This window comes from Sideroxydans sp. CL21, assembly GCF_902459525.1.
In the GTDB taxonomy this organism is placed as follows: Bacteria; Pseudomonadota; Gammaproteobacteria; order Burkholderiales; family Gallionellaceae; genus Sideroxyarcus.
Genome location: NZ_LR699166.1, coordinates 1,771,543 through 2,232,915, shown reverse-complemented (window position 1 = coordinate 2,232,915; position 461,373 = coordinate 1,771,543). Strand labels below are relative to the sequence as shown.

At 54.1% G+C, this 461,373-nt stretch carries 423 protein-coding genes, 11 tRNA genes, 6 pseudogenes and 1 riboswitch (1 of these 441 only partly in view); of the genes and pseudogenes, 292 read left to right on the top strand and 148 right to left on the bottom strand.

The features are described 5' to 3' along the window. The 3 genes in view from QOY30_RS10410 to QOY30_RS10400 are tightly spaced (at most 22 nt apart) and all read left to right on the top strand, a layout consistent with a single transcriptional unit that may run on beyond the window. On the top strand, positions 1 to 57 hold the 3' portion of the coding sequence (locus tag QOY30_RS10410; RefSeq protein WP_283744549.1) for a TssQ family T6SS-associated lipoprotein. The gene continues 342 nt to the left of window position 1, outside the view; 57 of the gene's 399 nt are visible here — the last part of the coding sequence; its start codon lies beyond the left edge, outside the window; it ends in the stop codon at positions 55 to 57. Between the two features lie 18 nt (positions 58 to 75). Then, positions 76 to 1,290 (top strand): serine/threonine-protein kinase, encoded by a 1,215-nt coding sequence (locus tag QOY30_RS10405; protein WP_283744548.1) that lies wholly within the window; start codon positions 76 to 78, stop codon positions 1,288 to 1,290. 22 nt (positions 1,291 to 1,312) lie between these two features. Next, entirely contained in the window at positions 1,313 to 1,753 is a 441-nt protein-coding gene (locus QOY30_RS10400; RefSeq protein WP_283744547.1) for a protein YgfX, read from the top strand. On the opposite strand, the gene nadB is transcribed toward QOY30_RS10400, so the two are convergent. Further along, on the bottom strand, positions 1,738 to 3,327 hold the full coding sequence (nadB, locus tag QOY30_RS10395) for an L-aspartate oxidase (RefSeq protein WP_283744546.1): 1,590 nt from the start codon (positions 3,325 to 3,327) through the stop codon (positions 1,738 to 1,740). The two genes, QOY30_RS10400 and nadB, sit on opposite strands and share 16 nt — an antisense overlap. A 191-nt stretch (positions 3,328 to 3,518) precedes the next feature. Between nadB and rpoE the strand changes: the two genes are divergently transcribed. The 15 genes from rpoE (at position 3,519) to QOY30_RS10320 (ending at position 16,090) form a co-directional block, all read left to right on the top strand. Then, entirely contained in the window at positions 3,519 to 4,118 is a 600-nt protein-coding gene (gene rpoE, locus QOY30_RS10390) for an RNA polymerase sigma factor RpoE (RefSeq protein WP_283744545.1), read from the top strand. A gap of 2 nt (positions 4,119 to 4,120) precedes the next feature. Beyond that, the gene (locus QOY30_RS10385; RefSeq protein ID WP_283744544.1) at positions 4,121 to 4,600 is read left to right on the top strand and encodes a sigma-E factor negative regulatory protein; all 480 of its coding nucleotides are present in this window, start codon (positions 4,121 to 4,123) and stop codon (positions 4,598 to 4,600) included. Between the two features lie 8 nt (positions 4,601 to 4,608). Further along, positions 4,609 to 5,595, top strand: coding sequence for a MucB/RseB C-terminal domain-containing protein (locus QOY30_RS10380; RefSeq protein ID WP_283744543.1), 987 nt, complete (start codon positions 4,609 to 4,611; stop codon positions 5,593 to 5,595). 1 nt (position 5,596) lies between these two features. Next, on the top strand, positions 5,597 to 6,040 hold the full coding sequence (locus QOY30_RS10375; protein WP_283744542.1) for a SoxR reducing system RseC family protein: 444 nt from the start codon (positions 5,597 to 5,599) through the stop codon (positions 6,038 to 6,040). A gap of 30 nt (positions 6,041 to 6,070) precedes the next feature. Continuing rightward, positions 6,071 to 7,468, top strand: coding sequence for a DegQ family serine endoprotease (locus tag QOY30_RS10370; protein ID WP_283744541.1), 1,398 nt, complete (start codon positions 6,071 to 6,073; stop codon positions 7,466 to 7,468). Positions 7,469 to 7,638: 170 nt separating this feature from the next. Next, entirely contained in the window at positions 7,639 to 9,432 is a 1,794-nt protein-coding gene (gene lepA, locus QOY30_RS10365; protein WP_283746056.1) for a translation elongation factor 4, read from the top strand. Positions 9,433 to 9,449: 17 nt separating this feature from the next. Further along, a complete protein-coding gene (gene lepB / locus QOY30_RS10360; RefSeq protein ID WP_283744540.1) occupies positions 9,450 to 10,253 on the top strand; it encodes a signal peptidase I in 804 nt (267 codons plus the stop codon). A 26-nt stretch (positions 10,254 to 10,279) separates the two neighbouring features. After that, complete coding sequence (locus QOY30_RS10355) at positions 10,280 to 10,645, top strand: DUF4845 domain-containing protein (RefSeq protein WP_283744539.1); 366 nt, start codon at positions 10,280 to 10,282, stop codon at positions 10,643 to 10,645. 8 nt (positions 10,646 to 10,653) lie between these two features. Next, on the top strand, positions 10,654 to 11,328 hold the full coding sequence (rnc, locus tag QOY30_RS10350; RefSeq protein WP_283744538.1) for a ribonuclease III: 675 nt from the start codon (positions 10,654 to 10,656) through the stop codon (positions 11,326 to 11,328). After that, positions 11,325 to 12,218: a GTPase Era gene (era, locus tag QOY30_RS10345; protein ID WP_283744537.1), complete on the top strand. Its 894-nt coding sequence runs from the start codon at positions 11,325 to 11,327 to the stop codon at positions 12,216 to 12,218. Before rnc ends, era begins: the two co-directional genes overlap by 4 nt. Further along, the gene (gene recO, locus QOY30_RS10340) at positions 12,211 to 12,942 is read left to right on the top strand and encodes a DNA repair protein RecO (protein ID WP_283744536.1); all 732 of its coding nucleotides are present in this window, start codon (positions 12,211 to 12,213) and stop codon (positions 12,940 to 12,942) included. The genes era and recO overlap by 8 nt, the downstream gene beginning before the upstream one ends. Continuing rightward, entirely contained in the window at positions 12,939 to 13,655 is a 717-nt protein-coding gene (pdxJ, locus tag QOY30_RS10335; protein WP_283744535.1) for a pyridoxine 5'-phosphate synthase, read from the top strand. The genes recO and pdxJ overlap by 4 nt, the downstream gene beginning before the upstream one ends. After that, positions 13,652 to 14,035 (top strand): holo-ACP synthase, encoded by a 384-nt coding sequence (acpS, locus tag QOY30_RS10330; protein ID WP_283744534.1) that lies wholly within the window; start codon positions 13,652 to 13,654, stop codon positions 14,033 to 14,035. Before pdxJ ends, acpS begins: the two co-directional genes overlap by 4 nt. Beyond that, positions 14,035 to 15,084, top strand: a complete 1,050-nt coding sequence (nagZ, locus tag QOY30_RS10325) for a beta-N-acetylhexosaminidase (protein WP_283744533.1) — start codon at positions 14,035 to 14,037, stop codon at positions 15,082 to 15,084. Before acpS ends, nagZ begins: the two co-directional genes overlap by 1 nt. 100 nt (positions 15,085 to 15,184) lie before the next feature. Then, a complete protein-coding gene (locus tag QOY30_RS10320; RefSeq protein WP_283744532.1) occupies positions 15,185 to 16,090 on the top strand; it encodes a crotonase/enoyl-CoA hydratase family protein in 906 nt (301 codons plus the stop codon). A 3-nt stretch (positions 16,091 to 16,093) separates the two neighbouring features. Here QOY30_RS10320 and QOY30_RS10315 read toward each other — a convergent pair whose 3' ends face one another. From QOY30_RS10315 to QOY30_RS10305, 3 genes are read right to left on the bottom strand one after another with little or no spacing between them, the layout of a single operon-like run. Then, positions 16,094 to 18,607, bottom strand: coding sequence for an ATP-binding protein (locus tag QOY30_RS10315; protein WP_283744531.1), 2,514 nt, complete (start codon positions 18,605 to 18,607; stop codon positions 16,094 to 16,096). Continuing rightward, positions 18,604 to 19,716 carry an HD domain-containing phosphohydrolase gene (locus tag QOY30_RS10310; protein ID WP_283744530.1) on the bottom strand — a complete coding sequence of 371 codons (1,113 nt, stop codon included), beginning with the start codon at positions 19,714 to 19,716 and terminating at the stop codon, positions 18,604 to 18,606. Before QOY30_RS10310 ends, QOY30_RS10315 begins: the two co-directional genes overlap by 4 nt. 48 nt (positions 19,717 to 19,764) lie before the next feature. Continuing rightward, complete coding sequence (locus QOY30_RS10305; RefSeq protein WP_283744529.1) at positions 19,765 to 19,956, bottom strand: hypothetical protein; 192 nt, start codon at positions 19,954 to 19,956, stop codon at positions 19,765 to 19,767. Between the two features lie 38 nt (positions 19,957 to 19,994). Between QOY30_RS10305 and QOY30_RS10300 the strand changes: the two genes are divergently transcribed. The 16 genes from QOY30_RS10300 to QOY30_RS10225 all read left to right on the top strand — a co-directional run bounded on the left by QOY30_RS10300 (position 19,995) and on the right by QOY30_RS10225 (position 38,018). Then, positions 19,995 to 21,062: a cell division protein ZipA C-terminal FtsZ-binding domain-containing protein gene (locus QOY30_RS10300; RefSeq protein WP_283744528.1), complete on the top strand. Its 1,068-nt coding sequence runs from the start codon at positions 19,995 to 19,997 to the stop codon at positions 21,060 to 21,062. Further along, positions 21,062 to 23,092, top strand: a complete 2,031-nt coding sequence (gene ligA, locus QOY30_RS10295; RefSeq protein WP_283744527.1) for an NAD-dependent DNA ligase LigA — start codon at positions 21,062 to 21,064, stop codon at positions 23,090 to 23,092. The genes QOY30_RS10300 and ligA overlap by 1 nt, the downstream gene beginning before the upstream one ends. Continuing rightward, a complete protein-coding gene (galU, locus tag QOY30_RS10290; protein ID WP_283744526.1) occupies positions 23,089 to 23,958 on the top strand; it encodes a UTP--glucose-1-phosphate uridylyltransferase GalU in 870 nt (289 codons plus the stop codon). The genes ligA and galU overlap by 4 nt, the downstream gene beginning before the upstream one ends. Beyond that, positions 23,958 to 24,506, top strand: coding sequence for a hypoxanthine-guanine phosphoribosyltransferase (locus QOY30_RS10285; protein ID WP_283746055.1), 549 nt, complete (start codon positions 23,958 to 23,960; stop codon positions 24,504 to 24,506). Before galU ends, QOY30_RS10285 begins: the two co-directional genes overlap by 1 nt. Before the next feature lies 1 nt (position 24,507). Further along, a complete protein-coding gene (locus QOY30_RS10280; protein ID WP_283744525.1) occupies positions 24,508 to 25,254 on the top strand; it encodes an S-methyl-5'-thioinosine phosphorylase in 747 nt (248 codons plus the stop codon). Beyond that, positions 25,244 to 25,777, top strand: a complete 534-nt coding sequence (gene def / locus QOY30_RS10275; RefSeq protein ID WP_283744524.1) for a peptide deformylase — start codon at positions 25,244 to 25,246, stop codon at positions 25,775 to 25,777. Before QOY30_RS10280 ends, def begins: the two co-directional genes overlap by 11 nt. 1 nt (position 25,778) lies before the next feature. Continuing rightward, on the top strand, positions 25,779 to 26,804 hold the full coding sequence (locus QOY30_RS10270; protein ID WP_283744523.1) for a potassium channel family protein: 1,026 nt from the start codon (positions 25,779 to 25,781) through the stop codon (positions 26,802 to 26,804). 249 nt (positions 26,805 to 27,053) lie between these two features. Continuing rightward, complete coding sequence (locus QOY30_RS10265; RefSeq protein WP_283744522.1) at positions 27,054 to 28,859, top strand: putative bifunctional diguanylate cyclase/phosphodiesterase; 1,806 nt, start codon at positions 27,054 to 27,056, stop codon at positions 28,857 to 28,859. Continuing rightward, positions 28,859 to 29,680 (top strand): ATP-binding response regulator, encoded by an 822-nt coding sequence (locus tag QOY30_RS10260; protein ID WP_283744521.1) that lies wholly within the window; start codon positions 28,859 to 28,861, stop codon positions 29,678 to 29,680. Before QOY30_RS10265 ends, QOY30_RS10260 begins: the two co-directional genes overlap by 1 nt. A gap of 8 nt (positions 29,681 to 29,688) precedes the next feature. Then, positions 29,689 to 30,528: an HDOD domain-containing protein gene (locus tag QOY30_RS10255; protein ID WP_283744520.1), complete on the top strand. Its 840-nt coding sequence runs from the start codon at positions 29,689 to 29,691 to the stop codon at positions 30,526 to 30,528. A gap of 41 nt (positions 30,529 to 30,569) precedes the next feature. Then, positions 30,570 to 31,892: a response regulator c-di-GMP phosphodiesterase, NosR family gene (gene nosR / locus QOY30_RS10250; protein WP_283744519.1), complete on the top strand. Its 1,323-nt coding sequence runs from the start codon at positions 30,570 to 30,572 to the stop codon at positions 31,890 to 31,892. 70 nt (positions 31,893 to 31,962) lie between these two features. Next, a complete protein-coding gene (locus QOY30_RS10245) occupies positions 31,963 to 33,099 on the top strand; it encodes an FIST signal transduction protein (protein WP_283744518.1) in 1,137 nt (378 codons plus the stop codon). Between the two features lie 3 nt (positions 33,100 to 33,102). Continuing rightward, positions 33,103 to 34,179, top strand: a complete 1,077-nt coding sequence (locus QOY30_RS10240) for an ATP-binding protein (protein ID WP_283744517.1) — start codon at positions 33,103 to 33,105, stop codon at positions 34,177 to 34,179. 58 nt (positions 34,180 to 34,237) lie between these two features. Continuing rightward, the gene (locus tag QOY30_RS10235; protein WP_283744516.1) at positions 34,238 to 35,776 is read left to right on the top strand and encodes a bacteriohemerythrin; all 1,539 of its coding nucleotides are present in this window, start codon (positions 34,238 to 34,240) and stop codon (positions 35,774 to 35,776) included. A 218-nt stretch (positions 35,777 to 35,994) separates the two neighbouring features. Beyond that, positions 35,995 to 36,867, top strand: coding sequence for a LysR family transcriptional regulator (locus QOY30_RS10230; protein ID WP_283744515.1), 873 nt, complete (start codon positions 35,995 to 35,997; stop codon positions 36,865 to 36,867). Continuing rightward, the gene (locus QOY30_RS10225; protein ID WP_283744514.1) at positions 36,864 to 38,018 is read left to right on the top strand and encodes a TDT family transporter; all 1,155 of its coding nucleotides are present in this window, start codon (positions 36,864 to 36,866) and stop codon (positions 38,016 to 38,018) included. The genes QOY30_RS10230 and QOY30_RS10225 overlap by 4 nt, the downstream gene beginning before the upstream one ends. Here the strand turns inward: QOY30_RS10225 and QOY30_RS10220 are convergent. The 5 genes from QOY30_RS10220 to QOY30_RS10200 all read right to left on the bottom strand — a co-directional run bounded on the left by QOY30_RS10220 (position 38,011) and on the right by QOY30_RS10200 (position 42,074). After that, complete coding sequence (locus tag QOY30_RS10220) at positions 38,011 to 38,874, bottom strand: DMT family transporter (protein ID WP_283744513.1); 864 nt, start codon at positions 38,872 to 38,874, stop codon at positions 38,011 to 38,013. The two genes, QOY30_RS10225 and QOY30_RS10220, sit on opposite strands and share 8 nt — an antisense overlap. A 170-nt stretch (positions 38,875 to 39,044) precedes the next feature. Then, a complete protein-coding gene (locus tag QOY30_RS10215; RefSeq protein ID WP_283744512.1) occupies positions 39,045 to 40,052 on the bottom strand; it encodes a diguanylate cyclase domain-containing protein in 1,008 nt (335 codons plus the stop codon). A gap of 236 nt (positions 40,053 to 40,288) precedes the next feature. After that, entirely contained in the window at positions 40,289 to 40,741 is a 453-nt protein-coding gene (locus QOY30_RS10210) for a universal stress protein (protein ID WP_283744511.1), read from the bottom strand. A gap of 6 nt (positions 40,742 to 40,747) precedes the next feature. Beyond that, positions 40,748 to 40,903 (bottom strand): hypothetical protein, encoded by a 156-nt coding sequence (locus tag QOY30_RS10205; protein WP_283744510.1) that lies wholly within the window; start codon positions 40,901 to 40,903, stop codon positions 40,748 to 40,750. 22 nt (positions 40,904 to 40,925) lie between these two features. Next, complete coding sequence (locus QOY30_RS10200; protein WP_283744509.1) at positions 40,926 to 42,074, bottom strand: YeiH family protein; 1,149 nt, start codon at positions 42,072 to 42,074, stop codon at positions 40,926 to 40,928. Positions 42,075 to 42,347: 273 nt separating this feature from the next. Here QOY30_RS10200 and QOY30_RS10195 point away from each other — a divergent pair, with 273 nt between their 5' ends. Then, positions 42,348 to 42,494: a hypothetical protein gene (locus tag QOY30_RS10195; RefSeq protein WP_283744508.1), complete on the top strand. Its 147-nt coding sequence runs from the start codon at positions 42,348 to 42,350 to the stop codon at positions 42,492 to 42,494. Positions 42,495 to 42,549: 55 nt separating this feature from the next. Here the strand turns inward: QOY30_RS10195 and acnA are convergent, their stop codons facing one another. From acnA to mnmH, 5 genes are all read right to left on the bottom strand, one after another. Then, entirely contained in the window at positions 42,550 to 45,240 is a 2,691-nt protein-coding gene (gene acnA / locus QOY30_RS10190) for an aconitate hydratase AcnA (RefSeq protein ID WP_283744507.1), read from the bottom strand. A gap of 300 nt (positions 45,241 to 45,540) precedes the next feature. Beyond that, positions 45,541 to 47,058 (bottom strand): DHA2 family efflux MFS transporter permease subunit, encoded by a 1,518-nt coding sequence (locus QOY30_RS10185; protein ID WP_283744506.1) that lies wholly within the window; start codon positions 47,056 to 47,058, stop codon positions 45,541 to 45,543. A 7-nt stretch (positions 47,059 to 47,065) separates the two neighbouring features. Beyond that, on the bottom strand, positions 47,066 to 48,052 hold the full coding sequence (locus QOY30_RS10180; protein WP_283744505.1) for an HlyD family secretion protein: 987 nt from the start codon (positions 48,050 to 48,052) through the stop codon (positions 47,066 to 47,068). Between the two features lie 16 nt (positions 48,053 to 48,068). Further along, a complete protein-coding gene (locus QOY30_RS10175) occupies positions 48,069 to 48,500 on the bottom strand; it encodes a MarR family winged helix-turn-helix transcriptional regulator (protein ID WP_283744504.1) in 432 nt (143 codons plus the stop codon). Positions 48,501 to 48,586: 86 nt separating this feature from the next. Further along, complete coding sequence (gene mnmH, locus QOY30_RS10170; protein WP_283744503.1) at positions 48,587 to 49,627, bottom strand: tRNA 2-selenouridine(34) synthase MnmH; 1,041 nt, start codon at positions 49,625 to 49,627, stop codon at positions 48,587 to 48,589. Positions 49,628 to 49,639: 12 nt separating this feature from the next. On the opposite strand from mnmH, the gene selD reads away from it, so the two are divergent. Further along, positions 49,640 to 50,683: a selenide, water dikinase SelD gene (gene selD / locus QOY30_RS10165; RefSeq protein ID WP_283744502.1), complete on the top strand. Its 1,044-nt coding sequence runs from the start codon at positions 49,640 to 49,642 to the stop codon at positions 50,681 to 50,683. 10 nt (positions 50,684 to 50,693) lie between these two features. Here the strand turns inward: selD and QOY30_RS10160 are convergent, their stop codons facing one another. Both QOY30_RS10160 and QOY30_RS10155 read right to left on the bottom strand, forming a co-directional pair. Continuing rightward, a complete protein-coding gene (locus QOY30_RS10160) occupies positions 50,694 to 51,629 on the bottom strand; it encodes an ankyrin repeat domain-containing protein (protein WP_283744501.1) in 936 nt (311 codons plus the stop codon). Next, complete coding sequence (locus tag QOY30_RS10155; protein WP_283744500.1) at positions 51,626 to 52,963, bottom strand: HD-GYP domain-containing protein; 1,338 nt, start codon at positions 52,961 to 52,963, stop codon at positions 51,626 to 51,628. The genes QOY30_RS10160 and QOY30_RS10155 overlap by 4 nt, the downstream gene beginning before the upstream one ends. A 167-nt stretch (positions 52,964 to 53,130) precedes the next feature. Between QOY30_RS10155 and QOY30_RS10150 the strand changes: the two genes are divergently transcribed. Next, on the top strand, positions 53,131 to 54,498 hold the full coding sequence (locus tag QOY30_RS10150) for a diguanylate cyclase (protein ID WP_283744499.1): 1,368 nt from the start codon (positions 53,131 to 53,133) through the stop codon (positions 54,496 to 54,498). Here QOY30_RS10150 and yoaA read toward each other — a convergent pair. Next, the gene (gene yoaA / locus QOY30_RS10145) at positions 54,495 to 56,453 is read right to left on the bottom strand and encodes a DNA repair helicase YoaA (RefSeq protein ID WP_283744498.1); all 1,959 of its coding nucleotides are present in this window, start codon (positions 56,451 to 56,453) and stop codon (positions 54,495 to 54,497) included. The genes QOY30_RS10150 and yoaA overlap by 4 nt on opposite strands. Positions 56,454 to 56,568: 115 nt before the next feature. Here yoaA and QOY30_RS10140 point away from each other — a divergent pair, with 115 nt between their 5' ends. The 8 genes from QOY30_RS10140 to hslO all read left to right on the top strand — a co-directional run bounded on the left by QOY30_RS10140 (position 56,569) and on the right by hslO (position 62,140). Further along, entirely contained in the window at positions 56,569 to 57,105 is a 537-nt protein-coding gene (locus QOY30_RS10140; protein ID WP_283744497.1) for a flavin reductase family protein, read from the top strand. Between the two features lie 3 nt (positions 57,106 to 57,108). Then, a complete protein-coding gene (locus tag QOY30_RS10135; protein WP_283744496.1) occupies positions 57,109 to 57,519 on the top strand; it encodes a hypothetical protein in 411 nt (136 codons plus the stop codon). After that, on the top strand, positions 57,500 to 58,702 hold the full coding sequence (locus tag QOY30_RS10130; protein WP_283744495.1) for an MFS transporter: 1,203 nt from the start codon (positions 57,500 to 57,502) through the stop codon (positions 58,700 to 58,702). The genes QOY30_RS10135 and QOY30_RS10130 overlap by 20 nt, the downstream gene beginning before the upstream one ends. 139 nt (positions 58,703 to 58,841) lie before the next feature. Then, on the top strand, positions 58,842 to 59,543 hold the full coding sequence (locus QOY30_RS10125) for a cytochrome b/b6 domain-containing protein (RefSeq protein ID WP_283744494.1): 702 nt from the start codon (positions 58,842 to 58,844) through the stop codon (positions 59,541 to 59,543). A 10-nt stretch (positions 59,544 to 59,553) separates the two neighbouring features. Further along, positions 59,554 to 60,180 carry a hypothetical protein gene (locus tag QOY30_RS10120; protein ID WP_283744493.1) on the top strand — a complete coding sequence of 209 codons (627 nt, stop codon included), beginning with the start codon at positions 59,554 to 59,556 and terminating at the stop codon, positions 60,178 to 60,180. A 13-nt stretch (positions 60,181 to 60,193) separates the two neighbouring features. After that, positions 60,194 to 60,598 carry a DUF1924 domain-containing protein gene (locus QOY30_RS10115; RefSeq protein WP_283744492.1) on the top strand — a complete coding sequence of 135 codons (405 nt, stop codon included), beginning with the start codon at positions 60,194 to 60,196 and terminating at the stop codon, positions 60,596 to 60,598. A 17-nt stretch (positions 60,599 to 60,615) separates the two neighbouring features. Continuing rightward, positions 60,616 to 61,170, top strand: a complete 555-nt coding sequence (locus tag QOY30_RS10110) for a diheme cytochrome c (protein ID WP_283744491.1) — start codon at positions 60,616 to 60,618, stop codon at positions 61,168 to 61,170. An 88-nt stretch (positions 61,171 to 61,258) separates the two neighbouring features. After that, positions 61,259 to 62,140, top strand: coding sequence for an Hsp33 family molecular chaperone HslO (gene hslO / locus QOY30_RS10105; protein WP_283744490.1), 882 nt, complete (start codon positions 61,259 to 61,261; stop codon positions 62,138 to 62,140). Here the strand turns inward: hslO and QOY30_RS10100 are convergent. From QOY30_RS10100 to QOY30_RS10090, 3 genes are all read right to left on the bottom strand, one after another. After that, the gene (locus tag QOY30_RS10100; protein ID WP_283744489.1) at positions 62,106 to 64,781 is read right to left on the bottom strand and encodes a bifunctional diguanylate cyclase/phosphodiesterase; all 2,676 of its coding nucleotides are present in this window, start codon (positions 64,779 to 64,781) and stop codon (positions 62,106 to 62,108) included. The two genes, hslO and QOY30_RS10100, sit on opposite strands and share 35 nt — an antisense overlap. 117 nt (positions 64,782 to 64,898) lie before the next feature. Then, positions 64,899 to 65,747 (bottom strand): phosphate/phosphite/phosphonate ABC transporter substrate-binding protein, encoded by an 849-nt coding sequence (gene phnD / locus QOY30_RS10095; RefSeq protein ID WP_283746054.1) that lies wholly within the window; start codon positions 65,745 to 65,747, stop codon positions 64,899 to 64,901. A gap of 87 nt (positions 65,748 to 65,834) precedes the next feature. Then, positions 65,835 to 67,445 (bottom strand): NAD(P)/FAD-dependent oxidoreductase, encoded by a 1,611-nt coding sequence (locus QOY30_RS10090; RefSeq protein ID WP_283744488.1) that lies wholly within the window; start codon positions 67,443 to 67,445, stop codon positions 65,835 to 65,837. A gap of 60 nt (positions 67,446 to 67,505) precedes the next feature. Between QOY30_RS10090 and radA the strand changes: the two genes are divergently transcribed. From radA to QOY30_RS10010, 16 genes are all read left to right on the top strand, one after another. Further along, on the top strand, positions 67,506 to 68,867 hold the full coding sequence (gene radA, locus QOY30_RS10085; protein WP_283744487.1) for a DNA repair protein RadA: 1,362 nt from the start codon (positions 67,506 to 67,508) through the stop codon (positions 68,865 to 68,867). A gap of 114 nt (positions 68,868 to 68,981) precedes the next feature. Then, on the top strand, positions 68,982 to 69,944 hold the full coding sequence (locus QOY30_RS10080) for a cation diffusion facilitator family transporter (RefSeq protein WP_283744486.1): 963 nt from the start codon (positions 68,982 to 68,984) through the stop codon (positions 69,942 to 69,944). 9 nt (positions 69,945 to 69,953) lie between these two features. Next, positions 69,954 to 70,532: a TMEM175 family protein gene (locus QOY30_RS10075; RefSeq protein ID WP_283744485.1), complete on the top strand. Its 579-nt coding sequence runs from the start codon at positions 69,954 to 69,956 to the stop codon at positions 70,530 to 70,532. Positions 70,533 to 70,599: 67 nt separating this feature from the next. Further along, positions 70,600 to 70,860, top strand: coding sequence for a DUF5062 family protein (locus QOY30_RS10070; RefSeq protein ID WP_283744484.1), 261 nt, complete (start codon positions 70,600 to 70,602; stop codon positions 70,858 to 70,860). Between the two features lie 218 nt (positions 70,861 to 71,078). Next, positions 71,079 to 72,068, top strand: a complete 990-nt coding sequence (locus QOY30_RS10065; protein ID WP_283744483.1) for an XdhC family protein — start codon at positions 71,079 to 71,081, stop codon at positions 72,066 to 72,068. Then, complete coding sequence (locus QOY30_RS10060; protein WP_283744482.1) at positions 72,065 to 72,532, top strand: (2Fe-2S)-binding protein; 468 nt, start codon at positions 72,065 to 72,067, stop codon at positions 72,530 to 72,532. The genes QOY30_RS10065 and QOY30_RS10060 overlap by 4 nt, the downstream gene beginning before the upstream one ends. Then, a complete protein-coding gene (locus QOY30_RS10055) occupies positions 72,529 to 74,700 on the top strand; it encodes a xanthine dehydrogenase family protein molybdopterin-binding subunit (protein WP_283744481.1) in 2,172 nt (723 codons plus the stop codon). Before QOY30_RS10060 ends, QOY30_RS10055 begins: the two co-directional genes overlap by 4 nt. Further along, positions 74,693 to 75,304, top strand: a complete 612-nt coding sequence (locus QOY30_RS10050; protein WP_283744480.1) for a nucleotidyltransferase family protein — start codon at positions 74,693 to 74,695, stop codon at positions 75,302 to 75,304. The genes QOY30_RS10055 and QOY30_RS10050 overlap by 8 nt, the downstream gene beginning before the upstream one ends. A 37-nt stretch (positions 75,305 to 75,341) precedes the next feature. Further along, complete coding sequence (locus tag QOY30_RS10045) at positions 75,342 to 76,142, top strand: cytochrome c family protein (RefSeq protein WP_283744479.1); 801 nt, start codon at positions 75,342 to 75,344, stop codon at positions 76,140 to 76,142. Between the two features lie 54 nt (positions 76,143 to 76,196). After that, the gene (locus QOY30_RS10040; protein ID WP_283744478.1) at positions 76,197 to 76,457 is read left to right on the top strand and encodes a hypothetical protein; all 261 of its coding nucleotides are present in this window, start codon (positions 76,197 to 76,199) and stop codon (positions 76,455 to 76,457) included. A gap of 6 nt (positions 76,458 to 76,463) precedes the next feature. Further along, positions 76,464 to 76,700, top strand: a complete 237-nt coding sequence (locus tag QOY30_RS10035) for a hypothetical protein (RefSeq protein ID WP_283744477.1) — start codon at positions 76,464 to 76,466, stop codon at positions 76,698 to 76,700. Between the two features lie 62 nt (positions 76,701 to 76,762). After that, on the top strand, positions 76,763 to 77,113 hold the full coding sequence (locus QOY30_RS10030) for a CidA/LrgA family protein (protein ID WP_283744476.1): 351 nt from the start codon (positions 76,763 to 76,765) through the stop codon (positions 77,111 to 77,113). Beyond that, positions 77,106 to 77,834 carry an LrgB family protein gene (locus tag QOY30_RS10025; protein ID WP_283744475.1) on the top strand — a complete coding sequence of 243 codons (729 nt, stop codon included), beginning with the start codon at positions 77,106 to 77,108 and terminating at the stop codon, positions 77,832 to 77,834. The genes QOY30_RS10030 and QOY30_RS10025 overlap by 8 nt, the downstream gene beginning before the upstream one ends. Positions 77,835 to 78,008: 174 nt before the next feature. Then, on the top strand, positions 78,009 to 78,980 hold the full coding sequence (locus tag QOY30_RS10020) for a quinone oxidoreductase family protein (protein WP_283744474.1): 972 nt from the start codon (positions 78,009 to 78,011) through the stop codon (positions 78,978 to 78,980). Positions 78,981 to 79,248: 268 nt separating this feature from the next. Then, positions 79,249 to 80,757: a DUF3443 family protein gene (locus tag QOY30_RS10015; RefSeq protein WP_283744473.1), complete on the top strand. Its 1,509-nt coding sequence runs from the start codon at positions 79,249 to 79,251 to the stop codon at positions 80,755 to 80,757. A gap of 98 nt (positions 80,758 to 80,855) precedes the next feature. Next, positions 80,856 to 81,365, top strand: coding sequence for a DUF2844 domain-containing protein (locus QOY30_RS10010; RefSeq protein ID WP_283744472.1), 510 nt, complete (start codon positions 80,856 to 80,858; stop codon positions 81,363 to 81,365). 123 nt (positions 81,366 to 81,488) lie between these two features. Here QOY30_RS10010 and QOY30_RS10005 read toward each other — a convergent pair whose 3' ends face one another. The 7 genes from QOY30_RS10005 to QOY30_RS09975 form a co-directional block, all read right to left on the bottom strand. Further along, positions 81,489 to 82,220, bottom strand: coding sequence for a hypothetical protein (locus QOY30_RS10005; RefSeq protein WP_283744471.1), 732 nt, complete (start codon positions 82,218 to 82,220; stop codon positions 81,489 to 81,491). Positions 82,221 to 82,517: 297 nt separating this feature from the next. After that, a complete protein-coding gene (locus QOY30_RS10000; RefSeq protein WP_283744470.1) occupies positions 82,518 to 82,865 on the bottom strand; it encodes a copper-binding protein in 348 nt (115 codons plus the stop codon). Between the two features lie 61 nt (positions 82,866 to 82,926). After that, on the bottom strand, positions 82,927 to 85,329 hold the full coding sequence (locus QOY30_RS09995; protein ID WP_283744469.1) for a heavy metal translocating P-type ATPase: 2,403 nt from the start codon (positions 85,327 to 85,329) through the stop codon (positions 82,927 to 82,929). A 23-nt stretch (positions 85,330 to 85,352) separates the two neighbouring features. Further along, positions 85,353 to 88,748 (bottom strand): efflux RND transporter permease subunit, encoded by a 3,396-nt coding sequence (locus QOY30_RS09990; protein WP_283744468.1) that lies wholly within the window; start codon positions 88,746 to 88,748, stop codon positions 85,353 to 85,355. Position 88,749: 1 nt separating this feature from the next. Next, complete coding sequence (locus tag QOY30_RS09985; RefSeq protein ID WP_283744467.1) at positions 88,750 to 90,330, bottom strand: efflux RND transporter periplasmic adaptor subunit; 1,581 nt, start codon at positions 90,328 to 90,330, stop codon at positions 88,750 to 88,752. Then, positions 90,327 to 91,574: a TolC family protein gene (locus QOY30_RS09980; protein WP_283744466.1), complete on the bottom strand. Its 1,248-nt coding sequence runs from the start codon at positions 91,572 to 91,574 to the stop codon at positions 90,327 to 90,329. Before QOY30_RS09980 ends, QOY30_RS09985 begins: the two co-directional genes overlap by 4 nt. A 123-nt stretch (positions 91,575 to 91,697) precedes the next feature. After that, positions 91,698 to 92,087: a DUF2946 family protein gene (locus tag QOY30_RS09975; RefSeq protein ID WP_283744465.1), complete on the bottom strand. Its 390-nt coding sequence runs from the start codon at positions 92,085 to 92,087 to the stop codon at positions 91,698 to 91,700. 182 nt (positions 92,088 to 92,269) lie between these two features. Between QOY30_RS09975 and QOY30_RS09970 the strand changes: the two genes are divergently transcribed. The 15 genes from QOY30_RS09970 (at position 92,270) to QOY30_RS09900 (ending at position 109,432) form a co-directional block, all read left to right on the top strand. Further along, positions 92,270 to 94,693, top strand: coding sequence for an acyl-CoA dehydrogenase (locus QOY30_RS09970; RefSeq protein WP_283744464.1), 2,424 nt, complete (start codon positions 92,270 to 92,272; stop codon positions 94,691 to 94,693). Continuing rightward, positions 94,690 to 95,508: an SDR family oxidoreductase gene (locus tag QOY30_RS09965; RefSeq protein WP_283744463.1), complete on the top strand. Its 819-nt coding sequence runs from the start codon at positions 94,690 to 94,692 to the stop codon at positions 95,506 to 95,508. Before QOY30_RS09970 ends, QOY30_RS09965 begins: the two co-directional genes overlap by 4 nt. 31 nt (positions 95,509 to 95,539) lie before the next feature. Beyond that, on the top strand, positions 95,540 to 97,348 hold the full coding sequence (locus tag QOY30_RS09960; protein WP_283744462.1) for an AMP-dependent synthetase/ligase: 1,809 nt from the start codon (positions 95,540 to 95,542) through the stop codon (positions 97,346 to 97,348). A gap of 3 nt (positions 97,349 to 97,351) precedes the next feature. Beyond that, a complete protein-coding gene (locus QOY30_RS09955) occupies positions 97,352 to 97,753 on the top strand; it encodes an acyl-CoA thioesterase (protein ID WP_283744461.1) in 402 nt (133 codons plus the stop codon). Between the two features lie 53 nt (positions 97,754 to 97,806). Continuing rightward, positions 97,807 to 99,093, top strand: coding sequence for an OmpP1/FadL family transporter (locus QOY30_RS09950; RefSeq protein ID WP_283744460.1), 1,287 nt, complete (start codon positions 97,807 to 97,809; stop codon positions 99,091 to 99,093). 66 nt (positions 99,094 to 99,159) lie between these two features. Continuing rightward, positions 99,160 to 101,658: a 3-hydroxyacyl-CoA dehydrogenase/enoyl-CoA hydratase family protein gene (locus tag QOY30_RS09945; RefSeq protein WP_283744459.1), complete on the top strand. Its 2,499-nt coding sequence runs from the start codon at positions 99,160 to 99,162 to the stop codon at positions 101,656 to 101,658. Positions 101,659 to 101,708: 50 nt separating this feature from the next. Continuing rightward, the gene (locus QOY30_RS09940) at positions 101,709 to 102,839 is read left to right on the top strand and encodes a protein kinase family protein (RefSeq protein WP_283744458.1); all 1,131 of its coding nucleotides are present in this window, start codon (positions 101,709 to 101,711) and stop codon (positions 102,837 to 102,839) included. 128 nt (positions 102,840 to 102,967) lie between these two features. Continuing rightward, complete coding sequence (locus tag QOY30_RS09935; protein WP_283744457.1) at positions 102,968 to 103,504, top strand: REP-associated tyrosine transposase; 537 nt, start codon at positions 102,968 to 102,970, stop codon at positions 103,502 to 103,504. A gap of 74 nt (positions 103,505 to 103,578) precedes the next feature. Next, a complete protein-coding gene (locus QOY30_RS09930; protein WP_283744456.1) occupies positions 103,579 to 103,935 on the top strand; it encodes a GFA family protein in 357 nt (118 codons plus the stop codon). Positions 103,936 to 104,016: 81 nt separating this feature from the next. Continuing rightward, positions 104,017 to 104,307: a nucleotidyltransferase family protein gene (locus QOY30_RS09925; RefSeq protein WP_283744455.1), complete on the top strand. Its 291-nt coding sequence runs from the start codon at positions 104,017 to 104,019 to the stop codon at positions 104,305 to 104,307. 126 nt (positions 104,308 to 104,433) lie between these two features. Next, positions 104,434 to 104,655 (top strand): HepT-like ribonuclease domain-containing protein, encoded by a 222-nt coding sequence (locus QOY30_RS09920; RefSeq protein WP_283744454.1) that lies wholly within the window; start codon positions 104,434 to 104,436, stop codon positions 104,653 to 104,655. Between the two features lie 18 nt (positions 104,656 to 104,673). Next, a complete protein-coding gene (locus QOY30_RS09915; protein ID WP_283744453.1) occupies positions 104,674 to 105,870 on the top strand; it encodes an acetyl-CoA C-acyltransferase in 1,197 nt (398 codons plus the stop codon). A gap of 131 nt (positions 105,871 to 106,001) precedes the next feature. After that, positions 106,002 to 106,565: a chalcone isomerase family protein gene (locus QOY30_RS09910; protein WP_283744452.1), complete on the top strand. Its 564-nt coding sequence runs from the start codon at positions 106,002 to 106,004 to the stop codon at positions 106,563 to 106,565. Further along, positions 106,558 to 107,802 (top strand): ATP-grasp domain-containing protein, encoded by a 1,245-nt coding sequence (locus QOY30_RS09905; protein WP_283744451.1) that lies wholly within the window; start codon positions 106,558 to 106,560, stop codon positions 107,800 to 107,802. Before QOY30_RS09910 ends, QOY30_RS09905 begins: the two co-directional genes overlap by 8 nt. Positions 107,803 to 107,953: 151 nt before the next feature. After that, entirely contained in the window at positions 107,954 to 109,432 is a 1,479-nt protein-coding gene (locus QOY30_RS09900; protein WP_283744450.1) for an HD-GYP domain-containing protein, read from the top strand. A gap of 34 nt (positions 109,433 to 109,466) precedes the next feature. On the opposite strand, the gene amrS is transcribed toward QOY30_RS09900, so the two are convergent. Genes amrS through amrB form a run of 3 tightly spaced genes read right to left on the bottom strand, consistent with a single transcriptional unit; the run spans position 109,467 to position 111,922 of the window. After that, positions 109,467 to 110,561 carry an AmmeMemoRadiSam system radical SAM enzyme gene (gene amrS / locus QOY30_RS09895; RefSeq protein ID WP_283744449.1) on the bottom strand — a complete coding sequence of 365 codons (1,095 nt, stop codon included), beginning with the start codon at positions 110,559 to 110,561 and terminating at the stop codon, positions 109,467 to 109,469. A 1-nt stretch (position 110,562) separates the two neighbouring features. Next, complete coding sequence (amrA, locus tag QOY30_RS09890; protein WP_283744448.1) at positions 110,563 to 111,129, bottom strand: AmmeMemoRadiSam system protein A; 567 nt, start codon at positions 111,127 to 111,129, stop codon at positions 110,563 to 110,565. Then, the gene (amrB, locus tag QOY30_RS09885) at positions 111,122 to 111,922 is read right to left on the bottom strand and encodes an AmmeMemoRadiSam system protein B (protein WP_283744447.1); all 801 of its coding nucleotides are present in this window, start codon (positions 111,920 to 111,922) and stop codon (positions 111,122 to 111,124) included. The genes amrA and amrB overlap by 8 nt, the downstream gene beginning before the upstream one ends. Before the next feature lie 233 nt (positions 111,923 to 112,155). Here amrB and QOY30_RS09880 point away from each other — a divergent pair, with 233 nt between their 5' ends. Both QOY30_RS09880 and QOY30_RS09875 read left to right on the top strand, forming a co-directional pair. Next, positions 112,156 to 112,569 (top strand): hypothetical protein, encoded by a 414-nt coding sequence (locus tag QOY30_RS09880; RefSeq protein WP_283744446.1) that lies wholly within the window; start codon positions 112,156 to 112,158, stop codon positions 112,567 to 112,569. Positions 112,570 to 112,989: 420 nt separating this feature from the next. Continuing rightward, complete coding sequence (locus QOY30_RS09875) at positions 112,990 to 115,215, top strand: NADP-dependent isocitrate dehydrogenase (RefSeq protein WP_283744445.1); 2,226 nt, start codon at positions 112,990 to 112,992, stop codon at positions 115,213 to 115,215. Positions 115,216 to 115,352: 137 nt separating this feature from the next. Here QOY30_RS09875 and QOY30_RS09870 read toward each other — a convergent pair whose 3' ends face one another. Next, positions 115,353 to 116,336, bottom strand: a complete 984-nt coding sequence (locus QOY30_RS09870; protein ID WP_283744444.1) for a malate dehydrogenase — start codon at positions 116,334 to 116,336, stop codon at positions 115,353 to 115,355. A 180-nt stretch (positions 116,337 to 116,516) separates the two neighbouring features. Between QOY30_RS09870 and sdhC the strand changes: the two genes are divergently transcribed. The 10 genes from sdhC to QOY30_RS09820 all read left to right on the top strand — a co-directional run bounded on the left by sdhC (position 116,517) and on the right by QOY30_RS09820 (position 126,647). Next, a complete protein-coding gene (sdhC, locus tag QOY30_RS09865; RefSeq protein WP_283744443.1) occupies positions 116,517 to 116,900 on the top strand; it encodes a succinate dehydrogenase, cytochrome b556 subunit in 384 nt (127 codons plus the stop codon). Then, a complete protein-coding gene (gene sdhD / locus QOY30_RS09860; RefSeq protein ID WP_283744442.1) occupies positions 116,894 to 117,241 on the top strand; it encodes a succinate dehydrogenase, hydrophobic membrane anchor protein in 348 nt (115 codons plus the stop codon). The genes sdhC and sdhD overlap by 7 nt, the downstream gene beginning before the upstream one ends. Further along, on the top strand, positions 117,241 to 119,004 hold the full coding sequence (gene sdhA / locus QOY30_RS09855; protein WP_283744441.1) for a succinate dehydrogenase flavoprotein subunit: 1,764 nt from the start codon (positions 117,241 to 117,243) through the stop codon (positions 119,002 to 119,004). Before sdhD ends, sdhA begins: the two co-directional genes overlap by 1 nt. Before the next feature lie 114 nt (positions 119,005 to 119,118). Then, positions 119,119 to 119,814 carry a succinate dehydrogenase iron-sulfur subunit gene (locus QOY30_RS09850; protein ID WP_283744440.1) on the top strand — a complete coding sequence of 232 codons (696 nt, stop codon included), beginning with the start codon at positions 119,119 to 119,121 and terminating at the stop codon, positions 119,812 to 119,814. After that, complete coding sequence (locus QOY30_RS09845) at positions 119,811 to 120,128, top strand: FAD assembly factor SdhE (RefSeq protein WP_283744439.1); 318 nt, start codon at positions 119,811 to 119,813, stop codon at positions 120,126 to 120,128. Before QOY30_RS09850 ends, QOY30_RS09845 begins: the two co-directional genes overlap by 4 nt. A gap of 18 nt (positions 120,129 to 120,146) precedes the next feature. After that, complete coding sequence (gltA, locus tag QOY30_RS09840; RefSeq protein ID WP_283744438.1) at positions 120,147 to 121,433, top strand: citrate synthase; 1,287 nt, start codon at positions 120,147 to 120,149, stop codon at positions 121,431 to 121,433. Between the two features lie 47 nt (positions 121,434 to 121,480). Further along, positions 121,481 to 124,318 carry a 2-oxoglutarate dehydrogenase E1 component gene (locus QOY30_RS09835; RefSeq protein WP_283744437.1) on the top strand — a complete coding sequence of 946 codons (2,838 nt, stop codon included), beginning with the start codon at positions 121,481 to 121,483 and terminating at the stop codon, positions 124,316 to 124,318. After that, on the top strand, positions 124,305 to 125,516 hold the full coding sequence (gene odhB / locus QOY30_RS09830; protein ID WP_283744436.1) for a 2-oxoglutarate dehydrogenase complex dihydrolipoyllysine-residue succinyltransferase: 1,212 nt from the start codon (positions 124,305 to 124,307) through the stop codon (positions 125,514 to 125,516). The genes QOY30_RS09835 and odhB overlap by 14 nt, the downstream gene beginning before the upstream one ends. Further along, entirely contained in the window at positions 125,517 to 126,512 is a 996-nt protein-coding gene (locus QOY30_RS09825; protein ID WP_283744435.1) for an oxidoreductase, read from the top strand. A gap of 50 nt (positions 126,513 to 126,562) precedes the next feature. Next, positions 126,563 to 126,647, top strand: a tRNA-Leu gene (locus QOY30_RS09820). Positions 126,648 to 126,910: 263 nt separating this feature from the next. Here the strand turns inward: QOY30_RS09820 and QOY30_RS09815 are convergent. The 3 genes from QOY30_RS09815 to QOY30_RS09805 all read right to left on the bottom strand — a co-directional run bounded on the left by QOY30_RS09815 (position 126,911) and on the right by QOY30_RS09805 (position 128,931). Further along, complete coding sequence (locus QOY30_RS09815; RefSeq protein WP_283744434.1) at positions 126,911 to 127,654, bottom strand: hypothetical protein; 744 nt, start codon at positions 127,652 to 127,654, stop codon at positions 126,911 to 126,913. Between the two features lie 81 nt (positions 127,655 to 127,735). Further along, positions 127,736 to 128,572, bottom strand: a complete 837-nt coding sequence (locus tag QOY30_RS09810) for an FTR1 family iron permease (RefSeq protein ID WP_283744433.1) — start codon at positions 128,570 to 128,572, stop codon at positions 127,736 to 127,738. Between the two features lie 2 nt (positions 128,573 to 128,574). Further along, the gene (locus tag QOY30_RS09805) at positions 128,575 to 128,931 is read right to left on the bottom strand and encodes a cupredoxin domain-containing protein (protein ID WP_283744432.1); all 357 of its coding nucleotides are present in this window, start codon (positions 128,929 to 128,931) and stop codon (positions 128,575 to 128,577) included. Between the two features lie 119 nt (positions 128,932 to 129,050). Between QOY30_RS09805 and fur the strand changes: the two genes are divergently transcribed. Next, positions 129,051 to 129,476: a ferric iron uptake transcriptional regulator gene (gene fur, locus QOY30_RS09800; protein WP_283744431.1), complete on the top strand. Its 426-nt coding sequence runs from the start codon at positions 129,051 to 129,053 to the stop codon at positions 129,474 to 129,476. Positions 129,477 to 129,531: 55 nt separating this feature from the next. Here the strand turns inward: fur and QOY30_RS09795 are convergent, their stop codons facing one another. After that, positions 129,532 to 131,502, bottom strand: coding sequence for an acetoacetate--CoA ligase (locus QOY30_RS09795; RefSeq protein ID WP_283744430.1), 1,971 nt, complete (start codon positions 131,500 to 131,502; stop codon positions 129,532 to 129,534). 145 nt (positions 131,503 to 131,647) lie between these two features. Then, positions 131,648 to 133,063, bottom strand: coding sequence for a short-chain fatty acid transporter (locus QOY30_RS09790; protein ID WP_283744429.1), 1,416 nt, complete (start codon positions 133,061 to 133,063; stop codon positions 131,648 to 131,650). Positions 133,064 to 133,442: 379 nt separating this feature from the next. Between QOY30_RS09790 and phbB the strand changes: the two genes are divergently transcribed. The 7 genes from phbB (at position 133,443) to QOY30_RS09755 (ending at position 141,176) form a co-directional block, all read left to right on the top strand. Then, positions 133,443 to 134,186, top strand: a complete 744-nt coding sequence (gene phbB, locus QOY30_RS09785; protein ID WP_283744428.1) for an acetoacetyl-CoA reductase — start codon at positions 133,443 to 133,445, stop codon at positions 134,184 to 134,186. A 42-nt stretch (positions 134,187 to 134,228) separates the two neighbouring features. After that, positions 134,229 to 135,410 carry an acetyl-CoA C-acyltransferase family protein gene (locus QOY30_RS09780; RefSeq protein ID WP_283744427.1) on the top strand — a complete coding sequence of 394 codons (1,182 nt, stop codon included), beginning with the start codon at positions 134,229 to 134,231 and terminating at the stop codon, positions 135,408 to 135,410. Between the two features lie 54 nt (positions 135,411 to 135,464). Further along, positions 135,465 to 136,523: a PAS domain-containing sensor histidine kinase gene (locus QOY30_RS09775; protein ID WP_283744426.1), complete on the top strand. Its 1,059-nt coding sequence runs from the start codon at positions 135,465 to 135,467 to the stop codon at positions 136,521 to 136,523. Between the two features lies 1 nt (position 136,524). Further along, the gene (locus tag QOY30_RS09770; RefSeq protein ID WP_283744425.1) at positions 136,525 to 137,154 is read left to right on the top strand and encodes a response regulator; all 630 of its coding nucleotides are present in this window, start codon (positions 136,525 to 136,527) and stop codon (positions 137,152 to 137,154) included. A 278-nt stretch (positions 137,155 to 137,432) separates the two neighbouring features. Next, complete coding sequence (locus QOY30_RS09765) at positions 137,433 to 138,830, top strand: GntP family permease (RefSeq protein ID WP_283744424.1); 1,398 nt, start codon at positions 137,433 to 137,435, stop codon at positions 138,828 to 138,830. A gap of 32 nt (positions 138,831 to 138,862) precedes the next feature. Next, positions 138,863 to 140,500: an acyl CoA:acetate/3-ketoacid CoA transferase gene (locus tag QOY30_RS09760; protein ID WP_283744423.1), complete on the top strand. Its 1,638-nt coding sequence runs from the start codon at positions 138,863 to 138,865 to the stop codon at positions 140,498 to 140,500. A 298-nt stretch (positions 140,501 to 140,798) separates the two neighbouring features. Further along, complete coding sequence (locus tag QOY30_RS09755) at positions 140,799 to 141,176, top strand: hypothetical protein (protein WP_283744422.1); 378 nt, start codon at positions 140,799 to 140,801, stop codon at positions 141,174 to 141,176. Between the two features lie 556 nt (positions 141,177 to 141,732). Here QOY30_RS09755 and QOY30_RS09750 read toward each other — a convergent pair. Both QOY30_RS09750 and QOY30_RS09745 read right to left on the bottom strand, forming a co-directional pair. Then, the gene (locus QOY30_RS09750) at positions 141,733 to 141,951 is read right to left on the bottom strand and encodes a hypothetical protein (protein WP_283744421.1); all 219 of its coding nucleotides are present in this window, start codon (positions 141,949 to 141,951) and stop codon (positions 141,733 to 141,735) included. A 185-nt stretch (positions 141,952 to 142,136) separates the two neighbouring features. Next, positions 142,137 to 142,796 carry a hypothetical protein gene (locus QOY30_RS09745; protein WP_283744420.1) on the bottom strand — a complete coding sequence of 220 codons (660 nt, stop codon included), beginning with the start codon at positions 142,794 to 142,796 and terminating at the stop codon, positions 142,137 to 142,139. 202 nt (positions 142,797 to 142,998) lie between these two features. Between QOY30_RS09745 and QOY30_RS09740 the strand changes: the two genes are divergently transcribed. Both QOY30_RS09740 and QOY30_RS09735 read left to right on the top strand, forming a co-directional pair. Continuing rightward, the gene (locus QOY30_RS09740) at positions 142,999 to 144,303 is read left to right on the top strand and encodes a tetratricopeptide repeat protein (protein WP_283744419.1); all 1,305 of its coding nucleotides are present in this window, start codon (positions 142,999 to 143,001) and stop codon (positions 144,301 to 144,303) included. A gap of 119 nt (positions 144,304 to 144,422) precedes the next feature. Next, a complete protein-coding gene (locus QOY30_RS09735; RefSeq protein WP_283744418.1) occupies positions 144,423 to 148,355 on the top strand; it encodes an AsmA family protein in 3,933 nt (1,310 codons plus the stop codon). An 84-nt stretch (positions 148,356 to 148,439) separates the two neighbouring features. Here the strand turns inward: QOY30_RS09735 and QOY30_RS09730 are convergent, their stop codons facing one another. Next, on the bottom strand, positions 148,440 to 149,786 hold the full coding sequence (locus QOY30_RS09730; protein ID WP_283744417.1) for a TAXI family TRAP transporter solute-binding subunit: 1,347 nt from the start codon (positions 149,784 to 149,786) through the stop codon (positions 148,440 to 148,442). 138 nt (positions 149,787 to 149,924) lie between these two features. Next, the gene (locus QOY30_RS09725; protein ID WP_283744416.1) at positions 149,925 to 151,193 is read right to left on the bottom strand and encodes a patatin-like phospholipase family protein; all 1,269 of its coding nucleotides are present in this window, start codon (positions 151,191 to 151,193) and stop codon (positions 149,925 to 149,927) included. A gap of 225 nt (positions 151,194 to 151,418) precedes the next feature. Between QOY30_RS09725 and QOY30_RS09720 the strand changes: the two genes are divergently transcribed. Continuing rightward, entirely contained in the window at positions 151,419 to 151,931 is a 513-nt protein-coding gene (locus tag QOY30_RS09720; protein ID WP_283744415.1) for a phosphate-starvation-inducible PsiE family protein, read from the top strand. Positions 151,932 to 151,963: 32 nt separating this feature from the next. Here the strand turns inward: QOY30_RS09720 and QOY30_RS09715 are convergent, their stop codons facing one another. From QOY30_RS09715 to QOY30_RS09705, 3 genes are all read right to left on the bottom strand, one after another. Continuing rightward, the gene (locus QOY30_RS09715; RefSeq protein ID WP_283744414.1) at positions 151,964 to 154,495 is read right to left on the bottom strand and encodes a [protein-PII] uridylyltransferase; all 2,532 of its coding nucleotides are present in this window, start codon (positions 154,493 to 154,495) and stop codon (positions 151,964 to 151,966) included. A 10-nt stretch (positions 154,496 to 154,505) separates the two neighbouring features. Beyond that, positions 154,506 to 155,297, bottom strand: a complete 792-nt coding sequence (gene map / locus QOY30_RS09710; protein WP_283744413.1) for a type I methionyl aminopeptidase — start codon at positions 155,295 to 155,297, stop codon at positions 154,506 to 154,508. A 127-nt stretch (positions 155,298 to 155,424) separates the two neighbouring features. After that, positions 155,425 to 157,005 (bottom strand): DEAD/DEAH box helicase, encoded by a 1,581-nt coding sequence (locus tag QOY30_RS09705; protein ID WP_283744412.1) that lies wholly within the window; start codon positions 157,003 to 157,005, stop codon positions 155,425 to 155,427. A 341-nt stretch (positions 157,006 to 157,346) separates the two neighbouring features. Between QOY30_RS09705 and QOY30_RS09700 the strand changes: the two genes are divergently transcribed. From QOY30_RS09700 to QOY30_RS09580, 25 genes are all read left to right on the top strand, one after another. Next, complete coding sequence (locus QOY30_RS09700; protein ID WP_283744411.1) at positions 157,347 to 158,243, top strand: phosphate/phosphite/phosphonate ABC transporter substrate-binding protein; 897 nt, start codon at positions 157,347 to 157,349, stop codon at positions 158,241 to 158,243. Next, complete coding sequence (locus tag QOY30_RS09695) at positions 158,243 to 159,943, top strand: diguanylate cyclase (protein WP_283744410.1); 1,701 nt, start codon at positions 158,243 to 158,245, stop codon at positions 159,941 to 159,943. The genes QOY30_RS09700 and QOY30_RS09695 overlap by 1 nt, the downstream gene beginning before the upstream one ends. A 68-nt stretch (positions 159,944 to 160,011) precedes the next feature. Further along, complete coding sequence (gene typA / locus QOY30_RS09690; protein WP_283744409.1) at positions 160,012 to 161,844, top strand: translational GTPase TypA; 1,833 nt, start codon at positions 160,012 to 160,014, stop codon at positions 161,842 to 161,844. 96 nt (positions 161,845 to 161,940) lie between these two features. Then, complete coding sequence (locus tag QOY30_RS09685; RefSeq protein ID WP_283744408.1) at positions 161,941 to 162,732, top strand: dienelactone hydrolase family protein; 792 nt, start codon at positions 161,941 to 161,943, stop codon at positions 162,730 to 162,732. Between the two features lie 20 nt (positions 162,733 to 162,752). Beyond that, the gene (locus tag QOY30_RS09680) at positions 162,753 to 164,042 is read left to right on the top strand and encodes a DNA recombination protein RmuC (RefSeq protein ID WP_283744407.1); all 1,290 of its coding nucleotides are present in this window, start codon (positions 162,753 to 162,755) and stop codon (positions 164,040 to 164,042) included. Between the two features lie 25 nt (positions 164,043 to 164,067). Further along, entirely contained in the window at positions 164,068 to 166,197 is a 2,130-nt protein-coding gene (locus QOY30_RS09675; RefSeq protein ID WP_283744406.1) for a hypothetical protein, read from the top strand. A 22-nt stretch (positions 166,198 to 166,219) separates the two neighbouring features. Then, on the top strand, positions 166,220 to 167,824 hold the full coding sequence (locus tag QOY30_RS09670; RefSeq protein WP_283744405.1) for an NAD+ synthase: 1,605 nt from the start codon (positions 166,220 to 166,222) through the stop codon (positions 167,822 to 167,824). A gap of 33 nt (positions 167,825 to 167,857) precedes the next feature. Further along, positions 167,858 to 168,196, top strand: a complete 339-nt coding sequence (locus tag QOY30_RS09665) for a P-II family nitrogen regulator (RefSeq protein WP_283744404.1) — start codon at positions 167,858 to 167,860, stop codon at positions 168,194 to 168,196. Positions 168,197 to 168,271: 75 nt separating this feature from the next. Beyond that, the gene (locus QOY30_RS09660) at positions 168,272 to 169,213 is read left to right on the top strand and encodes a flagellar brake protein (protein WP_283744403.1); all 942 of its coding nucleotides are present in this window, start codon (positions 168,272 to 168,274) and stop codon (positions 169,211 to 169,213) included. Between the two features lie 208 nt (positions 169,214 to 169,421). Next, positions 169,422 to 170,144 (top strand): 30S ribosomal protein S2, encoded by a 723-nt coding sequence (gene rpsB, locus QOY30_RS09655; protein WP_283744402.1) that lies wholly within the window; start codon positions 169,422 to 169,424, stop codon positions 170,142 to 170,144. Positions 170,145 to 170,221: 77 nt separating this feature from the next. After that, entirely contained in the window at positions 170,222 to 171,133 is a 912-nt protein-coding gene (gene tsf / locus QOY30_RS09650; RefSeq protein WP_283744401.1) for a translation elongation factor Ts, read from the top strand. A gap of 15 nt (positions 171,134 to 171,148) precedes the next feature. Further along, the gene (gene pyrH, locus QOY30_RS09645; RefSeq protein ID WP_283744400.1) at positions 171,149 to 171,868 is read left to right on the top strand and encodes a UMP kinase; all 720 of its coding nucleotides are present in this window, start codon (positions 171,149 to 171,151) and stop codon (positions 171,866 to 171,868) included. Between the two features lie 159 nt (positions 171,869 to 172,027). Continuing rightward, the gene (gene frr / locus QOY30_RS09640; RefSeq protein ID WP_283744399.1) at positions 172,028 to 172,585 is read left to right on the top strand and encodes a ribosome recycling factor; all 558 of its coding nucleotides are present in this window, start codon (positions 172,028 to 172,030) and stop codon (positions 172,583 to 172,585) included. 15 nt (positions 172,586 to 172,600) lie between these two features. After that, positions 172,601 to 173,368 carry an undecaprenyl pyrophosphate synthase gene (gene uppS, locus QOY30_RS09635; RefSeq protein ID WP_283744398.1) on the top strand — a complete coding sequence of 256 codons (768 nt, stop codon included), beginning with the start codon at positions 172,601 to 172,603 and terminating at the stop codon, positions 173,366 to 173,368. Further along, on the top strand, positions 173,361 to 174,185 hold the full coding sequence (locus QOY30_RS09630) for a phosphatidate cytidylyltransferase (protein WP_283744397.1): 825 nt from the start codon (positions 173,361 to 173,363) through the stop codon (positions 174,183 to 174,185). The genes uppS and QOY30_RS09630 overlap by 8 nt, the downstream gene beginning before the upstream one ends. After that, positions 174,182 to 175,363, top strand: a complete 1,182-nt coding sequence (gene ispC, locus QOY30_RS09625; protein WP_283744396.1) for a 1-deoxy-D-xylulose-5-phosphate reductoisomerase — start codon at positions 174,182 to 174,184, stop codon at positions 175,361 to 175,363. Before QOY30_RS09630 ends, ispC begins: the two co-directional genes overlap by 4 nt. After that, the gene (rseP, locus tag QOY30_RS09620) at positions 175,360 to 176,715 is read left to right on the top strand and encodes an RIP metalloprotease RseP (RefSeq protein ID WP_283744395.1); all 1,356 of its coding nucleotides are present in this window, start codon (positions 175,360 to 175,362) and stop codon (positions 176,713 to 176,715) included. The genes ispC and rseP overlap by 4 nt, the downstream gene beginning before the upstream one ends. A gap of 8 nt (positions 176,716 to 176,723) precedes the next feature. After that, on the top strand, positions 176,724 to 179,006 hold the full coding sequence (gene bamA, locus QOY30_RS09615) for an outer membrane protein assembly factor BamA (protein WP_283744394.1): 2,283 nt from the start codon (positions 176,724 to 176,726) through the stop codon (positions 179,004 to 179,006). Between the two features lie 19 nt (positions 179,007 to 179,025). After that, positions 179,026 to 179,550 carry an OmpH/Skp family outer membrane protein gene (locus QOY30_RS09610; RefSeq protein ID WP_283744393.1) on the top strand — a complete coding sequence of 175 codons (525 nt, stop codon included), beginning with the start codon at positions 179,026 to 179,028 and terminating at the stop codon, positions 179,548 to 179,550. Positions 179,551 to 179,567: 17 nt separating this feature from the next. Further along, positions 179,568 to 180,611 carry a UDP-3-O-(3-hydroxymyristoyl)glucosamine N-acyltransferase gene (lpxD, locus tag QOY30_RS09605; protein WP_283744392.1) on the top strand — a complete coding sequence of 348 codons (1,044 nt, stop codon included), beginning with the start codon at positions 179,568 to 179,570 and terminating at the stop codon, positions 180,609 to 180,611. Beyond that, complete coding sequence (gene fabZ, locus QOY30_RS09600) at positions 180,608 to 181,057, top strand: 3-hydroxyacyl-ACP dehydratase FabZ (RefSeq protein ID WP_283744391.1); 450 nt, start codon at positions 180,608 to 180,610, stop codon at positions 181,055 to 181,057. The genes lpxD and fabZ overlap by 4 nt, the downstream gene beginning before the upstream one ends. Beyond that, positions 181,054 to 181,845 (top strand): acyl-ACP--UDP-N-acetylglucosamine O-acyltransferase, encoded by a 792-nt coding sequence (gene lpxA, locus QOY30_RS09595; protein WP_283744390.1) that lies wholly within the window; start codon positions 181,054 to 181,056, stop codon positions 181,843 to 181,845. The genes fabZ and lpxA overlap by 4 nt, the downstream gene beginning before the upstream one ends. Before the next feature lie 5 nt (positions 181,846 to 181,850). Further along, complete coding sequence (lpxB, locus tag QOY30_RS09590; RefSeq protein WP_283744389.1) at positions 181,851 to 183,002, top strand: lipid-A-disaccharide synthase; 1,152 nt, start codon at positions 181,851 to 181,853, stop codon at positions 183,000 to 183,002. Beyond that, positions 182,999 to 183,595 (top strand): ribonuclease HII, encoded by a 597-nt coding sequence (gene rnhB, locus QOY30_RS09585; RefSeq protein WP_283744388.1) that lies wholly within the window; start codon positions 182,999 to 183,001, stop codon positions 183,593 to 183,595. Before lpxB ends, rnhB begins: the two co-directional genes overlap by 4 nt. Before the next feature lie 5 nt (positions 183,596 to 183,600). After that, positions 183,601 to 184,056: a CopD family protein gene (locus QOY30_RS09580; protein ID WP_283744387.1), complete on the top strand. Its 456-nt coding sequence runs from the start codon at positions 183,601 to 183,603 to the stop codon at positions 184,054 to 184,056. A 256-nt stretch (positions 184,057 to 184,312) separates the two neighbouring features. On the opposite strand, the gene QOY30_RS09575 is transcribed toward QOY30_RS09580, so the two are convergent. The 5 genes from QOY30_RS09575 to smpB form a co-directional block, all read right to left on the bottom strand. Further along, positions 184,313 to 185,608 (bottom strand): DUF4397 domain-containing protein, encoded by a 1,296-nt coding sequence (locus QOY30_RS09575; RefSeq protein ID WP_283744386.1) that lies wholly within the window; start codon positions 185,606 to 185,608, stop codon positions 184,313 to 184,315. A gap of 160 nt (positions 185,609 to 185,768) precedes the next feature. Then, entirely contained in the window at positions 185,769 to 187,091 is a 1,323-nt protein-coding gene (locus tag QOY30_RS09570; protein WP_283744385.1) for a WD40/YVTN/BNR-like repeat-containing protein, read from the bottom strand. A 181-nt stretch (positions 187,092 to 187,272) separates the two neighbouring features. Next, positions 187,273 to 187,782: a peptide-methionine (S)-S-oxide reductase MsrA gene (msrA, locus tag QOY30_RS09565; RefSeq protein ID WP_283744384.1), complete on the bottom strand. Its 510-nt coding sequence runs from the start codon at positions 187,780 to 187,782 to the stop codon at positions 187,273 to 187,275. Positions 187,783 to 187,902: 120 nt separating this feature from the next. Continuing rightward, on the bottom strand, positions 187,903 to 188,238 hold the full coding sequence (locus QOY30_RS09560; protein ID WP_283744383.1) for a hypothetical protein: 336 nt from the start codon (positions 188,236 to 188,238) through the stop codon (positions 187,903 to 187,905). Positions 188,239 to 188,253: 15 nt separating this feature from the next. After that, positions 188,254 to 188,733 carry an SsrA-binding protein SmpB gene (smpB, locus tag QOY30_RS09555; protein ID WP_283746053.1) on the bottom strand — a complete coding sequence of 160 codons (480 nt, stop codon included), beginning with the start codon at positions 188,731 to 188,733 and terminating at the stop codon, positions 188,254 to 188,256. Between the two features lie 35 nt (positions 188,734 to 188,768). Between smpB and QOY30_RS09550 the strand changes: the two genes are divergently transcribed. From QOY30_RS09550 to QOY30_RS09505, 10 genes are all read left to right on the top strand, one after another. Further along, entirely contained in the window at positions 188,769 to 189,209 is a 441-nt protein-coding gene (locus QOY30_RS09550) for a type II toxin-antitoxin system RatA family toxin (protein ID WP_283744382.1), read from the top strand. Beyond that, positions 189,202 to 189,516, top strand: coding sequence for an RnfH family protein (locus QOY30_RS09545; RefSeq protein ID WP_283744381.1), 315 nt, complete (start codon positions 189,202 to 189,204; stop codon positions 189,514 to 189,516). Before QOY30_RS09550 ends, QOY30_RS09545 begins: the two co-directional genes overlap by 8 nt. Then, positions 189,516 to 190,376 (top strand): 3',5'-nucleoside bisphosphate phosphatase, encoded by an 861-nt coding sequence (locus QOY30_RS09540; RefSeq protein WP_283744380.1) that lies wholly within the window; start codon positions 189,516 to 189,518, stop codon positions 190,374 to 190,376. The genes QOY30_RS09545 and QOY30_RS09540 overlap by 1 nt, the downstream gene beginning before the upstream one ends. A gap of 3 nt (positions 190,377 to 190,379) precedes the next feature. Then, positions 190,380 to 191,009 (top strand): L-threonylcarbamoyladenylate synthase, encoded by a 630-nt coding sequence (locus QOY30_RS09535; protein ID WP_283744379.1) that lies wholly within the window; start codon positions 190,380 to 190,382, stop codon positions 191,007 to 191,009. After that, positions 191,010 to 191,666, top strand: coding sequence for a site-2 protease family protein (locus tag QOY30_RS09530; RefSeq protein ID WP_283744378.1), 657 nt, complete (start codon positions 191,010 to 191,012; stop codon positions 191,664 to 191,666). Between the two features lie 14 nt (positions 191,667 to 191,680). After that, positions 191,681 to 192,883 carry a tryptophan--tRNA ligase gene (locus QOY30_RS09525; protein ID WP_283744377.1) on the top strand — a complete coding sequence of 401 codons (1,203 nt, stop codon included), beginning with the start codon at positions 191,681 to 191,683 and terminating at the stop codon, positions 192,881 to 192,883. A gap of 5 nt (positions 192,884 to 192,888) precedes the next feature. After that, on the top strand, positions 192,889 to 193,101 hold the full coding sequence (locus tag QOY30_RS09520) for a GDCCVxC domain-containing (seleno)protein (protein WP_283744376.1): 213 nt from the start codon (positions 192,889 to 192,891) through the stop codon (positions 193,099 to 193,101). Between the two features lie 6 nt (positions 193,102 to 193,107). Beyond that, positions 193,108 to 193,917 (top strand): segregation and condensation protein A, encoded by an 810-nt coding sequence (locus QOY30_RS09515; protein ID WP_283744375.1) that lies wholly within the window; start codon positions 193,108 to 193,110, stop codon positions 193,915 to 193,917. Further along, complete coding sequence (gene scpB / locus QOY30_RS09510; protein ID WP_283744374.1) at positions 193,883 to 194,608, top strand: SMC-Scp complex subunit ScpB; 726 nt, start codon at positions 193,883 to 193,885, stop codon at positions 194,606 to 194,608. Before QOY30_RS09515 ends, scpB begins: the two co-directional genes overlap by 35 nt. A 113-nt stretch (positions 194,609 to 194,721) precedes the next feature. Next, a complete protein-coding gene (locus QOY30_RS09505) occupies positions 194,722 to 195,507 on the top strand; it encodes a TrmH family RNA methyltransferase (protein ID WP_283744373.1) in 786 nt (261 codons plus the stop codon). A 7-nt stretch (positions 195,508 to 195,514) separates the two neighbouring features. Here the strand turns inward: QOY30_RS09505 and QOY30_RS09500 are convergent, their stop codons facing one another. From QOY30_RS09500 to QOY30_RS09480, 5 genes are read right to left on the bottom strand one after another with little or no spacing between them, the layout of a single operon-like run. Continuing rightward, positions 195,515 to 195,988, bottom strand: a complete 474-nt coding sequence (locus QOY30_RS09500; RefSeq protein WP_283744372.1) for a hydrogenase maturation protease — start codon at positions 195,986 to 195,988, stop codon at positions 195,515 to 195,517. Then, positions 195,988 to 197,484, bottom strand: a complete 1,497-nt coding sequence (locus tag QOY30_RS09495; protein WP_283744371.1) for a Ni/Fe hydrogenase subunit alpha — start codon at positions 197,482 to 197,484, stop codon at positions 195,988 to 195,990. Before QOY30_RS09495 ends, QOY30_RS09500 begins: the two co-directional genes overlap by 1 nt. Next, a complete protein-coding gene (locus QOY30_RS09490) occupies positions 197,477 to 198,016 on the bottom strand; it encodes an NADH-quinone oxidoreductase subunit B family protein (RefSeq protein ID WP_283744370.1) in 540 nt (179 codons plus the stop codon). Before QOY30_RS09490 ends, QOY30_RS09495 begins: the two co-directional genes overlap by 8 nt. Beyond that, complete coding sequence (locus tag QOY30_RS09485; RefSeq protein ID WP_283744369.1) at positions 198,013 to 198,765, bottom strand: 2Fe-2S iron-sulfur cluster-binding protein; 753 nt, start codon at positions 198,763 to 198,765, stop codon at positions 198,013 to 198,015. The genes QOY30_RS09490 and QOY30_RS09485 overlap by 4 nt, the downstream gene beginning before the upstream one ends. After that, positions 198,762 to 200,576 carry an NAD(P)H-dependent oxidoreductase subunit E gene (locus tag QOY30_RS09480; protein WP_283744368.1) on the bottom strand — a complete coding sequence of 605 codons (1,815 nt, stop codon included), beginning with the start codon at positions 200,574 to 200,576 and terminating at the stop codon, positions 198,762 to 198,764. The genes QOY30_RS09485 and QOY30_RS09480 overlap by 4 nt, the downstream gene beginning before the upstream one ends. An 86-nt stretch (positions 200,577 to 200,662) precedes the next feature. Here QOY30_RS09480 and QOY30_RS09475 point away from each other — a divergent pair, with 86 nt between their 5' ends. Next, positions 200,663 to 201,031 (top strand): thioredoxin family protein, encoded by a 369-nt coding sequence (locus QOY30_RS09475; protein ID WP_283744367.1) that lies wholly within the window; start codon positions 200,663 to 200,665, stop codon positions 201,029 to 201,031. Between the two features lie 54 nt (positions 201,032 to 201,085). Here QOY30_RS09475 and QOY30_RS09470 read toward each other — a convergent pair whose 3' ends face one another. From QOY30_RS09470 to QOY30_RS09445, 6 genes are all read right to left on the bottom strand, one after another. Further along, positions 201,086 to 202,474, bottom strand: coding sequence for a sigma 54-interacting transcriptional regulator (locus QOY30_RS09470; protein ID WP_283744366.1), 1,389 nt, complete (start codon positions 202,472 to 202,474; stop codon positions 201,086 to 201,088). Beyond that, positions 202,471 to 203,016, bottom strand: a complete 546-nt coding sequence (locus QOY30_RS09465; protein ID WP_283744365.1) for a hypothetical protein — start codon at positions 203,014 to 203,016, stop codon at positions 202,471 to 202,473. The genes QOY30_RS09470 and QOY30_RS09465 overlap by 4 nt, the downstream gene beginning before the upstream one ends. Next, the gene (locus QOY30_RS09460) at positions 203,013 to 204,638 is read right to left on the bottom strand and encodes a HAMP domain-containing sensor histidine kinase (protein ID WP_283744364.1); all 1,626 of its coding nucleotides are present in this window, start codon (positions 204,636 to 204,638) and stop codon (positions 203,013 to 203,015) included. Before QOY30_RS09460 ends, QOY30_RS09465 begins: the two co-directional genes overlap by 4 nt. A gap of 542 nt (positions 204,639 to 205,180) precedes the next feature. Then, a complete protein-coding gene (locus QOY30_RS09455; protein WP_283744363.1) occupies positions 205,181 to 205,417 on the bottom strand; it encodes a hypothetical protein in 237 nt (78 codons plus the stop codon). Positions 205,418 to 205,481: 64 nt separating this feature from the next. Further along, positions 205,482 to 205,994 carry a TlpA family protein disulfide reductase gene (locus QOY30_RS09450; RefSeq protein WP_283744362.1) on the bottom strand — a complete coding sequence of 171 codons (513 nt, stop codon included), beginning with the start codon at positions 205,992 to 205,994 and terminating at the stop codon, positions 205,482 to 205,484. 39 nt (positions 205,995 to 206,033) lie between these two features. Beyond that, positions 206,034 to 206,990: a hypothetical protein gene (locus tag QOY30_RS09445; protein WP_283744361.1), complete on the bottom strand. Its 957-nt coding sequence runs from the start codon at positions 206,988 to 206,990 to the stop codon at positions 206,034 to 206,036. Positions 206,991 to 207,427: 437 nt separating this feature from the next. Between QOY30_RS09445 and QOY30_RS09440 the strand changes: the two genes are divergently transcribed. From QOY30_RS09440 to QOY30_RS09380, 13 genes and pseudogenes are all read left to right on the top strand, one after another. Beyond that, the gene (locus tag QOY30_RS09440) at positions 207,428 to 207,874 is read left to right on the top strand and encodes an Rrf2 family transcriptional regulator (RefSeq protein ID WP_283744360.1); all 447 of its coding nucleotides are present in this window, start codon (positions 207,428 to 207,430) and stop codon (positions 207,872 to 207,874) included. A 367-nt stretch (positions 207,875 to 208,241) separates the two neighbouring features. Continuing rightward, positions 208,242 to 209,288, top strand: coding sequence for a multicopper oxidase domain-containing protein (locus tag QOY30_RS09435; protein ID WP_283744359.1), 1,047 nt, complete (start codon positions 208,242 to 208,244; stop codon positions 209,286 to 209,288). A gap of 1 nt (position 209,289) precedes the next feature. Beyond that, complete coding sequence (locus tag QOY30_RS09430) at positions 209,290 to 209,976, top strand: c-type cytochrome (protein ID WP_283744358.1); 687 nt, start codon at positions 209,290 to 209,292, stop codon at positions 209,974 to 209,976. Continuing rightward, entirely contained in the window at positions 209,966 to 210,322 is a 357-nt protein-coding gene (locus tag QOY30_RS09425; protein ID WP_283744357.1) for a c-type cytochrome, read from the top strand. The genes QOY30_RS09430 and QOY30_RS09425 overlap by 11 nt, the downstream gene beginning before the upstream one ends. A 151-nt stretch (positions 210,323 to 210,473) precedes the next feature. Beyond that, positions 210,474 to 211,436 (top strand): multicopper oxidase domain-containing protein, encoded by a 963-nt coding sequence (locus QOY30_RS09420; protein WP_283744356.1) that lies wholly within the window; start codon positions 210,474 to 210,476, stop codon positions 211,434 to 211,436. Positions 211,437 to 211,494: 58 nt separating this feature from the next. Then, a complete protein-coding gene (locus QOY30_RS09415; RefSeq protein ID WP_283744355.1) occupies positions 211,495 to 212,766 on the top strand; it encodes an efflux RND transporter periplasmic adaptor subunit in 1,272 nt (423 codons plus the stop codon). Between the two features lie 2 nt (positions 212,767 to 212,768). Then, entirely contained in the window at positions 212,769 to 215,888 is a 3,120-nt protein-coding gene (locus QOY30_RS09410) for an efflux RND transporter permease subunit (RefSeq protein ID WP_283744354.1), read from the top strand. Positions 215,889 to 215,923: 35 nt separating this feature from the next. Next, positions 215,924 to 216,256 carry a copper-binding protein gene (locus tag QOY30_RS09405; RefSeq protein ID WP_283744353.1) on the top strand — a complete coding sequence of 111 codons (333 nt, stop codon included), beginning with the start codon at positions 215,924 to 215,926 and terminating at the stop codon, positions 216,254 to 216,256. 45 nt (positions 216,257 to 216,301) lie between these two features. Next, positions 216,302 to 216,616 carry a TusE/DsrC/DsvC family sulfur relay protein gene (locus QOY30_RS09400; protein WP_283744352.1) on the top strand — a complete coding sequence of 105 codons (315 nt, stop codon included), beginning with the start codon at positions 216,302 to 216,304 and terminating at the stop codon, positions 216,614 to 216,616. Positions 216,617 to 216,773: 157 nt separating this feature from the next. Further along, positions 216,774 to 216,956, top strand: a pseudogene (locus QOY30_RS18130) (DUF3079 domain-containing protein). A 632-nt stretch (positions 216,957 to 217,588) separates the two neighbouring features. After that, complete coding sequence (locus QOY30_RS09390; RefSeq protein ID WP_283744351.1) at positions 217,589 to 218,962, top strand: sensor histidine kinase; 1,374 nt, start codon at positions 217,589 to 217,591, stop codon at positions 218,960 to 218,962. A 3-nt stretch (positions 218,963 to 218,965) separates the two neighbouring features. Then, a complete protein-coding gene (locus QOY30_RS09385) occupies positions 218,966 to 219,382 on the top strand; it encodes a response regulator (protein ID WP_283744350.1) in 417 nt (138 codons plus the stop codon). Then, a complete protein-coding gene (locus QOY30_RS09380) occupies positions 219,379 to 220,716 on the top strand; it encodes a PAS domain-containing response regulator (protein WP_283744349.1) in 1,338 nt (445 codons plus the stop codon). The genes QOY30_RS09385 and QOY30_RS09380 overlap by 4 nt, the downstream gene beginning before the upstream one ends. 940 nt (positions 220,717 to 221,656) lie before the next feature. Here QOY30_RS09380 and QOY30_RS09375 read toward each other — a convergent pair. From QOY30_RS09375 to QOY30_RS09360, 4 genes are all read right to left on the bottom strand, one after another. Next, positions 221,657 to 221,869: a YgaP family membrane protein gene (locus QOY30_RS09375; protein WP_283744348.1), complete on the bottom strand. Its 213-nt coding sequence runs from the start codon at positions 221,867 to 221,869 to the stop codon at positions 221,657 to 221,659. A 789-nt stretch (positions 221,870 to 222,658) separates the two neighbouring features. Next, positions 222,659 to 223,897 (bottom strand): NAD(P)/FAD-dependent oxidoreductase, encoded by a 1,239-nt coding sequence (locus tag QOY30_RS09370; protein WP_283744347.1) that lies wholly within the window; start codon positions 223,895 to 223,897, stop codon positions 222,659 to 222,661. Beyond that, a complete protein-coding gene (locus tag QOY30_RS09365; protein WP_283744346.1) occupies positions 223,894 to 224,607 on the bottom strand; it encodes a class I SAM-dependent methyltransferase in 714 nt (237 codons plus the stop codon). Before QOY30_RS09365 ends, QOY30_RS09370 begins: the two co-directional genes overlap by 4 nt. Before the next feature lie 24 nt (positions 224,608 to 224,631). Next, complete coding sequence (locus QOY30_RS09360) at positions 224,632 to 225,843, bottom strand: type III polyketide synthase (protein WP_283744345.1); 1,212 nt, start codon at positions 225,841 to 225,843, stop codon at positions 224,632 to 224,634. 238 nt (positions 225,844 to 226,081) lie between these two features. Between QOY30_RS09360 and QOY30_RS09355 the strand changes: the two genes are divergently transcribed. Together QOY30_RS09355 and QOY30_RS09350 are read left to right on the top strand one after the other, a co-directional pair. Further along, the gene (locus tag QOY30_RS09355; RefSeq protein ID WP_283744344.1) at positions 226,082 to 226,351 is read left to right on the top strand and encodes a transcriptional regulator; all 270 of its coding nucleotides are present in this window, start codon (positions 226,082 to 226,084) and stop codon (positions 226,349 to 226,351) included. Next, complete coding sequence (locus tag QOY30_RS09350; protein ID WP_502958687.1) at positions 226,348 to 226,527, top strand: hypothetical protein; 180 nt, start codon at positions 226,348 to 226,350, stop codon at positions 226,525 to 226,527. The genes QOY30_RS09355 and QOY30_RS09350 overlap by 4 nt, the downstream gene beginning before the upstream one ends. 51 nt (positions 226,528 to 226,578) lie before the next feature. Here QOY30_RS09350 and QOY30_RS09345 read toward each other — a convergent pair whose 3' ends face one another. Then, positions 226,579 to 226,725 (bottom strand): hypothetical protein, encoded by a 147-nt coding sequence (locus tag QOY30_RS09345; protein WP_283744343.1) that lies wholly within the window; start codon positions 226,723 to 226,725, stop codon positions 226,579 to 226,581. Positions 226,726 to 227,030: 305 nt separating this feature from the next. Here QOY30_RS09345 and QOY30_RS09340 point away from each other — a divergent pair, with 305 nt between their 5' ends. The 15 genes from QOY30_RS09340 to QOY30_RS09275 all read left to right on the top strand — a co-directional run bounded on the left by QOY30_RS09340 (position 227,031) and on the right by QOY30_RS09275 (position 239,092). Continuing rightward, positions 227,031 to 227,603 carry a DUF3341 domain-containing protein gene (locus QOY30_RS09340; protein WP_283744342.1) on the top strand — a complete coding sequence of 191 codons (573 nt, stop codon included), beginning with the start codon at positions 227,031 to 227,033 and terminating at the stop codon, positions 227,601 to 227,603. A 138-nt stretch (positions 227,604 to 227,741) separates the two neighbouring features. Then, entirely contained in the window at positions 227,742 to 229,145 is a 1,404-nt protein-coding gene (fumC, locus tag QOY30_RS09335; protein ID WP_283744341.1) for a class II fumarate hydratase, read from the top strand. A 196-nt stretch (positions 229,146 to 229,341) separates the two neighbouring features. Beyond that, on the top strand, positions 229,342 to 229,737 hold the full coding sequence (locus QOY30_RS09330; protein ID WP_283744340.1) for a hypothetical protein: 396 nt from the start codon (positions 229,342 to 229,344) through the stop codon (positions 229,735 to 229,737). Positions 229,738 to 230,033: 296 nt separating this feature from the next. Then, on the top strand, positions 230,034 to 230,213 hold the full coding sequence (locus tag QOY30_RS09325) for a hypothetical protein (RefSeq protein ID WP_283744339.1): 180 nt from the start codon (positions 230,034 to 230,036) through the stop codon (positions 230,211 to 230,213). A 111-nt stretch (positions 230,214 to 230,324) separates the two neighbouring features. Beyond that, a complete protein-coding gene (gene sufB, locus QOY30_RS09320; protein ID WP_283744338.1) occupies positions 230,325 to 231,773 on the top strand; it encodes a Fe-S cluster assembly protein SufB in 1,449 nt (482 codons plus the stop codon). 18 nt (positions 231,774 to 231,791) lie between these two features. Beyond that, positions 231,792 to 232,556 carry a Fe-S cluster assembly ATPase SufC gene (gene sufC, locus QOY30_RS09315; RefSeq protein ID WP_283744337.1) on the top strand — a complete coding sequence of 255 codons (765 nt, stop codon included), beginning with the start codon at positions 231,792 to 231,794 and terminating at the stop codon, positions 232,554 to 232,556. A gap of 10 nt (positions 232,557 to 232,566) precedes the next feature. Beyond that, a complete protein-coding gene (gene sufD, locus QOY30_RS09310) occupies positions 232,567 to 233,895 on the top strand; it encodes a Fe-S cluster assembly protein SufD (protein ID WP_283744336.1) in 1,329 nt (442 codons plus the stop codon). Further along, positions 233,892 to 235,145, top strand: a complete 1,254-nt coding sequence (locus QOY30_RS09305; RefSeq protein WP_283744335.1) for a cysteine desulfurase — start codon at positions 233,892 to 233,894, stop codon at positions 235,143 to 235,145. Before sufD ends, QOY30_RS09305 begins: the two co-directional genes overlap by 4 nt. Continuing rightward, complete coding sequence (sufU, locus tag QOY30_RS09300) at positions 235,142 to 235,582, top strand: Fe-S cluster assembly sulfur transfer protein SufU (RefSeq protein WP_283744334.1); 441 nt, start codon at positions 235,142 to 235,144, stop codon at positions 235,580 to 235,582. The genes QOY30_RS09305 and sufU overlap by 4 nt, the downstream gene beginning before the upstream one ends. 22 nt (positions 235,583 to 235,604) lie before the next feature. Continuing rightward, positions 235,605 to 235,961 carry an SUF system Fe-S cluster assembly protein gene (locus QOY30_RS09295; RefSeq protein WP_283744333.1) on the top strand — a complete coding sequence of 119 codons (357 nt, stop codon included), beginning with the start codon at positions 235,605 to 235,607 and terminating at the stop codon, positions 235,959 to 235,961. A 15-nt stretch (positions 235,962 to 235,976) separates the two neighbouring features. Next, entirely contained in the window at positions 235,977 to 236,294 is a 318-nt protein-coding gene (locus QOY30_RS09290) for a Rieske (2Fe-2S) protein (protein ID WP_283744332.1), read from the top strand. A gap of 394 nt (positions 236,295 to 236,688) precedes the next feature. Then, complete coding sequence (locus QOY30_RS09285; protein WP_283744331.1) at positions 236,689 to 237,057, top strand: SdrD B-like domain-containing protein; 369 nt, start codon at positions 236,689 to 236,691, stop codon at positions 237,055 to 237,057. A 143-nt stretch (positions 237,058 to 237,200) separates the two neighbouring features. Continuing rightward, complete coding sequence (locus QOY30_RS18125; protein WP_502958686.1) at positions 237,201 to 237,377, top strand: DUF2905 family protein; 177 nt, start codon at positions 237,201 to 237,203, stop codon at positions 237,375 to 237,377. Between the two features lie 325 nt (positions 237,378 to 237,702). Beyond that, positions 237,703 to 238,374 carry a peroxiredoxin gene (locus tag QOY30_RS09280; protein ID WP_283744330.1) on the top strand — a complete coding sequence of 224 codons (672 nt, stop codon included), beginning with the start codon at positions 237,703 to 237,705 and terminating at the stop codon, positions 238,372 to 238,374. Between the two features lie 385 nt (positions 238,375 to 238,759). Then, positions 238,760 to 239,092, top strand: a complete 333-nt coding sequence (locus QOY30_RS09275; RefSeq protein ID WP_283744329.1) for a lipocalin-like domain-containing protein — start codon at positions 238,760 to 238,762, stop codon at positions 239,090 to 239,092. Positions 239,093 to 239,234: 142 nt separating this feature from the next. Here the strand turns inward: QOY30_RS09275 and QOY30_RS09270 are convergent, their stop codons facing one another. Together QOY30_RS09270 and QOY30_RS09265 are read right to left on the bottom strand one after the other, a co-directional pair. Beyond that, positions 239,235 to 239,573, bottom strand: coding sequence for a hypothetical protein (locus QOY30_RS09270; protein WP_283744328.1), 339 nt, complete (start codon positions 239,571 to 239,573; stop codon positions 239,235 to 239,237). Positions 239,574 to 240,444: 871 nt separating this feature from the next. After that, complete coding sequence (locus QOY30_RS09265; RefSeq protein WP_283744327.1) at positions 240,445 to 240,894, bottom strand: hypothetical protein; 450 nt, start codon at positions 240,892 to 240,894, stop codon at positions 240,445 to 240,447. 66 nt (positions 240,895 to 240,960) lie between these two features. Then, positions 240,961 to 241,041, bottom strand: a riboswitch (cyclic di-GMP riboswitch). A gap of 301 nt (positions 241,042 to 241,342) precedes the next feature. Between QOY30_RS09265 and QOY30_RS09260 the strand changes: the two genes are divergently transcribed. Beyond that, on the top strand, positions 241,343 to 241,714 hold the full coding sequence (locus QOY30_RS09260; RefSeq protein ID WP_283744326.1) for a hypothetical protein: 372 nt from the start codon (positions 241,343 to 241,345) through the stop codon (positions 241,712 to 241,714). 838 nt (positions 241,715 to 242,552) lie between these two features. Here the strand turns inward: QOY30_RS09260 and QOY30_RS09255 are convergent. The 4 genes from QOY30_RS09255 to QOY30_RS09240 form a co-directional block, all read right to left on the bottom strand. Then, positions 242,553 to 243,611 (bottom strand): DUF262 domain-containing protein, encoded by a 1,059-nt coding sequence (locus QOY30_RS09255; RefSeq protein WP_283744325.1) that lies wholly within the window; start codon positions 243,609 to 243,611, stop codon positions 242,553 to 242,555. Further along, a complete protein-coding gene (locus QOY30_RS09250) occupies positions 243,608 to 244,351 on the bottom strand; it encodes an FRG domain-containing protein (protein WP_283744324.1) in 744 nt (247 codons plus the stop codon). The genes QOY30_RS09255 and QOY30_RS09250 overlap by 4 nt, the downstream gene beginning before the upstream one ends. 177 nt (positions 244,352 to 244,528) lie before the next feature. Further along, the gene (locus tag QOY30_RS09245) at positions 244,529 to 244,801 is read right to left on the bottom strand and encodes a hypothetical protein (protein WP_283744323.1); all 273 of its coding nucleotides are present in this window, start codon (positions 244,799 to 244,801) and stop codon (positions 244,529 to 244,531) included. Positions 244,802 to 244,850: 49 nt separating this feature from the next. Next, positions 244,851 to 246,113, bottom strand: a complete 1,263-nt coding sequence (locus QOY30_RS09240) for an AAA family ATPase (RefSeq protein WP_283744322.1) — start codon at positions 246,111 to 246,113, stop codon at positions 244,851 to 244,853. A gap of 283 nt (positions 246,114 to 246,396) precedes the next feature. On the opposite strand from QOY30_RS09240, the gene istA (QOY30_RS09235) reads away from it, so the two are divergent. Next, on the top strand, positions 246,397 to 247,917 hold the full coding sequence (gene istA, locus QOY30_RS09235; RefSeq protein ID WP_283742935.1) for an IS21 family transposase: 1,521 nt from the start codon (positions 246,397 to 246,399) through the stop codon (positions 247,915 to 247,917). A gap of 11 nt (positions 247,918 to 247,928) precedes the next feature. Then, complete coding sequence (istB, locus tag QOY30_RS09230; protein WP_283742936.1) at positions 247,929 to 248,717, top strand: IS21-like element helper ATPase IstB; 789 nt, start codon at positions 247,929 to 247,931, stop codon at positions 248,715 to 248,717. 125 nt (positions 248,718 to 248,842) lie between these two features. Here the strand turns inward: istB (QOY30_RS09230) and QOY30_RS09225 are convergent, their stop codons facing one another. Beyond that, a complete protein-coding gene (locus tag QOY30_RS09225) occupies positions 248,843 to 249,400 on the bottom strand; it encodes a hypothetical protein (protein WP_283744321.1) in 558 nt (185 codons plus the stop codon). Positions 249,401 to 250,490: 1,090 nt separating this feature from the next. Between QOY30_RS09225 and QOY30_RS09220 the strand changes: the two genes are divergently transcribed. From QOY30_RS09220 to QOY30_RS09210, 3 genes are read left to right on the top strand one after another with little or no spacing between them, the layout of a single operon-like run. Beyond that, on the top strand, positions 250,491 to 251,396 hold the full coding sequence (locus tag QOY30_RS09220; RefSeq protein ID WP_283744320.1) for a hypothetical protein: 906 nt from the start codon (positions 250,491 to 250,493) through the stop codon (positions 251,394 to 251,396). Then, positions 251,393 to 251,734 carry a helix-turn-helix domain-containing protein gene (locus tag QOY30_RS09215; protein WP_349496686.1) on the top strand — a complete coding sequence of 114 codons (342 nt, stop codon included), beginning with the start codon at positions 251,393 to 251,395 and terminating at the stop codon, positions 251,732 to 251,734. Before QOY30_RS09220 ends, QOY30_RS09215 begins: the two co-directional genes overlap by 4 nt. Beyond that, complete coding sequence (locus QOY30_RS09210) at positions 251,638 to 252,642, top strand: tyrosine-type recombinase/integrase (RefSeq protein ID WP_283746051.1); 1,005 nt, start codon at positions 251,638 to 251,640, stop codon at positions 252,640 to 252,642. Before QOY30_RS09215 ends, QOY30_RS09210 begins: the two co-directional genes overlap by 97 nt. 34 nt (positions 252,643 to 252,676) lie before the next feature. Here the strand turns inward: QOY30_RS09210 and QOY30_RS09205 are convergent. Next, a tRNA-Arg gene (locus tag QOY30_RS09205) sits at positions 252,677 to 252,753 on the bottom strand. A 381-nt stretch (positions 252,754 to 253,134) separates the two neighbouring features. Here QOY30_RS09205 and QOY30_RS09200 point away from each other — a divergent pair. The 13 genes from QOY30_RS09200 (at position 253,135) to QOY30_RS09140 (ending at position 273,216) form a co-directional block, all read left to right on the top strand. Then, positions 253,135 to 253,791, top strand: coding sequence for a cupin domain-containing protein (locus QOY30_RS09200; protein ID WP_283744319.1), 657 nt, complete (start codon positions 253,135 to 253,137; stop codon positions 253,789 to 253,791). A gap of 67 nt (positions 253,792 to 253,858) precedes the next feature. After that, positions 253,859 to 255,352, top strand: coding sequence for a protein adenylyltransferase SelO (locus tag QOY30_RS09195; RefSeq protein ID WP_283744318.1), 1,494 nt, complete (start codon positions 253,859 to 253,861; stop codon positions 255,350 to 255,352). Positions 255,353 to 255,758: 406 nt separating this feature from the next. Further along, positions 255,759 to 257,783, top strand: coding sequence for an excinuclease ABC subunit UvrB (gene uvrB / locus QOY30_RS09190; RefSeq protein ID WP_283744317.1), 2,025 nt, complete (start codon positions 255,759 to 255,761; stop codon positions 257,781 to 257,783). 103 nt (positions 257,784 to 257,886) lie between these two features. Beyond that, positions 257,887 to 259,632, top strand: coding sequence for an alpha/beta hydrolase (locus tag QOY30_RS09185; protein ID WP_283744316.1), 1,746 nt, complete (start codon positions 257,887 to 257,889; stop codon positions 259,630 to 259,632). Then, positions 259,625 to 261,145 carry a hypothetical protein gene (locus tag QOY30_RS09180; RefSeq protein ID WP_283744315.1) on the top strand — a complete coding sequence of 507 codons (1,521 nt, stop codon included), beginning with the start codon at positions 259,625 to 259,627 and terminating at the stop codon, positions 261,143 to 261,145. The genes QOY30_RS09185 and QOY30_RS09180 overlap by 8 nt, the downstream gene beginning before the upstream one ends. A 36-nt stretch (positions 261,146 to 261,181) precedes the next feature. Then, a complete protein-coding gene (locus QOY30_RS09175) occupies positions 261,182 to 262,993 on the top strand; it encodes a GMC oxidoreductase (protein ID WP_283744314.1) in 1,812 nt (603 codons plus the stop codon). Between the two features lie 31 nt (positions 262,994 to 263,024). Beyond that, complete coding sequence (locus QOY30_RS09170) at positions 263,025 to 264,851, top strand: ATP-binding response regulator (RefSeq protein ID WP_283744313.1); 1,827 nt, start codon at positions 263,025 to 263,027, stop codon at positions 264,849 to 264,851. Next, complete coding sequence (locus tag QOY30_RS09165; protein ID WP_283744312.1) at positions 264,844 to 265,347, top strand: low molecular weight protein-tyrosine-phosphatase; 504 nt, start codon at positions 264,844 to 264,846, stop codon at positions 265,345 to 265,347. The genes QOY30_RS09170 and QOY30_RS09165 overlap by 8 nt, the downstream gene beginning before the upstream one ends. A 547-nt stretch (positions 265,348 to 265,894) precedes the next feature. Then, positions 265,895 to 266,362, top strand: a complete 468-nt coding sequence (pedF, locus tag QOY30_RS09160; RefSeq protein ID WP_283744311.1) for a cytochrome c-550 PedF — start codon at positions 265,895 to 265,897, stop codon at positions 266,360 to 266,362. A 176-nt stretch (positions 266,363 to 266,538) separates the two neighbouring features. Beyond that, the gene (locus QOY30_RS09155; RefSeq protein WP_283744310.1) at positions 266,539 to 267,282 is read left to right on the top strand and encodes a substrate-binding periplasmic protein; all 744 of its coding nucleotides are present in this window, start codon (positions 266,539 to 266,541) and stop codon (positions 267,280 to 267,282) included. A gap of 221 nt (positions 267,283 to 267,503) precedes the next feature. Continuing rightward, positions 267,504 to 268,397, top strand: a complete 894-nt coding sequence (locus QOY30_RS09150; protein WP_283744309.1) for a cache domain-containing protein — start codon at positions 267,504 to 267,506, stop codon at positions 268,395 to 268,397. A gap of 506 nt (positions 268,398 to 268,903) precedes the next feature. Then, positions 268,904 to 270,880 (top strand): sigma-54-dependent Fis family transcriptional regulator, encoded by a 1,977-nt coding sequence (locus tag QOY30_RS09145; RefSeq protein ID WP_283744308.1) that lies wholly within the window; start codon positions 268,904 to 268,906, stop codon positions 270,878 to 270,880. A gap of 203 nt (positions 270,881 to 271,083) precedes the next feature. Then, positions 271,084 to 273,216 (top strand): TonB-dependent receptor family protein, encoded by a 2,133-nt coding sequence (locus tag QOY30_RS09140; RefSeq protein ID WP_283744307.1) that lies wholly within the window; start codon positions 271,084 to 271,086, stop codon positions 273,214 to 273,216. Positions 273,217 to 273,478: 262 nt separating this feature from the next. On the opposite strand, the gene QOY30_RS09135 is transcribed toward QOY30_RS09140, so the two are convergent. After that, positions 273,479 to 274,648: a porin gene (locus QOY30_RS09135; protein ID WP_283744306.1), complete on the bottom strand. Its 1,170-nt coding sequence runs from the start codon at positions 274,646 to 274,648 to the stop codon at positions 273,479 to 273,481. 160 nt (positions 274,649 to 274,808) lie between these two features. Further along, positions 274,809 to 276,557, bottom strand: a complete 1,749-nt coding sequence (locus QOY30_RS09130; protein ID WP_283744305.1) for a PQQ-dependent methanol/ethanol family dehydrogenase — start codon at positions 276,555 to 276,557, stop codon at positions 274,809 to 274,811. Positions 276,558 to 276,995: 438 nt separating this feature from the next. Between QOY30_RS09130 and QOY30_RS09125 the strand changes: the two genes are divergently transcribed. The 3 genes from QOY30_RS09125 (at position 276,996) to QOY30_RS09115 (ending at position 282,297) form a co-directional block, all read left to right on the top strand. Next, positions 276,996 to 279,158 carry a 4Fe-4S binding protein gene (locus QOY30_RS09125; protein ID WP_283744304.1) on the top strand — a complete coding sequence of 721 codons (2,163 nt, stop codon included), beginning with the start codon at positions 276,996 to 276,998 and terminating at the stop codon, positions 279,156 to 279,158. 283 nt (positions 279,159 to 279,441) lie between these two features. Continuing rightward, positions 279,442 to 279,912, top strand: a complete 471-nt coding sequence (locus QOY30_RS09120) for a DUF779 domain-containing protein (protein WP_283744303.1) — start codon at positions 279,442 to 279,444, stop codon at positions 279,910 to 279,912. A 261-nt stretch (positions 279,913 to 280,173) separates the two neighbouring features. Continuing rightward, positions 280,174 to 282,297 carry a TonB-dependent receptor gene (locus QOY30_RS09115; protein ID WP_283744302.1) on the top strand — a complete coding sequence of 708 codons (2,124 nt, stop codon included), beginning with the start codon at positions 280,174 to 280,176 and terminating at the stop codon, positions 282,295 to 282,297. A gap of 177 nt (positions 282,298 to 282,474) precedes the next feature. Here QOY30_RS09115 and QOY30_RS09110 read toward each other — a convergent pair whose 3' ends face one another. Both QOY30_RS09110 and QOY30_RS09105 read right to left on the bottom strand, forming a co-directional pair. Further along, a complete protein-coding gene (locus QOY30_RS09110; RefSeq protein WP_283744301.1) occupies positions 282,475 to 285,645 on the bottom strand; it encodes a BamA/TamA family outer membrane protein in 3,171 nt (1,056 codons plus the stop codon). Positions 285,646 to 285,714: 69 nt separating this feature from the next. Continuing rightward, positions 285,715 to 288,282 carry an Rne/Rng family ribonuclease gene (locus QOY30_RS09105; protein WP_283744300.1) on the bottom strand — a complete coding sequence of 856 codons (2,568 nt, stop codon included), beginning with the start codon at positions 288,280 to 288,282 and terminating at the stop codon, positions 285,715 to 285,717. A gap of 362 nt (positions 288,283 to 288,644) precedes the next feature. Between QOY30_RS09105 and QOY30_RS09100 the strand changes: the two genes are divergently transcribed. Further along, a complete protein-coding gene (locus tag QOY30_RS09100) occupies positions 288,645 to 289,583 on the top strand; it encodes an RluA family pseudouridine synthase (protein ID WP_283744299.1) in 939 nt (312 codons plus the stop codon). Positions 289,584 to 289,647: 64 nt separating this feature from the next. Then, complete coding sequence (locus QOY30_RS09095; RefSeq protein WP_283744298.1) at positions 289,648 to 289,974, top strand: hypothetical protein; 327 nt, start codon at positions 289,648 to 289,650, stop codon at positions 289,972 to 289,974. A gap of 7 nt (positions 289,975 to 289,981) precedes the next feature. Here QOY30_RS09095 and rlmM read toward each other — a convergent pair whose 3' ends face one another. Beyond that, positions 289,982 to 291,037 (bottom strand): 23S rRNA (cytidine(2498)-2'-O)-methyltransferase RlmM, encoded by a 1,056-nt coding sequence (rlmM, locus tag QOY30_RS09090; RefSeq protein WP_283744297.1) that lies wholly within the window; start codon positions 291,035 to 291,037, stop codon positions 289,982 to 289,984. 80 nt (positions 291,038 to 291,117) lie between these two features. On the opposite strand from rlmM, the gene QOY30_RS09085 reads away from it, so the two are divergent. Next, on the top strand, positions 291,118 to 291,774 hold the full coding sequence (locus QOY30_RS09085; RefSeq protein ID WP_283744296.1) for an HAD-IA family hydrolase: 657 nt from the start codon (positions 291,118 to 291,120) through the stop codon (positions 291,772 to 291,774). 26 nt (positions 291,775 to 291,800) lie between these two features. Further along, entirely contained in the window at positions 291,801 to 292,757 is a 957-nt protein-coding gene (locus QOY30_RS09080; RefSeq protein ID WP_283744295.1) for a S49 family peptidase, read from the top strand. Between the two features lie 53 nt (positions 292,758 to 292,810). Here the strand turns inward: QOY30_RS09080 and QOY30_RS09075 are convergent, their stop codons facing one another. After that, positions 292,811 to 294,979 (bottom strand): thioredoxin domain-containing protein, encoded by a 2,169-nt coding sequence (locus tag QOY30_RS09075; RefSeq protein WP_283744294.1) that lies wholly within the window; start codon positions 294,977 to 294,979, stop codon positions 292,811 to 292,813. Continuing rightward, the gene (locus QOY30_RS09070; RefSeq protein WP_283744293.1) at positions 294,979 to 295,587 is read right to left on the bottom strand and encodes an arylesterase; all 609 of its coding nucleotides are present in this window, start codon (positions 295,585 to 295,587) and stop codon (positions 294,979 to 294,981) included. The genes QOY30_RS09075 and QOY30_RS09070 overlap by 1 nt, the downstream gene beginning before the upstream one ends. Here QOY30_RS09070 and QOY30_RS09065 point away from each other — a divergent pair. Continuing rightward, complete coding sequence (locus QOY30_RS09065; RefSeq protein ID WP_283744292.1) at positions 295,586 to 296,251, top strand: ABC transporter ATP-binding protein; 666 nt, start codon at positions 295,586 to 295,588, stop codon at positions 296,249 to 296,251. The genes QOY30_RS09070 and QOY30_RS09065 overlap by 2 nt on opposite strands. A gap of 141 nt (positions 296,252 to 296,392) precedes the next feature. Here the strand turns inward: QOY30_RS09065 and QOY30_RS09060 are convergent, their stop codons facing one another. Continuing rightward, the gene (locus QOY30_RS09060; RefSeq protein WP_283744291.1) at positions 296,393 to 296,599 is read right to left on the bottom strand and encodes a hypothetical protein; all 207 of its coding nucleotides are present in this window, start codon (positions 296,597 to 296,599) and stop codon (positions 296,393 to 296,395) included. A 289-nt stretch (positions 296,600 to 296,888) separates the two neighbouring features. Here QOY30_RS09060 and QOY30_RS09055 point away from each other — a divergent pair, with 289 nt between their 5' ends. The 15 genes from QOY30_RS09055 to QOY30_RS08985 all read left to right on the top strand — a co-directional run bounded on the left by QOY30_RS09055 (position 296,889) and on the right by QOY30_RS08985 (position 307,461). Then, the gene (locus tag QOY30_RS09055) at positions 296,889 to 299,363 is read left to right on the top strand and encodes an ABC transporter permease (RefSeq protein ID WP_283744290.1); all 2,475 of its coding nucleotides are present in this window, start codon (positions 296,889 to 296,891) and stop codon (positions 299,361 to 299,363) included. A gap of 122 nt (positions 299,364 to 299,485) precedes the next feature. Next, entirely contained in the window at positions 299,486 to 299,875 is a 390-nt protein-coding gene (gene rpsF, locus QOY30_RS09050) for a 30S ribosomal protein S6 (protein WP_283744289.1), read from the top strand. A gap of 24 nt (positions 299,876 to 299,899) precedes the next feature. After that, positions 299,900 to 300,178, top strand: a complete 279-nt coding sequence (gene priB / locus QOY30_RS09045; RefSeq protein WP_283744288.1) for a primosomal replication protein N — start codon at positions 299,900 to 299,902, stop codon at positions 300,176 to 300,178. A gap of 11 nt (positions 300,179 to 300,189) precedes the next feature. Next, positions 300,190 to 300,459, top strand: coding sequence for a 30S ribosomal protein S18 (gene rpsR / locus QOY30_RS09040; protein ID WP_283744287.1), 270 nt, complete (start codon positions 300,190 to 300,192; stop codon positions 300,457 to 300,459). 10 nt (positions 300,460 to 300,469) lie between these two features. Further along, positions 300,470 to 300,919, top strand: a complete 450-nt coding sequence (gene rplI, locus QOY30_RS09035; protein ID WP_283744286.1) for a 50S ribosomal protein L9 — start codon at positions 300,470 to 300,472, stop codon at positions 300,917 to 300,919. Positions 300,920 to 301,017: 98 nt separating this feature from the next. Next, positions 301,018 to 302,403 (top strand): replicative DNA helicase, encoded by a 1,386-nt coding sequence (gene dnaB / locus QOY30_RS09030; RefSeq protein ID WP_283744285.1) that lies wholly within the window; start codon positions 301,018 to 301,020, stop codon positions 302,401 to 302,403. A gap of 140 nt (positions 302,404 to 302,543) precedes the next feature. Further along, a tRNA-Val gene (locus QOY30_RS09025) sits at positions 302,544 to 302,620 on the top strand. A 164-nt stretch (positions 302,621 to 302,784) separates the two neighbouring features. Then, complete coding sequence (locus QOY30_RS09020; protein ID WP_283744284.1) at positions 302,785 to 304,002, top strand: tyrosine-type recombinase/integrase; 1,218 nt, start codon at positions 302,785 to 302,787, stop codon at positions 304,000 to 304,002. Positions 304,003 to 304,101: 99 nt separating this feature from the next. Continuing rightward, complete coding sequence (locus QOY30_RS09015; protein ID WP_283744283.1) at positions 304,102 to 304,953, top strand: hypothetical protein; 852 nt, start codon at positions 304,102 to 304,104, stop codon at positions 304,951 to 304,953. 145 nt (positions 304,954 to 305,098) lie between these two features. Further along, positions 305,099 to 305,320: a helix-turn-helix transcriptional regulator gene (locus QOY30_RS09010; protein ID WP_283744282.1), complete on the top strand. Its 222-nt coding sequence runs from the start codon at positions 305,099 to 305,101 to the stop codon at positions 305,318 to 305,320. Next, entirely contained in the window at positions 305,317 to 305,703 is a 387-nt protein-coding gene (locus QOY30_RS09005) for a hypothetical protein (protein ID WP_283744281.1), read from the top strand. Before QOY30_RS09010 ends, QOY30_RS09005 begins: the two co-directional genes overlap by 4 nt. Further along, the gene (locus tag QOY30_RS09000) at positions 305,700 to 305,942 is read left to right on the top strand and encodes a hypothetical protein (RefSeq protein WP_283744280.1); all 243 of its coding nucleotides are present in this window, start codon (positions 305,700 to 305,702) and stop codon (positions 305,940 to 305,942) included. The genes QOY30_RS09005 and QOY30_RS09000 overlap by 4 nt, the downstream gene beginning before the upstream one ends. Next, positions 305,942 to 306,577 carry a hypothetical protein gene (locus tag QOY30_RS08995; RefSeq protein ID WP_283744279.1) on the top strand — a complete coding sequence of 212 codons (636 nt, stop codon included), beginning with the start codon at positions 305,942 to 305,944 and terminating at the stop codon, positions 306,575 to 306,577. The genes QOY30_RS09000 and QOY30_RS08995 overlap by 1 nt, the downstream gene beginning before the upstream one ends. A gap of 90 nt (positions 306,578 to 306,667) precedes the next feature. Then, positions 306,668 to 306,943: a hypothetical protein gene (locus QOY30_RS08990; protein WP_283744278.1), complete on the top strand. Its 276-nt coding sequence runs from the start codon at positions 306,668 to 306,670 to the stop codon at positions 306,941 to 306,943. After that, positions 306,940 to 307,461, top strand: a complete 522-nt coding sequence (locus QOY30_RS08985) for a hypothetical protein (RefSeq protein ID WP_283744277.1) — start codon at positions 306,940 to 306,942, stop codon at positions 307,459 to 307,461. Before QOY30_RS08990 ends, QOY30_RS08985 begins: the two co-directional genes overlap by 4 nt. A gap of 8 nt (positions 307,462 to 307,469) precedes the next feature. On the opposite strand, the gene QOY30_RS08980 is transcribed toward QOY30_RS08985, so the two are convergent. From QOY30_RS08980 to QOY30_RS08955, 7 genes and pseudogenes are all read right to left on the bottom strand, one after another. Next, positions 307,470 to 308,258 carry a COG3904 family protein gene (locus QOY30_RS08980; RefSeq protein ID WP_283744276.1) on the bottom strand — a complete coding sequence of 263 codons (789 nt, stop codon included), beginning with the start codon at positions 308,256 to 308,258 and terminating at the stop codon, positions 307,470 to 307,472. 499 nt (positions 308,259 to 308,757) lie between these two features. Then, positions 308,758 to 309,828, bottom strand: a complete 1,071-nt coding sequence (locus QOY30_RS08975; protein ID WP_283744275.1) for a hypothetical protein — start codon at positions 309,826 to 309,828, stop codon at positions 308,758 to 308,760. Continuing rightward, on the bottom strand, positions 309,825 to 310,478 hold the full coding sequence (locus tag QOY30_RS08970) for an HD domain-containing protein (protein WP_283744274.1): 654 nt from the start codon (positions 310,476 to 310,478) through the stop codon (positions 309,825 to 309,827). Before QOY30_RS08970 ends, QOY30_RS08975 begins: the two co-directional genes overlap by 4 nt. Before the next feature lie 299 nt (positions 310,479 to 310,777). Then, entirely contained in the window at positions 310,778 to 311,506 is a 729-nt protein-coding gene (locus tag QOY30_RS08965) for a hypothetical protein (protein WP_502958710.1), read from the bottom strand. Continuing rightward, positions 311,503 to 311,679 carry a hypothetical protein gene (locus QOY30_RS08960; RefSeq protein WP_283744272.1) on the bottom strand — a complete coding sequence of 59 codons (177 nt, stop codon included), beginning with the start codon at positions 311,677 to 311,679 and terminating at the stop codon, positions 311,503 to 311,505. The genes QOY30_RS08965 and QOY30_RS08960 overlap by 4 nt, the downstream gene beginning before the upstream one ends. Positions 311,680 to 312,069: 390 nt before the next feature. Next, positions 312,070 to 312,310 (bottom strand): annotated as a pseudogene (locus QOY30_RS18040) (tyrosine-type recombinase/integrase); the annotation flags it as partial. Between the two features lie 94 nt (positions 312,311 to 312,404). Further along, a pseudogene (locus QOY30_RS08955) lies at positions 312,405 to 312,599 on the bottom strand (IS5-like element ISCARN107 family transposase); the annotation flags it as partial. A gap of 455 nt (positions 312,600 to 313,054) precedes the next feature. Here QOY30_RS08955 and istA (QOY30_RS08950) point away from each other — a divergent pair. Together istA (QOY30_RS08950) and istB (QOY30_RS08945) are read left to right on the top strand one after the other, a co-directional pair. Continuing rightward, positions 313,055 to 314,575: an IS21 family transposase gene (gene istA, locus QOY30_RS08950; RefSeq protein WP_283742935.1), complete on the top strand. Its 1,521-nt coding sequence runs from the start codon at positions 313,055 to 313,057 to the stop codon at positions 314,573 to 314,575. 11 nt (positions 314,576 to 314,586) lie between these two features. Beyond that, on the top strand, positions 314,587 to 315,375 hold the full coding sequence (gene istB / locus QOY30_RS08945; protein ID WP_283742936.1) for an IS21-like element helper ATPase IstB: 789 nt from the start codon (positions 314,587 to 314,589) through the stop codon (positions 315,373 to 315,375). 99 nt (positions 315,376 to 315,474) lie between these two features. On the opposite strand, the pseudogene QOY30_RS08940 reads toward istB (QOY30_RS08945), so the two are convergent. Next, positions 315,475 to 318,339 (bottom strand): annotated as a pseudogene (locus tag QOY30_RS08940) (EAL domain-containing protein). Positions 318,340 to 318,937: 598 nt separating this feature from the next. Between QOY30_RS08940 and QOY30_RS08935 the strand changes: the two are divergent. Then, entirely contained in the window at positions 318,938 to 319,483 is a 546-nt protein-coding gene (locus tag QOY30_RS08935) for a hypothetical protein (RefSeq protein WP_283744271.1), read from the top strand. Between the two features lie 249 nt (positions 319,484 to 319,732). Then, positions 319,733 to 320,323 (top strand): YIP1 family protein, encoded by a 591-nt coding sequence (locus QOY30_RS08930; RefSeq protein WP_349496685.1) that lies wholly within the window; start codon positions 319,733 to 319,735, stop codon positions 320,321 to 320,323. 222 nt (positions 320,324 to 320,545) lie between these two features. Here the strand turns inward: QOY30_RS08930 and QOY30_RS08925 are convergent. Further along, positions 320,546 to 320,636, bottom strand: a tRNA-Ser gene (locus QOY30_RS08925). A gap of 41 nt (positions 320,637 to 320,677) precedes the next feature. Further along, complete coding sequence (gloB, locus tag QOY30_RS08920) at positions 320,678 to 321,439, bottom strand: hydroxyacylglutathione hydrolase (RefSeq protein ID WP_283744269.1); 762 nt, start codon at positions 321,437 to 321,439, stop codon at positions 320,678 to 320,680. A gap of 18 nt (positions 321,440 to 321,457) precedes the next feature. Here gloB and QOY30_RS08915 point away from each other — a divergent pair, with 18 nt between their 5' ends. From QOY30_RS08915 to QOY30_RS08865, 11 genes are all read left to right on the top strand, one after another. Continuing rightward, positions 321,458 to 322,210 carry a class I SAM-dependent methyltransferase gene (locus QOY30_RS08915; protein WP_283744268.1) on the top strand — a complete coding sequence of 251 codons (753 nt, stop codon included), beginning with the start codon at positions 321,458 to 321,460 and terminating at the stop codon, positions 322,208 to 322,210. Further along, positions 322,194 to 322,649: a ribonuclease HI gene (rnhA, locus tag QOY30_RS08910; protein ID WP_283744267.1), complete on the top strand. Its 456-nt coding sequence runs from the start codon at positions 322,194 to 322,196 to the stop codon at positions 322,647 to 322,649. Before QOY30_RS08915 ends, rnhA begins: the two co-directional genes overlap by 17 nt. Beyond that, positions 322,646 to 323,347, top strand: a complete 702-nt coding sequence (gene dnaQ / locus QOY30_RS08905) for a DNA polymerase III subunit epsilon (RefSeq protein WP_283744266.1) — start codon at positions 322,646 to 322,648, stop codon at positions 323,345 to 323,347. The genes rnhA and dnaQ overlap by 4 nt, the downstream gene beginning before the upstream one ends. Then, the gene (locus QOY30_RS08900) at positions 323,320 to 324,207 is read left to right on the top strand and encodes an alpha/beta hydrolase (protein ID WP_283744265.1); all 888 of its coding nucleotides are present in this window, start codon (positions 323,320 to 323,322) and stop codon (positions 324,205 to 324,207) included. The genes dnaQ and QOY30_RS08900 overlap by 28 nt, the downstream gene beginning before the upstream one ends. Next, positions 324,207 to 325,382 (top strand): BaiN/RdsA family NAD(P)/FAD-dependent oxidoreductase, encoded by a 1,176-nt coding sequence (locus QOY30_RS08895; protein WP_283744264.1) that lies wholly within the window; start codon positions 324,207 to 324,209, stop codon positions 325,380 to 325,382. Before QOY30_RS08900 ends, QOY30_RS08895 begins: the two co-directional genes overlap by 1 nt. Positions 325,383 to 325,430: 48 nt before the next feature. Continuing rightward, positions 325,431 to 326,033, top strand: coding sequence for a LemA family protein (locus QOY30_RS08890; protein ID WP_283744263.1), 603 nt, complete (start codon positions 325,431 to 325,433; stop codon positions 326,031 to 326,033). Further along, positions 326,034 to 326,897, top strand: a complete 864-nt coding sequence (locus QOY30_RS08885; RefSeq protein ID WP_283744262.1) for a TPM domain-containing protein — start codon at positions 326,034 to 326,036, stop codon at positions 326,895 to 326,897. Beyond that, positions 326,898 to 327,398, top strand: coding sequence for a TPM domain-containing protein (locus QOY30_RS08880; protein ID WP_283744261.1), 501 nt, complete (start codon positions 326,898 to 326,900; stop codon positions 327,396 to 327,398). A 7-nt stretch (positions 327,399 to 327,405) separates the two neighbouring features. Further along, positions 327,406 to 328,896: a CYTH and CHAD domain-containing protein gene (locus QOY30_RS08875; RefSeq protein WP_283744260.1), complete on the top strand. Its 1,491-nt coding sequence runs from the start codon at positions 327,406 to 327,408 to the stop codon at positions 328,894 to 328,896. A gap of 87 nt (positions 328,897 to 328,983) precedes the next feature. Then, the gene (locus QOY30_RS08870; protein ID WP_283744259.1) at positions 328,984 to 329,385 is read left to right on the top strand and encodes a hypothetical protein; all 402 of its coding nucleotides are present in this window, start codon (positions 328,984 to 328,986) and stop codon (positions 329,383 to 329,385) included. 100 nt (positions 329,386 to 329,485) lie between these two features. After that, positions 329,486 to 330,721, top strand: coding sequence for an MFS transporter (locus tag QOY30_RS08865; protein WP_283744258.1), 1,236 nt, complete (start codon positions 329,486 to 329,488; stop codon positions 330,719 to 330,721). A gap of 45 nt (positions 330,722 to 330,766) precedes the next feature. Here the strand turns inward: QOY30_RS08865 and QOY30_RS08860 are convergent, their stop codons facing one another. Further along, a complete protein-coding gene (locus tag QOY30_RS08860) occupies positions 330,767 to 332,755 on the bottom strand; it encodes a UvrD-helicase domain-containing protein (RefSeq protein ID WP_283744257.1) in 1,989 nt (662 codons plus the stop codon). 458 nt (positions 332,756 to 333,213) lie between these two features. Between QOY30_RS08860 and QOY30_RS08855 the strand changes: the two genes are divergently transcribed. The 19 genes and pseudogenes from QOY30_RS08855 to QOY30_RS08760 all read left to right on the top strand — a co-directional run bounded on the left by QOY30_RS08855 (position 333,214) and on the right by QOY30_RS08760 (position 354,118). Then, positions 333,214 to 333,768, top strand: coding sequence for a hypothetical protein (locus QOY30_RS08855; RefSeq protein WP_283744256.1), 555 nt, complete (start codon positions 333,214 to 333,216; stop codon positions 333,766 to 333,768). 13 nt (positions 333,769 to 333,781) lie between these two features. Then, positions 333,782 to 334,729 (top strand): MlaD family protein, encoded by a 948-nt coding sequence (locus QOY30_RS08850; protein WP_283744255.1) that lies wholly within the window; start codon positions 333,782 to 333,784, stop codon positions 334,727 to 334,729. Between the two features lie 11 nt (positions 334,730 to 334,740). Next, entirely contained in the window at positions 334,741 to 335,538 is a 798-nt protein-coding gene (locus QOY30_RS08845) for a tetratricopeptide repeat protein (protein WP_283744254.1), read from the top strand. Between the two features lie 7 nt (positions 335,539 to 335,545). Further along, complete coding sequence (locus QOY30_RS08840; protein WP_283744253.1) at positions 335,546 to 337,333, top strand: adenylate/guanylate cyclase domain-containing protein; 1,788 nt, start codon at positions 335,546 to 335,548, stop codon at positions 337,331 to 337,333. Continuing rightward, positions 337,333 to 338,115 carry an ABC transporter permease gene (locus tag QOY30_RS08835; RefSeq protein ID WP_283744252.1) on the top strand — a complete coding sequence of 261 codons (783 nt, stop codon included), beginning with the start codon at positions 337,333 to 337,335 and terminating at the stop codon, positions 338,113 to 338,115. The genes QOY30_RS08840 and QOY30_RS08835 overlap by 1 nt, the downstream gene beginning before the upstream one ends. Before the next feature lie 238 nt (positions 338,116 to 338,353). Next, the gene (gene thrS / locus QOY30_RS08830; protein WP_283744251.1) at positions 338,354 to 340,267 is read left to right on the top strand and encodes a threonine--tRNA ligase; all 1,914 of its coding nucleotides are present in this window, start codon (positions 338,354 to 338,356) and stop codon (positions 340,265 to 340,267) included. A 21-nt stretch (positions 340,268 to 340,288) separates the two neighbouring features. Continuing rightward, entirely contained in the window at positions 340,289 to 340,807 is a 519-nt protein-coding gene (gene infC, locus QOY30_RS08825) for a translation initiation factor IF-3 (RefSeq protein ID WP_283746050.1), read from the top strand. Positions 340,808 to 340,938: 131 nt separating this feature from the next. Beyond that, positions 340,939 to 341,136: a 50S ribosomal protein L35 gene (gene rpmI, locus QOY30_RS08820; RefSeq protein WP_283744250.1), complete on the top strand. Its 198-nt coding sequence runs from the start codon at positions 340,939 to 340,941 to the stop codon at positions 341,134 to 341,136. 10 nt (positions 341,137 to 341,146) lie between these two features. Then, positions 341,147 to 341,506 (top strand): 50S ribosomal protein L20, encoded by a 360-nt coding sequence (gene rplT / locus QOY30_RS08815; RefSeq protein WP_283744249.1) that lies wholly within the window; start codon positions 341,147 to 341,149, stop codon positions 341,504 to 341,506. Between the two features lie 59 nt (positions 341,507 to 341,565). Further along, positions 341,566 to 342,576 (top strand): phenylalanine--tRNA ligase subunit alpha, encoded by a 1,011-nt coding sequence (pheS, locus tag QOY30_RS08810; RefSeq protein WP_283744248.1) that lies wholly within the window; start codon positions 341,566 to 341,568, stop codon positions 342,574 to 342,576. Between the two features lie 94 nt (positions 342,577 to 342,670). Continuing rightward, the gene (gene pheT, locus QOY30_RS08805; RefSeq protein WP_283744247.1) at positions 342,671 to 345,031 is read left to right on the top strand and encodes a phenylalanine--tRNA ligase subunit beta; all 2,361 of its coding nucleotides are present in this window, start codon (positions 342,671 to 342,673) and stop codon (positions 345,029 to 345,031) included. Positions 345,032 to 345,040: 9 nt separating this feature from the next. Further along, positions 345,041 to 345,349 (top strand): integration host factor subunit alpha, encoded by a 309-nt coding sequence (locus tag QOY30_RS08800; protein ID WP_283744246.1) that lies wholly within the window; start codon positions 345,041 to 345,043, stop codon positions 345,347 to 345,349. Then, on the top strand, positions 345,330 to 345,698 hold the full coding sequence (locus tag QOY30_RS08795) for a MerR family transcriptional regulator (RefSeq protein ID WP_283744245.1): 369 nt from the start codon (positions 345,330 to 345,332) through the stop codon (positions 345,696 to 345,698). Before QOY30_RS08800 ends, QOY30_RS08795 begins: the two co-directional genes overlap by 20 nt. Before the next feature lie 62 nt (positions 345,699 to 345,760). Next, positions 345,761 to 345,837 (top strand) — tRNA-Pro (locus tag QOY30_RS08790). A gap of 489 nt (positions 345,838 to 346,326) precedes the next feature. After that, positions 346,327 to 347,582: pseudogene (locus QOY30_RS08785) on the top strand (MgtC/SapB family protein). 96 nt (positions 347,583 to 347,678) lie between these two features. After that, complete coding sequence (locus tag QOY30_RS08775; protein ID WP_283744243.1) at positions 347,679 to 349,226, top strand: efflux transporter outer membrane subunit; 1,548 nt, start codon at positions 347,679 to 347,681, stop codon at positions 349,224 to 349,226. Between the two features lie 90 nt (positions 349,227 to 349,316). Next, a complete protein-coding gene (locus tag QOY30_RS08770) occupies positions 349,317 to 350,459 on the top strand; it encodes an efflux RND transporter periplasmic adaptor subunit (protein ID WP_283744242.1) in 1,143 nt (380 codons plus the stop codon). Between the two features lie 9 nt (positions 350,460 to 350,468). Beyond that, entirely contained in the window at positions 350,469 to 353,534 is a 3,066-nt protein-coding gene (locus tag QOY30_RS08765; RefSeq protein WP_283744241.1) for an efflux RND transporter permease subunit, read from the top strand. Between the two features lie 113 nt (positions 353,535 to 353,647). After that, positions 353,648 to 354,118 carry a rhodanese-like domain-containing protein gene (locus QOY30_RS08760; protein ID WP_283744240.1) on the top strand — a complete coding sequence of 157 codons (471 nt, stop codon included), beginning with the start codon at positions 353,648 to 353,650 and terminating at the stop codon, positions 354,116 to 354,118. Positions 354,119 to 354,174: 56 nt separating this feature from the next. Here QOY30_RS08760 and QOY30_RS08755 read toward each other — a convergent pair whose 3' ends face one another. The 3 genes from QOY30_RS08755 to QOY30_RS08745 all read right to left on the bottom strand — a co-directional run bounded on the left by QOY30_RS08755 (position 354,175) and on the right by QOY30_RS08745 (position 356,021). Further along, a complete protein-coding gene (locus QOY30_RS08755; RefSeq protein ID WP_283744239.1) occupies positions 354,175 to 355,530 on the bottom strand; it encodes an FAD-dependent oxidoreductase in 1,356 nt (451 codons plus the stop codon). 101 nt (positions 355,531 to 355,631) lie between these two features. Beyond that, a complete protein-coding gene (locus QOY30_RS08750) occupies positions 355,632 to 355,754 on the bottom strand; it encodes a hypothetical protein (protein ID WP_283744238.1) in 123 nt (40 codons plus the stop codon). Positions 355,755 to 355,832: 78 nt separating this feature from the next. Continuing rightward, positions 355,833 to 356,021, bottom strand: a complete 189-nt coding sequence (locus tag QOY30_RS08745; protein ID WP_283744237.1) for a hypothetical protein — start codon at positions 356,019 to 356,021, stop codon at positions 355,833 to 355,835. Positions 356,022 to 356,401: 380 nt separating this feature from the next. Here QOY30_RS08745 and QOY30_RS08740 point away from each other — a divergent pair, with 380 nt between their 5' ends. From QOY30_RS08740 to QOY30_RS08695, 10 genes are all read left to right on the top strand, one after another. Beyond that, positions 356,402 to 356,722, top strand: coding sequence for a HypC/HybG/HupF family hydrogenase formation chaperone (locus QOY30_RS08740; RefSeq protein ID WP_283744236.1), 321 nt, complete (start codon positions 356,402 to 356,404; stop codon positions 356,720 to 356,722). Beyond that, on the top strand, positions 356,719 to 357,213 hold the full coding sequence (locus QOY30_RS08735) for a HyaD/HybD family hydrogenase maturation endopeptidase (RefSeq protein WP_283744235.1): 495 nt from the start codon (positions 356,719 to 356,721) through the stop codon (positions 357,211 to 357,213). The genes QOY30_RS08740 and QOY30_RS08735 overlap by 4 nt, the downstream gene beginning before the upstream one ends. Before the next feature lie 71 nt (positions 357,214 to 357,284). Next, on the top strand, positions 357,285 to 358,400 hold the full coding sequence (locus QOY30_RS08730) for a hydrogenase small subunit (RefSeq protein ID WP_283744234.1): 1,116 nt from the start codon (positions 357,285 to 357,287) through the stop codon (positions 358,398 to 358,400). Then, positions 358,397 to 359,056: a hypothetical protein gene (locus QOY30_RS08725; protein ID WP_283744233.1), complete on the top strand. Its 660-nt coding sequence runs from the start codon at positions 358,397 to 358,399 to the stop codon at positions 359,054 to 359,056. The genes QOY30_RS08730 and QOY30_RS08725 overlap by 4 nt, the downstream gene beginning before the upstream one ends. A 328-nt stretch (positions 359,057 to 359,384) precedes the next feature. After that, on the top strand, positions 359,385 to 360,647 hold the full coding sequence (locus tag QOY30_RS08720; protein ID WP_283744232.1) for a (Fe-S)-binding protein: 1,263 nt from the start codon (positions 359,385 to 359,387) through the stop codon (positions 360,645 to 360,647). Between the two features lie 3 nt (positions 360,648 to 360,650). Beyond that, positions 360,651 to 361,097 carry a hypothetical protein gene (locus QOY30_RS08715; RefSeq protein WP_283744231.1) on the top strand — a complete coding sequence of 149 codons (447 nt, stop codon included), beginning with the start codon at positions 360,651 to 360,653 and terminating at the stop codon, positions 361,095 to 361,097. Between the two features lie 10 nt (positions 361,098 to 361,107). Continuing rightward, positions 361,108 to 362,877, top strand: coding sequence for a nickel-dependent hydrogenase large subunit (locus QOY30_RS08710; RefSeq protein WP_283744230.1), 1,770 nt, complete (start codon positions 361,108 to 361,110; stop codon positions 362,875 to 362,877). Between the two features lie 547 nt (positions 362,878 to 363,424). Further along, positions 363,425 to 364,081 (top strand): DUF1345 domain-containing protein, encoded by a 657-nt coding sequence (locus tag QOY30_RS08705; RefSeq protein ID WP_283744229.1) that lies wholly within the window; start codon positions 363,425 to 363,427, stop codon positions 364,079 to 364,081. A gap of 84 nt (positions 364,082 to 364,165) precedes the next feature. Continuing rightward, positions 364,166 to 365,200, top strand: a complete 1,035-nt coding sequence (locus QOY30_RS08700; protein WP_283744228.1) for a FecR family protein — start codon at positions 364,166 to 364,168, stop codon at positions 365,198 to 365,200. 277 nt (positions 365,201 to 365,477) lie between these two features. After that, complete coding sequence (locus QOY30_RS08695) at positions 365,478 to 366,728, top strand: hypothetical protein (protein WP_283744227.1); 1,251 nt, start codon at positions 365,478 to 365,480, stop codon at positions 366,726 to 366,728. A 36-nt stretch (positions 366,729 to 366,764) separates the two neighbouring features. Here the strand turns inward: QOY30_RS08695 and QOY30_RS08690 are convergent. Further along, positions 366,765 to 366,853: transfer RNA gene (locus QOY30_RS08690), tRNA-Leu, on the bottom strand. Between the two features lie 145 nt (positions 366,854 to 366,998). Between QOY30_RS08690 and QOY30_RS08685 the strand changes: the two genes are divergently transcribed. Both QOY30_RS08685 and QOY30_RS08680 read left to right on the top strand, forming a co-directional pair. Further along, positions 366,999 to 367,074: transfer RNA gene (locus QOY30_RS08685), tRNA-Gly, on the top strand. 61 nt (positions 367,075 to 367,135) lie between these two features. Next, positions 367,136 to 367,209 (top strand) — tRNA-Cys (locus QOY30_RS08680). 70 nt (positions 367,210 to 367,279) lie between these two features. On the opposite strand, the gene dksA is transcribed toward QOY30_RS08680, so the two are convergent. Both dksA and QOY30_RS08670 read right to left on the bottom strand, forming a co-directional pair. Further along, complete coding sequence (gene dksA / locus QOY30_RS08675; protein WP_283744226.1) at positions 367,280 to 367,702, bottom strand: RNA polymerase-binding protein DksA; 423 nt, start codon at positions 367,700 to 367,702, stop codon at positions 367,280 to 367,282. Between the two features lie 92 nt (positions 367,703 to 367,794). Next, on the bottom strand, positions 367,795 to 368,379 hold the full coding sequence (locus tag QOY30_RS08670; RefSeq protein ID WP_283744225.1) for a Maf family protein: 585 nt from the start codon (positions 368,377 to 368,379) through the stop codon (positions 367,795 to 367,797). A 58-nt stretch (positions 368,380 to 368,437) separates the two neighbouring features. On the opposite strand from QOY30_RS08670, the gene QOY30_RS08665 reads away from it, so the two are divergent. From QOY30_RS08665 to QOY30_RS08605, 13 genes are all read left to right on the top strand, one after another. Continuing rightward, entirely contained in the window at positions 368,438 to 368,920 is a 483-nt protein-coding gene (locus tag QOY30_RS08665; protein WP_283744224.1) for a YceD family protein, read from the top strand. Positions 368,921 to 368,942: 22 nt separating this feature from the next. Then, positions 368,943 to 369,122, top strand: coding sequence for a 50S ribosomal protein L32 (rpmF, locus tag QOY30_RS08660; RefSeq protein ID WP_283744223.1), 180 nt, complete (start codon positions 368,943 to 368,945; stop codon positions 369,120 to 369,122). A gap of 75 nt (positions 369,123 to 369,197) precedes the next feature. Further along, positions 369,198 to 370,235: a phosphate acyltransferase PlsX gene (gene plsX, locus QOY30_RS08655; protein WP_283744222.1), complete on the top strand. Its 1,038-nt coding sequence runs from the start codon at positions 369,198 to 369,200 to the stop codon at positions 370,233 to 370,235. Further along, positions 370,232 to 371,161, top strand: a complete 930-nt coding sequence (locus QOY30_RS08650) for a beta-ketoacyl-ACP synthase III (protein ID WP_283744221.1) — start codon at positions 370,232 to 370,234, stop codon at positions 371,159 to 371,161. Before plsX ends, QOY30_RS08650 begins: the two co-directional genes overlap by 4 nt. A 7-nt stretch (positions 371,162 to 371,168) precedes the next feature. After that, positions 371,169 to 372,101, top strand: a complete 933-nt coding sequence (gene fabD / locus QOY30_RS08645; RefSeq protein ID WP_283744220.1) for an ACP S-malonyltransferase — start codon at positions 371,169 to 371,171, stop codon at positions 372,099 to 372,101. Positions 372,102 to 372,116: 15 nt separating this feature from the next. After that, entirely contained in the window at positions 372,117 to 372,860 is a 744-nt protein-coding gene (gene fabG, locus QOY30_RS08640) for a 3-oxoacyl-ACP reductase FabG (RefSeq protein ID WP_283744219.1), read from the top strand. 79 nt (positions 372,861 to 372,939) lie between these two features. After that, a complete protein-coding gene (gene acpP / locus QOY30_RS08635; RefSeq protein WP_283744218.1) occupies positions 372,940 to 373,173 on the top strand; it encodes an acyl carrier protein in 234 nt (77 codons plus the stop codon). Between the two features lie 42 nt (positions 373,174 to 373,215). After that, entirely contained in the window at positions 373,216 to 374,448 is a 1,233-nt protein-coding gene (gene fabF / locus QOY30_RS08630; protein ID WP_283744217.1) for a beta-ketoacyl-ACP synthase II, read from the top strand. 12 nt (positions 374,449 to 374,460) lie between these two features. Next, the gene (gene pabC, locus QOY30_RS08625) at positions 374,461 to 375,270 is read left to right on the top strand and encodes an aminodeoxychorismate lyase (RefSeq protein WP_283746048.1); all 810 of its coding nucleotides are present in this window, start codon (positions 374,461 to 374,463) and stop codon (positions 375,268 to 375,270) included. After that, positions 375,257 to 376,264 carry an endolytic transglycosylase MltG gene (gene mltG / locus QOY30_RS08620; protein WP_283744216.1) on the top strand — a complete coding sequence of 336 codons (1,008 nt, stop codon included), beginning with the start codon at positions 375,257 to 375,259 and terminating at the stop codon, positions 376,262 to 376,264. The genes pabC and mltG overlap by 14 nt, the downstream gene beginning before the upstream one ends. Beyond that, positions 376,261 to 376,869, top strand: coding sequence for a dTMP kinase (gene tmk / locus QOY30_RS08615; protein ID WP_283744215.1), 609 nt, complete (start codon positions 376,261 to 376,263; stop codon positions 376,867 to 376,869). The genes mltG and tmk overlap by 4 nt, the downstream gene beginning before the upstream one ends. A gap of 1 nt (position 376,870) precedes the next feature. Then, a complete protein-coding gene (gene holB, locus QOY30_RS08610; protein ID WP_283744214.1) occupies positions 376,871 to 377,878 on the top strand; it encodes a DNA polymerase III subunit delta' in 1,008 nt (335 codons plus the stop codon). A gap of 10 nt (positions 377,879 to 377,888) precedes the next feature. Next, a complete protein-coding gene (locus tag QOY30_RS08605; RefSeq protein ID WP_283744213.1) occupies positions 377,889 to 378,659 on the top strand; it encodes a TatD family hydrolase in 771 nt (256 codons plus the stop codon). A gap of 847 nt (positions 378,660 to 379,506) precedes the next feature. Here the strand turns inward: QOY30_RS08605 and QOY30_RS08600 are convergent. Then, positions 379,507 to 380,430, bottom strand: a complete 924-nt coding sequence (locus QOY30_RS08600; RefSeq protein ID WP_283746047.1) for a histone deacetylase family protein — start codon at positions 380,428 to 380,430, stop codon at positions 379,507 to 379,509. 66 nt (positions 380,431 to 380,496) lie between these two features. Here QOY30_RS08600 and QOY30_RS08595 point away from each other — a divergent pair. Continuing rightward, positions 380,497 to 383,188, top strand: a pseudogene (locus tag QOY30_RS08595) (bifunctional acetate--CoA ligase family protein/GNAT family N-acetyltransferase). A gap of 22 nt (positions 383,189 to 383,210) precedes the next feature. Here QOY30_RS08595 and pelG read toward each other — a convergent pair. The 17 genes from pelG to QOY30_RS08510 all read right to left on the bottom strand — a co-directional run bounded on the left by pelG (position 383,211) and on the right by QOY30_RS08510 (position 404,157). Beyond that, positions 383,211 to 384,584, bottom strand: a complete 1,374-nt coding sequence (gene pelG / locus QOY30_RS08590; RefSeq protein ID WP_283744212.1) for an exopolysaccharide Pel transporter PelG — start codon at positions 384,582 to 384,584, stop codon at positions 383,211 to 383,213. Then, positions 384,572 to 386,092: a GT4 family glycosyltransferase PelF gene (gene pelF / locus QOY30_RS08585; protein ID WP_283744211.1), complete on the bottom strand. Its 1,521-nt coding sequence runs from the start codon at positions 386,090 to 386,092 to the stop codon at positions 384,572 to 384,574. The genes pelG and pelF overlap by 13 nt, the downstream gene beginning before the upstream one ends. Next, positions 386,089 to 386,493: a hypothetical protein gene (locus QOY30_RS08580; protein WP_283744210.1), complete on the bottom strand. Its 405-nt coding sequence runs from the start codon at positions 386,491 to 386,493 to the stop codon at positions 386,089 to 386,091. Before QOY30_RS08580 ends, pelF begins: the two co-directional genes overlap by 4 nt. A 44-nt stretch (positions 386,494 to 386,537) precedes the next feature. Continuing rightward, positions 386,538 to 387,125, bottom strand: a complete 588-nt coding sequence (locus QOY30_RS08575) for a hypothetical protein (protein ID WP_283744209.1) — start codon at positions 387,123 to 387,125, stop codon at positions 386,538 to 386,540. Further along, complete coding sequence (locus QOY30_RS08570) at positions 387,118 to 388,449, bottom strand: PelD GGDEF domain-containing protein (RefSeq protein ID WP_283744208.1); 1,332 nt, start codon at positions 388,447 to 388,449, stop codon at positions 387,118 to 387,120. The genes QOY30_RS08575 and QOY30_RS08570 overlap by 8 nt, the downstream gene beginning before the upstream one ends. Positions 388,450 to 388,471: 22 nt before the next feature. Continuing rightward, on the bottom strand, positions 388,472 to 388,999 hold the full coding sequence (locus tag QOY30_RS08565; RefSeq protein WP_283744207.1) for a penicillin-binding protein activator LpoB: 528 nt from the start codon (positions 388,997 to 388,999) through the stop codon (positions 388,472 to 388,474). Positions 389,000 to 389,038: 39 nt separating this feature from the next. Further along, complete coding sequence (locus QOY30_RS08560; protein WP_283744206.1) at positions 389,039 to 392,797, bottom strand: tetratricopeptide repeat protein; 3,759 nt, start codon at positions 392,795 to 392,797, stop codon at positions 389,039 to 389,041. Next, complete coding sequence (locus tag QOY30_RS08555; RefSeq protein WP_283744205.1) at positions 392,760 to 395,525, bottom strand: bifunctional glycoside hydrolase/polysaccharide deacetylase family protein; 2,766 nt, start codon at positions 395,523 to 395,525, stop codon at positions 392,760 to 392,762. The genes QOY30_RS08560 and QOY30_RS08555 overlap by 38 nt, the downstream gene beginning before the upstream one ends. Positions 395,526 to 395,578: 53 nt before the next feature. Then, positions 395,579 to 396,502, bottom strand: coding sequence for an NAD-dependent epimerase/dehydratase family protein (locus QOY30_RS08550; RefSeq protein WP_283744204.1), 924 nt, complete (start codon positions 396,500 to 396,502; stop codon positions 395,579 to 395,581). A gap of 307 nt (positions 396,503 to 396,809) precedes the next feature. Then, the gene (locus QOY30_RS08545) at positions 396,810 to 397,994 is read right to left on the bottom strand and encodes a DesA family fatty acid desaturase (protein WP_283744203.1); all 1,185 of its coding nucleotides are present in this window, start codon (positions 397,992 to 397,994) and stop codon (positions 396,810 to 396,812) included. 443 nt (positions 397,995 to 398,437) lie between these two features. Next, positions 398,438 to 400,972, bottom strand: coding sequence for a Tex family protein (locus QOY30_RS08540; protein ID WP_283744202.1), 2,535 nt, complete (start codon positions 400,970 to 400,972; stop codon positions 398,438 to 398,440). 151 nt (positions 400,973 to 401,123) lie between these two features. Further along, complete coding sequence (locus QOY30_RS08535) at positions 401,124 to 401,714, bottom strand: Swt1 family HEPN domain-containing protein (protein ID WP_283744201.1); 591 nt, start codon at positions 401,712 to 401,714, stop codon at positions 401,124 to 401,126. Then, positions 401,704 to 402,330 (bottom strand): DUF5343 domain-containing protein, encoded by a 627-nt coding sequence (locus tag QOY30_RS08530; protein ID WP_283744200.1) that lies wholly within the window; start codon positions 402,328 to 402,330, stop codon positions 401,704 to 401,706. The genes QOY30_RS08535 and QOY30_RS08530 overlap by 11 nt, the downstream gene beginning before the upstream one ends. Before the next feature lie 139 nt (positions 402,331 to 402,469). Next, complete coding sequence (locus QOY30_RS08525; protein WP_283744199.1) at positions 402,470 to 402,793, bottom strand: hypothetical protein; 324 nt, start codon at positions 402,791 to 402,793, stop codon at positions 402,470 to 402,472. A gap of 349 nt (positions 402,794 to 403,142) precedes the next feature. Then, entirely contained in the window at positions 403,143 to 403,319 is a 177-nt protein-coding gene (locus QOY30_RS18035) for an excalibur calcium-binding domain-containing protein (RefSeq protein ID WP_349496707.1), read from the bottom strand. A 141-nt stretch (positions 403,320 to 403,460) separates the two neighbouring features. Continuing rightward, positions 403,461 to 403,787: a type II toxin-antitoxin system RelE/ParE family toxin gene (locus QOY30_RS08515; protein WP_283744197.1), complete on the bottom strand. Its 327-nt coding sequence runs from the start codon at positions 403,785 to 403,787 to the stop codon at positions 403,461 to 403,463. Between the two features lie 67 nt (positions 403,788 to 403,854). Continuing rightward, the gene (locus QOY30_RS08510) at positions 403,855 to 404,157 is read right to left on the bottom strand and encodes a type II toxin-antitoxin system Phd/YefM family antitoxin (protein ID WP_283744196.1); all 303 of its coding nucleotides are present in this window, start codon (positions 404,155 to 404,157) and stop codon (positions 403,855 to 403,857) included. Between the two features lie 172 nt (positions 404,158 to 404,329). Here QOY30_RS08510 and pepN point away from each other — a divergent pair, with 172 nt between their 5' ends. Beyond that, entirely contained in the window at positions 404,330 to 406,975 is a 2,646-nt protein-coding gene (gene pepN, locus QOY30_RS08505; RefSeq protein WP_283744195.1) for an aminopeptidase N, read from the top strand. A 147-nt stretch (positions 406,976 to 407,122) separates the two neighbouring features. Here pepN and QOY30_RS08500 read toward each other — a convergent pair whose 3' ends face one another. From QOY30_RS08500 to QOY30_RS08475, 6 genes are all read right to left on the bottom strand, one after another. Beyond that, entirely contained in the window at positions 407,123 to 407,449 is a 327-nt protein-coding gene (locus QOY30_RS08500; RefSeq protein ID WP_283744194.1) for a hypothetical protein, read from the bottom strand. 432 nt (positions 407,450 to 407,881) lie between these two features. Continuing rightward, complete coding sequence (locus QOY30_RS08495) at positions 407,882 to 408,112, bottom strand: hypothetical protein (protein ID WP_283744193.1); 231 nt, start codon at positions 408,110 to 408,112, stop codon at positions 407,882 to 407,884. Between the two features lie 622 nt (positions 408,113 to 408,734). Then, the gene (locus QOY30_RS08490) at positions 408,735 to 409,685 is read right to left on the bottom strand and encodes a sensor domain-containing diguanylate cyclase (RefSeq protein WP_283744192.1); all 951 of its coding nucleotides are present in this window, start codon (positions 409,683 to 409,685) and stop codon (positions 408,735 to 408,737) included. 277 nt (positions 409,686 to 409,962) lie between these two features. After that, on the bottom strand, positions 409,963 to 410,451 hold the full coding sequence (locus QOY30_RS08485; protein WP_283744191.1) for a DUF7674 family protein: 489 nt from the start codon (positions 410,449 to 410,451) through the stop codon (positions 409,963 to 409,965). Between the two features lie 168 nt (positions 410,452 to 410,619). Beyond that, positions 410,620 to 411,318: an SDR family oxidoreductase gene (locus tag QOY30_RS08480; protein WP_283744190.1), complete on the bottom strand. Its 699-nt coding sequence runs from the start codon at positions 411,316 to 411,318 to the stop codon at positions 410,620 to 410,622. A 79-nt stretch (positions 411,319 to 411,397) separates the two neighbouring features. Beyond that, positions 411,398 to 411,940, bottom strand: a complete 543-nt coding sequence (locus QOY30_RS08475; protein ID WP_283744189.1) for a hypothetical protein — start codon at positions 411,938 to 411,940, stop codon at positions 411,398 to 411,400. A 154-nt stretch (positions 411,941 to 412,094) separates the two neighbouring features. On the opposite strand from QOY30_RS08475, the gene QOY30_RS08470 reads away from it, so the two are divergent. The 7 genes from QOY30_RS08470 to QOY30_RS08440 all read left to right on the top strand — a co-directional run bounded on the left by QOY30_RS08470 (position 412,095) and on the right by QOY30_RS08440 (position 417,995). Continuing rightward, entirely contained in the window at positions 412,095 to 413,093 is a 999-nt protein-coding gene (locus QOY30_RS08470; RefSeq protein WP_283744188.1) for a calcium:cation antiporter family protein, read from the top strand. Between the two features lie 187 nt (positions 413,094 to 413,280). After that, positions 413,281 to 413,589, top strand: coding sequence for a J domain-containing protein (locus QOY30_RS08465; protein WP_283744187.1), 309 nt, complete (start codon positions 413,281 to 413,283; stop codon positions 413,587 to 413,589). A 12-nt stretch (positions 413,590 to 413,601) separates the two neighbouring features. After that, positions 413,602 to 414,123, top strand: coding sequence for a hypothetical protein (locus QOY30_RS08460; RefSeq protein WP_283744186.1), 522 nt, complete (start codon positions 413,602 to 413,604; stop codon positions 414,121 to 414,123). Then, a complete protein-coding gene (locus QOY30_RS08455) occupies positions 414,116 to 414,928 on the top strand; it encodes a hypothetical protein (protein ID WP_283744185.1) in 813 nt (270 codons plus the stop codon). The genes QOY30_RS08460 and QOY30_RS08455 overlap by 8 nt, the downstream gene beginning before the upstream one ends. Continuing rightward, on the top strand, positions 414,929 to 415,801 hold the full coding sequence (locus QOY30_RS08450) for a hypothetical protein (protein WP_283744184.1): 873 nt from the start codon (positions 414,929 to 414,931) through the stop codon (positions 415,799 to 415,801). A gap of 550 nt (positions 415,802 to 416,351) precedes the next feature. Further along, on the top strand, positions 416,352 to 417,197 hold the full coding sequence (locus QOY30_RS08445) for a tetratricopeptide repeat protein (RefSeq protein WP_283744183.1): 846 nt from the start codon (positions 416,352 to 416,354) through the stop codon (positions 417,195 to 417,197). A 150-nt stretch (positions 417,198 to 417,347) separates the two neighbouring features. Further along, positions 417,348 to 417,995 carry an HNH endonuclease gene (locus QOY30_RS08440; RefSeq protein WP_283744182.1) on the top strand — a complete coding sequence of 216 codons (648 nt, stop codon included), beginning with the start codon at positions 417,348 to 417,350 and terminating at the stop codon, positions 417,993 to 417,995. A 581-nt stretch (positions 417,996 to 418,576) separates the two neighbouring features. On the opposite strand, the gene QOY30_RS08435 is transcribed toward QOY30_RS08440, so the two are convergent. Beyond that, positions 418,577 to 418,651: transfer RNA gene (locus QOY30_RS08435), tRNA-Val, on the bottom strand. Between the two features lie 111 nt (positions 418,652 to 418,762). Here QOY30_RS08435 and gltX point away from each other — a divergent pair. The 3 genes from gltX (at position 418,763) to QOY30_RS08420 (ending at position 420,398) form a co-directional block, all read left to right on the top strand. Next, complete coding sequence (gene gltX / locus QOY30_RS08430; protein WP_283744181.1) at positions 418,763 to 420,169, top strand: glutamate--tRNA ligase; 1,407 nt, start codon at positions 418,763 to 418,765, stop codon at positions 420,167 to 420,169. A gap of 57 nt (positions 420,170 to 420,226) precedes the next feature. Beyond that, positions 420,227 to 420,302, top strand: a tRNA-Ala gene (locus QOY30_RS08425). A 20-nt stretch (positions 420,303 to 420,322) separates the two neighbouring features. Continuing rightward, positions 420,323 to 420,398, top strand: a tRNA-Glu gene (locus tag QOY30_RS08420). Between the two features lie 249 nt (positions 420,399 to 420,647). On the opposite strand, the gene QOY30_RS08415 is transcribed toward QOY30_RS08420, so the two are convergent. Then, entirely contained in the window at positions 420,648 to 421,337 is a 690-nt protein-coding gene (locus QOY30_RS08415; RefSeq protein WP_283744180.1) for an outer membrane beta-barrel protein, read from the bottom strand. Between the two features lie 312 nt (positions 421,338 to 421,649). Between QOY30_RS08415 and QOY30_RS08410 the strand changes: the two genes are divergently transcribed. The 5 genes from QOY30_RS08410 to QOY30_RS08390 all read left to right on the top strand — a co-directional run bounded on the left by QOY30_RS08410 (position 421,650) and on the right by QOY30_RS08390 (position 429,271). Beyond that, positions 421,650 to 425,042 (top strand): transglutaminase family protein, encoded by a 3,393-nt coding sequence (locus QOY30_RS08410; RefSeq protein WP_283744179.1) that lies wholly within the window; start codon positions 421,650 to 421,652, stop codon positions 425,040 to 425,042. Between the two features lie 100 nt (positions 425,043 to 425,142). Beyond that, positions 425,143 to 426,597, top strand: a complete 1,455-nt coding sequence (locus QOY30_RS08405; RefSeq protein ID WP_283744178.1) for a circularly permuted type 2 ATP-grasp protein — start codon at positions 425,143 to 425,145, stop codon at positions 426,595 to 426,597. Then, complete coding sequence (locus QOY30_RS08400) at positions 426,591 to 427,565, top strand: alpha-E domain-containing protein (protein ID WP_283744177.1); 975 nt, start codon at positions 426,591 to 426,593, stop codon at positions 427,563 to 427,565. Before QOY30_RS08405 ends, QOY30_RS08400 begins: the two co-directional genes overlap by 7 nt. Before the next feature lie 68 nt (positions 427,566 to 427,633). Further along, positions 427,634 to 428,341, top strand: coding sequence for a proteasome-type protease (locus QOY30_RS08395; protein ID WP_283744176.1), 708 nt, complete (start codon positions 427,634 to 427,636; stop codon positions 428,339 to 428,341). A 147-nt stretch (positions 428,342 to 428,488) separates the two neighbouring features. After that, entirely contained in the window at positions 428,489 to 429,271 is a 783-nt protein-coding gene (locus QOY30_RS08390; RefSeq protein ID WP_283744175.1) for a proteasome-type protease, read from the top strand. A gap of 121 nt (positions 429,272 to 429,392) precedes the next feature. Here QOY30_RS08390 and QOY30_RS08385 read toward each other — a convergent pair whose 3' ends face one another. The 3 genes from QOY30_RS08385 to QOY30_RS08375 are packed head-to-tail and all read right to left on the bottom strand — an operon-like array spanning position 429,393 to position 434,154. Further along, positions 429,393 to 432,059 (bottom strand): ATP-binding cassette domain-containing protein, encoded by a 2,667-nt coding sequence (locus QOY30_RS08385; RefSeq protein WP_283744174.1) that lies wholly within the window; start codon positions 432,057 to 432,059, stop codon positions 429,393 to 429,395. A gap of 1 nt (position 432,060) precedes the next feature. Then, on the bottom strand, positions 432,061 to 432,933 hold the full coding sequence (locus QOY30_RS08380) for a branched-chain amino acid ABC transporter permease (RefSeq protein WP_283744173.1): 873 nt from the start codon (positions 432,931 to 432,933) through the stop codon (positions 432,061 to 432,063). A gap of 3 nt (positions 432,934 to 432,936) precedes the next feature. Further along, on the bottom strand, positions 432,937 to 434,154 hold the full coding sequence (locus QOY30_RS08375) for an ABC transporter substrate-binding protein (protein WP_283744172.1): 1,218 nt from the start codon (positions 434,152 to 434,154) through the stop codon (positions 432,937 to 432,939). Positions 434,155 to 434,465: 311 nt separating this feature from the next. Here QOY30_RS08375 and QOY30_RS08370 point away from each other — a divergent pair, with 311 nt between their 5' ends. Further along, the gene (locus QOY30_RS08370) at positions 434,466 to 436,322 is read left to right on the top strand and encodes a hypothetical protein (protein WP_283744171.1); all 1,857 of its coding nucleotides are present in this window, start codon (positions 434,466 to 434,468) and stop codon (positions 436,320 to 436,322) included. A gap of 152 nt (positions 436,323 to 436,474) precedes the next feature. Further along, complete coding sequence (locus QOY30_RS08365; RefSeq protein ID WP_283744170.1) at positions 436,475 to 438,178, top strand: hemerythrin domain-containing protein; 1,704 nt, start codon at positions 436,475 to 436,477, stop codon at positions 438,176 to 438,178. A 79-nt stretch (positions 438,179 to 438,257) separates the two neighbouring features. Here QOY30_RS08365 and QOY30_RS08360 read toward each other — a convergent pair whose 3' ends face one another. From QOY30_RS08360 to dsrA, 19 genes are all read right to left on the bottom strand, one after another. After that, a complete protein-coding gene (locus tag QOY30_RS08360) occupies positions 438,258 to 438,551 on the bottom strand; it encodes a TusE/DsrC/DsvC family sulfur relay protein (protein WP_283744169.1) in 294 nt (97 codons plus the stop codon). Between the two features lie 75 nt (positions 438,552 to 438,626). Next, positions 438,627 to 438,854 (bottom strand): hypothetical protein, encoded by a 228-nt coding sequence (locus tag QOY30_RS08355; protein ID WP_283744168.1) that lies wholly within the window; start codon positions 438,852 to 438,854, stop codon positions 438,627 to 438,629. Positions 438,855 to 438,892: 38 nt separating this feature from the next. Beyond that, positions 438,893 to 439,465 carry an ankyrin repeat domain-containing protein gene (locus QOY30_RS08350; RefSeq protein WP_283744167.1) on the bottom strand — a complete coding sequence of 191 codons (573 nt, stop codon included), beginning with the start codon at positions 439,463 to 439,465 and terminating at the stop codon, positions 438,893 to 438,895. 17 nt (positions 439,466 to 439,482) lie between these two features. Next, positions 439,483 to 440,376 (bottom strand): hypothetical protein, encoded by an 894-nt coding sequence (locus QOY30_RS08345; RefSeq protein ID WP_283744166.1) that lies wholly within the window; start codon positions 440,374 to 440,376, stop codon positions 439,483 to 439,485. 47 nt (positions 440,377 to 440,423) lie between these two features. Further along, a complete protein-coding gene (gene cysG, locus QOY30_RS08340) occupies positions 440,424 to 441,803 on the bottom strand; it encodes a siroheme synthase CysG (protein ID WP_283744165.1) in 1,380 nt (459 codons plus the stop codon). 1 nt (position 441,804) lies between these two features. Beyond that, on the bottom strand, positions 441,805 to 442,407 hold the full coding sequence (locus QOY30_RS08335; RefSeq protein WP_283744164.1) for a DUF4202 domain-containing protein: 603 nt from the start codon (positions 442,405 to 442,407) through the stop codon (positions 441,805 to 441,807). Beyond that, a complete protein-coding gene (locus QOY30_RS08330; protein ID WP_283744163.1) occupies positions 442,404 to 443,876 on the bottom strand; it encodes a cobyrinic acid a,c-diamide synthase CobB in 1,473 nt (490 codons plus the stop codon). The genes QOY30_RS08335 and QOY30_RS08330 overlap by 4 nt, the downstream gene beginning before the upstream one ends. 18 nt (positions 443,877 to 443,894) lie before the next feature. Further along, positions 443,895 to 445,076, bottom strand: a complete 1,182-nt coding sequence (nrfD, locus tag QOY30_RS08325) for an NrfD/PsrC family molybdoenzyme membrane anchor subunit (RefSeq protein ID WP_283744162.1) — start codon at positions 445,074 to 445,076, stop codon at positions 443,895 to 443,897. Between the two features lie 2 nt (positions 445,077 to 445,078). Then, a complete protein-coding gene (gene dsrO / locus QOY30_RS08320; protein ID WP_283744161.1) occupies positions 445,079 to 445,795 on the bottom strand; it encodes a sulfate reduction electron transfer complex DsrMKJOP subunit DsrO in 717 nt (238 codons plus the stop codon). Then, positions 445,792 to 446,160, bottom strand: a complete 369-nt coding sequence (locus tag QOY30_RS08315) for a hypothetical protein (protein ID WP_283744160.1) — start codon at positions 446,158 to 446,160, stop codon at positions 445,792 to 445,794. Before QOY30_RS08315 ends, dsrO begins: the two co-directional genes overlap by 4 nt. Further along, complete coding sequence (locus QOY30_RS08310; RefSeq protein ID WP_283744159.1) at positions 446,160 to 448,127, bottom strand: NAD(P)-binding protein; 1,968 nt, start codon at positions 448,125 to 448,127, stop codon at positions 446,160 to 446,162. The genes QOY30_RS08315 and QOY30_RS08310 overlap by 1 nt, the downstream gene beginning before the upstream one ends. A 15-nt stretch (positions 448,128 to 448,142) precedes the next feature. Next, complete coding sequence (dsrK, locus tag QOY30_RS08305) at positions 448,143 to 449,672, bottom strand: sulfate reduction electron transfer complex DsrMKJOP subunit DsrK (protein ID WP_283744158.1); 1,530 nt, start codon at positions 449,670 to 449,672, stop codon at positions 448,143 to 448,145. A gap of 1 nt (position 449,673) precedes the next feature. Next, positions 449,674 to 450,402, bottom strand: a complete 729-nt coding sequence (locus QOY30_RS08300) for a respiratory nitrate reductase subunit gamma (RefSeq protein ID WP_283744157.1) — start codon at positions 450,400 to 450,402, stop codon at positions 449,674 to 449,676. A gap of 27 nt (positions 450,403 to 450,429) precedes the next feature. Further along, complete coding sequence (locus tag QOY30_RS08295) at positions 450,430 to 450,765, bottom strand: TusE/DsrC/DsvC family sulfur relay protein (RefSeq protein WP_283744156.1); 336 nt, start codon at positions 450,763 to 450,765, stop codon at positions 450,430 to 450,432. Between the two features lie 33 nt (positions 450,766 to 450,798). Then, positions 450,799 to 451,095: a sulfurtransferase complex subunit TusB gene (gene tusB, locus QOY30_RS08290; protein WP_283744155.1), complete on the bottom strand. Its 297-nt coding sequence runs from the start codon at positions 451,093 to 451,095 to the stop codon at positions 450,799 to 450,801. A gap of 9 nt (positions 451,096 to 451,104) precedes the next feature. After that, the gene (gene tusC / locus QOY30_RS08285) at positions 451,105 to 451,470 is read right to left on the bottom strand and encodes a sulfurtransferase complex subunit TusC (protein WP_283744154.1); all 366 of its coding nucleotides are present in this window, start codon (positions 451,468 to 451,470) and stop codon (positions 451,105 to 451,107) included. A gap of 11 nt (positions 451,471 to 451,481) precedes the next feature. Further along, positions 451,482 to 451,841 (bottom strand): sulfurtransferase complex subunit TusD, encoded by a 360-nt coding sequence (gene tusD, locus QOY30_RS08280; protein ID WP_283744153.1) that lies wholly within the window; start codon positions 451,839 to 451,841, stop codon positions 451,482 to 451,484. 14 nt (positions 451,842 to 451,855) lie between these two features. After that, entirely contained in the window at positions 451,856 to 452,941 is a 1,086-nt protein-coding gene (gene dsrB / locus QOY30_RS08275) for a dissimilatory-type sulfite reductase subunit beta (protein WP_283744152.1), read from the bottom strand. Positions 452,942 to 452,952: 11 nt separating this feature from the next. Beyond that, positions 452,953 to 454,248 carry a dissimilatory-type sulfite reductase subunit alpha gene (gene dsrA / locus QOY30_RS08270; protein WP_283744151.1) on the bottom strand — a complete coding sequence of 432 codons (1,296 nt, stop codon included), beginning with the start codon at positions 454,246 to 454,248 and terminating at the stop codon, positions 452,953 to 452,955. Positions 454,249 to 454,550: 302 nt separating this feature from the next. Between dsrA and QOY30_RS08265 the strand changes: the two genes are divergently transcribed. From QOY30_RS08265 to QOY30_RS08235, 7 genes are all read left to right on the top strand, one after another. Continuing rightward, the gene (locus QOY30_RS08265) at positions 454,551 to 454,769 is read left to right on the top strand and encodes a DUF6967 family protein (RefSeq protein ID WP_283744150.1); all 219 of its coding nucleotides are present in this window, start codon (positions 454,551 to 454,553) and stop codon (positions 454,767 to 454,769) included. After that, positions 454,766 to 455,368, top strand: a complete 603-nt coding sequence (gene cas6 / locus QOY30_RS08260) for a type I-MYXAN CRISPR-associated protein Cas6/Cmx6 (RefSeq protein WP_283744149.1) — start codon at positions 454,766 to 454,768, stop codon at positions 455,366 to 455,368. Before QOY30_RS08265 ends, cas6 begins: the two co-directional genes overlap by 4 nt. A gap of 29 nt (positions 455,369 to 455,397) precedes the next feature. Next, positions 455,398 to 455,727: a TusE/DsrC/DsvC family sulfur relay protein gene (locus QOY30_RS08255; RefSeq protein WP_283744148.1), complete on the top strand. Its 330-nt coding sequence runs from the start codon at positions 455,398 to 455,400 to the stop codon at positions 455,725 to 455,727. A gap of 134 nt (positions 455,728 to 455,861) precedes the next feature. Continuing rightward, positions 455,862 to 456,347, top strand: coding sequence for a sulfurtransferase TusA family protein (locus tag QOY30_RS08250; RefSeq protein ID WP_283744147.1), 486 nt, complete (start codon positions 455,862 to 455,864; stop codon positions 456,345 to 456,347). A gap of 3 nt (positions 456,348 to 456,350) precedes the next feature. After that, the gene (locus tag QOY30_RS08245) at positions 456,351 to 456,947 is read left to right on the top strand and encodes a hypothetical protein (RefSeq protein ID WP_283744146.1); all 597 of its coding nucleotides are present in this window, start codon (positions 456,351 to 456,353) and stop codon (positions 456,945 to 456,947) included. Further along, positions 456,948 to 457,820, top strand: a complete 873-nt coding sequence (locus QOY30_RS08240) for a TauD/TfdA family dioxygenase (RefSeq protein ID WP_283744145.1) — start codon at positions 456,948 to 456,950, stop codon at positions 457,818 to 457,820. A 93-nt stretch (positions 457,821 to 457,913) separates the two neighbouring features. Further along, on the top strand, positions 457,914 to 459,101 hold the full coding sequence (locus QOY30_RS08235) for a methyl-accepting chemotaxis protein (RefSeq protein ID WP_283744144.1): 1,188 nt from the start codon (positions 457,914 to 457,916) through the stop codon (positions 459,099 to 459,101). 110 nt (positions 459,102 to 459,211) lie between these two features. Here the strand turns inward: QOY30_RS08235 and QOY30_RS08230 are convergent, their stop codons facing one another. From QOY30_RS08230 to QOY30_RS08220, 3 genes are all read right to left on the bottom strand, one after another. Further along, positions 459,212 to 460,474 carry an OmpP1/FadL family transporter gene (locus tag QOY30_RS08230; protein ID WP_283744143.1) on the bottom strand — a complete coding sequence of 421 codons (1,263 nt, stop codon included), beginning with the start codon at positions 460,472 to 460,474 and terminating at the stop codon, positions 459,212 to 459,214. Between the two features lie 87 nt (positions 460,475 to 460,561). Beyond that, entirely contained in the window at positions 460,562 to 461,032 is a 471-nt protein-coding gene (dsrE2, locus tag QOY30_RS08225) for a sulfur carrier protein DsrE2 (protein WP_283744142.1), read from the bottom strand. A 37-nt stretch (positions 461,033 to 461,069) separates the two neighbouring features. Then, positions 461,070 to 461,297: a sulfurtransferase TusA family protein gene (locus tag QOY30_RS08220; RefSeq protein WP_283744141.1), complete on the bottom strand. Its 228-nt coding sequence runs from the start codon at positions 461,295 to 461,297 to the stop codon at positions 461,070 to 461,072. Positions 461,298 to 461,373 lie beyond the last annotated feature (76 nt).

Below are 461,373 nucleotides of genomic sequence, written 5' to 3'. Positions count from 1 at the left end.
GGTCATCCGGTTTGGGGGCCAGTGTTTCGCAGTGCCAAGGCAAAATTCAAAAAATAAACTATCCTCGCGGGAAATATGATCAGTCATTTGGGGCGTTATGAGGTTGTCGGTGAGCTCGGCCAGGGGGCAATGGGTGTCGTATACAAGGCAACCGACCCGCTGATCGACCGCATTGTTGCAATCAAGACCATCACCCTGAGTCTTGCGCAGGAAGAGCGCGATGAATATGAAGCGCGGTTCTACCAGGAGGCCAAGGCGGCCGGCCGGCTTAGTCATCCCAATATCGTCACCATATACGACGTGGGCCGTAGCGGAGATATCGCCTATATCGCGATGGAATTCCTGCAAGGCCGGGAGTTGCGCGACATCCTCAATGACGACAAGTTGTTGCCGGTCGACCAAGTGCTCGATATCGTGACACAAGTGGCAATGGGGCTGGCCTATGCGCACGAACACGGCATCATTCACCGCGACATCAAGCCTTCAAATATCATGGTGGGCCGGGACTGCCAGGTCAAAATCACCGACTTCGGCATTGCGCGCATGGCATCTGCCGGGGTGCGTACCCAGACAGGCATGGTTCTCGGTTCGCCGAAATACATGTCTCCAGAGCAGGTCATGGGCAAATTGACCGATCAGCGCTCCGATATTTTCTCGCTGGGTGTGATGTTGTACGAGATGTTGACCGGACAACCTGCATTCACGGGCGAGAACGTGAATGCGATCATGTATCAGACCTTGAATGCAATCCCCCAGCCGCCGAAATCCTTGAATCCTGCAGTGCCTGAGATGCTCAATTTCATCGTGGCCAAGGCACTGGCTAAAGACGTGGAAAACCGCTACCAGAACGCCAGAGATTTGGCGAATGATCTCCGTGCCTGCAGAGGTACCATACCGAGCAGCGTGTTTTCTGCAGATGTACCCAAGCCTGTCAGCGCTGCATCTGCGACAGATGATGTCCCGGGAGTGGACTCTGGCGATGAATCCGATCCTGGCGTGACGATGAGATTGTCGCCTTCATTTGATTCCGCTGCAGCAACGATGCGCTTGGCTGCAATGACGGCCAGTCAGGAAGATGTGGACGAATTGTCCAAGACCTTCAAAATGGCGCGTCCCAGCATCGAGGAAATCAATCGGGCCGCGCCACAGGCCCCGGTGTTCAGCAAGCGCACCCTGAATAACCCGGCACATCCGGCTGCAGAGACGCGCCCCTCCAGGAGTGGAGGAATTTTGTTGATGGCTATTGTCGCCCTGATCCTCATCGGGCTGATCTCCGCACTGCTGTTTTAGCTGACTTCAGGAAATGACCGGAATGCAGCGTCATTTCAAGTTGCGCCCATCCCGTACTTTGGCTTTGTTTTTTCTCATCCTGTGTCTGTCAACGCTTGTTTCTATATGGTTGCTGCCCTTTCCTGGACTTGTGTTGCTCGTCCTGTCAATGATCGTGTTGTGGTGGGGCGGCTATTGCCTGTTGTTTGATGCAGGCTTGCGCATGGGAAATTCCTGCGTTGCGTTACGGTTGGAAGATGGCGAAGAGATTGTTTTGGTATTGCGCAATGGCAGTCATTTGACGTTCAGGTTATCCGGTGATTCCTTGGTGACTCCCTATGTTGTCATCCTGAATGTTGCAAGGAATGAGCTGCACGGGGGGCGCAGCGTAGTGATCATGCTGGACACGATGGGAGCGGAAAGTTTTCGCCGTTTGCGCGTTTTGTTGAGATGGGGCGATGCGGACAATCAAGCGGCGGCATAACTTCGCGGTGTCAGCACGGTTGGCAGCGCTTCAGGCAGCATCTGCGGATAATCCTTGCTGAAGTGCAATCCGCGACTTTCGTGGCGGGACAGCGCACTTTGCACGATGAGGTCGGCTGTTAATACGAGGTTGCGTAATTCCAACAGATCGGCGCTGATATGGAAGTTGCTGTAATACTCGTTGATTTCCTCGTGCAGCAGTTTGATGCGGTGTTGCGCACGCTGTAACCGTTTTGTGGTGCGAACGATGCCGACGTAGTCCCACATGAAGCGGCGCAGCTCGTCCCAGTTATGAGAAATCACCACGGTTTCGTCTGCATCCGTCACCTGGCTTTCATCCCATTGCGGCAGTTTGGGGATTTTTACGGGTGACTTGCCCAGGATGTCTCGCGAAGCAGATTCGGCGAACACCAGACATTCCAGCAGCGAATTGCTGGCCAGGCGATTGGCACCGTGCAATCCGGTGCATGCGGTCTCGCCTATCGCGTAAAGCCCATTAACATCGGTGCGTCCATGCAGGTCGGTCATCAGCCCGCCGCAAGTGAAATGCACCGCCGGAACGACGGGGATCGGTTGTTTGGAAATGTCTATTCCGAGCGCGAGGCAGCGCGTATAGATAGTCGGGAAATGCTCTTGCAAGAACTCCAGAGGCTGATGTGAAATATCCAGATAGACGCAATCCAGTCCGCGTTTCTTCATCTCGAAGTCGATGGCGCGGGCCACGACATCACGCGGCGCCAGTTCGGCACGTTCGTCGTGCCAAGGCATGAATCGTGTGCCGTCGGGCAATTTTAATGTGCCGCCTTCACCGCGCACCGCTTCACTGATGAGGAAGGATTTTGCGTGAGGGTGGTAGAGGCAGGTGGGGTGGAACTGGATGAACTCCATGTTGGAGACACGGCAGCCAGCGCGCCAGCCCATAGCGATCCCGTCTCCGGTAGCTGTGTCCGGATTGGTGGTGTACAGATAGACCTTGCCGGCACCGCCGGTGGCGAGAACCGTGTTCTGAGCCTCAATGGTAATCACTTCACCGCTCAGACTGTTCAGGGCGTAAGCGCCATAGGCGCGATTTTCGTCTTGCCCCAATTTACTGCCGGTGATGAGGTCGATGGCGATATAGCGTTCCAGCAATGTGATATTGGGATGGATGCGCGCCTTGGCTGCAATTGTGTCTTGTACGGCTTGACCGGTGGCATCGGCGGCATGGATGATGCGGCGATGGCTATGTCCGCCCTCCCGTGTGAGGTGGTAGCCATTGTCAGAGCCGGGGTCGCGAGTGAAGGGGACCCCTTGGGCTATAAGCCAGTCTATGGCCGTAGCACCATGCTCGACCACGAAGCGGGTGGTTTGGGGGTCGCATAATCCAGCTCCGGCGATCAGGGTGTCATGGATATGTTCTTCCAGCGAATCTTCGGGGGAAAGTACTGCGGCAATTCCACCCTGAGCCCAGGCACTGGCACCGTCCAGAAGTGATTTTTTGGTGATCACGGCGACTTTTTGCCGGTCAGCCAGTTTGAGCGCGAGGGACAGGCCAGCCAGTCCGCTACCTATGATGAGAGTATCGAAACGCAACACGTTGCTTTGTCCAGTTTGATTGTCTATTTGGCGAACTATATCAAACTTGGGTGGGCTATCATTAAAGAGTGAACTTATTTCTTCAATGACTGTCAATTTCCGTGACTGGCAAAGCTGACGTTTGTGTATCCATCCGGTTATACTGACGAACCGCTTGTAGGCGGTTCAGATCAATAAAACCGGGAAACGGAATGGGTGACAGGGAGGTCGATCAGCAACTGGTGGAACGTGCGCAACGCGGCGACAAGCATGCGTTCGAGTTGCTGGTGGCGAAATATCAGCGTCGTCTGGGGCGCCTGATCTCGCGTTTTGTGCGCAATGCAGCTGAGGCAGAGGATGTGACCCAGGATGCATTCATCAAGGCGTATCGCGCTTTGCCTTCATTTCGCGGGGATAGCGCGTTTTACACTTGGTTATACCGGATCGGTATCAATACCGCCAAGAATCATCTGGTAGCTCAAGGTCGGAGAGCGCCGACAAGCACCCCGTTCGACGCGGATGAAGCTGAAGATTTCGAGGATGCTGCGCTGTTGCATGAAGTGGCGACGCCCGAAAATGAGTTGATGAGCAAGCAAGTAGTGGAAGTGGTGAACTCTTCGTTGCAGGAACTGCCTGATGACTTGCGTACTGCTTTGACATTGCGCGAGATTGAGGGGTTGAGTTATGAGGAGATCGCGGCGGTAATGGATTGTCCGATTGGAACCGTCAGGTCGAGAATTTTCAGGGCACGCGAGGCGATTGCAACCAATCTGCGTCCTTTGTTGGGTACGAGTGAAAATACAAGGTGGTAAATATGAAACAGGAAATTTCGGCATTGATGGACGGTGAGATGTTCGAGGATCAGGCGGATGCCTTTCTGGACAAGCTCAAACGACATCCGGAGATTCGGCATGATTGGGAGAACTATCATCTGATTGGCGATGCACTGCGACAACCGGACCACATCTGCAAAGGTTTCCAAAAATCCTTTCATGAGCGATTGCAAGCCGAACCTACCGTGATTGCTCCCTATAAGCGTACTACCCAGCGTGTCCGAAATTTCGCACTTTCTGCCGTTGCTTCCGTGATGGCACTGGCTTTGGTTGCTTGGTTGTCGCTTCAGGTTGGAAATGAACCGGCACCCAAGGTTGCTTCCATGCAACCGGATACTATTTCCGCCATAAGACCCGCTTCGTCTCAAGCTGACGATTACTTGATGGCACATCAAGAGTTTTCTCCCAGTGCGGATATACATGGCGCTGCTTCTTACATACACGCGGTGGCAGGTCGATAGTGCATAGAATGATGCAGCGATCCATATATCTGTTTTTCTTCGTGCTGTTGCAGCTGGGGATTACACCGTCTTTCGCCGATCCCGTACAAGCGACTGAGGCAGATTGGCTGAAAACCATGGCGCTGGCGGCGCACCAGACTGATTATAGTGGCGTGTTTGTTTATCAATCCGGCGGACGTGTCGAAATGTCGCGCATTACGCATGTTTCGGATGCAAGCGGTGAACATGAACGTCTCGAAGGCATTGGCGATAGCAAGAGAGAGCTCATTCGTGACAACGACCAGGTTTGGCTGTACACCGACGGTCACAAAGTCAGGGTTGAAAACCGACAAATCAAACGCGCGTTTCCGGCGTTGCTGCCAGAACAATTATCCTTGCTGAAGGAAAATTATTCGGTCAGTCAGGCCGAAGAGGATGAGGTCGCCGGTTATCACGCGCATGCTGTCGTATTTTTGCCACGGGACAATTTGCGTTATGCGCGAAAAATGTGGGCGCACAGCGATTCCGGATTGTTGCTAAAAGCCGTCGTGCTGGATGATCGCGGGTATGTGATTGAGCAATATGCATTTGTGCAGCTGGATATGGGAGGGAAAGTTGATCGAAAATGGATCGCTCCGGATAAATCTTCCGCGACAGCGATTGCACAGGAGCTTCATCTTTCTCCTTTGCCAAAAATCGAGCTATTTGAGGGTTCGTGCGGCTGGCAGATTGATGCGCTGCCTCCCGGATTCAAGAAGATACTGGAAATGCGTCGCCCGTTCAGGGGAAACAAGGAACCTGCCATTCATATGGTCTTCTCCGATGGGTTGGCAGGCATCTCGGTATTCATAGAAAAAATACAGGATGCGGCATTTAGCCATTCAGGGCTTTCAGGACAGGGGATGGCGCATGTCTATACCCGTATTATTGGTGACCACCTGATTACGGTGGTTGGAGAGGTCCCGGCAAGGACTGTTATTCAAGTGGGCGATTCCGTCCGTTACGCGGGACAATGACATGATTGAAATGCGCGCGATCGTTATTCAGTTACATGGGGGGGATGCCTCGGTGCAACCTATAGGCACGGGTGGATGCGGCCATTGCGACAGTGAAGGCGGTTGCGGGAGCGGTACTCTGACAAAAGTGTTTTGCGGCAACAAACCCCGTCAGTTCAAAGTTCGCAACGACGTGAGCGCCAAGATCGGCGACGAGATTCAGGTATCCATTCCCGATGGCGTTTTGTTGCGCGGCGCAATTAAGATGTATGTCTTGCCGTTAATTCTGCTTCTGGCTGGCGGCATCGCGGGAGTCAGCATGGCAGGGGAAGGTGCTGGAAGTGATGCCTATGCGGCAGCCGGGGCGGTTGTCGGGCTGTTGCTGGGTTTTATTCTTGCCAGATTGTCACCCACCGTAGGTCTGGCTGTCGCTTCATCTATTGTTGCATCGAGGTCTGTTTCTTAATTATTGATTCATCAGGAGGATGAGCAAATCATGCTGAGGAAATTGTTTTTTTTCGCATTGTTCGGGTTGTTCGCACAATCGGTCGTTGCAAACAATCTGCCTGATTTCACCGACTTGGTGGAAAAGCAAGGGGCGGCGGTCGTGAATGTCAGCACCACGCAACTTATCCACACGCCACAGATGCTCCAAGGGATGCCAAATTTGCCCGAAGACGACCCATTTTATGAATTCTTCCGCCGTTTCGCACCCCAGGAGCCGCATGAGCAGGAGTCGCAATCGCTAGGGTCCGGTTTCATCATCAGTTCGGATGGTTACATCCTGACCAATGCGCATGTCGTGGATCATGCAGACAAGATCACGGTGCGGTTAACCGATAAGCGCGAATTTAAAGCCAAGGTGATTGGTGCCGACAAACGTACCGATGTGGCATTGCTCAAAATTGAGGCAAGCGGGTTACCCAAAGTCACGATGGGGAACGCAGACCAGATCAAAGTAGGCGAATGGGTGCTGGCAATCGGCTCGCCTTTTGGTTTCGACAACAGCGTGACTGCAGGTATCGTCAGCGCCAAAGGTCGTTCTTTGCCCCAAGAAAATTTTGTGCCTTTCATCCAGACCGATGTGGCGATCAACCCCGGCAACTCTGGCGGACCGTTGTTCAATATGAAAGGCGAAGTGATTGGAATCAATTCCCAGATATACAGTCGTTCCGGCGGTTATATGGGGTTGTCCTTCTCCATTCCAATTGACGTGGCGATGGATGTGGTTAGCCAGTTGCGAAGTACAGGCAAGGTCACGCGCGGGCGTATCGGGGTGACTATTCAGGAAGTGACGCGGGAGCTGGCCGATTCGTTTGGGTTGCCTAAAGCGGGAGGAGCGCTAATCTCCAGTGTGGAAAAAGGTGGTCCGGCGGAGAAGGCGGGTGTGCGTGCCAGCGATGTAATTCTCAAGTTTGACGGCAAGGTGGTGGACTCGTCGGCCGACTTGCCGCGTATCGTTGCAGCAACCAAGCCGGGGAGCAAGGTCAGTGTGCAGCTGTGGCGTAAGGGCAGTACGTTGGACGTTTCATTGGTGGTTGGTGAAATCAAGGACGAGAGCGCGGTTGCCCAGCGTGGTGGCGGTCATGGTGGCGCGGAAGGATCGTCTGAAAGTGAAACCAGGCTCGGTGTGGTCGTGAGCGAATTGAATGACCAGCAAAAGGCTGAGCTACAGGTTGAAGGCGGCCTGATCGTTGAAAACATGAAAGGAGCAGCGGCGCGCAGCCAGTTGCAGCGCGGAGATGTGATCCTCGCTGTTGGCAATATCGAGATACACAGCGTCGAACAATTCAACGACGTGCTCAAAAAGGTACCTCGCGGACGTAATATCGCGTTGCTGGTGCGCCGTAGTGAAGGCACGGTGTATGTTCCAATCAAGCTGGATGAAAAGTAAGTAGTGTCCTTGTTGCTCAGCGTATCCCGTCAAAATCGGCTAGAATCCGCGCTTTGCGAAACGCCGCACCCTGTCCTCAATCCTCTCCTGTTATCGGGGAGGAAGCGGTTGCTCCTTCTCCCCCTGGGAGAAGGTCGGGATGAGGTGGCGGGATTTTTTATATGAGCCTCATGCAGCATATCCGTAACTTCTCCATCATTGCTCACATTGACCACGGTAAATCCACACTGGCAGACCGCATCATTCATTTGTGCGGCGGCTTGTCCGACCGCGAAATGGAAGAGCAGGTACTTGATTCAATGGATATCGAGCGCGAGCGCGGCATTACCATCAAGGCACAGACGGCAGCCTTGAGCTACAAGGCTCGCGACGGCCAGGTGTACAACCTCAATCTGATCGATACGCCCGGGCATGTGGACTTTTCCTACGAAGTCTCGCGTTCGCTTTCGGCTTGCGAAGGCGCATTACTGGTGGTGGATGCCTCACAGGGAGTGGAAGCACAGACCGTGGCCAACTGTTACACCGCGCTGGACTTGGGCGTCGAAGTCGTGCCTGTGCTGAACAAGATCGACCTGCCTTCCGCAGATCCGGAGAATGCCATTGCCGAGATTGAAGACGTTATCGGTATCGGTGCGCAGGATGCAGTGCGTTGCTCGGCCAAAACCGGACTGGGCGTAGAAGATGTGCTGGATGCACTCATCGCAAAAGTGCCACCGCCCAAAGGCGACGTCACCGCACCCCTGCAAGCGCTTATCATCGATTCGTGGTTCGACAATTATGTCGGCGTGGTGATGCTGGTACGCATTGTGAATGGCACGCTCAAGCCAAAAGACAGGATACTGCTCATGGCGACCGGTGCGCAGCATCTGACAGAGCATGTCGGAGTGTTTACTCCCAAATCGCAAAATCGGGAGTCGTTGTCAGCCGGCCAGGTGGGGTTTGTGATCGCCGGTATCAAGGAATTGAAAGATGCCAAGGTGGGCGATACGGTCACCTTGGTGGCAAAGCCGGCCAGCAGTCCGCTTCCCGGTTTCAAGGAGGTTCAGCCGCAAGTTTTTGCGGGATTGTTTCCAGTCGAATCCAATCAATACGAAGCGTTGCGTGATTCGCTGGAGAAACTAAAGCTAAACGACGCATCGCTGCAATACGAGCCGGAAGTTTCGCAGGCTCTGGGTTTTGGTTTCCGCTGTGGTTTTCTTGGATTGCTGCATATGGAGATCGTGCAAGAGCGGCTGGAGCGCGAATTCGATATGGATTTGATTACCACCGCGCCGACTGTGGTCTATGAGGTGGTGCAGCGTGACGGTACCATGCTGATGGTGGACAATCCGTCCAAGCTGCCTGATGCATCCAAGATCGAAGAAATCCGTGAGCCTATCGTGCACGTCAATCTTTATATGCCGCAGGAATATGTTGGTTCGGTCATTACTCTGTGCACGCAAAAACGCGGTGTGCAGATCGACATGACATACCACGGTAAACAAGTGCTGTTGCAATACGAGATGCCGATGGCCGAGATCGTGCTGGACTTCTTCGACAAGCTGAAATCGGTTTCGCGCGGCTACGCATCGATGGACTACGAATTCAAGGAATACCGTCCGGCCGATGTGGTGAAGGTGGATATGCTTATCAACAGCGAAAAAGTGGATGCATTGTCCATCATCGTGCACCGTTCCAACAGCATGTATCGCGGACGCGAGGTGGCAGCCAAGATGCGGGAGCTGATTCCGCGCCAGATGTTCGATGTGGCGATCCAAGCCGCCATTGGCGCGAATATCATTTCACGCGAGAACGTGAAGGCTCTGCGCAAGAATGTGCTGGCCAAATGTTACGGCGGGGATATTTCGCGCAAGAAAAAACTGCTGGAAAAGCAGAAGGCGGGCAAGAAACGCATGAAACAGGTAGGTAGTGTGGAGATCCCGCAGGAGGCTTTCCTCGCCATCTTGCGAGTGGACGATAAATAACCGGAATTGGAAGAAGAATGCCCTTTGCCTTGATTTTGTTTTTATTGATGTTGCTGACAGGTGTGATCTGGTTGCTGGATCGCTTCATGTTGCGTGCCAAGCGCCCGGCGGGCGTGAACGAACCCTGGTGGGTGGAATACGCCAAGAGTTTTTTCCCCGTGATTCTGGTCGTATTCCTGCTGCGTTCCTTCTTGTTCGAACCGTTCAAGATCCCATCCGGTTCGATGATTCCAACCCTGCATGTTGGCGACTTCATACTGGTCAACCGCTTTACTTATGGCCTCAGATTGCCTATCGTCAACAAAAAATTCATTGAGATCAACCAGCCGCAACGCGGAGATGTGATGGTGTTCCACTATCCCGAGGACCCGTCAGTGGATTATATTAAGCGCGTGGTTGGTGTGCCGGGGGATAAGGTAGTGTATCGGGATAAAAAGCTGTGGATTAATGGTGTTGCACAGGAACAGCAACGCGATGGCGATTATAATTATGTCGAGAGCGAATTGCGCTTTGTGCATACCGAGCGTTATCAGGAAAACCTGAATGGGCGCATGCATCCCATTCTGTTGAATCCGGATATGCCGCTGCTACACTTGGGCAACGTGGCAAACTTTCCGCAGCACGAACAATGCAGCTACAGTGAAGTAGAGGTGAGCTGCGTTGTTCCGACCGGTCAATATTTCATGATGGGCGATAATCGCGATAACAGTCGCGACAGCCGCTACTGGGGGTTTGTGCCGGATGACATGATTGTCGGCAAGGCGTTCTTCATCTGGATGAATTTCGGCGAATTGAAACGCATCGGTTTATCAATTGAATAGGGCAATACATCTGGAAAGGAATAAAGATGAAAGCAGCGGCATGCAGGCAGCGCGGTATCGGCTTCGTCGGAATGGTCATGATTGCGGCCGGGCTGATCTTTGTTACGATACTGGGCATGAAGCTGGTTCCTGCCTATATGCATAGTGCGCAGATTGCGCAGATATTCAAGACAATTGCGCGCGACCCTGCGATGCAGGGGGCAACGATCAGTGAAATCAAGGATTCTTACAGCAAGCGCGCCAATATCAACTACATTACCGATATTACGGCGGAAGATATCGAGATCAGCAAGGGCGACGGCCAATTGAGGCTGACTGCCAATTATTCGGTCAAGATTCCGGTTGCAGGCAATATCACCCTGTTGCTTGAATTCAATCCGAGCAGTTCATAAGCAACCTGATGAAGCACGCTGCATTGTGCAAGCGACTCGGTTATCAGTTTTTGCAGCCGCAACTGTTGCAGCGTGCGCTGACTCATCGCAGTTACAGTGCCGCGCATAACGAACGGCTTGAGTTTCTCGGCGATAGCGTGTTGAACTGTACCATCGCCAAATACCTGTACGATACCTATCCCGACTTGCCGGAAGGTGACCTTTCCCGCCTGCGTTCCAATCTGGTCAATCAGCAGACGCTGGCAGTATTGGCGCAACAGTTGAATCTGGGCGAGCAGTTGCTGCTGGGGGAAGGTGAACGCAAAAGTGCCGGATTCCGCCGTCCTTCGATTCTGGCAGACGGGCTGGAAGCCATATTTGGTGCGGTGTTGCTGGATGCAGGTTTTTGTGCCGCGGAAAAAGTAGTGTTGGGCTTGTATGTGCCGTTTATCGAGCAAACCGACCTGCAGGCCTTGGGCAAGGATGCCAAAACCTTGTTGCAAGAGCACCTGCAGGGTAGAAAGTTAGCACTGCCTCAATACAGTGTGATTGAGATTCAAGGCGAAGCGCATGCACAGACTTTCGTCGTTTCCTGCGAAATTGCGCAACTTGGCCTGACTACGCAGGGCGAAGGCGCAAGCCGCCGTATCGCCGAACAAATCGCCGCCGAGCGCGCCTATCAACAAATTAAAGAAAACCCATGACCGAATCTCAAGATTTTCACAGCGGCTTCATTGCCATCGTCGGCCGCCCCAATGTGGGAAAGTCGACCCTGCTCAACCACCTGATCGGGCAAAAGATCAGCATCACCTCGCGCAAAGCGCAGACTACACGCCATCGCATCACCGGCATCCTCACCGAAGGCAAAACGCAATTCGTCTTTGTGGATACGCCGGGTTTTCAGACACAGCATACCAACGCCCTGAATCGCGGAATGAACCGTGTAGTGACCAGCAGCCTGCGCGAAGTGAATGTGGTGTTGTTCGTACTTGAAGCGCGTCACTTCGATGAGCGCGACCAGCAGGTTCTCGACCTGTTGCCGCAAGACCGCCCGGTGATCCTGGTCATCAACAAAGCGGACTTGATGGCAGACAAGGCGGAATTGCTACCCTTCATTGAAAAATTGTCAGTGCTGCGCCACTTTGCTGCCATCGTTCCTGTCAGCGCCCGCCAGGGCAAACAACTCGACACCTTGCTGGATGCGATTCGTCCGTTTATTCCGGAAGGTGAGCACCTGTATGCGGAAGACGAGATAACCGACCGCAACGAACGATTTCTTGCTGCTGAATTGCTACGCGAGAAGGTGTTCCGTTTCACGGGAGAAGAGCTGCCGTACTCGGTCAGTGTCGTGATCGAACAATTCAAGCTGGAGGGCAAGTTGCGCCGGATTCATGCCGCTATCCTGGTGGACAAGGAGGCGCACAAGGCCATGTTGATCGGCAGCAAGGGCGAGAAACTCAAGGAGATCGCCACCCAGGCCCGACTCGACATGGAAAAGCTGTTCGACGGCAAAGTGTTTCTCGAAGTGTTCGTCAAAGTACGCAGCGGTTGGGCGGATAGTGCGCAAATGCTGAAATCGTTGGGGTATGAGTAACGTAGCATCCAAACAACGTATCCAGGACGAACCCTCTTTCGTACTGCACAGTTATCCGTTCCGCGAGACGAGTCTGGTGATCGAGGTGTTCAGTCGGCAGCATGGTCGGGTGGCGCTGGTAGCGCGCGGCGCGCGGAGACCGAGGTCGGTGCTGCGCGGCTTGTTGATGGGTTTCCAGCCGCTGTCATTGAGCTGGTTCGGCAAGCACGAGTTGCGCACGCTGCACAGCGCCGAGTGGCAGGGCGGACAGCCCCAATTGCAAGGGACAGCGCTGTTGTGCGGTTTCTATCTGAACGAACTGCTGCTCAACCTGATGGCGCGCGACGATCCGCACGAGAGTCTCTTCGATTACTACCAGCAAACGTTGCAGCGACTGGCACAGGAAAGCGATCATGCTTTCACGTTGCGTTGTTTTGAAAAACACATGCTGCAAGAGTTGGGTTATGCCCTGCTGTTGGAGACCGAGGCGGGTGGCAGCAGGCCCATCGTGCCAACCCGGACTTACCGCTATATACTTGAGCGCGGAGCGGTAGCGGAAACGGCGGATGCCACGCAAGGCATGCCGGTGACAGGGAAGACATTGCTGGACATGGCGGCCGACGATTACCGTGACGTGAACAGCGCGCGTCAGAGCAAGCAATTGATGCGCATGTTGCTCGACCATCACCTTGCCGGAAAGACATTGCACACACGCGAACTGATGAGGGATTTGCAGAAACTATGATCAAGCTCGGACTCAATATCGACCACATTGCCACACTGCGCCAGGTGCGCGGCGCGCGCTACCCCAACGTCGTACGCGCGGCGCTGATCTGCGAAGAGGCGGGGGCGGATGCCATCACTATCCATTTGCGCGAGGACCGTCGTCACATCCAGGACGCGGATGTGGATATCCTGCGCGGTATGCTGCAGACGCGCATGAATCTTGAATGTGCCGTCACCGACGAGATGATAGGCAATGCATTGCGCGTTAAACCGCACGACATCTGTCTGGTTCCGGAGAAGCGCGAAGAACTGACCACTGAAGGCGGATTGGATGTGGTCAGGCATTTCGATGCGATACAGCGCGCCACGCAGCGTTGCACAAATGCAGGAATTCGCGTTTCGCTGTTTATTGATGCGGACGAGAAACAGCTTGATGCTGCAAAGAAAGCGGGAGCCCCGGTCATCGAGATACATACCGGAAAATATGCCGATGCCGATAGCGTTCCGGCACGGGAACAGGAACTGGCACGCATCCGCAATGCCGTGTTGCATGCCCATGCCCTGGGGTTGCAAGTCAATGCCGGACACGGCCTCAACTACCACAACGTTGGTTCAATTGTGTCGATTCCCCATATCGTGGAGCTCAACATCGGCCACGCCATTATTTCCGAGGCGTTGTTCATCGGGTTGGAACCGGCGGTTAAAAAAATGAAAGCGCTCCTGTCAGCATGATCTTCGGCATTGGCACTGACATTGTCACCGTGGCGCGCATCGAAGCGGCCAGTGCACGTCACGGTGCGGCATTTGCCAAACGGATATTGAGTGTGCAGGAGTTTGATGAATATGCCTCTCAGGCCCATCCGGCACGCTTCCTGAGTAAGCGTTTCGCTGCCAAAGAGGCCTTTGCCAAAGCCACGGGATATGGATTGAGGCATCCGGTGAGCTTGCATCGCATGACCGTAAGTCATGATGAACTGGGCAAACCGATTTTTCTGTTTGATGCTGAGTTGTCGGCATATTTGCAGCGTCTTGGCATTAAGCGTCATCACCTGAGTATCAGCGATGAGCGTGATACCGCAGTGGCATTTGTGATTCTGGAGGGAATGGATTGATGGGCAACGGACCGGTGATGCTGGATGTGGTTGGAAAAAGACTCACCCCGAAGGACGAGGCGCGCCTGCGTCATCCGCTGGTCGGCGGAGTGATTCTGTTCACGCGCAATTACGATACCCCCGGCCAGCTTGCCGAGTTGACCTCCAGCATCCATGCGTTACGCACTCCCCCGTTGCTGATTGCGGTGGATCACGAAGGAGGCAGAGTGCAGCGTTTTCGCGAGGGATTTACCAGAATACCGCCGATGCGCGAACTGGGCAGGGAGTGGGACGAGCATCCGAAACACGCCAGGCATCTGGCACAGCAAACCGGCTTCGTGCTGGCTTCGGAACTGCGTGCGTGCGGAGTGGATTTCAGTTTTACACCCGTGCTGGATGTCGATTACGGTGAGAGCACTGTCATCGGCGACCGGGCTTTTCATTCCGATCTGCAAGCCATTGCCGAGCTGGCCCATAGTTTGCTGATGGGCTTGAAGCAGGGGGGGATGCCCACCGTGGGCAAACATTTCCCCGGCCACGGCTTTGTCCGCGCAGATTCGCATCTGGAGATTCCGGTGGACGAACGCAGCTATACCGATATCGAGTTGAGCGACCTCATTCCTTTCCAGCAGATGGTGAACTACGGCCTTACTGCCGTGATGCCCGCGCATGTCATCTATCCCAAGATCGACCCCAGGCCTGCAGGGTTCTCCAAAATATGGCTGAAGGACATCCTGCGCGGCGAACTGGGCTTCGAGGGCTGCATTTTCAGCGATGATTTGAGCATGGAAGGAGCGACAGTGGCGGGCGGAATCGTGCAACGTGCAGAAGCGGCGCTGAATGCCGGATGCGACATGGTGCTGGTATGCAACAAGCCGGAATCGGCCGACGAATTGCTGGCAGGCCTGAAATGGGCTATGTCGGCTCAAAGTCGTGCGCGTCTGGCCCAGATGCACGGACGTCCCCATCCAAAAACACTGATGCAACTGCATGAAGAAGCTGAATTTGTTAAAGCTTTGCACGACGTGGGCAGCATTGGCATGCGCGAAGGAGAGCTGCCTTTGGCCTAGCACGCTTTCCTTTGTTAAGAGAGTGATAGCTTGGACTTCTCGAATTGGATTCGAGGGATTATGATGCGTACCATCCAGATTTGAGTTAAGGAGAAAAAGAATGGAACTCGTTCAGAATCACCACGATTTACTGAAGACAGAATATTCTCAACTCCGCACTCGCTTCGATGCAGATCTTGGCGTGCTTTGGACTCAGGTTAGCCAAGATGCCGTTCCGTGCGTGACGCCGGAGCTCTTGAAAGATCTCGGCGATCATCATAAATCTATTGAAAATGCCCAAGGCAAATTGCTGGTCGGAGATGAGTTGCACGAAATCCGCTATTCGGTGTTGGCTTCCATCACGCCGGGAGTGTTTAACTTGGGCGGTCAGCTTGCCCTTTTCAGACAGTTGATTAGAAATCAGGACCGCGAATCGTTGCTTCATTATGCGATCGCATGTATCGATGTCATCTTCCCCAGAATGCGCCATTTTGATCTGCCATTGGCAACAATAACCTTGTTGCAGGGTGATGCGCTGGGTGGCGGCTTGGAGGCGGCACTAGCTAGCGATGTTGTCATCGCCGAACGCAATTGCCAGTTGGGCTTCCCGGAAATATTGTTCAACTTGTTCCCGGGAATGGGGGCCTATAGTTTGATTGCAAGAAAAGTGAGCCCGAAATTCGCCGAAAAAATGATCCTTGGCGGAAAGATTTACAGTGCAGAAGAATTGCATGAAGTAGGGCTGATCGACATCCTTGCTGAAGACGGAAAAGGAGTTGAGACAGTTAACGACTACATCAAGAAGCAAGAGCGCCGCTCCAATGGTTTTCTGGCTGTCCAGAAAGCTCGTCACAGATTCAATCCGCTAACCTATCAGGAACTGATCGATATCACGACTGTTTGGGTTGATGCTGCACTAAAGCTTAATGAAAAGGATTTGAAGGTAATGGATCGCTTTGTTCGTTCCCAGGAGAAGCTCTTCCTGCAACCTCAATCCATGCCGACACAGCTTCCCAGCGCAGCCTGATGTTTACAAGATAGCCTGATTGGCGCCGTTCAGATAATGCAGTAGCGAAGCGCGGGTGGCAGGGTGGCTATCCAGTGCTTCAAGCAGCAAGTCCTTGGCTGAGTTTTTTAGCTCAGTGTCACTGAGTGCCAGTATTTGGCAACATACCTTGAACAACACTTCTGCTCCGACGTTACCGGAGCTCCCCTTTAATATGTGTGCCAGCTCCTTGAACGTGGCGTATTCCTGTTTGGATAGTGCGATGCGCATGGCCTCAAGCAACTTTTCCGTTTCGGAAAGAAATCCGTAGATCACCGTTCGCAAAAAATCATCCTGTTCGCCGCCCAGCAGCGTCAGGTGATGCAGCGTATCTTCATTGATGAACCCAGTTGCAATTTGTTCAGCGTGGTGAGCCAGTTCCGGGACATCGAGTTTGGACGGAGTCAGCGTCAGGCGCGCGACAGTATCAAGCAATGTCAATGCGTCAACCGGTTTGGTAAGGTAGGCATCAATGTGGGCGCGTTCGCATTCCAGCTTTGCTTCGAGTGTGGCATTTGCAGTCAGGATGATCACTGGCGTACCCATCGGCTGCCTGGACAGGGCGCGATGAACCTTGACCACATCCAGGCCGCCCATCTGCGGCATATTCATGTCCAGTATCAACAAGTCGTAATTGCTTTCTTCAAGCTTGTCCAGCGCCTGTTCACCGTTTTCGACCAAATCCACTTGGTGATTACCGTGCATGAGTATCTTCTCGATGATCTGCCGACTGGTGCCGTTGTCCTCAGCAACAAGGATGCGAACCCCGCGCTTGCTGGCCGTGCTGCGTTCATAATGTTCCTTGAATGAAATCACGCCTTCCGAAGGCCGCGGTGCCATGATTCCGTGCAGCGCATTAAATAACAATGTTTTGTCGAGCGGCATTCGCAACAGGCAGGAATATCCCGCATCGAGATATTCTTCTTCTCTGTGGTTATGCAAATCAGGATTGAGCAGTATTGCAGATAGCCTTTGTTGTCCCCGTAATTCATGGAGATTTGCAGCAAAATCCTTCGCGGTCATGCCAATGTTCTGCGGAAGGCACAAGATCGCCAGATTGACTGGATGGGCGATATTCTTGTCGATCAAATAGGTGAAGAAATGCGTGAGCGATGCAGCATGTTCGCATCGTAATCCCCAACTTTTCGTAAAGTTGGTCACTGTGAGTTGGTCGGTTTGCGGCAAACCTATGGTCAATACATACAGTTGTTGCAATGTCGGCTTTGCTTCGCCGAGAACTGCAACTGGCTGCTTGGAGAAGGGGGCCTCGAACCAGAAAATGCTGCCGATACCAGGCTCGCTCTGTACGCCCATACTGCCGCCCATTAACTCCACCAGTTGTTTGGAGATCGTTGTGCCCAATCCGGTACCGCCGTACGTTCTGGTAATATTTTGATCAGCTTGGGTAAAGCTTTCGAATATCCTCGATTGTGCTTGCGGAGAGATACCGATACCGGTGTCGATCACCTCGAAGCGGAGCCGGGTCAGGTAATCATCCTGCTGCACTGTGGCGATTCTGAGTTCAACACTTCCTTTGTCGGTGAACTTGATCGCGTTCCCTAGCAGGTTGATCAGGATCTGCTGCAGATGCAAGGGATCGCCTTGCAGCATGAAGCATGTCTCCGGCGTGTAGCGAACGGATAGCCCGACTTTTTTCTTTTCGACCTGCGGCAGGAACATTTCAAGCGTGCCGTTGACCAGTTTATGCAGGTCGAAATCAGCATTCTCGGAAACCAGCTTTCCGCTTTCGATTTTGGAGAGGTCGAGGATGTTGTCGATCAGCTTGAGCAGAAGCTGGGCTGATTTTTTCAAGGTCGAGACAAGATCCTTCTGTTCGTCATCCAGATGTGTGCTGATCAACAGGTCGCTGGCGCCGATCACCCCGTTAAGCGGGGTGCGCATTTCATGGCTCATGTTGGAGAGGAAGTCGCTTTTTGCCTTGCTGGTAGCCTGGGATTTTTCCAGGGCATCATTCAATTGTCCTCGTAGCTTCAGGATATATAGCGGAACGCAGAGCAGAGTGAGCCATAGTCCGACTGCAATGCGCAAATGATCATGCCAATAGTCGTTCAGATAGATAACCGCGGAGAAGCCGATAAGACTGGTCACATATGAACTGACAAGTGATTCCTTGCCGTACCGAATACCGTTTCCTGTGATGACCCATAAATAGATTCCGTAAAACAACACCCCGGCTTCCTGTGTCATCAGCATGCCGACACTCACCGCGACAATATCGGCAAACATCGCCACCCATTGTCGCCTTCTGGAAGTGTTGCGCCGATACAGGACGTAAAAGGCCAACAGGATAGAGCAAAGGAACCAGACGGCAGAAAAGACGAAAACCGGAACCCCGACCGAGGTGGGGCTGACGAAATAGAATTCGACAAATAAATAAATAAATATCGGAAGGGCGAAAAAAACTCTTAACAGAGTTTGTTCATGCTCCCCTTCGCGCTGGCGGACCTGCTGGACGAAATAAGCTAGCCTTTCGTTCATTGCCACACCTGCACTTTCTGTGAAGGCGAAGCATCCTGCAACTGTTGCTGGATGAGGCTGACCTTGCTGAATTGCAGCATGAATGCCTCCACGCAGCCCGGGTCAAAGTGCGCGCCCTTGTTGGCGTCAAGGTATGCCAGCGCATCCTGGTTTGACCAGGCTTTTTTGTAAGGGCGTTCTGAGGTCAGGGCATCATAGACATCGGCTACGGCGACAATGCGTGCGTCGAGCGGGATTGATTTTCCCTTCAGGCCATTCGGGTAGCCGCTGCCATCGTATTTTTCATGGTGGGAAAGCGCAATTTGTGCCCCCAGGCTGATGTACTTGGAGTGACTGTTCTGGAGGATATGGTAGCCGATAGAGGAATGCGTCTTCATTGTCGCGAACTCTTCGTGGTTCAGCTTTCCCGGTTTGAGCAGGATACGGTCCGGAATGCCGATCTTGCCGATGTCGTGCATGGGAGCGGCCATCTCGATCAGGCTGCAACGGTTTTCGTCCAATCCCATCCCCTCGGCAATCAGGCGCGAAAACTTTGCCATACGCAATACGTGGTTGCCGGTATCCGAATCCCGATATTCTCCAGCCTTCGCCAAACGGATCAGTGTTTCCTGTTCGCGTTCCCGTATCCGCCGCGTAGCCTCGGCAACGGCTTCTTCAAGCTTTTCGGAACGGAGCAACACTTCTTTATGGTGCCGGTGCAAAGTGAGCAGATTGCGGCAGCGGATCTGGCATTCGTAGTGATTGAATGGCTTGGAGAGAAATTCGGCAACGCCCAGATCCAGTGCCCTGTGGCGTATTTCGTTGTCGTTCGATACGGTGATCATGATGATGGGAACATGTTCAAGATGGGGAATGCGCCGTATCGTTTTGATGACCTCCAGTCCGGACATTTCATCCATCAGATAATCGACCAGGATCAGGTCAGGCTGATTCAGCCTTAGCCAATCGATCGCTCCCAGGGGAGAGGCGAATGCCTGAACGAAAATATCCTTCTGCAAACCGCGCACGATCTTGTCGAGGATAATGCGGCTGGTGAACTCATCGTCGATGATCGCGATGGTCGGATGAGACAGGTTCTTGTCGTTCTGGCTGATAATTTCGAATGGCATGATGGTCGTTCCTTTGTAAACGCATCGTGAGATACTCTGCCCCGTCTTTCATGCGGGGTTATGGATGGAGTGCGGCTGGTCCAAATGGCGGTTCTTTGGAATCGAGCCGACGTAAGTAGAACCTTCCCGGCAGCCATCGTCAACTGCCGGAACGACGGCATGGCCGATCTTACGTTTAGCGACAAGTGGCCGCAATACTTTAAGACCTGCCATTCTAAGCAAGGATTTGAGATAATTCACGGGTATTTCCCACTTGGTGTACTCCCCGGTATTCGAACATGAGTGAATTTCAGTTGAGTCTGTTGATCATTGGTCTTGTGGTGGTTGCCGGCGTTTTTCTCTATGGCCAATGGCAACAATGGCGATATCGCCGCAGCCAGGGCGAGCCAGTCAAGCCTATGCATGCTGAATCCTCTTCGCAGGCAACCCCCGATGTTTCCACTGTTCAAAAGCCGCTCGACGCAGATAGCGAGCCGCAATCCGGGTTTGAAGGCAGTCCTGACAGCAGATCGGAGGATGAGGTCTGCGGCCTGCTTAATGATGCAACCGATTATGTCGTCACCTTCTTGCTTAAAACCACGCATACGCCCGCAGTACTGGAGGCCCTGTGGTCGCGCCGGTTCGATTTCGGCAAGAGTATTCATGCGTGCGGGCTGAACACCAGCAGCGGTCTGTGGGAGCGACTGATCCAGGAAAGCGGACAGACCTATCGCGCATTCCGGATTGGTCTGCAACTGGTGGACAGATCCGGTGCCGTGAACGAAAACCGGCTGACGGCGTTCCGCGACTTGCTCGGCGATATCGCTGCAAAATTGCATATCGAAGTGAAGTTGCCCCCCGTAGAAGAAGCGTTGCAACGCGCGCAGGAACTGGATCGCTTTTGTGCCGATGTGGATCAGATGATTGGCATCAACCTGTTGGCCGGCGGGGACCGGAAGCTGTTCGGTACCGAAGTGGCGAGTGCGGCCGCACAACAGGGAATGAGCTTGCAGACCGATGGCACCTTTCATCTGCTGGATAAATACGGCACTCCCCTGTTCAGCCTGAGCGCATCCGATGGTACGGCATTTCACCCGCATACCCTTAATCAGTCGCGAGCGGATAGTCTGACCCTGTTGCTGGACATTCCGCGTGTAGTCGAACCGGTCCATTGTTTCGACGAGATGGTGGCACTGGCACAGGCACTGGCCAAGGCATTGCGCCTGACGCTGGCCGACGACCAGCGGGTGGCGTTGAGTGACGGGGCGATTGCACAAATACGCGCGCAGATCGCTGCCACCGAAGACCTCATGCTGGTCGGACACATCACTCCTGGCAGCGCACAAGCCTTGAGATTGTTCTCCTGATGACGGCAGCACAACGTATTGCGCAGCTTCGAACAGAGCTCGAACAGCACAATCATGCCTACTATGTGCTGGATGCACCGACCATCCCCGATGCGGAATACGACAAGTTATTCCGGGAGCTGCAAGAACTTGAAGCACGGCACCCCGAACTGCTGACTCCGGATTCCCCCACGCAGAGAGTTGGAGGCAAAGTGCTGGACGGCTTCGCAGCCGTGCGCCATGCCGTGCCGATGCTCTCTATTCGAACGGAGACGGATACAGAGTCCAGCGGTGCGACCAACTTTGACACCCGTGTACGCAACGCATTGGGGACGTCGGGCGAAATCGAATACGCATGCGAACTCAAGTTCGACGGCCTTGCCATCAACCTTCGCTACGAACGCGGTGTACTGGTACAAGCCGCCACGCGCGGCGACGGAGAAACGGGGGAAGATGTGACGCAGAATGTGCGTACTATCCATTGCATCCCCTTGCACCTCAAGAATTGCATAGCCGAGGTGCTGGAGGTACGCGGCGAGGTATATATGTCGCGCAGAGATTTCGAGCGCTACAACGAAAAGCAGCGTTCACAGGGTTTGGCGACCCTGGTTAATCCGCGTAACGGTGCGGCAGGCAGCATCCGTCAGCTCGATCCTGCGCTGGCGGCGAAGCGTCCGTTGTCGTTCTACGCTTACGGATTGGGTGAAGTTCAAGGCTGGAATCTGCCTCCCACGCATAGCGGCATACTCGATGCCCTGGTGCAATTTGGTTTGCCCGTATGTGAAGACCGCCAAGTGGTACATGGCGCGGAGATGCTGGCGGCCTTTCATCGTAGTGTCGCTTTTAGGCGCGATGAGCTGCCGTTCGATATAGATGGCGTGGTATATAAGGTCAACAGTCTTGCTCTGCAAAAGAAACTGGGCTTCGTTTCGCGCGAGCCGCGCTGGGCAGTGGCGCACAAATTTCCGGCGGAAGAGCAGCTCACTATTGTGCGCGACATCGAGGTGCAAGTCGGACGTACCGGCAAGCTCACCCCGGTCGCCAAGCTGGAGCCGGTGTTCGTTGGCGGTACCACAGTGAGCAATGCCACACTGCACAACGAAGGCGAGATCCGCCGCAAGGACGTACACATCGGCGATACCGTGATCGTGCGCCGTGCCGGCGACGTGATCCCGGAAGTGGTGGGCGTGCTGCTTGAGCGCAGGCCTGCGGATGCAAGACCCTTCGTCATGCCGGCCACTTGCCCTGTATGCGGCAGCCACGTGGTGCGCGAAGAAGGTGAGGCGGATGCGCGCTGCACGGGCGGCCTGTTCTGCGCTGCCCAGCGCAAGCAGGCCATCCTGCATTTTGCGGGGCGGCGCGCGATGGACATCGAGGGGCTGGGCGACAAGCTGGTGGACCAACTGGTGGACGAGAATATCATCCACTCGCTGTCGGACTTGTATGACAAGAAAGTGCTGAATTCGCGGTCGCTGGCTGCGCTGGACCGCATGGCGGAAAAAAGCGCGCAGAATATCGTCGATGCGCTGGAAAAAAGCAAATCCACCACCCTCCATCGCTTCCTGTTCGCGCTGGGCATACGGCATGTGGGCGAGACGACAGCCAAGGATTTGGCCCGGCACTTCGGCAAGCTGGATGCCATCATGCAAGCCAGTGCGGAGCAACTTCTCACCGTGCATGACGTGGGGCCGGTGGTGGCGCAAAGCATCGTTGCCTTCTTCGGGGAGGTGCATAACCGCGAAGTGGTGCAGCAATTGCGTACATTGGGTGTGCATTGGGAAGAACATGAAGGTGCAAGTAACGAGACCTTGCCTTTGTCCGGCAAGACCTTCGTGCTCACCGGAACGCTGGTCACCATGAGCCGAGATGAGGCAAAATCACGTCTTGAAGCGCTGGGTGCAAAAGTGGCGGGTTCTGTATCGAAGAAGACCGACTGCGTAGTGGCCGGCGAAGAGGCAGGCAGCAAACTGATTAGAGCGCAGGAATTGAACGTGTCCATTTGGAACGAAGCGGAATTAATTCAACAATTGAAAGAGTGCGAAAAGACATGAAACAAAAAATCACGAAAGCCGTGTTCCCCGTTGCCGGTATGGGCAGCCGGTTCCTGCCGGCCACCAAGGCCACCGCCAAGGAAATGTTGCCGGTGGTGGACAAGCCGCTGATCCAATATGCGGTCGAAGAAGCAGTTGCGGCAGGTATCACCGATATGGTGTTCATCACCGGTCGCAACAAACGCGCCATCGAGGACCATTTTGACAAAGCTTACGAACTGGAGGCGACACTCGAAGCGCAGGGCAAGGCGGAATTGTTGCGTCTGGTGCAATCCGTCGTACCCAAGCATGTGAACTGCATCTATATCCGTCAGGCGGAGCCGTTGGGGCTGGGGCATGCCGTGCTGTGCGCCAGACCGGTCATCCAGGACGAGCCTTTTGCAGTGATCCTCGCCGACGACCTGATAGACGGTACCCCTTCCATCATCAAACAGATGGTGGATGTATTTGCAAAGCATCAATGTTCCATCCTCGGCGTGCAGGACGTGCCGCGTGCGCATACAAAACAATACGGTATCGTCAGCAGTACCAATCTGGAAATGAGCGTCGAGCGCGTGCACGGCATTGTGGAGAAACCCAAGCCGGAGGTTGCGCCATCTACCCTGGCCGTAGTGGGACGTTACATTCTGACGCCGCGCATCTTCCACTATCTGGAGAATATCCAGCCCGGCGCAGGGGGGGAGATACAGCTCACCGATGGCATTGCCGAACTGATCAAGGAAGAGCAATTGCTCGCCTACCGCTTTAGCGGCATCCGCTACGACTGCGGCTCAAAACTGGGATATTTGCAGGCGCAGGTCTCATTCGGATTGAAGCATCCAGAGCTGCGCCATGATTTCGCTGCTTACCTGCAGACAGTGTTTTGATCCTGAACAATCTGCAAGCCCGCAGCATTCTGCAAGAAGCCGAGCTGATACGCTCGGCGGACGAGGTGCAAGCTGCCGTGCAACGAGTGGCGTTTGCGATCAATGCCGCGTTGTCGGATCAGCATCCGCTGGTGCTATCGGTAATGGGCGGGGCGGTGGTATTCACCGGGCAATTGCTGCCCTTGCTGGACTTTCCGCTGGACTTCGATTACCTGCACGTGTCGCGTTACGGAAATGAGAAACGGGGCGGGGAATTGCATTGGAAGGTGGCCCCGCGCGAAAATGTGCGCGACAAGGTCGTGCTGGTGGTGGACGATATCCTTGACGAAGGCGAAACCCTGCATGCGATCAGGCAGCGCGTGATGGAGCTGGGCGCAAGCAAGTTCTACAGCGCCGTGTTTGCCGATAAACAGAACGGCAAGGTCAAACCCATACACGCGGATTTCGTTGGCCTGGAGTTGCCGGACCGTTTCGTGTTCGGTTACGGGATGGATATTCATGGAGCGTGGCGCAATCTGCCCGCGATCTACGCAGTGAAGGAAAAATAACATGTTGGCAATCATCGGCGGCACCGGGCTTACCCAACTGACAAACCTGAAGATCACCCACCGGCAGGTGATGCGCACGCCGTACGGCGAGCCCTCAGGGCCGGTGACATTCGGCACCATCAACCAGCATGAAGTGATGTTCCTCGCACGCCACGGTTACGGTCATACGATCCCGCCGCACGAAGTGAACTATCGGGCCAACCTGTGGGCACTTCGCGATCAGGGTGCTAAGCGCATCATTGCAGCCACTTCCGTCGGCGGTATCCGCGCTGATCTGATACCCGGCACTTTGGTAGTTCCAGACCAGATCATCGACTATACCTATGGCCGTGACTTCACTTATTTTGACGGCAAGGACAGGCCTGTCACTCACATCGATTTTACGCGGCCGTATAACGAACAGATGCGGCAGCAGATATTGGCAGCGGTGAACAGGGCGGGTGAAGCTTGTGTGGATGGCGGCGTACATGCAGTCACACAAGGGCCAAGACTGGAAACGGCAGCAGAGGTCAACAGGCTGGAACGCGACGGTGCGGACATGGTCGGCATGACGGGCATGCCGGAAGCATCACTGGCAAAGGAGCTGGGTCTGGCTTATGCCACCATCGCTGTGGTAGTGAACTCTGCGGCAGGGCGTGGAGACAGCCGCGACCGGGTCCCGCTCGAAACGATAGGTGTCGTCATGAGTCCGGCAATGGAGCGCGTGCGCAATATTCTTGAACATGCGGTAGAACAAGATGGCGACTAGGGACGTCTTGCGTTTGGGCGATGCACGCCTGCTGCGCAGAGCAGAAGAACTGGTTTTGTTCGACACACTCGAATTGCACGCTTTGCTGGCCGATATGCGCGACACCATGCTGGCCAAAGACGGCGTCGGTCTGGCTGCGCCGCAGATCGGTGTGAATCTGCGTGTGGTCATCTTTGAAGTGAACAAAAACCCGAGATATCCCGATGCTGAAACCGTACCGCAGACGGTACTGATCAATCCAGTCCTTACACCGCTGACCGATGCCATGGAAGACGGCTGGGAAGGATGCCTTAGTGTGCCCGGCATGCGCGGTCTTGTTCCGCGCTACACAAACTTGCGCTATCAGGGCCGAGACGAGTATGGTGCGCTTATCGATCGTACGGTCAGCGGTTTTCATGCAAGAGTGGTGCAGCACGAGTGCGACCATCTCGACGGCATCCTGTACCCGATGCGCATTCGGGACATGAAGGACTTCGGTTTCAGCGACGTGCTGTTCCCCGATGCCGGGGTGCAGGACGAATAGCATGGTCGACCACCACGAATCGAAAGTTATTCGCAACCTGCTGATCGCGTTGCTGGCGCTGGTATTCGTATTCATCACAGGCACGGTAGGCTATCGCATCCTGGGCGGTCCTCAGTACTCCTGGCTGGACTGTTTTTACATGACATTCATTACTACCGCCACCATCGGCTATAGCGAGGTGATCGATGTCACGCACTATGAATACGGGCGCCTGTTCACGGTTTTTATCGGCATGGCCGGTATCGGTGTTCTAGGCTATGTGCTTTCCACATTGACGGCATTCATGCTGGAAAACGATCTCAATATCTCTCGGCGGAAAAGGAAGATGAAACTCAAAATCGAACAATTGAAAAATCATTACATCGTGTGCGGCGTAGGGCTGGTGGGAAGCAATGTGGCGCATGATCTCGAGTTGACCGGGCGTCCGTCCGTTATTATCGATAACGACCTCGAAAACATCCATCGGTATCTTGAGATGCACCCGACGCAGCTTTATTTGCATGGTGACGCGACCGACAATGATGTGTTGTTGGCCGCCGGGATAACGAACGCCAAGGGGGTGTTTGCCGTCGCGCACGACGACAGCGCCAATCTGGTCATCAGTCTGAGTTCCAAGCAGCTCAATCCCAAACTGCGCGTAGTGGCGCGCTGTCATGCACCGAAGAATGCCGAGAAAACACGGCGCGCTGGCGCGGACGAGGTCATTTCGCCGGACTTCAGCGGAGGCTTGCGTATCGTTTCAGCCATGGTGCGGCCAAACGTGATGAACTTTCTCGACGAGATGCTGAAATCGGACAGCAAGCTGCGCATGGAAGAAATCGTGATTCCGGACAGCCTGGCCAACAAGCCCTTGAGTGTGCTTTACCACAGCAACAAGGACTGTATGGTGCTTGCCCTACAGCGTGATGAAACATGGCAGTTCAATCCACAGGCAAGCCACCATTTGCAAGACAAGGACGTGCTGATGGTGATGGCCACACCTGAAGGACGTTCCCGTCTGGAACAATTGATACAAGGTATCGATTAGACAAATACGCTATTCATCGCAGGGTTATTCATCGACCCAGCGCGTCGCAATCATTCATGATCAAGTCTTCCCGGGGCTGAGGGCTTGCAGGGATAGGACCATATTGGTCGCCGGTTTCATTCCTTGCGAATATAAATATTCGCTGGAATCCATTCCAAAAAATTGTGTTTCCCGCAACAAGTCACCCCGGTGCCAGTTGAGGGATGACGTGATAGAGTGCAGCATCTCGATGCAACATTGGGGGCTGCGGTGGAACGAACTTTATTGCTGGTCGACGATGAGGAAGATGTAATCGCCTCTTTGGAGCGTCTGCTCAGATATGACGGCTACAATATTCTGCACGCGAACAGTGGTCGGCAGGGCCTGGAAATGCTGGCTAAACACAATATCGGTGTTGTCATTTCGGACCAGCGCATGCCAGAAATGTCCGGGGTGGAGTTTCTGGCTCAGGTCAAAGAGTTGTATCCGGAGACGGTACGCATCGTATTGAGCGGTTCTGCCGATTTCGATTCGGTAAGAGAGGCCATTAACCAGGGCGCGATTTACAAATTTTTTTCCAAACCGTGGGACAACGAGGTATTGCGTGTCGATGTGATGGAGGCTTTCTGGCGCCAGGAGCTGGCGCACGAGAAGGCGCATCTGCTGCAGGAGATCCAGGCTGCAAACGGCCAGTTGGCGCAGGTCAATCTGGAACTTGCGGCTGCAGTGGAAAACAAGGATGCCCAGATCGAACGTATTGCGCATTACGATGCACTCACCGACCTGCCCAACCGTATTTTATTTCTCGACCGGCTCGATCAGGAACTGGCCCGCGCACATCGCGACAATCGCATGGTAGCGGTCATGTCGCTCGATCTTGACCGGTTCAAACAGGTCAACGACTCTTACGGCCACCCTGTCGGGGATCAGTTGCTGCAGGCTGTAGCGGGAAGGCTGACCAGTCAAATACGCGCCTGCGACACGGTGGCTCGTACTGCGGGCGACGAATTCGGAGTTGTACTGACGGGGCTGAAAGCCACCCATGATGCAGCCGAAGTGGCGCAGAAGCTGCTTGACTCGTTTGCGCACAATCCCATATCGATAGGCGACAGTGAAATTTTCATCACGCTCAGCATGGGAATCAGTATTTATCCGGTTGACGGTCTGAATACGACAACATTGCTGAAGAATGCGGAAGCGGCGCAACACCAGGCCAAAGATGAAGGTCACAATAATTTCCAGTTTTACGCAGGACACATGAATGCCTCCGCTTGGCAGCGCCTGAATCTGGAAACCGAATTGCGCCGTGCCATTGAGCGCGAGGAGTTCATGCTCTATTACCAGCCCAAAGTGGATATGGACAGTGCAAAAATCGTCGGGGCGGAAGCACTGCTGCGCTGGCAAAGCCCGGAACGCGGCCTGGTCACACCGGGCGATTTTATTCCATTGCTGGAAGAAACCGGCCTTATTCTGCCGGTCGGGGAATGGGTTTTGCGAGCCGCAAGCAAGCAGGCCCGAACATGGATTACAGCCGGTTTGCCAGACGTTCATATCGCGGTCAATTTGTCGACACTGCAATTCAGGCAGCCTGATTTTGCCGGTATGGTTCTGGGCATCCTGACCGAGAACGGTCTCGATCCGGCTCTGGGTGCAATTGAACTCGAACTGACAGAAAGCCTGCTGATGAGCAATGCGGAAGGAGCGATCGATACGCTGAACAAGTTGCATGAAGCGGGCATCCGGTTCTCTATTGACGATTTCGGTACCGGCTATTCGAGCCTGAGTTATCTCAAGCGGTTTTCAATAAGCAGCCTCAAGATCGACCAGTCTTTCGTGCATGAACTTTCCAGCGATCGCGACGATGAAGCGATTGTCGCGGCGATTATCGCGCTGGGCCACAGTCTTGGATTAAGCATCATCGCGGAAGGGGTGGAAACGACGGCGCAATTGGCGAAGTTGCGCAAGATGGGTTGCAATGAGATACAGGGATATTTGTTCAGCCGTCCGGTATCCGCCGCAGCCATGACGGATTTGCTTCAAAGTGGCGAAACCCTGAATTGTTCACTGGAGGGTTGATGGAACGCACGCTGTTGCTGGTCGATGACGAGGACAATATTGTTTCTGCTCTCGTGCGCTTGCTGCGCCGGGACGGCTACCTCATCCTGCGTGCAAACAGCGGCGAAGCAGGGCTGGACTTGCTGGCGCAAAATGAAGTCGGTGTGATCATTTCGGACCAGCGTATGCCCGGAATGACGGGCGTTGAATTTTTGGGCAAGGTGCGGGAACTTTATCCCGATACCATGCGTATCGTGCTGAGCGGTTATACCGAACTCAATACGGTGACCGATGCCATCAACCGTGGAGCGATCTACAAATTCCTCACCAAGCCGTGGGAAGATGATCTGCTGCGGGCCAACGTTGAAGAGGCATTCCAACGTTATGAAATGAAGATGGAAAACGTGCGATTGGCACATGAGCTGGAGGATGCGAACGAGGAGCTGATGAGCATCAATCATGAACTTGAATTGCGCGTGGAAGAAAAAACACACGAAGTGATGCGCAACCTCGAGATTCTTCAAGTCTCGCAGGAAGTGTTGGAACGTTTGCCGGTAGCGGTGGTCGGTATCGGGGACGACGGCGTGATCGCCATTGCCAATCAAAACGCGCACAGCTTGTTTGCAGGAAGTGGATCCCGACCGTTGCTGGGCGAGTCGGCCGACGATGTTATCCCGCCGGAATTGCTGAGTTGCATTCATGACGAGGATGACCGCAAGTTTGAAAGGAAAGTTCTCTATCGACTTTCAGATGGCCGCAAGGCCCAGTGCTGGTGCAGCCCGATGGGAGAGCTTTCATCATCTCGGGGAGTGGTACTTGTTATTGTGGCCGATCAGGAATGAAAGAGAATATGTCCGCTGTTACAGACAAGAAGGCAATTCTGGACAAGCTGCATCAGCTTCCCGCCATGCCGTTGGTGGTGCGGGAAGTGATGTCCAGCTTCAGAAATGCCAATGTGGGCAGCGCCATTATGGCGCGCAAGATCGAGCTCGATCAGGGTTTGAGCGCGAGAGTATTGCGGGTGGCTAACTCATCGTTTTATGGTTTGTCGCGAGAGGTTGGCTCCATACAGGATGCCGTCACCGTCCTGGGATTTGACACTGTTCGCTCGCTGGTCGTATCGGCAGGATTCACTCGCGCTTTTCCGGCAAATGGCGATGAGCTGTTTGACCGCCATGCCTACTGGATGCGCAGTTTCAAGGTGGCCTCCTACACTGAGTCGCTGGCGCAATGCCTGGATGGAGTGAGGCAACTGTCGTTTACCTCAGGATTATTTTATGACGTAGGCCAACTTGTATTGAGTATCTGCATTCCGGAAAAATTTGCGGACATACTGGCGCAGCAAAAGGCTTCCGGACTGAACCTGATCGAGGTCGAACGGAGCATGCTCGGTTTCGACCACTCCGAAATCGGGGCGGAAATGGCCAAGCGCTGGAACTTTCCGCCGGAGATCGAGCATGCCATCAATTTCTGGCGTATCCCGGAACATGAACCGTTTGAGCCGTTAAGCGGCATGGTGTATGTGGCGGTGCTGCTCGAAAGAGGATTGAAGGGCGATGCCTTGATAGACAACCTGTCTCAAAAATTGCGCGACCGTTTGAGGATAAGCTGGGAGCGCATTGAGCCCGGCATGCCGCAGCCGGATCAACTGGATGCCGTGGCCAAGTTGATGCTGGAAACACAGGATTGATGGAAGCCGAACGAGTGCGGACTCTAACTATGGAAATACTGATGAGCGAAAAACCAGAAATCCCGGCATCGCAGGCTGGAACAGACGGGACAGCGACCCTGTTATTCGTGGACGATGAAGTCAACATACTTTCCTCGCTGAAGCGCTTGTTCCGCACCGGTGGCTATCGCATATTCACTGCCGAAAATGGCGCACAAGGATTGGATATCCTGCAGCACGAAGCAGTCGATCTGGTGGTTTCAGACATGCGCATGCCGGAAATGAACGGGGCACAATTTCTGGAACAGGTTAACGCCAGATGGCCGGACACGATACGTATCCTGCTGACCGGGCACGCCGAGATTGGCGCAACAATTGATGCCATCAACAAGGGGCATATTTACCGCTATATATCCAAGCCTTGGGAAGATAACGACATCCTCCTGGCCATCAAACAAGCCTTGCACCAGAAAAAACTGGAGTTGGCCAACCAGGGCCTGGAAGAATTGACACGCAGGCAGAACGAAGAGTTGAAAGACCTGAACGCCAACCTCGAAGCGAAGGTCAAGGCGCGCACCGAGGAAGTACGCCAGACCATGGGGTTCCTCGAAATTGCACACGATAAGCTCAAACGGGATTTCATTACATCGATCCGGGTTTTTTCCAATCTCATCGAGATGCGCGAAGGTGCCATGGCGGGACATTCGCGCCGGGTCGCCGAGCTGTCCCGTGCCATTGCACAGAAGATGAAGATGAATGACGCGGATGCACAGGACATATTTCTTGCAGCACTGCTGCACGATGTCGGGAAGATCGGATTTCCCGACTATCTGCTGGAAAAGTCATTTGCAAACCTGACCAGCGAAGAGCGATTCGACGTGATCAAGCATCCTGTCAAAGGGCAGACGGCGTTAATGGCGCTGGAACCTTTGAATGGGGCGGCAAAACTGATACGCAGCCACCATGAACGTTTTGACGGGCTGGGTTACCCTGACAAGCTGGCCGGATTGGCGATCCCACTCGGAGCCCGCGTCATTATGCTGGCCAACGAATATGATGCAGTACAGCTAGGCATGCTGTTGAGCAAACGTCTGAAACATGCAGATGCGCTGCTGTTCATTCAGGAAGGAAGGGGCAATCGTTACGATCCGGCAGTGGTGGATGCATTCATGAGTGTGATGGCATCGACGGTCCATGCTGTTCGTGAACTGGCACTGCATCCGGAGCAGCTCAGACCCGGCATGGTGCTGTCACGCGATTTGTTGAGCAGGCAAGGCGATCTGCTGTTGTCGAAAGATCACCTGCTGGATGCTTCATTGATTGACCAGATCAAGAGCTTCAAGCAACTTGGTGATGAACTGGTCATTTACGTAACTGATAAATAGTCATGTGTGCCTTGGCGACACTGGCAGAACAAACCGGGCGATTTGTGCCGACTCATTGGGGCTATCCATTGTGATAATAGAGCAGCAATACTGGACCTTTGGCGAAGGTTGGCAAATTGAATCGGCGGCCAAACTCGATGGGAAGGCATCGCTATTGCTGGTTTTCGGGGCAGGCCATGTTCTGAGCGATGAAGCGAGAATGAATGAGGTCCGCGCACGTTATCCCGGCGCACCGATAGTTGGCTGTTCCACTTCCGGCGAAATATGCGGTATCCGCGTGCGCGACGATTCGCTGGTCGTTACGGCGCTGCGTTTCGAACACACCGAGCTTAAGCTCGTACAAGAGGTCATCGGGGATGGAAGCGACAGCTTGGTTGCGGGTGAACGCCTGGCGAAATCGCTTCCGACGCAGCAGTTGGTGCATGTGTTGGTGTTCTCCGATGGGCTGAAGGTCAACGGCAGCGAACTGGTGCGCGGCTTGAGCGATAATTTGCCAGCGGGCGTAGCCGTTACTGGCGGTCTCGCAGGAGACGGAACTGCATTCCGTCAAACTTTGGTTTGTGCGGGCGGTACGCCAAGCGAAGGAGTGATAGCCGCGTTGGGCTTCTACGGCGAGTACCTCAAGGTTGGCTATGGCTCCCTTGGCGGATGGGATTCCTTCGGTGCGGAACGCCGGATCACGCGTTCCAAAGGCAATGTACTGTATGAGTTGGATGGGGGTTCCGCACTGGAGTTATATAAAAAATACCTGGGTGAACGATATACAGGACCGGCGGATGCCTTGCTGTTCCCGCTGATGCTGCGCACCGGCGAAGACGATTTCGGATTGGTTCGCACAGTGCTGGCCGTCAATGAGGACGAACAGAGCATGACGTTTGCTGGCGATATTCCCGAGGGGGGATATGCCCGCCTGATGAAGGCCAATTTCGACCGCCTTGTCGACGGTGCCGAAGGTGCGGCGCGCTCCAGTTACGAGATGCTGGGGTCGGTTGAGCCGGAGCTGGCATTGCTCGTCAGCTGCGTGGGGCGCAAGCTGGTGCTGAAGCAGCGCATCGAGGAGGAAGTCGAAAGCGTGCGCGGAGTGTTGGGAAAAAATACGGTGCTGGCCGGGTTTTACTCCTATGGCGAAATTTGTCCGCATGGCGCCATCACGCAATGCGAATTGCACAATCAGACGATGACGATCACCACATTTTCGGAGAGATGAACTTTGCACAGGCTGCTTGAGCGCCAGATCAGGCGCTATCTGGATGATCCGGCGACGCTTGCGCCGGAGTTTGAAAAATTCATTGCTGCGGTGGACGAAGCGTACATCAGCGCAGATGCAGATCGACTGATGATCGAACGCTCCCTCGATTTGATGTCGAAGGAACTGACAGAAGCCAATGCCGAGTTGCGCAAGGAGCTGACAGAGCGCCAGCACACCGAGGCGGATTTGAAAAAGGAAAAGGAAGAACAGCGCGTCTTGATCAAGAAACTGGAAGATGCGTACAACCTCATGCTGCAATCGGAAAAAATGGCGTCGATTGGCCAGCTTGCGGCCGGCGTAGCTCACGAGTTGAACAATCCGATCGGCTTTGTATATTCCAACCTGGGCATGCTGGAAAAATACGTGCAGTCCACTTTTCGCATGATCGAGCTGTATGAAAAGGCCGAAGAGGCGATCCCCGATCAGGAAGTTCGGAAATTGCTGCAGACGGCCAAAAAGGAATTGGATATCGCATTCCTGAAAACGGACCTGGGTGCATTGATGGAGGAATCGAAGGACGGCATCACCCGTGTGAAGGTGATCGTGCAAAACCTGAAAGACTTCTCGCATGTGGGCGCTTCCGACGAATGGCATTTTTCAGACCTGCATAAAGGACTCGACAGTACCCTGAGCATTGTCAACAACGAAATCAAATATAAAGCCGTCGTGATCAAGGAGTATGGCGATATCCCGGAAGTGGAGTGTCTGGCTTCGCAACTCAATCAGGTATTCATGAACCTGCTGGTGAATGCCGCGCACGCTATCGCGGAGAAAGGGACGATCACTCTCCGCACCGGGAGAAAAGCCGACGAAGTGTGGGTGGAAATTTCCGACACGGGACAGGGTATCCCTGCCGAGCACATGCAGAAGATATTCGATCCTTTCTTTACCACCAAACCGGTCGGCAAGGGAACAGGATTGGGATTGTCGTTATCCTATGGGATCGTCCAGAAACACCATGGACGTATGGAAGTGCACAGCGAGGTCGGCAAGGGGACAGTTTTTCGTGTGTGGCTGCCGATAAAACATCCGCTGTGATTCTTCTGTGAATGCAGGTGAAGGCGATAATGATTGTCAGTCTTGAATGGGGACTTGAATGTATATAGATACTGATCAAGAGTTCGAGGCTTTCGTCTGGGACGATAAATACAACACCGACATTGACATGGTGGATACCCAGCATCACAAGTTGGTGGATCTGATCAATCAGTTAGGTGCCATCAGTACAAACCAGACGAGTTCCGGGGAATTGGGCGCTATCCTGAACGAGTTGGCCAATTACACGGTGTACCACTTCGACACCGAAGAAAAGTTGATGGAACATTACTCCATAGATGAGGCACATCGGGCTATCCATATCAAAGCGCATCAGCATTTCACCAGCCAGGTGACACAGGCAGCGAAAATTCTTCTAGGCAGCGCTGACGTTTCCAATCGACTTTTGGCGCCGTTGCTGAAATATCTGACCAATTGGCTGATCCAGCATATTCTCGGACTGGACAAGCGTATGACACAAGAAGTCCTGGCCTTGCAGGCCGGAGACAGCCACGATGATGCCGTCCGGAAAGCGACCGCTTTCATGACCCAGTCCGCGAACGTATTGATGGAAGCCTTGAACGAAATGTATGGAAAGCTCGGGGACAAGACACTGGAGGTGATGAAAAAAAATCAGGAACTGGAAGCCGAGCAGGAAGCACTGCGTGTATTGAACGAGCATCTGGAGCAGCGAGTGAAGCAACGCACGACCGCCGTAGAGCAAGCCAATCGTCAGTTGTTGGCCAATAACGCTGAGCTCAAGCAACTCAACGAGCAGCTTGAATCGGCGCAAACCCAGTTACTGCAATCTGAGAAGATGGCTTCCATCGGCCAGCTGGCTGCCGGCGTGGCTCACGAAATCAACAACCCCGTCGGGTTCGTCAATTCCAATCTGGGCACGCTGGGTAAATACATCAGCAGCATGTTCAAGGTAATCGATGCCTACGCGGCGGCGGAAGCCGGAAACGAAGCCCGTGTGTTTCCCGAAGTTGCCAAAATCAAGAAAACCGTGGATTTTTCCTACCTGGTCGAGGACATCCCCAATCTCCTGAAAGAATCGCAAGACGGCCTGGCGCGCGTCACGCGCATCGTCCAGGATCTCAAGGATTTTTCCCATGTTGACGAGAGCACTTGGCAGCACGCCAATCTTGAGCAAGGCATGGACAGTACTCTCAACGTCGTGGCGAACGAGATCAAATACAAGGCGGAGGTGGTCAGGGAATATGCGGGTATTCCGGAGGTGGAGTGCATGCCGTCGCAACTCAACCAGGTGTTCCTGAACCTGTTGATGAACGCCGCCCAGGCGATCGACAAGAAGGGCGTTATCACCGTCCGGACCGGAATTGGCGGCGAGGAAGTCTGGGTGGAAGTGGAAGACACGGGCAAAGGCATCGCGCCGGAGCATATCAACCGCATCTTTGATCCTTTTTTCACCACCAAGCCGGTAGGCAAGGGTACCGGGCTGGGCTTGTCGCTATCGTATGGCATAGTGCAGAAGCATCACGGGCGCATTGAAGTGAAGAGCGAAGTGGGCAAAGGCACCTGCTTCAGAGTGTGTTTGCCGGTGCAGCAAACGCCAACGACTTCCCTTCACGGTTGAGAGCACAACTGTAGTTATTGCTGGTGGCGTCCTGGGTCAATATTGTAGTTTCCCTTAATATTCATATTTATATATACATAATCAAAGCATTTTTCGCATTGCTTTCTTGTTAGGTTTATAATTAATCAATCGTTATTTTAGATTATTTAGATCAATATAATTCGTTTGATTAATTAATATCCATCACGCATATTCCTGTCCGGCTATCGAGATCAATTATGACCCTGGAGCAGTTAAGAATTTTTGTTGGCGTAGCAGAACGTGAGCACATGACCAAAGCAGCCAAGGCGCTCAATGTGACGCAATCGGCAGCGAGTGCGGCAATCGCTGCTCTGGAAGCGCGCCATGACGTAGTGTTGTTCCATCGCATCGGGCGACGAATTGAACTGACTGAGGTGGGCCGCGTATTTCTGGACGAAGCTCGTGCGGTACTTGGTCGCGCGACAAGTGCGGAGCAGGTGCTTTCTGAGTTCGCCGGCCTGAAACGAGGCACTCTGCGCCTAGTTGCAAGCCAGACAATCGTCGGCTACTGGTTACCGCAACATCTGGCCGCCTTTCGTTCGCGTTATCCGCAGATCGCCGTCGATCTGGCCATTGCCAATACGGAACAAGCGGCGCAAAGCGTGACAGCTGGTACGGCTGAGCTCGGCTTTGTCGAGGGCACCATAGACGATGGCGCAATATCCCATTGGCCAATTGCGCACGACCGATTGCTGCTGGTCGGAACTGCCCCGGTCGAGCGCATCGATAACGAATGGCTGCGCAGTGCGCGCTGGATCATGCGCGAATCGGGATCGGGTACCCGCTCGACATTTGAAGAAGCACTGCGTATCAGGGGGATTGATCCGGAAACGCTGGATATTGCCTTGACCTTGCCATCGAATGAAGCGGTTCATACGGCTGTTGAAGAGGGTGGTGGAGTGACCGTGCTTTCCGCACTTGTGGTTGCACGCGCGTTGAGCACAGGGGTTCTTCATGCATTGCCGTTCGAATTTCCGGCTCGCCCGTTTTTTGCATTGCGCCACAAGGAACGCTATCGAAGCAAACCGGCAGACGCACTTTTGGATTTGATAAAAGGAAACACAAAATGACGCATAGCACTCTTTCTGAACTTGCAACCGAACTGAAACCGCATGCCCAAATCGAGCGCCCGCGTGAAATGATCCGGCAGTTCACCCCCAATTGGTTTGCGGCCACCATGGGCACCGGTATTCTTGCCTTGGCCTTGCCTCAAGTGCCGGGTGCAGGGGCGACGTTGCATGCCATAGGCGAAGGACTGTGGATTTTCAATATTGGCTTGTTTACATTATTCACCGTGCTGTACACCGCCCGTTGGATGCTGTTTTGGCACGAGGCCAAGCGGATATTCAGCCACAACATTGTATCGATGTTCATTGGTACCATTCCGATGGGACTGGCAACAATCATCAATGGATTCCTGTTCTTCGGCTTGCCCCGCTGGGGAGAGGGCATGGTTGATGTAGCCCAGGCGCTGTGGTGGATCGATGTCGCCATGTCGATCGGTTGCGGTGTTCTCATACCGTATTTCATGTTCACGCGGCAGGCGCATGGCATCGACAAAATGACAGCGATATGGCTGTTGCCCATTGTTGCGGCCGAGGTTGCGGCAGTGAGCGGTGGTTTGCTTGCACCGCATCTGACCGATGCAAATGCACAATTTCATACACTCATCGCCAGTTACGTACTCTGGGCTTATTCGGTCCCGGTTGCCTTTGCCATTCTCACGATACTGTTTCTGCGCATGGCCTTGCACAGACTGCCGCCCGACAGTATGGCCGCATCCAGCTGGTTGTCGCTTGGGCCGATCGGAACCGGCGCGCTCGGCCTGATACTGCTGGGTGCCGATGCGCCTTCGATTTTCGCTGCTCAAGGCATGGCCGGTATCGGCACGATTGCCGAGGGCTTCGGATTGATTGCAGGCACGCTGCTTTGGGGGGTCGGCCTATGGTGGCTGCTGCTTGCCGTCCTCATTACGATTCGCTATTTCCGCGCCGGCGTACCGTTCAATCTGGGGTGGTGGGGTTACACATTTCCGCTGGGGGTCTACACGGTTACGACACTGAAGCTGGGAGTTGTACTGAAAATTGCCGCGTTTTCCACCCTGGGATCACTTCTGGTCGTCGTTCTTGCCGCGATGTGGGTGCTTGTTGCTGCGCGCACCATTCATGGCGGTTGGAAAGGTCACCTGTTTGTTTCGCCCTGTCTCGCGATCGTCAATTAGATGTTTGGGCAGGCAGTTGCGCTTTCTTCTCCAGAATTACCAGCGCAATTCCTCCCAGTATGGCTATGGATGCCAACAGCAAACGCAGAGTCACGGACTCGCCAAGGAAAAAGATGCCGCCCAGGGCGGCAATCACCGGCACACTAAGTTGTACGGTTGCAGCATTCGTGGCCTTCAGCGCGGGTAATACTGTGTACCAAATGGCGTAACCAATTCCGGAAGCGAGTGCGCCCGATGAAACCGCGCACAAAAATCCTGCACTATCCAGAGCGGCGCCACCGTGTGTAACAAGGCTCAGCATTGCCGCGGCAGGAACTGCGCGCAGGAAATTCCCTGCCGTGACCCTGATGGGATCCCCCGCACCTTTTCCGCGCAAAGAGTAGATGCCCCATGCAACCCCGGCACTCAACATCAATAGAGAACCCAACAAGGGTGGTGCAGAAAGACCCGGCAGCAACAGACTAACCAACCCACCGAGCGCAAGCACAAGACCTGCAAGCTGTGGTCCCGCGAGACGCTCACCCGCCCAAATGCCATAGCCGATCATCGTTGCCTGTACCGCGCCGAAGAGCAATAGCGCACCCGTAGCGGCGGGAAGGCTTATATAGGCAAAAGAAAAGCCTGCCGCATAGGCAAATAAAGCAAATGCCGATAACCAGTTTCCCCTGCCGCTATGTGTGCTGCGATTCATGCGTGCGATCAACCAAAGCATGGCTGCTCCGGAGATCAGCCGGATTGCCGTAAAACTCGCCGCGTCGATGCCGGTGTGTTTTAAAGCGACGCGACAGAGCAGAGAATTGCCTGCAAACGCAATCATGGCTAGCGATATCAGGACTGCCAGGCGTGCATTTGACATTTCATTCCTTCAGACTGGGTTCAAGAATGCCGACAATGAGTGTGTCCGGAATCTTGTGTGATATGGGATAGAGGCGGGGAATATGCTACTTCAAATTGGAACCCGTTTAGTTATTTTGCTGACAGAAATATAAAACGTCCTGAAACATCATGAATCATTGTATTTGTAACTCAGGAAACCCCCTTGCTTATCAATTGCGCGGCAAGCTCAGCATCCCGTTCCCTGATATGTTCCGATAGCCACTCATTGACCTCGTGAGTCAATTTTGCCAGTTCCTTTTCATTGAAATTCAGGTTGCCAAATATTAATCTCAGGTTTTTCAACTGCACCTGGTGTTCGGCGCGATGTTCATCCAGGCATTCCAGGTCATAGAGCTGCATCATGTCTTCCTCTGTCTTGAAATGTATCCGACAAAGTTCGACCAGAAGATCAACTCTCTTCAGCAGTTTTGTTGAATGATCCCCATTCTTCAGTGACTCAATGATTCCCTGGATGAAATTGGACATGGCTTTGTGCTGTTCGTCCAGGATGGAAATCCCCAGGTTCTGATTGCCTGATGGCGATGCCGGGAAAGGCTGGTTCATCCTTTTGGAGGGAGCCTGCATGTTTCTGCCAAAGCCTATCAGACCCTTGCCGTTGTTCTTGGCGACATTCATGGCCTGATCTGCGCGCAGCATTAGTTGTTCGGCCAGATAACCATCTTGCGGGCTCAAGACGACGCCTGCACTGGCCCCGATTTTGATATGTGTGCCGTTGCCCAACTTGATGGGGCCGGACATCGATTTTATGATTTTCAGGGCAACGAACTCTGCTTCTTTTTTGCTCTTTATGCCGTCCAATAAAATGGCGAACTCATCACCACCCGTTCGAGCGACTGTGTCAACATCACGCACTGTGGAAGCCAGGTGATCGGCTACATCGCATAACACCCGATCACCAGCATCGTGACCATTGATGTCATTCACAGCCTCGAACCCATCCAGATCAAGCACGATCAACGCAAAGCTGCTCTCGTAACGGCGAACACGAGCCAGTTCACGATTCATCCGTTCAACAAACAAATCACGATTGGGGAGTCCGGTTAGCGAGTCATGAAAAGCAAGATGCGCAGTGTCATTGTGCAGGTGTGGGTTACCTTTGTTTCCTGAATCACTGGGTACAATTTTTTTTTCAACCATGGTCATCCCCATGTATCGCGGCTAGAGTGTTTTCACTTTAATGGGTGAAATTCACTTTTGAAAAATATAGGCAGGGTAATTTTCAATTGGCACAGGGTCCTTTATCAGTGCAGTGTTCGTATAGTCTCAGAAGAAACCTTACATCAATTAAACAGATTTACATATATGGCGAAATACGTATGCTTGCATAGCCTTATCTGACATTCGGATAATAATTACCTGATATGACATCGTGGTTAGGGAAACAGGAGCAGGGGGCGGGATGCCTTCTTTTCCAAGGTTGAAGCGAGGGATTTCAGACTGGGCCTGCCGCTCACTTGAAAGACACACCGGCCTGCGATCAAAATCCCGGTATCCTCGGACGAGGCCTGCGCCAAAAGGACTTCTGTGGGATCGCCCGCATGAACCGAGAATGAGGTTTGTGCCATTCCTTGTGTGGCTTTTTCAAATTGCATGTGCGCCGCTTCGGCCTGTTCTTCCTGTTCCTTGCGGATATAGTCGAGGAAACCTTGTCTCGCCCCTTTGGATGACTGCCAGTCGTTGCCGATAAAATCAGCCCATTGGGTATCGATGATGAAGAGGCCCGTCAGGCATGTACGGTTCTGACGGGCCAGATCGATGGCATGGTTCAATGCCTCTTGCGATGCATCCGAACCATCTATCGCTACAACAATATTTTTGATGTCCATACAGGCCTACTTCATTTTCAGAAGCACGATGACGGCGACAATTAACACAGTGAGAACAATGGCGCCAATATCTTCAGCGCGGTCATCCTTGAATAGCGTCATCTTGCTTTTCGGGCCGATGGCGCCGATGGTCTCACTTCCCGGTTTTTGTTGAGTAACCATAATGATTTCTCCTTACAATAATTTAGATTGATACCAGATAATCCTTGATCAGATACACGACGGCCAGCGCCAGAACATATTTGGTGGTGCCTACGATCAGGCCCAGTTTGAGTGGCGTGCCGCCTGCCTGGCGCAGTTCCTTGAAATCGATGAATCCGCCCAGACCAACCAGGCCAAAGCCGAAGATCCATTGCATCACGAGGCGCAATGTCTTGATCGTTTCCGAGGCGGGAGGCCCGCCCTTGATGCCGACATCGCCAAAGGCGCCCATGCTGGTAAAGAACACCATGACCATGAAACCGATGACAAACACCGGGAATTTTTCGACCAGCAGCGTGCCCAGGCTTTTTTTCTTTCCCGAGCTGTCAGATTCTTCCTTCCCAGCCCAATACCAGATCGTTACTGCGAATACTGCGAAGGGAATGGAAATCACGCGCATGATGTTCCATATCTCGGCGATCGATACTGCAGTACCCGGTGCCACGTTGGGATTGAAAGCGAGAGCTGCAGCCAGTACCTGGCCGGAGTTGAGTATGCCGGTTCCGATCCATGCACCGTACTGCAGGTCGGTCAGGCCGAGTTCATGACCGATGAACGGGCTGATGAACATGGTGAGGATACCGAAGCCCAGTATGGTCGCGATGGCATAGGCAACGTGACTTGCCTTGGCCTCGACTGCAGGTGAGGTGGCCACGGCTGCACTAACGCCGCAGATGCTCAGGGCGTTGGCCAGTACAGCAGTCATGGAACGGTCCAACCCGAACAACTTGCCCAGCCACAACACCATGATGATGGTCATGATGACGAATCCGCCAATCAGGAAGATCGCCATCGAACCCAACTGGACAATGGCCGAGAAGGTATAGAGAGAACCCAGCATGATGATGCCGGTTTTGATCATGAGACGGGACAGCTTGAAACCGTCAACAAAAATTTCCGGCATTTTCCCGCCGAAAATCACATTGCGATAAAGCAGGCCGCAGAGAATGCCAAGCAGAATATAGTTGAGGTGGAAAGCATCGGTTAGCGGCTTTTCCATCCCAAGAATCTTGGTATGTGCCATCCATGGTTCGATCCATAGGCGTATCACCACCATGGTGATGATTATCAAGGCCAGACCGGGAATAGCGCGGGGAAGCTGACGAAAAAAACCATGCGATTCATTATGCATAATTACTCCTTATTAGGTATGAGCAAAAGTGGCGAACTCTAACGTTTCAGGGTAAAAAATATTGCTTTGAGGCTTTGATTTTTATACAGCTTGAATCTGATTCTGCGTGAATCTTTATCCGATACATATTTGGACGCTTGCTGGTTCATTCATGCCGTTCCCTTCGACAAAAATATCCACGCAAAGAGAAGGATATGCCTATTTGGCTAGATAGGATATATACCAAACATATATACCATGATCTATTACTTGAACTGAGCATGGGTATCTTGAATGGCTACAAAGAAGAAATATCATTTCCGGATGCTTGGGAACGATGGTTTCGACGAAAGAATTTATGGAATAAAAAAAGCCCTTGCTATATTTACGCAAGGGCTTTCTTCAATTCATCATCCAAGTATCGACGTGGTTCGGGCTTGAAGCGACAATCAGCACCAGAGGAGTAGATGCTCGCCCCTCTTGTGCTGGCCACTGCTTACCGGCTTACCAACTCCTTCAATACATACGGCAGGATGCCGCCCGCACGGTAGTAGTCCACTTCGATCGGGGTGTCGATGCGAAGGAGGAGCGCGACGCTTTGCTTGCTGCCATCCTTGCGCGTGATCGTGAGGGTTACATCCTGTTGCGGCTTCATGTTGTCGCTGATGCCAACCAGATCGAAGGTCTCGTCCCCGGTCAGATGCAAACTCGCGACGCTGTCGCTGCTTTTGAACTGCAAGGGCAAGACGCCCATGCCCACCAGGTTGCTGCGGTGGATGCGTTCGTAGCTCTTGGCGATGACGGCCTTCACGCCCAGCAGCTGTGTGCCTTTTGCTGCCCAGTCACGGCTTGAGCCTGTGCCGTATTCCTCGCCCGCAAAAATCACCGTCGGTGTGCCGTCGGCGATGTGTTTCATCGCGGCGTCATAGATCGCCACTTGCTCGCCCTTGTACAGGGTGTAGCCGCCTTCGACGCGGCTACCGTCCGCATTCGGCGGCAGCATCAGGTTCTTGATGCGCACGTTGGCGAACGTGCCGCGCATCATCACTTCGTGGTTGCCGCGGCGCGAGCCGTAGCTGTTGAAGTCCTTAACAGCCACGTGATGTTCTTGCAAATACTTGCCTGCGGGTGTGGTGGGCTTGAAGCTGCCGGCCGGGCTGATGTGGTCGGTGGTTACCGAATCGCCCATGAGTGCCAGTGCCTTCGCGCCCCTGATGTCGCCGACCTTGGGCACGGCGGCATCGAAGAACGGCGGACGCGCGATGTAGGTGGAGTCATCCCACTGATAGCGTTCGCCGGTGGGCGCCTTGATGGCGTTCCACAACGGCAGATCCTTGGTCAGGTCGGAATACAGCTTGCGATAGACTGCCGGATCGGCAGCGAATTTCATCACGGTCTGTATCTCAGCGCTGTTCGGCCAGATGTCCTTCAGGAAGACGGGCTGGCCGTCTTTGCCTGTACCCAGCGGCTCAGTATCGAGGTTGATGTTCATCTTGCCCGCGATTGCGTAGGCCACCACCAACGGGGGAGAGGCGAGGAAGTTGGCTTTCAGGTTCGGGTGGATGCGTGCCTCGAAGTTGCGGTTGCCGGAAAGCACTGCCGCGCAGATCAGGCCGTTGTCGGTAATAGTCTTGTCGATGTCTTCGCGCAAAGGGCCGGCATTGCCGATACAGGTCGTGCAGCCGTATGCGGCCACGCTGAAGCCCAGTTTTTCCAGGGATTGCAACAGGCCCGCGTTGGTCAGGTATTCCGTGACCACGCGAGATCCGGGAGCCAGCGAAGTCTTGATGTGCGGTGCAACGGTCAATCCTTTCGCGACCGCCTTCTTGGCCAGCAAACCCGCCGCCAGCAGCACGCCTGGGTTGGAGGTATTGGTGCAGCTGGTGATGGCGGCGATCATCACATCGCCGTTGCCGATATTGGTGTTGTCCTTGCCGGTGGCGAAACGTTTGGCCAGTTTGTCGGCGGGCTGGTTGAAGCCGTTCTCGGCGATGGGCTTGCTGTACAGGGTATTGAACGACTCCTTCATCTTGGACAGGGTGATGCGATCTTGCGGACGCTTCGGACCGGCCAGCGAAGGCTCGATGCTGTCCAGGTCCAGTTCCACCACGCCGCTGTAATCGATGCTGCCGTCCTTGGGCACGCCGAACAAGCCTTGCGCCTTGAAGTAAGCTTCGAAGGCAGCGACTTCCTCATCGGTACGTCCGGTGCTGCGCATGAAATTGACGGTGACTACATCCACCGGGAAGAAGCCCATGGTGGCGCCGTATTCGGGGGCCATGTTGGCGATGGTGGCGCGGTCGGGCAGGGTGAGGGCGGAAGTACCTTCACCGAAGAACTCGACGAATTTGCCCACCACTTTTTGTTTGCGCAGCAGTTCGGTGACGGTCAGCACCAGGTCGGTCGCGGTGACGCCTTCGCGCAGCTTGCCTTTCAGGTGTACGCCGACGACATCCGGTGTCAGGAAATACACGGGCTGGCCCAGCATGCCTGCTTCCGCCTCAATGCCACCCACGCCCCAGCCGACTACGCCGATGCCGTTGATCATGGTGGTGTGGCTGTCGGTGCCCACCAGTGTATCGGGATAAGTCACGCCGTCCTTTTGCACCACACCGCGCGCCAGATATTCCAGGTTGACCTGGTGCACGATGCCGATGCCGGGTGGCACGACCTTGAAGGTATCGAATGCCTGCATGCCCCATTTCATGAAGCGGTAGCGCTCGGTGTTGCGCTCGAATTCCATCTCCATGTTCAGCTTCAGGGCATCGGGCTGGTTGAAGTAGTCGATCTGCACCGAGTGGTCAACGACCAGATTTACGGGAACGAGCGGCTCGATGATCTTGGGATTCTTGCCTATCTTGGCGGCGGCATCGCGCATTGCAGCGAGGTCGGCCAGCAGCGGTACACCTGTGAAGTCCTGCAACACGATGCGCGCAACCACAAAGGGTATCTCGTCGGTGCGTGCCGCATTCGGTTTCCAGTTCGCCAGTTGTCGCACATGTGCTTCCGTCACCTTCTTGCCGTCGCAATTGCGCAGCACCGATTCCAGCACAATGCGGATAGAGACCGGCAGGCGCGAAATTTTACCTACGCCTGCAGCTTCCAGTGCGGGCAAGGAATACAGTATTGATTGCTTGTTGCCGGAGAGGTTGAAAGTCTTGCGGGTATCGAACAGATTGTGGGACATGACGAATGGCTCCAAAGTATGAAACGAGAAAGATGCATTAGCTCCAAAGGACAAAACGGTGATGGCGAAGGATTATAGCGCGGCGTGCAGCCTGCAGGGAGACGTAGTAAATGTTCAGGATGTTCCCGGAAAGCCCGTTACAAAAGGGCTTTTGGGAGGTCGGCCATTCAGTTTGCCGGATTTGCTGAATTAGTAATAATCAGTATTAACTTCCGTACAGATGACGACGAAATGAACGATAAGACGGACATATTCTCAAGCAGACGTTAGTTTTCGGTGTTCCCGGCTTTGCCCGGAGACCTATTCCAGGATTACACCGGGCTGTGGAGCGGTCGTACTTTTCTTCGGTGTGCGCACCAGCAGCAGCAACGGCAGCATCATCACGAAGTTGAGTGTGGCGAACCAGAAGCTGTCGATGTAACCGATGTTCTGTGCCTGACGCATCACTGCCCTGGCAGCCATTGCAATGCCTTGCGGATCTTGTACGCCGAGATGGAGCGGGGCGAGATAGGCCCGCAGGGTCTCGCTATACGGGGTGATATCACCGCGCAGCAAACTCCAACTTTTTTGCGTGCTGCGCGAAAAATAGGTGGCGAGGATGGAAATACCGAACGAGGAACCGACCGCGCGAATCAGGCTGTAAATCCCCGCAGCTTCGGCTGCAGCTTCTCTGGGCAGAGTGGTGAAGGCAAGGGTGGAGATAGGCACGAAGATCAGGCCCATGCCCACCCCCTGCAGCATCATCGGCACGATCAGGTCGTGCGCGGTGATGTCGCCGGTGAAGCGCGTCATCAGATAATTGCCCGCGATACTGGCGCAGATGCCGGTGAGGATGAAATTGCGCGGCGGGATCTTGTTGACGAACTTGCCGACGAAGATCATTACCAGGAACGAAGCCAGTCCGCGCGGCGCCATGTAGAGACCGGCTTCAAAAGTGGGGTAGCCGAGGAAGTTCTGCAGAAACAGCGATTGCAGCAGCATGCCGCCGAAAAAACCGATGCCGATGGTGGTCATGATCAGGCTGGCGACCAGGAAGTTGCGGTCGCGAAAGATGCGCAGGTCGAACAAGGGATGATGCTTGCCGGTGAGCGTGTAAAAGATGAAGAAGGCCAAAGAGACTACCGTGACGCAGGCGGCAAAGGTCAATGTCTGCGAGCTGAACCAGTCGTCCTGGTTGCCGCGGTCCAGTACCAGTTGCAGTGCTCCTATACCCAATGCCAACGTAGCAAAGCCCAGCCAGTCCATGCGCCGCTCGCGCGTGGGCGTATCGGGAACATGGCGCATGGCGAGCACGAAGGAAGCGATGCCGACCGGCAGGTTGATGTAGAACGTCCAGCGCCAGCTGATCGCTTCAGTGAGCCAGCCGCCGAGGGTCGGCCCCATGATGGGCGCGACCATGACACCCATGCTCCAGATCGCCATGGCCTTGCCGCGTTGTTCGCCTGGAAAGACTTGCAGCATGATGGACTGCGACAGCGGTACCAGGGCCGCGCCGAACACACCCTGCAGGAAGCGGAACGTCACCATCTGGGCAAGGCTGGTTGCCATGCCGCACAAAGCCGAGGTGATGACGAAACCGGCGATGCTGATCAGCAGGAACCGTTTCTGGCCGATACGGTCCGTGATGAAGCCGGTGAGCGGCATGATGATGGCCGAGGCGATCAGGTAGGACGTGAGTACCCAGCTGATATTGTCGGGCGTGGCATCGAGCTGCCCCGCCATGTTGGGCAGCGCCACGTTGATGATGGTGGTGTCCAGCACCTGCATGATGGTCGCCGCCATCACTGCGCCGCTGATCAGTATCCGGTTGCCGCTCATGTCGGCGTTACTTGAGTTGCACGCTCACGGTTGCGGTGGCGCCGATGCGCAGCGGATGGGCCGCATCCGTGGGGGCGAACTTGATACGTACCGGAACGCGCTGCGCGATCTTCACCCAGTTGCCGGTCGCGTTCTGCGGCGGCAGCAGCGAAAAGGCAGTGCCTGTACCGCCGGAAATGCTTTCCACCGTACCCTTGAAATGCTGGCCGGGATACATGTCGATCTCGATGTCCACGTCCTGACCGGGGTGGATGCCGACCAGTTCGGTTTCCTTGTAGTTGGCATCGATATGAAAGCTGTTATCCGCGATCAGCGCGAACAGTGGTACGCCGACGCCTACCAGCGATCCTGCCGTGAGCGACAGGTTGCTGATCTGCCCATCCTGCGCTGCAATGACATGCGTGTGTTCCAGGTCGAGTTTGGCCTGATCGATGGCGGCTTGTGCCTTCAGCACATCACCGCGCTCGCTGGTCTTTTCCGGAGCCGACAGGGCCTTGGCCAGTTTGGCATGTGCCTGTTCCAGCGTTGCCTGCAAAGCCTGCATGCGGGTCTGGGCATCCTCCAGAGATTGCTGGGAGAGGAAATGTTGCTCAACCAGTTCCTTGTCGCGGGTGTAGGTGTTGCGAGCATTGGCCAGGTCGCTTTCAGCTTGGGAGACCAGCGCGCGTGCGGCGGCGACTTCAGCGTTATCCTGGCGGGCAGATTGCCGCGCCAGCGCAAGATCTGCCTGGGCACGTTCGAGAGCGATGGAGAAAGGTTCGGGATCGATGTCGAACAGTGCATCGCCTTTGTGAACATGCTGGTTGTCCTTGACGTACACGGCAATGACGCGACCGCTGACCTGCGCAGCCACATTCACCACATCCGCGTTGATGTAGGCATTTTCAGTGCTGCGCGAAAGCCTGGCGAAATAGGCAAATGACAGACCGGCAATCAACGCAACAATCACCAGCGCGATGATGATCTTCTTTTTATGCGCTTTCAGGCGTTCCATGAGTCATTTCCTGTTGTTACGGCTCTCCGGCCAGTTTGTCGCGGACGTTCTGCAGCACGGTGATGGCGTTGCGGATATCTTCCTTGCTCGATCCGTCCAGAATCTCTTTGCGCAACTCGGCGGCATTGCTGCGTATGATCTCCACCGCTTTCTTGCCGTCGGACGACAGGTAAAGGTGTTTGACGCGCCGGTCGGTCTCGCTGCCGCAGCGTTTGAGCAGTCCTTCCTGTTCCATGTGATCGACCTGCTTGACCAGGGTTGCGGCTTCTATACCCATGTGTTGTGCCAGCTCGCAATGCGTGCAGCCGTCGTGGCGCGAAAGATGCATCAACAGCAGCCAGCGCGAATGCGAAAAACCCAATGGCCGCAGCCGTCTGTCCAACTCGGTGCGCCAGGCGTGTGCGACCAGATGCAAAGTTTCAGCGAATTGTTCGTCCAGAGGTTTCATGCGGTTGTTGGTGTACTAATTGTTAGCTTGCTAAGTATTTTCGTGCAATCGGGCGATTTTGTCGAGTAAATAATTGGTTAGTAGGGTTATAGCGAGGCGGCGGTAGCTGCACGTAGCGTGGCGTCATCAAGATTGTCGAGCAGAAGTACTTTTGCCGCGGACAGGCGGGTGAAGTTGCTGGCAGTGGAGCGCCGATAGGCCGGGTCGTAATGCTGGGTCAACAGTTTTTCAACCAGAGCAGCCCATTCCCCTTGCTCGGCCAGCATCTGCCAATGATCGAGGACTTGACGGCCATGCAGCGGCAACAGGGGGGTGAGACGCTGCACGAGCAGACCCGGGTCGCTTAAAAAGTGTTTGTAGTCTTCGATGAGCAACTGCACACGCGCCGCGACAGGCGCTTCGATCAGGAGGCAATCCGAGGTGCGCATTTTGTGCAGCAGCGATTCGGGCGTGTTGATGAGGCCGATCTTCTTGCTTTCTGCCTCCACAAATACAGGGTGCCGGGCATCGAAGCGGCGCAGTGCATCCCACAAACGGCTGTCGAACATCTTCTGCGCGGGTTGAACTTCGTCGGGAAGATTGCCGAGCAGGGAGCCGCGATGCTGCGCCAGCGCTTCCAGGTCGAGCACCTGGGCACCCTGTTCCTGTAGCACGCGCAGCAAGCGGCTCTTGCCGGAACCGGTCGGGCCGCAGACCACCCGGAACTGCAAAGTAGCGGGCAATGATTCCAGTTCGGCGAGAACATGGCGGCGGTAGGTCTTGTAACCGCCGCTCAGCCTGCCGGTGGACCAGCCGACCTGCGCCAGAATGTGCGCCATCGCGCCGCTGCGCTGACCGCCGCGCCAGCAATACACCAGCGGTTTCCATTGTTTCGGCTTGTCGCTGAAGGAGGTTTCCAGATGCTGTGCGACGTTGCGCGCAATGAGTGCTGCTCCGCGCTTCTTGGCCACAAACGGCGAGACTTGCGTGTAGAGCGTGCCGATCTCCGCGCGCTGCTCATCGTTCAGCACGGGGGCACTGATCGCGCCGGGGATATGGTCTTCCGCGTATTCGGCGGGGGAGCGAACGTCGATGATTTCGTCGAAATCGGACAGTTGTGATACGGTGGCGACCCTTGGATTTTGCATAGACTATTTTGTATGAACGACGCAATCAAATTGACACAGTATTCCCACGGCGGCGGTTGCGGTTGCAAGATCGCACCCGCGGTATTGGCCGAGATGCTGGCCGCAATGCCGCTCCCGCCATCTTACCCGAACCTGATGGTGGGTACCGAAAGCAGCGACGATGCCGCGGTCTACAAACTCAACGACACGCAAGCGATCGTCGTCACCACCGATTTCTTCATGCCCATTGTGGACGATGCCCGCGACTTCGGGCGCATTGCCGCAACCAATGCCTTGTCCGATGTGTATGCCATGGGTGCGACACCGATTCTCGCCCTGGCCGTCGTGGGCATGCCCATCAATAAACTGCCGCTGGATACCATACGCGACATCCTCGCAGGGGGCGCTTCGGTGTGCGAAGCGGCAGGGATCCCGATCGCCGGCGGACATTCCATCGACGCACCCGAACCGATCTATGGTCTGGTCGCGGTAGGTGTTGCCCATCCCGATCACATCAAACGCAACGACCGGGCACGGGAGGGTGATGTACTCATTCTGGGCAAGCCGCTGGGGGTGGGCGTATTGAGTGCTGCTTTGAAAAAAGGCGACCTTGATGCCGAAGGTTATCGGCAGATGGTGGATACGACCACACAACTCAATCGAGTCGGTGCGACTCTGGGGGGAGTGCCGGGTGTGCATGCAATGACCGATGTCACCGGCTTCGCGTTACTCGGACATCTGCTGGAAGTGTGTCGCGGTTCGAAGCTGGGTGCCGAACTGGAATACGACACGCTGCCGTTTCTGCCGGTGGCGTTGCGTTTGGCCGAACAGGGTTACAGCACGGGTGCGGCTGATCGCAATTGGAGCAGCTACGGTGCGGAAGTGGATTTGCCGCCAGGTTTTTCCGAGTGGCAGCGCAAACTGTTGTGCGATCCGCAGACCAGCGGCGGATTGCTGGTGGCGTGCGCGGCGAACGAGGCAGACCGGATACTGGCAACCTTCCTCGAGCAGGGATTCGCTGCGGCGCGGGTGGTCGGGAAGATGGTTTCCGGAGAAGCGCGGGTCAGGATGCGCTGAGAGCGCCCGGTTACGGCTCCAGGCGTAAACCCGGTATTTTGGAATCCGGTGCGGCCTGAAACTTTGCATACTGATTCAACAAGGCAACGATGTCCTGATGACCGGCCTTGATGGCAAGATCGAGCGGCGTGCTGCCGTCCTGGTATTTTGCAAAACAATTGGCCCCTTTGCCGAGTAGCAATTTGACCACTTCAGTGTGTCCGTTGTTGGAAGCCTTGTGTAATGACGTCCAGCCGTCAGTGGTTGCCGAATTGACGTCGGCGCCCCTGAAAATCAGGTAGGCACAGGCAAGCAAATGCCCGCGGGTTGCAGCCTGCATCAATGGGGTCCAACCGGTATGACTTCTCGTATCCGGCTCGGCACCCTTTTCGATCAGCAATTTCAGTACATCAACGTGACCGTTGTATGCAGCCCAATGTAACGGCGTGTAACCGTTCTTGTCTCTCGTGGAGACTCTGGCACCGCATTTGATCAGCAAGCGTGCGAAATCCAGGTTGCCATTGAAGGCGGAGACCATCAGCGGCGTCCAGTTGCGGTCGTCGCGCACCTCCAGATCAACGCCGCAAGACAGAAAGATCTGCACCGCATTCTGATTGTTGTCATCGACCGATTGCAGCAGCCCAAGCCCCGTAAAGTCGTAGCCGTATTGCACAAGTTCCTGGCGTTTGTATTCAGGGATGTCGTCCCATGCATTGATCTTTTTGCCCTGGTTATGCAACGCGTGGAGATAATTGCCGAGGCGAATGATTTCTCCTGCCGCTTCGATCGGAAACCCTTCCCGGGTCCCGCCTCGTTTGTCCACCATCAGATCCTGCAGGTATTGCTCGATGTGCGGTGTTTCCCATAGTTCAAGCAGCTTGTTGAACACGCGCGGAAATTTTTCCTCCAGCAAGTGGGGATAGAGATCCTCGTCGCCGCCGAGTAGATTGAGGAGTCTTGGATTCATTCGTCTTGATATTTTTCGGCGATCAGCCGGAACTCCTCTTGTATTGCCAGAAAGGCATCTGCCACGTCGGGATCGAAATGCTTGCCATGTCCTTGCAATATGAATGCCACCGCATCAGTGTGCGAGAACGGCTGCTTGTAGATGCGGCGGCTGATGAGGGCATCGTATACGTCGGCCACTGCCATCAGACGCGCCGAGATGGGGATGGCGTCTCCCTTGAGCCCCAGCGGATAACCGCTGCCGTCCCATTTTTCATGATGGCCGGTGGCGATCTCGCGGGCGATATGCAGGAATCGGTTGGGTGTGGGCAATCCGCTCTCTGCCATGGCAATGGCATTTCCGCCGAGCGTGGGATGGGTCTTCATGATCTCGAACTCTTCCGCCGTGAGCTTGCCTTGCTTGAGCAGGATGGCATCCGGAATGCCGACCTTGCCGATATCATGCAAGGGTGCGAGCTTGTACAGCGATTCGATGTTGTCCTCGGTGAGAAAGTCTTGAAAACGCAGATGGTCGCGCAACCTGATGGCGAGAGCACGCATGTATTTTTGCGTGCGCTTGAGATGGTTGCCTGTCTCATTGTCGCGCGTCTCGGCCAGCGATGCCATTGCCATGATGGTCACGTCGCGCACCTGTGCGACTTCCGCGGTACGTTCTTCAACTTTGTGTTCCAGCACATCGTTTATCGAGGCGAGTTGCTGGGCAAGAGTTTCGTTTTCAAAACGTTGTCGCAACGAAAGCATGATGAACTTGCTGAGAAAATGGCCCGAGCTCAGCATCACCAGCAGGAACAGCAGCAACATCGATCCGAGTGCGACGTGCGTATCGTCCTGCTCCACCATCACGCGAAAGATGAGCGGCAGCATCAGGCCCAGGACATAGGCATAGAAGGCGGGCGGATGCATCGAATTCATGGTGGCTGCACCTGCGGTAAGCCCCATCAGCACGCAGACCAGCAGCACCTGGGTGAGCAGATCACCCGGAAAGAAGAACAGTGTGCCGACCCCCCACATCATGCCAAAAACCAGCGCGAAGTTGAAAAAATCCTGGCTCCAGCGCCGGCATTCCTCAATGGTGTCGAGTTTGTCCCGGTTCTGGAACCAGAGTGTCAATTCGGCAAGATGCAGCAGAACGGCCACTCCCAGCCAGATGATGAGTTGCCGGTGTGATGCAATATCCCACATCAGCCACACAAAAAGCGGCTCGATCAGCAGTTGGGCGACCAGCATCAAGGGTAACAGCTTCAAACGCGCGCGCAATTGCTCGGCACGTACGAAGAGATTGTCTTCGTCGATATGGAATCTCAGGTCGTCGAAGAATGTGTTCGTGGAATCCATGGTCGAAAGTTGATACTGATGCATTTGTCGACAGTGGACATCAAACCGGGGAGGCAGTCAATCATTCTGCCAAGAAGTGCCACCGACAACAAAAATGGCCTGAACGTGTTCAGGGTACAATGTCATGAAAAATAGAATAACAAGCAGGTCTGACGGAGGAGTAACGGATGAAACATAGCAAAATCGAGGATTTTGCGGCCGACTGGCAACAATTGCATCAGCAGGTACCCGAAGCAACAAAAAAACTGATCTGCGACACGGTCAACCAATACGCGCCCGATCTGGCAACGCTTTTTTACGAGCATATGCTGGCCGACAAGGAAGCCAAGCCCTACATCAGCCATGATGTCGTCAGCCAGAGACTGCACGCTTCCATGCAAGGCTGGCTGCGCGAATTGTTCTCCCTGAAACAGCAAGACCCGAAAGAGATATACAAATACCAGTGCCATGTCGGCGTGGTGCATGCGCGTATCCAGATGCCTATTTCGCTGGTGCTGCGGGGAACGCGCCTGCTAAAACAGGCCATCACAGAATACCTGGTGGGAACAGAACTTGACCGTGCCGGGCTGGTGCAGGCGACACGCTTCGTTTCCGAAGTGATGGAACTGAGCATGTCCGCGATGACCGATTCCTATATCGTCAATGTGGGTAAAAGCGTGCGCACCGACGAATCGTACCGCATGTTCGCGCTGGGACAGAACATGCTGGCCGAACGCGAACGCCAGCGCGCGGCACTTTCGGAATGGGCGCAGCACATCCTTCTGCATCTGCTCGGGGATGAGGCTGCGGGAGTGCCCGAGATGCGGCACTCCGAATTCGGTTTGTGGCTCCAACACAAGGCCAGCATCATCTTTCACGAAGCGCCTGAACTGGAGCGCATACGCGTTTGTGTCGACAGACTGGAACGCAAGCTGCTGCCGAGTCTGATCGAGAAGCGCCGAGGCGGCGGCAATGCGCGGGAGGCAATGAAGCAGGTTGAGGCCGATATCGGAGAAGCGAAATTCCTGCTGACCGGTATGTTTGACCGTTTTATCGAGGTCGAGAGCGGGCGTGACAGCCTGACACGTTTGCTCAATCGCCGCTACCTGCCCACCATCCTGATGCGCGAGCTGGCACTGGCCAGGAACAGCGACGTGCCTTTCGCGATCCTGCTGCTCGACATCGATCACTTCAAGAACATCAACGACACTCATGGGCACGATGGGGGCGATCTGGTGCTGCAACAGGCAGCCGATCTGATCACATCCAGTGTGCGCGTGGGCGATTTCATCTTCCGTTACGGCGGCGAGGAATTGCTCATCGTGCTGGTCGAGATAGGCAAGGAACAGGCGCTGCAAGTGGCCGAGACCATACGCGAGCGTTTTGCCGCCGAACCGATGCGAGTGGGCGATGGCAAGATGATGCCGGTCACCGTGAGTATCGGCGTCGCCGCCTACAACGGGCATCCCGATTACGAAAGGATCGTCAAGGATGCCGACGATGCGCTCTACCGCGCGAAGAACAACGGGCGCAACCGCTGCGAGTTGGCGGATTAGGTCTTGTTAAAGAAGGCGGTCGCCTCCGCTTCGTCGCGCGTGCGCTTGAACGGCGGCAGGCTCTGCCAGATACGCTTGCCGTAGTGTTTTGAGATCAGGCGCGGGTCGCAGATCATCAGAACGCCTCGGTCCTTCTCGTCGCGTATCAGCCGTCCCGCTCCCTGTTTCAGGTTGATGATGGCGCGCGGCAACTGGAACTCCATGAAGGCGTTCCGCCCCTGTCTGTTCAGCTCGGCGATGCGTGCCGCCAGTACCGGATCATCCGGCGGCGCGAACGGCAGCTTGTCGATGATCACCAGCGACAATGCTTCGCCGCGCACATCCACTCCTTCCCAGAACGACTGGCTGCCCAGCAGCACCGCGTTGCCGTGTTCGCGGAAGCGCGTGAGCAACTCGTTGCGCGAGCCCTCGCCCTGTATCAGCAGCGGGTACTTCAGGTTCTTGCGGTCGAACTCGGCCAGCAAAATTTCATAGGCACGCTGCATTGCACGCAAGCTGGTGAAGAGCAGGAAGGCTCGCCCCTGGCTGGCCTCGATCAATGGCAATGCGGCTTGCACCACCGCATCGGTGTAGCCCTCGCTGTTCGGCTCAGGCAGATTCTGCGGTACATAAAGCAGCGCCTGTTCCTGGTAATTGAAAGGACTGTCCCAGCATGCGGTGCGCGCCTCAGTTAAGCCCATCTCGTTCTGGTAATGCGAGAAATTCTGTTTCACCGCCAGCGTCGCTGACGTGAATATCCAGGCGCGCGGGTGGCCGCTGATCTGCTTCTTGAATATATCGGCGATCGAGAGCGGCGTGGTGTTGAGTTGCAGCGAGTGGTGGAAGATTTCCAGCCAGCGCACCACACCGGTTCCCTCCTCCTGTAAGGGGGAGGGCTGGGGTGAGGGTGAAATTTTTGTCCAGATATTCAATTGTTCAACCAATCCCTGCGCCCGCTGCCAGCAATTCTCCAACCCCTCACTACGCTCCGCCTGTTTCTCCAGCAACCCGGTAAGGTTTTTCAGTTTTTCGCCCAGTGTCTTCAGCGCAGGCGCGAAATCCTGGATGTTCTGCGTTGCATCCGCAGCCATGCGGCCTTCCTTCTTGAACGCCAGTCGCAGGTCGCGTGCAGCCTTTTCCAGCTCATCGCATGCCACCGGAAGCGGCGCAAAATCCTTGGCGCCAGTTAGTGCCTCGATACGCGCATCCTGCGACAGGTCGAACAACTGTGATGTGGAGAGGCTCTCGCCGAAGAACAGGCTCGCTGTCTCCGGCAGTTGATGGGCCTCGTCGAAGATCACCGTATTGCAAGCGGGCAGCAGCTCAGCCACGCCCTCGTCGCGCAGCATCACATCGGCAAAGAAGAGGTGATGGTTTACCACCACCACATCCGCTTCCATCGCCTCCTTGCGCGCCTTGAGCACGAAGCACTCCCCGTGCTGCGGGCATTCCTGCCCGAGGCAGTTGTCGCGCGTCGAGGTCACATGCATCCAGATCGGCGCGTTCTCAGGTACATCGGCCAGCCCGCTCTTGTCGCCGCTCTGTGTCACCTTGGCGTAGTTCACGATCCTGGCGAGATGCTTCACATCCTCGCGCGTCTTGAACAAGCCGTTCGATTGGGCCAACTCCAGGTGGTAATGGCATACATAGTTCGAGCGCCCCTTGAGCAGCGCAACCGACACCGGCGCCTTCAACGCATCGCGCACCATCGGCAGGTCTTTCTGGAACAGCTGGTCTTGCAGATTTTTCGTGCCGGTGGAAATGACCACCTTGCCGCCCGCCAGCAGTGCCGGTACCAGATAGGCGAAGGTCTTGCCCGTCCCCGTTCCCGCCTCGGCCACGAGGATGGCGTTGTCGCGTATCGCCTCCGCCACGGCCAGTGCCATCTCGCGCTGCTGGGTACGCGGACGGAAGGATGCGACCTCGGAGGCAAGCGGGCTTTGTTCGGAAAAAAAACGTTCGACTTCGGTGGACACGGTGGGGATATGGTTATTGGCTGGGGACAGCGTTATAGTGCGGCGGGGATTTTACGCGATGGGCAAGTTCGTCAAACCGGAATTTCGCTTTTCCTTCAGTGAAAGGAGTGTTGAAATGGCTAAGAAAACCTTTCCGTTGTCCAAGGTCTATGGTCTGCTCGAAACCGGACCGGTGGTGATGGTGACGACCTCACACAAAGGCAAGACAAACATCATGACGCAGTCCTGGCACACGATGATGGAATTCGTGCCGCCACTGGTGGGGTGTGTGATCAGTGGACGCAACCACAGCTTCGATGCGCTGGTGGCGACCAGGGAATGCGTGCTCAGCATTCCGTCGGTGGAGCTGGCGAAGCAGGTGGTGGGCGTAGGCAACTGTTCGGGCAGCAAGGTGGACAAGTTCAAAAAGTTCAAGCTGACAGCGATGCCCGCTTCGCAGGTCGCCGCACCCCTGATCGCCGAGTGTTTTGCCAACCTCGAATGCAAGGTGGCCGATACGAGGATGGTGAACAAGTACAATTTCTTCGTGCTGGAAGTGGTTAAGGCCTGGATTGATCCCGTCATGAAAAATCCGCGTACGCTTCATCACCGGGGCAAGGGCGTGTTCATGGTGGCTGGCGACACGATCAAGCTTCCTTCGAAGATGGCGTGATCAATGCGTTTTGTCCTGGTATGGCTCGTCATGTTGTCGGTCTCCATTGCCAATGGTGCGTTGCGCGACCTCACTTACGGCAAGCTGCTACCCGCATTGCTCGCGAACCAGGTTTCCTGCGCGGGCGGGATCATATTGCTGGGGGTGGTGATCTATCTTTATGTGCGCCGCCGGCCATTCACTTCTGCACGACAGGCATGGCTCGTCGGGCTGTTTTGGCTAGCGCTCACGGTGGCGTTCGAATTCCTGTTCTTTCATTACGTTGCCGGACATTCCTGGGAGACGCTGCTGGCGAACTATGATGTAATGAGCGGACATTTGTGGCCTTTGATTCTGCTTTGGATATGGGGTGCACCATATCTCTTTTATCGGTTTATCAACAAGCGCGAACTGAATGACGCACAAGATCAATAATGAAGTATTGACCGGTATGCCAAGAGGGGTGTGGATACTGGGCTTTGTCAGCCTGCTGATGGACATCTCTTCCGAAATGATACACAGCCTGCTGCCGTTGTTCATGGTCACTGTGCTGGGCGTCAGCGGTTTGACGGTCGGGGTGATCGAGGGTATCGGCGAATCTTCGGCGTTGATGGTGAAAGTGTTCTCCGGGATGTTGAGCGACTACCTCGGCAAGCGAAAGGCGCTCGCGTTGTTTGGCTATGCGCTGGGTGCGCTGACCAAGCCGATGTTCGCGCTGGCCTCGGGCATCGGCATGCTGCTGACTGCGCGCTTCCTCGACCGGGTCGGCAAGGGCGTGCGCGGTGCACCGCGTGACGCGCTGATCGCCGATATCGTACCAGCCGGAATGCGCGGTGCGGCGTTTGGTTTGCGCCAGTCCCTGGACACCGTGGGTGCCTTGCTCGGTCCCTTGCTGGGAGCGGGATTGATGCTGTTGTGGGCCAACGATTTTCGTGCGGTATTCTGGGTGGCGGTGATTCCCGGTTTGCTGGCGGTGGTACTGCTGTTCTTCGGCTTGCACGAGCCGGAAAAGATGGAAGCACAAGAGCCGGTCAATCCGATCAGTCGCGGGAACATGCAACGTCTGGGTAATGCCTATTGGTGGGTGGTCGGCATCGGTGCGGTGTTCACACTGGCGCGTTTCAGCGAAGCTTTTCTGGTCCTGCGTGCCGCGCAAGGCGGTATACCCGTCGCGCTTGTGCCGCTGGTGATGGTGGCGATGAATGTGATATACGCTGCATCGGCTTACCCGTTCGGCAAGCTTTCTGACAGGATGGATCACAATAAACTGCTCGCACTGGGACTTGCAGTCTTGATCGCTGCCGACCTTGTGCTGGCGAGCAACGATCACTGGACGACGGTGCTGCCGGGCGTTGCATTGTGGGGTATGCACATGGGTATCACGCAGGGGTTGCTGGCCAGGATGGTGGCCGATGTGACGCCTGCCGACATGCGCGGCACTGCTTACGGCTTTTTCAATCTGATGAGCGGACTGGCGATGCTGTTTGCCAGTGTGCTGGCGGGGTTGTTATGGGATCGCCTCGGCGCATCCTTTACCTTTTACGCGGGCGTGGTCTTTTGTCTGCTCGCGGCGCTTGCGCTAGTCTTGCAGCCCGCCACGGCGGGGGCGCGCCGGTGAAGAGTGAAATCCCGGAATGCGAAACAATGGCACTTTGCATATGTTAATTTTCGGGTAAAATCCGCCCCGTTTTGGCAGGTCTTTGAAAAAATCTGCATCACTAATCGAATCAAACTAATTGTTCAAGCCGGAGACTGCTGTGCTGATTCCCGAAGTAATGCACAGCGCCGCCGGGTTTTTTTTACCCATTTTCAGGCGATTCATGCAGCAAGCTGATACCAATCATGTTGACCGCAAGAAAACCACCTCAACAGTGAAGGTGTGGGATCTGTTCATCCGTTGCTTCCATTGGACCATGGCGCTGGGTTTTGCGGCGGCTTACATTTCTGGCGAAGTGCATCTTTCCATGATCCATGTGCTGGTCGGCTATGCGCTGTGCGTGTTACTGGCGGCGCGGGTATTTTGGGGACTCAAGGGCAGCAAGTATGCGCGTTTCCGTTCTTTCGTTTTTCCGGTCGGGGAGACGCTTGCTTACCTGCGTGGCATGCTCAAGGGGCATCCCCAACATTATTTCGGCCATAACCCGGCAGGCGCGTTGATGGTTTTTGCGCTGCTCGGGTTCCTTGCGTTGCTCCTGGCTTCCGGTCTGTTGACACTGGGGACGATCGGCTTTGAGGGGCCGCTGACATTTCTGGCAAACAGGGTGAGCGATGAAACCAGCTATGCATTCCGTCACCTGCACGAGTTTCTTCCCGCCGTTGGTTTGGTGCTGGTATTTCTGCATGTCCTCGGGGTGGTGGCGGGCAGTATTCAGCACAATGAAAATCTGGTGAGAGCGATGCTTACCGGGAAAAAGAAGACACCATCGCTATCCGGTTCAGGCAATTTAAATGATAAATGAGGAGAATTAAATGAAGGGCATCCAGTTCATGATCGCCGCCGTGCTGTGTTTGGCTGTGCAATCCGGAACGGCGTTTGCGCAGGAAACTGCAACCGATCTGCCGCTGGCATCCAGTGCTTACGTCAAGGACTATGAGTCGTTCAAGCTGGCAGCATCAGACGACCCCGAAGTGCTGGTTAAGAAGCCGGATAGCGCGTTGCCGGGCATGAAAGCAGCGCCATTCGAACCTCCGTTGATCACAGGCAGCAAGGTACACCAGTATCTCGGACTGGGAACCATCGTAATGGCGGCCTTGACGGCTGCGACTGCTCCGGATAGCGGGTGCGAGAACAACTGTGCGGCCGTGGCGAATCAGCCGCGCCAGACCAACGGTACGCATGCCCATCTGGCTGAAGCCACGGTCGCCATGGCAGCGGCGGCAATTGCCACGGGTTTGATCGTGCATTGGGATGACTTTAAGTTGTCAGACGGCATCACGGACCCCGATAACCTGCACATATTGCTGGGCGTGACAGGCGCTGCCTTGATGGCCTATGCCGTGAACAAATCGAAGAACTCAGCCGTGCCGGTCAGCCATGCGGGTATCGCCGAGCTGGGGGCATTGGGCATGTTGACTGCGATCAAGATTACCTGGTAACGGAGAGATAATAATGAAAAAACTGTACATACTGATGGCATTGATTGGTGCATTGTTCATGGCTTCCGCCGCATCGGCGACGCCGGCCACCGACGAATTGTTTGCGCGCTACAAGACAGAAGGAGCGACCGGCTTTGACGCCGAACATGGCAAAAAAGACTGGACCAAAGAGGGCAAAGTGGAGGACGGCAAGGCCATGAATTGCACTATTTGCCACGGCGATGACCTGAGCAAGCCCGGCAAGCATCACAAGACCGGCAAGGTCATTGACCCGATGGCGCCCAGCGCCAATCCGGAGCGCTTCACCGATGCAAAGAAGATCGAAAAATGGTTCAAGCGCAATTGCAATGACGCTTGGGGACGTGAATGCACCGCACAGGAAAAGGGCGATATCCTTAAATTCCTGTTGAGCAAGTAAGGATCGGAGAGATGATAATGCACACCAAATTCAAGGCAGCGCTGTTGGCTGTTGTGCTGTTGATGAGCAGCAGCGCGGCGATGGCTGAAGAAACTTTCTGGCAGTGGCTGGGCACGTTCTCGCGCCAGAAGGAAGTGAAGCCGGTCGATAACAAGACTTATGCGGATGAGTGCGGCTCCTGCCACTACGCTTACCCGCCCGGCCTGTTGCCGGGCAAGTCCTGGGCAAAATTGCTGGACGCGCAGGCCTTGAGCAACCATTTCGGCGAGGATGCGTCGCTGGACAAGGACACACTGAAGACTATCTACGATTATGCGATGGAAAATGCGGCCGAGAAGTCTTGGTACAAGCGTTCGCGCAAGATCACCGTGGCGACCGAAGACGAAACGCCCCTGCGTATTACCGAAGTGCGTTATATCAAGCGCATGCACCACGACATCCCCGAAAAAATGATCAAGGGCAACAAGGATGTGAAATCGCTGAGCTATTGCAACGCATGCCATACCCAGGCGGACAAGGGTGTATTCGATAGCGACACCGTATCCATCCCGAACTATCCGGACTGGGATTGACGCGAGACCGGTTTCGCGTGATCAAAGGGCAGCCCGGGCTGCCCTTGTCATTTCTTGCAATGCCAGTGCGGTGTTATCATCACCGACCATGAAAAATCCATCTGATTCCCTGCGCCGATTCCTGTTTGAGCATGCCCCGATACGCGGCGAGATTGTGTGTCTCGACGCAGTCTGGCAGAACGTGATCGAACGTCATAATTATCCGCCCGTACTGCGCGATCTGATGGGCGAGCTGTGCGCTGCCGCCGTATTGCTTGCTGCGACGCTCAAATTGAAGGGTTCCATGATCCTGCAGATACATGGCAAGGGCGCGGTGAAGCTGCTGGTAGTGGAGTGCTCCGGCGATCTGGAAGTGCGCGCCACCGCGAAGTGGGAAGGCGATCTGTTGCGCGGTACGCTGCAGGAACTGGTGGGCGACGGGCGTTTCGTCATCACGCTGGATCCCAAGGACGGTAATCAGGCGTATCAGGGCATCGTAGCGCTGGAAGGCGAAAATGTTGCCGAAATACTGCAAAACTACATGACCCGCTCGGAACAATTGGAAACGCGCCTATGGTTGGCGGCAGATGGAAAAAGTGCCGCCGGTATGCTGCTGCAAAAACTGCCCGAACAGCCCGAGTCTCTGGACGATGATGCTTGGGGGCGTGCGGCGCAAATTGCCGATACGCTCAAGCCGGAAGAATTGCTGAATGTGCCTGCAAGCGAACTGGTACATCTTCTGTATCACGAGGAAGATATCCGGTTGTTCGATGCGCAGGATGTGGTGTTTCGTTGCACTTGTTCACGCGAGAACGTGGCAAGGATGTTGCGCATGCTCGGCCGGGGCGAGGTGGAATCGATAATCGCCGAGCGCGGTGACGTTGAAGTGCACTGCGAGTTCTGCAATCAGCGCTATGTATTCGATCGGGTGGATGCCGACGCGGTGTTCGCCGACATCATGGCGATTGCAGCGAACCAGACCCTGCATTGATATTTCCGCTTGCCACGGAATAACAAGTTCGGGTTTTCTGCAGGAAACTTTCAAAGTCTTTTGCCGATAGTGGTTTGGAGAACAGGTAACCTTGTCCAAAGTCACAGCCCGCGGCAATCAGCAGGTCACGTTGTTCCGGAGTTTCAACGCCTTCGGCAATGACTTTGATGCCCAGTTTGTGGGCCATCATGATCATGGCTTCGCACAGCGCCAGGTCACTCGCATCGGGTGCTAGATTGCGAACGAAAGACTGGTCGATCTTGATGTAATCGATGTCGAATATCTTCAGATAAGAAAGCGACGAGTAACCTGTCCCGAAATCGTCCAGTGCAACCTGCACCCCTTTGTCCCTGAAAGCAAGCAGCTTTCTTTTGACAGTGGCATCACTGCCTTCCATTAGCAAACCTTCGGTGATTTCCACCACGATGCTGTTTCCTGACAGTCCCAGTTCATGCAAATGATCAAACCATGTTAACTGGATATTGTTGTCGTTTCTGAATTGAACCGGCGACTTGTTGATGCTGATCTGCACATCTTTTCCGTCGATAGCTTGCCAGTGTTTTGCCAGAAGTGCTGCCTGGCGGAATACCCAGTCACCGATCTTTATGATCAGTCCGCTCTGTTCCGCTATGGGGATGAACTCTGCAGGGCTGACGAAGCCGCGTGTTGGATGTTGCCATCGGAGCAGAGCTTCGGCTTTGCGTATGAAACCTGTCTCAAGATTTACAATAGGCTGAAATACCAGGCTGAGCTGGCCTCCTTCCAGTGCATTGTGCAAATCATTGGACAGACTCATGCGGTTTTGCGCTACCGACTGCATGGCTTGGGTGTAATAGCTGTAACGGTTGCGGCCTGCATTCTTGGCTGCATACATCGCCTGGTCGGCATTCCTGAGCAGTGCTTCTATTTCCGTTGCGTCGGACGGATAAATCGTGACGCCGATGCTGACAGAAACATAGACTGATTCTGCTCCCAGTTGGAACGGTGCCGAGAGCTTGTCCAGTATGCATTCGTTGATTCGTTCAACGCTGTCTGTATCGCCAATCTCGCTCAGGATGAGTACAAACTCATCCCCGCCAAAGCGGGCAACAGTGTCGGATTCGCGCACGCAACCCAAAAGACGCTGAGCCGCTTCCTTCAGCAATATATCGCCCTTGGCATGACCCAACGTGTCATTGACCTCCTTGAAGTGGTCAAGATCGAGAAACATCACTGCAAGCGGCAGCGCAGTTCGATGGGACTTTTTCATTTCCTGCTTCAGGCGGTCGTGAAACATGCGCGAATTTGGCAAGCCGGTCAGGTGATCAAAATTGGCCTGTTGCCAGATCTGCTCTTCGGACTCCTTTTTCTGGGAGATATCGGTGAACAGCGCGATTCGGTGATGCACCTTTCCTTCGCTACTAAAAATGGTGTTGATGGTCAGCCATTTTGGATAAATCTCGCCGTTTTTGCGTCTATCCCATATTTCACCTGTCCACTTGCCGCCGGAGTTGATTTCGTTCCACATGGACTGAAAGAAATCAGTGTCGTGGTAGCCCGATTTCAGTACGCTGGGTTTTTTTCCAACTACCTCTCCAAGGTCGTAACCGGTGATCCGGGTGAAAGCTGGATTGACGGCGATGATCAAATTGTCAGCATCGGTAATCATCATGCCTTCACTGCTGTTTTCATAGATGGAAGCGGCCAGCTCCAGGGACTTTTCTGCCGTTTTACGCTGGGCTTCCCGGTCAAAATTATCCAGCGAGAAGGAAATGTCACGTGACATTTCATCGAGCAATGCGATGGCTTCTTCGTCAAAGGCACCGGCCATTGCGTGGTAGACCGAGAGCACGGCAAATGGTTGGCCACTTCGCTGTATCGGGAAGGTTGCTGCCGAATGCCAGCCATTATCCGAAGCCCGATCCCTCCATGGCATTGTGACGGGGTCGGAGTGATAGTCGTTGACGATGACTGACCTGTTCTCGCGGTAAGCAATGCCAATCGGGCCGTTACCTTCCGGTACGTCTGCAAGCGGCGATATGACGATGCCATCCAGGAAGTCGCACCCGTTGCCATAACTGGCTGACGGGTAGAACAAGTTGGTCTTTTCATCTACCCGCGCGACAAAGGCCATGCTCATGCCGCCGAATTCGACTGCGCAGCGGCATACCAGGGGAAATAGCTGGGCTTCCTGTTCCATACGCACGATGGCCTGGTTGATTTCACTCAGTGCGTTGTACAACCTTGTGATGCGCCTGGCCTTGGAAGCTTCTTTTCCGCTTTGTATGATGAAGTAAAGCAGAAATGAAACCAGTACGGAAAAGGCAAAGAATATTCCAGCAAATTGCGCCACAAATTTTTGCTGGCTCTGATACACGGAATCCAGACTCATGCGAATCAGAACCGACGCTTCTTCCCGGTATGAATAGGAGATGTCGGCTTGCAGCTCCAGGATATGTTTATCCGCCGCAGGGCGAACGTAGTCCGCTATTTTGAAGCCATTGGCAGAGACGAGTCGCAGCTCGACGATACTCTCGTTTGCCTTTGCCCATTGGTTGAACAGCGTATCGATATTCTGGTAGTTTGCATGATTCAGCTCCGAGGAAAGAACGGACGAGATCAACTGCAATTGCAGCGATGCCGATGCGCGTGCAAGTTTCAAGTCGTCAGCGAATTTATTGTCCAGGAAAACGATCGATACAGTGCACAACATTGCCAGAAAAGCAAAAAGGAAGAGCCACGACAATTTTTCAAAATATCTTTTGGGATTTATCAAGGCTCAATGTGCTCCGGATGTGAATTTTGATTTCATCAAAACTCGCAGCTTGTCGTAGTCACTGTCTTTGGCGGGCACCAAAGCAGTCATTTGGGGGTGTATCCCCGTCATGATGGCTTTCCCTTCTGGTGACTCGTTCAGTTTCATAAACAGATCGCGAAGCTTGGCCACCAGGGAAGCCGAAAGCCTGCCATTGGCCACAAATACGTGATCGGCGACCAAGGGCAGCTCGGCCAAAGCGCGCAAGCCCCTGGGTTCATATTCATGGAACACTTCACTTTTGACCGCCCCCGCGTCGCAGCTGCCTGCAAGTACTGCCAGTGCGACATTCTTGTGCCCCTCCAAAGATTGGTAACTGCCAAGCTTGCTTAATGGAATGCCGGCACGTTCGAGCATGCGTTGGGGCAAAATATAGCTCATGGTGGAGTTGATATCGCCGAACAAAAAGCATTTTCCTCTCAGGTCGGCGAGTGTTCGGAACGGACTGTCTTGCCGGACAACAATCTCGCCCCTCAGGTAGGGATTTCCATCAATCACCTGCCGCGCCAGCAGCGGTTTCTTTCCGAACTTGTTGACCATTTCCACATAGGGGGCCGGCCCCATATAGGCAATGTCGATAGAGTCATCTCCCATGGCATTGATGTGTTCCTTGTAGTCGCGACCAACCCGCACTTCAACCGGGCGACCGATAGCGTGTGCGAGGTAATTCGCCAAGGGGGTAAAGCGGGTGATGATTTCGTCGTGAGGCAAATAGGGGTGTACGCCGAGAACGAGCGGTTCCTGTCCGGCAGGCTGGTCTGCAATTGCTGCATTTGCTGGAGTTCCCAAAGTGAAAACCACTAGCAGAAGCATTCTGACTAGATCACGCATACTCCCCCTTATATGCTTAAGAGAACTGCCAATCCTGATGCTTGTGAAATATTGTATTGCATTACATCACTATAACCGATTCGCCCTGTTCTTAACCATATCCAGCGCCACCGCCTCGGCCACTTCGATACCGTCCACTCCGGCGGAAAGAATGCCACCCGCATATCCCGCCCCTTCGCCTGCCGGGTACAGGCCTTTGATGTTGATGCTCTGGAAATCTTCGCCGCGCCTGACGCGAACGGGTGAGGAAGTTCGCGTTTCCACGCCGGTCAGCACTGCATCTTCCATGGCAAAGCCTTTGATCTGTTTCTCAAAGGCGGGCAGTGCTTCGCGGATGGCGGCGATGGCGTAGTCAGGCAGTGCTGTGGACAGGTCGGCGGGTGTCACACCCGGGGTGTAGGAAGGCGCCACTTCGCCCAGTTTTTCCGAAGGCCGTCCGGCGAGGAAGTCGCCGACCCGTTGCCCCGGTGCGCAATAGTTCCTTCCGCCCAATTCGAACGCGCGAGCTTCCCACTTGCGCTGGAATTCGACACCCGCGAGAACGTCGCCCGGATAATCTTCCGGTGTGATGCCGACAACAATGCCGCTGTTGGCATTGCGCTCGTTGCGCGAATACTGGCTCATGCCGTTGGTCACGACGCGGCCTTCTTCGGAGGTCGCCGCGACCACCGTGCCGCCAGGGCACATGCAGAAACTGTAGACCGAGCGCCCGTTGCTGGCGTGATGCACCAGCTTGTAATCTGCCGCGCCCAGCAAGGGGTTGCCCGCATTGGAACCGAAGCGGGCACGGTCGATGACCGACTGCGGATGCTCGATACGGAAGCCGATGGAGAAAGGCTTGGCTTCCATGTAGACACCGCGCTTGTGCAGCATCTCGAAGGTGTCGCGCGCGCTGTGTCCGACGGCAAGCACGACATGACCGGTCGCGATGCGTTCGCCGTTCGCCAGCACCACGCCGCGCACCTGTCCGTTCTCGATCTCGATGTCCTCCACACGGCTCTGAAAGCGTATTTCCGCCCCCAGCGCTTCCATGTTGCGGCGCATCTCCTCCACCATGCCCACCAGGCGAAAGGTGCCGATATGCGGCTTGCTCACGTACATGATTTCTTCCGGCGCACCGGCTTTCACGAACTCGGTGAGTACCTTGCGCCCGTAGAACTTCGGGTCCTTGATCTGGCTGTGCAGCTTGCCGTCGGAGAAGGTTCCCGCGCCGCCTTCGCCGAACTGCACGTTCGATTCGGGATCGAGCTTGCCTTTGCGCCACAAGCCCCAGGTGTCCTTGGTTCGCTCGCGCACTTCCTTGCCGCGCTCCAGAATGATGGGGCAAAAGCCCATCTGTGCCAGCAGCAAACCGGCAAAGATGCCGCAGGGCCCGGTGCCGATGACAACGGGTCGCTCGACCAGTCCTTGCGGAGCTTGTGCCACAACGCGGTAGCTCATGTCCGGTGCGGTCGCGACATGCGGGATATTCTTCTTGAGCAGCGCCGCTTCATTTGATACCTCAACGTCCACGGTATAAACCAGGACGATGGCGTTCCTTTTGCGCGCGTCGTATCCGCGACGGAAGATCGCATGGCTCTGCAATTCGGAAGCAGTAATGCCCAAGCGCTTCAGAATGGCGGCGGATAAAGCATCTGCGGGATGTTCGAGAGGGAGTCTGATTTCGGTCAGGCGTAGCATGTTGCTATTCTACCCGATGAGAACTGCGCTATCCTCACACCCTCCGATTTTGAGGCTCACATGGCAAAAATAAAAACGGTCTATAGCTGCACCGAATGCGGCGGACAATCCCCCAAATGGCAGGGCCAATGTCCGAATTGCGGTGAATGGAACACGCTGGTGGAATCGGTGGCGGAAGCGCTGCCTGCGGCGGGCAAGAACCGCTACAGTGCGCTGGCGGCATCGGGCAAGTTGCAGCAACTGGCGGAAGTGGAGGCAAGCGAAGTCTCGCGCACGCCGACCGGCATCGACGAATTCGATCGTGTGCTGGGCGGCGGGCTGGTGGAAGGCGGGGTGGTTTTGATCGGCGGCGACCCGGGTATCGGCAAATCCACTCTCTTGTTGCAGGCATTGGCGCATCTCTCCGCCACAAAGAAAGTGCTGTATGTAAGCGGTGAAGAATCGGCGCAGCAGATCGCGCTACGCGCCAAGCGCCTCTCCCTGGATGCGCGCGAAGTGCACCTGCTGCCTGAGATCCAGCTCGAAAAGATTCAGGCCACCGTCGCGCATGAAAAACCCGATGTCGTGGTGATCGACTCCATCCAGACCGTGTATTCCGAACAACTCACTTCCGCCCCCGGTTCGGTGGCGCAGGTGCGCGAATGTGCGGCACAGCTCACGCGCTTGGCCAAGAGCAGCGGCGTGACCATCATCCTCGTCGGCCACGTCACCAAGGAAGGCGCGCTGGCAGGTCCCAGAGTGCTGGAACATATCGTCGATACCGTGCTGTATTTCGAGGGCGATACTCATTCCAGCTTCCGCCTGATCCGCGCATTCAAGAACCGGTTTGGCGCTGTGAACGAACTCGGCGTGTTCGCGATGACCGAAAAGGGGCTGCGCGAAGTGAGCAACCCGTCCGCACTCTTTCTCTCCCAGCACGGCGCACAGGTGGCAGGCTCGTGCGTCATGGTCACGCAGGAAGGCACGCGCCCATTGCTGGTGGAGATACAAGCGCTGCTCGATGATTCGCATTCGCCCACGCCGCGGCGATTGTCGCTGGGCCTGGAGCAGAACCGGCTGGCGATGCTGCTGGCCGTATTGCACCGTCATGCGGGCATCGCCTGTTTCGACCAGGACGTGTTCATCAATGCAGTGGGCGGGGTGAAGATCACCGAACCGGGCGCCGACCTTGCCGTATTGCTTGCCATTGTTTCCAGCTTGCGCAACAGGCCGCTGCCGGAAAAGATGGTGGTGTTCGGGGAAGTCGGATTGGCAGGGGAAGTGCGTCCGGTGCAACGCGGACAAGAGCGCCTGAAGGAGGCCGCCAAACTCGGCTTTACCCACGCGATTATCCCCAAAGCGAATGCGCCCAAGCACAAGATCGAGGGCATGGAGATCATTGCGGTGGAACGCGTGGAAGACGCGGTGGCCAAAATGCGTTGATCAGTTGTTGCAAGTTCCTGAACGCGGTACGCTGTTCCGGGAATAATCGAATCTGAAACCAGTCATTGATTTGCACCATCGCATTTCAATCAAACATCACAAGAAAGCGGTTTAATGTCACACAACCATACTCACGACCACAGCGGACACTCGCATGAAGGACATCACCACCATCATGGCGATCCGAACAATCATGGCCGTGCTTTCGTGATCGCGATTGCCCTGAATACCGCCTTTGTGGCAGTCGAGTTCGCCTACGGCATCATTGCCCATTCGACCGCGCTCATGGCCGATGCCGGCCACAATCTCTCCGATGTGCTGGGCTTGCTGCTGTCGTTGGGGGCGGCGATCCTAGCACGCAAGACGCCGAGCGGACGCTTTACCTACGGGCTGCGCAGCACGTCGATCCTGGCGGCGCTGACCAATGCCATGTTCCTGATGGTGGCGTGCGGGGGAATCGCGTGGGAGGCCATACAGCGCTTTTCGGAGCCCCATGTCGTTGCAGGGCTGACGGTCTCGCTGGTGGCAGTTGTCGGCATCGGCATTAACGGCATTTCGGCATGGTTGTTTGTCAAGGGCAGCAAGGGCGACCTGAACGTGCGCGGGGCCTATTTGCACATGATGGCCGATGCGGTCGTCTCGCTTGGCGTTGCTGTCGCAGGCGTGGTGATGCTGTATACCGGCTGGTACTGGCTTGATCCGGCGGTCAGCCTGGCGATCGTGGCAGTGATCGTGATCGGCACCTGGGGGCTGCTGCGCGAGTCGCTGCAACTGGCGTTGAACGCGGTCCCCGCGCACATCGATGCAGCGGCGCTGGAAGATTACTTGCGCCAGTGCCCCGGGGTCGCCGACATCCACGATCTGCACATCTGGGGCATGAGCACAACAGAGAGCGCGCTGACCGTCCACCTGGTGATGCCGGGAGGTTATCCGGGCGACGTTTTCATGGACGACATCATATGCACGCTCAGGGAAAGATACTCCATCCACCACAGCACGCTGCAGGTCGAACTGGGAACGACGGACCATGTCTGTGTGCTGCACCCGACGGAGACGGCATCGACGCATATTCATTGAGGCGGAAAAATGGGAAAGACTCGTCTGGAAGCATTCAGCGACGGCGTGCTTGCCGTCATCATCACCATCATGGTGCTGGAGATGAAAGTGCCGCACGGCTCCGACTGGCAGGCCTTGCAACCCTTGCTACCCGTCTTCTTGAGTTATGTTCTCAGCTTTGTTTACATTGGCATTTACTGGAACAACCATCACCACATGTTGCACACGCTGCAGCACGTGAACGGCAGCATCCTGTGGGCCAATCTGCATCTGCTGTTCTGGTTGTCGCTGGTGCCTTTCGTGACGGGATGGATGGGGGAGAATCATTTTTCGGCGCTGCCTACCGCCTTGTACGGGGTGGTGCTGTTCATGGCGGCGCTGTCCTACATGATCTTGCAGAAATGCATCATTCTGGCCGAAGGCGGCAAGGATTCCCTGCTGGCCAAAGCGGTGGAACGTGACTGGAAGGGCAAGCTATCGCAAGTCCTGTATGCCGTCGCCATTCCGTCCGCCTTCTGGTACCAATGGCTTGCTGACGGGTTGTATCTGCTGGTCGCCATCATCTGGCTGGTGCCGGACCGGCGTATCGAACGGGTATTGGAAGAATAGCGGTATGGATGATTTTGTTCCCGCGTCAATGCAGCCATGATTCCTTGTGTAGTTATCCGGAGGTGCCATGAAGAAGCTGAAAAATGAAGCAGCCTTGTTCAAGGAAGCGTTTCATGCCGGGGTGAAGTATGCCGAAGGGCGCGGCGTGGTCGAGTTCGAACCGCATGACTCGGCAAGCGAAAAACTTTTATATATCTACAGGCTATTGGTCCACGACAAGGTTATCCAGCCCTTGCCGGAAGACCAGGTGGCTGAAATGACGATGCGGCACAAACTGGCCATCTGGTACTCAAAACAACTGCCCAAGGATCATCCGCTATTGAAGTAAAGGTGCAGATGTTGAATGAACTACACGATCGTGAATCGCGCATTGTTGACAAAATCAATCAACAGTTTGATGATTGACGCGCGTTTTGAGGGCAGCAACAAGAAATGTTTCTCCGCAGGAGCGCTCCATCATGTTCGACATCGGAGAACTCGTCGCACGATCAATTTCATCTACGGCCTTGGCAAACACCCGCTGAATTTTCGAAACGAGGAGGCTTCATGGATAGCGTAGATCTTTCGGTCCTGAAAACCCTGCAAGAGTGGCAAGCAGAAAAGTTTCCGTTGTGGCTGGTGACGGTGGTGGAGACTTTTGGTTCCAGCCCGCGACCCCGGGGAGCCATGCTGGCCCTGCGTGGCGACGGCCTTGCTGTGGGTTCGGTATCGGGTGGATGCATCGAGGACGACCTCGTCAGGCGGGCGCTGCAAGGACAGTTGAAGACTGATTGTTGCGAAGTGGTGACGTATGGCGTCACGCAGGAAGAAGCCCGGAACTTCGGACTGCCCTGCGGCGGGGCACTGCGCCTCGTCATCGAACCGGTACGCGATCCGGACTGGATCGAGCGGGTGCTGCTGTCGGTTCAGGCGCATCGGCTGATCAGCCGCACCCTGCATCTTGAATCCATGCAGATACTGTTGAACGACGCCAGCCGTGCCGACGCGTTCAGTTTCGACGGTGCAAGGCTGACAACCGTGCACGGTCCGCGCTGGCGATTGCTGATCATCGGCGCCGGCCAGACATCCGGCTATCTCGCGCGCATGGCCCAGGCGCTCGATTACCATGTCACTGTCTGCGACCCGGGCGATGAGATGCGCCAGACCTGGAATGTGCCGGACACGGTTCTGCTGAGCGAGATGCCGGACGATGCGGTGCTGGCTTTCCAGGTGGATGCATGCACGGCCATCGTGGCCCTCTCGCACGACCCCAAGATGGATGACATGGCACTGCTCGAAGCGCTCAAGACGCCGGCGTTCTACATCGGTGCACTGGGCTCGAAGGTAAACAATGCGAAGCGGCGCGAGAGGCTGGCATTGTTCGACCTCAGCCAGGAAGAGATCGCACGCCTGCACGGGCCCGTGGGTCTTCCCATCAGCAGTCGCACACCACCGGAGATCGCAGTGTCCATACTGGCGCACATGATCTCCATCAGAAACCGGAAGACCGAATCCAATCAAGTCAGTCAATCCAACAACCAGGAGATATGCTCATGATTTCTTTCAACCTCAACGGCAAGGCCACCAAGGTCGATGTGGACCCCGGTACGCCATTGCTATGGGTGCTGCGCGACCACCTGCATATGACAGGGACCAAATATGGCTGCGGCATCTCGCAGTGCGGTGCCTGCACCGTGCATCTCGATGGCAAGGCGATCCGCTCCTGCGTGACACCGGTTTCCACGGCAAACGGGAAGCACATCACCACGATCGAGGGGCTGGCCGAGACCACGCTGGGCAAAGCCGTGCAGGCTGCCTGGCTGGAGGTGGATGTGCCCCAATGCGGATACTGCCAGTCCGGGCAGATCATGTCGGCCACCGCCTTGCTCAAGGACAATCCGCACCCGAGCGAATCGCAGATAACCGCTGCGATGGAGGGCAACCTGTGCCGTTGCGGGACCTACAACCGTATCCGCTCGGCGATCCAGAAAGCGTCCGAACAACTGGGAGCGGCCAAATGAAAAACACGACCCTGCAAGATTCCTCCCGCCGCGCATTCCTCAAGGATGGCGCTTTATTGATGGGCGGACTGGTGATCAGTTTCTACCTGCCCGTGAAAGGCGGCCGTGCCTACGCCGCCGAAGCGCAACCCAAAGCGGTCTTCCCGCCCAATGCTTTCATCCGCATCGCTGCGGACAACAGCATCACGATCGTCGTCAACAAATCCGAGATGGGGCAGGGTGTCTATACCTCGTTGCCGATGCTGATCGCGGAAGAACTGGAAGCCGACTGGAGCCGCATACGCATCGAGTCGGCACCCGTGGCCGCCGTATATAACCACACGGGCTTCGGCATGCAACTGACGGGTGGCAGTTCCAGTGTTCCTTCGTCATGGGAGCAACTGCGCCGGGTCGGCGCCAGCGGCAGGATCATGCTGGTTCGCGCGGCGGCCCTGCAATGGGGGGTACCTGAAAGCGAATGCCATGCCGAGAACAGCCAGGTGATCCATACCAGGAGCGGCAAGAGATCGAGTTACGGCGAGCTGGCAGACGCAGCAGCCAAACTGCCGCTCCCGGATAGTGTCGAGCTCAAGTCGCCCAAGGATTTCAAGCTGATCGGCAAGCCGGTCAAACGCATCGATACACCGGTCAAGATAAACGGCAGCGCACAGTTCGGCCTCGATGTCTATCTGCCGGGCATGTTGACGGTATTGATCGCACGCAGCCCCGTGTTCGGCGGCAAGGTGAAACGATACGATGCGACCGAGGCCGCCAAGCTGCCCGGCGTGCAGGGGATCTACCAGGTGCCCAGCGGCATCGCTGTGGCTGCCACCGGTTTCTGGCCTGCCAAAACGGCACGCGACCTGCTGGAGATCGAATGGGACGAAGGTCCCGGTGCGGCACTTTCCACGCCGAAGATGCGCACGGAATACCTTGAGTTCGCGAAACAGCCCGGCACAGTTGCACGCAAGGACGGCGATACCGCGCAAGGTTTCAAGGAAGCGCATAAATCCGTCAGCGCCGAATACGAAGTACCCTATCTGGCGCACGCCACGATGGAGCCGCTCAATGTGGTGGTGGACCTGACGCCGGATCACTGCACCATCTGGACCGGCACACAGGCGCAGACCATGGATAGGGGCATGGCGGCAGCGACAGCCGGACTCAAGCCGGAGCAGGTTGAGATACATACCATGTACCTGGGCGGGGGGTTCGGCCGACGCGCCAATCCCCGGTCCGACTTTGTCCAGGAAGCCGTGCAGGTTGCCAAGGTGATCGGCAAGCCGATCAAGGTGGTATGGGCGCGCGAGGACGACATGCGCGGAGGCTACTACCGGCCGATGTGGGCCGATCATATCGAAGCGGCAATCGCAGAGGACGGAAAGCCGCTGGCCTGGAAACATACCATCGTCGGGCAGTCCATCACTGCAGATACCATGTTCGAATCATTCATGACCAAGAACGGCATCGATGCCACTTCAGTCGAGGGCGCATCGACCCTGCCATACATGATCCCCAACCTGCAGGTCGAACTGCACAGCACCAGGAATGTGGTGCCGGTTCAGTGGTGGCGCTCGGTCGGCCACTCGCATACCGCGTTCGTGGTGGAAACCATGATCGACGAACTGGCGCATCTTGCCGGCAAGGACCCGGTAGCCTACCGGCTCGAGATCCTGCCTGCCGCATCCCGCTACAGAGGTGCATTGAATCTGGCCGCGGAAAAATCCGGCTGGGGAAAAAGGAAGTTGCCTGCCGGTCATGCCTACGGAGTGGCGGTGCACCAGTCGTTCGAAAGCTATGTGGCAGAGATCGCCGAAGTGTCGCTGGAAAACGGAAAGATCAAGGTGCATCGCGTGGTGGCTGCGGTGGATTGCGGCATGGTCGTCAATCCGGACGGCGTGCAGCAACAGGTCGAAGGGGCGATCGTCTACGGACTCTCTGCCGCCCTGCATGGAGCGATCACGCTGGAGAACGGCCGCGTGATGCAATCCAACTTCGACAGCTACGCTCCGTTGCGCTATTCCGAAATGCCGCAGGTGGACGTTCATATCGTTCCGAGCAACGAGCGTCCCACCGGCATAGGCGAGCCCGGCACACCGCCGATCGCACCGGCCGTTGCGAATGCCGTATTTGCACTGACAGGCAAGCGTTTGCGCCGCATGCCGTTCGATCAGGAAACCCTTGCCTGATCCGGGTGGAATAGCTGCCGTCGTTCTGGCGGCGGGTGGTTCCAGCCGGTTCGGTTCGGACAAGTTGCTGCATCCGGTCACGCTGCAAGGCGTGACGCTGCCGCTCGCCGCACACAGTCTCCTGCCATGGCTGGAAAACTTCGAGCAAATCACGGTAGTCGTCAGGCCCGGATCGGAGGCATTTCGCAGCGCGATCGCGGCAGCACTCGGGGCAAACAGGCCGGCGTCGATACGCTGGCTTGTATGTCACGAAGCGGCACAGGGCATGGCCGCCAGTCTTGCCTGCGGTGTGCGAGCGAACCGTGAAGCTGCGGGCTGGCTGATCGGGCTGGCCGACATGCCTGCCGTACCGTCGTCAGCAATTGCCGGAGTTCGCGATGCACTGCTGGCAGGGGCGTATCTGTCGGCAACCGTGCATGAGGGCAGGCGCGGACATCCGGTCGGATTTGTCTCTCATTACCGCGATGAGTTGCTTGCGCTGCAGGGCGATGCAGGAGCTCGGCATTTGCTGGAACGCGACAAATCAAATCTGGTGCAAATAGAAATTGGCGATAATGGCATCTTTGCCGACGTCGACATCCCGGGCGATCTGCATCGCTTGTAAAAGCATTTCATCGGATCAGATATTTGGGAGCCAGCTCATGATCACCAGGATAAACGGAATCTTGTTTTTGCTATTGTTGCTTTTGTCCGGCCATGCCAGCGCTGTTCTGTTGCCCAAGGTGGATGAGATGAAACGGCTGGTGGCCGAATCGCCGGTGGAGATCGAAGTGATCGAGCCGCTATTGATCGAGGGCAAGCGCCAGCCGCATGTCGTTTATCTGGGATATCCCGTAGAAAAAGTGCTCCGGGCGATACTGGGCGATCAGTGGAAGACTGCGGCTGGCGAGATAGAATTCAGGGCGCTCGACGGTTATGTTTCGCATATACCGACCGAGCGCTTCGATCAGTATCGTGCTTACCTGGTCTTCGCGAAAAAACACTCGCGTGCGTTCAATGTGAAAAGCCATGCACCAGATGCAAAAAGCATATCGCTGGGTCCTTATTATCTGGTGTGGGACAATATTCGCCAGCCTGATCTGATCGAGGAAGGCGCTACCTACTGGCCCTATCAGGTGAACGAGATCGTGATGTCCGGGGCACTGGAAAAGAATACCGTTTCGGGAGAGATGTCCCAGCCGGCGCATGAACTGGAGAAATACTGCCTCAGCTGTCACCGTGTAAACGGCTACGGCGGAAACAAATCTCCGCTGGATCTGGCCGAGCAGACGAAAATGCTGGGCGAGAAGAAGTTCTATAGCTGGGTGCTGGATCCAACTTCAATCAAACCCGGTACCCAAATGCCTGCTATGGCTGCAGGTATGACTGAACCGGATCGACAAGCGCTTGCCGGGAGGCTATTCGAATACCTGAACAAGCTGCAGGCCGGTGAAAAACCCTGAACTGCAATTCGACAATTTTCAGACAACCACCAATCGACACATGAAAGGATGTTAATGAATCGCAATGTAATCGTGATGAGTCTTTGTGCGGCCGGAATTTCTTTCGGTGCACATGCCACCGAAACAGCGCCTGTCGCGATGGAAAAGCAGGCCGCAGTTCATCAGGAAAACTACGTACCCGGAATGGGCGAAATCATGGGTTCGACGCAGATGCGTCACGCCAAGCTCTGGTTTGCCGGCAAATCCGGGAACTGGGATTTGGCAAGCTACGAACTGGATGAGATCAGGGAAGGAATGGATGATGCGGTCAAATAGCATCCCGTGTTCAAGAAAGACGCGCCGATTGCAGACATACTGGACAAATTCACGGCTCAGCCGCTCAACGATCTGGAAAGTGCGATCAAGGCAAAGGACAGCGTAAAGTTCAGGAAGTCATTCGATCGCCTGACCCGGGCATGCAATGAATGTCACGAGGCCGCGAGTCAGGGGTTCATCGTCATCAAGCGTCCGGGCACCTTGCAATATACCAATCAGGAATTTGCCGTCAGGAAATATTGACCGGACAGAGCTTCAGAATACAGTTTCATGTTGAGCAGATTTTTAACGGAGGCATTAAGGAAATGATTTCAGGATTGGTGCAAATATTGTTTTTCCAGAGCCTGGGAGAGCTGGTGTCGAAGTTCGGATTCCCATCGCTGCCAGGGCCGGTGATCGGCCTGGTCCTGCTGTTGATCTGGCTCGTCATCAACAAAAAGATCGGAGAGTCGCTGGCTTTTGTCGCCGACGGATTCAGCAAATATCTGGGCATACTGTTCGTTCCGGCGGCTGTCGGCGTCGTTCTTTTCCTGCCGCAACTCAAGGCCAATGCGGTCCCGATCGTCGGCGCACTGGTCGTCAGCGTCATCCTGACCATTGCCTGCAGTGCGCTTGTTTTGAAGCTGCTAACCAAAAAGACCGATACCCATGAATGAAAAAAATTCGATCGTAGAAATCTGGGTCTATCTTTCCGGTAGTCCTTTGCTGGCGCTCTTCATCACGCTGGCGGCCTTCCAGATCGGGCTTTTTGTTTATCAGAAGAGCAAACAAAGCCCTCTGGCCAATCCGGTGGCAATTGCCGTGATACTGGTGGCGACATTCATCCAGGTGATCGACATGCCCTATGCTACTTATTTTCAGGGGGCGCAATTCATTCACTTTCTGCTGGGCTCGGCGACGGTTTCCCTGGCGATACCGATATACCGGGGTCTGGGCAGCTTGAAAAAGCGTTCATTCCCGCTGATGGTGGCTTTGCTCGCCGGCGGTGGCGCCTCGATACTCAGCGCGGTCGGCATAGCTACATTGCTTGGCGCAGATAAAACCATCGTCGGCGCCATGTATTCGAAATCCGTCACGGCTCCGATCGCGATGGGAATAGCCGAACGGATCGGGGCTTCGCCGACGCTTACCGCGATCTTTGCAGTTGCCACGGGAATTCTCGGTGCGATCCTGGCGCCGTTTGTACTGAATGCGCTGGGCATGAAGTCATGGTGGCAGAGGGGCTTTCCAATTGGCGTTGCCGCGCACGGATTGGGAACTTCCCGCGCATTCAGCATCAATCACGAAGCGGGTGCTTATGCGAGTCTGGCGATGGGGATGCATGGCATCGTCGGTGCCATTGCCATTCCTGTTCTATTCCATTTTTTCAATAGTTAAGGAAGCACCGATTGAGTTCTTCGCTTGTTGCTAATCCGCACGTACACAAGGGTTGATGCCGGAAGATTTTCACGAATTTAATTGTGGAATAGCCAGCCTGAAGATAAATTGAAGCTGCAGTTCGATGTTAAGATTTGACACATTATTTTTTTCATTCTCAGAGGGGATTTATTCATGCCACACGCGATCCGAATCCATCAAACCGGCGGTCCCGAGGTGCTCAAATGGGAAGAGATCGAGGTCGGCTCTCCCGCCCCCGGCCAGGTCAAGTTGAAGCAAACCGTTGTCGGCCTCAACTACATCGATGTCTATCATCGCACCGGACTTTATCCGGTACCGTTGCCTGCCATACTGGGCACCGAGGGAGCCGGTGTCGTGGAGGCGGTTGGCGAAGGCGTCACGCACCTGAAAGCGGGGGATAGGGTCGCGTATGCGTCGGTGATCGGTTCCTATGCCGAGGCAAGACTTATTGCAGCGGACCGGCTGGTCAAGTTGCCGGGCAACATCGACGACCGCACTGCGGCGGCCATGATGTTGCAGGGCATGACCGCACGCTACCTGATACGCGACATCTACAAGGTCGGTCCGGGCGACACGATACTCATACACGCAGCGGCCGGCGGTGTCGGCTTGATCGTCAGCCAGTGGGCCTCGGCTCTGGGAGCGACCGTCATCGGCACCGTATCCAGTGACGAAAAAGCGGCGCTGGCAAAGGCCAACGGCTGCCACCACACCATCGTTTATACCCGCGAGGATTTCCAGGCACGCGTGCTTGAGATAACCGGCGGGAAGAAATTACCCGTGGTCTACGACTCGGTCGGCAAGGACACCTTCATGAAATCGCTCGACTGCCTGCAACCGCGCGGCCTCATGGTGCTGTTCGGTTCCTCGTCCGGCGCGGTTCCGCCGTTCGATCTGTCGCTGTTGTCGCAAAAGGGATCGTTGCTGGTCACCAGACCGACGCTTGCCACTTTCATTGCGACCAGAGCCCTGCTGGAAGAAAACTCAGCCGACCTGTTCAATGCGGTCAGTTCGGGCAAGGTGAAGATCAACATTAACCAAAGCTATCCCTTGAAGGATACGGCGCAGGCGCACCGCGATCTCGAAGCGCGCAAGACAACCGGATCGACGGTTCTGACTGTATGAGCGTTTCAATTTTCATCCAATAAAATGTCCCGTTGCAGTATGCTTTATCAGGAGCGGCAAGTGTTGCCGCTTCCCTGTTCCTTGTTGGACGTTAACGCATTGCGCCAATTCGTTTTGCAGTCATCCATCTGAATTCTGCGCATCTGATTTTCATAAAAATATTGCGGAACTTCCAGGTCGTATGTGATCAAACAAAGACAGGTTAAATATTCGAATTTCATCCGGGTGGGATGATGGGCACACCGGCTTGAAGAGGGCTGAGTAGCGTATGTTCAGTAAAAGACAGTCATTTATTTGCGCCCGGACTTTTGCGCTGTGGATTGCGGTTGTCGCAGTGATGACGGGATGCGGCGGAGGTTCCAGCCAGACGATATCAGGCCAGGGCAATATCAGTGTGAGCGTGATCGGTTTGCCGGCAAATACTTCGGTGGTTCTGCAAAACAACGGAGGCAATAACCTGACCGTTTCCGCCAATGGCACTTCCAGCTTCAACGGCGTTTATTCCAGAGGTTTGCCCTACGCGATTACGGTATCGACCCAGCCTGCAGGCGCGACCTGCACGGTCACCTCGAATTCCAGCGGTGTTATTCCCAATGCCGCCATCCTCGTTGCAGTCACTTGCATTCAGAATGCGGGCATCGGCACACTTGTACCCGTTCCCTCAGTGACCGGCATAAACCACATCCCCATCACGCTGGATGCGGGCCCGCCTGGAATCGCAACTAGGCAGATCAACGTGCCTTATGTATCTGTCACGGTTTGCCCTCCCAATTCATCCGGAGTGACGCCAGCGTGCCAGACCATTGATCACGTGCAGCTGGATACGGGCTCGACCGGATTGCGGTTGCTCAATTCCGTGTTGTATTCCAACCTTAACTTGCCGTCAGCCAATACAAGTGGTGGCCCGGCGATGGGCGAATGTACGACCTTTGGAATCGGCGTAACGTGGGGCTCAGTTGTTCTCGCTGACATCTATCTCGGAGGGGAAGTGGCGAGCAACGTTCCCATTCAGAACATAGGTGCCCAGCCTGGAGGGGTGACCGCGGTTCCTGCCGATTGTTCCAATACCGGCGCCATACAGATCACTCAGGACGCGCTGGGTGCGAACGGAATACTGGGCGTCGGATTGTTTATCAACGATTGCGATCTCTGCCTTTCGCAGGCCGTACCTGCAACCTATTACACCTGCTATGCGTCCGGTTGCACGAATAGCGCCGTAACTCAATCGCAGGTCGTGCAGAACCCCGTGGCGTCATTTGCGAACGATAAAAATGGTGTGCTGATTCAGCTACCCGCTTTCGCGTCGTCCGGCGCAAATGCACTTAGTGGCACGCTGACTTTTGGCATAGGTACGAGCACGAATAATTTGTTAGGCAGTGCGGTCGTATATGCAACCGATCCATATGGAAATTTCATTACCACATATAACACCGTGAGTACGTCTCAGAGCTTTGTTGATAGTGGTTCCAACGCCTTGTTCTTTGACGATGCGACCATCCGCTTATGTACCGTCAGTACTTGGGCGTACTGTCCTGCAGTGTCGCCGCTTTCATTGAATGCGACTACTGCTGCGGCAACTGGGTTGCCCAGCATTTTGGTGCCATTCAATATCGTGGGTGTAGACCAGCTTGGTTCCAGCGTGGTTGCCGCAAGTATCGGCGGTCCGGCTGGCGGTTATTTCGATTGGGGATTACCGTTCTTTTTTGGGAGATCTGTATATACAGCGATCTCGGGAAGATTCGCAGGTGGGAGTCTTGGTCCTTACTTTGCCTATTGATTGGCGCGTCAGCGTGTTGATTGAAGCTGCTGGCTAGGAGGCGAAACTTACTTCAGGTAATTGTGTTAACAGATTCAGAGGATGAAATGCTAACTCGCATGCACACTGCAAATATGACCGAAGCTCCAACTACTGCTGCACTGAACTGCTCGCTCTCAGGGCTGCTGATGCTGGCTGTGATTTTTTATGCCGCGCCCGCCCGTGCAGTGCTGGGCGGCGATGCCGCAAGCGTCGAGACGGATCGCTTGCGAATGAAGGTGGCGCAGGCTGCCAGCCAGCTGCCATCGGCCAGCGGCAGCTACACCGTGCATGAAACGATCTTGCCTACCGGCACGCGCGTCCGGCAATATGTGTCCAAGGCGGGCACGGTGTTCGCGGTTACCTGGTCGGGGCCGTTCATGCCCGATCTGCATCAACTGATGGGAACGCATTTCGATACCATGATCGCGCGCCAGGCGCAAAACAGGCATGCCGGCCGACGTGTCTACAGCCAGCACGACCCGGATCTGGTGATTGAATCGGGAGGCCGTCCGCGCCACTTCGTCGGCCGCGCATACTTGCCGGCCGCCCTTCCTGCGGGTGTTACAGGGCGGGATATCAAACAATAGGGCAGGCGCTGCGGAGTCGGTTCGATCGCTTTGGTATGTCGTTCGGCTGTTTCAGTAATGACCACAAAAAAAACCTGCTCCATCCGGAGCAGGCTTCCTATGCCTCAGACAGTAAAGTAAATATCACGCCTGTGTGCTGATCACCGATCCGCTCATGTTCTGCACATTTCCAATGTTCTGCATCAGGTTTTGCAGGAAGGTTTGCAATGTGGGGGTATTGGCTGCCGATGCGTTTTGTCCCTGGCTCGCATCCAGAGAACTGACCAGATTCTGGAAGCTGGAATTCAGGCTGCTGATTGCGCTTGAGCCGCTGCTGCTGGTACTGGTGCTAGCGGTTGAAGTACTCTGGCTGCTGGCATTGAGTTGTTGCAACAGATTTTGAATTCCCGCGGCCATTTCCGCACCGCCTCCACGATGACCATGATGGACATGGTTAGTCGAACCTGTGGCAGACGTGCCGCTGGCTGAAGTACTCCCGCTGGTTGTGCTTGCGTCACTGGCTTGTCCAATGGAAGCAAACAGGTTCTGCAGGAATGTCTGTAGTGCTGCATCGGGGCTCTGCGTCGAATTGGCGGATGTCGTAGCGTTGGTTGATGTTGTTGAACCTGTGGCCGATGTTGCTGCTGCTGTGCCTGAGCTGCTCGACAGGCTTTGTTCAAGGGCTTGCACAATGGAATTTATGAAATTCGATTTCCCAACCCCGCCCGAACCGCTGGCGGCACCGCTGCCATCGCTATCGCCGTCAGAATCCGTGCCTCCAACTTGCTGGGTAGAGCCGGTTGAGTTTGTTGAATTGGAAGTCTGTTGCAACCAGGATAGATAGTTTGAACTTGAGATATTGTTAATTGAGCTCATGGCTTCTCCATATGATGTTGGAATTTCAATCGACTGAGATGGTTGTCTCATTGCCAGCATCTTCGGCAGATCATGTGCAATCTAAACGGTGAATAGGAGGTGAAAACCGGCCCAATTCAAAATGTATCAGTCCGGCAACAATCCTGGACGGAAAGATGAAAATAATCATATATAAAACAATATATTAAATACGATGTATTGCGGGAGGTGCAAAAATTGTATTGGAACATTTTCAAAAGAATTTGGTATCAGACTGGTTACAAGAAATATCTTCCAGATACAGCCTGAAAGCATTTTCTATTTGCGATTGATCCCGGTCACCATCCAATGATTCTTTTCGTCTTGCATCAATTCAAAGCGTACAGCATCGCCGACGCGGATATTTCCGGGTAATGGACAGTTCAATGCGAACCACATGTTCATTGCCGGCCAGCCCAGGTCGGCAATGGCTTCATGCGCGATCTGCACTTTCCCTGTTTTCTCATTCACCGCTTTCAGCACGCCGATGCCTTCGTGCCTGCCAGGTTCGGCAGCACGTTGCATGGACATCTGATGTTGCGACATGTTGTGATCTTGATCCTCGGCATGAGCCATTCCATTGCTTGCTGCGATTGCCATTCCTAATGCGATTGCCAACGTTTTCATCGTATATTCCTTTTCGAAGAGTGCGTAAGTTGAAGGGGAAGCAATTTTTTCTGCTTGCGGGCTAAAGTTTGAGGCTACGCAACCGCAGCGCATTCGTAATTACCGAAACCGAGCTGAAACTCATTGCCGCCGCCGCGATGATGGGCGAGAGCAGCAGGCCGAAGAACGGATACAGCACACCCGCAGCCACGGGTATGCCAATGATGTTGTAGATGAACGCGAAGAACAGGTTCTGCCGAATGTTGCGCATGGTGGCGCGGCTCAAGAGCAAGGCACGCACGATGCCGCGCAAGTCGCCCTTGATCAGGGTGATGCCCGCGCTTTCCATTGCGACGTCGGTGCCGGTACCCATGGCGATGCCCACCTGCGCCTGAGCCAGTGCCGGGGCATCGTTGATGCCGTCGCCCGCCATGGCCACGATGCGACCTTGTGCCTGCAGTTGCTTGATAACGGCTGATTTCTGTTCCGGCAGCACTTCTGCTTCGACACGGTCTATTTGCAGTTTTTTTGCCACCGCTTCTGCGGTGATGCGGTTGTCGCCGGTGAGCATGATGACCTGCACACCTTCCGCATGCAGTGCGCGGATCGCTTCCGCCGTGGACTCCTTGACCGGATCGGCCACGCCGACCAGACCTGCAGCCTTGCCGTCGATGGCCAGCAGCATCACGGTCTGGCCGTCGCTACGCAGTGCTTCCGCACGTGCGGGCAAATCGCCTGCATCAATACCCAGTTCTTCGAGCAATTTGAGATTTCCCAACGCGACCGTCCGACCTTCAACGATTCCCATCACGCCTTTGCCGGTGATCGAACGAAATTCGCCGACTGCGACGAGAGCCAGCCCTTTATCCTGCGCGCCATTCACGATGGCCGCTGCCAGTGGATGTTCGCTGGCGCGTTCCAGACTGGCACCCAGCCGCAGCACTACATCTTCGTCGAATCCGGTGAGGGAAATGACAGAGGTCAGTCTCGGTTTGCCTTCGGTCAGGGTGCCGGTCTTGTCCACCACCAGCGTGTTCACTTTCTCCATGGTTTCCAGCGCTTCGGCGTTCTTGATCAACACACCGGCCTGCGCCCCGCGCCCGGTACCGACCATGACGGACATTGGTGTGGCCAGCCCCAGTGCGCAAGGACAGGCGATGATCAGCACCGCCACCGCGTTGACAATGGCGTGCGCCAGGCGAGGTTCAGGCCCCCAGATGCCCCATACCGCCAGCGTGGCGAGCGAAGCCAGTATCACTGCCGGAACAAAATATCCGGCAGCAATATCTGCCAGCCGCTGGATAGGTGCACGCGAACGCTGCGCCTCGCTCACCATGTGCACGATCTGCGCAAGCAGCGTATCGGCACCCACACGTTCGGCACGCATCAACAGGCTGCCGGTGCCATTCACTGTGGCGCCGATCAGGTGCGCGCCGGCTGTCTTTTCTACCGGGATGGATTCGCCGGTCACCATCGATTCGTCCAGTGAACTTGCACCGTCCAGTACTACACCGTCCACCGGTGCTTTCTCGCCGGGACGCACGCGCAGTACATCGCCCGGATGCACCAGTTCCAGCGGGATGTCTTCTTCTTTGCCGTCTGCACGCACGATGCGTGCAGTCTTGGGCGCCAGGCCCAACAGCAGTTTGATCGCGGCGCTGGTCTGGCTGCGCGCGCGCAGTTCCATTACCTGGCCCATCAGTACCAGGGCCATGATCGTGGCAGCCGCCTCGAAATACACCGGTATCAGACCGCCCATGGTGTGCATCGAGGGCGGGAAACTTCCAGGCAACAGCATCGCCACGACGCTGTAGCTCCACGCCACGCCGACGCCGAGCGCGATCAGGCTGAACATGTTGAGGCTGCGGTTAACGATCGATGCCCAGCCGCGCTGGAAGATCGGCCAGCCCGCCCAAAGCACTACCGGGGTGGCCAGTGCGAATTCAAGCCACTGCAATACGGCCATCGAAACAGAACTCGGTATGAGTTTGGGTGCAAGGTCGGATGTCATTGCCATCAGGAATACCGGCAAGGCAAGTACGATGCTTGCCTTGAAGCGGCGAGTCATGTCGTTCAATTCGGCGTTGTCTTCCGAAGGGCCTGCGCGCGGTTCCAATGCCATGCCGCACTTTGGACAACTGCCGGGTTCGTTGCGCACTATTTCGGGATGCATGGGGCAGGTGTATTCGGTGGCATTCGACCTGGTTGCGACAGGATTCACGGGCTTCAACGCCATGCCGCACTTGGGGCAATTGCCGGGGCCGTTTTGTCGAACTTCCGGATGCATCGGACAGGTATACAGCGCAGCGGATTGTTCCTGTGCTGCGGCCTGTGGCTTCAGGTAGGCAGACGGGTTTGCCTGAAATTTGTCCAGACAGTGCTGCGAACAAAAGTAATAACGTTCGGCCGCGTAATCAGCGTGCAGGGTGCCATCTTCTGCAGTGACCTGCATCTTGCAAACCGGATCGGTAGTCTTGGTCGTCATGTCAGTCACCTCCTGATTAACGTTTAGTGTTGAACATCCGGAGACGGTCTGGTTTCGGCTGAATGTGCTGAACTCTCGCGTCGCTTGATCAGCGCGTAGATCGCCGGGATCACCAGCAGTGTCAGTACTGCCGAAGAGATCATGCCGCCAACCATCGGGGCGGCGATGCGGCGCATGACTTCCGAGCCTGTGCCCGTGCCCCACAGGATAGGTAATAGTCCCGCCATGATTGCCACCACGGTCATCATCTTCGGGCGCACACGTTCTACTGCACCGTGCATGATGGCGGTCTGCAGGTCGTTTGCCGTCGGTGATCTGCCTTCATTGGCGCACTGCGTTCGAACTTCCTGCCATGCATGCTCAAGATAGATCAGCATCACAACACCTGTCTCCGCCGCCACGCCCGCCAGCGCGATGAAGCCGACCGCCACCGCGACGCTCAGGTTGTAATCGAGCAGCCACAGCAGCCATATGCCACCGACGAGCGCGAACGGCACGGACAGCATTACGACCAGCGATTCCGTGACGCGTTTGAAATTCAGGTACAGCAACAGGAAGATGATGAGCAGCGTGATGGGGATCACGATCTTCATCTTCGCGGCGGCGCGTTCCATGTACTCGAATTGTCCGCTCCAGGTCGCGTAGTAGCCGGGCGGGAACTTGACCTGTGCCGCCACCGCCTTGCGTGCCTCAGCCACATATGAACCGATGTCGCGGTCGCGGATGTCCACGTAGATATAGGCGGAGAGCAGGGCGTTCTCGGTGCGGATGGAGGGCGCGCCCTTGCTGATGCTGATGCGGGCAACCTGGCCGAGCGGGATCATCGCGCCATTGTCGGTCGGTACCAGCACTTCGCGTGCGATCTGTTCCGGCGTGCTGCGCAGGTCGCGCGGGTAGCGCACGCTGACACCAAAACGTTCCAGTCCTTCCACTGTGGTGGTGACAGTTTCACCACCCAGTGCCGTGGCGATCACATCCTGTACTTCGCCCACCGTCAGCCCGTAGCGCGCCAGCGCCAGCCTGTCCGGTTCGATGTTGAGATAGAAGCCTCCGGTGATGCGTTCGGCGAATGCACTGGTCGTGCCCGGCACCTTGCGCACCACGGCCTCGATCTCCCGGGCGAGGCGTTCCATCTCGTCCAAATTCTTGCCGAACACCTTGATGCCGATGGGCGTGCGGATACCGGTGGAAAGCATGTCGATGCGCGCCTTGATCGGCATGGTCCACGAGTTCGCCACACCGGGAAATTGCAGCGCTTTGTCCATCTCGGCGATCAGCTTGTCGGTCGTCATGCCGGATCGCCATTCTTCCTGCGGTTTGAGGTTGATCACCGTCTCGAACATCTCCATCGGTGCCGGGTCGGTGGCGGTCTGCGCGCGTCCTGCTTTGCCGAATACCGAAGCGACCTCGGGAAAGCTCTTGATGATCTTGTTTTGCGTCTGCAGCAATTCGGCCGCTTTGGTCACCGACATGCCGGGCAGGGAAGCGGGCATGTAGAACAAAGTACCTTCGTTCAGCGTCGGCATGAACTCGCTGCCCAGTTTCATTGCGGGATACAGGCTGATGAGGCATGCGAGGATGGCAATGGCGAGGGTGGTTTTCTTGTGTTGCAGCACTGCGGCGATGAGCGGGCGATAGCCTGCGATGAGCCAGCGGTTGAGCGGGTTATCCGCTTCCGGCCTGATGCGGCCTCGTATGAACAGCAGCATCAGCACTGGTACCAGCGTGACCGAGAGCAGGGCTGCGCCTGCCATGGCAAAGGTCTTGGTATAGGCCAGCGGGGCGAACAACCTGCCTTCCTGTGATTCCAGCGTGAACACCGGCAGGAACGACACGGTGATGATGAGCAGCGAGAAGAAGAGGGAGGGGCCGACTTCCTTGCAGGCGGCGAGGATGGCGGCGGCACGCTCACCCAGATTGGACTCCCCTCTCACGTTCACGGGAGAGGGGCTGGGGGAGAGGGCGCTGTCGCTGTCGCCTAATTTTCCTCCATTCGCTCTGAGCCCGTCGAAGGGTGAACGGTCCACCGCGCCAAATCCAACACCGGTTCTGACAATTCCGTTCGGCGCGCCGCTCGTTCCTTCGACGAGCTCAGGACGAACGGAATTGGGGGGCTCAGGATGAATGGAATTGGAGGGCTCAGGTTGATCGGAGGGACGAGTAGCCAGTCTCTCCAGATGCTTGTGCGCATTCTCGATCATCACGATAGCCGCATCCACCATCGCGCCGATGGCGATCGCGATCCCTCCCAGGCTCATGATGTTCGAGTTCAGCCCGAGTGCATGCATGGCGATGAAGGCCATCAGTACGCCGATGGGCAGCATCACGATGGCGACCAGTGCGCTGCGGGCATGCATCAGGAATACCATGCACACCAGTGCGACGATCAGGCCTTCTTCCAGCAGCGTGTGCTTGAGCGTGGCGATGGCACGCAGGATCAGTTCGGAACGGTCGTACACCGCCCGAATGCTGACACCCTCCGGCAATCCTGGCGTGACTTCGGCGATCTTGTCCTTGATGTTGCGAATGACCTCCAGCGCGTTTTCGCCATAACGCGCCATGGCGATACCGGATACCACTTCGCCTTCGCCGTTGAGTTCGGCGATGCCGCGCCGCTCGTCCGGCCCGAGTTCAACATGTGCGATATCCCGCAGCAGTACCGGTGTGCCGCGTGGAGCATTCACCACCAGGTTCTCGATATCGCTCTTGCCGTGCAAATAGCCTTTGCCGCGCACCATGTATTCGGTCTCGGCCATTTCCACCGTGCGGCCGCCTACGTCGCGGTTCGAGTCGCGTATCACCTGCGAGACTTTGCTCAACGGTATGCCGTAGGCGCGCAGCTTCACCGGGTCGACCGTCACCTGGTATTGCTGCACGAAGCCGCCGACGGAGGCGACCTCGGCCACGCCATGCGCCTTGGTCAGTTGATAGCGCAAATACCAGTCCTGCATGGCGCGCAACTCGGCGAGATTGTGTTTGTCGCTGAGAACGGCATATTGATATACCCAGCCCACGCCGCTCGCGTCCGGCCCCAGTTGCGGCGACACGCCGTTGGGCATGCGCCCGGCGATGCTGTTGAGGTATTCCAGCACGCGCGAACGCGCCCAGTAGATGTCGGTGCCGTCTTCGAAGATGACATACACGAAGGAGGCCCCGAAGAACGAGAAGCCGCGCACGACCTTGGATTTGGGCACGGACAGCATGGCCGTGGTGAGCGGGTAGGTGACCTGGTCTTCCACCACCTGCGGCGCTTGGCCGGGATACTCGGTATAGACGATCACCTGCACATCGGACAGGTCGGGCAGCGCGTCCAGCGGGGTTTTGAGCAGAGCATAGATGCCAGCCAGCGTGATGAACAGGGTGGCGAGCAATACCAGGAAGCGGTTGCGTGCCGACCATTCGATAATTTTGGAGAGCATGTCAGTGCCCTCCGTGTTGCGCTTGCAGGGTGGTGATCACAAATTCTCCCGGCTTCCGTTCGACGAGCTCGAAAGTGATCGCTGTGCCCGGCTTGATACCCTCAACCAGAGAGGCATTCGCCAGTATGAAGTCCATGGTCATGCCGGGCCAGCCTAGCGATTTGATCGGCTCATGCGTGATGCTTACCGTGCCATCCGGGTTGACGGCATCGAGAACTCCCTGTCCCTGATGACCGACCATTTTTTGCATCGTCTGCGCCGTGGAGAACTGTCCCGTGTGATCTGCCGGTACGGAGACAGGAGCAGCATTGCCGGTGGTTTTCGCGTCCATGCCGTTCAGCGCGGCTTTGAGGTTGCTTTCCGCATCGATCAGGAAGTTGGCGGAAGTGACCACCTGTTCGCCCTCCGCGACGCCATTCAGTATCTCGATGTAGTCGTCGCTGCGGCTGCCCGGCGTGACTGTGCGCGGTTCAAAGCGCCCTTCGGCAAGGCGTACCAGCACGACCTGGCGGGTGCCGCTGTCGATCACGGCGGAGGCCGGTACAGTCAGCACCTTGCCGCTCTTGCCCGCGTCGATCAGCGCATTGGCGAACATGGCTGGTTTGAGCAATCCCTTGGGATTGGCGATCTCCATGCGGACTTGAACCGTGCGCGTCGCGCTGTCCAGCGTCGGATAGATGAAGGTCACCCTGCCGTCGAAGGTGCGATCCGGATAGGCATCGACGGTGACCTGTGTGCGGCTGCCGAGCTGCACCTGTCCGATATCCTGTTCCGGAACTTCGGCGATGGCCCACACCGATGCGAGGTCTGCGATCTGGTACAGCGGCTCGCCGGGCATGAAGCGCATGCCCTGCACGGCCTTTTTCTCCAGCACGATGCCGGTGACCGGCGCACGGAATGTCACACGCTGACTGCTTCCATCGCTGGCTGACGTGGCGGATTGCGCGTCAGTGATGTCCCAGTTGTGCAGACGCGCTGCGCTGGCCGTAACCAGTTGCTGCATGCTTTTCTTCGCGTCGCCGTCGGCGTTTTGCATCGAAGCCAGACCCTGCAAGGCCAATGCGTGTTCGCGTTGCGCCGAGACCAGGTCGGGGCTGTATACATCGAACAGCGCCTGGCCTTTGCTGACGGCCTGTCCGGTGGTGTTCACATAGAGATGTTCCACCCAGCCTTCGAACTTCGGTGCGATGGTGTAAGTGCGCCGTTCGTCGACCTCGATCCGACCCGTCGCGCGCAATGTCTTGTTCAGTTCTCGCATCGCGGCGGCTTCGCTTTTCACGCCCAGTTTTTGCACCTTGTCGAGGCTGATGCCGAGCTGGCCAGCCGGCTCCGCTTCACCCTCATACACCGGCACGTAATCCATGCCCATGGCATCTTTTTTCCGTACCGGCGAAGTGTCCGGCAACCCCATCGGGTTGCGGTAGTACAGCAATTTGCGCTCCCCGCTTTTCACCGTATCCCGTATCCCGTGTCCCGTATCCTGTTTCCCGTATCCCGTATCCTGTTTCCCGAGCCAGTATCCGGTTGCAGCCACGGCAAGCAACAGCAGAAAGACCAGGGTTGTTTTTGCGAGTTTGTTCATAATTCTTCTCCCAACAATTTTTCGATATCGGCCAGCCGCGATTGCCCTTCCAGTTGCGCTTTGAGTTGCTGCTGCCGGGCCTGCAATATCTGCCGCTGCGCATCGATCAGCGTGGCGAAATCGACCTTGCCTGTCTGGTATCCGGCCAGGGCGGATTGATAAGTGAGTTCACTTTGCGGCAGCAATCGGGTGGTGATCAGCGTGTCTGTGCGTCTGGCCGATTCCAGCGCGGAAAGGTTTTCCGACAAACTGGATTCCGCCTGATTGAGAGTGGATTGCTTGCGCGCACTGGCGGCGGCCAGCATCGCTTCGGCCTCGTGTTCCTGCGAGCGGCGTACTGATTGTTGCAGTGGGATACTGAATTCGACCATCACATCCCAGGTATTTATTGAAGTGTACTGGGTACGACCTACGCCGAGCGTGAAGCCCGGATAACGGTTGGAATAGGCCAGGTCGCGGCTTTTATCGGCGGACTGTATCTGCGCATCCGCAATTTGCAATTGCGGGTTGTGCGCGCGCAGCCGTTCCAGCAAAGTGTCCTCATCCAGACTCGCGGCGGGAGGGAGCGGGCGGGGTTGCACGGGCTCGGCCAGCGCCGCATTGACGGGACGCGACAGCAGGCTATTCAATTTGGCATGCTCATGGTGGCGTTCGTTCTGGATCCCGATCAGTTCTCCGAGCAGCGTGGTCGTCTCGATCTGCACGCGGACGACATCCTGCTGGGAACTCAAGCCGTTCGCATAGCGCTCCCTGACGATCTGTTCCAGGTTATCGAGCAGGTCGAGCGTTTCCTGTGTCAGGTGTTCGCTGGCCGCGAGGTAGTAGCTCATCGCATAGTCCGTCTTGAGCTGGTTCGCCAGATCGGACCAATCGGCGGCAGTTTGTCCGTTGGCCTGCTCAATTTGCGCGGTGGCGATCCCGCGCTGCAGATCCCGCTTGCCGAACCAGGGCACGAACTGGCTCAACTGGTAGCTTTGAATCGGCATCACGTTCGGAATCATGTTGGTGGCCTGGCTGGTGATGTCATACCGCTGGGTACGCAATACCGGGTCCGGCAGGGCGCTGGCAGGCTCAGCCCTCTGTTGCGCCGCCTCGGCATCAAGGCGCAAGGCTGCAAGTTCCGGATTGTGCTCGCGCGCGTAATCCAGTAATCCGGTCAGGTTGCTGCCCAGGGGTTCATCGGCCGCGGCCGGTGTGAGCCAGAGCGTGCAAAGCACGGTGAAAATCGATAGAGATGGTTTCATGTTCCGCATCCTAGTTGCATTGGCAATGCAGGCGGACAGTCGCACGCGACCGCCCAACGGCGCGGGACGAGAATCAGGCTATGAAACGACGACTATGGAATCAACAGACGGACTCGTCCCGTATCAGGCGCGGACGAGAGGCGGGGGAACCAGCGGGGCGGAAACAAGGGAGTCAAACGCAACCAGATAGGGTGTGATTTCAGTTGTGGCGGTTTGCACGGGAATCATTTCCATTCCAGGTACGACGAGGTAACCGGTGCAGGCCAGATGGCAGACGCCGCATGAATTGCAGGAGGTGTCATGCTCATCTGTTGTAGTGTGCATTTTGCAGGGATGCTGATGCTGTCCGGTCATGTCGGCGTGCGACATCATATTCATATGAGCCGCAGCGGTTTCATGACTTCTGCCTTGCTGCATTTGCATGGACACTGTTGCCGCAAGCGCGCTACCGTTGAAAATCGGGAGCCACAGCAGTAACAATATGGCAATAAATTTTCCGGATGATCTGAACATGGCGTCAGTGTGGCGAAGTACTGACCGATAGTCAAATACTGAGGTCAAATACTATATTCAACTGGTCTGTTTTAACCGCCTCTTTTACCGCCGGAATATATCCATTGTCAGCACATCGCGCTGCGGTTAAAGTTAGTGATATCCACACACAAGAACAAAGAAGGTAGAAGATGGCGATATTAATGATAGTTGTGCTGGTAGTGGTTTTGCTGCTGGCCTTCTTCCGCTCTTCCATATGGGGATGGTTGATCGCTTTCGCGGTACTCGTGCCCTTGGTGGCAATGGTAAGCCGTATTTCCGACGGAGCCCTGCAAACTGTTTACATCGCACTCGGCATCTTCCTCGCTGTTCTGGGCATTCCCGCCTTGCGCCGTCTGCTGGTCAGCGGCTTCATACTCGGCATCTTCCGCAAAATACTGCCGCAGGTTTCGCAGACCGAGCAAGAGGCGCTGGACGCAGGCACGGTAGGCTGGGATGGCGAACTGTTCAGCGGCAATCCGCACTGGAGACAGCTGCTGGACTTGCCCAAGACCGGCCTGAGCGAACGCGAGCAAGCTTTTCTCGATAACGAAGTCGAACAACTTTGCGCGATGGTGGACGACTGGGATGTCACCCACACAAGGCAGGACTTGTCGCCGGAAGCCTGGCAGTTCATCAAGGACAAAGGGTTCTTCGGCATGATCATCCCGAAGGAATACGGCGGCCTGGAATTCTCGGCGCAGGCGCAATCCGCAGTGGTGGCCAAGGTCGCTTCGCGCAGCGGTACGGCGGCGGTGACGGTGATGGTGCCCAATTCGCTGGGACCGGCTGAATTGTTGCTGCACTACGGTACGCAGGAGCAAAAGGAAAAATACCTGCGCAACCTCGCATGCGGCAAGGAAATTCCCTGCTTCGCCCTGACCGGTCCGTTCGCAGGTTCGGATGCGGGTGCGATCCCCGATTACGGCATCGTCTGTTACGGCGATTTCAACGGACACAGCAATGTGCTCGGCGTGCGTGTCACCTGGGAGAAGCGCTACATCACGCTGGCCCCGGTCGCAACGCTGCTCGGTCTGGCATTCAAACTCTTCGACCCGCAGAACCTGCTGGGTGCCGAAGTCTCGCGCGGCATCACGCTGGCGCTGATCCCGACCGATACCCCCGGCGTCAATGTGGGTCGCCGTCACTTCCCGCTCAACTCCGCCTTTCTGAACGGCCCGACCACGGGCAAAGATGTTTTTATCCCGATGGACTACATCATCGGCGGCACCATGCGTATCGGGCAAGGCTGGCGCATGCTGATGGAATGTCTGGCGGCGGGGCGAGCCATCTCTTTGCCGGCCAGCGCGACGGGCGGCATCAAGCTGGCGGCGCGTACCAGCGGTGCCTATTGCCGCGTGCGCAAACAGTTCAAGGTACCGGTGGGCAAGTTCGAAGGCGTGGAAGAAGCGCTTACCCGCATCGGCGGCAATCTTTATGTGATGGATGCGGCGCGCACGATGACTGCACAGGCGCTGGATCTGGGCGGCAAACCGTCCGTCATCTCCGCCATCGTCAAATACCATTGCACCGAGCGCGGCCGTATTGCCATCAACGACGCGATGGATGTGCACGGCGGCAAGGGAATCTGTCTGGGGCCCGATAACTATCTGGGGCGTGCTTACCAGCAAACACCGATCGGTATCACGGTGGAAGGAGCGAATATCCTCACGCGCAGTCTGATCATATTCGGACAGGGTGCCGTGCGTTCGCATCCTTACGTGCTGAAGGAGATTCATGCCGCACACGATGAGGATACCAAACGCGCTGTGCGCGAATTCGATGCCGCCCTGTTCGGACACATCAGTTTCAGCCTGAGCAACGCGGTGCGCAGCCTGGTCTACGGTCTGACCGGCGGACGCATCATCGGTGTGCCGACCGAACAACCGACCAAAGCCTACTATCAGGCGCTGACGCGTTACTCAGCCGCGTTCGCTTTCGCTTCGGATGTTTCCATGCTGGTATTGGGTGGCGCACTCAAACGCCGCGAGAAACTGTCCGCGCGTCTGGGCGATGTACTGAGCCAGATGTACCTCTGCTCAGCGGTACTGAAACGCTTCGAGGACGACGGTCGTCCCGAGGAAGACCTGCCGCTGTTGCACTGGGGGATGCAGGATGGTCTGTATCGCATCCAGACAGCGCTCGACGGCGTGTTGCAGAACTTCCCCAACCGCTTTGCGGCGCTGGTGTTGCGCGCCATGATCTTCCCGCTGGGGCAATGCCGCAAGCCGCCCAGCGACCATGTCGGCCATCAGGTTGCCTCGTTGTTGCTCAAGCCCGGTGCGGCACGCGATCGCCTGACCGCGGGCATGTTCATCCCGTCCGATGAGAAAGATGCCGTCGGCGCATTGGAGGCCGCACTTGCCAGTACACTGGTGTGCGAACCGTTGCAGGCTGTTCTGGAAAAGGCGCGCAAGGAAGGCAAGATCAAAGCGCGCGAAGAGCTGCAACAGATCTCCGAAGCACGCGAACTTGGCTACATCGATGCCGGGCAGGCGCAGCAGCTGGAACGCGATTACGCCTTGCGCCGCAAGGTCATCATGGTTGACGACTTCGCGCCGGAAACATTGAGGGCGAATCAGGGATGACCGGCCTGCACGACAAGGTGATCTTCATCACCGGATCCAGCCGCGGCATCGGACGCGAGATCGCGTTGCGTTGCGCACGCGATGGGGCCAGGGTGGTCATCACCGGCAAGACGGCTGAGGCGCATCCCAAGCTGCCCGGAACCATACACAGCGTGGCGGAAGAAGCGATCGCCGCGGGCGGACAGGCGTTGGCGATCCGGCTCGATGTGCGCGACGAGCAAGCCATTCATGCGGCTGTCGAGCAGGCGGCGGTGCATTTCGGCGGCATCGACGTGCTGGTCAACAATGCCAGTGCCATCAGTCTTACACCCACGCTGCAAACTCCCGCCAAGCGTCTCGACCTGATGTGGGACGTGAACATGCGCGCGACCTTTCTTGCTTCGCAGGCCTGCATTCCGCATCTCCGGAAAGCGGCAAACCCGCATATCCTGACGCTCTCGCCGCCGCTCAATTTCGAGGCGAAATGGTTTGCGCCGCATGTCGCCTATTCCATCTCGAAATTCGGCATGAGCCTGTGCGCGCTGGGCATGGCGAAGGAATTCGCGGAGGACGGCATCGCGGTGAACTGCCTGTGGCCGCGCACCACCATCGCCACCGCCGCCATCGAGTTCAATTTTCCCGAAGCCATCCTGCGTGCCTCGCGCAAGCCAGCCATCGTGGCCGATGCGGCGCATGCCATTCTGCTGCGCGACAGCAAGACATTCAGCGGCCATTTTTTCATCGACGATGAGGTGTTGCGCGCGGAAGGCGTGAGGGACTTCGAACAATATGCAGTCAGCCCGGGCGAGAAGCTGTTCAGCGATCTGTTCTTGTAGCAAACATAATAAAAAAACGGGAGTCGGGGGAATGAATTCAACAGAAAAAGAAGATGTGATATCACCGCAGCAGGCGGTGACTTTGCACGGCCTGTTCCTGGAACGGGTGCGCCGTTCGCGGGACAAAATCGCATACCGCTATTTCGACAACCGGCAATCGGTCTGGGTCGATTTGAGCTGGGGGCAGATGCTTGAGCAGGTTGCGCGCTGGCAGGGGGCGTTGGCCCAGGAAGGTCTGGCCAAGGGTGACCGTGTGGCGCTCATGCTGCGCAATTGCCCGCAATGGGTGATGTTCGATCAGGCGGCGATGTCGCTGGGTCTGGTCGTGGTGCCGCTATACACGGTGGATCGGGCCGAGAACATCGCCTATATCGTCAACGACGCACAAGTGAAAGTGGTGCTGTTCGAGACGGCCGAGCAATGGCGGGAGCTCCGCGGTGTGGTAGGTCAGATGGGCTGTGTGCAACGCTTCATCTCGCTGGACGAGTTCAAGAGCGAGGAGGAGCGGCTGGTTCCGGCCGCCAAATATCTGCATGCACAGTCGGTTGAGTTGCAGCCCGCCGTCACGTGCGAGAGCGGCGAACTGGCGAGCATCATCTATACGTCGGGCACGACGGGCAAGCCCAAAGGCGTGATGCTGAGCCATTCCAACATGCTGAGCAACATTTACGACGGCATGGCTACCTTTGCGGTATACAAGAATGACCTGATGCTCTCTTTCCTGCCGTTATCCCACACATTCGAACGCACTTGCGGCTATTACATGCAGGTGATGACGGGCGCGACGGTCGCCTATGCACGGTCCATTCCATTACTGTCGGAAGATCTGCAAACCATACGCCCGACTCTCCTGATTTCTGTTCCGCGTATTTACGAACGCATATACGGCGCAATCAATACCAAACTGAGGGAAGGTTCGCCGCTCAAACGTATGTTGTTCAAGCTGGCGGTGGATGTTGGCTGGTCGCGTTTTCAACATCAGCAGGGACGGGCGGGCTGGAAACTTTCGTTCCTGCTGTGGCCCCTGCTGCAAAAACTGGTGGCGCAAAAGATCATGGACAGGCTGGGCGGACGCTTGCGCACTGCCGTCACCAGCGGTGCGGCGCTGGCACCAGAGATTTCGCGCATGTTCATCGGCCTGGGGCTGCCCGTGGTGCAGGGCTACGGACTCACCGAAACCAGCCCCATCGTGGCTGGCAACAAGCTGGATAACAATTTCCCGGATAGCGTGGGGCAACCGATACGCGGCGTGCAAGTGAAGCTGGGCGCGCAGAGTGCGCTGCTGGTGAAGGGGCCGAACGTGATGATGGGGTACTGGAATAATCCCGAGGCAACCCGGGCCATGATTGACGCCGACGGCTGGCTGAACACCGGCGACACTGCGCACATAAGCGAGACGGGGCACATTTACATTACCGGTCGCCTGAAGGAGATCATCGTCTTGTCCAACGGCGAGAAGATGCCGCCCGCCGACATCGAGGCCGCCATCCTGCATGATCCCCTGATCGACCAGGTGATGATATGCGGCGAGGCCCGCCCGTACCTGGTTGCGCTTGCCGTGCTCAATCCTGAGGTGTGGACGGCTGTCGCTGCAAAAGTCGGCGTGCGGCCGGACATGCCTGAATCGTTGACCGACAGCAACATGGAAGCCAAAGTGTTGCGGCGCATCGCGCGCAACATGAGCCAATTTCCAGGTTATGCCAACGTGCATCGCGTGTTGCTGCTGCTGGAGCCTTGGACCATCGACAACGGTCTGCTCACGCCGACCCTGAAACTCAAGCGCGCCGTCGTCGCACAGCGATTTGCGGCGCAGATCGACGAACTTTACAAAGGACACTGAACAATGACTACTGCAGCACCCGCGACCTTACCGGATCGCCAGCCTACCTTGCGCGTGGCAGCAATGCCTTCGGACGCCAACTACACGGGAGACATCTTCGGCGGATGGTTGATGGGGCAGGTCGACATCGCCGGCAGCATCCCCGCGGTGCACCGAGCCAAAGGAAGGGTGGCGACGATAGCCGTCAATTCGTTCGTATTCAAACAACCCATCTTTGTCGGCGATATCGTCAGTTTTTACACCAGGATCGTGAAGGCGGGGACGACATCAGTCACTGTGGATGTCGAAGTTTTTGTGCAGCGCGATCCCGAGAACCCGACCTGTCTCAAGGTGACTGAAGCGACGCTGACTTATGTTGCGGTGGGAGAGGATCGCAAGCCGCGGCCCTTGCCGCCCCAGGAATAGCAGGTCCGCATCTTGCAGCAGATAAATTTTTTAGTCCCAGGAGAGATTGAGTCATGAAGTTATACAGATCGTTGATCGCCATGTCCGTGACGAGCGCATTGCTGGCAATGTCCGGCAATGCGGAGGCAGCGGCATTTGCACTGATCGAGCAAAGCAGCGGACTGGGCAATGCCTTTGCCGGCGGTGCTGCAGGTGCCGAAGATGCGACTACCATCTTTTTCAACCCGGCCGGCATGTCCAGGCTGAAGGGCAACCAGGTGACCGTGGCCGGCAGCCTGATCCAGCCCTCGATCAAATTCTCGAACACCGGATCGACGGCCGCGGCATTCCAGCCATTTGGTGACAATGGCGGCGATGCAGGCAGCCTGGTGCTGGTGCCCAACACCTATATGGTGATGGAGGTCGAGCCCGCCCTGCGCTTCGGTCTGGGCATCAATTCCCCCTTCGGATTACAGACCCAATATGACCCGACCTGGGTCGGGCGCTTTCAGGCGATCAACTCGAAGATCCGAACCATCAACCTGAATCCTTCGTTCTCATACGAGATGAACGACAGCGTCAGTCTGGGTCTCGGGCTGAGCTACCAGCACATCACCGGCGATCTTTCCAATGCCGTGAACTACACTGCGCTCTCGGGCGGGTTGGCAAGCGGCGAAGGAATCAGCTCGATGAGCGGCAGCGATTCGTCCTGGGGCTACAACTTCGGGGTCTTGTTCAATGTCGCGCCGGATTCCCGCATCGGGCTGTCCTATCGCTCGAAGATCAAGTACAACCTGAATGGCTCGGTGAGCTTCAGCAACGTCCCAGCTGTATTGCAGGGGCAGGCGGCGCTTCAGAACGGCAATGTGTCGCTGCCGATCAGCATGCCCGATATGTTGTCGATCAGCGGCTTCCATCAATTGAACGACAAGTGGGATGTGATGGCCGACGCGAGCAGGACGGGTTGGAGTGTCATGCAACAAATGGTGGTCAGCCGCGCCAACGGGAGCGTTTTGCAGACGACCCCGGAACACTGGACCAACACCTGGCGTTTCAGCCTGGGGTCGACCTATCACTACAACGAACAATGGCTGGCCCGCGTCGGTGTGGCCTACGACCAGACGCCGGTGCCCGCTGCTTACCTGACTGCGCGCATCCCCGACAACAACCGTACCTGGCTGACGTTCGGCGGCCAGTACAAGGTATCGGATACCAGCAAGGTGGATTTCGGTTACGCCCACCTGTTCGTCAAGGATACTTCCATCGCCAACAACCAGACTGCAACCGGTGCGGGCGATCTGGTGGGTACCTTCAGCAGCAGCATCAACATAGTGACCGTGCAGTACGCATATAATTTCTGATCGTCTTCGGCAAGTGGCGGGATTGTGCCCGCCGCTTTTTTTCAGCATAAATTCGGGAGTATCGCGATGAGCAATCATCTGAAAGTTCGCAAGGTTGCCGTACTCGGCGCCGGCGTGATGGGGGCGCAGATCGCCGCGCACCTGGTCAATGCCAACGTCGAGACATTGTTGTTCGAATTGCCGTCGAAAGAGGGCGACCCGAACGGCAACGTGAACAAGGCGCTGGACGGTTTGAAGAAACTCGAGCCCGCAGCCATCTCCAGCCCCGCAAAGATCACTTACATCCAGGCTGCAAATTACGACCAGCACCTGGAGAAGCTGCGCGAGTGCGACCTGATCATCGAAGCCATTGCCGAGCGCATGGACTGGAAGTCCGACCTGTACCGCAAGGTTGCACCGTTCGTGAATGCGAACGCCATTTTTGCCACCAATACTTCCGGCTTGTCCATCAACAAGCTGGCCGAAGCATTCCCCGAAAGCCTGCGCCATCGTTTCTGCGGCATCCACTTTTTCAACCCGCCGCGCTACATGCATCTGGTCGAACTCATTCCATGCAAAGGTACCGAAGCGGAACTGCTCGACCAGTTGGAAACCTTCCTCGTCTCCACGCTGGGCAAGGGTGTGGTACGCGCCAAGGACACGCCCAACTTCATCGCCAACCGCATCGGCGTCTTCTCCATGCTCGCCACCAAGCATCATGCGGCGGAATTCAACCTCGGTTTCGACATGGTGGACGCACTCACCGGGCGTTATCTTGGTCGCCCCAAAAGCGCCACCTTCCGCACGCTGGATGTGGTCGGCCTCGATGTGTTCGCGCATGTGGTCAACACCATGCGCGAGAACCTGACCGACGATCCCTGGCACAAGCACTTCGAGCTGCCCAGCTGGTTCAAGTACCTGGTCGACCAGGGCTCCCTGGGACAGAAGACCAAACGCGGCGTCTACATGAAGATAGGCAAGGAGATCCATGTGCTGGACCTGCACACGCGGGAATACCGCCTCTCCGATGCCAAGGTGGACGACGGCGTGAAGGACATCCTGCGCGAACGCGACTGGGCCAAGAAACTCGCCGGACTGCGCAGCAATCCGCATCCGCAGGCGCAATTCCTGTGGGCGACATTCCGCGACGTGTTCCACTATTGCGCATTGCAGCTGGAATCCATCGCGAACAACACGCGCGACCTCGACCTGGCCGTGCGCTGGGGCTTCGGCTGGGACAACGGCCCGTTCGAGATCTGGCAGGCGGCAGGCTGGCAGCAAGTGGCGGGATGGATCAGCGAAGATATTGCTGCGGGCAAGGCGATGGCAAGCACACCATTGCCCGCCTGGGCCACCGATCCGTCACGTCTTGCAGTGCATGGCATGCCGGGTTCCTATGCGCCTGCCAGCAACACTTACCAACCGCGTTCCTCCCTCCCGGTCTACCAGCGCCAGCTCTACCCGGACCGGCTCCTCGGCGAGGAGCGCCACTACGGCGAAACCGTATTCGAGACCGACGAAGTGCGCCTGTGGCACACGGGAGATACGATTGCCATCCTGAGCTTCAAGAGCAAGATGCACACCGTCAGCAACGAAGTGCTGGACGGCATCCTGCGCGCGGTAAACGAAGCCGAGGCGCATTTCAGCGCGCTCATCCTGTGGCAGACCGAGCCGCCATTCTCGGCCGGAGCCAACCTGCTGCAACTGATGCAGGGCATGCAGGAACCGGTGCAGGGCGAAGGCATGTTCGGCCGCTTCAAGCAGGCCGCCAGCCGCGTCAAATACACCATTGCGGGTGGCGGGGGGCTGGGCGATATTGTTAACGCTGCGGCGGGCAACGTGCCGAAAGTGGAAGCCGTGGTCGCCAAGTTTCAGCAAGTCTCGATGCGCCTCAAGTATGCGCTTGTGCCTACCATCGCCGCCGTGGACGGCCTCGCGCTCGGCGGTGGTTGCGAATTCTCCATCCACTGCACGCGCATCGTTGCCACGCTGGAAACCTACATCGGCTTGGTCGAAGTCGGGGTCGGACTGATTCCCGCAGGCGGCGGCTGCAAGGAGATGGCGCAACGCGCGGCACAAGAGGCACAGCGCTTCGCCAGCGACAATCGCGTCGACGTCTTCCCTTACCTGCGCAGATATTTCCAGAACATCGCCATGGGCGAAGTCGCCAAGAGCGCCGAGATGGCGCGCGAGATGGGCTACCTCAGGCAATCCGATCGCATCGTGCTGAACCGCTTCGAACTGCTGCACGTCGCCAAGGAAGAGGCAAAAGCACTTAACGCCACGGCCTACCGCCCGCCGCTGCACCAGCGCCAGATCATCGTGGCCGGACGCACCGGCATCGCCACCCTGCAGGCAGCGATGGTCAACATGCTGGAAGGCAACTTCATCTCCGAATACGACTACAACATTGGTAGCCGCGTCGCCGAGACCCTGTGCGGCGGAGATGTGGATGCGGGCAGTATGGTGGACGAACAATGGCTGCTCGACCTGGAGCGGCGCCACTTCATGGAGTTGCTGGGGCATTTCAAGACGCAGGACCGGATTGAATATATGTTGAAAAATGGGAAGCCGCTGAGGAATTGAAGCATTCGCACGCTTCTTATTAAGTGGTTCTATTGGAAATGCTTTGAAATATGACTGAAAAGATTGTGGAATTCATTCGAAAGAAAGACTTTGTTCTAAAGAAAGAGCTTGGTCAGGGAGCTTGTGGGCGAACAGTCCTGTTATATGACAGCGTAATAGACGAGCAGTTTGTGTGTAAGAAATATTCGCCGTTTCACGAGAGCATGAAAGAAGAGTTCTTTAAGAATTTCGTGCGCGAGATTAAGTATTTGCACTTATTGAATCATCAAAATGTTGTACGTGTATTCAACTACTACCTATACCCAGAGCAACGTACGGGCTACATATTGATGGAGTATGTGCAGGGCTTTGATATTGAGGATTATCTGTCAAAGCACCCAGAAGACGTGAATGAAGTGTTTGTTCAGGTTATTGAAGGATTTTCACACTTGGAGAAAAATAAGATACTTCACCGAGATATACGGCCACAGAATGTCATGGTGACGGAAGATGGTGCCGTAAAAATAATTGACTTTGGTTTTGGTAAGCAAACTATCAATACAAATGACTTTGGAAAAAGCATTACTCTTAATTGGTGGTGCGAACCACCTCCTGAATTCAAGGAATCTATCTATGACTACAGGACCGAGGTGTATTTTGTTGGGAAGCTTTTTGAAAAAATTATTGCCGACGCTGATATCAAGCATTTTAAGCATATGAGCTTGCTCGGTCGTATGTGCGTATCTAATCCAAAAGCTCGTATCGCTTTCTTTTCGGAAGTAAGGAAAGAGCTCCTTTCAGAAAAATTTCTTGACATCGGGTTTGACGATGCTGAACTGGAAACTTATAGAGACTTCTCGGGCAGCCTTTATTCTGCCGTCTCAAAAATTGAAGGAAGTACAAAATATTACGACGATGTTGGAGAAATTCAGACAAAGCTCGAAGAGTGTTATAAAAAAGTCATGCTCGAAGAGCATGTTCCAGACAGTTCGCTTGTGGTTAGATGTTTTATTAACGGGCAGTACTATTACAACAAATCCTATTGGTTTCGAGTGGATGTGCTGAGAGCATTTCTAGATCTTTATAGATCAAGTTCTCGTGAGAAGAAAAATATTATCGTAGGAAATATTCAGACGAGACTTGATGCGGTTAAACGCTACGATAAGCCATTCGACAGTTTTGATGATGATATTCCATTCTGATTTGCGATAAGCCCGTAGGTCGGGTTAGCGCAGCGTAACCCGACTTTTTCCCCTTGCTCTGTCGGGTTACGGCCTGCGGCCTAACCCGACCTACAGGGATATTGGCGGTATACGAAGTTGGGGATGTGATGAGATACCGGCGTGCATTTGTTGATGGCGGCTCATTCTTCTTCACGTTGGTGACGGAGAAACGGCGACCGATATTTGCCTCGACGGAGGCGGTGGATGTGTTGCGATCCGCATTTCGTTCCGTGCGAGCCTCCCATCCGTTTGCGCTGGATGCGATGGTGGTTTTGCCGGATCACTTGCATTGCATCTGGACATTGCCGCCAGACGATGCAGATTTCGCCACCCGCTGGCGACTGGTTAAAACGTGGTTCACGAAACATTGCGATCCCGCGCTACGTGTCGTACCAAACGCCAGTCAGGCGAGGCGGCGGGAGCAGACGTTGTGGCAGCATCGTTATTGGGAGCACATGCTGCGGGACGAACAGGATTTCGAGAAACATGTGGAGTATGTTCATTACAATCCGGTGAAGCATGGATATGCGACCTCTCCTATGGCGTGGCCGCATTCCAGTTTTCGGAGGTATGTCGAAGCCGGGATTTATGAGGCGGATTGGGGACAGTGGCAGATGGATTTTGAGGATGTTGGGTGTGAATGAGCTGGATGTCGGGTTACGCTGCGCTAACCCGACCTACGTGGTAGATGTTAAATACAAGTATCGGGAGTCGTAACATGTCGATGCAACCATACAAAGGCAGTTGTCATTGCGGCGCGATCCGGTTCTCGTTCGAGGCCGGGCCCTTCACTCATGGAACACGTTGTAACTGTTCGTTCTGTGCCAAACGGGGAGCTATGGTGCATCCGGTGCCGGGGGCGCAGTTCCAGATTGAGGCGCAAGATGGTGCGCTGGGCATGTACCAGTGGGGCACGAAGACGGCGAAGCACTATTTCTGCCGTAACTGCGGCGTCGCCACTTTCAGCGAAACGGCCAGATGGCCGGGGCAATATATGGTGAATCTCGGTTGTGTTGAAGGCGTGGATACCTTGGCGCTGGAGACGAAGGTGTTCGACGGCAAGCATCTGCTGTAGGCGAAGAGCATTATGGAGTCAGCATCGCCAGAGTTTATTAAATAGAAGCCAACGCAGCTCCATATCAAGAAAGGTTTTGGGATGAATCGCACTACGACATTGCAGTTGCTGGCAGAGCACAAGAAAGTGCTGGCACAGCGTTTCGGCGTGACCGGATTGGCGCTGTTCGGCTCTGTCGTGCGCGATTCTGCCAAAGAGGGTAGTGATGTAGATGTGCTGGTGGCTTTCGATGGTCCCGCCACATCCGCACGTTACTTCGGTGTTCAGTTCTATCTGGAAGATTTGCTGGGTGTCCCTGTTGACCTGGTGACGGATAAAGCCTTGCGTCCCGAGTTGCGCTCATTCATTGAAAATGAGGCAGTGTATGTCTGATACAGTCAAGAGAGAATGGCGTTTCTATCTGGATGACATGATCGGGTTTGCCGAGAAGGTGAAGGCGTATACCGATGGTTTAAACCAGGAAAATTTCGTGTAAGCGGGCTGAACTACGACGCAACGGTGCGCAATCTGGAATTGATCGGTGAGGCAGCAATTAATATTCCAGATGAGGTGCGCCAGAAGTATGCGCAGATACCTTGGCGGATGGTGGTTGCTACTCGCAACAGACTGATTCACGGATATTTGGGAATCGATAATGATACGTTGTGGAGCATTATCAAGACGGATATTCCTGTGCTGCTGGTCGAGTTGCGCATGATGAAGATGGCCCTTTCTAAATAATTCATTGCGGAGAAGATCATGAGCAAACAAGTACAGGAAGCCTACATCGTTGCCGCCACGCGCACGCCGGTCGGTAAGGCACCGCGCGGCATGTTCCGCAACACCCGCCCCGACGACCTGCTGGCGCATGTGCTGAAGAGCGTGCTGGCACAGGCACCGTCGCTCGACCCGGCCAGCATCGGTGATGTGATCGTCGGCTGTGCCATGCCGGAAGCGGAGCAGGGCATGAACGTGGCGCGTATCGCCTTGTTGCTGGCGGGCTTGCCGGATTCGGTGCCGGGAATGACGGTGAACCGCTTCTGCTCTTCCGGAGTGCAGGCGGTGGCGCTGGCGGCGGATCGCATCCGCCTGGGCGAGGCCGATGTGATGCTGGCAGCAGGCGTGGAGAGCATGAGCATGGTGCCGATGATGGGCAACAAGGTGGCATTCAATCCGGCCATTTTCGAGAACGAGCATGTCGGCATCGCCTACGGCATGGGCCTGACGGCGGAAAAAGTGGCGGAGCGCTGGAAGGTAAGTCGTGAAGCGCAGGATGCATTTGCCTTGCAGAGCCATTTGCGCGCCATAGCTGCGATCAACAACGGCGAATTCGAGGACGAGATCACGCCTTACCGCATCATCGACAATGTGCCGGACCTGAATACCCGCGAGATCAAGATCAAGACACGCGACGTGGCGCAGGACGAAGGCCCGCGCGCCGATACTTCGCTGGAAGCGCTGGGCAAGCTCAAGACGGTGTTCATGCAGAAAGGCTCAGTCACGGCAGGCAACAGCTCGCAAATGTCGGACGGTGCTGGCGCCGTGCTGCTGTGCTCCGAGGCTGCGTTGAAGCGTTACAACCTCACTCCTATTGGCAAGTTCCTGGGCTTCAGCGTGGCGGGCGTGCCGCCGGAGATCATGGGCATCGGCCCGAAAGAAGCGATTCCGCGTGCATTGAAGCAGGTCGGCCTGACCTTGAACGATATCGGCTGGATCGAACTCAACGAAGCGTTTGCGGCGCAATCGCTGGCGGTGATCCATGATCTCGGGCTAGACCCGGCCAAGGTCAATCCGTTGGGCGGAGCGATCGCTTTGGGCCACCCGTTGGGTGCAACCGGCGCGATCCGCACAGCGACGCTGATGCATGGCTTGCGCCGCCGCAAGCAGAAGTACGGCATGGTGACGATGTGCATCGGCACGGGCATGGGTGCGGCTGGTGTGTTTGAGGCCCTATAAGGAATTGCGGGGTTGTATCGTTTGTTCGCACTGAGCGTGTCGAAGTGCTGCTTCAGGACAAATCCGTTCATGGTTCGACAGGCTCACCACGAACGGATCTATTGGGCATTTAACCAGATGAAAGGCGGAAAATGAGAAGAATATTATTGCTGGTCGGCGGTTTGCTGCTGAGCTGTAGCGTTAGTGCACTCGAAGTGGCTGGTGTGCAACTGGCCGACAAAACGCAGGTTGGGAACGCGAGCTTGCAGTTGAACGGCGCGGGCATCCGTACCAAGTTCTTTTTCAAGATATACGTCGGCGCGCTATACCTGCCGCAAAAGCAGACATCGGCAGAAGCGATCATCGCGGACGAACATATACACCGCATGGCGCTGTATATGCTGCACGACCTGGGGAGCAAGAAGCTGTATGGCGCATTCAGCGAAGCCATTGAGATGAACCAGACTCCCGCCGCACTGGCAGCGATGGATGGGCAAATGAAGCAGATGAAACAGATATTCGATGCGGTGAACGAGGTGCAGCCGGGCGATGTCATTACGCTCGACTATACGCCCGGTAGCGGCACGCAGATCAGCGTGAACGGAAAGTCGTTCGGCACGATTGCGGGAGCGGAATTCAACCGTGCCTTGCTCTCGATCTGGATCGGCAACAATCCTGTACAGGATGATCTGAAGAAAGGACTGTTGGGTGGTTGATTCCAATTCTCCTGAGGAGACCAGAGAACACTTCGACGTGGACCATGCCTTCATTGCGCATCTGAACGGCGAATGTTTCGACTGGGCGGGCATGGATAACGAGGCACTGCAGCGTGCGATACATGCACAGGGCGAAGACTGGAGTGGTTTGGTGAAGGAACGCTGCCCGCATGTGTTTGCCGCCGCGCCGGTATTTATCAGTGAGTTGCAGTTGCAACAGATGCGCGCCGTCATCGCAGCTGTGGAGGAGGTGGCCGGAGCGCCTGAAGCGAAATCGGCGCTGGGCGTGTTTTACGGCTTCGACTTCCATCTCAACGAGCAGGGGGTGCACCTCATCGAAATCAATACCAATGCAGGAGGCGCATTCCTGAATGCATTGCTGATCGAAAGCCAGCACGGTCTCTTCCTGTATGGCACGGCGGTGGCAGAGCATCGCCTGGAGCAGGTTTTCATCGACATGTTTCGCAACGAATGGCGACTGGTTCGCGGCGATGCCCCGCTTAAAACAATTGCCATCGTGGACGAGCAGCCGGAGTTCCAATATCTCTACCCGGAATTCCTGCTGATGCAGAAGATCTTCGAGCGCGAGGGTTACGCGGTGCATATCGTCGATCCCTCAGCTCTCCAGGCGCGCGAGGACGGTTTGTATTGCGATGAACAGCGCATCGATCTGGTCTACAACCGTCTCACCGATTTCGATCTGCATCAGTTCCCGCATATCCGTGCGGCCTGGGATGAACAGCAGATGGTGTTGACACCGAACCCGGCGCATTACCGGCGGTATGCGGACAAGCGCAAACTGACACAACTTTCGGACCGCGAATGGCTACGTTCCTCAGGCGTCTCGCAAGCGGGTATTGAGGCACTTTTGCAGGGTGTTCCGCAGACCCGTCTGGTTCAGGCGCAGGACTCCGACCAATGGTGGAACGAGCGCAAGCAATGGTTTTTCAAGCCGGTAAGCGGTTACGGCAGCAAGGGGGCATATCGCGGCGACAAGCTCACCAAACGCGTGTTCGAGGAGATCATGCAGTCCGATTATGTGGCGCAACGAATGGCGCAACCGGACGAACGCAAAGTTTGCGCGGAGGGCGCCGAGTCGCAATTACTCAAATTTGACGTGCGTTGTTATGTGTATGACGGCAATATCCAGCTTGTTGTGGCGCGTCTCTACCAGGGGCAAACCACCAACTTTCGCACACCGGGAGGCGGGTTTGCGCTGGTGCGCGAAGTGACCTGATCGTTAAGGTCCTTGCGTTGTTATTAGGCAAAGTATCTAGACAGTATCTAGATACCGGTCTAGGTAATTGTGCATATTGTGGGGGCTGCCACTTCGTCGCAAAATCCGCATTCGGTCATTGAGCGTTTATCGACCGCATTGGGGAGAAGCGATGAATACGTCCTTGCTCAGTCGGCATGCAGCCTGGTTCAGTCTGGATGATTTTATTTTTCACATAAATCAGGCAAACCTGCGTGTGCGTGCCGAGCAACTCCGCACAAGGCTTTCAGTCTATCCCTGGCTCGTCTTGAGCCAAATCATTTTACAGTTTCTATTTGTTATATTGTTCTGGAGTCAGGCACCCCATCAACTGCTGCTGTCGTGGCTTGCTATTCTTTATGCCTTGCATGCGGTGGAACTCATCAGGTGGTTTACGCATCGGGATAAATTGAATACCTTGCAGGATTGCAGGGATTGGCATCTTCACTTCACGATCTTCGCACTTGCGGCAGGAATGTTGTGGGGAGCCGCGACGGTAGTCTTCTTTCCCGCCGATATTGCTTATCAAAGCTTGCTGATCTGCGTGATGCTGGGATTGGTTGCGGGAGCGGTTACCATGAACTCCGTGCATCTGCCGTCACTATATGGCTATTTTCTTGGCATCATGATTCCGCTGATCCTGCGTGTGTCATTTGAGAATGACACGATCCACTGGATCCTGACGTTGATGTTGAGCGTCTATGTGGCAGTGGTTGTGCTGGAAGGACGCAGCCTGAACAAGACATTCGTGCTTTCGTTGCAGCAACGCTTTGAAAATAGTTCATTGCTGCAGCAACTGACAGCGCAAAAGGCAGAAACCGAAGAGGCCCGCAATCAACTGGAACGAACCAATATCGTTTTGCACGATAACGAATCGAGGCTGGAACAGATGGTGCATGAGCGGACCGCTCAACTTCGGCAGAGATCAGACGAAATCGTGGCGATCAAGGATACGACTATCCTGGCATTGACTTCACTGGCGGGAACAAGGGACAACGAAACGGGAAACCATATCCTGCGCACGCAAAATTATGTTCGTACTTTGGCGATACAGTTGCGCGACCATCCGCGCTTCAAATATTTTCTGACCGATGAAAATATCGAGATGCTCTTCAAGATTGCCGCCTTGCATGATATCGGCAAGGTTGGCATCCCGGATCGCATACTTCACAAGCCGGGCAAGCTGACACCGGAAGAATTCGAGATCATGAAGACGCATACCACATTGGGCGGGAATGCGATCTCGGGTGCCGAGAACTTGACGAACGTCCGCAATAGCACATTCCTGAAAGCGGCCCGCCAGATCGCGATCGGGCATCACGAAAAATGGGATGGAAGCGGTTACCCGTTTGCTTTGCGCGAGGAGCATATTTCCATTCCGGCACGTTTGATGGCACTGGCGGATGTCTATGACGCGATGTCATGCCGTCGCGTGTATAAATCCGCCATGGTTCACGATGAGGTGGCGGAAGTCATCGTCGAGGGCAAGTGGAAGCATTTTGACCCTGATGTGGTCGATGCATTTGCGGCAGTCATCGGTGAGTTCAAGGAAATTGCGGCAAGGTACCGCGATCAAGAACTCAATGCCTCTGGCTGGAAAGTAGCTGCCTAAAAGCGTTCTCCAAATCCTTCAGGTTCCCTCGCTTTTAATTGTTGCGTATCACCAGCGGAATGCGCTGCCTGCCGAACTGTCCATCGAATTTGCCGAAGTGCCCTGCCAATTTTGTGCCGCAATTCGGGCATGCCCCATTTTCACTGACGGCATAATCGCGAATGAGATGCCAGTCGCGGACGATCAGCGGCTGCCGACAGTTGGGGCAGAGCGTTGTACCGCCGCTCAGGTCATGCACATTGCCGGTATAGACATGCTGCAATCCGGCAGCTTGGGCAATCTGGCGTGCCTGTGTCAGTTTGCCGGAAGGCGTGGGAGAGATATCGGTCATCTTGTAATCGGGATGAAACGCGGTGAAGTGCAGCGGCACATCCGTTCCGAGTTCCTTCGCGATCCATTCGCTCATCCGGCCGATCTCATGCTCACTGTCGTTGTAACCGGGTATCAATAGCGTCGTCAGTTCAACCCATACCGGGGTTTCCCGGCACAGATATTTCAGGGTATCCAGCACGGGCTGCAGATGAGCCCCGGTTTGTTTGAAATAAAATTCGTCGGTGAATGCTTTCAGATCCACGTTCGCGGCATCCATCTTTGCGTAGAACTCGCTGCGCGGTTGGTCGTGCATGTAACCAGCCGTGACTGCCACGGCTTTGACGCCAAGTTCGTGGCAGGCATCGGCCACGTCCATCGCATACTCGGCGAAGATCACCGGATCGTTGTAGGTGAATGCCACGCTTTTGCACTTCAGCTCGGCTGCGGTGCGTGCAATCGCTTCCGGTGTGGCCTGATCGGCGAGCTTATCGAAACTGCGCGACTTGGATATGTCCCAATTCTGGCAGAATTTGCAGGCCAGGTTGCAGCCGGCCGTACCGAACGAAAGGATGCTGCTGCCGGGGTAGAAGTGGTTGAGCGGTTTCTTCTCGATGGGATCGACGCAAAATCCCGAGCTGCGACCGTACGTGGTCAGCACCATCGCGTCATCAATACGTCCCCGCACGAAGCATGCGCCGCGCTGCCCTTCATGCAATTTGCAGTCACGCGGACACAGATCGCACTGTATGCGTCCGTCATCCAGCTTGTGCCAATATCTGGCCGGATACCGCTCGGAGATGCTGATAGGTTCATCCATTTCAGCATGCCTCGGTGAAATCAGTCTCGCGCCACTTGCTTACGGTGTAACGCGACAGCTTGATTTCTGGTGCCCAGAAATTGTCAGGTAACCCGGCTTTGCGCTTGAGATGTGCCATGAAATCGCGCGGCTCGGGTAGCTGTTCCCAGACCTGCGGTAGAAAAGTGCTGCGATAAGAGCCATATTCGAAAATGACACCGTCTATTCCCGGGCGCAGTTGCGCCAGCACATCATGCTCGTCGCTGAACTTCATCGTTTCGGCCGCTGACAACAGGGAAACCTCGCATCGCGTCACCGGCAACTCGTCCCGACCGAGAGGTTTGAAACGCGGGTCTCGGAATGCCGCGGCGAGTGCGTTTTGGCGCACATCCTCACCCAGCGGGCGATGCGCCTGCAACGTGCCAATGCAGCCGCGCAACTCGCCATTTTGTGTCAGTGTGACGAACGTTGCGCCTTTCTCGTTCAGCCATTGTTCTTGTGATACTGGCGAACTCGCTTCACCCAGCGCCTCGGAGATGGCGCCGCGCGCGAGGTCGAGAAGTACTCTCCCCCGGTTTGAATCAATCATTCTGTTCTCCTTCAGTGAAGGCGATGGAAGCATACCCGACTACTTCGTTCTTGGATCCGGCTGTGTCGCCAGAGTTTCGCAGATCAAGCAGATGGGGGATTAGCCGGTGCCTGCGTGCGGAGAGAATCAGTCCGTTGATGGGTGTCGCACCACATGCTTGATCATGGGCGACGGGCTGCCTCAGAGCAAGGATATCGCGGATGGTTTTGTTGTCTACGGATTGTGCGGCAGCATAGGGCAGATAATGCGACAGGTCGGAGCTGATGACGATCAATGTTTCCTCTCCACCCCATACTTTTTCCAGCACTTCAGCCACTTCTTCTGCTGTTGCCATGCCAACCGCCAACGGCAGCAAAGTGAAATCCTTCAATACGCTTTGCAGGAATGGCAACTGCACTTCCAGCGAGTGTTCCTGCCGGTGCGCTTCATTGTTGACGACCACTTGAGGCAGATCCGCAATGATGCGCATCGCTTTGGTATCCAGAGATATACGCCCCAGCGGTGTATCGAATGCCTCGGCGTTCGGCAAGGCCAACCCATTTATTGCGATCCGGTGGGTAGGGCCCAGTAGTACCACGCGGCGTATATGCGGTGCGATGTCATGCAATACAGCATAGGCACTCGCAGCGATTGCGCCGGAATAGATGTAACCAGCGTGCGGGCAGACCAGAACTTTGGGGTTCAAGGCTCGCGGCTGCGCCTCACGCAGGAATTTCTGCACATCATGTGCGAGTTGCCGTGGATCGGCCGGGTAGAACATTCCGGCCACAGCGGGTGGACGAACGGCAGGCATGGCGATCTCCTGGTTGTAATACTCGACAATATTGAGACAGAACAGGAAGAATCAAGCCCTTGCCAGGTTTGAAGCAGGGTATTTTTCCGGGACTTATGTGACGTGCATCACTGACATTGCTCAATTGCAGATGTAGCATACCTCCTGTGCTTCCGTAGCGGGATGGTATGGGAGTATGAAGATGAGTCTTTAATGAACTTTTCGGGCCATCCCAAATCCAGTTGGAGGGCATTATGAACAAGAAAGTCATGTTGTTAAGCTTGTCCGTTGCTACTTTGTTGTCTGGAATGGCTGCCATGGCTGCCGATCAGACGCAAACCAGGGATCAGACTCAAGATCAGGTCAAGGATCAGACACGGGATCAGACGAAGACGCAAGATCGGACACAAATACAGGATCGCACGCGGCAAACAACAGGCAGGGAGTTATCGACTCCCGAAGAGCGTCAACAGCAACGTGCCAAGATGCGCAGCACTACCACCAAGGAAGAGCGTGAAAAAGTGCGTGCCGAGCATCACGAAAGAATGAAGGAACGTGCCAAGGAGCAAGGCGCATCCATTCCTGACAGTCCTCCAGCAGGTGGTATGGGCGGGGGCATGGGAGGTGGAATGGGTGGCGGAATGGGCCTCGGTGGCGGCAAGCGATAAGGTACGTCCTGGAAAATAAAAATGGCTCGCGAAATTGCGGGCCATTTTTTATTGGGCTTTCAAAATATCTCGCACATAATTTCTCGCACGTAAATGTCTTGAGTCTGGCTATCGGGATTTTAAGCAGTAAGTCTGTTGCAATACATTTCGTTACCTCGAAGAGACAAATAATAATCATTATGAAATATGGACGGAAGGCATTGAGTACTGCCTATCGGCGTGACAAATAGCGCGTTCTGCGTCAGTATTGCTGGGTTACGGCTGAAGAGCATATGGCCGCTGACGCAGTCGCAAATTAGGGGTAAGTTCGCTGGAAATAAAGTTGAGATCTGCATTTTATTCCGCACGGTTTCCTTGATTGCAGGCCGACAGACAGGCCGAACACATGCTTAAAGCTTCTTACACATATGAGGAAAAGTCATGACAACACCAAAGATTTATTGGACTAAAGTCGATGAGGCGCCGGGGCTGGCAACATACTCCTTGCTTCCTGTCGTTCAAGCTTTCACCAAGGCAGCCGGTGTTGTCGTCGAAACGAAGAATATTTCCCTTGCAGGCCGGATTATTGCCAACTTCCCTGAAAACCTGACCCCTGGCCAGCGCATCGCCGATGAACTGACCGAATTGGGTGAGCTTACACTGAGACCCGAAGCCAATATCATCAAGCTGCCGAATGTCAGTGCTTCGTCCCCCCAGTTGAAAGCGGCCATCAGGGAATTGCAGTCACTGGGTTATAAAGTTCCAGACTATCCCGAAGATCCGAAAACCGACGCGGAAAAGGAAATCAAGGCACGCTACGGCAAAGTGCTCGGCAGTGCGGTCAATCCTGTGCTGCGTGAAGGTAATTCGGATCGCCGTGCGGCGGCATCGGTCAAACAGTTTGCACGTAAAAATCCGCACAAGATGGGCGCCTGGAGTGCGGATTCCAAGACCCATGTGGCTCACATGAGCGGCGGCGATTTTTATGGCAGCGAGAAATCGGTTACGGTCGCCGAGGCTGGCAGCTTCAAGATCGAGTTTGTCGGTGCGGACGGCAAGACGACTGTCCTCAAGGACAAGACTCCGCTCAAGGCAGGCGAGGTGATCGATGCCTGCGTCATGAGTCGACGCGCCTTGCGCGATTTTTATGAGGCGCAGATGCAGGACGCGAAGCAAAAGGGCGTCATGCTGTCTTTGCACCTCAAGGCCACGATGATGAAGGTGTCCGATCCCATCATGTTTGGTCATGCGGTTACCGTTTTCTTTAAAGATGTTTTCGAGAAACATGCTGCGACCATCAAGCAACTGGGCGTCAACGTCAACAACGGTTTTGGCGATCTGCTCGCAAAGATATCATCCTTGCCGGAAGCCAAACGTGCCGAGATCGAGGCCGACATCAAAGCCTGCTACAAGGCGCGGCCCGACCTGGCGATGGTTAATTCGGACAAGGGCATCACCAATCTGCATGTACCCAGCGATGTGATTGTGGATGCTTCCATGCCCGCGATGATTCGCGAATCCGGCAAGATGTGGGGCGCGGACGGCAAGCTGCACGATACCAAGGCCATGATCCCGGATCGTTGTTATGCACGGATTTACCAGGTGGTCATCGATGATTGCAAGAAACACGGCGCATTCGATCCCAAGACCATGGGCAGCGTGCCCAATGTTGGTCTGATGGCGCAACAGGCAGAAGAGTACGGTTCCCACAACAAAACCTTTGAAGTGCCCGGCAACGGCAAGGTGCGTGCGGTGGACGAGTCGGGCAGGACGCTGTTGGAACAAGATGTGGAGCAGGGCGACATCTTCCGTATGTGTCAGGCGAAAGACGCGCCGATACAGGATTGGGTAAAGTTGGCGGTTTCCCGTGCGCGTTTGAGCAACACGCCGGCGGTGTTCTGGCTGGACAAGAACCGTGCGCATGATGCGCAGATCATCCGGAAAGTGGAGCGCTATCTGAAGGATCACGATACCAGCGGTTTGGACATCCGTGTCATGACACCGGAAGACGCGATCCAGTTTTCTCTGGACCGTATCCGCGCGGGCAAAGATACGATATCCGTTACCGGCAATGTGTTGCGTGATTATTTGACTGATTTATTTCCCATCCTTGAGTTGGGCACCAGCGCCAAGATGCTGTCCATCGTGCCGTTGATGGCCGGCGGTGGATTGTTTGAAACCGGTGCGGGCGGCTCGGCTCCCAAGCATGTGCAGCAGTTCCAGGAAGAAGGCTATTTGCGCTGGGATTCTCTGGGCGAGTTTTTGGCGCTGGGCGTGTCGCTGGAACATCTGGCGCAGACTTTCAAGAATCCAAAGGCACAAGTTTTGGCGGACACACTCGATCAGGCCAACGCCAAAATCCTGGAAAACAACAAGTCTCCGTCCCGCAAGGTTGGCGAGATCGACAACCGTGGCAGCCATTTCTATCTCGCGTTGTATTGGGCCGAGGCACTGGCCGCGCAGACCAGGGACAAGGATATCCAGGCGCGTTTCGCTCCGCTGGCGAAGCTGCTGAAGGACAACGAAGCCAAGATCAATGCCGAATTGATCGCTGCTCAGGGAAAGCCGGTGGATATGGGTGGTTACTACCTTCCCGATTTTGAAAAGACATCGAAGGCCATGCGTCCCAGTGCGACATTCAATGCGGCGTTGAACGCTCTGGCTTGATAGGCAACAATAAGAGTTGAACCGGAAAAAGCAAACGGCCGCTTACGCGGCCGTTTGCTTTGATGCGTGCTGTCGGTTTGAGATGCCGGATATTTTTCATGGCATCAACAAACAGCAGATGCCATGAAAAAAATCGATTAACCCAGCAGGTGTTTCACCATGTCGCGCTCACCGAGCAATTCATTGTAACTGTCCATCATATGCTTGCGGCCAAGGTCGCTGATGGGCAGATCCTGCACGATGTGGTAACGGCCGTTGCGGCAGGTGACGGGGAATCCGTATATAACCCCTTCCGGAATTCCATAACTGCCATCGGAAGGTACGCCCATACTGACCCAATCGTTGTGATGCGAATGCAATAACCAGTCGTGAACGTGGGAAATGGCGGCATTGGCGGCGCTCGCTGCACTGCTCAGGCCGCGAGCTTCGATCACGGCCGCACCGCGTTTCTGAACGGTGGGGATGAAAGTGCTCTCGATCCAATCGAGGTCTTGCAGCACTTCGGTTACCTTGCGCCCGCGAATTTCGGAGTGTGACAAGTCGGGATATTGTGTGCCGGAGTGGTTGCCCCAGATAACCATTTTCTTGACATCGCGTATCGGCTGGAACAGTTTCAAGGCCACCTGCGCAATGCCGCGGTTGTGGTCCAGGCGCATCATGGAGGTGAAGTTTTGCGGATCGAGGTCGGGAGCGTTCCTCATGGCGATGAGGGCATTCGTGTTGGCGGGGTTGCCGACCACCAGTACCTTTACATGGCGTGCCGCCACCTCGTTGAGGATGCGACCTTGCTCCGAGAAGATCGCACCGTTGGCTTCCAGCAGGTCCTTGCGTTCCATGCCCTTGCCGCGCGGACGGGCACCAACCAGTATTACAACTTCGGCATCGCGGAAGGCGACACGGGGATCGTCGGTAGTGATGATTTGTTGCAGGTTGGGGAAGGCGCAGTCTTCCAGTTCCATCGCCACGCCGTGCAGCATCGCCTGGGCGGGGGGAATGTCCAGCAGTTGCAGAATGATCGGTTGCTCGCGCCCCAGCATGTCACCATTGGCGATTCGGAACAGAAGGTTGTAACCGATTTGTCCTGCGGCGCCGGTAATTGCTACGCGGATTGGTGCTTTCATGGTGTCCTCGCTTGGGGTTAAAAATTTATTATAAAGCCGTATTTATCGAAAGGATTATTAAATATTCAGCATTGAATTATAAATTTTGTACATGCGGAAACTTTATGGTCTTTAATGCTTTTCACTCGCGAAGTGTAGGTGTAGCATCGGGCTCTTGGAATTTGGTTGTGGAAGAAATCAATGAACAAAATAATTAAACGCCGTCCCAAGCATCTCGCTTTACACAAGATTCAATTTCCTCTCCCCAGTTATGTCTCCATCCTTCATCGCGTCAGTGGAGCAGTCTTATTTTTTTCCTTGCCGCTATTGCTGCTGCTATTCGATCAGAGTCTGCGCTCGATTGAAACTTACACCAATCTGACCGAATATCTGGCGCATCCTCTGCTGAAGCTGGTTCTGCTTGGCCTGATGTGGGCGTTCCTGCATCACTTCTGTGCCGGACTGCGCTATTTGGCGATTGATTTGCATCTTCTGCCGACTCTCGCACTGGCGCGTAGCAGCAGCAAATGGGTATTGGCCGTGAGTCTGTCGCTGACCGTTCTGTTGGGAGTGAAGCTATGGTAAATCGTATCGTGACCGGTGCGCATTACGGCTTGCGCGACTGGATGGTGCAGCGAATTACTGCTGTGGTGATGGCAATCTACGCAGTGATCATCGTCGTTTATCTGCTGATGCAGTCGTCCTTCGGCTATGACACATGGGCCGAGTTGTTTTCCGGCAATGTGATGCGCACCTTCTCCATGCTGTTCTTGCTGAGCCTGTTTTATCACGCATGGATCGGCGTGCGGGACATCGTCATGGATTATGTGAAGCCGGCAAGTATCCGTCTGTTGATTCATGTGTTGGTCATTCTTGCACTGGTTCTTTACACGATCTGGTCGGTGCAGATTCTTTGGGGACTTTAATGGCATTGGCGAAAAGAACATTCGATGTAGTGGTGGTGGGAGCCGGAGGCGCAGGGATGCGCGCCGCGCTGAGTTTGTCGGAGGCCGGGCTTAAAGTCGCAGTCCTGTCGAAGGTGTTCCCCACGCGTTCCCATACAGTTGCAGCCCAGGGCGGTATCGCGGCTTCATTGGGCAATGTCAACGAAGACAACTGGCACTGGCATATGTACGACACGGTGAAAGGCTCGGACTATCTGGGCGACCAGGATGCCATTGAATATATGTGCCGCGCTGCGCCGGAAGTGGTGTACGAACTCGAACATTTCGGCATGCCGTTCGATCGTCTCGATAGCGGCAAAATTTACCAGCGCCCGTTTGGCGGTCACATGCAGGAGTACGGCAAGAATCCGGTACCGCGTGCCTGCGCTGCCGCAGACCGCACCGGCCATGCTCTTTTGCACACGCTGTATCAGCAGAACGTCAAGGCCAACACGAACTTCTTTGTCGAGTGGATGGCGCTTGATCTGATCCGCGACCAGGACGGCGACGTGCTGGGTGTGGTGGCAATGGAGATCGAAACTTCCGAGGTGATGATCCTGCAAGCACGTGCCACTCTGTTTGCTACAGGCGGCGCAGGGCGCATATTCTCGGCGAGCACCAATGCGTATATCAATACCGGCGACGGACTGGGCATGGCGGCGCGAGCAGGCATACCGCTTGAGGACATGGAATTCTTCCAGTTCCACCCGACCGGGGTGCATGGTTCCGGAGTGCTGATTACCGAAGGGGTGCGAGGCGAGGGCGGTTATCTGGTGAACAAGGATGGCGAGCGTTTCATGCCGCGCTACGCGCCGACAGCAAAGGATCTGGCCAGCCGCGATGTAGTGTCGCGCGCCATGGCTACCGAAATCAAGGAGGGTCGCGGCTGTGGCCCGCATGGCGACCACGTCATGCTCAAACTGGACCATTTGGGCGATGAAGTGATACGCCATCGTCTGCCGGGCATCCGCGATATTGCGATCAAATTTGCTCATGTCGACCCGTCCAAAGCACCCATCCCCGTGGTGCCTACCGCGCATTACATGATGGGCGGTATCCCGACCAATTATCGCGGACAGGTTGTTGCACCTCACGGTACAGCACCGGAAGATGTCGTGCAGGGCTTCTATGCGGTAGGCGAATGTGCCTGTGTATCGGTGCATGGTGCGAACCGTCTGGGTTGCAACTCGCTGCTCGACCTGATCGTGTTCGGGCGCGCAGCCGCACGACAAATCATTGAGGATTTGAAAAGCAATCCGAATCCCAAGCCGCTGCCTGCCGATGCTGCGGATCGTCCGCTGGCCCGGCTGGCCCGGTTGGAAAACCAGAAAAATGGCGAACGGGTTTCAGATGTCGGGGATTCAATGCGCAGGGTGATGCAGGCGCACTGCGGAGTATTCCGTTTTCCGGATCTGCTGGCTGAAGGCGTGACCAAGATCCGCGAAGTGGCCGAACGCGTGCGCAACACCGAGATCACAGACAAGAGCAAGGTGTTCAACACAGCGCGTATCGAGGCTTTGGAACTGGACAATCTGATTGAGGTTGCGCAAGCCACGATGACGGCAGCCGAGGCGCGCAAGGAAAGCCGCGGTGCTCATGCGCGCGAGGATTTCCCGGAACGCGATGATAAAAACTGGCTGAAGCATTCGCTGTACTACAGCGAAGGTTATAGGCTCGATTACAAACCGGTGCACTTGAAGCCGCTGACGGTGGAATCGTTCCCGCTCAAAGCGCGTGTGTATTGATGAACAACTGATGGGACTACTGGCCATCGACTGACGAAACATGCAGTCAAGTCGCTGCTTAAAGCCATTCCGCTTAAAGAAGCATGCCAAATGGTTGGTTATAGGAGCTAGGCAATGAAATTCAGAATTTACCGCTACAACCCGGACACCGACTCTGCACCTTACATGCAGGACTTCGAGCTGAGCCTGGAAGCGGGTGATGCCATGTTGCTGGATGCGCTTATGCTGCTGAGGCAACAGGACGATAGCATCGGGTTCCGTAAATCCTGCCGCGAAGGCGTGTGCGGATCTGATGCGATGAATATCAACGGGCGTAACGGACTGGCTTGCATCACGGCGCTTTCTTCGCTGAAGCAACCCATCGAGATACGTCCGCTACCGGGCCTGCCGGTCATCCGTGACCTGATTGTGGATATGACGCAGTTTTTCAAACAGTACCATTCGATCAAGCCTTATCTGGTGAACAACGATCCGCCCCCGGAAACGGAGCGCCTGCAATCGCCGAAAGATCGCCTGGAACTGGACGGTTTGTACGAATGTATCCTGTGCGGCTGCTGTTCAACTTCTTGTCCGTCGTTCTGGTGGAATCCGGACAAATTCGTCGGACCGGCCGGCCTGCTGCAAGCCTATCGTTTCATCGCCGATACGCGCGACCAGGATACGGAGGCGAGATTGGACAATCTGGAAGATCCTTATCGTCTGTTCCGCTGCCATACCATCATGAATTGTGTGGATGTGTGTCCTAAGGAGCTGAACCCGACGGAAGCTATCGGCAAGATCAAGGATATGATGGTCAAACGCACGGTATGAAGAAGCAGGAAACAGGATTCGGGATTCAGGATTCAGTAGCTGGACGCGGGGTTTTGTATCCTGAACCCTGCCTTCTCGATCCTGTCGCTTTGGAGCGGGTGCGCTGGCGTTGTCGTCGCGGCTTGCTGGAATTGGATATTGTACTGGGACGTTTTGTTAAGCAACGATACACGATGTTGAACAACGAACAACGAATTATCTTCGATGAATTGCTGGATTTGCCTGATACGGAACTCTGGGATTTGATCACGGGGAAAAAGGAGCCGGCACTTGCGCATCAGCGTGTAGTGCTGGAATGGCTAAAAGAAGTTTGAACGAGGCGAGGGTTGAAAATGGAAAGCAAGCGTATCGCAACATTGACTTTGGATGATGGTCGCAGCATAGAGTTGCCAATTATGTCCGGTACGCTCGGCCCCGATGTGATCGACATCAGGGCCTTGGGGAAATTGGGCGTATTTACGTATGACCCCGCATTTTTTTCCACATCAAGTTGCACCTCGGAGATCACCTTCATCGATGGCGATGCGGGATTGCTGTACTACCGTGGTTACCCGATCGAGCAACTGGCGGAGAAATCCGACTTTCTGGAAGTATGCTACCTGCTGCTGAACGGCGAACTGCCGACGGCTGAGCAAAAGGCCCAGTTCAACTACAAAATCACGCACCACACCATGGTGCACGACCAGTTGGCCCGATTCTTCAACGGATTTCGCCGCGATGCGCATCCCATGGCGGTGATGGTCGGCGTGGTCGGTGCGCTCTCCGCGTTTTACCACGATTCGCTCGACATCAATGACCCGCAGCACCGGGCGGTTTCGGCGCAGCGCCTGCTGGCCAAGGTACCCACCATTGCTGCGATGACGCATAAATACAGTGTCGGCGAACCGTTCATTTATCCCAAGAACAAATTCGGTTTCGTTGAGAACCTGATGTACATGATGTTTGCGACGCCCGCAGAAGAGTATGTGCCGAATCCGATACTGGTGCGCGCGCTGGAACGTATCCTTATTTTGCATGCCGACCACGAGCAAAATGCCTCCACTTCGACCGTGCGTCTGGCCGGATCGAGCGGGGCCAATCCGTTCGCGTGCATTGCGTCGGGTATTGCGGCCCTGTGGGGACCCGCTCACGGCGGTGCGAACGAAGCTGCACTGAAGATGCTGGAAGAGATCGGCGACGTGTCGCGTGTAGCCGAATATGTGCAGGGCGTAAAGGACAAGAAATACAAACTGATGGGCTTCGGCCATCGTGTCTACAAGAACATGGATCCGCGGGCATCGGTGATGCGCCAGACTTGTCACGAAGTCCTGTCGGAACTGAAACTTGAGAACAATAAACTGTTCGAGCTGGCGATGGTGCTGGAAAAGACCGCCTTGAGCGATCCGTACTTCATCGAGCGCAAACTTTATCCGAATGTCGACTTCTATTCCGGCATCGTATTGCGCGCCCTGGGCATCCCGTCCAACATGTTCACGGTGATCTTTGCCGTGGCGCGCACCATCGGTTGGGTATCGCAGTGGAACGAGATGATTGCTGATTCTGAATACAAGATCGGGCGGCCGCGCCAATTGTATCGTGGAGCAGTGCGGCGCGATTTTGTGCCGGTTGCGAAACGCTGAGGGAAGCGAGGTGGATCATGAATGCTCCGGGAACTAACTATCTGCAAATGATGCAAAATACCTCCCTGTTGTCGGGAGGAAACAATGTATTCGTCGAGAGTCTGTATGAAGACTATCTTCAGGATGCGTCATCCGTGCCGACTGAATGGCGCGCCTATTTTGACAAACTGCAATCCGCGAATCTCCAGCGCGACGTGGCGCATAGCCCGATTCAACGGGGGTTCCTGGAGTTGAACAAGCGCCAGGCTGAGCCGCCGGTGCATGCCGATGAGACGCGTAAGCAGGCCAAGGTTCTTCAGCTCATCAATGCCTATCGGTTCCTGGGTGCGCGCATTGCCGAGCTCGATCCGCTGAAACGCCATCCCGCACCGGAAGTGGCGGAATTGAACCCGTCCTATTACGGGCTGAGCGAAGCCGACATGGACGAGACCTTCTTTACCGGATCGCTGGAAGGCGGCAAGCGCATGACCCTGCGCGAGATACTGCAACGCCTTCGCAGGATCTACTGCAGCAGCGTTGGTGCCGAATACATGTACATCAGCAGCGTCGTTGAGAAACGCTGGATACAAGCGCGTCTGGAGGGGGCTGCCGGCGAGCCGCATTACCCCAATGAAACCAAAAAGCGCATTCTCGAACGATTGACTGCAGCCGAGGGACTGGAGCGCTATCTGCACACCAAGTATGTCGGGCAAAAGCGGTTTTCCCTGGAAGGCGGAGACACGCTGATCCCGATGCTGGACCATTTGTTGCAGCGGGCTGGCAATCAAGGCGTCAAGGAGTCGGTCATCGGCATGGCACACCGCGGCCGTCTGAATGTGCTGATCAATACGTTGGGCAAGCTGCCCAAGGAATTGTTTGCGGAATTCGAAGGCATTCATACGGAACATCTGGCTGCCGGCGATGTGAAATACCATCAGGGTTTTTCTTCGGATATCGCCACGCCGGGCGGCCCTATGCATCTCACACTGGCGTTCAATCCGTCGCATCTGGAGATTGTCAATCCTGTCGTCGAGGGCTCGGTACGCGCCCGGCAGCATCGTCGTCACGATGTCAAAGGCAAGCAGGTGTTGCCGATCCTGCTTCACGGCGACTCGGCTTTCGGCGGCCAGGGCGTGAATCAGGAAACGTTCAACCTGTCGCAAACGCGCGGCTACGGTACCGGCGGGACCGTGCATATCGTGGTCAACAACCAGATCGGCTTTACCACATCCGACCCGCGTGACATGCGCTCGTCGCTGTATTGCACCGATGTGGCGAAGATGGTCGACGCGCCGATTCTGCATGTGAACGCAGATGATCCGGAGGCGGTGTTGCTGATCACCGAGATCGCAATCGATTATCGTATGCATTTCGGAAAGGACGTGGTTGTGGACCTGGTGTGTTTCCGCAAGTTGGGACACAACGAACAAGACGAACCTTTGGTCACTCAACCGTTGATGTATCGCAAGGTCAATCAGCACCCGGGCACGCGTGCCTTGTACGCGCAGCGTCTGGTTGAGCGGGGTGTGTTGACTGCGGACGAACCAGATGCGATGGTCGCAGCTTATCGGCAAGCGATGGACGAAGGCAGGAATCCAATACAGCCGGTGCTGACCGAGTTCAAGCATGAATTTGCAGTGAGCTGGTCGAAATTCATCGGCGACATTTCCTGGAAGACGCCAGCGGTGACCAGCGTTCCGCTTGAGCGCCTGCGGCAACTGGCTGGACGTTTGGTCGCGATCCCCGAGAATTTCAAGTTGCACTCGCGCGTGGAGAAAATCATCGCAGACCGTGTCGCGATGGGCAAAGGCGAATTGGCACTGGACTGGGGTATGGCCGAAAACCTCGCCTATGCAAGCCTGGTTGCAGAAGGCTATCCGGTGCGCCTGTCCGGCGAGGATACCGGTCGCGGTACTTTCTTCCACCGGCATGCCGTGTTGCACGACCAGAACCGTGAACAATGGGACAAGGGCTTGTATATTCCGTTGCAAAACATCGCTCCGGATCAGGCCGACTTTATCGTGATCGATTCGATACTCTCGGAAGAGGCAGTATTGGGATTCGAATACGGTTACGCCACCGCCGAGCCGAATACCCTGACTATCTGGGAAGCGCAGTTCGGCGATTTCGTGAACGGTGCGCAAGTGGTCATCGACCAGTTCATCGCTTCCGGCGAAGCCAAGTGGGGCAGGTTGTGCGGCCTGACCATGCTGTTGCCGCATGGTTACGAGGGGCAGGGGCCGGAGCACTCTTCAGGACGTATCGAGCGTTACCTGCAACTGTGTGCCGACTACAATATCCAGGTGTGCGTCCCGACCACATCCGCCCAAATATTTCACTTGTTGCGCCGTCAGATGTTGCGCCCCTATCGCAAACCTCTTGTTGTGTTCACACCCAAGAGCTTGCTGCGTAGCAAGGATGCGGCTTCTCCGATGCAAATGCTGGCGGAAGGAGCCTTCCAGACCGTGATACCCGAAATCGACACAGTGGATGCGGCAAAGGTGAAGCGTGTCATCGTGTGTAGCGGAAAAGTGTATTTCGACCTTGTCAAACACCGCCGTGAAAAGGGTATAGAGAATACCCCTGTCATCCGGCTGGAGCAACTCTATCCTTTCCCGCACGACGAATTTGCGGCGCAGATCGCAGCGTATCCAAAAGCGACCGAAGTGGTCTGGTGTCAGGAAGAACCGGGTAATCAGGGTGCATGGCATCGCGTTCAGCATTACCTTGTTCGCCATATGCGGAAAGGGATGCGTCTCGAATATGCACTGCGTCCATCTTCAGCCTCGCCCGCAGCCGGTTATCTGGCCACACATAGTGAACAACAAAAAGCAGTGATTGAAGCTGCATTCCGTCCCGACCTCGATGTAAAGAACATACCAGGAGCGCACCATGAGCATCATTGAAGTCAAAGTCCCGCAACTTTCCGAATCGGTGTCCGAAGCTTCTTTGCTGACCTGGCATAAGCAGGCCGGCCAGGCAGTGAAGGAAGGCGAGAATCTGATCGATATCGAAACCGATAAAGTGGTGTTGGAGTTGCCGGCAATCAAAAGCGGTGTTCTGGTGAAGATCATCAAAGCTGATGGAGCGAAAGTGGGTAGCGGTGAAGTCATCGCCCAGATCGACACGGCGGCTGTCGCGCAAGCTGCGGCTGAGGTACCTGTTGCAGCCCCGGCTTCCATAGCGGCACCCGTTGCCGCCAGTGTTCCCAAGGCGTCGTCTCAAGCCGCAGCCGTTTCTCCCTCGGCACGCAAAATGGCGCATGCGCTTGATGTGGATGCTGCAAGTTTGCAGGGCAGCGGCCGCAATGGTCTGGTCACAAAGGAAGATGTGTTGGGTGCAGCCCAGCAACCAGCGGCAAGTCAACCAATGATCGCACCAGTTGCCGTGCCTGCCGGTGTCCGCCCCGAACAACGTGTGCCGATGACGCGCATACGCCAGCGTATCGCCGAACGCTTGCTGCAATCGCAGCAGAATTCCGCGATCCTGACCACGTTCAACGAAGTGAACATGCAGCCGGTGATCGAGTTGCGCAACAAGTACAAAGAGGCTTTCGAGAAGAAACACGGCGTCAAACTGGGCTTCTCCTCGTTCTTCGTCAAGGCTGTCGTGATTGCCTTGCAGAAGTTTCCTATCGTCAACGCGTCTGTGGACGGCACGGACATTATTTACCACGGATTTTTCGACATCGGCATGGCGATTGGCAGCGAACGCGGCTTGGTCGTGCCGATTCTGCGTGACGCGGACAAGATGTCCCTTGCGGACATCGAAAAAAGCATCGCTGAGTATGCCGCGCGCGCCAAAGTCGGCAAGATCACAATGGAAGAATTGACCGGTGGTACTTTTTCCATCACCAATGGCGGCGTATTCGGCTCCATGCTTTCCACACCCATCATTAATCCGCCGCAGAGCGCGATTCTTGGCATCCATGCAACCAAGGACCGTCCGGTGGCTGAGAACGGCCAAGTGGTCATCCGCCCGATGAACTATCTTGCGCTTTCCTATGATCACCGCATCATCGATGGGCGCGAAGCCGTGCAATTCCTCGTCACTATCAAAGAAGTGCTGGAAGAGTTTTCGGCACGCGTGTTGCTGGACCTGTAAATGAAGACGTTTCGCGCCTACCGGATTGTTGAGGAAAGCGGTAAATCCGCCGGACGTTTCGTCGAGTTATCTCAGGACGATTTTGACACGGGTGAAGTAGTTATCCGCACGCATTACTCCGGTGTCAATTACAAGGATGCGCTCGCCGCAACCGGGGCTGGCAAAGTCATTCGCCGTTTCCCATGCGTGGGAGGCATAGACGTTGCCGGGGTCGTTGAATCTTCTCAGGATGCACGCTACAAGGCGGGCGATCAGGTATTGGTGACCGGCTATGACATGGGCGTGGCGCATGACGGCGGGTTTGCCGAATACGTGCGCGTTCCGGCAGATTGGATCGTGCCGTTGCCGTCCGGGCTAACCCTGTTCGAGTCGATGGCTTTGGGTACTGCCGGATTTACTGCCGCCCTGGCGATCCATCGCCTGGAACAAAACGAGCTTACGCCCCAAAAAGGCAAGGTGATCGTGACCGGTGCGACAGGGGGCGTGGGCAGTATTGCAGTCCAGATGTTGTCTCAACTCGGTTATCACGTGGTCGCTCTGACCGGGAAAGCCGGCGAGCATGATTACCTGAAATCAATTGGTGCCAGCGAAATATTGGCGCGGAACGAGATCGACATGAAGAGCACGCGCCCGTTGGAAAAAGCTTTGTGGGCAGGTGCACTGGATGCGGTGGGGGGAGATACTCTGGCCTGGCTTGCCCGTACCATGCAGATGGAAGGTGCCATTGCCAGTTTCGGCAATGCCGGCGGTGCCGAGTTGCACACTACGGTGTTCCCCTTCATCCTGCGCGGGGTGAAACTGCTCGGCGTGGATTCCTCGGCGACATTGATGCCATTGCGCAAGCTGATGTGGCAACGGATGGCCAGTGATCTGCGCATCCCAAAATTCGACCAGATCGCCCATCGAATCGCTTTTTCCGAGCTTCCCGAAGCCTGTGTAAAACTGATCAAGGGCGAGGCTCATGGGCGATCTGTGGTGGAATTTGCTCCGAACTAGGAATCGCTCGGTTATAATGCGCGCCCTTTGGAGCCTTCAGTGTTCCGGATGCGGAAGTGGCGGAATTGGTAGACGCACTGGATTTAGGTTCCAGCGCCGCAAGGTGTGCAGGTTCGAGTCCTGTCTTCCGCACCAAAAAGAACTTTAGAATATAACGGTTCCGAAGTTAAAATTCTCCAAGCCACTATACAGGCTACCTGAACCGCTTGATTTGTTGCCATTATGTAGGTTGAGATTTCAGTGTCTGCCTTACCAATTTAGATCCTTCACGACTCTCGATGTCGGCCGTTCATCATAGCCACTCTTGCCTGAAATGATGTTGGACGAAATATGCGAGGCCCACTTTTATGGACGGGATGCGGCAATAATTTCAACAGAGCTAATTGTTTCCATTGAGACTAAAAGAACTCGTATTCCAATCTGGCCAATAGAGTTCTGTCAGGAGCACCCAGGTTAATGCCATGAACTACGCCTAGGCTATATTCCAGTTCGTTTCCCGCATCGGTCCGGATTTCCCCATAAAGCACCGGCCCGATTTGATAGGAGTTGTCATTGGGGCGGAAGTAGACTTCGATACCGGGCGAAAATGAAGCCTTGTTAAAGTCCATTTTATAGCTAACGCTGTAGGCCGAGCGGAACGCATACACTCCGCTAGCTGCGCCACCAACTTGTTTTTCCAAAATCAAATTCAGACGCTGATCAATATGTCCGGACCACTTTTCCAATAGCGCCCCAAATTCTGTGTTGCTTATTACTCCGGGTTGTTTATTGTGAGCGTAAGCCGCCAAAAACCCAACGTCTGCCCAGTATTCGCCCCGATCAGTAAGTTGAAATGTATTTTCGAATTCATAACCTGAAGGATGCGTTGTTGCGCCAGGATCGCGATTGAATTCGCCGACATATATCTCCGGTTTCCACCAACTGGTTACCGCATGTGCTACCGATATGTTGTAACCACTCGCACCATTGAGATTGCTGCGACCATCCTGCGAGCTGAAACCATATGCTTCTACTTCGCTTTGCCCTTGAACCACATAAGGCGAATAGACGATGAAGTCGTTGTCCGCACGAGCCGTACTTACTGCCAGACCTGTCATGATTGCAAGCGTGGCAATTGGTGCAATTAATCGATTCCGTTGCATAAATATTCTTCCATTCATATTCTGTATGGTTAATGAGGAAATCTATTCCTTGAATAAAATTGCTTGAATTACATCTGTGAATTAACCTGGATTTTCAGCGGCCTTTACCTGTTCACTTCGTTTTTTTCCAGACAAACGCATCAGAATCAGGATCGTCAGGAATGTGCCGACATAGAACACGACCTCAATGCCTGACGGACGGGCAATGTAGCCCACCAGAATATGCAACAGCTGCCCGAGCAGGCTGGTTTGGCTCAGTATGTTTGAAGTGTTCCATAGCCCGTTTCCCAATGCCGGCAACAGGCCGACCTGATTCAGGAAGGCAGCCGCTTGTGCTGAAAGCCCGGCTGCAAGGAGAAGGATCAGCCAGCTCGTGATTGAAAAGAAATGCCGGACGGGGATGCGCAACAAGCCGAGGTACAGCAACAGCCCTGCCATAACGCCAGCGACCACGCCTCCAAGACCACCCATAACCATATTCAAGCTTTGCTCGCCGCTGGTGGCAATGGCCCAAAGAAAGAGCACCGCTTCGGATCCTTCGCGCATCACCGCTACCATTGTGATGACCATTAATGCCGCCAGAGGACGTTGACCGGATTGAACGGCTGAACCGACTTCTTTTATGTCAGTTGAAAATTGCCGGGCGTTGGAGCTCATCCATACGTTATGCCATGTAAGCATGACTACAGCACTTAGCAGAATCGCCGCGTTGAGAATTGCTTGTCCATTACCGGAAAACTCCGAAGAAGCAACATTGGCCAGGATTGCAACAATGGATGCACCGAGCAAACCCAGTGCGACACCACCGATTACCCAGCGACCCCGACCGGGAATCCCTCGACTCGCGCCAAGCACGATTGCAATGATGAGCGCCGCTTCCAACACTTCGCGAAACATGATGACTGCCGTTGCAAGCATGTTCAGTTCTCCTTTCTGACGGCGGGTTTCGCCATAATCGAACCTTGCATTTCGTGGTCGAAGTCATTAAAGAACTGGTAGCTTCCCGGATCCATCGGCCCGATATAAATCGTCGCTTCTCCATGACCCGGCACAACAACCTCGCGCGAAAGGTCATAGCTTTCGAACTCGGCCGGAATAGCATTCAGATTGCGGACTAACAATTTCAACTTGACGCCGGACGGGAGTACCAGCTGGTTCGGTTCGAACTTGCCGTCGCGGATCGTCAGCACGGTTGGTGCTTCATCTGCAGCAAGCGCAAAGCTGTTTATGGCACATGCGCCGACCAGCATAATTGGTAGTAAAAATGGAATCCGCATAATTGTTCCTTTAGTTGGGAATATGAATCAGCTGATGGTAATAGTAATCATTCTCATTTGCATTTGCAACTGCATTCATATATTATTTTCAACATTCACAGAAAGCGGGGAGTTTCACCATGGATCATTTGACTCATCTCAAGACGGCCGGGCTGAAATCCACCCTGCCGCGTCTCAAGGTGTTAAACCTGTTTGGAAACGGAAATGAGCGCCATTTAAGTGCCGAGGATGTCTATAAAAAACTGCTGGCCAGCGGCGACGACGTGGGGTTGGCTACGGTTTACCGGGTGCTGACCCAGTTTGAGCAAGCCGGGTTGCTGATAAGACACCACTTTGAAGGCGACAAGTCGGTGTTTGAATTGAATGAAGGCAAGCATCACGATCACATCGTGTGCCTGCAATGCGGAAGGATAGAAGAGTTCTACGATGCGACCATCGAGTCGCGACAAAAGAAAGCTGCTGCCGACCGTGGGTATTCAGTTCACGATCATTCGCTCTATATCTACGCCGATTGCATCAAGCCGAAGTGTCCGAATAAACCCTGATGCAGATTGGCGATCTGCCGGGAGAGATTAACCTGCGCGTGCAACCTCGGCCCGGCTAGTCACCGGCCAGTTCAGTTCGGTTGCCGAAATGCGCCAGCGCCTCCGGATTCAACAACGCCTCGAGATTTTTTACCGGCTCGCCGTGAATCACGTTGCGCACGGCAATCTCCACCAATTTGCCACTCTTGGTGCGCGGCATGTCGGGCACCGCAAGGATCTTCGCCGGCACATGCCGCGGGGTCGTGTTTTCGCGGATGGTAGATTTGATCCGTTTTACCAATTCTTCGGTCAGAACCGTGCCCTCGCGCAGTCTGACGAAAAGCACGATGCGCACATCGCCGAGACTGCCGGGTGGCCAGGTTTGAGCGATGACCAGTGACTCCATTACCTCCGACAGACGCTCCACCTGCCGGTAGATTTCTGCGGTGCCTATGCGTACGCCGCCGGGATTGAGTGTGGCGTCCGAGCGCCCATGAATGACGAGGCCGCCGTGCTCCGTGATCTCGCAGAAGTCACCGTGGCACCACACCCCCGGGAAGCGTTCGAAATATGCGGCCCGATATTTGGCACCGTCGGCATCGTTCCAGAATCCCAGGGGCATCGAAGGGAATGGCTGGGTGCAGACCAGTTCGCCCTTCTCTCCGCGTAGGGGTTTGCCATTGTCATCGAAGACATCCACCGCCATGCCAAGTCCCCGGCACTGGATCTCGCCGCGCCTCACCGGCAAGATCGGGCTGCCCAAAACAAAGCAGGAAACAATGTCGGTGCCGCCGGAGATCGACGATAGCTGTACCTCAGGTTTGATGGACCGGTACACGAAATCGAATCCTTCCGCCGACAGGGGACTGCCGGTTGAGAAGATCGCGCGCAAGGCAAAAAGATCGAAGCGCTCCCTCGGCACCAGCCCGGACTTGGCCAGGGCGTCGATGTATTTGGCGGAGGTTCCGAAATGGGTCATGCGTTCTGCTTGCGCATAATCGAAAAGGACGCGGCCTTCGCCGACGAAGGGATTGCCATCGTAGAGCAGGAGCGTTGCGCCGCTGGCGAGCCCGCTCGCCAGCCAGTTCCACATCATCCAGCCGCAGGTGGTGAAGTAGAACAGCCGGTCACCTTCGCGTATATCGCCGTGCAATTGGTGTTCCTTCAGGTGCTGCAACAGGGTGCCGCCCGCGCCGTGGACGATGCACTTGGGCACGCCGGTGGTGCCCGAGGAATACAGGATGTAGAGAGGGTGATCGAAGGGCAGGTCGGCGAAATCAATGGTATCCGCCTTGGTGAAGGGCGCGACGAACTCCCTCCATCCCGTTGCCTTGGGGATTGCGTCGTACGAGCTCGCTTCGGATACGTAGGAAACGACGATCACTTTCTCGACCGTGTGAAGCTGGCTCGCAACTTCACCCAGCTTGCCCAGCACGTCGATCGTCTTGCTGTTGTAGAAGTAGCCATCGACGCCGATGAGTACTTTGGGCGTCACTTGGCCAAAGCGATCCAGTGCACCCTGTACGCCGAAATCGGGAGACGCGGAGGTGAAAATCGCACCGATGCTCGCGACGGCCAGCATCGCGATTATCGCCTCCGGCATGTTGGGGAGCCAGACGGCCACGCGATCCCCGGCTACAACGCCCAGCTTGCGCAGGGCTGCAGCCAGTTGCGCCACTTCGCTGTGCAGTTCCTTGCGCGAAAGTCTGCGCTGTACCCGATCCTCGCCCCAGAATACCAGCGCATCTGCATTTGCCGAAGGGCGCAACAGGTTCTCGGCGAAATTGAGCTGTGCATCCGGGAACCAATGCGCACCCAGCATTCCCTGTTGCGGATCGCGCTTCAGGATGCACTTGCCCGGCTCGCCGATGACGCCGGCAAAATCCCAGACGGCACGCCAGAACGCTTCCGGTTGTTCTATCGACCAGCGCCACAGTGCCTCATAGCCTTCCAGCTCGCCGGCAAGGGGTTTCAAATTGTGCATGAAGGCCGTAACGCGCGCGGCGGCGACTTTTTCGGCAGACGGTGTCCAGCAGAGATCGGTCATGGTGTTTTTTATATCGAAACGAATTTTGAATTCATCATGGATGCAGTACTGCAAATTTTCGGATTTCAGACTCCATCTTCATGTTGACAGCCGCCACACAGAACACGAGGCGACTGTCGTTACTTGAAGAAAAACCGTCCCGGACTCAAGGCAGGATCGGAGCCACAAAGGGCATGGTCATGGAAAGCAACCACAACAGGAAGATCGTGACGGGGGCCAGGAATATCAGTTGCAACATGGTGTAACCGGCCAGTTCGCGCGCCTTCACGCCAACCAAGCCCATCAAAGGCAGCATAAAGAAGGGATTGATGAAGTTCGGCAAAGCTTCGGACGCGTTATAGCACTGCACCACCCATGCCAGGTTGACCTTGAGTTCGGTTGCTGCCTGCAGCAGATATGGTGCTTCGACTACCCACTTGCCACCGCCGGACGGCAGGAACAAGCCCAGGATCGCCGAATACACCCCCACAACCGCAGCCAATGTATCTTGTGTCGAGATGGAAACAAAGAATTTCGCCAGAATCTCATTGATGCCGGAGCCCATCAATATTCCGAATATACCGGCATAGAGCGGAAACTGGATCAGGATGCCGCCGGTCATGGGTACCGCTTTGGCGATGGCGCGCAAGAAAGCGCGAGGCCTCCAGTGCAACAGCAATCCGGCGATGATGAACATGAAGTTGTAAGTGTTCAAATCCAGCGCGGCCAACCCTCCCTTGGTGGCAAAGACGTCCACCAGATAGAGCACGCCCAGGGCGACAAGTACTACCGTCAGGAAAGGACTGAATTCCAGGTTCTCGCCGGGCGTTTTTGCGACCCCGATATCTTCGGACTCTTGGTGTTTTACGCCCGCCATCTCAAAGGTCTTCGCCAAATGCGCGGCCGGGGTAGACGAATAGCAGATCCATGTGGAAATCACCATGGGCGTAAGAATCATCACCAGGTTTTGCCAGGTAAACAAAGTCTGTTCGAGCGAGATCACCCCGCTGATCTTGAGCAATGCCGGAGGAATGGATCCCTTCGTAGCCATCATCAATGCTGCGGAAGATGACAAGCCTAGCGCCCACACCGTGCCGAGGCCGAGAAAGCCTGCTGCGCTGATCGCGCGATAATCCACCCCGTCCAGACGCTTGCAGATTTCGCGCATCAGGATGCCTGAAAAGATCAGGCTGAAACCCCAGCTCAGCAATGAAGTGAGCATCGCCATGAAACCAACATAGGCAACGGCACCCTTGGGAGTCTTCGGAAACCTGGCCAGCACGACGATCAGCTTTTGTACCGGTTTCGACACCGCCACTACATAGCCGCCGATCACGACGAAGGCCATTTGCATGGTGAAGGGAATAAGGTTCCAGAAGGATTTGCCAAAATCAACCGAGACTTGGGAAGGGGTCCTGCCCATTGCCAGCGCGCCGAGACTGACGATGACCACAGCCAGCGCGGCAAAGACAAAGGCGTCCGGAAACCATCTTTCACTCCAGTTGGCCAGACTGATGCCCATTCTTGCGATAGCGCCTTCCTTTTCCTGACCTGCAATTGCCTGAGAACTTTTTTTATTCATTTTTTTACTCCCTCGTTCACCAAGTTAAGATTCAAGCTTTTAAAAATAATCCACCAACATCTGACTAGAACTGCTCTTTCCTGAACTGATATCCGCAGAATCTACCATGCATAATGGATTCAGATTGCGCTCGCTCTATCTGAACCACATTTTCAGAACATTCCTACAAGACAACAAGACTCTTCCTACAGAGAGTCGCCCGGCAATGCTCCAGCATATTAATTCCACTGTGACAGGGATGCCACCAAAATGGATTCCTCAATGCGGAAGAGGTCTTTAATTGCGGACTGATCAGAGGTACTGCCCGACAGGCTGATCGTGAAGAAGACATCAGCCGTGAAGGCGCATCTATAGACAAGAAGGCCGGAGGGAACGCGACATGAACAAACGTATTGCATTGGTAACGGGCGGCACAGGCGGCATCGGCAGCAGCATCTGCAGACAGCTTTTTGCCGACGGTTTTGTGGTGGTGGCCAATTACATCGCGGCAGAGAAGGAACGGGCTCATTCCTGGCAGATCTCCGAGCGTGCTGCCGGCAGAGATGTGCATATCGCAGAGGGCGATGTTTCAGATTATGATTCCGTCGTGGTCATGATGGCAAAAATAAAGACAGACATTGGTCCCGTGAGCGTGCTGATAAATAATGCCGGCATCACCAAAGACGGTGTGTTCAGGAAAATGCCGCTGGAAAACTGGATGGATGTGCTTAACGTCAATCTCAACAGCGTGTTTAATGTTACGCGCCAGGTAGTGGATGATATGCTGGCAGAAGGCTGGGGCCGTATCATCAACATGTCCTCCGTCAACGGTCAAAAAGGCCAGTTCGGACAGACCAATTATTCTGCCGCAAAAGCGGGAATGCATGGTTTCACTAAAGCGCTGGCACAAGAAACTGCCGCCAAGGGTATTACCGTCAATACCATCTCGCCCGGCTATATCGGCACCGAGATGCTCATGGCGATCAAGCCGGAGATACTCGACCAGATCGTTTCTACCATTCCGGTAGGACGGCTGGGCAAGCCGGAAGAGATCGCCAAACTGGTGTCTTATCTTGCTTCGGATGATGCGGCTTTCATCACCGGTGCCAACATCGCCATCAATGGCGGTCTGCACATGTACTGAAAAGAATTTCTTATTGTTTTTTTAGATCGGGTGAGTTTACAAATGAGCAAAGAAGTCGTGATCCTTAGCGCAGTCCGTTCCGCCATCGGTACTTATGGCGGCTCCCTGGCCGATATCGAACCGGCCGAACTGGCAGGCACCGTGATGAAGGAATCGGTGGCGCGTTCCGGAGTCGATCCGAAAGCAATCAACTACGTGACAGTCGGCAACACCATTCCCACCGAAAGCCGGTTCGCCTACGTCGCCCGCGTGGCGGCGATCCAGGCCGGGCTGCCGATGGAGTCGGTCGCCATGTCGGTGAACCGCCTGTGCTCGTCCGGCCTGCAGGCTATCGTGACGACCGCGCAGAACATTCTGCTCGGCGATTGCGACTATGGCATAGGCGGCGGCGTCGAAGTGATGAGCCGTGGCGGTTACCTGTCCAGTGCGATGCGCACCGGTGCGCGCATGGGCGACACCCATCTGATCGACACCATGGTTGCAACGCTGACCGACCCGTTTGGCGTGGGCCACATGGGCATCACCGCCGAAAATCTCGTTACCAAGTGGGGCATCACGCGCGAGGAGCAGGACGCACTTGCTGTCGAGTCGCACCGCCGTGCCACTGCGGCGATTGCCGAAGGCCGTTTCGGTTCGCAGATCGTTCCCATCGTCAAGCAGACCCGCAAGGGCGAGGTGGTCTTCGACACCGATGAACATGTGAGGCCCGGCACGACGATGGAGACGCTGGCCAAGATGAAACCCGTGTTCAAGAAGGATGGCTCCGTGACCGCGGGCAATGCCTCGGGCATCAACGATGGCGCCGCTTTCCTGGTGCTTGCCGATGCCGCAGTGGCGGGCGCGGCAGGGCACAAACCGATGGCGCGGCTCGTGTCTTATGCCGTGGCCGGTGTGTCCAACGAGATCATGGGAGAAGGCCCCATCCCTGCAACCAGACTGGCGCTGAAGAAAGGCGGACTCACGCTTGCCCAGATGGATGTGATCGAGAGCAACGAAGCCTTTGCGGCGCAGGCCATCGCGGTTGCGCGCGGACTCGATTTCGACCCGGACAAGGTCAATCCGAACGGCGGCGCGATCGCACTGGGTCATCCGGTTGGCTGCTCGGGGGCATTCCTTGCAACCAAGGCCATTTACGAATTGCAGCGCACCGGCGGGCGCTACGCCCTGGTGACCATGTGCATCGGGGGTGGCCAGGGCTTTGCAGTGATTTTTGAAAGGTATTGAGTACGCCCTGCATACTCGACTTTGCATCCATTCCTGCGCTCAAAGGAACGGCCCATGATTGATCAAGAAGACCAATTTTTTCCTTCAATACCGTTTCGCGCCATTGTCGAACAATCATTGGCGGGTATCTACGTGCTACAGGATGAGCACTTTGCCTATGCAAATGCCACCTGGGCGGAAATGATAGGAAGGACGCCGGAAGAAATGATCGGAGGGCACCTGCGCGAGTTCGTGGATCCCGGTTTTCTCGACGAATTGATGGCGCTCTATTGGCGCCGCATCAACGGTGACCTGAAAAGCCTGAGGTTCGTTACACGTCTTGTGCATAAAGACGGCCGCGTCATACTGATCGAAGTGCACGGCACGCGGATGGACTACAAGGGACGCCCTGCCATTGTCGGTATAGGGGTCGATGTCACCGAGCGTTTGAAAAGAGACGAGGAGCTGATTCGCTCCAAGGCCCAGTTGCAGGAGCTTGCGGCGAATATCAACAGATTGCGCGAAGAGCAGCGTGCCAAATTCGCCCGCGACCTCCACGACGTGCTTGGAGGCATGCTGACTTCCATCAAGATGGATGTCAGCAGGATCATGCGCAGGGTCGATTCGCCCGAAGTGCAGGAGATCACCCACGGCCTGCTCGCACTGACCCAGGATACGATCAATACGGTCAGGGAAATATCGGAGGAACTCAGGCCCAGCGCGCTTGACCATATCGGTCTCGTGGCCGCGATCGAGAAAGAGATCGCCGTATTTTCCAATCGCTACAACATCGCCACCTGCATGGCTCCCTGCGAAGTTACAACCAAACTCTCTCCCAAACGAAATATCGCCATCTACCGGATCTTTCAGGAAGCGTTGACCAACATCGCGCGTCACGCCGACGCCACTTCCGTCTTCATACGCCTGGAATTCAACGATGACGATTTCCGAATGGAGATCGTCGATAACGGTCGAGGTATCGACATGGAGTCACAAACAATGACACCCATCGGTCTCCTTGGCATGTCGGAAAGAGCCAGAGAGATTGGCGGGACCCTGGAGATCGGGTCCAATCCGGGAGGAGGTACCCGGCTTTGCCTGTTTGCTCCCTTAGTGCATCAAGGAGTTCAATGACATGATCAGAGTACTCATCGTGGATGACCACACTATCTTTCGCTCGGGGCTCAAGCGTCTTTTCTCCGATGAAAACGACATCTCTGTCGTCGATGAGGCGTCCAACAGCACAGACGCACTGGACAAGATCCGCAAACATGAACTTGACCTCGTCCTGATGGACGTCAGCATGGCAGGCCGTAGCGGCCTGGAAGCCCTCGAATCGCTGCGCATCGAATTCCCCCAATTACCGGTACTGATCCTTTCGATGTATTCCGAAGAGCAGTACGCCGTGGTCGCCATGAAGGCCGGAGCCAACGGCTATCTGTCCAAGGATGCCGAGCCTGCCGAATTGATCGGGGCGATCAGGAAGATCGCCGCAGGCGGCCGCTACCTGACCAACCGGGGAACCGAACTCATGCTGATGCAATTCAGCGGAAAAGACGACCGCCCAACCCACCAGAAGCTCTCGACCCGCGAATTCGAGATCATGAGAATGATCGCCAACGGAATCTCGCTGACCGAGATCGGCGAACGCCTGAACATCAGCGTCAAGACGGTCAGTACCTATCGCACCCGCATACTTGAGAAGATTGGCGTCAAAAGCAATGCCGAACTCGCCAAGTTCGCGTTGCGCAATGAAATCGTCTGAGCCGCTGCAGGCTATCCCGGAACGGCAGTTGACCGGGCTATCAGGCACATAAGCACGTCATGTCAGTTTTTTCCTACGCGCTGATTAGAACCTTCTGACTACCGTCATCAGACATAGCCCATTACGATTCCGGCACTGGGCATCGTCGACGCAGGTCTCGAAAACAGATCATGCTGAGCGGATTGCCAGCCATAAAGACATGGCAGTTTCCATAACGACGACACGTGTCGCCGACTTCAAACGCGAAATTACCGACAACAACCATGGGAGAGTGATTCATGGACTTCATCATCGTACTTGCAGCCTTGTGCTTTCTGATGTTTGTCGCCTATCGCGGCTACAGCGTCATTCTTTTCGCTCCCGTTGCCGCGCTCGGTGCTGTGCTGCTGACCGATCCAACGCTGGTCGCGCCGATGTTCACCGGCCTGTTCATGGACAAGATGGTCGGATTCGTCAAACTGTATTTCCCCGTCTTCCTGCTTGGGGCCATCTTCGGCAAAGTGATCGAACTGTCCGGTTTCTCCAAATCCATCGTCTCTGCCATCATCAGGATCGTCGGGCGCGAACGGGCCATATTGTCCATCGTCACCGTTTGCGCCATCCTGACCTACGGTGGCGTCTCCCTGTTTGTCGTGGTCTTTGCGGTCTATCCTTTCGCAGCCGAAATGTTCAGGCAAAGCGACATACCGAAGCGATTGATCCCCGGTACGATCGCACTCGGCGCTTTCACGTTCACCATGGATTCGCTGCCGGGCACACCGCAGATACAGAACATCATCCCGACCACGTTCTTCAAGACCGACATCTATGCCGCGCCGTGGCTCGGTACCATCGGTGCCGTCTTCATTCTGATCAGCGGTCTCACCTATCTCGAATGGCGCCGTCGCCAGGCTGCGGCAGCCGGCGAAGGTTACGGCACCAATCTGGTGAATGAACCGGAACCCTTCGAACGCGAGAAGCTGGCCAATCCCTGGATCGCGATCTTGCCGCTTGTCCTCGTCGGTGTCATGAACAAGGTGTTCACCATCGCGATACCGGCGGCCTATGGCAAAACGCATTCCTTCATTCCGTCGGTCGTCGGCAAGGCTGCACCGGTGGTTCAGGAGATATCCAAGATCACGGCTATCTGGGCAGTGGAAGGTGCGCTGCTGGTCGGCATACTCGTCGTGCTGGTCTTTGCCGGCAAGGCGGTATTCTCCAGGTTCGCCGAAGGCTCGAAATCGGCCATCAGTGGGGCGCTGCTGGCTTCGATGAATACCGCTTCTGAATACGGCTTCGGCGCCGTGATCGCGGCCTTGCCGGGCTTTCTTTCCGTCTCCAATGCGCTCACTTCCATCCCCAATCCGCTGGTCAATGAAGCAATCACCGTCACCTCCCTGGCCGGGATCACCGGCTCGGCATCGGGCGGCATGAGCATCGCGCTCGCGGCCATGGCCGATACCTTCATCCAGAACGCCCAGGCGGCAGGCATTCCGCTCGAAGTCTTCCACCGTGTCGCCGCGATGGCCAGCGGCGGCATGGATACGCTCCCGCACAATGGAGCCGTGATCACTTTGCTGGCGGTGACGGGACTGACTCACCGCGTTTCCTACAAGGACATCTTCGCGATCACCGTCATCAAGACCTCCGCGGTATTCGTCGTCATCGCGGCGTTCTACCTCACCGGCGTGGTCTGAGGAAACGCGAAAGCAACAACAAGAAACCAGCCATGCCTAAATCACAGTTTCCGGCGGCGAATTCGCTGCGTGTGTCCGATACCGGCAAGATCATGACTGCGCGCGAGGCTGTTTGTCGTATCCGCGACGGCGACACCCTCGCAACCAGCGGCTTTGTCGGCATCGGTTTTCCAGAGAACATCGCCGTTGCACTTGAGGCCCTGTATCTGGAAGGGAAGGGGGCCGATGCGCATAGCCCGGGACACCCGCGTGACCTGACCCTTGTTTATGCCGCCGGCCAAGGCGATGGCAAGGAGCGCGGCCTCAACCATCTCGGCCACGAGGGTCTGCTGAGCCGTGTGATCGGCGGGCACTGGGGGCTGGTACCCAAGCTGCAACAACTTGCCGTATCGAACCGCATCGAAGCCTGGAACCTGCCGCAGGGTGTCATCACCCATCTCTACCGTGACATTGCCGCCGGCAAACCTGGAACGCTGACGCGTATCGGCCTGGGCACCTTTGTTGACCCGCGCTTCGGCGGCGGCAAACTCAACGAGAAGACTACTGCCGACCTGGTGCGATTGATGGAGATCGACGGCGAGGAATACCTGTTCTACAAGGCTTTCCCCATCCATGTCGGCATCATCCGCGGCACCACCGCCGATCCCGACGGCAACATCACGATGGAAAAGGAAGCGCTGACGCTGGAAGCGCTGGCCATCGCCATGGCCGCGCACAATTCCGGCGGCATCGTCATCGCCCAGGTCGAACGCATCGCCGAACGCGGCGCGCTCAGTCCCCGCCAGGTGAAGATCCCGGGCATATTGGTGAATTGCGTGGTCGTGGCCGAAAAGCCTGAATACCACATGCAGACATTTATCGAGCAATACAGTGCAGCCTTCGCGGGAGAGGTTCGTGTGCCGTTGTCGGAAATTCCGGTGATGGCGATGTCCGACCGCAAGATTATCGCGCGCCGTGCCGCCATGGAACTGTCCGCCAATGCCGTTGTGAACCTCGGCATCGGCATGCCCGAGGGCGTTGCCTCTGTGGCCACCGAAGAAAGCATCCTCGACCTGATGACGCTCACCGCCGAGCCCGGCGTGATCGGCGGCATCCCGGCCGGCGGCCTCAACTTCGGCGCCGCCACTAACACCCAGTCCATCATCGACCAGCCGAGCCAGTTCGACTTCTACGACGGCGGCGGGTTGGACATCGCCTTTCTCGGCTTGGCGCAGGCGGATCGCCAGGGCAACCTGAACGTCTCCAAGTTCGGTTCGCGGCTGGCCGGCGCAGGCGGCTTCATCAACATTTCCCAGAGTGCCAGGAAAGTCGTTTTTGTCGGCACCTTCACAGCCGGCGCTCAGGAAATCGTCGTCGAAGACGGCAAGCTGAAAATCATCAGGGATGGCGAAGTGATGAAATTCGTCAACGAAGTCGAACACCGTACCTTCAGCGGCATCGAGGCCAACAAGAGCGGCAAGACCGTGCTCTACGTTACCGAACGCTGCGTCTTCCGCCTTTGCGCGGATGGGCTCGAACTGATCGAGATCGCACCCGGCATCGATACCGAACGTGACATTCTCGCGCTCATGGCCTTTCGACCGGTCATGAACGCAAAACCCGGATTAATGGATGCCAGAATCTTTCTGGAAGGCCCCATGAATCTTAGACCCATGCTGTTGGAACCGTAAAAAAGTTCTATTTATCAAGCAATCAGAACCGAGCCATCGCAAAGCCACTTTAATGATACCGTCTTAAGTTGACCAAATTGGTATGGCAAGAGTAGTATTTGCTCAAAGAAGTTCCCGCATCGTCTGGAGAGTTTTCACTGTTCTCCACCCTTATAAAATTCCTCAATGTTGGTTTTTTAAGCAGTCCACTATAGTTGCCTTCAAAAGTATCAAATTGAATCGGACGTAACTTTGCGGAAAATTTGTTGTATGACATGTTTCAACACTTCATATGACTTATCGGTATTCAAAACGATTGGTGATTTTGCAGCTTGCTGCCGCGTTGGCAATGTTGATTGCTTTGTACATCGGCACTAAGCCGATGATTTGGGGATGGCTGCTGTTTTCGCCATTATTTCTGTTTGTCGTAGCCAAAGCTTTTCGCACTTACAAGTATTTATTAACGATCAATGACGATTGCATTACTGTTGTAGATTTTAATAAGCGCGCCCAATACCAAGTTTCCGATATAACGGCGATCAATGTCTGGCCTGCCAAGGGCGAACGGATGGCGGTTATCACTTTCCGGGACTGGAAAAAGCTGAGTTTTCCAAGTCACCTGGAAGGATTCGACGAACTGGTAGAGTTATTAACAAAACAAACAAAACTGAAAAAGCAAACTTTAGAATCTTCGTAGATGTGACATCGCCGGTTGATTCCTTCAATGTTGGAACAAGGAGGCATCATGTCGACAGATATCCCTGCAAAATTTCCACCGCACCAATACCGGCGCACCGCAGATAACACCCCGGCAAGCAGAGCGGGATCCAATACGCAAAATCCTCCCACCTCTCCCAAAATCCATGAATTGCGGGAAAGGTATGAAGCGCTGAAAGTAAAAAAGACTGGCTCGAATTCGACTTGACCTTGAAGGTGGGGAGCGCGCATCGGCGACCAGCTTGTAGAAGTGATAACAGTCAGGAGAATGTCGCACAACTTCATCCGATACCTGGCAGAGAGAAGTCAGAATCGCCAATACTGAGAGCGCTGCCGAGTTGAACATACATGGCGCATTTTTCACAAGCTGCAGAGTGAGGCGCTTGATTGTCATTCTGAGACTGTTCTTCGAACGCATGAAATATGAAGCAGAAGAAAGAATTCTGATGTTCCGGATTCCGGCTTGATGATCCTTATTCTTAATTGGATTTTCATCTCGAAATTGCTTTCTCCTTTCTCCGTATTTTCGGACAGCGCTAGCCCCACAGCGAAAACCACGAGACGATACGATTTCTGAAAGGATAGTCGTTGACTTCACCGTCTGAAAAAAATGACTTCTCGGTATCTGACCTATTGATGCCCGCAGCTTCTTGACGCTCATCTTCTTTGCTATAGCCAAGGTTGAGGCCACACAGCAGAAGTTCGCCTTCTCTGTTCTCATGGCCAATTAGCGTGTGAACTGGTAGTTCATCCATTGCGCCACCAAAGCCTTAGAACCAACTGACCCGCAACTGCCAAAATCGGCAACCTTCCAGTTTCATAGGTGTTTGATGAGTCTGCACCAGATTTCGGCTTTGCTTTCTGGCCATCGATAATCCACGTGTTTGAAGATGATGCACTGTTCTTGGGTTTCAGTTCCTTTCCATCCCATACCGTTTAATTAGAAGTTAATACCGACCTTTGCTTCCATAAGTGTGTTGTTCGCACCATGGATGCCAGGAGCGATGTCCTTATTGCTCGTGTCTTGCCAGCGCGCACCCAGTCCCAAATTGAGAGTGCCAACTCGATAATTCAAATCCGCGCCAATTTGCAGGGCAGCCATGTTTGTGGTTTGTCCATTCACTTCAGCTTTGACATAACCAACACCGGGGCCAACACCGAACGTAAGGTTGTTGGCTAGGCTCGTTGTCCAGTGCGGGTTGATTTCAAAAGTGGTTAGCTTCATGCCGTTGTGATCGAAGGTGCCAAGAGAGATTTGACTGCGTATTATTCCGGAAGGGGGCTGTAGTGCCAGACAGTTAAATGCAACTTCGATACCTTGATAACTTCCGCTGCCTGCGGGTGTCCCGTTAAGAACGCCGCCAACCAGGGAAAATGTTGCATCGGGTTTGTATTTTGCATCGAGCACGGGCATGAATTTCCAGTCATCCGCAAATGTTGCTGCAGAGACTGTGACAAGGCTTAAGCCAAGTAATGTGCCGAGGATAGTGCGTTTCATAATATTTGTTCCTGAAAGAATGTGAGGGCCTGAACTGTACACATCTAATTTATTGCGCTCAGTGACTTTGATCACATAAAACCAAATATTGTCTTCAGACATACTGAGCACTTCAAAAAATGCCAATGAGTATGTATTTCTGGAATTACTTGACCTCATCGTTTTGCCAGTTTAAAAGCAAGTCCGGGACGTTTAACATCATCACTTGCTCGGATCGAGATTTCCCGGTTAACGGGGATTTTGTTCAAGTCTCCGAATAAAAAATACTAAAGCCAACATTATTAGCACAGTCGGGAATCGGGAAATGGATCAACAACTGAGTATCGACGAAGCCTTTGAACATGCATTTTCCTGTCACAAGAAGGGTGATACGCAAGAAGCCAAAGTGATTTATCTGAAGATTCTGGAAGTCGTGCCGGAAGAGCCGCGGTCTTTGCATTTTCTCGGTATTCTGCTGCATCAGGAAGAGAAAAGTGATTTGGCCTTGTCATGCGTGAAGAGATCGATCGAGCTTCTTCCGGATTCTCCCGACTGGAGAAATGATCTTGGTAATATCCTTGCGGAGCGCGGGGATTTGGCGGGTGCTGTGGACGAATTTGAAAGTGCCATTGCCTTAACGCCAGGCAATCCAACGTACTGGAATAATCTGGGGGCTGTGCAGGACCGCGGCGGGAGAACGGCAGAGGCTCATCTTGCTTTTCGGAAAGCGGTTGCCCTCGATCCATTATTCGGGGATGCACTGAGTAATCTGGCCAACTTGCTTGATCGCGAGGGAAAGCAAGTGGAAGCAGCAGAATATCATTGTCGCGCCTATGTACTGGAACCGACGCACGACAAACCCAAATCCATGCTGGGAATCGCCTATTACAAGCTGGGACGGTTGGCTGAGGCTGCTGAAATCTACCGTAAATGGATGCTCGATGAACCGGACAATCCTATTCCGCAGTATCACTTCCTGGCTTGCTCAAAAGGGGTTGTTCCACTGGGCGCATCACACGCCTATGTGGAAAAGCATTTCGATACGTTCGCACCCAATTTCGATTCCAATCTGCAAAACATCTTTTATCGTGGACCGGAAATGATTGCCAAAGCGCTGGCGAGGGTTGTCGTCCATAAAGCAAACCTTTCGGTGCTAGATGCGGGGTGTGGCACAGGACTTTGCGCGCCGATACTTGCTTCGTGTGCAGATCACCTCATTGGTGTCGATCTTTCTTCAGCGATGCTTGAAGAGGCCAAGAAGCGTGGTCTATATCACGAACTTGTGAAAGGCGAGATCACCAATTATCTTGTCGAACATCCGGATATTTTTGATCTGATCGCTGCCGCTGATACTTTGATCTATTTTGGAGACCTGGAAGAATTGATCAGTGCAGCATATTCTGCGCTTCACCCCGGTGGGTATTTTATTTTCACCGTCGAGGAGGAGAAGGTCACGAATGAAATATTTTGTCTTAACCTGCACGGGCGCTATAGTCACAGCAAAAAATATCTCGCTGACTTGCTGCTGAAATCCAATTTTGAACTGGTGGCAATGGATTCGGATGTTATCCGGATAGAATTCGGTATTCCGGTTGATGGTCTGACGATATCAGCGCAGCGAAAATTCTGATTTATGGAAGTAAATGTTGGTAACAATTACATGCCTCAACTCATTCTTGTCTCAATAACGAACCGAACCTGATCATTGCGATGATGCCGAATCCAGTTAGTTCTTCGGGGCTAAAACATTTGTTTTTCAGAGTGCTGCGCGTGATGGCCGTATTGGCCGCCTTGGTGCTTGGGTGTATAGCGTATGTCGCAATTGTGGGAATTTCCTTTGACGCGTCCCCGCAGCGCGACAAGGTTGCTGCGCTGCTTGAGAAAAGCCTTGGGCGAGAGGTGCGCTTCGAGGGAGCGATGAAACTTGAAGTATCCGCCCGTCCCAAACTGCATGTTGGAGGATTGCATATTGCCAATGCACAGGGCTTCGAGGGAGAGGATTTTGCCAGCCTGGGCGATGCGCATCTGGCACTGAATTTATGGGCTCTTATGCGGCTGCGTCTGCAAATCGATGAACTGTCCGGCAGCGATGTGCATATTCGTCTGCAATTGAACAAGAACGGCAGCAACAACTGGACTTTCAAAGCGGCCAATCGGAAAGCGAATGTGGCGCAGCCTTCTCCCAAGGCAGCAACAGGGGAAGGTATGGAATTGGAAGAGTTGCTCGCGCGGCTGGATATCAAAAGTGTGTCACTGGAAAATCTGAACGTGAAATTTACCGGTGCCAATGGGAATAGCCACTTCTTTGAGCTGCAATCTCTCGTTGCACATTTGCCGGAAGGTCAACCGTTGACGCTGGCTCTAAACGGCACGGTTGAAAAGAAATATCCCTACAAGATGAATATCACCGGCGGCACCTTTGCTGACCTGGTACGTTTCGACAAACCATGGCCGTTGGATATGTCGCTCGATTTCCTGAGTTCGCGATTGACACTGAAAGGCAATGTATCCGGCAGCAGCGGAGACTTGCATTTTGGTCTCGTTACGGATGACCTCGGTGAAATCGAACGCTTGTTCCAGACCAGGTTGCCAGCCGTGGGCGTCACCCGCATTTCGGGGGATATCAAATACGCACCGGGGAAGGTCGCGATGGATAATCTGAGTGGGGCCATGGGCAAGACGACGCTCAATGGTTCACTCGGTCTGGACTATAGCGGCGAGCGCCCCAGCGTGTCTGGCGAACTCGTTTTACCGGTGCTGGATGTGCGCCCCTTCATGACGGGAAAAGCCGTTACGCAAGATGAACCTCCCGAGGATCTTGCCCAGATGTACCAGGAATTCGTCAAGGCGACATTCAGTTTGAACGACCTGAATAGTGCGAATGCCGATCTGACCTTGCGTATCGGGCAATTGATCGGCTTCCCCGGTGCGGTGCGCGACGCGGTATTGCAAGTGAAACTCGAGCAAGGTCGACTTTCCTTACCGTTGCAAGCCACTGTGGCGGATGTGAAACTGTCCGGCAGTGCGATCGCCGATGCAAGCGTGAAACCACCCCGGTTTAAACTTTCCCTCGGCACGCATGATTCCAATCTGGGAAATTTGGCAGAACTGCTGCTTGGTGCGCGCGATGTCAGAGGGCGGTTGGGGCGTTTCGATCTGCGCATTGCAGCGCGGGGTGACCGCGGCCCGGAGTTGATGGATAGTCTGGATGTGCAGCTACTGGTGAAAAATGGGAAATTGACGTATGGCAGCCAGACAGATGAGCACCCCGTTAAATTCTCTCTGGATGACCTGAAAATTGCGCTGCCGGCAGGCAAGGCATTGCGAGGAGAGGCGCATGGTTCTTTGCTGGACAAGAATTTCAGCGCGACATTGAACAGCGGTTCATTGACAGCCATCATGCAGGAGTCGCATACGCCGGTCGATTTCGAATTGCTGGCCGGTAGTGCCAAGGTGGAGATACATGCCGTCTTGCAGCCGTCCACGGAAAATTCCGGATCCAAGGTGGCTTTCGAACTCTCCGCGCCGCATTCGGGCGAGATTGCCGGCTGGCTCGGCCTCAAGCCGGGAGTGGATGAACCGATCGGTGTGCACGGAAATTTTCGGACACACGATGACCGCTGGCATTTGGCCGATTTTGCCCTGCAATTGGGGCATAGTGCACTGCATGCGGATGTACTGCGCACGTTTGGCGAGGGACGCTCGCTGATCAAATTCCAATTGACGGCCGATCTCGTGGATGTGGACGAACTGGAATCGATGTTGCCCGAGAGCAGCGAGAATACGCACACGACGACATCGGCTGCCTCCAATCTGATCGATCTTCCGATCCTGCCGAAGGGCATCAATCTGGCGGATGCCGATATCACCGTCCGTGTGAAACGCATCACCAGTTCTTCACCGTTGGAAGTTCACAACCTGAGTTTCGACGGACGCATACGCGATGGCATGATGCCAGCCTCACCGTTCGAGGCCAATGTGGATGGCAATGATTTCAAAGGTGCGATCCTGCTGGATCTGCGCACGCAGCAACCGCATTCTGTCTTGTGGTTGTCGTCGATCGGCATGAATATAGGCAGCGCAATGAAAAAACTCGGTATCGCGAAAAACATCGATGTCGATGTCGATCACTTGCGCCTGCAACTGGATCTTCATTCGAGCCGCTTGGGAAAACTACTGGCGAAATCCGACCTGGCCCTGGACTTCGAGGGTGGGCATCTCACATTGCATGATGCCAATACAGGGGGAAAGATGGTCATTTTGCTCGACAACGGTGAACTAAAATCTTTGGCGGGAGAGCCTGTGCATCTGAATCTGCGCGGATCGCTGGATAAGGCTCCCATCTCTATCGGCTTGGAAACCGGAAAGGCTGCAGATCTTATCAATCCGAACCTGCCGATCCCGTTCCAACTGAACGCGAGCATGTCCGGTGCCACCTTGAAGTTGTCCGGCGATATCGACCGTCCTTTTGCGAAGCTGGACATCGATCTTGCACTCGAGATGAGTGGCACCCGTCTGGACAATCTCAATTTGCTCGCCAATACCTCGTTGCCTCCGTGGGGACCGTGGTCGGGCACCGGAAAACTTCATATGTCTCCTGTTGGTTATGAAGTCTCTTCCTTGCTGCTGCAGGTTGGAAGCAGTCAGCTCAACGGTCATGGCAAGCTCGACACAAGCGTTGTGCCGCCGCGTATTGACATTGAACTGACGGCACCAACGATTCAGCTCGACGATTTTAGATTTGGCGACTGGTCGCCGGAAAAAACCAAGCGTGTCGCAACGAAAGTTCCGGAATCCCGGGACAATCTGCTCAAGGAAGCCGATAAAACGGGTAACGAAGCCAAGGAGGTTTTAAGTCCGGAAGTACTGCGACGGCAGAATGCGTTCGTAACTGTGCGTGTGGATCGTGTCGTTTCAGGCCAGGATATGCTTGGGAGCGGCAAACTCGATGCGCGCCTGGAGAATGGAAACGCCGTTATTGGTCCGGTGATCATCAACACGCCTGGCGGCTCGGCATCGCTGCGTCTGGGGTATGAACCCGCCGAAAAGGATGTTGCGTTAAAGCTGAACGTTGAAGCAAAGCATTTCGATTACGGTATTCTGGCACGCCGTATTGACCATAAAAGTAAAATGCAGGGAACGTTGAGTCTGAATGTCGACGTAAGCGCCCGTGCAAAATACTTCTCTGAGTTGTTGCGCTATGGCAAGGGCAATATTGATTTTGTGGTGTGGCCGAAGAATATGAAATCGGGATTACTCGACATGTGGGCGGTGAATGTACTGATGGCGTTATTGCCTGCGATTGATTCGTCGAACACGTCCGTGGTCAACTGCGCTGTGGGACGTTTTGTCTTGAATGATGGAAAGCTTTCCGGCAAGACACTCCTGGTGGACACGACCCGGATGCGTGTCACCGGAAAGGGCGGGGTGGATTTCACTGCCGAAAAAATCAATTTCTACATGCAGCCCCGTGCCAAGACGCCCCAATTTTTGAGCTTTTCGCTACCTGTCGAACTTGACGGCAATTTTGAGAATTTTGGCGTCGGAGTGAGGCCCATTGATGTGTTGGAAACAATGGGGCAGTTCACCACGTCAGTGGTCTGGGCGCCGTTGCAAATGATGTTCGGTAAAGAAGCCCCCTCTGACGGGCACGATGTCTGTGAGGTAGTCGAATTCAAATAGCAGGTCGCCAGCTCAGGGATTCGCCATCGGGCCTTGGGCACCTGAATAGGCGCCCTGCCCGGAAAATTGGTCTGGAATTCGCCCCTAAGATGCGCTTTTGCTGATTCCTGATCCGGGTGGGGTTTCTGTTTTCAGTGAAAGCAAACTGCTCCGGACAAAGGTGATGTGCCCGCGCAGGCCGTAAAGCAGATCGCCGAATTTGGGCGGCACAACGATTTTGCTCACCGAGTTTTCGATGTGATCCAGGCGGCGCAAAAGCTCCTCCCGCTTATGCGGATCTGACCAATGCATGAAGGCATTGCGTTCGATTTCGAACAAGGCCCTATACCAGCTTTTGATTCGATACTCCATCTGCCAACGATAAAATGCCGGCGCCGCTTTGAGCGCGGGTATCAGCAGTATTGCAACAGGGACAATGACCGAGAGCAAGCGCGCTATCAGACTCGCGATTCCGTAGGGGAAGGTGCGGTAAAGAAAGCTCTTGCCAGATGTGTAATAGCGGCTCGCATCAGAACTGATCGGGAATTCGTGCTCCTGCGGGGCAGGAAATTCGCCGCGATTCTTGAAGATGCCTGGAGACGAATGCACTTCTTTCGCGGCTTCCAGCAACAGGTCGGAGAGAGCCGGATGCAGCCCTTTTCTGGCAATAAGTTCCACGGTGGGCCCAATCAGGTTTAAGTCTTCGGATGGAATATTCTTGCCGAAATCGAGCGAACCTTTGGGCAATTCAAGCTTGTTAAGATAGTTGATGCGTCGGACGTAGCCATCCGCTTGGGTGAAATTGAAAAGATGAATGTCGGGGGTGTGCAGCAAGCGATGCATCAAATCTCTTGAAGTGGAGTCGCCCATGATGAACAGAGCGTCGATCCGGTTTTCTTCCAGCGCACGCAACGAATCGCCGGAGATGTTATCGACAAAAGCGGTTCCGTCATTCGGCTCAATGCCATTGGCCTTAAGAAGCGTGAGTACCAGGGAATGCGTGCCGCTGCCTTCTTTGCCAATATCCAATCGCTGGCCCTTGAAATCTGAAAGCAGGTTTTTGGCTTTGCCATGATAAAAAATCATGAGCGGCTGATAGGCAATACTTCCGAGTGAAACCAGATTGTCAATGTTGGCTCCGTTGACTTCGCCGCCCAGTACAAATCCGACATCGACAGCAACTTTGGGGTTGGACAATTTGTGAAAGTTGTCCAAAGAACCCTCCGAAGGAACTATTTTGAGGGTGACTCCTTCTTTGGCCAGGATTTTCTTGTATTGCTCGGCAAAGTTCTGGAAGGTGCTCCCCATTGGTCCGCTGGCGATCGTAATCGTGTTGGGAGCGGTGGAATCCAGGTAAATAAAGATTGCCAAGCCAATGATCAGGCTTGCAGAAAGAATGATACTGATGGATACGATCTGGCCACGGCCAAAAAGCGTGGTGAGTCTGGCCAATAACCTGGTCAGGAATACTTTTGGAGTTTTCATAATTTACCCTGTTCAATGTAAGCGAACTAGCCAAGTACACATGTTTGCATAAATTTGTATCGTCTTAGATTGGAAAAAGTTGGTATTGGACAGTCAAGGTTGCCTTCACGGTTTGGCCGAAGTCAGAGGCGGTTTGTTTGAATCATCCATCGGGCAAGTCAGCATCGGTTGTTCTCCGCTGGATTGATGCTTCGCAAACCTGCCAGATAGATCATTTTCATCGAGAGCCACCAATTGTTCGACCGTGGTCCATAGCCTGCCTTTCCGGGCACAATCAGCGCCATAATTGAACAATTCCCGTGAACTGGATGCATGGAAATATAGAGGCCCCTGAAATGGATAGCTGACCGGAATTGCCGTGAGTCTAAGATTCATGCCGTATTTCTGGGCAAATTCCGATGTGAGCGCGATCTCGCTCCTTGCCCTGTGTTGAAGAACCGCGGTGAAACTCCGGGAAAGAATCGAGATGGTATCCACCGGCGTGGTCTGCGGGTTTGTGCCCAATTGGCCGTTGACGATGACATAGACGTTGGCGCCTTTGAGCGCACTCGGATCGAGTGGCAGGACATAGGCCAATGCAGGCGCGACAAAAAAGGGGACGGTTGCACTGGCATCGACGTGCATTTCGTCATACCGGTTCCCCACATTACCGACCGGAATGATGATTGGAGGAAATACGCCGGGAATGCTTGCGGATGCCACCAGAACGTCACGGAAGAGATTGTGTGCCGCCTTGCCACCGCGGGCGGCAATCTGTCCCATGTCCCAGATAACTGTTTCTTCCTTGTCCAGATCGGTTGTCGCAATCAAAAGCAAGCGGCCAAGAGCTGCCTGATCGGCTACATCCTGGATCATTTTGTCGGTGACAAAGTCATCCACAAATTTGACGAGCGGTTCGTTTCCATACAGTCCGGGTTGGAAGAGCACGCCTAGCCAGCGCGGAACCAGAAAGTGTTCGCTGTGGCCACCCGAGAAATTTTCGTCCAGACTGGCATCCCAGGTTGATCCCAAAAAAGCAAATGGCGCAATCAAGGCCCCCGCGCTGACTCCCGTAACAACGTCGAACTGGGGACGACTACCATACCGGCTAAAGCCAACAAGCGCTCCGGCACCAAATGAACCTCCCGCTCCACCGCCTGAGAGCGCCAGGATGTTGAGCCCATGGTCTTTGGAGGTGGCTCGCCGACGCTGAATAATTTCCGAGAATCTGGATTTGATGGCCTTCGGATCTGTACTAACGTAGCGAATGTCAGGTGAAAAGCCTATGGGAGCAGGCTTATTGAGCAGGGATTCAGGTGCCGGCTCTCGATGAGCTGTGGCGCATCCAGCCAATATCAACAAACTGAGCAGGAAAGATAGGTAAATTATTTTCATAATTGATCAGCCGGGTAGGTCCCGACGAACTGCTTCCAATTCTGTATCATTTTATGAAAATGCATTTGCGTCGTGCGTCAGAGTTTGTTCGAATGTAAATTTAACATAGCTGGACTTGCCAACCCATTACCAAATGATTGGGCTTGGCGTTGTTCAGGTCATGTGAAGACCGGCAGAATATGCTAACGTTCAACGAAGATACTCGGAGAGCCGACAGGCTGACATATGCAAGAAAAACTGCAAGCAGGCAATTTCCCATCGGATCCCTCTAAAGCCAGTGCGAAAGGCAAAGCTCTTCGAATCTATGGCAGGTTTCTGGACTTAATCGTGACTGCATTGATCTTTGTTATGGTACTGACTCTGATAGGAGCCCTGGTCGGGTTGGTAATTGACTTTTTATCAGCCGCCAATTCGTTTGGGAGTGCAGTGTCCTCTCATAATATTGTGCATGGCATCGTTGATGGCATTGATCGCGAACTTGTTATTGATGTTCTATCAGTCTTTGTTCTGATTGAATTGTTTCGCACCTTCACGGATTATCTGGAGTTCCATCGCGTTCGCTTAAGGGTATTGGCTGAAGTGGGCATCGCATTTGTATTGAGAGAGGTTTTTATCGGTCTTTACGACCACAGCATGAATTGGACTGAAATTCTTGCCTTGTCTTTCCTGCTGGCCATATTGGTGGCAACACGCATTGCCGCTGTGCAGTTTCAACCTCAAAAAAATGGTTCCGAATAGTTAACATACCAACGCAAGTATCGGTCAATTCTTCAGGCGAGTTGTTGCTGCAACGTTTCAATCAAATCTTTAACTTCTCCGTCCCGTTCCAATGCTTCTCCGCTGATCCAGAAGGTATCTTCTGCACGTGAGCCCAGGGTGTTGATTTTTGCACTGCGCAGCTCGATATCGTGTTTTGCCAGCAAATACGCGATGCGGGCCAGCAGGCCGGGACGGTCGCCTGCGACGACGGACAAGATGTGTTGTCCTTTTTCGTCCCTGGCAATGCTGACTTGCGGCGCAATGGGGAAGTGCTTGAGCTGGCGGCTGACTCTGCCTACATTCGGTGCGGCGAGCGGTGTGTCGTCGGTCAGCAGGTGTGCCAGTTCGTACTCGATGTAGTTCATGACGTCGCGATAGACAGTCTTGTCATTATTGGCATCCATCACCAGGAAACTGTCCAGCGCATAACCGTGTTGAGTGGTGTGCACCTTGGCTTCCATGATGTTGTAGCTCATGTGCGCGAAAAAACTGCAGATCCGGGCGAACAGATAGGGCTTGTCCTGTGTATAGACCAGTACCTGCAAACCTTCGCCGATCCGGCTCAGGCGCGTTTTTACAACGGGTTCGACGCTGTTCACCCGATGAGCCAGCATGCGCGTGTGCCAGGCGATCTCGTGCGGTTCATGGCGCAGGAAATAATCTGCATCGAACTGGGCCCACAGCAACTCGTACACATCGGGATGGATAGCGTACAGGGTGAGCGTCTCGGTTGTGCGTTGTCGAATCTCTCCAACCTGGTCGGCCACTTTGCCGCTGGTCAGGAAACGCCGTGCCGCATTGTAGAGATCTTCCAGCAACTGTGCCTTCCAGGCATTCCAGACTTTGGCACTGGTACCGCGGATGTCGGCAACCGTGAGCAGGTAGAGTGCGGACAGGTAGCGTTCATTCCTGATTTTGGCAGTGAAAGCGGCAATCACATCCTGGTCGGAAAGATCCTGCTTTTGCGCAGTAGCGGACATGGTGAGGTGATGTTCCACCAGCCAGACGACGAGGTCTGTGTCTTCGCGCATCAAACCATGCTGTTTGCAAAAACGGGTGGCGTCGACGCGGCCCAGTTGGGCGTGGTCGCCGCCGCGTCCCTTGGCGATGTCGTGGAACATGCCGGCGATGTACAGTACCTCCGGGCGGGCGAAGTCATGGATGAGTTTGCTGCAAAGCGGATATTCGTGTTCGTATATGGGCAGCGTGAAACGGCGCAGGTTGCGCACCACCATCAGGATATGTTCGTCCACGGTATAGACGTGGAATAGGTCATGCTGCATCTGCCCGACGATCCGTCCGAAGGGCGGGAGATAGCGCCCCAGAATATCCAGATGATTCATGCGCCTCAAAGCATGGGTCAGCCCTTGCGGCTGGCGGAACAGGTCTATGAACAGCCTGCGGTTGTGCGGGTCCTTGCGGAAGGCGGAACCGATCAATTTGCGTGCACGCCACAATGCACGAAGTGTTTGGGCGGAGAATCCGGTCAAGCGCGGATGCTGTTCCAGCACCAGGAAACTTTCCAGTATGGCGGAGGGCTCGTTTTCAAACAGGGCTTCGTCGCGCGCTTCCAGTTTGTCGTCGCGGGCGATGAAGTGTTCGTTCAAGGGATAAGTTTCGGCAGTCGGGAAGATGCGTGTGCGCATCGTCTGCAGCAATACGGCATTGAGTTGCAGTACGGCCCGCTTGGTACGGTAATAGCGCTGCATCAGGTGTTCGCTGGCACGCCGTTGTGCGCTGGCGGTGATGCCGAGTTGCTGCGCGAGTGCCGTTTGATACTCGAATACCAGACGGTCATCGTGCCGCCCTGATAGATAGTGAAGACGGATGCGCAGGTCCTGCAGTAGATGCTCGTGGTGCGTAATCTGGCGTGCTTCGGTCCCGGTGATGAGGTCTGCTTCAGCCAGCGCTTGCCAGGTATGGCCAAAACCGCAGGCGCGCGAGATCCAAAGCACAGATTGCAGGTCGCGCAGGCCACCCGGGCTTTCTTTGAGGTTGGGTTCCAGGTTGTAGTCGGTATCCACGAAACGTGTGTGGCGCTGTTCCTGCTCTTGCACTTTGGCGAGGTAGAAAGCACGGCGACTCAGGTGCGCTGAAAGCGTTTCGCGCATCTCCATGAACAGTGACTGATTGCCTGTAATGTGACGTGCCTCAAGCAGATTGGTCTGCACCGTCACATCCGAGGATTCGGACATGCAGTCTCCCACAGTACGCACGCTGTGCCCGACCTCCAGTCCGATGTCCCACAACTTGCCGACCAGATCCTGCAGGCGTTGCTGCAATGATTCATCCGGTTGTTGCGGCAGCAGGATCAGCAGGTCGATGTCCGATTTCGGATAGAGCTCTGCGCGGCCATAACCTCCCACCGCAACCAGCGCCAAGTCGGCAGGAATCTCAAGTAGTTGCCAGATATGGCGCAGATGCTCGTCTACGATCTTTGCATGAGCACGCAGGTAGCGAGCCGGGTTAGGACGCTCAATGTAGTTTTCCTGCAGCGCACGACGTTCACTGCGCAGACTGTCACGTATTTCTGCAATGGACATCGCGGCTTGCTTAAGCGGGAATAGGGGGAGAACCGGCGGACAGGGTCAGTACTTCAAAGCCGGTTTCGGTGACCAGAACGGTATGTTCCCACTGTGCGGACAGGCTGTGGTCCTTTGTAACCACGGTCCAGCCGTCCCCCAGCTGCTTGATCCCGGCCTTGCCTGCATTGATCATGGGTTCGATGGTGAAGATCATGCCGGTTTCAAGTTTGACGCCGGTATGCGGCTTGCCATAGTGCAACACCTGCGGTTCTTCGTGGAATTTGCTGCCGATACCGTGGCCGCAGAATTCGCGCACCACGCTGTAACCCATGCTTTCGACAAAAGTCTGGATGGCGTGGCCTATGTCTCCCAGATACGCCCCGGGTTTGACCATGCGGATACCGCGCCACATCGATTCATAGGCTGTTTCGCACAAACGTTTGGCCTGGATGGAGGGTTCGCCGACATAGAACATGCGGCTGGAGTCGCCGTGATATCCATTCTTGATGGGAGTCACATCTATATTGACGATGTCGCCGTTCTTCAATTTTTTGTCACTGGGTATGCCGTGGCATACCTGATGATTGATCGAGGTGCAGATGGATTTCGGGTAGGGCGTATGCCCGCCCGGTGCGTAATTGAGCGGGGCAGGGATGCCGCCTTGCACGTTCACTGTGTAGTCATGACACAGCTTGTCGAGTTCGTCCGTGGTGATGCCTGCCTGCACGAAAGGGGTGATGTAATCCAGCACTTCACCGGCCAAACGTCCGGCAATGCGCATCTTTTCTATTTCCTGCGGGGTCTTGATACTGATAGGCATGATATTCATTGAATTGCTGACTGGCGTGAGGATAGAGGATAGAACGAACAAGCACAACAATTTACAGATTTGACATTGAAAAAGGCACGCTGACAGCGTGCCTTTTTCGGGGTGCTATACGCGAAACTTAACGCTTATTGCCGTTAGGGTTGCTGTTATGGCCGCGCCCCAAAGAGAAACTGGTTCCCTGCGGACGGCGTGCAGCAGTGTGCGGTGCCGCTGCACGGGGAGCTGCCGTATGCGGTGTATGGGCGCGATTGCCGCCCATATTGCCATTCACGTTGCCGTTCGGATTGGCGCTGCGCGGTTGCGCATCGTTAGTGAAACGCGTGTGCTTTGGACCTTCGCGGCGTTGGCCTTGCGGATGCTCATGACGGCTGTCCGGTGCAGCATGACGGCTGAAGTTGCTGCCGTTGCCGCCGCCATTGCTGCGGCCGAAACCGCCACCGTTACCGCGACTTGCACCGCCGTTGCCACGCCCGGCACCGCTGCGCGGTTGCGAAGAAGCCGGACGCGGCTTGAATTTGGGCTCCAGACCTGCAATGGTATGCGCCTGGATCGGCTGGCCGGTAAAGCGCTCGATCTTTTTCAGGTTCATTGCATCGCGATTGGAGGCAAAGGAAACGGCGATACCCGATGCCCCGGCACGGCCGGTACGGCCGATACGGTGCACGTAGTCTTCTGCAAACTTGGGCAGGTCGAAGTTGATGACGTGGGTGATGCCCGCCACGTCGATGCCGCGTGCGGCTACGTCGGTAGCGACCAGCACGCGCACAGTGCCGCGACGCAGGTTGAGCAGGGTGCGGTTACGTTCGCGCTGGTTCATGTCGCCGTGCAGGGCAGCGGCAGCGTGACCTTGTGCAGATAGCTCATCCGCCAACGAGTCCGCATCGCGCTTGGTTGCGGTGAATACCAATGCCTGGTTCAGGTCGACATCGCGCAGCAGGTGGTCGAGCAGGCGATTCTTGTGTGCCATGTCGTCAACATACATCAGGCGCTGATCGATGTTTTCGTGACGGGCCTGGGCCGACGTGATGCTGATGCGTTTCGGGCTCTTCAGCAGGCGCATTGCCAGGTTACCGATCGCGCCTTCCAGCGTGGCGGAAAACAGCAGGGTCTGGCGGGTAGCCGGTGTGGCAGCAGCGATGCGTTCCACGTCGTCGATGAAGCCCATGTCCAGCATGCGGTCGGCTTCGTCCAGCACCAGCATTTCCAGGCGCGAGAAGTCGATACGTCCGCGTTCGATGTGGTCGATCAGACGGCCCGGTGTTGCCACCAGGATGTCCACGAAACCGGACAGCAGCTTGTTTTGCAGCGGGTAGGGCATGCCGCCAAGGATGCTCACCACCTTGACGCGCATATTCTTGCCGTATTTGTTGGCGGCGTCGGACACTTGCTGTGCCAGTTCGCGCGTCGGGGTCAGCACCAGAATACGCGGACCTTTGCCGCGTACTGCGGACTCAACGGACAATTTCTGCAGGGCGGGCAAGATGAACGCGGCGGTCTTGCCGGTGCCGGTCTGGGCGGAAGCCATCAGGTCATGCCCGGCCATCGCCTGGGGAATCGCTTCGGCTTGAATAGGAGAAGGTACGGTATAGCCCGCATCTTGCACGGCTTGCAAAATGGCAGGGGCCAGGCCCAAAGAGGCAAAAGTAACCGCGTTTTCGGCAGTCGCGGGTACAGCAGTCGTAATAGTTTTATCAGACACAGTTGTTCCTTTAATTTTTTTAGATACAGCGCATGCGCGGCCTAGGGCCACACAATGAAATTCAGTAGGGGGAAATAACATACCTCTACCGGCGCAAACAAAACATCGTCGCTAACCGGTGAAGCTTGGCGCGTCCTGAAATGGACGCTAGAGGGTCAGAAAACGATGGACTCAATACCGTTCCGGGAACGGCAAGGCGCGCATTATACTCAGCGATGAAATAATAGCTAGTGATATGTTTGAAACCGTTGGATAACGGTCGCCGTATTCGGATTTCGAGTATATTTAGCCTTGCAGAACAAAGAGGTATTCCGGCTGATCCGCAATCTGGGGGTACTTGGATGAAATGGCACGTTGTTGCACTTGCCGCTTTGCTGGTTGCCGGTTGCGGTAAACCGCAAGAAGAAGTCTATCAACCCACATTTTCCGAACGTGGGGCGGATGAGCCCAAGGAATATATTGTGGGCATTCATCCTTTGCACAACCCCAAACACCTGATTGAGGTGTACGGTCCCATCGTTGATTACCTGAATACCAGCATTCCGCAGGCGCATTTCCGGCTGGAGGCATCACGCAACTACGAAGAGTTTGAAAAGCGGCTTTATAGCGGGCATTTCGATTTTGCCATGCCCAATCCCTACCAGACCGTGCGTTCTCTCAAGTTTGGCTACCGCGTGTTTGGCAAGATGGGCGATGACGAGATGTTTCGCGGCATCATCCTGGTACGCAAAGACAGCAACATCCGCAAAGTGGCGGATCTCAAGGGCAAGAAAGTGTCGTACCCATCCCTTACCGCCTTGGCGGCAACCATGATGCCGCAATACTATCTGCATACGCATGGGATTAACGTGCATCGCGATATCGAGAACGTCTATGTGGGTTCGCAAGAGTCATCAATCATGAACGTGTTGCGCGGGCATGTCGCGGCCGGGACAACCTGGCCCGTACCGTGGAAGACCTTCCAGCAGGAATATCCGGAAATGGCGGCGCAACTGGAAGTGAAATGGCAAACCGAAACGCTACCGAACAATGGTTGGGTGGTGCGGAACGATGTTCAGCCTATGTTGGCGAAAGATTTCGGCAATGCATTGGTCGGCTTGAACAAGTCGCAAGAAGGGAGGGCCATGCTCGCGAGGTTGGGTATCAGCCGTTTCGAGCATGCCGACAATGCGACTTACAAGCCTGTTCAGCAATATCTGAAGGTCTTTTCCGAAACAGTGCGGGAAATCGAATACTGATGAAACTGAGTGGATATATCAGCGCACTGTGGCGCAGTTCAATACGCAGGCAGCTGATCCTGGGCTTTACACTGGCATCACTCGCTTTGATGCTCGGGTTCGGCTATCTGGTGCTTGAACAACAACGCAAGGCACTTTATCAATCCTCCGAAGAGCGCGCATCTTCGCTGGCACATGCGCTGGCTATTAGCGGAACCTCGTGGGCTTTGGCCAACGACCTCGTGGGGTTGCAGGAAGTGGTACAGGGATTTGCCAAGACACAGGATATGCGACGTGCTTGCTTTCTGGATACGCATGGAGAAGTACTGGCCTCAAGCAACCCGGACGAAGTGGGCTTTTTCGTGACGGACAAGGTGAGCCGCGACATGCTGGCTTCGACTTCCAGGGAGCAGTTCATCCTGGTGAACCAGAAGGACCTGATCGTCATCGCTCATCCTGTGATGGCAGAAGGCAGGTTTCTCGGCTGGGTGCGAGTGGAAATGTCGCGGGATACGGTCAATGCGAATCTTGCCGCACTAACTCGAATGTGGATCGAGTTCATGCTGTTTGCGGTGTTGGCAGTGTCGCTTATCGCATATGTGCTGGGGCGCAGGTTGACGCATGGTTTGAATCACTTGATGCAGGTTGCCGCCGCTGTTGAACATGGCCTGGAAAAACGGCGTTCAGATATAGGACGGTCAGACGAGATCGGCGTGCTGGCACGCCATCTGGATCGCATGCTGGATGCGCTTGAACAGCAAAAGAAATTGATACATGAAAGCGAGGCCAAGTACCGTTTTCTGGCCGACAACATATCCGATGTGATCTGGATCCTGGACCCGAAAACGAGGCAATGGATATATGTGAGTCCGTCGATCACCAGACTGCTTGGATATAGCGTCGAGGAGCTTATGCAGCAACCGATGGAGAAAACCCTGACGTCCCAATCGAGCGCCGATGTACAGGGCTGGCTACGCGAACGCGGTGAATTATTCCTGAGCGGAAAGGATGGAGACCATATTTATCTGGATGAAGTGGAATACCGCCGCCGCGACGGCTCGACCGTGTGGTGTGAAGTGACGACCCATTTCGCCAAAAATGAAAGCGATGAAATGATCCTGCTGGGGGTGATGCGTAACATCACCGAGCGCAAAAAGGCCGAGGAGCAGATACGCAACCTGGCTTTCTACGATACCCTGACGCAACTGCCCAATCGGCGCCTGCTGCAGGATCGGTTCAGTCTGGTCATCTCTGCCTGCAAGCGCAACAATCGCTATGCAGCCGTGATGTTCATCGACTTGGACAATTTCAAGCCGCTCAACGACGAACATGGCCACAATGTGGGTGACATCCTGCTGGTGGAAGTCGCGCATCGTATTGTCAGCTGCGTGCGCGAGGTCGATACCGTTGCGCGTTTCGGAGGCGACGAGTTTGTGGTGATGTTGAGCGAACTGGATACCGACAAAGACGCTTCGATGGCACAAGCCGGTGTGGTGGCAGAGAAAATACGGCAGTCACTGGGGGAAGTTTACCGGCTGACAGTGTTGCAAGAGGGCAAATTGGAGCCGCGCATCGTCGAACATCACTGCACAGCCAGTATCGGCGTGGTGGTGTTCAACGATCATGGCGTCACTCAGGAGGACCTGATCAGGCTGGCCGATGCGGCGATGTACCAGGCCAAGGCATCCGGCCGCAACAGGGTGTATTTCGCCGACTTATAGTTGTCATATTTACCGTTGTGCACTGTGCTAGAATGCGCCCCCTTCGAATTCAGTACAGGTAGTACATCATGTCCCGCGCCATTCGCAACATCGCCATCATCGCCCACGTTGACCATGGCAAGACCACATTGGTTGACCAATTACTGCGCCAATCCGGCACTTTCCGCGCCAACCAGAAGCTGGAAATCCGCGTGATGGACAACAACGATCTGGAAAAAGAGCGCGGCATTACCATTCTGGCCAAGAACACGGCCATCGAATACGAAGGCACCCACATCAATATTGTGGATACACCCGGGCACGCCGATTTTGGCGGCGAGGTGGAACGCGTGCTGGGCATGGTGAACGGCGTGCTGCTGCTGGTGGATGCGGTTGAAGGCCCGATGCCGCAGACACGTTTCGTGACGAAGAAAGCCCTGGCGCTGGGCCTGAAGCCCATCGTCGTCATCAACAAGATCGACCGTCCCGGCGCACGTGCCGATTGGGTGCTGAACCAGACTTTCGACCTGTTCGACAAGCTCGGCGCTTCCGACGAACAGCTCGACTTCCCCGTCATCTATGCTTCCGGCCTGAACGGCTGGGCCTGCTTGGATCTGAAAGATGCCCCGAACAACGGCGGATCTGCTGCCGATATGAAGCCGCTGTTCGACACCGTGTTGAAGCATGTTCCCACACCGCCGGGCGATCCCGATGCGCCGTTGCAATTGCAACTGGCCGCGCTGGACTACTCCACTTTTACCGGACGCCTCGGCATTGGCCGCGTGCTGAACGGACGCATCAAGCCCGGCCAGAATGTGGTCGTGATGAACCATGGCGACCAGGTCAGCTCCGGCCGCATCAACCAGGTGCTGGGTTTCCAGGGCCTGGAGCGTATTCCGGTGGAGAGCGCCGAAGCGGGCGACATCATCATCATTTCCGGTCTGGATGAGATCGGTATCGGCGTCACGATTTGCGACAGGGACAATCCTGTCGGTCTGCCCATGTTGCTGGTGGACGAGCCGACCCTGACCATGGACTTCATGGTGAACAGCTCGCCGCTGGCCGGTACCGAAGGCAAGTTTGTTTCCAGCCGCCAGATCCGTGACCGCTTGAACAAGGAATTGTTGACCAACGTGGCCTTGAAGGTCGAAGACACAGCCGATGCGGACGTATTCCGCGTCTCCGGTCGCGGCGAATTGCACCTGACCATCCTGCTGGAAACCATGCGACGTGAAGGCTTCGAATTGGCAGTGGGCAAGCCGCGCGTGGTTTACAAAGAGATCAACGGCGAGAAATGCGAACCGTATGAGAACCTGAGTATCGACCTGGAAGATGAGAACCAGGGCACGATCATGGAAGAAATCGGCCGTCGTCGCGGCGAATTGACGAACATGGAATCCGACGGCCAGGGCCGCACCCGTCTGGAATACCATATTCCTGCACGTGGTTTGATCGGCTTCCAGTCCGATTTCATGACCATGACACGCGGTACCGGCCTCATCAGCCATGTGTTCGATGACTACGGTCCGGTCAAGCCCGATTTGCCTGGCCGTCACAACGGCGTCCTCATTTCGGCGGAAGATGGCGAAGCTGTAGCCTACGCCCTGTGGAATCTGGAAGATCGCGGACGCATGTTCGTGGTGCCCGGCGACAAGTTGTATGAAGGCATGATCATTGGCATTCACTCGCGCGACAACGACCTGGTCGTCAACCCGATCAAGGGCAAGAAGCTCACCAACGTGCGCGCTTCCGGAACTGACGAAGCGGTGCGTTTGACGACTGCCCTGAAGATGACCTTGGAATCGGCTGTTGAATTCATCGACGACGACGAGTTGGTGGAACTGACGCCCAAGTCTATCCGTATCCGCAAACGTTACCTGAAAGAGTTCGATCGCAAGAAGGCAATGCGTTCGGCGGACTGATTTTTGCCAGCACGTAATAACTAAGGGGCGCTTCGGCGTCCCTTGTTATTTCAACTTCATTTATACTGACCGCTCGTTCAATCCTGGGGGAATGCCATGAAAAGATCGCTCTATTTCATTGGTCTCATGTTGGTTGCCGCAGCAGCACAAGCCGCAATTCAGGGAAAGGAAGTCAGCTACGAGGCCGACGGTACCAAGCTCAAGGGCTATGTCGCTTACGACGATGCTGTGAAAGGCAAGCGCCCCGGCGTGCTGGTCGTGCATGAATGGTGGGGGCTCAATGACTACGCGCGCAAGCGGGCACGCATGCTGGCGAAGCAGGGTTACACCGCACTCGCACTCGACATGTACGGCAACGGCAAGATGGCACACCATCCGGACGATGCGCAGAAGTTCTCCAGCGAAGTGAGCCAGAACGAAGGCTTGGCCAAGGCACGCTTTGAAGCTGCACTTGCATTGCTCAAGCAACAGAAGACGGTGGATGCCGACAACATCGGCGCCATCGGCTATTGCTTTGGCGGATCCGTGGTACTGAACATGGCGCGCCTTGGCGAACCGCTCAAAGTGGTGGAGAGCTTTCATGGCGGCCTGAAGACGTCGCATCCGGCGGAGCCGGGCGTGGTGAAGGCACGCATCGCCTCGTTCACCGGAGAGGCCGATCCCTTCATCCCGGCCGAGCAGGTTGCGGCGTTCCGTCAGGAGATGGAGAAGGCCGGCGTTACTCCTCTGGTGGTGACTTATCCGGGGGCAATGCACAGCTTCACCAGCCCGGAGGCGGACAAGCTCGGCAAGGAATTCAATTTGCCGATGGCCTATAACGCCGATGCGGACAAGGACTCCTGGAGCAAGGGGATGGCGCTGATGGACGAAGTGTTCAAAGCGAAGTAATAGTTGACCGGTATGTATTGATGACCCTGGAGATTCTTCTGATCGTTGCAGTGCTGGTGCTGTTGGTTGTGTTGCTGGCGATGCAATTCAAGCAGCCGGCGCGAGCCGCCCGGATGCTGGAACAGCAGCACAGAGCGATGCTTGGCGATTTGCATGACGGTTTGAACAAGCAGGGTGACCGGCTGATCGCAGCGCAAGCAGCCGAATCGGAGCGCTTGCGTGCCGCGGTAGGCGAAGAGTTGCGTACCACCCGCGATGCCGTCAATGCGCTGCAAGCCAAGCAGGACCTGCTCAGAAGCGAGATGCTGGCACAGACGCTGGCCAAGCTGGCGGAGCAGGGGCGCGCCGATCAGGAACTGATCCAGAATTCCTTCCGCAATGCCACGCAACACTTGGCGACCAGTATCGAGACCTTGTCCAAGACGGTGGATGCCCGCCTGGAGCAGATCGGCGGCAAGGTCAACGAGCGCCTGGACGAAGGCTTCAAGAAGACCAATGAAACGTTCGTCAGCGTGATGGCGCGGCTGGCGACCATCGACGAAGCGCAGAAGAAGATCGACGGCCTGACCACCAACGTCGTCAGCCTGCAGGAGCTGCTCGGCGACAAGCGTTCGCGCGGTGCGTTCGGCGAGGTACAGCTGGAAGGGCTGGTGCGCAACATCCTGGCGCCGCAGGCCTACGAGATGCAATACACACTGCCCAACGGCAGCCGCGCAGACTGTGTGCTGAAGCTGCCTGAGCCCACGGGCATGGTGGCGGTCGATTCCAAGTTTCCCCTGGAAAACTATCACCGCATGTTCGATGCGGCGAGCCCGGCGGAAAAACTGGTTGCGGAAAGGCAATTCAAGGCCGATGTAAAAAAGCATGTGGAAGATATCGCAAGCAAATACATCATTCCCAATGTCACTTCCGACGGGGCGGTAATGTTCATCCCGGCCGAGGCGGTGTTCGCCGAGATCCACGCGCATCATTCGGATGTGGTGGATTACGCCATGCAGCGGCGCGTCTGGATCGTGTCGCCGACCACGCTGATGGCAGTCCTGAACACCGCGCGGGCCGTGATGAAGGACGTGGAGACACGCAAACAAGTCCACATCATCAAAGATGAGTTGGGCAAGTTGGGCAAGGAGTTTGGCCGCTTCGACGAGCGCATGAAGAAACTGGCGGACCATATCCGCCAGGCACATGAAGACGCGCAGGATGTGCACACCACCAGCCAGAAGATATCGAAACGCTTCATCAGTATCGAGCAGGTAGAATTGGAACACACGGCATCGTTGTCCAAAGGCATCACCGAAATCGATCGCTAACTCAGTATCAGGGAGATCAGCCAGGATGAAAACCTTTCACACATGGAAATTTTTCCGAGCCGGCGGATTCGATCAAGTGCAACTGGATAACGGTTCCGATCTGCTCGCCTTGAACCAGCTTGATCAGAAGCTGTGGGTGGCACTGAGCTGTCCGACGCGGGGAATCGAATTCGACAGCCGCACTCTGGACATGATCGATGCGGACGGCGATGGACAGGTGCGCGCAAACGAGGTGCTGGCGGCGATCGGCTGGGCCGGTTCGTTATTGAAGAACAGCGATCTGCTGATCGGCGGACGCGATGCGTTATCGCTTTCCGATATCTCGGACGCCAGCGAGGAAGGCAAGCATATATTGGCGTCTGCGCGGTATATCCTGAAGAGTCTGGGCAAGCCGGATGCAAGCGAGATATCGCTGGGCGAGATGGCGGACATCGAAAAGTTCCTGGACGGATTGAAATTCAATGGAGACGGCGTGATCTGTTCGAAACAGGTCGAGGATGTCGGCTTGAAGGCATCGGTCGAAGATATTGCCAGAATTGCGGGGACGGTCCCCGACAGGAGCGGCGACACCGGTATCAATCAGGAGATCGCGGACAAATTCTTTGAGGATGCAAAGGCCTATTGGGATTGGAATGCCCAAAGCGAGACTGATCCGGCTATTCTTCCCCTAGACAGGGATACCGAAGCCGCCGCCCAGGCACTGCGAGCGATTCGGGAAAAGGTCGATGATTATTTCATGCGCTGCCGGATGGCGGCCTATGATACCCGCGCAGCTTTGCCGTTGAGTCGCTCAACCGGGGATTACGAAAAGCTGGCCGGTCAGATATTGTCGGTTCAAAACGTCGAAGTGGCCGCGTTTCCTTTGGCTACCATCGCACCGGACAAACCGTTACCCCTGCATGCTGAATTGAATCCTGCATGGATTGATGAGATCGGGGCGTTTCATAAACTTGTGATCAAGCCATTGCTGGGTGATAAAGCCAGTATCACGGCAGGGGAATGGTCCGGGGTGTCCGCAAAATTCGACCCGTTCGACGCGTGGCAAAATGCCAAACCGGCTGTTGCGGTCGGCGAACTCGGCATCGCGCGTTTGCGCGAAATGCTGTTTAACCGGCATCAAACCGCGATCAATGAACTCATCGCCCAAGACAGGGCAGTTGAGGCAGAGATCAAATCCATCCAGTCGGTGGAGCGATTGCTGCGCTACCGTCGCGATCTGCACAGACTGTCACACAATTTCGTATCGTTCAGCGAGTTCTATTCGGGCAAATCCAAAGCCGTTTTTCAGGCCGGCACACTTTACCTGGATGGCCGCAGCTGCGAGTTATGCATCAAGGTCGAGGATGTGAATACGCATGCCGCTTATGCCAACACCAGCGGCGTGTGTCTGGCCTACTGCGAGCTGGTGCGTAACGGCGGTGCCGAGAAAATGAACATCGCTGCGGCCTTCACGGCTGGCGATTCGGATTTTCTGATGGTGGGACGTCATGGTGTCTTCTACGACCGCAAAGGACAGGATTGGAATGCAACCATAGTGCGCATCACCGATCATCCCATCAGCATCCGCCAGGCGTTCTGGTCGCCTTATAAAAAGGTATCCAAGGTCATCAGCGAACAGATACAGAAATTCGCCGCTTCCAAAGCGAACGCGGTGCAGGAAAAGGTGGTCAAAGCAGTTGTGGAAAGTGGCGGGAGTGTTGTTGCAGCGCCAAACATGCCGCCCAAACCGCCGTTCGATGTTGCAAAATTTGCCGGTATCTTTGCAGCGATAGGATTGGCAATCGGTGCAATCGGGGGCATTATCGCTTCCATCGTCAGCGGGATATTCAGTCTGAAACTGTGGCAAATTCCGCTGGCCTTTGGCGGACTGATGCTGGCTGTTTCCCTTCCATCCATGGTGCTGGCCTGGTTCAAATTGAAACGCCGCAATCTGGGCCCTATCCTCGATGGCTGCGGCTGGGCAATCAACGCCAGGGTGCATATCAACATCCCGTTCGGGACTTCGCTGACTGCCTTGCCTAATCTGCCGGCAGGTGCACATCGCTCCCTGGCCGATCCCTATGCCGAAAAGAAGCCGGTTTGGCCTTACGTTCTGGTTGTCCTGTTGCTGCTGGGCGCAGTGGCATGGGCCTGGAAAGCGGGGATTTTTTCGTGATGTTTTTGAGTAGAGTGCAAAAATGAAGATCGCAATCGCACAGATCAATTGTACCGTCGGAGACCTGGTTGGTAATGCCGGCAAGATCGCCGAGTATGCCAAGCGAGCCAAAGCGCAGGGCGCTGCAATTTTACTGACTCCTGAACTCGGCCTGTGCGGCTATCCGCCGGAAGATCTGTTGTTGCGCGACGGGTTTTATCAAGCCTGTGAGAAAGTCTTGCGCGATTTGGCACGGCAAGCGCAGGGTATTACGCTGATCGTCGGCCATCCGCACAAGGTCGGGAAAGATATTTACAACGCTGCCTCGATACTCAGCGATGGCAAGATCACCGCAACCTATCACAAGCATTCCCTGCCCAACCACAGTGTGTTCGATGAGGAGCGCTATTTTGAGAGCGGCAATAAGCCGTGCCTGCTCGAGATGGACGGCATCGTATTTGGTATCGTCATCTGTGCGGACGTGTGGCACGAGCGGGCGGCAATGAACGCGAAGGAAGCGGGCGCACAGATGCTGCTGGTATTGAATGCGTCGCCGTATCACTTCGACAAACAGGCAACGCGTTACGACACGGTGCGTGACCGTATAGCGGAGACCGGCCTGCCGGTGATATATGCCAACATGGTGGGTGGGCAGGACGAACTGGTGTTCGACGGAGGTTCGTTCACGATGGATGCGGACGGGAAGCTGATTGATCAGTTCGCCGCATTCGATGAATTGCTGGGCATCGTCGAATTGAAAGACGGAAAGTTGTCGGGGGGAGAGCAGCAGGCCGTGCTCAAGGATGAAGCCAGCATCTACCGGGCCTTGTGCGTCGGCGTGCGGGACTATATCCAAAAGAACCGCTTTCCGGGAGTGCTGCTGGGCTTGTCCGGGGGGATCGATTCCGCACTGACGATGGCAGTGGCAGTGGATGCGCTGGGTGCGGACAAAGTGCTTGCCGTGATGATGCCGTCGCCTTACACCGCTCAGATGAGCATAGACGACTCGCGCGAGATGGTGAAATTGCTCGGCGTGCGCTATGAAGAGCTGGATATCCTGCCAGCCTTTTCTGCCCTGCAAGAGACACTTTCACCCTTGTTCAGGGGATTGCCTGCCGATACCACGGAAGAGAACCTGCAGGCACGCATACGCGGTACCTTGCTGATGGCGCTGTCCAACAAGACCGGCTCGCTGGTGTTGACCACCGGCAACAAATCCGAAATGACGGTCGGCTATGCAACGCTCTACGGCGACATGGCCGGCGGTTTTGCCGTACTCAAGGATGTGAGCAAGACCTGGGTGTATCGCCTGGCCAAGTGGCGCAATAGCATGGGCAGGGTGATCCCGGAACGCATCATCACGCGGCCGCCCAGTGCCGAACTGAAACCCGATCAGACCGATCAGGACAACCTGCCGCCTTATGATGTTCTTGATGCCATCATGGCCTGCTATGTCGAGAAAAACATGAACATCGCCCAGATTGTGGACATCGGATACGCCGAAGCCGACGTTGTGCGTGTGGTGAAACTCATCCGCATCGCCGAATACAAGCGCCGTCAGGCACCGGTGGGAGTCCGCATCACGGATCGCGGATTCGGAAAGGACTGGCGCTATCCGATCACGGTACGTTATCAGGATGACTTTTAGTTATACTTGCAGCACCTATCTTGGGAGAACAACATGAAGAAAATCGAAGCCATCATCAAACCGTTCAAACTCGACGAAGTTCGCGAAGCGCTATCCGAACTGGGCGTCAGCGGCCTGACCGTAACTGAAGTCAAGGGCTTTGGACGGCAGAAGGGGCATACCGAGCTGTACCGCGGCGCGGAATACGTGGTCGATTTCCTGCCCAAGATCAAAATTGAAGTGGTGATCAGCGCAGCCATGCTGGATACGGCAGTCGAGGCCATCGTCAAGGCGGCAAATACAGGCAAGATCGGTGACGGCAAAATATTCATTACTTCGGTGGAGCAGGTTGTCCGCATTCGAACCGGTGAGACTGACGAATCGGCATTGTAATTATTGTTGCTGTTTATAAACCGGGTGGATTGCGAATCCATCTGCCAATAATGCAGTTGTGCCCCGGCCCCTTTGATGAGCCTTATCTTAGTTAATAGCGATGAAATCGTAGTCGGCAAACCGATTCCCTGGGCATTGTATGACCAGAATCGGAACCTGCTTTTGAACGAGGGCGATCTGGTTCGCGACGACGCGCACCGCGAGGCTTTGCTTGCTGGCGGAGCTTGTCACGAACTGCTCCTGGAAATGCCATCCGGCTTCGAGAGTGCAGATGACAGTTTTTTTGCCGACGAAGCATCACCTGCCGACCTGTCCGGGGTAAAGGAAGCCGACAGGACCTTTACTTTCGACGACATGAAGCTAAAGGTGGAGGATAGGTTGCAGCTCGAACCCCCTGCGCAATTGACCCGCGAACGCTTTACGGTCAAAGTCATCGGGTTTCTCAGAGGGGCCAGTCTGCTGGTTTCCATGCCGATTACCGCCAACGGCTTGCGGCTGCAGTTGATGGAAAAAGAAAAGCTCGTGATGCGATCTTTCTCCGGACAGAATGCTTTCGGTTTTGCCTGCACGATAGAGCGGATATGCAAGATTCCCTTTGAGTACATGCATTTATCATTCCCGGACAATATTCAGGGAATCATGATACGCAAAGCCCCCAGGGTGAAAACGCGCATCATCGCGGCAGTGCAGGACACAAAGAACGGTGCTGAGAAACAAGTTTCCGCTCTTATTTCCGACATCAGCGCCCATGGAGTATCCCTCGAGGCCAGACAAACGCTGGGCGACAAGGGCGATATCCTCAATCTGGCTTTCCGCGTGCAGTTGCACAATATCGATGCCTACCTGTCGCTTAAGGGCATTATTCGTGCCGTATTCACTGTTGATCCGGCAGATCATTCAAAAACTGCACTAATTCGTCACGGCATCGAGTTTCAGGATATGCAGGCGAACGACAGCGTCATTCTGCAAAGCCTGATCTATCAGCAGATGATTGAAAATCCGCACAAGCTGGTCTAGCGGCTCCAAGGCAATCGCCTGTACCTTCATTCCAATCTCCGAAATCCAAACGTTGAGTCAAAGCGCCGCTTCGGTTACAATGCGCGCCCTGTTTATCCGGCAACAACTGGACAAACGGTAATTCACACACTCGTTCATGTTGGGGTGTCCCTTAAGAGGGATCAGGCTGACGGGTGGAAGACTTAACCCTTAACGATTGGAGTATCAAATGCAAGTAACCATGCGTCAAATGCTGGAGGCGGGTGTCCATTTCGGTCACCAGACCCGTTTCTGGAATCCCAAGATGGCCCCTTATATCTTCGGCCATCGCAACAAGATTCACATCGTCAACCTGGAAAAAACCGTCGTGATGTTCAACGACGCGCTGAAGGAAGTGCGCAAGATTTCCGCAAAGAAGGGCACTGTCCTGTTTGTGGCAACCAAACGCCAGGCGCGCGAAATTATCCGCGAGGAAGCTCAACGCTGCGGCTCCCCATTCGTTGATCACCGTTGGCTGGGCGGTATGCTGACCAACTTCAAGACTGTACAGCTGTCTATCAAGCGCCTGCGCGAACTGGAAGGCATGATCGAAGACGGCAGCATCGACAAAGTGTCCAAGAAAGAAGGCCTGATGTTCCGCCGCGAACTGGAAAAGCTGGATCGTAGCCTGGGCGGCATCAAGGATCTGCAAGGTCTGCCTTCCGCCATCTTCGTGATCGACGTCGGCTACCAAAAGGGCACCGTCACCGAAGCACAGAAGTTGGGCATCCCGGTCATCGGCGTGGTGGATACCAACCATAGCCCGCTCGGCGTGGACTTCATCATTCCCGGTAACGACGACTCCAGCCAGGCGATCCGCCTGTATGCACGCGGCGTGGCCGATGCGGTTCTGGAAGGCCGCGAACAAGCATTGAACGAGTTGACAGCACAAGTTGCGGAAAGCGCCGCGTAAGCAGCCTTCCCGCAACGAGGGGGCGCAAGCCCCCTTTTTTGTAACCTGAATTTAGTTGAAATCATTAGGAGTATGACATGGCAGAAATCACCGCAAGCATGGTGAAAGAACTGCGCGAGGCTACCGGCCTCGGCATGATGGAATGTAAAAAGGCGCTGGTCGAGACCAATGGCGACTTCAAGGCGGCTGAAGAATTGATGCGTATCAAGAGCGGTGCGAAGGCCAGCAAAGCTGCTTCCCGCGTGACGGCTGAAGGTGTGATCGGGTCGTTCCTCGCGGCTGACGGCAAGACCGGCGCTGTGGCGGAAGTGAATTGCGAAACCGACTTCGTGGCCAAGAACGACGACTTTATGGCGTTTGCCAGGAACGTGGCCCAAACCGTTGCGCAAAAGGACCCGGCCGACATCGACGCGTTGCTGGCATTGCCGATTGCAAATGGTACAGGCACGGTTGAAGAAACCCGCATGGCGCTGGTGATGAAGCTGGGCGAGAATCTCAGCGTGCGCCGTATCGAGCGCTACTCGACCGCCACCGGCAAGCTGGCGACTTATCTGCATGGCAACAAGATCGGTGTGATGGTGAATTACACCGGCGGCGACGAGTCCCTGGGCAAGGATCTGGCGATGCATATCGCTGCGAGCAAGCCAAAGTCTGTCGATGCATCCGGCGTGAATCCGGAAGACATTGCCACCGAACGCCGTATCGCGATCGAGAAAGCCAAGGAATCCGGCAAGCCGGAGGCGATGCTGGAAAAGATCGCCGAAGGCACCGTGCAAAAATTCCTCAAGGAAGTCACTTTGCTGGGCCAGGTTTTCGTCAAGGCTGAAGATGGCAAGCAGACCATAGAGCAATTGCTGAAGAGCAAGGGCGCTTCGGTATCTGCTTTCCAGATGTTCGTGGTTGGAGAAGGCATCGAAAAGAAAGTGGAAGACTACGCTGCAGAAGTTGCTGCTGCCGCTGCTTCCGCAGCTTCTGTCAAGAAAGGCTAAAAGGAAACCACGTCCATGACTGCTCCCGCCTACAAACGTATCCTGCTTAAACTTTCCGGTGAAGCCTTGATGGGCGATGACAGCTACGGGATCAACCGTACAGTCGTCGAGCGCATCGTGGCCGAGATCAAGGAAGTGACCGAGCTGGGTGTCGAAGTGGCAATCGTGATCGGTGGCGGAAATATCTTCCGCGGTGTGGCTCCGGCGGCAGCCGGGATGGATAGGGCCACCGCCGATTACATGGGCATGCTGGCCACGGTGATGAATTCGATGGCTTTGCAGGATGCGATGACGCGCGGCGGACTGGAATGCCGTGTGCAGTCGGCACTGAATCTGGAACAAGTGGCCGAGCCGTTCATACGCGGCAAAGCCCTGCGTTATCTGGAAGACGGCAAGGTTGTGATCTTCGCGGCGGGTATTGGCAGTCCGTTCTTTACCACCGACACGGCGGCGGCTTTGCGCGGAGTGGAAATGGATGCCGAAGTCGTCATCAAGGCGACCAAGGTGGACGGCGTGTATACCGCTGATCCGAAGAAAGATCCCTCGGCTGTGCGTTACCAGAAGGTGAGTTTCGATGAAGCCATCGGCAAGGATTTGAAGGTGATGGACGCCACGGCATTGACGCTGTGCCGCGACCAGAAGCTGCCCATTATCGTTTTTAGCATATTCAAGGCGGGCGCCTTGAAGCGTGTGGTGATGGGGCAGGATGAAGGAACGCTTGTACACTGTGATTGAAGGATGCCTTTAAAATCCCAACTTTCGTCGCTATGCTGCGTTGCTCGCAAAAAATAACTCCTTACATATTAGGCTATATGCTGCGTCGTGATTTTTTGCTCGCGCCTTGCCTAGCTTAGAAATTTGAATTTTTAAAGGCATCCTTGACGGAGAACGAAGATGATTGCTGACATCAAAAAGAACGTCGAACAAAAAATGAACAAGTCGCTGGAAGCACTCAAAACGGACTTGAGCAAGATCCGCACAGGACGTGCGCATACCGGCATTCTGGATCACGTGATGGTGGACTACTACGGCAGTCCGACGGCGGTGAATCAGGTGGCAAATATCACATTGACCGATGCGCGTACGATCGGCGTGCAGCCGTATGAGAAAAACATGATCGGTCCGATCGAAAAGGCGATCCGCGATTCCGACCTGGGCTTGAACCCGGCCACCAATGGCGATCTGATACGTGTGCCGATGCCGATGCTGACCGAAGAACGCCGCCGCGACTTGATCAAGGTGGTCAAGAATGAAGGCGAAGACGCAAAGGTCGCCGTGCGCAACATCCGTCGCGATGCGAACGAGCAACTGAAAAAGCTGCTTAAAGACAAGGAAGTCGGCGAGGACGAAGAGCGTCGCGCGCAGGACGATGTTCAAAAACTGACCGACCGCTTCGTTGCCGAAATCGACAAAGCCCTGCAGGTTAAAGAAGCCGATTTAATGGCCGTGTAAGACGGGCCATCGATAATGGCGCTGCCCTTTTTCAGTTCCACCCGCACGATTCCCGACATTACGACTGTCCCGCGTCACATCGCCATCATCATGGATGGCAATGGTCGCTGGGCGAAGCAGCGCTTCATGCCGCGTGTCATGGGACATCAGCGCGGCGTGGAAACGGTGCGCGAGATGGTCAAGGCGTGCCGCCAGCTGGGGGTGGAGTACCTGACGCTGTTCGCTTTCAGCAGCGAGAACTGGCGGCGTCCTGCCGATGAAGTATCTTTCCTGATGCAGCTGTTCCTCAAGATGCTGGAACGCGAAGTCGGCAAGCTGCATGAGAACAACATCCGCTTGAAAGTCATCGGCGACCGCAGTCGGTTTGAGTCGCAGCTTGTGCGTTACATCGAAGAGGCCGAGCAACTCACCGCCAATAACACGAGCCTGACGCTGACTATTGCCGCAAATTACGGCGGGCGCTGGGATATCATGCAGGCGATGCATGCCCTGAGCCAGGCGCATCCCGAACGTGCCACCGCTTTCGAAGAAGAAGAGCTCGCCCCTTACCTTTCCATGCACTACGCGCCGGAGCCGGACTTGTTCATCCGCACCGGCGGCGAACAACGCATCAGCAACTTCCTGCTGTGGCAATTGGCTTACACCGAGCTGTATTTTACCGATACCTTGTGGCCGGCGTTCGACCGCGCCGAGCTGGAATCAGCCATCCAATCCTATCAAAAACGCGAACGTCGTTTCGGGCGCACCAGTGAACAATTGAGCGAGGGCAAGACCAATGCTTAAGCAGCGCATCATCACTGCGATCATATTGTTCGTATTGTTCCTTGCAGCCTTGTTCGGCCTGCCAGCTGCGGGCTGGCAGGTATTGATATTGGTCGTGATGTGGCAAGGTGCGGTGGAATGGGCAAGGTTGTCCGGATTGAACGGGCGTACAGCCACTGCCTATTGGGCACTGACCCTGGCGATCATGGCAGGCATACTGTGGTTCGATAACAGTGTCGCACTGGAGCAGCAGAATATGTTGCATCTGGCGTGGTATGCCATGGCTGTGTTGCTGTGGGTATTGGTAGTTCCCGCCTGGTTGATGCTGGGCTGGCGCCCGCAGAATCGATGGTTGATGGGATTGGTTGGCTGGATTGTGCTCTTGCCTACCGGTTTGGCAATGATCGACCTGCGCGCTTTCAGTCCGTGGATATTGCTGTTCGCAATGACGATGGTGATGATGGCTGATATCTCGGCTTATTTTACCGGCAAGCGCTTCGGCAAGAACAAACTGGCACCCTCGATCAGCCCCGGCAAGACCTGGGAGGGCGTCCTCGGCGCCATGATCGGTGTGACCGTATATGTGCTTGTCGTTGGCTGGGCGAGCGGTCTGTACAAACATTATCCGCTGTTCCCCGGTATCATCGTCGCCGGATGGTGGTGGGTGGCACTGGCCGTGATCGGCGACTTGTTCGAGTCTGCTGTCAAACGCCAGGCCGGGGTCAAAGACAGCGGAGCGTTGCTGCCCGGACACGGTGGCCTGCTGGATCGCATCGATGCCCTGACTTCGACCTTGCCATTCGCGGGTATCGCGCTCATTCTGCAAAGGCTGGAATGAGCAAGCTCACCCGACTCACCGTGCTCGGTTCAACCGGCAGCATCGGCAAAAGCACACTGGACGTGGTCTCGCGTCATCCCGACAAATACCGCATCATTGCGCTGACCGCGCAACAACAAGACGAACTCCTGTTCGAACAATGCCAGCGTTTCCAGCCGCGCTATGCCGTGCTGCTGGACGAAGCCGCCTGTGAGCGGTTGAGCAAACGCATTGCTGCTGCGGGACTGGATGTTGAAGTGCTATGCGGTGTTGCGGCGCTGGAACGTGTTGCGACGTTGCCCGAGGTGGATGCGGTGATGGCGGCCATCGTTGGTGCGGCTGGCATGCAATCCACGCTGGCAGCGGCGCAAGCAGGCAAGAAGATCTTGCTGGCGAACAAAGAGACACTGGTGCTGGCCGGGCACCTGTTCATGGAAGCCGTGCATCGCAGCGGTTCCATATTGTTGCCCATCGACAGCGAACACAATGCCATCTTCCAGGCGTTGCCGCGCGGTTATGCCGGAGACATGAAGCAGAGCGGGGTGAGCAAGATATTGCTTACCGCTTCCGGGGGGCCTTTTCGCAATACACCCATATCCGAATTGCAGCATGTCACACCGGAACAGGCCTGTGCGCATCCGAACTGGAGCATGGGGCGCAAGATATCCGTTGACTCAGCCAGCATGATGAACAAAGGGCTGGAAGTGATCGAGGCGCACTGGCTGTTCAATGCGGGAGCCGACGATATCCAGGTGGTGGTGCATCCGCAGAGTGTGATCCATTCAATGGTGCAATACGTCGACGGTTCGGTGCTGGCGCAGCTGGGCAATCCGGATATGCGCACACCAATCGCATTTGCACTGGCTTATCCGGAGCGTATCGAGGCTGGCGTCGCACCGCTGGATCTGTTCCAGGTGGCCAGGCTGGATTTCACAGCGCCCGATTTTGTCCGCTTCCCGTGTCTGGCTTTGGCGTACCAGGCGCTGCGTGCAGGTGGCACCGCACCGGCACTGTTGAATGCGGCAAACGAAGAGGCGGTTGCGGCTTTCCTTGAGCGGCGTATTTCATTCCTCGATATCCCGCGTCTGATTGAAACTGTGCTGGGTAAAATTGCCAGCGCCGAAGTGGAAAAGTTACAGGACTTGCTGGACGCGGATGCTTCGGCGCGTGGTGCAGCACGGGAGTGGATTGCAGGATGACTACCGTGATCGCATTCGTTGTCGCCATTGCCATACTCGTGGTATTCCATGAATTCGGGCATTACGCCGTTGCACGTCTGTGCGACGTGAAAGTGCTGAAATTCTCGATCGGCTTCGGCAAGTCCCTCTACACAAAACGCTTTGGCAAGGGCGAAACGGAATGGGTGATCTCCGCGATCCCGTTGGGGGGTTACGTCAAGATGCTGGACGAGCGCGAGGGCGAAGTGCCTGAACACGAATTGCCGCGTGCGTTCAACCGCAAGCCGGTGCTACAGCGCATGGCTGTCGTCGTGGCCGGGCCGATAGCGAACCTGTTATTGGCCGTTGCCTTGTATTTCATCCTGTTCATACACGGCGTACCGGGCATCAAACCGGTGTTGGGCGAGATCGTGCCGAATACGCCGGCTGCAGCAGCCGGGCTGCAAAGCAAACAGACAATCGTCAGTATCGATGGGCAAGCGACCCCCAGCTGGCAGGAGATACGCTGGATATTGCTGGATATGGTGCTGCAACATAAAACGGCAAAATTTGAATTGCATAATGCCCAGGGTGAGAAATCGTACGGAATGCTGGACATGAGCAGCCTGACCGCAGCCGACCTGGACGGCGATTTCATGCAGAAACTCGGTTTGCAACCCTATCAACCTCCCATCTATCCGATCATCGGCAAGCTGGTCGACGGGGGTGTTGCACAGCGTGCAGGACTGCAAGTAAACGACCGTATTCTTCGGGCAAACGGTCAGGAACTTGCCTTGTGGGAAGATTGGGTGAACGCAGTGCGCAGCCACCCCGGCACAAAGTTGGATATTGAGATCGAACGTGCAGGTACGGTCCTGAAATTTGGTTTGACTCCCGAAGTAATCCACGAGGATGGAAAGACAATTGGCCGTATCGGCGCGGCAGCTTATATCGACAAAGCGGCATTTGAGGCGATGGTGAATGAAGTTCATTACCCGCCGTTGGCAGCAATTTCGGAGGCATTGCGCAAGACGTGGGATACTGCTGCCGTGAGCCTGAAAATGATGGGCAAGATGATTCAAGGCGAAGTATCGCTGAAGAATCTCTCGGGCCCGATTACCATTGCGGATTACGCAGGGCAGTCGGCGCAGATGGGGTTGGGCGCGTATATCGGCTTTCTTGCGCTGATCAGCATCAGTCTGGGTGTGTTGAACCTGATGCCCATCCCTTTATTGGACGGCGGGCATTTGCTGTATTATTCGGTCGAATTGATCAAGGGCAGTCCGGTCTCGGAAGGTCTGTGGGAAGCGGGACAGAAAGTGGGTATCGCACTGCTGGTTACCATGATGGCTTTTGCGTTGTATAACGACATCAGTCGCCTGATTTTGGGTTGAACAGAATAATGAAATTAAAAACATGGGTGGGCTTGCTCCCGCTTTTGCATGCCTCATCTGCTTGGTCATTTGAACCGTTCGTCATCAAGGACATTCGTGTTGAAGGAATCCAGCGTACTGAACCGGGTACGGTGTTCAGCTATTTGCCGGTGAAAGTCGGCGATACGCTGAATGACGATCGTGCGACCGCCTCACTGCACGCGCTGTTCTCCACGGGGTTTTTCAAAGACGTGGAATTGAGGGTGGACCAAAACGTGCTGGTCGTGGTTGTTAAGGAACGGCCGACAGTCGCCAGCGTCGAAATCAACGGGGTGAAGGAGTTCCCCAAGACTCAATTGAGCGACAATCTGAAAATCGTGGGATTGGCCGAAGGTCGCATTCTGGATAAATCGGTACTGGACAAAGCCGTGCAGGAATTGAAGCGGCAATATGTGGCGCGGGGAAAATATTCCGTGGATGTGAAGGCTACTGTCAAGGAACTGGAGCGCAACCGTGTGGCGGTCAGTTTCGACGTAAATGAAGGCTCGGTTTCAAAGATCCGGGAAGTCAATATCGTAGGCAATCATGTCTATTCCGAAAAGGAACTGCGTGGCGTAATTCAACTTACCACGCCGGGCTGGTTCACATGGTTCAGCAAAAACGATCAGTACTCCAAGCAGAAGTTGTCTGCCGACATGGAGAGCCTTCGTACCTACTACATGAACTCCGGCTATATGGATTTCAATATCGATTCGACTCAAGTATCGATTTCGCCGGACAAGAAAGATATTTTCATTACTCTGAATATCTCAGAGGGAGAGAAATACACTATTTCAGGCATCAAGGTGGTCGGTACTGAGGCCGTACTTACGCACGAAGAAATGCGCAAAATGATCAACGTCCAGCCCGGTGATGTGTTGTCGCGGGATGCGATTACCGATTCCACACGCAAAATCAGCGAGCGTCTCGGGGAAGAGGGCTATGCATTTGCCAATGTGAATGCAGCACCGGAGGTGGATAAGGATAAACACCAGGTGGCATTCACTTTTGTGGTCGATCCGATGCAGCGAGCCTACATCCGCCGTATCAACATCACCGGCAACGACAAGACCCGGGATGAGGTCATACGCCGCGAATTCCGGCAGATGGAGAGCAGTTGGTTTGCCACTTCCAAGGTCAAAAAATCGAAAACAAGGCTCGATCGAACGGGATTTTTCTCCGAAGTCAACATCGATACATCGCAGGTTCAGGGAACCAGCGACCAGATGGATGTCAACCTCAAGGTGACAGAAATGTCGACAGGCAGCTTCCAGATCGGCGCCGGATACAGCAGCCTGGAAAAGGTGACGCTGATGGCCGGCGTCAGCCAGACCAACGTGTTCGGAACAGGAAGTACCTTGTCCACGCAAATGAACACCAGCAAATTCAATCAGGTCTATTCGGTCTCTTACACCAACCCTTACTATACCGATGACGGAATCAGCCGGGGTTTTGACGTTTACAAGCGCAGAACCGATGCGATGATGATCGCAATCAGCCCCTACACATCGGATACTTACGGTGCCGGGGTGCGTTTTGGATTGCCGATCACGGACGATGAGATGTTCCATGTAGGCACATCAGTGGAGCAAACGACGATCGGGTTGACTCCTCTCAGTCCGCAACGATATATCGACTATATCAACTTGTTCGGCGAAACCGTCGACAACCTGCTGGGTACAGTAGGCTGGTCGCGCGATACGCGCGACAACGCCATCACCACCACCGAGGGAACCATGCAGCGTGCATCCCTTGAAGTCAGCGTGCCGGTGTCCGATCAGCATTACTACAAATTGACCTACCAGCACCAGGTGTTTTACCCGCTCAATCGCGATTACACTTTGATGCTGAACGGGGATTTCGGTGTGGGCGCCGGATATGGCGGCGCTCCGCTACCGTTCTTCAAGTACTTCTATGCAGGCGGTGTCGGCTCCGTGCGCGGATACGACCCCATGTCTCTGGGACCCAGAGATGCCAATAACTTACCATTGGGCGGCAACAAGAAAGCCGTTGGCAATATCGAGTTATTGTTCCCCATGCCCGGAATGGAAAAAGAAAAATCGGTGCGATTGAGTGTTTTCCTGGATGGCGGCGAGATTATCGGCACCGGCGGGCAGCTTCCGGGTTCCACAGGAATGCGCTATTCTACGGGTCTGGCCATGACTTGGCTTTCGCCGGCTGGACCGCTTAAACTGAGCTGGGGCAAGCCTCTGAACCAGCAACCGCAAGACAACATACAACACATCCAGTTTACGATGGGTTCGATGTTCTGACCCCTACCAGGAGTTTGAGATGAAGACGTTATTTTGTGTGGGTCTGATGTTATTGACAACCATCACACAAGCCGTCGCCGGCGATTTTCGCATTGGCGTGGTGGATACCGAGCGTATTCTGCGCGAGTCGGATCAGGCAGTCCGTGCCGAAAAGAAGATCGAGCGCGAGTTTTCCACACGTGATCAGGAAATAAAAAAACTGATCCAGCAAAGCAAGGATCTTCAGGCATCCCTGGAAAAAGACGGCACTACCATGACAGAACCGGTGCGTCGCGGCAAAGAGCGCGAATTGGCCAACATGAATCTGACGTTACAGACCTTGCAACGCGAATTTCGTGAAGACCTGAACCTGCGCAAGAACGAGGAATTGGCAGCTGTACTGGCGCAGGCTGATAAGGCGATTCGTGCGATTGCCGAGAGCGAACAATACGATGTTATTTTGCAGGAAGCGGTCTATCGCAATCCAAAAGTGGACATCACCGACAAAGTTTTGAAGTACCTCTCCAAAGAGGCTCCTGACAAGTCCGACAAGTCCGATAAGTGATCTGAGAGTTGTATTCGATGGAACGTACAGCCTACCGACTGGCAGACATAGCGGCACGTTTCGGCGGGCAAGTGCTTGGAGATGCTGACACGCAAGTACGTCAGATAGGTACTCTGGAACATGCAACTTCCGGACAGATTGCCTTTCTGTCCAATGCCAAATACCGCAATCAGCTAGATCACAGCAAGGCCTCTGCAGTGATTCTTTCCCCAACCGATGCCGATTCAACAGCGTTGCCGCGCATCGTTTGCGACAACCCCTATTCGTATTTTGCCAAGCTTTCCGCTTTCCTGAACCCCTTGCCGGAATGCGTTCCCGGCATCCACTCTTCCGCTGTCATAGGCAAAAACACTTCGATATCACCGCAAGCCCACATAGGTCCGCTGGTGACGGTAGGCGATGGAGCGGTCATCGGCGCGGGCACGGTGGTGATGGCAGGATGCAACATCGGAGAAGGTGCGATATTGGGCGAGAACACTTTGTTTTATCCCAATGTGACGGTGTATCACGCATGCGTTATCGGCAATCATGTCATTGCACATTCCGGAGTGGTGATCGGAGCCGACGGTTTTGGCATGGCATGGGAAGAGGGAAAATGGCTGAAGATCCCGCAGATCGGTCGCGTGGTCATCGGTGACCATGTCGAGATTGGCGCAAACACCACCATCGATCGCGGCGCACTGGACGACACCGTGATTGAAGAAGATGTGAAGCTGGATAACCAGATACAGGTCGCGCACAACGTCCGTATCGGCGCACATACCGCCATCGCTGGCTGTGTCGGTATCGCGGGCAGCGCCACGATCGGCAAATATTGCCGAATAGGCGGCAGCGCGGGGATATTGGGGCACCTGCAGATCGCGGACCATGTCGAGATCGCATCGTTTACCCTGATCGGCAAATCGATTACGGAACCGGGTAGCTATGCGGGGATATTCCCGTTCAGCAAGAACGACGAATGGCGCAACAATGCAGTGCATCTGCGGCATCTGGGCGAATTGGTCAAACGCGTCAAAGCTCTGGAAAAAGAAATCGAATCATTGAAGGGGGAGAAAATATGAGTACGACGATGGATATTCATGAAGTGTTGGAACACCTGCCGCATCGCTATCCATTCCTGTTGATAGACCGCGTGCTGGATGTTGTGCCGAACGAAAGTATCGTGGCACTGAAGAATGTTTCCATGAACGAGCCGTTTTTTCCCGGCCATTATCCGCACCATCCGGTGATGCCGGGCGTGCTGGTGATCGAAGCAATGGCACAGGCCGCGGCTATCCTGTCGTTCAAAACGATGGGAACCTTGCCGAGCGATGATTCCGTGTATTACTTCGTCGGTATCGACAATGCACGTTTCAAACGTCCTGTCGGCCCCGGCGACCAGTTGATCCTGAAGGTGTCCATTGCGATGAATCGACGCGGCATGTGGAAATTCAGCGGCAAGGCCGAAGTGGATGGCCAGGTTGCGGCGGAGGCGGATCTGATTTGCACATTGCGGACCAAGGAATGAGCGGCTTGCGTCACCCAACAGCGATTATTCATCCGGGCGCGAAGCTGGCCGATGACGTCTCGGTCGGCCCGTATTCCATCATCGGCGAGCATGTCGAGATCGGTGCAGGCACTGTCGTCGGCCCGCATGTGGTGATAGACGGGCATACCACCATCGGTCGTGGTAACCGATTCTTTCAATTCTGCTCCATCGGCGAAATACCACAGGATAAGTCCTACAAAGGCGAGCCGACGCAGTTAATCATCGGCGACAACAACACCATCCGCGAGAGCTGTACCTTCAATCTGGGGGTGGCTCAGAAGGGCGGCATCACCAGGATCGGCAGTGACAATTGGATCATGGCTTATGTGCATGTGGCGCACGAGTGTGAGCTGGGTGACAACAACACCATCGCCAACTCGGTGCAGTTTGCCGGACACGTGACTGTTGGAAGCAACACGCTGATCGGCGGCATGAGCGGTATCCACCAGTTTGTGCGCATCGGCGATTACGCCATGACTGGCTTCATGACGCGTTTGTCGCAAGATCTGCCGCCGTTTGTGACGGCAGTGGGCAATCCGGCCGAAGCCAAGGGCCCGCATCAGGAAGGTCCGCGCCGGGCCGGCTATTCGCCTGCCCGCCTCGACATGATCAAGCAGATGTACAAGACGCTGTATCGCGCAGGAAGCAGCTTTGACACTGCAAAAATGGAAATCGCGGCGTTGCGCGGCCAGGTTCCCGAAGCCGATGCGGACATCGGTAATATGCTGACATTCTTGAATAACGCCAGCCGCGGCATCGTGCGGTAACCGGTATGACTGACTCTGTAAAAACCATTGCCATCGTGGCAGGCGAGGCATCGGGGGATTTGCTTGGCAGCCTGCTGATGGATGCCATCAGGCAAGCTGCACCCAACGTGCGTTTCATCGGCATCGGCGGCGCCAAGATGCAAGGCGTCGGTATGGATGTCCTGTTCCCGCTGGAAAAACTGGCCGTCAACGGTTATGTCGAGGTGCTGCGGCATTATCGCGAACTCGTCGGTATCCGCCGCAACTTGCGTGAACGTTTCATTGCAACGCCGCCCGATCTTTTCATCGGTATCGATGCGCCCGACTTCAATCTCGATCTGGAACTGGCCTTGAAGCAGCACGGCATACCCACCGTGCATTACGTCAGCCCCTCCATCTGGGCATGGCGCGGCGAACGCATCCACAAGATCAAGCAGGCCGTATCCCGCATCCTCGCCCTGTTCCCGTTCGAAGAGCCGCTCTACAAGCAGGCAGGCGTGCCGGTGACCTATGTAGGACATCCGCTGGCGGACATCCTGCCGGAAAACCCGAAGCAAATGGAGATGCGGGAACAAATGCGCATCATGCCCAGGAACGCCAAGGTGTTCGCCTTGCTGCCGGGCAGCCGCCAGGGAGAAGTGCGGCGCCTGGCCAAGACCTATGTCGAGACGGCCAAACTGATTTTGCAACAACTGCCCGATGCGCAGTTTCTTGTTCCGCTGGCCAGCCGCGAGACGCGCACCATCTTTGAAAATGAAGTCTGGAAACAGGAAGCACAGCAGTTGCCCATCACCTTGCTGTTCGGACATGCACACGACGCCATGATCGCCGCCGATGGCGCGCTGGTCGCTTCCGGTACGGCCACGCTGGAGGCTGCATTGCTCAAATGCCCCATGGTCATCACTTACAAGATGCCCGCGCTGACTTATTGGATCGCCAAGCGCAAGCAATACCTGCCTTATGTCGGGCTGCCCAATATTCTTGCCGGAAAATTTGTCGTGCCGGAAATCCTGCAGGACGATGCGACCGCGGAGAACCTTGCACAAGCACTGCTCAATCTGGTCAACAACAAACAGGCCGTGGCGGAGCTGGAACAGACCTTCAGTGCAATACACCAGACCCTGCGCCAGGATACTGCGCACAAGGCGGCCGCGGCCATCCTGCCTTATCTGGCATGAGCGGCATCCTGCTCGTCTGCGGCGTAGATGAAGCAGGGCGCGGTCCACTGGCCGGGCCGGTAAGTGCGGCTGCCGTTATCCTGGACGAGGCCCGTCCCATCGAAGGGCTGGCCGATTCCAAGAAACTTTCCGAGAAGCAACGCGACAGGCTGGCTCCCATCATCCGTGAACGCGCGCTGGCATGGGCCGTGGCCTATGCAGAAGTCGGCGAGATCGACCAGCTCAACATCCTGCAAGCCACGCTGCTGGCCATGCGCCGGGCCGTGCTCGCACTGCACACCCGGCCGCAACAAGTTCTGGTGGATGGCCTGTATTGCCCGCAGACAGGCATTCCCAGCCAGGCCATCGTCAAGGGCGACAGCAAAATCGCCGCCATTTCCGCCGCTTCCATCCTGGCCAAAACAGCGCGCGACGAACTCATGCTGCGCCTGCATGAGCAATATCCGCAGTACGGTTTTGACGGTCACAAAGGCTATCCCACTGCCGGACACCTTGCCGCATTGCGCGAACACGGTGTTTCAGAAGTGCATCGCCGCAGTTTCAGGCCGGTGCGCGAAGCATTGCAGTACACTCATCAAAACAACCCGAGGTAATTACCATGACCTTTTTCAGATTATTACACCTGCTCGCCGTGCTCATCTGGGTTGGCGGCATGTTCTTCGCCTATGTTGTGTTGCGCCCGGCAGCCGTGGATGTGCTGCAACCGCCTGAACGCCTGCGCCTGTGGGATAACGTGTTCCACCGTTTCTTCAACTGGGTCTGGGGTGCAATCGGCGCGATCCTCGCCTCCGGTTTGTACATGATCTACCTGTACGGTGGCATGGCTCATGTGCCGCGCTATATTCACATCATGCTGTTGCTGGGACTGGTGATGATGGGTATCTACGTCTACGTATTCTTCGCCTGTTACGTGCAATTCAAACTGAATGTTGCCAAGGAGCGCTGGAAAGAAGCCGGTGCGATTCTGGGCAAGATACGCAAGCTTATTGGCGTGAACGTGACCTTGGGCCTGGTTACCGTATGCGTTGCGGTGATCGGTAAATTGTGGGGTTGAAGAACAGAATATTCTGATTCGGCTGAACGCTCGGTCAGTCAACCGGAAATTGCTTTGCGGCACTTGTAATGCCACACCGATTTTCGCTGCAACACTCCAAATATCAAAAAAATTAGCCCGATATTTATTCCCGCAGAAGGCGGGATATCGGGCTAACGGGTCATTCAAATTCAACTACTAAAACTTGCTTGCCACCGGCAATCATGCAACCCCCGCAATTCTGTTTCGAATTGTCGGGGTTGCATGGCCGGGTTCGTCAATGGTCCTGAATCAGAGTACCTGTTACCGCCACACCTGAACCGCCCAGCATGAATAAACTGTAAACACCCTGGGAGTTTAAAGTTGCAGTCGTTAAAAGAGGAACTGTGGCCGGTGTTGTCACCAAGCTGGCAGAGATGCCGCTGCTTACGATGCCCTGATTATTCAAAGTTGGAACTGAAGCGGCTCCAAAAGTTACACTTGATGCTATCTGAACACCATTGAAAGCGAGAGATGCGGGCACGCCACCGTTGACGCCATTCACCAAACGTAATTTTGCGTAACCGCTGACAGGACGTGTATTGTCGTCAACAAGAGGAGGGTTACATACATTTGCCCCAGTTACAAGAATGGTCATATCTTCACCGGGAGTGGTGACTGGAGTACAGGCAACGCTACCATTTAAGGTTATTGTTGTGCTACCTGCCGGAACAAGGACATAAGAACCAACATTCGAGTTGTAAGAAGTTGAGCTACCAATAAGGGATAGATTGCCCGCGCCAGCTGTTGCGGAGGAAAGGTTAGCTGTTGTATTTGCTGCGATGCGTATGCGTGCATTAGTATTTTTTTGCGCCTGGACTGCCCCTTGTTGTGTGACGAGCAATCCGTCGACCAACCCCCCACTTGTTGTGCTGGTCAACACCAATGTCACAATTTGCTGGTTAACAATCTGGATCGAAGGGATGTCCAGCCTCAGGTCTGTAGGGTTACCTGCACCTGTTACCCAAATGTGATAAGTGTTGGCCAGCATTTCGTTGTAGAGGGTGGTTCCCGAAATATTTTGCGCCAGAAGAGTGGCAGCTTGTAGAGCGGGCGAAGCGACCGTGGGGGAGTAAGCATCGCTGAGTGTGCTCACCGGTGCCATGTAAACGTCCAGATTCCCCGCGTCTGCCGACAAGTCCGCGATGCGTATCTGACCGTCGCCGGACAAGGGCGCGGGTTCGTTATCGATGAACTGGACTAAATGCAGGCTTTGATCCGATGTATAGGCGACCATCGTATAGGCCACCGTTGCTGAAAACGAGAAATTGGTTTCTGCCGACGGGACTCCGCTAGCGACCAATGCGATGGGATATGTACCCGAAGTAATGGTGGCATTGGCGCTTGCAGTACCGGGAGCAACAGCAGTAGCAAGCTGGCTGCCAGCAGTGACCATGCTCAGTGTGCTGCCGGTACCGTTTACCAGGCGCACCGTGTTCGTTGTGCTGACAGCCGCACTACCTCCACCGCCAAAACAGCCCTGCAGCAGGGTCAGTATCATCAGGAGCGGCAAGAATATTGATAGTTGTTTCACTTTTTCTCCATTTCATTGTTTGAATATGTCGGCTTGGGGGCCGCTTAACTTGACCGTCTCCAGCATCCACGAACTGCCGGATTTTATCACCTGAGCCGGCTTCGCGTATTTTTCCATCAGCCGATTTAATATGTGCGGCTTGATACAAAAAGCTTTATGGTTAATCCGCGTACAGGTTCAATCCGCCCGCGCCTACTGCGGAATAGTCATAGAGGCCGCCGGTTGTAATTGCGTTGATGGAGCTGGTTGCAACTGGCGGCGTGACTTGCGTCCAAACCGCTCCACCATTGCCTACAAGACTGTTGAGGTTTGAATAGTATTCACTGTAGTAGATATTGCCGTCGGCACCTACAGCCATGAAGCGGCGATAAGTGGTATAGGTAACCGAATTCAAGTTGCTGGCATTTGGAATGGTTGTTGAAGTTTGCTGCGTCCAGTTAATTCCGTCTTCGCTCGTCAGAACTGTTCCACTATTTCCAACTGCAACGAATACACCGTACCCGTTTGAATCAAGCCCGCCATAGGTCACCCCCTTGAGGTCGATGGTAGGCAAAGGAGAGGGGGTTCTGTACCAAGTGACTCCATCCGTACTGTAGAGCAATGTACCTGCGGCCCCGACTGCGACATAGGTGGGCGTTAGATTTCTAACCAAGCCATAGGCCAATCCATATAGGGTACTACCCGTGGGAAAGACCGGAGCCCCCCAAGTTCCCCCGCTATTGTTCGTTGTTATGATTGTGCCGCCAACCCCTGCGGCAATGACCATACCGGCGCCGTTACTTGTAATGGCATAGAGGGTGTTGTTTGTGCCACTGTATTGCTGCGTCCATGAGGTCTGACCTGGCGAAAGGGACATCACATTCCCGTTTGCCCCTATGCCCAAAAAGACGGCACCGTTAAAATTCACTGCGTAAAAATCTGTTTGGGATGTATTACTTAAAGCAGTCCAAATATTCCCGTCGAGACTGTAAAACGAAGAACCCCCTAATCCGGCGGCCACAAACCAACCTGCACCATAAGCAACGCCGCGCAGATCGGTTGTACCTGCGCTCGGCCCCGTGTTCCATATATTACCTGCCAGCCGGGGTGTGGCTTCTATCGCGGGAGAGCCGGGACCACCGGGCCCGCCATTGATTCTTCCGTTGACGGTAAAGGAATACTGTACGCCGTTAGTCAACGGCACGGTTCCGAAGGTCCCGTAGGTTCCGGGTAACGAGGAGACAGTTTGGGGCGACGTCGCATAGAGCGTCGTACCGCAAACAGCCATTGAGGAGCAATTTGTCGGCGTAACACCGGTTCCAGCCGCTGTAAATACCCAGTATGTGACACCCGGGATTGAGTCCCATGTCACGACAACCCTGCTGTCCTTGGCTGCGACCGCAACATTGGTAGGTTGGGGAGCGGAGGAGGCGCCTGACCCGAAGCAACCTGCAAGAGACATGGTAACTATTGCCACCATGATGAATGCAAAGAATCTTTTCATTTCGCGATAACTCACAATAAGGCCTGAAAAAAACAAAGGCGCATTTTAGACTAACGGGGTGTGACCTGCCCATTACTTTAATGTCACTGTTCTGCTACAGACCTACGGTTTGGTCTTCCTCGGTTGGGAGCAGACTAGCCGAAAGTCAAGGAGTTCCATTGAGTCCAAGAGGTTGTACAAGCTATTCACCCAGATTCATGCTGCGCATGTAGTGGCAGGTGTAGCCCTGGGGATGCTTGACTAGGTATTTCTGGTGATAGTTCTCCGCGCGGTAAAACGCGATGAAGGGCACGACTTCGGTGATCACTTTTGCTTTCCAGTCGCCCGATGCATCCACGGTCGAAATGACTTCCTCTGCGGTACTTTTTTGCGCTTCGTCGAAATAGAAGATCGCCGAGCGGTATTGCGTGCCGACGTCGTTGCCTTGCCGGTTTAGTGTGGTGGGGTTGTGCATGCGGAAGAACTCGAACAGCAAGTGGCGGTAGGAGAGCAGTTCGGGATCGAATACGATCTTCAGCGACTCGGCATGGCCGCTGTTTCCGGTTTTTACGACGTCATAGTTGGCATTCGGTGTATTGCCGCCGGTGTAGCCGACTTCAGTTTCCAGCACGCCGGGGATTTGGCGCACCAGTTCTTCCATTCCCCAGAAGCAGCCGCCGGAGAGGTAGGCGGTTTGAGTCGCGTCGTTCATGGTTGGTCCTTAGGCTTGGGCGTTGGCTGCAAAGAGCAACAGCAAGATAAACAGTGTGAGTCGAGCCATTCTATCTGTAATGGAGGTGGCAATATAGCAAAGCCACGCATCCTTGCAGGGTTAGGCTTTGGTCTCAAGGGCTTCAGTCAACTTTGTCGAGACAAACTCGGCCCTTGATGTGGAGTTGTTATTCTGGCTATTCAGCGCGCACCAATCAAAGAACTCTTCAGGGGCAATTTGGCATTCAATCGCGCGAACACCTGAACGCTGGAACTCCCTGCGGGCTTTGACTGCCGTTGCTTCCCATTTTGGAAACGACGCTTCAAAGCATTCAGGATCTGTTGCGGTGGCCTTCACCTGAGCCCAGGATTCCTCGGTGTACCAGGTGACGGCTACGATGAATGACTGGCTACGATTCTTTGCTCTCAGGCGTTGCTGGAGGGATGGTTTTCGCATGTGTAAAAATACGGATTAGCGCCGTTCTTTCTTCATTGCGTTGGCAGCTTCTCGTTTCGAGTCCTTTTCTCGTTCCGTTGCGCGCTTGTCATGCTCCTTCTTGCCTTTCGCCAGGCCGATTTCCAGTTTGACGTGGCTGCCCTTGTAGTGCATGTCCAGCGGCATGATGGTATAGCCGGCGCGCTGCACTTTGCCGATGAGCTTGTCGATTTCATGCTTGTGCATCAACAGCTTGCGGGTGCGAACGGGGTCGGGATGGATGTGGGTGGAGGCATTCAGCAGGGGGCTGATGTGGGAGCCGAACAGGTACAGCGCGCCGTCCATGATGGTGACGTAGGCTTCCTTGAGTTGAGCCCTTCCGGCACGGATGGCTTTTACTTCCCAGCCTTCCAGCATGATGCCGGCTTCATGTTTTTCTTCAATGAAGTACTCGTGGTAGGCTTTTTTGTTCTGGATGATGCTCATGTAAAGATGTGTTTTGCTTGATGTTGCGATATTCTACCAGCCTTTGATTGGCGGCTCGGTAAAGCATGGCTCTGGTAGAGAAAACGGTATTGGTTCCGCACACGGCGGAACAGATGTTCAAGCTGGTGGACGAAGTGGAAAATTACCCGCAGTTCATGCCCTGGTGTGGCGGGGCGACCATCAACGAAATGCAGGGTACGACGATGCATGCCACGTTGCATATCGACTACCACCATATCAGGCAGCATTTCAGCACCAAAAACCAGCGTACTCCGCCCCACCAGATCAACATCGCCTTGATGGACGGCCCGTTCAAACATCTGGAAGGCAGTTGGCAATTCATCCCCTTGAACGATGAAGCCTGTAAAATAGAGTTCCGTTTGCAATATGAATTCTCCAACAAATTGCTCGAAAAGCTGGTGGGGCCGGTGTTTCATCATATCGCCAACAGTTTTGTGGATGCCTTTATCCATCGTGCCGACAAGGTCTATGTAAAAAATGAGTGACGAAAAAATATACGTGGAATTGGTCTATGCCTTGCCTGCCGAGCAGGTTCTGCTCAAGTCGGAAGTGCCCAAAGGCACAACCATTGCTGAAGCAGTCAAACTTTCCGGCATTCTGGCCAAGTTTCCGGAGATTGACCTTGGAAAAAACAAGTTCGGCATCTTCGGCAAATTGAGCAAGGCTGACACCGTGTTGCGCGAGAAGGATCGCGTAGAAATCTATCGTCCGCTGATTGCCGATCCGAAAGAAATACGCCGCAAACGTGCCGAAGAGGGCAAAGTCATGAAGAAGGGCGGCGGTGACCTCTGATGCTGGACTACGACCTGCATTGCCATTCCAACGTCTCGGACGGCACACTGACACCGACCGAACTGGTAACGCGTGCTGCCGGACGCGAAGTCAAAGTGCTGGCGCTGACCGATCACGATGACGTGGCGGGACTTACGGAAGCCGCCGGGGTTGCCGCACAACATGGCATCGAATTCGTCAACGGCGTCGAGATCTCGGTTACCTGGCGCAAGCACACCCTGCATATCGTCGGCCTGCACATCGATCCCCAAAATGCAGCATTGGCTGAAGGCCTGCGCGGCATACGCAGCGGACGCAGACATCGTGCCGAACTGATGGCGGATTCGATGGCACGTTGCGGTATCGGCGGTGTGCTGGAAGGTGCTTTACGCTATGCCTCCAATCCGGACATGATCGGGCGCACCCATTTTGCGCGTTATCTGGTCGAGGCCGGGCACTGCAAGGATGTGCGCAGTGTCTTCAACCGCTATCTGGTCAAGGGCAAGCCGGGTTATGTTCCGCATACCTGGGCGGATTTGCAGGATGCAATCTCGTGGATCAATGGCAGCGGAGGCGTCGCCGTGCTGGCACATCCGGGTCGTTATACCGCCGGACGCAACGCGATGGGCAAGACGACCTTGCTCGAACTGCTGAAAGAATTCGTCGAACTGGGCGGGCAGGGCATCGAAGTGGTGAGCGGCAGTCATACGCCGCCTCAATATGCCGAGTTCGCGCGTTATGCCAAGGAATTCGATCTGTTGTGTTCCTGCGGCTCGGATTTTCACGGTCCGGAAGAAAGTTACCGCGACCTTGGACGTTTGCCGGATTTTCCGCTGGAGTGTCGCCCGGTATGGACGCTTTGGGAAGGGACTGCGGCTTAATTTATGGCGCAATTCTTTTCCATACACCCGGACAATCCCCAGCCGCGCCTGATCAAACAGGCAGCGGAGATGCTGCGCAACGGTGCGGTGATCGTTTACCCCACCGACTCCGGCTACGCGATCGGCTGCCATCTGGACGACAAGGAGGCTGTCGCACGCATACGCCAGATACGCGGCCTGGACGAAAAACACCTGATGACATTGGTGTGTCGCGACCTGTCTGAACTGGCGCACTATGCAAGGGTAGACAACGCGCAGTTTCGGCTGCTGAAAAACAACACGCCTGGCAGTTACACGTTCATTCTGGAAGCGACGAAGGAAGTCCCGCGGCGCTTGCAGCATCCCAAACGCAGCACGATAGGTTTGCGCATACCCGATCACCCGGTTGCGCTGGCGTTGCTGGAGGAATTGGGGGAGCCGCTGCTCAGTACCACGCTGATCTTGCCGGGGGGAGATAACCCGTTGACCGATGTGGCGGAGATACGCGAACATCTGGAGAAACTCGTCGAACTGGTTATTGAAGGCGGAATAGTAGGGGGGGAATCGACCACCGTGATCGATCTGACAAACGATGCGCCGGTATTGGTGCGGCGCGGCAAGGGACCCATCGCTCATTTGGGAATAGAGGAATAAATGAATTTCGACGCACTGATCCAAACCATAGCGCTTGCAGCCATACCTGTGCTGTTTGCCATCACCTTGCACGAAGCAGCGCACGGCTATGCGGCCCGCCATTTCGGCGATATGACGGCATACGCACAGGGGCGTATTTCGCTCAATCCACTGCGCCATATCGATCCCATTGGCACGATCTTGTTGCCGCTGCTGACCCTGTTTGTGGGAGGCATTCTGTTCGGTTGGGCCAAGCCGGTGCCGGTCAACTTTTCGGCCTTGCGCCACCCCAAGAAGGACATGCTGTGGGTCGCACTGGCCGGTCCCGCCGCCAATCTGGTCATGGCGCTATTCTGGGGCGCCATGTTCAAGGTGGCTTTGAGCATGCCGGGCAGTTATTTTGCCGAGCCATTGTTAGGCATGGCGCAGTTCGGAGTTACAATCAACGCCATTTTGCTGGTGCTGAACCTGTTGCCCCTGCCCCCGCTGGACGGCGGACGCGTTGCAATAAGCCTGCTGCCGCACCGGCAATCTTTCCAGTTGGCGAAGATGGAACCTTACGGGATGGTCATTCTGATCGTGCTGGCAGTGGTACCGGTTGGAGGGCAGCCGATCCTGAGCTGGATACTCTCGCCGCTGGTGAGCTCATTCATCCGCATGATTGAAACAATTTTTTAATTTGAAGCAGGCATATGTTCGCTGATCGAGTTTTATCCGGAATGCGCCCCACGGGCAGTCTGCACCTGGGGCATTACCATGGTGTGTTAAAGAATTGGGTGCAGATGCAGCACCAGTACGAGTGCCTGTTTTTCGTGGCCGACTGGCATGCATTGACCACACACTACGACACACCGCAAATCATCGAGCAGAACGTGTGGGACATGGTCATCGATTGGCTCGGTGCGGGCGTCGATCCGGCACAGGCTACGCTGTTCATCCAGTCGCGCGTGCCGGAACATGCCGAGCTGCATCTGCTGCTTTCCATGATCACCCCGCTGGGCTGGCTGGAACGTATGCCGACGTACAAGGACCAGCAGGAAAAACTGTCCAGCAAGGATCTTTCAACTTATGGCTTCCTGGGCTATCCGCTGCTGATGAGTTCGGATGTCCTGATCTATCGCGCCACCCAGGTACCGGTGGGGGAAGACCAGGTGCCGCACATCGAATTCACCCGCGAGTTGGCGCGTCGCTTCAACCATATCTACGGGCGTGAAACGGGTTTCGAGGAAAAGGCGGAAGCCGCAATCAAAAAGCTGGGTGGCAAAAAAGCCAAACTTTATAAAGAATTGCGCACGCGCTTCCAGGAGCAGGGCGACAGCGAAGCGCTGGAATCCGCCAAGTCGTTGCTGGACGAGCAGCAGAGCCTGAGTCTGGGCGACCGCGAGCGTTTGTTCGGCTTCCTCGAGGGCGGTGGCAAAATGATCCTGTCGGAGCCGCAAGCCATGCTGACCGCCGCATCGAAAATGCCGGGGCTGGACGGCCAGAAGATGTCCAAGTCCTACGGCAACACCATCAGCCTGCGCGAGGACGAGGCCGATGTAAGCAAGAAGATCCGCACCATGCCCACCGACCCGGCGCGCATCCGGCGCACCGATGTTGGCAATCCGGACAGATGCCCGGTATGGCAATTGCATCAGGTGTATTCCACCGACGCCATCAAACAGTGGGCACAGCAGGGATGCCGCAGTGCGGGCATCGGCTGCATCGAATGCAAACAGCCTGTCATCGACGCCGTACTGGAAGAACAGAAACCCATGCGTGAACGGGCGCAGCTCTATCTGGACGACCCTAGCCTGGTGCGCAACATCATTGCCGACGGCTGCGAGAAAGCGCGCAAGCTGGCCGGCGAAACCATGCGTGACGTGCGCGAGGCGATGGGCCTGGGATACAGTTAAGCGCCATGGAAGCGATCCTGCAATCGGTACTCACCTGCCCGCACTGTGGTGCGATGAAAGAAGAGACCATGCCGACCGATGCCTGCCAGTTTTTTTATGAATGCACTGCCTGTAACACGGTGCTGCGTCCCAAATCCGGCGACTGCTGTGTCTTCTGCTCATACGGCACGGTGCCGTGCCCGCCGATTCAGTTACAACAAGACTGTTGCAAACACTGATGCGATATGACCGAACCTGAATTGAAAACAGTGCCACTGGCACATGTCCACGGCGAACCGATGATGGAGATGCCGCTGGATTTGTACATTCCGCCGGACGCGCTGGAGGTGGTGCTGGAGTCCTTTCAGGGACCGCTGGATCTGCTGCTGTATCTGATCCGCAAGCACAACCTAGACGTGCTCGATATCCCGATGGCGTCGCTTACCAAGCAATACATGGTCTACATCGAGGCGATGCAGCAGCACCGGCTGGAACTGGCGGCCGAATACCTGCTGATGGCGGCGGTACTGATCGAGATCAAATCGCGCATGCTGTTGCCGCGTCTGCCCAAGGCCAGCGAGGAAGAAAACGCAGAGGACCCGCGCGCCGAATTGATGCGCCGCCTGCTCGAATACGAGCAAATGAAATCGGCCGCGCAGAAGCTGAACGAATTGCCGCAAGCCAGTCGCGATTTCGAACTGGTGCAGGTGTTGATCGAACGCACAGTCATCGAGCGCCTGCCTTACGTTACGGTGGAAGACCTGCGCCATGCCTGGCTGGCCTTGCTTACGCGCGCCAAGGTTAACGCACACCACAGGGTACGCCGCGAAGAACTCTCGGTGCGCGAACAGATGACCAAGGTGCTGCGCCAGTTGCGCAATACCGATTTTGTTTCGTTTGAAAGCCTGTTTGAAGTGGACGCCACCATCCCGATGCTGGTCGTCACCTTTATCGCCATCCTCGAACTCGCCAAGGAGAACCTGGTCGAGATCACACAAACCGAAACCTTGGGGAACATCTATGTCCGAACCAGCCGAGCAATCACTGCCGAGTGAACATGACACAGCCGATCGCCCTGAACCCATAGAAGAGGGGGGTGACTCCGTGCGAACGGATGTTGTTGAAGCCGAGCACGCGGTAGATACCGTGCAACTGCTGCGCATATTCGAAGCGGCTTTGCTGACTTCGCCGGAACCGCTTTCCAACACCGAGCTGAAACGCCTGAGCGAAATTCCGGTGGAGACGAAGTTCGTTGAAGATTTGTTGCAGCAATTGGCAGACAAATACGCCACCAGCGGTGTCGAGTTGAGCCGTGTTGCCAGCGGCTGGCGCTTCCGTGCACGCCCCGAGATGCAAGTGCATCTGGATAAACTCGATCCGCAGAAACCGCCGCGCTATTCGCGCGCCGTGCTGGAGACCTTGGCCATCATCGCCTACCGGCAGCCGGTGACGCGCGGCGATATCGAAGAGATACGCGGCGTCGCCGTGTCCTCGCAAGTGTTGAAGACGCTGGAATCGCGGGGATGGATCGAGAGCATTGGCACCCGGGATACACCCGGCAAACCGGCTTTGTATGCCACCACCCCGCAATTCATGGATGACCTCAATCTACGCTCCCTGCAGGAATTGCCCGCGCTGGAAGAGATGGGCACCTTGCTGGAAGAGGGTATTGTGGATGAACCGGCGAAGGCCGAATCCGAAGCCGCGGGTTCCGCAACAACAGAATCCGAAACCAACGCCGTCTAACGGACATGCCGAATAGTTGCTGCGTAATGCTCGCCACGTCCGCCCCCCCCTATCCAACTTTCCCCCGCGCGCGGGAGAAAGAGCAAACGAATCGCTTCGCGGATTTCACTCCAATGACCGCGATCAAGCGCATTTCCTCGCGCGACAATCCATTCTATAAGTCGCTGCATAAACTTTCATCTTCAGCTCGTGAACGGCGAGAACTCGGGCAGACGCTGCTCGACGGCCCGCATTTGCTGCGTGCCTTTCTGGATGCGGGAGGCAGGCCAAAACATCTGCTGGTCAACGAAACGGCATTGCAGGATGCCGAGACTGCTGCCTTGCTCGATGCCTGCGGCGATGTGCCGCGAACCCGGCTTGACGATGCCTTGTTCGCACAACTGTCCGAACTCAAAACGCCGAACGGCTTGCTCGCGCTGATCGATATTCCGCAGGCCAGAGTGGAAACAGGGCACAGCCAGTTCGCCTTGTTGCTGGAGGATATCCAGGATCCGGGTAACCTTGGCTCTATCCTGCGCTCGGCTGCGGCCGCAGGTTGCGATGCGGTGTTCCTTTCGCCAGGCTGTGCCGATGCCTGGTCACCCAGGGTGATGCGCGCCGGAATGGGCGGGCACTTTGCATTGAGTGTTACGGAGTCTATAGATCTGCTTGAGGTTGCATCCAAATTTACCGGCAAGATCATGGCCGCTTCACTGCAGGCAGACAGATCCCTTTACGATAGCAACCTGCGCGGCAAACTCGCCTTTGCCATCGGCAACGAGGGGGCGGGATTGTCCACGGCCTTGCTGGAAGAGGTGCAGCAGCATTTCATCATTCCCATGCCGGGCAAAGTCGAATCGCTGAATGCTGCTGCGGCGACGGCGGTATGTTTGTTCGAAGCGGTGAGACAGCGGCGTTAAGTAGTAATCAAGTAGTGCAGGGGCTATATAACTGTTGTTGGTATGCCAGCCAGTTGCGCACCTTGGTCATTGCGAGTTCCAGATTAAGCGATGCCTCGTCGCTCATACTTTCCCCCAGTTCGAAGCCGTAACCGCGTATGCGCAGCAGAAAACTGCGTGGGGCATTCGTCCCATAAACTTGCCTGAAAGTGTGCAACAGCGCAAATGGTGTCATGGCATGGCTGGTGTAACTATGGTCCTGTGCGGCAGCGATTTCGGAGATATGAAACGGGGCATCGCAGGACATATCGGCATCGACGAACAGCACCGCACTGCGCCCGAGCAGATCGGTGACATGCTCTACCTGCAATTGGAAATCCTCGATCAGTTCGACTTGGGCAGCGATTTTGTCAGTTTGAATTCGGCGAATCAGTAGCGGTGCCAGCGCGTCATCACCGCGCGATTCGTTGCCGATGGCAAAGATCAGGAGCGGAGCGACCATCAGGCCATGGAGCAGAACGAGCCATCGGATGAGCGCGTCAGCAAATCGACCCGGTCACCTTCGATATCCAGCAGTTCCACTTCCAGCGGCATCTTGCCCAGCGCATGGGTAGCACAGGACAGGCACGGGTCGAAAGCACGGATGGCGACCTCGATGTGGTTGAGCAAGCCTTCCGTGAGCTTGCGTCCGTCGATGTACTGCCGCGCCACCTGGCGGATGGCCTCGTTCATCGCCTGGTTGTTGTGGGTGGTGGAGACGATCAGGTTGCAGCGCACGATCTGGTCGTTCTCGTCGACCTTGTAGTGGTGGATCAGCGTGCCACGCGGGGCCTCGATCACGCCCACACCGCGTTCCTGCCGCTCGCCCTTGCTGACCAGGTCGTTGCCCTGCAGATCTGGATCGTGCAGCAGATCGCGCATCACTTCGGCGGCATGCAGCATCTCGATCATGCGCGCCCAGTGGAAGCCCAGCGTCGCGCCTGTTGCCGAACCGCCGTTGAAGGCAAGGAATTCTTTGCGGGCCTGCTCGGCCAACGGGGTGGGAATGAAGTCGCACTGTGTCACACGCGAAAGCGGTCCGACACGGTACCAGCCGGTCTCCGGGCCCAGGCTGCGCAGGAAAGGGAACTTCATGTAAGACCAGGTCTTCACGTCTTCGAAGATCACGTCCCAGTAATGGCTGTAATCGTAATGGTCGAACAGCGTGTTGCCATTCATGTCGCGGGCACGCAAGCCACCGTGGTAAAGATCGAGTGCACCATCGCTGCGCACCATATTGAGCGTATGCGCCTTGAAGCGACCGAAGTTGTTGTAGAGATCGAGGTTCTGCTCGAACAGTTGTTTGGCAATGGCGACCGATTCGCGACTCCAGACCACGATCTGTTCGATGTCCTTGAGCAGGTAATCGCGTTCTTCGATGCTGACGTTCTTGTTCACTCCGCCAGGGATGGAGCCCGTGCCGTGGATGCGTTTGCCCGCAGTGATGCGGATCACTTCCTGGCCAAACTTGCGCAGCAGCACGCCTTGTCTGGCGATCTCGGGGTAGGCGGCAGCGATGCCGACGATATTGCGCTTGGCCATTTCCGAATCGAATCCGAACAGAAGATCGGGCGAGCACAGATGGAAGAAGTGCAGCGCGTGCGACTGCAGGATCTGGCCGTAATGCATCAGGCGACGAATTTTCTCTGCAGTCGGCATGAGTGTGGCACCCACGATCATGTCCATCGCTTTGGATGCCGCCAGATGGTGGCTCACCGGGCAGATGCCGCACAGCCGCTGCACCATGACCGGCGCTTCCCAATAGGGGCGACCCTGAATGAATTTCTCGAAGCCGCGAAACTCGACGATGTGCAGGCGTACTTGATGCACGCGGTCATCCTCGTCCAGCAACAGCGTCACCTTGCCGTGGCCTTCGACGCGCGACACCGGATCGATGGTGACACGGCGCAGTTTTTCGGGGTGCGCGGCAGTTTCCAGTTTGTCGTTGATATCAGTCATATTTGATCAAGCCATGCCCCAGTTCCGGCGTCTTGCCGGCGATGAGGTCGGTGAGGAACTTCCAGATGGCGTCGGCGGAAGGCGGGCAGCCGGGGATGAAATAATCGATCTTCACCACTTCGTGCAGCGGGTGCACCTTGTCCAGCGGCAGCGGCAGTTCGGGATCGTTCGGGATGTGGCCATGCAGCAGACCCGGTTCGGTGAGATACACCTCGGTCAGGCAACTGCCCAGGTCGAGGTGATTGCGCTGCGCGGGGAGTCCGCCGTTGATGGCACAGGCGCCGATGGCGATGAGTATCTTGCAGTTTTTGCGGAACTCGTGCAGCACGTGCACGTTCTCCGCATTGCATACGCCACCCTCGACGAGACCGATATCGCACGGTCCGCAATGCTTGATGTCGGTCAGCGGGGAGCGGTCGAATTCGATGAGATCGAGCAAAGGGAACAGGCGTTCGTCGATGTCGAGTATGGACATGTGGCAACCGAAGCAACCGGCAAGCGAAGTGGTGGCGACGCGCAGCTTCTTGCTCATGGCGTACCCTCGCAGGCTGCGCAGTTCCCGTTGGCATCGGTCTGCCTTGGTGCATCGTCCAGTGCCTGCGCGCTGATCGGGCGCTGGTCATAGCGTCGCTCGCCGATGGTCACACTGAAGCCGACACGCTTGGGCAGGATTACGCCGACAGGGCAGACCTGCATGGCCTTGTCGGTGAGCGCGATATTGGTGTCGGAGAGCTTGCCGGACTCGGTGTTGACGATAAGGTGCTTGGTGATGCCGCGCCCGGATAGTGCAAACACGTTCTTGCCGTCCACCTCGCCGGAGGCGCGCACGCACAGTTCGCACAGGATGCAGCGGTTGAAGTCCAGCAGTATGTCCGGATGCGAGGCATCCAGCGGGCGATCGGGATATAAGTGGCGGAAACCTGTCGCGTGTACTTCGAGGTCATAGCCCAGTGCCTGCAACACGCAATTGCCGCTCTTCTCGCAAGAAGGGCAGAAATGGTTGCCTTCGGCGAACAGCATCTGCACCAGCGAGCGGCGCAATGCGTTCAATTCCTCGATCTCGCTTTCCACCTCGAGTCCGGCCTCGGCAGGCATGGTGCACGAGGCCACAGTACGCCCGTTGACCTTGACCGTGCACAGTTTGCAACTGCCGTGCGGCTTGAATTCAGGGTGATAGCACAGGTGCGGGATGTAATGACCGGCAGCCAGTGCGGCCTGCATCACGGTCTGGCCCGGTTCGAATGGAATGGTCGAGCCGTCGAGCAGGAAGGTTTCCCTCATTCGATCTCCTTCAGATGGGCGCCGGCATCGTCGCGACCGGTCATCTGCCTAGCGCGCGCCAGCGATCCGTCGAGGTCGAAGGCGGGTGAGAACATCAGCGATTTCAGCTTGCTTTCGTAGGAGGGGCGGAAATGCTTGAGGGTATGCAGCACCGGGTTGCAGGCCGTACGCCCCAGGCCGCAGTGGGAAGTTGTCTGCAATACGCGGTCAAGATTCTCGATCTCGGAAAGGTCGTAACGCGTGCCATGTCCGGCGGCGATCTTGTCCATGGTCTGTTTCAGGATCGAGGTGCCGACACGGCAGGGAGTGCAGAAACCGCAGCTTTCATGCGCGAAGAAATGCACGAAATTGCGCGCCACTTCGAAGAGGTCACGGCTGTCGTCGAAGATCATGAACGCTCCCGCGGTGGGCAGATCTTCAAAGCCCAATCTGCGGTCGAATTCGCTTTCCGCAACACAAACGCCGGAAGGCCCGCTGACTTGCACCGCGAGCGTGTTTACCGCACCGCAGTCCTGCAATATCTCGCGCACCGAAACGCCAAAGGGGTATTCGTAGATGCCCGGGCGCTGGCAATCGCCGGACACAGAGATCAGTTTGCTGCCGGTGGATTTTGCCGTGCCGATGGCGCGGTATTTTTCGGCGCCCATGTGCAGTGCCAGCACAGCCTGGCAGAAGGTCTCGACGTTATCCACGGCGGTCGGTTGCTGCAGATAGCCGTGTGTCACCGGGAACGGCGGGCGATTGCGCGGCACGCCGCGCTTGCCTTCCAGCGATTCAATCAGGGCCGATTCCTCGCCGCAGATGTATGCGCCGGCACCGAGATGTATCTCGATATCGAAATCGAAACCGGTCTGCCCGAGGATGCTTGTGCCGAGCAGGTTGTTTTCACGACGGCGCTGCAAGGCCGCTTGCAAGGGTTCGAACAGATATTGGTATTCCCCGCGGAGATAGAGAAAGCCTTTTCTCGCACCTACCGCCAGGGCACATAGCGTCATGCCTTCGAAGACCAGATCGGCCTTCCGAGTAAGCAGCACGCGGTCCTTGAACGTGCCCGGCTCACCTTCGTCGGCGTTGCATACCACGTAATGTTCGGATCCCTGCGCATTGCGGCAGGCCTCCCATTTCAAACCGGTGGAGAAGCCTGCCCCGCCACGTCCCCGCAGGCCTGACGCCTTGAGGGACTCGACGACATGCTGCGCACCAGACGACAGGGCAGCGCGCAGCAATTCCCCGGGTGCCAGTGTGCTGTCGAGCAACAGGCCGCTGCGGCGGATATTGTCTTCAACGCGGAAAAAATCGGCGGGCCAGTCTCCCAGCGGCGTACGGTTGCGTATCAGCTGGACGATCTCCTGTACCCGCTGGTGATTCAGGTTTGTGATGGCGCGTCCGTTGACCAGTAGCGCCGGTCCCTGGTCGCACATGCCGGTACAGGAAGTGGTACCGATGCTGACCAGCCCGTCTTCGGAGACTTTGCCCGGCTGCAGCCACAATTGCTGGCACATCAGCTCCATCAAAGGCTGGCTACCCAGCATGCGATCGGTGATATTGTCGGAGAACAGGACGCGGTATTCGCCGTGTGGCTTCAGATGCAGGAATGAGTAGAAAGAGGCCACGCTTTCAATGCGTGCGCGGGGAATGGATAATCTTTGGGCCAGTTCGGTAACAATCTGATGCGGGATATGACCGAAGTGCTCCTGAATCTCCCGCAGTATCTGCAATAGTTTGGATGCATTGCTTCCATGATGCTGTACCAATTGTTCCAGCCATACCTGCCCGGAAGCATCAAAACGTATTTCGTTGTCTGGTAGCATAGCGTCGTCGTTAGTCCGTGACCGAAACGTACTGCGGCAGTTTACCCCTATTCAATATAAACAGTACAAGAAGGAAGTGATTGAACATGCACATGCACGACCCCCATCCTTTTTCATTCGAAGTGGAAGAAGCCAATTTTGACGAGCGTGTCGTCGCCCGTTCACAAGAATCACCCGTCCTGCTGGATATTGGCGCCGAGTGGTGTGCGCCATGCAAGGTTCTGGGGCCGCATCTGGAAAGGCTTGCGAAGGAATATAACGGCAAGTTCCTGCTGGCCAAAGTGGATGCCGACGAGAACATGCGCATCGCGGGAAAGCATAAAGTCCGAGGATTTCCGACGGTTATAGCCTATAGTCGCGGCGTGGAAATCGACCGTTTTCACAGTTCTCAACCGGACCACTTTTTGCGCCAGTTCATCGACAAACTGATCGCTCATCATCAGGCCAACGTGTGATTTAACAACTTAACGCGGAAGTTTTTTGTTGGCTGAAGGCAAAACAGCCAACAATTAGTTTTGTTGAGTATCCTGTGACTGCCTGATCAATGAAGGGCTGAGCTGGTGTTTTTGTAGTAGCTTGTAAAATTCTGTACGGTTCCGCTTGGATAGCTTTGCCGCCTGGGTGACATTGCCTTCGGTGATCTTCAGGATGCGAATCAGATAGTCCCGTTCGAAGCGGCTCTTGGCCTCTTCAAGCGACATCAGTATTTCTTCTTCTTTGTGTATCGTCTGCTGGACGAGTACAGACGAGATAAGCGGAGTGGTGGACAGCACGACACTGCGTTCGACCACGTTCAAGAGTTGCCTGATATTGCCGGGCCAGGGTGCGCTGATCAGCGTTTCCATCGCTTCCGAGGAGAAACCGTTGGTTTTCCTGTTGTATTTTTCGGCGAGGATGGACAGGAAATGTTTGGCCAGCAGCGGGATGTCCTCACGACGTTTGGCGAGTGGGGGGATTCCCAGTTCCACCACATTCAGGCGGTAATAGATATCCTCGCGGAAGTTGCCGGCAGCGATTTCGTCATTCAGGTTGCGGTGGGTCGCGGAGATGATGCGCACATCGAGCGGAATGGGTTGTGTTGCACCGACGGGAGTTACCTGTTTTTCCTGCAGCACCCGTAATAGCTTGCCTTGCAGCACAAGCGGCATGTCGCCGATCTCGTCGAGGAAGACCGTACCACCCGTTGCCGATTGGAATAATCCCTTGTGGTCGCGCACAGCCCCGGTGAATGCACCTTTGACATGGCCGAATAGTTCCGATTCAAGCAGTTGTTCAGGAATGGCTGCGCAGTTGATGGCTACGAAAGGCCGTTGCGCACGCGGGCTGGCATTGTGTATGGCTTGGGCAAGCAACTCCTTGCCGGTTCCGCTCTCGCCGCAGATCAGGACGCTCGCATCTCCTTCGGCCACCAGCTTCGCCTTGCTCAGGATGTCTTCCATCACCGGGCTCTGGGTGATGATGGCGGCGCGCCACTCGTCCGCCTCGCCGGGTTGCGCTGCCGTCGCGAATGAAATCTGGAGCGCCTTCGCGACTTGATCCAGCAGTACCTTGCTGTCGAACGGCTTGGTCAAATAGCCGAACAATCCACGCTGCGTTGCATCGACTGCGTCCGGAATGGTGCCGTGCGCGGTCAGCATGATGACGGGCAGCGTCGGGATGTTTTTGTGAATATGATCGAACAGGGCCATGCCGTCCATGCCCTGCATGCGCATATCGGTGATCACAAGGTGCGGCCTGGAAATGTCCAGACTGTTGATGGCGGCCTCGGCGCTGTTCGCCGTATCCACCTCGAACCCGGCGGAGGCAAGTCGCATGGATAGCAGCTGCAGCAGGTCCGAATCGTCGTCAACGATCAGTATTCTGCGCGCGGGTGCCATCGTCAATTGCGTTGCACTCATGGTTGATCCCGGTGTATCAGGTTGATTTCAAGATCCTTGACGGCATCGATCTTTTTTTGAAGGAAATCCGAATGCACCTTTTCGTCAGAAAGTTCCTTTTTGAGTTCGGAAATGCTGTCATCCGCATGCTGCTGTTGTTCTAGTAACACACTCAAAAGAAGGGCAAGGTCGGGCAGAGTGGAGGGAACAGGTTCCGGCCCTGCAGGCATATTCTTTACAAGATTGAGCGCCGCCGCGGTACTGTGAAACTCGGTATCGGGCAAGGATAACAGTATTGCCAGTTTGAGACGGTCCGAATTACTGCCGGTTTCAGAAAAGCTCAGGCTGACCGCATGATATTCGCTGGCGACGTCGGAGGCTGGCAGTGTGCCCAGACAGGTGTAGTAGCGCAAAACCCGATCGGCAGAGAGCGCAAGGGCCTGCGGAGGGCAAGCGACGAGATTTGTCGTGGGGAGGGAAGTCGGCACAACCGAGCATGCAGAAAGCAATGTTGCGATGGCAAGCACTTTCAGCATCAGGATAAACGGAGTCTTGTGGTTCATAGCGTAGCTGTGGCGCGATTCAGCGGAAGGGTGATGCGGAAGCATGTGCCTTGATGAATCTCCAGCAATTCGATTGAACCTCCATGCGCCAGCACATATTCGCGGGCGATGGACAAGCCAAGCCCGGTACCTCTGATATGTCCTTGAGGTGCCTTGCGTCCCTGATAGAACGCATCAAATATCTTTTCTCTGTCCATAGGGTCTATACCCGGGCCGGAATCCTGAACTTCCAGCCTGACACTGCTATCGATAACGCCTGCATGAATTTTGACCAGCCCGCCTTGAGGGGAATATTTGATTGCATTGGACAAAAGATTGTCCACAATAGTCCTGACTTTTTGTTCGTCACATTCAAGCATTAAATCAGGACACAGGAGTTCGATTTGCAGCGATTTATTTGTGATTGCCAGATATTGGTCGTGCAGTACCGATTCCAGAACCATTCTCAATGCCACTCTCTGTATGTGGAGGGCGGCTTTCCCAGCCTGCAACGCGCTGTAGTTTAACAGGTCTTCAATTCGTTTCTGTAATTGGATACTGTTGGCAAAAAGTATTCTTGCAATTTCATTTTGTTTGGCGGTGAGCTTGCCGGCTATGCCTTCCGAGAGAAGATTTGCTCCTTCGCGGATCGAGGTGAGCGGGGTCTTGAGTTCGTGCGAAATATGCTGAAGGAACGTTGATTTTTGCTCCTCGATCTCAAGCAGGCGCAGGCGCATCCAGTTCAGCCTATCCCCAAGTTGCTGCAGATCCTGGGGGCCGTCGATTTTGATGGTATTCGATAGTTCGCCATTTCCCATTGCCCTGATCGCATCGTCAATTTGCCGTATAGGCCTTGTGATCAGTATGGAAAATCCAAAAGCCAGCAACAGGGCTAATGGCACCAGGCCAATCAGCAACCAGTATGTGATTTTGTTTGCCTGCCCGGCCATTTCCTGCATCGCCTCCACTTCATGCTCGACTGGGGCATCCCCGTGGATCAGAAACTCCTGCGTAGAATCCATCAGTGGGGTGAAATCGATATTCCGTATCCCCGCCTTTTTTCGTGGAAGATGAATTTTCTGCACCCTGGAATAAATTGCTGACTCGGATGTATCCATGATGCTTACAAGCTGATGCTGCTTGTCCGTAAGAGGGAGTGTCGAGAGATTCTGCAGGATCTCCCGGAACTTTCCATGGCCCTGGTAATACCCCTTAAGCAAAGATTTGTCTGCCAAAATCAGCGACAACCTGACGCTGCGTTCCATCGCTGCAGCCTGATCGACCAGTATGCGGCTGAAATGTGCGATTTGCTCTGCCTGATAGACGGCTTGCCTGCTTTGTTTTGAAAGTTGGCTGATCGATGCCGTGCTGTATATGAGCGGCAGTATCAAGGGCAGGGCAACAAGCAACAGGCCGACAAGAATTAACCCGGCGAAAGATTTCGGGGGCAGTCCTGATAATTTTTTTTTCAGAGTCGCCACAAAGTTATTGCTCATCGTGCATCGTGTCGTGGCCTGGATAACCGCAGAGAAAACACGCCATATTTTTGGCAGGGAGATATAAAAGCAGGATTGTTGGTGACTATATAATCGGCTCGGTGAAGCAGCAAGTGAATTTGCATCACTGTCGGGCTTTAACGACATTTGATCTATTGCATGCTATGCACATTACGGATGAGCGAGCGCCGATAAGATGGGGAAATTATTCACCCATGCGGCAAACATCTGGCCGAATATGTGGATTGCCTGCCCAGATTGAAAATAATCGGAATCGATCCGGGGAAGCGGTTTGGCCCCTTTCTTGACCGACTCGCTGACCGTTTCCATAGAATGTCATGTTGACTATTTAAGCGTTTAATAATATTCTAATAGGCATGGCACGTCCTAACCCTGAACGTGCCGTCTTAACTCTCCCCCTTTGTTAAGACATTTGCCCCTGTTCCGTGAGGTTCAGGGGCATATTTTTTTCTTGCCTATCGAACTCTCAGCTTCCGATATCGGCCAATACATCAACAATTTCGACAAGAAACTTGACATCGCACTATTCGGCACATGAAATAAATGAGTTGCTTGAGGCAAGGCAAGCAATTGTGTTTGCAGCTAGCTGGCACTACTGGCCGTCCCGCAAAGCAACCAGAAGGTTGCCAAGTGGTTTGGTTATGTCGAACCGTGATGAAAATCCTATTCTAGATGCTGGATAATTTGGGTGCGGGAATAGCCGACTTGGAAGTTGTGCCGAGATCAAGTTTCAATGGCACATCAAGTTCCTTGGCTTCCACTTTTTCCGGAGCAGCGATCTGCTTACGCTCTGGCGGTATGCCGGCAGCCAGCAGCGCTGCAGTCGTGATATTGCCGCGTGTTCCGGACAACTCTTGCAACTGGACATCGGTGACCGCCTCACGATCGCGCAGGCGTTGGAACAATATGGTTTAGAAATCTGTCCCCTTCAGTTGTTTCACCTTGTCTGGCTGGCAGATCGCATTGGATCTATTGACTGAACAGTTCTGCTAAGGCAGGCTTTTGAGCAATCGCCTGCTCGATATCAGTCTGTGAAAGCGGTCCGTCATGGTGGCCGACAAGTTTGCCTGAGGGAGAGTAGAGAAAGCTGGTCGGCATGCCTTTCATTTCGCCGAAATCACTGGCGATATCCTCGTTGCCCAAGATGATGGGATAAGAAATCGACGTTGACCGAACTGCATCGATGACTTCCTGTTTTTTTCGGTACAGTACCGCGACTCCAATTACCAGCAAGTCCTTGTGCTGTTTCTGCAGAGCATCGAGTCCCGGCAATTCTTCGAGACAAGGAGGACACCATGGTGCCCAGAAATTGATCAGCACCCATTTGCCTTTTTGTTCGGAAAGTTTGTAATGCACACCGTCTTTGTCTTTCAGGTTCCAATCACCCGCCAGTGCCATGTGGGTCGAACATAGTGACAGAAGGAGCGCCAGGAACGCACCTTTCAATGGGGCCGACAAATTTTGTTTTGCTTGCGCGTTCATTTATAGCACCTATATCACAGCCATTTTATTGCTGACTCGTCAGAAAGATTGTCTTACGCCCACCGTCAGGGTGTAGCCCGGGGTCAGTTGGAGCGAGTTGACGTTCTGGTAAATCGGGATCTGGACAAATCCGTAGACTGAGGCGCCACCCCCGACACGCACCGATACGCCGGGTGCCAGATAAGCCAGCGTGCCGCCCGTGACAGGAACGCCGGTGACCGGATCGATCGGCACGGTCACCGGCGTTCCGGTGTCCGCCTGGCGCCTGATGACGTTCAGCTGCAGCATGGGTGAAACCTTCGCACCGAAACCGGCGTAGCGGATCCCGGTATTCAGCAAATAGGCATCGCCTGGGCGATAGTCCTGGTTGCCCAGCGCCTGTTTGGTTGCCACCGCATGCTGCACGGTCCCCTGCAGGAACCAGCCGTAGATATCGATGGTACCCGTGGTATACCCCCCCAGAATAATGTCCGTGGAGCCGGTGCCGATTTGCAGTGCTGCATCGAGAGGCGTGCCGACCGCGGTTCCGGAGTCGAAATTCTTGCTGGTACTCCCGGTGGGCAGCTTGATACCCGCGATGATGCCGGAGGAGCGTTCGTCGGAGAACCCGGTATAACGGCCAACGACGCGGACATCACCGATACCGGCATCCGACGAGGTGGAATAGCTGGAACCCAAAGGAGCAGTGGTGCCGAAGGTGCCATGCGAGCGCATTACATAGGGCAGCATGATGCCCATGCCCCAGGTATCCTCGTTATAGAGCAACGAGGCTGTCATCGTCTGCGTTCTGGTGTAGTCCTCGACTTCTTCGCCTGCTGCCAACCGGTTATTGATCAGCGCGGGTGATGCGGCACTCGTGCCGTAGCGTTGCCTGTTCTGGTTGAGATAGTCGTAGGAAACATCGGCAGTGAAGCCGGGTTTGCTGGAGATGCCCTGGGATTCCCAGTCTCTGGAAAGGGTGTCTCCACAGGCGGCACAGGCATTCGCTTTATTCATCGATAACAGCAGAATGATTACGAGAGTAGCGGCAATCACTATTCGAAATGATTTGTTGAAAGTTGAAGCGTTGTGAATCGCATTCATAATGACTGATCGATCTTCGACGATATATATAATTGAACTAGAACAACGTCTGATTTCTTCCTGTGGTAACTCGCATTCTTTGTGTTCGAGCTGTTATGCATATGAAAGTGCATTCCGAAGACCATTTCCCACTGCGGTTTGTCCACATGTACTGCTATACGGTGGAATCAATTATTGCTATTTGCATTGAATGACAACTTGCAGAAGACTCTATAGAACCTTGTTACACGTGGATTTACTCGTCATTAATTATATGATGTATTCTACATACATCATATAATGTCAGAGCAAGATTTGTCACGCTTACACATCCCAAGGAAAGAATTTAGATTAATTGAGGAGTTGATATTGTGAAACTAACTGTTTACACGGACTATTCGTTGCGTGTTCTCTTGTACCTTGCATCAAAGCCAGATGCAACGGCCACCATCACCGAAATTACCGACTACTACAACATTTCTCGGAATCACCTGGTTAAAGTGGTTCACAACCTTGGAATACATAATTTCATAATTACGAGCAGGGGCAAGAATGGAGGGGTAAAACTTGCGCGCCCTGCCGAAGATATCTTGTTAAGTGATGTGGTCAGAACAACTGAAGCTGATATGGATCTGCTTGAATGTTTCAATCCCAAAACGGACAACTGCGTGATAAGTCCGACTTGCCGATTAAAGTCGATGTTGTACGAAGGGCGCGCAGCCTTTATGGCTGTACTTGAGAAATACACATTAGCCGATGCAGCTAAGCCGATTGCTAGATCTAAGTCAGGAAAACCGGTTTATGTGACTTTCACCTAACCGATTCAAGCAATCGAAATTTGCAGTAGTGATTTGATAATTCTTGTCGAACAATAGTGGCGCAATAATTAACATAAACCGAGTTGCCTGCTCATCATTTCTAGTCATTTCCCAGTCCTTTTTCCGCATTAAATATAACCATAACGCTGTTATCTGTTAATAAAACGTTATATATACGTTATCCCTGCGTTAAAGATGTATTTAAAATACATATTCAGTTGACATCCTGAATACTTGATATTTATAGTGCGTCTAACTGTCTGATGCGTCATTTATTCGCAGAATAAAAAGAACAGAAGCGCTGTATTTGATGGCGCATTTTTTTGGCTCTATAACATGTATTTAAAATATATCTACGGGGGCGATTATGAAATTGTCGGGAGCAATAGCAGGGGTGATTTTTTCTGTGATTGGAGCGTTGCCGTCTTTTGCCTGGGCTGAAGCGCGCGAATTCAATATGACGATCGAAGAGGTCACGATCGAAGTTGCTCCAGGATTCGTCAATAAAGTATTTGCATTCAATGGGCAAGTACCCGGCCCGTTGATTCATGTCAAGCAAGGGGACGATGTGACCGTGCATGTGACGAATAACACGACTTTGCCACATACCATGCACTGGCACGGCGTCAATCAGATAGGTTCATGGCACAACGATGGAGTGCCTGGAGTTACTCAGGATGCGATTCAGCCCGGCGACACGTTTACTTACAAATTTACGGTCGATCGTCCAGGCAGTCTCTGGTATCACTGCCACGTGAATGTTTGGGAGCACGTGGCTACTCGCGGCATGTGGGGGCCGTTGATCATTGATCCGAAAAATCCGAGTGATCTTGAAAAGAAAGTAACCAAAGACGCGATCTTGATGATGAATACATGGGAGTCTGCCTATGCCAACTCCTATGGCAAGGGGGGAGCACCGCAAGATATTTCCGATTATTTTTCCGTCAACGCAAAATCCTTTCCGTATACCCAACCGATCCGCGTGAAAAAGGGGGATGTGCTCAGGTTGCGTTTTTACGGGGCGGGCGATGAGTTCCATGAGATGCATTTGCATGGCCACGACATGCTGATTACGCACAAGGACGGCTATCCGCTGGATCATCCTTACTATGTGGATACGATTTCTGTCGGCCCGGGAGAGCGTTATGACGCCATCGTCGAGATGAAAAATCCAGGTTTGTTCATCATGCATGACCATGTGGACAAGCACATGACGAACAATGGCGCCATGTTGGGCGGACCGGTGACGGTCATCGAATATGAGGGCATCAAATTCGACACTTTCTATGCGTGGAAGGACAAAGTTTACGATCCCAATTACTTCTATAGCGAGTCGCTCAAACAGGGGTATGGCTTGTATAACAACACTGCATTCCAGGGCCAGGCCATAGAACAGACCAGAAGGCACAGATAACATGAAAATAATATTTTTAATTGCATTGCTTGGCCTTGCCTTGCCCTCGTGGGCAGAAGATGGAGCCACGATTTTGAAAAAGGATTGCGAGTCTTGCCATAACCTGTCCGGCCCGGCGCCGCAGACGCTGAAAGAGGTCTGGAGCCTGAAAGGGCCGAACCTTGCCTACGCCGGAAATAAATACCGGAAGGAGTGGCTGGTGGAGTGGCTACAAAAGCCGACGCACATACGCCCGGCGGGAGAGTTCTATGGCAACCATATCAAGACTGGCGACAAGCACGATGTAGTGGATCCCGCAACGATCAGTGAGCACATGGCTTTATCCAAATCCGACGCAGCCGCGGTTGCGTCAGAGTTGATGAAGTTGAAACAGCACGACGATCTGATCGCCAAGGAAAAAATCGTTCCTGGCAAGGGCTCCAAAATGATGGACGAGATGATGTTCGACAAGTTCCTGGGATGTATGGCCTGCCACCAGATCGAACCGGATTACGGTGGCTTGTCCGGCCCCGAGGTTTATACCGCTGCGCGACGCCTGCAGCCTGAATACATTGCGAGTTTCATTCGCAGTCCGCAAGCCTGGGAACCCAAGACCTGGATGCCGAACAAGCATGTTTCGGATGCCAACATACAAAAGCTGGGTTACTACTTTGAAGAGATAAAGACAGGAGCTGGAAATGGCAAATAGCCAAATTCTCTTGGCACTATCACTGCTGCTGATTTCGGTGCCCGGATATGCAAATGAAAATGCCGCCGACAATTACAAAACCTATTGCGTGCAATGCCATGGAATCAAGGGTAATGGCAATGGCGTAAATGTCCGCGATATGGCGGTGCAACCCCGTGATCACACTGACGCGAAGGCGATGTCGGCACGATCGGACGAAGCCTTGTTCAAAGTGATTAAAGAAGGCGGGGCATCAATCGACAAATCCATACTCATGCCGCCGTGGGGAGACACATTCAGCGACGAAGAGATCAAGGATCTGGTGCAGTACTTGCGAGTGCTGTGCAAATGCAAATTTGGATCATGACAAAAGTTGAGGGGTAGGGAACGCAAGGTGGGAGGGGAGAAATAGGGGAAGTAAGCAGGCATCAAGAAGTAGAGAAGTAGGCAGTAAGAGGAGGAGAAGCAAGTAGGTCAGAAGTAGTTGTGTTTAACGTAGCTAAACAGGGAGAGCATGAATGAAAAAACTTACGAAAGTGACTTATGCAGCGTTTGCTGCAGCGGCATTGCTTTCATCATCGGGCGTATTTGCCAAGACCGTCGAAATTACCATGACGGCCAGGGAAGTCGATCTTCCCGTCAATGGCAAACTGGTTGGTGGCGCGGATACCATGGCAGCATGGACATTCGACGGCTCTATTCCAGGCAAGCCGGTGCGTGTAAATGAAGGTGATACGGTCGATTTTACTTTGATCAATCCGGCAGAAAACAAAAATTCACATGCGATGGATTTCCATGCGGCGCAAGTGAACGTGCTGGACGAATTTGCTCCAGTAAAACCGGGCGAACAGAAACATTTCAAATATGTCGCCAAGGTTCCTGGCGTGTTCATGTACCACTGCGGTGCAAGCCCGATGGTGCAGCATATCGCGCGGGGCATGTACGGTGTGATCATTGTCGAGCCCAAGGATAAGAAGAACTATCCGAAAGCTGATCGCGAGTATGTGTTGGTGCAATCTCAGTATTTCCCGGACGTCGAGAACTATGGCGCAATGTTGGGTGATGCCAACGCCTGGAAGGGTTCTCTGATCAACGGCAAGATACTTCATTACGATCCCGTGCATGATCCAAACGGCGGTCATGACGTATTGGAAGCCCTGCCCGGAGAGCGCGTGCGCATTTTCTTCCTGAATGCAAACGTCAACCTGCCAGTTGCCCTGCACCCTATCGCCAGCATATGGGATCGCGTGTATATCAACGGCAACCCGAAGAATACGCTGTACGGGATTCAAACGTACAACGTAGCCGTCGCCGAAGCTGATACCTTCGACCTGGTAACGCCCAAGGACAAGGACGTGGCTGGTATTGCAATCGTTGACCATTCCATGAATGCTGCTCTGCGCGGTGCAATCACGGTCCTGGTGAGCAAGAAGGACGCCGATCCGAAAAAAGGTCACGGCGAGATGATCATCCTCAAGTAGTTAATCTGTGGTCTTTGGGGGAGGCCAATCCTCCCCCTTTTTTCAGAAAGAAAACAGCATGACAAGGAAGCAGGTCGCCGTCAGTGTCGCCTTGATCGCCGCTGTTGTCTTTGTGTCATTTTTTCTTGTTCGTTCACCAATCTCGCATGGCAACGAGGCGAAACAAGTCTCAGCATTACCCCAGATCAACGGTGCAGGACCTCACAAATATTGGGTTTGTCCCATGCACCCTGAAATATCGCAGGACCATCCGGGCACCTGCCCGATTTGCGGAATGAAACTTGTCGAAGCCGGTACTGCAGAAACGCATGTGCATGGCATCCAGGTCGACAGCGCCACCGAGCGGCGCATGGGCGTTCGTTTGGCACGCATCAAGCAGGAGGTCATCGGCCAAGCCGTTCAGACTTACGGCAATGTGGTCATTGCCGAAAGCAAAACGTTTGCAGTGCACCCAAAGTATGAAGGCTGGATCAAGAAATTGTATGTCCATTCTGTAGGGGAACCGGTCAAGGCCGGGCAGGTATTGTATGAAATCTATTCGCCCGATTTGATTGTGCGGCAACGGACTTATCTAAGCTCGATCGAGCGCAGGAAACAGCTTCTGCAGACCATTCAGACCACTTCAGATACCGAAAACGATTATGTAATGGAAATGGCGATGGATGCGGCTAACGACAGGCTCAAGCTGAATCAGGAAGAGGGGGTCAGCGTCGAGAATATCAAAGCCATTGAAGAAAAAAAATTGGCAAGTGAAGTGGTTCAGATCATCTCGGAGCGTTCCGGTGTGGTCAGCCAGATCAATGTTAAAGAAGGCAGTTATGTTATGTCCGCGAATCCGATTCTTGTGTTGGCCGATGTTTCCAGTGTATGGATAGATGTCGTGCTTTACCCGGATCAGGTGTCGCAGGTGAAACGCGGCGATGCAGTGACAATAAGGGATGCGAACGGGCTGGAAATTTATTCCAGATTGAGCTTCATCAATCCGCTGGCGAGTGGCAACAAAGTGATTGCAAGGGTAGAACTGGACAACGCACGCTACCATCTGCGAACGGGTACCTTTGCCGACGTAACGATTCAGATTCACCCGCACAAGGCCTTGGTGTTGCCGCGCTCGGCGGTCATTTACACCGGGGACGGAAATATGGTGATGCTGTCGCGCGGCGCAGGACATTTCCTGCCAGTGCCTGTCACGACGGGCGTCGAAAGCGGGGATGAGATCGAGATCGTGGATGGCCTGCAGGAAAATGCCGAAGTCGCGGTCAACGGCCAGTTCCTGCTGGATTCGGCATCTTCATTAAGTGCCGCGTCCGAACGTATGCACGCGCACTAAACATGATCCGGCGCATCATCGACTGGTCAATTAACAACCGCCTGCTGGTCATTGCGCTGGCGTTGCTGATCGCTGTTGCGGGAATTCGCGCCACACTGGAAATGACGCTGGACGCTATTCCCGACCTGTCCGATGTACAGGTCATCATCAAGACTCCCTATGCAGGACAATCGCCCGAAATCGTCGAAGACCAGATTACCTATCCGCTGACTACAGCATTGCTTTCGGTGCCCGGATCGACTGCCGTGCGCGGGTTTTCGATGTATGGTGAATCCTACCTCTATGTCTTGTTCAAGGATGGCACCGATCCCTACTGGGCGCGGTCCCGTGTACTGGAGTACCTGAGTCAGGCTGAGGCACGCCTGCCCAAAGGTGCAGTGCCTACACTGGGTCCGGATGCCTCGGGGGTAGGCTGGATTTTCGAATATGTATTGGTCGATCGCGGACATCGCTACGATGCGGACCAGTTGCGGGCGGTACAGGATTTCTTCCTGAAATATGAGTTGCAAAGCTTGCCCGGTGTATCCGAAGTTGCCAGCGTCGGCGGCATGGTCAGGCAGTTCCAGATCGAGGTGGACCCGAATCGGTTGGCGGCGTACAAGATCACGCTGCAACAAGTGGCCGATGCCGTCCGGGCGAGCAATTCTGCCAGCGGCGGATCGGTTGTGGAGTTGGGGCGTGCGGAATTCATGGTGCGATCCAAAAATTATTTGAAGAATCTCGACGATATTCGCGGCATCACGCTGGCGGTGGATGAACAGGGTGTGCCGGTACGTCTGCAGGATGTGGCGCATATCAGCACCGGCCCGGAACCGCGTCGCGGCGTAACCGATCTGGACGGGATGGGCGAAGCGGTCGGCGGGATCGTGGTGATGCGCCACAACCAGAATGCGCTGGATACCGTGAATGCAGTCAAGCAGCGGTTGCAGGAGATTCGCTCCGGATTGCCCGAGGGCGTCGAGCTGGTGGTGACATATGATCGCTCGGGCCTGATTCTCGATGCGGTGCATACCCTGCGTGGCAAGCTGATCGAGGAGTCGCTGGCCGTGGCGCTGGTGTGTTTGCTGTTCCTGTTTCACCTGCGTTCTTCGCTGGTCGCTGTCGTTACCTTGCCTTTGGGCATTTTGATCGCCTTCATCATCATGCAAGCGCAAGGCGTGACGGCGAACGTGATGTCGCTGGGCGGCATTGCGATTGCCATCGGCGCGATGGTGGATGCCGCCATCGTGATGATCGAGAACATGCACAAACATCTTGAACGCATGGGCGAGGGCGGCGACCGCTGGGAAGCGGCGCGCCAGAGCGCGCTGGAGGTCGGACCGGCACTGTTCTTTTCCCTGCTGGTCATTACGGTTTCATTCCTGCCGGTATTCACCCTGACGGGTCAGGAGGGCAAGTTATTTGCGCCGCTGGCCTATACCAAGACCTACGCCATGGCGGCGTCCGCGATGCTGGCGGTGACACTGTTGCCGGTGCTGATGGGATATTTCATTCGCGGCAGAATCGCCGGCGAACAGCGCAATCCCCTGAACCGAATGCTGCAGGCGGGCTATCGTCCGGCGCTGGATTGGGCGCTGAGGAATCGCAGGCTCACGCTGGTCCTGGCCGGCGCATTGCTGATATCGGCGCTTTATCCCTTGAGCCGGATCGGCAGCGAATTCATGCCGCCATTGTACGAAGGCGATCTGCTTTACATGCCGACCACGCTGCCCGGCATCTCGCTGGACGAGGCTGCCAATCTGCTGCAGATCACCGACCGCATGATCAAAGCGATGCCGGAGGTCGAGCGCGTATACGGCAAGGCAGGGCGGGCGGATACAGCGACCGATCCGGCACCGTTGTCGATGTTCGAAACCACCATCCTGCTCAAGCCGAAGAACCAGTGGCCAAACGGCGAAAGTGTGGAAGACCTGATTGCCAAGCTGGATCGCGAAGTCCGGCTTCCGGGCTTGACCAACTCATGGGGTTATCCTATCCGCACCCGTATCGACATGTTGGCGACCGGCATACGCACTCCGCTCGGTATCAAGATCACCGGCCCGGATCTGAAAGGAATTGCCGAGCTGGGCGTCGAGATCGAGGCGGCGCTCAAGAAAATACCGGGTACGCAGAATGTATTCGCGGAGCGCGTGGTTGGAGGACATTACCTGGATATTGAAGTCAACCGCTCCAATGCAGCGCGCTACGGCGTGACCGTTGCCGATGTGGAGAATCTCGTCCAGGGGGCGATCGGTGGAGAGAACGTCAGCACACTGGTTGCAGGACGCGAGCGATTTTCTGTCAACTTGCGCTACCCGCGCGAACTCAGGGGATCGCTGGAGAAACTGGCAGCGAGCCGGGTGACGTTGCCGAAGGGAGAACAGATACCATTGCGCGAATTGGCGCAACTCAGCATTCAAGATGGGCCCGCAGAGATCAAGAGCGAGAATGCGCGGCTGGTGGGTTATGTATACATCAACGTTGCAGGACGCGATCTGGGTGGCTACGTGGAAGACGCCAAAGAGGCGATAGGAAAATCGGTCAAGATCGGTCCGGGCTACGCGATCAAGTGGTCCGGTCAATACGCAAACCTGGAGCACGCCAAACAGCGGCTGTACTGGCTGGTTCCTCTAACCATTCTGCTGGTGATGCTGCTGCTTTATCTTCATTTCGGGCAGTGGGACAAGGTGCTCCTTGTGCTGTTGTGCCTGCCGTTTTCGCTGATTGGTGGAGTCTGGCTGGTTTATTTGCTGGGATACCAATTGTCTGTTGCGGTGACTGTGGGATTCATTGCGCTGGCCGGAGTTGCAGCAGAATTCGGCATTGTCATGTTGCTCTATCTTGATCGCGCCATTGACACATTATACCAATCGGGCCGAGTGCTTGATCGTCAGGCTTTGCTCGGCGAAGTAATGCGTGGAGCGGTGATGCGTTTGCGGCCAAAAATGATGACGGTATCGGTAATCGTGGCCGGATTGTTGCCCGTCATGTTCAGCGATGCGGTCGGCACCGATGTGATGAAGCGGATTGCAGCACCGCTAGTTGGCGGAATGATCACGGCTCCGCTGCTTTCCCTGATTGTAATCCCGGTTATTTACCTTGGATGGCAGGAGCAAAAGCTGGCTCGTACCGTCAAACATTAATTCGAATATTTCAACCCAAACAAAGGAGACTTAGCATGAAAAATGTAGTTTGTTTACTGGCAGCATTGGCATTTTTCCAAATCGACAATGCGTTTGCAGAGCACGATAGTATGGACATGGGCGGAATGGCCGGGATGAGTACAAAGACGGATATTAATAAAGGAATTGGCGTGGTTGACGCAGTCGACCAGGCCAAGGGAGTGGTAACTTTGAGCCATGAACCCATCGCTAGTCTGGGTTGGCCAGCCATGACCATGGATTTTACTGTTGAAGATAAGAAGCTTTTCAAGAAGCTCGTTGTGGGGAACAAAGTTCAGTTTCAATTCGTAAAGCAACATAACACCTATGTGGTTAAGGAAGTAAGGTAAACATGGCGATGTTGGTGTGCTATTAAAATGTGCGAGGAGAAAAATATGCAGTTACCTGATATGGATGAAGAGGGATACTTGATTGAACCTTTAACCTGGAATGAGGAGGTGGCAAAGTTATTCGCAACGCAGGAGAGCATCCAACTTACCGATGACCATTGGGATGCGATTCATTTCATGCGCCAATATTACTCGGAACATCAAGTCGCACCCGATGTTCGTCATGTTACGAAACATTTAGCACAACGATTGGGTCCTGATTCGAGAAATGCAATATTTGAACTATTTCCATATGGCTATGTAAAGCAGGCTTGCAAGATTGCCGGGATGAAACGCCCTAGAGCATGGAGTACAGGTTGAGCCCCGCCGCACTTATACGCAATACCAAGACGTCTTCGCAAGCAATTGCTTGCGGATGGTTTTACCGTTCGGAGAGATAGACTGAAAACAAAACTGTTTGATAAGTAGTATTGATCAATTGCCGAATCAGAGAGTGTGAAATGGCAAAAAATTTCCAATACAACCAGCACATCCAGAGCGGATATGCTGGGGTGGCGATAAATACCGCTCTGTTGACTCCATGAATTGAGGCAACGGTTCAGACCGGGCGCAGCATCCTGTTGAATTGTTTGGAAGTGACTGGCTTGAATTTGGCAAAGAAGATGCAGAACTGGAGAAAAAGTTAAAAGAAACCCCATAATCTGTTGTGATAGAAAAGTTTTCAAATACGATTTTCAGGCACTCAACTGGGCGCTCAAGGCTCAGCAATGAACAACAGTCGTTCGCTGATAAGATAAGGAACGATCGCTAAGCGGCACAATTACGGTTGGTCAAGACTTCCGATCATTTGGTCTATTTATTTCGGACGGGACAAAACGCTAAAGCGGAACGTAATATTAATATGCAGTAAAGGGATCAAGTCGGCCACATGCGGTCAAGGATGGGATGCAATATGATTGATTGCCAGACACATTGGGTGTCCAGTTAACATTAGGGGATGAGGGAACGCGGTATGGCAAAACATCCAGGCAGCATCATAGGGTTCCTGATCAATTGTCAACCATTTGTCAATACTCCATTAGCTCCGGAAATGTAATCAACACTAGAGTGCCGTCTTCGTATCGTCCCTGCAAAATGGCAGGGACGCCGCGCAACCTTCGTAACAAAAGAACGCATGTTCATTCTGGCCAATAAGCGAATCAGGGATTTTGATGCAAGATTTCACGCGAGCCTTGAATATTCAGGTTGCTTGCTGTAAAAAAGGCAAGCGATTAAGCGAGTCCATTATTCAATTGAAGTATCCAAATAATCGCAATTCAAGAACAGATATTTATGACCCTATTGTTATGGCAAGAGAGGTGGACCAGATGGAAAGGCTCCAGTATCGCACTGGGCCTGCTACTTTTGCTGTCCATTTTCGCCCAGCAGATCATCATCAATTACGTGCAAGGCCAAGTTATCAATGGATTAAAACAACATGCAGGAGAAATTGCGGATGGCTTGATCAACGGCATGAACATGTTAATGGTAACCGGCAAGATCAGCGATCCCGAAAACCGGAAATTACTGGTGCACAAGATGGGGGATTCCAAAGGCATCGTCGAATTGCGCATCATTCGGGCAAAGCAAGTGCAAGATCAGTTTGGCATGGGACTGCCATCGGAACAGGCAGTCGATGAGTTGGATCGGAAAGCCATTGAAGCAAGAGAACCCGTCTACCTCGAAAGCCAATCGGAAGACGGGATACATCAATTCAGGGCCGTTATCCCATTTATCGTAAGCACGGATTTTCGGGGCACAAATTGTCTTTCCTGCCACCATGTAAAAGAGGGGAGCGTTAACGGGGCGGCCAGCATTGTCCTGGATATGCAGAGTGACGAAGCCAAGGTCGATCTCATCAAAAGATGGGTGTGGATTGGAGATTTCGCCGTCGCCATGATGTTGGCCATGATTGTCATTTGGCGGAGAGCTGGGAAGCAGCGCGATCTTCTGTTGAGGGAAATTGAAAGTGCAAATGACGAACTCAAGAACTTTGCCTATGTTGTGTCCCATGATCTCAAGGCGCCGCTGCGTGCCATCAGCTCGTTGGCGGATTGGCTTTCCACGGATTACGCGGATAAATTCGACGATCAAGGCAAGGAGCAAATGCGCCTCTTGATTAGTAGGGTGCGTCGCATGGACGGTCTGATTGACGGAATTTTGTTGTACTCGCGGATAGGACGGATGAAAGAGACGATGGTCGCAGTCGATCTCAGTCGTCTGGTACCGGAGGTGATCGATTCGCTTGCACCGCCAGCAAATATCACCGTCACAATTACAAATCCTTTACCGACCGTCATGACAGAGCCAACGCGCATTCAGCAGGTGTTCCAGAATCTGCTCTCCAATGCCATAAAATACATGGATAAGCCGGAGGGCAAAATTTGTATCGGCTGTAGCGCCGAGGGGAATCAATGGAAATTTAGCGTCTCAGATAATGGTCCCGGCATCAAGGAGCAACATTTTGAAAAGATTTTCCAGTTATTCCAGACGCTTGCGCCGCGCGATCGCGTGGAAAGCACAGGTGTTGGCTTGGCATTGGTCAAGAAAATCGTGGAAATGTATGGCGGACAGGTCTGGCTTGACTCGACTATCGGGGAAGGAAGTACATTTTTCTTCACTCTGCCGCGCACTTCCGCAACACAAATAACCAGCAAGGGAAGATAAAAAATGAGAGTTGCAGACAAACCAATGCTCTTGGTGGAGGACGATCAGGTGGACGTCATGACGGTCAAGCGCGCCCTGGAGGAAATCCACGTAACTAACCCGGTGATCAATCGGGAAAATGGAGAGGAAGCTCTGAAATACTTGCGCGATCCCGGCAATGAGCGACCGTGCATTATCCTGCTCGACCTCAATATGCCTATCATGAACGGTATCGAGTTTCTGCATGTAGTAAAGCAAGACTCCCAACTCAAGCGCATCCCGGTGGTTGTGCTGACCACATCCGAGGAGCAACCGGACAAAATAAACAGCTTCGACTTGGGAGTGGCGGGCTATATGGCTAAACCGGTGGATTACCGTCAATTCGTCGAGGTAATGCGCACCCTCGACGCCTACTGGACTATCAGCGAGGTGCCGCAATGACCAAACCGCAGATCCACATACTCATTATTGAAGACGATGTTGTAGACCGAATGGCCTGCCGCCGCTCTTTTGCGCAGGATATTCATGATTACGAATTTGTACTGCATGAAGCTGAAACCGCTCTGGATGGGTTGCAGTTAGTCCGTACACAAAAGCTGGACTGCGTGCTACTCGACTACAACTTGCCGGACTTGAATGGCCTGGAATTTCTATCCAAACTGAAAGACGACCTTGGAGAAATTCCGATACCGGTCATCATGCTAACGGGTGCTGACAATGCTGCGGTCGCCGTAGAGGCGATAAAACTTGGCGCTCAAGACTACGTAGTCAAGGATCCCAACCTTCAATATCTGGAACTTCTACCCGCAGTCATAGAGCGTGTGCTTCGTGAGCAACTGGTGTTGAAGGAAAAACAACTGATGGAATCTTCTCTGGCACGGGCCGAAGCAAAGTTCCGTTTCCTCGTAGAACAGATTCCTGCAATCACTTACTCGACCGCGCTGGATGTAACTGGCAAGCTGATTTATATAAGCCCTCAGGTGCGCCAGCTCGGCTTTTCTCCAGAAGAGTTGCTGGCGGATTCTGAAGGTTTTCTCAAACTGCTTCACCCGGAAGACAAAGCGCTAGCGTACGCAAAGGTGGCTTTCTGTTACGAGAGCGGTGAGCCTCTGCGTTGCGAATGTCGCCTGCTCACCCGTGACGGCAAAGTGCGCTGGTTTCTTAATGAGGCCGTCCTTGTACGACACGAATTGGAGGATCCGATGTTCCTGCAGGGAATTCTGATCGACATCACGAAGGACAAAGAAGTCGAAGAAGAGTTGCAACAGCATCGCCGAAGACTCGAAGAGCTGGTGGCCAATCGCACAATGCAGTTCGAGAAAAGGACATCGATTCTTGAATCGGCCAATTCCAATCTTGTCAGCAAGCTTGGAGAGTGCACACAGGCAGGGAGTGCACTCAAGCAATATGCCGATCAAGTTTCAGACCTGTACAACAACGCCCCCTGCGGTTACCACTCGCTCGATCTGGATGGCGTTATTGTCCAAATCAATGACACCGAGCTCAAGTGGCTTGGCTTTACGCGTGACGAGGTTGTAGGAAAAATCAGACTGAATGATATTTTGACACCTGAAAGTGCAGAAATATTTCTTGCGAACTACACACACTTCAAAGAGAACGGATGGATACGCAATCTTGAGCTAGAGTTCGTAAGCAAGGATGGTAACAAACTGCCTGTGTTGCTGAATGCCAACGCAGTCAAGGATAACGGCCGCTTCGTGATGAGCCGTTCAATAATCTTTGACATTACCGACTTCAAGCGTGTCAAGCAGTAACTCTCCTTTTCCAGGAAAAGGAGTCTTACGGTTATGGTGCTTGGAAAAATCTGCGTAAAGCGATGCATAGAGAAGGAAGTCTCAGACATTATGGTAATTTTCCAAAAATGATGAGGAACCGCTATGTGGTACCTTTGCTAAGCGCGTGCTTTCGACCAAATCCATGATATGTCGTAGGATAATGTTCCTTTCCATCAGATGAAAGGAGAAATGCCATTATTTTGCGCGGATCAGCTTTGTAATTGTTAGGATGTGCTATCTATCGCGCATACACCTTCAGCTGTACTTTCAATATGCCCATCACAATCAAAAATGAAGATTAATCAGAGTCACAAGTGACTTGCACCCCGCGGAAGATAGCTACACTAAAGAAAAGGATTGGCACAACGGCCAATCCTTTTAATTAAGGTTGATTACCAAGCAATTTAATTATGTGCGTGCTCGTGAAATAAATCGTCATGTTCAGCTTTGTGCATTGCATCATCATCAAGCCACATCGCAATTGCTGCTAAACCTAACATGATCGAGATCATTAGTATTGAAAATTCGAATGAATTCATTTTAGTTCTCCTTCGAAAATTGAAAAGAGACTTATGAATAGTGTCACTTCGACACTCTCCACCCTTTGTTTTTCTAGCTTGCTAGAAAAACAAATTAGACACGGCAAGTGCCAATTTGGTAACAGAGAGATATAACAGAGTTATCAACGAACCGTATGGACATTATTACATAACCATGTAAAATAATCAACTATTATAGTGTTTTTTATATTCCAAATATCCAATCTTTGCATCATCATTCTTTGGGGGGATTCATCAATACGAGCATTGAAATTGACTCTTATTATCGTTCGCAGCGACGCCAAGAGCAGTGAAACTCTCTATCACCTTGTAGATCAATTTCAATATTGGTCGATTGCCTCGAACTGCATTGATTATTCTTATTTCTGATATTTGTTTTCAGCGGTATTGATTCCCAGAATGGCATTTGCCGGACAGAAACGCACTGTTGCAGTTATCAGTGCAATAGCGGCAATTACCAACAGCACAATTCGCCATATCATGGTCACAGGTGCAAGCAACCCTACCAGTAGCAGAATAACCCCGAGAATCAGTCGAGCCGCACGATCGATTCCGCCTACGTTGTATTTCATGATGACCTCCTGGGGATGTTTCTTACAGTGCCCATCGCTCTCACGCCAAGTGTGAAAGAACTACACCCTGCTGAATTCCTGCGCTCTCTCCATTAGAGACAGATCGCTCAAGTCTCGATATTGTGGCAATTCTCTTAAGCGCTGAAATTCCAGCCGGATTAACTCATTTTGTTTTGCCAGGAATTCCGGCGTTATCCAAACATGACTAGCTACGTAATCGATATCGGTCGACCGAAACTTCATATTTTCCAAGGTGCGCCTTAAATTCAAGGTCAACAACTGCTTCTCTCCTGGACTTAACGAATTCCAAGGACGAGAATTCAATTGTTCCATGTTCGATAGCAGATTCATGTTCAGAACCCGGTCGTTCGGCAGCACGAGCGAACTATCTCATTCCTCCATTGAACTGCCTTCACCCTGTCTGCACCGTTGTCGCCTAACCAACCAGCTACAATGACTTCGACTTGATCATGTCTGCACAAGTTCATTTCTTGTTGTATTCGTTTATTCCCTTGATGGCTATAGTGGATTCGATGTACTGGTACTTTATGCGAACTTGCGGTCAAATCGTTGGCCATAGTTGAACTTCTCATCGACGCTGAGTGGTGTGGGTCGGAGGGCTCTATCTGTGTTTGCCTCTTGGTTGGGAGAGCGGATGTGGATTAGCATCTCCCCTCGACCTCTAAACTCTTACATAAGATTGCTAATACAACCAACCCAATCATGCGGATATTCAGTTAATCATTTGATTCCAATATGAATGAAAAGGACATGAGTTAGTGCCAGTTGTCACGACCGCGCAGCTTCGGCCTGATACGAACGACGAAACGGTTCCGCTTTGCCGCTCCAGCGCGCGCCCTCTGTCAAGAGTCGCGGGAAGCGCTTCAACAATCCCGTCGCGATCTGTGAACTAACCGGACGCATGAATAGATGTGCGAATAGTGCCGCAAGTCTGATGCGCCGTGAAAAATTGTCGCGCCAGGCGATCTCATATTCATGCCGGATACTTTCGAATGTCTGATTTGAAAGATCCGGATCGCCGCACACGCGCCACGCGTTCAATTGTTCGCTTAACAGGAATGCAGACTGAATGGCCATACTGATGCCTTCGGCCACTATGGGGTGAGCTTCTGCTGCCGCATTGCCAACAGTGAATATGCCATCACGACCAAAGGTATGAATGCCCGTGCGGAGTGGCCCGGAGGACAGCCATGCTCCGTCCACGCTAGCGGAAGACAGTGCTTGTAATACGCCCATGCAGGATGACTCGATGTGCGCAAGGACCGCGGATCCGGCATTCAAGTGAGAATATTGTTGTCGACAACTTTCAAGTCGATCACGCCGTATGCAACACGAAAGGCTGACCCGGCCGCTATCGCTGTAAACCATTCCGCCATATCCGCCCGGAAATGCGAGCAGGGGCATCAAATCTTGTGGAAGTGTACTTTTGAAAAAATGTGCCTTGAATCCAAACAAATCTGAATCGTGCCGCGGGCGGCGGAAGTCCTGCGTCGGCATTACGCCTGACTCCCAAGAGCCATGCGCGGCGACGATCAGTCGGGAACTTAATGCGCGCTCTTCGCGTGAACGCTTGTTGCGGATGCTGCACACGTAGCCACTGTCGGTTTCGACAAACGACGTGAGTGCAAAAGGCTGCCATACCTCAGCCCCGGCTTCAGCTGCACGCTTGAGCAGTAGCGAGTCAAGGTGTTCGCGACCGATTGCTCTGCCGCCGTCCTCGATTCTATCGGTTTGTGAAGCGAGTTTGGCAGTTACCATCGCATCGCCAGAATAAATGCCAATGCGACGCACGACTGGTCCGGCGATCTCCATCAGGGGGGCGGCAACTTCCAAGTGTCTCAGCAACGGCCATGTCGTTTCCGAAATGAATTCGCCGCAAACCTTGCGACGCGGGAATTCCGCTTTTTCGACGATGGCAACCCTCCATCCTGCCAGCGCCAGGAGTACGCCTGCGGTAGAGCCTGACGGTCCTCCTCCCAGAACAATCACATCGTAGCCGATGTTCATATATGTTCTTTCCGTATGGCGAGGAAACAATGGCTGAACAAGCCGGCTGGATATTCGTGCAATATCCAATTGTGCGGGTTCGACCACAGTGCCGACAACTCTTGCCCCCGGAACCCCGCGTGCACGCTCGATACCGCATCCTGCCGCGTAACCGAACCCGCACCTAGCAAACCAATGCAGTGGCTTCCCAGCAGAGACAGAGCCGAACGCCTTGGTTCGCAGCAGAGGAATACCCGACTGCGCGCCTCGATTCCCGCCAGAATTTGCACAAGCTTGTATGACGAAAAATGATGCATGAACAGATTGGCGATGACAACATCTGTGCGCGAGTCGATGGGGCGTTCCAGCCAGTTGAATATATCTAACGCTACGACGCGGGGTGTCCAGCCTGACTTGTGAATCCCTTCGAGGGTCGGTGTCTCTACCAGGTTCATCCTGTCGAGCAAAGTAACGTCGACTCCTCTCCAGCAATCTGCACGCGTCCTGGACAGGCGCAACATCAGTGAACCGTCGCCAGCACCGATCTCAAGCAGCGTGTGCGGTATGAATCCTGCAGTGCCTCGGTCAAGCGCGCTTTGTACGATCGATAATGTCGCCATTGCACGGTGAACGCGCCGCAAATCCTTGCGTGACCTTAGCGCCCGCGGATCATCAGCGGCAAGAACATCGAGCAGTTCCGGCTCAACTTGTCGCAGCAGGTTAAAGTCCACGATTGGATCTCCTTCGCCACCAGGTTACGCCACTTTAAGCAAGGCACCGTGGCAGCTGAATCCGGCACCGAACGATGACATCCACCACCACCCTGGCTTCGCATTGTCATTGAGCGCCTCCTGCAATACAAAATAGACAAATGCGCTACTCATGTTGCCATAACGGTGCAGCATGTCTGCACTGTAGCGCAGATCTTCAGCGGAGATCTTCAGGCGGTTCTGCAATGCGATCAGTACGTCGCGTCCGCCTGCGTGCATGATCCAGGCGCTGATGTCTTCAGGTACCAGTCCGGCCCCACTCAATGCTTTGTGAAGCACCTGTTCGGCGTGTTCGGCAGCCAGTCTTGGAACGGCCCGTGTAAGGACGTTGCGCAGCATTCCATTCCGTGTTTCGAACAGCAGAGTGTTACGTTCAGCCGGATTAACGAGTGAAGCATACTCTTTCCATTCGATGCTGCGCCGCAGCGGATCTGCGTACTTGGAAAGCACAGCCGCGCCAGCTCCGTCGCCAAACAGGCACGCGCTTATCAGTACGCCAGGATCATTATCAAGATACATCGCAGCACTGCTTACTTCCACACAGATCGATAACACGTTCTGGCAGGAGTCGGTTGACAGCAATCCTTCGGCGAGGCGCCAATTGGGCAGCGCTGCCGCGCAACCCTGTCCGACCAGATCAAATGCTTGAACATCTGCCCGCAGGCCCAGTCGTTCCACGATATAACTGGTCAGGCCCGGACAAAGATAACCCGTGCAGGTGCTGACTACCAATCCATCAATTGCATCGGCATCGATGCCTGCATCCCTAAGCGCGGCTGCGCCTGCCGCTGCTCCGAGTGTTGGTGCGTTGTCCAAAAATCGTCTGTGCAGGGTATCGGGGTCAATGCTGAACACTTCATCCAGTGATGCAACGGCGAGAGATCTGAATTCGATCCCGTTTTCTTTAGTGAGAACAGCTTCCGCAATCATGCGCGACCGCGGGTCAAGTTTTCTAAACCATTCGGAGGACTTGAAAGCTTCCCAACATTCGACCTTGTTATAGCTGCGCGGCGGGTTTGCCGTTCCTAATCCATTTATGAACATCGAGACTCCCGTTGCAATTAGCGCATATACCCTCTTGGCTGACCAACTGCGGCGAACGTTGTTGTAAAACAAGTAGTCGGTAAGCCTGCGAAGAGCCGCAGGAAAGCCATTATGGGAGCTTAGGAACCCAAAGGCTACCATACCGCTCATCATTCTTGCATGCCTCGGCTCGTTGATGAAATTGTCGCGTATTGTTTTGCATGCGATTCCTCATATAAGGAATATTTGCGAAGAAGCTGTTTGGTGACAGGCTGCTTCGTACGGTTCTTACTGATGCAGAAGGGCTAATGGCAGCAGTTCGTGCGCGGCATTCGATACTGCACATTCACGATTGCCTTTCCATATGAGTAGTGGCAGGATTATCTATCAATAAAGGAAGGTCGAAAATCAGATGAAGCTCATCGAACAGGACGAGAAGGATGATTTCCAGAGGGTATTGAAGCGATTCAAACTATCTGTGGAAGACTTTGAGTTGGCGGAGACCGATACCACAGACTCCAAAACTGATGAAATCTTTGCGCTTACCGGCTTTGTCGTAATCACGCAAAGATCCACAAATCTTAAAGCACAATATCCGATCGGAGATGGAACCAGATGGGTTGAAGAATTCGAAAGAGATATCGAAAGAAAATTGTTTGGCAGATCATGGACACAATCATGAACAGCAGAAAAGAGAGAGATTCGTTTGGCGACATTGAAGTTCCTGCAAATCATTTGTGGGGCGCGCAGGCACAGCGTTCACTCTTGCATTTTGATATTTCAACTGAACGGATGCCAGAGGAGATTATATTCGCTCTCGCAGAAGTCAAACGTGCACGCGCACAGTGTCAACTGTGAACTTGGCGCAGAACAAAAGATTTCCGGCTAGAGACGCATTTAGGACATAGTTTACAGTTTAAAAGCCATCATGCTGCTTGCAATTGTCAAGAAGTTCAGCTTCGGACTCGGCGAGGAAAAAACGAGTGACCTTGCGGACGCAATACCAGAGGCAGAATCTCCGCTGACAAGTGTTTGGGAAACATTGAGGGTTTCCATGGTTACCTCCTCGTTAATTTCGACGAGCATAACCGTCGCCGGACAGCGAAGACTGACGCCATTTTCTGACTTTCCAACATTAAACTACAACGTTCGCTAATATTTTTGAATGGAATAATGCAAAGGTGAGTCAACAATCTGCAGCAAACAACAATTTCCACTGACAATTGCAAGTGATGTTCAGATACTGGATGTTTTGGTAGCGAACAAGCAAAGTGTTTATTTGTCTGAATTCCGTTTCACGTAGACGGTAGCAGCTTTGCAAGGCCTGAGCTGTTACACAATCAAGACCACAACCAACTGATATGATAACTTTCACAAAAAAGTATCCCGTTCATTCTCAAATGTGCCAACGTCAATTGCTTGCCTTGTTTGATAAGGTCGAAGATGCCGAAGCGGCGATCATCGAAATTCGCAATACTGATCTAAAGGGGTTCAATACGGTCAATGACATGATGATCCAATCCCCGATTGAACTTCCGGAAGTGGAGGAATTGCTCGGCGAAAAGTCTGTCTACGTGCAATGGTTTACATTGGTGGGAGCGATCTTGGGCGGTTTGTTGGGTTTCTGGCTGATCGCTGGATCGCAATCCAACTTCTACGCACAGATGAAAGGTGGCAAACCAATCGTGCCAATACCACCGGACCTTGTGTTGACATATGAAATGTTCATATTGGGCGGTATATTTTTTACCGTGGTGGGATTCCTGATATGTGCCGGCCTACCGGCAAAACGTTCATCGCTATATAGTTCCAATGTTTCGGTAGAGCAGATAGGCGTGCTTGTGAAGGGTGAAAATGAAACTTTGGGGACACTCAAGGCAATTTTCATCGAGCACCATGCTTTTGAAATCCAAGAAGAAACTGAAAGAAAATAATTTCGATATGCTCGGCACAGTAATTGCGGGAATACGTTCAATCTGACGCTCAGTGCGGAAGCATTTGATCCACGGATTTGTTACTTCCGGATTCAGGAAACTGAGTATTACGAGTTCCAACCGTTTTGGGGATCGGTCATGAATAATAGAACAGAGCGCGATTCGTTTGGCGACATCGAAGTTAGCGCTGAAAGACTATGGGGGGCACAAACCCAACGCTCACTTATTCATTTCCACATTTCTTCCGAACGTATGCCAGATGAAATTATTCTCGCTCTTGCCGAAGCCAAACGTGCATGTGCACACGTCAACCGTGATTTGGGTTTACTAAAGGCTGAGAAATCCCAAGCCATCATCAAAGCCGCGGATGAAGTACTGGAGAAATTGCATCGGGAAGAATTTCCATTGGCTGTCTGGCAATCTGGCTCGGGCACCCAGAGCAACATGAATATGAATGAGGTCCTGGCTAATCGTGCATCCGAACTTTTGGGGGGAGGACGTGGAACCGGCAGGCTCGTGCATCCCAATGACGAAGTTAATCTCGGACAATCGTCCAATGATATTTTTCCAACGGCCATGCATCTTGCTGTAGCAATCGGAATCACGCGGAAGTTGATTCCCGCGTTGATTTCATTACGCGCAAGTCTAACCAAAAAATCCGACGAATTCGCAGATATCCTTAAAGTTGGACGCACTCATTTACAAGATGCCACTCCACTGGCGCTAGGCCAGGAATTTTCCGGATACGTCGCACAGCTGGAACATGCTGAATCCGCAATTATGAATAGCTTGGAGCCTGTATATGATTTAGCCATTGGTGGAACCGCGGTAGGCACTGGCTTAAATACCCATCCTGAATTCGGGTTGCGCGTTGCAGCAGAATTGGCCGAACGTTTGCACTTGCCGTTCAGGAGCGCCCGGAACAAATTTGCCGCGCTGGCCGCGCACGATGTATTGATCAATGCACATGGCGTACTCAAGACGCTCGCCGTTGCCTTGATGAAAATAGCCAATGACGTGCGCTGGATGGCTTCAGGTCCACGCTCCGGGTTGGGAGAGATTCAGTTACCGGAAAACGAACCGGGTAGTTCGATCATGCCTGGCAAGATTAACCCTACGCAATGCGAAGCCTTGACCATGCTTTGTTGTCAGGTCATCGGCAATGATGTGGCGATTACGATCGGTGGCGCATCTGGCAATTTTGAATTGAATGTTTATAAACCACTCATCGCATACAATTTTATGCAAAGTCTCCGCTTGCTAGCGAACGGTATGACGAGCTTTGAACAGTATTGCGTGCGTGGAATCGAAGCCAATCGCCTGCGGCTCGCCGAATTAATGGATCAATCCTTAATGCTGGTTACTGCTCTTGTTCCGCATATTGGCTATGACCGGGCAGCGGAAATTGCAAAACGCGCCCATCTGGATTCATGCACGCTCAAGCAGGCTGCTATTTCACTTGGATTTGTCACAAATGAAGAATATGACCGGTGGGTTGTACCTGCCAACATGACATCTCCTTCCAGCCAAGGCAATACTTGACTAATTCACTGCGAAATGTATAGTGAATACACGTAATCTGCAGCGGCACTCAGACTATCAAGTATGCATCGTTCTGTACTACGCTTTGGATTGGTTGCGGCTGATTCTTAGCGATGAATTAGAAAAATCAAGGTGTTCCATGTGCCAGTGACTCCGGGCAGTTTTGATAATAACTGCTGCAGAAATGGAGGATGATATGGCAGCATTTTTCGGTATAGACGAACTCAAGTCGCAAGGTTTCATCGACAAGAGCGTAGTGTGTTTTCCACTTACGCCGGATGGCAAGACAGACTTGCATGCTGTCGCTTCTCCCATCCAAAACGAAGACATCGTTTTCATCAAACACTGCACTCCTCAACTTAGTCTGCATATCAAAGCGGTCGGCATTGTGCAGTCCAACTATCCAACCGAAAGCGATTTGGGAACATGCCTGCCGGTTAAATGGCTGTGGCAAGGCGAAAAAGTACCCGTCAATACGGATGAAGTACTTTCGCTATGCGGCGAAGCACTTTATGAGGAGTTCAACATTTCGGTGCAAAGAGAGATCATCGATTTGTTGCCTGAAAAATACCAATTGCCGAGAGAATGGTAATGCACAAGTGTCATGATTCGCGGTTTACAGCTTGGATGTACTCGTAAAGTTATTTCTGTGAGGGAGACTGTCATGAGTAGCATGTGGCTCAGTGTTTCGACCTTCATCGTTATTGTTTTGTCACTTTTTATAGTGGGCGTTTTATTTTTTGCTGCACACTGAAGGCCACCCGCGATGTATGGGGGAAATAATAGAAGCATAGTTTTCTATAGCTTCCGCGGATGCTTGAAGTTCAAATTTAATCGTGAGTTTCTTGTAGATCACTTCCCATATCAGCCAGACATAGGAGTGACGAGATGAACAAAGACGAGATAAGAGAAATGCTGTTGGACGATGTCGATATATTTCGGTTGAAGGCTGAATACTACGAGTCGCTTGGGTTATTTGAGGCGGCAAAATATGCTAGCGATCTTGCCTCGAACCTTGAACTGGCACTTACGACATTACCTTCAGAAGACGATCAAGAGATTTCTTGAAATATATTGAACTTCACTTTGCTTAGAGTACCGTAACGAAAATAAATGAGAAACAACTTATTGGATTGGAACGTCTACAGGGGGTAAGTATATTGGGTTGGAGTGGTCAATGTGCCTACAGCAACCAGACAATTAGATGAACTGATAGGCCGCGAATACCGGCACGGTTTTTCCACGACACTGGAAACCGATACGGTACCGCGTGGCTTGAGTGAGGATATCGTTCGCATGATTTCCGCACGCAAGAACGAGCCGGAATTCATGCTGGAATGGCGCTTGAAAGCCTATCGCTACTGGCTGACCAAGACCGAACCGCAATGGGCGAACATCCACCATCCGGTCATCGACTACCAAAGTATCAGTTATTACTCCGCACCGAAATCGGAGAAGGATGGTCCGCGCAGTCTGACGGATTTAGACCCCGAGCTACTGCGTACCTACGAGAAACTGGGCATCCCGCTCAAAGAGCAGGAAATGCTGGCAGGTGTGGCCGTGGATGCTGTGTTCGACAGCGTCTCGGTGGCCACCACTTTCAAGGATAAGCTGGCCGAACTCGGCATCATCTTCTGTTCGTTCTCTGAAGCGCTGCAAAAGCACCCCGATCTGGTAAAGCAATACCTCGGCTCCGTGGTGCCTTATACAGACAACTTTTTCGCTACGCTTAATTCGTCCGTGTTCAGCGACGGTTCGTTCTGTTACATCCCGCCGGGCGTGCGCTGCCCGATGGAGTTGTCCACATATTTCCGCATCAATGCAAAAAACACCGGACAGTTCGAGCGCACCCTGATCATTGCCGACAAGGATGCTTACGTCAGTTACCTGGAAGGATGTACCGCGCCGATGCGCGACGAAAACCAGTTGCATGCGGCAGTGGTGGAACTGATCGCGCTGGAAGGTGCGCAGATCAAGTATGCGACAGTGCAGAACTGGTACCCGGGCGATAAGGAAGGCAAGGGTGGCATCTACAACTTTGTCACCAAACGTGGTGATTGCCGCGGTGCCAATTCGCGCATTTCCTGGACACAAGTCGAAACGGGTTCGGCCATCACCTGGAAGTATCCCAGCGTGGTTCTGCGCGGCGACAACTCGGTGGGTGAGTTCTATTCGGTCGCGCTCACCAACCATTACCAGCAGGCCGATACCGGCACCAAGATGATTCACATAGGTCGCAATACCAAGAGTACGGTGCTTTCCAAGGGTATCAGCGCCGGTCACGGGCAGAACACGTACCGCGGTCTGATAAAGGTGCTGCCGACAGCAGAAAACGCACGCAACTATACGCAATGCGATTCACTGTTGCTGGGCGATCGCTGCGGGGCACACACCTTCCCTTATATCGAGGTAAAAAATCCCAGCGTAAAAGTTGAGCACGAAGCTTCGACCTCACGTATCGGCGAAGACCAGTTGTTCTACTGCACACAACGTGGCATAGCACCGGAAGATGCGGTATCTATGATCGTCAGCGGTTTCTGCAAGGCGGTGTTCCAAAATTTGCCGATGGAGTTCGCCGTGGAAGCACAAAAGCTGCTTGGCGTGAGCCTGGAGGGCAGCACAGGCTGACCATTGAAGGAGAAGAACATGCTCAGCGTAACAAATTTGCACGCAAGTATTAATAGCAAGGAAATTCTGCGCGGTATCGACCTCAATGTGCAGGCTGGCGAGGTGCATGCAATCATGGGGCCAAATGGTTCAGGCAAGAGCACGTTGGCACAATTGCTGGCCGGGCGCGAAGGTTATCAAGTGACTGCGGGTACGGTGCGTTATCTGGAGCGGGATTTATTGGCCATGTCGCCCGAAGAAAGAGCGCGCGAAGGTGTATTCCTGGCTTTCCAGTACCCGGTAGAAATTCCCGGCGTGAGCAATGCGCTGTTCCTCAAAACAGCCCTTAACAGCATACGCAAACATCACGGATTGCCTGAACTCGACGCGATGGATTTCCTCTATTGGATACGCGACAAAATGAAATTGCTGGGAATGGATCAGTTGCTGCTGCCTCGTGCTGTCAACGAAGGGTTTTCCGGTGGTGAGAAGAAACGCAATGAAATTTTGCAAATGGCCGTTTTGGAGCCGAAGCTGGCAATTCTGGATGAAACAGATTCGGGTCTGGATATTGACGCGCTTAAGCTGGTTGCAGACGGCGTGAATGGGATGCGCACCCCGGAGCGTGCCATCGTGCTGGTCACTCATTACCAGCGCCTGCTGAATTTTATCGTCCCGGATGTCGTACACGTGCTGTCACAAGGTCGCATCGTGAAATCCGGCGGTGCAGAACTGGCGCTGGAATTGGAGAAGCATGGTTACGGATGGGTCGAAGATCTATACAAAACACGTAAAGTGGCTTAGCGAGTTTGAAATGAATGCTCAACTTGAATCCTGGGAAAATATGGCGCTGGAAAACGTGCCGCAGCATTTGGCTGGTTTTGGCGTGCCGTGGATAACCATGGCACGCCAGTCCGCGTTTGAACGTTTTGTGGCACATGGCTTTCCCACCCGGCGAGAAGAGGAGTGGAAATATACCGATGTTGCGTCGATCGGCAAACGCGAGACCCTGGCACCTGACTATATTCCCCCTGATCCACCATCTGAAGCTGCACTACTTGCATGGACATTGTCTCAAGAAAAAATACATCTGATGGTATTCGTGAATGGACATTATTCCGACGAACTGTCTAACATAGGTGAACTACCAACAGGAGTGCGCTTGGAAAGTCTGGCAGACTTGTTGGACATGTCCCCCGATTTGTCAGAAGCGTTCTTTGACCGGCAGCATGAACACACTATCTTTGCTGCGCTTAACAATGCGTTTGCTACCGATGGGGCAGTGCTAAAACTGGCTCCCGGGACAGAGTTGGAAAAGCCACTTTATCTGCTGTTTGTCGCGAGTGGACACGGTGCAGCAATCTACCCGAGAAATATCATAATTGCCGCTGAGGGGGCTCGAGCTACGGTCATTGAGCAATATTTCGGTATGCAGGACTCACACAATTTCACTAATGCCGTGACTCAGATCAACCTCGGGGCTCGTGCCGAATTGCAACACTGCAAATTGGTACAGGAAGGCAAAGATGCTTTTCATGTTGCCGGTACTCACGTGAATCAGGCAACTAGCAGCCGATTTGTTTCAAATTCATTCGTGCTTGGCGGACGACTTGTACGCAATGACACCACATCCGATCTGAATGAGCCGGAATGCCAGTGCGCTCTCAACGGCTTGTACATGCTGGAGGGCAAGCAACATGTGGATCATCATACCCGCATCGATCATTTCGCCCCTTCGGGCATCAGCCGGGAATATTACCGGGGCATTCTGGATGGCGAGTCGCACGGTGTCTTCAATGGCAAAGTGGTCGTTCATCCCAATGCCGTCAAAACGGATGCACACCAATCTAACCGCAATCTTCTGCTGTCTCGGCAAGCCGAGGTGGATACCAAGCCGCAATTGGAAATATTTGCCGATGACGTGAAATGTACACATGGTGCGACGGTTGGCCAATTGGATGATGACAGTCTGTTCTACCTTCGCTCGCGAGGGATTGATGCAGAATCGGCGCGCTCCTTACTGATTTACGGTTTTGCCAACGATATCATTGGGCGGGTCGAAATGACGGATATGCGCGCACGAATCGAGCATCTAGTGCTGGATCGTTTACCGTTAGGTGAACAGATCAAGGAGTTGTTATGAAACTGGCCGAGTTGCATAGCCATCCCGATGATCTGCAGGCGCGATTCTGGCGCACGGACTTTCCGATTCTGAAATCCAATATCCACGGTAAGCCGCTGGTTTACCTGGATAACGCGGCCACTACACAGAAGCCACTGGCGGCAATACAGACCGAGAACGATTATTACGGCCATTACAACGCCAACGTGCATCGCGGCATCCATTCTCTTAGCCAGCTTGCTACTGACGCTTATGAAGGGGCGCGGGCAAAGGTTCAGCATCTGATCAACGCTGCCAGCCCAGATGAAATCATTTTCGTGCGCGGCACTACCGAGGCCATCAATCTGGTCGCCCATAGCTACGGACGCAGCCATCTGCTGGCTGACGACGAGATCATTCTGAGCCAAATGGAGCACCACTCCAATATTGTTCCATGGCAGATGTTGTGCCAGCAAACAGGTGCCAGGCTGCGCGTAATCCCGGTAAACGATATCGGAGAGCTGAAGATGGACGCCTTTGAGGCGTTGCTGAATGAACGTACTCGATTTGTGGCAGTGACGCATGTCTCCAATGCGCTGGGTACGATCAACCCGGTCAAGTCCATCATTGCCCTTGCCCATAACCGTAGTGTGCCAGTACTGCTGGACGGTGCGCAGGCTGTCGCTCATCTGCCGGTGGATGTGCAGGAATTGGATTGCGATTTCTATGCATTTTCCGGGCACAAACTATACGGCCCTACCGGGGTCGGTGTGCTTTATGGCAAGGCAGCCTTGCTCAATGCCATGCCCCCGTATCAAGGTGGAGGCGACATGATTCGCTCCGTCAGGTTTGAGGAGACTTCCTACAACACATTGCCGTACAAGTTCGAAGCCGGAACGCCCAACATTGCCGGTGTCATTGGTCTGGGAGCGGCGGTTGATTATGTGAGCAGTATCGGATTTGAGGCACTTGTCTCGCACGAACAAGCTTTACTGTCTTACGCAACGCAGTTGGTGAACAATATTCCTGGGCTGCGCATAATCGGCAATGCGCCCGAAAAAACCGGCATTCTTTCGTTCGTGTTGGATGGAGTGCATCCTCATGACATCGGCACGATACTGGATCGCGAGGGCGTGGCTATCCGCACTGGCCATCATTGCACGATGCCGCTGATGGAAAGATTCGGTGTGCCGGCCACGGCGCGTGCTTCGTTTGCCCTGTATAACACCAGGCAAGAAGTGGATGTGCTGGTTGCAGCGATCTGTAAGACAAAGGAATTGTTCAAGAGATGACCGATCTACGCGAACTATATCAGGAGACTATCCTCGACCATTATCGTAAGCCGCGCAACTCCGGGCGACTGGCCGACAGTAATCGCATGGCCGAAGGCTTCAATCCGCTGTGTGGTGACAGGGTGAAGCTCTATTTAAAAGTGGAGGATGGCGTAATTCGAAACGTCCGTTTTGAAGGTATTGGCTGTGCCATCGCAACTGCATCCGCCTCGCTGATGACGGAAAGCATCAAAGGCAAACGCGAGGATGAGGCATTACAGTTGCTGGAAACGATTCACAATATGGTGACGGGCGGCACCACAACTGGAGATTCAGGAAAGCTGGAAGTCTTGGCAGGCGTCCATGAATTCCCGGAACGGGTCAAGTGCGCAACGCTGGCTTGGCACACTCTGAAAGCTGCACTCGAAAATATCGACAAACCGGTGACGACGGAGTGAATTGAATTACAAGGGGTAGTTCATGATTGATTTCGAAAAATTGAACGAACATTTGCAAGAAAAGACAATAGACCCGAAGACACTTGAGGCGCGTGTCGTCGAGAAACTGCGCACGATCTTCGATCCGGAAATTCCAGTGAACATATATGATCTCGGCTTGATCTATGAATTGGATGTGCAGGCAACGGGCGAGGTGCATGTGCGCATGACACTGACCGCGCCCAACTGCCCGGTTGCGGACGGATTTCCGGATATCGTGCAGAACGCGCTGTGGCTGGTGGACGGTGTCAGCGACGTGACGGTGGAGCTCGTCTGGGAGCCACCGTGGGGTCGTGAACGTATGTCGGAGGCAACACGATTGCAACTCGGTTTGATGTGATCCAAGGTGGACGCGGTGAGCAACTGGCTGGATGTCTCAAATATCGATGAGTTGACACTGAGTACACGTCGCGTGGTCGATGTGGAGGGGATCAATGTCGCAGTATTCAATCTCGGCGGCGAATACTTTGCCATCAAGGACGAGTGTCCCCATGATGGAGGAGTGTTGTCCAACGGTGAACTGGATGGTGAGGTGATCATATGTCCGCGACATGGGGCGCGATTTTCAATTAGGACTGGTACTGTGCTGGGACCACCTGCTTATGAAGACTTGATCACATTTCCTGTGCGAATCTCACAAGGCAAGGTTCAAGTGGAGATTGACCGAACATGATAAGTCTTTTCATGGCTCGTTCATGCTCCCCGCAACAATGGGAACATTCCAGCCATTGTCTTCATTGGTGGCAGCGTTGTCATTTGCCGTGATTGTAATCATCGCTGCGGTGCATTGGGCATGTTAATCCATTCCAGGCAAATCGATAGAACTCGGCATTGCTGATATACCTTGGATACCGGTTCGATGAGGTTTTTGTATTCGCAAAAATTTGCGTCAATGACATAGAGAGTGATTTTCTCCCTCTGATGTCGAACAAAGCAAGTGTAAGTCTTGTCCATTGTGGATGAGTCAGGTGGTCTGTGTCGGTTTCATCAAACGCTGCACTCCTCAACTCAGTCTGCAGATCGATGCTGCGAGCGTAGTGCAGTCCGATTAATGGAGGGAAATTACCATGAGAACAATTAAATTGCTGTTGGGAATACTTTTCGGTATCGCTGTTGCTGCATGTGGTGGTGGCGGCGGTTATGGTGGTGGTTATGGCGGCGGCGGCATGGGTGGATCCCCTGTCGGCGGTTACAATATTTCTGGCACGGTCAGTGGTGGGTCAACTAATCACAGTGGCGTGATGATCAACCTGAGCGGAGCGGCGACAATGAGCAGTATCACGGCTGCTGGCGGATACTATATCTTCACCGGCCTTGCGAATGGGTCCTACACGGTTACACCAACCTTAATGGGATATACATTTACCCCGCCAAGCACATCCGTAACCGTGAATGTCAATAGTTATTCTAATGTTAACTTTACTGAAGCTCCTTAGCGCCACAGCATTTTCGGTAAGGTGAGCAGGTTTGGAGGCAGCGATATGACGATCACCCGGGGTGGCGTTAATACCGGATCTGTGTGGCGGATTTGAGATGGTGGTAGTTTAGTATTTCAAAGGACGGCAACTTCTATGGCAAAGTGGCTCGTTATAGTCCGTGCTATCCTCGTCCTGCTCGGCGTGGCTTGACCTTGGCTGTCGAAGCTGGGCATCGGTCATCTTCCAGGCAACATAGTTGTCGGGCGCAAGGGATCGGTTTCTATTTTCCGATAACTACCAGCATCATTGTTTCGCTGGTGCTGTCGCTGAATTTATGAATTTTCAGAAAACGAATCAGACGTTTGATATATCTGCACTCGATGTATAGCCACTTGCAAAAAACGGGAAATTGACTTTCTTGCACCGAGGAGTAGTCTTTAACACGGTATACCGAGTGTTGGTAACCATGTCGTTGTAGCATGTAAACAGATCAGGCTGTTCGAAGCTGGACACTCAGTCAAGAACGAACCGCCTTCGCTTCGAAATTCCAGAATGCATCAGGAATTCCCCAAGACGCACATCCAATGTTTTCAACGGCGGTATCGGCAATTGTTCGGCATACGGCGATTCAAATTGGTTTTTTCATACTGAGGAGAGTTAATTATGTCACTACGAATAAATGATACAGTTCCGGATTTCAACGCGGAGACTACCAAGGGCCCGATCAATTTTCACGACTGGATTGGAAATGGATGGGCGATTCTGTTTTCTCACCCCAAAGACTTTACGCCCGTCTGCACCACGGAGTTGGGCTACATGGCAAAGCTGGAGCCGGAGTTCAAGAAACGCAACTGCAAGATTATCGGCTTAAGCGTAGATCCCGTGGCCAACCACGCCAAATGGGCGAAGGATATCGAAGAGACGCAAGGCTATGCCGTTAATTATCCGATGATCGGCGACACCAATCTGGCAGTGGCAAAACTTTACGACATGCTGCCCGCGATCGAATCGGGAACGGCGGAAGGCCGGACTCCGGCCGCGAATGCAACGGTGCGCGCGGTGTTTGTTATCGGCCCCGACAAGAGAATCAAATTGATGCTTACTTACCCGATGACGACAGGTCGCAACTTCGACGAGATCCTGCGTGTCCTGGATTCGATGCAGCTCACGGCAGAGTTCAAGGTTGCTACGCCTGTCAACTGGAAGAGCGGCGATGAGGTTATCATCTCGTCCTCGGTCTCCGATGACGAGGCGAAGGGAATGTTCAAAGAGGGTTGGAAAACAATCAAGCCGTATCTGCGCATGGTAAAGCAGCCTCACTCTCATACTCGCTAATGGAGCTTTGGCTTGGACATCAAATAGCATCGAGCGGCAGATTACCGCCTGCCACCGGGAGTGACCAAGATGGTTCGTCAAGAATTGCTTTCGACTCAATGATGCCGGAGGGCGCTCAAAATATTCTTTGAGCCCCTCGTTGTTTTCTTTTCTCGCGCCACAAGCTACTGCTAGCAGGAGATGCTCCGCGGATCACTAATTATTTTGATACTTGCCGACGTAGTTTTTTTTGCATCGATAGGATATTCCAGTGTCCATCCCCTTGCCGATGCAGATCGTGCTTTCAATTTATCTGCTTTGGCAAAAGCATCTTATTTATTTCAGCGACTTGAGGTACCGGTTGATTCTGAATCTAAATATCAGCCTGGGGCAAACTATCTAAGTTTTGTGTAGCCATAGGTATGGGATATTCACTGCCACAGGCCGCGCCTTCTTCTTGCTGACCGGCGAAGGGCGCAAGGTACCGCAGACCGACGAAGAGCGTAGTGCTGCACTTCGTTCCATGTTCGCCTACACTGGAAATTATCGAATCGAGGGTGACAAGTTTATCACCACAGTCGATACAGCCTGGAACGAGGCATGGGTCGGCACGGATCAATTGCGAACTTACAAAATTGACGGGGACCAACTGTACGTAGTCACTATGTCACAGTCCAACCCTAATTTCGGCAACAGGGCGATGCACAGCATCCTCGCTTTTGAACGCCAGAAAAAATAGTAGCGATTTATAAAGAGCCCCTGAAAACTTCAAATTGGAGGACACTCGCGATCTTCCTTTATTGGCAGCGGACATCTACAATCATTCCATGAAAAAAGCAGAATCTCTAAATTCGAGACTCTGCTCATTCTGGGACACTGTACTATTTGCCGATCTGTTTGCTGACTTCATTTTCCTGATGGTTCAGCTTCTCTTGCTCTTTCTTCGTTATGTGACCGCCATCTTTAGCTGCCATCGCGCGTTCTTCCTTGCGCATGTGGCGATCTTCCTTATGCAGTTTGGCCGCCTCACCCTTTGACATTTTGCCTTCTTTGACTTCATTTTGAATGCGCTTATCTTGATTCTCTAAGCGTTGGTTCACTTCTGCCCGACGAGGGTGATCCTTGTCAAATTGTCCTTCAGCCGCAAAGGCGTTAATAGTCATACCAGCAAGCAACAGGCTGGATGCAAGAAAAAGGGTGCTACGTGTTGTGCAGTTCATGAAATTTCTCCTATAGTTATATCGGTAGTTGCAAATTAACTAGCTGTGTTAATGAATCCTAATGGATATCGCTAATAACTCGCGACAAGACCATTAACGAACCAACTGCCAATTGGAATACAGTTTCTCCATAGAGATTTGTATCGGGCTTGTAGCAAATTGTGTCCCACTTATTGAATGCAGGACGGTCAGTCGTGACTGTCCGTTGAAGGCGTGCGCCGTGCAAAGGTGGTGCTTTTTCAGTGGGTGGAGCATTGAGCGAAGAACATCGCCCGTTGCTGTGCCGGGGTAATGGCGACAGCATGCACACAAGGAAAGCGTCGCAACACGGGAAACCCCATGGCGTGGTGCAAGGATGACCAACCGGACGCCCGCGAGGGAGAGGCCGGACGCCTTGGGGTCACGGAGAGGCTCGTAGTACTGCCGAAGTCGGGTAATGCCGGTGGAGGGAAGGAGCCTTGGTTCAAGACAGACGAAAGAAGCAGGAAACATCGTTGCCTGGGTTCGATCTTCTCCGCTTCATGTGCGCTCCTGCAAATACAGGATACTTCCATTAACGCATCAGCGGATTCTACGTGTACACTTTCGTACGTTTTACACAGTCTGGGCCAGGAAAGGACATAGATGCGTGTCGTCTAATTTGTGTCATGAGCTGGTTGTTTCGGCTCTGAGATACCAAGATTGCTCAGCAAATCTACACTGCCTGCCAAACCAAAAACAAAAGCGCGACGACAACTAAAGATAGAATCATAAATCGTTCTTGACCCATAATTTGTCCTACTTAAATTTCATGTGACTATTGCAGAATGGCTTCATATGCCCATGTCTGGATCAATTCATATACAGAAAGGTTCAAATTAGCGAAGTGCTTTCAAAAGTGGAATGATTTACGCAATACAAGCCAATATGAGTCGTGTTGAAGTTTGTTGTATGGTCCTTCGTCTTTCGAATCGAAACACAGGAGAGACGACAAGTGAGAGCAGTCATTGTTGGAAGGCAATTGCTTTTGAAAGCTTATTGACCAGTCATCTTTTTTCGATTCGGCGACGGAGACATGCTGCGGTGCGCTGCCGAATGTCGCCCCGCTAGGTGCGCCATCCTTCGTGCTGTTAAGTAAAGCATGCGTATTGAGCAGGTAAGAAGGTAGCCCGTGAGTGCCGGAACTTAGAAACTTATTTGATAACATACGCTTCTTGAGTGCAAATGAACCTTCCTTGGATTGTGCGGTAGTTGCAGTAACCGCCAAGCTAAAAATAACAAACCAAAAGCCTACTTGCATGGCCTTTTGTATTAGATTGGGACTGAAAATGAGCCGGAACATATGCTCTCCTATCGATGTCTTAGCTACCGTGGGGATAAGTAGCATGAGAAGACGGATGAATGCCCCTACCGCAACCCCGCTGCCATAGTCTCCCTTAGGCCGGTAATTTTGCGCCCTTACCTTTCGGTATGTTTGCCAATGAGATATAGATTATTGAGCGACTCCGATGTAGTCAATCCATGCAAGGATGAAAAGGCGGCATCTTCTGATGTGCGGTAAAAAGACAATCTTTTACTTCATATATTCAATGACCTTTTAGGGCTGGCGTTTGCCAGCTAAAGGCAGTTAACGACGAACGGCTGCTGGAATTGAGAAGCAGCTGGTGGCCTGGTTAACCGACAACGGGCAGAATGAGGCCACTGACGTTCATCCAACCTGGGGATTTTCATGACTTGACGTTATTGTGGTTTAGATCTTGTGAAGAGAAAGAATCCTCGCGGAGGATAAAATGAAAATCCAGTACAATAAAAACGAAGTTATTGCAGCAGCCAGATACATCGTAGATAACATGCCGAGTTCAAAAATTCCCTCGATGATTCCTTATACCGATCGAGGGTATCTACCAGAGCGTGGAGAAGTGGATGAAATTCTAAGAAATATACGGACTCTAGCCGGAGAAAATAAAAATGTATTCGAGGCTGTTCGTCGAAAACTCTCATTTGGCGACACGAAGGTTGAACCGATTATGCAGAAGTGGGTTGAAGTATTGGGAATAGGCGGATATTGGATTATTGCTGAGATAGAAGGCGATACTGTCATTTTCTCAGTTGCGGTATCACCTTGGTTCGGCGACGTTCGTGTTATCGAAGAAGAGATTTAATTGAACAAGATGGTGTGAAGCAGACCTTTGTGTTTGCCGTAGGCTACAGACCGAATGCGGCCCGGGGGACATCGAGCTAGATTTATGGTTCTGCTGTTGTGTGGAATGTTTGACAATAAGGAATTTAAAAAACTGGGGTTGGCTTTTCATAAAAGCGGGGACGAACTTGGCGACACCTTAAAGACTAAAGATATCACTGCGTCCCTGCGCGCATTGAACAAAACGATGCGGTATTGCGTAGAGTGCCATGCTACATATCGCCAATGAGGTGAGGCGACCACATTGTAAAAACAAAAGTGGTCTTTGGGGATCGATTGTCACATTAAATTAAATGACTGTCCGCTTTCAGACGACGACATTTCAGGCTGGTATGTCTCCTTGGGGTCGATTGTGACGGCTGGCGGAAGTCCGCTTCAGAGCTATGACAATTTACCTGCAAAGAGCTATCTGAATATCCTGGTGGATGAGATCGTGGTACGGGACAAAACCGCCACCATCAGGGGCGGTTATGAGGCATTAGCGGAAACGATGCAGAAAATAAAAGTGGGCAACTTGTATCAAGTGCCCACTTTTAACCCTAATTGGTGCGCCGGAAGAGATTCGAACTCCTGACCCCTTGGTTCGTAGGGGTGACTTATAAGTAACTGTTTTATTACCAAACAGCAACTTACAACGCTTGCCATTTTCTTTATTAATTGCGTCAACTCTCACGCGCATTATGCCCAACGTGAGCTAGGCACAAAAAAAACAAATACGATGATCTTCTTCGGAGAATTGACGTCGTCATTGAAATAGATCAGCCCGTCGATGGCGCTGTCCGCGCCTTTTTTTGCCCTGATCATATATGAAGGTACTCTTTGAGTATGCGGAGACGCTCACGAATTGAGCTAGCATCGTTGGTGCCCTGCTGTGAAAGTCTATCGTATTCAAGTAAATCAAATATTGCCTTAGTAATGTCAGTTGCAGCTATCGTTTTATTCTTCGCGCGTTCATTTTGGAAATTAATAAGATCCTTGCGAGTGATTTTGTTTAGTTTGTTGGCAGCTTTGGCATCCCTCGCAAGTAAGAAGTATATAGGGATACCTGCTTGCGCAGCCAAGAGCGGATCTCTTGCTACAAAGAGTGGCAGTAGATCATCTAATGTTTTTTCCGCTGAATCTAAGATAGATTCGACTGCCTTTTTCTTATTTGACTTAAAATCCCTGGTAAATTGATCGAGGAATGGCTTTTTTGTGTCAATAACTTTCCCCTGGCGCACTGAATATTCCAAATATAAAAGTCTAGCAGCCACTTCTCGATGTTGATATCTACCATTCGAAAATCGAACTTTCTTTGTAAAAAGTGCATGTCCAGACAATTTTGTTATTGCCTTCGCCATATCTCCTCCGATGGCATTGCGCTTCTCTGAAGCGTTGAGCGGCACCGCCTCATTCAGTCGAGAAAACATATCCTCAATAAGCTCAAGATCTTCGGTCTCTACGCAAATAATCGGTAGAGTGAACGCATCAAAACGTTGTTTGAGTCTTGGATACTTGAGAGCTAAGTCTGAGTAAGTCAACTCGGATGCCGTTACCGTTTCATCTTCAAGGAATTCAAAATCTTTTGAAAGTGTGAATTCCCCATTAATAAAGCCAAATATCGTCTCTAGTCGTTGACGACCATCAATAACGGCATAGTCCTTCTTAGTTTTCTTTGCTACCTCTCGTTCAAGTTTGTGGAAATATAGCTTGGGAATATCGTACCTATTGATAATCGAGTCGATCAATAATTGTCTCTTTTCACGAGACCATATATCACCTTGCCTTTGATATGGAGGCTCCAAATCGATCCGATCTTTGTCAGCATACATAGTTAAAACTGATTCATTCTGAAGCGCGAAAGTATTTATCACAGTCATTTTAGTTCCCCTCCAATGAGTTCACCAACGCTCGACAGCTCCGGAAAAAGCTGAAACTTGGTGACAGCCAACATCTTCAATTCAGCAAGTATCGTTGCCTTAGCTGATGCGGGAACCCTGTACTCAATTAAATGCTCTCCCTTTCCAATGCTTTCGATAGCTATAGTTGTGTGATGGCTAATTGTAAAAACTCCTAATTGAGCTTGAATCCGAGCATTATTTCTAGTTGCAATAACCGCCATCGGAAAGACACCTTTTGCCGGATTAGCCTCAATCGCTAAGGTTGAATAATTTTCCAGTGCCTTGTCATCAAATGAAGGCAGGTACCGAACTTCTTCTGGCCTGGAAGTGGTTTGTTGATTTAATCTCAACGGGAATAATGCCCATAGGCTAGCTTCGGCGCGTGGATTTTGAGTAGCCGCGAAGTATAGTCCTGCAAGGGGGCTTTCAGTCCAATCTAATAGGCGAGTCGGGACACCATAATGCTGCATGACGAATAGCCAATCGAAGTTGTTGTTATTGAGCCTCTGCTCTATCAAGAGATTTGCATTTTGTTTAAAGCGACTAATTAGCACGCTTTCTGGTGGAGGATTTTTTAGCCGCAGGTATGTTGGTATTAGCTTCCATTTTGCTTGAGAATGCCCTCGGAACCATACTGGCTCATCGACTTTTGACAAGTCGCTCTTGAGTCGTTTTAGAAAATCGCCAACCGAATTAATAGAACGTATCTTAATCGTCATAAATTCCTCTACTTGCCTATGGCTAGTCCAGTGAGTGTGAGCGCTGAGCCAGACTGTCGTAGTTGCTCCACCAATTGAGAAATGATCCAGTATTTAAAAAATTTTTAATTTTTACACTAGGAAGTGCATTTCCTATCTAATCAGCGGATTATCCGCCATTCCTATGTCTTCCTATAGTCAGTCTTTATGCATCTTCTGCACAGGTTCGACATCAATTTTTTTGTAGCCGTAAGTGCCTGGGCAGGAAATCTCGACCGCCTTACCTCTCCCGCCAATTAATCCTTTAACCTTTGGATTGCCGAAATACGGCGGCAAGCCATCGAGCTCACCCTCACTTTTTCCGTCGATTGATATTATCAATGCTGTTTGCCATGTCCAAGAGTTCCTCTGTACCCAAAACCCTGCCTTGTTTCCATTGGCAACGTACATTTGGTAAATATTTTCGGCCATAAAACATTCAGCATTAGCTTAGATTGAAATGTCGACTCAACAAAATCATCTAGTGTCCATCTAGCCATAAAGATGCATTAGCAAATTGCTGTGTCCAAAAACCATGCATCTGTCCATTTTTATAATTTGGCTCAGAGTTGCGCAATTCACTGATGCGACTTTTCGCGGTTACTCGCAATTGGTCTATAGCTGTCTTTCTCGAATCCCCATTCAATCGGCCCAGCAGTGTCTTTGAGATTTTATGTGCTTTCAAGCGCCCATCATTTCTATGATCGTTGGACAAGAATAAACCCTCTTGAATATCTTTTTCAGTTACAGAAAACAGTGTACGTAAATGAGGTGTATCCAATACCAAGAAACCGAATTTGTGTGCCTTTTCTCCAGTTGGAATACGTTGATCTTCTACAATAAGCAAATAACCTGAATCCTTAAGTGAACGTCCTATAAGTGAAGCATCGCTAAACAATTTCAGCCAGTCATCCGGTTGAATTTCATGCAATACATTGCACATGACTACGACATCTATGCTTAGATTATCTTTTGTTGAGAAAAAATCTTCCTGATCTAAAAAATGCCTTACAGTGTCCCCACTATAAACAGACTTGATGATGGCTAGACTATCTTCCTTATCCTGAGGTGATGGATCAAATGCAAAATAACTAAGCACATCAGCTAAGTTTCTTCCGTGAGTGTTTGCAATATCAACTAAACCAGATAGTAGTCGACTTTTCCCTGCACCATAATCCAAGAGAGAAATTGGCATAGTTGCATTAAAATTGAGTATTCCACCGATCTGTGCAACTTGAGGATCACCCTTTCCTCCACCTACTGTTACTGGCTCCAACAGACATTCCGCAGCATAGCTAATTGAAGCATATTGTGCCGGCAAAGAAGTAAAGGTATTCAGATTATCGATTTGTTCCTCATTGCCCAATAGCGCGCGCAATACTTGCTCTGGCTGACTTCCAGAGTTGGTTACTTTTCCGTTCTCAACATACCATATGGACATTGGCTCTTTCATCGCAATATGTGCGAGCAAGGGAACCGAGTGAGTAGCAATCCAAAATTGCGAGTTCTTGGATGCTTCGCCCAACGTATCTAGAAATTCAATTAAGGCTGATGGATGAAGATGATTTTCTGGCTCGTCCATTAGAAAAACTGTGTTGTCTAATTTTTCTCGTTGAGCATGCAATGCGACTGCAAGTTGTATAAGCACTTTTTGTCCGTCCGATAGACCTGCTTCAGCTAATGGCTTGTCAAACAGAGTTGGGTCGTCGTCAATTGATCTTTTTAAATCAGCTTTTAAAAGCAATTTAATGAGAATAACTAGCCGTTCATAATCGTCTTTTGCTTCAACTTTTATAGCTTCGTCGTGAGTGTGAACTTTCGGCGTTAGGGAGCCATTTCATTTCCGGCATTAAGGAGCCAGTAGATTGTCGGCATAAAGGCGCCACTTTATTTCCGGCGTAATGGCGCCACAGGATTTCCGGCGTTAAGGCGCCACTTTGAACCCTGATCAGGGGCTCGAACTTTCATTAAGCAACTAGACTTCCGGCATTTTGCCGGGAGAGGTTGTGACTAAACGGAGGTTCGAGATGTATCAGTACCGAAATGTTTTGGTGCGCATGCGCCAAGGCGATTCTGATCGGGATATTGCCCGGTCCAAAACGATGGGACGCAAAAAACTCGCACAGGTTCGCGAGATCGCCAGCGAACGTGGCTGGCTTGCCCCCGAGTTTCCTTTGCCCGATGACGGAGTGCTGTCCACGCTGTTTGAGCGCAGGGAGGCATTGCCTGTCAGCTGTATTTCAACGCTGGAACCCTGGCGTGATCAGATCACCAAGTGGCATGCGGCCGGTATTCAGGGCACCACCATCCACGCCACGCTGGTGCGCAATCACGGTTTTACCGGCAGTTATTCCTCGATGTATCGCTTTCTGGGGCAACTCGTTTCCCTGCAGCAGCCGGATGTTCCGCTACGCCTGACGTTCAAGCCTGGCGAAGCGGTTCAGGTTGATTTCGGTGCTGGTCCGCTCATCACCGATGTGTACACCGGCGAGATCTTCAAGACCTGGTTCTTCGTGATGACCTTGTGCTGGTCGCGTCACCAGTATGCCGAGTTTGTCCGCGACCAGACCGTGGCGACATGGCTGGGCTGCCATCGGCGTGCGTTTGAGTCGTTCTCGGGCGTACCCTCACGCGTCATCATCGACAATGCCAAGTGCGCCATCACCAAAGCCTGCGTCTATGAGCCGGATGTGCAACGGGCGTATGCCGAATGTGCGGAAGGATATGCGTTCAAAATCGATCCTTGTCCTCCACGGGATCCACAAAAAAAAGGAATCGTTGAGGCAGGCGTCAAATATATCAAGGGCAGTTTCCTGCCGCTGCGCGAATTCCGCGATCTGGATGACGCCAACCGCCAGTTGCAGGCGTGGGTGATGAACGAGGCGGGCAACCGCATTCACGGCACGACCCGCGAAGCCCCTCTCAAACGCTTCGCCGAGGTGGAGAAAAGCCTGCTCAATGCTTTGCCCAGCGTTCCACCTGAGTTGGCCAGCTGGGCCAAGGTCAAAGTCCACCGTGACGCGCACGTCCAATACGAGACCAACCACTATTCGGTGCCGTTCCGGCTGATCGGATGCGACCTGTGGTTGAAGGCGACCGGCACCATGGTGACGCTGTACCGCGAACACGAAGCGGTTGCCAGCCATGTGCGACTGACGGGGAAAGGGCTGCGCGACACCGTGACCGACCATATGCCGCCCGAAGCGCAGGCGTGGCAAATGCAGGACACACAGTGGTGTTTGAAATCGGCCTTGCAGATTGGTCCGGCCTGCCATGCCATGGTGCATGCCATGTTCGGCGACCATGTCTTGATCAAGATGCGTGCTGTACAGGGCGTGCTGCGGCTCAAACAGAAATACGGCGCAGCCAGATTGGAAGCGGCCTGCCAGCGCGCCAACCATTACGGCACGCCGGGCTACAAGGTGGTCAAGATCATTCTTGAGAAGGGACTGGATCAGCTCGCGCCGCTGGCAGCCTTCGACGCACTGGCCACCACATACACCCAAGGCGGCCGATTCTGCCGCGATACCCAAACCATTCTTCAATGAGGACTACCATCATGCATCCAATTCCCGAACTGACACCCCTGCTCAAACAACTGCGCCTGTCCGGCATTCTGGACTCACTCGAGGCCCGCAACCGCGAAGCCATCGACCGCAAGCTGGCCTACACCGATTTCCTCAGCTTGCTGATTCATGACGAAGTCGCCCGGCGGGAGCAAAAGAAACTGGATATGCGACTACGACGTGCAAGCTTCCGTAACCAAAAAACACTGGAAGGATTCGATTTCGACCGACTTCCCAATCTGAACCGCTCGGCAGTCCATGATCTGGCGACTTGCCGTTTCATTGAAGAGAAAGTCGCCGTATTGATTGTGGGTCCGTGCGGCACCGGCAAAAGTCACCTGGCGCAGTCGCTGGGTCATGCGGCTGCACGCCAGGGCTATGACGTGCTGTTCATCACGCAAACCCAGCTCCTGAGCAGCTTGCGCGCAGCTCAGGCGACTGGCAATTATGCGCGGCGATTTAAATCCCTGGTCAAAGTGCCCCTGCTGATCATTGACGATTTCGGACTCAAACCCTTGCGTTCGCCTGAAGATGAAGACTTCCATGACTTGATCGCCGAACGCTACGAGCGTGCCGCCACCATTCTGACCAGCAATCTCGACTTTGATGAATGGGGTGAAGCATTCGCCGCAAATAAAATGATCGGCGCAGCGACGCTGGACCGATTGCGCCACGGTGCGTATCGCGTGGTGCTGGATGGAGAGAGTTACCGCGACCCGAAGCCAATGCCGGAAAGGTCAAAAACGCCGACAGGGAAAGGAGGCAAACCTACTCAAGCCTGAAACAGCTACACCAGCAGCAAAACAGAGTGAAAATGCGATTGCAAAAACAGCTCATTTCACGCATTCTTTACCCCCAGTTTGAGCCCCTGATTTGGCACTTCAAAGTGGCGCCATTACGGCGGAAATCAGTGGCGCCTTAATGCCGAAAAGTGACAGTGAGAAGCTCTTTGGTGAGATGCAGCCCATTCTCTATCCTGTATTTTTTGGATATAAGCGAAACATGCTGACTCAAATCCTTGAAAGCCTGGATTCTTGGCCTGATGGTATAGGTTCATTACCGCAATTTTGGCGTGCCCTCTCGAATCAATCAGTCCAAGTTGCTTTGGTACGAAGTACAGAACGCTTTGCGCCGGCAACGTTTGAGGAAAGACTCTTTCAGTAGCTAAAGTCAGCATATTCTGCTGAGCTACTATTTGCTGATTCCACGACTCGCAACTTGGATTGTTTGGATGGGTGGCGATGAGGTTTTGAAGAGCTGCAATTTGTTGGCGTAAATTATCCGCCTGCATGAAATATTGGCTGCGTTGAGTAATATATGCATTAGCCTTGGCCAAAATCCGAGACTTTCCTGCTCCATTCTTTCCGGTCATTGCAACATATCGACCAAGCCTGGGCATATTGATAGTTTGCAGGCCCACGTCTTTCAGTTCTTCTGCTGGGATGAAGAGTCTTTCAATTAGCATAATGTGTATTCTTTCACTTTCTAATCACCTACCTAGTAGGTATTACCTGACAAACATATCACAAAAGGGAACATACTTACTCATTAGGGATTTCCTATCTAGTCCTATCTCAATCAATTCTGTCCAATTTCAGAGTTTCATTGTTGACATCGGTATTTCATCGTGAGAAATTGCGTCCGTCGCAAGCCGCTCTTTAACAAGCCATCTGCAAATGTCCGGGATTTTAAGACCTGATAGAAACTTTGCGCCTAAACGTTTCCGAAGACATTAAACATACCGAGCACACAAACTACTTTTGCGCCTAATTTAACCAGTGACCATTACATTCATTAACGGGAATAACTAATCTACCGACAAGAGAAAGCCAGATATTGAGGTCAACGTGCCCAATGAGCTAAATATACGTCGAAAATCAATCCATTCATCCCGAATCCATCTCTAGAGTCCATACATCGAATCGCGCCCCCATCCGTACGTGCCTAATCTAAATCCGTCTAAATCCATTCCTGCGCGCCCAATTCCACTATTGAACAAGATTTTTTGAATCAGTAACACCACCCAACTGCTGTGGTATGGCTTATTGCGCCTTGTGACTTCATTTCAACTTACGAGTGAGGTTCAACATGAGCAATAGCAACAATTTGACCGGATATATGTCCGGTGACGGTGGTAGCGCTTTATCTGCGTTTCCTGAAAATCCATCCACGCAGGACGGCGTCTGCACGGATGCGCGCGACAGCGCGCACCGTACAGACGACGGCAGGCGTGGGAGTATTAAGGACGTGCAGCCTAGTAACACAACGTCCTCTAACTGCAATACAGGTGGGTTTACTCCCCTTCGGTGGGGTATAGATAGTTTGTATTTGTCTTACGCAGGCAAGCTCAAGTCACACCAAGACAGTTATTTGAGACGCCTAAAAGAAAAGGCCCAATCTCCTATACCATCTGTCCAAGCCACTGCGCAATTGAAGCTGGAAGGGCATATCTTCGAGGTCAAAGATCGGGGGCTCCCCTATTTCCCTATATTCTTGAAGACAATGCCTTTCGTATTCAGCTCTCCCGTTCATCGGGCAAGGTGCCATTAGCTTATGTGAAGCTGTCCAGCGAGTACCTGACTTATGTCCTCCCCATAACCGCGGAAAAGGAGCTTGAGCCAGTTATTAAGTATGTCGGGGAGGAGGTCAGCGAGGCGAGGGTCAGTCGTATCGATTTATTTGTCGATTTCGTTTCATCCGTCGATATGGAGAGTTGGGATCGCAATGCATGGGTTACACGTGCGCGCTCCATCAACGCCTATTCAGTGGATAACAAGTTCTCCGGTTGGACTGTCGGGCTGGGCGGCATTATCTCGGCACGCCTCTACGACAAGACGCTGGAAATCCAGAAGAGTAAAAAATACTACCTGCATGAGTTATGGCGTCGTGCCGGATGGGATGGCACCTCTAAGGTATGGCGGCTTGAGTTCCAATTAAAGCGGGATGTGCTCATAGAGAAGGGCCTAGTCGGTCTTGATGCTGCGCTCTCTAATCTTAACGGCCTATGGAGTTATGCCACAACGGAATGGCTACGACTGACGATCCCCAATGCGGCCGACGAGACACGCTCACGCTGGCCTATTCATCCTCTATGGGGCTGTCTATCCTCGGTCGATTGGGAAACATCTGGCGGCACTCTCTCAGCCCGTTTCTCGTACGAACGGACACCGCGCAAGGAGGAAGTCTACAGTCGTTATTTGAGTGTACTAACTTCCTTCATGGCGCTGTCCGGCATTCAGGATATGGGTGAAGCGGGCAATGAATTGTTTGGTTGCATGGCTTCACATTTTTCGAAGATGAGCGACGTAATCGGAAAACCGTTAGAGGACTTTGTGAGTGACAAGGTGGCGGTCAAGGAAAGGCAATACAACACACGGATGAATGCGGATCAGGAGGAGGGCATGAAAGAAGTTCTGCGTGATTCTGCCGATGAATACCGCAGGGAATCGGACGGTGAATGATGGAGACTTTCAATCTTGAACAAGCTGCCGAATTTCTTAAGCTGCATCCGGAAGAACTGCGCCGTAGAGCCAAGGGTGGTCGTGTGCCTGCAGCTAAAGTGGGCAAGTGCTGGGTGTTTCTCAAATCTGACCTTGTCGATTACCTGCGCTCGCTTTATGCTGTGCCTCGGCAAGCGTTGCAAGTGATGCTGGGAAAGGAGCTTAACCCATGTCACTTATCAAACGCGGCACGGTCTGGTGGATCGACGTTACCGCCCCCGATGGGGAACGAATACGCCGATCTACTGGCACCGAAGAGGAATCCCTCGCGCAGGAGTACCACGACCGCTTCAAGGTAGAGCTGTGGCAGGTTGCCCGTTTGGGCATAAAGCCACGGCATATGTGGAATGAGGCCGTAGTACGATGGTTGAAAGAGCAAAGCCACAAGGCGACGATCAATACAGACAAGATTCATTTGCGCTGGCTTGATCGTTTCCTGGGCGGCAAGTTTCTGGATGGCATTAATCGCGACCTGGTCGATAAGATCACGGACGCGAAACTTGCCGAGGGTGTTACGCATGCAACGGTCAATCGCACGCTGGAAGTCCTACGCGCTATCCTCCGTCGCTGCGTCAACGAATGGGAATGGTTGGATCGTGCACCTTTTGTGAAGATGCTTAAGGAGCCGACTCGCCGTATCCGTTACTTGACGCACAACGAGGCGCAAAGGCTGTTAGCGGCATTGCCGGAACATCTGGCAGACATGGCGGCATTTTCCCTTGCTACAGGATTACGGCGGGCAAATGTCACTGGTATGCAGTGGTCGCAGATTGATTTGACGCGAAGGCTAGCGTGGATTCATCCCGATCAAGCCAAGGCGCGAAAAGCGATTGCGGTTCCGCTTAACAGCGAAGCCGTCTTGCTGATCCGCAAATGGATAGGGAAGCATCCCACGCACGTTTTTAGCTTCAATGGCAGGCCAATTAGCCAAGTCAGCACAAAAGCTTGGTACAAGGGGCTCGCCTCAGTGGGGATTGAAGATTTCCGCTGGCACGATCTAAGACACACTTGGGCAAGTTGGCATGTGCAGAATGGCACGCCACTTTTTGCCTTACAGGAATTGGGCGGTTGGGAAAGTCCGGAAATGGTGCGGCGTTATGCGCATCTATCGGCTGACCATCTCGCTCCGTATGCGGATCGCCTCTGCGCTCTAAGGGTTGTGGAAGGTTCGGACAATGGCACGTTTACGGCACAAAGCCCAAAATGAAGAAGGGCTAGATTGCTCTAGCCCTTTGATTTATTGGTGCGCCGGAAGAGATTCGAACTCCTGACCCCTTGGTTCGTAGCCAAGTACTCTATCCAGCTGAGCTACCGGCGCATATGTGTTGCTGCGTGATACTAAGTTAGGCCTGCTGCAAGCCTGCCTATAGTACTTTTCCCATTATGAACAGGAAATCCACAACGTATTTTTCTACAACTTAGGAGGAAAACACTGTTCCGAGTCAAACTTCCAACCTTACTCAGAACGCCCCAATCCGTAAGGGCGCGCATATTATCAGGGAATTTAACAATATGGAACAGGGAAGTGGAATATCTGCGTATAGATATCCTTTTTTTCACCAATTGAGCCTTTCCTCTAACTGCCTGGCGGTGAATAACAAGCAATAGCAGTCATCGTCCTGACACTGCTACGGCACAATTCACCCTGAAACGGTGGATAATAAAATCAAGTCAAATCAAGTCAGAGCCAAAGAACACTATGAAATTTAACGACGATATCTCACAGCGAGTTGTGCTTCACTCATACACATTACCTTGGATTGATTCTGGTCAGTCTGGTATACAGAGCAAGCTGCTCGAAGACCGGGCCGATAAATTTTCGCGCTTCACTTCAATCGTAACATACGGAGTAAATACGCTCCTTGAATCTCATATATGCCCCTTGGGGCAGGAAATTCTGGTTCTGGCCGGAGTCTATGAGGACGGTGCAGAGAGTTATGGTGAGGGAACATATATTAAGAATCCACCAGGTTCATCGTACACGGTAGGCTCAAAATCCGGCTGCACCCTATTCGTTAAAAATAACTATCTCCCTCCGGATGACAACCAGCGGACGATTATTGATACTCAAAATACTGACTGGTTTGAGGGGCTTGTTACTGGGTTGACGGTTCTGCCGCTTGCTGAATTTGGTACAAGACATACAGCCTTGGTACGCTGGGCTCCCAAAACAAAGTTTAACCCACACCGCCATTATGGCGGTGAGGAAATTCTGGTACTGAAAGGTGTTTTCGAGGATGAATTTGGTAGTTATCCTGCCGGAACCTGGATGCGCAGTCCCCACATGAGCGCCCACCATCCATTTAGTGTTGATGGTTGCCTCATACTTGTAATGACAGGTCACTTGCTCGATTGAATAACAAGTAACATTAAACAGACCTTTAACTGCAGATCGGGCACCAGCATCCTTACGTGAGGTCACCATGAATAAAATTATCGAAGCGAACAGTATGCAATTCAAGTTCGACAACAGCTATCAGCGTGAGTTGGACGGATTTTATGCGCTATGTCAGGCCGAAGCGGCACCTGCGCCGCGCTGGGTCAAGTTCAACCATGCGTTGGCCGAAGAACTTGGGCTAAGGACGGAAGAGATCGATACGCAGGAAGGGGCGGAAATTTTCTCTGGGAATATTCTTCCACCCGGCGCAGTTCCTATCGCACAGGTATATGCCGGACATCAGTTCGGCAACTTTTCACCACGGCTGGGTGACGGCAGGGCGCTCTTGCTCGGCGAGGTGATCGACCGAATGGGGAAGCGCCGGGACATCCAATTGAAAGGTTCCGGGCGTACCCCTTTCTCGCGCAGTGGAGATGGCAAGGCTGCGATAGGGCCAATGCTGCGTGAATACCTGATGGGCGAGGCCATGTACCATCTCGGCATCCCAACCACTCGCGCTTTGGCAGTTGTTGCCACGGGGGAATTTGTGTATCGCGATACCCCATTGCCTGGGGCGGTCTTGACCCGCGTTGCCGCAAGCCACATTCGCATCGGAACCTTTGAATATTTTGCCTCGCGCAATGACATTGAGTCCGTACGTAGGCTTGCGGACTACACAATCCGGCGTCATTACCCGGAATTGATCGGCAAGTCCTATATTGAGTTTGTGCTTGGAGTGATTGCTCGGCAGGCCGAGCTTGTTGCAAGGTGGATGTGTGTCGGGTTCATCCATGGCGTAATGAACACAGACAACATGTTACTTTCCGGCGAGACCATCGATTATGGGCCGTGCGCGTTTTTGGAGCATTACGACCCCGCAACGGTGTTTAGCTCAATAGACCACAAAGGACGGTACGCATTCGGAAATCAACCCACCATTGCACAATGGAACCTGGCGCGATTTGCTGAAACATTGCTCCCCCTGCTGGACAAAGATAGCGATCGGGCCGTGCAACTTGCGACAGAGGCTATCAATTCATTTTCAGAGCAATACGAAAATGCCTGGCTAACGATGATGCGACGCAAGCTCGGGCTTGAGCGTATCGAAACGGACGATGCAAAGCTGGCGCAGGAGTTCATGGATGCGTTGCAAGACGGGCATGCTGATTTCATTCTGGCATGGCGCAACCTCGCGGATGCAGCGGAATTCAATCCTGTACCCTTGCGGAGTGTGTTTCGCGGCGACATGGCAAAAATCGATGAATGGCTTCCGCGCTGGCAGAGTCGATTGGCCTTGGAGAAAAGAGCGGCTGCGGAAATTGCTGCGGACATGCGGCGCGTTAATCCTTATGTCATCCCGCGCAATCACCTTGTCGAACAAGTGCTGGAAGCAGCCACTATCAATAACGACTTTGCTCCGCTAAACCAAATGCTGGAAGTACTTCGTGACCCTTATACCGAGCGCGAGGCTGCACGCCTTTATGCTGAACCAGCTTCGTCCGAACAAGCTGCATGCCATCGCACATTCTGCGGCACCTGAACTTTGCAGCGACGTGATCTATTCTTTATTCATGTGGAACAGCTTGGATAATAGCGAGGGATGTCTCTGAGAGTGCTGGAACCTTGATCAGCGTTCATCTGCTCTTTGATGGCGAAGAGCTACAATGATTACAGATTTGCTATCAATCCGGTACAAAGCGATATAGCCATTATTTCCATAAGTGATTGGCCCATTCCCTTTATTCAGGTTCCATTTCTACTATTGGTCGACCAACTTCAGGGTGAAGCTCAAGATGGTTGAGGCTTCGGTGACTTACATTAATGTCGATCATAAAGTTAAATCCACGGAATTGGCATTGACCCCTCACCCCTAATCTTTGACAGTCCACTCAATGTCGGCAGGACGAACAATGTAATGCTTTTGCCGGTAAAATAAGCGACTAACCATGAAAACCATCACCTTCCCCGATAGCCCCTATCTCCTGCACCTGCCCTTCGATCCGGCAGGCGACCAGCCCACGGCCATCGCGCAGCTGGTGGAAGGCATTAATGACGGGCTGGCGTACCAGACGCTGCTTGGCGTAACCGGTTCCGGCAAGACTTTCACCATCGCCAACGTGATCGCGCGCACCGGGCGGCCGGCCATTGTTATGGCACCGAACAAGACGCTGGCGGCGCAGTTGTATTCCGAGTTGCGCGATTTCTTTCCCGAGAACGCGGTTGAGTATTTCGTCTCCTATTACGATTATTACCAGCCCGAGGCTTATGTACCGTCGCGCGATGTGTATATCGAGAAGGATTCCAGCATTAACGAGCAGATCGAGCAGATGCGTTTGTCTGCCACCAAATCCATGCTGGAGCGGCAGGACTGCATCATCGTCGCCACGGTCTCGGCCATTTACGGTATCGGCGATCCGGTGGATTACCACGGCATGATCCTGCACCTGCGCGAGCACGAGAAGGTTGCTCAGCGCGATGTGATCCAGCGTCTGGTCGGGATGCAATATGACCGCAATGATGTGGATTTTGCTCGCGGCAATTTTCGAGTGCGCGGCGATGTGATCGATATCTACCCGGCGGAAAGCAGCGAGAACGCGCTGCGCGTGACGCTGTTCGACGACGAAGTGGAATCTCTGGCGCTGTTCGACCCGCTCACCGGCCACATCCAGACCCGCGTGCCGCGTTATACCGTCTATCCGTCCAGCCATTACGTGACACCGCGCGAGACGACTCTGCACGCCATCGAAACCATCAAGGTCGAGCTGGCCGAGCGCATTGCCTTCTTTGTGAAAGAGAACAAGCTCGTGGAGGCGCAGCGCATCGAGCAGCGCACTCGCCACGATCTGGAGATGCTGGCCGAGATTGGTTTTACCAAAGGCATTGAGAACTATTCGCGCCATCTTTCCCAACGCGGACCGAACGAAGCGCCACCGACGCTGATGGACTATCTGCCGCCAAACGCGCTGATGATCATCGACGAAAGCCACGTCACCATTCCCCAGATCGGCGGTATGTACAAGGGCGATCGGGCACGCAAGGAGAATCTGGTCAATTACGGTTTTCGCCTGCCTTCCGCGCTGGACAACCGTCCGCTGCGTTTCGACGAGTTCGAGAAGATCATGCGCCAGACCATCTTTGTCTCCGCAACGCCATCCGTGTACGAAGCCGAGCACACCGGGCAGGTGGTGGAGCAGGTGGTGCGTCCGACCGGACTTATCGATCCGGCCATCGAAGTGCGTCCCGCCACCAACCAGGTGGACGACCTGATGTCAGAAGTGACTTTGCGCACGAACGTGGGCGAGCGGGTGCTGGTTACCACGCTGACCAAGCGCATGGCCGAAGACCTTACCGAATATTTTGCCGAGCACGGCATCAAGGTGCGCTACCTGCACTCGGATATCGAAACCGTGGAGCGCGTGGAGATCATCCGCGATTTGCGCCTTGGCATGTTCGATGTGCTGGTCGGCATCAACCTGCTGCGCGAGGGGCTGGATATTCCCGAAGTGTCGCTGGTGGCGATCCTGGATGCGGACAAGGAAGGCTTCCTGCGTTCAGAACGCTCGCTGATCCAGACCATAGGCCGCGCCGCGCGCCACCTGCATGGTACTGCCATCCTGTATGCAGACCGTATCACCGAGTCCATGCGCAAGGCCATTTCCGAAACGGACCGCCGCCGCGCCAAACAGGTGGCCTACAACGAAGAGCACGGCATCACGCCGCAGTCCATCGTCAAGCGCATCAAGGACATCATCGACAGCGCCTACGACGTGGACGATGAACGCGTGTCGCTAAAGGCAGCGCAAACCCAGGCCAAATATCTGGCGATGAGCGAGAAGGAAGTCTCGAAGGAGATCGCCCGCCTGGAAAAAGAGATGCTGCAATCCGCCAAAAACCTGGAGTTCGAGAAAGCCGCGCAACTGCGCGACCAGTTGAAGAAGCTGCGCGAGAGCGTGTTCATCTCGCCGTTGTGAGCCGGGGCAGGGGGTTGCAGAGGGCTTCGGGTAATGTGGTAGGCTTCGGCTTTCAGGGTGCCAGTACAGTTGTTGACGCATCAACATACTTACAAAAAATAACATGGCGAATGAGGGTGGCAGCGTCAGGATCACGTTTTCAGAAACGATGCGCGGTTATGCCAGCGCAGCGCAAACTACTTTCGCCGATGGTTATACCGAAGGAAGGAAAGCGGGCAACAGCCTGTCCATCGATGTTTCAGTACTCATCCCCGACCTTGCGCATTTTCTGGACGAACCCGCACATATCGGCACGCTCAGCGGCGAGCTAGACAGCCTCCTGCTTGGCGGCGTATGCCCGGTGCAGTCCGGCGTATTCAGGTTGCTGCCGGACACCGCAGACCTCGACCGCAAGGTGATGTACTACCAGTTGTATGCCCTGACGCCACAACAAGAGCCCGTCACTTTCGTCGGCGTAAAGCAGGTGCAGCACGATCAGTTATTCGATCTGTGGCACGACACGACGACTCTCTACGTCAACATCTATCGAGGCCATGTCGATCCGGACAAGGCGGTGCAGGCAGAGCTGTGGGTCACCGGCATCATCGGCCTTGGTGTGGCGGACTTCATCAGGGTGCTGGGGCAATTGCGCGCCACGGCATCTGACGGCAGTTCCAGCCTGGCAGGGCTCGCGCGATTCGGCAGGTTCTTTGCCGGCAAGCTGTGGGATGTCTACGCGCCATCGCTGCCGCTGCCGCCGAACCGTCCCGAACGGCGGTATCCCCGCTTTACTACCGAAGGCGTGAGCAACGCGGCAATCTCGGTGCATCCGTTCAGCACGGGCGACGGACTGACCCTGCAGCTGACCCGTTTCCGGCGCAGCGATTGCGATGACGTAGTGCTGCTTGTCCATGGCCTGACATCTTCCTCCGATATGTTCATCATGCCGGAGCACCAGAATTTGGCGCAAACGCTGCTCGACCAGGGGTATGGCGATGTATGGACGCTCGACTACCGAGGCAGCTGCCGCTTCCCCTATAACCTTGCCCGCCACCGTTACAACTTCGACGACATCGCCCTGTTCGATCATCCGGCTGCCATTGCCGAGCTGCGCAAACACATCGGTCCCGACAGGCGCATCCATATCGTTGCCCATTGCGTCGGCGCGCTGACGGTTGCCATGAGCCTGTTCGGGAAGACGATACAGGGCATCAGCAGCGCCATTCTCAACAGCGTTGCGCTCACGCCTGAAATTTCTTCCTGGGCCAGGGTGAAGCTTGCCGCGGGGCCTTGGGCTTCCGACTATCTGCTCGGCATCGAATATTTCAGCCCGTCGTGGCGGCGCCAGCGGGGCTGGTCGGCAGGCAAGCTGCTGGCGCTGGGCGCCGACTTCGTCCACAAGGAATGCGATTCTCCCGAATGCCATATGCTGAGTTTCATGTGGGGGAACGGGCGTCCTGCGCTGTTCGATCACGCCAATATTGCGCCGGAGACGCACGACCGCCTCGGCGACCTGTTTGGCGGAACGGGTGTGCATTACTACCGGCACGTGCTGAAGATGGTTAGGAACAACAACGCCGCCATCAAATACGATCCTTCCGACCCGCGTTACGCGGCGCTTCCCGACGATTATTTCCGGCAGGCGGTAGAGATGACAACGCCCATCCTCCTGACGCAGGGGCAAGACAACCGCGTGTTCATGGATTCGAACATCATTTGCCATCAGCGGCTGGAGAAGATCTCACCCGGGCGTCATCGGTTGCAGGTATTTACAGGCTACGGGCATCAGGATGTATTCATGGGGAAGAATGTGCATGCAGACATCTTTCCCCGGCTGATCGCATTCCTTCGGGAACACAGTCATGGTTGAAATCCGGTTGCCGCCGGGATTGGTGCTGTGGCCCGGCACCAAAGGTGTCCATCAAAGGATCGGCGTGCTGATCAGCGACATACATTGCACCGATTGCACGGTCGGCAACCAGACGGCGGACGAAACCGACTGGAAGAGTTTTTTCGGCGAACTGGAACTGAAACTCGATGCCTCGACCACTGACGCGAGCGAGGTCGTGCTGATCCTGAACGGCGATGTCGTCGACCTGCTGCGCTCGGGGAAATGGGCTGCCGCGAATGTCTACCCGTGGCGGCGCGACGACCCGGGTTTCGGGAAGATCATACTGGACATCATGCACGACATCGTCGAAAGGCATGCCAGCGACCCGGCAAAAATCAGTGGTTCATCCGGGTTCTTCCACTATCTGCGGAAAATGGTGGAACGGCTGAGACAGCAGACCCGTCACGTCACCATCATTCCCATCGTCGGCAACCATGACAAGGAGCTGCAAGTCGTTCCCGAGGCGCGGGAGATCTATTACCGGCAATGCCTCGGTTTCGCTGCAGACGACTTGGGTGCCGGTTACCGCGAATGGGTGGCGAGACAGATGGGCAGCGATACCGCCGATCCCTGGCCGCTGTTGCCATTCTATTTTGCGGACCCAACTTTGCGCCTGTTTGCAACGCATGGCCAATGGCGCGACAACACGAACTCGCGCACGACCAGTCGCTGGAAATGCCGTCACGGCTGGCAGCCGCAGGCCTGGCGGCAGGAACAGTACCGCGCGTTCAGTGATCCCTGCTTCGGCGATACGATAGCGAGCGGGCTGCTTTCCGGTTTTATATGGAACGCCACTCGTGCCATTGAGCGGGATGTCATACCGTTCGCAATCAATCGTTCCGGGAGTGACGGGATCGAACACATCCGGAATGTGCTGCGCGAAATGGACCTGTATCGCCCGGCTTCAAGAGCCGTCGTGCGCTTGCTGGAAGAGATTGGAAAACTGGATCGCAAGGATGCAAATACGCCGCGGCTTTACAAGGCGGTCGTCGATCAATATCGCTTGAGCCTGCGATTGTGGCTGGATCAGCCGGAGACTTTTCATGCAGCGCCGCTGATATTCAGGATTGTTCTGTTGCCCGTCATTTCATTGTTGAGTCGCCCGCACTGGGCATGGCTGGATACTCTCCTGATGCGCTGGATGGCGAATGCATCGGACAGGCAAGGTGATACGCCTTACGACAAATTGCCGGCGTTCCTCGCCGATTACCGGCCTTGCGGGTTCCACCTGCATGCCGAAGGCCATACCCATTTTGCGATGGAAACCGACCTGCGCTACAGCACTCCGCAACAACCGCGCAATTACACCTATGTGAACCTGGGTGCATGGCGCAACCGCATCGTGCAGAAATTCGGGAACAAGGGCTATCGCCGCCGCAGTGCCGGCCGTGCGTTGATTGTGAGAAGTGCAGATTCCGGCTTGGCTGAAAGCGACTACCGTTTTACCTTGCGCGATATCACGAGTTGGGGAGACCGGCTAGACCGGTGGTAAGAAAATGACGAAACATTGTTCAACGTATCAGGGGGAATGATGGGACCAGCCAGCTCTGTCAGGAATGCGGGAAAATTTCCAGGGAAGCTGGACGCTGTCGTCATCGGCAGCGGTTTCGGCGGTGCGATCAGTTGCTGCAGATTGGCGCAGAAATGGGGGAAGGGCGTGCTGCTGCTGGAGCGTGGCAAGCGCTACCCCATGGGTTCTTTCCCGCGGGCACCGCACCAGATGGCCGACAATTTCTGGAGCGACCCGAACGACAAGGTTCGGCGTCCCAGACACATACACAACCGCAGCCTGCGCGGTATGTATGACATCCGCAATTACTCCAATATGGATGCCGTGGTCTGCGCCGGGTTGGGTGGAGGATCGCTGATCTATGCCAATGTCTTCCTGGAGCCGCCCGAGCATGTCTTCGCATCGGGTTGGCCTGCCGGAATCGACCGGGACTTCCTGCGACCCTATTATGATGTTGCCAGGAACGTTCTCGGTGCGCGTCCCGTTCCTCCCTGGGAGGAAGATCCCCGCCGCCGTATCGAGCGTACCGAATTTTTCCGGGATTTCGCCAGGGAACAGGGACGCGAATCGAGGCTCGCAGATATTTGCGTATTCTTCGGCAATAATTATAACTATAAAGATCCCCGGTCCTTGCCCTTGTCGATCGGCCTGCAGGAAAAGAACCGTTACGGTGCAACGCAAACGTCCTGTACCTATTGCGGCGAATGTGATGTGGGTTGCAACACGCACTCGAAGAATACCTTGGATCTCAATTACCTCCATGTTGCCGAGCATGTTCACGGAGCACGAATTCAAACAGGTTGCCTGGTGGAAAAAATTGTTCCGTTGGATGAACAGGGCGACGAGGACACCACTGCAGACGGCAAGCATGGATATCGGGTGCATTACCTTGAACTCGATGGCGCTGCGACCTTTGTTGACACGCAGCGTGTCGTGGTCTCCGCAGGAACCCTGGGCACGAATGAGTTGTTGCTGCGTTGTCGGGATGTACACAGAACCTTGCCGCGTATCAGCCGACAACTGGGACAGCGCTTTTCCGGCAACGGCGACTTTGTCTCTTTCGTTGTGGAAGGGAAAAAGGCCGCCGATCCGAATTACGGGCCGGTGATCACCCAGTACTCGGATTTCAATCTGTTCAAGGCGCATGATCCGCAGCGGTCTTTCATTCTGGAAGACGCCAGTTATCCGGTATTCATGGCCTGGTTCATCGAAGGCATGCAACCCATGCTCAATCCGTTTGGACTGCTCCGGAAAGTCTGGCATACGCTCAAATGGCTGTGGAAGCGCGTCATGCGGACGCTGATCGGCGGCAAGTGGAGCGGCCAGGTCGCCGACCTTTTTCATGAAATACTTAAGGGAGACCTGTCCTATCGCAGCAGCGTGCTCTTGTGCATGGGGCTGGACAAGGGTGATGGTGTTTTGTCGCTGAAGGAGGGGCGCCTGGATATCCAATGGCCGCAAAAGTCCAGCATGCCGCTTTACCGTGCCATCGTTGATTGCGGCAAGAGATTCAGGGCATTTGCCGGTTCCACTTTCTTTACGCCGCTTCCCACATGGAAATGGCCGATGCGGAACAACATCACGGTGCATCCGCTGGGAGGCTGCGCCCTGGCACATGATTCGGAGCGGGGAGTGGTCAGCGCGGGCAATGACCGCGGTCAGGTTTTTGGCTATACAGGGCTTTACGTTGCGGATGGTTCGCTCCTGCCCGGGGCGGTCGGTGCCAATCCGGCAGCCACTATTTCTGCAGTTTCGGAATGGATAGCTGAAGGGGTTACAGGCAATATACCGAACGCCGATCTCGGCGCGTATCATCTTCACAAGATATAAGCTGCGAATATACAGGACAACATCGCACATCATGCTAGGCGGAATGACCACACAGAACGAACACAATGCAATCGAGGCCGAACTGGTCAATGCCTCTTTTCGAAATGCGAATGATCTCAACTTCGCGGGAGTACTGATCCTTTCCCTGCTGGTCTTTGTTGTGCAGGATGCAACACCCTGGTGGACATGGCTGCCTGGCCTGGTGTTCCTTTATCTCGTTACTTTGTTGCGTGCCATCGAGATCCGGAGATACCGCCGTACACCGGAATATCGCAATTCCAGGCAATGGATATTTGGACAAACGGTCTATTCCGGATTGGCCGGCATTTGCTGGGGTGTGGTGAGTACGCTGCTGCTGATGTATTTGCCAACCGCATTGCAGCTGTTTGTGTTGACCGTTTCTACAGTGGTGGCCGCAACGACCGCTTCCGAAGATATTGTGCTGGTCCTTCCACCACGCGTTTTCATCCTTGCCAGTATCAGTCCGCCAGTCCTTTGGATGTTAATTCAAGACGACCAGATGTATATCGTACTTGCCATCATGTTACTGGCATTCCTTGCAATCGTGATAACGATCGGAAACAAGAAGAGCCACCTCTTTACCGAAGCTCAGCATCTCCGCTTCCAGAACGAGTTTTTGGCAAAAGAATTGTCAAGACAGCGCGACTTGCTGGAGCGGACAAACAAATCGAAATCCCGCTTCCTAGCGGCCGCCAGCCACGATCTTCGCCAGCCTGTGGCCGCGTTGATGATTTTCCTGGAACAGCTTGAATTCGAACAACATCTGTCCATAAAGGGAAAGGGAGTACTGGAGCACGCGCAGCAGGCAACTTCTTCCATGTGCAGCTTGCTGGATAGCCTACTCGATATTTCAAGGCTGGATGGTCAGGCTATCAGGAAATCAATCAGGCCGTTTTCCATCCGGAAGTTGTTTGACGAAATGGAAGATGAATTCCGGCAGCTTGCGGAGCAAAAGGGGCTTCGTCTGAAATTCTCGGCTTGCTCTGCCGTCATAGAAAGCGACAGGGTTTTGATGGGGCAGATTTTGCGCAATCTAGTTTCCAATGCGATCCGCTACACGCCTGCCGGGCGCATTCTTGTGGGGTGTCGTCATCGTCAGGGTATGCTGTCCATCGAAGTCCACGATACCGGCATCGGGATCGCCGAAGATCAATTACCGAAGATTTTCGAAGAGTTCTACCAGGTTGACAATTCCGAACGGGATCGACAACAGGGATTGGGTCTGGGTTTGTCCATAGTCGATCGTGCCGCACGGTTGCTGGGACACACTCTCACTTTGACTACCCGGTTGGGAATGGGATCTTCATTCGCATTAACGGTGCCACTCGCGAAGACTGGCGTTGCCAAAGAACAGTCTGCCCCGCTGCAAGCAGCCACGGCTCCCGTATTGGCAGGAAGGTTGATCGCAGTCATTGAGAATGAAGGCAATATCCGCGCGGGGATGAATAACCTCCTGCAATCGTGGGGCTGCAGGGTAGTATCTGCTGATTCAGCCGCGAACATGATCGAACAACTCGACTCGATGGGCGAGATTGTCGAAATGATCATTTCGGATTTCGGGTTGAGAGGAGGAGTCAACGGCGTGGAAGCGATTGCCCGGATACGTCAACGCTGGGGAGCCGAATTACCTGCCTTGTTGTTCACCGGCGATATCAGCAAAGAGACGCATACCCTTGCCAAAAATGCAGGACTTCCGATTTTGTACAAGCCTGCAAAAGCGGAGACATTGTGCGAGGCCATCACGGATGCGTTTGGAAGTTTTGATATTCAGAAGCCAAAGAACCGGATGTCGGACCCAAACGAAAAGGTTGACCTGCAGGCGAAATGCAATGAATGATATTGGCAAAGTAAGAATTCTGTTTTGCTGCATGGGCAATATTTGCAGATCACCTACTGCCGAGGCGGTGTTTCGCCATTATGTCGCGCAAGCCGGACTGACGGAACAATTCCACATCGATTCGGCGGGTACCCACGATTACCATATTGGCGACCCTCCGGATGCACGCACGCAACGTGCAGCAAAACAGCGCGGTTACGACATGAGCAATTTGCGCGGGCGCCAGGTGGAGGCGGCAGATTTCATGCGCTTCAATTACGTGCTGGCGATGGATGAGGCGAACCTCGATATTCTCAGGCGCCTGCGCCCGCGCGATGTGCAGAGCCACTTGGGCTTGTTCCTGGAGTTCGCACAGCATCACGCCGAACGCGAGGTACCCGATCCTTATTACGGCGGATCGGACGGCTTCGAGCGCGTTCTGGATATGGTGGAGGATGCCTCGAACGGCTTGTTGCTGCACGTCCGGCAACGTCACTTCAGTAATTCACCTGAATGACCCACCGCTAAAGCTCCTGTTGGGTTGTAGCGGGGGGGCTGGGTCAATGACCAGAGCGCAGTGGTGTTGCCACCCCCACGACTTACCACGGTCTCACCTTGGGATTCACTATCTTTGAATTCTTTAGTCCATTGAGAAAATTGAAAATATCGTAGTCTGATTTTTCATCGATCTGTTTCATAGCCCAGTCTTGGCAACCCCAAAGCCAAAGCGAGCAATCTCCAACACGAAGACAATGGATGTTTCCATCTTGTCGTAGTCTATCTCCCAGCCATTCTGCATAGGTTTTTTTGAATTCTGTTGCCTTTTGTAGCACTTGTTCTCAGTTGTGTTGATTTCAACTGTTCATAAATGGGACAAATGCATGGCAATGAGATGAGGATGTTTGCTGCCCGACTTAATAAAGTCTGCCCCAATTCCACTTTGAACGAGTCCACAAGTCATGCGTGACGCGATTAACGCATTGCCGAAGCCACTTAAACTTTAATTGGCATGGCTATTGCACTATGTTGACCATTCTTTAAAAGTGATGTGGAGGAGGTTATAAATGAAACAATATAGAAACGTAATCTTTGCTTGTTCATTGTTCGCAGTTGCATTGTGTCCCTCACTTGCATCGGCTCACGGTGATGTGACACCCCAACCAGTGGATACCAAGACTTTGCCTGCTTTGGGGCCGGAATGGCTTGACGAAAACCCCTACAGTGGACAAAAGGAAGCAACGAGAATAGGAACTTCGGCGTATGCTCAAAATTGCGCACGTTGCCATGGACTGCAAGCGCAATCCGGCGGTATTGCGCCAGATTTGCGGCTATTGGATCGCGATTGTACTGACCTCAATGATGCGAAGAAACAAGCTTGTTATAAAGAGACAGATAAATATTTTTTGGTCTCTATACGCCACGGGAAAGTACGTAATGGCGCTGTATACATGCCACCGTTCGAGGGTTTTTTAAATCAGGAAGCCATGTGGGCTATCAAGACATATCTTGAGTCATTGCGGGTAACCCAATAATTGAAACGTGTTGCATAAATCGCATCTGAAGCGTCCATTGATACTGATTGTTCAATATTACTTATACAAAGAAAAGAGTGCATATGATGAGCAATTTTACTTGTAAAGTACTCGCTGCAATTTTGTCGCTGTCATGCTTAAGTTTGGTCTCATCAGCGCGAGCTGAGGGAGAGTATTTGAAAATCAAACAGTCTGGTACGTTGAAGGTTGCTGTCTATAAAGATTTCGCGCCTTATTCGGCGAATGACGAAGGCATTGATGTTGATATAGCGAACGCGCTGGCAAAAAAAATCGGGCTAACACTGAGCTTGCTTCCATTCCAGGCCCGAGATGACGTAAATGATGATTTGAGAGATATGGTTTGGAAGGGTCACTATCTTGGATATGGTCCGGCTGATGTTCTGCTGCACGTGCCGGTAGATCGGAGACTGATGGCGGAAAATGATAAAGTCGAAATTTTCGCACCTTATCATCGCGAGACGATTCGTCTGGTGAGGGATATACGCAAAGTGCCTGATTTCGAAAATCTCGACTCGATGACAGGCAAGAAGATAGGCGTCGAAAAGCTTTCCATGAGTGCTGTTCTGATGCTAGGCGCTGAAGACGGCAAGTTTCGTGAGAATGTAAAAATCTATTCGACTGCTGCGGAAGCACTTGAACATCTCAAGACTGGCGAACTGGATGGAGTTCTCGCTGCCCGCTCCGAAATTGAATCGGTTTTGAGAAACGATCCAAATTTTCAAATAAGCAAGGTCGAGTTTCAACGCTTGTCATCCGCAGGTTGGGTTGTTGGAATGGCAGTGAAGAAGGATGACGTCGAGCTTATTAAATTGTTACAAGACGCGACCAATGAATTGGTTTCATCTGGCGAGATGACAAAAATATTCGCTAAACATGGCGTACAGTTGGTCACTCCGTGAGATGACGATGAGGGACGTTAGCTCACCTCGGATTTGTGACGTCGAGCATACTTCTGGCTTGCCTGAATGTGTCTAATTGTCCCCGGCATCGTCAGTAACTTTACTTGCCTCGTCCAACGATTAAATATCGCGATGTATCATTTTTGCAGCATCTTATTTACAGCATCGCCGACGATGCGGACTTCGTCGGCGTTTACTTTCTGACTGGAGTAAATTAAATAATGAAATTCAAACTCTCAAATTTCCTGGTTCTACCTCTGCTTGGTGCATCCTGTGTATATGCCGCCGACAATATCCCGCCGAACACTTCTCCCGTGCATAAGGGCTCCATCGAGCGTGCCGAAACCAAGCAAGCTACAGCGTTGCTGGATCGCGCCGTTGATTTTTTGCAGGAAAACGGTCCGGAAAATTCTTTTGGTGTGTTCAGCAACCGCCAAGGCCCATTCGTCAGCAATGAATACTATGTTTTTGTTGTCGGGCTGGATGGAATTATGTATGCCAGCGGTGGCGCTTCAAATTCCCTGATCGGATCAAATGTGCTTAATCTGAGTGATGCATCCGGCATTAATATCATTCGCGACATGCTGGATATTGCAAAGACCAGTGAGTCCGGAGCAATCGAATACCACTGGCTGAACAGTGTTGATAATCGAATAGAAAACACGACGACCCAATTTCGCAAAGTGGGTAAATATCTAGTCTGCGTTGGCTATTACATCCACCGTGCATCGCTTGAAGAAGCGACAGTCATGCTGCACAGGGCAGTTGCATTCCTGAAAAAATCGGGCGGCAAGACTGCATTTGCAGCTTTCAATGATCCCGCAAGTGGTTTCGTCATTAAAGACGAGTATGTTTTTGCCATCGGTCTTGATGACGGCAAGTATCGCGCCTCCGGTGCTGCACCATACCTTACAGGAACGGATGTGCGGGAGTTGACTGATGCAGCTGGAAAACCCATCTTCAAAAAAATGATTGAACTCGCAAAACAAAACGATGGTGGAACTATCGACTACGTCTGGCGTAATCCGGCGACCAACGCCATAGAAAACAAGCACACCCTGATCCAACGGGTGGGCGACGTGCTGCTTGGAGTCGGTTATTACACCAAAGATTAAGATAAGAACGCGTAGAGAAGGAATCGGGTGCGGGGATGTTTGCTTCAAGTCCGTTCACACGCATAACTGTCGTTGCAACTTGTGGGTTGTCAACTCTCGTTTTGATGCAATGCATGAATCTCTGCGGAATGAAATACTTGGCTGAAAGTTGTCATTATTAACCATACACCAAACATTGGAATGTAAATTTTGACCTGCCATCGGAAGATAAATAAAAATTAATAATGTCGGGGCGACGTATCTGTAGTCTTGCGTGCTACTCGCTACGCGCGTAGCATGAATGGAGCTTGCGCCGTTCTGGCGCAGTTTTTGATTGCGCATTCTAGTCATCAAGCTGCATTGAGTCACATGCGCGCGTTATGTTTCATTTTGAATCATAACGGTAAAGTTCCCTCATTCAATATTTGCCAAGGAACAGCCTGAAAAAAAATAATTAATTATCACTGCAGGGAGTAGGGAGCTGATTTATGAAGCTGGGAAAAAACCAAGGAATTAATCATTCCAACATGAACTCATCAGAGCCTTCGCAATTGCACAGCGGGCACACTATGGAGCCTGCATCAAGTACGCTTTCTGTCAGTGATAGCCTCATCATGATAGAAGAATCGCATCAGCGTTCCGCTGCTTTTGGCCTGGACAAAGAAATAAAGCCCGAGTTCAGCCCCCTGCACCGTACTGATTTGTCCCTGTTGATTGAAAAAAACCAGCGCTTGCACACGCATGCGGTGCCGGTAATGGAAACACTCTACGAGCAAATCTTCAATACCCACAACATGGTGCTTCTGACCGATGCGAACGGTGTGATCATGCATTCGCTGGGTGATGATGATTTCCTGGAAAAAGCGAATCGTGTCGCGCTCAGTCCCGGTGTCGCCTGGTCGGAAGAAAGCAAGGGCACAAATGCGATCGGAACTGCGATTGCCGAGCAAAAGCCCATGCTTGTCCATGCTGACGAACATTATTTGTGCGCCAATCATTTCCTGACTTGTTCTGCCGCGCCCATCATAGACTGCCAGGGAAAAGTGATCGGCGTACTGGATGTTTCCGGTGACCAACGCAGTTATCACAAACATACGATGGCACTGGTGCGCATGTCCGCGCAAATGATCGAAAATCAATTGTTCCTGTCGGCATTTGAGGACGCGATCATCCTGCATTTTCATCCGCGTCCGGAATTTATCGGCACCCTGATGGAGGGCATCGCATCATTCTCTCCCTCTGGTCGCTTCCTTTCCGCCAACAGGGTTGGTCAATTCCAACTCGGCCTTTCGCTGGTTGCGCTTCAATCGCACACCTTTAGCTCCCTGTTTGGTTTGCCGGTTTCCTCTTTGTTTGACCATTACCGTACTGCAACACCCGGCTTGTTGAGTCTTTGTTTACACAATGGCATACGGGTATTCAGTCGTGCGCAACTAAACCGCACCAATAACGCGTTCCAGCATGTTTCCAATACGACTGTTCACGAACCAAGGCAGAAGGAAGTTCAGCAAGACAGCCCGCGGCTGTCATGTTTACGCTATTTGAACACCGGCGACCCGCAACTCGCAGCAGTAATCGACAAAGTCAAAAAGGTGCTGGGGCGCGACATTCCTATCCTGATTGTGGGTGAAACCGGCACCGGCAAGGAATTGCTTGCGCAAGCGATCCATAACGATTCTCCGCGATCGAAGAGTCCGTTCGTCGCAGTAAACTGCGCTTCCATCCCGGAGACATTGATCGAGTCGGAACTGTTTGGTTATACCGACGGCGCTTTTACCGGTGCACGCAAGAAAGGCAGTGTTGGCAAAATCCTGCAAGCAAACGGGGGAACTCTGTTTCTGGACGAAATTGGCGATATGCCGCTCAATCTTCAGTCGCGTCTGTTACGCGTACTTCAGGAACGTCTAGTCACGCCGCTTGGCAGTACCCAGTCAATAGCGGTCAATGTCGAACTGATCTGTGCAACCAATTGCGATCTGCGGGCCATGATAGCCAAGGGTGAATTTCGCGAAGACCTGTATTACCGTATCAATGGATTGGTGGTAAGACTACCCCCGCTTCGCGAGCGAACCGATCTCGAACCTGTGATAGAAAAAATTCTAGCTGCCGAACCTACCGATGTTCCCCATGTAGTTTCGCCTGAAATCATGAAATTGTTCAAGCGACATCGCTGGCCGGGAAACTTTCGCCAGTTGTCGAATCTATTGCGCACGGCCATGGTGATTGCCGGCGATGAGAGGGAGATACGGCGCGAACATTTGCCGGATGATTTTCTTGAAGATGTCGAAGCTTCCAAAACCGAATGCACTGGCGAAAGCATTGAAAGAAATGAAACCGTCAATATTGCCGATCACTCGATCATCAGCCATGCCAATCTTGAGAAAATAAAAATTTCCACCATTCAAAAGATTCTGGAGGAGAACGACGGCAATGTATCGGCGACCGCCAAAATGCTTGGCGTATCGCGCAATACTATCTATCGCCACAACGCGACAAAAAAATAACACCCCGTATACGTTGATCGCGTTACGTAGTACCCATCATGTAAAACAAACCTGCTGAGTTTTGTTCGGCGGAATTTCTACAGCCGAATGTTTTCCATTGCAGCCCGATACTACCGATTACCTTGAGTTAAGTGGCACAGTATTTGCATTGCTTTCCATGCCCCATGCAGGTATTCCGATCAACTCAAGGACATGAAAATACGATGAATAACTCAAATGATATTGGCATCGCTCAAACTATCCAATTGCGCAGGCGTGCTGTTGCAAAGACTGTCCTGCTATGCATCCTCCCGCTGGTCGAAACCAACGCAGGCGCACAAGATAACCAACTCGACACGATGGTGGTAACCGCCAGCAGAACCGAGCAGCGCATCATGGATACAGCAGCTTCAATCAGCGTGGTGAATTCCGCGCAGATTCATGATGGTCAACCGGAGGAGAATTTATCCGAGCCACTTCAGCGTGTTCCCGGTATTTTTGCGTTGAACCGTCAAAACTATGCCCAGGACCTATTGATTTCGTCCCGTGGCTTTGGTGCCAATTCAACCTTTGGTTCGCGTGGCATCAAGATATTTGTTGACGGCATACCAGGTACGGCAGCGGATGGTCAGGGTCAGATTTCTCATGTCGATCTCGCTTCTGCGGATCATATAGAAGTCATGCGCGGTCCGTTTTCTGTGCTGTACGGGAACTCGGCCGGCGGGGTTATCAATGTGTTCACGGAAAACGGCAAACCGGGTGCCGAGGCTACGCCCTATTTCTCGGTCGGATCTTACGGACAGGTCAAGTATGGACTTAAGGTTGATGGCGAAAAGAACAATATCAATTACGTGTTGGATGATGGTGCCTTGCATACCGATGGCTATCGTGATCATAGCAACGCTGATCGGAAAAACGAGAATGCAAAGCTGGTCTTGAAATTTGGCGAAGATACCTCGGTGACAGTAGTTGCCAATAACGTTAATCTGAGCGCATCGGATCCGCTCGGCCTGACAGCTTCGCAGTTGAGAAGCGATTCCCGTGCAGCCGGTACGGGAGCATTGGCTTATGACACACGCAAAAGCGTAGACCAGGCCCAAGGGGGGCTGGTGATAACCCAGCGTATCAGTGACAGTGATTCAATTACGCTAACCCCGTATTATGGCGACCGTCATGTTATTCAATATCTTGCGACAACATTCAATGGTGTAATCAATCTGGACCGGCAGTATTATGGTATGAACAGCAAATGGCTGCATACTGGGGAAGTCGGATCCATCCCGTTAAAACTGGTCACCGGTATAGACAGCAACCAGAATAAGGATCATCGGCTCACCTTCAATAATAGTGCCGGGCAACAGCTGGTCGCACCAACCACCGACCAGGTATACGATATGGAAGCGCGGAATCTGGACGAATATATGCAGGGTGAATTGCGTCCGACAGATCGTCTTGCGTTGACGGCGGGTGCACGGCAATCGAAAACCACATTGAGCGCAATCAGTGAGAATTCGCTCCCCACTTTGGGTTCTCATGATTACCAGGCCATGACCGGCATGGCCTCCGCACAATATTATGTGCAGGAAAATTCAAATGTGTACCTGTCATATGGTTCAGGTTTTGATACTCCCACGCTTAACCAAGTATTGTACAGTCCGGCCTATGTGAATGCTGTTCCTGGTTCTGTAGCAAATACAGGCAACATCGGCTTGCTGGCAGCACGCACGCAGCAGTTGGAGATTGGATCCAAGAGCGAAATTACCGGCGTTGCACAGGTTAAGGTTGCCTTGTTTGATGCGGAAACAACGAACGATATCGTGATTGCATCGAGCAACTTCGGCAAGACTGGGTTTATGAACGCACCCAAGACAAGTCGTAAAGGAATGGAGCTGGATGCGCAGTGGCAATTGCCCTATCAATTGCAGGCAAACGTGGCTTATACCCTGGTCAATGCGACAGTCGAACAGGCTTACACCGAAACAATTAATACTAAATCGGTTACAGTCAACAACGGCAATAGAATACCCGGCGTGCCCAAGCAGGGCCTATTTGCTGAAATGGTTTGGCGCAAGCCGGATAAATCTCTTGAATATGGGGTCGAGGGGAGAGCTGCAGGCAGTATTGCGGCAAATGACTTGAACCAGGCTTATTCAAGTGGCTACGGGATTATGAATCTGCGGGCAGTTGTCAGACAAAATATCGGAGGCTGGTCACTCTCCGAGTTTGCACGGGTCGATAATGTATTCGACCGATTCTATGTGGGCTCAGTCATCGTCAACCAGGCAGCCAGCCAGTTTTACGAAGGTGCCCCCGGGCGTAATTGGTTAGCCGGGGGCAAGGCCACTTATAAGTTTTAAGATACTTTGCATTGCTTGATGGCTCATATTGTTATAGTCGATCACAAGGCTTAAACCGCTGACTTTTACCAGTTGGTTTGAGCCTTGAAAATTCAGTAAGTGAAGAACAGCCATAACCCAGCTTTGCTGGTTACCCGCTTTCGTGACCGCGCACATTCAGTTGCGCTATGGAATACATTCAAAGATCACGCTAATTCAGGGCGCGAAAAAACGGCCACCCGAAAGTAGCCGCTTAACTCAACTAAGAAACTGGACTAAGTTATTAAAACTTGTGTGCCAGACCAAAGTCGAAGCCTGTGGTACCGAAACCAGTTGCTGCACCTGTACCACCATCAAGTGAGTTGGTATAGCCTGAGTAAGCCATCGTGCCTTTACCCCCTGTCCCATTATCAATCTTGGCGAAATCCGCATACAAGTTAGTCGCCTTGGACAGAGTGTAGTCCAAACCGAGGGAAAATTTGCTCAGGTTACCCATGCCTAAAGCACCTGTTCCGTTGTTAGCGTCATTAATCTTGCCGTAGGATACTTTGCCCAGGAAATTGCCACCAAAAGGAGCAGTCGCGCCGAGTGTCCAGCTCTTCGTATCCCAAACAGTGGCAGTGTCATCCTTTACTGATTCCCAATAGCCCAAAACTTTGGCAACGCCGAAGTCGTAGGAACCGCCAAGGACGTTGATTGCAATACCTGAAGGAGTAGTAGCTCCATTCACATCAGCTTTTTCATAGTCATACGTCAAGCTGATCGGACCGTTATTGTATTGCGGTGCAATCGCATACAGGTGATTATTGCCATCCATTGCGCTGGCAGTGGGTGTACAGCCAGCGGTTTTGCATTGAGCGGCGGGATTAATTTGTGTCAGACCGGTCAGGTTGAATGTATATGCCGCCAGCACGCTGAAGCCACCAGCGAAGGTCGGGGAGATATAGGCAACGGCGTTGTCTGCACGCGTCTGATGAATTTGCAGGTCAGCAAATTCACCAACCGACCCCAGTCCGAACGCATTGTACTTACCAGCAAAGGTGTAACGAGCGCCGTCAAGACGTCCAGCTACGCCTGTACCATAATCACCTGTCAGACCAACAAAAGCGTGTCCAGACGTTAATCCACCGCCAGCCAAGGTGCCCCCAGGTGTTCCATTAGATGATTTGCTATTCGCTTGTGAACTGAAGTCGAGGATAGCCTTGACGTCAAAAATATACTTGATACCGTTCTCGAGGTCTTCGCTGCCCTTGAAACCAAGGTAGCTGTCGCCCGAAACACCGGAATCCGCGGTTGTGGCGGTGCCGTTGGCATTGACGTTGCCGCTGCTGCCGCTACGACTAACCACGCCCATATCGGCGTTGCCGTAGATAGTCGCGTCGGCGAAGGCTGAACCTGCAACGAGACCTCCGAATGCGCCAGCGATTGCAAGCGCGATAATTTTCTTTTGCATAATTTAATCCCCTGAAAAATTGATATCAATAATTAATGTCAGTTTTTTTGATCATTGGTCAGCGTTTGATCCGGCCAGGTAAAGTTTGAAATCGCAAGCTCCGTCAATGCGCGACTTGGCGGGCAGGCAAGTTCAAACATAATCTGGACGAATCAAGTGCTTACTTGGATGGGAGTTTGAAAACCCAAACTGAACCACCTTGTTCCAGGAAGTTAACTTTCTTGGCAACTTCACCTCCCCACAACGGTACTGCACCGCCCCAACCGGACACTACGGCAACATACTGCGTATCGCCATCCTTCCAGGTCACCGGAGGAGCAACGATTCCGGAACCGGTCTGGAATTTCCAGAGCTCTTTACCTGTTTTAGCGTCCAGAGCTTTCAGGTATCCTTCAGGCGTTCCGTAAAACACCAGACCACCAGCCGTCGTCATTACCCCACCCCAAAGCGGCGCGCTGTTTTTAACTTCCCAGACAATCTTGCCTGTCTTGGGATTGACCGCACGCAGAGCACCGATGTAATCGTCAAAGAGCGGATGGATGGTAAAGCCGGCACCTAGGAAAGCTCCGCCTTTCTTGTAGGTAATCGGCTCATTCCAGATATCCATGCCCCACTCGTTAGCAGGAACATAGAACAGCTTGGTTTGCGGACTGTAGGCCATCGGCATTTGATTCTTGGCGCCGAGGAAAGCAGGAGCTGCAAATACGGTCTCTCCCTTTTCGCCTTCTTTACCTTTGGTCGGATCACCGGGGCGTGAGCTGTCAATGTAGATAGGACGACCGGTTTTCAGGTCGATGCCGGAAGCCCAGGTAATTTTCTTGACGAATGGGAAGGCGTTTTCCAATTTGCCATTGGTGGCGTCAATCACATAAAAGAAACCGTTGCGGTCAGCTTTTGCGCCATACCGTTTTCCATCCATGTCGAAGGTGACAAACTCGTTGACTCCGTCGTAATCCCAGCCGTCGTGCGGTGTAGTCTGATAGCTCCATTTGATCTGTCCAGAGTCCAGATCCAGGGCGACAGTGGACGAGGAATACAGGTTGTCGCCGGGACGCAACCAGCTGTTCCACGGCGCGGGATTTCCTGTTCCAAAGTAGGCCAGACCCGTCGAATTATCGTAGGTCCCGCCAAGCCAGGTTGAACTGCCGCCGGTTTTCCATGTATCGCCCGGCCAGGTCTTATTGGTGGTTCCGGTAATGCCGTTTTCGATTGCCTTGCCGTCTTTATCGTATTTGTAGCCCATTTGTCCTTCAATCATCGGGCGCGTCCAGATTAACTGGCCGGTCCGCGGATTGCGAGCCTCAACACGTCCCGCGATGCCGAACTCGCCGCCGGATACTCCGGTTAGCAACAATCCTTTGGCAATAAGTGGTGCGGCAGAGATGGAGTAGCCGGCAGCGTAATCGTCAACTTTTTCTTTCCAGACAATTTTGCCGGTGTCCTGATTCAGCGCAACCAGTTGCGCGTCGAGTGTGCCAAAAATTACCAGGTTGTCGTACAGGGCTGCGCCCCGGTTAACAACGTCACAGCAAGGCATGATCCCTTCGGGCAAACGATGTTCGTATTTCCATAACTTGGTGCCGGTCTTCATATCGATTGCATAGATGCGGGAATACGAAGCAGTTACAAACATTTTCCCGTTATAAATTAACGGCTGTGATTCTTGTCCGCGTTGCTTTTCACCTCCGAACGAAAAAGACCAAGCTGGCGTGAGCTTGCTCACGGTTTTGGTATTAATTTGCGTCAATGGAGAGAAACGTTGTGCTTCCGTTCCCATCCCCCACGACAACACGTCATTCGTCGTTTTGGCATCGTTCTCAATCATCGCATCGGTTACGCCTGCTGCGTGAGCTGCAAAAGAACTACTTACCAAAACGCTGAACAGTGCCCCTAAAAGCTTTTTATTCATATTCAACCTCCCTGTTTAGTCGGAAATGTCACGAAATTTATTGCACCTGCGCGGAACCTGAAGGCAAATTGCATGCCACTCATTTAAGGTACTTGTTCTCCTGCTCATTTGGGACGGTTGCTACAAACGTAAGTCTCTAAAAAAATGGATTTTCGTTACAGATGTGAATCTTTGGCCATATTTATATCGTTGGGGTTAAATTTTGGCTGTCAGAGATATTGATGAAATCGGAGCTTTGTGAGGAAACGTCGACTGTCACAATATGGATCGACCGTTCCATTACGAGACACAACATGAACAATTATTTATCTGAAAACCCTGTTCAAAATGCAACACGTCCACTACATAAGCTGAACAAGGAATTGGCATAGATTATGCCTATTTGTGTAGTCAATATTAAGTCAGAAGAAATAGCTGATCTAAAGTAAAGGCGTGCGCATGAAAAAAAAGACAGACTTTGTTGATTCATTATTGCGCAACGGAAGTTTACGGCGGTCATCTTTGGTACTGCTTTGGTCGTTCCTGGGATGTCTATCGAGTTTATTGAACACATCCGCCACGTTGGCCGGTGTGATGACGCACGAGGAATTGGTAAGGCGCTACCCGCCCCCCTATATTGTGGGTGAAAAGGACATCAACACGCCGGTATGGCCAATCTATCAACAGAACGCCACTGAAAACAGATTGGTAGGTTATGTCTTTGAGTCGATCGATCTGGCGCCCATTCCTGGTTTTGCCGGAGTACCGCTCAACCTTTTGATCACTCTCGACCCGCAGGGCAGTTTTCTGGATGTAAAAGTTCTTTCGCAACATGAACCGGTCTTTGTCGATGGTCTTGGTGAAGGTCCGCTCATTTCTTTCATCAATCAATATAAAGGCCTATCGCTCAAGCAAAACATGAGGATATTGACCGGTTCCAATAGCGCAAAGAATCTGTCTGATGAATCTGCCCAGTTGGACGGCATCACGAAGGCCACCGCTTCCGTACACATTATTAACCAAACTATCCTTTCTTCTGCACTCAGGGTGGCGCGGAAGAAACTCGGCTTTGCCGAAGGCCGCGATCCGGAGTTGATGGGGCGAATCAAGCCGGATGTTTTGGAATCGCACAGCATTAACGATTTGATCGATTCCGGCCTGATTGAACACGTCATATTGAGCAATGCCGAAATCGAAAAGAAATTCATGGGAACCAAAGGCAGCGGGCTGGATGCCGACGCAACCGCGCACCCCAAAGATACCTTCTTGGATTTATACATGGCCTATGTTTCGGTCCCGAGCATAGGCCGGAATTTATTGAGCGAAGCGGCATGGAAGAAACTGCAAAACAGGCTGGAACCCGGAGATCAAGCCATTCTGATCGTGTCGAAAGGGCGCTACAGCATTATCGCCGAGGACTTTGTTCGTGGCGGCACGTCTGATCGGATTATCCTGAAACAGGATAATTTGCCGATTGAAATGCGGGATTTGAATATGGATCTTGAGTTGAAGACAAATCCGGGGATGGAAATGGGTGCCGTCACCGTTTTCAAAATCAACAGCCAGGCAGGACTGGATCCGTCCAGGCCACTCGATTTTGTGCTGCCGGTGACACGCTACAAAGGGATTATCTTCCCGGAAAAAATCAATCAGGACTTTACCTTCAGTTTTACGCTTCCTGCGCGTTTTTATACCGCGCCGGAAAGCGACAACAAATCCTGGGTTGGTATTTGGCACGACAAGCGGGGAGAAATTATCGTTCTTATAATTGGTTTGGCGGTCTTGACGCTCGCACTCGTGTTTCAAAAAATACTGGTTGCGCAAGAGCGCCGTTTCAAAGCATTCAGAAATGTTTATCTCCTATTTACCCTGTTCTTCATTGGCTGGTATGCGCAGGGTCAGCTATCCATCGTTAACCTTACCGGCCTGTTGCAGGCGCTGGTAGCGGTCCGCAGCCTTGGTTACTTTCTCTACGACCCGGTCACGATGATTCTGTTGATCTTTGTTTGCATCTCTCTGGTGATGTGGGGCCGCGGAACATTTTGCGGCTGGTTATGCCCTTTTGGTGCACTGCAGGAATTTTCGGCCAAAATCGGCAAGTTGTTTAAGTTCCCGCAAATCCGGCTCAAGCCGACAACAGATACCCGGCTGAAATGGGTTAAATATCTGGTATTGGCGGTAATTGTGGTCAGCGCAATTTTTTCGTCGCGTATCACCGACATGATCGTTGAGATCGAACCGTTCAAGACTGCAATTACGCTCAACTTCATGCGCTCATGGCCCTTTGTCTTGTATGCACTTGGTTTGCTCGTTGCCAACATGTTTGTGTACAAATTTTTCTGCCGTTTTTTGTGTCCTTTCGGTGCCGGTCTTGCGGTACTGGGACGTTTTCGAATATTGAACTGGATACCGCGCCGAAAAGAGTGCGGAAAGCCGTGCCAAATTTGCCGTCACCAATGCGCCTATCAGGCAATTGCGCGGGATGGAAAGATTCAATACGAGGAATGCTTCCAGTGCATGGATTGCGTAATCGTATATGCAAGCGATGAAAAATGTGCGCCGCTCATGCTGGAAAAAAGGCGCACACGCATTGTTCCAATTGTGGATACGCACACTTCATAAGGGAGGTGACGCGAAATGCCTTGCGGAGAGGTACGTTAATTTCAAACCTTATCCGGTTTGTGGTGATTGAGGGTCAGCGGGCAGTACAAACAAACCCGCTGAAACCAATTGTCTTGCTGTGAACACACCATTTCGAGCTGAACGACCCGGTTGCAAAGACAGAGAATATTCCCGAAACGATCTGGCATGATGATTGCTGCATTAAATACTGCATCGTGTCCATGGTGACGAATCAATTAACCTGAAAATAGCACAACTGCATTAGGTTTTATGGCAAACATGGATGTGGCAAGCAGTGCGTATCGGCACTTTTTGCAGGTTACGGAAATGCAGGCCTGTTGCAACTCATATTCCCGGTATCTACTGCGCGTTGAATATTAAGAAACCTATGACAGAAAAATTATTTACCCGAGTTATCGCGACAGACAGTGCATTGGCACAACTGGAATCACTGCGGGAAAAATATGGCCCGGTGCTGTTTTTTCAACCGGGCGGACCTAACGACAGCAGCACCTTGATGTGTTATGCGCTGGGCGAATTCAATGCCGGCAGTGACGAGGTCTATCTGGACAACCTTGATGGCATGCCTTTTTACGTGGAGCATGAAAAGTTCGAACTCTGGAAGCGTTCTCAACTGACTATCGATGTGGTCAAAGGTACCGGCGCAACGGATTCGCTTGACCATGGTACCGGAAAGCACTTTTTGACGCGCTCGCGCCTGCTGTCAGATGAGGAGAACAAATTGCTGGAGTAATCGGATATTGCGGAGCCGCATCACGCTGCCGACCGGGGCTGAATTCAAGCCAGACATTGTTTAGATATTGAGTGCACCCGAAAGTAATTGCCGATGATTCGTCTCCTGAAACCATTGCATGAATCCGGGATGGTATTATTCCGGAGATCGTTGCCCGATGTCATTCAAGTGACACTGAGTGGTCTGTTGCTCATGCTTCAAGTACAAACTTGCACTGCCGAAACTGAGACCGGTGGCGAACAGGTTCTTCCGGATATTATCGTGACAGCCACGATGCCGCTTCCCGGTCTCGGCCTGCCTTTGCGGGATGTTGCCGCCAACCTGCAGACAGTCAAAGGCAAAGAAGTTGAGCAGCAACACTCCGGCAATATCACCGAGTATCTGGAACAAAATATGGGTAGTGTGACGGTCAATTCAGCCCAGGGGAATCCTTATCAGCCGGATGTCAGCTTTCGCGGTTTCACCGCTTCGCCGCTGTTGGGGACTCCGCAGGGCCTGTCGGTTTTTCAGGATGGCGTCCGTATCAACGAGCCATTTGGCGATGTCGTCAACTGGGATTTGCTGCCGCAATCGGCAATCGCAAACCTTCAGGTCATTCCGGGTACAAATCCGATATTCGGGTTGAATACATTAGGCGGCGCAATTGCGATTACCACCAAAAATGGGCGAACCAACCCGGGGGGGCAGATAGAAATATCGGACGGCTCCTTCGGTCGAAAAACAATCGAATTTGAGCAGGGCGGCGCGACCGATAATCTGGACTACTTTGTCACTGCCAACGATGCAGCGGATCATGGTTGGGCCGAGCACAATGCAAGCCGGATCAAGCAGATGTTCGGCAAAGTCGGCTATCAGGATGCCGATACGAGCGCAAATATGAGCCTGACCGCAGCGAACAACGATATGCAGGGCACGCAAACCATTCCTCGCTCTTTTCTCAGCAATCCCGGTCAGGCTTACACCTATCCGGATCAAAACATTAACCGGGCTGCACTCTGGAGCTTTTCCGGCAGTCATTTTTATAATGACGACGTGCAGTTGACAACCAATGCCTATTCTCGAAACTACAGCAACGCAAATTCCAGCAGCAACGTTAACGGCAATTATGGTGTAAACAATTCGATTGAGGCTACAAATGCATTTTCAAGGATAGACCAGAACAGTTACGGGATTGGCTTTCAACTCAGTTATCAGGGGAAACTCGCTGCCATGGAAAATCAGTTTGTGACTGGAATCTCCGGCGATTTTGCGAATTCCCGCTACAAAAATTTCAGCCAGAATGCCCAATTTACCGCGGACCGAAATACGGTGGGTATCGACCAATTTGTGCTCGGGACTGATGCCAAAACCTACAACAGCAACCTCGGTATTTTCATGTCCGATACCTTGTCGCTCAACCGACAATGGTCGATCACTACATCCGGCCGTTACAATGATGCGCGCGTTACCATCAATGATCAGACCGGTATGCAGCCGTTACTGAATGGCGATCATGTATTTTCGCGCTTCAATCCTGGCTTGGGCACGACCTATAATCCCAAGCCGGGACTGACCTTCTATACCAACTACAACGAAGGCATGCGCGCGCCCACAGCCATCGAACTTGCTTGCGCAGACCCAAGCGCGCCCTGTTCATTACCCAATGATTTTATTGCCGATCCTGCTTTGAATCCGGTAATTGCAAGAACAGCCGAGTTCGGAACGCGCGGGAAGTTTGGCGACAAGTCGAAATGGAGCGCTTCGGTATATCGGACCACTCTGGACAACGACATCCAGTTTATAAGCAGTAGCGGCGCTACGGCCAGCACCGGGTATTTTCAGAATGTGGGACAGACACGCAGGCAAGGTCTGGAAATCGCGGCCAATACGATTGTAGGTCAATTTGGTATCGGCATGAGCTATAGCTATATTGATGCAAGCTATCAGACACCCTTTGTCGAGCAGAGCGCGAGCAATTCGAGCGCTAACGCCAAGGGTAACATTAACGTGCAGTCGGGCAACAAGATACCGGGCATTCCGCAAAACACCTTCAAGCTGCTTCTGGATTATGCAGCGATGCCGCAGTGGGACATCGGTACCAATCTTTTGTACCGCAGTGCAATTTTTGCGCGGGGCGATGAAAACAATCAGGACAGAAATGGCATGATAGCCGGTTACTCAGTGGTCAATATGTTTACCAACTATACGATCTCCAAGCATCTGCAACTGTTCGCGCGCGTGGACAATTTGTTTAACAGGCAATATGCGGATTTTGGCGTCCTTGGACAGAATTTCTTCAACGGACCCGGACACTCCTTTGATGGAAACAACATCAGCAACGAGCAATTCATTGCCCCAAGCGCACCGCGCGGTGCGTGGATAGGTTTGAGATACTTGTGGATGTGAGAAGTGTCCTGATGACACTAGTGATCTGATATCAGTTTTTCCGGTCGCGCTAATAGTGATTCATGTGTTGGCAGCATTCAAGCATCTGCTGGTGGATCGAGACAGGGTATTCCAACGAATGCTTCCAGGCGGAGCAAAAGAGAAATAAGTTGTTTAGTATGGAATTTTGATGTTTCCCTAGAACGATTGTCCCAACTGCAGGTAAGCCTGCGTGCCGCTGGGATTATCCAGGCCGCGCGCGATGCCGAGTCTCAACGGAAGCGGGAGGCGGTAATACACGATGACCTCGCCGAGCAGTTCGATCCCCACACCGCGATAATATCTCGACCGCGGGTTGCCGTTGTCCCACACGCTGCCTGCGTCCATGAATGCCGAAGCCGACAGGCGATTGATCCCGATGGGCGGGGACATGGCGTGGCGGTCGATATCGGAAAGCGGTGCACGCCATTCGATGCTGGCCATGCTGGTGTTCTGGCCGCGCAACGCGGCCTCGCTGCCGATATAGCCGCGCAAGGGCAGGTTGCGCTGGTTGAGCATGGGCGCCTGTGTCAGGTCATATTCTGTTGCACCGCCCAGCTGGAATTGCTCGGTCGTGCCCTGAGCGCGGACCTCCGTCCATCTTCCACTGAGTACCGTTTTGCCGACAGGCAGGTATTCGCGCGTGTCGAAGCGGGAGATATAACCGTCGTAAAAGCTGGTGAAGGGGCGGTAGCTCTCGTAGAGCAGGGTCGTGAGGTTTCCGCGATTGACGCCGTCGGCATACCAGTTGGTGTTGCGCGTGTCGTAGCGCAGGAAGGTCGCACCGACGCGCTCGTCCTGCGTGCGGGTAATGAGCCCCGGAACCTGCACATGGTCGGTAGTCTGCATGGCTGCACCGACGCCCAGATAGACGCTCCGCTGTATCCCCATCCAGGGCAGCATCGAGGCCCATTGTGCGCCGGTGGTGCGGTCGAACAGCGTGGTGGTCTGGTTGCTGCCGGAGCCGGTGGATTGCCGCGCCCACAGGTTGCGCGAGACATTGAAGAAATGTTCGCCGAGGTAGTCGTAGTTGAAACTGCCGATGGCTTCATGCTGCGATGTTTCCCACATCACATCGGCAGTGTAGTTGTGCCAGCCCAAAGCGTCGCTGCCAAATGTGGATGCGCCGTATGCACTCAAGCCGCGATCCATGAGCACGGACGGCAGCCAGGTGCGCGGATAGATCGAGTTCACAGCGTGGTAGTTGTCGGGTTCGCCCAGTTTATATGTCGTTGGTGGCGTGTTGCCCTGCAGTACTGCCGTTTGATTCGATACCGGCATTGCCTGTGTAATCGGTGCAGTTGTTTGCATGAGCCGCAATTCCGTGCCGTTCGCGGCCAGCACGGCCAGCACGACCGAGCCATCCTGTGCGATACCGCTGTGCGAGAGCACGGCCGTGTAGGTGTGGCTCAAGCGCGTCAATTCGGATGTGCCGGGCGTGCGGTCGCTACGCGGTGCGACGAAGCCGATTGGTGCAGGAGCGACTACATCACACTTCCTCCCACAATCGACTGGCTCTGCCATAACCAGCGACTTGGCGAGCGTTGTTGGCTCGTCTAGTCGAATGGCTAGTGGTTTTATCAGTAACGTGTCGGAGGTACGGTCGCGACGCGGTGCGGCGGAGCCGTCTGGTGCGGGAGCGACCGTATCACACCTCCTCCCGCAATCGGCTGGCTCTGCCAGTAACGTGTCGGAGGTACGGTCGGGACGCGGTGCGGCGGAGCCGTCTGGTGCGGGAGCGACCGTATCACACCTCCTCCCGCAATCGGCTGGCTCTGCCAGTAACGTGTCGGAGGTGTAGCTCCAGAGATCGTAGATGCCGTCCTTCACGGCGATGAATTCCAGCGCACCGCCGTCGCGCGCATAGCGCAGTCCATGCAGCGGTGCGTTGTAGTCGAATAGCACCCGCGGTTCGCCGCCTGCGCTGTTGAACTCCAGCACTTGCCATGAGTTCGCATGCTTGATGCCCAGCGCGATACGCTGGCCGTCGGGGCTGGCCGCCAGATCGATGGCTTCCACCTGATCCGGTGTCCGGTAGAGCGTGCGCGATTCGCTCCAGTCGTTACCGTGCTGTTCCAAGATGCTCAGGGTGGAAACGCCGCCGTCAATGCGCAATGCGGCTATCCGCTCGCCCAGCCATACCGCGCGGCGGTAACGTCCGCAGGTGGTCTGCCGCTGCAAGCCGCCCGACGCGCTCCATGTATAGAGGTCATAGTAGTAGTTGAAGTTGCGGCAGATTTCGGGTTGCGCGATCAGCGCCGTGCCGTCGGCGCGCGTGTCGATGTAGGCGCCGGGATTCAGCTTGGCGAGCTCGCTCACCTTGCCATAGGTATCGATGTGCACCAGCGACGGTTGCAGCCGCCCGTCGTTGACTGCGGCCAGCACGCCGTCAGCTGTGGGTGCCAGCGAATCGATCTCGAAATTCGCCGGCAATATCACATCGCCGTCGGCGCGCGGCGTGGCTTTAATCGGTGTTTCGCGCCGATTCATCTGCTCCGTCAGGTCGGCGGTAAATTCGTCCCACAACTCGTCCATGTGCTTTCCGGTCACCTCGACAGGATTGGTGTACACACGGGGAACGATGTTGTTGCTGAAGTTGTTGATGTAGTTGTAGATGGCATCCGGCCCGTATTTGCGCGACAGGAATTCATAGAAATAGACCCCGTAAAGGTATTGCTTGGATGTGGGCAGGGCGCGTCCGTCCGAGTTGATCTCGGACAGCGATTTGAAGCCTTGTTCGTGTTCGATGCGCATCCATGCTTCGTATATCGGCCCCCTGAGCCGTCCTTTGCCGAGTGCGGGCGTGCTCTCGTTGTAGGTGGCGATGCCTTCGATGGCCCAGTCCGGTTGCCACAGATTGGGGAAGAATAGCGGGTCGCGTCCGAAGATGTGGCGCAGCACGTTCGGGGCACCGCGTACTTTGTCCAGATGGAAGGTATGCGTCAGTTCGTGGGTAAGGAGCATCTCAAGCCAGACACTGTTGTCCAGCAATTCGCCGTCGTTGGGCGGCGTGAGGAAGATCGCGCTTTCGTTGAACGGCAGCGGGGTGGAGTAACCATTCGGGATGTCGAATTCATCGAGCAGGATGATCTCTATCCTGCCGCCCGGTTCCCATTGCAGTTCCCGGCTCATGCGGGAATAGACGCGCTCGGCGATGTCTGCCACGCGCTCTGCCTGCGCGCGCCGGGGCATCGCGTAATTGATGCGGAAATGCATGGTATCTGCGCTTTGCCAGTCGCGTTCCGGATCCGGGCCGGGCGTCGGGCCGATTGCTGCATGTGCGGGCGAAAGGACGGCAAGGAGGAAGAACGCTGACAGGATACGAAACATGGTGTGCATTACCCCGAAAATAAAAAAAGCGCACGGCAAGCCGTGCGCTTTCATTATCCGACAAACAGTTCAGTTTGGCGTGTGAGTTTCCACCTGTTGCAGCGGTTCGCTGTTCTCGATGGTGTATATCTCACGCTGGCGCTGGCGGCGACGCGGTGCGTGTTCGCGGCTTTCCTGCACTGGCGCGATGCTGGCTGTCTTGGTCGGATCGGTTTCGATGAGGGTCAGGCCGCTGCTGCCCAGGTCGACGGGGGGCAGGGCTTGAACCGCAGCAACGGCTTCCGCGACTCGCACTTGCGGCGCCGGTTGCGGGACTGCTTCCACTTTCGCCGCCTGGGGGGATGATTGCGTCGGATAGGACACAACTTCAGTCGGCACGGCCTTCTTCATCGAATCCTTCATTGAATCAGGATAGGCGATGTACTCGGTCGGCCTCGCGCGTTGAACGGGAGCAGGTGTCACGGCGGCGGCAACTTCGCTGACTGCAGGCATGGTGACTTGTTCGTTCGTTTGAACTGCAACGCCTTCGCCGGACGGAGCCGCTACTTGCTGCTCACGACGCTCACGTTCACGACGACCGCCACGACGGCCGCGTTTGCGACCCTGGTTACCATTGCCTTCCTCGCTTTGTTCACCGGCAACGACGGGCTTCGGCGTTTCCAGTGCAGGCTTGTCGACGTTGGCAGGACGCGGTTGGCGTGGCTGCTGCGGTTGACGCTCGGCGCGATTTTCCTGTTGTTCTTTCGGTTCCCTGTTGTCTGCGCGCGGAGCATCGTCACGATCACGGCGTTGCTTGTTGCCGCCTTCGTTGCGATCACGACGCGGCTTGTTGCCGCTGCCTTCGTTGCGCTCGCCGCGTTCGTTCCGGTCGCCACGCTCACCGCGTTCGCGGCGCGGATTCTGGCGTCCCGCCTTGGCCGGCGCAACGGGTTTAGCGGGCTCGCTTTCACCACCCAGCGATTTGAACCAGCCGACGAGACTGCCGAACAGGGATGTTTTTGCCTCTTCCTTGACTGCATGCTTGGGGGCGGGTTGTGCCGGAGTGATGCCGCGCACCGCTGCTTGCGGACGCTGTGCCTTGATTTCCTGCGCTGTGGCCGCTATCACCGGCTTGACCTCTTCAGGTTTTTCCACCAGCTTGTAGCTGGCTTGCAGATGGTCGGCAGTGATGTCGTCCTGGCGCAGGCGGGTGACCGTGTAATGCGGCGTTTCCATGTGCGGATTGGGGATGAGCACCACACTGATCTTGAAGCGCGATTCGATGCGGTGGATGTCCGAGCGCTTCTCGTTGAGCAGGAAGGTGGCAACGTCCACCGGTACCTGCGCGTGAATGGCCGCGCTGCTGTCTTTCATCGCCTCTTCCTGGATGATGCGCAGGATGTTCAGGGCGGAAGATTCTGTACCGCGGATATGGCCTATGCCGTTACAGCGCGGACAGGTGGTGTGGTTGCCTTCTTCCAGGCTCGGTGCCAGGCGCTGGCGCGACAGTTCCAGCAAGCCGAAACGCGAGATCTTGGCGGTCTGGATGCGGGCGCGGTCGAAGTGCAGGGCATCGCGCAAACGGTTTTCCACTTCGCGCTGGTTCTTGCTCGATTCCATGTCGATGAAGTCAATGACGATCAGGCCGCCCAGGTCGCGCAGACGCAACTGACGGGCGATCTCATCCGCCGCTTCCAGATTGGTGTGGTAGGCGGTGGTCTCGATATCGCCGCCGCGTGTGGAACGTGCGGAGTTGATGTCGATGGCGGTGAGCGCTTCGGTGTGGTCGATCACGATGGCTCCGCCGGAAGGCAGGTTCACCTGGCGGGCATGCGCGGATTCGATCTGGTGTTCGATCTGGAAGCGGGAAAACAGCGGCACATCGTCATGATAACGCTTGATGCGGTCGACATGATCCGGCATCACCGTACTCATGAATGCCTGGGCCTGATGATAGATATCGTCGGTGTCGATCAGGATTTCGCCGATTTCCGGGTTGAAGTAGTCGCGGATGGCGCGCACGACCAGGCTGCTTTCCAGATAGATCAGCGACGGTGCTTTTTCTGTCTTGGCAGCGCCTTCGATGGCATCCCACAACTGTTTGAGGTAGTTCAGGTCCCACTGCAACTCTTCCAGGTTGCGGCCGATACCGGCAGTGCGGGCAATGATGCTCATGCCCTGTGGCACTTCCATCTGTGCCAGCACGTCGCGCAGTTCGTTGCGGTCCTCACCTTCGATGCGGCGAGAGACACCGCCACCGTTGGGGTTGTTCGGCATCAGCACGATGTAGCGGCCTGCCAGACTTATATATGTGGTGAGCGCCGCGCCCTTGTTGCCGCGCTCGTCTTTTTCCACCTGCACCAGCAGTTCCTGGCCTTCCTTCAGCGCTTCCTTGATGGATGGGCGGCTGCCTGCAGCTGCGCTGTAATATTGCGGGGACACTTCCTTGAAGGGGAGGAAACCGTGGCGGGTGCCGCCGTATTCGACGAAACAGGCTTCGAGGCTGGGCTCGATGCGGGTGATGACGGCTTTGTAGATGTTGCTCTTGCGTTGCTCTTTACCGGCGGTTTCAATGTCGAGGTCAACGAGTTTTTGACCATCAACAATGGCGACGCGGAGTTCTTCCGGCTGCGTCGCATTGAATAACATGCGTTTCATATTTTTCTCCCGCGCTCTTACACGGGCAGGACAAAGCTACGCGCCGCGTGGCGCGCGAGAATTTGGGTCGTGCAAACTGTTAAGTGAGTTGTGATGACGACGGTGGTTCAAAATTATTATTCTCGTTTTAGCTTGTCTGTATCTGCGTGTTGCCAAAATTTCAAAGAGGGCAACACGCCAAAATTTATCTGCTTTGGTGCTTAGAGCGCGCAAATCAATTACCATCACTGCTTGTCTCCGGTGAGTGAGATAACCGGGCGGGGCTGCTTCGTAGGCGGCTTGATTGCCTGCCTTAGGTTGGACGGGAAAATTTTGTATCCCGTTTCACGAAGGCGCACACGCGAGGGCGGAGTATATTCAAAATGAGTGGTTTGAGCAAAGAATCCGTAAGTTGGGTCGAAATCGACGAGGGTAGCGAGGGGCAGCGCATCGATAACTTCCTGTTTCGTCACCTGAAAGGTGTTCCCAAGAGCCATGTCTACCGCATCCTGCGCGGCGAAGTGCGGGTGAACAAAAAGCGTATCGACCAGACCTATCGCCTGCAATTGGGCGATTTGTTGCGCATCCCGCCCATTCGCGTGGCGGAAAAGCCCGAAAGCGAGTACGTCCCGGCGACCGAATTCCCTATTTTGTATGAGGATGAGGCGATTCTGGCCATCAACAAGCCCGCCGGCACGGCAGTGCATGGAGGGAGCGGGGTGAGTTTCGGCGTCATCGAGCAATTGCGCAGCGCACGTCCGCAAGCCAAGTTTCTGGAACTTGTTCACAGATTGGACCGTGAAACTTCAGGGGTATTGCTGGTGGCCAAGAAGCGTTCCGCTCTGACCGGGATGCACGAGATCATGCGCGAGGGGAATAGCGACAAGCGCTATTTCACGCTGGTTCTGGGACAGTGGAAGAACGCGAAACAGCATGTGAAGCTGGCGCTGCACAAATTTGACACGCCGCAAGGCGAAAAACGGGTGATGGTGCGCGAGGACGGGCAGGCGTCGCATACCATCTTTACTCTGCTAAAGAGCTGGCCTGAATTCAGCCTACTGGAAGCGCAGCTCAAGACCGGACGTACACACCAGATTCGCGTGCATACGTCGCACTTGGGTTTTCCAATTGCGGGCGACGACAAATACGGCGACTTTGCGCGAAACAAGGAACTGGCGAAACGGGGTCTTAAACGTATGTTCCTGCATGCCCATTCGATCTCATTCAACCATCCGCTGACGGGTGAGCCGCTAAACATCGTTGCGCCGTTACCCCCTGAATTGCAGAGCTTTCTGAACAAGCTGGATGCTGTGGCTGCCTAAGTTTTAGGCAATACTTGCCGATAACAGGGTTGCCGGTCGCACGATGCGGTCGCGAGGAGTTGTCATGCGCTATGTGCCCAGTATTCCGTCAACGACGGCGAGTCCGACGACTCGCCAGGTGAAGGGGCTGTCCGCGGCGCAAGCGGTGAAACCCGTATTTCCTCGCGAGCAACCCGACCTTCCCCATGTCGAGCCGCACGAGGTTCATCGGGAACCCGTGCGTCCGGTCGCGCAGCAACAGCATCGTACAGTTGCCTTCGAAGACCGCCGCAAAGCCTGTCGTCGCGTCAGCCATTTGCCCGTGCTGGTCGAGTTGCGATCAGGTATCGACCGCCGTCGTCACAATCTGCGCGAGGGCGACATGACTGAACACATCGACGAGACTGCGTAACGGGTTGCTAGCGTTTGCGTGCCAGGTATACCGTGACTTCTTCACGGTCATGGTAGAGCTGCTTGGCTTCCAGTTGGTAACGGATACCTATGTTGTTGAGTGCGGTGCGTATGCTGTTGAGCGCATCGTTCAATGCCGCGACGCGTTTTTTCATCGGCAGCTTGAGATTGAAGATGGCGCGCTGGGTGTGGCCGCCGATGAACCATTCGGTCATCAAGGTCGCGACACGCTGAGGTTGTTCCACCATGTCGCACACCAGCCAGTCCACCGGGCGCTGCGGACGGAAGCGGAAGCCGTCCTCGCGCAGATGCCTGATGGAAGGATGACCTGCCGCAGCTCCCTTGAGCGGGCCGTTATCCACGGCGGTGACTTTCAATCCGCGCTGCACCAATTGCCAGGTCCAGCCGCCGGGTGCGGCACCGAGGTCGATTGCGGTCATGCCCGGTTTAAGCCATAGCGCCTGTTCCTTTTTGTCGAGGAACACCTCGAACGCTTCCGCGAGTTTGAGATAGGAACGGCTAGGCGCATCGCTCGCCATGCTGACGCGCTGGATGCCGTTGAGTGCAGCCGAGCTGTTATGCGGATCGGCGGTGGCGATCAGGGCGCGTTGGTTATCGGGAAAGAAGATGTGCAGGCGAGGAGAAATATCCGTTCGCCCTGAGCCTGTCGAAGGGTGAATACCCGACGCATCCGCCAACCTTCCTTGTACTCGCAACGCCTCTTCCAGAAGGGGCTGAAAACGCCGCGTGAAGCCCGACAGCGTCTTGCCCTCGTTGGTGTCCGGCACTTCCAGGTACAGGGCGCTAAACCGTTCAGGCGATGCGGGTATCGCTGCCAGCAGCGGTGTAAGCCGGTCGCGTTCCGGCAAATCGCTTACTTCCGCATGCAGGCTGAGCAATTGACGCGCGAAGGTCAATTGCCTGTAAGTCAGCCGTGGCTTGCCTTGCAGCACGACATAGCCGCTGTTCTCGGTCGTTTCGACAGGCTTGGCCTGGGTTTCTTCCACGCAATCGCGTTCGAAGCCAGGACGACAATAAATTAGCCAACTGGGTAAGGTGTTCATGGCGCGGCATGGTAGGGATTACCGCGGTGATGGGCAAGCGAAATGGTAGAATCCGCGCCTATTTTATTTTGGCGGTGCAGATGGCAAAACGTTACGAATTGATTGTGTTCGACTGGGACGGCACGGTGATGGACTCGACGGCGATCATCGCGGGATCGATCCAGGCTGCCTGCCGCGACCTGAAATTGCCGGTGCCGGACGATGAAACGGCACGTCATGTGATCGGTTTGGGTCTGTTGCAGGCATTGCGCCATGCCGTTCCCGATGCGCCGGAAGAGATGTATGAGCCGCTGGTTGCACGCTACCGCCATCATTTCCTGTCGCAGAATGAATCCATCCCCCTGTTCGACCAGGCCAGGGAGACCATCATCGAGTTGCATGGCGCAGGCTACAGGCTTGCGGTGGCGACAGGCAAGAATCGCAACGGTCTGGACCATGCCCTTGAATCCACCCATATGGGCGAGTATTTCCATGCCACGCGCACGGCAGACCGGACATTCTCCAAGCCGCACCCGGCGATGCTGCTGGAGATCATGGATGAACTGGACGTGCCACCGGAACGTACCCTGATGATCGGCGATACCACGCATGACCTGCAAATGGCGATCAACGCCGGGGTGGATGCAGTGGGTGTAACACACGGCGCGCATCCTGAGGATCAATTGCGCGAATTGAAACCGATCGCCCTGCTTGATGATTTTGTTGAACTGAGAGAGTGGTTCAGGGTCAACGCATAACGAATTTATCGAAGGAGTTTTAATTTATGTCAGAAGAAAACAACAACAACTGGGAACGCGGCGTACTGGAAAAACTGGCGTTATCCGCCGTTCAGGAGCAGCGCCGTGCCCGGCACTGGGGAATCTTCTTCAAGGTGCTTGGTTTCGGATATCTGTTCTTCATACTCTTTTTGGTCATGGGATGGATGGGCGACAAGGTCGACGGTTCTCTGTCAGGCAAGCACAGTGCGCTGATCGAATTGTCTGGAGTGATTGCCGCGGACAGCAATGCGAATGCGGACAACCTGATCGGCAGCTTGCAGGATGCCTACAAGGACAAAAACACCGCAGCCGTGATTCTGCGTTGCAACAGCCCCGGCGGCAGTCCGGTACAGGCCGGGTTGGTGAATGACGAGATGCGCCGTCTGCGCGGCCTGCATCCGGATATACCTTTGTATGTGGTGGTGGAAGACATGTGCGCATCCGGCGGCTATTACATCGCTGCTGCGGCCGACAAGATCTACGTCAACAAGGCCAGTATCGTCGGTTCCATCGGCGTGTTGATGGATGGTTTCGGATTCACCGGCACCATGCAGAAGCTGGGTGTAGAGCGCCGCCTGATGACCGCGGGCAAGAACAAGGGGTTCATGGATCCGTTCTCGCCGCTCAATCCCAAGCAGGAAGAATTTACCAAAAACATGTTGGAGGACATACACCAGCAATTCATCGAGGTGGTGAAACAGGGGCGCGGCAAACGGCTGAAAGAAACCGAGGATACATTCAGCGGCTTGTTCTGGACGGGCGACAAAGCCATCCAGATGGGCTTGGCGGATGATATCGGCAGTGTGGATTCCGTCGCGCGCGACGTGGTCAAGGTGGAAAACGTTGTGGACTTCACCACGCATGAAGGTCTCGCGGATCGCCTTGCCAAGAAGTTCGGTGCCGGAGTGGCGAGCATGTTCCCCGGCTTCGGCGCTCAGGCGGGCGGGGTAACGCTACGCTGATAAACGACTAGCCATCCCGTTAAGCAACCAGAGAACGGTTGACTAGTGGTTGGTTATAGTTCTGCCAGTAGCGCATCGAGGCTGCCGATCGGCGGCAGGCATTGTGTGCCGCGACACAGCCATGCCGTCGTTGTTGCAGTACGCTGTTTACGCAACGGGGCTGGCAAACCGGTTTCATTACCGGTCAGTTCGATGATCATCAATCCCGGCGCATATTTCGCCGCCACAGCCGTCCGCCAGGCGGTTGTTTCATTTTTTGCGCCGCATAACACCAGCATGGAAGGCGGCTGCATCACTTCATCCAGCGCGGTGCACAGGCTGCTGAACTGGCCGGCTGCCCTTTGCATCAACGGGAAGAACAGTTTCAGGCAACGCTCGGCTGCTTCGATATAGGGCATATCGCCTGTCAATTCCGCCAACCGCAATAATCCCTGTGCCGCGATGCCGTTGCCGGACGGGATGGCATCGTCCTGGCCGGACTTGTTGCGCTGGATCAGCGCCTCGTGGTCATGGCTGGTGAAGAAGAAACCGCCGTTCTCGGTGTCCTCGAAACGGGCCAGCAGCGCATCGGCGAGTTGTATGGCAAAGGCCATGTCGGTGGCGCGATATTCCGTTTGCAACAATTCCAGCGCCGCATTCAGCAAGAACGCATGGTCGTCCAGGTAGGCGTTCAGGTGTGTCTTGCCATCCTTGTGCGTGGCGAGTAGCTTGCCGTTCTGCCACAGCGTGCCGCGCACGAAATCCATCGCCTGCTGTGCGGACCGTAACCAGTCGATGCGGTTGAAGGTACGCGCTGCTTTTGCCATGCCGGCTATCATCAGTCCGTTCCAGCTACCAAGTATCTTTTCGTCGCGGCCGGGGCGGATGCGCCGTTCCCGCGCGGCGAACAGTTTTGTCCGTGCCGAGCCGAGCCGTGCGGATGCCTGTTCTGCGCTGATGTTCAGCTGCTGAGCGATCCCGGCCAACGGTAGAGTCACGCGCAGGTTCCAGCTGTGATTCTCGAAGTTGGGTGTGCTGTCCAGCCCGTAATACGGTTTGACGAGTGCGTATTCGTCGGCGCTCAGCAGGTCGCGGATCTCGTTGCGCTGCCACACATAGAACTTGCCCTCCTCATGTTCCGAGTCTGCATCCAGCGAAGCGTAATAGCCGCGTCCAATCCCAATCTCGCGTAGCGACTCGTTTGCTCCCTCGCCCGCTTGCGGGAGATAACCAGCGACTTGCCCGCTTGCGGGATTAGTCGAATGGCTAGTTGTTATATCAGGGTTGGGGTGAGGGGAACGGGCATGCCCGTTCGGCGACTGCATCTCGCGCATCACCCAGCCTGCGGTCTGTACCACCACGTGGGCGAAAAACGGATCATGGCTGCTTAGCCAGGCGTCGCAATACAGGCCGAGCAGCACGCCGTTGTCATACAGCATCTTCTCGAAATGCGGGATGTCCCAGTGTGCATCCACGCTGTAGCGACAGAAACCGCCGCCGAGCTGATCGTACAGTCCGCCCAGGGCCATCTGCCTCAGGGTGAACAGCGCGACATGGCTCGTTTGCTCGTCATGTGTGGCGTGAGCCTGCCGCAGCAGCAGGTCCAGTTCGGCAGGATGCAAAAACTTGGGGGCGCCGCCGAAGCCGCCGTTCACCGGATCGAAATCCTGATTGTGCTGCCGCACCGCTAGGTCGATCGGGGTTGCGTCGAGTGCGATGTCCGTCGCGCCTTTCTCGGGCCGCCAGGTGGCTAACTGGGCGATGAGCTGTTTGCCCTGGGCTGACAGTTCATCGCGTTTTCCCCGGTAGACTTTGGCGATGCGCGTCAACAGATCCGGAAATCCGGGCAAGCCGTAGCGCGCCTGCTTGGGGAAATAGGTACCGCTGTAGAACGGGGTGCCGTCCGGCTCAAGGAACATGGTCAGCGGCCAGCCGCCGCCGCGCTTTGCGAGCAGGTAGTGTGCGTTCTGGTATACCTGGTCCAGGTCGGGACGTTCCTCCCTGTCCACCTTGATGTTGATGAAGTGTTCGTTCATCACGGCGGCGACCGCTTCATCCTCGAACGACTCGTGCGCCATCACGTGGCACCAGTGGCAAGCGGAATAGCCGATGGAGAGCAGGATGGGCTTGCCCAGATCGCGTGCGAGCTTCAGGGTCTCGGCATTCCAGGGATGCCAGTCCACCGGGTTGTCGGCGTGCTGCAACAGGTAGGGGCTGGTTTCGTGCGAAAGGTGATTGGGCATCAGCGCAGTAGGGGCAATAACGATTTCAGGACACGTTGCATGATACGCGGTTGCGCTTCTGCATTTGGGTGCAGGTTGTCGGCCTGAAACTGCTCCGGCGGAATATCTTGCAGCATGAAAGGAACCAGTGCGATGTCATGCTTCCTTGACAGTCTGGGGTAGAGCGCACGGAATTGCCTGGTGTAGTCGAGGCCGTAGTTAGGCGGCAACTGGAGGCCGAGCAGCAATATCCTGGCATGCGCTTGCTGCACCTGTTCAATGATCCGGTCGAGGTTCTTTTCCATCTCTGCGATGGTGCCGCCGCGCAGCCCGTCGTTCGCCCCCAATTCAAGGATTACCAGGACGGGATGATGTTCTTGCATGGCTTTGCCAATGCGGCGCAGCCCGCCCGAAGTTGTCTCGCCGCTGATACTTGCATTCACCACTTCGAACTGCGGATGACTTTTTTTTAGCTCAAGCTGCAATAAATTCACCCATGAATCGTCTCGTGCTATACCGTATCCGGCTGATAAACTGTCGCCGAACACCAGAATGTTCTTCGCAGCTTGAGCAAGGGCAGGCAGTAGCAGCGCAGTGACAAGCAATGTGATTTTAAGAAAGGTCTTCATGGCGTCGATTGTGCAAGCAGTAGGTCTCACCAAGCAAGTGTTAAGTGGCGATCAGCCGCTCGTTATCCTGCACGACGTCAGCTTTGAGGTGGAAGCGGGAGAGAGCCTTGCCATCGTCGGCGCATCGGGTTCAGGCAAATCCACTTTGCTCGGCCTTCTGGCGGGGCTGGATGTCCCGACCAGCGGCAAGGTATTGCTGCATGGCACAGACCTGTTCGAGATGGATGAGGATGGGCGTGCGAGATTACGCGGCGAACTGGCGGGTTTCGTGTTCCAGTCCTTCCAGTTGCTGCCCGCGCTGAATGCACTGGAGAACGTGATGCTTCCGCTGGAACTGACTGGCGCAAAAGATGCGCGGCAGCGCGCCGAAACATCCTTGCAGCAGGTCGGTTTGAGCGCACGCGCCCACCACCTGCCAAAACATCTCTCCGGCGGAGAACAGCAGCGCGTAGCACTGGCGCGCGCCTTTGTCACCCGGCCCAGGATATTGTTTGCCGACGAGCCCACCGGCAACCTCGACGCCGCCACCGGTGCACAGGTCATCGAATTGATGCTGGAACTCAACCGTGCACAGGGCACGACGCTGATTCTGGTAACACACGACGAGGCACTAGCGAAGCGCTGTGGCAAGCTGTTGAGACTGGCGGCCGGGCGGGTGGTGTAGTGTCGTTACACCGAAACTTTAACAATCAACTAGCGGATCAAATCTTTTGACCGGGGGATTACCAAGCAGGGTAACCAAGAGTCGATCAGGCTTCTCTGTCGTGTCGAGACTGCCGGAATGTGCAGCACGCATATCCAAGGCTTACATCCTCTGCAGGAACAATTCCACATTGACCGTCGCGAGTTCGGCTGGCATGGTTCTCTGCTTATTGGCTGTCGAAACAACTGGCTGCAGGCTCAACCGGGTCAAGGCAGGGTTCCAATCGGAACGCAAGGTTTCCTTGGCATATCCGAACTCGACTGGACAACGTTCAATTTCGTAGCTGCTCATGTTCATAACGATAGCCATGACACACCTCCTTGCGTTGATCATTTTGTTGCGGCAACTTCTATCGGGCTCGGAATTGCCACCCTTGCTTAGTTAGTCGCATATTGCGTGCCAACATCAAGTTGATTTGGTTTAGAGTGGCGAGGATATTGGTATTCGTGGCGTTATGGGGTGTCTTTGATGACGCCGGTATAAGGCAGGATTGTTATTAATCTTACAAAGTATTGTCACTGTTTTGGTGCGCGATGCACAAAAGTGGTAAATCGAGAAGGAACGGCATTGTGAATCACGATTTTTCCGTACTTACAAAATGAACCTCTTTCGTCTCTCCCTCAATTTGCTGCGCCGCGACTGGCGCGCCGGGGAGTGGCGGGTGTTGCTGCTGGCGCTGATGTTGGCGGTTGGCAGCCTTGCTACCGTTGGCTTGTTCGCCGACCGTGTGAGGCAAGCGTTGCAGCAGCAGGCGCAGAGCCTGATCGGTGCCGATCTGCGCATCACTTCGACGCGACCGTTTTCCCCCGAATATCGCGAAATGGCGCAGAAGCTCGGTTTGCGCGTGGTCGAGAGCCGTACTTTCCCCAGCATGGTGTCGCACCGCGAGCAGGTGTTGTTGAGCGAGATACAGTCGGCGGAGCCGGGCTATCCGCTGCGCGGCAAGATCGAGATCGACGATGGCGCTGTGCACGTGGCGCAGGCGATCCCGGCACGCGGCACGGTTTGGGTGGATGAACGTTTGCTGCGCCGTCTCGATATCAAGATCGGGGATGAAGCTGGGATCGGCTCACGGCGTTTTATGGTGGCAGCGCGCATCGTGAAGGACATCGACCAGTCCATCGGTTTCGCCAGCTTTGCGCCGCGCGTGCTGATGAACGATGCCGACTTGGCTTCTACCGGCTTGCTGCAGGAAGGCAGCCGCATTTCATATCGCCTGATGATCGCAGGCGATGCTAGGCAGGTGGTTGCGCTGCGCGCGACGCTGCAGGAAAAGCTTTCCGGCAACGAAAAGATGGAGGACGTGCGCGATGCGCGTCCCGAGATACGCACGGCGCTCGAACGTGCCGAGCATTTCCTTGGCCTTGCCGCATTGACTGCCGCCATCCTGGCTGGCGCCGCGATGGCGCTGGCGGCACGGCGCTTCGTGCTGCGCCATCTGGACGGCTGCGCGGTGATGCGTTGCCTCGGCGCTCAGCAGGCGCAGGTACTGTGGCTGTTCCTTTATCAATTCATCCTGCTTGGCGTGGTCTCGGTGCTTCTCGGCGGTTTGCTGGGCTATGTCACGCAAGCGGGGTTGGTCGAGAGCATCTCGTCCATGCGCGAGGCAGGCTTGCCGCAACCCGGCGTGCTGCCGCTGCTCAAGGCTGCACTCAGCGGCTTTGCTTTGCTGCTCGGTTTCGCCTTCCTGCCCCTGCTGCAATTGCGCAAGGTATCGCCGCTGCGCGTGCTGCGCCGCGAGATGGATTCACCGGAAGCCAGCGGCTGGCTGATTTATGGCCTTGCGTTGTTGGTGTTGGCAGGACTGTTCCTGTGGCATGCAGGCTCGCTGAAACTGGGTTTGGCGGTATTGGGAGGTTTGCTCGCGGGGCTGCTGGTGTTCGGCGGACTGGCCTGGGTGCTGCTTCATGGTCTGGCACGCAACGCATATTTCTTTCAATCGCATTGGCGACATGCATTCAACAACCTCGCGCGGCACGGGCGCAGTGCGGCGATACAGGTGGTGGCATTGAGTCTGGGCGGCATGGCCTTGCTGGTGCTGACGATGGTGCGCGCCGATCTGATGGAAAGCTGGCAGGGCAAACTGCCGCCGGATACGCCGAACCGCTTCGTGGTGAACATACAGCCCGACCAGATCCAGCCGGTGCGGGATTTCTTTGTGCACCAGACGTTGCCGATACCTGAGTTGCAGCCGATGGTGCGCGGCAGGCTGATCGCCATCAACGACCGCTCGATCAATGGCAGCAGCTACCCCGATCCGCGTGCCCAGGCACTGGTGGATCGCGAGTTCAACCTTTCCTGGATGGAACAGATGCCAACCTGGAATGAACTGGTGCAAGGGCGGTGGTGGACGGCAGGGGCGGGAGGGCAACTTTCCGTGGAGGAAGGCATCGCCAAGACGCTGGGCATTCGTCTCGGGGACGTGCTCACCTACGATGTGGCCGGCAGCACATTTACCGCGAAAGTCACCAGCCTGCGCAAGGTGCAATGGGATTCAATGAAGGTGAATTTCTTTGTCATCGCCACGCCGGAACTGCTCAGGGATTTTCCGGCCAGCTACCTGGGCAGTTTCTACCTGCCGCCGGACAAGGTGCGAACGGGCGACGAACTGTCGCGCGAATTCCCCAATTTATTGTTGATCGATACCGGTGCGGTGATCGCACAGGTGCGCAACATCATGAACCAGATCGCACAAACGGTGAGTGCAGTGTTCCTGTTTACCCTGTTTTCCGGCCTCGCGGTACTGTATGCCGCGCTGCTTGCCACGCAGGATGAGCGCAGCCACGAGGCAGCTATCCTGCGCACGCTGGGGGCGGACAGTCTCTATCTGCGGCGTCTGCACCTGTCCGAGTTCGCCGTGCTGGGTGGCTTGAGTGGCCTGTTCGCGGCGGCGGGCGCAGTGCTGCTGGGCTGGGTGCTGGCGCGTTTCGTACTGGATATCCCTTACCGGTCAGATGTTTCCATCTGGTTCATCGGTTGCGGAGGCGGCATCGCGGTGGTGACGCTGGCCGGGTGGTTGGCGACCCGGCGGCTGGTTTTGCGCCCGCCGTTACGCATTCTAGCGGCGGATTAATGGCTTAGCGCTTGACGCGGCACGGAATATCCCTATAATGCGCCCCTCCCTGAAAAAGGGAGTTTTTGACCTTGCTCCACCGTCCATTAATGTCGGGGGGCTTTAATCCACAAGGAGATGTAATGCGACACTACGAAATCGTATTTATCGTGCATCCCGATCAGAGCGAGCAAGTGCCCGCGATGGTTGAGCGTTATCGCACGTTGGTGACCAGCAAGAACGGTCACATCCACCGCCTGGAAGACTGGGGCCGCCGCCAGCTGGCTTACCCGATCCAGAAGATCCACAAGGCACATTACGTGCTGATGAACATCGAAGTCGACCAGCCCACGCTGGACGAACTGGAACACGCATTCAAGTTCAACGACGCCGTGTTGCGCCATCTGACCATCAAGACCAAGGCTGCAGTCGTTACGCCTTCCGCCATGATGAAGGAAGAGAAGTCGCGTTCGTTCAACAGCGATGCCGCAGCACCTGCGCCGGCAGCAGAAGCAGCTGCTCCTGCAGCGTAAGAAGGATTGAGCAGCAACCGTTGTGTGATTGAAGGGGAAGTGATCGAGTCGGAAGGCTTGAGATACACCCCGGCGGGATTGGCGAGAGTGGCGTTCAAATTGCGCCACACTTCGATGCAGCAGGAAGCAGGGATGCAACGCCAGGTTCAGTGTGATGTTCCGGCACTGGCACTGGGAGAAGCGGCACAGCAAGTCAGCCGTTTGCAACCCGGCCAGATGGTGAAAGCCGAAGGTTTCCTTGCGCAGCGCAGCCTGAAGATCGCGCAACTGGTTTTGCACATTGATAACGTTACATTGAGATAGAGGAGCACAACATGGCTCGTGTATTTAAAAAGAAAGATGACAAGAAGAACAGCGCTTCGCGTCAATTGTTCAAACGCCGCAAGTTCTGCCGTTTCACCGCCGAGAAGATTGCGGAAGTGGACTACAAGGATCTCAACATCCTGAAGGAAATGGTTTCCGAGAACGGCAAGCTGATCCCGGCACGTATTACCGGTACCAAGACGCGCTTCCAGCGTCAGCTGAGCGTGGCCGTGAAACGCGCGCGCTTCCTGGCGTTGCTGCCCTACACTGATTTGCACTAAGGAGTAGATCATGCAAGTGATTCTGATGGAAAAAGTGATCAACCTCGGCCAGTTGGGCGATGTGGTCAAAGTAAAAAACGGTTTCGCGCGTAATTTCCTCATCCCGCAAGGCAAAGCCAAGCGTGCGACGGAACACAACGTGGCGGATTTCGCGACACGTCGTGCAGAACTGGAAGCGGCTGACCAAGCCAAACTGGCCGATGCGCAGGCTCGCGGCGCCAAGCTGGAAGGCTTGAGTGTGCAGATCGTGCAAAAAGCGGGCGTGGATGGCAAGTTGTTCGGTTCCGTTACCAATGCGGACATTGCAGTTGCCCTGGCAGCACAAGGCCACAAAGTCGAAAAGAGCCAGGTACGTATGGCTACCGGTCACCTGAAGCAGATCGGCGATCATCCGATCACCATCTCGCTGCATCCGGACGTGGTTGCAAACGTGACAGTGACAGTGGTGGGCGAGCAGTAATCCTGCGTTGTCATGCGGTTATGAAAAAGGGCTGGGAACAGCCCTTTTTTGTTGTCTGAAAAGTGTAGAATCACCCTCCCGAAATTTGCGGTTACACCATGCAAAATTTTTCCGTTCCCGTTGCAGATTCCCAGCTTGAATCCTTAAAGCTTCCCCCTCATTCCGTCGAGGCAGAGCAGTCGGTGCTGGGCGGCATCCTGCTGGATACCAGTGCGTGGGACAAGGTCGCCGATCTGTTGAGCGAAAGCGATTTTTACCGCAACGAGCATCGTTTGATCTGGCGTCATATTGGACGTCTGACCGAACATGCACAGCCAGTGGATGTCATTACCCTGGCCGAATCGCTGGAGAGCAATGCCGAGTTGGAGAAGGCGGGCGGCCTGGTTTATCTCGGATCATTGGCGCAAAACGTACCTTCTGCAGCCAATATTCGCCGTTATGCCGAGATCGTGCGCGAGCGAGCCATCATGCGCAAACTGGTGGAGGTGGGCAGCGAAATAGCGACCAGTGCCTACAACCCGGGCGGGCGCTCCGCAGGACAGTTACTGGATGAGGCAGAAAGCCGCGTGCTTGAGATCAACGAAGAGGGCGAGCGGGGCAGTCAGGGCTTTGTTGCCATGCCGCCGCTGTTGACGCAGGTGGTGGAGCGCATTGAGACTTTGTATGCGAGAGACAATGCCAGTGACGTGACCGGTACTGCTACCGGTTTCACCGATCTGGATAGCAAGACCTCCGGTTTGCAGCCCGGTGACTTGGTTATCGTTGCCGGTCGCCCCAGTATGGGCAAGACCGCATTCTCCATCAACATCGCAGAGAATGTGGCTTTGGAAGGCAAGCCGGTAGCGATCTTCAGTATGGAAATGGGAGGCGCCCAACTGGCGATGCGTATGATCGGCTCGGTAGGGCGACTTAATCAGCATACTTTGCGTACCGGTAAACTGGAAGACGAAGACTGGTCGCGCATGACTCATGCCTTGGGTCTGCTCAACGATGCGCCGATCTTTATCGACGAGACCCCGGGCCTGAATGCGCTAGAATTACGTTCGCGTACGCGCCGACTGCATCGGCAGAATAATGGTCTTGGGTTGGTGGTCATTGACTATATCCAACTCATGTCTTCACCGGCAGGCAAAGCGAGCGAGAACCGCGCCACCGAGATCTCCGAAATATCCCGTTCGCTTAAATCGCTGGCCAAGGAATTGCATGTGCCGGTGATCGCGCTGTCGCAGCTGAACCGTAGCTTGGAGCAGCGGCCGAACAAGCGTCCGGTGATGTCGGATTTGCGTGAATCAGGCGCTATCGAGCAGGATGCTGACCTGATTCTGTTCATCTATCGCGACGAAGTTTACAATCCGGATTCTCAGGACAAAGGCACGGCCGAGATCATCATCGGCAAGCAACGTAATGGCCCGATCGGTACGGTAAGACTTACCTTCCGTGGCGAGTACACAAGATTTGAAAATCATGCCTCAGCCCAGTATTGAGCGAGCGCCTGATTTCGGTGAAGACTTACAGGCGCAGATATTGGTCGTAACCAAAACCACGCATAGGCTCAGTATTAGGCAAATCAGCACTTAGTTCTTGGCGCCCCGAATCTGTTCGGTTACAATGCGCGGCCTTTTACAGGCGCGTAGCTCAGCTGGTTAGAGCACCACCTTGACATGGTGGGGGTCGTTGGTTCGAGTCCAATCGCGCCTACCAGACGGTAGAGCAAAGCAGTCCAATCCAATACATAAACCCGCACAGTTATTAGCTTTGCGGGTTTTTTGTTGTCTATCCCCATACAATCCTATCCATTGACATCTGGGGGTAACAGGGGGTAACTTTCGGGGTAACGCACACCTGATGTCAAGGAGTTACCCCAAATGGCACTATCCGATACCGCAATCAAGAACGCTAAGCCCGGTGCAAAGCCGATCAAGCTGTCAGACGAGAAAGGGATGTTCCTTCTCATCGCACCGGCAGGGGGTAAGTGGTGGCGTCTCAAGTATCGCATTGGGGGTAAGGAGAAGCTGCTCTCACTTGGAACTTACCCCGAAGTGAGCCTGAAAGCGGCAAGGGATCGCCGCGACGATGCGCGCAAGCTCCTGGCTGATGGGGTAGATCCCAGCGAGAACCGCAAGGCGGTTAAATCAGCCAAGACAGACCGGGCTGCGAATAGCTTTGAAGTGATTGCGCGCGAGTGGTATGCCAAGAAGCTGCCCGGCTGGGCAGCATCCAACGCCGACAAAATTATCCGCCGACTGGAAAATGACGCATTCCCTTGGCTTGGCGGGATGCCAATTGCTGAGATTACCCCTCCTGATTTGCTGAAGTCATTACGCCGCATCGAAGAACGCGGGGCCGTAGAAAGCGCCCACCGGATGCGCTACTACTTCAGCCAGATATTCCGCTATGCCATCGCAACCGGACGTGCTGAGCGTGACGTGGCATCTGACTTGCGGGGCGCACTTTCCACAGCAGAGACGCAGCACCGCGCTGCCATCACAGATCCCAAGGCGATAGGGGCGCTTCTACGCGCCATGGATGACTACCAAGGTGCTTTCGTGACCAAGTGCGCTCTGCGCCTCGCCCCACTGGTTTTCGTGCGCCCTGGCGAACTGCGCAAAGCGGACTGGATAGAGATTGATTTGGACAAGGCCGAGTGGAACATTCCTGCCGAACGGATGAAGATGCGCGAGCCGCACCTTGTCCCGTTGTCCGCACAAGCTGTGGCAATCTTAAAAGAGCTTCACGCGCTAACGGGCGCGGGGCGATATGTGTTCCCCGGCGCGCGAACCAATGGCCGGCCGATGAGCGATAACGCGATACTGGCTGCATTGCGGCGCATGGGTTTTGCCAAGGATGAAATGAGCGGTCACGGCTTCCGCGCAATGGCACGCACCATCCTCGACGAAGTGCTACAGGTACGACCGGACTTCATCGAGCACCAGCTTGCCCATGCCGTGCGCGATCCGAACGGGCGTGCATACAACCGCACAGCGCACCTTGCTGAGCGCCGGAAGATGATGCAGCAATGGTCGGACTATCTGGATAAGTTGAAAACGGGCGCGGAAGTAATACCGTTGAACGCAGCAGCATAGAGTTTCACCGTTCCCATGCGGATCATGGGAGAGCGGCGGCAAAGGTGCGTCAACACCCAAACCGCCCGACCACAACGCAACCTGTACGGAGGTCGCCTCATGGCTAACGGTAATTCTACGGTACATAACAGCACACACGACCAGCAGGCCAACAAAGGCAGCGAAATATCTACCCCCTCGCAGATTCCACAGGACGAACTCGATGAAGCAACTAGGAGCAGTGTTGCCGAGCAACTTGATTGTCAGCATGATCTGGTCCGTGCGGATGAGGAAAACAGGAACCTATTCATTGGACTTCTCTCCATTTCGCAGAACTGGGATTTCTGGGCTGCAAGACCGACACTGGTTGCCAATGAAGCAGTTCCTCTTATGAATGGGTGCGACCCCGAATCATGGCGGGAACGCGCCAGGCGTGAAGACCCCCTTCCGGGCTACATGATTGCGGCAATTGAACGAGGTTTAGAAATTGCAAAAGGCGAAGCAGCAAATCCTCAATCGCCTAGCGATTGGCTGGCATGGGGGAAGAGGCACGGACTTGACCTGCCCACACTGAAATCTGCCAATCATTTGCGCGATCCGGATGTAAACATGTGGCCGCTGTTTGCAGATGCTGTTGAAAGGGCTGTGCAAGCGGGGGAAAGGTATACGGGGAAGAGTAAGGCGCCGAGAAAATTCAGCGAGGCATTCGATAAGTTGCTGGACGAGATTGATAAAAGATACAACACACAAGGTGGGAAACTCGACAGGAACGCGATGCCAGGAACAAAAGACCAACTTCGTTACGTTGCCAGAAAGTTCGAACCTAAATCTATGACTGTGGAACTCAGCACTTTCGATGACTACATAGCCGGGGTCGTGAAATTCAAGAAAGGTCGACAGGCAATTGGTACTCCCAATCCCTATACCGACCTGTTCCCTGAATACTCTACTCTTGGCGCACAGAAAAACTAGGGGAAAACTGGGGGATTATTTACCCCAAATCACACGCCAGCGCTGATACTCCAATTTATCCCCCCAATATCTCCAATATATATTAACTACTCTGCCAAGCAATGTGCGCACATACCGGAAACGGGATACATATGGAGCGCAAGCGATGCAACCAAACACTACTGCAACACCAATTGTCTTTTACAGGCTCCCCCGCGTTCGTGAAATTTGCGGCGGCGTAGCACCTTCTACAATCTGGTCATGGGTCAAGGCTGGGGTATTCCCGAAACCGATCAAGCTAGCAGCGAACACGACCGTATGGAATTCTGTGGATGTGGAAGCATGGGCGCAATCCCGCATCGCTGACAGCCGAGGCGGTGAGCAATGAACCTCCCAAATGAAAATGCCCCCGGCCAGGAGGGCATCCTCGGGAACTACGAAAACAAGCTGCCGTCATTCTGCTACCCATCACCCGCAACCGTCAAGGGGCGCACGCTCGGCGCGCTACTGAGAGGCGAGCGCCTTACTCATCTTGACTGCTGGAAGCGATTCGGTAGCGCCCGGCTCTCGCATCATGTTTACGTGTTACGTGGTGACCTCGGCTGGCCTGTCCAAATGATCGAGCAGACGGTCACAACCACCGACGCAGGCAGGCACGCCACCATCGGAGTGTATTTCCTCTCACCTGAAGTTATCGCCGCTGCTGGCGAGCATGGCCAGCGATTTGCGGAGGACTGCGCGCGCATCGAGGCAGAGAGGCGGGCAGCATGAACGGGTTTTTGAAGTTCATGATTTTGAAGTTCGAGAATTGCCGGGGATGTGATGCGCTTGGATCGTTCGACAATGAGCTTGCCTGCATGGACCTGCACTATTGGCCGAAAGGAATACCGGAGAATCCACCGTGCCATCAGAAAACAGAGTCATCACTCTGCGTGATTACAGAGATGGAGAGGAAGGTCGCGGCGGCGGAGATACGGTCCCGCCTCATGCAGTTGAAAGGATCGGAGTGATGGCCAAAGCCTCCATAAAGCACCCATACGCTGCGATTGAGCATCGGGTGATAGATAGCCCCGCCTATGCCGACTTGTCGCATTCTGCGTGCCGCTTGCTAACCCTGATAGCTCGGCAGCTAACTGTGAATCTAGTCTGGTCGAAAGGTAACAACGGGCATCTTCATGCGGCATTCTCGTGGTGTAAGCCTTACGGCATCGGTAGCGAGCACACTTTGCGCAAAGCCATTGCCGAATTGATTAGCCATGGTTTTATCTATCGCACGCGCAGTCACGGCGCAAACAAGGTCTGTGCCCGTTACGCTGTTACATGGCTTCCCATTAAAGACACAAAAGACCTGTTTCTTGCTGGATTCGTGCCATGCGCGTGGCGTGACTGGGCTGCGCCAGGTGAAAAAAGCACCCGGCAAAAAGTGCAGGAGTTGACCGGCAAAAAATGCAGTTTCACCCCTTTACTTCCTGCAAAGAATGCAGGATGTACGGTGGCAGGAAGTGCAGACAATGAATTAGTACCAATACTCAGTACTAATTCTGGGGGGCTGGCTCAAACCTTAGAGAAGAAAACACGCACTCACCCGCTGGCGATCAAACTCAAATCAACACTTGATCGTGGCACGTCAAGAATCGCTCATTGAAGACGGTATGAAAGATCAACAGTTCTTCGACCTGCGTTTTGAGCAATTAGTCGCAATCGATGGAAACGCAAGCGACGAACACGAGACAAGATGAACGATAACCTCGAAGGCGGTGGAAAACAATCGCTGGAAATCGGCGACCAGCAAGTAACACTGCTGCAGCCTACCCCCCCGAAAATCGACCTTCGGGATGCGGCAGCCATCAGGCGTGAACTGGGAGCAGTGTACCGAGATATGCGATCCGGGCGAATTGATACTGCTGACGGTACGAAACTGGCCTATGTTCTGGATGCTATCCGTAAGGCATATGAAGCTGAAGTATTAGAGTCACGACTGGAAATTATGGAGAGGATGATTCGAAAATGAAAACTGATGCAATCACTAAAAGTTATGCAGCCCTGACCAACAAACAGCGGGCGGCATTGTTCTTTCGGTACACCACGGACGCGGATGAATTGGAGGCGATGCGTGTTTTGTCGTCAGTCCCAAAAAAGTCCTACTCCATGAACGATGTGGAATTTCTTAAGTGGGCAGAGGGACTATCAACGCTGGCTAGTGTTTTTGCCCATGAGCATTGGATTGCTCGGCACTGGATGGTCGCTTCAGCATTGCGAATGGAAGCGCTTATTTCAAAGCATCCAGAGAAATTTCGTGAGCTAGATGATGCGCTAAGAGAGGTTCAACACTGGCAACAATACCTGCTCTCAATGGACGTTGCTCTGAAGGGCGCAGCAAAACAACACGGATTCGATTTGCTGAGCATCTACCAAAGGGCCAGGGCGATGCCTTATTCGAATAGGGTTGAAGAAGTTACTACTGATCCTGAAATGGTTGCGACTTGGACAGACAATTTCAACTTAATCATTGAATCGTCGTTCGGCTGATAAATAGATCAGCGCGTTCCTGCCATAATTGCATCGAAGCACTTTGCCCTACTATGCTGTTCTTCCTCAGGCGCGGCATCGATCGCATCCATTTGACATTCGCTCCTCGCCCGTTTTTCTCGCGCTTTATATTCTTGCCTCGAAACGCCATGGCTTTTGGCAGAAGAACTTTCAATCGATTCCTCAAAATATGGATCATTTGTATTTAATCCGTATGCCTGCATTTCGTTGTAGCTGAGGATCTTAATTTTATCTGGACTGATATACATCGAGTCCTCGTATAGCCTTGTTGGAATATTCATTTCTTTGAAATATGCCACAATTTGCTTGCCAATTTTTCTATATTTTTCCTTTTGCTGCACTTCGGTAGTGATTTCCCCGTTGGGATCATATGGTCTATGAATACCGACCTGTCCATTGACAATCCTCATTGCAGCGCCTGCAAGAATGTATACGCATGAACTTAGACAAGCCGCATTTTCTTTTACCTCTGCAAGAGCGTGCAATTTTCTTAAGTATCGGCCAATCTTCAATGAAGTTGCAACATTACCCCCTAGAGAGTCAAGGTAGAAATGGTAGACTGAAGCTGGCGACAACTTTTTTATAGCTTTATACTTTTCATAATTTTTCACTTCCTTGACTATGTCTGTGTAGTCTGATTCCTTGATTGATTTGGTTATCGACATAGTCAAAACGACCCCATTGACATCTACTAGCTCGTAATCGCTCCAAGCGGACTGTGGTAAAAGACACCCAAGTATAAATATTAGCTTAGCGATTGCTGATAAGATTTTCATAGATTTTTAACCATAATTTTCTGACACGATTCTATATCCTGTTCAGGACTGCCATAAGTTTCGAGCCTCTTGTCGTGCTAATGAAATTAGTGACAAATATTTTGCCATTGGCCATTTACTTGGACGTATTCACATTTAGACGTTCCAATTGGAGGAAGTGCCAACGATGGTAGCGGTTTTAGTTCCATGGACGGTAAAGGTTGGAGCGGTGGCAAGTTTGTTGAAGGGAGATCAAGTGTTGAGTCGCAAATATCTTGCACACGGCAGTTATTGCCATAGTTGTCACAAACATTAGAACTTCTGCACTGAGCAAGTACTGTCATTGAGTATGATGATGAAAGCAGCATTGCAATCAATAAATACTTTTTCATTTGAACTCCCAGCATAAATACTAGCTTGGAATGGTGGCTAGTTCACCACAAACAGAACGCTAGGATGTTGCACTTTTTTTCGCAAAAGGTATATACGCCAAAGTATCTATGCCTGAGCCTATACCTCTTCATGCCTGAATCACAACTGGGTGTTCGTTCACTAAAATATGATCCGTACCCTGCGTCATTTGGATACTCCGTACTCGACCAAAACGATCGGCAAGTTCCATCAGGTCTGAGCAAAATACCTTGCAGTCATCTACCCACTGACCGCGACCAGGACAACCGTAGACTATGCCTTCAACATCAAGACGCAGTAAGCCATCGGAATATGACAGTGTCAGCAATTCATTGGCAGATTGAATGTGGCGCGAGCGAATCCACTTGAGTACTGCCCTAAAGACCTTTGGATCTAACGACAAACGAGGCAATGCAAGATTAATGCTTTGCATATCTTTCTGATGGCGCTCGTAAATCGCCCCTAGTGCGAGGCAATCTGGAACAGGAGCCTGCAAGAATGCGGATCTCCAAATATCAAGAATAGTTTTGACTATCTTCCCCCGTGGCGCTTCGTTGGGTAATGCCCGTTCATCCCACACCGCCTGACGCCTGGACTTACCTGAGCCAACTAGTACCCATCTATCAATCCACTGATTGCCTGCCTGGAAATGGAGTTCCATCCCCGCATGTATTCCAGTCCAAAGCAGCACTTCATCGGACTGGGGGGAAGGATAGAAGCCGATCTCTCTCAATGCGACTGGGACTGCCACAACCTCTAGCACCCTACTGATACTAAACTCAGCCGCAGCCTTATCCACGAAACGCCCAAGCTCTCCTGGTTTGATCTCGCACTTTTCGAGGATTTCCTTCATTTCTGCTAGGGCTGCTTTAAAGTCGGAATCCGCTTGTGAACGAGAAATGGTTTCGACTTCGTCATCTGTCATATCGCTTATCGGGATCAGACAGCGATCTGCGACATAGACACTTCGACTTTTCTTCCCATTGCAGTCGATTGGTTCTCCCAAAGGGAGCGCAAGCCAGGCGAATACAGGCTTGTCGCTACCAACCAATGTAGTCACAAACCCAACTGGTTCACGCAAGGCAACCAACTTCCCTACGTCTGCTTCATTGACACGTTTCAGTGCTGCCACCATTCCTACGTGGCCAACTGCGTTCTCTGGAATCGTGGTCGCATTCATAAGCCACTGCTCCGAATTAAGTGATGCGCCCTGGCTACATCCGCTTCGGTACCCGCCAATTCGCAGAGCATCAGGACTGAACGCGCGAACTCCCCAAGTATCGGGTTACTCCATCCGGTAGATAGCGACTTCAAACAGCCCAGGTAGTACCAACACTGTTTTTCGCTGCTGCCGTTCTTGGTTTTTTTCATCCGAGCCTTCCATGGCTCGACACCCTCACTTCTAATGTCGCGCAAGGTGTGACTGATGTTATGCAGTTTGTCAGCACAGGAAACCAGTTTTGCTTCGCCCGGTTCAGTGGCCAGCCCTGCTAAGTAGGACTCCTTGCGCGGAAGCCAGTCCGGTTTCGGCTCTTCAACGGTATCGGTGCAGGCATCTACGATTTCGGCCACCTCATCACCAAACATCACGCGCACGGTCTCAAGCATAGGATTGCCGCCGCAATCCTCAGCCGCATCGTGCAGCAGGGCAGCGATGGCTTGGGTTTCGTCACCTCCATATTCCAGTACCAGGCCGCACACCGCCATTAAGTGAGAAATGTAAGGCGCTCCCAAACCCTTACGGATCTGTTTACCGTGTATTTCATTGGCAAATTGAAGTGCCAAAGCAAATTTTGGCGAGAGCAGTGATTTGTTAGCATCTTTAAGCATTTATGTCTCCTTAGTCGAACGACCAGGCATAGATAGACAGCCGTATCCCCTGGCCTTGGATCGGCCGGTAATTTCGGATTATTAAATCAGTGAGGATTGGGATGGCTGCGTGAGGCGCGAATAGAAATCGCATCAGCCACATATGAATTCTACGCCTTTTAGCAATGCAGCACCACTCTATGAAAACAGGCAACCTTTAAGCTGCCAGCTTTCACCTACAGTTAAATTGACCATCTGCCAGGCCGCGAATTACACACAAAATTCAGGATAGGCTCATGATGGATTGGACGCAAATACCGTCACAACGTCCGCCTCAACTCACCAGACAAAGCTTGGCGTAACTGCTCTTGTTTGTAGCGCAATTGCTGCTTCTCCTCGCTTAGCGCCATCATGGTGAGTACCACCGAGACCGCAGATGCAATAAGGGCCGCCCCTACGCACCAGCGCCACAGGTTCTCGTACCACGGCATTGCGAGATAATATGGATTTGTAGTGGGTTCGTCGAATCCCGCGCTCGGTGGGCCATACGGAAATACGGTTCTGACTGCAAGAACAAATAACGCGATGACAGCGACAACGCAGAAAAGCTGGCGCAGTGTCTCCTTTGTTTCCTTATTCATGTATAGCTGTGCTCCTTTAGTCTTGTATGCTGGATTGTAGAACGCCTGGGCGCGTCCTGATGAATCTACGGCTGATTCAGAGCTTGCATCGCCTCGACTATTTCCATGTACGTCATGCTCAGAAGTTGCTCTTGAGAAAATGGCGTCGAGAGATTTGGGAGTTGCCCCCCAACGGAGAATTTGCTCCAGTATTCCGCTTCTCCCTCCGGACTCTGCTTCGCGGCCTTCTGAAACGAGGGTCTTAAGCAGAACCACGCGACGCGCTGACGCCTCGCCAATTCTCGATCCCTCGGGGAGATTGGCGGCCATGGCTTCGCCAGTAACGGGTCGTCCTTGTAAATCTCTAAAAGTGCCTGATTGGAAGTCATATCTGTACTCCTTTAACTCTGGTGAAAATCGCCTTCCTATGGCAGATGCTTAGCGTCGTCCACTAAGACACTACCCTCTTTGATCCCCAGCTTCTCGCGCCACTGCAGCGCCCGCTCGATCCGATTTTGATGCAGCGCGCGCGCCATTCTTAGCACCTTATTCCTGCTTTCTTGAGGCAGCGACCACAATATTTTTGCCACTTGTTTGTCCATTTAGCGTTTACCTGTCCTAGTTGCAGACCTGTGTGTAAGTCTTGGCGTCGGAATCACTACGCCTTCTTATGCCGGTGCGGCATAATGCGAGCATCTAAATTCAAGGATACACCCCATGCAAGCAACTTTTACAGTGCATATTCAACCCCTTTTAATGGGTGGCAGCGATAGTGTCGCGGGGGTAACAATGGGGGTAACCAGAGGCTTTCTGTTTGGCTGTATCGTTTGTTCGCGCCACTCTTCGCGCGCTATTCGATAGTAATCGCGCTACCAACAAATCGAAAGTGAAACAATACGTTACACTTTCCTAAATGGCCGCTTTGTGCGGCCTTTTTTTTCGGTATGGCAGAATCATGACATACGCCATCCGAACTCTCTTTTAACAACTTCTCATGCAGCTATCTTCAAAGGTGGGTTTACCCAAGCCCGCAGATGTTCGCCAGATAGGTGAGCGTATCGCTGTACCATTGTTATGCTCGACCAACCACCGTTCTTGCAAAACCTGAAGCAGAGTCCCATTTTGAACATGCCAACTCGCCCAAGTGTGCCTTAAATCATGCCAGCAAAAATCCGTTATGCCTGCGCGCTTCAATGCCAGTCGCCATGCCTTGGAGCCAGCTTGAGTTATAGGGACGCGCGCACAATCTGCTGTGGATATTCAAACTGGCCACGAATTACCTTGGCAAGGGTCATTTCACCGACCATTCTGGTCGATTTCTAGTTCATCAGACACACCTTCCCTGCTGAAGTCGAAACAAATGATGGCGCGCCTTGAACAGATTCGCCAGTGTCGCCACAACAAACAGGCGATTGCCGTTCTTCATCATGCCGCGATAGCTGACCTTGGCAAAGCGAAAGAGGCGCTTGATGATCAGGAAGGCATGTTCGACCTTGGCACGCACGCTCGACTTTCTACTGTTTGGTGGTAACTTTCCCACCAGATGAAGGATCGCAATGCGGCATTATTGCTTGGCGCGTACTTTCGGCCAAGAACGGACCGTCGCGGCAGACCTCCTACTGACAATAGGTCGACGTGATACCACTTAGCCTTTTTGAGGATCTGCAATTTTGTAACGAGACACTGACAAATAAACTTACTTATTAAAGTAGTTCAAACCCGTTGCAGAAACGCTTCAAACTCATCAATCGGCAAAGGATGTGAACTTTCGGCGTTAGGGAGCCATTTCATTTCCGGCATTAAGGAGCCAGTAGATTGTCGGCATAAAGGCGCCACTTTATTTCCGGCGTAATGGCGCCACAGGATTTCCGGCGTTAAGGCGCCACTTTGAACCCTGATCAGGGGCTCGAACTTTCATTAAGCAACTAGACTTCCGGCATTTTGCCGGGAGAGGTTGTGACTAAACGGAGGTTCGAGATGTATCAGTACCGAAATGTTTTGGTGCGCATGCGCCAAGGCGATTCTGATCGGGATATTGCCCGGTCCAAAACGATGGGACGCAAAAAACTCGCACAGGTTCGCGAGATCGCCAGCGAACGTGGCTGGCTTGCCCCCGAGTTTCCTTTGCCCGATGACGGAGTGCTGTCCACGCTGTTTGAGCGCAGGGAGGCATTGCCTGTCAGCTGTATTTCAACGCTGGAACCCTGGCGTGATCAGATCACCAAGTGGCATGCGGCCGGTATTCAGGGCACCACCATCCACGCCACGCTGGTGCGCAATCACGGTTTTACCGGCAGTTATTCCTCGATGTATCGCTTTCTGGGGCAACTCGTTTCCCTGCAGCAGCCGGATGTTCCGCTACGCCTGACGTTCAAGCCTGGCGAAGCGGTTCAGGTTGATTTCGGTGCTGGTCCGCTCATCACCGATGTGTACACCGGCGAGATCTTCAAGACCTGGTTCTTCGTGATGACCTTGTGCTGGTCGCGTCACCAGTATGCCGAGTTTGTCCGCGACCAGACCGTGGCGACATGGCTGGGCTGCCATCGGCGTGCGTTTGAGTCGTTCTCGGGCGTACCCTCACGCGTCATCATCGACAATGCCAAGTGCGCCATCACCAAAGCCTGCGTCTATGAGCCGGATGTGCAACGGGCGTATGCCGAATGTGCGGAAGGATATGCGTTCAAAATCGATCCTTGTCCTCCACGGGATCCACAAAAAAAAGGAATCGTTGAGGCAGGCGTCAAATATATCAAGGGCAGTTTCCTGCCGCTGCGCGAATTCCGCGATCTGGATGACGCCAACCGCCAGTTGCAGGCGTGGGTGATGAACGAGGCGGGCAACCGCATTCACGGCACGACCCGCGAAGCCCCTCTCAAACGCTTCGCCGAGGTGGAGAAAAGCCTGCTCAATGCTTTGCCCAGCGTTCCACCTGAGTTGGCCAGCTGGGCCAAGGTCAAAGTCCACCGTGACGCGCACGTCCAATACGAGACCAACCACTATTCGGTGCCGTTCCGGCTGATCGGATGCGACCTGTGGTTGAAGGCGACCGGCACCATGGTGACGCTGTACCGCGAACACGAAGCGGTTGCCAGCCATGTGCGACTGACGGGGAAAGGGCTGCGCGACACCGTGACCGACCATATGCCGCCCGAAGCGCAGGCGTGGCAAATGCAGGACACACAGTGGTGTTTGAAATCGGCCTTGCAGATTGGTCCGGCCTGCCATGCCATGGTGCATGCCATGTTCGGCGACCATGTCTTGATCAAGATGCGTGCTGTACAGGGCGTGCTGCGGCTCAAACAGAAATACGGCGCAGCCAGATTGGAAGCGGCCTGCCAGCGCGCCAACCATTACGGCACGCCGGGCTACAAGGTGGTCAAGATCATTCTTGAGAAGGGACTGGATCAGCTCGCGCCGCTGGCAGCCTTCGACGCACTGGCCACCACATACACCCAAGGCGGCCGATTCTGCCGCGATACCCAAACCATTCTTCAATGAGGACTACCATCATGCATCCAATTCCCGAACTGACACCCCTGCTCAAACAACTGCGCCTGTCCGGCATTCTGGACTCACTCGAGGCCCGCAACCGCGAAGCCATCGACCGCAAGCTGGCCTACACCGATTTCCTCAGCTTGCTGATTCATGACGAAGTCGCCCGGCGGGAGCAAAAGAAACTGGATATGCGACTACGACGTGCAAGCTTCCGTAACCAAAAAACACTGGAAGGATTCGATTTCGACCGACTTCCCAATCTGAACCGCTCGGCAGTCCATGATCTGGCGACTTGCCGTTTCATTGAAGAGAAAGTCGCCGTATTGATTGTGGGTCCGTGCGGCACCGGCAAAAGTCACCTGGCGCAGTCGCTGGGTCATGCGGCTGCACGCCAGGGCTATGACGTGCTGTTCATCACGCAAACCCAGCTCCTGAGCAGCTTGCGCGCAGCTCAGGCGACTGGCAATTATGCGCGGCGATTTAAATCCCTGGTCAAAGTGCCCCTGCTGATCATTGACGATTTCGGACTCAAACCCTTGCGTTCGCCTGAAGATGAAGACTTCCATGACTTGATCGCCGAACGCTACGAGCGTGCCGCCACCATTCTGACCAGCAATCTCGACTTTGATGAATGGGGTGAAGCATTCGCCGCAAATAAAATGATCGGCGCAGCGACGCTGGACCGATTGCGCCACGGTGCGTATCGCGTGGTGCTGGATGGAGAGAGTTACCGCGACCCGAAGCCAATGCCGGAAAGGTCAAAAACGCCGACAGGGAAAGGAGGCAAACCTACTCAAGCCTGAAACAGCTACACCAGCAGCAAAACAGAGTGAAAATGCGATTGCAAAAACAGCTCATTTCACGCATTCTTTACCCCCAGTTTGAGCCCCTGATTTGGCACTTCAAAGTGGCGCCATTACGGCGGAAATCAGTGGCGCCTTAATGCCGAAAAGTGACAAAGGACGACTGAAAAGATATCCCTGATATGCATCACAGCCATGGGCATCCAGAAAATCGCGTTGAGCTTCAGTCTCCACTCCTTCTGCAATCACGTTCATGGTTAATCCCATACCCATCGTAATAATCGTGCGCGCTATCGTCTCGTCGTTTCTGGAGCCAGGAAGGTTGCGCACAAAAGATCTATCGATTTTGAGCTGATCCAGCGGCAACTGTGCCAGATAGGACAAAGAAGAAAAACCTGTGCCAAAATCGTCCATCGAAAATCTGACGCCCAGCTTCTTGATTTCCAGCATCTTCACGATAGTGTCCTCTATATCCTCCAGGACCATACTTTCTGTCAGTTCGAGTTTCAACTAAACTGGATTTGCAGCGCTATCTTCAAGGACTTTCTGTATCTGCAAAACAAAATCAGGCTGCCGGAATTGCCGGGCGCTTACGTTTACTGCGACTTGCAACATACTCGTACGTGAATCGTTCTCCCACGTTTTAAGTTGGGTGCAGGCTGTTTCCAGCACCCAAAGACCTATTGACAAAATAATACCCGTGTCCTCGGCAACCCCGATGAAATCATCCGGTTGCACTAGTCCGCGCTGCGGATGCTGCCAGCGCAGCAGAGCTTCCGCACTTATGACACACTTCTTGGAATCAACTTGTGGCTGGTAGTAAAGCCGTAATTGATTAAATTCGATTGCCTGTCGCAACTCAGCCTCCAGAGCACTGCGCAGTTCCAGCGCTGCTTGCATGGCTGGATCAAAGAATCGCAACGTATTGCGCCCCGCATTCTTGGCTTGATAAAGCGCGAGATCGGCATGCTTGAGCAAATTTTCAACCGTATCCTTATCATTAAATAGGCTGATTCCCATACTGAGCTTGCAATGGTATTCATAACTGTTGAGCACAAAAGGACGGTCAATAACCTCACACAATTTGTCAGCTAGGTGTTTGGCTAGGGCAGCTGCCTCATCGATTCCTTCACCCATATCTTCCATCAATACCACGAATTCGTCTCCGCCTTGGCGTGCCACCGTATCACCTTCGCGGACGGCTTTCCGTAAACGCATCGCCACTTCGACTAGCAGCAAATCACCTACATCATGACCTCGTGTGTCGTTGAGTGCCTTGAAGTTGTCCAGATCAATAAAGAAGATTGCGCCGTATAAATTACTTCGTGCAGATGCGGCAACTGCTTGACCAAGGCGATCTTGCATCAGTCGGCGGTTTGGAAGCTTGGTGAGAGGATCGTAGTAGGCCAAACGATGAATTTCAGCCTCTGCTTCTTTATTCTCGGTGATGTCGGTAAAACTACCAACGTAATGGGTGATATTCCCCTCGGGCGAAATAATTGCTGCAATATTGAGCATCTCGGCATAGATCAGTCCGTTCTTGCGTCTATTCCAAATTTCTCCCTGCCAGTTCCCTTCTGTCTTTAGCGATTTCCACATGCGCTGATAGAAAAATTTATCCTGGCGACCCGAGCTGAGCAGTGCTGGTGTTTTTCCGATTGCTTCATCTGCACTGTAGCCGGTCAACCGCGTAAAGGCTGGGTTGACCCGCAGGATTACCCCATTTGAATCGGTAATGATCATACCGCTCTGGGATTTGAAGGCTACGGCAGCAATCCGCAGTTCTTCATCGACTCGCTTGTGCTCGGTAACGTCCTGACCGATACCACGCATTTTAATTGGTTTGCCGTTTGCGTCGCGTTCGGCTTGGCCAGTGGAACGCATCCAGCGAATGTCTCCATTTTTTGCAATCGCGCGAAACTCCACATCGTATTTTGTTCTATGATCAAGATGCGCTTGTGTGGCATCAATCACCAGTTGACGGTCATCTGGATGCACCAACTCCAGAAAGTCCTCCCACGTCGGATTTTTCAGGGGAGGAAATCCAAGCAAGGCAATACAATTGTCTGACCATATCTGCTTATTGTTGATCAGATCGGCTTCCCAGCTGCCAACCCCGCCAACTTCCTGACTAAGACGCAAAAATGTTTCACTTTCTTTCAGTGCTTCGTCCGCTGCTTTACGCTTGCTAATGTCTATGGTGCTACCAATATAGATATTTGCCTTTCCTCTAGCATCTTTCAGGGTTGATGCTCTTGTTTCAGCCCAGAAGCTGCTTCCATCCTTTCTGATGTAGCGTTTCTCGAAATTCAGATGATCGACTATTCCCTTGAATAGTTGCTCATTCCGCAACCTGGATTCCATCAGATCGTCAGGGTGGGTCAAGTCATCTATGGTCTTGGTCAGAATTTCTTTTGAATCGTAACCCCACATGGTTAGTGCATTAAGATTCGCTTTAACAACACGACTAGTACTAGGGTCGATGGCGACCATGCTGGTGGGTGAGTTCTCAAACAGCAAGCGTAAATATTCCTCGCTGTTACGCAAATTTTCTTGGGCAACTTTAAGCTCGCTGACGTCAACTAGGGCGATACGCAAGATAGGTCGTGCGTTTTCAGCTTCCCTACTTTGACAGCTTAAATGGGCATAAAACCTTGACGCATCACCGCGTAGCATTTCAATTTCGAAGGATTGTTTTTCAAAATCCGGCTTTTGAATCATGTTTATAAACAGGCGATACCAACGATCTGTATCCTGCGGGGAGATGAACTTTGAGAAACGAGAATTTATCAGATCATTTCGTTCTAAACCAAGCTGTGAACAGGCAGTCAGATTGATTGAACTGACTATCCCTTTATTATCAAGTGTGATGTATCCAACTGGAGCAAACTCGAAAATGTCAAAATATTGATCTCGTGATTCTTCCAATGTGATTTGGGCAGCTCGTAATTCCTCATTCTGCATTTCCAGTTCGATCTGATGAACCTGCAGTTCGTGCAGTATCCGTTTAAGATCCGTGCCGTCTTTTACAGAATTTATTGATTGCTTTTCACTAAGACGTGCTTCAGCCCTAGTGCGCAGGTTATACGATTTATCCTTGAAGGCCATGTTTGATATGAGTTTTGTTAGCGTATAAGCGCAATTGTACCTGACCTGCCCCCAATCATAGTGCCAAGGGGCTCTTAGCAAAGTTCGGAGTGCTGGAAGCGAAGTTATGAAATACCTTAATTTCTGCCGTCAGAAGAATCACAACGATTGATACTTTTAGGCATTCAGCATCAGGTTTGCAACCGCATCCAGTTCATCAGGCGGTAGCAGATATGTATCTAGACGCTCCCAGTTAACGTGGAAATTTCACAAATGAACTACACACACATAACCCAAGATGAACGCGACCGTTCTTGGATTCAGCCAGTGTGTTGTCACTGGAATGCTTAGGTTATATCCCAAAGAGTCGTAAGATGAGAATATTCGGTATGCTACGCCAGCATATAATGGTCTGCGAGTTACCGGCTAAGAAAAACAGGCTGGAATTTACTAAAAATCACCACAGGAGTTGCAAATGGGAGAGGATGAAATTAACCGGGAAATTGACAAGCTGAGTGCTTTGATCAGCTTACTTGAGCAAAGGGCGGGCATCACGGACGCCGTTAACCATGCGCGAGAAACCGGCGCTCCGGATAAATTGAGAGCAGCCTATTATTCTGTGCCGGATATTGAACTCAAAAAACAATTGATTACCACAACCGGTAAGCTTGATCGACTTTACCTTCAGAAATGCGACCAGGATGTTTCCTTTGCGAAAGAGGAAGTGTCAAAGGCAATCGAGAAAGCAAAAAAACAACCTTGGTACTTATCTGTCACTTCTTCGATAGGTGCTTTAATTATTGGGCAATGGATATTGGGGTTTTTTGGAGCGATAGCCGGTGCAATCGGAGGTTTTTATCTTGGCCAATGGCTTCTTGCTTCAATAAAGAAAGAGAACACAAGAGAGATCGAACAAGCGAAACATCTACTCGTATTGGCGCAAAGGCGCGATGAAGCATCCAAGGTGGATCCATTTCTCTTTAGTGCAGAAGAGCTGGAAGCTTGCGAGCACCAAGGTTGATTTGATTTTATCCGACTAAAAAATTTTGTGCATGGCTGGTCTGATGATTCAGGCTGGCATCAAGTTTTCGACCAATCTCCTAAGATTTAAATCAGGAATCTCCGCGTCATAACAGCTCCTCCATACCTAGCTAAGTTCAGAATAAAGTTGTATCAATTGCTTGTTGTTTAGATAAAAAAATAACATGTAACTTTTATCAGCTATTGTGGTCTATATGGCTCCGAAACTTTACAAGTTAGGAGGTTTGCCATGACACAACTCCATTTACCCCACATGCCCAATTTTGGGGGGTGGTATACGTTAACTCATAGTCATGTATCTGTTTTAAAGCTATTTTTTCTTTACGCACTACCGCTTTCCATAATCCCGCCTATGATGATGCATTACGCAGGCGTCATGTATGGTGGGCAATTGTTGCCGACCCTTACCGAAATTCAATTGCAGACGATCGGCGTTGCATTCTTCCTGACCGAAATGGTCATGACCTTCGTCATCGCATTCATCGTTCAACGCTTGGGCGCAGTGGTTGACATCAAACCCGCCTTCGAGGATGCATACAAGCTGGCGGTGGTGGTGCCGACGCCGTTATGGCTCGCACCACTGTTCCTGTTCATCCCCAGCTTCATGCTCAACCTCACGATAGCGGCGGCGGCGATGATGCTTTCCGGCGTACTGATTTTTTACTGTGTTCCGGCTATCCTCAAGGTCGAGGAAGAGGGCCATGCGATGTTGTTGTCCGGATCGATCCTGGCTGCGGGTATGGTGGTTTGGGCAGCGATGATGTATCTCACTTTGCTCAGCTGGAGCTTTGTCTCATCGAGCCTGTTACTTCTGATCTGAACTGACAGAAAAATGCAGCCTATTCAGTCTGGTGGGCGGGGAAGGCGAAATCCTTCCCCGTTTTGTTTGCGGCGTTTAGTAAGCGCTACTTATTTGAAATTAAAGTCTGCTGCTCGTTTTCTCAAGTTTTGCAAGGTACGGAAAATTTCCGGGGTGGTGCGGAAACTGAAAATACTATAAAAAAACATGCAGCTATTATCATTCCAATAGCGTAAATACTCGTGGCGGAGAGGGCGGGATTCGAACCCGCGGTGGGGTATTACCCCACACACGCTTTCCAGGCGTGCGACTTAAACCGCTCATCCACCTCTCCGAAAGGGCGCGCAGAATAAACTAGAACGACTTTTACCGCAATCAAAAACGATCGCGCCACTGGCGCAAGGCTGTGAATACGGCAAGTTCACTGGTATCAACCAGGCCGCGAGACTGCAAGGTCTGTATGAGTTCCTGGCTGGTGCAGCGCAAGAAGGGGTTGGTGGCTTTTTCCAATGCGATGGTGAAAGGGACCGTGGGGCGGTTTGCTGCACGCAACAAGTTGGTTTCAAGGTTGCGTTGCTGGATATCCGGGTTGCCGGGTTCGCAGGCAATGGCAAAAGGCAGGTCGTAGGCGGTGTATTCGTGCGCACAATAGACGAGCGTTTCGTCAGGTAGTGTGGCCAGGCGCTGCAGCGAATGGTGCAACTGTGCCAGCGTCCCCTCAAAGTTTTTGCCGCAGCCCGCGCCAAACATCACATCGCCGCAAAACACGACGCTTGGTGCAATGAAGGCGAGGTGATCGTCAAGGTGGCCGGGCACCTCGATGATGTCGAAAACGGCGTCCAGTGTGTCGAGTCGTAGCCGGTCCCCCTCGCGCAAGTCGTGGGTGATGTGCGGGTTATTCGGATGTTTCCGCCCGTACACCGGCACGTTATATACTTCACGCAATTCAGAGATGCCGCCGATGTGGTCATGGTGGCGGTGGGTACACAGGATCGCATCCAGTTGCAGCTTGTTTTCCTGCAGGAAATCCAGTACGGGAGCCGCTTCGCCGGGGTCGACCGCGACGGCATGGCGTCCAAGGTGGAGCAACCAGATGTAGTTGTCCTGCAAAGCGGGGATGGTGGTAATGGTCAGCATGATCGAAACAGGAATCGGATGCCTAATTGTAATTTAACTGCGCAAAGTCTGAGTGAATGGTTCGCCAGCGAACAGGGTGGCTATGTGCTGACGCGCGAGCAGGACTATTTTGACCATACGGTGAGTGATATTTTTGGTTTCAACGCGATGCAGGTGGGCTTGCAGGAATGCGATTTCCTGCGCAGCAGCCGTATGCCGTTGCGCTTTGCTGCGGGAAATCAGCCTGGAAACGACGTGCGCATATGCTGCGACGAATTGCCTTTTGCCTGCGACAGCCTTGATATGGTGCTGTTGCCGCATGTACTTGAGTTTGCCGATAATCCGCATCAGATATTGCGCGAAGTGGAACGCGTGCTGAGGCCCGAGGGGAATCTCATCATCAGCGGCTTCAATCCTTTCAGTCTTTGGGGCATGCATCGCGCCTTGGGCAGAAAACAAGGCTATCCGTGGTGCGGGCACTTTATCAGGCTCCCCCGACTGAAAGACTGGTTGGCTCTGCTCGGTTTTGAAGTGGCCGGCGGACGTTTCGCCGCCTATGCGCCGCCTCTGCATCATACGAAATGGCTGGAAAGCTTTTCCTTCATGGAAAAGGCGGGCGACCGTTGGTGGGCGGTCAGTGGTGGCGTGTATTTTCTGCATGCGATCAAGCGTGTACCTGGCATGCGCCTGATCAAGCCGCAATGGAACAATGGATTGGTAAGGAACCTGTTACCGGCATCACCGAAATTGAACAAGGGCGTGACACAAAAGAAAAATGGACAAGATGAATGACGTAGTCGAGATATTTACCGATGGAGCTTGTAAGGGCAACCCCGGCGTCGGCGGATGGGGCGCATTGTTGCGCGTCAAAGGCAAGGAACGGGAGTTGTGCGGAGGAGAGGCACATACCACCAACAACAGGATGGAGTTGCTGGCGGCGATTTCCGCGCTGGAAGCGTTGACACGCCAATGCAAGGTACGTTTGCATACCGACTCGAAATATGTGCAGCAGGGCATCAGCGAATGGGTGCATAACTGGAAGAAGCGCGGCTGGAAGACGGCAGACAAGAAACCTGTGAAGAACGAAGATCTGTGGCGCAGATTGGATACCCTCGCTGAACAGCATCATGTCGAATGGATATGGGTCAAAGGCCATGCCGGTCATGACGGCAATGAACGGGCGGATCAGCTTGCCAATAAGGGAATAGAAACGTTGAAGGGGCAGGCATGAGGCAGATCGTACTGGATACCGAGACGACCGGTCTCGATCCAAGGCAGGGACATCGCATCATCGAAGTGGCGGCCATCGAATTGAACGGACGCAAAGTGTCGGATCGCACTTTTCACCGTTACATCAATCCGGAACGCGAGATAGACGAAGGCGCGGCGGCAGTGCACGGCCTGACGCTGGATCGATTGCAGAACGAGCCAAAGTTTGCCGAAATCGCTGCTGCACTGCTGGAATTCATCGCCGGAGCAGAGCTCATCATCCACAATGCACCTTTCGATATCGGTTTCCTCAATGCGGAATTATCGTTGGCCGGACTGCCGACACTGAACAATCCGGTGATCGACACCCTGAAAGTTGCCAAGGAGTTGCACCCCGGCAAGAAGAACAACCTGAATGCGTTGTGTGACCGCTACCAGATCGATAACTCTCACCGCACCTTGCACGGGGCGTTGCTGGATACTGAATTACTTGCGGAAGTATATCTGGGCATGACGCGCGGGCAGGAAAGCCTGCTGGGCGAAGAAAGCAGCGATGCGGATGGTGTGCAATTTACTGCAGCCGGCGAAGCGATCTGCTTGAGCGTCCGGGTACTGTCTGCAAGCGAGGATGAGTTGTCGCTGCATAATGCACAATTGGAAGACATTGAAAAAGCAAGCAAGGGAGCGTGTGTATGGAAAAGGCTGGAAGGACGGGCGTGATCCTGAAGTGGTCCCGCCGCATCCGCTGGACGCTGATGTTGTTGATGACAGCTTATATACTGGCCTGCACTTATATGTGGGCGACGCAACTTCATTATATCTTCGTGCCCAGGTCGTTATTGCAGACAACTCCCGATCGGCTGGGTATGAAATTCGAAGAAATTCATATTCCGTCGGGAAACGGCGCAGAACATGGAGATCTGTATGGCTGGTGGATTCCGGCGGATGACAAGAATGCGTCTACCCTCCTTTATCTGCACGGTAATGACAAGAATATCGGATATGCGCATGACATTGACAGAGTGGCTCGCCTGCACAGCATGGGCTACAACCTGCTGACGATCGATTATCGCGGGTATGGCAAAAGCACGGGTGGAAAACCTGCGGAGCTCAAGGTATACGAAGATGCCGAAGCGGCCTGGACCTACTTGATCAAGCAACGGGCCTGCGATCCCAAACGAGTATTCATCTACGGACATTCGCTGGGTAGCGCGGTAGCCATCGACCTGGCCGTCCATCACCCTGAAGCGGCCGGGATCATTGCTGAAAGCAGCTTTACCTCAATGATCAATATGGCCAAACTGGAATACCCGTATTTGCCGGTTGAATTTCTGCTGAACCAGCGCTTCGATTCTCTGGAAAAAATACACGGTTTGAAGATTCCAATACTGCTCATACACGGCACATGGGATCGTCTTGTTCCATATCAGATGAGCCAGCGCCTGTACGATAATGCACCGCAACCGAAAACCTTGAAATTGGTTGAAGGTGGCGAACACGGCAACATAAGCATCATTGCGCCGCTGGAATTTCGGGCTACCGTAAGCGAATTTATCCAGCACAACTCAGCCCAACCCTGATGAACGAAAAACAAGCCGATGTACTGATCATCGGGGCAGGTGCGGCAGGCATGATGTGCGCTTTGACAGCAGCTCAACGCGGCCGGTCGGTATTTTTGCTGGACCACTCATCGAAGCTCGCGGAGAAGATACGCATCTCGGGCGGAGGGCGCTGCAACTTCACCAACCTCAATGCCAAACCGGAAAACTTCCTGTCGCAGAATCCGCATTTCTGCCGTTCCGCGTTGGCACGCTTTACACCGCAACACTTTATTGCCATGCTGAACAGGCACGGTATCGGATACCACGAAAAGACGCTAGGCCAATTGTTCTGTGACGATGAATCCGAAGCCGTCATCGCCATGCTTAAGGGAGAATGCGATGCGGCGGGCGTACACTGGTGCATGCCATGCAGCGTGGAAAAGATTGAGCGTAGCGATACCTTCCGCGTGTCGACGTCGCGCGGAGAATTCAGGGCAGGGTCGCTGGTCATCGCTACGGGCGGCCTGTCCATTCCCAAGATCGGCGCGACGCCGTTCGGTTACAAAATCGCCGAGCAGTTCGGTGTGCCGGTGACCAAACTCAAACCGGGGCTGGTTCCGCTGAGCTTTCATCCCGGGGAATGGGCAGCTTTCAGCGAATTGGCAGGTGTTTCCCTGGATGCGGCGGTGAGCTTTGGCAAGCAGAGTTTTCGCGAGAATCTGCTGTTCACCCATCGCGGGTTGAGCGGACCGGCCATCCTGCAGATTTCCTCGTATTGGGAACATGGCAAGCCGCTCTCCATCGACCTGTTACCGGATCACGACCTGCGCGAAATATTCACGCAACACCGCAGCAGCAAAATGTTGCTGGGCAACTTCCTCACACAATATTTGCCAAAGCGCTTTGCCGAGATCGTCGCAAATCAATGGATGGAGAACAAACCGCTCAACCGGTATGCGGAGAAGGAGTTGCGCGCGCTGGCCGAAAAGTTGAAGAACTGGCAGGTCACACCGACCGGCACATTGGGCTATGGCAAAGCGGAAGTGACCTGCGGCGGCGTGGATACACATGCGCAATCGTCAAAGACGATGGAGTGCAACAATGTGCCGGGCCTGTATTTCATCGGTGAAGTACAGGATGTCACCGGACAGCTTGGTGGCTACAACTTTCAGTGGGCGTGGGCATCTGGCTATGCCGCCGGGCAAGCCGTTTAGTGCTATAGTTTTTACGGATGTAACCCAGTTTCTTTAAGGAGATCTAAAATGCGTGTTCTGTTGATGATTTTGATGACTGTATTGCTGAGCGGTTGCGGTTACAACGATTTTCAGAAGAATGACGAGCAGGTCAAGGCCGACTGGTCCGAAGTGCTGAACCAGTATCAGCGCCGCTTCGATCTGGTTCCGAACCTGGTCAACACGGTCAAGGGTTATGCCCAGCAGGAAAAAGAGGTGTTGATCGGCGTGACCGAAGCGCGGGCCAAGGTGGGCACCATTCAGGCCACTCCGGCATTGATCAATGACCCGCAGGCATTCGCCAAATTCCAGTCGGCACAGGGTGAACTGACCTCCGCGCTGAACAAGCTGATGATGGTGACGGAAAACTACCCGCAATTGAAATCGGATGCGGTCTTCCGTGATTTGCAGGCGCAGCTGGAAGGTACGGAAAACCGCATCACTGTCGCCCGTAATCGCTACATCAAGTCGGTGCAGGCCTATAACGTGCTGGCGCGTTCTTTCCCGACCAACCTGACCGCCATGATGTTCAGCTACAGCGTCAAGCCTTCGTTCACCGTGGAGGACGAGAAGGCAGTATCAAAGGCCCCGACGGTGGATTTCTCGGCACCCAAGGCAGCACCGGCAAAATAAATGAACCATTTCTGGACGCGGCTTATTCTGCTTGCGCTACTGCTTTGCGGCACAGCGCAAGCAGAGGTTGACGTTCCAAAACTCACTCAGCGCGTAACCGATCTCACCTCCACGCTGGATGCCACCCAGAAACAGGCGCTGGAAACCAAACTGGCGGCATTCGAATCCCGCAAAGGGTCGCAGATCGCCGTGCTGCTTGTGCCCAGCACGCAGCCTGAGACAATCGAGCAGTTCGGTATCCGTGTTGTCGACGTCTGGAAGCTTGGGCGCAAAGGCGTGGATGACGGCGTGTTGCTGCTCATCGCCAAGGACGACCGCAAACTGCGCATTGAGGTCGGTTACGGGCTGGAAGGCGCACTGAACGACGCGACGGCGAAACGCGTCGTGTCGGAGATCATAGGTCCGGATTTCAAGCGCGGGGAATTCTATGCAGGCATCGATGCAGGTGTGGACGCGATCATCAAGGTCATCGACGGTGAACCATTGCCGCCTCCGTCACAGCGGACGTCCTCGCAATCCGGCGACGGATCGGACAACTTCGGTCAATTGATCGGCGCCGGATTCGTGATTTTCATGATGGGCAATATTATTTTGCGCCAGTTGCTGGGACGGCTTCCCAGCGGTCTGATCGTTGGCGGGGTGATCGGCGCTCTGGCATGGGTGATGTTGCTCTCGATCGGCTGGGCGGTTGCCGCGGCGCTTGTAGCCTTCGTGCTATCCCTGCTCTTCGGGATGGGGGGCGGCGGTTCGTCTTTTCCTTCCGGCTGGGGCGGTGGAGGAGGATGGGGTAGCGGAGGCGGTGGTGGGGGTTTTGGCGGGGGAGGTGGAGGTTTTGGCGGTGGCGGTGCTTCGGGAGACTGGTAAATGAACTTCAAACGTATCCTTAAACACCTGTCGGTAAGCCATGCTGCGATGCGTCGAGTCTTTCCGCGCAAGGCGCTGGAGAACATCGAACATGCCATAGCCGAAGCGGAGAAGATGCATGCTGGACAGATCCGATTTGCGGTTGAAGCTGCCCTGGATATCAAGCCCCTGCTTGCCGGACAGACCGCGCGCGAACGGGCTATCGAAGTCTTTTCCAAGCTGCGCGTCTGGGATACCGAACATAACAACGGCGTGTTGATCTATTTGCTGCTTGCCGACCGGAAAGTCGAGATCGTTGCGGATCGTGGCATTCACGTCAGGCTTGGCCCGGCAATTTGGGAAGCGGTCTGTCAGGAGATGGAGAACGCATTCCGTCAGGGCAAGTTCGAACAAGGCGTCATTGCCGGAATTCGCAGCGTGGGCAGCCATCTTGCGCAACATTACCCGCAAATCGGTGCCGGCAAGATCAACGAACTGCCGGACAGTCCAGTCCTGCTCTGAGTCCGTTGTGGCGATCGAAACCGAACTCAAGCTGCACATTGCGCCTGAAAATCTGATCAGGCTCAAGCGGCATCCATTTCTTCGCTCTCTATCTGCCAGCCGCGCCCGCACGCTCAAGCTCTACAGTATCTATTACGATACCGCAGACCTTGAATTGCGCCGCCAGGCGATGGCTTTGCGGCTGCGACGGGCAGGCAAGCAATTCGTGCAGACGCTGAAGGGCGGCGGAGAGGTCAGCGCGGGCCTGCATCAGCGCAACGAATGGGAAACCCCGGTCCCGTCCGAACAACTGGATTTTGCCCTGCTCAAAGCCGGCGGCGGTCAGCTGCCGCACGGCGTGCGCAATCGGCTGCAGCCTGTTTTCGTCACCGAATTCTCGCGCAACGTGCGCATGCTGGAATTCGAAGGAGCCGAGATAGAGCTGTGCATGGACAGCGGCGAGATACGTGCCGGACAGTCAACCGGCCCGATCTCGGAACTGGAACTCGAGCTGAAATCCGGATCTCCACAGCAACTGTTCAAACTGGCGCTGGCCCTGCTCAATATTGTACCGATGGATGTCGAACATACCAGCAAGGCAGAATACGGGTATTTGCTGTTTTCCGGAGCAAAGCCGTCGGTAAGCAAGGTCAGGTTTCCGGCCCTGAAAAAACTTCAACCGGTCACTGTTGCCCTTCAAAGTCTGATAAGCGCATTCCTGTCTCATGTGCAGTCCAACGTGCCGGGTGCGTTGCTTAAACTGGACGAGGAGTATCTGCATCAGGTCCGTGTCGGGCTGCGACGTCTGCGCGTGGTGCTCGCCATCGCCCAGCGACATCGTCCCGATGACGCCGAATTGGCGGCTCTGCGTCTGCAGATGGCGAGACTATGTGTGGAACTGGGACGTGCGCGTGAATGGGATGTGTTCGTCACTCAAACGCTGGTACCGATCCTTGCCCGATTGCCTGATCATGACGGGCTGCGGGAAGTCCTCAATGCGGCTGATCGGATGCGCAAACACCAGCATGCCGGAATGGAAGGCAGCCTCGCCTCACAGGATTTTCAACGCTTGCTGCTGCGCTTTGGCGCGTGGATGCATGGTCTGCAGTCGGCCGAGTCCGAAGCTACGCTGGAAAAATTCGCGACACGTATCCTGGATAAGCGCAGCAAACAAGTCCTTGTGCACGGCAAGGGCTTGCTTGGCGAAGACCCCGCACAACTTCATGCTTTGCGCATTGCCTGCAAAAAACTCCGGTACAGCATCGATATGTTCGGTGCCTTGTTTCCCGGTTCAAAGTCGGGCAACTACTTGACGGTATTGACCGAATTGCAGGATATCCTGGGTGTCCTGAATGACATTGCCGTGGCACACCGCTTGCTGGCGGAGTTGGATAATGCCGCTCGGCACGATACACTCATGCTTGTGCGCGGATGGATGGAACACGACTACGCCGAACGCATCGCAGAGTTCCGCAAAGCCTGGGAAAGATACGCGGCACAAAAGGAATTCTGGCACTGAATTGAATGCCGCACTTGTCTGATATTTTCCTGCAGCTAGACAGGAAAGTCCGTAAAGCAAAAAAATTATCTGGAAGGTTTGTACAGAATGAGCAAGAAACGTCCGCCTTTGCGGGTTCCGGTCACGCAAGGTCTGAAAGACATCTACGCGATGGACATGCACCTGCCTTACGAAGCTGCATGCGAAGGACGTTTCACCGTCATTGCATTCTCACGCCTGGCGACGGCAATCTCGGTCGTCCGCACCGCTCTCGAGAACAAGAATACCCGGATCGTCAATGCCATCGAAACCCTGGATGCCGCCATCCTGACATTGATCGAGGTGCGCAGACGGGGGGATTCGACCGGCATATGGGAGATAACAGAAGCCGAACGCTCCAGCGTGCTGGACGGCATCGAAGTCGCGGAACAATGCATCGGCGTGCTGGATGTTGCGCTTCTGGAGCAGACCGCGGAAGCGATATATAAGCATATGACGAACGGGAAATAGATTTAAGCCCGCCACATTTTGCAGCGTGAACGCTATCCAACAGGCAAAGGTCGGCCGATACTTGAATCCTTTGCTGGATAACGAGGACATCTGCTGAACTATGCCACAATCTTTTCCCCCATCCCCGATGCACCCCTTGCGCAATCCCGCTTTTCTCAAGCTACTGGCTTTTCGGATTCAAATTGTTCTCGCCTACCAAATCATCGCGGTCGTGGTCGGATGGCACATCTATGAACTGACGCACGATACGCTGGCGCTCGGGCTTATCGGCCTGGCCGAAGTAATCCCGTATTTCAGTTGCGCGCTATTTGCCGGTTATGCGATCGATCATCATTCGCGGCGCAAGTTCGGCGTGATGGCCGGCCTGTTGACGAGCGTGAACGCGTTGGTGCTGGTAGCCACTACCTTTATGACGTTGAAGGACCCTGTGCTGTGGATTTATGGCTCAATTGCCTGCGGCGGAGTGGCGCGCGCGTTCATCAGTCCTTCTTACAACTCGCTGTTCGCGCTGGCATTGCCGCGCGATCAATATGCGCGCGCTGCCGGGGTCGGAAGCTCGATCTTCCAGTTGGGATTGGTCGCAGGACCGGCGCTCGGCGGGGCATTGGTCGCCTGGGCCAGCCTGACGAGTGCGTATGCAGTGTCTGCGGTCCTGGCCATGAGTGCGGCCCTGACGTTGCTGTCTTTGCGCATCGAGGAGCCGCCTCCCGCAAAAGCGTCCCCCATATTTTCCAGCATAGGAGAAGGGTTGCGCTTTGTGTTCGGCAACCAGATCATCCTGGGAGCGCAGGCGCTGGACATGTTCGCGGTGCTGTTTGGCGGTGCGGTCGCCATGTTGCCGGCTTTCGTGCAGGAGATTTTCCACTACGGTCCCGAAGGTTTGGGCATCCTGCGTGCCGCTCCCGCTGTCGGAGCCATCATGATAGGCATCTTCCTCGCAAGGCATCCCATCAATAAACATGCCGGGCGCTGGCTGCTTGCGGCAGTGGCGGGGTTTGGCGTCTGCATCATTGCATTCGCCATGAGTAACTATTTCTGGCTTGCTGCGCTGTTGCTGATGCTGTCCGGTATTTGCGATGGCGTGTCGGTGGTCATGCGCACCACCATCATGCAGCTGGCAACGCCGGATACGATGCGCGGCCGCGTCGCTTCCATCAACGGGATATTCATCGGTTCATCCAACGAGCTGGGTGCGTTCGAGTCCGGCCTCGCTGCACGGCTGATGGGACTGGTTCCATCAGTCATCTTTGGCGGAACCATGACGCTGGTTGTCGTGTCGACTACCGCTTTTATGGCACCCAGACTGCGCAAACTGGATCTGCATCATTTGCACTAGGTGCAATGAACGAAGTACGGCCACGGGCTGTGGCTCAGGACATATTCATTTCAACATTGCCTTCAGCCGTGCCAACTTGTCCATTCCTTCATCCTTGGTGACCGCAGGCGCGTTACCCACCGTCGCGACCCCGGAATAAACGATGTCCGCCTGCGGCAGTTCGGCGATAAAGCGGCTGGGATCGCAGCCGGAAAATTCCTTGCCGCGTTTGCGTCGGGTACAGTAACTGATCTGCAGCGAGCGCTGGGCGCGGGTGATGCCGACATACATCAGACGGCGTTCTTCCTCGATCTGCTCCGGCGATTCGCTGCGCTCGTGCGGCAGGATGTTCTCTTCCACGCCGACCAGGAATACGTGACCGAACTCCAGTCCCTTGGCAGCGTGCAGTGTGGAAAGCGATACGGCATCGGTTTCCTGGTCGCGCGATTCGAGCAGGTTGAGCAGCGCAATCAACTGCGTCATTGCAATCATGGTCTTTTCGTCTGTTTCGGATTTGCGATTCATCCAGCCGGTGAAATCCTGCACGTTGTTCCATTTATTTTCCGCCTGACGCGGTTCGTGGCTGTCAAATAACCAGGCTTCGTAGTCGATGGCGGAGAGCAGGTCATTCAACACTTCGCTGCATGGTTCTTTTTCGGCTCGAGCCTGCATACGATTGATGAAGTTGCAGAAGGTGAGCAGATCTTCATGTTGGCGCGACTGCAGATGATGTGCCATTTCGCCGTCAAACGCCGCCTCGAACAGGCTGATGTTGCGCGAGCCGGCATGTGTCGCCAATTTTTCCAGTGTGCTGTTGCCAATGCCGCGCTTGGGTGTCGTGATCGCACGGATGAAGGCGGGATCATCGTCGGGATTGGCAATCAGGCGCAGGTAGGCGGTAAGATCCTTGATCTCGGCATGGTCGAAAAACGAGGTGCCGCCGCTGACGGTGTAAGGCACTTTGTGGGTGCGCAGCTGCTCCTCAAACACGCGCGACAGATGGTTGCTGCGATAGAGGATGGCGTAATCGGCGAAGCGGGTACGGTTCTCGAACTTGTGCGCCAACAGACGCAGCACCACGGATTCCGCTTCATTTTCTTCATCTTTTGCCGCGAACACGCGCACCGGATCGCCGGGACCATGTTCGCTCCACAGGTTCTTCTCGAACAGCTTGGTGTTGTTCTTGATGAGGTGGTTGGCGCTTTGCAGGATGCGCTGCGAAGAGCGGTAGTTCTGCTCCAGCTTGATGACGCGCAGGGTGGGATAGTCTTTCTGCAAGTTGTGCAGATTGGCCGTGCTCGCGCCGCGCCAGGCATAGATGGCCTGGTCATCGTCACCCACCGCGGTGATGGCGGCCCGGTCGCCCGCCAGCAGCTTCATCATCTGGTACTGGCAATCGTTGGTGTCCTGGTATTCGTCGATGAGCAGGTAGCGGAAGCGCTGCTGCCAGCGCTGGAGTGCTTCTGCATTTGCCTTGAACAGTTCCACCGGCAGTCGGATGAGGTCGTCGAAGTCCACCGACTGATAAGCGCGTAACGTTTCCTGGTAGCGCGCATAGAGCAGGGCGATGCGTTGTTGTTCTTCGTTTTCGGCCTGACTTTCCGCTTGCTGCGGCGTGAGGAAGGCAGCCTTCCAGTTCGACATCACGCTTTGCGCGGTGCGAATCTCCTGTTTGTCCGGACTGCCCAGCAGTTCGCTGATGATCTTTCCCGTATCGGCGCTATCGAATATGGAGAATTGCTTCTTGTAGCCGAGTAGCGGCCCATCCTCGCGCAGGATCTGCATGCCTAGCGCATGGAAGGTGCTGATGGTCATACCCTTGGCATCGCGTCCGCTCAACAGCTTTCCGACGCGCTCGCGCATTTCGTTTGCGGCTTTGTTGGTGAAAGTGATGGCGGCCACGTTGCGCGGCGAATAGCCGCAATCTTCGATGAGATAAGCAAGCTTGTGCGTGATGACACGCGTCTTGCCGCTGCCGGCCCCGGCCAGCACCAGGAGGGGACCATCCAGATATTTGATTGCTTCGCGTTGCGTGGGGTTAAGTTTGCTCGACATCAGCTTAATACTCTAAACCTGAATTGAAATTGAAGCGGTATGGCGATTTTGCAGCGACGGATTTTAAATCCGCAAGTGGTATAGCAATCATCTTATATTAATCAAAGTGTTATGCTGACGAACGAATATTCGTCGTAGCCGACAAACTCAAGGACGAATTATGGCAGTTATTCGAGAGTGACAACCATATCAAACTTCTATTAAAGCGATTTGGGCTTATCTCAATAAAGACGATATCTCCAATCTGTACCTTGACATAATTGGCGAAGCAGGTCAGTTCGCCGCCAGCCAAAGAAGCGACTCGTTTTATCGGCAGTGTATAGTTGCGCCTTCATCGCAACAGTAAAACATTGACGGGGGTAACATTGGGAGTAACAAACGACATCACGAATTGCAGTATCAGGCGAGTACGCCTGTTTGCGCGAGCTATTCAATAACAAACGCATTTCGAGAAACCCGTGTTTACACTCAGTCTGCATGGAGAAGAAGGTACCCAGGCCCTGCTGCAAGCAGGCTATTCATACTGTCTTGTCGTCCGTTCCGAATCCCAGCGCTCTGCGCTACTTCAAAATCTGGGCGATCAGTCCGGTGTGGTCATCGTGCCGCACAACGGCGGTTTGATCAGCAATCTGCGGGTATGGGAAAACATCACCCTGCCGGTGCAGTATCATGGCATCGAAGTCGCCGGAAAACTTGAAGACCACGTGGCCCGGTTGCTTGTCCAGTGTGGTGCGCTAGACGAAAGTGCCGTGTCCGAACTGCTGCTTAAACTGCCCGATCAATTGTCGTTATACGAAAAGAGGCTGGTCGGTTTCGTGCGAGCCATGTTGATGAGTCCGGAGCTGATTATTTACGATTCCATGAACGAGGGGCTGTCGCGCAAGGAATTGGCGCGCGTGGTCAAATTCGACAAGGTATTCCGTTTATACTTCCCATTCCGTACGTCGGCGCTGGTAAGCTTCGAGGAATACAGCGACAAGGACGATCCGAAGCAGCTTGTGATTCATCTATAACCAAAATTCCGGGATGAAGCTAGCCACCTACAATTTGAGATTGCAGAACATCGAAAAGCGCACCAGGCAATTCATGCTGGGTGCAATCGGCGTCATGCTGCTCGTGCTGGCCATGATCGCGTCCAGGCAGGATTATTTCCATCGCAGTACCTCGATCTACTTTTTCACTCCCAACGCACAGGGTTTGAGCAAGGGCATGGCGGTCAAGTTCATCGGCTTCAAGGTCGGCAGCGTGCAGGATGTGAGCATGCAGCCCAACGCGACAGTGCAGGTCAAGGTGGCGCTGGATAACGAATACGTGCACCTGATCGGGCAGGATGCCAAGGCCAGACTCATCAAGGAAGCGCTGGTCGGCGAGAGCGTGGTGGAGATCATTCCCGGCTCGCAGCAGGTGAAACAGGTGACGCAAAATAGCGTGCTGGCATTCGAACGGGGACAAGATGCCAGTACCGTCGTCGAAACGCTGGCGGCGCAGTTGCAGCCTATCCTGAGCGACGTTCACCAGATCACTTCTTCCGTCAACAATCCGAATGGCGACGTCCAGCAAACACTGAAGAACCTGAACCAGGCTTCGGGAAGTTTTCGGGAGACCGTGAATCAATTCACGCAACTTGGCGCAAGCAGTAACAAGAAGCTGGAAGGGGCGTACGTAAAGATCGACAAGGCATTGGATCGCGTCAATTCAAATCTGGAAACTCTGGATAAGGGAATTCCCAAGCTGGTGGACAAAGCCGATACGACCCTGAGCAATGTTCAGTCGGCCACGGCAGACATCAAGAAAATCACCAATGAATCAGCCGCAGAGATTCCTGCACTGGTGCGCAATACCAATTCCCTGGTTCAGGACGGACAGGAGACTCTGGGGGGCGTGAAGAAGTCCTGGCTGTTCAATGGCATGTTCTCCAAACCGGAAGAGCAGATGCTTCCGGTTGACGGCTACGTTGCGCCGAGGCAGCCGTGAGGGGAACGAGAATGGGCTTCCGCTCACACATTGCGATCCTGTGCTGCCTTGTGCTGCTGTCTGCCTGCAGCCATGTGGAAGAAATGCGCAGTGCACGGCAGGAACGGGCTACGGAATTCAACCAGCGGGCGCAGCGCGCATTCCTGCGCGGCGAGTATCAATCCGCAGCCGACCTGTACGGGAACGCGCTGCAGTTGGATGTCGCGATCGAGAACGTGAACGGCATCGCCATCAATATGCTCAATCTCGCCAGGGTGTATCAGGTTCTGGGCAATCCCGCACTGGCTGAACGCTACCTGGACAGTCTGCTGGAAGACAAGGCACTCCGCTATCCGCCTGCGCAGCTTGCCGCTGCGGCAGTGCAAAAGTCCCTGTTGCGCTTGCAGGAGAACGATGTGGCCGGCGCCACGGCCTGGGTGGAAAAATCTGCCGGGTATTGCGGGCCGGATTGCACGCTTGCCGGCGTGATAGACAACGCGCGAGCCGGCATCGCATTGCGAGCGAACGATGCGGATAAAGCCCTGCAATGGAGCGAGCATGCCACCTCGGAAAATAAAGGCAGTTCGCAATTGGAATACGCCAACTCCTTGCGCCTGACGGCTTCTGCCAGGCTTATGAAGGGCGAGTACGACACCGCACTGCGCCTGTCGGAAGAAGCGCTGGCCATCGACAAGTTGCTGGGCTTGCCGGAAAAGATACGCCAGGATCTGCTGTTGTCGGCGCAGGCACACGAAAAGCTGGGTCATGCCGAACAAGCCGCGCAGTGCCGTGACAGGGCGGCACGCATTGCGGCAACTGCGTTGAAGTGAGGGCGTGATGGAAGCGCTGACGCGGCTGAACGATCCGAAAATCAGGCTGCTGCTGGGCTTGTGTATCTGCCTGTTGACGGCATTGCTACTGGATATTTCCCAGGCGGGCAAGGCACTGAGCCGTAGCGTGCTGGACGATCAATTCGGTTTCCTGCATCGTTACGAAGCACATCCGGTGACAAATGATGTCGTTATCGTCGGCATCGACGAGGAATCGTATAAAACGTTCAATGAACCTTTAGCCTTGTGGCATCCTTATCTGGGCAAATTCCTGCAAGCGATGGCGATCGCCAAACCCGCCGTGGTCGGTCTGGATATCGTGTTGCCCGAGCGCTCATATGAGTTTCTGATTCCGCAATACGATCAAAGCCTGCTGCAAGGCCTGCAGACCGCCCGGGCACAGACGCCGTTGGTGCTGGCGCAGACGGTGGAAGTCAACGGGGAGTTCCGCAAAGTGTATGAGCCAGTCGTTGCAGCTTCAGGGGGCAACACGCTGGCGTCGGTGATGGTTTGCCCGGACGATGATGGCGTAGTGCGTCACTTCGATCCCAACCGGTGTACGGTGAATGCGCACGGCTCCATGCTGGTCGAGAAAATGGCCGAGCATCTGGGCAATGCAAAACCGGGCACGGGGCTGGTGGATTTCGGGGCAGGACAGCCGTTTGAGTACATCCCTTTTGCCAAAGTACTGGAATGGCAGGTACAAGGCAATGCGGAGCAACTGACCGGGATTTTCGGCGGCAAACCTGTGCTGCTGGGCGTGGTGTCGCCGCTGGGCGAACGAGTGAATTCGCCTGTCCCGCTGGCCGCCTGGGACCCGTCCCGGCATCGCATCCCCGCCGTACTGATGCAAGCGCAAATGCTGCGCTCGATGCTGGGCGGCGGCATGATACGCGAAACGAACGACTATGCAGTATTGGCATTGACGCTGCTTGCAGCCTTATTCTGGCTGGGACGCACAGGCTGGTTAAAACTTGTTGCTGTGGCCGCTTTCCCGCTATTGCTAGTATCCGTTTCAACATGGCTAATGGAGCAGGGTACGTACCTGCCGATAGGGGGCATCCTGCTTTCCGGCCTGTTTTCCTTTCTGGCACGTTTGGCTTTTGAGGGTGTGTTGCAACTGCGACAACGCAAATGGCTGCGCGGCACATTTGGCAGCTACGTCAGCCAGGACGTACTGCATGAGATCATGGCTGGCAATATCCGATCCGGACTGGTCGGCGCACGTATCCGGGTATGCATCCTGTTCGCGGATATTCACGATTTCAGTGAGCGCAGTGAGAAATGTCTGCCGCAAGAAGTAGTGTCATTGCTCAACGACTATTTTTCCGAGATGACTGTGGCCATCCACCAGTATAAAGGCACGGTGGACAAGTTCGTCGGAGGCGGAATCATGGCCTTCTTTGGCGCACCGCAGGCACTGGAATGTCCGGAGAAGAATGCGCTCGAAGCGGCGCAGGAAATGCTGCTGCGCCTGCGTCATATCAATGCGCGCTTGCAGGAGCAAGATATCGCACCTATCGAGATCGGAATTGCACTGCACGCAGGGGAGGCGATCATCGGGCACATCGGTTCAGAGTTGCGGCATGAATACACGGCTATCGGCAAAGCAGTGAGCCTGACCGCCGGGCTGGAAAGGCTGACCAAGACTTTGAAATATCCCGTGGTGTGTTCTGACTCTGTGGCAAAAGCGGTGGAGAATTCGGGCGATTTGATCGACTGCGGGGAGCATGCGGTAAATGATGCTTCGTTCCATGTGTACGGCTGGACCCCTCCGTTGCTGGCCGCAATCTGATGTTTGCATTCTGGCCGAAATTTTTCGCCTGGCTGAAGATGACGCGGATGCGCCAGACTGTGGCTGGTGCTTCACAACTGCTTTGGTATGCCTTTACGCATCTGCGTGTATTGCGCATCGCCCCCGTGAACGCAGTGTTTTACCGCCAGATATTTTTCACGGGCGTTGAGGCATTGCGCATCGTTGCCGTGTTCGGGCTGCTGAGCGGCGCACTGGTCATCACCCAGATTACCTCGCTGGTCGGCGGGGACAGCGAACTGACAGTGAAGATATTGATCTGGACCGTGGTGCGCGAAGTCGGCCCCTTGTTTGCCGCCATCATCATCATCGCCCGCAGCAGCGCCGCCATCGCCTCCGAACTGGCGCTGATGAAGACGCGCCACGAGATGACCAGCCTGATCCGCATGGGCATTCCGCCGCAGGATTACCTGCTGGTGCCGCGTATCGCCGGTGTGACGCTGGCCGTACTGGCCCTCACCATTTATTTTCAGGTTGTCGCCATCGGCGGCGGACTGGCGATCAGTGCCATGTTTCAGAATGTGTCTTACCTTGATCAGGTCGGGCGATTCCTGCAAACAGTCAAACTCTCCGAATTCGTCGTAGTCGGCGTCAAAGGTTGCCTGTTCGGTTTGGCCATCTCCACCATCTCCTGCTACAACGGCATGCAAGCCCAGCCTTCGGTGACCGAAGTGCCCAAGGTCGCCATCAAGGCCGTGCTGCAAAGCCTGCTGTTCGTGTTCACGCTGGATGCCTTGATAGCCTACCTCGGCATGTTGGAGTGAGTTGCGCTATACTTCGCGCCCGTTTGGCGCATGGTGCGCCTACAGGCTGTTGTAAAACTACTGCGGTGGTCATCTGCGGCGTTGCGCGGTACTCGCTTCCTCGCCTACCTAAAAGGTATGTCTCGGTCGCTACGTGCCGTGCGCCTTGCATCTGACCATCCTCGCGACGTTTTTCAACAGCCTGCCAAAATTTGAAAGTGCGGCAGTCGCCGCATTTGTTTTTAGCAAAGTGAATAAAATGCCTGTCATTACCCTACCGGATGGTTCGCAACGCAGTTATCCCAACCCCGTGACCGTGGCCGAGGTCGCGCAGAGCATCGGTGCCGGTTTGGCGCGTGCGGCTCTGGCTGGCAAGGTGGACGGGTTGCTGGTGGATACTTCGCACCTGATTTCCGGCGATGCCAAGCTGTCCATCATTACCGACAAGGATGAGGACGGCGTCGATCTGATCCGCCACTCCACGGCGCACTTGCTGGCGTATGCGGTGAAGGAGTTGTTCCCCGAGGCGCAGGTGACTATCGGCCCGATGATCGAGAACGGTTTCTATTACGACTTTGCCTATTCTCGCCCTTTCACGCCGGAAGATTTGGCAGCCATCGAAAAACGCATGGCGGAGCTGGCAAAGAAGGATCTGCCGGTGACACGCAAAGTGTTGCCTCGCGACGAGGCTGTGGCTTATTTCAAATCCATCGGCGAGAAATACAAGGCCGAGTTGATCGAGTCCATTCCTGCCGATCAGGATGTTTCGCTTTACAGCGAAGGAGAATTCACCGACTTGTGCCGCGGTCCGCACGTGCCATCGACCGGCAAACTGAAGGCATTCAAACTCATGAAGGTGGCTGGCGCCTATTGGCGCGGCGACTCCAGGAACGAGATGCTGCAACGCATCTACGGCACGGCCTGGGCGAAGAAGGAAGATCTCGACGCCTACCTGACCCGGCTGGAAGAGGCGGAGAAGCGCGACCATCGCAAACTCGGCAAGCAACTGGATCTGTTCCACATGCAGGATGAAGCGCCGGGCATGGTGTTCTGGCATCCCAAAGGCTGGGCGATGTGGCAGGTGGTCGAGCAGTACATGCGCCGTGTATATCGCGACAACGGTTACCAGGAAATCCGCTGTCCGCAGATCATTGACCGCGTGCTATGGGAGAAATCCGGTCACTGGGAACATTTCAAGGCCGGCATGTTTACCACCGAGTCGGAAAAGCACGAATACGCGATCAAGCCGATGAATTGCCCCGGCCACATTCAGGTATTCAATGCCGACCTGCGTTCTTACCGCGAACTGCCGTTGCGCTATGGCGAGTTCGGCTCCTGTCACCGCAACGAGCCGTCCGGCGGTTTACACGGGTTGATGCGCGTACGCGGGTTTGTGCAGGACGATGGTCACATTTTCTGTTCTGAAGCTCAGATCGAGTCGGAAGTGACAGCGTTCAATGCACTGGTACTGAAGGTTTACAAGGACTTCGGCTTTCACGATGTGGCGGTAAAGCTGGCGTTACGACCTGATGGACGTGTCGGCTCCGACGAAATCTGGGACAAATCCGAAGATGCCTTGCGTGCCGCTTTGCGTGCCTCCGGCATGACCTGGGTAGAATTGCCGGGAGAGGGCGCTTTCTACGGTCCGAAGATCGAATTCCACATCAAGGACGCCATCGGCCGTTCCTGGCAGTGCGGCACCATCCAGGTGGACTTTTCCATGCCAGGCCGCTTGGGCGCCGAATTTGTGGATGAGGACAATAGTCGCAAGGTGCCGGTGATGCTGCACCGCGCCATATTGGGATCGTTGGAGCGTTTCATCGGTATTCTGGTCGAAAACCATGCCGGTGCAATGCCTTTGTGGCTGGCACCGACGCAGATGGTGGTCATGAATATCTCTCAAGCGCAGGAGGAATATGCCGGGAAAGTGGCCGAAACGCTGCGGGCATCCGGCTTCCGTGTGCAATCGGATTTGCGCAATGAGAAGATTACCTATAAAATACGCGAACATAGCTTGCAGAAGTTGCCTTACCAGCTAATTATTGGCGACAAGGAAGTGGCTGCAAGTCTCGTTGCCGTGCGATCCCGAACAGGTGAAGACCTTGGGCAGATGTCGGTGGAGGCGCTGGTTCAGCGCTTGCAAGCCGAACTGCATGCGGAGAGCGCGGTTTAATTTTTTAATGGAGAATTTCCAATAGCACAAGATAAGTCGCAGCGTATCAATGAGCAGATAACAGCACCACAAGTGCGGCTCATCGGCGCGGAGGGAGAGCAGGTTGGTGTCGTGGCAATTGCGGAAGCATTGCGTATGGCTGACGAAGCGGAACTGGATCTGGTAGAGATCGCGCCTTTGGCGGAACCGCCAGTTTGCCGAATCATGGATATCGGCAAATTCAAATATGCGGAAGCCAAAAAGCAGCATGAAGCCAAGCTGAAGCAGAAACAGGTTCAGATCAAAGAGATCAAATTTCGGCCGGGTACGGACGAAGGCGATTACAACATCAAGTTGCGCAATCTGATCAAATTCCTGGCTGATGGTGATAAAACCAAGATTACCTTGCGTTTCCGCGGCCGCGAGATGGCGCACCAGGAGATCGGCATGAAGCTGATTGAGCGCATTAAGGGCGATCTGGATGAACATGGAATGGTGGAGCAATTCCCGAAGATGGAAGGCCGTCAGATGGTGATGGTGATCGGTCCGAGGAAAAAATGATTTTGTATCGCAACGGAGCAAGGGACTTGCCGTTGCGGTGGTAGTAAAAAAGAGTCCCAGATAAGTGGTTCCGGGTTTTCAAGCGTTCCTGTCAGGAACCTCCCGGCGTCATCAAATAAAATGGAGTCGTTATGCCTAAGATGAAAACCAAGAGCGGAGCGAAGAAACGCTTTGTTGTCCGCGCCGGTGGCAGCATCAAGCGTGGTCAAGCGTTCAAGCGCCACATTCTTACCAAAAAAACCACCAAGAACAAGCGTCAACTGCGTGGCTCGACTGGTGTCCACGAAACCAACACGGCGTCCGTTCGCGCCATGATGCCATACGCATAAGGAGTAAAAAATGCCAAGAGTTAAACGTGGTGTAACGGCGCGCGCGCGCCATAAGAAAGTTCTGGACAAAGCCAAGGGTTATCGTGGTCGCCGCAATAGCGTCTATCGTATTGCCAAAGAAGCGGTGATGAAGGCTGGTCAATATGCTTACCGTGACCGTCGTCAACGCAAGCGCCAGTTCCGCACTTTGTGGATTGCCCGTATCAATGCGGCTGCACGCGAGCAGGGAATGGCGTACAGCGTGTTCATGAACGGCCTGAAGAAGGCGATGATCGAGATCGATCGCAAGGTGCTGGCCGATCTGGCCGTGTTCGACAAACCTGCGTTCTCGCAGATCGTCGCACAAGCCAAAGCCAGCCTCGGCGCGTAAATATTGCGCTATATAAAAAAGGAGGCGTCATGCCTCCTTTTTTGTTTCAAGACTAGACGATGCAAGAACTACAAAAAATTCTCGATGACGCGCTGCAAAGCTTCGCCGCAATAGAAGATGCGGCAGAGCTGGAAAATGCCAAGGCGCGTTATCTCGGCAAGGAAGGCAGTCTGACCGGCCTGTTGAAAGGCTTGGGCAAACTTTCCGCGGAAGAGCGCCCGACTGCCGGTGCGCGCATCAACCAAGTCAAACAGCAGATCGAGGCGGCACTGAATGCGCAACGCGAGGCCATCCAGAATCGTGCGTTGAACGCCAAGCTGGCAGCAGAGTCGCTGGACGTGACTTTGCCCGGGCGCGGTACGGGTGTCGGCGGTTTACATCCGGTTACGCGTACGCTGGAACGTATTGCATCTCTGTTCCATTCCATCGGTTATGCCGTGGCGGAAGGTCCGGAGATCGAAAACGATTTTTACAACTTCACCGCGCTGAACATTCCTGCCGACCATCCGGCGCGCGCCATGCATGACACTTTCTACATCGACGAGCAGCATGTGTTGCGCACGCACACCTCGCCGATCCAGATCCGTTACATGCAAGCGCACATGGAGAATTACAAACACCTGGAAACGATGCCGGACATCCGCATCATCGCGCCGGGGCGCGTCTATCGTGTGGATTCCGATGCAACCCATTCCCCTATGTTTCATCAGGTGGAAGGTTTGTGGGTAGGGGAGAAGGTCAGTTTCGCCGATCTGAAAGGCGTGATTGCCGATTTCCTGCAGAATTACTTCGAGACTGAAGACATGCAAGTGCGTTTCCGCCCCTCCTTCTTCCCGTTCACCGAGCCCTCAGCCGAGATGGATATGAGCTGGAAGGGCGGCTGGCTGGAGATCGGCGGCTGCGGCATGGTGCACCCGAACGTGCTCAAGCATGTCGGTATCGACAGCGAGAAATACATCGGCTTCGCCTTCGGCATGGGCGTAGAGCGCTTGGCCATGCTGCGCTACGGCGTGAATGATCTCAGGCTGTTCTTTGAAAATGATCTTCAATTCCTTAAGCAGTTTTCATAATGAAAAAATTATTGAAGATCATCTCAGTGGAGGCTAATGCGGCATTGCCGCGTTACGCCGTAACTAAAATGACGTGCAAGCAGTTTAACTAATTATGCAATTTTCTGAATCCTGGTTGCGTACCTTCGTAAACCCTTCGCTATCGAGCGAGGAGTTGTCGCATCTGCTGACCATGGCCGGACTGGAAGTGGAGGAAATGACTTCCGTCGCACCAGCCTTTGATAAGGTCGTCGTGGGGCAGGTGCTGACTAAAGACAAACATCCCGATGCTGATCGTCTGAATGTACTGACGGTAGACGTCGGCCAAGCCGAGCCGCTGAATATTGTGTGCGGCGCCGAGAATGTCACTGTCGGCATGAAGGCGCCTTGTGCGCTGGTTGGTGCCAGGCTGCCCGGTATCGAGATCAAGCAGGCAAAGGTTCGTGGTATCCCGTCTTTTGGCATGATGTGCTCGGAAAAGGAACTGGGTCTGGCGGAAGAAAGCGCAGGATTGATGGTGCTGGCTGCCGATGCTGTTGTTGGTCAGAGCATCCGCGAACATCTCGATCTGGACGATCATCTGATCACGCTCAAGCTCACTCCGAACCGCAGCGATTGCCTGTCACTGCGCGGTATCGCGCGCGAAGTGGCGGCATTGACTGGCGTACCGCTGCAAGCAATTCCGGCTACGAGCTTCAAACAGACGGACAATCATAGTCGCAAGATCAAGGTGTCCGCTCCCGCAGCCTGCCCGCGTTACACGGGGCGCGTGATCACTGGCGTTAATGCAAAAGCTGCCACTCCCGCATGGATGGTACAGCGCTTGGAGCGTTGCGGCCTGCGCAGCATCAGCGCGCTGGTGGATGTTACCAATTATGTGCTGCTGGAACTGGGCCAGCCGCTGCACGCTTTTGACCTGAACAAACTGAATGGCGATATCGAAGTGCGTTTTGCGCGTGCCGGTGAAAGCCTGAAGTTGCTGAACGAGCAGACGGTGAACCTGCAAGACGACATGCTGGTGATCGCTGATGACAAGGGACCGATCGCGCTGGCAGGCATCATGGGCGGCGCGGAAAGCGCAGTGGATGACGCGACTGCCGATATCTTCCTGGAAAGCGCTTTCTTTGCGCCAAGTGCGATCGTCGGCAAGTCGCGCCGTCTTGGTTTCAGTTCCGACTCCTCTTACCGTTTCGAGCGCGGAGTGGACTTTGCAGCGACGCAGTCTGCACTGGATCGCGCCACGCAACTGATACTGGACATTTGCGGCGGTCAGGCAGGAGTGGTTACGGAAGTGCTGGGCGAGTTGCCGGTTCGTTATCCGGTGAAACTGCGCACTTCGCGCGTACAACGCGTGCTTGGCGTGGCGCTAGATGAATTGGCAATCCTCGCGATACTGGAACGGCTGGGCTGGGCATCTCAATCCCAGGTAAATGGTAGCGACTTTAGTGTGACACCACCCAGCTACCGCTTCGATATTGTCATCGAAGAAGACCTGATCGAAGAAGTCGCCCGTGTTTACGGCTATGAAAATATCCTGCCGGTGCCGATACAAGCGCGCATGGCCATCTTGCCGCAAATTGAAGCAGAGCGTCCCTTGGCCAAGGTGCGCCAGACCATGGTATTGCGCGACTATCAGGAAACCATCAACTACGCCTTTGTGGAAGCAGCGTGGGAGCGTGATCTGTGTGGTAATGCCGCGCCCATCGCCCTGAAAAATCCTATCGCCAGCCAGATGAGCGTGATGCGCAGCAGTCTGCTGGGCGGACTGCTCGCCGCCTTGCGTACCAATCTTGCGCGTAAACAACCTCGAGTGCGCTTGTTCGAGATCGGTGGGTGCTTTACGACTGAGGCGGGTAAATATGCACAAAACGAACGCCTTGCCGGTTTGGCCTACGGCGGCGTTTGGTCTGAACAATGGGGCTCGCCTGCACGTAACGTGGATTTTTACGACGTGAAAGGCGATATCGAGGTTTTGTTTGCGCCGCGCAGTCTGAGTTTCCAAGCTGCACCGTATCCTGCGTCGCATCCCGGCCGTTCGGCGCGTATTCTGCTGGATGGGCGAGCCATCGGCTGGGTCGGCGAATTGCATCCGCAATGGCAGCAACAATATGATCTCCCGCAAGCAGTGATGTGGTTCGAAGTTGAACTGGCTGCGCTGACTCAAGCTAGCGTTCCCAAGTTAATGGATATTTCACGTTTCCCGCCAGTCCGCCGCGATATTGCGGTGTTGGTGGATGAGAATGCGGCCGTTCAGTCGTTATTGGATGTGATGCAGGCAGCAAAAGCACCCAATGTGGTCGAATTGGCATTGTTCGACGTGTATCGAGGTAAAGGCGTGGAACAAAACAAAAAAAGCCTTGCATTCCGTGTGTTATTGCAAGATACTCAAAAAACTTTGACTGATAACGAGATTGAAGAAAATGTGGCTCGTCTGGTTGCAGCGTTGCAACGGCTAGGCGCGCAATTGCGAGTGTAAGAGGGGAATATGACGACATTGACCAAGGCGGAACTGGCCGATCTGCTGTTTGAAAAAGTAGGTTTGAACAAGCGCGAAGCAAAAGATATGGTGGAAGCGTTCTTCGAGGAGATACGCATGCAACTGGAGAAAGGCGAGAGCGTGAAGCTTTCCGGTTTCGGCAATTTCCAGCTGCGCGACAAGCCGCAACGTCCCGGACGTAACCCAAAAACCGGCGAAGAGATTCCGATCACGGCGCGTCGTGTGGTCACCTTTCATCCCAGCCAGAAACTCAAGAGCATGGTAGAAAAGAACTATCATGGAACATCACGTAGCTAATTCAGAATTACCGCCCATCCCGGCCAAACGCTATTTCACCATAGGTGAAGTGAGCGAGTTGTGCGGGGTGAAGGCGCATGTATTGCGTTACTGGGAGCAGGAATTCACCCAGCTCAAACCGGTCAAGCGCGGTGGCAATCGCCGCTATTACCAGCACCACGAAGTACTGCTTATTCGTCGTATCCGGCAGTTGCTCTACGAAGAAGGTTTCACCATCAGCGGTGCGCGTAGCCGCCTGGATCAGCATGCCATGAATCAGGAAGAAAAGTCGCAGAATGTTTCCAACGCTTTCAACGTGAATGCGTTTAAACGCGAACTGCGTGAGATTATTTCGCTGCTGCATGCTTAACTGCGTGAATTGCTTAAAACCGCTTCAAGGAAAGTATAGAGCTCTGCTATAATTCAACAGTTCGGGGCGTAGCGCAGCCTGGTAGCGTACTTGCATGGGGTGCAAGGGGTCGGGAGTTCGAATCTCCCCGCCCCGACCAATAGAACCAATTGGTTGCCGAAATAATTAAGCCAGCTTATGCTGGCTTTTTTATTATTTGTGACGCTTTCTGTGACACTTCCGCAGGAGCTAAAGAAGTGATTCCACTCTATAGTTGTAAGTATGTAAATTCCGAGTTTTCGCTGATGGGTGTCTAAAATACCTTAGCGTGAGTGCTCAAAGAAGCATAGCAATGTTTACCTTCTGGGCCTGCCATCAGTCCCTCAGCATAAAGCCCGTAGTCAATGGGTTTGCGGGCTTTTTTGGTTGCCGATTTCTGTCTAATTTCTCCTCTTTTTGCCATTTATTTGCCTCAGAATCGTCTCAGGAACTGACTTTCATAGGGTGAGGTTGGCTGGTTATCCAATTCCTTGTCGAAACTTGAAGATGACATCAACGTATCATTTTGCGCATGCCCGTGAGATTCTTCACAGCCGTGGGTAGAATGGAAGACATTGTGAGTTGACTCTCACCCTCTTTTAGATACGTCATGAAATATTTGGAATGGATGTCCCCCGAGTGGGTGCAAGTTCTTTTCGTGCTGTTTCTCTCATTTCTTATTGGGCTTGAGCGTGAAGAACGCAAGGACAATGAAGGCCATTACTCATTCGGGGGAGTGCGTACTTTTCCGTTGATTGGGCTTATCGGCTATTCTATGGGACTGTTGTCCGGAGGAGAACTCTTGCCACAGGCTCTGGGTTTTGCAGTTGTGGCAGGTTTTCTGATGATTTCCTATTGGCATAAACTCACCACTTCCACATATTCTGGTGTTGCCTCCGAGATGTCCGGACTGACCACCTATTTGGTGGGCTCCCTTATTTATCACCAGATGTTCTGGATCGCCACTACGCTTACAGTGTCAAGCATCATCCTGCTTGAACTTAAGGCTGGACTGGAAAGTTTGGCGAAGCGCATCCAGACAACTGACATTCTTACTTTTGCCAAATTCCTGCTCCTTTCTTCCGTCATTCTGCCCTTGTTGCCCGACACCCCATTCAGTCAATTCCAGATTAATCTCTTTAAGACATGGCTTGTTGTTGTGGCGGTAAGCGCTGTTTCGTATGGCAGCTATGTGCTTCAAAGATTGACCAAAGGGCAAGGCGGCTTCATCCTTGCGGCGTTTCTCGGCGGTGCGTATTCGTCCACGGTTGCGACAGTGGCGCTTGCCAGAAGGTCGAAGAGTGAAAACCAACCCCATCTTTTTTCCGGTGGGATACTGATCGCATCGGGAATGATGTACCTGCGCCTGGCCGTCTTACTGGCGCTATTCAATCAGGAATTAATGGCAAAATTGTCTATCCCCTTTGTAGGGTTGGGGGGCTTGCCGTTGGTATCGGCTGGCTGTGGTCAAAGCGGAGGGATGCGAACGATTTAAAGTTGATTAGTGAATCCGAACCCAAGAACCCGCTCGAAATTAGTGCAGCGCTTCTCTTCGCACTGCTCTTTGTGGTTATGTTGATAGCAACTCACTTTGCAATCGTGTATCTGGGGGAGAGGGGCGTCTACACACTTGCGACTATTATGGGCGTAACCGATGTGGATCCATTCATCATGGGCCTGACTCAGGCTACGCCAACACTCACGCCGTTACATGTGGCGTCATCCAGCATCCTGATTGCTGCATCCAGCAACAATGTTGTCAAAGGCATTTATGCTTTTGTCCTTTCTTCCCGCCAAACAGGCACAATGAGCTTGGCATTCTTGTCAGGTTTGGCTGTACTTGGTTTGATGCCACTGCTAATTTAAGCGTGCTTAGATATGAAAATTTTCGTCAACTATGAAGACAATGCTTAAAGCAAGGAGAATTTCGGTGTCGATTATTGTAGGGATAGAATGTCGGACATGTTCACAAGCGTAAAGGAAGGGCAATTCTTTAATAGGCGCTTGTACCTGGCGCTGCCCCGGCTCAGCTTGGGTCTGATGATCAGTCTGGCATTTTCAGGTTGTGCTGTCGGCCCGGATTTCAAATCACCATCGGCGCCACAGGCTACCGGCAGCGTGTATGGTTCCACGGAGTTGCCCGCAACGACCGAAGCGGTGACAAACAAGGAGATTGGCAATACGGGCATTGCCCAGCATATTGTTTATGGAAGCGAGTTGCCCGCGCAATGGTGGCTATTATTTCATTCCGATGCACTGGATCAACTGATTCGTAGCGCGCTTAAACAAAACCCCACATTTGCTTCGGCACAGGCATCCTTGCGTCAGGCCAAGGAAAATTTCAATGCCGAGTCAGGTGCGCTGCAATACCCTAAGGTCACCGGCCAACTCGGAGCAACCCGGGAGCGGGCACAGATCGTGAGTGTTACCCCCAGCGACTTCAATCTCTATAACGCCTCTGTCAATGTTTCTTATACGCTGGATGTATTCGGTGCGTCACGCCGTCAACTTGAAAACCTGATGGCCGAGGTTGACTACCAGCAGTTTGAACTTGAGGCCGCCTACCAGATGCTGGTCTCCAATGTCGTGACGACTGCAATCAAGGAAGCTTCATTGCGGGCGCAATTGCAAGCAACACGAAATATTCTGGAGGCACAACAGAAGCAGTTGGAAATTATTGAGAAGCAGCTTTCCCTGGGCGCGGTTACCCGCTCCGTAGAGCTTGCGCAGGCTACCCTGGTAGCACAGACGAATGCTCAACTTGCACCGCTGGAGAAATCACTGGCGCAAACACGCCATCAATTGGCGGTTTACGTGGGCAAACTCCCCAGCGAAACAGGCCTGCCGGAATTTCAGCTTGATTCCCTGCAACTGCCCCGGGATCTGCCAGTCTCACTGCCTTCGTCTCTGGTGCGTCAACGGCCTGATATCCGCGCCAGCGAAGCACTGTTGCACGAGGCCAACGCCCAACTGGGTGTGGCTATAGCCAATCAGTATCCGCAAATCAATCTGACCGGAAGTTATGGCGTAGAACGCATGCAGCTGGGCAACTTTGGTGCAAGCAGTACTGTGTGGAATTTTGGTGCAGGGCTGACGCAGCCGATCTTCGACGCCGGTGCGCTTAGTGCAAAACGCCGTGCTGCCAAAGCCGCTTATGATCAGGCAGAAGCTCAATATCGCTGGACCGTCTTGACCGCGTTTCAGAATGTTGCAGACAACCTGCGAGCGATTGATGCCGATGCAACCACACTCAATGCGCAGGCAAATGCCGATTCATTGGCGCACGAGTCGTTGGAGATAACCAGGCGTCAATATCAGTTGGGCGGCACCAGTTATCTGGCACTGCTCGATGCAGAGCGCAGTTATCAGCAGACCCATATCAACCTTGTGGTTGCCCAGTCCGCACGGCTTGCCGATACGGCCGCCTTGTTCACAGCATTGGGTGGGGGCTGGTGGAATCGAACTGAAGAAGATTCCGCAGCAGCCAAAGGCGCCGTGGGCAAGGATTAGGCTGCTCGATTGACCAGGCGCGTAGTTTTTGGTTTTTCGGCCTGATGAGGAATGTATCTAATTTGTAAGCTGTTTTTCAAAGAGACAATTATGACCAAGCGAATGTTAATTATGCTGGGCTGCGTGCTGGTGCTTATAGCTGCGCTGGCTTTAGGTTTTTTCTTGCACATCAAAGAATTGATCGCCAATTCTCCAAAACCCGGACCGCAAACCGTAACTGCGGCGGTAGTTTCTGCACTGGAATGGCAGCCGCAGCTCTCATCGGTGGGGACGTTAACGGCGGTGCATGGCGTGGATATCAGCAGTGAAGTAGCCGGTCAGGTACGCACGGTGAATTTCAAATCCGGACAGGATGTAAAAGCTGGCGAAGTGCTGGCGCAGCTTAATGCCGATTTGGAAATTGCGCAGCTGTCTTCGCTGCAAGCCGCTGCGGATCTCGCCGCGATTACCTTGAAACGTGATCAGGCACAATTGGCGGCCCAGGCAGTCAGTCAGACGCAGGTCGACAACGATACGGCAGACCTGAAAAGCAAGGATGCACAAGTTGCGCAACAACAAGCCCTGGTCGCGAAAAAAACCATACGTGCACCTTTCACAGGCCGAATTGGAATCACCACCACAAATCCGGGACAGTATCTGAACCCCGGCGATAAGATCGTCACCTTGCAAGCCATTGACCCAATTTATGTTGATTTCTATTTACCGCAACGGCAAGTCGGTGCACTGTCCGTCGGCCAGGTGATTGATGCCAGCAGCGACTCTTATACAGACCGGATATTTCACGGCAAAATTACCGCGATCAGCCCGAAAGTGGATACGACCACACGCAACGTCCAGATTCAAGCGACCATTGCCAATCCGAAACACCAGTTGCTGCCCGGAATGTTTGCCAATGTCACGGTTGATGTTGGCGAGAAGAAGCATTATCTGACTCTGCCGCAGACTGCAATCACCTATAACCCCTATGGCTCCACCGTATTTATTGTCAAACCCGCCGCGGCCAAAAATGGCGCGCCTGCCACCCCGCAACAGGCTGAGAGCCTGGAGGTACAACAGGCTTTCGTCACTACGGGCGATACTCGCGGCGATCAGGTTGCCATCACGAGCGGTCTGCATGAAGGGCAGATGGTGGTTACCAGCGGGCAGATCAAGCTCAAGAACGGAACCCCCATTGTTGTCGACAATTCGGTACAACCGGCCAATAGCCCCAATCCGACTCCGCAAGAACACTGAGGAATTGAGATGAACTTCACTGATTTTTTTATTCGCCGGCCTGTTCTGGCTACCACAGTGAGTCTGTTCATTGTCGTACTCGGGCTGCGTTCGTTGTTCAATTTGCCAATCAATCAGTATCCGCGCACACAGAATTCGGTGGTAACGGTGTCGACAGCCTATTATGGCGCTGACGCACAGACGGTCGCGGGCTTTATTACCCAACCGCTTGAATCTGCCATCGCGCAGGCGCAAGGCATCGACTATTTGTCTTCTTCCAGCAGCAGTGGAATTTCAACCATTACCGCAACTCTGCGGTTGAACTACGATGCCAACCGCGCACTGACCGAAATCAATACCCAGGTCAATTCGGTCAAGAATCAGCTTCCCGTCCAGGCGCAGGTGCCCATATTAACCGTGCAAACCGGACAAACGACAGATGCCATGTACATTGGCTTCTACAGTGATACTTTGCCGACAAACAACGTTACCGATTACCTATTGCGCGTAGTTAAACCCAAGCTGGACTCTGTCGAAGGTGTGCAGACTGCAGAAATTCTTGGCGCCCGTCAGTTTGCATTGCGTGCATGGCTTGACTCCAACAAGATGGCGGCACATGGCATTACTGCGGCCGATGTCAGTGCGGCCCTGGTGAGCAACAATTTTCTTGCTGCGCTCGGTTCCAGCAAAGGCCAAATGGTCACCATTCCCTTGACTGCGGGTACCGATCTGCATACGGTGGATGAATTCAAAAAGCTTGCAGTCAAGCAAAATGGGGATGCCATCGTGCATCTGGAAGACGTGGCAACGGTAACGCTGGGTTCGGAAAACTACGACTTCAACGTTGCATTCAACGGCGTGCGCTCGGTGTTTATCGGCATCAAGGTTGCGCCGGCAGCAAATATTCTCGATGTTGCGAAACACGTACGTGATGCGTTCCCCGTCATCCGCACCCAATTGCCAACGGGGCTTACCGGTCAGATCGTTTATGACTCTACTGATTTCATCAATACCTCTATCAATGAGGTGATCAAAACATTGGTCGAGGCGCTGCTGATCGTCACCGTTGTGATCTATCTGTTCCTTGGCAGCTTCCGCGCGGTATTGGTACCGGTCATCGCGATGCCGCTTTCGCTCATAGGCACTTTTTTTATCATGCTGATGCTGGGCTACTCCGTCAATCTTCTCACTTTACTGGCTCTGGTGCTGGCTATCGGCCTGGTGGTTGATGATGCGATTATCGTGGTTGAAAACGTCGATCGCCACATGAAAGAAGGCGCGTCTCCATTGAACGCGGCATTGATCGCGGCCAGGGAGCTTGGAAGTCCGATTCTGGCGATGACCGTTGTGTTGATTGCGGTGTATGTACCCATCGGCTTTCAGGGCGGATTGACCGGTGCGCTGTTCACGGAATTTGCCTTCACGCTCGCAGGAGCGGTGGCGGTCTCGGGTGTTGTCGCACTTACGCTATCGCCCATGATGTGCTCGCGCTTTTTTAAACCGGAACAGGACAGTGGCCGTTTTGTACATGCGATTGACACGGTTTTCGAAAAGGTCCGCAAGATTTACGAACAGGTGTTGCGCGGGTTGCTTAAAACATGGCCGGTCTTGATAGTGATGGGTGGACTGTTGCTTGTTGTGCTGATAGTGATGTTCAAGATGTCGAACTCGGAATTGGCTCCGGAAGAAGATCAGGGCATCGTTTTGTCGCAGGTTGTTGGTTCGCCAACAGCAACGGCTGACCAGATGCAAACCTACGCCGACCAGGTTTTCAAAATAGGCAAGAGCATGCCTGAATACAGTCAAATGTTTCAGATGACCGGTGTCCCAACACTGAACGCGGGAATTGGTGGCGTACTGTTTAAGCCTTGGGAAGAACGTGCGCGCAGCGCCCATCAGATTCAACAAGATCTCCAGGCGCGCTGGAACAAAGTGGCCGGTGCTCGCGTGGCTGCTTTTCAGTTCCCGCCCTTGCCCGGTTCTTCCGGCCTGCCGGTGCAGTTTGTAATTACCACGACCGAGCCCTTTGAAATCCTCAACGAAATGGCTCAGCAAGTGCTGGAAAAGGCGAAAGCCTCGGGCAAGTTCTACTTCATCGATGCCGATCTGAAAATTGACAAACCGCAAGCTACCGTTGTTGTAGACCATGAAAAGGTTACCGCGCTGGGCATGACTGAGCAGGATGTGGGGAATGCACTCAGCTCGGCGCTGGGCGGCGGCTATGTCAATTATTTTTCCATTGGCGGACGTTCCTACAAGGTGATTCCGCAGGTATTGCAAACAGACCGTCTTAACCCGTCGCAGGTACTGGATTACTATATCAAGGCACCCGGCGGCGGAATGTTTCCGCTAAGCACAGTAGCCAGCCTGAAAAATAGCGTAGTGGCGGAATCCATCACACGGTTTCAGCAGCTGAATTCGGTGACGCTGTCAGGCGTTTCAGGGTCGTCGCAAGGTGATGTACTGCAATTTATGCGCGACACCGTCAATCAGGTGGCACCCAGCGGCTACACAGTGGATTACGCCGGCCAGTCGCGACAATACATGCAAGAGTCCGGTAGCTTTCTGGCGACCATGCTGTTCGCAGTCATTATTGTATTTCTCGCGCTGGCGGCCCTGTTTGAAAGTTTCAGAGATCCTGTCGTAATTCTGGTATCGGTGCCTTTGGCTTTGTTCGGTGCCATGATATTTATTTTCCTCGGCTTTTCTTCAATGAATATCTATACCGAGGTGGGGCTGGTGACGCTCATGGGCCTGATTAGCAAACACGGAATTCTTATAGTTGAAGTGGCAAATCAGTTGCGTAGCACCGGCCTCGGCAAACTTGAGGCTATTGTAGGGGCGGCGGTAATACGTTTGCGCCCCATTTTGATGACGACGGCCGCGATGGTATTCGGTGTGGTGCCGCTGGTAATAGCCTTCGGTGCCGGTGCGGCCGGACGCCATGCCATGGGCCTCGTTATATTCACCGGGCTGTCGATTGGCACACTGTTTACACTGTTCGTGGTACCGGCCATGTATATGCTCCTGGCATCGAACAGAGCGGTGATTCAAAGTCCGGCAATGCAACCTTTATCGGGCACCACCGCAAGCTAGTGTGAAAATTCATTTCCTTCAAAATGTTTGTTTCACACCCGCGAATTTCGGATAATTCAGTTCATTTATGGCAGCACTTGATTCGTTCAAATAAAAAAATGGAAATACATAGAATGGGAAGCTATGACGACTTGATTGCAGAAGCACTTCTTCGTGTGAAGGAGATCATGCCCTGGGATTTGAGCAGAGCGATTGCTGCAGGCAACAAACCTCTGCTGCTCGATGTGCGCGAACCTTCTGAGTTCGCCATGCTGCGTATTCCAGGTTCAATCAATGTCCCGCGCGGCGTGCTGGAGCAATCCTGCGAATGGGATTACGACGAGACCGTGCCGGAATTGGCAGCCCGGCGAGAACAGGAGATCGTAATCATTTGTCGTTCCGGCAAGCGTTCGATACTGGCTGCCGATACGCTGCTGCTAATGGGGTATACCAACGTGGTTTCGCTCAAGACCGGGGTGCGCGGCTGGAACGATTACGAGCAGCCGTTGGAGAATGCGAACGGCGAAGTGATAGATGCAGATACGGGCGATGAGCTGCTCGCGGCAAGACTTCGACCGGAGCAACGGAAACCGAAATCAACCTGATAACAATAAAGACCGAAACACAATTTATATTCTCCACCCAACCGGGCAAAAATTCCTTAATGCTGGCCGAGGATAGAAAGCATTATCTCCACATCAACGATTTTGTCGCGCGGAGACTCGCGCCGCACTCCGCGTGCCACTTCCACATCATCGAGTTGTTTCCAGTCATTGAATGAAACTACCTGCACTCCCTGCTTGTGCAACAAATTGATGATTGCCTCAGGATCTGGAAGCACTTTTTCTGCGAGCCCGGTTCCATCGGTTACCATGTGTGCAACAACATGCGCTGATGCGCCCTTGTGCGACCCGATGAGGCCCTGCGGTCCGGTGCGTGCCCAGCCGACGACGTATTCATTGGGGATCGTTAAATGGCTGACGGGGTCGATGACCCGTCCATCCTCGTTGGCAATGACCCGCTTTTTTTCGTCGTATGGAACCCCGGAAATGCGCTCGGCGCTGAATCCGATTGCAGGCAGCACCATTCCGACTTCAAGAGCTTCAATTTCGCCGGTACCGCGCGCGGCAACCGTGCCGTCTGCTTGCATCTCAAGTCGGTTTTTCTCGAGCTTGAGGCCCGACACGCCGTCGTCAGGACCGCAGATTACCTCTGTCGGAGAGACGAGAAATCGCAGGTGAAGTTTCTTGGATTTAGTGCCAAGTGGACGCTCAGCAAAGGACTGGAGAATTTTAAGATTCTTTTGCTGCTGCTTACTGCGCGCGGCTTCCGGAATAATCAAGCCGACAAGTTCGCCTGGAGCGACGACAGGTTCCGCATCTTCCATCTCGCCGAGCTCTTCAAGTTCAACCGAAGTGAATGAAGCCTGTTCGGGGCCGCGCCGGCCAAGAATAAAAACTTCGCGCACCTGACTCTTACGAAGAACCTCCAAAGCGTGCGCGGCAATATCTGTTTTCTCAAGTTCGGCGGGTGTTCGCAATAAAATCCGTGCAGCGTCGATAGCAACATTGCCATTGCCCACCACTGCAACGCGCGATACCGACAAATCGATCTTTGCATGACGGTAATCCGGATGCCCGTTATACCAGCCGATGAAGACTGTTGCGGGTGTACAGCGGGGTACGCCTTCTCCCGGAATGCCGAGTCGACGGTCGGCCTCGTTACCTACGGCGTAGACGATCTGATGGTAGTGCCGACGCAAGTCATCCACCGTCAGATCTTTTCCGAGGCGAACATTCCCAAAGAACCTGAATGTCGGGCGTGCAGCGGTCTTTTCGTAAATGCGGGTGACTGCCTTGATATTCTGATGGTCTGGCGCGACGCCTCCACGCACAAGACCATACGGAGTTGGGAGGCGATCGAACATGTCGACATGCACTACTTCATCGGTGCGTTTGAGCAGCGCCTCTGCAGCGTAGAAACCGGAAGGACCGGAACCGATGATTGCAACACGCATGATTTGTATTCACAGTCCGAATAAAGTGTGACGTCTGCCACTGTACCAGCGTTATGCAATGACTAGTGCACGGGGAAAGTATTTATATATGGCGGTCAATCCTATTTGAACCATTTGTCCATTGATGAAAGCAATTTATCAATCAAGCCGGCACGCGCAAGTATAAAAAAAAGAATGATGCCTAGTACGATTCCTATGCCGAATGCTTGAGCAATCGGATTCATGCTTTACCTCCTTTTGATTCGGCATTGAATGTGCTGCCGATTTGTTGGACAAACTAGCGAGGCTGTCATGGCGTTTAATCAAAAAATTGTCACAACCTTGTCCCGATTGATATATGCCAGAACCCAAGCGCCGATTGTCAATGTGCATGCAATTATTTTGGCGATAAGTGAATTGATGATCAGCACATTTAATAGCAATATCGCAGTAAACGCGGTGATGTTGAAAGCGATGATCATATAGATGATTACCATAGGCAGTTTGAACATGACATCCTCCTTATTATTTTTATAACATATTATTTGCATTGATTCTCACGTTACAAGATTTATTCAAAATACCCGACTAATTGTATCTGGTGAATTTAGAATAAGTGCAATGTTGAGTAGCGTCGGTATTTTTCTCTTGATGGGCGATGTCAATAACAAGGTAGAAAATCGATATATGCAATAGATGGTCAATCAATAATATCGTACTATTTTCTCAGGTTCCTTCGTTGTCGACTTGTATCTGAAAGGAGTTAAGAAGGTAACTCACTATCGTTAAAGCAGAATACATACGCTGGAACTTTATCCGGATACGACAGAGACGTTAGTCTTACCCTTATGGGTCATGTCATTGTCACGTATTGCTGATAGGATGCTCAATTATGTGTATTGGCATACCCATGCATGTTATCGAAGTCGATGGCGCATTCGCCTGGTGCGAAGGACGTGGTCGACGTGAACGGCTGAATGCGCTTTTACTTGAGGAGCTTTCTCCCGGCGATTGGGTCTACGCAACTCTGGGACAGGCTCGCGAAATAATCACTCCTCAACTTGCCGACGAGATTAACCTGGCGCTCGATGGTCTTGCTGCAGCTATGCAGGGTGAGACCAATCTGGATGCATACTTCCCCGTTTTCTCAACCACCTCAAAGTTGCCTGATATTGCGCCGTCCCTGCCGTTCAAGCCGGAGCAGACAGCATGAGGATACTTGTTCTGGGAATTGGTAACACGTTGCTCGCCGATGAAGGGGTGGGTATTGTTGCCATGAACGAACTGGAAACACGATTCGGCACGAGCGAGGACATGGATTTTATCGACGGTGGTACGTTGTCTTTTACGCTGGCTGTACCAATCAGCGAATGCGACGCACTGCTGGTGATCGATGCGGCCGAACTTGGTGAATTGCCGGGTACGATGCACAGTTTCGAAGGCGAAGAAATGGACCGTTTTCTGGGTGAGAACCGGAAGAGTACCGTGCATGAAGTCGGATTGCTCGATCTGCGCGCCATCTCGCTCCTGACCGGATACTGGCCGCAACAGCGCGCGCTGATAGGTGTTCAGCCAGCTTTTGTTGGATGGGGAGATGCGTTGACACCTTCGGTAGCAGCAGCTCTGCCGGAAATATGCAGCACCGCATCTGAAATAATCAGGCGTTTCGCAGGGAGTCGGTCACAGCAAGTATTTATGGGGTGAGTTGAGTAAGCAAAATCGGTCGCGCGAAATTTCTCGCACATTCCGTGGTTCATTGAACGCAGGGAGTTGACATGAAAAAAACGCAGAAGACGGAAATATTGCCTGGGACAGTGGGTGAGGGTTTGGCACAGCGCGGGGTAACCCGACGCGAATTTCTCCAATACTGTACCTCGTTGGCGGCGTTGTTGGCATTGCCGCCAGCGATGGCCAGCGTGATGGCAGAGGCCATCAGTAAAGCGCGACGGCAATCCGTGATCTGGCTCTCGTTTCAGGAATGCACCGGCTGTACAGAGTCCATTACTCGCTCGCATTCGCCGACGCTGGAAAACCTGATCTTCGACATGATCTCCCTCGATTATCACCATACGCTGCAAGCTGCTTCCGGAGAGGCTGCCGAGCATGCCCGCTTGCAGTCGATGAAGGACAACGAGGGCAAGTACCTGTTGATCGTCGACGGTTCGATCCCGATGGGCAATCCCGGCTATTCCGTCATCGCCGGGATTAGCAATCACGATATGCTGGTGGAAACCGCCAAAGGCGCGGCAGCCATCGTGGCGGTAGGAACTTGCGCGACTTACGGTGGCATTCCCATGGCCGATCCAAATCCGACGGGCGCCGTTTCGGTGAGCGACATCGTCAAGGACAAACCCATCATCAACGTGCCGGGCTGTCCGCCCATCCCTGTGGTGATGACCGGTGTTTTGGCCCACTTCCTGACTTTTGGCGGGATACCCGAACTGGATGCACTGGGCCGGCCCAAATCCTTCTACGGCGAGACCATCCATGACCGTTGCTATCGCCGCCCATTCTACGATCAGGGCAAGTTCGCGGAGACTTTCGACGACGAGGCAGCGAGGAATGGCTGGTGCCTGTTCAAGCTCGGTTGCAAGGGGCCGGTGACCCACAATGCCTGTGCGACGACAAAGTGGAATGACGGTACAAGTTTCCCCATCGAATCCGGTCATGGCTGCATCGGCTGCTCGGAGCCGAAGTTCTGGGACGCAGGCCCATTCTACAAAGCATTATCGATGCCGGTCTCGGCAACAACTGCGATGCTGGGTGCATCTGTCGCAGCCGGCGCAGCTGCCGGTGTGGCCATCACCTGGCACAATCGTTCGACCAAAGCTGCGGCCAAAGCGTCTCACGAAACAGTGATGGTGCAGGATCTAGCGCGGGAGGGAAAATGAACCATCTTGAACTTCTGACTTTCGCGCGCGGTAATGCGTTGAACTGGGCGTTGATGTTGTTTGCAGCTGGTGTCGTATTGCGCCTGTTCGAGATATTCAGCCTCGGTCGCAAAGCCGATCTTTCCAAGCCTCGCGCCAACTCGCCCGGCAGCGGTTGGCGCACCGTATTTACCCGGTCATTACCGGCGGAAGGGATGTTGAAACGCGATCCGGTGACCTATATCAGCGGTTATGCTTTTCACTTGGGACTGTTTTTGGTCATCTTCTTCCTGGCTCCGCATATCGAATTCTTCCGCAGCATGACGGGACTGCGCTGGCCGAATCTTCCGACACCGCTGGTCGATGCATCGGTAGTGGCGGCGATGGTGGCTTTAGGGGTACTGCTGGCGCACCGGCTCAACAATCCGGTGAAACGTATGCTGTCAGGCATTGGTGATTATGTTGCCTGGGCGGTGACATTCCTCCCCCTGTTGACCGGCTACATGGCTTACCACCACCTGTTTGTGGAATACACCCTGATGTTGTCGCTGCATCTATTCTCGGTCGAGTTGCTGCTCGTACTGCTGCCATTCACCAAACTGTTCCACACCTTTTCTTTGTTCATTTCGCGCTGGTACAACGGCGATATTTTCGGACGAAAGGGGGTGGCGTCATGAGCAGCGATCAGGGGCCCCGCGTAGTGGGGATGAGAGCGTCCGCGAGTGGCGCCGGAGGCCGACGCTTGAAATTGAGGATCACAGCCGAAACGACAAGAGGCCGAGTCATGAGCAGCGATCAGGGGCCCCGCGTAGTGGGGATGAGAGCGTCCGCGAGTGACGCCAGAGGCCGACGCCCGAAATTGAGGATCACAGCCGAAACGACAAGAGGCCGAGTCATGAGCAGCGATCAGGGGCCCCGCGTAGTGGGGATGAGAGCGTCCGCGAGTGACGCCGGAGGCCGACTCTCAAGTTCGTGGAGCACTGCCGGTCGAAAGGAGGCATCAATATGAATGTGAACCTCGCCAAAGGCATCAATGCCTTCAAGGAAGTGATCGATGCACCGATCGCCAGTTTTTTTTCAAGCTGCGTGCATTGCGGACTGTGTGCAGAAGCTTGTCTGTTCTACACGGAAACCGGCGACCCGCAATACACGCCCATCCACAAACTTGAGCCGCTGCGCCGCGTCTGGAAGCAGGAATATACTTTGCTGGGCAAGCTGGGAAAAATGCTCGGCCTGTCCAAGCCGGTCACCGATGCAGAACTTGAGGAATGGAAACCACTCGTTTACAACAGTTGCACCATGTGCTCACGTTGCGCCATGGTGTGCCCGGTAGGCAACGACATGACTTACATGATCCGCAAGATGCGTGAAGGCATGGCCGCTTCAGGCCACGCTCCGGCCGATTTGATCGGGGCAAGCACGCGTTCTGTAGAGATCGGCAGTCCCATGGGCATACGCCTGCCTGCGGTGAAGGCGCAGATGAAGCATGTGCAGGCGGACACCGGCATCGAGATCCCGCTGGATGTGGCGGGGGCGGAATACCTGGTACTGATGTCCTCGATGGAGATCATCAACTTCCCGGAATACCTTGCCGCGGTAGCCAAGATCATGAAGCAGGCCGGCAAGACCTGGACGCTGTGCTCTGACGCATTCGAAGCCACAAACAGCGGAATTCAGATCGGTGTTTCCGACATTGCGAAGATACTCGTGCAGCGCATCGTCGACGGTGCGGAAAAGCTCAAGGTCAAAACGGTGATCAGCCCAGAGTGCGGCCACGCCTATACGGCATTGCGCTGGGAAGGCCCCAATCTGGTGGGGCGTCCGTATACCTTCGACGTACTGCATATCCTGGAAGTGCTGGACGGCTTTCGCAGCGCCGGGCTGCTGAAGACCACGGGTTTCGAGGATGCGCTGCTCACCTTCCACGACCCTTGCCAATTGGTGCGGCGCGGAGGCGTACTGGAGCAACCGCGCAACCTGCTGAAGATGGTGGCGAAGAATTTTGTGGATACGACCGACCACGGACAGATGAACTGGTGCTGCGGAGGCGGAGGTGGCGTGAGTGCTATCGAAGAAGCAGAACCATTACGACTGCAGGCGTTCAAGAAGAAGAAATCGCAACTGGAAGAGACCGGCGCGAAGACTCTGGTGACTGCCTGTGCCAATTGCCGCATCGTGCTGGAGGAAGGATTGGAGCACTACCACATGAATATTCCAGTGGTAGGGCTTACCGAGATGATCGCCGATCACCTGACGGAAGGAGAATAGACGATGGCCATCGATAACGACAGCGATTTCAAGGACGCCTTGAGCAAACTGTCCAGGGCAGGGCAGCGCCTGGTCGCGGCGCGTTTTGCAGAAAACGTGCAGGTGCTGAGCAACGACGTCAGGGTTAAAAGCGCAATCAATGCAGCCAAGCGCGCGGATATTACCGAAGACGAGCTCGCGGCTGCATCTCAGGCAGCCAAAAAAGCCAGCGTGGACAGTTTTACCCAGTGCGGAAAAGAGTGCGACTGGAATAGTCAGGCCGGACATTTTGTTGCGCAAGCGGCGTTAGCCAGCCTCAAGCCTGTCGAACCCGGGAACAGCCCGGCGTGGAATGCCGCGATGCATGCGCGCATGGCGCGAACCAGCGAGAACATCGCTGCCGGTCGCGGCACCGACAACGCCGAAAGCGCAGCGCAATACCGCATTCTGGCGGAATTTTTGAACGTTTGAGGAACACGACATGACGCAAACCATCGTAGTTGACCCGATCACCCGCATCGAAGGCCACTTGCGCATCGAGGCGGAAACCGACGCGAACAACCGCATCACAAGAGCCTCCAGTGCGGGCACCATGGTGCGCGGTATTGAGATCATCCTCAGGGGGCGCGACCCGCGCGACGCCTGGGCATTTGCGCAGCGCATCTGCGGGGTGTGTACGCTGGTGCATGGCATTGCTTCGGTGCGTGCCGTTGAAAACGCGCTGAAGATTGAGGTGCCGAGCAATGCACAGTTGATTCGCAACCTGATGATAGGCGCGCAATTTATTCACGACCATGTGATGCACTTCTACCACTTGCACGCGCTGGATTGGGTGGATGTAGTCTCCGCGCTGAAGGCTGATCCCAAGGCAACATCTGCGCTGGCGCAGAGTCTGTCGGGCTATGCCAAATCGTCGCCGGGCTACTTCAGCGATGTGCAGAAGAAGTTGAAAGGCTTTGTAGATGCCGGTCAGCTAGGTATTTTCGCCAACGGCTACTGGGGGCATCCGGCCTACAAGTTGCCGCCCGATGCTAACCTCATGGCTGTTGCGCATTATCTGGACGCGCTGGCCTGGCAGCGCGATGTGGTGAAACTGCATGCCGTGTTCGGCGGCAAGAATCCGCATCCGATGTTTCTGGTCGGCGGTGTGCCGTGCGCGATCAGCATTGACCCGAACCACCCGGGGCAGGGCAACGGCCCGCATTTTCATGGAGGAAATTCCGGTACCGCGCTCAATGAAGTTGGACTGCAAACGGTACAGAACGTGATTAACCAGATGCGCGAATTCGTCGACCAGGTCTATGTGCCGGATACACTGGCCATTGCAGGTTTTTACAAGGACTGGTTCAAACAGGGTGAAGGTGTTGGCAACTTCCTGACCTTCGGCGATTTTCCTGCCAAGGGTATGTCCGATCCCTCTTCATACATGATTCCCACAGGGGTGATACTGGATCGCGATCTGAGCAAGATACATCCCATCGATATGAATGCGGAAGGAGAGATACAGGAATTCGTCAGCCATGCCTGGTATGACTATTCGGTAGGCAAGGAGCAAGGGTTGCATCCCTATAAGGGCGAGACCAAGCTCGACTACACAGGGCCGAAGCCACCGTACGAGCATCTGGATGTGGATAAGGATTATTCCTGGATGAAGTCGCCGCGCTGGAAGGGTAGGGCGGTCGAAGTTGGCCCGCTGGCGCGCGTGTTGATGTTATATGCCTCCGGACATGAGCAGACCAAGGAACTGGTCGGCATGACGCTGAAGAAACTCGATGTGCCGGTACTGGCGCTTTATTCGACTCTAGGACGCACTGCGGCACGCACGCTGGAAACCAAGATCATCGCCGATGCGATGCAGGGTTGGTACGATCAATTGGTCGCCAATATCAAAGCTGGCGACGTTAAAACCTTCAACGAATCAAAATGGGAACCTTCGACGTGGCCTAGCCATGCCCAAGGCGTCGGTATCACGGAGGCACCCCGCGGCGCACTTTCACACTGGGTCGTCATCAAGGATCAGAAGATCGACAACTATCAGGCTATCGTACCCAGCACTTGGAATGCCGGACCGCGCGATGCCCAGGGAAATCAGGGACCGTACGAAGCAGCATTGAAGGGACATCAATTGTATGATGTGAAACAGCCGATCGAGATCCTGCGCACAATCCACAGTTTCGATCCTTGCATCGCCTGTGCGGTGCATCTTACCGACCCGGATGGCAAGGAGTTGATGCAAGTTAAAGTTGTCTGAGGCGTTATTTTTCTGCCAATAATCAAACGGATAATCATCACTTCTTTGATTCTGCATTTTGAATTTGCGATATCAAACACGTTCGCTGACTTCTAACGAAGCGCAGATTTTTCGTCCGAATTGCGAGCGAATCCAAGAAGCAAAGCTGGCTTGGGTTTTTATCAAGCAAGTAGAAACGCACGCTAAGAGACATATTTCCCATCAAGATGGAAGGCATCGTACCTTGGCAACGACTGATTGCCGTGATTGAACGCATGCCCGCGCATTTCCCCATTTGGGGATTCATCCAGAAAACCCTGCTCTTGTTGAATAATGGTTAAAAAAATTTGTCGCTTTCAGACAGGTATTGACTATCCACAGTCTGCGGAACAAGGCATGATCGCGATATCGATGCTGCGTCAATATCCGTAACGAAGTCATTTTAAAACCCAAGGCGGCAGGACTGTTCGTCCCAGCCCATCGTGGCCATGCAAACCCAGATCGTACAGAACTGGTTGTGGCTCGCGTAGTGGGCAGCCTGCGTCTCAGCCGTAGGAGCAGTCACCCCATGCATACTGTTCATCAAATTGTCCGCAATCGCCCGCGACTGATTATTTCGATCATTGCTGGCATCAGTGTCGGATCGATCATCCCTTCGCAATGGAGTGCTGTTGCGCGGATACTGGTAGGTTGGAATGTGACGGTCTGGTTTTATCTTTGCCTGACTGGGTGGCTGATGATGCGCGCAAGCCATGCCAGGGTCCGGATGCTTGCAGAGCAGGAGGATAAAAGCGCGGTTGTTATTCTGGCCATCATGTCGGTCGCGGCGGTAGTCAGTCTTGCTGCAATTGTTCTGGAGCTTTCAACTGTCAAGGATCTGGCTCTTTCCAGTCGTATGATTCACTACGCATTTACCGGCGCGACCATACTCGGTTCATGGTGCCTCGTAGCGATTCTTTTCACATTTCACTATGCACGTATATTTTACCGGTCACCCGCAGAACATCGGGCACTTCGTTTTCCCGATAACGAAGAGAACCCGGATTATTGGGATTTTCTGTATTTCTCTTTCACCATTGCGGTAGCCGCGCAAACATCGGATGTCTCGGTGATGACGCGATCAACGCGCAAAACTGTACTTGCACAATCGATACTCAGTTTTCTGTTCAATGCGGCCATCCTGGGCATGACGATCAATATTGCAGCCAGTCTGGTGGGATCGTGAGCCATTGGATCTGCCGTACTTATGTAAAAGGTTGGTTAAGTATTGGCCTGATTGGTTAGTGTCAGAATGGCCGGTTAGCCAGGCATGACCGGGTTTCGATTAGAATATCCAGGTCAAGACTCGATCAATCGGGATAGCAGGAGGAGGGTATCCTTGAGAAAATCTTTAGTATTCCTGGCAACACTAGTCATTTGCAGTACCGCATATTCCGCGGAACTGTTTGGCACTGTTGATGCGCTTTCCGGTAGCGCTAATGTAGATGATCAGTCCGGCAAATCTGCCGCCGTGACTGTCGGACTAAGTATCTACGAAGGACAAACCATTACTTCAGGCCCTGAAGGCGAGGTTCATCTGGTTACGGAGGATGGCGGAATCATTGCCATCCGTCCTAATACAGTATTTCGCGTGGATGAATACAAGGCCGATGGAAATTCCTCGGACAAGATATTCATGTCGCTGCTCAAAGGGGCAGTTCGCTCGATTACCGGCTGGGTCGGAAAATATAATAACTCTGCTTATCGCATCACCACCCCTACCGCCACGATTGGCATCCGCGGCACCGACCATGAGACTACTGTGATCGACAACGGCAATGGCGATGAACCCGGAACCTACGATAATGTCAATGAAGGCGCTACGGTACTGAAAACCCCCCAAGGCGTGGCCGAAGTGACACCGGGAAAATTTGCCTTTGCTCCGAAAGGCAGAGCGGTTGCCCCCTTCTTTCTGGCGCAACACCCGCGCTTTCTGGCGATGCGAAGGTTGAAGATCGAGGAACGTATCCAGCCCAGAAAAGAATACATGCGCAGTCGCCTTGAGACCATGCGCGAAAATCGCATCAAGACTCAAGGCAACCGCTTCAAACAAATCCGTGAAAAACGCGGAAATGCAGGCGGGCAAGGGCGCAGTACGTTACTGGAAAAGCGCAACGATATGCACCAGAATCAATTGGAACGCACCAGGCAGCCTTTGCGTAATATGGAGAGCGAACGTAATCGTAAAAGCAGTAATGCGCGCATTGAACGACGCAGAGAGAGGGTGCAGGAAAAAAGGGTTGGTGAAGAAAAAAGGCGCCGCAATCCCGAACGAATGCACCGTGAGAAATTGAAGCGCGAATAGCAAAAAATCGGATCTTTCCCAAAATGCGATATCGGGATCATGAACTACATATCAGCCGGATAATATTTTGCAGCCAGTTTTTTTAGCCAAAATATGTAGCCAAAATTGACAACAGAACGTTCGTTCTGTATCTTCACCAATACTTGAACAATAATGAATGCATCGTCACGAGCGCATCGCAAGTGATGGATTTTGACTCAACGGAATTATTTGAAATTCAATTGAATTATCCCGGTATGTGCCTGAGCTTATTAATGTTTTAATTGAGGAGATTTAGATGTTAGAGGTGAAGAAGATTAAATTGACACCAGATGAGATTCGCGCCGCCAGAGATGCAGTGGCTGCAGAAAAGAAATTAACTCTGGCTAATAAGCTCATGCTCGCCGCCGATCAGGCGGCAGCGCAAGCCAAACACACACTGGAAGAAAAACAGGTTATCGCTACTGAAAAAGAAGAGTCTGCAAACCAGGCACGAGCCGCTTATAAGGCGGCTGTTGAAAATCGATCCATGACCGAGCAGGCAATGCACACCGCCCAGGAAGCCGGTGAAAAGGTTCGTGCGGATTCAGAAGCAGCCAGAATTGCTAAATTCCTAGCAGCACATGAAGTCGCGGCAGCAAAAGAGTTGGCAAAAATACAGGCAAAGCAGCGCGCAGAGGAGGCAGCTGCGGCCAGATTAGCCGAGGCGGAAACCAGAAAAAAAGAGGCAGAAGAAGCCGCTGCCATAAAGAAAGCAGAAGCTGAGGTTAAAAAGTTGGATATGCAACAGGCAATAGCGGCCAAGAAGGCTCAAGCAGAAGTAAAGAAACAAGTTGCAACAGAAGTTGCTGCGTTGAAAAAAAGTGAGGCCGAAGCACGCAAATTGGCTGCGCAGCAAACTGCAGCAGTCAAAAAAGCTGAAGCTGATGCCAAGAAGAAGGCCACCGAAGAAGCCGCTGCACTGAAGAAAGCAGAAGCTGAAGCCAAGAAGCTTGCCATGCAACGAGCTGCTGCGGCCAAGAAAATCGAAGCAGAAGCAAGGAAGCAAACTGCCGCAGAAGCCGTGGCCCTTAAAAAAGCTCAGGCTGAGGCCAAAAAGGCTGAGGCGGAAACAAGAGCCAAGGCCGCAGCAGAAGCTGCTGCATTGAAAAAGGCAGAAATCGAAACGCACAAGCTGATTGCACAACAAGTCGCTGCCGAGAAAAAAGCTGAAGCAGAAGCCAGAAAACAGGCCGCCCTGAATGCTGCGGCAATCAGGAAGGCTGAAGCAGCAATTAAAAAGGTCGCCGCACAAGAGGCTGCAGCGGCAAGCAAACTGGCTGCAGAACAGACAAAATTAGCTGCGCGGGAACTGGCAGCTGCCAGAAAAGCAGAAGTTGATGCACGCAAGGCGGCAACTGCTCAGGCAAAGCAGATTGCGCAGGAAGAAGCTGCGGCGAGGAAGACTGCAGCAGCGCTAAAAAAAGCCGAGGCTACCGCGAGGAAAGCCGCGTTGGCTCCGCCAGAGCCAGTCTGGCCGTTCCCTGATGAGGAAACCCATTCGCTTTAGCGGATGGGAGTGTCACTCGCGTATTTGCTTGATATTTGGTGCCCGAGACCGGAATTGAACCGGTACGACCTTTTCAAGTCGACAGATTTTAAGTCTGTTGTGTCTACCAATTTCACCACTCGGGCTGATAGGCGCATTTCGGTATACTGGTTCCGAAATTGATGAGCGGCGCATTATACAGACGCCGACGAAGATGGAACAAAACAAAATATCCTTGCAGATTTTCTTGACACAAAGTTCGATATCCTTATAATGCGGACTTCGTTTTTTGCGGGAATAGCTCAGTTGGTAGAGCGATACCTTGCCAAGGTATAGGTCGAGAGTTCGAGTCTCTTTTCCCGCTCCAAATAACTTGGGAAAGCCTTCAGGCTTTCCCATAATTTTTGCTAGTATGCAAATTGCCAAACGGCGCGATAGCAAATCGGTTATGCAGTGGATTGCAAATCCATTTAGCCCAGTTCGACTCTGGGTCGCGCCTCCAAAGTTTTCGCATAGCACAAAAAAATCCCTGCGCAATGGCAGGGATTTTTGTTTTCTGATTCCTTGGGGTCTTATTTCGCGACTTGCCGTTCTCTGATTTCATCCAGGGTCTTGCAGTCGATGCATAAAGTTGCAGTAGGGCGGGCTTCCAGACGGCTAAGGCCGATTTCAACTCCGCACTTGTCGCAGTAGCCATAATCGCCAGCATCAATCCGGCCCAACATCTTGTCGATATTCTTGATCAGTTTGCGTTCGCGATCACGGTTGCGCAATTCCAGGCTCATATCCGATTCCTGGCTGGCGCGATCATTCGGGTCGGCGAACACTGTTGCTTCGTCCTGCATGGTGTGAACGGTACGGTCGATATCCTGGCTCAGCCCCAGCTTGATTCCATTCAGAACACCGCGGAAGTGTTCAAGCTGGTCGGGGCTCATGTACTCCTCGCCTTTTTTGACCTTATAAGGCGCAGATGTTTTGGTAGCTTGTACAGGCATTAAGTCGATCTCCAAGGTAGTACTAAATTTTTCAAGCGCGCTTTAATACCAGAAAGAAATTTCAGTCGCAACAAAAATATTTTTGCTAATGGTTACAATACTCTAACTCCTTGTTTTTCAAGCATACCAACCAGCAGGATTAAGGGCAGTCCGATCAGTGCATTTGGATCATCGCCCTGTATCCGGCTGATCAGGGCGATACCCAAGCCTTCGGATTTAGCGCTCCCTGCGCAGTGGTAGGGTTGTTCCTTCTTGAGATAACGCTCGATTTCTCCGTCGCTCACGTTGCGAAAACCGACATTCGTAATGGCGACATCGGTCTGCATCTCACCGTTGGCGGTGTTCAACAAGGTCAGCGCAGTGTAGAAGGTCACGGTCTTGCCGCGCATTGCACTCAATTGGCGTACGGCATTGTCGTGGCTCAGCGGCTTGCCTATCTGTTGCCCATCCAGCAAGGCTACCTGGTCTGAACCGATGATCAGGGCGCCGGGAAAGCGCTTGGCTACAACTTGCGCTTTGGTCTGCGATAGACGCCACGATGTCTGTTCGGCGCTTTCGCCGGGAAGGGGAGTTTCATCGACATCGGGAGCTGCGGTCTGGAACGGGATTTGCAGGGTGGTAAGCAGTTCGCTCCTATATATAGAGGTTGATGCTAGGACAAGCAGCTGTGAATTCAAGATGTTCCTTTACGGCTTCTTTGACAGGGGAGGTCGGAATATATATCATGCGCGCCTCATGTTTGCACGGCCTTTCATAGACAGCGTGGACTTTGCCCGAAACGGCAAGGAAATGCGCGGCGAGATAGCGGTGTCAGCGCTGTCCAGGCTGGCCGATAGGCTGGCGAATTCGGACGGGTTGCTGACTTATATAGTACGCGGCTACCAAGAAGAGGGGCGAGACATGCTTGAGGTTGCCCTGCAAGGGACGTGTACCTTGAAATGTCAGCGTTGCCTGAGTGAACTGGAATACCCGGTTAGCTTGGTCTCGAAGCTTTGGTTGCTTCCGGCAGACAAGCTGGATGAGGCTGAAGAAGATGATGATGAGATGGATGCCATTGAAGCCGAACCCAGGCTGGATGTGCTGGCATTGATCGAAGAAGAGTTGTTGTTGGATTTGCCATTCGCCCCCAGGCATCCTGAAGGAGAATGTGTTCCGGCAGCGAGTAATTTACAACAGAAAGTCAATCCGTTCGCGGTACTGGCTGGATTAAAGAAATAATCAGTTTTTTGAGGAGTAGATAATGGCTGTTCAGCAGAATAAGAAGTCCCCGTCCAAACGTGGGATGCACCGCGCGCATGATTTCTTGACCAATCCGGCACTGGCTATTGAGCCTGCCACTGGCGAACCGCACCTGCGTCACCACATCAGCCCCAGCGGCTACTACCGCGGCAAGAAAGTCGTCAAGACCAAGGGCGAATAAGTCCTTCGGCACTTTGCGAGGCTCTCCATCTTGCGGGAGCCGAACTCTCCATTTCTCGCCCAAGAGGATCGCCCAGTGGATATCACGATAGCTATTGATGCCATGGGCGGCGACCACGGGACACGGGTAACCGTTCCTGCGGCTGTCGCTTACCTGAAGAAACATCTTGACGATACAGTGGTACTGGTCGGCCTGACCGAAGCTATCGAAGCTGAGTTGAGCAAACTTGGCTTTGCTGATCGTGCACGTCTGCGTATTCATGCCACGACCGAAGTTGTAGGCATGGATGAATCGCCGCAGTCTGCCTTGCGCGGCAAAAAAGACTCTTCCATGCGTGTTTCCATCAATCTCGTCAAGAATGGCGAGGCGTCGGCTTGCGTGAGCGCCGGCAACACCGGTGCATTGATGGCGACCGCGCGTTATGTGCTGAAAACCTTGCCAGGTATCGACCGTCCCGCTATTGCTTCCTTTTTGCCCACCGTCAACGGCCAGGTCTGTATGCTGGACTTGGGCGCTAATGTGGATTGCACTGCCGAACATCTGTTGCAGTTCGCTCTCATGGGTAGTACTTTGGTATCCGCCTTGGAACACAAGGACCAGCCCACGGTTGGTCTGCTGAATATCGGCAGCGAGGACATCAAGGGCAATGAGGTGGTGAAACAGGCTGGCGAATTGTTGCAGGCCAGCGACCTCAATTTCTACGGCAACGTGGAAGGAGACGACATCTTCAAGGGTGTTACCGACGTGGTGGTATGCGATGGATTCGTGGGCAACGTCGCTCTGAAAACGGCCGAAGGCGTGGCCAAGATGATGGGCGGTTTCCTGAAAGAGGGTTTCAGCCAGAACTGGTTCACCAAACTGGGGGCGCTGGTCTCCATGCCGGTACTCAAAGCCTTCAAGCACAGACTGGATCACCGCCGCTATAACGGCGCCAGTTTTCTGGGCTTGAAAGGTATTGTGGTGAAAAGCCACGGTTCCGCCGATTCCTTTGCCTTCCTGTGTGCCATCGAACGCGCAGCCGAAGAAGCACGCGGAGGGATGCTGAATCACATCAGCGAACACGTCGAAAAATGGCATCACGCACGCCAACAAACTGCAGGAGAGGCGATTTGACTTTTTCCAGGATCATCGGCACCGGCAGTTATCTGCCAGCCAGGGTACTGACCAACTACGACCTTGAAAAGATGGTCGAAACCTCACATGACTGGATATTCACCCGGAGCGGTATCGTCGAACGGCGTTTCGCCGCGGATGACGAGATGACCAGCGACTTGGCCCTGAAAGCCAGCCGCAACGCGATCGAAGCCGCAGGTATCAGCGTCGACGAGATCGATCTGATCATCGTGGCGACTACGACTCCGGATATGCCGTTCCCCAGTACTGCCTGTATCTTGCAGGACAAACTTGGCATCAAGAACGGCGGGGCGGCCTTTGACATGCAGGCTGTGTGTGGCGGTTTCGTCTATGCACTGAACACGGCAGACCTTTATATTCGCGGCGGACAAGCCAAAACGGCGTTGGTGGTGGGTGCGGAAATATTTTCCCGCTTGCTGGACTGGAACGACCGTACCACTTGCGTGCTGTTCGGCGACGGTGCGGGCGCTGTCGTACTGCGCGCTTCCGATGAACCCGGCGTCGTTGCAGCCAAGCTGCATGCCGATGGTGTCCATCGCCACATGTTGAAGTCCGACCCATTGGTCTCGATGGACGGCAAGGCCGTATTCAAGTTTGCAGTCAAAGTGTTAAGCGAAGTAGTTGAAGAGGTGCTGGAGGATCAAAAAATGGTCGGCACTGACATCGATTGGCTCGTGCCGCACCAAGCGAACATCCGGATCATCGAAGCTACGGCCAAGAAACTTGGGCTGGAAATGGACAACGTCGTGGTGACCGTCGCCAAGCACGGCAACACGTCGGCCGCGTCGATTCCGCTGGCATTGGACACGGCCGTGCGCGATGGACGTATCAAGCCCGGGCAAAATATCCTGCTGGAAGCCGTAGGCGGGGGCTTCACCTGGGGCGCAATCCTAATCAAGTGGTAAGTTCAATATGACAAAGTTCGCATTCGTATTTCCCGGCCAGGGTTCTCAATCGCGCGGCATGATGAACGGCTATGCCGATTTTCCTGCAGTGCGCGACACCTTCACTGAAGCTTCGGATGTATTGAAACAGGACCTGTGGCAACTGGTTGCCGAAGGCAGCGATGCCGACCTGAACGCCACAGTTAACACGCAGCCCATCATGCTGACTGCGGGCATTGCGGTCTACCGCGCCTGGCAATCGCAAAGTGGAGCGAAACCAGCCATCATGGCCGGGCATAGTCTGGGTGAATACACTGCGGTGGTTGCCTCGGGCGCATTGAATTTCGCCGATGCGTTGCCGCTAGTGCGCTATCGCGCACAATGCATGCAGCAAGCCGTACCGGAAGGAGTCGGCGCGATCGCCGCGATCCTCGGCCTGGACGATGATCTGGTGCGAGCCGTATGTGCCGAAGGCGCGCAGGGCGAAGTCTTGGAAGCGGTAAACTACAATTCTCCCGGACAAGTGGTCATTGCCGGGAATCGTGCAGCGGTCGAGCGGGGCATGGAGCTGGCCAAGGCCAAAGGCGCAAAACGCGCCATCATGCTGCCGATGAGTGTGCCGTCGCATTGCATCATGATGAAAGATGCGGCTGAGCAGTTGCATGCATACCTGAATAATGTCCCGGTTAGAACCCCGGACATACTTGTGATGCACAATGCCGATGTCGCTGCTTACAGCGATCCGGCCAGAATCAAGGATGCACTGGTACGCCAGCTGTATTTACCGGTTCGCTGGGTGGAAACCATACAGGCATTCGGCAAGCAAGGCATCACGCATAACGTAGAATGCGCACCGGGCAAGGTACTGGCAGGATTGAACAAACGCATTGATACCAACCAGCAGGCAATGACCATCAATGACGGCGAAGCATTGAAAGCAGCCTTGGCTGCGCTCGCATAAAAGGAAAGGACATTTATGATGCTGCAAGGACAAATCGCGCTGGTTACCGGCGCTTCACGCGGGATCGGCCAAGCCATCGCCCTGGAACTGGGAAAACAGGGCGCGACTGTGATCGGTACCGCCACCAGCGAAAGTGGCGCGCAAGCCATCAGTGCCTATCTGGACGGTGCGGGTATCAAGGGCAAGGGCTTTGCGCTGAACGTCAATGACGTGGCCCAGACAGAACAGGTGTTGGCTGTCATCCGCGAACAATTTGGCGAAATATCCATTCTGGTAAACAACGCCGGCATCACCAAGGATAACTTGTTGGCACGCATGACCGACGAAGAGTGGGATGACGTTCTGGCAACCAACCTCAAATCCGTGTTCCGCCTGAGTCGCGCCGTATTGCGCGCCATGATGAAAGCCAGAGGCGGGCGCATCATCAGTATTTCCTCGGTGGTCGGCAGCATGGGCAACCCCGGCCAGGCCAACTACGCGGCTTCCAAGGCCGGTATGGTCGGCTTTACAAAATCTCTCGCACAGGAGATAGGCAGCCGCAACATCACCGTAAATTGTGTGGCTCCGGGATTCATTGATACCGACATGACGCACGCCCTTGGCGAGGAACAACGTGCAAAATTGGTTGAACATGTGCCGTTGAAACGACTCGGTCAACCTGCCGATATCGCTGCTGCCGTCGCATTCCTCGCCAGTCCGGGCGCGGCCTACATCACCGGCGTGACCTTGCATGTGAACGGCGGGATGTACATGGAGTAACGTGGCGTTTTGGAATTTGGCGCTTGTTTGGTAGAATACACGCGCTTTTTGAACTTTAATCAGAGTAGGAGAATCAGGGATGTCTAACGAACAACGCGTAAAAAAAATCGTAGCTGAGCAACTGGGTGTGAACGAGTCCGAAGTCAAGAACGAGTCTTCTTTTGTGAACGACTTGGGTGCCGACTCTCTGGATACCGTAGAACTGGTTATGGCCTTGGAAGAAGAATTCGGCGTTGAGATTCCTGACGAAGATGCAGAGAAGATCACGACCGTTCAACAAGCGCTTGACTACGTCAACACGCATTCCAAGTAATACGTCTGAATCTAATCGTTTCTTTCCGTAGCGGAGTCCAGTTTGGCTAGGCGCAGAGTGGTAGTGACCGGATTGGGCGCAATTACGCCCGTCGGTGTCGGGGTTGCCGAAACATGGCAAAATATCGTGGCAGGCAAATCCGGTATCGGGCGTATCACTCGCTTCGATCCCAGTGCCTTCGCCTGCCAGGTGGCGGGTGAGGTCAAAGGGTTCGAAGTAACCGAATATCTCCCCGCCAAGGATGCGCGTCGTATGGATCGATTTGTCCATTTCGGCCTCGTAGCCGGAATGGAAGCGTTAAAGGACTCGGGACTTGTGGTAACGGAACAGAACGCCGAACGTATCGGCGTTTGCATCAGTTCCGGCATCGGCGGTCTGCCGATGATCGAAGATACCCATAGCGATTTTCTGGCAGGTGGTCCGCGCAAGATTTCGCCATTCTTCATTCCCGGCACCATCATCAACATGATTTCCGGCAACCTGTCCATCATGTATGGATTGAAGGGGCCGAATTTCTCCGTTGTGACCGCCTGTACCACCGGTACGCACAGTATCGGCGAATCGGCGCGCATCATCGAATACGGCGATGCCGATGTCATGATCGCCGGTGGTTCTGAATCAACCATCTCGCCCCTGGCGATTGGTGGCTTTTCTTCCGCCAAGGCGCTGTCCACTCGCAACGACGATCCTGAAACTTCTAGTCGTCCTTGGGACAAGGACAGGGACGGTTTTGTGATGGGAGAAGGTGCCGGTGTTCTGGTGCTCGAAGAGTATGAGCACGCAAAAGCACGCGGAGCAAAGATCTATGCCGAGCTATCTGGCTATGGCATGAGCGCCGATGCCTACCACATGACGGCCCCTAGTACGGACGGACCAAAACGCAGCATGGTCAATGCCTTGCGTAATGCAGGTATCACTCCGGATCAAGTGCAATACGTCAATGCGCACGGTACTTCGACCCCATTGGGCGACAAGAACGAGACCGAAGCCATCAAGCTGGCTTTTGGCGACCATGCCAAAAAACTGGTAGTGAGCTCCACAAAATCGATGACTGGTCACCTGCTGGGTGGCGCGGGGGGTATCGAGTCCCTGTTTTGCGTGCTGGCGATTCATCATCAAATTGCACCGCCCACGATCAACATCTTTGAGCAGGATCCGGAGTGCGATCTTGACTTTTGCGCCAATACAGCACGCCAGATGAAGATTGATGTCGCAGTGAACAACAATTTCGGCTTCGGCGGAACCAACGGCTCCTTGGTATTCCGCAAGGTCTGATCTCGCGCCGTGATGCTGATCAACGGCGCCTCAGGTAACACAATCAACGCGGAAGATCGTGGTTTGTCATACGGCGACGGGGTGTTCCGCACCCTGCGTATGCAAGCAGGGCGCCCAGTCTGCTGGGAACGCCAGTACGCCAAACTGCAGCAAGACTGCAACGCACTGAAGATTTCCTGCCCTTCCGCGCTGGTCCTGTTCAGCGAGCTGCAGCATCTGGGCAAGACCCAAGCCGAGGGCGTTGCCAAAATCATCATCACGCGCGGCGTTTCAACCAGGGGCTACGCCCCATCAGCTCAATCAGAAACGACCCGCGTCCTCAGTGTCATGCCCGCAGCGCCTTATCCGACGGACTATGCCAAACAGGGGGTGCGCTTGTATGTCTGCAAGCTGCGTTTGGGACATCAGCCATTGCTGGCCGGGATCAAGCATCTTAACCGCCTGGAAAACGTGCTTGCCTCAAGTGAATGGCAGGGACAGGATGTGCAGGAAGGCCTGTTGAATGACATCTCTGGTAATGTCATTGGTGGAACTCGATCCAACTTGTTCATGTTGCGCGGCAATATTCTGTATACCCCGAACCTGTCGCGTTGCGGTGTAGCAGGTGTACAGCGAGCCCGTGTGCTGGACTGGGCCAAGCAGCATGGTGTGACCTGCAACGTGGCGGATATCCGCATGGAAGAGTTGATGCTTGCAGATGAGATATTTCTGGTCAATAGTGTGTTTGGCCTGTGGCCAGTGTGCGATCTTGGCGCGTACCGGCGCACACTGCATCCCGGTGCCTGGAAGATACAGGAATGGTTGAACGATGAGCGTCATTAAAGAATTGCTGTTGTGGCTGTTATTCATCCTGATCATCGTGGGAGGTCTGTTTACCTACTATGCGCGTACTCCGATTCCGCTGGAACATACCCCCTTTGAATTTTCCCTGAAACAGGGAAGCAGCCTCAAAAGTGCTGCACACCAGATTCAACAATCAGGTGGACTGAATAACGAATTGCTTTTCGTTTTGCTGGCGAGAAGTCTGCGCAAGGCAAATCAGATCAAGCCGGGAAATTACCAACTGGAACATGAAGTCACTCCGCTGCAACTGTTGAACATGATCAGCAAAGGTCAGTTCGAACACAGCTCATTGACCATCATAGAAGGCACTACGTTCAAGGAGTTGCGCACAACATTGAACGCTGAGTCGACGCTGCGCCACGACAGCGCTACCTTATCGGAAGCGGAAATACTCAAGCGGATCGGCGCAACGGAGTCGGCTGCTGAAGGGCTGTTTTTTCCCGACACCTATAACTATTCCACCGGCAGCAGCGACCTGATCGTGTTGAAACGCGCGTATCAACTGATGCAGCGCAACCTGCAGGATAATTGGAAGAAACGCGACAGCGACCTGCCATTCAGCACCCCTTATGAAGCGCTGACTTTGGCATCCATCGTGGAAAAGGAAACGGGCCAACCCGGCGACCGTCCCATGATCGCTTCGGTCTTTATCAACCGCTTGAAAAAACATATGCGCTTGCAGACCGATCCGACGGTGATTTACGGCATGGGTGACAAGTTCGACGGCAATCTGCGCAAACGCGACCTGACCCAGGACACTCCGTTCAATACCTATACCCGTAACGGATTGACTCCCACACCGATTGCCCTGCCAGGATTGGCAGCTCTGCAGGCAACGCTGCACCCGGCACCGAGTGCCGCCTTGTATTTTGTGGCACGCGGCGACGGCAGCTCGCAGTTTTCCAGCACGCTGATCGAGCACAATAACGCTGTCAACCAGTACCAGATCAAACCATTTAAGCAAAAAAAATGAGCTCAGCTAAATTCATCACTTTTGAAGGCGTGGACGGGGCAGGGAAAAGCACCCATCTGGAATGGTTCGCCAATGCACTGCGCCAGCGCGGCATCAACCTGCTGGTGACGCGTGAACCGGGCGGTACGCCGCTGGGCGAACGTCTGCGCGAGATATTGCTGAACCAGCCCATGCACGCCGAAACCGAGGCACTGCTGATGTTTGCTGCACGCCGCGAGCATGTTGAGCAAGTCATTCGCCCTGCACTAAAAAGCGGAACCTGGGTCATCTCCGACCGATTCAGCGACGCAAGCTTTGCTTATCAAGGCGGGGGCAGGGGCGTACCGCTGGCCAAACTGGAACAACTGGAACAATGGGTACACGCCGACCTTCAGCCAGACCTGACCTTGTTGTTCGATATTCCCATTGAAGTTGCACGCCAACGATTGTCCAATAATGTGAGTTTGGACCGTTTCGAGCAGGAACGCGGCGAATTCTTTGAGCGCGTGCGCCAGGCTTATCTGGTCAGAGCTGCCAAAACACCGCAACGATTCGCCGTTATTCGTGCCGAAAATGCCATACCTGAAGTTCATCAGGAATTGGCGAAAATCGTTGCAACATTTTGAAATGAAATCACTCTATCCATGGCAAACTGAATCATGGCAAGCCTTGCAAGGATTGCGTGCCCGGCTGCCGCATGCGCTGCTGCTTAAGGGCGCGCAAGGGATAGGCAAGCTGGATCTGGCTCTGAATTTTGCCCAGTCATTATTGTGTGAAAAGCCAAATGCCGACGGTATGGCTTGCCAGGAATGCAGCTCATGCCACTGGTTCGAACAAGACAGCCACCCTGATTTTCGCCTGATTCAACCCGATGCGATGTCTGCAGCCGAAGATGGTGAAGAAAAGGCCGGCGCAAAAAAGCCGTCGCGTGAGATATCCGTGGATCAAATACGCGACCTGTCCAGCTTTGCCAATCTGTCCGCCCATTGCGGCGGATTTCGCGTAGTTGTCATTCATCCAGCTGAAGCATTGAACAACAATGCTGCCAATTCCTTGCTAAAAACTCTGGAAGAACCAACCGATAAGTTACTGTTTTTGTTGGTTACGCACAAGCCGCAACAATTGCTGCCTACCATACTGAGTCGCTGCCTTAGTTTTGCCGTACATACTCCGACGCGAGAAGTCGGAGCTGCCTGGCTTGCCCAACAAGGCGTGGCGAACCCTGAACAGGCGCTGGCTCAGACTGGATTCGCGCCTTTGCAGGCGCTGGGTTGGGCGGAATCGGGAGAGGGCTCTGAAGAGCGCAGTATGCTGTTGGCCGCTATTTGCCAACCGGCAAAACTGGATGCCTTGGCACTGGCAGACAGCTTGCAACGCAGTGCCCCGGTTCATGTCATTCATTGCCTGCAGCAATGGTGCCACGATTTAACCAGTGCCAAATTGGCTGGCTCGGTAAGATATTTCCCGGAGCAAGCTGTTGAGATCGGCAAACTGGCTGACAACGTCCCGTCAGCAGCGTTGATGCGGTTCCAGAAGGAATTGCTGGCAGCCAGGCGTGCCGCATTCCATCCGCTCAATCCCAGATTAGTCATGGAATCCCTGTTATTGTCATACCGTCAACTATTCTCTGTTTGAACGCAAACCCATGTTTATCGACTCACATTGCCACCTTGATTTTCCGGATTTGATCAAAGATATTGACGGAATCCTGGGCAATATGCGCGCCAACCGGGTCTCTCATGCCTTGTGCGTCTCCGTCCGGCTGGAAGGATTTCCCAAAGTATTGGAACTGGCGGAACAGCACGATAATCTCTTTGCATCGGTCGGTGTACATCCTGATTACGAACTTGAGACTGAGCCGACTCAAGCCGAGTTGGTTCGTCTGGCGCAACATCCAAAGGTTGTTGCCATTGGCGAGACCGGGCTGGATTATTTTCGTTTGACTGGCAATCTGGACTGGCAGCGTGAAAGATTTCGCATCCATATTCGAGCTTCCAAGGAAAGCGGAAAGCCTTTGATCGTGCACACCCGTTCTGCGGCGGCAGATACTTTGCGCATCATGACCGAGGAAGATGCCGGAAATGTCGGCGGCGTGATGCATTGTTTCACCGAGAATCTGCAAATCGCCCAGGCAGCAATCGATCTTGGATTCTATATTTCTTTTTCCGGAATCGTGACTTTCAAGAATGCAGCAATCATCAAAGAGGTCGCCCGGAGCATTCCGCTTGAAAAGATCCTGATCGAAACTGATTCACCTTATCTGGCGCCGACTCCGCACCGGGGTAAAACTAACCAACCGGCCTTTGTGAAACATGTTGCGGAAGAAATAGCATTATTGCGCGGTATCTCGCTTGAAGAAGTTGGCGAAACGACCAGCCGCAATTTCAGACGATTGTTTCTGAACCAAGTGCAATAAGTTGAAATACAACAAATATCCTTGATTTATTGTTTTGGCTCGATATCTCAATTATTCGCATAATGTATATTATGTAAAATCATTGCTAGCTAATTACTTGCCGCTCCTAGCCCTCGCTGCATTGATAGTAACCAACCCGTTACGCAATACCTGACCAAATAAACCCGTGCCCCATCCGATCTCAACTTGCTGCACGGCGAGGCATCCAGTCTTGCTTCGAGAATACGAAGCTGTAATCAAATTCGATAACGTGATGGACAGAATAATTTGCGGCGCAAGACCAAGACAACCAACCGGCTACATCGCTTTAGCCAGGCTCCAGACTGTAGTTAGGCAACATAATTCTTGACAAATGTGGTCGGCAATGCAAGTATTTTCATGCGGTTTGCTGATAACCAAGGCAGGCGCCAAGTAACAAGTAAATTGTCTGGTTCGCGCTTTCCGTTTTTAGGTAGGACAAGCAACAATGCATTAGGTAGGATAAATACATTAATTAATCCTGAGTAGATTTTTAATTTTCTAAGGAGAGTTAAAATGTCTCTAGTACCGTTTATTATTTTTGGATTGGTTGTATTTGCCGGAATTGTGATTTGGTTTGATGATGCATCAATACACAGAACGACTCATCATGAAGATTTGATGCACAGACATTGATCTGTTTGGTTGATTGAGACGAAGGGTTGGCGTAACCGCCAGCCCTTTTTGCTTTGAAATGGCGGCCGCAGGAATACCGTCATTACCTTGCATTACCCTACCTTGCGCGTTGACGTTCAGGACGCTGCAAAACATCCGGCAGATCGGGACAATAATGCCCCCCCATGGGCCTCTTACTCCGATTAAGTCCGAGTCACAGCCCGCTTAATATTTTGATATGAGCCATTGCGCTGCGCCCCAGCGCATGCAATGCATATCCACCTTCCAGCGCCGAAACGATGCGCCCTTGGCAGTGCTTTTCCGCAACTTGCTTTAAATGCTGCGTCACCCAGCCGTAATCTCCATCAACCAGTCTTAGCATGGACATGTCATCTTCCCGGTGAGCATCGAATCCGGCAGAGATCAACAGGAATTCAGGCTTGAAAGCTTCCAAAGCGGGTAACCATATATTGGTGACAGCGGCACGAAACTCTTCGCTACCGGCGCCCGCCGCCAGCGGTACATTGATAATGTGTTCATTTCCGCTGTCCGCACCACCATAGGGATAGAACGGATGCTGGAAAGTCGAGCACAACATCACGCGCGGATTTTCGTGAAAAATGTGTTCTGTTCCGTTGCCGTGATGCACGTCGAAATCCGCTATCGCTACCCGGCTCAAGCCATGCGCGGCAAGCGCATGCGCCGCACCGATGGCGACATTATTAAAGATACAGAACCCCATGGCCCGGGCTCTTTCTGCATGATGCCCGGGCGGGCGAATATTACAGAAGGCATTCTCCGTTTTTCCTTCCATCACCAGGTCCACACCCATCACAACGGCACCGGCTGCACGCAGTGCAGCCGGATAGGTGAAGGGATTCATCTCGGTATCGCCGTCGAGCATCACTCTGCCCTCTTTTGGCGCAGTGGCTGCAATGCTGTCAATATAGTCGCCATCATGTACGCGCAGCAATTGTTCGCGCGACACCTCTGGTGCATCGTGATGCTGAAGATAGCCGAACAATCCGGATGCAATCAATTGATCCTCGATGGCATGGATACGAGCCGGACATTCCGGATGATCCGAGCCCATGTCGTGCCTGAGACAGAGCGGATGACTGATGTAAGCGGTCTGCATGGTATCGAAGCGGTAACGGTACGGTGCTATCATACCGAATCGAGTCTTACGCGGGAGCGCAATATCATGGGCAAGCACTACCTCAATCCCTTGTTCGCACCTAAATCTGTGGCCGTATTCGGTGCCAGCGACCGCATCGATTCGGTCGGGCAGATCGTATTCAAGAACATGTTGAATAGCGGTTTTCAGGGCAAGCTCTACGCTATCAACCCCAAGAATCCGCAAGTACAAGGCCAAACAGCCTATCCTTCCATCGCAAAGATCGATGAACCGGTAGAACTGGCAGTCATCGCCACACCGGCGCAGACCGTGCCCGGCATCATTGAGGAATGCGGCATACACGGCGTGAAGGCGGCGGTCATTATCACCGCCGGTTTTGGCGAGACAGGTGCGGACGGCGCCACGCTGGAACGCAAAATGATGGAAGCTGCGCACCAGTACAACATCCGACTGATCGGGCCGAACTGCCTCGGCATCATGCGTCCCTCGATCGGGTTGAACGCCACTTTCAACAAGGGCGTTGCGAACGTCGGCAACATCGCGCTCATATCGCAATCGGGCGCGCTGTGCACCGCCATCCTCGACTGGGCGACCCTCAATGATGTCGGTTTTTCCAGTGTCGTATCGATGGGCTCCTCGACCGATGTGGATTTCGGCGAAATTCTCGACTATCTGGTGTCCGACTCCAACACGCACAGCATCCTGATGTACATCGAAGGCATCCGCAATGCGCGCAGTTTCATGAGTGCTTTGCGTGCCGCCGCCCGCATCAAGCCGGTGATTCTGGTCAAGGTCGGGCGCCATCCCGCCGGTTCCAAAGCCGCAATGTCGCACACAGCCTCGCTGGTGGGTGCGGACGATGTGTTCGATGCCGCCATCCGGCGCGTCGGCGTGGTGCGTGTGGATAACGTCACCCAATTGTTCACCGCCGCCCGCTCCTTGTCCTGTGGTTTTCGCCCGGTGGGCAACCGTCTCGCCATCGTCACCAATGGCGGCGGTCCCGCCGTGATGGCCGCCGACCGTGCCGCCGACCTGGGACTGGTCATGGCCGAACTGTCGGATACCACGATCGAATATCTGAATCAGCATCTGCCGCCAAACTGGCCGCATTGCAATCCGGTGGACATCATCGGGGATGCTCAGTCGGATCGTTACTACCACGCGGTCAAAGCCTGTCTGAATGACGAGAATGTGGACGGCGTACTGGCCATCCTTACGCCGCAGGCGATGACCAAACCGCTGGAATCAGCAAACGTGTTGATCGAACTGGCTAACGAAAGCACCAGCCATCGCAGCAAACCGCTGCTAACTTGCTGGATGGGCGAGACGCAGGTTGCCGAGTCGCGCAAAGCATTCACCAAAGCGCACCGACCGCATTTCCGCACACCGGAACCCGCGGTCGAAGTGTTCTCGCATTTGTACGCGTATTACCGCAACCAGAAGATGTTGATGCAGATGCCTGGCCCGCTGTCGCACCATATCGAACCGGATGTGGACGGCGCCCGCCTCATCATCGAAGGTGCGATGCAGGAACACCGCAAAGTCCTGACCGAGATGGAATCGAAAGCATTGCTTTCCGCCTTTCACATTCCCGTGGCGCACACCATGGTTGCGCACTCGCCGAGCGAGGCACTGCTGATCGCGCAGCAACTCGGTTTCCCCGTGGCGATGAAGATCAACTCCCACGACATTTCGCACAAGTCCGATGCCGGCGGGGTGGTACTCAATCTGCATAGTTCACACGGCGTCCTGGCTTCCTATCAACACATTATGGACACCGTGCATCTAAACCGGCCAGAAGCCAAGATCGACGGCATCTCCATCGAACCGATGGTCGTCAAACCGAACGGCCGCGAGCTCATGATAGGCGTGACTACCGACCCGGTGTTTGGTCCGGTGATCACCTTCGGCGCCGGCGGTACCTCCGTCGAAATCATGGGCGATCGAGCGGTTGCGCTGCCCCCCCCTGAACCACTTCCTGGTCAAGGATCTGATCCAGGGCACGCATGTATCCAAGATGCTTGGCCAATTCCGCAATCTGGCTGCGGCCAACATTGAAGCGTTGGAAGACGTGCTGCTGCGCGTGTCGGAAATGGTGTGCGAACTGCCGCTGCTGAAGGAAATGGATATTAATCCGCTGATCCTGGATGAGAACGGTGTATTGGCAGTCGATGCACGCGTCGTGGTCGAATTCCGCCAACCCAGCGCCGATCGTTACTCGCACATGGCGATCTACCCCTACCCGACTCATCTGGTCTGCCAGTGGCAAATGACCGACGGCACCGACATCACCATCCGTCCACTCCGTCCTGAAGATGCCATGCTGGTCAAAAAGTTCGTGCATGACCTGTCGGACGAATCCAAATACTTCCGCTACATGAACAGCGTGCAGGAATTGACCGAGGAAATGCTGGCGCGATTGACACAACTCGACTACAGCCGCGAAATGGCGTTGCTCGCGATGGTTGAAGAAGCGGGGCAAGATGTGGGACTTGGTGTATCGCGCTACGCGATCAATCCGGACGGAAAAACATGCGAGTTCGCTCTCGTGATCGCGGACAACATCGCTGGCAAGGGGCTGGGGCAAAAACTCATGGTCACCTTGATGGATGCCGCACGCTCGCATGGGCTTTCGATCATCGAAGGCGAAGTCCTGAACAACAACCACAGGATGCTCAAACTGATGACCCGCCTCGGTTTTACCCTCAAATCCAGCGAGGACGATCCGGGTGTGATGAAAGTCAGCAAAGAACTTTAACTCACGCTTCCGGAAGTTCGGGTCATTGCAACATGAACGTCTCGTACTCCAGCGTATCCAGCTTGCGCGAGAGCAACTGCATCCCCGTCAGCACAGTGATCAGCAGCGACAGTGCGAAACCGTAGCCGTAATAGCTGGCACCGAGATAAAGGCTCAGTGACGTCAGGGCAATGTTGGCGAACAGAAACAGGACGCAAAGAAAAACCACGATGCGGCGCTTGTCGAGATAGAAAAAAATATTCAGGATGCCGAGCAGCACCACCTGCAGGCCGGCCGCGACCACATCCACATCGAGCAGCGGCAGATACAGGGTGGAGATGCCGAGCCATTTGAGCAGTTTTTCGCCGAGCACAAAAACCAGCAATACGGCGATAGCCTGTATCTTGACGATCTCGAACAGCCCCTGCCGTACCGTGAACAACATGTTGTCGCGCATGGTTTCGATATGATCGAGCGATCCCCCTTCGCGCACCGCGTCATAGAATTTCTCGTAATACTCCACAAAATCGGTTTCTATCCGCACCAGAAATACCGCCATGCCGGGAATGATCGCCAGATAGGCGAGGAAGATCGGAAAATCGTAAATCAGCGAGGCCCGCAACGGCCCGATGATGTTCTGGCTGGTATCCGGGTAGAACCAGAACATCAACTTGTCGGCCCAAACCGCGAGATTGTAGAGAAACCCCGCCCATACCAGACTGGTGTACATCGCTCCCGGACGCATGAAATCGAAGGAGATAAATGAATCAACCAGGGGAAAAGTGCGCAGCGTCAATGTCACCATGCCGATCAGGAGCACGAAATGCCCGATGACAAAACCGAGCAGCAAACCTTCCATTCCATGCGACCGCAAAAGTAGTGCACCAAACACGGTAACGGTGTAGCCAATTGCGAAAAGAACCACGATCTCCTTGTACTGCTTCATACCGGACAGAAAAATCGTGGCCACCCAGATCGCACACAGGATGACAAAACCGGAAAGCATGAGTATGCGGTATGGCACGCTCATGCCGGAAAAGAACAGGAATATCGCAAGTAGCCCGACAATGCCGCTGACACTCGTCACGACCAGCAGCATGCCATTGAAATTCGGCAGCACCTCCTTATCCAGTTTTCTGAACAAGTTGTCCGCGATGAAGCGCGTAAAACCGAGCTGGATAAAGCCGGTCAGGATCAATGAACTGAGTATCAAATAGGTAACGGAGACCTGAAACTGGACGATCAAAAAATGCGGGAACACCACGCCCAGACTCAGAAAGCCGACAAATAAAATCCCGACGATAGACAGCACCCATGGCCCGGAGCTGATGATGCCGGCATAGGCATAGGCCTGGAACAGCCCGAAATAGCTGTCCTTCTCCAGCAGCTTGCGCAGCTCGAAGCCTATGCCCGCCATGTGGTCACCACTTCATAAATGGCCCGATAGCTGGCAAACATCTGCTCCTGTGTGTAATAGGCTTCGACCCGCCGAATGCCAGCCTCGCTCGCCGCGTGCCAGGCTGCCTCGTCGGTCAGCAATTCCAGCGCGGCTTCCGCCAGGGCCTGCGGATCGGCAATGTTAACGATTCGTCCGGCAGCACCGAACGCCTGATCCTGCTCATCCAATCCGTAGATCAGCTGGCGGCAGGAGCCGACATCCGTAGTGACAGCGGGAACGCCTGCGGCAAAACCCTCCAGGAGCACGAGCGGCAATCCTTCGCTGATCGAACTGAGCACGACCAGACCGATCCTGGGCAACAGTTCAGTCATCTGCTGAAAGCCGAGAAATTTGATGCTGCCGTCAAGACCCAGGCCATTGACCAGATCGCGGCATTCGTCCACATAGTCCGGATCTTCATCCTCCGGCCCGGCGATCCAGCCCTGCGCTTCGGGCATCCGGTTGACCACTGTGCGCATCGCACGGATGTAGGTCTTGATGTCCTTGATCGGCACGACGCGGCCGATCAGGCAAAGGATAGGCGGTGGCGAAGCCGGGCGCTCAGCGCGCAGTGCGGCGAAACGGGCCACATTGACGCCATTTGGAATGTTGCGGGTACGTTCTGCCGGCGCGCCATCTTCGATTTGTCGCAAGCGGTTGGCCTCGAACAGGGCGACGATATGGTCTGCGCTGTCGTAGCAACGTGTACCGAGCGCCTGAAAAAACCGTATCCACAACTGGCGGAAATAACTGATTTCGGTGGGATCGCGCTGAAAAACATTGCGATTGTCCCTGACCCATTGAGCCTGGAACAAATCGATCTTGCGTTCCTTGGTGTAAATGCCATGCTCGGAAAGAACCAGCGGACATCCGTTTTTTTCCTTCAGCAATGCGCCGAGCAATCCGGCATAACCGGTTGAAACCGAGTGATATGCGCGCACCGGAATGAAATTCTCGGCGATATCGGCCAGCAACCAGATCGGCGCATGCATCGAGCGCACCGTCCAGAAATAATCGACGAACGAAGGATCGGTGCAGTGTTTCTGGTATTTTTCCTTGACGAATTCCCAAGCCGTCTGGCTGTACAGAAAGGTGTCAAGACTGGCGCCGCCATTGGCTGAAAGTTCTGGAATGAGTTTCTTGAAGGTCTCCCTGCCATCGGGATTGGTCTCGGGGAAACGGAAACATTCGTGCAGATGCTTGATATCCCCGAAGACCGCCGGATCTCCGTGCATCGGGCGCACTTGCGGTACCGCATGGTGATTATGCAGATAATGGGTTTCCAGATGAACGACGTTATCCGGCAGGACATACTTTGCATCGCCGTAATCTTCAGCCCTGCTGCCGATGAAAACCAGGGCAAACGTATATTGGGGGAAACCGTGGATGATCTGGTTGACCCAGCTCGACACTCCGCCGGAAACATAAGGAAATGTGCCTTCCAGCAGCAGTCCGATGTCGGCACGTTCAGCGCGCGGAAAATTCATACGGCATTCTCTTTGGCAGAAATAAACCCCTGACGCTCGGATTTGTGCACCCAAAAATTGATTGCGCTTTTCATGATCGGTGTTACCTGAGAAATAGAAAGGCGCGAGAGCAGACTTTGCACCGTACTATAATCGCGCCGGTTAAACGCAATCTCGACGATATACGGTATCGCGCGTGATTCGGGCAAGCCATGCGATATTGCCAATCCCAATATCAGTTGGGCTTCTTCGTATCTTTTGGATTCAAGCAGAATGCGTCCTTTAAGGAAGAGCAGTCCCGTGTCCTGCTGTTCGATATTCAATACAGCATCCGCGTAGTAAAGCGCCTGGTTCAATGCGTGGGTACGCAGATCCCCCTGTGCAAGTCCGGCATAGATCATTTCCCAGTACAGCTCGGCCAAATGCCTGAGCCCTACCAGGCGAAGCTCCCTGCTTTCCGCGCTTCTCAAATTGACAAGTTCGGCATGAATCTGTGCCGTGATTTTTTTTCCCGGCTATCGAGCAAGCCATAAGCAACCAGTCGAATATCGTCGGATGCATCGCCCAGCATATCTTGCAACAAAGGACTTGAAACACGCGCCGGGATTCCCTGCAGCGCCAGCAACGATTGCAGACGTCGCTGGGTAGGGATGGAAGTATGTGCCAAACGGGACTTGATTCCACCCTGGCTGAACTTGATTTCCGGCTCGCGGAGAGACAGAACGAACTCCGGCAGAACCAGATGGGCAAAGGGTGGCAAAACACGATCGTGCCGACGGTACATGGAAAGCATTGCAGCGGCATATGCCCCGGGCAGGCCCAGTAGCGGAATGAAGAATGCAACGTTGAACAGCAGCAGCGTGACCGGTCTGCGCGGATGGCGAAATTTTTCGGGCATAAAATGCCAGCCGGACAGGGCCAATAACAGGCTGGCCAAGGCATGTTGAAACAGACACAAAAACAAAATCCCGTCACTGCCGTTCTTCAGCGAGATCGTGGCGATGGCGGTTATTTCCAGTACCAGCCCCAGCGTTGCCAGCAGGAATTTAATCATGGCGTGTATCAAAAATTCGTTTCAGGGATACCATCGGATCGCTTTCGGCCAGACTGATTCTGATCGGTGTCAGGCTCCATTGGTCATAATCGGCTCCCATGTATTCCTTCAGCATGGTTTCGATACGAAGCAAATATCCATCTACTGCCGATTCATTGGCCAGCGGCATCAGATTGACCAGCAACGTACGATCCCCGGCCTGGGTTAGCCATGGAATGTCCAGGCCTCGCCGAATGTGGGTCAGCTGGTTAACGGCCTGGCGCCCCTTCTCGTCGTTGGCGAAGGACAGCACGACGACATGGCTGATGATGTTATTGGAGCGTTGCAGGTGCAGCAGTCTCGAAAATTCTGCGGCAAAGTCATGCGGCGCGTCGGGAAAGAGCCTGAAGAATTGACGCGCCCCCTCGGCTTCGTTCACGCAGTCCGCATAGTAACCGAGCATAACCGAAAGCATCTGCAGGTTTTCTTCGTTCAGCGCAAGAAAAGGCATACGATCGATTGCCAGCACGCCCAATACTTTCTTGTCGCTGGTCAGAATGGGCGCGACCACCAGGAACGGCGAGGGAAGTTCCAGGTCGGCCAAACCCTCGATAAGCAGGTGAGACAGCGACTGATGTTCCAGTGCATGAAGCAGCAACGGATCGCTGGCAGACAAGCCGGGAGCGGAACCTATCTGGCTTGTCCGCACATAGTCTCCGTCTTCGGATAAAACAAAAATCGCCGCGGATTCCAGCTGGCAATACTGCGTCAACAACTGAAGCAAAGGAAGCGATGCGGGCAAGCTCGAATCGACCTGTCCGGAAGTCAATTGCCTCAGACCGCCCAAGGCATCGCGTAGCGTGACTGGCTTGGTCAGGATTTCCTGCTCCATGCGGTCATGCGAGAGCCTGAGCAGCAAATGACGAAGCGTCATTCTGCTCAATCGCTCGTCCAGGTAATTGTTGGTTTCTTCCGCCCGACGCAGGCGTGCGCCCCAAGCGGCACTGAACTCACCGCATAGCATCACCATAATCAGGCCACCCAGAAAAAACTGCTCGGGAAAGCTCTCATGGGTCTCCGACAAATGGTCCATCAATTTCCATGCGGCGATCAGGATAAGCGATGAAACCAGTCCCGGTGGCACGCCATAGCGTAGCGCGATCAATACCGGGGCAATCCATATCCACGGGAATTCGCCGTTGATCTGGAACGGATTGTCGTGCTCGAAGAAAATCCCCGCAGCGATGACGCCCAGCGTGATCACTACCACTTCCAGCCACATCACCCGCCTTTGATGCACGGGGGCCAATGCGGTATGGAAATGCGCAAAGAACTTGTCTAGCATGTTTCGGAATGCCACGGGATGATCACTCTATGGACGCGTCGGATAACATCTTCCTGATCAACTCCTGCGCGACGGCACTCAATGCATCGCGGCTCCAGCCGCTCTTGCTGCCGGCAGAGCTCCACACAACGCGGTCCCCATCCTTGAGGTCGACGATCTGCAGCGTCATGCCAACAGCGGGTTCCCCGTCGACTCCCACTTTATAGTGCCACTCTTCCACCGCACCCGTCACCGCATAGCGCACGCCCTGCTCGCGCGCCCAATTCATCGCATCGATCACCACCTTGCGCTCGGCGGGTTCGAACAGGCTGTCCTGGTTCAACGCCGGCGGGTAGCTCCGCAGATTGGCGATACCGCGGGCACGCAACAGCACTTCGATCAGCGCTTCCGCGCGCAAGCCCGCCTGCGGCACATCAGTATGATTGGCGACAGGCAGCAATGCCCATTTCGCATCGCGTTCCAGCGGTTTGGAGTTGTGGTTCTGATCCATGACCGCGCAGGATGCGAGCATGAACGCCATGAGCAGGATGCCAAGTTTTATAGCTTTCATTTCATTTCCCCCTGGGTGAGTTTCCAATAGTAATAATAATCAGTCGATAAAATACCGGTAGTTCAATTTGAATTCACGTATCAAGCCATTGACGAGATTTGCGCCACCGCGTACCTGGCTGAGGGTCAGGGAGAGCTGGTCGCGACCGGCAACCGAACCTGCCAGACCAAGCATTGCATTATAGCCCTGCCCGCTCAGGTCATTATTGGTCGCACAGCCGTCCACATAGGAACGCCATGCGTAGGTATAGACACGCCGGTTGAGTTCGCCGGTGCCGAAGCACACCCCGTAGATATTCATGTTGTCCGGCAACGGAAGCATGGCATTGGGAACCGGGTTGAAGTTGGTATGAATGCCGATCACCCTCACCTTCCAGTTCGGGTATTCGGTACGGATTTGGTGGCCGAGCTCCATGGAGAGATGGTTGCCGCTCCCGAGAAAATCCCCGGTCTGGCTGTAGTAACGCGCCCAGCCCGGCTCGACGTTGAAATAATCGCGCTTGCTGAAATCATAAAGCAGACCGGTGCTGACCTGGTCGCGCATGCCGAAGACCATCAGATCGTTGGACTCGTCGGCAGTAGCGTTGACCTCCAGGCCGAGCTGCAGATGGAGGCGCGGCAGAACGGTCATTTCATGCTTCACTTGCGATTCGGTGATGTTCGCGTATTCGTTCCTGCGCCGCACTGCGATCTCGGTATCGCCAAAGGCACCGTGGTTGCTCAGCGCAATGCCGGTGACCTTTTCATTGTGCGGATCATTGGGCATGACCGAGTCGGGATCGTTCGACTCGCGCATCTTCTGGTATTCGACTGCAAAACGCGTGCCCTGGGCGATGGCAGTCTCGAACCGGCTGCTCTGAACGTAGCGATGCAAGCCGCCAAACTGATTGTCCTGCAATTCCATGTCGATAAAACTCGCGGCAGGCAGCACGTCTTCAACCAGGTGCTGATAGGCATCGTCATTGCCCGGATCGTCCTCCAGTCCCCGGAAGACGATGGATTGCGCATAGCGGATCTGTTCTGTCGCGATCGCCGCATCGTGGCGGACCAGCATCGGCATGCCGTCAGGCTGTTCCGCAAGAAAGCCGGCAAGGCGCCCGGCATCGTTTTCCGCCGCGGCAACGGAAACGTCGGCCCATAACGGTCGGCTGAGCGCCTGGCCGTAGCGCTGCCACAACCAGGCCTTGGCGTTTGCGGACTGTTCCTTCGATATCGCCCATCCCAGCACCAGTTCGTCGGTCATGCGGTCCGCGGCTGCATCGTGCTTGTTCAGCGAGTTTGCCCATTCCAGCGTCATCTCGTCGGCTTTGCGATCCGTCACGACATCGCGATCAAGCAACCTGTCCTGGCGCAATACCGAACGCACCAGAGCGAAATCGGGATCGCCGGGATGATTCAGCATCGACAAGCGTGCCGCCGCCAGCATGTCATTCGAGAATGGAAGTTTCACCGGCTTTGCGGACAAGGCGGCGCGCAACTGCAACCATGCCTGCCTGCGCACGCGATCGGCCATGCCGGTTTGCCGGTCCTGCTCGAGCGCATCGGCAAAATTCACGAGCCAGAGGAAATCCTGCCCGCCCTGCCTGAACTGGCGGCCGTAGTAGGCCACCGCGCGCGACGGCTGGTCGAGCACCTGGTATGCGGCGGCCAGCGCTCCCCAATAGGCCGGATTCTGCCGGCCTCCGTGCGCTTCGACTTGCACCACCATCTCGCGCAGGGCGGGCCGGTCGTGCGAGTCGATAAAGAACCAGAGAACGGCGTTGGTGGTATTGGCATCGTTAGGCGCGATCGCGGCAGCGTGGCGAAAATCCGCGCGCGCATCCTGGAAGGCTCCCGTCGCCTGGAAGAACTGCGCTCGCAGCACATAAAAACGCGAGTTGCCGGAGAGATCGACTTTGGGGTCGGCCGCAACCAGCGCAAACAGCCGCTTTTGCGCCACCAGATCGCCCCGTGCGGCGTAGATTTCCAGTGCCCGCAACAACAGGTCGCGGTCGCCGAACCGCTGGTAACCCAGTTCCGCCAGGGCCGCCTGCTCTTCCTGCCGGGTATCGCCGAGCAGATAGATCAGGCGGCTGATGTCGTCCCTTGCGAGCTTTCCGGCCGATGCGAGACGACGATAATCTTGCGTGGCATCGCTGTCCTGCTGCAACTGCCAGGCAAGATCGGCCAGCAGTTTCCAGTAGGAATAATCCTTTTCATCGACATTGGCATGGTTCTGCTGCAGCAGCTCATAGGCCTTCCGGTATTCGCCTTTCCTCAGGTACAGGTTGGCGACTTTCATCGCCCACTCGGAATGTGAGCCCTGGATCTTGAGCAGGCGCGCATACAGGACACCGGCACGCTCGTCATCCCCGCTCCGTTCCGCCAGGCGCGCGGCGATCTCAAGTTGCAGCGGAAGATGATCGACGGCATAACGCGCTTCGAAATACTTGATGCCTTCCTGTTGCCGTCCGGTCTGCTCGAACATATCGGCGATGTAATGCCACTGCGCGGCATCCGGCTGCTGCCTCGTGGCCATGAGCTTCCAGGCGTCCAGCAGTGCGTCGTAATCGTTCTGGCCGGGCGCCAGCCTCAATACGGCCAGCAACGCTTCCCGGCTGTCGTCGTGATGCAGCAACCATTTCCATTCGCGCAGCGCGATGTCCGGCTTGTTGGTCCATTCCGCCACCTGCGCCAAACGTTTGTGCCATACCCTGTCCTTGGGCACCTGGCGCACGGCAGCCGCAGCCACTCGAAACGCCTCGGCCAGATTGTTGTTACCCACAAAAACATCGTAAGCGAGCTGATAATTCCTCTGGTTGTAAGGGCGGATACCGTCGATGCCGTCCTGCGGTTGCACAGAATCATCCGCATTCGCGTTCGCTATCCCGATCAAGCCCAGATCGATCTTCTGCAGCCAGGCCAGGACTGGCTCCAGCCAGGAGAGGTGCAACAGCTTCTTGGCATAATGGACGGCCCGCGGCTGATCGTTGGCGGCGCGTGCAGTCTGGACCAGAAAATAGAGCGTCTCGGTATCGTCCTCGAGGTTGCCGAGGTGCTGGTCGATTGCCTGCATCGCCTGGCTGTACAGGCCTCCGGCCATCAGTGCACGTATGCCGGACATCAGGAACCTGCGCTGTTTCGCCAGCGAACTCTCCTTGTGGCGCGCAATGAAATACAAATGGGCCGCAAGCTCAAAGTCTCCATCGCCGCGCGAGCGCGCTGCAGTCTCCGCAAACCAGTCTGCCGGCATCGTCGCGGAAGCATCCGCAAGGTTGCGGTAAAGCAGCGCAGCGATGCCGTTCTCGTGCAATTGGTCGGCTTGTCCGGCAAGGTAGGCCAGCGTCGGAACCGGCCAGTCCCGCCCGAGCAGTTTCATGAATGCCGCGGTGCGTCGTTGCGCCAGTTCCGCCCGCTGCGGAGAGTCCTTCGGGCTCTGCAGATATAGCATGGTCAGGTATTTGTACTGGATCAGCAGGCCTTTCGACTGCCAGACGGGAAAGTCACTTTTCAATGCCGGTTCGATGAGTTTGGCAATTCCATCAGTGTCGCCGAGAAATATCCTGTGCTCAGCAAGCAGGATGCGCAGTTCCAGATTGTGCGGATCGGCCTTCAGCAGGTTGGTGAGGTATTCGACCGTCAATGGGTCGCCCAGCCGCTGCTGCGCAGCCTGCCGCAACAAGTCCTGCTTCGGAAAGATCATCACCAGCGGGATCAGCACGACCACGGCGAAACCGGCCAATGCCCAGTTGGACATCAGGCGCGGCCGCTCGATGCCGAGCTTACCGCGGGCAGTAAATTCGTAGCTCGTCGATTGCATGGTTCTGCATGGAAAAATGGCTGACGCCGTTGCCCCTGGAATCCGCCTTGATCGCCAGGCCGTCGGCACGCACCGTGCACCGCGTGCCCAGTGCCAGGTCGAACTTCAGGGGAACCTGTCCGTCGAGTGCCAGCACCATTATCTTGCCGTCCGCAGCGGCGGTCGACGTCAGGCGCGTGACGCGTGCATTGGCGGACACCAGATAAGGCAGCGGGGGCGCTGCAGATTTGCCGAAACGGACATATGCTTCGCTGCCGGCGAGATGCAGGTACTGGCCGTCCTGAAATCGATTGAAGCCGGCCACTCCGGAATTGCCGTCAAGCAACGGCTGCCCGAGTGCAAGTGGCGCACGCAGTTCGTGCACGTCCCCTGTGCCTCGCACCAGCCAGCCGTCGCGGGTGTGTGCCACCACCATGCTGTTGAAATCCAGCACCTTGCGGATGTAGTCGGAGACATGGACCGGCGTGGTCTCCTGCGCCATGGCCCACTTGAAGACCCTGTCGAGTGCGCGCAGCGATGCCGGCTTGCTGGCCGAATAGGAGTGGAAATAGATATCGATCGGCTTCAGCCGATACGGTGCATCGGTCAACTCGAAGGTCTCGATGACCCGCTCGAAACCATAGAACGGCCCCAGCCAGTTGTTGGTATAGACGTTCTCGTTCTGGTTCGGCGCATACACCTGGAAGTATTTGCCTTTCGCAACTCCCAGCGGCCCCACCAGGGACAACGTTGGGAAACTGCGGGTGATCGTCGTTTCGCCGCCGTTCATGCTCAGGATGCCGATCCGATTTGCGAGTTCAAGCGCATCCGTACCCACGTTGCAGTCGCCGGTCCAGAGAAACGTCATCACCTTCTTGCCGGGCGGGGCCAGCCGGGATTCGATATAGGAGATCGAGCCCGGAATTTCCTTCTGCAGGTCGAAGGTGTAATTCGGCATATTGAGGTGATAGTCCTCGTCTTCCGGATTGCTTGCGGCCTTTCGCCACTGGAAAGGATGCGAGTAGGAATGGCTGCCTATTTCCACCTGCGGCAGCGCGAAGATCGCGCGCGCGACCTTTTCCAGGGCGGCCGACTGGGCCGGATAAAGGCCGTCCGGCGCGACCTCCCCCTGAATGACCGAGATGGTCGAGGGCAAGGGATATTTCTTCAGTATCTCCCGGAGCAGCACTTCGCCCGAATAGGGAGAGCCGGGGAACTCGCCCTTGCTTACAAAGCCGTCGCCGTCCATGTGCACCATCAGCATCCGCCTGCCGCTCTCGGTCGTCACGTTCGGCACGGGCATTTCCGGCAGCTTGAGCGCGCGCTTCAGGAACTCGATCGGATTGATCACCCAGCGCTGGTTGTTGCTGGTGTCTTTCGGGCCGGTGTTGTTGCTGATGCTGGTCAGCTCGATGATGACATACGGGTTCAGGGCATAGCCGCCCCACGGGGTCAGCGCGACTGCGTCCTGGGTTTCGCCGCGATCGTTCGCCAGCCTCAACAGGGACTTCCCGGTCTGGACATGCAGCGGAAAGAAGGCCGCGCGATCCAGGATAGGCTGTGTTTCAAAACCGACCAGGGGATCTTGCTGTACGACATGCAGGCGCGTGCGTTCAGTGGTCGCCGACGTGAACTGCACGCCGAGCTGTCCGACATCGACGTTGTCAAACAGGAATTCGCACTCGCCCAAAAGGACAACCGGCACGTCGGCATCGATCTGCTTCTTCAGCCAGGCAGCCAGAACGCTGCCCTGTTTGCCTATCGCATTGTCCAGCCACACCACGATGCCGGCGTAGCGCCCCGCCAGCAGTTCGACAGGAAGCGCGCCGCGGCCGTCCAGGTATTCGACGCTGTATCCCAGATAGTTGAGCGGCATGGTGCCGTAATTCAATCCGCTGGTATTGATCAGGTCATACTCGGTGTTCGCATTGTCGTGAACCATCAGGATCTTGCGCGGCATGACCTCGATCTTGCCGACGCCCAGCATGTTCAGTTCCGGATTCGTCACCCAGGGAATGAATCCCAGGTCGCTGATCTTTGCCGCCGTCTCGCGTGCGAGATATCGCTTTCCTGGCGGTACATAGTCGATGGAGATGACGGGCAGCCTGTATTCCTGTGTGACGCGCTTCAGTTGCCCCAGCAACCATTCCCGGTCGGCGGCAAGCACGGTTCCGTATTTTTGCTGCGTCTGGTTCCATTGCTGGAACAGCGACTCGACGGCCACCGCAAACACGTCCTGGTGAACCTGCGGCAGGATCTCGAACCCGCGATTGAAAATCAGCCGGGCCTGCGGGTAACGCTTTTTCAGCTCGCTGATAACCGCAACCATGCCAGCTTCCTGCTTTGTCCTGGCGGCATCCGTTTTGGCAAAACGCTGGTAGGAATCGAGCGTATCCAGGAAAAATCCGCGATAACCCGCATCCCACAAAGGCTTGATGGCGTGCTCGAGGAAGAACGCGGGCCACTCCGGGCGCGACTGGTCGAGCACCACACTGCCCCACTCGGCGTCCTGCCCCAGCTTCCAGGCATCCGGAATATCCTTCAGATAGCTACGGTCCGGAGACGCTTCCCCCAGGGAGACATAGGCGAACAAGGCCGTCTTGTCATTGGCGTACGGCTTCGGATCGGGCACATGCAGCGGCTCCACCACCACCACATCGAAGGCGTGCAACTCGTCCCACGGCGGGTTGTCCCCGTAGAACATGGCGACGTTCGGCTGGGAAGCGAACGCCAGGGAGGACGTCAGCATCAGCACATGGAAAATTCCCAACCGGCACCGCGCAAAGATCAAACTCAAACGGCTCACGCTGAGTATTCGAGGAGTTGCTTAAGTCCCTCAGCCAACGGGGTCATGGCGGGAGGATCAAGCAGTTCGAGCATCTTGCGCGGCGATGCGCTGGAATGGCGGATATCGCCCATCGCAGGCGGCGCATGCTCAATGACGGGCGTGCGCGCCGCGCATTTCGCCAGCGCGTCGATCAATTCCAGCAATGTCACGCTGTGCCCGGTGGCGATATTGCTTACGCCCGTGGCGGTACTTTTCAGCGCATTCACGTTGAGGCGCGCAACATCCTTCACGAAGATGAAATCCCGCGTCTGCCCGCCGTCGCCGTACACGCGCAGCGGGTCACCTTTGGTCATCGCGGAAGCAAACCGGCTGATCACGCCGGCATAGGCGGAGGAAGGATCCTGGCGCGGCCCGTACACATTGAAATAGCGTAACCCGAGGGAAGAAAGCGAGTACAGCGTGTGATACAGCGCCGCATACTGGTCGTTGATGCTCTTCTCCAGTCCGTAGGGAGACAGCGGTGCAACCGGGGATGTTTCATCCAGCGGCAGATGTTCGGGAGCGCCGTACACCGCCGCGCTGGAAGCATAGACGAACCGGCTCACCTTGGCGCGACGCGCCCCGTCGAGCACTTTAAGGAAGCCACTGATATTGTGCTGGCTTGAGCCGAGCGGATCGGTCACGGAAGCAGGCACCGAAACCTGCGCCGCCAGATGCAGTACATGGCTGATGCCGACGAGCGCCAGGTCGACCGCCGACGTGTCGCGGATATCGCCGTTGATCACTTTCAGATTGGGATGTTGCGGCAGATTCGTTCGTTTGCCGGAAGTAAAATTATCCAGCACGCTGACCTGCGCCCCGTCAGCCAATAACGCTTCAACACTATGCGAGCCGATAAAGCCTGCACCACCTGTAACCAGAACACGCATCTGTGACATCGATCATTAACCCGTTAAGTATGCCTTGCAGCTTTCGGATAACGCCGTCTTCGTGCCGGGACCTCTCACTTGGCAGAATTTTCGGCGTCATTTCCCCGCAAATTTAATTGACTTAAAGATTAATAGCAATGACCATGCCATCGATTGGTGGTTGTAACAACCTATTGCCAGCAGAGGGAATTCCGCTATTTTTTGCAAGTAATCCCGGGTAGGTGACAAATTCCTGACGCAGGATGACTATTAGCCGACTGACTTGAAACGGCATCGCTTCTCTTTTCGAAGGATGCCGCCTCTACCGCTCCATCTTTCAGTGACTATAGCAACGGAGTTGCTGGGAGAATTCCCGCAGGGCATTGATGCCGCTTTCTTCCGCGCGGCGACACCAGTTTTCCAGTTTCTGCGCCAACAGCTCCTTCGACTCATTGGACCTGTTTGCCAACAAGGCCAATTCCTGGCGCATCGAATAGATGGTTTGAAATACAGCGCTGGACTGGACCGCCTGCTTCAGCACCAAACGCTGTTTTTCGGGCAGATAATTTTCGTCTACTTTCAGCCATAGCTTGATCGCACTGCGCATTCCCCTGGCGTTCTTTGCGTGGATCGCGCGGGCACGCTGCAACCTGTGAATCTCGTTATTCGCCGTTTCCCGCAACGATCTTGCAAACCTGCCCATCACTTCGTATTGGTGATAAACGATGGATTGCAATGTTTCCGTATCGCATTGAACCTTGGCCGGATTCGTGCGCACCTTGGGAGCGACCTTTCTCACCCTGGCCAGACCGAGCATCGAGAGGATGCGGATATACATCCAGCCGATGTCGAACTCCCACCATCTGACGGAAAGCTTGGCCGATGCGCTGTAGGCGTGGTGGTTGTTATGCAACTCCTCGCCGCCGACCAGCAGTCCCCAACCGACAATATTGCGCGAAGTATCGTTCGTCACAAAGCTGCGATAACCCCAGAAATGCCCGACGCCGTTGATGACACCGGCTGCAAAGAACGGAATCCACAGCATCTGAACCGCCCAGATCGTGATGCCGATCGGGCCGAACAGGATGACATCCAAGAACAGCATGATCGTTATGCCCAAGCTGGGGCGCTTCGTGTAGAGATTGCGCTCGATCCAGTCATCCGGTGTGCCGTTCCCGTAGGTTTCCAGGGTGGCGCAATTCACGGCTTCCTTGCGATACAACTCATAACCGCCAAACAACACGCTACGGATGCCATAGATTTGGGGGCTGTGCGGGTCTTCCGGCGTTTCCACCTTGACGTGATGCTTGCGGTGGATTGCCACCCATTCCTTGGTGACAATACCGGTCGTGAGCCATAGCCAGAACCGGAAGAAATGACTGGTGATCGGGTGCAATTCCAGCGAATGATGCGACTGGTGCCTGTGCAGAAAGATCGTGACTGCGGCGATGGTGATGTGGGTGAAGGCCAAGGTGAACAGGACGTACCCCCACCATTGCAGATGAAGTAGATTGAATTGCATATTGATGCTGCCTTTGCAAAAACTCCGCACGTTGCTGACTACAAGATCCTCGGAGAGGCAGCGGCGAATAGATTAAATGGTGAAACGTACCAACATCGTATGCCTGACTAAATTTCCTGTCTATTCATTTATTTTGTTTATTCAGGGAACTCGAATGGGTTGAATTCAGTACCAGAAGTTTGGCAAGAAAGTTGGTTAACTCACTGATTATTGGACTGTCCATTTCACAAATACCTAAGCCCCCAATCCCGTTCGTCCTGAGCCGGTCGAAGGAAGGAACGGCGCTCAGACCATGGTCGTTTTCATCCCGCAGCCTAACCACAACATCTCTCCGTTCGCCCTGAGCCTGTCGAAGGGTTGAACGGCGCTCAGACCGATGGACATTCACCCTGACTGCTATCCATTCATGGTTCGACAAGCTCACCACGAACGGATGTTTTTTATTAACCCTTCAGTTTCGCAAACGCCGCCGCCATCGCTCCGCCCATCGGGGCTTGCGCCGGAGCACGGTTGGCAGGCTTGCCAGAAGGTTTACCCTGCCCGCGATTGTCTCGCGGCTCGCGTTGTCCCGATGCTTCAGGCTTGTTGCCGCCCGCCTGAGCCGCCGCGTCCGTCAACCGCATCGTCAGCGCAATCCGCTTGCGTTTCTCGTCCACTTCCAGCACTTTCACCTTCACGATCTGCCCGGCCTTGACCACGGTGTGCGGATCCTTGACGAAGTTATTCGACAGCGCCGAGATATGCACCAGCCCATCCTGATGCACGCCGATATCCACGAACGCGCCGAACGCGGCCACGTTGGTAACCACGCCTTCCAGGATCATGTCCGGCTTCAAATCGGACAATGCTTCCACGCCTTCCTTGAAAACTGCAGCGACGAATTCGGGGCGCGGGTCGCGGCCGGGTTTTTCGAGTTCCTTGAGGATGTCGCTGATGGTGGGGATGCCGAACTTCTCGTCCTGATATTTGGAAGGACTGAGCGACTTCAGCAGGTTGCTGTTGCCGATCACGGCTTTGATGTCCTGCTTGATGTCGGCCAGGATGCGCTGCACCAGCGGATACGATTCGGGGTGAACGGAGGAGGTATCAAGCGGATCGTTGCCGCCCATGATGCGCAAAAAGCCAGCCGCCTGCTCGAAGGTCTTGTCGCCCAGACGAGGCACTTCGCGCAGTTCGGCACGGCTGCTGAAGCGGCCTTTCAGGTCGCGCTGGTTCACGATGGCCTGCGCCACGCTGCTACTCAAGCCGGAAACGCGCGCCAGCAAAGGCACCGACGCCGTGTTCACGTCCACACCCACGGCGTTGACGCAATCTTCCACCACCGCATCCAGCGAACGCGCCAACTGGAACTGGCTCACGTCGTGCTGGTATTGGCCAACACCAATCGACTTGGGATCGATCTTCACCAGCTCGGCCAGCGGGTCCTGCAGGCGGCGCGCGATGGACACTGCCCCGCGCAAGCTGACATCCAGTTCCGGCAATTCCTTGGAGGCGAATTCGGAGGCGGAATATACCGACGCCCCAGCTTCAGAAACAACGATGCTGGTCATCTTCAAACCGGATTCAGGAAGCCCGTCATTCCGGCGAAGGCCGGAATCCAGTTGATTAACAGCTCCCCCTGCAAGGGGGACAACGTCTTTGGTGTTGTCTGCTTCGCAGCCCGTCTTGATTGCTGGATTCCGGCCTTCGCCGGAATGACGGCCTGATGAAGCGTCGGCGCTCCCGCACATCTTGATCAGCTCATGCGCCAACTTATCCGTCTCCCGCGAAGCCGTCCCATTCCCAATCGCAATCAACGTCACCCTATGCTTCTTCGCCAACTGCGACAGCGTGTGCAGCGACCCATCCCAATCATTCCGCGGCTGGTGCGGATAGATGGTGGCGGTATCCACCACCTTGCCGGTCTCGTCCACCACCGCCACTTTCACGCCGGTGCGGATGCCGGGGTCCAGCCCCATGGTCACGCGCGGCCCGGCGGGTGCGGCCAGCAGCAGCGCTTTCAGGTTGCGCGCGAACACGTTGATGGCCTCGGTCTCGGCCTTGGTGCGCAGCGCGCCCATCAGTTCCGATTCCAGATGCATGAAGCTCTTCACGCGCCAGGTCCAGCGCGCGGTATCCATCAGCCAGCGGTCGGCCGGTCGGTTCATGTCCTTGATGTTGAAACGGCTGGCAATGCGCATCTCGCACGGGTTGTGCGGCGAAGCCCAGGTCGGCTTCTCTTCTTCGCTATCCAGGCGCAGCTGCACATCCAGCATCTCTTCGCGGCGACCGCGCAACACCGCCAGCGCGCGGTGCGAAGGAATGGTGTTGATGGATTCGGAATAATCGAAATAGTCGGCATACTTTTCCGCCGCGTCGTTCTTGCCTTCGAGCACCTTGGACTGCACCACGCCGTGCTCCTGCACGTATTCGCGCAGCGATTGCAGCAAAACTGCATCCTCGGCAAAGCGCTCCATCAGTATCTGCCGCGCGCCATCCAGCGCCGCCTTGGTATCTGCCACGCCGGGGTTGGCATCGCCCGCCTCGCTGGTGAACGGATCGCGCAGATACTTGGCCGCCTCCTCTTCCGGATTCAGCGTCGTGTTCGCGAGCAACGCATCCGCCAACGGCTCCAGCCCCGCCTCCAGCGCGATCTGCGCCTTGGTACGGCGCTTCGGCTTGTACGGCAGATACAAATCTTCCAGATGCGTCTTGTCCGTGGCCAGCGAAACCGCCTTCAACAACTCCGGCGTCATCTTGCACTGCTCGGTGATCGAGGCAATGATGGCCGCGCGCCGCTCTTCCAGCTCGCGCAGATAACGCAGCCGGTCTTCCAGCAAACGCAGCTGCGTATCGTCCAGGCCGCCCGTCGCCTCTTTGCGATAGCGCGAGATAAAGGGAACGGTCGCCCCCTCGTCCAGCAAGGCAATGGCAGTAGCGATTTGAGCAGGTTTGGCCGCGATCTCGGCGGCAAGGCGTTGTTCGATTGAAGGAAGCATGGATTGGTTTACGAGTTACTGGATTAAAAAGCCCTCGGAGTGCAGAGGGCTATGGGTGAAATTTACGAGGGGCGGATTATGCCAAGATGAACGAGCGACAGGAAGAATATTCTCGTCGAAAACTATTTCGACGCTGACCCTGTTTGCACAACTACAGGCCAACCATTCTGTTCCAATCGTTAACATACATCTCTATTCGTTGAAACTCTGCGGGTAATAGCAGCCTATTGTGAGCCACGTAATTTCTAGCCTGCTCAAGTTCATCCATACGCTGTTTGATCCAATGTTGAGTTGGGACAAGATCCGAGAAGTCATCCCAATTAGCAATAATAATATCGGCTAAATGTCCGAACTGAATAAAACCAAGTAGGTCGCGCTTTTGCCCTTCCAGCCAAGAGTTTTCTATTGCGTCCTTTTGTCTTCCAAGCGCGAACTCTTTTATCTTCTTGGGTACTTTGTCTTCCCACCAATTACTACCATAGGTTTCTTGGAGTCGTTCTCTTACGAGATTCCTAACAGAGTTTTCAAAACAATAGAGCAAAGTATAAAGGCGCCCCATCTCCAGCGCCTCGTTACGCATATCAATGCTAAATGGACTTAGCGTCTCTTCAAGCAAATTGCGCTCTGCCTCAAATAAATCGGCACCAACGCGGATGCCGGCAGCTCGAAATCGCTCGGCATCAGCTTCAAACATTAGTCCTCGGAAAAGCCAATCTCTTACTTGTGGTTTGCTAATTTTCAAGGAGATGCTCCTTTAGCGACTTGAAAATGGCGTTATAGACTTCTGGATCTTTCGTGGCCGGCAGATGTATTTCGATGTTGTATCTGAGGCCTCCGAATGCATACGGAGGAATTTTTTCGTCGTACCTTTCTGTCGTAGTCCTATCCTTAGGTTCGGCTTTTTCTTCTGCCTTCTTTTGAGTAACCTTTACAGTGTGTTTAGAGTCAATGTCAGAAATGTCCAAAAGCGCATAAAAAGTCTTTGCTTGCTCTTTTGAAACACGATCTGTTGTGTTGTGCACTGATTTGAACTTACCTTCTATTGCCGTTCTATCCGACTCAGTGGGTTTTTCGTTTACATGAAAAAGATCTCCATATGCCTCATGCAATGCCTCACCAAGGACAATTTTTGAGTTTGATCGATCGCGGTATGCGTGATATCTCTGAGTTGGAGCACCATCTGCAGATAGAAATCCTAGGTCTTTTAAGAGTGGTATAACGCCTTGATCGTTACTGCTCTTGAAACCGATACTTTTAAGATGGGCCACTGTGAACTTGTCAGGCGCAGTACCTTCGACGATCTTGTTGAAGATCGTTGGGAGATTCTTGACACTCGTCATGTATCGATTGGTAAGCAAGGTACTCTCCTTATGAATGCATGAATGAATGAATTTATTTGACTAAAGTTACCGAAGTCGACTTCCTTTTCAACTCATCCAATGTCTAAAGTAATTCGACACCGGTATCCCCGAGTGTATTCTTTAGTCCCGTTGAGACTTACGACTCAAAGTCACCTATTTGAACTGGATACAATGCGAACCAGTTTTTGTTGTATACGGCCTCTCTATCGCGCGGTAAATCTTGAACCGTAGAAAGTCCGGAACCCGGGATGCCTGTTTCCTGGTTAACGACTATACAAGTCAGGGGGGGCAACTCATTGGTATCGCAGTACCTCATGATTCTGTCGAGGATTTGAGATAACACACCTGCCCCTTCAAACTCAAGGTGATTGGCGACATGTGTGTAAGTAAGTGACTGTCGATTGTGAGCTGCTGCTATAAGAATTTGCCAAACTTGCATAGCACGTTCTGAGCGTTTCACGGAGTTCTCCTCATTGATCGTAAATTATGTGGGTCGTCAGAAATTAAAGGGGGCTGGGTCGAATTGTTTTCCCCACCCACGCCTACCCCCCGCATTGCTTTCCATTTACTGCGCCGAAGATTAGCAGCAAAGAACCCTCAAGCATATATGCCAAAAGATATAGATCACTTGCTTCAGTCACAGCTGAACTATTCCGCCCCAACAATTTATCTTGATATTTGAATTCGTCTGCAGCCCAGTAAAGACAGGCGTCTTCAGGGGATATGATTCTCGAAATGGGTTGTTTGTTGCAATGACCTGCAGAATAAAGTTTGACGTTTTCTTAACAAATGAAATTAATTTTAGAGCGCTATTTGCACCATTGCGTTTCGCACGGCACACCATCGTGGTTTACATCCATCTTCACGCCTGGACAGTTGCGCAGGAAAAATGTTGCTTCTTCGCAGGAGTGCATTTGCGAGCAGTAAGTTAGGCCATCACAGGTGTAGGTATGAGATGGGGGCGTTTCGACGGGTGGTGAGTGAATTAATGGGGTCGGGTTCGCAATATTTTTCCACCTGCCCCATCGCCCCCTTCCAGACGCCGTTTAATCCCGCGCAATCTATCAGCCACGGCAACTCTTTACCACCAGCAAGAATATTATATAGACCTCTCGACTCCAGGCTGGCTATACGCCCAGCATCCTGCGCGACAACAGTGCCTGCATGTCGCGCCGTCCGTCGGCAATGATGTAGATGATTACCTGTTTGCCGGTCACCCGGTAGATGAGGCGGTAGGGTTTGAAATGTACCTGGCGGTATTCGCGGATACCCAGCGCGAGCAGTTCTTTTGGGTGGGTGCCGCGCTCGGGAAAAGTGGACAGTGTTTCGACAACTTCCAGGAGCTTATCCAGCACGAAGTCTGCGTTTTTCTGGCTGTCGTGCTCGGCGATGTAGTCGTAGATGCTCTCCAGATCACGCTCTGCACCTTGGGTGAGCAGAACCTTGAAATTCATATTGAACGACTTCCATTCATGGTTCGACAGGCTGTGCGTGTGCTGTTGGGGCACATGCCCCTTACAGTCACGGCCTACCCCTTGCGGGTGCACCACGAACGGAAGGATTATTTTTGGCCTTAAGACGACGCACCACTTCGGCCACCGGGGTGACTTTGCCTGCTTCGATCTCCTGTTTGCCCAGTGCCAGTATCTTGAGCAATGCCAGCGTTTCCTGGGTGTTTTCGTAGGAAGCAATGTCTTGCATGACGGCCCTGGCTTCGCCATTTTGGGTGATCAGATAGGGCTCGCGTTTTTCGGTCAGTTCTTTTAGCACCTCGGCTGCATTGGCCTTGAGATAGCTGATGGGTTTGATGTTGGTTGAGCGCATGATTTCATCCCTTGAATTACTCGAACCGAATATAGTCTTTTAATGGTCTCATGACAATCCCTGAATTGATGCCGCGTGACGGAGTGCAATATTCCCTGCTGCAGCTCGCCCAGGATGGCTTGCACCGCGCTTTGCTGTCACACTACGCCCATTCCCGTAAAGTAAACCCATCATGACCCAACATACTCCCCATACCACACTCCTGGCCGACTACACCCCGCCCCCCTTCCTGATCGACACCGTCGATGTCGACATCGATTTCCGCAGCGGCGAAGCCATTGTGACTGCGCAGTTGGCGGTGCGCCGCAATCCGGCGGCACACACGCCAGATGCGCCGTTGGTGCTGGACGGCGAGGAACTGGAATTGCTTGGCATCAGCCTCGACGGCGTGGAGCTGGCCGCCGATCGTTATCGTTTGAGCCCGGACCGGTTGACGCTGGCTGCCCTTCCCGATGCCTTCCGCCTGGAAACGCGGACGCGCATCCACCCCGATGGCAACACGCGCCTGTCCGGTCTCTACCGCTCGGCCAACGGCTATTTCACCCAGTGCGAAGCGCAGGGCTTTCGCCGCATTACCTGGTTCCAGGACAGGCCGGATGTCATGTCGCGCTACACCGTTACGCTGCATGCCGACAAGGCGGCGTTGCCGCAGTTGCTGGCCAACGGCAATCCGGTGGCCAGCGGCGACGAAGCTGGCGGCCGTCACTGGGCCAGGTGGCAAGACCCCTTCCCCAAGCCTTGCTACCTGTTCGCGGTGGTGGCCGCCAAGCTCGATGTGCTGAGCGACAGCTATCGCACCCTGTCGGGCCGCGACGTGAAGCTGGCGATCTACGTCGAGCACGGCAAGCTCGACCAATGCGAACACGCCATGTCCGCACTCAAGAAGGCCATGCAATGGGACGAGCAGACCTTCGGTCTGGAATGCGATCTCGACATTTACATGATCGTGGCGGTGGGCGACTTCAACATGGGGGCGATGGAGAACAAGGGGCTGAACATCTTCAACACCAAGTACGTGCTGGCCCGGCCGGACGTTGCCACCGATGTCGATTACGAAAACATCGACCGCGTGGTGGCGCATGAGTATTTCCACAACTGGACCGGCAACCGCGTGACCTGCCGCGACTGGTTCCAGCTCTCGCTCAAGGAAGGACTGACCGTCTTCCGCGACCAGCAATTCGGCGCCGATGTGCATAACCGCTCGGTGGCGCGCATCCGCGAAGTGCGCGGCCTGCGAGCCTCGCAATTCCCCGAAGATAACGGCCCCATGGTGCATCCGGTGCGGCCTGCGTCGTATATCGAGATCAACAACTTCTATACCGCCACGGTCTATCAAAAAGGTGCCGAGGTGGTGCGCATGATCCAGACCCTGATTGGCAAGCCCGCCTTCCGTCGCGGCATGGATCTTTACTTCAAGCGTCACGATGGCCAGGCCGTGACTTGCGACGACTTTGTCGCCGCCATGGCCGATGCGTCCGGCGTCGACCTGAAGCAGTTCATGCGCTGGTACGACCAGGCAGGTTTGCCGCACGTGCGCGCCACCGGCAGTTACGATGCGGCAAAGCAACGCTACGTGTTGCGCCTGAGCCAGTCCTGCGCCGCCACGCCCGGCCAGCCAGAGAAACAGCCGTTCCACATCCCCGTCACCGTGGGGCTGGTGGGCCCAAACGGAGAAGACCTGCCCTTGCATATGGCCGTCGACAGCAACATGCCCACCGAGCGCGTGCTGTCGCTGCAAACCGCATCGCAGGAATTCGTCTTTGAAAAAGTTTCCGTTGCACCCGCGCCCTCGCTGCTGCGCGATTTCTCGGCACCGGTCGTACTCGGGTTCGATTATTCGGCAGCAGAACTCGCCCACTTGCTGGCGCATGACCGCGATCCATTCAATCGCTGCGAAGCCGGCCAACGACTCGCCAGCCAGCTGATCATTGGAGCCACCGCCGCCATCAGCGCGGGCCGCACGCCAAGCTGGTCGGCAGACTTCGCCAAAGCGGCGGCGCGAGTACTGGCCGAATCCGCCACCGACCCAGCCTTCGCCGCTGAAGCGTTGACACTACCCGGCGAGGCAACCTTGGCGGAGCAATTGGACGTAGTCGATCCCGACGCCCTGCACGCCGCCCGCAACGGCCTGCGCCGCCACCTCGCAGAACAACTCGGTGCAGAATTCAGGGCCTGCTATGAGTCGCTTGCGCCAACTGGCATCTATCGGCCCGATTCGCAGGATGCCGCCCGCCGCGCCTTGCGCAATGTATGTCTCGGCTATTTGTGCGAAACGGACAGCGCAGAGACGCGCGCACTGGCGAAGAAGCAGTTCGATACGGCTGACAACATGACCGACCAGTTCGCCGCGTTGAGTGTGCTGGCACAGAGCGAAGGCGAAGAACGCGTGCAGGCGATGGCTGCGTTCTATGCGCGCTGGAAAGACGAGGCGCTGGTGATCGACAAATGGCTGCAGGTGCAGTCCACCAGCCGCCGCCCCGGCACGCTGGTGGAAGTCGAACGGCTGGTCGCACATCCCGCCTTCGATCTGCGCAACCCGAACAAGGTCTACGCCCTGCTGCGCGCCTTTGGCAGCAACCATGTGCGCTTCCACGCCGCCGACGGCAGCGGTTACCGCTTCCTGGCCGAACAAACACGCAAGCTCGACGGCATCAACCCCCAAGTCGCGGCGCGTCTGGCACGCTGTTTCGACCGCTGGCGCAGGTTCGATTCCGCTCGCCAGACACACGCCCGCGCCGCACTGGAAATGCTACGCAACCATAAGGGACTGTCGCGCGATGTGTTTGAGATTGTGGAGAGGTCGCTGGGGATATCTTGAATCGATTGTTAGCAACAATCTTGTTCGATTGAAGTTTGAAGCCCGTTCGCCTTGAGCTTGTGGAGAGATGAATGGGTTTCCACAGGCCCAACACGAACGGTATTACTTCATAGTGCAGAATCAATAACTAACGAGACAAATAACAAATTACATTTTCGGATGCGGTGTTTGGTCTGGATTGGGATGAGTGTCATCTTCCAAATAGCAGTGCTTCAAATACTCATCTTTCTTCATTCCATCCAACTTCATGTTTTTTGCATTCTGATCGCATTGCTCCGCTTTTTCACTAAATTGAAAAGCTGTCATGTCGATTCTCTTCAAGCATGACTTCAAGAAAATATCTCTTTGATGTTTATTGGAAATCTTCGCACCTTCTTTAGAGCATTCTTTAGCATATTCAGCATCATGTGCAAAAGCGGGGGCGGCAATAGCCGCCAGCAGAAAACTGGTTAGTACAACCATATTCTTAGACATAAATTTCCTCGTCGCGTGTTAGCGTTTCTGGTTTCAAATTATTTCGGCCCAGCCAATACGGCAGAGCCTCTGGACATTCGTTTCTTTATTGTTGCAGCTTAGTCAACACTTGCCAAAAGTGCCGGGAATGCCACTATCAATGTCGCAATAGCGGCCACGATCCAACGAACGTACTTGGCTGCTTCTTTGTATATGAGTTTCATTTGTTATCTCCAATTCTAATGGGATCCTGATTCAATATTTGGCGACTCCTGTCGTGCATTCCAGCACTGTTGAGTTAGGCAAAGCTGGCCAAAGCAGCGATGGACACCGCGGCTGCAGCAAGCCAACCCAAAACCGATTGGAACTGGATATCTGCCTTGTCTTCGCCGTTGATGATCTTGTCGTTCATGATGTTCTCCTAAAGTTTTCGATGAGATGAATTGCGTACGATTACAAGCTGGCGGCAATAGTCGCGATGCTGACAGACAGCGCCGCCAACCAGCCCAGATTCCCGATGAACTTCGTGTCATCGTTTGTCAATTCTTCCTTCTTGTTGATCTTCGCATTGATTCTGTTCAATTCCGCCTCAAGTTCTTTGAGGTTCCCTTGTTGTTTCAGAAGATCCTTGAGTTTTTCTTCATGTACCAATCTCAATGCGCTGGTGTCCAAATTCGTATCCATTTCAAATTTCCTTTCAGTTAATGATTTAATGATTGCATTCGCGTCTATCAATCAGTTACCGTGCTATTTCTATTCGCGTCGTGAATCGTGTTGGTGATGCGATGTGTGCATATTGCTCGCAAACATGCGGTATGTATTTCAGTCGAATCTGATCATGGCCTAGGAAATTTCTGATTTGTCTGATTTGGCGCCGGGAATAGCCTTTCCAGACGCAGGTTTGAACTGGGAATACCGCCATAGTATCGATTGCAAACATCTTGCGTCGGCGGCAAAATTCTATTAATACAAATTAATAATCAATAAGATAAAATTAATCTTGAGGATCATGCGGTCGCCATAAACGGGCTATAGAACCAAAGAGGTCAGGCTAAACGCCCCCCATCTGCTGCGCCGAAGATTTGCATTTAAGCAAGACCCGGGTTTAATGATTCAGCTTCAGTCACCGTCGCGCCACTCCTGTTCGGGAATTTATTTCGATATTCACGTTGGCCTACAGGCCAGTAAAGACGGGCGTCTTCAAGGGGACAATTCTATAAACGGATTGTTTGCTACAGAGATTTTTTGATTTTTCTTTAATCAATGCAAATTAGTTGTCGGCAGTGATTTGCATTTTGACTTGAAGTCAAACGTTAACAGAGTCAGTTTTAACGTCAGGATGATATTTGCAATCAATATGGCCATGAGCCTTGACAGTGTTGCGTCCAGCCGCTTTGGCCCGATACAGCGCAACATCGGCCCGACGGACTATGCAGTCGATGCTATGGTCATCCGGAAGGCTGCTGCACAAGCCGGTGCTCATGGATAGGGCGATACTGCCATTCGGCGTGCCGATCCTTACCTGATTCACTTCCTCGCGAATTCTTTCGGCCAGCAACATTGCCCCGGACTCAGGCGTGCCGGGCAATAGCAGCCGGAATTCATCTCCTCCTGTCCTGGCAAAGATATCCTGCTCGCGAAGATTGGCCTTGGCTGTCTGGACAAATTTTCGCAGCGCATCGTCTCCCGCCTCATGGCCGAGGGTGTCGTTGATTTCCTTGAAGTAATCAAGGTCGATCATCAGCAGGGAAAATTCTTCGCCGGTGCGTTTGAACGAGGTGAATTGCTGATTGGCGAGATCGTAGAAAGTTCGCAGATTCAAAGCGCCGGTCAGGAAGTCTAACCTGGCCGCCTGCGCGAGCTCACTTTCCATGCGCTTGCGCTCGGTAATATCAAGTATCACCCCGGAAATGCCGTCGGTCTTTCCTTCTGCATTGTAAAAAACCGACTTGAAGAATACGACATCGTGGTAGGTGCCGTCGGCATAGCGTACGTTGGCCTCGTAGCTTTGCGTCCCGCCCTTGTCCATCAATTCGAGATCGGCCTTCTCGTAGATGGCGGCGAGTTCCGCCGGGGCGATGTCATATACAGTGGAGCCGCAGAGCTTCGCACGAGGGACGCCAATATAGCTTTCAAATGCGCGATTGCAGGCAATGTAGCGACCGCCTCCGTCCTTGATGAATATCGGGCTGGGCAACATGTCGATCGCATTCTGGATACGGCGGACAAATTCCAGGTCAGTTTGTTGGCTAATCAATTATTGAATTCCTCACCTGAATTAAAGCGTAATGAAAGAGGGGCGAAATGCTTTTTCAAGCCCTACATTCCAACGCGTCGAAGCCTAGCAGTAAAGTCCCTCCTAGCATATATGCCAAAAGATATAGACCTTTTGCTTCGGTCACAGCCGCCCGGCCCCGATTTTATTTGACTGGTGAGGTATACAAACCGGCTTGAAGCTCGGTAAAGACGGGCGTCTTCAAGGGGCTAAATTTTCGCAAGGTGATATTTTTTAAAGTAAATCGCAGGGCGAAACTTTATTTTCTCAGTTCTTCGTAGTGGCGCTCCATGATTTCAAGTGCGGTCGCCAGACGCCTGGGCATCAGGGTACGTGCCTTGGCATAATCGAATGTGGTCTCGCCATAAAAAAGATTGACCAGATAAGACACACCGATCGCCTCGTGCAGTTGAGTGTCGGCGGCTTCCAACACGCTGTCGATGAAAGCAAAATGCGCGGACAACGTAGACCAATCCTGCTTCGACATTGCCTCTCTCGTAGCAAGCGCCATGGCGCCTATTTCAAGGTGCAGCGCCCAGTTATCGGTGTTGATGCTCGCCGCCACTTTGGGAAAACGTTTTGTCAGGTAGTCCGTATTTTGGGAATTTTCGGTTACCGGAAATGGATTGCGGAAAGCAAGCTTTTTCAGTTCGCGGAATGAATTGAGGTTAGCTTGGGATCGCGAATTTTCTGACATCCTTTTGCCATAGGCGTGCCATGTACCAGTGCGATCTTCTTCGAATTCCATTAGATCTCCCAGAAAAAGAGGAACAGGCTCAAAATACGCTTCCGCCTACTCTCTCAACTCGTATTGCTTTACCTCTACCGCGCCGGAGATTATCAGCAAAGCCCCTTCCAGACCATATGCCGAAAGTTATAGACCTTCCCTTTCGTGATTGATCTTCCGCCGCAGATATCACCAGGGAATCACAACCCCGTCATTGCCGATGAATTTGCCTGCGTCCGCCAGGGTGAGGCCGGTTATCACTTTTCGCATGTCCGTCACGCTTTGCTCGACCGGGATCATGGCGTTGGGGCCGCCCATGTCGGTCTTGACCCAGCCGGGATTGAAAGCCACCGAAATGATCCCCTGCTCCTTCAGGTCAACGGCCAGACTTTTCACCACCATATTGGCTGCCGCTTTGCTGCTGCGATACAGGTAACTCCCGCCGCTGCTATTGTCGGCTACGCTGCCCATCTGACTGGTGATCGTGACGATAAGTTTCAGTTCGCTGCGCGCAATCTGCTTGACGAACGATTCGACCATTTTGAGCGGGGCCATGCTGTTGATGTTGAAAGCGGTCATCCATTCCGCATAGTCGGTATGGCCAAAGCCGTGCTTGTCCGCGGTCGGATAAACGCCTGCATCGTTGATGAGCAGGTCTATCGTTTCATCGGACAGCGTCCGTGCAAGTTGCTCGATCTGCGCATGGTTGGTCACGTCGAGCGCGTGGAGCTTGATCTGTTCGGGATATCGGGCCGCTAATTTGTTCAGCGCATCCGCTTTGCCGGGATCGCGGCAACAGGCCAGAACACGCCAGCCATCGGCTGCATATTGATTGCAGAACTCCAATCCGATTCCGCGGCTGGCGCCGGTTATCAATAATGTTTTCACGATCAACCTCTTCTGTTCAAGGATTGCACGGGCAACGTCGGATTGGTTTGCCGCCGAACTCCCCCGTCACAATAATTACTCAGAGCAGATTCATTTCGGAAGCCAGGGATGATGCCGTGATTTCCAGTTTGCCCATGATTTGTTGCCAATCGTTGGCGCGATGTGTGCCGAGATATTCGAGGAAGGACGCATCCGGATCATTCAGGAGGATGGCGATGGCGTAACCATCGACATTGTCCGTGATCTTTATCAGGGCATCGTATTTGGTGCCACTCCCCAGCGCATCATCGATCACGACGGGAGCCTTGTCGAAGAATACCCGGGGAAGTTCCATGCGCAGGGCTTCGGTAAAGTCGGTTTGAATGGCTGATTTCGCCTCGTCGAAGCTGCGGAAGTCCGAAAAATGCCCGAAGGGCTTGATTTCGAAATACTGTCGCACGGGCGGCGTGATTTCCTGTTCATGCGCATCTTCGAACGCCGATTCAATTTCCGCCCTGTGCCCCGCTTTCAGGCTGATCCGGATGATGAGCGCCTCGGTTATGCCGGCGAACCCGTTGGCCTGGAAGAATCGAACGATGCGTTCAGCTGCTTCATTTCCCTGCAAAGGGTGAGTGTTTTTCATTGAAACCTGCCCTGATAAAAGAGGGGCTCAGTGTACCCAAAGCGAACTCGGAGCGCACCCATTCCAGGTGAGGTACGGGCGATTTTCATTCGGAGGAGGTCAAAGATTTTCTCTGGCAAGGTAAAATCCGGGCTAGCCATCCCTCAAGTCACTCGTGAATAACGCAATCCATAATATCCAGGGCTATTTTGCCAACCCATTGATGCTGCTCGCCTTGTTTGTGATGGCGAGTTTTGTGATGATCTGGCGACTGCATGCCATGGAAAGCAAAGGCTTTGAAGGCACCGTGCTCGGCACGCTGATCATGCCTTATTGCTCCGGGTTCGCGAATCTGATCTTCGCTTATGTCATGAGCAGCTCTGCCGCCAATGGCGGTCTGGTCATCGAGAACTGCCTGGTCAACAACGCCACCAACCTGACGCTGATCCTCGGGCTGGCTGCGATCTTCGGATCGGCAGCCGTCGTGAAAAAAGGCGGCGGCTCAAAGCAGAAAGCAGCGAAGCAATCGGAATTCCATCGCATCAACAAGCTTAATCTGCTGTTCACACTGATCGCCTTGTTTCTGTTCACCGGCACACTCTGGGCTCTGGCGAAGGATGGCACGCTGGACTTTTACGACGGCTTGGTGCTGGTGGGGTTGTTTCTGTTCTGGCAGATACTGCACGTATTCGAAGTACTCAAGGACAATATCAGGAAGAACAAGGGGTTTCACTGGACGATTGTGATCGACCTGGCACTGCTTGGGATCAGCGCCTATGGCGTCTATTACGCGGTCGATCATCTCGTGACCTGGGTCTCCACGACACACAACCCGTATTTCAGTTTTGCCAAACTGGGCTGGTTCAGCGGCCTGCTGATGGTCGTGCCCAATGCGTTCCTCGCGCTGTATTACACCTGGACCGGCAGACAGGATATCGTGCTGACGTCGCAGGTCGGGGATGGGCATATCTGCATTCCGATGTGCATCGGCCTGTTTGCGGTATTCAATCCCATCCAGGTTCCCGCGTTTTTTCAGATGGGAACCTATATCATTCTCGGCGCGGGTGTAGTCAACTTCCTGTCCATCGCCATCCTGGGACGCATCCCCCGCCCTGTTGGCTACGGCCTTATCGGTGGCTATGCCGTGTTCTTGTATATGGGACTTATTCAGTAAGTAAGAGGTTTCGACTGGCCGATCCCAAGACCGGCAATAAAGCGCTTTCCCACCAAACATTCGCCAGTCATGTTTCGCCTATTCAATCAGACCGGCCACTTCCGTGGCAATTCCTTGGAAGGATGAGGGATAACTGCACGTAAGGGATGGTAAATTGGTAAAATCGCGCGCCTTGCAGGAGGCTTCATTGGAAAATCCATACAATATTCTCGGCGTCTCGCCGACCGCTTCGACCGAAGACATCAAGAAGGCCTACCGCGCACTTGCCATGCGCCATCACCCGGATCGGAATCCCCACTCCAGCGCCGAGGTCCGGTTCAACGCCATCAAGAAGGCGTATGAGCTTCTTTCCGACCCTCAAAAGAGGGCTGAATATAACTACAGCCTGAATAATCGCATCATCATCGACCCCGAGAATGAGGCGCAAAGTTTGTGGGGTTCGCTATTCAGCCGTTGCGGAATCGAACTTCCGCGCAATGACCGTTCATCTACTTGAAGACAAAATATTATGAAAAGCATTCATCCTGAATTTATCTACCAATCGCGTGAACTCGGTGTCCAGATCGAAGACACGCTGGGCGAGCCGCCTGACAGAAAGAACTATGACCGTGTCATCGATTCCTTGATCGGGGAATTTGCCAAGGGCACGGAAATCGACGATGTGAATCTGTTGAGCTTCGCATTGGTCAATCACCTGGTTTTTGATAACGCTCAGGGGCTATTGGCAGAAGGTGGCCAATATGATGCTGGTGATGCCGCAAAAGTCTTGAAAATGGTGTCGTGCAGCGATGCCGCATCGGGCAATGCCTTGGCCACTGTGTTTACGGCCAATCCGGAATTGGCGCGCAAGGCCATCATTACGGCTTTCCTGTACAAGAACCCCAAGCGCTGGACAGACGAGGATCATTCTCTCGATGCACTGCAGCAAGAGGAAGACAAGGAAAACAATGTCGAGGATGACGAAGATCAGATCTCGCACGGGGAAGATATAGAACATCTGTTCGATACACGCGGAGACGAAAATGTCTGACAAAACCAATCTTCCCGCAATCCGGCAACAAGTCACCGAGCTGGTTCTGGCCGGTTCGACCAAACATGCGGAAGAGGCCATCAGTGAAACAGCCGAAAAGTTCGGCGATCTCGCTGTTGTCGAAGTGCTGAGCACCCTGGAGCCGCATGTGGCGTCGCTGCATTTGTCTGCCTTCGATGGCGGCAAGATGTCGCTGGCCACATTGCTTATTCCGCCCAAAGCCTGGGCCGAAAGTCTGGCTTATTTCGCGGCCACTTGGGACGAAGACTGGATCGAGGACGAGCCGGAAGTGTTGGCCGAATCGCTGTTCGCGCACATACATGGCGTGATTTATGCCAGCGATGATGAAGAGCGCCGTGCCGAGTTGCTCAATGAAGCGCTCGCGACCGACTGGGGGACAACTGCGTTTGCCGTGCTTTTCTCGACGGCGGCCGATGAGATCATCGAGATCGCGAATGACATCCATAATCTCGGCGCCCATAGAAGCGGCCAGACGACTTCGGACCACGACGTGATCCCGCTCGCGTTGGAGATTGCCAGGACCAATGAAGAAGCCTGGGACCGGGTGCTGTTCGAGATATTTCCCGACTGGATCCCCGGCGAGAACGAATTGCACGCGGGGTCTGACGAAGAGGACGGCGACGACAACGACGAGGCGGAAGACGACGATCGCGAACATGAATATGCCATGGGCCGGACGACCAGGGAACTGTTGCTGCGCCTGCGCAGGCAAGTGCCCAGCAAGGCGGCCAGCACGCCAAAGGCTGGTGGACGGCCGAGCCTGGGTGAGGATATTTTCTCCTAAATGAATATCACCAGTTTCACCGCCCGCCCACCCCAATTAGTACAGGCACTGGAGGCGCTTGCACTGCGCACGGACAATCGGGATGCCGCCGACACGCTTTTCCACGAACTCTGCGGAATCACCGTGCTGGTCGCGAAAAAATTCACGAATGACAGGACCGCGGATGGCATGCTCGACGCGTTCCACCTGACGGTCGGATGCATCTCGCTGGGCATCAGCCAAGCCGGCATTGCCGATAGCAATGAAGCCCGGCTTTCGTTTCTGCTGCAACACGGCGCTGAATATGTGTTCCAGATGGGATTCCGGCATATTAAGGAATTGTCCTCCCTGCCCTATGTGGCCTACATTTCCGATTTTGATAACGACGCTTTCATTCAACAGCGCAATCTCAAAGCGATCTTCCTGGAAATTTGCAGTGCCGATCCTGTCTCGACATGGACAGGGGACGCGGTCTTTCAAAATGAACTACTCGATCGGAAGCGCAACCAGAAGATCATCGCTTGTGCAAAATGGTTGCGCAAGAATAATTCCGATGGCCCCGTAAAATATCCCGAGCTTGATGCCAATGCCGTGATTTCAATAGCCGTTATTTTTGCAATATCGGGTGATGGAAGGATTGTCGCGCGAACGGCACAAAGGGGGATCGAGAACCTGATCGAGCGCACCCGAGAAATGCGGCCGGATTTCGAGATGAACTGGAATGATTTCCTGAAAAAAATACCGCCTGAGTTTCAGCCCATCCTGCTTGAAAGGATGGAAGAACTCAGGGGCACTATCGTCAAGAAGATATTTTCCAAAACCAGAATCAAAACCGTGCTTACCGAGTTGCAAGACCAATATGCAGGCAGCGAACAGGATATCGACTATTCCTGAACCTGAACCAGTGTCACTCATCGTTTAAGCTGCGCCAGCCATGTCCCATCCATACCAAATACGCGTTGAGCCGTGAATTTGGAAGAGACAGGCTTTAACACTTATTGAAAGCTATCCCTGCCCCGACCATGCTGTTGCCTTTGGCACGAACGAAGAAGGTCAAGTCTTTGTGCTGAATTAGGTGTTCGTCCAAGCTAAGTCAGCCTTGGATAAAGTCGTCTGCAGGGGATGGGAATCCATCTGCGACTTTATGGCTGAATAATGGCAGGTGGATTGTAGCTATGCCTATGGCCGGGATCTGTATTGGGAATTGCAGCTTGATGATCAACGAACAGAATGAATGTTTTGAGCATATTAGAGAACGATCATTCTGTTGACAATCTTAAGTACAACTATCGAACTTACCCGCCATGATGCTGTCTATTCGCCGGTGAGATTTTTCCTGGTCAGGAAACTCCAAATACAAGTTGCACAAGTAATACTTGTTTAACTGTGTTCATGTATATGAGTAGGTTGGACATATTAGAGTCTGAATTCAATGGAGATTTGAATGCTAAAAATCGTAAGTTACTGTTCCGCCATTTTCTTTGCTATGTGGATCTCGACTGGCCCCGCACTTGCAGATAATTCTCCAACCATTGATCAAGTCTATCAAGCTGCCAATTCTGGCAGATTGGGTGATGCGCAAAGTATGATGGAGAAAGTTCTTAAGGATCATCCAAACAGTGCAAAAGCACATTTTGTTGAGGCAGAATTATTTGCCAAGCAGGGCCAATTGGCGAACGCCGAAAACGAACTGAATATTGCTCAAAAGTTGCAACCTGATTTGTCATTTGCAAAGCCGGTCGCTGTTCAAAATTTGAGGAATCAGATTTTCGCAAGCCATAGTGTCAACCAATCTTCCACCGGCAATTATCAAGCCCCGTCAGGAAATAGCTTCCCATGGGGAATGCTGCTCCTTGGACTTGGTTCCATCGCAGTCATTGTGCTGATAATGCGTGCAATGAATTCTCGTAACTCTTCCACTTTTCCAAGCAACTATCAACCAGGAATGCCTAATGGTGCGCCTTCTCCCATGCCCATGCAGCCCTATGGTGGTGGGATGGGGCCGATTGGTTCCTCTGGCAGTGGAATTGGTGGCGGAATTATGGGCGGTCTCGCTACGGGCGCTGCTGTTGGGGTCGGCATGGTCGCTGGTGAAGCATTGGCTCATCACTTTATGGACGGTGGTCGCAACGATTCAAGCAATGCTTCTCCGGTTGCTGACACATGGGGCAACTCATCCAATAATGACATGGGGGGCTCAGATTTTGGATTGGCCGACAACTCGACTTGGAATGACAGTTCTAACGTGGCTGATAGTGGTTCAGATGTCGGTGGCGGCGACTGGACCTAGGAATCAGAGACTGAACTTGTCGCTGGCATCAGGGACATCCAAGACGCTCTTGAGTAGATAGACGGCGAGTATCATGCGGACGCGCGCATCCGGGTAACAACTGTTAGAGTGCATACCCTCCCTAAAATCACCCGCTGGAGTAAAACGCAAATGGAATTTGGCAATCCGCTGATGTCTCGCGCCGCTAGTGTCCTTACCAATGAATTCGGCTCACCGTCTCGTGAAACGCTAAAGGTCATCGCCTGGAACGTAAGGCCCGACCTTGGAGTTGTGCTCCAGATTGACCAACCCAACCGAGAACAAGGTGCCTTCATCTGGGTGCCATATCCTCCGGACGGTCAGCCCGTGCCTGAAATCGCTCTCGAATATCCCGGCGAGGCCGGGCGTCACAGCAATACCTATCCTTCTCCCGGCTTAGGGCGCGGTTTTCCCGCGCTCAAATTGGCGGTAAAGACGGAAACCGAGCTGGAGGACACAATCTCCTTCATTAAGGCATTCCGCGATACCATGCCGCTACCCGAAGTCAAGTCACAGCCCACCGAGCCACAAGCTCCAGTGCCTGTTGATGTCTCCCGCATGCCCACGGTGAAGGAGAAGCCCGCCCGCCGTGAGGCCATACCTCGCGCCGTTCAGCGTGAAGTCTGGCAGCGCGACGGTGGGCGCTGCGTTGAGTGCGGTACAAAAGAGAAACTTTGTTTCGACCACATCGTTCCATTTTCTCGTGGCGGCAGCAATACGATTCGCAACCTTCAATTGCTATGCGAGCGCTGCAATCTTTCAAAGGGCAACCGCATTTGAACGTGGTGCCCACCCCATCATTCCACTTGCCTGCGTGAAAAGCCGCTAGAGAATTCAGACGTTAGGCATGTCTAATCCCTGGACGTTACGCCGAAATTATTTTGCCTCGTATAGCGTCACTCTCTCGTCACTCTGAGTAACTTTATCAATTCCAATCCAACAAATGAGTTACCGTTTCGATAAAGTAGTGCAAACCCTTTGAAGCCATGCCCGCTATTGCAATCGTTGCTTGGCACGAGGAAATCACCACCCAAATTTGTTATCCGCCAGGTCAAGAAAAAATTTGCACCGAGACTGCTAGAGAGTGACGAAAATAGGTTGAGAGAGTGACGTCACTCAGCGAGTCACTCAGTGAGTCACTTGCAGAAGCAAGTTGTCGCAGAAGAAATTCCAAGCTCTAGCTCGGAACCAATTCAACTTGTGTGATGGAAGTGGCGCAGGACCTCTTCAGACAAAACCCAGGGGCACGGAGGCATGTCACGATAGGTCGAAATGAAAACTGAAGTTTTCACATATTGTTCACACGAAAACAAAAGCCACTCGACGGAGTGGCTTAAGCGATTGTTTATTAGTGCTTTGCGTGGTGGGCGGTACTGGGTTCGAACCAGTGACCCCTGCCGTGTGAAGGCAGTGCTCTACCGCTGAGCTAACCGCCCAATAGAGGGCGCGCATTTAATCATAGCCCTATATATACGGTCAATTTCTTTATCCGCTTTACCCATCTATCGTAAAATGCGCGCCTTCGTTTAATGCCACAGGAATGCCCCATGACCGTCCGCACCCGTTTCGCACCCAGCCCCACCGGATACCTACACATTGGTGGTGCGCGAACTGCTCTGTTTTCCTGGGCCTATGCACGCAAACATGGCGGCACTTTCATTCTGCGTATCGAAGATACCGATGTGGAGCGTTCTACTCCCGAAGCTGTGCAGGCTATTCTGGACGGAATGGCCTGGCTTAAATTGAACTACGACGAAGGCCCGTTCTATCAGATGCAACGCATGCCGCGTTATAAGGAAGTCATCCAGCAGATGCTGGCGGCGGGACAGGCCTATTACTGCTATACGACCCCGGCAGAACTGGATGCCATGCGCGAGGCGCAGCGTGCTCGCGGCGAGAAGCCGCGTTACGACGGCACATGGCGTCCCGAACCCGGCAAGTCTCTGCCGTCTATCCCCGCAGACATGAAGCCCGTGGTGCGTTTCAAGAACCCGATGGCCGGTGTCGTTGCATGGAAAGATATGGTCAAAGGTCATATCGAATTCAGCAACACCGAACTGGACGATCTCATCATCGCCCGTTCCGACGGTACGCCAACCTATAACTTCTGCGTGGTGGTGGACGATTGGGATATGGGTATCACGCAAGTGATCCGCGGCGACGACCACGTCAACAACACCCCGCGTCAGATCAATATTCTTAAAGCGCTGGGTGCCACCATACCGAAATACGCCCACCTGTCCATGATCCTCGGTGACGACGGCACCAAGCTTTCCAAGCGCCACGGTGCGGTGAGCGTGATGCAATACGACGAAGACGGCTATTTGCCGGAAGCCGTCATCAATTACCTTGCGCGCCTGGGCTGGTCGCACGGCGACAATGAGGTTTTCTCGGTCGCACAATTCTGCGAGTGGTTCGATCTCGACCACATCACGCCTTCTGCCGCGCAGTTCAATACCGAAAAACTGAACTGGTTGAACAACCATTACCTCAAACAAACCGATAACGCCCAATTGGTGGAACTGGTTCGCCCTCGCCTCGAAAAACGCGGCATCAAAGTGTCAGCCAGCCCGGATCTGAGTGCCATTGTCGGCGTATATAAGGAACGTGTTGCCACGCTTAACGAACTGGCCGACGCAGCGGAAGTGTTCTACATCGATCTGCACCCGGATGCAGCCCTGCTTGATGCACAACTTTCCGCTGAAGCCATTCCTGCACTGCGCGACTTGTCGCAACTTTTCGCCACAGTGGCATGGGAAAACACTGCAATCAGCGCCGCCATCAAGGAAATCATAGTCAAACACGGCTTGAAGATGCCCAAGCTTGCCATGCCACTGCGCGTGATGCTCACCGGACAAACCCAGACACCTTCTGTGGATGCTTTGGTGACATTGTTTACGCGCGAGATGGTTCTGGCACGCATAGAAAAGAACCTCTCGAAAAAAACCGGCTGACTTGCTTTACAAGGTGGGGTGCCATCACTATAATGCGCGCTCTTTTCGGGGCACCCCGGGGGTATAGCTCAGCTGGGAGAGCGCTTGCATGGCATGCAAGAGGTCAGCGGTTCGATCCCGCTTACCTCCACCAAAAAGAAAAGTAACAACGAAGTCCCCTTCGTCTAGAGGCCTAGGACACCGCCCTTTCACGGCGATAACACGAGTTCGAATCTCGTAGGGGACGCCAAACAAAACAATGGCTTGCAGAGATGTAAGCCATTTTATTTTGTCCGTGCGTAATCTGTGTATTCAAAATTTACCGTACAATAAGTCAGATCGCCACTACTCAACGATTTATATGAGCCAACGGGCATAAATCAGTAGCACCCATGCTGAAGAAGCGAAACTGTAACCAGAAAGTGGCCGGGCTTTGAATCGGAAAAAACATTGCGGGCACTTGATTCAAGTGTCCGTCATTTTTGATAATTTTCCTGGGTCAGAATTTGAGAACAATCCCAACTGAAGCCAGCGAAAGCGCTATACGAGGGGGATTGGAAATTCCATAAGCGCTATATATGTCGTAAGAACCAAAATTTTCATATTGAGCTCGAATGGCAAAACTCTTACTCAATTCATATTGAACCCCGGCTCCATACGTCACAGAATTTTTGATTTGTCTGCTTATGGGCACGCCGTTAACTGAGATACCTTGCATGACTGCGCCAGTAGTATTCGAATTTGCATGGTAGCTTTCACTGAATTCAGCGCGAACGGTTCCTACTTTTCCGAAGAAAGAAAATCCGCCGGTGATCGGAACAGTCGCTGTTCCGGAAAATGCCCACCCGATTGCCTTGGTTGACCATGTGGCGAGTGTCCCAGCGAGCCCAGAGACGGTAGATATCCCTTCTCCTGTCGCATTTCCCAAGTCACCATAGCTGGCTTCAAACCCCCATATTGGAGTAAATCGATAGTTGTAGGCCAGACGTAAAGCGGTATGAGTTTCACTACAAGTACTGCCCGAACCCATAGCAACAGTAACCCAAGGTGAATCGCATGCATTTTTTGCTTTAGAGTACCCGCCGCTGAGAATAATGGATGAATTCGTGGTTTCGTTGTTAGCAAATGCGGGTGAAACTGCCAAACAACAAATCAATGCTATTGCATATGTCCTGATGCGTCTCGCCATTATTTGGTTTCCGATTTCAGTAGGTTAAGGTGATTATGAAAAGCTGCAGTCAAAAACGGCTTGAACCGTTCCACAAATTATTCGCGCCGGAGATTATCAGTAAAAACCGTTACGGGATATATGCCAAAAGGTATAGACCTATCCCTACCCCGTGCACAGATGAATGCACCAGCAAATGACACGGCGCCCTGAATAGGAGCATGAGTTTCACCCCTACCAGCCATGTGTGATGAATATTCATCAAAAATTGGCGTGGCTTGCTTCGTGCTTATACAGGAGGGATACCGATAATCCCATCCTGAAAGAGTTTCGATGACCATCCGCGTTGCGTTAAACCACCAGACAAGCTACAGCTTTGACCGTGCAGTCAATCTCTGGCCGCACGAGGTCAGGCTGCGTCCTGCCGCGCACAGCCGCACGCCCATACTCAGCTATTCGCTCAATATCGAACCTGCCGGTCACTTCCTGAACTGGCAGCAGGATCCTTTCGGCAACTGGGTCGCCCGACTGGTGTTTCCGGAGAAAGCGGAATCGCTGAAGATCACGGTCGATCTTGTAGCGGACATGACGGTCATCAATCCTTTCGATTTTTTCATTGACGAGTTCGCTGAAAATTTTCCATTTGAGTATCCGGATGGATTGAAACGCGAACTCGGTCCGTATCTTGAAGCCGAGCCAGCTTCCCCGTTGTTGGCCGATTGGCTTGACCGCACTAAGAAGGAGTTGCTCGGCAAGCCGCTGCGTACTATCGACATGCTGGTCGGCATCAACCAGCGCATCAAGGATGATGTGGGCTATATCGTGCGCCTTGAGGCGGGCGTGCAGACACCCGAGCAAACCCTGGAGCTGAAGCGCGGCTCATGCCGGGACTCGGCTTGGCTGCTGGTTCAGGCCCTGCGTCACCTGGGCCTTGCTGCGCGTTTTGCCTCGGGTTATCTGATCCAGCTGAAGGCCGATGTGAAGGCGCTCGACGGTCCTTCCGGCACCGATCACGACTTCACCGATCTTCATGCGTGGACTGAAGTCTATATTCCGGGTGCCGGTTGGATCGGACTGGATCCGACCTCCGGTTTGCTGGCAGGCGAAGGCCATATTCCGCTGGCATGCACGGCGATGCCGGCTTCGGCTGCACCCGTGATCGGCGTCACCGAAGTGTGCGAGACGCATTTTGATTTTTCGATGCAGGTGACGCGTATCCATGAAGATCCGCGCGTGACACAACCCTATACCAAAGCGCAATGGCAGGCGATACTCGACCTCGGGCATCAGGTAGATGCCGAGCTGATAAAGAACGACGTGCGCCTCACCATGGGCGGCGAACCTACCTTTGTGTCCATCGACGATATGGACGGCCCGGAGTGGAATTTCACCGCCCTCTCGGACAAGAAACGCGAGCTCGCGGGTGAATTGATCAACCGCTTGCAAGGACACTTTGCGCCGGGCGCCCTGCTCCATTTCGGTCAGGGAAAATGGTATCCGGGTGAACCGCTGCCGCGCTGGGCGCTGGGATGCTACTGGCGCACGGACGGCAAACCGCTGTGGAACGACCGCACATTACTGGTTACAAAAGACGGAGATGGTTCTCACAAAACAGAAGATGCGCTGCACTTCATGCAGCGTCTCACGCAAGAACTTGGGCTGAATGAACGCTTGGTGATACCGGCATATGAAGATGTGGCTCAAATTATCGATCAGGAACAGAAATGGCCCGAGAACTTGGACCCGCTCCATTCCGACCTGAAAAAGAGCGATGAGCGTCGTCGGCTGGCAAAACTGATCGAACGTGGTTTGGGCGAGGCGGTGGGTTATGTTCTTCCTCTCAAGGCATTGCCACCCAAGGTACAGAAGAGCGCTTCCAAAGCAGCGCTTGCGATGGGCTTCCGCTCCAGCGCCTGGCCGTTGCGGCGTGAACACTTGTATCTGATCGCGGGTGATTCGCCGCTGGGCTTGCGCCTGCCGCTCGCCTCGTTGCCCTGGGTTGCTCCCGCAGACAAAGAGGAAGAGTTCGGCCGCGATCCGTTCGATGCTACCGACGAAGCTCCCGATGCCGGTCTGCCTCAGAAAAAGCCGCAGGCTGCGGCCGATTCACGCAAAGGGGGTTACGATCCACGAGAAATCATCCACACTGCCCTGTGTGCAGAAGTACGCTCTGGTGTCCTGTGCGTCTTCTTGCCGCCGGTACCCTTGTTGGAAGACTTCGTGTCGCTCATCGCGGCAATAGAAGCCTGCGCTTCGGCATTGAAGTTGCCATTGCGGCTGGAAGGTTACACACCACCGTCAGATCCCAGGCTGAAAGAATTCCGCATCACGCCAGACCCCGGTGTGATCGAGGTCAATATCCACCCGTCCGGTACATGGGTGCAGTTGGTGCAGAACACGCAGACGCTCTACGAGGAAGCGCGCCTGACAAGACTCGGCACGGAAAAGTTCATGCTCGATGGACGCCATTCCGGCACAGGCGGTGGCAACCACGTCACCATAGGTGCAGCGACTCCGGCAGACTCGCCCTGCCTGCGGCGGCCGGATGTGCTGATGAGCCTGATCACGTATTGGCAGCACCATCCCGCCTTGTCCTATCTGTTCTCCGGCATGTTCATCGGCCCCACCAGCCAGGCCCCGCGAGTGGATGAAGCGCGCCACGAAAGTCTGTACGAGTTGGAGATTGCGTTCCAGCAAATGACGGAGCATTTGAAATCGGGCGAGGAGAATCTGCGGCCGTGGCTGGTGGATCGATTGCTGCGCAACCTGCTGGTCGATCATTCCGGCAACACGCATCGTGCCGAGTTCTGCATCGACAAGCTGTATTCGCCCGACAGTGCTACGGGGCGCCTGGGCCTGCTGGAGTTCCGCGGCTTCGAGATGCCGCCGCACGCGCAAATGTCGCTGCTGCAAATGTTGCTGCTGCGCGCACTGCTCGCTCGTTTCTGGCAGACGCCTTACCGCGGCAATCTCACGCGCTGGGGAACCGGGTTGCATGACCGTTACATGTTGCCGCACTTCGTGGCGCAGGACATGCGCGATGTCGTGCTGGATCTGCAACGTGCAGGCTATGACTTCGAGTTCGAATGGTTTGCACCTTTCCTCGAGTTCCGCTTCCCGCGCTTCGGCACGGTGGTCTATCACGGTATCGAGATCGAACTGCGCCAGGCGATCGAACCGTGGCATGTGCTGGGCGAGGAAGTCGGGGCCGGCGGCACGGCACGCTATGTCGATTCCTCGGTCGAGCGCATGCAGATCAAGGTGAGCCACATGAACGACAACCGGCATATCGTCACCTGCAATGGCCGTCCCCTGCCGCTGACGGCGACCGGCACGCGCGGCGAATATGTGGCCGGTGTGCGTTACCGGGCATGGTGCCCGCCTTCCGGCCTGCATCCGACCATCGGCGTGCAGGCACCGCTGGTGTTCGATCTGGTGGACAGTTGGAACGGCCGCTCCATCGGCGGCTGTACCTATCACGTTGCCCATCCCGGCGGGCGCAACTACGATACCTTCCCGGTCAATGCCAATGAAGCCGAGGCACGGCGCGTGGCGCGCTTCTGGAATCACGGCCATACGCCGGGCGAGATGCATGTCCGGCGCGAAGGGCGCAATCCCGATTATCCGCTGACGCTAGATCTGCGCCGTGCGCCGGAACCGATGATGGAAGGTGCTGCCGGCAAGGCCAGCGAGTTGATAAAGCCCGAGCAAAAGACAAAAAAATAGGGGTACTCCAATAAAGGAAAAGGAAATTTGCTGCTGTAAGTCCAAGTCGTGGCACGGTATTCGCTAAGCAATACTCAATACGTGGAATAAAGAACAGATCATGGAAATTTCCCTGTCGGAATATAAACGCATAACGGCCTACGATGAACTGTTCGATGCCAACTTGCGCCCGCGCAGCGCGGCGCAGCCCCTTTTCGACTACCTGAACTCGCTGGATGCCAACGAATTGCTGGCACGCCGCCAGGCGGTGGAAGCGAACATCATGGCCATGGGGATCACGTTTACCATCTACAGCGAAGCGGGCAACATCGACCGCGCATGGCCATTCGATGTCATCCCGCGGGTGATGAGCCGCACCGAATGGGACCCGATCCAGGAGGGGCTCAAACAACGCCTGACCGCGCTCAATCTGTTCATCAATGATTTGTACAACAAACAACAAATCATCAAGGATGGCGTGTTCCCGCGTGAAGTACTGGAAGGCTCGGTCAATTTCCGCCCCCAGTGCGTGGGTGTGACGCCCCGCTTTGGCGTGTGGGCACATATTTGTGGCACCGACTTGGTGCGCGACCGCGACGGTACGGTTTATGTGCTGGAAGACAACCTGCGCGTTCCTTCCGGTGTGTCCTACATGCTGGAAAATCGGCAGATCATGAAGCGGATATTTCCAGAGGTGTTTCGAACCACCTCGATCCTGCCGGTGGATGACTACCCTACCCAGCTTTACCAGACGCTGGCTGCATTGTCACCGCGTCCAGGCGACCAGCCGGTGATCGCCGTGTTGACTCCAGGCATCTACAACTCGGCCTACTTCGAACACAGTTATCTCGCCCAGCAAATGGGTGCCCATCTGGTGGAAGGACAGGACTTGCTGGTTGGCACCGACGACAGGGTGTACATGAAGAACATCTTCGGTTTGCAACAAGTGGATGTGATCTATCGGCGCATCGACGATCATTTCCTCGACCCGGAGGTGTTCAGTCCCGACTCCATGCTCGGCGTGCCCGGCTTGATGCGCGCCTGGCGCAAGGGAAACGTGGGCATTGCCAATGCGCCGGGCGCGGGCGTGGCGGATGACAAGGTGGTGTACGCCTTCGTCCCCCAGATCATCCGCTACTATCTGGATCAGGATCCGATCCTGGCCAATGTACCCAGTTATCTGTGCATGTATCCGGACCAATGCGAACATGTATTGAAGAATCTGGATAAGCTGGTGGTCAAGCCTGCCAACGAATCTGGCGGATACGGCATGATGATCGGCCCGCGTGCGGACGAAGCCGAACGCGCAAAGTTTGCGGATCTGATCCGTGCCAATCCGCGCAATTACATGGCGCAGCCAACGCTCGAGATATCCACAGCACCGACCCTGGTCGATGGAAAATTGGCCCCGCGCCATTTGGACCTGCGCCCCTTCATACTGCAATCGGAGAAGCTCTATGTGACGACCGGCGGTTTGACGCGGGTCGCGCTGCGGGAAGGATCATTGGTGGTGAATTCTTCGCAAGGCGGCGGCAGCAAGGACACCTGGATCGTAGAGGAGATGCCGTCATGCTAGCCCGTGCTGCTCAAAACCTTTACTGGATGGCGCGCTATCTGGAGCGCGCTGAAAATACCGCGCGACTCATCAACAGCACGACGGATGTGTTGCTGGATCTGCCGCACGGCGCTACGCTGGGTTGGGATACGCTGATCAAAGCCGTCGGGCTGGATGAATCCTTCAGCAAGCACTACACACAAGCCAACGAGGATTCGATCATGCGCTTCATGATCGAGGACGAACAGAACCCCAGTTCCATCCTGTCCTGTGTGAAGTACGCAAGGGAGAACACCCGCACTCTGCGCGAGTTGCTGCCCGAGGATCTGTGGGAATGTATCAACAGCTTGTATCTTTACCTTCGCGCCAATGCCAACCAGGCAACGACGAGCCGCCGTGAAAGATACCTGGTCTTGAACAATGTCATCGCAAAGCGGCATGCGATCGTCGGCCTCATCTCGGGCGTGATGGCGCACGACATGGCGTATCAATTCATCCGGCTCGGGCGAAACATCGAACGTGCCGACATGACCACGCGCATTCTGGACATCAATTTCGCGGTATCCATCCCGGAAGACATGGCGCTGTATGAGATGAGCGTGGAAAGATTGTGGATGAATACTCTTAAAGCGCTTTCCGCCTACCAGACTTATCGGCGGCTCAAGGCCGTGCATGTGAGCAGCAAGAACGTGATCGAGTTTCTGATCAACGACGAACATTTTCCGCGCAGCCTGCTGTATTGCCTGAATGAGATGGAATCCTGTCTGCGTGTAGTTCCATTTTCTGAAACTGTGTTGAGTACAGTCAGAAATTCGAGGACGAATTTGCTCAGGCTTCTGTCCGATAACCTGCACAACGGCGAACTGCACGAGCTGTTGGATTTGACCCAGAAAGATCTGGGAGAGATCAATGCCGCCCTGAACAAGCAATATTTCCATGCCAAAGTCGGTCAGCAGCAAAGCCAGTCAGATGCTGAAATGGTCCAGTGATTATTGGAACAATATAATTCCATCAACGAAACATGACTTACTGCCTATCGGTCAACATTGACGCCGGAATGGTTTTCTGTTCGGACTCGCGTACCAACGCGGGATTCGACAATATTTCGACCTACTCAAAGATGCACCCCTTCGTATGGCCGGGAGATCGTGTTTTGGTATTGCTCTCGGCAGGAAATCTGGCGACAACTCAGTCCGTTCTAAAACGTCTCAATACTGACTTGGACAAAGCGGCACGGCCCAACCTGCTCAATGTGGCCAACATGCATGAAGCGGCAGACTATGTGGCATCTGTCAGTTGCGAAGTGCAGAAGCAACAATCCTTGCGCGATAGTTCCGGGAGCAACCTGGAAGCGACGTTTATTCTGGGCGGGCAAATCGCGCATGGCGCCCCAGAAACATTGCTGATCTATGCCCAGGGCAACTATATCCATGAATCCAATGAACATCCGTTCTTGCAAATTGGTGAGATTAAATATGGCAAACCTATTCTGGATCGGGTCATCAAACGCAACATCCAGCTTGAGGTGGCTTCACGTTGTGCTTTGGTGTCCATGAATTCGACTATCCGCAGCAACCTGTCGGTCGGGGCACCGGTAGATATGCTGATCTACTCCAAAGACTCCCTCAGTGAGGGACGTCGATTCTCATTGACCGAAGACGATCCATTTTATAAGAGTATCGCCCAATCCTGGAGTTCTGGACTGGTTCTGGCACTGGATAATTTACCCCGCTTCCCTTGGGAAACCGATCAGACTATCAAGTGATTCGGTGGTGATTGAGACGTCGCGACTTTCTTCTGTGCGCTTTCCCACCCGGCGTAAATTATTTGGGTTTGCCGATTGTCAAAGCTCATGTTACTGTTTCTTTACTACGCTTGCCCAGCGGCGCCGCGGAATATTCAAGGGAATGAAATGACCTATTGTTTTGCCATCAATACTAAAGCGGGATTTGTATTGTGTTCCGATTCACGTACCAACGCCGGTTTCGACAATATCTCGACCTACTCCAAGATGCATACCTTCGTGTGGCCCGACAACAGGGTGTTTGCGCTGCTTTCAGCGGGCAACCTGGCCACAACCCAATTGGTGATCAAGCGTATCAAGGCCGATCTGGACAGCGGAGCGATCCCCAATCTGCTTGCCGTCAAAAATATGCAGGAGGCTGCAGATTATGTGGCCACGGTCAGCACCAGCGTGCAAAATCTGCACGTCGTGCGGGACAGCGGCAATGTCAGTTTTGAAGCAACGTTCATATTGGCCGGACAGATCGGAACTGACCGCCACGAAACACTGATGATCTATCCGCAAGGAAACTTCATCCACGAATCGGACGAACACCCGTTCCTGCAGATCGGTGAAGTCAAATACGGCAAGCCCATACTCGACCGCGTTATCAAGCGCGATACCCTGCTGGCTCCGGCTGCCCGTTGCGCCCTGGTGTCGATGAATTCAACCGTTCGCAGCAACCTGACCGTGGGCCACCCTATTGATTTACTGATCTATGAAACAGGCAGTCTGAATTTCACGCATCAACTTTGCCTGACGGAGGAAGACCCCTTCTCGAAACAACTATCAGAAGCATGGAACAAGGGGCTGGTGGCAGCTCTGGATAATCTGCCAAGGTTCTATTGGGAAAATTCAGTTGGCAATTCCGCCGGGGAGCCAGCCGCAAGTACACTTTATACAGGCGGCTGACCCGGGCATAAACGATCGGCAGGTGCAATCAAAATCCGGTAAAGAATCGATTTTCTTCCCTGCCGGAATACACAGAATCACTGCGGCGCTTATCCACGCCGTTCATGCTATTTTTCGCGCCTTACCCCAGATAAGCAGCCAGCACCCGCTCATTCCTTGAAAGGTCCTCGGGCGTACCTTCCACAGCAATGCGGCCATGTTCCAGCACGTAAGCATAGTCCGCCACTTCCAGGGCACTCTTGGCGAATTGCTCGACCAGCAAGAGAGTGATGCCCGCTTCCTTCAACTTTTTGATGATGACAAAAACTTCCTGAACGATCACCGGAGCCAGGCCCATGGACGGTTCGTCCAACAGGATGATCTTGGGGTTGGCCATGAGGGCGCGTCCTATGGCCAGCATCTGTTGTTCTCCCCCCGACAGTGTGCCTGCCGCCTGCTTGCGCCTTTCGAACAGGCGCGGGAAAAGCGCATAGACTTTTTCCAGATCGACATTTGCCTTGGTCCTGAAACCAAAAACTTTAGGCAAACGCGTATAGGCACCTAGCAACAGATTGTCTTCGACACTCAGGGGAGCGAATATCTTGCGGCCCTCCGGTGAGTGCGCCAGCCCCAGACGAGCGATCTTCGAGGCGTCCAGTTGCTGCACTTCCTTGCCATCCAGCAGCACCTTGCCCGAGGTGGGTTTCAGCATTCCGGACAATACGCGCATGGTTGTCGTCTTGCCTGCGCCGTTGGCACCGATGAGCGCGACGACGGAACCCGCCCGCACTTCAAAACTGGTACCGGTCAACACTTCGCTCGCACCATAGCCTGCATGCAGATCTTCCACGCGCAGCAATGGGGTTTCTCCAAGCTTGCGCGACGAGTAAGAGCTTTCCTTGCTGTCGCCCAGATAGGCTGCGATCACGCGCGGATCGCGCTTGACGTCATCGGGCAGACCCTGAGCGATGATCTTGCCTTCGTCGAGGACGGTGACGAAATCGCACACTTCGTTCACCACGCTCATGTGGTGCTCGATGAGTATGGTGGTGATTCCACGCGCACGGATCCTGCGCACGATCTCGTTGAGCTTCAGTACATCCGGATGCGCCAGTCCGGCAGCCGGTTCGTCCAGTATCAGCAGTTTGGGTTTGCGCGCCAGGGCGCGTGCGATCTCCAGGAAGCGCTGGGCACCGTAAGGCAAATCCTTGGCCTTGGTTCTTGCATCGCCAGCCAACCCCACCAGTTCCAGCAGTGCGAGAGAGTCGGCCTGGGCTTTTTTCTCCTCGGCATATGCAAATCCAAGCAGAACAAGCGGCAATGATTTTTTATACGCGCCTTCGCAAGCGACCATCACGTTTTCGAGTGCACTGAGCTCGGCAAAAAGCTGGAGGTTCTGAAAGGTACGCGCAATACCGGCTTGCGAGACTTTAAACAGGCTGCCCTTGGGGAGTTCCTCACCGTGCAAACGCAACTGGCCTGCGCTCGGCGCATACAAGCCGGAAATCACGTTGACCAACGTACTCTTGCCGGAGCCATTGGGACCGATCAGCCCGTGTATATGCCCTCCCTGCACTTGCATCGACACTCCGTCGACTGCCTTGATGCCGCCGAAATGGCGTTTGACGTCGATGAGCTCAAGCAGCAATCCTGTATCTTCCTGCCTGGGCAAAACCGCCTCGAGTGCAGTGGCATCGGGTAATGGCCGTGCCGGCACCTTGAAGAGCCGGGTCAGTTGCTTTTCGGCAAAGCCCATCAGCCCCTCGGGCAGTCCCACTACCACCGAGAACAGCATCAATGCAAAGATCGCCTTGCGCCAGTCTTCGGTGTTCTGCACCAGCAGGCTACCTGCCACGAGCAGTGCCATGCTCACGATGGGTGCTGCCACCTGGAACGAGATTCTGCGCTGCTTGCGGATGCTGATTGTTCCCGCCACCAAAGCGATAAAGAGTCCGATAAAGGAAAACGCCTGGAACAGCGAACGGCTGGAGAGCAGATTGGGCAACAGCACGATCAGGCACGCACCGACAAATGCGCCCCACAGACTCTTTCGTCCACCCAGCACCACACCCAGCAACAAAATGACCATCAACTCATAAACGAAGCTGCTGGGTTGCAGGAATTGGAAATTGAAAGCATAGAGGCCGCCAGCCAATCCGCCCAGTCCCGAGCCCAGCGCAAAAGCGGCGACCTTGTGGCGGAACACACCGACGCCCATGGCATCGGTGGCAATGGGACTGTCGCGCAGTGCTTCGAATGCCCTGCCCCAGTGTGAGGAAAGCAGATTCTTCATGGCTATCCAGGTGAACGCCAGAAGTACCAGACACAACCAGAAGAAAGCTTGCGGGCCGAGATGCAGACCGAACAGCAGTGGCCTGTCCACTTGCAGACCTTGCGCACCCTGGGTGATGCTCTCGAGTTCGTTCAGCGTGGTTGCGGTCAGCGCCGAGAAACTGAGTGTCGCCAGCGCGAACTGCGGGCCTTCGAGGCGCAGGGCTGGGAAAGCCAGCAATCCGCCAAACACGAATCCCACCAGCAGGCTAGCAAGCAAGGCTGGCAACATCGAGAAGCCGAAAACCATCACGCATAATCCACCAGCGTAGGCACCCAGACCCAGGAAGGCAGCATGTCCGAGATTGACCTGGCCCAGATAACCCACGCTGACATCGAGCCCGATGAGCAAGATGCCGTAGATCGCGAGAAGTGTCAGCAATCCCAATACGTATGAATTGCTGACAGCCAGGGGAATACAGGCGAGCAGCATAAAGGCGATGAGCTCTGCGCCATTGACGAGCAAGATTCTTTTCAACTTATACTTTCCTTATGCTGGCTTTGCCGAATACCCCGTTGGGTTTCATGGCCAGAGCCAAAATCAACAAGATCAAACCGGGTGCCTCGCGCCAGCCGCTGCCAATATAAAAACTTGCCAGGCTTTCCAGCGCACCCAGAAAAAGTCCGATCAGAACAACGCCGAATCCGGAATCGAGGCCGGCTACCACGGCAACCGCAAACGCTTTTAGAATAAGCGCCGAGGCCATGGTGGGGCCGACAGTCGTGATGGGAGAAACCAGAATCCCGGCCATGGCTGCGACCATGCCGGACAAGGCGTAGGACAACATGATGGTTCTTCTTGCAGAGATGCCCATCAGTTCAGCCGCATCACGATCGGCCGACACCGCTTCGAATGCCTTACCCCACAAAGTCTTGCGCTTGAACAGCTCGATCATTCCCATTACGGCAAACACACCGATAGCCACCGACAGTTCGACAGCCGTGACGCTGATGCCGAGGAAATGCATAGGATCGGAGGAGATGGGCGTAGGGAAAGGATGATCATCCCTGCCCCAGATATTCTCGGCCGCAGAAAAACTGAACAGGCCAAGGATGATCGTCATCAATATCCAGCCTTCGCTTTTTTGCTCCAACGCGAGCCGTACCGCCAGGCGCTCCACTACCAGCCCGAGTAACGCACCGCACAATAGTCCGGCCGGCACCATCAGCCAGTAAGGAAAACCGATGTTGGTGAATGTCAGGCTGATAAAGGCCGAGAGCATGACCAGCTCTCCCTGGCCAAAATTGATGCTCTTGCTGGTCGCGAAAGTGAGTTGAAAGCCGTAGGCAATCAGAGCGTAAACGAGGCCCATCAGGGCCCCGCTTACCCCCATTTGGAGGATGACTTCCATAATTTACTTTTCTTGCTTGATAAGGCGCTGCTTGTCCGCTTCGTTACCGAAAACTACGCGACCGTCTTTGACCATGCCCATGACTGCATTCTCACGACGGAACGCTTCATGAGTCTGTTCGACTGCCGGGTTCCACTTCGAGAATGGATGCTTCCAGATTGCGATCACACCTTTTACCGGCTCCTTCAGGTCTTCCAGTGCAAGCTTTATCTTCTTCGTGTCGGTACTCTGCGCCTGCTTCACAGCTGCTGCAAAAATATAAACTGCGTCGTAACCCTGCGCGGCGGAAACCGGCGAAGGAATACGGTCTACATGATATGCCTTGTGGTAACCCTCGATGAAGCTTCTGGCCTTCGCCGTGATGGGCTCCTCAATGAAGGTCTGCGGCATCAAGGTGCCGTTGCCGTTCTTGCCGGCGTTGTCGATGTAGTTCGACATCGAGAGAGTCCAGCCGCCTATCAACGGAACATTCAAACCAATCTTGTCCATGCCGTTCGCAACTGCCGCGAGTTCAGGTCCGATACCCCAGATCAGGACCGCTTGGGCGCCTGCCGTCTTGGCCTTCAGCAACTGGGCTGTCATGTCTTTGTCACCGATATTGAATTTCTCGGTGGCGACCACTTCCAGTTTGTTGCCCTGGGCTTTGATCTGCGTCAGCAAGTCATCGCGACCGGAAACACCGTAGTTGGTTGAGTCGTACAAAAGGGCAACCTTGGTCAGTTTCCTGTTGATCGCTTCCTCAACCACCATAGCGGTCTGGATACCGTCATCAGCGGCGAAACGGAATATTGAAAGATCGGGCACACCCGCTTTGCTCCACTGCATCATCGAAGCAGAACCTGCGGCGGGAGTGATGATTTTGGTGATGCCTTTTTCCTGCAGGTGTTTGTCGCCCGCAATGACCACGCCGGTGTTGACCGAACCGATCACGCCGGAAAGATCATCCATCGAAGCAAGCTCTTGTCCGATCAGCGCGCCGCGATCGTTCTTCGCTTCATCGTCGCGCTCGATGGTTTCGATCTTCAGCTTTTTGCCGCCGACATCGATCCCGCCAGCGGCATTGATCTCATTGATGGCAAGTTTGGCGCCATCACGCATGGAAGTACCCATAGGCGCAGAACCGCCGGTGAACGGCCCGGTAATTGCCAGTTTAATGGAGTCGGCAGCAAATAGTTGTGCAGAGAACCCGAGCAGCAATGTAGCCAGCAGAGTCTTTTTCATGTTTTCTCCTGTGTCGAAACGGTAATTGAATCAAGAGGCATATTCTAACTTGAATCTTTCCCTTAACGCATTCTTAACGCGTTTTTAGCCTTAATTTAAAGATGGGATATTCTCCAGGCTATTTTGATATGAAGCGGGACTTCTTGCCTCGCTATGTAAACGTGATGTTGTAATTATTTGCAATTCCATATATGTTTCATGGGTATTGAAAATACAGCAATTCTTGACTCATCAAAAATTCGCTAGCCAAAAATATTATGTGGGGATTGATTCAATCCGATGACCAAGTCTGAAACTGTTGTAGGGCATAAATGAGCGATAGACGCAAATCACGGATTCATTCTGGAGTCGTTTTCGCGGCACTGTTCGCGATTTTCGCCCTTGCTTCGTGCGGTGGCGGTTCTGCGGCTGTTGGCGCTGCCACGGGCACCACTCCCAGAAGTTGCAGTGCAATTCAGAACACCACACCTACCCAACCTAGCATATCCACCATTGCTGCAACGGATGCTGCCATCGTTGCTACTCCGTATATTAATTCGGGGGCTTCAGTACAATATTACTGCGATTGTAGTGGGCCGAATCAAGCATGTGCTGCTGCGGGTTCTACGCAGGGAAGTGACACTGCCGGATCAGGAACCCAGGCATCTCCGTACCAAACGATAGATGCTGCAATGACATGGCTGAACGGAGGTGCCAATAGAACTGCTGCTCTTTGTCGCGGTGGCTCATTTACACCAACATCTACAGGGATATTTGTTTTTGTTCTTTCAGCCAATGCGTCCTGCGCAAGCGGAAGCATTTGTAACGAGTTAAGGGAATACCCAATTGGGGGGGCTGGACTAAAGCCAATTATTAACACGCCCACAGGTAACCACTATTTGATTTCGACAACAAATGGCGGTGGTGGCTACCGATTCATGAACCTAAAACTCCAGGGGTCACCCTTCCCTCATGTGGGTGGTCAGGCTGCATTTTTCCTTTACTCAAATGCCTCAATAGGTATGCCGCCTGTACACGACATAGCAATAGAAAATGTCGACATGGATAGTTTTGATACGGGCGTTCAGGATACTGTAACCACCACTAACAACATTACGATCATCGGCAATCACTTCACCAACATCTTAAATTTCGGGTATCTGGGAGGGACTTCAAATTTGACGGTATCCTATAATTCCTTTGTCGACACCGGCAGCGATAACAAATTTGATCATGCTGTTTATCTCGCTTCTCATGAGCCGGTATCCAACGTGTCTATCGTCGGAAATTTCATCAAGGGGTTTAGTACGGTCAGTGGCAGCACTAAGTGCATGGGGTCTCCCTTGATAGGGCACGCAGCCGTAACGAACCTGACGGTAAGCGGGAATGTGGTAATCGAAGATATGAACGCGGATCCGGGATGTTACGGGATGGGTTTTAACAATACGACAGGAGCGGCGGGGGGCATTTTTTACAGGAATGCATTATTTTCAGACAACATCGTGGTTAATGGTGGCAACAACGGGATCAACATCACCAGTTGCCCGTCTTGTGCAATTGAAAACAATTTGATCATTTCCCAATCCGATTCGGGCGGGGCCGCAATATCGACGCCGGCGAGTTCAGCCCGCCCACAGGATGATGTTGAGTGTTATGCCAAAATTGTTAACAACACGGCTTATTATGAAACGACAAGCACACAGGGCATGACCGGCATTGTAGTCAGCGGCGAGGGCAGTGGACATATCGTTGCCAATAATACGGTAATGTATACAGGGATATCGCATGCACTAAATAGCACAAGTTGTTTCTCCTATAACCTCCCGCTTGCATCGTACGACTTCATCAATAACAACAACTGTTTTTCTAACGATCCCGTGACAATATGGGTATATCGACAACCTGTGAGCACGTTGGCTGATTGGCAAAAATATTCCGCAACAGCGGGTTTATCAGGAACAGGATTTGATACCGCATCATCCTTTGCAAATCCATGTTGGTCGTTCGCAACACCTCTAACCATTCCCACTTTGGACGAAACCCAGACAGGTGCGCAGCTGTTTAAATCATTTTTCGCACCCCCCGCAGGTTCACCACTGCTTGGTAAAGGCAATACTGCGAATGCTCCCGCAACCGACATAACGAACACCGCAAGATCCGCTGCTTCGAGCATCGGTGCTTACCAGTAATAACGAATCATCTGGGCGAGCGATGTTCTCAACAGCAAGAACCAGTGTTGCCTTTTACACCGGCCGCTATCAGATTAATGTATGTGACAATGTGCTATGGAAAGATAAAACTGCATATGGCAAACTCATATACCGACGCTTGAGGATAGACTGTGCTCAAAATACGCTTCAGTAAAATATTTCATCAAGTTCAGCCTTATCTCGCTGCGCTAGCAGTCATTCTTGTTGTGACATTGCTCGTTATCGCGATCTATTTCACCGATCTTGGCATGCAATGGATCACGTTCCTGACTGGCGTTCTGATTGCGGCGGTGCTCGGCATGACCAGTCGAGCATCGCAGGCAGAATGGATCAATACACGCCGTACAGCTCAATTGACCTTGGCCAAGGATAAACTGGAGCAGGAAACGCTTCTTCGCAAGAAGGCTACCGAGGACCATCAGCAAACGCTTTTGCAGCTGCAGCAAACCGAGCGCGCCTTTGGACGGTTGATCCCGCACCAACTGCTGGCATTGATGGGCAAGAGCAACATTCTCGACGTCAAGCTGGGAGACCAGTTCGAACTCAAATTAACAGTCATGTGTACGGACATCCGCAACTTCACCACCTTGTCCGAGAATATGACTCCGCAAGAAAACTTCAACTTTCTCAATTCCTATCTGGCACAGATGACGCCTATCATCAGTTCTCATCGCGGCATCATCGATAAATATATAGGCGACTCCATCCTGGCGCTTTTCACACAAAGTGCCGACGATGCTGTTAGTGGCGCTATTCACATGCTTGAGAATCTTGAGAAATACAATTCAGGGCGGGCTCGGGCCGGCTACGCCCCGATGCAGATCGGGATCGGTCTCAACACCGGACTGGCCATGATCGGTACCGTAGGGGGAACAAGCCGCATGGATAGTACTGTCATTGGAGATGTGGTCAATCTGGCTTCACGCATCGAAGACGCGACCAAGAGTTACTTTTCCCCGCTTCTAATCAGCCAGAACACCCTTTATGATCTTGCGATCCCGGGAAAATACGACATTCGCTTTCTGGATCGCATCCGGGTAAAGGGTAAAGTGCAACCGCTATCTATCCATGAAGTTTTTGACAACGACACCGTCAAAGTAAGAGATGCCAAACGCGCTAACAAGGTGAAGTTTGAAGCGGCGGTCGCTTATTATCATTTGAAGGAAATTCAGCGTTCAATTCAGTTGCTGACTGAATGTGTCGATACAACACCGAAGGATATTCCCGCACGCATCTATCTCACGCGTTGTGAACAATATCTGACTACCGGGCAACACTATTCCACAGGGGAACTGAACAAGCACATGGAATGGAAAAGGGAGTTTCAGGTTCACATCGATACAATCGACCTGTCACACAGGCATCTGTTCACTAAAGTCAATGAATTGATTTCTGCGTTCATCGCCGCGGACAGAAAGGCGATCCGAATAATATTCGCCTATCTTGCAAGCCACCTGATCGAAAGTGCAAGCGAGGAAGAAGCCCTGATGTATCGTCATGACTACCCGTTCCTCAAGAAACATGTGCAAGAACATAAACGATTTGTTGACGATTTCACGGGACTCAAGGAAGAAGTCGACACGGAAAATTATGACCTGCTTCACCTCTCGTTTCGTGTCCAGCTTCTGCTGTTTGACTGGTTTGGCGGACATATCGCCAACAGCGATCGTCATGCTGCACGGCATATCATTAACTCGAGGCCGCCAGACAACACTGACATCGGCTCATCGACCATTCAAATGCGTCAATTCTTATCTTCAGACTCAGACTCCGAAGAACTGCTTTCAAGGGAAAGCTCAATTGAACAATCCCCACAGAGCCACAAAATACATTAATCGCATTGCTGAATGTATTTTGATGCATCCCATCAAGACTGATCGTGGTACGCAACAAGCCCTGTAGGCATATGGAAGTTTAGACGCATCCGGTTGGCTTGGGCAGTCCGCCGTACTTGGTGATTGGTTTCATCGGTCCCGTCATCCAGATATCGAACAGCTCCTTTTGGTCCTGATCGATGTATTTTGCAAATTTGCGTATAGGCGGAACGACATTGAACTCCTCATAGTATTCCCGCGCCTTGAGGATATGAGACCACTTTTCATCGCTTAATTCATACCCGTCCGCCTCTGCCATGGCACGACCGATCTCCGGCGTCCAATCCAGCATGTCCTCAAGGTATCCATCTCCATCGCGTACTGGTATTTTCATATTCTGCTCCTAAATAATCATTGGTTTTAATGGAATCGGCTATTGCCTGCCGGAAGGTTGCTGCATGCCTGAAGTTCAGTCGTCTCCCAGTTCCGGAGCAGGGTCGCGAATCTGGTTAAGTAAATCCTCGGCATCAAATTCCGTCTCGGCATGAATCATCTTGATCATCGTGGGGGAACCCACGACCAGTTCGATGCGCAATTGTTTGACTCTGGCCGAAGCATCCCGGTAGACGTCATGCTGTTCCAGCTTTTTCAGTTGCCGAAATGGAAAATCGGTCACGTGGTAGATATAGTAGGGCATGGTTACCTCGTTCGATTTTACTCAAGATACGCGCTGTATCACGCGCTTGGACGTTTCAAAAAAGTGATGACGTTGGAACCGGGAGCATTCTTGCTGGCGCAGCTACCCTCGCCAACACCGGCATTCTGCTCGGCCTCGTGCAACAGGTTGATCACGTCCACATAATGTTTCTGTTTCACCATCATCAGTGCGGTGAATCCACCCTCATTGCATGCAAGCACATCCGCACCTGCATTCAAGAGCGCTTCAACCACCGCAGTTTCGCCGTAACCAGCAGCAAGCATCAATGGCCGCACACCATAACCGATGGCGGCCTCGATGTTTGCGCCGGCATCGATCAGTACTTGAACGACGTCGGCAAAGCCGTGCTTCAGCTCCGCGTTGTAGACTGCTTTGGACAGCGGGGTCCATCCTCGCTCGTCGCACGCATTGACGTCCGCCCCGCCCCCGATCAAAGCTTGCACCATAGCCAGGTCACCCGCATGCGCAGCCATCATCAGAACCGTTGCATTTTCACCGTCGCGAGAATTGGCATCTGCTCCCGCCGCCAGCATCAGATGGGCAGAAGCGCTATCACCTGCTTTTACTGCATCGATCAAATCTGTGTCCATGCTGTCCTCCGTGTAGTCTACTTCTGAACGGTATTTTGCAAAGCGTGACGAATCGCTTCGGGAGCCTTCATGATGTTCATGAAGCTGTTCTTGCCCATCATGCTCAGATCCGGGAAGTCGATGGCGATGCGGAAGCGCGCATACAGCGCATAGACCTTGTTGCCCGAGACCAGCACTTCGTAAGGCAGGTGCGCAGTCGATTTAACATCGTGAAAATCGATCTCGTTCATGATGTACTGATCGTCCATATACTTGTTGTCGTCGCCGCCTTTCAGCGCAACGCCAAAAACACTTTCCTGCTTGCCCGGAATATCGACACGGTAGACTTTGGATACGCCGTTCTTGTTGCTTGCCAGCTTGGTATCCACCGCCTTTACCGCCTCTTCGTAGCTGCCGTATTCGGCCAGCACGCTGGGGTCAGTGAAATATTCCATGCCTATCATGTAGTGATATCCACGCGCCTGTTTTGCCGTCATGCCCTGCGCACCGAATTCCTCCACCTTACCCAATGCAGTTGCCAACGATGCCGCCACGCCGCTCAAGTCGCCCTGCATGCGATACACGTTTGCCATATAAACCGGATTGGTGTAGCTCACCTGTATTTCTTTGCCCACTTCGGTGATCGATACGCGCTGCACTGCCCCGTACCCGCCAAACTCCGAAGCTGCCGCATTTTTCTTCAACTCATCGTTGGTGACAATGATGATGTCGGCACCCGCATAAGGTGCATATTCTCCGGCCACGGTGAAACCGGCTGTGGTCAGTGCCGTTTTCACCTGAGCCGATTTTTCGGCAACCGTTCCCGCGCTTTTCGAAGCCAGCACAAAAGGCTTGAGTATCACATCGGCAGCCTGCGCGTTCGCGCTGATGAACAGAAACAACACTGGCAACAACATACTTCTGATTGTCATACTCATCATCTTTTCTCTCCCTGTTGTTATCGGACTTGGACTGCTTATTATGATTTTTGCGGATGGAACCAGGCCAGCTTTTCCCTAAGTGCGACTACTCCGCCGACGATGATGAGAGTCGGTGCCTGCGGTTTTTCGCGCTCGGCGATGCCGGGCAGTGTCGCCAAGGTGCCGGTGAAGACGCGCTGATTTTGTGTGGTGCCCTGTTGCACGATGGCAATAGGCGTGGTGTCAGGCATGCCATGCTTGATGAGTTCGCCACACAGAGTTTCCAGTCCATGCAACCCCATGTACACCACGACGGTCTGCTTGGGACGCGCCAGTGCCTCCCAATCCAGATTCATGGTGCCATCCTTGAGATGCCCGGTCACGAACATGCAGGATTGCGCATAGTCGCGATGCGTCAGCGGAATGCCCGCGTATGAGGCCACACCGGAAGCTGCAGTAATGCCGGGCACCACCTGGAACGGAATGCCTTCTGCTGCCAGGGTCTCGATCTCTTCGCCGCCGCGGCCGAAGATGAACGGGTCGCCGCCCTTCAGGCGCAGCACGCGTTTGCCTTCCTTGGCCAGCCTTACCAGCAGTTCGTTGATCTCTTCCTGCCGCAATGTATGGTCGGCGCGCTTCTTGCCAACAAAGATGCGCTCTGCATCACGCCGCGTCATATCGACGATGGGCTTGGATACAAGATTGTCGTATACCACCACATCCGCTTTCTGCATCAGGCGCAATGCGCGGAAGGTCAGCAAGTCCGGATCTCCGGGGCCTGCACCGACCAGATATACCTCGCCACGCTGGATGTTGTCCTCATGGGCCAGCATCTTCTGCAACATGGCTTCTGCTCCGGCCTCATCCCCGATCAGCACCTTCTCTGCGACCACGCCTTCCAGCGCGTTCTCCCAGAATATGCGGCGTTTCGCCGGATTGATGACACGCGTTTTGACCAATTCGCGGAAGCGTTCGGCAAATGCAGCCAGTCGGCTGTAGTTTTGCGGAATGATCGTTTCCAGCTTGCCGCGCATCATGCGTGTCAGCACCGGCGATGCGCCACCGCTGGAAAATGCGATCATCAATGGAGAACGGTCCAGGATGGCGGGCATGATGATCGAGCACAGCTCGGGGTCATCGACCACGTTGACCGGAATATTGCGCGCTTGCGCCAATTCGGAAACCTGCTTGTTGACGCTACGATCATTGGTCGCAGCAATGATCAGCGTCACACCTTCCAGATGTGATGGGTCGAATCTCGCAACGACAGGTTGAACATGTTGTTGCTTCACCAATGAGGGATCAATCTCGGGTGCTACCACGCGCACGATCGCGCCTGCCTCCAGCAACACCCCCGCCTTGCGTTTGGCGACTTCGCCGCCACCGACCACAAGGCACAGTTTGCCTTTGACGTTATGAAATACGGGCAGGAAATCCACGTTATCCCTTGACTGCTTTGAGGATCAAGGGCACCAGTGCTTCAGGCAGCTTGATCTTGCCTGCCAATGCGAAATCGTGCGCGCGGGAAGACATCTTGTTCCAAGTCTTTTTGATGATCTCTATCCACTTGGCTTCGTCATACTCCGGATGGCCGCTGGCAAAACCGATCATGTAATACTCGATGAACACCAGATCCACCACGTCTTCCATCAACTGAGTCTCCGGATTGACCTTGAGTGCTTTCTTGCTGATGATCGTTTTTACACGATCTATCATTTCGTCGTCGTAGCCAACCTGCTTCATCAGATTGCCGGCGGTCTCGGCGTGAAACTTGTACAAGCCGGTGCGCCACTGCAGATAACCATTGCGATCCATGGGGAAGTTGCTGCGCGGACTTTTCCAGCGCTGGATGTGCTGGGCGCGCACGGCGAGTTTTACAGCTTCTGATGCTTCAGGCACATAACGTTCCTGCATATCGGTCATGCGCTGTGCGTACAGCAATTCCTTTGGATATTCCTTGCCATTGGACATTTCCTTGTTCGGGTCTTCGGCATTCGCCTTGTCAAAGGCAGCGATGGCGGCTTGATAGCGTTCTTGAGTCATATTGCTTTCTCGTTGGTTAATGTGGATACCGTTTGCTGCTCCTTGCATCGCCGCACAAAAGCGACGAAACGGGTGGCCCAGTAGCAACTGCCGATGGTGCGCAGATGGGTATAGGAAGCCAGCAGGTTATGCACGATAAGCCCGTCCCGGTCTCCATCGATGCCATAACCGCGCTCGACATGGTAAGCGAAGCGGCTATCCGGCGGAAGGTTCTCCAGGCTGGAATAGTGAAACTCGTGCGCTTTGATCTGTTTGGCGGGTGTACTCGGTCGCGGCCAGGGATGTGTTTCGTCTTCCTTGAGATGTACATAGCCGCGACCAATCGGTTTGTCGTGCATCTTTACATCGCCAGGGATCGCTCCGACCATCTGGTAAGTATGTCCCTGATACTCGATACCGCGTGACAGATACATCAATCCGCCGCATTCCGCATAGGCCGGCATGCCGCATTCGATAGCTTTCTTGATACCGGAACGCAATGCCACATTTGCTTCCAGTTCGGTTGCGCAGGTTTCCGGAAAGCCGCCTCCGATATAGAGTCCATCCACTTCCGGTAATTGTGCATCGCGCAAGGCGTCGAACGGTACCAGTTCCGCTCCCGCCGCTTCCAGTGCATCCAGGTCGTCAGCATAGTAAAAACCGAAGGAACGGTCGCGTGCGATACCGATGCGCACTTTCTCGCCGCACGGCAACGGACTGACTACGGCAGGAAATTTAATAATGTTATTCACGTTTGCCCTCTCTCCCTCTGGGAGAGAGTTGGAGTGAGGGCTGTGGTGCGGGATCGCGAGCGGTTCTTTTTGCGACAGCGCGAGCAACATCTCAAGGTCAACCTGTTCCGCAATAGCTTCACCGATCTGCTTGATCTTGGATGTGGCCACATGCGACTCGTTGCTGGGCATCAGGCCGAGATGGCGCTCGACGATGCTGAGGCGCTCGTCGTGATGGATAGCACCGATCACCGGCACATCGGTGTAATGTTCGATGACGGCGCGCAGCTTGGATTCGTGCCGGCTGCCGCCGAGATTGTTGAGGATGACCCCGGCGATATTGATGTCGCGGTCGAACGCCTGATAGCCAAGGATCAGCGGTGCGATGCCGCGCGTCATGCCGCGCGCGTCAATGACCAGCATCACGGGCAGGTCGAGCAGTTTGGCCAAGGCCGCATTGCTGTTGCTGCCGTCCAACGCCAAACCATCGTACAAACCCTTGTTGCCCTCGACCAGATTCACTTCCGCACTGTGGCGTGCAAAGGTGGCGACGATATCGTCGTTTTCCATCAGGTACAGATCGAGATTGCGGCAGGCATGTCCGGCAGCCTGGCTGAGCCACATCGGGTCGATATAATCGGGACCTTTCTTGAACGGCTGCACAACATGACCGCGCGCCGCAAGCGCCGCGCAAAGGCCGATGCTGACCATCGTTTTCCCGGAGGATTTATGTGCTGCCGAGATCAGCATACGGTTCATGGCAGCCTTCCTGCAAAGTTAATCTGCTACGTAGGGCTTGTCATGCGGCATGAAATCCAGAACACGCACGCCGACAGTCGTGATCACGAAAGCAATCGCCAGACCGCCGATACCCAGCAGGAATTCGTAGATGGATGGATGATAGGAGGAAATCTGCCCGTCACCGAAGCTGCTTTTGACCTCGAAGCCCGGGAAGATGTCGAGCGGAAAAGCCTGTCCGCCGATGATGAATACATACAGCAGCGACAAGGCTCCCAGAACCACCAGCGTTGAAGCCGCCATGACACACTTGGCTTTGCCCAGACCGGGAACATAGATCAACAGCAAAGGCAACAGATTGCCGATCACGATATATCCCCACCAGAACAGATTCGGGAAGACACCGCCATCGCGCAGGATGAAATTCTCAAAGGCGGATTTGTGCGCGAAATACAGGTTGGTCATATGGTAAACCGCCACCATGTACAGCGAACCGATGATGAACACCCCGAGCAGATTCTTTTTGCGGCGCAGAATGTCGGCATCAAGCGTCTTTTCGTTCCAGGCATAGATCACTGTCTGCACCACATGGAACACGGCCAATCCCCATGCGAACGACAACACGATGAACATCGGCGGCAAAATGGCCGACCCGTATGCTTGGCGCGCGGTCAGAAAGGCGAAGATCAGGCCGGTACCGGTGGTGAGGATGAAGCGCCAGGCAAAAACAGCCAATCCCGCTGCCTTGTTCCAGGGATTCATGCGGCGCTCCATCATCGTCCACAGGTAGACGATCACGAGCGAGAACATGCCCGAGTACAACACCACATTCCAGGCAAATACCGAGGTTAAATTGAAATTGGTTGCCGCCACGATGACGCGGTCCGGCCTGCCCAGATCCAGCATCAGGACGGTCAGGCCGCCTGCCAGCATGGCAATGGACAGCAGACTGGCCAGAGGTGCGCGCGCCTTGTAGATGGCCTTGCCAAACACCGATCCGATCGAGGCGACGTTAAGCACTCCGGAAGCTGCAACGATCAAAAAGATCGCGAATACATGCGGCATGCCCCACACGATCTGGTTGTTCATGCCGGTGATGATGTGACCGTGCGATTCCATCATGTGTACGGCATATAGCCCGGCCAGAATGAACAGCCCTGCAATTGCAAGCAGCACGTAGTACAAACGGTTCTTGTGACGCAATGCGTAAAGATCAACCATGTTTAGAGTCCCTGGTAACGGATGCCTGGATTCAGCTGCATATCAGCACGTACCTGAACGGAAACGACGCTGCGTATCTTCTGGGCTATCTCGCTGTTCGCATCATTCAGATTGCCAAACAGAATGGCTTTGTTCGGACACGCTTGCGAGCACGCAGTCTGTTTCCCTTCATCGATACGGTGCACGCATAAAGTACAGGATTCGACTGTGCCCTTGCCGCGCGGCACTTCCGGTTTCTGATCATGCAACGGCTCATGCACAAAGGAACGTGCCTTGTACGGGCAAGCCATCATGCAATAACGGCAACCGATGCAACGATGCCTGTCCACCAGAACGATCCCATCCGCACGCTTGAATGAAGCACCGGTTGGGCAGACATCCACGCAGGGGGGCTCCTCACAATGCTGGCACATCATAGGCAGCGACGTTTCGCGCCCACTGCTGATGTCCTTGATATCAATCTTGCGTATCCATTGCGAATCGGTAGGTAACGTTCCTCCCGACAATCCATTTTCCTTGTTGCAAGCGGTGACGCAATCGTTGCAGCCGGTCTTGCACTGTGCAGTATCGATCAGCATGCCCCAGCGCACCTTGCTGCTGGCAGCTTCCGTTTTACCGTGTGCGGTATCGAACAACAACATGCCCGGTGCGATGGCGACCGCCGCAGCACCTAGGGATGTCTTCAGGAATTGTCTGCGTTGTGTATCGTGATCGCTCATTTCACATCCTTATTGACGAGCGCTACCCTGCGTTTGCTGGCATGGCATTCGAAGCAATCGATCTTTACCGCCTCGTAACGATGGCAACCGGCACAGAAACTGTCTTCGCGCGCGATCACGCTGTCGTCTTTCAAGCTGGCATGACATTCCACGCAGTTCTTCAGACTGATCTGCTCGTCGCGTATCCCCTTGTGCACCGCCTCATCGCGTTGATGTATGAGCAGGTGCATATGGTTCTTGCGCATCCACTGAGGGTCTCGTACACACTGCCCGCCCTTGCCGATATCCAGCTTGGGCGCGTTCGCCTCGGTAGCCCATGCCAACGGGATGCAAAAGCAAAGCAGCAGAGATACGAGCAGCTTCATTATTCGCCCAAGCCCATTTGGATATAGCCAGTCGGACATACGTCTGCGCAAATGTGGCAACCGATGCACTTGTCATAGTCGGTAGCAACGTAACGCCCCAAGGTAGACTCGGTCTTCTTGACGCGATACACGGCAGTCTGCGGGCAATACACAACACAGTTGTCGCACTCGAAACACATGCCGCAGCTCATACAACGCTTGGCTTCGGCAACGGTCTGCTTCTCATCCAGCACTCCCAAACGATCCTGGAAGTTGCCCAATGCACTTTCCTTATCGAGTGTGGTAACCGCCCGTTGGTTGCGAGCCACATAAGAGAAGTGCCCGAGGAACAGCTTGTCATGCGGAATGATGTAGCGGTCGGAACGGTTGTCGAAATTATGTACCGCGGCGTTGGAATCGCAGGTGCCGCGCATCGGCTCGTGATTTTCCTTAGGCTCGAGACCTTTTTCAGCCAATTTCCTGATCAGATCGAATTGGTGCGCGTCGATCTTGGGACGTTTTTCCAGTTCCTGTCCATTCATGTAGTGGTGGATACCGTCGGCCGCGATGGAGCCGTGGCCGATAGCGGTGGTGAGCAGATGCGGGCGAATCACGTCGCCGCCGGCGAATACGCCGGGCTGTCCGTTCACGACGTAATTGCGGTCTGTGGAGACAGCACCCTTGCCATTGTTGAATTGTTCCAGTCCGGTGAAATCGACCGCCTGACCGATCGCAGAAACGATAAGGTCGGCTTCGATGTCATGTTCGCTGCCTTCGATGTTCTTGATCTCCAGCTTGCCGCCCGCCATCTTGGCTTCGCACTTCACCACTCGCAGTGCCGTGGCACGACCGTTAGCGTCGCGCACAAGACCGACAGGTGCCAGACTACCGATGATATGGATGCCTTCGGCAAGTGCCTGCTCTATTTCGTGCTTGTTGGCCTGCATCTTGTCAATGTTGAAAATCGAGGTCAGCGTGACTTCAGCACCTTGTTTGGCGGAAATATCAGCGACATCGTGTGCCAGTCTTCCGGCGATGGCGAGTTCGGCATCGGTCGGTTTGGCATGCTCGATGTGACCGAGACGACGCGCTACAGTCGCCACGTCGATGGAAGTATCTCCGCCACCCACCACTACCACGCGCTTGCCAACATGCTGCAGACGCCCATCGTTAAAGGCTTTCAGGAAGGCAGTCGCAGTCACAACGTTGGGAGCAGTACTATCGGCGATAGGCAATGCACGACCGGCTTGTGCACCCATACCGAGGAACACTGCGTCGAAATCTTTTCGAATCTGCTCCATCGTAATGTCGGTACCGACGCGCGTCTTCATGCGCGTCTTCACACCCAGATCGAGTATGCGCTGGATTTCAGCATCCAATACTTCGCGCGGCGTACGGAATCCGGGAATGCCGTAACGCATCATCCCGCCCAAAAATTCATGTTCGTCAAATACGGTAACTTCGTGTCCTTTTAACGCCAGTTGATAGGCGCAGGACAGGCCGGCCGGGCCGGCACCGAGGATAGCGACTTTCTTTCCTGTTGTTTGGGCAGGCTTGTTGAATTTGAGTTTGTTGGCGATCGCGTATTCGCCCAGGAAATGTTCGACCGAATTGATACCGACATGGTCTTCCACTTCGTTGCGATTACAACCTGTTTCGCACGGAGCCGGACATACGCGCCCCATCACCGAAGGGAACGGGTTGGCTTCAGTCAAACGGCGCCACGCGTACTCTTGCCAGGGCATTGTCGGCTTGCCGTCTGCACCGACAGGCGGCTTTTCGGTACCACGCACGATGGCCAGATATCCGCGAATGTCTTCACCCGCCGGGCAGCTTCCCTGGCATGGTGGCGTGGACTGTATATAAGTCGGACATTTGTAGGTATGGCTGGCCTGAAAAATCTGCTGGTTAAAGCGAACGGCTTTGCTATCGCCGTCCTTGTAACGACGGAATGTGATTTTCAACGGGGTTTCGCTCACTACTGACATTTTTTCATCTCCTCTTTATTTCGGTCCTAACTGGATCGCATTGCTCACCAGTTGATGCACGCCGCCCACCATTTTTCTGTCGAAACCGTAGATGGGCATGATTTTGGTAAATTGTGCCTTGCAGATGGCGCATATAGTCGCCATAAAATTGACGCCGTGCTCATCAACTGCCTGCTGCAACACTTCCATACGCGGCAGCGCCCCCTTCACACGCAGCTCAAGCAGATCGTCGGTAAGCAGTCCGCCGCCGCCGCCGCAGCAGAAGGTCTGTTCGCGCGTGGTATTGGGTGCCATCTCGACGAAGTTGTTGGCAACCGCCCTGATGATGTTGCGCGGAATCTCGAATTGCCCGCCGGGCAGATCGCCCATGCTCGAGCCGCGTGCCACATTGCAGGAGTCGTGGAAGGTGATGATGTGCTTATCGTTGGCCGACTTGTCGAAGGTCAGACGATTATCCTGAATCATGTCCCAAGTGAATTCGCAGATATGAGCCGGTTGCTTGTAGCGATGATCCAGTTGTTTTTGCAGCATCTGGGCGAACCGATCGTTGGCATCCGCACCTTCTCCAACCCCGGTCAGGGTATTCCAGAAGCTGTAGGCTACACGCCACGCATGCCCGCATTCTCCGACCACGATACGCTTTACGCCCAGCTCCAGCGCTGCCTGGCGGATACGCATGGCGATGGTGCGGAGCTGGTCGTAATTCCCGATGAACATGCCGAAATTGCCCGCCTCGGACGACATCGACGATAGCGTCCAGCTGGTACCTGTGGCATGGAATACTTTTGCGTAACCGATCAGGCTGTCGATATGCGGCTCGGCGAAAAAGTCGGCGGACGGCGTGATGAGCAGCACTTCCGCCCCCTTCACGTCCATTGGAAAACGCACATCAATGCCGGTTGCATCCTTGACGTCTTCTTCCAGACCTTCCAGCGTATCGAGCAACGCCGGGCCGGGCAGGCCGAGGTTGTTGCCGATTTTGTGTACCTTGCCGATGATCTCGTTGGAATATTTCTGTCCGTAGCCGACGGTATCGAGTATCTCGCGCGCGGCCATGGTGATTTCGGCAGTATCGATGCCGTAGGGACAGAACACCGAGCAGCGCCGGCATTCGGAACACTGGTTAAAATAGTTGTACCACTCGTCCAGCACTTCCCGCGTCAGATCGCGCGCCCCAACCAGTTTTGGAAACAGCTTGCCGGGCAATGTAAAGTAGCGGCGATAGACGCTGCGCAGCAGGTCCTGACGCGCCACCGGCATGTTCTTCGGGTCTTGCGTGCCGATAAAATAATGGCATTTGTCGGAGCATGCGCCGCAATGCACGCAGGCATCCATGAATACTTTTAGAGAACGGTATTTGGACAGCAAATCGCCCATCTTGCCGATGGCGCGGTCATGCCAGTCTTCCACCAGTTGGCCTGGAAAACCGAGGGCTTCGTTGAGCTTTTCGCCTGCAACAAATGGCCCCTTTCCTTCCATCGCTCCCGGCTTCAATGCGGGGATGATGGGGAATACGCGATAGGCCGGTGCTGTTATGTCCGCCATGCTATTTCTCCGATTCCAACTTGGCAGCCCAAGCGCTCAAATGGCGCTTCTCCCGCGAGTCGTCTTTCTGGTTGCGTGTCGGCGAAAAAAAGACTCCTGGCGCGTGCAGCAGTTTGCTGTTGGGGAACACGACCAGGAGTGACGCAACTAACGACAGATGAACCATTAACAACAGATCGGCAGGAAGCATTCCAACTTCAAAATGCATCAAGCCAAGGAAATATGTCTTCACTGCAATCACATCGGTGTGTGCAGCGAACTTCATCATCAAACCTGAAGCGGCTATACCGATAAGCAACAGCAGCATCAGGTGATCAGACGGTGTCGAGATGTAACGGATGCGCTCGACGAACATGCGTCGCGCCCACAGTCCGCACAATCCCAGCAGCATGGTGATACCTGCATACATCCCGAACGGCTGGATGAATGCGACCCATTCCCAAACCGGTTCAGTGAAATAGCGCAGATGGCGCAGGATCACCAACAACAGACTGGCATGGAACAACCAGCCCAGACCCCATGTCCACAAATTGGCCTTGAACAGGCTTTCGAAGAACACCACCTCGCGCGTCATGCGCAACACGACTCCGCCGGTCGTTTTCGGCGCAGGCGTAGTCGGTATCTTCAGCGGAACCGGGGTGCGGGCGTAGGTGCTGATACGATAGAGCAGCCCTACGACAAGCAACAGCGTCGCGAGATAAAACAGGATCGCAAAAACGATGCTCGCCATGAGAGAGTCCCTATAGCCTGACCTGAATCAAACGCAACCGGTGGGCTTGGGCAGACCGGCGATCTTGCATGCCTGCTTGCCTGGACCGTAAGGAAACAGGCCATACAGGTATTCGCTGTTGCCTTTTTCCGCACCGAGTTTCTTGCCGATAGCCTTGGTCAGAACACGCACTGCCGGAGCAATCTGGTATTCCTCGAAATACTCGCGCAGGAAGTTGACGACTTCCCAGTGCTGATCGGTCATGGTGACATTCTCAGTCTGTGCGATGTAATTCGCGACCTCAGTGTTCCAATCGGCCAGATTGGTCAGATAGCCCTCTTCATCAGTTTCGTAACTTTTACCGCCGACTTCGATTGTTGACATGCTTTTCTCCTTCTATATGCTATATGTTGCTGATTAAAGCCAAGATTGGCAGGTTTTGTTATTACTGGTCAGATCGACGAACCCGCCGTAATCGACTGGTGAAACACCTTCGATGAGCCGGTCACCCAGACCGCGCGCATCGAGATCCGGCATCAGGACATGTACCTTGAAGCGTCCCATCGCGGCCCGGAGTTTTGTCTCAAAAGCGCTGCCTCGCGTCGCCGCATAGACACCATCTTCGATAAGCAGAATGTCCCCGCCCGACGCCGTATTCAAACAACTTTCCAGCGAGACACTGGTCAGGGGCGATTTATTGATGATATGTAACATGCATTCCCCCTAGAAACTCAAGACCACGTCTTGCTCATCCATCAGCTTGCCCATCTCGGCACGGCTGAGCAAAGTCACGGGTACCAGAAAATCTTCCTCGGTAAGGCCGCGCGCTTCCATGGCTTCCTTTTCCACGTACAATTTCTCAATGTCGTAGTCTTCCAGGGCACGATAAGCGGGCGAGAAATTCTTGGTTTCTATCCCCTTTGTCTGCTGCCCTTTCTTCAACTGGTACACGCCGTCATCCAGAAACGCCAGCGATACATCCTGGTCAAAGGCCGCAGTGATCAATACCACCTCCAGCGACTCCAGCGCATAGATCGTGCCGTAAGGCGCTTTGCGATTGACGAACATGAATTTTTTAGCATCACTCATTTCGTCTCTCCTTAATCGCCGAAGGTGACCAGACGGTCACACTTGATTCCGGCTTCCACCAGTTGTCCCAGCCCGGAGATACGGAAACCCTGGGCCAGGTTTTCTTCCTTGATACCGCGACGCAAAGCCGCAGCAACGCAAACCACCAGATCCACCTTGTGCTCTTCAGCCAGCTTTGCCCAGCGATTCACGATATGCCGGTCATCCTGCGGTGGCTCAGTCAACTTCGACGCGTTGTTGACGCCATCGTGGTAGAAGAACACGCGCCATACTTCGTGCCCTTTGGCAATGGCAGCCTTGGCAAACAGATAAGCCGAATCGCTGGCTTGATGCTGGTATGGCCCCTCGTTGACGACGATTCCGAATTTCATCAAGAACTCCCCGCTTAGAAACGAATATGCGTCGAAGCGTTCAGATTGGAACGTGAACCGCGCCAATCGTCGATCAGATACTTGGTGAACGGCAATCCGGTCTTTTCAAAGAAACGCGGCCAGCCGATACGATCGATCCAGTCAGCCATACGCTCCCAAGGACGGGCATCCGCCTTGTAAACGCGAAGGATATTCTTTACTGCTGCGCCGACTTCGGGCCAGCGGGGAGCATTGTTCGGATATCCGGATGCGACCATCTTCATGAAAGTCGGCTTGCCGCGTGCGTTGGAGTTTTTGCCGCCTACCCAGATCGCCAGCTTGGAATTCTCCGGGTCGTTGATCTGCATCGGTGGGCAGGGAGGATAGCAAGCACCGCAGCACATGCATTTCGACTCGTCGATTTCCAGCGAAGGCTTGCCATTCACCATTGCCGGACGGATCGCGGCTACCGGGCAACGCGCCACAACGGCCGGGCGTTCGCACACGTTGGCAACCAGGTCATGATTAATGACTGGCGGCTTGGTGTGTTGCACGATGATGGCGATGTCGGCCTGTCCGCCGCAATTGATCTCGCAGCAGGATGTGGACATATGCACACGATTCGGCATTTCTTCTTGCTTGAACTCTTCGATCAGTTCGTCCATCAGCGCTTTCACCACACCGGATGCATCCGTACCCGGAATGTCGCAGTGCAGCCAACCCTGGGTGTGTGCGATCATCGTCACCGAGTTTCCGGTGCCACCAACCGGGAAGCCATGCTTTTCCAGTTCAGCGATCAGCGGTGCAACCTTCTTCTCTTCCGACACGATGTACTCGATGTTGGAACGAATGGTGAAGCGCACGCGACCTTCGGCGAACTTGTCGGCGATATCACAAAGCGTGCGAATGGTATAGACATCCATCTGGCGTTGCGTACCGGCACGTACTGTCCATACCTCATCACCTGAGTGTGACACGTGGTGCAGCACGCCCGGACGGGGACGATCGTGATATTTCCAGTTGCCGTAGTTCTTTGCCAGCAACGGGTGCAGGTATTTCTTGTTGTCCGGTACGCCAGTCTCTTTAGGCTTGCGCATCTGTACAGGGGCGGGTGCATTCATTTTCTATCTCCTCAGGCTGCTTGCTTTTTGGCTTTGATTTTTGCAACTTCATCATCCCAACCGTCGGTACGGACGTAGGGGTTCATGCGTGGCGAGTTGATCATTGCCGGATCGACTTCCACTTCCATCGCGTCCAGGAAGTTGGCCAAACCGATACGCTCGATCATCTCGCCGGTACGCTCGTGTTCCAACGCGTTCTCGGCAAAGAAATCAATGGTGCGCTGTCCGAAATCGACCAGCTTCTCGACTTCCTCTTCAGTTTCCAGCTTCATGAACGGAATGACTACTGTTCCCATCAGCCCGCCGATCTTAAGGTGACTCTTGCCGCCAACCAATACGCTTGCGCCCTTGTCCTTGCCGGGAGCCAATGCGCCGGTCATCACATTGATGCAGTGCATGCAACGTACGCAATCCTGATTGTCGATCTCGATTCCGTGCGTATCGCTCACTGCAACACTGGTGATATGCTCGCCGGTTTTGATTTTCTTGAGTTCCTTGACCTGAAATGTTTTGGTCGGGCAGCGCGCAACAATGTCATTCACCAGCTCATCCATGCCGTGCTTGGCGAACCATTTCTTGGCCAATCCTTCATCGGTACGGATGTTGTCGCGCCACGTGCCAATCACGGCCATGTCTGAACGTTGTATCGCATTCATGCAGTCGTTCGGGCAGCCGGAGAATTTGAACTTGAATTTGTATGGCAACGAAGGACGGTGCAGATCGTCCAGGAATGTATTCAGGACCGCACGGTGCGCTTTTGCCTCGTCATAGCAAGACTGTTCGCAACGTGCCGCACCTACGCAAGACATCGAGGTACGTACCGCAGGGCCAGCGCCGCCCAGGTCAAAACCCATCTCATTGATCTCGTCAAAAGCCTTTTGCACATTCTCGGTAGTGCAACCCTGGAACATGATGTCGCCGGACTGGCCGTGGAACGCGATCAGGCCCGAGCCGTGCTTTTCCCAGATATCACAGAATTTACGCAGTGTATCGGTATCGTAGTGCATGCCGGGAGGTGGCATAACGCGCAGGGTATGAAATTCCGCAGCATCCTTGTAAACGGCCTGGCCGTTCTCATCCTTGAGTTCGGTAAAGCGCGGAATAACACCGCCGCCATAACCGAACACGCCGACCGTACCGCCCTTCCAGTATCCCTTGCGAGTCTTGTACGATGTCTCAAGTTGCCCGAGCAGATCGACCATGAGGTCTTTGTCTTTGGCGAGCCGTTTCAGGCCGGTCACAAAACTCGGCCATTTACCTTTTTCCAGTTCATCCAGATTTGGAGTGTCATACATTTTTTTTGCCATGATATTTTCCTTTCAAGTCGCGTTGAGCTACATTGCCCGGCGGGGCCTGGAATTCCTAAATGTCGTACGGGCTCTGGTACTGAATCATAACCACCGACCCGGTTTCTTAATGGTTCCGCATGGTACGGCGCAACATCAAGCCTAACTATTACCCTTAGCGACTATCCAAAGTAACCCTTAAGGGGGGTACTTTTCGCTTCCCCAGTAGTATTCCAATCAGGATGACATTGGCGCTAGACTTAGCGCATATACTGGGTCCCCTGTTCCATTGCCTGCCTATCAGACGTTATTTAAGGAAAAACATGGCGAAAATCACCGAATTGAACAAGATCCATGTCCCTTTGGGGGGGCAACAGATCGAATTGCAACAGATAGACCATACAGAGGATGGGATGAGCATGCTACGAGTTCGCATCCGTGAGGGCAAACGTTTCACCATTTTCGACATCGATCCGGCAACGGCAGGACAATGGGCGGCGACCATGCTGCAATGGGCCAACTCACAAGGTAATGGCAAGTGACAGCCCCGCACACTGAAATGATCGATGTGGTTTTCGACATAAGCGGCGGAACTTTACCCTCCGCGTATCCCTATGCATTATGGGACGAACTTGTTCGGCTCGCCCCACAACTCGGGGAAGATGAAAATGTTGGCGTCATCCCCTTGCGCATGGCCACCAGCAAGGAAGGAATGTTGCTCCCGAAACGCGCCAAGCTGGTGTTGCGCTTGCCGCATGCGCTTGCCGATATCGTTTCCGAGCTGGCGCAGAAACAAATGCGTGTGGCAGACAGTTTGATACAGCTTGGCTCATGCAAAAAAAAACCGATATCGCACTACCCCACCCTGCATGCGCATTTGGTAACTGGCGCCGATGATGAAATCGAATTCATGAAAGAAGTGGAATCGGCTCTTGCAGAGATGGGGGTTGAAGCTAAATTGATCTGCGGCCAACGCCTCACCCTGACAAATGGCGAGCGCGCAATCAATGGATACAGTCTGGTTTTGCATGACCTCAGTCCGGAAGATTCGTTACGTATACAGTATTCCGGATTGGGTGAGGAACGGCAGTTTGGCTGCGGTATTTTTGTGCCGTACAAGGTCATCTCCGGTCTGGAGTGACGTTTTATTGAGAGAAAGGGAAAACAAAAATGGGATACACAGTTGCTGGAAACGAATTGGAAACAAATGATGACGGTTTTCTGTTGGAACCTGACTTTAGCGAGGAAGCGGTAAGCGTGATCGCGGCCGCCGAAGGGATCGAACTGACACCCAAACACTGGGAAGTCATCAACTACATGCGCGAACAGTACCGCGAACATGGCCACACCCCCAACTTCCGCAACATGCTGAAGGACATCAACGAATTTTGGCCGGAAGCCGACAGCAAGGCTTTGTACGATCTGTTTCCGATGGGGCCAGCCAAACAGGCCGCAAAAGTCGCCGGATTGCCGCAACCTCTGGGCAAAGGCGGATACTGAAACAACGCATCGGCATGGGTGCGCCATGGCTGCCCCCCCATGCACAGGCGATTGGCTAAACAGAAAGCCATGAACCAAATTGGCACCAGCAAAAGCAGTAAATCGACACCAGGCAAGTCGCTGGTGATAAGGAGATGAAGATGGGAATGGATATGGTCAACGTAGTGCTCGACATGAAGGGGCTTTCGTGCCCCAGACCGCTCATCGGGGCGAAACGCATGGTCGATGAGCTTGCCGCGGGACAGGTGTTGCTGCTGATATCGGATTGTCCTGGAACACAGGATGACCTGTTCGCCTGGGCGAAGCTGACCGGCAACCAGATACTGAAAGCCGAGAAGATGCCCGATGGTGGAACCGGCTATCACATCCAGAAAGGCGAAGGACATGCACACAATGCCAACGTCACGCTGGACATACGCGGCGCAGTCTGTCCCGGCCCCATCGTCGAGGCCAAGAAGCTCCTGAACGGAATGCAGACAGGCGAAGTGTTGAAACTGGTCAGCGATTGCCCTGGCGTGCAGTCCGACATCGGCGGCTGGGCTTCAGCCACCGGCATGACTGTGTTGGAAACCGCTGAAGCGGCGGCCGGCGTGCACGAGTTCTACATTCGTAAAGGCTGAACCTTGCGCATCAAAAGCAGCTGGTTCAAGGATGGCCGCGAACGTACTCCGCAAGAGATTTCGGATGCCTTGGCATTTGTCGTTTCTCGCATTGCGGACAATGCCCTGAAAAACACGCGCAATGCGAAATTCGAGATTGAGGTCGGTCCCCAATATTTCGAGTTTCTCGCCGAGTTTTCGCTCTTCCTCATCATTTCCGCCGACCGGATTGCCTATGGCAAACTTTCGGAGGCGGACAGGTTCATTTTTACCAGCAACCTAGCGAACCGCGTGGCAGAAACCTATGCCGAGAACCGCAGCCGTCTGCTCGTCGAAGACATCAAGGAGTGCAAGCGGCGCTTCATCGATTTGCTCAACCAGCGCGCCGGCGAGTACGCCGAATTCGGCTACGACGAGAACGGCCCAGCCTATACTTTCTATCGTTATCTCGCCTATTGCATCGGCGAAATCATGACCGATAAAGACAGCGGCTGGATCATCGATCAGATCATCAGCTTCGAAGCACCGGAGGCAATACAGATGGTCGAAAAGACCCTGCGCGGCCTGTATGAAGCCGAACCGAAAAAATCGCGCCGTCGCGCCTCGACCAGCGGGGACTGAATGAAAAATCCTTTTGATCTGGGCGATACCGAAAGTTACCTGCGCTGGCGCGAACAAAAACTCGCTTCCGCGCCAAAATCAGTGAACGAACTCATCGTCGAAGTGCATGATCCGCGCGCGCTGACGCCAATCGAACACAATGCGCTGGCCGAGTGTGTTCGCCGCAGCAACATGGCGATCTACGCCAGCCCCTTCCACGATGCCGACACCGAAATCCCGCGCTTGCTGGGCGCCCAATTCGGTCTGGAACACCTGGATGCCAACTGGCTGGCGGGTGAAGACGGTATCTCCGAAATCCGCGTATTCGACAACGGTACGCGACAGAACTACATTCCTTACACCGACAGGCCGATCAAGTGGCACACCGATGGCTATTACAACCCGCCGGAACGCACTATCCGCGGCATGGTGCTGCATTGCGTGCGCAATGCCAGCAGCGGCGGCGAGAACCAGCTGATGGACCACGAAATGGCCTACCTGCTGTTGCGTGACGAAAACCCCCAGCACATTCAGGCGTTGATGCAAGCCGATGCGATGACCATTCCGGACCGTGTGGATGAAGCGGACGGGGTGCGTACCGCGCAGAGCGGCCCGGTGTTCTCTCTGGATACTGCCGGAGATCTCCACATGCGCTACACCGCACGCACCCGCAGCATCGAATGGAAACACGATGCCGCAACACTTGCAGCGGTCGCCGCATTGGAACGCCTGCTTGCGTCCGATACGCCGCACATCTTCAAGGCTCACCTCGATCCCGGCATGGGACTGCTATGCAACAATGTGTTGCATGATCGCAGTGCCTTTATCGACGCCCCTGGCCAGCCGCCGCGTTTACTGTATCGCGCACGTTATCTGGACAGGATGAACACTTGAGAATCCGCTAAAGCTTTCACGATCCAAGTCGATACCCTTACAGACAAGCTTGCTTTCAATCCGATTGAAGAAATTCCACTGTAAAGGATAATCGTGGCTAGCAATTCACCTTCAATTCTCAGGCAACTCAAATACTCATTTTTAGGCTTCGGCCTGACCATGGGTTTGGTATTTCCACTGTATGCCAACTTCTTCGTTAATTGGAAGGAAGGCATGCTGGTCTGGTTCTGCGTGGGTTGTATTGTCGCCGGCATCACCATCGGCATTTCCAACCATAAACTGCTCGAATGGCTGCTCGTTCGCAAATTGCGTCTTGTCGCCGTCGCATCTGAGCGTATCCGCCAAGGCGATTTGCGCGAAGGATGCGGCTTGCGCAGCGCGGATACAGTCGGTGAGATCACTGAAGGTTTTGACGCAATGGCGACCAGTCTGCGCGTGACCATGACCGAAGTGGCACAGTCTGCCGGCTCTGTGGATACGACTGCGCGCGAAATTGGCACATCCATGCAAACACTGGGTGGCGACATGGAGAAATATCGCCAGGATGCGCAGGAAATAATCAAAGTCATCAACGGAATGGCTGATGCTGCCAACACCATCCTCACTTTGTCGGATGCCGCACGAAACAGCGCATCTTCCGCCGACAATCTGGTGCGCAACGGCGTATCGCAAGTAGCCAATACTGAAAAAGCCATCTCGGTACTGGATGAAGCCAGTCGCAAGATATCGGCCAATGCGAGCAGTCTTGCGATCAGCGCCAAAGAGGTCGAGACAGCGGTGTCTGCCATACGTGCCATTGCCGAACAAACCAATCTGCTCGCCCTCAACGCCGCCATTGAGGCCGCGCGTGCGGGCGAACAAGGCCGCGGGTTCGCCGTCGTGGCGGACGAGGTTAGAAAGCTGTCAGAGCAGGCTGCGCAGGCCACTACACGCATCGATGCCGTTCTGAAACGAGTCAGTGCCGACGTCGCTTCCACAGTCAGCATTTCGGAAGAGAACGCCATCGCAGTTCAGGATGGACTTCAGGCAGCCAAATCATCTTCTGAAATATTCGTTCAAATCGAAAAATCGACAGTAGACATGAAGCACTCGGTAGAAGCTGTGCGTGAAGCCGCCGACGATCAGCAAATGCTGGTGGGCATCGTTCTCTCACGCATGTCGGAAAGTGAATCCAGAACGGAGAGTGTTGCCGATCTCACCAAATTTTGTATAAAAGAAGCAGACCGCATGATTGAGGCGGCGCAGGCGCTTAATGCCACCACCAAGAAATTTGTCGTGTGAGTTTTTGTGCTTTAGTATAAGGAAAACTTCGTCTCCATCCGATTGGACAAAAGCAAATCCTGCTCATTAAAAAGCCCGCCGTAAAGGCGGGCTTTTTAATTCAAATCAGACTAGTACCAACCGAAAGACAGGCTGAGCGAATCTTCGTGCATGCTGATGTTCGCGTTGCCGCCGCCCAATCCTGGGATAATGGCTCCACTGACGGTCTGATTGAAGGCATGGATGTAGGCAAACGTCACTTCTTGCTTGTTTGCGAGTTTCCATGTGCTGCCTAGTGACAGGTGGTTTTGAACAACGCCTGGAGCCAACACGTTCAATAAAGTCTGGCTGCCCGGTATTTGCTGGTTGTTATGGTTATAACCGGCACGCAACGTTAGCGTCGAGTCATAAGCATAACTAACCCCTAGTTTGACTACCGTCATGTCTTGCCAGCCGAAGCCAGGACCACCGGTCGCACCAAGTGGAAGGCCGGTTCCACCCGCTGTAGTAGGCAAAGCCGTAAACGAGTTACCTACGGAACCCACTCCACTGTAATTGATACGCTCGACATCGAACGCTACCGTGGTCTGTTGGGTAGCTTTGACTGCAGCACCAAGACCATAGTTGGACGGTATGTCGAAACTTCCTTGATCAGCAAACAGGCCTTTGTAATTGCTGAATTTGCTCATCTTGGTCTTGGTCTGGTAGGTCGCACCCAAGGTTACCATGGGGCTAACTTCTCCAGTCCAGCCGATCCTTAATCCATAACCCGTCGATGTATCCGTACCTTTATTGGTTACAAAACCAGGATTGCTGGAAAAGAATGCATTATCGAAAGCCTGCAATCCGGTTGCGCTGAACATCTGATAGGCCAGGTTCAAGGAAACACCGATTGAGTTATTTGCATTGATCTTCTGTGACCAAGTTGGCGCGATGAAGAGTTGTTCCAGGTTGATACCTAACGGACCTGTACCACCCAGGAAATTCGTATCGTACTGGGTATTCATGCCACCGTTACCAAATACAGACACGCCTACCGAAGTGTCCGCGTTGATCAATTTGTTATAGCCGAACGAAGGAATATAGAACAAGCTCCTGCCATTTCCGTCAAAATTCCCGTTGGTAAATTGAGGATTCTGAGCACCACTTATTTCTGCGTTGCGAGTTGGCTTGAAAAAGATCAGTCCGACATCAACACGATCCCCAACCATCACCATACCGGCTGGATTATTCGCAGCCGCAAGTGAATCCATAGGCAGCGCAATACTTGCTCCGCCCATACCCTCGTTTTGCGAGCCATAGCCGATTGGAAAATAACCATTGGTGGCATTCGCTAACGGCGATGCCGCCATACCCAATGAAAACAATGAAGCTACGATCTTTTTGATTCTCATGCTTCTCTCCCCTGATAGTGAAAATGCCCCTATGGCATCTCAAGTTACAACACCCTGAAACAACACCCTGATACAACAAACCTCGTCTTATATGAACAAACAGATATCCGTGTCTCCGGCGAAACCCATGAACGTCGCCGCACCACCGTATTCGCATTGTTCGATGAACTCGCTCTTGTCGAACTCAAACAAGTCGACGGTCATCTGGCACGCAACGAACTTCACATCCGCTTCCAGGCATAGGTCACGCAATTCCTGCAGCGATGCGACGCCGTGCTTCTTGAGCTTCTGCTTCATCATCATGGTCGCCATGGATTCCATGCCGGGCAGCATCTGCACCATCACCGGCATCGGTATCGGCATCGGCATCGCCGGATTGGCTAGCGGGCTGATCATCACAGTCGACAGATCCTTGCGCAGCAATTGCAGTCCGTAGAAGGTAAAGAATATCTGCACGTCATAACCCAATGCAGCGGCTGTTGAAGCCAGAATGAACGGCGGATACGCCATGTCCAGTGTGCCTTTGGTGGCGATGATCGCCATTTTTTTGGTAGCCATTCTTGCCCCTTAATATGTTTGGTTGCGGGTGATTCGATTACTTCTTTTTCATGTAAAACACGTATTCGCCATTGACCTCTTCCTGGCTCAATAATGGATTGCCGGTCTGCTCGGCAAATGCGGCCATATCTTTTACCGAACCGCAATCAGTCGAGATGACCTTCAGGACCTGATTGGAAGTCATGTCGGCAAGCGCCTTCTTGGTCTTCACGATAGGCAAGGGGCAAGACATACCGCGCGCGTTCAGTTCTTTATCAAAATTCATTATTTCTTCTCCCACGAGTGAATTAAAACTACCGTCTAAAAAAATGCGTCGCCGCACGTAACTTGAGTCGCATTAT

Coding starts and splice junctions, on each gene's coding strand:
- rpoE (WP_283744545.1), top strand. CDS start 3,519: ATGGGTGACAGGGAGGTCGATCAGCAACTGGTGGAACGTGCGCAACGC.
- QOY30_RS08720 (WP_283744232.1), top strand. CDS start 359,385: ATGAATGTGAACCTCGCCAAAGGCATCAATGCCTTCAAGGAAGTGATC.
- QOY30_RS09935 (WP_283744457.1), top strand. CDS start 102,968: ATGAGATACCGGCGTGCATTTGTTGATGGCGGCTCATTCTTCTTCACG.
- QOY30_RS08995 (WP_283744279.1), top strand. CDS start 305,942: ATGGCCAAAGCCTCCATAAAGCACCCATACGCTGCGATTGAGCATCGG.
- QOY30_RS10210 (WP_283744511.1), bottom strand. CDS start 40,741: ATGGACATCAAAAATATTGTTGTAGCGATAGATGGTTCGGATGCATCG.
- map (WP_283744413.1), bottom strand. CDS start 155,297: ATGCCTATCAGTATCAAGACCCCGCAGGAAATAGAAAAGATGCGCATT.
- QOY30_RS08865 (WP_283744258.1), top strand. CDS start 329,486: ATGCCACAATCTTTTCCCCCATCCCCGATGCACCCCTTGCGCAATCCC.
- QOY30_RS08550 (WP_283744204.1), bottom strand. CDS start 396,502: ATGTCACAGATGCGTGTTCTGGTTACAGGTGGTGCAGGCTTTATCGGC.
- QOY30_RS10055 (WP_283744481.1), top strand. CDS start 72,529: ATGAAAAACACGACCCTGCAAGATTCCTCCCGCCGCGCATTCCTCAAG.
- pepN (WP_283744195.1), top strand. CDS start 404,330: ATGACCCAACATACTCCCCATACCACACTCCTGGCCGACTACACCCCG.
- QOY30_RS08300 (WP_283744157.1), bottom strand. CDS start 450,402: ATGGCGAGCATCGTTTTTGCGATCCTGTTTTATCTCGCGACGCTGTTG.
- QOY30_RS10380 (WP_283744543.1), top strand. CDS start 4,609: ATGATGCAGCGATCCATATATCTGTTTTTCTTCGTGCTGTTGCAGCTG.
- gloB (WP_283744269.1), bottom strand. CDS start 321,439: ATGCTGACCATTACCACCATCCCCGCTTTGCAGGACAACTACATCTGG.
- QOY30_RS10065 (WP_283744483.1), top strand. CDS start 71,079: ATGGATAGCGTAGATCTTTCGGTCCTGAAAACCCTGCAAGAGTGGCAA.
- QOY30_RS09125 (WP_283744304.1), top strand. CDS start 276,996: ATGAAAAAAAAGACAGACTTTGTTGATTCATTATTGCGCAACGGAAGT.
- QOY30_RS09425 (WP_283744357.1), top strand. CDS start 209,966: ATGGCAAATAGCCAAATTCTCTTGGCACTATCACTGCTGCTGATTTCG.
- tsf (WP_283744401.1), top strand. CDS start 170,222: ATGGCAGAAATCACCGCAAGCATGGTGAAAGAACTGCGCGAGGCTACC.
- QOY30_RS08700 (WP_283744228.1), top strand. CDS start 364,166: ATGACCGGGTTTCGATTAGAATATCCAGGTCAAGACTCGATCAATCGG.
- acpP (WP_283744218.1), top strand. CDS start 372,940: ATGTCTAACGAACAACGCGTAAAAAAAATCGTAGCTGAGCAACTGGGT.
- QOY30_RS09470 (WP_283744366.1), bottom strand. CDS start 202,474: ATGAGTGCAACGCAATTGACGATGGCACCCGCGCGCAGAATACTGATC.
- QOY30_RS10005 (WP_283744471.1), bottom strand. CDS start 82,220: ATGAGCTCAATTAACAATATCTCAAGTTCAAACTATCTATCCTGGTTG.
- QOY30_RS08345 (WP_283744166.1), bottom strand. CDS start 440,376: ATGACAATCAGAAGTATGTTGTTGCCAGTGTTGTTTCTGTTCATCAGC.
- QOY30_RS09795 (WP_283744430.1), bottom strand. CDS start 131,502: ATGACCGATCTCTGCTGGACACCGTCTGCCGAAAAAGTCGCCGCCGCG.
- QOY30_RS08985 (WP_283744277.1), top strand. CDS start 306,940: ATGAAAACTGATGCAATCACTAAAAGTTATGCAGCCCTGACCAACAAA.
- QOY30_RS08915 (WP_283744268.1), top strand. CDS start 321,458: ATGCCTAATTGTAATTTAACTGCGCAAAGTCTGAGTGAATGGTTCGCC.
- tusC (WP_283744154.1), bottom strand. CDS start 451,470: ATGAGTGATGCTAAAAAATTCATGTTCGTCAATCGCAAAGCGCCTTAC.
- QOY30_RS10010 (WP_283744472.1), top strand. CDS start 80,856: ATGCACACTGCAAATATGACCGAAGCTCCAACTACTGCTGCACTGAAC.
- QOY30_RS09165 (WP_283744312.1), top strand. CDS start 264,844: ATGAATGATATTGGCAAAGTAAGAATTCTGTTTTGCTGCATGGGCAAT.
- QOY30_RS08415 (WP_283744180.1), bottom strand. CDS start 421,337: ATGGCGAGACGCATCAGGACATATGCAATAGCATTGATTTGTTGTTTG.
- sufU (WP_283744334.1), top strand. CDS start 235,142: ATGACCGATCTACGCGAACTATATCAGGAGACTATCCTCGACCATTAT.
- thrS (WP_283744251.1), top strand. CDS start 338,354: ATGCCTGTCATTACCCTACCGGATGGTTCGCAACGCAGTTATCCCAAC.
- pdxJ (WP_283744535.1), top strand. CDS start 12,939: ATGATCAAGCTCGGACTCAATATCGACCACATTGCCACACTGCGCCAG.
- QOY30_RS09805 (WP_283744432.1), bottom strand. CDS start 128,931: ATGCGGATTCCATTTTTACTACCAATTATGCTGGTCGGCGCATGTGCC.
- QOY30_RS10110 (WP_283744491.1), top strand. CDS start 60,616: ATGCACACCAAATTCAAGGCAGCGCTGTTGGCTGTTGTGCTGTTGATG.
- QOY30_RS09225 (WP_283744321.1), bottom strand. CDS start 249,400: ATGCTAATTGAAAGACTCTTCATCCCAGCAGAAGAACTGAAAGACGTG.
- QOY30_RS09465 (WP_283744365.1), bottom strand. CDS start 203,016: ATGAACCACAAGACTCCGTTTATCCTGATGCTGAAAGTGCTTGCCATC.
- QOY30_RS09810 (WP_283744433.1), bottom strand. CDS start 128,572: ATGCTTGCAACGGCAGTCATCATGTTTCGCGAAGTGTTGGAAGCGGCG.
- dsrB (WP_283744152.1), bottom strand. CDS start 452,941: ATGAATGCACCCGCCCCTGTACAGATGCGCAAGCCTAAAGAGACTGGC.
- QOY30_RS09145 (WP_283744308.1), top strand. CDS start 268,904: ATGAACTCATCAGAGCCTTCGCAATTGCACAGCGGGCACACTATGGAG.
- QOY30_RS09535 (WP_283744379.1), top strand. CDS start 190,380: ATGGCGCAATTCTTTTCCATACACCCGGACAATCCCCAGCCGCGCCTG.
- QOY30_RS10375 (WP_283744542.1), top strand. CDS start 5,597: ATGATTGAAATGCGCGCGATCGTTATTCAGTTACATGGGGGGGATGCC.
- QOY30_RS09295 (WP_283744333.1), top strand. CDS start 235,605: ATGATTGATTTCGAAAAATTGAACGAACATTTGCAAGAAAAGACAATA.
- rpmI (WP_283744250.1), top strand. CDS start 340,939: ATGCCTAAGATGAAAACCAAGAGCGGAGCGAAGAAACGCTTTGTTGTC.
- QOY30_RS09385 (WP_283744350.1), top strand. CDS start 218,966: ATGAGAGTTGCAGACAAACCAATGCTCTTGGTGGAGGACGATCAGGTG.
- QOY30_RS08885 (WP_283744262.1), top strand. CDS start 326,034: ATGAACCATTTCTGGACGCGGCTTATTCTGCTTGCGCTACTGCTTTGC.
- QOY30_RS08745 (WP_283744237.1), bottom strand. CDS start 356,021: ATGTTCAAACTGCCTATGGTAATCATCTATATGATCATCGCTTTCAAC.
- QOY30_RS09180 (WP_283744315.1), top strand. CDS start 259,625: ATGGTTGAAATCCGGTTGCCGCCGGGATTGGTGCTGTGGCCCGGCACC.
- QOY30_RS10185 (WP_283744506.1), bottom strand. CDS start 47,058: ATGAGCGGCAACCGGATACTGATCAGCGGCGCAGTGATGGCGGCGACC.
- QOY30_RS09390 (WP_283744351.1), top strand. CDS start 217,589: ATGACCCTATTGTTATGGCAAGAGAGGTGGACCAGATGGAAAGGCTCC.
- QOY30_RS08250 (WP_283744147.1), top strand. CDS start 455,862: ATGAAGATGGGAATGGATATGGTCAACGTAGTGCTCGACATGAAGGGG.
- QOY30_RS10020 (WP_283744474.1), top strand. CDS start 78,009: ATGCCACACGCGATCCGAATCCATCAAACCGGCGGTCCCGAGGTGCTC.
- QOY30_RS09340 (WP_283744342.1), top strand. CDS start 227,031: ATGATAACTTTCACAAAAAAGTATCCCGTTCATTCTCAAATGTGCCAA.
- rplT (WP_283744249.1), top strand. CDS start 341,147: ATGCCAAGAGTTAAACGTGGTGTAACGGCGCGCGCGCGCCATAAGAAA.
- QOY30_RS09070 (WP_283744293.1), bottom strand. CDS start 295,587: ATGAAGACCTTTCTTAAAATCACATTGCTTGTCACTGCGCTGCTACTG.
- mltG (WP_283744216.1), top strand. CDS start 375,257: ATGAGCGTCATTAAAGAATTGCTGTTGTGGCTGTTATTCATCCTGATC.
- QOY30_RS08440 (WP_283744182.1), top strand. CDS start 417,348: ATGGAATTTGGCAATCCGCTGATGTCTCGCGCCGCTAGTGTCCTTACC.
- QOY30_RS10115 (WP_283744492.1), top strand. CDS start 60,194: ATGAAAAAACTGTACATACTGATGGCATTGATTGGTGCATTGTTCATG.
- QOY30_RS10270 (WP_283744523.1), top strand. CDS start 25,779: ATGGTCGACCACCACGAATCGAAAGTTATTCGCAACCTGCTGATCGCG.
- rlmM (WP_283744297.1), bottom strand. CDS start 291,037: ATGAACACCTTACCCAGTTGGCTAATTTATTGTCGTCCTGGCTTCGAA.
- QOY30_RS08835 (WP_283744252.1), top strand. CDS start 337,333: ATGTTTGCATTCTGGCCGAAATTTTTCGCCTGGCTGAAGATGACGCGG.
- QOY30_RS08450 (WP_283744184.1), top strand. CDS start 414,929: ATGAATATCACCAGTTTCACCGCCCGCCCACCCCAATTAGTACAGGCA.
- QOY30_RS08455 (WP_283744185.1), top strand. CDS start 414,116: ATGTCTGACAAAACCAATCTTCCCGCAATCCGGCAACAAGTCACCGAG.
- QOY30_RS09185 (WP_283744316.1), top strand. CDS start 257,887: ATGGCGAATGAGGGTGGCAGCGTCAGGATCACGTTTTCAGAAACGATG.
- QOY30_RS08375 (WP_283744172.1), bottom strand. CDS start 434,154: ATGAAAAAGACTCTGCTGGCTACATTGCTGCTCGGGTTCTCTGCACAA.
- QOY30_RS10075 (WP_283744485.1), top strand. CDS start 69,954: ATGGGAAAGACTCGTCTGGAAGCATTCAGCGACGGCGTGCTTGCCGTC.
- QOY30_RS09105 (WP_283744300.1), bottom strand. CDS start 288,282: ATGAAACGCATGTTATTCAATGCGACGCAGCCGGAAGAACTCCGCGTC.
- QOY30_RS09380 (WP_283744349.1), top strand. CDS start 219,379: ATGACCAAACCGCAGATCCACATACTCATTATTGAAGACGATGTTGTA.
- istB (WP_283742936.1), top strand. CDS start 314,587: ATGCATCCAATTCCCGAACTGACACCCCTGCTCAAACAACTGCGCCTG.
- QOY30_RS09975 (WP_283744465.1), bottom strand. CDS start 92,087: ATGTTCAGATCATCCGGAAAATTTATTGCCATATTGTTACTGCTGTGG.
- ispC (WP_283744396.1), top strand. CDS start 174,182: ATGAGCAAGCTCACCCGACTCACCGTGCTCGGTTCAACCGGCAGCATC.
- QOY30_RS09740 (WP_283744419.1), top strand. CDS start 142,999: ATGGATCAACAACTGAGTATCGACGAAGCCTTTGAACATGCATTTTCC.
- rnc (WP_283744538.1), top strand. CDS start 10,654: ATGAAGCACGCTGCATTGTGCAAGCGACTCGGTTATCAGTTTTTGCAG.
- QOY30_RS09280 (WP_283744330.1), top strand. CDS start 237,703: ATGTCACTACGAATAAATGATACAGTTCCGGATTTCAACGCGGAGACT.
- lpxA (WP_283744390.1), top strand. CDS start 181,054: ATGAGCGGCTTGCGTCACCCAACAGCGATTATTCATCCGGGCGCGAAG.
- acnA (WP_283744507.1), bottom strand. CDS start 45,240: ATGTCCCACAATCTGTTCGATACCCGCAAGACTTTCAACCTCTCCGGC.
- QOY30_RS09135 (WP_283744306.1), bottom strand. CDS start 274,648: ATGCAAAAGAAAATTATCGCGCTTGCAATCGCTGGCGCATTCGGAGGT.
- rnhB (WP_283744388.1), top strand. CDS start 182,999: ATGAGCGGCATCCTGCTCGTCTGCGGCGTAGATGAAGCAGGGCGCGGT.
- QOY30_RS08495 (WP_283744193.1), bottom strand. CDS start 408,112: ATGGATACGAATTTGGACACCAGCGCATTGAGATTGGTACATGAAGAA.
- istA (WP_283742935.1), top strand. CDS start 246,397: ATGTATCAGTACCGAAATGTTTTGGTGCGCATGCGCCAAGGCGATTCT.
- QOY30_RS09720 (WP_283744415.1), top strand. CDS start 151,419: ATGCAAGAAAAACTGCAAGCAGGCAATTTCCCATCGGATCCCTCTAAA.
- phbB (WP_283744428.1), top strand. CDS start 133,443: ATGAACAAACGTATTGCATTGGTAACGGGCGGCACAGGCGGCATCGGC.
- QOY30_RS10175 (WP_283744504.1), bottom strand. CDS start 48,500: ATGAAACCTCTGGACGAACAATTCGCTGAAACTTTGCATCTGGTCGCA.
- selD (WP_283744502.1), top strand. CDS start 49,640: ATGAACGACGCAATCAAATTGACACAGTATTCCCACGGCGGCGGTTGC.
- radA (WP_283744487.1), top strand. CDS start 67,506: ATGGCAAAAATAAAAACGGTCTATAGCTGCACCGAATGCGGCGGACAA.
- QOY30_RS10135 (WP_283744496.1), top strand. CDS start 57,109: ATGCGTTTTGTCCTGGTATGGCTCGTCATGTTGTCGGTCTCCATTGCC.
- QOY30_RS09255 (WP_283744325.1), bottom strand. CDS start 243,611: ATGACTGTGATAAATACTTTCGCGCTTCAGAATGAATCAGTTTTAACT.
- frr (WP_283744399.1), top strand. CDS start 172,028: ATGATTGCTGACATCAAAAAGAACGTCGAACAAAAAATGAACAAGTCG.
- sdhA (WP_283744441.1), top strand. CDS start 117,241: ATGGCATTGGCGAAAAGAACATTCGATGTAGTGGTGGTGGGAGCCGGA.
- QOY30_RS09010 (WP_283744282.1), top strand. CDS start 305,099: ATGCAACCAAACACTACTGCAACACCAATTGTCTTTTACAGGCTCCCC.
- QOY30_RS09910 (WP_283744452.1), top strand. CDS start 106,002: ATGAGAAGAATATTATTGCTGGTCGGCGGTTTGCTGCTGAGCTGTAGC.
- QOY30_RS09095 (WP_283744298.1), top strand. CDS start 289,648: ATGCGCTATGTGCCCAGTATTCCGTCAACGACGGCGAGTCCGACGACT.
- QOY30_RS09200 (WP_283744319.1), top strand. CDS start 253,135: ATGAAATTTAACGACGATATCTCACAGCGAGTTGTGCTTCACTCATAC.
- nosR (WP_283744519.1), top strand. CDS start 30,570: ATGAGCGAAAAACCAGAAATCCCGGCATCGCAGGCTGGAACAGACGGG.
- QOY30_RS10235 (WP_283744516.1), top strand. CDS start 34,238: ATGTATATAGATACTGATCAAGAGTTCGAGGCTTTCGTCTGGGACGAT.
- QOY30_RS08515 (WP_283744197.1), bottom strand. CDS start 403,787: ATGAATTTCAAGGTTCTGCTCACCCAAGGTGCAGAGCGTGATCTGGAG.
- QOY30_RS09355 (WP_283744344.1), top strand. CDS start 226,082: ATGAAGCTCATCGAACAGGACGAGAAGGATGATTTCCAGAGGGTATTG.
- QOY30_RS09845 (WP_283744439.1), top strand. CDS start 119,811: ATGAAGAAGCAGGAAACAGGATTCGGGATTCAGGATTCAGTAGCTGGA.
- QOY30_RS08475 (WP_283744189.1), bottom strand. CDS start 411,940: ATGAAAAACACTCACCCTTTGCAGGGAAATGAAGCAGCTGAACGCATC.
- QOY30_RS09065 (WP_283744292.1), top strand. CDS start 295,586: ATGGCGTCGATTGTGCAAGCAGTAGGTCTCACCAAGCAAGTGTTAAGT.
- QOY30_RS09815 (WP_283744434.1), bottom strand. CDS start 127,654: ATGCAACGGAATCGATTAATTGCACCAATTGCCACGCTTGCAATCATG.
- QOY30_RS09945 (WP_283744459.1), top strand. CDS start 99,160: ATGAGCAATCATCTGAAAGTTCGCAAGGTTGCCGTACTCGGCGCCGGC.
- QOY30_RS09015 (WP_283744283.1), top strand. CDS start 304,102: ATGGCTAACGGTAATTCTACGGTACATAACAGCACACACGACCAGCAG.
- QOY30_RS08360 (WP_283744169.1), bottom strand. CDS start 438,551: ATGAAAATACCAGTACGCGATGGAGATGGATACCTTGAGGACATGCTG.
- lpxB (WP_283744389.1), top strand. CDS start 181,851: ATGACTGACTCTGTAAAAACCATTGCCATCGTGGCAGGCGAGGCATCG.
- QOY30_RS08900 (WP_283744265.1), top strand. CDS start 323,320: ATGGAAAAGGCTGGAAGGACGGGCGTGATCCTGAAGTGGTCCCGCCGC.
- QOY30_RS10040 (WP_283744478.1), top strand. CDS start 76,197: ATGAATCGCAATGTAATCGTGATGAGTCTTTGTGCGGCCGGAATTTCT.
- acpS (WP_283744534.1), top strand. CDS start 13,652: ATGATCTTCGGCATTGGCACTGACATTGTCACCGTGGCGCGCATCGAA.
- rpsR (WP_283744287.1), top strand. CDS start 300,190: ATGGCTCGTGTATTTAAAAAGAAAGATGACAAGAAGAACAGCGCTTCG.
- QOY30_RS08725 (WP_283744233.1), top strand. CDS start 358,397: ATGAACCATCTTGAACTTCTGACTTTCGCGCGCGGTAATGCGTTGAAC.
- QOY30_RS09175 (WP_283744314.1), top strand. CDS start 261,182: ATGATGGGACCAGCCAGCTCTGTCAGGAATGCGGGAAAATTTCCAGGG.
- QOY30_RS09725 (WP_283744416.1), bottom strand. CDS start 151,193: ATGAAAATAATTTACCTATCTTTCCTGCTCAGTTTGTTGATATTGGCT.
- QOY30_RS09775 (WP_283744426.1), top strand. CDS start 135,465: ATGATTGATCAAGAAGACCAATTTTTTCCTTCAATACCGTTTCGCGCC.
- QOY30_RS10070 (WP_283744484.1), top strand. CDS start 70,600: ATGAAGAAGCTGAAAAATGAAGCAGCCTTGTTCAAGGAAGCGTTTCAT.
- QOY30_RS10045 (WP_283744479.1), top strand. CDS start 75,342: ATGATCACCAGGATAAACGGAATCTTGTTTTTGCTATTGTTGCTTTTG.
- sdhC (WP_283744443.1), top strand. CDS start 116,517: ATGAACAAAATAATTAAACGCCGTCCCAAGCATCTCGCTTTACACAAG.
- fur (WP_283744431.1), top strand. CDS start 129,051: ATGGATCATTTGACTCATCTCAAGACGGCCGGGCTGAAATCCACCCTG.
- QOY30_RS10200 (WP_283744509.1), bottom strand. CDS start 42,074: ATGCATAATGAATCGCATGGTTTTTTTCGTCAGCTTCCCCGCGCTATT.
- QOY30_RS08705 (WP_283744229.1), top strand. CDS start 363,425: ATGCATACTGTTCATCAAATTGTCCGCAATCGCCCGCGACTGATTATT.
- QOY30_RS09780 (WP_283744427.1), top strand. CDS start 134,229: ATGAGCAAAGAAGTCGTGATCCTTAGCGCAGTCCGTTCCGCCATCGGT.
- QOY30_RS09900 (WP_283744450.1), top strand. CDS start 107,954: ATGAATACGTCCTTGCTCAGTCGGCATGCAGCCTGGTTCAGTCTGGAT.
- QOY30_RS09250 (WP_283744324.1), bottom strand. CDS start 244,351: ATGACGATTAAGATACGTTCTATTAATTCGGTTGGCGATTTTCTAAAA.
- QOY30_RS10220 (WP_283744513.1), bottom strand. CDS start 38,874: ATGTCAAATGCACGCCTGGCAGTCCTGATATCGCTAGCCATGATTGCG.
- galU (WP_283744526.1), top strand. CDS start 23,089: ATGAAACAAAAAATCACGAAAGCCGTGTTCCCCGTTGCCGGTATGGGC.
- QOY30_RS09970 (WP_283744464.1), top strand. CDS start 92,270: ATGATAGTTGTGCTGGTAGTGGTTTTGCTGCTGGCCTTCTTCCGCTCT.
- QOY30_RS08930 (WP_349496685.1), top strand. CDS start 319,733: ATGACACAACTCCATTTACCCCACATGCCCAATTTTGGGGGGTGGTAT.
- QOY30_RS09505 (WP_283744373.1), top strand. CDS start 194,722: ATGACCGCGATCAAGCGCATTTCCTCGCGCGACAATCCATTCTATAAG.
- QOY30_RS08395 (WP_283744176.1), top strand. CDS start 427,634: ATGGTTTTCTGTTCGGACTCGCGTACCAACGCGGGATTCGACAATATT.
- istA (WP_283742935.1), top strand. CDS start 313,055: ATGTATCAGTACCGAAATGTTTTGGTGCGCATGCGCCAAGGCGATTCT.
- ligA (WP_283744527.1), top strand. CDS start 21,062: ATGACGGCAGCACAACGTATTGCGCAGCTTCGAACAGAGCTCGAACAG.
- QOY30_RS08400 (WP_283744177.1), top strand. CDS start 426,591: ATGCTAGCCCGTGCTGCTCAAAACCTTTACTGGATGGCGCGCTATCTG.
- QOY30_RS08845 (WP_283744254.1), top strand. CDS start 334,741: ATGGGCTTCCGCTCACACATTGCGATCCTGTGCTGCCTTGTGCTGCTG.
- QOY30_RS09770 (WP_283744425.1), top strand. CDS start 136,525: ATGATCAGAGTACTCATCGTGGATGACCACACTATCTTTCGCTCGGGG.
- QOY30_RS08710 (WP_283744230.1), top strand. CDS start 361,108: ATGACGCAAACCATCGTAGTTGACCCGATCACCCGCATCGAAGGCCAC.
- QOY30_RS09370 (WP_283744347.1), bottom strand. CDS start 223,897: ATGAACATCGGCTACGATGTGATTGTTCTGGGAGGAGGACCGTCAGGC.
- QOY30_RS09085 (WP_283744296.1), top strand. CDS start 291,118: ATGGCAAAACGTTACGAATTGATTGTGTTCGACTGGGACGGCACGGTG.
- QOY30_RS08605 (WP_283744213.1), top strand. CDS start 377,889: ATGTTTATCGACTCACATTGCCACCTTGATTTTCCGGATTTGATCAAA.
- QOY30_RS09630 (WP_283744397.1), top strand. CDS start 173,361: ATGCTTAAGCAGCGCATCATCACTGCGATCATATTGTTCGTATTGTTC.
- pheT (WP_283744247.1), top strand. CDS start 342,671: ATGCAATTTTCTGAATCCTGGTTGCGTACCTTCGTAAACCCTTCGCTA.
- QOY30_RS09500 (WP_283744372.1), bottom strand. CDS start 195,988: ATGGTCGCTCCGCTCCTGATCTTTGCCATCGGCAACGAATCGCGCGGT.
- QOY30_RS10215 (WP_283744512.1), bottom strand. CDS start 40,052: ATGGTTGAAAAAAAAATTGTACCCAGTGATTCAGGAAACAAAGGTAAC.
- def (WP_283744524.1), top strand. CDS start 25,244: ATGGCGACTAGGGACGTCTTGCGTTTGGGCGATGCACGCCTGCTGCGC.
- tmk (WP_283744215.1), top strand. CDS start 376,261: ATGAGCTCAGCTAAATTCATCACTTTTGAAGGCGTGGACGGGGCAGGG.
- QOY30_RS08665 (WP_283744224.1), top strand. CDS start 368,438: ATGTTTGCACGGCCTTTCATAGACAGCGTGGACTTTGCCCGAAACGGC.
- fabG (WP_283744219.1), top strand. CDS start 372,117: ATGATGCTGCAAGGACAAATCGCGCTGGTTACCGGCGCTTCACGCGGG.
- QOY30_RS09485 (WP_283744369.1), bottom strand. CDS start 198,765: ATGAGGGAAACCTTCCTGCTCGACGGCTCGACCATTCCATTCGAACCG.
- QOY30_RS08555 (WP_283744205.1), bottom strand. CDS start 395,525: ATGCTGACGTCCTCCCTGGCGTTCGCTTCCCAGCCGAACGTCGCCATG.
- QOY30_RS10080 (WP_283744486.1), top strand. CDS start 68,982: ATGTCACACAACCATACTCACGACCACAGCGGACACTCGCATGAAGGA.
- amrS (WP_283744449.1), bottom strand. CDS start 110,561: ATGGATGAACCTATCAGCATCTCCGAGCGGTATCCGGCCAGATATTGG.
- QOY30_RS08255 (WP_283744148.1), top strand. CDS start 455,398: ATGGGATACACAGTTGCTGGAAACGAATTGGAAACAAATGATGACGGT.
- QOY30_RS08575 (WP_283744209.1), bottom strand. CDS start 387,125: ATGATTAAATTCCTGCTGGCAACGCTGGGGCTGGTACTGGAAATAACC.
- QOY30_RS08240 (WP_283744145.1), top strand. CDS start 456,948: ATGAAAAATCCTTTTGATCTGGGCGATACCGAAAGTTACCTGCGCTGG.
- QOY30_RS10230 (WP_283744515.1), top strand. CDS start 35,995: ATGACCCTGGAGCAGTTAAGAATTTTTGTTGGCGTAGCAGAACGTGAG.
- QOY30_RS09660 (WP_283744403.1), top strand. CDS start 168,272: ATGAGCCTTATCTTAGTTAATAGCGATGAAATCGTAGTCGGCAAACCG.
- QOY30_RS08860 (WP_283744257.1), bottom strand. CDS start 332,755: ATGTCGAGCAAACTTAACCCCACGCAACGCGAAGCAATCAAATATCTG.
- QOY30_RS08890 (WP_283744263.1), top strand. CDS start 325,431: ATGCGTGTTCTGTTGATGATTTTGATGACTGTATTGCTGAGCGGTTGC.
- QOY30_RS08335 (WP_283744164.1), bottom strand. CDS start 442,407: ATGACTCAAGAACGCTATCAAGCCGCCATCGCTGCCTTTGACAAGGCG.
- QOY30_RS09665 (WP_283744404.1), top strand. CDS start 167,858: ATGAAGAAAATCGAAGCCATCATCAAACCGTTCAAACTCGACGAAGTT.
- QOY30_RS09100 (WP_283744299.1), top strand. CDS start 288,645: ATGAGTGGTTTGAGCAAAGAATCCGTAAGTTGGGTCGAAATCGACGAG.
- QOY30_RS09305 (WP_283744335.1), top strand. CDS start 233,892: ATGAAACTGGCCGAGTTGCATAGCCATCCCGATGATCTGCAGGCGCGA.
- QOY30_RS09435 (WP_283744359.1), top strand. CDS start 208,242: ATGAAATTGTCGGGAGCAATAGCAGGGGTGATTTTTTCTGTGATTGGA.
- gltX (WP_283744181.1), top strand. CDS start 418,763: ATGACCGTCCGCACCCGTTTCGCACCCAGCCCCACCGGATACCTACAC.
- amrB (WP_283744447.1), bottom strand. CDS start 111,922: ATGCCTGCCGTTCGTCCACCCGCTGTGGCCGGAATGTTCTACCCGGCC.
- QOY30_RS10000 (WP_283744470.1), bottom strand. CDS start 82,865: ATGAAAACGTTGGCAATCGCATTAGGAATGGCAATCGCAGCAAGCAAT.
- msrA (WP_283744384.1), bottom strand. CDS start 187,782: ATGAACGACGCGACTCAAACCGCCTACCTCTCCGGCGGCTGCTTCTGG.
- odhB (WP_283744436.1), top strand. CDS start 124,305: ATGAGCATCATTGAAGTCAAAGTCCCGCAACTTTCCGAATCGGTGTCC.
- QOY30_RS09685 (WP_283744408.1), top strand. CDS start 161,941: ATGAAAAGATCGCTCTATTTCATTGGTCTCATGTTGGTTGCCGCAGCA.
- QOY30_RS09745 (WP_283744420.1), bottom strand. CDS start 142,796: ATGTCTGAAGACAATATTTGGTTTTATGTGATCAAAGTCACTGAGCGC.
- QOY30_RS09950 (WP_283744460.1), top strand. CDS start 97,807: ATGAAGTTATACAGATCGTTGATCGCCATGTCCGTGACGAGCGCATTG.
- QOY30_RS08600 (WP_283746047.1), bottom strand. CDS start 380,430: ATGCAGACCGCTTACATCAGTCATCCGCTCTGTCTCAGGCACGACATG.
- dsrK (WP_283744158.1), bottom strand. CDS start 449,672: ATGGCGGACATAACAGCACCGGCCTATCGCGTATTCCCCATCATCCCC.
- QOY30_RS08265 (WP_283744150.1), top strand. CDS start 454,551: ATGGCGAAAATCACCGAATTGAACAAGATCCATGTCCCTTTGGGGGGG.
- pyrH (WP_283744400.1), top strand. CDS start 171,149: ATGACTGCTCCCGCCTACAAACGTATCCTGCTTAAACTTTCCGGTGAA.
- QOY30_RS09150 (WP_283744309.1), top strand. CDS start 267,504: ATGAAATTCAAACTCTCAAATTTCCTGGTTCTACCTCTGCTTGGTGCA.
- QOY30_RS09495 (WP_283744371.1), bottom strand. CDS start 197,484: ATGACTGATATCAACGACAAACTGGAAACTGCCGCGCACCCCGAAAAA.
- lpxD (WP_283744392.1), top strand. CDS start 179,568: ATGGAACGTACAGCCTACCGACTGGCAGACATAGCGGCACGTTTCGGC.
- QOY30_RS09760 (WP_283744423.1), top strand. CDS start 138,863: ATGCCTAAATCACAGTTTCCGGCGGCGAATTCGCTGCGTGTGTCCGAT.
- QOY30_RS10225 (WP_283744514.1), top strand. CDS start 36,864: ATGACGCATAGCACTCTTTCTGAACTTGCAACCGAACTGAAACCGCAT.
- QOY30_RS09195 (WP_283744318.1), top strand. CDS start 253,859: ATGAATAAAATTATCGAAGCGAACAGTATGCAATTCAAGTTCGACAAC.
- nagZ (WP_283744533.1), top strand. CDS start 14,035: ATGGGCAACGGACCGGTGATGCTGGATGTGGTTGGAAAAAGACTCACC.
- QOY30_RS08570 (WP_283744208.1), bottom strand. CDS start 388,449: ATGCTAGACAAGTTCTTTGCGCATTTCCATACCGCATTGGCCCCCGTG.
- QOY30_RS08770 (WP_283744242.1), top strand. CDS start 349,317: ATGACCAAGCGAATGTTAATTATGCTGGGCTGCGTGCTGGTGCTTATA.
- QOY30_RS09055 (WP_283744290.1), top strand. CDS start 296,889: ATGAACCTCTTTCGTCTCTCCCTCAATTTGCTGCGCCGCGACTGGCGC.
- QOY30_RS09875 (WP_283744445.1), top strand. CDS start 112,990: ATGACAACACCAAAGATTTATTGGACTAAAGTCGATGAGGCGCCGGGG.
- fabD (WP_283744220.1), top strand. CDS start 371,169: ATGACAAAGTTCGCATTCGTATTTCCCGGCCAGGGTTCTCAATCGCGC.
- nrfD (WP_283744162.1), bottom strand. CDS start 445,076: ATGGTTGATCTTTACGCATTGCGTCACAAGAACCGTTTGTACTACGTG.
- QOY30_RS08220 (WP_283744141.1), bottom strand. CDS start 461,297: ATGAATTTTGATAAAGAACTGAACGCGCGCGGTATGTCTTGCCCCTTG.
- QOY30_RS09170 (WP_283744313.1), top strand. CDS start 263,025: ATGCTAGGCGGAATGACCACACAGAACGAACACAATGCAATCGAGGCC.
- QOY30_RS08565 (WP_283744207.1), bottom strand. CDS start 388,999: ATGAAAGCTATAAAACTTGGCATCCTGCTCATGGCGTTCATGCTCGCA.
- QOY30_RS08230 (WP_283744143.1), bottom strand. CDS start 460,474: ATGAGAATCAAAAAGATCGTAGCTTCATTGTTTTCATTGGGTATGGCG.
- QOY30_RS10355 (WP_283744539.1), top strand. CDS start 10,280: ATGAAAGCAGCGGCATGCAGGCAGCGCGGTATCGGCTTCGTCGGAATG.
- QOY30_RS10310 (WP_283744530.1), bottom strand. CDS start 19,716: ATGCCATTCGAAATTATCAGCCAGAACGACAAGAACCTGTCTCATCCG.
- QOY30_RS09835 (WP_283744437.1), top strand. CDS start 121,481: ATGATGCAAAATACCTCCCTGTTGTCGGGAGGAAACAATGTATTCGTC.
- uvrB (WP_283744317.1), top strand. CDS start 255,759: ATGAAAACCATCACCTTCCCCGATAGCCCCTATCTCCTGCACCTGCCC.
- QOY30_RS08800 (WP_283744246.1), top strand. CDS start 345,041: ATGACGACATTGACCAAGGCGGAACTGGCCGATCTGCTGTTTGAAAAA.
- QOY30_RS10030 (WP_283744476.1), top strand. CDS start 76,763: ATGATTTCAGGATTGGTGCAAATATTGTTTTTCCAGAGCCTGGGAGAG.
- QOY30_RS10255 (WP_283744520.1), top strand. CDS start 29,689: ATGTCCGCTGTTACAGACAAGAAGGCAATTCTGGACAAGCTGCATCAG.
- typA (WP_283744409.1), top strand. CDS start 160,012: ATGTCCCGCGCCATTCGCAACATCGCCATCATCGCCCACGTTGACCAT.
- QOY30_RS09120 (WP_283744303.1), top strand. CDS start 279,442: ATGTGGCAAGCAGTGCGTATCGGCACTTTTTGCAGGTTACGGAAATGC.
- QOY30_RS08405 (WP_283744178.1), top strand. CDS start 425,143: ATGGAAATTTCCCTGTCGGAATATAAACGCATAACGGCCTACGATGAA.
- QOY30_RS08935 (WP_283744271.1), top strand. CDS start 318,938: ATGGGAGAGGATGAAATTAACCGGGAAATTGACAAGCTGAGTGCTTTG.
- QOY30_RS09325 (WP_283744339.1), top strand. CDS start 230,034: ATGAACAAAGACGAGATAAGAGAAATGCTGTTGGACGATGTCGATATA.
- pelF (WP_283744211.1), bottom strand. CDS start 386,092: ATGAATTTTCCGCGCGCTGAACGTGCCGACATCGGACTGCTGCTGGAA.
- QOY30_RS09700 (WP_283744411.1), top strand. CDS start 157,347: ATGAAATGGCACGTTGTTGCACTTGCCGCTTTGCTGGTTGCCGGTTGC.
- QOY30_RS08970 (WP_283744274.1), bottom strand. CDS start 310,478: ATGCTTAAAGATGCTAACAAATCACTGCTCTCGCCAAAATTTGCTTTG.
- QOY30_RS10370 (WP_283744541.1), top strand. CDS start 6,071: ATGCTGAGGAAATTGTTTTTTTTCGCATTGTTCGGGTTGTTCGCACAA.
- QOY30_RS10405 (WP_283744548.1), top strand. CDS start 76: ATGATCAGTCATTTGGGGCGTTATGAGGTTGTCGGTGAGCTCGGCCAG.
- QOY30_RS10280 (WP_283744525.1), top strand. CDS start 24,508: ATGTTGGCAATCATCGGCGGCACCGGGCTTACCCAACTGACAAACCTG.
- rpsB (WP_283744402.1), top strand. CDS start 169,422: ATGCAAGTAACCATGCGTCAAATGCTGGAGGCGGGTGTCCATTTCGGT.
- QOY30_RS09695 (WP_283744410.1), top strand. CDS start 158,243: ATGAAACTGAGTGGATATATCAGCGCACTGTGGCGCAGTTCAATACGC.
- QOY30_RS09000 (WP_283744280.1), top strand. CDS start 305,700: ATGAACGGGTTTTTGAAGTTCATGATTTTGAAGTTCGAGAATTGCCGG.
- tusD (WP_283744153.1), bottom strand. CDS start 451,841: ATGAAATTCGGAATCGTCGTCAACGAGGGGCCATACCAGCATCAAGCC.
- fumC (WP_283744341.1), top strand. CDS start 227,742: ATGAATAATAGAACAGAGCGCGATTCGTTTGGCGACATCGAAGTTAGC.
- QOY30_RS09540 (WP_283744380.1), top strand. CDS start 189,516: ATGCTGGACTACGACCTGCATTGCCATTCCAACGTCTCGGACGGCACA.
- QOY30_RS08390 (WP_283744175.1), top strand. CDS start 428,489: ATGACCTATTGTTTTGCCATCAATACTAAAGCGGGATTTGTATTGTGT.
- QOY30_RS09550 (WP_283744382.1), top strand. CDS start 188,769: ATGGCTCTGGTAGAGAAAACGGTATTGGTTCCGCACACGGCGGAACAG.
- QOY30_RS08380 (WP_283744173.1), bottom strand. CDS start 432,933: ATGGAAGTCATCCTCCAAATGGGGGTAAGCGGGGCCCTGATGGGCCTC.
- lepB (WP_283744540.1), top strand. CDS start 9,450: ATGCCCTTTGCCTTGATTTTGTTTTTATTGATGTTGCTGACAGGTGTG.
- rseP (WP_283744395.1), top strand. CDS start 175,360: ATGACTACCGTGATCGCATTCGTTGTCGCCATTGCCATACTCGTGGTA.
- QOY30_RS09960 (WP_283744462.1), top strand. CDS start 95,540: ATGAATTCAACAGAAAAAGAAGATGTGATATCACCGCAGCAGGCGGTG.
- phnD (WP_283746054.1), bottom strand. CDS start 65,747: ATGCTTCTGCTAGTGGTTTTCACTTTGGGAACTCCAGCAAATGCAGCA.
- QOY30_RS09140 (WP_283744307.1), top strand. CDS start 271,084: ATGAATAACTCAAATGATATTGGCATCGCTCAAACTATCCAATTGCGC.
- QOY30_RS08975 (WP_283744275.1), bottom strand. CDS start 309,828: ATGAATGCGACCACGATTCCAGAGAACGCAGTTGGCCACGTAGGAATG.
- dksA (WP_283744226.1), bottom strand. CDS start 367,702: ATGCCTGTACAAGCTACCAAAACATCTGCGCCTTATAAGGTCAAAAAA.
- sufC (WP_283744337.1), top strand. CDS start 231,792: ATGCTCAGCGTAACAAATTTGCACGCAAGTATTAATAGCAAGGAAATT.
- QOY30_RS09400 (WP_283744352.1), top strand. CDS start 216,302: ATGCAGTTACCTGATATGGATGAAGAGGGATACTTGATTGAACCTTTA.
- era (WP_283744537.1), top strand. CDS start 11,325: ATGACCGAATCTCAAGATTTTCACAGCGGCTTCATTGCCATCGTCGGC.
- QOY30_RS10140 (WP_283744497.1), top strand. CDS start 56,569: ATGGCTAAGAAAACCTTTCCGTTGTCCAAGGTCTATGGTCTGCTCGAA.
- QOY30_RS09915 (WP_283744453.1), top strand. CDS start 104,674: ATGAGCAAACAAGTACAGGAAGCCTACATCGTTGCCGCCACGCGCACG.
- QOY30_RS09130 (WP_283744305.1), bottom strand. CDS start 276,557: ATGAATAAAAAGCTTTTAGGGGCACTGTTCAGCGTTTTGGTAAGTAGT.
- QOY30_RS08960 (WP_283744272.1), bottom strand. CDS start 311,679: ATGGACAAACAAGTGGCAAAAATATTGTGGTCGCTGCCTCAAGAAAGC.
- QOY30_RS09580 (WP_283744387.1), top strand. CDS start 183,601: ATGACCTTTTTCAGATTATTACACCTGCTCGCCGTGCTCATCTGGGTT.
- fabZ (WP_283744391.1), top strand. CDS start 180,608: ATGAGTACGACGATGGATATTCATGAAGTGTTGGAACACCTGCCGCAT.
- QOY30_RS09680 (WP_283744407.1), top strand. CDS start 162,753: ATGACCCTGGAGATTCTTCTGATCGTTGCAGTGCTGGTGCTGTTGGTT.
- holB (WP_283744214.1), top strand. CDS start 376,871: ATGAAATCACTCTATCCATGGCAAACTGAATCATGGCAAGCCTTGCAA.
- QOY30_RS08485 (WP_283744191.1), bottom strand. CDS start 410,451: ATGGAATTCGAAGAAGATCGCACTGGTACATGGCACGCCTATGGCAAA.
- QOY30_RS09530 (WP_283744378.1), top strand. CDS start 191,010: ATGAATTTCGACGCACTGATCCAAACCATAGCGCTTGCAGCCATACCT.
- QOY30_RS10150 (WP_283744499.1), top strand. CDS start 53,131: ATGAAACATAGCAAAATCGAGGATTTTGCGGCCGACTGGCAACAATTG.
- QOY30_RS08990 (WP_283744278.1), top strand. CDS start 306,668: ATGAACGATAACCTCGAAGGCGGTGGAAAACAATCGCTGGAAATCGGC.
- QOY30_RS09375 (WP_283744348.1), bottom strand. CDS start 221,869: ATGAAATACAACGTAGGCGGAATCGATCGTGCGGCTCGACTGATTCTC.
- QOY30_RS08445 (WP_283744183.1), top strand. CDS start 416,352: ATGCTAAAAATCGTAAGTTACTGTTCCGCCATTTTCTTTGCTATGTGG.
- QOY30_RS09020 (WP_283744284.1), top strand. CDS start 302,785: ATGGCACTATCCGATACCGCAATCAAGAACGCTAAGCCCGGTGCAAAG.
- mnmH (WP_283744503.1), bottom strand. CDS start 49,627: ATGCAAAATCCAAGGGTCGCCACCGTATCACAACTGTCCGATTTCGAC.
- QOY30_RS08715 (WP_283744231.1), top strand. CDS start 360,651: ATGGCCATCGATAACGACAGCGATTTCAAGGACGCCTTGAGCAAACTG.
- QOY30_RS10130 (WP_283744495.1), top strand. CDS start 57,500: ATGACGCACAAGATCAATAATGAAGTATTGACCGGTATGCCAAGAGGG.
- QOY30_RS09060 (WP_283744291.1), bottom strand. CDS start 296,599: ATGGCTATCGTTATGAACATGAGCAGCTACGAAATTGAACGTTGTCCA.
- QOY30_RS10385 (WP_283744544.1), top strand. CDS start 4,121: ATGAAACAGGAAATTTCGGCATTGATGGACGGTGAGATGTTCGAGGAT.
- pedF (WP_283744311.1), top strand. CDS start 265,895: ATGAAACAATATAGAAACGTAATCTTTGCTTGTTCATTGTTCGCAGTT.
- QOY30_RS08295 (WP_283744156.1), bottom strand. CDS start 450,765: ATGTCAACAATCGAAGTCGGCGGTAAAAGTTACGAAACTGATGAAGAG.
- tusB (WP_283744155.1), bottom strand. CDS start 451,095: ATGTTACATATCATCAATAAATCGCCCCTGACCAGTGTCTCGCTGGAA.
- QOY30_RS08330 (WP_283744163.1), bottom strand. CDS start 443,876: ATGAACCGTATGCTGATCTCGGCAGCACATAAATCCTCCGGGAAAACG.
- QOY30_RS08460 (WP_283744186.1), top strand. CDS start 413,602: ATGAAAAGCATTCATCCTGAATTTATCTACCAATCGCGTGAACTCGGT.
- QOY30_RS08735 (WP_283744235.1), top strand. CDS start 356,719: ATGAGGATACTTGTTCTGGGAATTGGTAACACGTTGCTCGCCGATGAA.
- QOY30_RS10025 (WP_283744475.1), top strand. CDS start 77,106: ATGAATGAAAAAAATTCGATCGTAGAAATCTGGGTCTATCTTTCCGGT.
- QOY30_RS09825 (WP_283744435.1), top strand. CDS start 125,517: ATGAAGACGTTTCGCGCCTACCGGATTGTTGAGGAAAGCGGTAAATCC.
- QOY30_RS08310 (WP_283744159.1), bottom strand. CDS start 448,127: ATGTCAGTAGTGAGCGAAACCCCGTTGAAAATCACATTCCGTCGTTAC.
- QOY30_RS09350 (WP_502958687.1), top strand. CDS start 226,348: ATGAACAGCAGAAAAGAGAGAGATTCGTTTGGCGACATTGAAGTTCCT.
- QOY30_RS09270 (WP_283744328.1), bottom strand. CDS start 239,573: ATGAACTGCACAACACGTAGCACCCTTTTTCTTGCATCCAGCCTGTTG.
- QOY30_RS09545 (WP_283744381.1), top strand. CDS start 189,202: ATGAGTGACGAAAAAATATACGTGGAATTGGTCTATGCCTTGCCTGCC.
- QOY30_RS10260 (WP_283744521.1), top strand. CDS start 28,859: ATGGAACGCACGCTGTTGCTGGTCGATGACGAGGACAATATTGTTTCT.
- pabC (WP_283746048.1), top strand. CDS start 374,461: ATGCTGATCAACGGCGCCTCAGGTAACACAATCAACGCGGAAGATCGT.
- lepA (WP_283746056.1), top strand. CDS start 7,639: ATGCAGCATATCCGTAACTTCTCCATCATTGCTCACATTGACCACGGT.
- QOY30_RS09075 (WP_283744294.1), bottom strand. CDS start 294,979: ATGCCCAATCACCTTTCGCACGAAACCAGCCCCTACCTGTTGCAGCAC.
- dnaB (WP_283744285.1), top strand. CDS start 301,018: ATGCAAAATTTTTCCGTTCCCGTTGCAGATTCCCAGCTTGAATCCTTA.
- pelG (WP_283744212.1), bottom strand. CDS start 384,584: ATGGCGGGCATAGGCTTCGAGCTGCGCAAGCTGCTGGAGAAGGACAGC.
- QOY30_RS08880 (WP_283744261.1), top strand. CDS start 326,898: ATGAACTTCAAACGTATCCTTAAACACCTGTCGGTAAGCCATGCTGCG.
- rplI (WP_283744286.1), top strand. CDS start 300,470: ATGCAAGTGATTCTGATGGAAAAAGTGATCAACCTCGGCCAGTTGGGC.
- dsrO (WP_283744161.1), bottom strand. CDS start 445,795: ATGAGCGATCACGATACACAACGCAGACAATTCCTGAAGACATCCCTA.
- QOY30_RS08545 (WP_283744203.1), bottom strand. CDS start 397,994: ATGCAATTCAATCTACTTCATCTGCAATGGTGGGGGTACGTCCTGTTC.
- QOY30_RS10300 (WP_283744528.1), top strand. CDS start 19,995: ATGAGTGAATTTCAGTTGAGTCTGTTGATCATTGGTCTTGTGGTGGTT.
- QOY30_RS09415 (WP_283744355.1), top strand. CDS start 211,495: ATGACAAGGAAGCAGGTCGCCGTCAGTGTCGCCTTGATCGCCGCTGTT.
- QOY30_RS09675 (WP_283744406.1), top strand. CDS start 164,068: ATGAAAACCTTTCACACATGGAAATTTTTCCGAGCCGGCGGATTCGAT.
- QOY30_RS09410 (WP_283744354.1), top strand. CDS start 212,769: ATGATCCGGCGCATCATCGACTGGTCAATTAACAACCGCCTGCTGGTC.
- QOY30_RS08740 (WP_283744236.1), top strand. CDS start 356,402: ATGTGTATTGGCATACCCATGCATGTTATCGAAGTCGATGGCGCATTC.
- QOY30_RS08895 (WP_283744264.1), top strand. CDS start 324,207: ATGAACGAAAAACAAGCCGATGTACTGATCATCGGGGCAGGTGCGGCA.
- QOY30_RS08750 (WP_283744238.1), bottom strand. CDS start 355,754: ATGAATCCGATTGCTCAAGCATTCGGCATAGGAATCGTACTAGGCATC.
- QOY30_RS08850 (WP_283744255.1), top strand. CDS start 333,782: ATGAAGCTAGCCACCTACAATTTGAGATTGCAGAACATCGAAAAGCGC.
- QOY30_RS09525 (WP_283744377.1), top strand. CDS start 191,681: ATGTTCGCTGATCGAGTTTTATCCGGAATGCGCCCCACGGGCAGTCTG.
- QOY30_RS10205 (WP_283744510.1), bottom strand. CDS start 40,903: ATGGTTACTCAACAAAAACCGGGAAGTGAGACCATCGGCGCCATCGGC.
- QOY30_RS08765 (WP_283744241.1), top strand. CDS start 350,469: ATGAACTTCACTGATTTTTTTATTCGCCGGCCTGTTCTGGCTACCACA.
- uppS (WP_283744398.1), top strand. CDS start 172,601: ATGGCGCTGCCCTTTTTCAGTTCCACCCGCACGATTCCCGACATTACG.
- QOY30_RS09080 (WP_283744295.1), top strand. CDS start 291,801: ATGTCAGAAGAAAACAACAACAACTGGGAACGCGGCGTACTGGAAAAA.
- QOY30_RS09965 (WP_283744463.1), top strand. CDS start 94,690: ATGACCGGCCTGCACGACAAGGTGATCTTCATCACCGGATCCAGCCGC.
- QOY30_RS08500 (WP_283744194.1), bottom strand. CDS start 407,449: ATGTCTAAGAATATGGTTGTACTAACCAGTTTTCTGCTGGCGGCTATT.
- QOY30_RS09850 (WP_283744440.1), top strand. CDS start 119,119: ATGAAATTCAGAATTTACCGCTACAACCCGGACACCGACTCTGCACCT.
- QOY30_RS09750 (WP_283744421.1), bottom strand. CDS start 141,951: ATGGATGAACTACCAGTTCACACGCTAATTGGCCATGAGAACAGAGAA.
- QOY30_RS08760 (WP_283744240.1), top strand. CDS start 353,648: ATGGGAAGCTATGACGACTTGATTGCAGAAGCACTTCTTCGTGTGAAG.
- QOY30_RS09880 (WP_283744446.1), top strand. CDS start 112,156: ATGAACAAGAAAGTCATGTTGTTAAGCTTGTCCGTTGCTACTTTGTTG.
- QOY30_RS10060 (WP_283744482.1), top strand. CDS start 72,065: ATGATTTCTTTCAACCTCAACGGCAAGGCCACCAAGGTCGATGTGGAC.
- QOY30_RS09520 (WP_283744376.1), top strand. CDS start 192,889: ATGGAAGCGATCCTGCAATCGGTACTCACCTGCCCGCACTGTGGTGCG.
- QOY30_RS09560 (WP_283744383.1), bottom strand. CDS start 188,238: ATGCGAAAACCATCCCTCCAGCAACGCCTGAGAGCAAAGAATCGTAGC.
- QOY30_RS09475 (WP_283744367.1), top strand. CDS start 200,663: ATGCACATGCACGACCCCCATCCTTTTTCATTCGAAGTGGAAGAAGCC.
- sufD (WP_283744336.1), top strand. CDS start 232,567: ATGAATGCTCAACTTGAATCCTGGGAAAATATGGCGCTGGAAAACGTG.
- QOY30_RS09445 (WP_283744361.1), bottom strand. CDS start 206,990: ATGAATAAAGCGAATGCCTGTGCCGCCTGTGGAGACACCCTTTCCAGA.
- QOY30_RS09245 (WP_283744323.1), bottom strand. CDS start 244,801: ATGGCCGAAAATATTTACCAAATGTACGTTGCCAATGGAAACAAGGCA.
- recO (WP_283744536.1), top strand. CDS start 12,211: ATGAGTAACGTAGCATCCAAACAACGTATCCAGGACGAACCCTCTTTC.
- QOY30_RS08560 (WP_283744206.1), bottom strand. CDS start 392,797: ATGCAATCGACGAGCTACGAATTTACTGCCCGCGGTAAGCTCGGCATC.
- QOY30_RS09980 (WP_283744466.1), bottom strand. CDS start 91,574: ATGAAACCATCTCTATCGATTTTCACCGTGCTTTGCACGCTCTGGCTC.
- QOY30_RS09790 (WP_283744429.1), bottom strand. CDS start 133,063: ATGAATAAAAAAAGTTCTCAGGCAATTGCAGGTCAGGAAAAGGAAGGC.
- QOY30_RS09610 (WP_283744393.1), top strand. CDS start 179,026: ATGAAGACGTTATTTTGTGTGGGTCTGATGTTATTGACAACCATCACA.
- QOY30_RS09985 (WP_283744467.1), bottom strand. CDS start 90,330: ATGAACAAACTCGCAAAAACAACCCTGGTCTTTCTGCTGTTGCTTGCC.
- QOY30_RS10155 (WP_283744500.1), bottom strand. CDS start 52,963: ATGGATTCCACGAACACATTCTTCGACGACCTGAGATTCCATATCGAC.
- QOY30_RS08315 (WP_283744160.1), bottom strand. CDS start 446,160: ATGAAGCTGCTCGTATCTCTGCTGCTTTGCTTTTGCATCCCGTTGGCA.
- istB (WP_283742936.1), top strand. CDS start 247,929: ATGCATCCAATTCCCGAACTGACACCCCTGCTCAAACAACTGCGCCTG.
- QOY30_RS09420 (WP_283744356.1), top strand. CDS start 210,474: ATGAAAAAACTTACGAAAGTGACTTATGCAGCGTTTGCTGCAGCGGCA.
- QOY30_RS08795 (WP_283744245.1), top strand. CDS start 345,330: ATGGAACATCACGTAGCTAATTCAGAATTACCGCCCATCCCGGCCAAA.
- QOY30_RS10320 (WP_283744532.1), top strand. CDS start 15,185: ATGGAACTCGTTCAGAATCACCACGATTTACTGAAGACAGAATATTCT.
- QOY30_RS08775 (WP_283744243.1), top strand. CDS start 347,679: ATGTTCACAAGCGTAAAGGAAGGGCAATTCTTTAATAGGCGCTTGTAC.
- hslO (WP_283744490.1), top strand. CDS start 61,259: ATGAAAAATCCATCTGATTCCCTGCGCCGATTCCTGTTTGAGCATGCC.
- dnaQ (WP_283744266.1), top strand. CDS start 322,646: ATGAGGCAGATCGTACTGGATACCGAGACGACCGGTCTCGATCCAAGG.
- QOY30_RS09765 (WP_283744424.1), top strand. CDS start 137,433: ATGGACTTCATCATCGTACTTGCAGCCTTGTGCTTTCTGATGTTTGTC.
- QOY30_RS09460 (WP_283744364.1), bottom strand. CDS start 204,638: ATGTCGTTAAAGCCCGACAGTGATGCAAATTCACTTGCTGCTTCACCG.
- amrA (WP_283744448.1), bottom strand. CDS start 111,129: ATGATTGATTCAAACCGGGGGAGAGTACTTCTCGACCTCGCGCGCGGC.
- QOY30_RS10195 (WP_283744508.1), top strand. CDS start 42,348: ATGGCTACAAAGAAGAAATATCATTTCCGGATGCTTGGGAACGATGGT.
- QOY30_RS08510 (WP_283744196.1), bottom strand. CDS start 404,157: ATGCGCTCAACCAACATCAAACCCATCAGCTATCTCAAGGCCAATGCA.
- QOY30_RS09430 (WP_283744358.1), top strand. CDS start 209,290: ATGAAAATAATATTTTTAATTGCATTGCTTGGCCTTGCCTTGCCCTCG.
- QOY30_RS09870 (WP_283744444.1), bottom strand. CDS start 116,336: ATGAAAGCACCAATCCGCGTAGCAATTACCGGCGCCGCAGGACAAATC.
- QOY30_RS09345 (WP_283744343.1), bottom strand. CDS start 226,725: ATGGAAACCCTCAATGTTTCCCAAACACTTGTCAGCGGAGATTCTGCC.
- QOY30_RS09930 (WP_283744456.1), top strand. CDS start 103,579: ATGTCGATGCAACCATACAAAGGCAGTTGTCATTGCGGCGCGATCCGG.
- QOY30_RS09450 (WP_283744362.1), bottom strand. CDS start 205,994: ATGAACGCGCAAGCAAAACAAAATTTGTCGGCCCCATTGAAAGGTGCG.
- QOY30_RS10180 (WP_283744505.1), bottom strand. CDS start 48,052: ATGGAACGCCTGAAAGCGCATAAAAAGAAGATCATCATCGCGCTGGTG.
- QOY30_RS09955 (WP_283744461.1), top strand. CDS start 97,352: ATGACTACTGCAGCACCCGCGACCTTACCGGATCGCCAGCCTACCTTG.
- QOY30_RS09990 (WP_283744468.1), bottom strand. CDS start 88,748: ATGCTCTCCAAAATTATCGAATGGTCGGCACGCAACCGCTTCCTGGTA.
- QOY30_RS09570 (WP_283744385.1), bottom strand. CDS start 187,091: ATGAAAAGATTCTTTGCATTCATCATGGTGGCAATAGTTACCATGTCT.
- QOY30_RS09925 (WP_283744455.1), top strand. CDS start 104,017: ATGAATCGCACTACGACATTGCAGTTGCTGGCAGAGCACAAGAAAGTG.
- sdhD (WP_283744442.1), top strand. CDS start 116,894: ATGGTAAATCGTATCGTGACCGGTGCGCATTACGGCTTGCGCGACTGG.
- QOY30_RS09995 (WP_283744469.1), bottom strand. CDS start 85,329: ATGACGACCAAGACTACCGATCCGGTTTGCAAGATGCAGGTCACTGCA.
- pheS (WP_283744248.1), top strand. CDS start 341,566: ATGCAAGAACTACAAAAAATTCTCGATGACGCGCTGCAAAGCTTCGCC.
- QOY30_RS10015 (WP_283744473.1), top strand. CDS start 79,249: ATGTTCAGTAAAAGACAGTCATTTATTTGCGCCCGGACTTTTGCGCTG.
- bamA (WP_283744394.1), top strand. CDS start 176,724: ATGAAATTAAAAACATGGGTGGGCTTGCTCCCGCTTTTGCATGCCTCA.
- QOY30_RS10160 (WP_283744501.1), bottom strand. CDS start 51,629: ATGAATCCAAGACTCCTCAATCTACTCGGCGGCGACGAGGATCTCTAT.
- QOY30_RS09265 (WP_283744327.1), bottom strand. CDS start 240,894: ATGTTCCGGCTCATTTTCAGTCCCAATCTAATACAAAAGGCCATGCAA.
- rnhA (WP_283744267.1), top strand. CDS start 322,194: ATGGACAAGATGAATGACGTAGTCGAGATATTTACCGATGGAGCTTGT.
- QOY30_RS08755 (WP_283744239.1), bottom strand. CDS start 355,530: ATGCGTGTTGCAATCATCGGTTCCGGTCCTTCCGGTTTCTACGCTGCA.
- scpB (WP_283744374.1), top strand. CDS start 193,883: ATGTCCGAACCAGCCGAGCAATCACTGCCGAGTGAACATGACACAGCC.
- QOY30_RS09480 (WP_283744368.1), bottom strand. CDS start 200,576: ATGCTACCAGACAACGAAATACGTTTTGATGCTTCCGGGCAGGTATGG.
- rpmF (WP_283744223.1), top strand. CDS start 368,943: ATGGCTGTTCAGCAGAATAAGAAGTCCCCGTCCAAACGTGGGATGCAC.
- QOY30_RS08840 (WP_283744253.1), top strand. CDS start 335,546: ATGGAAGCGCTGACGCGGCTGAACGATCCGAAAATCAGGCTGCTGCTG.
- QOY30_RS08980 (WP_283744276.1), bottom strand. CDS start 308,258: ATGAAAATCTTATCAGCAATCGCTAAGCTAATATTTATACTTGGGTGT.
- rpsF (WP_283744289.1), top strand. CDS start 299,486: ATGCGACACTACGAAATCGTATTTATCGTGCATCCCGATCAGAGCGAG.
- QOY30_RS10090 (WP_283744488.1), bottom strand. CDS start 67,445: ATGCTACGCCTGACCGAAATCAGACTCCCTCTCGAACATCCCGCAGAT.
- QOY30_RS09330 (WP_283744340.1), top strand. CDS start 229,342: ATGGCAGCATTTTTCGGTATAGACGAACTCAAGTCGCAAGGTTTCATC.
- QOY30_RS09670 (WP_283744405.1), top strand. CDS start 166,220: ATGAAGATCGCAATCGCACAGATCAATTGTACCGTCGGAGACCTGGTT.
- QOY30_RS10400 (WP_283744547.1), top strand. CDS start 1,313: ATGCAGCGTCATTTCAAGTTGCGCCCATCCCGTACTTTGGCTTTGTTT.
- QOY30_RS09515 (WP_283744375.1), top strand. CDS start 193,108: ATGACCGAACCTGAATTGAAAACAGTGCCACTGGCACATGTCCACGGC.
- QOY30_RS08540 (WP_283744202.1), bottom strand. CDS start 400,972: ATGCTTCCTTCAATCGAACAACGCCTTGCCGCCGAGATCGCGGCCAAA.
- QOY30_RS08695 (WP_283744227.1), top strand. CDS start 365,478: ATGTTAGAGGTGAAGAAGATTAAATTGACACCAGATGAGATTCGCGCC.
- QOY30_RS08410 (WP_283744179.1), top strand. CDS start 421,650: ATGACCATCCGCGTTGCGTTAAACCACCAGACAAGCTACAGCTTTGAC.
- QOY30_RS09405 (WP_283744353.1), top strand. CDS start 215,924: ATGAAAAATGTAGTTTGTTTACTGGCAGCATTGGCATTTTTCCAAATC.
- QOY30_RS09260 (WP_283744326.1), top strand. CDS start 241,343: ATGAAAATCCAGTACAATAAAAACGAAGTTATTGCAGCAGCCAGATAC.
- dsrA (WP_283744151.1), bottom strand. CDS start 454,248: ATGGCAAAAAAAATGTATGACACTCCAAATCTGGATGAACTGGAAAAA.
- QOY30_RS08730 (WP_283744234.1), top strand. CDS start 357,285: ATGAAAAAAACGCAGAAGACGGAAATATTGCCTGGGACAGTGGGTGAG.
- QOY30_RS08350 (WP_283744167.1), bottom strand. CDS start 439,465: ATGGACACAGATTTGATCGATGCAGTAAAAGCAGGTGATAGCGCTTCT.
- QOY30_RS08355 (WP_283744168.1), bottom strand. CDS start 438,854: ATGCCCTACTATATCTACCACGTGACCGATTTTCCATTTCGGCAACTG.
- QOY30_RS09285 (WP_283744331.1), top strand. CDS start 236,689: ATGAGAACAATTAAATTGCTGTTGGGAATACTTTTCGGTATCGCTGTT.
- QOY30_RS09110 (WP_283744301.1), bottom strand. CDS start 285,645: ATGTTTCGTATCCTGTCAGCGTTCTTCCTCCTTGCCGTCCTTTCGCCC.
- QOY30_RS09215 (WP_349496686.1), top strand. CDS start 251,393: ATGATGGAGACTTTCAATCTTGAACAAGCTGCCGAATTTCTTAAGCTG.
- dsrE2 (WP_283744142.1), bottom strand. CDS start 461,032: ATGGCTACCAAAAAAATGGCGATCATCGCCACCAAAGGCACACTGGAC.
- QOY30_RS08370 (WP_283744171.1), top strand. CDS start 434,466: ATGAGCGATAGACGCAAATCACGGATTCATTCTGGAGTCGTTTTCGCG.
- QOY30_RS09715 (WP_283744414.1), bottom strand. CDS start 154,495: ATGTCCATTGCAGAAATACGTGACAGTCTGCGCAGTGAACGTCGTGCG.
- QOY30_RS08870 (WP_283744259.1), top strand. CDS start 328,984: ATGAGCAAGAAACGTCCGCCTTTGCGGGTTCCGGTCACGCAAGGTCTG.
- QOY30_RS10120 (WP_283744493.1), top strand. CDS start 59,554: ATGAAGGGCATCCAGTTCATGATCGCCGCCGTGCTGTGTTTGGCTGTG.
- QOY30_RS09360 (WP_283744345.1), bottom strand. CDS start 225,843: ATGATGAGCGGTATGGTAGCCTTTGGGTTCCTAAGCTCCCATAATGGC.
- QOY30_RS09940 (WP_283744458.1), top strand. CDS start 101,709: ATGACTGAAAAGATTGTGGAATTCATTCGAAAGAAAGACTTTGTTCTA.
- QOY30_RS10315 (WP_283744531.1), bottom strand. CDS start 18,607: ATGAACGAAAGGCTAGCTTATTTCGTCCAGCAGGTCCGCCAGCGCGAA.
- gltA (WP_283744438.1), top strand. CDS start 120,147: ATGGAAAGCAAGCGTATCGCAACATTGACTTTGGATGATGGTCGCAGC.
- QOY30_RS09005 (WP_283744281.1), top strand. CDS start 305,317: ATGAACCTCCCAAATGAAAATGCCCCCGGCCAGGAGGGCATCCTCGGG.
- QOY30_RS09490 (WP_283744370.1), bottom strand. CDS start 198,016: ATGAGCAAGAAGCTGCGCGTCGCCACCACTTCGCTTGCCGGTTGCTTC.